This window comes from Allobosea sp. NPDC055332 (genome assembly GCF_053645455.1).
In genome coordinates, this window is record NZ_JBSHMO010000001.1 from 1,270,021 (window position 1) to 1,642,699 (window position 372,679).

Below are 372,679 nucleotides of genomic sequence, written 5' to 3' on the forward strand. Positions count from 1 at the left end.
TGTGGAAATAGCTCGCCGGGGTCGAGCAGTTCGCCACCTGCATGTTGTCCTCGGCGCACATCTGCAGGAAGCGCTCGAGGCGGGCGGAGGAGTGCTCCGGCCCCTGGCCCTCGTAGCCATGCGGCAGCAGGCAGACCAGGCCCGACATGCGCAGCCATTTGCGCTCGCCCGAGGAGATGAACTGGTCGAACACGACCTGAGCGCCATTGGCGAAGTCGCCGAACTGCGCCTCCCACATCGTCAGCGCGTTCGGCTCCGACAGGGTGTAGCCGTATTCGAAGCCGAGCACCGCCTCTTCCGAGAGCATCGAGTTGATGACCTCGTAGCGGGCCTGGCCTTCGCGGATGTTGTTCAGCGAGGTGTGGCGCGCCTCGGTTTCCTGGTCGATCAGCACCGAGTGGCGCTGCGAGAAGGTGCCGCGCTCGCAATCCTGGCCGGAGAGGCGCACCGGATTGCCGTCGAGCATCAGCGAGCCGAAAGCGAGCGCTTCCGCCGTCGCCCAGTCGATCCCCTGCCCGCTCTCGACCGCCTTGCGGCGGTTGTCGAGGAAGCGCTGGATCGTCTTGTGGACGTTGAAGCCCTCCGGGACCTCGGTGATCTTCTGCGTGATCTCCTTCAGCACCGCTTCGGGAACGCCGGTGGCGCCCCGGCGCGGATCGTCCTCGTCGGCGCGGATCGCCTTCATGCCGGCCCAGCGGCCGTCGAGCCAGTCGGCCTTGTTCGGCTTGAAGGCCTGGCCGGCGTCGAACTCGACCTCGAGCCGGTCCTTCCAGGCGGCGCGCATCTGGTCGAGCTCGCCCGGCTGGATCACGCCTTCGGCCTCGAGCTTGGCGCCGTAGAGCTCCAGCGTCGACTTGTGGCCGCGGATCTTGCGGTACATCAGCGGCTGGGTGAAGCCCGGCTCGTCGCCTTCGTTATGGCCGAAGCGACGGTAGCAGAACATGTCGATCACGACCGGCTTGTGGAACTTCTGCCGGAACTCGATCGCGATCTTGGAGGCGAAGACCACCGCCTCCGGATCGTCGCCGTTCACATGGAAGACCGGCGCCTCGACCATCTTCGCCACATCCGACGGATAGGGCGAAGAGCGCGAATAGCGCGGATAGGTGGTGAAGCCGATCTGGTTGTTGATGATGAAGTGCAGCGAGCCGCCGGTGCGGTGCCCCTTGAGGCCCGACAGGCCGAGGCACTCGGCCACGACCCCCTGGCCGGCAAAGGCGGCATCGCCATGGATCAGCAGCGGCAGCACCTTGGAGCGCTCGACGATGTCGCCGAACTGATCCTGCTTGGCGCGGACCTTGCCGAGCACGACGGGGTCGACGATCTCGAGATGCGAGGGGTTGGCGGTCAGCGAGACGTGGACATTGTTGCCGTCGAACTCACGGTCCGACGATGCGCCGAGATGGTACTTGACGTCGCCCGAGCCCTCGACGTCGTCGGGGGCGAAGGAGCCACCCTTGAACTCGTGGAACAGGGCGCGGTGCGGCTTGCCCAGCACCTGGGTCAGCACGTTGAGGCGACCGCGATGGGCCATTCCGAAGACGATGTCGCGCACGCCGAGCGCGCCGCCGCGCTTGATGATCTGCTCCAGCGCCGGAATCAGCGACTCGCCGCCATCGAGGCCAAAGCGCTTGGTACCGGTGAACTTGAGGTCGAGAAACTTCTCGAAGCCCTCGGCCTCGACCAGCTTGTTCAGGATCGCCTTCTTGCCCTCGCGGGTGAAGGCGATCTCCTTGTCCGGCCCCTCGATCCGCTCCTGCAGCCAGGCCTTCTGCTCGGGATCGGAGATGTGCATGAACTCGACGCCGAGCGTCTGGCAATAGGTCCGCTGCAGGATCGCCGTCATCTCGCGGATGGTGGCGAACTCCAGGCCGAGCACGTTGTCGATGAAGATCTTGCGATCGAGGTCAGCCTCTGTGAAGCCGAACGCAGCCGGCGACAGCTCCTCCGGGTCCTTCTGGCTCTCGATGCCGAGAGGATCGAGCTGGGCGTGGAGATGGCCGCGCATGCGGTAGGCACGGATCAGCATGATCGCCCGCACCGAGTCACGGGTCGCCTGCTGAACATCGGCGGCCGACAGCGTCGCGCCGGCAGCCTTGGCCTTGGCGCCGAGCTTCTCGCCGACCGCCTTCTCGACCGCGGCCCAGTTGCCGTCGAGCGCCGAGACCAGCTCGCCGCCAGCCGGGATCGGCCAGTTCGGCTTCTTCCAGGACGCGCCCTTGGCGTTGTCGACGATCGCCTGCTTGTCGTCGTTCAGCGCGGCGAAGAAGCCCTGCCACTCCGGATCGACCGACTTGGGGTCAGCCTGATAGCGGGCGTAGAGGTCCTCGATATAGGCCGCGTTGCCGCCATAGAGGAAACCCGTCTGCGCGAGAGCCTCGTTGATGTCCTGGCGAGCCATGGTCGTCCTGCCTTCTTCCTAACCTGCCGCTTCGTCTTGCCGTCATGCTCGGGCAAGGCCCGAGCATCTCTTTGTCGAGCCTGGCTGGTCATGAGATGGTCGGCTCAAGGCCGACCATGACGCAGCCTGTCTCTCAGCCCTTCAATACTTCGACCAAGGTCTTTCCAAGGCGCGCCGGCGACGGCGAGACCCGGATGCCGGCCGCTTCCATCGCCGCGATCTTGTCCTCGGCGCCGCCCTTGCCGCCGGAGATGATCGCGCCGGCATGGCCCATGCGACGGCCCGGAGGAGCCGTGCGGCCGGCGATGAAGCCGACCATCGGCTTCTTGCGGCCGCGCTTGGCCTCGTCCTTGATGAACTGCGCCGCCTCTTCCTCGGCCGAGCCGCCGATCTCACCGATCATCACGATCGAGGTGGTCTTCTCGTCGGCGAGGAACATCTCGAGCATGTCGATGAACTCGGTGCCCTTGACCGGGTCGCCGCCGATGCCGACGGCCGTGGTCTGGCCGAGGCCTTCGTTCGTGGTCTGGAACACCGCCTCATAGGTCAGCGTGCCGGAGCGTGAAACGATACCGACCGAGCCCGGCTTGAAGATGTTGGCCGGCATGATGCCGATCTTGGACTCGCCGGCGGTGACGACGCCCGGGCAGTTCGGCCCGATCAGGCGGGTCTTCGAGCCGGAGAGCGAGCGCTTGACGCGGACCATGTCGAGCACCGGGATGCCCTCGGTGATGCAGATCACCAGCGGGATCTCGGCGTCGATCGCCTCGCAGATCGCGTCGGCCGCGCCCGGCGGCGGAACGTAGACGACGGAGGCAGTCGCTCCGGTCTTCTCGCGCGCTTCGGCGACGGTGTCGAAGACGGGCAGGCCGAGATGGAGCGAGCCGCCCTTACCGGGCGAGGTGCCGCCGACCATCTGCGTGCCATAGGCGATCGCCTGCTCGGAGTGGAAGGTGCCGTTCTTGCCGGTGAAGCCCTGGCAGATGACCTTGGTGTTCTTGTCGATCAGGATGGACATCGGTTTACCTCAAGCCTTCTTGATCGCAGCCACGATCTTCTGGGCGGCGTCGTCGAGATCATCGGCCGGGATGACGTTGAGGCCGGAGGTCCGGATGATCTCCTTGCCTTCCTCGACATTGGTGCCTTCGAGGCGCACCACCAGCGGCACTTCGAGGCCGACCGCCTTCACCGCCGCGATCACGCCGCGGGCGATGACGTCGCACTTCATGATGCCGCCGAAGATGTTGACCAGGATGCCCTTCACCTTCGGGTCGGCGGTGATGATCTTGAAGGCCGCGGTGACCTTCTCCTCAGAGGCGCCGCCGCCGACATCGAGGAAGTTCGCAGGGCTCTCCCCGTAGAGCTGGATGATGTCGAGCGTCGCCATGGCGAGGCCGGCGCCGTTGACCATGCAGCCGATCGTGCCGTCGAGCGCGATATAGGCGAGATCGTACTTGGACGCCTCGATCTCCTTGGCGTCCTCCTCGGTCTCGTCGCGCAGCTCCATCAGCTCGGGATGGCGGTAGAGCGAGTTCGAGTCGAACGAGACCTTGGCGTCGAGGCACTTGACCTGGCCCTGCGTCGTCACGATCAGCGGGTTGATCTCGAGCATCGCCATGTCCTTGCCGACGAAGGCGGCGTAGATCTGGCCGAGAACGCTCGCAGCCTGCTTGGCCTGGTCGCCGGCAAGGCCGAGAGCCTTGGCGACGGTGCGGCCGTGATGCGGCATGATCCCGGTCGCCGGATCGACCGAGAAGGTGAGGATCTTCTCGGGGGTGTCATGGGCCACCTTCTCGATGTCCATGCCGCCCTCGGTCGAGACCACGAAGGCGACGCGCGAGGTCTCGCGATCGACCAGCGCCGAGAGGTAGAATTCCTTCGAGATGTCCGAGCCGTCCTCGATATAGAGGCGGTTGACCTGCTTGCCGGCCGGGCCGGTCTGCGCCGTCACCAGCGTATTGCCGAGCATCTCCTTGGCGTGGCTCTCGACCTCTTCGATCGACTTGGCGAGCCGCACGCCACCCTTGGCATCGGCTGGCAGTTCCTTGAACTTGCCCTTGCCGCGGCCGCCGGCATGGATCTGGCTCTTCACCACATAGAGCGGTCCGGGCAGCTTCTTTGCGGCCTCGACGGCCTCCGCCACCGATAGCGCCGGGAAGCCGGCGGAGACGGGCGCGCCGTACTCCTTGAGAACCGCCTTGCCCTGATATTCGTGGATGTTCATGCCTGATGTCCTGTGCCGGTAAAGGGAGAGGCGATGGCGTGATGGCCGCCGGCCATCACGCCATCCGTCTGTCTCACGCCAATGACGCGTCGATGCTCTTGCAGGCGTCAATCAGGCCCTGCACCGAGGCGACCGACTTGGCCAGCATCTCCTTCTCGGCGCCATTGAGGCGGATCTTGACGACCCGCTCGACACCCTTGGCGCCGATCACCACCGGCACGCCGACGAACATGTCCTTGACGCCGTACTGGCCCTTGAGCGCGGCCGCCGCCGGCAGAACGCGCTTCTGGTCCTTGAGATAGCTCTCGGCCATGGCGATCGCCGAGGCGGCCGGAGCGTAGAAGGCCGAGCCGGTCTTGAGCAGGTTGACGATCTCGCCGCCGCCCTTGCGGGTGCGCTCGACGATGGCATCGAGGCGCTCCTGCGTCGTCCACTTCATCTTGACGAGGTCGGGCAGCGGGATGCCGGCGACGCCGGAATAGCGGACCAGCGGCACCATGTCGTCGCCATGGCCGCCGAGCACGAAGGCCGAGACGTCCTTGACCGAGACCTTGAACTCGTCGGCGAGGAAGTGGCGGAAGCGGGCGGAGTCGAGCACGCCGGCCATGCCGCAGATCATGTTGGGCTTCAGGCCCGAGAACTTCTGCAGGGCCCAGACCATCGCGTCGAGCGGGTTGGTGATGCAGATCACGAAGGCCTTGGGGGCATACTGCTTGATGCCCTCGCCGACCGACTTCATCACCTTGAGGTTGATGCCGATCAGGTCGTCGCGGCTCATGCCAGGCTTACGCGGCACGCCGGCGGTGACGATGATCACGTCGGCGCCCTTGATGTCCTCATAGGACTGCGTGCCCTTATAGCCGGCGTCGAAGCCGTCGACCGGAGCGGACTCGGCGATATCCAGGCCTTTGCCCTGGGGAATGCCCTCGGCGATGTCGAACAGGACGACGTCGCCCAGTTCCTTGAGACCGGCGAGGTGAGCGAGCGTGCCGCCGATCTGTCCGGCGCCGATGAGGGCGATCTTCTTGCGGGCCATTGCCGAATCCTTGTTGTTGGATGCGAAAGCAGTTGAAGCCGAAAAGCCGACGGTTCTTTGGCGCAAGCCGCTTCCAGGCTCAACCCCGCGCGCGAAGGGACATTGGAATAGTCCGAAATGGTCGTTAAGACCTTTCTGGCGGGGAATACCGAGGAAAAACAAACCGTTAGAAGCTAACCGCCCCTGATGCGGCGTCAAGCTGCCTCACAATGGGGCAGTTACAATTTACAAAATCTGTCATTTTTTTAGATCACGCCAGCCGCAAGCGTGCGTAGCGCCACCCTGATCAAGGTGGCGAGCCTGGCGTCGACCGAGGCCTGCGGCACATCCGCCTCCAGTTCCAGCGAGGCAGGATGAATGAAACGGTGCGTGGCATCGATCACGAAGGCGATAGCACGGTCGCGGTCGCGCGGCTCGAAGGCCCCCGTGGCGATGCCATCGTCGATCACGCGCTCGAACAGGGCACGCACCCGGGTGCGATTGCGCCGGCTGATCGCATGGCGCTTCGCCACCGCCTGCGACAGCGCCGCGAACAGATGCGGTTCCTCATGCAACAGGTCGCGATTGGCTTTCGCCAGCGCCAGGATCAGGCGTTCGAGCTTGTCTTCGGCCGGATCGGGGCCGTCGGCGATGTCCGCAAGCTTGCGTTCGGCCGATTTCAGCCAGACATCGACCACCGCGTCGATCAGTGCGGTGCGCGAGGGAAAGTAGCGATAGACATTGGCATGGGTCATGCCGGCCTCTTCCGCCACCGCGACCACGGTGAAGCGACGCAGGCCGTGCTGGCGCAGGTGCTCGCCGGCGACCGAGAGAATGCGCATCTCGCTCGGCTCGCGCGGCGTGGTCACGGTCAGGTCTCCACCAGCCCGGTCGCATCGCCGCTGGCCGCCGAGTCGGCCCGGCCATGCGGTAGCGCCAGGTATTCCTCCGAGCGCATCTCGATCAGACGCGACACCGTCCGGTCGAACTCGAAGGCCTCCCGGCCGGTCTGCGCGACATAGAGCCCGGTCGGCTCGGCCGCCGCCGAGGCGACGAGCTTCACATGGCTCTCATAGAGCGTGTCGATCAGGATGATGAAACGCTTGGCCTCGTTGCGCCGCTCGATATCCATGATCGGGATGCCGTCGAGGATCAGCGTGTGAAAATGCTGGGCGAGCGCGAGATAGTCCGAGGCGCCATAGGCCTGGGCGCAGAGATCGGCAAAGCTCGCCCTCGCCACGCCGCCGGCCGCCTGCGGCAGCTTCAACTCGTGGCCCTTGATATCGATCGTCATCGCCGCGCCCTGGGCCATACCGGTGAGCTGGCTGAAGGCCTTGTCGAGCGCAGCCCTCGCCTTGTCGTCGGCGGGAACGTGATAGGTCGGCGCGCCGCCGAGCTTCTCCAGCCGGAAATCGGTGCGCGCCTCCAGCTTGATCACGTCGACCTTGCTGGCGAGCAGATCGATGAAGGGCAGGAAGAGCGCGCGATTGAGGCCGCCTTCATAGAGCCGCGAGGGCTCGACATTGGAGGTCGCGACCACCGTGACGCCGTCGGCGAAAAGCTTCGTGAACAATCGTCCGAGGATCATCGCATCGGCGATGTCGGTGACGGTGAACTCGTCGAAGCAGAGCAGGCTCGCTTCTTCCGCCAGTGCCGCTGCCACCGGGCCGATCGGATCGGGCTCCTTGACCCTCCCGGCCTTCAGCTCCTGGCGATAGGCATGGATACGCTCATGCACATCGGCCATGAAGGCGTGGAAGTGCACGCGCCGGCGCGCCGCGACCGGGACCGTCTCATAGAACAGGTCCATCAGCATGGTCTTGCCGCGGCCGACGGAACCCCAGATGTAGAGGCCCTTGACCGCATCCGCAGCCGGTTGCTTGCGGCCGAACAGCCAGCCGAGCGCGCTGCTCTTCTTCGCCAGCTTGCGGTTGGTGAGCGTCTGCGACAGCGCCTGCAGCCGCCTGACGACGGCGACCTGCGCCGGATCGCGCTCTATCGCACCCGAGGCGACCAGGGCGTCATAACGTTCGGGGAGCGTGGCGGACATGGCCTCGAGGCAGGAAAGGACGTCGCGTTCCGGGTTACGGCAGGGCCGCCCGCCCCGCAACCCTCGGGCGGGCTGGCGGGCTATGCGGCCTGCCGCGGGCGCAGCCAGCCGGAACGCAGATGACGGGCAAGCTCACGCGCCGCTTCCGAGGGCTGAGAGCGCGACAGATGCAGCGTGATCGCGAAAGGCGGCAGGTCGGGCAACCCTTCCGCAGAGCCGAGAATGTCGAGATCGGACGGAACCGTGCAGGCGAGCCAAGCGGTGACGGCGAGGTCGGTCCGGACCGTCGCTGTGGTCGCGTCGATATTGCCGTTCTCGAAAACGCTGCGCCATGCCCGCCCCTGCACATCCAGCGCTTCGGTCACAGCCGGCCGGAAGGCACAGCTATCGGCGACCAGCGACAATGGCAGCGGCTGCTTCAGATGCGCGGTGCCGGCCCTGGCGCCGACCCAGACCAGCCGCTCGATGCCGAGGCATTCGCCGCTCGCCACCGCGAGCGGTTCCTCGACCAGGGCAAGATCGACTTCGCCCTTGCTGAGCGCCGCGAGCAATTGCGGCGAGGAAGCACAGATCAATGAGATCTCGACCAGCGGGCTCGCCTCGGCGAAACCCTTCAGGATCGGCGCGAGCGAGGTGCCGACGAGGTCGTAGGGCACGCCGAGGCGGACCGTGCCGGCGAAGCCCGTCGTCATCTCCGCCCAGATCTCGTCATTGAGGCCGATCAGCCGGCGTGCCTTGGCGAGCAGGCGTTCGCCCGCTGCCGTCAGCTTCAGCCTGCGGCGCTCGCGGAGGAACAGGACCTGCCCGAGCCGGCGCTCCAGCCGCATGATCTGCTGGCTGACCGCGCTCTGCGTCAGGTGCAGCGCATTGCCGGCGACCGTCATGCTGCCATGGTCGGCCACGGCGACGAAGGCCCGGATCAGTTCGAGGTCGAGATTGCGCATAGGATCGCATTATGGATCGTAATGCGGAGTCGCTTCAACATTCGTTTTCATCATCCCCGAGGTGACCGTAATCCGATGGCTTCACTCGGAGCCATCCATGTCGCTGGAACAGGTCCTGCCGCTCATCGCCTTCGCCGCGGTCTCGACGGTGACGCCGGGCGCGACCACCACGCTCGCCACCGCGTCCGGCGCCCATTTCGGCTTTCGCCGCTCCCTGCCCTTCATGGTCGGCGTCGCGATCGGGCTGGCGGGGATGGCGGTCGCTGCCGCGGCAGGCCTCGCCGGCCTGCTGCTGGCAATGCCGTCACTCGAATTCGCGATGAAGCTCGCCGGCTCGGCCTATCTGCTCTGGCTCGCCGTCAGGATCGGCCGCAGCGGCCCGCCCCACCTCGACAAGAGCATCGCGAAGCCTACGAGCTTTCTCGGCGCGCTCTGGATCCAGCTGCAGAATCCCAAGGGCTGGGCGATGACCCTCGGCGCGGCCGCCTCTTTCGCCGGTCTCGCCCGCGGCGCGGCCGAACTCGCCGCCCTGCTCGGCACCGTTTTCGGCGTTCTGGCGCTCTTGTCACTGATGCTCTGGTGCGTCGCCGGGCTGTTGCTGGCGCGGCTGCTGCGCCATGGCTGGCAATGGCGCGCCCTCAACATCGCGCTCGCACTCGCGCTCGCAGCCTCGATCCTCACGATGTGGCGTTAGCGCGCAGGTTTAACCAATTCCGCCAATTTTACAGGCTTTTAGCCGTAAATTGCCGCAATCGCGCCACTTGCATTCCCAGATCGGGAGATCATCTTCGTTCCCGAGTTAGGGAAGATTCGCCTCCTGGGGGCAGCGCCCATCCGCGCTTTCACAGGAGCTGCAATTGAATCGTTCGATCAAGTCTGGCGCCAAGGCCAGGCACGGCGAGGTCAGGCGTCTCTGGCCTGCCGAGCGTGATCTCTTCACCGCCCATCTGCTTCGCCTCGACGCCGACACACGGCGTGAGCGTTTCGGGACGGCGGTCAACGATGATTTTCTCCGTGCTTACGCCGAGACCACCTTCGGCGTCGGCGGGCTTGTCTACGCCTATGTCGAGGCCGGCGAGGTCCGTGGCGCCGCCGAATTGCGCGGGCTGGAGGAGATCGTCATCCAGACCGGCGAAGCTGCCTTCAGCGTCGAGCGCGCCTGGCGCCGGCGCGGCATCGGCGGAGAACTGTTCGGCCGCCTGATCACGGCGGCACGCAACCGCAACATCCGCACGCTCTACATGACCTGCCTGCCCGAAAACGCCGCGATGCGGAACCTCGCGCGCAAGTTCGAGGCCGAGATGGTCGGCGGCTACGCGGATGTCGAGGGCCGGATCGCCACCGGCGCACCGACGCCATTCACTCTGCTGGACGAAGCGCTCGACAATGCCCGCAGCTTCGCGACCCTGTCGCTCTCGCTGCAACGTAAGTTCTGGCCGCAGGCCTTGTTCAGCCGGGCGGCCTCGCGTCACTGACACCGCTTCGCAACGACGACGGGCGCCGCGCTCAGCGATTCATCGAGAGCCCGGCGCCCGATTTGGTGATCGCCCCGTTCATGGTTCCGGCGCTGCCGACGCGCAGGCGCGCCACCACCGAACCGCCGCGCTGGTAGAGATAGACCTCGCCGTCGCGATAATCCCAGGCATTGACCTGCTGCAGGTCGCGATTGCTGCAGCCCGTGGCATTGGCGCGGTAGAGATCGAGCGAGGGCGAGCTCGAGAGCTGCACCCGGCAGGAGCCACCGGTCGCTTCCTGTGCGGTCCAGTTGCCGATGACGCCATCGCGCGTGGACACCGCGCCGCTGCGTGTCGAGCCGCCACCCGGCGTCGCGCCGGGATTGGCGTTGGCGACCTGATTGCTCGGCGGGGCCGGCTCGACCGGGCGCTGCTGCTGAACCGGCGGCTGTTGCCCCGGCTGCGCCGCCTGCGGGTCGAAGAAAGGATCGTTCTGGGGCGGCATGCCGCCCGGACCGGGCGCCCCCCCGGGCGGATAACCGCCCGCCTGCGGCGGCGGCGCGCTCGGATAACCGCCCGGCGGTGGCAAAGGCTCCGAGGTAATCGGGGCCGACTGGATCGGCGGCGCCGACTGGACGGGTTCGCCATAGACCGGAGCACGGGCAACGGCCTGGCCCGAACCCGGACCAAATCCGCCGAAGCGCTGCGATCCCGCGCAAGCGGTGAGCAGCACGAGAGGCAGCAGGCTCGCGGCCCGCAGCAGCGCAGAAGTCCTCAAGCTCATCCCCGTCATCTCGATAGCTCGGCCACCCGGAGCACTGTGAAACCTGTCGCCTGAACGTGGCATGAGCGCGTTCAAGGCTGCAAAGGGGCGCCGGTCAAGTCTCAACATGGTTTTGCAGCATGAAGCCGGCGTGGCAGAAGGGTGCCCCGCCATCCGGACCGACCGATGAAGCCGCTCAACCCCTCCTCGATCCGCGCGCCCTTCGCCCGCTACAGCCATGGTGCCGAGCTGCCCGCCGGCCACCGCCTCGTCTTCTGCTCCGGCCAGCTCGGCATTGCGGCGGACGGCACCATCCCCGAGAGCGTCCGGGACCAGGCCGATCTCTGCTTTGCCAACATCGCCGCGATCCTCGCCGAGGCCGGGATGACGCTGAAGAACATCGTTCGGGTCAACGCCTACGTCACCGACCGCGCTCATATGAAGGGCTATATGGAGTCGCGCGACGCCCATGTCGGCACGCCGCCGCCGGCCTCGACGCTGATGATCGTCTCCGGTTTCACCTTGCCGGAGTTCAAGGTCGAGATCGAGGTCGTCGCGGCAGCGCCTGAGAAGCGGCGCAAGCCGGCACGCAGCCCGACCGCGCCACAGTTCTAAAAGGCGCGTCTCAGCCGGCGTCAGGCGCCCGCCAGGGATAGCTCCAGGTCTCGGTCAAGGTCTTGCTGCCACTCTTCAGGAAGGCCCGCATCTCGGCGAGCTGGCCCGGTTCGACCACGATGTCGATGAAGGCGCGGAACCCCTCCGTCTTCGGGTTCGGCACCAGGAAGGCGCGGTTGATCCGGCCATAGGCGATCGAGGGCACGATCTCGACCTTTTCCGGCTGCTTCAGATAATAGCCGAGATCGCCGCCGGCGAAGTCGACGATGAAACGGCGCGCGTTCTCGGTCACCGGTTCGCCCGAGCCAAGCGCCTTTGGTTTGGCCTGATAGGTGTTGATGGCGCGACCGCCCGGGTGCAGGTCGCTGGAATCGACCATCGCCGTCAGCTTGTAGCCGAAGCGGAACTCACGCCCCGGCTCCAGCGCCAGCTTCGGCGCCCAGAGCGCGACGATATTGTCGTTGGTCTCGTCGGTGGTCGGCAGCTCGATCAGCTCGACGACGCCCTCGCCCCAGTCGCCCTGCGGCTCGATCCAGTAGGACGGCCTGAGCTCATAGTTGAGGTCGAGGTCCTGATAGTGCTCGAACACCCGGTCGCGCTGCATCAGGCCGAAGCCACGGACATTGCGCTCGACGAAGGAGGAGGCGGCCGGGACGCGGGCATTGCGCAGCGGCCGCCAGATCCACTCGCCGGTGCTGGAATGGATCAGGAGCCCGTCCGAATCGTGCAGTTCCGTCCGGAAGTCGTCATGGAAGCGCCGGTCGTTCTCGCCGGTGAAGAACATCGAGGTCAGCGGCGCCAGCCCCAGTTTCTCGATCGGCTTGCGCGGGAACAGCGCCGCGCCGACATCGACCACGCTGTCGCCGTCCGGATAGATATGGAAGCGATAAGCCCCTGCGACGGACGGTGAATCGAGCAGCGCATAGACCGTGACGCGGTCGGCGTCGGCCGCTGGCGTCTCGACCCAGAACTCTCGGAAGATCGGGAACTCCTCGCCGCCGGGGAGGCCCGCACCGATCGCGAGCCCGCGCGCCGAGAGGCCATAGCGCTGCCCGCGCCCGAGCACGCGGAAATAGCTCGCCCCGATGAAGGAGATCAGCTCGTCGAAAACGCGCGGGTCGTTGAGCGGATAGTGCAGGCGGAAACCGGCGAAGCCGAGATTGACCGGCAGCGGCTTGTCGAACTTGGTCCGCCCATAATCGAAGAGATTGGCCGAATAGGGCACCGGCGTGGGCACGCCGTCGCGGATCACGTTCACGGTGACCGGCCGGGTGAACAGGAAGCCGGGGTGGAACATCTGCATGCGGAAGCCGGAATTCGACTGGCCGAGCAGGGCCCGTTCCGGCCGGAAGCGGATCTCGCGCCAGGCGTCGAAATCGAGCCGCGTCAACGCCTCGGGCAGAGCCGGCCCCGCTTCATAAGGGACCGCGGCGATCTCGCGGGCTCGGCGCACGACATCGTCGAAGCCGAATCGTGGCTGCGGCGGCGCCTGTTCCGGCTGCTGCGCCAGCAAAGCCTGCGGCGCGGCGGTGGCGCACAAAGCGGCGCTCAGCCCGGCGAGAACCCCGCGGCGATCGATAACCGTCATGATCGAAGCTTGCCCCATCGAGAATAAGCGCGCGAAGGCGCGCTGCGGCAACGACTTAGGCGATGAAATGGGGCTGGTCTAGGGCGCAGTCGCGGGCCGCGCGGGCCCAGCGTTAAGAGGTCATGACGGCAGCACCCGGCCGCCCTCGCTCCGTCCTGTAAAAAATCCGGTCCCGGCCGTCAGAAAAAACTTGAAGCACCGGGACACCCTCCGTATATGGGGCTCACCCAATTCGCACGTGCCTGTGGCCGCGTGCTGGTCGGTGGGCATCCGGACAAGAGGCCGGACAGCCGCCAGGGATGGGAAACGGATGGAGGGGGATGGATATCCCCTCAAATCACGCTCCCGGCGCTCGCAAGAGGGCCGCTCCCGAACAGCGACCGGCAGCCGGAGGCAAAACCGGCGAACCCCGAATCTCCACGGGGGACGCAGCTTAAAGCAACGACGGAGCGGGCTTTTTTGGTCTCGCCGGCTTTCCACAGGCCGGCACCGAAGAGGCTTGTCCTTCATTGCCGGCCGTGCGGGGTCTCCCCAATCGACGGTGTTTCGGGTCCGGACGTTTCGTCCGCAGTCCTAAGGCGTCTCCACAGCGCCTCGGGTCGCGGTCGTTTCAACCGGCTACACGTCGTATCGGCGCCGCTTGCGCCGAAGGGAGCTGCGTCTCATGACCGAGCGCATCCGTGAATTTCTGCGTGACCGCCGCGAGGATGGTCCCTGCGTCGTGATCGACCTCGAGGTCGTGCGCGAGAACTATGTCGCCTTCTCCCGGGCGCTGCCGGACACCCGCGTCTTCTACGCGGTCAAGGCGAACCCGGCGCCGGAAGTGCTGCGCCTCCTCGCCAAGCTCGGCTCCTGCTTCGATTGCGCCTCGGTCGTCGAGATCGAGCTCGCTCTTGCGGCCGGCGCCACGGCGGATCGCATCTCCTTCGGCAACACCATCAAGAAGGAGCGCGACGTCGCCCGCGCCATGGAGCTCGGCGTGCGCTTGTTCGCCGTCGACTGCCAGGCCGAGGTCGAGAAGATCGCCCGTGCCGCCACGGTCACCAAGGCCGAAGGCGCGCGCATCTTCTGCCGCATCCTCTGCGATGGCGCCGGCGCCGACTGGCCGCTCTCGCGCAAGTTCGGCTGCGTGCCCGAAATGGCCGCAGACGTGCTCGAGCACGGCCATCGCCTCGGCCTGCAGGCCTATGGCATCTCGTTCCATGTCGGCTCGCAGCAGGCCAATGTGAACGCTTGGGATTCGGCCCTGGCCTCGGCCTCGGCCGTGTTCAAGGAGTGCGCCACCCGCGGCCTGTCGCTGTCGATGGTCAACCTCGGCGGCGGTTTCCCGGCGCGCTACCTGAAGCCGATCCCGGGCGTCCCGGCCTATGGCGATGCGATCTTCCAGGCGCTGTCGAAGCATTTCGGCAACCGTCTGCCCGAGACCATCATCGAGCCGGGCCGCGGCATGGTCGGCGAAGCCGGCCTGATCGAGGCTGAGGTCGTGCTGATCTCGAAGAAGAGCGAGGACGACCAGGTCCGCTGGGTCTATCTCGACATCGGCAAGTTCAACGGTCTCGCCGAGACGATGGACGAGGCGATCCGCTACCCGATCCGAACGATCCGGGACGGCGACGCCACGGTTCCCTGCGTGCTCGCCGGCCCGACCTGCGATTCGGTCGACGTCATGTACGAGAAGACTCCGTACATGCTGCCGTTCAGCCTGGAGATCGGCGACAAGGTCCTGATCGAGGGCACTGGCGCCTATACGACGACCTATGCGGCCGTCGCCTTCAATGGCTTCCCGCCGCTGAAGCAGTACGTCATCTGACGAAACGGGAGGGTTGAGAAACCCTCCCTCACTCATCGGGTCCGGCGAAGCGCCCTGCTATCTATCGGCAGGCTGCCCGGGAAACCGGGTGGAGCGTTCGTGCCTCCAAGAATGGAGCGCGGGCGTGGCTCCCGCCGGACCCTCTTCCACACAATCCCTAGTTTGTGGCCGCGTTCGCGCGGCGCCGAGAAGGCTCGCGACGAAGCGGGCGCTCCGGCAGGAGGTGCGTCATGATCACGATCCGCGACGAGATCGAGACCGATATCCCGGCCCGCGAGGCCCTGCTCGACCGCTGCCTCGGCGAGCGCCGCACGGTGAAATCGAGCGAGCGCCTGCGCGAAGGCCGCCTGCCGGCCGATGGCCTCGCCCTGACCGCCGAGCGCGATGGCGCGGTCGTCGCGACCGTGCGCCTCTGGCATGTCGAGGCCGCCGGCAAGCCGGCGCTGCTGCTCGGCCCACTCGCGGTCTCGCCGGACTTGCAAGGCGAAGGCCTCGGCAAGGCGATGATGCGCGAGGCGATCTGGCGCGCGGCCTGCCGTGGCCATGGCGCGATCCTGCTCGTCGGCGATGCGCCCTATTACGCGCGCTTCGGCTTCACGGCCGAGCCTATGGCCGAGCTCGCCATGCCCGGCCCGTTCGAGCGCGAACGCTTCCTCGGCCTCGAGCTGCGCGACGGCGCGCTCCAGGGCGCGAATGGCGTGCTCAAAGCTACGGGGGCGTTCGTCCCGGCCGATGGAGCGGAGGCGCTCCGACGTCGCGCAGCCTGACGTCCTCTCGGGGTCGTAGTCGATCCGTCATCAAATCGCGTCATTGAAGCCCCCGCAGCCTTGGCTGCGCGGGCTGCCGTCAGGTAAAGCGGCCTGCAACGCCTTCCCTGACGAAGAAGACAAAAATGCTGATCGCCCATCTCTCCGACCTGCATATCTGCCCGCCCGGCCGCCTCGCGCTCAAGGTCTCCGACACGATCGGCATGACGCAGCGCGCCTTCGACGCCGTCGCCGCCCTGCCCGTCCGCCCCGACGTCCTCGTCATCACCGGCGACCTGACCGAGAGCGGCCTGCCGGAGGAATATGCGCTCGTCCGTTCGATGCTGGACAAGCTCGGCCTGCCGGCGCTGCTGATCCCAGGCAACCATGATGTCCGCAAGGCGATGATCGCCGGGCTCGACCTCGGCCCTCATGCCGATCTCAGCGGCGGCTTCATCCAGTTCTCAGCCGATCTTGGTCCTGTCAGGCTGATCGGCCTCGACACGCTGCTGCCCGGCTCCAGCGCTGGCGCGATCTGCGATGCGCGCCTCGACTTCCTCGAACGATCACTGGCGGAAACCGAGGGCCGGCCCGTCGTGCTGTTCACGCACCACCCACCCTTCTCCTGCGGCCTAGGCTATATGGACGCGGTCATGCTCAAGGATGGCGCTGCCCGCCTCGCCGAGATCGTCGCGCGCCATCCCAACATCGAGCGCGTGCTCAGCGGCCATCATCACCGCCCGGTCCAGGTCGGCTATGCCGGCACCATCGGTCAGGTCGTGCCGGGCGTCGCCCATCAGGTCATCTTCGACCTGACGCCGGGCGCCGAGGCCCGTTTCCTGATGGAGCCGCCGGCCTTCATGCTGCACATGTGGCAGCCCGGCACCGGCCTCATCTCGCACATGGCCTATGCCGGCGCCTTCGAGGGGCCCTACCCGTTCAGCCTCGGCAAGGAGTGAGCCTGCCGGCATTGACGCCGGGAAGCCTGCCCCATACCAGCGTCCGCTTATCCTCAACCAGACTACCCAGGAGTGAAAAAGAATGACGGATTGGCCCGTATACGGCGAGATCAGCGGCCCGATCGTGATGATCGGCTTCGGTTCGATCGGCCGCGGGACATTGCCGCTGATCGAGCGGCATCTCAAATTCGACAAGAGCCGGTTCGTGGTGATCGCACCCGACGACGACAACCGCGCCCTTCTGGACGAGCGTGGCATCCGCTTCATCCAGGAAGCCGTGACGCTCGAGAACTACAAGACCATGCTGGAGCCGCTGCTGACCGCTGGCGGCGGCCAGGGCTTTTGCGTCAACCTCTCCTGCGACACCGGTTCGCGCGACATCATGGAGCTCTGCTCCAGCCTCGGCGCGCTCTATATCGACACGGTCAACGAGCCTTGGCTCGGCTTCTATTTCGACGAGACGAAAGGCCCGGGCGAGCGCTCGAACTACGCGCTGCGCGAGATGACGCTCGCCGCCAAGCGCGCCCGTGCGCCCGGCTCGACGACAGCCGTCTCCTGCTGCGGCGCCAATCCCGGCATGGCCTCCTGGCTGGCCAAGAAGGCCCTACTGAACATCGCCTCCGACATGCGCCTCAACGTGCCACAGCCGACCACCCGTGAGGAGTGGGCCGGCCTGATGAAGCAGGTCGGTGTCAAGGGCATCCACATCGCCGAGCGCGACACGCAGCGCTCGAAGAACCCCAAGCCACCCGGCGTCTTCGTCAACACCTGGTCGGTCGAGGGCTTCATCTCCGAGGGTGTGCAGCCGGCCGAGCTGGGCTGGGGCACCCATGAGAAGTGGATGCCGGACAATGCCCGCACCCATGAGACCGGCTCGCAGGCCGCGATCTACCTGATGCAGGCCGGCGCCGAGACCAAGGTGCGTAGCTGGTGCCCGACCCCGGGCCCGCAATACGGCTTCCTGGTGACCCATAACGAGTCGATCTCGATCGCCGACTACTTCACCGTGCGCGACGAGGCCGGCAAGGCGGTCTACCGGCCGACCTGCCACTACGCCTATCATCCGGCCAACGACGCCGTGCTCTCGCTGCACGAGATGTTCGGCAATGCCGGCCGCCCGCAGGAGGAGCATCACATCCTCGAGGAGAACGAGGTCATCGACGGTATCGACGAGCTCGGCGTGCTGCTCTACGGCCACGACAAGGGCGCCTACTGGTTCGGCTCGCAGCTTTCGACGGAGGAAGCGCGCAAGCTCGCTCCCTACCAGACCGCGACCGGTCTGCAGGTCACCTCGGCCGTGCTCGCCGGCATGGTCTGGGCGCTGGAGAACCCCAAGGCCGGCATCGTCGAGGTCGAGGAGATGGATCTCGACCGCTGCCTCGCGATCCAGATGCCCTATCTCGGGCCGGTGCAGGGCTACTACACCGACTGGACGCCGCTCGATGGCCGCCCGGGGCTGTTCCCGGAGGATATCGACGCCTCCGATCCCTGGCAGTTCCGCAACATCCTGGTGCGCTGACCACCAAAGCAAAAGGCCCGCCTCACGGCGGGCCTTTTCATTTCACGCTCGCTGGGTCTCAGAAGCGCGGCGTCGAGAAGCTGTTGGCGAAGGGATTGGCGCCCGAGCCGATGCGCGAGGGCAGCGTGCCTTCGCCATAGAGCTCGCCAGCCGCCGAGTAGACCGGGCTCGCCACGAAATGCTGCGATGCATAGCGGTTCATGCTGCCGACCGGCACGACATTGCCGGCGTCGAAATAGCTGCGCTTCTGCACGGTGACGCGCAGCGGCTTCCGCTGCTGCTGGGCTTCGGCCACCGAGGCCGCGAAGGTGACGGCTGCGACGGAGAGAGCCAGGCCGGCGGCGAGGCGGGAAAGCGAACGCATGACGATCTCCTGAGGCGGTTGCCTCCGCCGAAGCTGCCGGCGGATCGGCTGTCGCTGACGATACAATTCCAGAGTTAATGCTTTTGTTGCGGCCCGCTAGAGCATGCCGCGAAAAAGTGGCAACGGTTTTTCGCGCGAAGCATGCTCTAAACTATTAGAATCGATCACGTTATCCGCACTTGGACGTTTCCGCCCAAATGCGGCGTGATCTCTAGCGCTGCCGCAACACGAGGCCGTTACCGCGCCTGCGCCTGCTTGCCGCTGGTCGGCCGCAGGGCCGGCGCCTTGCCGTCGGCGTCGAGCCAGGAGCCCTTGCGCCCGGTCGCGGCGAGCCGCGGCACCGAGCAGCCCTGCCGGCGATTGAGTTCGGTACGGGCGAAGCTGGCGCGCAATTCCGGATCGTCGCCGGCGCTCAGAAGGTCGATCCGGTCGATCAGGCAAATCAGCTGCGCACGGTCGGCCGGCCGTGCCTCGCTGCCGCACCACCAGCCGGAGAAGGAGAGATGCGCCGCCGCGTCGAGATGGCGGAAGGCGATGCAGGCCCGCCCAGCCGCGCCGTCGCTCAGGCCGATATCGGCGGTCTCGACGGTGCCGAACTTGGTCTCGATCGTGGTGGCGGCACCGCTGCGCCCGACCGAGAGCCCGCGCGCCGCGCTCTCGCGCACCAGCGTGATCACGAAGGGCTGCGATACACCGGCGAGCGCCTTCTGCACCTGGGCGTCGCGATTGACCTGGAATTTCAGCGACAGGAACGATCTGCCGTCGTCGAACGCACCGAAGCTCAGCACGTCCTCACGCCGCTGGCCGTCCTGGCTGCGCCGCGCCTCATAGGCGCTCCGCTTGTCGAGCTCAGGCGATTCCACCCCGAAGAGCGCGATCGGGCGAGCAATCATCACCCAGCCATCCTGCCCGGCGGCGATCGGCAGCGCCTGCAGGCGAACATCGCGCACGATGGGAGCGGCTATGGCCTCCGTCGACGTCAGGCTGGCGAGAGCCGGCTCCGACGAGCCGGAAGAGAGGCCGGCGACCAGCATCGCGGTCAGGCTAATTCCGGTCAGTGCCGCGAGGCCGCGCCAGACGAGGCCACCGGTCAAGCCGATTGCGCCGGAGCGCAGGACCCGCCGCATCGGCCGCATGATCCGTGTGAAGCCGGCTTCGGTGGCATCTGCGAGATCGACCAGCCGCGCAGCGAGATCGAAACGACCGGGAGCTGCTTCGGCCAGGCCGTGCAGGCGCGGCTGAAGGCGCTGCCCGCTTTCCTGCAGGCGCAGCTTGAAACGCTGCCAGATGGCGTTGATCTCGTCCCCGGACACGACAGAACCTGACCCGTTGGGCGGCCCGCACCCCTGCCAGCCGCCTCGTCCCACTCGCGGGCGAGCTTTCGCCGGTCGCGATGAGCAGGTCGTTACCGGCCGCGTGCCATCGCGAAACAGGGTCAATGACGGGTAAGGAGGCAGGGTTAATGCCGGAGGCCGCCTCTACCGATTGACTTTTTACGGCGGCTTGTGTTTGGGATTGCGCGCCGGACACTTATCTTCCGGCTTCGCGATGATGCTCAGGTTGGCTCTGTGACGTTCCGTCTGACGACGAAAACCACGACCAAAACGACGGCCGGGAAAACCCGGACGTCGCACTGACACGTCGCCTCGATTCCGGGTTCTCCCCCCCGGCCGGGGTCAACCGGCCGAACCCGCAAGCGAGATCAGCGGCGACGGCTCCCCGGGGAGGCTGAACCGGTTTCGCCAGAAGGAATTCACGAAAATGAGCTTCAAGGTCGCGGTCGTCGGCGCCACGGGCAATGTGGGCCATGAAATGCTCGACATCCTCGCCGAGCGCGCTTTCCCCGTCAGCGAGGTGGTGGCCCTCGCCTCCTCCCGCTCCATCGGCACCGAGGTTTCCTTCGGCGACAAGACGCTGAAGGTGAAGGCGCTCGACCATTACGACTTCTCCGACACCGACATCTGCCTGATGTCGGCGGGCGGTGCGGTCTCGAAGGAATGGTCGCCCAAGATCGGCGCGCAGGGCGCCGTCGTGATCGACAACTCCTCGACCTGGCGCATGCATCCCGACGTGCCGCTGGTTGTGCCCGAGGTCAACGCCGCCGCGGCCGCCGGCTTCAGCAAGATGAACATCATCGCCAACCCGAACTGCTCGACGGCGCAGCTCGTCGTGGCGCTGAAGCCGCTGCATGAGCGCTTCGGCGTCAAGCGCGTCGTCGTCTCGACCTATCAGTCGGTTTCCGGCGCCGGCAAGGAGGGCATGGACGAGCTCTTCAACCAGACCCGCGCCGTCTTCGCCGCCGGCGAGGTCGAGGCCAAGAAGTTCAGCAAGCGCATCTCTTTCAACGTCATTCCGCATATCGATGTCTTCATGGAGGACGGCTACACCAAGGAAGAGTGGAAGATGATGGCGGAGACCAAGAAGATCCTCGATCCGAAGATCAAGCTGACCGCGACCTGCGTGCGCGTGCCGGTCTTCATCGGGCACTCCGAAGCCGTCAACATCGAGTGCGAGAAGCCCGTGACTGCCGACGAGGCGCGCGAGATCCTGCGCGCCGCGCCCGGCGTCCTCGTCATCGACAAGCGCGAGCCCGGTGGCTACATCACCCCGCATGAGGCGGCCGGCGAGGACGCGACCTATATCTCGCGCATCCGCGAGGACGCCACGGTCGAGAACGGTCTCTCCTTCTGGTGCGTCTCGGACAATCTGCGCAAGGGCGCGGCCCTCAACGCGGTGCAGATCGCCGAGGTGCTGGTCAACCGCAAGCTGATCCAGCCGCGCAAGCAGGCGGCCTGAGAACCGCGCGACTCTTTAAACAAAATTTCAAGGCGGGCCTCGTGCCCGCCTTTTTCTTGCGCGGACGCATGGCGGTCGTGCTGGATTTGCGCAAGGGATCGCCATGATCATCGGCTAGGGTCGGCTCCTCATCGAGAATCGCCGAAGACCTTGCCCGACACCTTGACCAGAGTGCCTCTGCCCGTCGAACCGGCACCGGCAGAGCCGCCACAACGCCCAGCGCCGCGGCGCGACAACGGCCTGCGTGGTATCGGCCTGATGCTGATCGGCAGCGTCTTCCTCTCCGCCGCCGACGTCGCCTCGAAATACCTGACCGCGACGACACCGGCTATCCAGGTCGTCTGGCTGCGCTATGCCGCCTTCGCGCTGATCATGCTGGCGGTCGCCGCTCCCGGCGGCTTCGCGCAGCTCAGGCCGAAGCGCATGCACATGCAGATCCTGCGCGGCGTCGCCGTCACGGTCTCGTCGATCCTGTTCGTCTCCTCGCTGCGATACCTGCCGATCGCCGACGCGACCGCGACGAGCTTCGTCGCGCCGCTCTTCGTCACCGCGCTCTCGATCCCGATCCTCGGCGAGAAGATCGGCTGGCGACGCTGGACCGCCACGGCCGTCGGCCTGATCGGTGTTCTGATCGTCGTCCGGCCGGGCGGCAGCGACTTTCAGCTTGCCTCGATGCTGCCGGTGCTCTCGGCGGCGACCTGGGCCTTCGCGCTGATCGTCACCCGCATGATGAGCGCGACCGAGAACCCGGTGACCACGCTCGCCTGGTCGGCGGTCGTTGGCTGCGTGCTGCTGACGCTGCTGCAGCCGCTGACCTGGCAGCCGCTGTCGACCGAGGCGCTGCTGGTCGGCCTGTTCATCGGCGTCTCGTCGACCGTCGGACACTGGTTCGTGATCCAGGCCTTCCGGCATGCCGATGCCTCGCTGCTGGCGCCCTTCTCCTATGTCCAGCTGCTCTGGGCCTCGGCTTTCGGCTTCATCCTGTTTTCGGTACTGCCCGACGCCTTCACCTGGTTCGGCTCGGCGATCATTATCGCCTCCGGCCTCTACACCGCCCATCGCGAGCGCATCCGGGCGCGCAAGGTCACGGGGAGATAGGCGAGGCCTGCATCCAGCCGGAGGTGAGCCCTCTATCCAGAGCGCCACCCTCATCCTAGCCTCGCCCGCAATGACCTCCCTCACCACTCTCAGTCGCCGTGCTCTCCTCGCTGCAGGCTCGACATTGCTGTCAGCCTGTTCGCCGCTGGGGCTGCTGAATGCCTTCACGCCCGCCGATGCCGGTGGCCGCCTTGCCGCCAGCGGCATCGCCTACGGCCCCGACGAGCGTCACAGGCTCGACGTCTACCTGCCGGAGCAAATCGCAGGACGCGCTCCGGTCATGGTTTTCCTCTATGGCGGCGGCTGGAACAACGGCGAGCGGGCCGACTACGCCTTCGTCGGCCGCGCCTTCGCGGCACAGGGTTTCGTCACCGTCATTCCCGATTACCGGCTGGTGCCGCAGGTGCGCTTCCCAACCTTCGTCGAGGACTGCGCACTGGCTTTGCGCTGGGTGCGCGACCACATCGCGGCCTATGGCGGCGATGGCGCCGGCATTGCGTTGAGCGGTCATTCGGCCGGCGCCTATAACGCGATGATGCTGGCGCTCGATCGGCGTTTCCTCGCGCGCGCCGGCCTGCCGCCCGGCTTTGTGCGCTGCGTCACTGGCCTCGCCGGTCCCTATGATTTCCTGCCGCTCGATGATCCCCGCAGCATCGCCGCCTTCGGCGACTATCCGCGCCTGCCTGAAACGCAGCCGATCAGCTTTGCCAGTGCTCGCGCGCCGCGCGCCTTCCTCGCGACCGGCGACGAGGACGAAACGGTCAGGCCGCGCAACAGCGCCTCGCTTGCCGAAAAGCTCCGGGCCCAGGGGGCAACGGTCGAGCTGAAGACCTATCCCGGCCTCGGCCATGCCGGCATCCTGCTCGCGCTGAACACCGGCTTTCGCGGCCGCGCTCCGGTCCTTGCGGACATTGTCCGCTTCGCCAAAGCTCAGGGCGCCGCGGGCAGCACCCGATAACGCACCATGAAGGTCCGGACCGCCTCGCCGACGACGTAAGCGATCTCGTCCTCGCTCGGCGGCATGCGCTCGGCATTGAACAAGCGTGGGCGCATCAGGGTCGACTGTGAGAGGTCGACGAACTGCGCCGCGGCCAAAGCGGTGTCCTCGATCGCCAATTCGCCCTTGGCGACACGCTGGCCGAGAAAGTCCGCCAGATGCCGCGCGCCCTGCATCGGGCCGCGCTCGTAGAATTCCCGGCCGAGGTCGGGCATGCGCTCGGCGACCCCCAGCACGATCCGATGAGCACTCATCGCGAAGGGGCCGGTCAACAGGCGCACCAGCCCCGAGCCGAAATTCGTCAACGCGAGGGCGAGGTCGGGCTCCTCGGCCAGCGCCTCATACATGCCCTGCTTCTGCTTCTCGCGCTCGCGCTCGATCAGAGCGACGAAGAGGTGCTCCTTGTCCTCGAAATAAACGTAGAGCGTGCCCTTCGAGACGTTCGCCGCAGCGGCGATGTCGTTCATGCTGGCCGCATCGAAACCACGCGCGGTGAAGACGGCATGCGCCCCTTCGAGGATCTGGTGACGCTTGTCGGGATCAGTCCCGGCGGCGCGCCGGTTGCGGGAGATCGCCTTGACGTGTCGCGGCTCCAGCGTCGCGGTCATTCTATTCCATCCATTTCGCGCATATTCGCGCTTGCAAAAATAATCGAACCGACCGGTTCGATTTCCTCTTGATATGCCCCGGCTTCGGCGCTATTTCAAGCGCAATCGAACCAAGCGGTTCGAATTGTGATCGTCAGGGCGTTGTTACCATGACTGTCGAATCTGCCGTTGAAAAGCTTATCGAGCCCCGCCGCGACCGGCTGAAGCTGGTCGACCCCGTGCTCGAGCAGACCCCTGTCGAAGCCCGCAAGGCCGAGGAGGAACGCGCTCCCGCCCCGCAGGCTGGCGAAAAGCCGGCGCCCAAGCGCAGCGGCACCAAGCGCGTCGCTCTGATCCTCGTCGCCGGCACGGCGCTCGCCGCCGGTCTCTGGTTCGGTGTCGACTGGTGGCGCAATGGCCGCTTCATCGTCTCGACCGACGACGCCTATGTCGGCGCCGAGATGGCGACGATCTCGGCCAAGCTGCCGGCCAACATCGCCACGATCTCGGTGACGCAGAACCAGGAGGTCAAGGCCGGCCAGGCTCTGGTGGCACTCGATCCTGGTGACCAGCGCATCGCGCTGGAGAGTGCCCAGGCCAAGAGCGCGACAGCCAAGGCGACGCTCTCGCGCATCGATGCACAGGTCGAGGCCGCCCGCGCCAGCCTGCAGCAGGCGCAGGCCCAGCAGACCTCGGCCGAGGCGGCCGTCACTCGTACCGCCGCCGATTTCGACCGCGCCAGCAACCTCGCCGCCAAATCCTATGGCTCGCAGGCGACACTCGACGCCGCCACCGCCGCGCGCGACCAGGCTGTCGCCTCGCTCGCCAGCGCCAAGGCCGGCGTCGTCCAGGCTACGGCCAATATCGAGGTGCTGAAGGCGCAGCGCGTCGAGGCTGCCCGCCAGATCGACGAGCTCAAGGTCGCCGAGGACAAGGCCGCTCGCGATCTCTCCTTTATGTCGATCTCGGCGCCGATCGACGGCCTCGTCGCCAACACCAACATGCAGCTCGGCGACCTCGTCAGCGCCGGCAAGCGGCTGATGTCGATCGTCCCGCTCGACAAGGTCTATGTCGACGCCAACTTCAAGGAGACGCAGGTCGGCCCGCTGAAGATCGGCGACAAGGCCAAGATCACCGTCGACGCCCTGCCCGGCCAGGTCTTCGACGGCACGGTCAGCGGCATCGCCGGCGGCACCGGCTCGGTCTTCACCTTGCTGCCGCCCGACAACGCCACCGGCAATTTCACCAAGATCGTTCAGCGCGTGCCGGTTCGGATTGCACTCTCGCCCGAGTCGGCGAGCAAGCATGTGCTGCGCCCGGGCATGTCGGTCGTGGTCTCGATCGACCCGCGCCCGAGCGCGCAGAAATAACCAGACGTCCGGGCCCTCGACCCGAGGAGCCGTTCCCGACCGGGGAATGGCGATGCGCCAAGGCTCAACCGCCCCTTCTGGGCCAAAGCGCACCGCGCCTCACGGCGCTCCTCGGGTCGGGGGCTCGGCTCCAACCCCAAGCTGAAGCCCGAAGCTGAAACCCGTCTTGGAGGCCGGCATGGCCACCGCCACGACTGCCATTCCGGTCCCTGCGCCGGCCGCTGATGCCATTCCGATGCGCCGGATCTTCGCCTTCATGGCGATGGTCTTCGGCATGTTCATGGCGATCCTCGACATCCAGATCGTCTCGGCCTCGCTCGCCGAGATCCAGGCGGGTCTGTCGGCCTCCAGCGACGAGATCGCCTGGGTCCAGACCGCCTATCTGATCGCCGAAGTGATCATGATCCCCTTGTCCGGCTATCTCAGCCGGGCGCTGTCGACCCGCGTCTTCTTCTCGATCGCCGCTGCCGGCTTCACCATCTCCAGCGTGCTCTGCGCCATGTCGAGCTCGATCAACGAGATGATCCTCTGGCGCGCGGTGCAGGGTTTCATCGGCGGCGGCATGATTCCCGGCGTCTTCGCCGCGGCCTTCACCATCTTCCCGGCCTCGAAGCGGCCGATCGTCTCGCCGCTGATCGGCCTGATCGCCACGCTCGCCCCGACCATCGGCCCGACCGTCGGCGGCTATCTCAGCCATGCCTTTTCCTGGCACTGGCTCTTCCTGGTCAATGTCGTGCCCGGCATCGCCGTCACCATCGCCGCCTGGAACCTGATCGACTTCGACAAGCCCGATCACAGCCTGCTCAAGCGCTTCGACTGGGTCGGACTCGGCGCCATGGCCGCCTTCCTCGGCAGCATGGAATACGTGCTCGAGGAAGGCACGCGGCTCGACTGGTTCGAGAGCCACGAGATCGTGCTCTTCACATTCGTGATGATCATCGGCGCGGTGCTGTTCTTCTGGCGGGCGCTGACCCGCGACGACCCGCTGGTCGACCTTTACGCCTTCCGCAACCGCAACTTCGCCTTCGGCTCGCTGTTCTCCTTCACCATGGGCATCGGCCTCTATGGCCTGACCTATCTCTACCCGGTCTATCTCGGGCGCATCCGCGGCTATGACGCGCTGATGATCGGCGAGACCATGTTCGTCACCGGCCTCGCCATGTTTCTGACGGCGCCGATCGCCGGGCGCCTCTCGGCCAAGCTCGACCCGCGCATCATGATGATGATCGGTTTCGGCGGCTTCGCGCTCGGCACCTACATCGCCTCCGCCATCACTGCCGACTGGGATTTCTACGAGCTGCTGGTGCCGCAGATCCTGCGCGGCTGCTCGCTGATGCTGTGCATGGTGCCGATCAACAATCTCGCGCTCGGCACCTTGCCGCCGCAGCAGCTGAAGAATGCGTCGGGCCTCTACAACCTCACCCGCAATCTCGGCGGCGCGGTCGGGCTCGCGGTGATCAACACCCTGCTCAACAACCGCACCGACCTGCACATCACCCGCCTGCACGAGGCTGTCGCAGCCGGCCGCCAGATCGCCGAGGAGAACCTTGCCTCGATGGTCCAGCGCTTCGCCGAATATGGCGACGCCGCCCAGTCCATGGCGCTGAAGCTGCTGACACAGCGGGCTCACAAGCAGGCCCTGGTCATGGCTTTCGGCGACGTCTTCCTCGGCCTGACCGTGATTTTCGGGGCCCTGGTCCTGCTCGCCATCTTCATGAGCAAGCCGCCGGCAGCCAAGCCGGCAGGTGGCGGCGGCGGGCACTAAGACCTGCCCGAAAGCGCTGCACCGCGTCGTGGACAACCCCCTGATGCGTCTTGCCGCAGGTGCGAAGAGATTGACAGTCGGCTTCGGAGACGGCAAAAATACCAATAATATCAGTAGTTTAGATAAATTCTAAACTACGAAGACACCGAACTTCGAGTTGGAAGGCGTTCATGAGCATTCTGTCCCTGAAGGATGGCAGCCCGGCGCGGACCCAGGCGGAGCAGATCCCCTGGCCGCAGAAGGCCCCGGCTGCCTGCCCGATCAGCGCGGTCAAGGCGCGCCTGCGCAGCGTCGGCCTCAGGCCCACGCGCCAGCGCATGGCGCTGGGCTGGCTGCTCTTCGCCAAGGGCGACCGCCATGTCAGCGCCGAGATGCTCTATGAGGAGGCGCTGCGCGCCCGTGAGCCGCTCTCGCTCGCAACCGTCTACAACACACTGCGTCAGTTCTCCGAGGTCGGCCTGCTGCGCCAGGTCTCGGTCTCCGGGCCGAAGACTTTCTTCGACACCAATGTCTCGGAGCACCACCATTTCTACAATGAGGACGACGAGACCGTCGTCGATATCCCCGGCTCCGAGATTCATGTCTCGGGCCTGCCCGTCGCGCCGGAAGGCATGATGATCTCCTCGGTCGAGGTGATCGTGCGCCTGCGTCGTGCCGATGGCGAGGAGACGGTGACGAAGGTCGCCGGGGGCCACCGGGCGTGATCGTCTGCTCCTGCAACGTTCTCTCCTGCCGGCAGATCAAGGGCACCATCGCCCCTGACGGCAGCGGTCCGCGCACCGCGGGCGAGGCCTATGACTGCCTCGGCTGCAGCCCGGATTGCGGACGTTGCGCCCGCGAGGTTCGTTCCCTGCTCGTCGAGGCGCGCGCCGCCTGCGCCAGCCAGTGCCACAGCTGCGCCAGCCACGATGTCGAATGCGCCGTGCATGTCTCGGTCGGCCTAATGCTGGCCGGCATCGAGGAGAATGACGACCGCGTCGCCGCCTGATCCGGCACGACACGTTTTCTCGCGCCAGGCGCGCGATCTGCCCTTCCCTTTCCGATCGAGCCGCTCTACATTAGGATCATTCTAATGTAGTCGATTGCGAGGAGAGCGGCATGAAGGGCGACAAGAAGGTCATCGAATACCTCAACAAGGGCCTGCGCTCCGAGCTCACGGCCATCAACCAGTATTGGCTGCACTACCGGATGCTCGATAATTGGGGGCTGAAGGACATGGCCAAGACCTGGAAGAAGGAATCGATCGAGGAGATGGTCCATGCCGACCGTTTCGTCGACCGCATCCTCTTCCTCGAAGGCTTCCCGAATCTGCAGACGCTCGACGCGCTGCGCATCGGTGAGAACGTCAAGGAAGTGATCGAGTGCGACCTCAAGGCCGAGGTCGAGGCGCGCGCCCTCTATCAGGAAGCCGCGAAATACTGCCGCGACGTTGGCGACTACCCATCCGAGGACCTGTTCAAGGCCCTGATGAAGGACGAGGAAGGCCATATCGACTTCCTCGAGACCCAGCTCGACCTGATCGGTCGCATCGGCCTCGAACTCTACACCCAGAAGCATGTCGGCGGGCTCGAGGGCGACGAGCACTGAGCACGGGCCATTTTAAAGGGGCGATCGACCGGGCCTGGTGACAGGCCCGGTTTTTTGTTGCGCGTCCATCTCCCAAAGCCGCGCCCGCCATGCCAAAGACCCACCACCAGCATGGAGGCGAGAGATGGGCACGATCGTCGCAGTCGCACGGGACCAAGGCCACCGCTTCAGCAAGCCGATCTTGCCGGCGATTCGGCTGCTCGCCGGCCTCGGCATCGAGGGCGATGCTCATTGCGGCGAGACGGTGAAACACCGCTCGCGCGTCGCCGTCGATCCGACGCAGCCCAATCTGCGCCAGATCCACCTGATCCATGGGGAGCTGTTCGACGAGCTCGCAACTGGCGGCTTTTCGATTCGACCCGGCGATACGGGTGAAAACGTCACCACCCGCGGAATCGACCTGCTCGCTTTGCCCACCGGCACGCGCCTGCGGCTCGGCGCTGACGCGCTCGTCGAGATCACCGGCCTGCGCAATCCCTGCGTCCAGATCGAGACGTTCCAGCCAGGCCTGCTCAAGGCCGTGCTCGGCCGCGATCCGGACGGAAAGCTGATCCGCAAGGCCGGGATCATGGGGATCGTACTGGCGGGCGGCGAGGTCCGTCCCGGCGATTCGATAGCGGTCAGCCTGCCGGCCCTGCCGCATCGGGCCCTCGAACGCGTTTGAGGCGGCTGGACCTTTCGGCCCACCGCCTCATCAATGCGTCAAGATCATAGCCCGGTCAGGCTGGTTCAGCCTGACCGGCGAGATGTGCTCACGATCAGCTTCTCAGAGGAAGCTGATGTTCGCGGCCTCGGGGCCCTTCTTGCCGGCACGGATCGAGAAGCGCACGCGCTGCCCGTCCATCGGCGGCTGCAGGCCGCTGCGGCTCAGCGACGAGACGTGCAGGAACACGTCCGGCCCGCCCTTGTCGGGGGCGATGAAGCCGAAGCCGCGGTCGGTGTTGAAGAACTTCACCGCGCCGTCGAAGGGGCCTTCCATCGGGGCGCTGGCGCCACGATCGAAGCCGCCGCGATCACCGCGGTCGAAGCCACCGCGGTCGCCGCGGTCGTAGCCGCCGCCGCCACCGCCATAGCCGCCGCCGAAATCGTCACGCGGCGGGCGCGGCGAGAACGGACGGCCACCGCCACCGGGGCCGCCGGCGCCACGCGGCGCTGCAGGGGTTGCGGTCGAGGCGTCGATCTCGTGGACGGAAACGACCTGCAGGCCGCGCCGGCCTTCGCCGAGATCGCAGATGATGGTCGCACCGGGCTGCAGGTCCTGCGGATCCTGCGGGCCGATGGCCGAGATATGGAGAAACACGTCGCCGGAGCCGTCCGCCGGAGAGGCAAAGCCGAAGCCTTTCTCCGGATCGAACCACTTGACCTTGGCTTCGATATTCTCGTGGGTGACGAAGGGCGCCGGGGCGGCGGGCTTACGACGATCGAACATGCAGCTTCAACGATAGTGACCGGGAGCGCGCAATCTAGCGCAAGCTTCCGGGTTCGTCATCGGGGCGGCGCAGCAAAAATGCTTGTCCGGCGAAATGCTGCCGGATCGCAAACTTTTTCCCCAGCCACCGCCGTTTCAAGCGGCGGATAATTCAAAATTCACCCGATCGGCGGCAGACGTCAACCATCCTGTCCCGGCTCGACCTCCGAGCAGCGGATCATCTGCACCTTTTTCGGCATCTCGCCGACCGCCGGGATGAACTGCCCGGTCTGCGGGTCGAGCAGCATCAGCATGCCGGTCGCGACCGCGAAATAGGCGCCATGCAGGTGCAGCCTGCCCTTGCCCTCGAGGATGTTGATGCAAGGGAAGGTGCGCAGGTTTGCGAGCGACTGCTGGACCGAGAGCAGAGCGAGGCGCTCGACATAATCGTCCAGAGTCTCGTTCCGGCCGCGTCCGCCCGAGCGCCGGGCCGCGGGCTCGACCAGCGTAATCCAGCGGCCGATGAAATCGCCGGACGACAGCGGCCCTTGCGTATCGTCGGCGAAGGCCTTGATGCCACCGCAGCGGCCATGCCCGAGCACGACGATGTGCTCGACCTTGAGCGCCTGGACGCCGTATTCGAGTGCGGCGGATGTACCGTGCAGCTGATCGTCCGGCGAGAAGGGCGGGATCAGATTGGCGATGTTGCGGATCACGAACATCTCGCCCGGGCTCGCATCGAAGATTACCTCGGGCGAGACGCGCGAATCGCAGCAGCCGATCAGCATGATCTTCGGCGTCTGCCCGCTCTCGGCGAGTTTTTCGTAGCGGCTCTGCTCGCGGACGAAGCGATCGTCGAGGAAAGCGCGATAGCCTTCAGTCAGGCGTTGCGGGAACGGCTGGGGGGCTGGTTGGTCCATGGCGCATGTTGGGCCAGAAAGCGATGGCCTCCGTCAAGAGCCCGCAGCCTGATTCTGCTGCAATGCAGCATCAAATCTCGCAAAGCTGCTTCTGCAATCGTGCCGCCAACGCCTCCGCATCGCCATGAACGACGATGCGCTTCAGACGCGCGCTCGCACCGGCCGTCAGCGACACCTGCGAACGGGAGACTGTCAATTCCTTGGCCAGCAGCGCGATCAGGGCGGCATTGGCCTCGCCGTCGCTGGGCGCGGCCCGTACCCTTGCCTTCAGCACCTGGCGGCCATCGGCCAGCGTCTCGATACCATCGATGCCGTCGCGTCCACCGCGCGGCGTGAGGCGGATCGAGATCGCAAGCCCGTCCGGCGTGACGGACCAGGCCCTCATTCCGGCTAGAAAACGTTCGGGTAGATGTAGCGGGTGATCACGCTCTGGATGAAGAAGATCAGCAGCAGCAGGATGATCGGCGAGATGTCGATGCCGCCGAGATTGGGCAGCATGTTGCGGATCGGCCGCAGCGCCGGCTCGGTGATGCGGTAGAGGAAATCCCAGACCGTGGAGACGAACTGGTTGCGGGTGTTGACGACGTTGAAGGCGATCAGCCAGCTCAGCACGGCCGAGGCGATCAGGATCCAGACATAGAGGTTCAGCGCCAGCATCACGACGTCGAGAACGGCACGCATCGAGCAGCATCTCCGAGAAGCCCAGGCGCTTCGCCGGAAGCACCCACAAAACTCCTGTCGCAAGCGATTGACAGAAGCGCGACGCACGGCCTAGAAGGCCAGCGCCCTGGGGCTGTAGCTCAGATGGGAGAGCGCTGCAATCGCACTGCAGAGGTCAGGGGTTCGAATCCCCTCAGCTCCACCAGGCCCAACGACTTGGTCGTTGATCTCCCGAAATCGATGGACCAAAGCGCCGTTGGCTGCTCGCCGGCGGGCGCTGCCTTGGCCGCGGCCACCTGCGCCGCCTAGTATCGCGTGACCGCCCCGAACCACCCGGCAGCGCGACGATGACTCGCTACCCCATGTTCAGCCCGCAGCTGCTGCAAAGCTTCGTCGCAGTCTGTGACAGCATGAGCTTCACCCGCGCCGCAGAGCGGGTCTCCCTGTCGCAGTCGACCGTCAGCCAGCAGGTCAGGCGGCTCGAGGAAATGCTGGGCAAGCCGCTGTTCGAGCGCAATCCACACCAGGTGCAGCTCACCGAGGAAGGCGGCCGGCTGCTGAGCTATGCAAGGCGAATCCTCGCTCTGCATGAAGAGGCGCATGACGCGCTGACCGGCTTCTGGCGGGACGGCGTGCTTAGACTCGGCATGCCCGAGGACTTCACCGTGCCGACCGCCGGCCTGCTGGCGCAGTTCAGTCTGGCGGAGCCGCATCTGCGCCTCGACGTGACCAGCGGCCTCAGCGCCGATCTCTACAGCGCCTATGAGCGCGAGGAGCTCGACCTTATCCTAGTCAAGCAGCGCCGCCGCCAGCCGCCGCGCGCCGCAAGGCCCGAGCCACTGCTCTGGCTCGACAGCCTCGCCCATCCTGCGATCGAGCGCGCGCCGGTGCCGCTGGCGGTGTTTCCGCTAAACGGGCTCTACCGCGAGGAGCTGTGCGAGACCCTCGACAGCCTCGGCATACGCTGGCGGGTCAGCTACGCCAGTACGAGCCTGGCCGCGCTCACCGCGGCCTCCGCCGCCGGGCTCGGCCTGACTCTACTTCCTGCAAGCTGCCGGCAGCAGGGCCATCGCGTCCTGGGAACGGCGGAAGGTCTGCCGGGAGTGACCGGCTTCGAGCTGGCGCTCTATTACCGCGACAACGCTCCGGATGCGACGACTGCCCTGGCCGGGCAGCTGGCCGCCTTTTGCGGCCTCCAGCCATAGCGCGCCTGCGGCCTATCATCGGCTATCGACTTGAACACGCTGATCATTGCCGAATCGAATGATCATCATGGGGAAACATCGCTGCCAATGCGGACGGCTCTCCCGTAGATCGGGGCTACCAAAATCCAGTCCGGGGAAACGACATGGGCAGCGTGCAGCACCAGAGCCGCAGGGGCTTTCTCATGCAAACGGGCCAGCTCACCACCACCGCAGCGATCATCAGCCTGTCCGGTGGCGCCGAGGCGGCTCCGAGCAAGGCCGGGAAGGATGCCGGCAAGACCGGCGTCACCACACTGACCGATCGCCACTACTATCTCGGCGGGGTTCGGCTCGAAGACGGCTTCGACTATGACGGCGAGACCGTGGTCGGCACCCGCACCGGCCTCTATACGCTCGAGATCAAGGACGGGAAGATCGCCGCTTTGCACCCCGCTGGCGCCGCCCTCTCCGCCACGCTGCCGCGCTACGACGCCGACGGGCAGCTCGCGCTGCCGGCGATGCGCGACATGCACATCCACCTCGACAAGACCTTCTATGGCGGCCCCTGGCAGGCACCGCGTCCGCGCCAGGGCAAGACGATCATGGACATGATCGCGCTGGAGGAGAAGCTGATCCCGACGCTGCTGCCGACCTCGCAGGAGCGCGCCGAAGGCCTGATCGCCCTGCTGCAATCGAAGGGCACGACGACCGCCCGCAGCCATTGCAACATCGACCCGGTCAGTGGCTTGAAGAGCCTGGAGCACCTGCTGCTCGCGCTCGAGAAGCATCGCGACGACTTCTCCTGCGAAATCGTCGCCTTTCCGCAGCACGGCCTGCTGCACTCCAAGGTCGACGGGCTGATGCGCGAAGCCATGAAGATGGGCGTGCAGTATGTCGGCGGGCTCGATCCGACCAATATCGACAAGGCGATGGAGAAATCGCTCGACGCGATGTTCCAGATCGCGCTCGACACCGGCAAGGGCGTCGACATCCACCTGCACGAGACCGGCCCGTCCGGCGCCGCCGCAATCACCTACATGGTCGACACGGTCGAGAAGAACCCGGCTTTGCGCGGCAAGGTGACGATCAGCCATGGCTTCGCGCTGGCGACCATGGCGCCCGGCCTTCAGGCCGAGACGATCCAGCGCCTTTCGGCCCAGAAGATGACGATCGCCTCGACCGTGCCGCTCGGCGCCCTGACGATGCCGCTGCCGCAATTGCAGGACAAGGGCGTCTTCGTGATGACCGGCACCGACAGCGTGATCGACCATTGGTCGCCCTTCGGCAGCGGCGACATGCTGGAGCGGTCCTATTTCTACGCGCAGGTCTATCGGAACTCCGACGAGTTCCGCCTGTCGCGCTCGCTCGCCATCGCCACCGGCGGCATCCTGCCGCTCGACGACGAGGGCAAGCGCGCCTGGCCGAAGGCGGGCGATGATGCCGGCTTCACTTTGGTCGGCGCCAGCTGCTCGGCCGAGGCCGTGGCGCGCGTGCCTGCGCGCAGCGCCACCTTCCATCAGGGGCGCATGGTCTATGGCAGCGTCGGCAAGGCCTGACGCTCATAAAGTCGAGACGTTTTGCTGGCGCGCCCGGATCCCGGGCGCGCCACGCCTAGTCCTGCTCAGCCCTTGAGCTTGGCGTTGCACTGGCTCCAGTAGCCGCCGCCCTTCTCGATCCATTTCAGCTCGCCATTGGCGTTGGCGGCCTTGTTGGCGTTGTACTGGTCGGCGCAGGTCTTCAGGCGCGCCCTGCCGGCGGTCTCATCCGAATATTTCGGCGCGACGGCACGCGGGAACACTGCTGCCTTGGCCTTGCCGGCGGGCTTGGCCGGGGTCGCCGCGGCCGGCTTGCCCGCCGTGGTCGCGGCGGGCGTCGCCGCCGGGGCCGGGGCATCCGTCACCGCCGCCGCCGCATCATTCTCCGACGCATCGTCGTCGGCGCAGTTGGCCTTGCGGAAATCGTTCCACTTCTGGCCCTTCAGCGTGTTCGCCTTCTTGGCGTCCTGATACTTGGTGCTGCACTCCTTCATGGTCAGGGCCGAGGCCGGCGCACCGGCGAGTCCCATGGTCATCAGAGCGAGGGCGGTGGAGAACAGAAGCGTCTTCATGAGCAGTCTCCCTGGGCGATGAGTCGAGCTCGCCGCGGCAAGCTTAACCAACGATGCGAATCTCTGCCATCGCCGTGCGGCAACTTCTGGGCTAGTCAGCAGATTCCATAGTCAGTCACCCCAAAGGACATTTTGATGAAGGTTGCCGCTTACCTTGCCTTGCCCGTTCTGGCTTTCAGCCTGGCTGCCTGCACGACCCTGGAGCAGCGCGTCAGCGGCGCCGCCGTCGGCGCCGGGACCGGAGCGGTCGTCGCCGGGCCGGTCGGAGCGGTTGTCGGCGGGGCCGCCGGTGCGGTCAGCGCTCCGTCGGTTGTGCGGGCCACACGTCGCGCCTCGCGCTAATCCCATCCGGCGGCGGAACTCCGCCGCCGTTCCTTCGTTTCGATCATGAAGCTTTCGAGCCCACGGAGTCGAACGATGGACAATGACAAGCGCCTGCCGCCGGACGTGCCTTCCAGCGAAGATGCGGAGATCGACCGCGCGACGGACAGCGTCACCGCCCGCGCTGCGGATCTTGCCAATCGTACAGCGGAAACCGTCAAGGACGGCTACGGCCGAGCCAAGGAAAAGCTCGCCGAGCTCGATCCGCGCGATACGCTGCGCGATGCCGGCCGCTATGCCCAGGAAACCGGCGAGGCGGCGGTCGAGACGGTCGAGCGCCATCCGCTCGCAGCCTTCGCGGTGGGTGCGCTCAGTGTCGGCCTGATCGCCTGGGCGATGACGCCCCGCCGTTCGAGCTGGCAGCCCGATACCTCGGGCTGGAGCCGGATGCTGCGCGACTATGGCGACCAGGCGCTGCGCGCCGGGCGCGATCTGGTGGGCAGCGGACGCGAGCAGCTCGATCGCAGCCGGGATTATGCAGCCCGCGGGCAGGACTATCTCGACATGGGCCGCGACTATGCCCGCGAGGGCGGTCAGATGCTGATGAAGCGCGGCGAACGCGAGCCGCTTGCCGCCGTGGTCGGCGTCGGCCTTGCGCTCTACGTCATCGGCTCGCTGTTGAGCAGCGGCAGCCAGCCGCAGCCAGCCGCGAAACGCCGAGCCAAGCGGTAATTGCTCAGCCTCGGCGCGACGCCTTCTCGGCTTGACGAGCGGCCTGCTTCTCGGCCTCGCCGGCGCGCACCAGGCTCTTGATCGTCAGGGGGCGCCTGCCTGATTTCTCGGCAATGATGCGATCCTGCTCCTGGATCGCATCCAGAGCCGGATCGTCACCGTCGATCCCGCCGAGCAGTTCGCTTGGCACGCGGCGGTTCGAACTGCGCGAGCCGTCCTCGTAGAACACGTCGAACAGCACGAAGGAAGCCTCGAGCGGCTTTGATTTCTTGCGGGCCATGGTTCGATCCTGTCGGTTGGGCGATCCGCTCGGCCACAGCGCTGATGGCGGGCCGAAAAGATCGCGGTGCCGCGCGAGCCGCAGCAGAAAGCGATGGGCGCGAGGTAGACCCGTCAGGCCAGCAAGGCAAGCCGGAACGATGCCCTGCCAGAAGCTCGGCCTATGCCAGACTCAAGGTCTCGACGATTTCGGAGTCGAGCACGAGGTCGTCATTGGCTCCCATCAGCCACAGCTCAGCGGCTGTGAAGCGCAGGATCGGCCTGTCCCACCAGCGCTCGACGAGGTTCGCGAGCGCTGCCGCCTCAGCAACGTCGAGATCATCGTTCAGGTTCCAGATGCCGACCACATAGAGATCGCTGGTCGGCCGCCCGAGCGCACGCTGAAGCAGGTGGAGGGTATTCTGCCCGTCGCGACGCTCCGGATAGAGCCGCAGGTAGAGCCGACCGCGATTGACGTTTCCCGAGAACAGGCCGCGTAGCTCCAGCGCGATCGGCCCGATGCGCGACAACGCCTCGCGCGCGGCCGGATCGATGGTTGGCAGCGTACCGACCGACAGCGAACCGCAAACCGTCGCGTGAAGCTTGGCCTGCCGCCGTGCGACGATGTCCCAGGCGATCTTGCCCGCGAACGGAGCGTCGCGCAGCTCCTGTTCCAGCTCCTGGTAAGCTGGCGCCTGAGCCAGATCCAGTGTCGGCGCCACCAGCGAATAAATCGGAGGGTGCCGGCCGTTCTCGTAGTGCGTGCCGTCCTTGCGCGCGATCGCCTTGGGATGACCCGGGTCGATCAGCGGCAGATGCGCCAGGCGATAGCCATCGTCGAGCGCCATGCCAGCGCCTGCGACGAAAGCGGTGCGACTCCTGAGATAGGCGAGATCCTCGTCGCCGATCAGTTCGATCCCGGCCGCCGCGCTCACGCCTTCAGCATCCACTCATGCGCGGGGTCGTTGTGGAACTTCCAGATCCGCTTCGGCCCGGCCATGACGTTGAGATAATAGAGCTCGTAGCCATGCGGGGCGCCGACGGGATGATACCCCTTGGGCACCAGAACGACGTCGCCATCCGAAAAGGCCATGGTCTCGTCGAGCGAGCGGTCATCGGTATAGACGCGCTGGAGGCCAAACCCCTGTGGCGGGTTGAGCCGGTGGTAATAGGTCTCCTCCAGCAGCGACTCCGCCGGCAGATTGTCCTCATCGTGCTTGTGCGGCGGATAGCTCGACCAGCAGCCGGACGGCGTGATCACCTCGACGACAAGCAGGCCATCGGCGGCTTCCGTCTCCGGCAGGATGTTGCGGACATGGCGGGTGTTGCTGCCCTCCCCGCGCGTCAGCGCGCCGACATCGCTCGGGTCGATAACGCGGGCCGGGCGCGCGCCGGCGGTGCCCGGTGCCGAGCAGATCGCAAGTTCGCACGGCCCCTGCGCGGCGACGCTCCAATTGGAGCCGGCCGGGACGTAAAGCGACCAGGGATCGGGCTCGAAGGGCGAAGAACGCCCGCCGATCACGCCGAACTCCTGCCCACCCGCGCGAGCCGAGACCTTGCCCGAAAGCAGGACGAGGCAATGCTCCCTGTTCCTCGTCTCGCGCGACAGGTTCTGCCCGTTGGCGAGCTTATGCACGGCGAAGCCGACATGCTCCCAGCCGGCGGTTTCGGGTGTGACCTCGTGGACGCGCCCCTCGACGTCGGGCGCCTGCGGCTTGACCAGCAGCTTCGACATGATCGTGTCCGGGCTCAGACGAGCCCAGCCTCCTTCAGGCTCTGCTTGAGATGGGCGACGCCCTTCTTGGCATAGGTCAGCGGATGCGCCTTTTCGGGATCTTGCTCGGCCTCGACCACGACCCAGCCGGAATAACCCGGCAGCGCCTTGAATACGGCGGGGTAGTCGACCATGCCGTCGCCCGGCACGGTGTAGACGCCGAGTTCCCGGCCCTTGCCGAGGATGGCATCGAGGAAGCTCCAATCCTCGCGGCGCGCCTGCTCCATCACGCCCTTACGCACGTCCTTGGCATGGACATGGCTGATGCGGGTGCGATAGCGCTGCGCGAGCCTGGCCGGATCGGCCCCGCCCCAGGTCGCGTGGCCGGTGTCGAGCAGGAGGTGAACCGCGTCGCCTGTCGCCGCCATGAAGGCGTCGATATCTGCCTCGCTCTCGACGATCGTGCCCATATGGTGGTGGTAGACCAGCCTGACACCCTCGGCGAGGGTGCGCTCGGCGACCTCGGTGATCCTGCGGCCGAACTGCGCCCAATCGCCCGCCGCCATCACCGGGCGCTGCGACAAGGCCTTGCTGCGGTCGCCATGGATCGCGTTCGAGGTCTCGGCGAAGACCAGCACGGTCGAGCCCATCGCTTTCAGCAGGTCGAGATGAGCACGCAGATGCTTCATCTCCTCATCGGCATCGCGCTTCAGCAATTCGGCCGAATACCAGCCGGAGATGCAGGCCATGCCGAACGGGTCGAGCGCCGCCTTCAACGCCTTCGGCTCGCGCGGGAACTTATGGCCGAGTTCCATGCCGACGAAGCCGGCTTCGCGCGCTTCTGCCAGGCAGGTTTCGAGCGGCGTCGCGCCGCCGATGTCCTGCAGATCGTCATTGGACCAGCCGATGGGGTTGGCGCCGATACGGATAGGCATGTCGTCCTCTTTGATCAGTTGTCGCGCGCGGCGAGCGCGCCGTCATAGCGCTTGCGCGCCGCCTTGACCTCGTCGCGCACCGAAACCTCGGGCACCGCGACCTCCCACCAGTGCCCGCCGGCATCGGTCGAGATCAGCGGGTCGGTGTCGATGACGATGACGCTGGTGCGATCATGCCCGCGCGCCTCGGCGAGGGCCGATTCCAGCTCAGCCAAGCTTGCGACCTTGCGTGCGATAGCGCCCATCGAACCGGCATGCGCGGCAAAATCGATCTCGGGCAGTGTCTCATGGCGGGTGTCGCGCAGGAGATTGTTGAAGGAGGCGCCGCCGGTCGCATTCTGCAAGCGGTTGATGCAACCGAAGCCGCGATTGTCGAGCACGACGATGGTGAGCTTGATGCCAAGCATCACCGAGGTCGCGATCTCCGAATTCATCATCAGATAGGAGCCATCGCCGACCATGACGAAGACCTCGCGGGCCGGGTCGGCGAGCTTGGCACCGAGGCCGCCGGCGATCTCGTAGCCCATGCAGGAATAGCCGTATTCCATATGGTAGCCGCCGGGCGCGCCGGGCTGCCAGAGCTTGTGCAATTCGCCCGGCAGGCCGCCGGCGGCGCAAAGCACGACATCGCTCGCCCGGCTCTGGCGCTGCACTGCGCCGACAACCTGCGCATCGCTCGGCAAGGCCTGATTGCTCGCCGCGGTATAGCGCGCGGCGGTGGTGAGCCAGGCTTCGCGCGATGCCTGCGCCTGAGCCGTCCAGCCGGCCGGAGCCTTCCAGCCCGAAAGCGCGGCTTCCAACTCGGCAAGCCCCGCCTTGGCATCGGCCACCAGCGGCTGCCCGCCATGCTTGCCGGCATCGAAGGCTTGGGTGTTCAACCCGATGATCCTGCACTCCGGATCGGCGAAGAGCGCGCGCGAGCCGGTGGTGAAGTCCTGCAGGCGCGTGCCGACCGCGAGCACGACATCGGCGTTCTTCGCGGCCTCGTTGGCGGCGCCGGTGCCGGTGACGCCGATCGCGCCGAGATTGAGCGGATGGTCATGCGGCAGGGCGCTCTTGCCGGCTTGCGTCTCGGCACTCGGGATCCCGTGCGCCAGGCAGAAGTGGGCGAGTTCGCCCTCGGCCTCGCTGTAGAGCGTGCCGCCGCCAGCGACGACCAATGGCCGCTTTGCACCCTTCAGCAGCGCAACCGCCTGCGCCAGCTCCTGCTCGTCCGGACGCGTCCGGCGCGGCTGCCAGATCCGCTCAGCGAAGAAGCTTTCGGGATAGTCGAAAGCCTCGGTCTGCACGTCCTGGCACAGCGCCAGCGTCACCGGCCCGCACTCCGACGGATCGGTCAGCACCTGCATCGCCCGCTCGAAGGCCGGGATGATCTGCTCCGGCCGGGTGATCCGGTCGAAATAGCGCGAGACCGGCCTGAAGCAGTCATTCGCCGAGACGGTGCCGTCGCCGAAATCCTCGATCTGCTGCAGCACCGGATCGGGCCGGCGCCCGGCGAAGACGTCGCCCGGCAGCAGGAGCAGCGGCAGGCGATTGACATGCGCGACCGCCGCCGCTGTCACCATATTGGTCGCGCCCGGCCCGATCGAGCTCGTCACCGCCATCATCCGGCGCCGGCGCGAGGCCTTGGCGAAGGCGATCGCGGCGTGCGCCATCGCCTGCTCGTTATGGGCGCGCAGCGTCGGCAGGATATCGCGGGCGCCGTGCAGCGCCTCGCCGAGGCCCGCGACATTGCCATGGCCGAAGATCGCCCAGACGCCGGCGAAAAGCGGCAGCGTCCGGCCGCCGACGATCGTCTTCTGCGCGGCCATCGCTGCCACAAGCGCCTGCGCCATGGTGAGCCGTACCGTGCTCATGATCGCAATCTCCTCAGCGCACTTGCCAGGCGTCGACCAGCCGGCCGAAGCGCTCGGCCATCATCGCGGTCGCGGCCTCGTCGTCGAGCTTGCCAGCGAGCCAACCGCGCGCCGCCTCGCCGAAGATGCTGCGCCCGACCGCAAAACCCTTCACCGTCCTGGCGGTCTGCGCCAGCCTGAACGCGGCCTCCAGCTCCGGCAGCGGCGCATCGAGCCCGAGCAGCACGACGCCGCGGCAATAGGGATCGTTCTCCACGATCGCGGCATCGACCGCCGCCCAGGCTGCCGCGCTCGGCTGCCCCTCCAGCTTCCACCAGTCCGGCTTGATGCCGATCGCGTAGAGCCGGCGCATGACGCTCGCCATGGTATAGTCGCCAACCGGTCCATTCTTCGAGCAGATGATCTCGACCAGCAGCTCGCGGCCGACCTGCCGGCAGGCGAGCGCGACGCGCTTCAGGGTCGCTTCCTGCTCGGCCTTCAGCGCCGCATCGTCGTCGGGATGATAGAAGGCCAGCACCTTGGCGACATGGTCGACCGGCCACTCATTCAGCGCCGCCCCGAGCGAGCCGTCGGCATCGGTTTCGAGCCGCAGCGGCCGCGAGCCCGGCACTTCCAGCGGCCGCGCCACCCAGAAGCCGTGATCGCCGGCACGGAACAGCGCCTCGCGGCCATGGCGCCCGTCGAGCAGCATGCCGAAGCCCTCGGCACCCTTGGCGATCCGCGCCGCGGCATCGACGGCGAGCCGCTTGAAGAGCTGGATGCGCTCGCGCGGCACGCCGGCCTCATCCGCCATCGCCTCGATCTGGGAGCGGTGATCGATGGCGAGCGCCATCAGCGTCGCAGCCTGCGGCCGGCGCGTCGTCGCCCAATGGACATGGTTGATCGCCACGTCATGGCGCAGCGCCCGGTGCGGCGAGCCGTGCTTCAGGAAGAACTGCAGCTCGGCGAAGGTCGGGCTCTCCGGCGAGCAGAGCAGGCGCGAGACGGCGAAGGCGCCGCAGGCATTGGCCCAGGTGCAGCAGGTCTCGATCGGCTCGTCGCTGAGATAACCACGCAGGAAGCCGGACATGAAGGCATCGCCCGCCCCCAGCACATTATAGACCTCAACCGGGAAGCCCGGTCCCTTGATGCCGTCCTCGATCGAGGCGGGAATGGCGCCCGGAAAGACCACGCAGCCCATCGGCCCGCGCTTGCAGACGATCGTCGCCTTGCTCAGCGCGCGGATGTTGCGGATCGCGGCGAGCGTGTCCTCCGAGCCGCCGGCGGCGTGCAATTCCTCTTCGGTGCCGACGATCAGGTCGCAGTCCGGCAGGATCGCCTGGAGATGCTGGGTGACGCTGTCGGAGCGGATATAGCGCTCCTCGCCGGCGGCGTGTCCCGCCAGCCCCCAGAGATTGGGCCGGTAGTCGACGTCGAACACGACCTTGCGCCCATGCTTGCGGGCGAGCGTGATTGCCTTGCGCTGCGCCCTGGCCGCGTTCGGAATGGCGAAATGCGTGCCGGTGACCACCACCGCCTTGGCCGAGGCGATGAAGGCCTCGTCGATCTCGCTCTCGTCGAGCGCCGCATCGGCGCAATCGCTGCGGTAGAAGATCAGCGGAAAAGTTTTCTCGTCGCGCACGCCAAGAATGACCAGCGAGGTCAGGCGCTTGGGATCGACGACGACGCCCTTGGTCTCGACGCCCTCGCGCTGCAACTGCTCCAGGATGAAGCGGCCCATCTGCTCGTCGCCGACGCGGGTGATCACCGCCGATTTCAGGCCGAGCCGGGCGGTGCCGATCGCGATATTGGTCGGGCAGCCGCCGAGCGCCTTGGAGAACGAGGCCATGTCCTCCAGCCGGCCGCCAATCTGTTGGCCGTAGAGGTCGACCGAGGAGCGGCCGATCGAGATCAGGTCGAGCACGGGTTCAGGCATCGGGACGGGCTTTCTCTGCGGTGCCGACGGCGAGCGTCATGGCGAGCGCGAAGGTGGCCGACATCGAGCGGAAGGCGCCGTAATCGGCTTCCTCGACCTCGAGCCACAGGGAGCAATGCTGGGCGAGCGGGCTGAGCGCGCTGTCGGTGATCGCGATCACCGGAATGCCCTTGCCGTGAGCCTGCGCCGCCATCGCCACCGTCGCCGGCGTATAGGGCGCGCAGCTCACCGCAACGACGACGTCCCCGTCGCGAGCGATCGCCGCCTGTTCGGGGCCGAGCGCGGCGATATTGTCGACCAGTACCGCCCGGATGCCGAGTTTGCCGAAGGCATAGGCGAGATAGGACACCACGGTGAACATCCGGCGCGCACCGACCAGGATGATCGTCTCCGCCCCGGCGAGCAGGTCGGTCGCCCTGTCGACGTCGCGGTATTTCACGGTCGATTGCAGCCGCGTCAGCGAGCTGCGGCTGGCCTCGACGAAACCGTCGAGCAGCACCTGCGCCATGTTCGGCCCGGCCGCGCCTTCGTCGCGCAGCGCCGCCAGCCGTTCGCGGTAATCCGGGAATTGCTGGCGCAGCCGCGAGCGGAAGAGCTGCTGCAATTCGCTGAAGCCGGAATAGTCGAGCGCCTGGGCGAAGCGCACCAATGTCGAGGCCTGCACACCGGCTTGCTGCGCCACCTGCGCCGCGGTGCTGAGCGCCATGTCGTCGGGATTGGCGAGCGCATAATCGGCGACCTGCCGCAATCGTTTCGGCAGGCTCGGCCCACGCTCGCGCAGCAAGGCGACGAAGCCGTCGAAATCGTCCTTGGGCGGTTCCTGCTGCACTGGCGACGTCATCGGGAACAGGGGCTCTCTTGGCCTTGACTTGCGCCGCCAGAGAATGGAATGTTTGTTCCATTAGTCAAGCGCAATAAAAATAATGTGCCATTATGACAGTGGCACTGCCGGGGAGAGCAGAGGGTGCCTCAGCCAACCGACTTCCGCCGCGAACTCGACGGCAAGGTCGCCATCGTCACCGGCGGCAGCCAGGGCCTCGGTGAAGCGATCGCCCGCGAATTCGCCGCGCGGGGCGCCGCCGGCCTCGTCCTCACCGGCCGCAACCGCGAGCGTGGCGAAGCCGTCGCCAACAGCCTGAAAGCTGCCGGCTGCAACGCCCTGTTCCACGCCGCCGACCTCGCCGATCTCGACGCCGTCCGCGGAATCGTCCCGGCCGCCGAGCAAGCTTTCGACCGGCTCGACATCCTCGTCAATGCCGCCGGCGACACCGACCGCGGCACGATCTTCGACACCAGCCCCGAGCTCTACGCGAGGATCATGGCGGTCAACCTGACCGCGCCCTTCTTCCTGATCCAGGACGCTGCGACGCTGATGCGCAAGCAAGGCATCCAGGGCGCCATCGTCAACATTCAGTCGATGTCGGCCCATGGCGGCCAGCCCTTCCTTGCTGCCTACAGTGTCTCGAAGGGCGCACTGGCGACACTGACCCGCAACGCTGCCTACGGACTGCTTTCCGACCGCATCCGCGTCAACGGCCTGAATATCGGCTGGATGGCGACGCCGGGCGAGGACGCGATCATGCGACTGCGCCATGATGCGCAGGATGGCTGGCTGGAGAAGGCGCAGGCCGGCCGACCGTTCGGCCGCCTGATCGATCCACGCGAGGTCGCCAAAGCCGTCGCCTATCTGGCGTCATCCGAATCGGGGCTGATGACCGGCGCCAATGTCGACTTCGACCAGACCATTCTCGGCGCGCACGACTGAGGCGCCGGAGCACTCTCGAACCGCAGGACCACGGACGTGATGAGATTTGGATTGCTGGGCGCCGGCCGGATCGGGCGCATTCACGGGCTCAATGTCGCGGCTCGCTCCGATGCGCAATTGGTCGCGCTCTCCGATGCCTCGCCAGAAGCCGCCGCCTCGCTCGCCCAGGCCTCCGGCGCCAAGGTCGCCACCACCGAGGCGATCCTCGCCGACAGCGGTATCGATGCCGTGGTGATCTGCACCCCGACCGACACCCATGCCGACCTGATCGAGGCCGCAGTCTCCGCCGGCAAGGCGGTGTTCTGCGAGAAGCCGGTCGATCTCGACGCCGGCCGCATCCGCCGCTGCCTCGAGGTGGTGAAGACGTCCGGCAAGCCGCTGATGATCGGCTTCAACCGCCGCTTCGACCCGAACTTCGCCGCGCTGGAAGGCCGCTTGCGTGCGGGCGAGGCCGGCGCCATCGAGATCGTCAGCGTCATCTCGCGCGATCCCGGCCCGCCGCCGGTCGAATACGTCAAGCGCTCGGGCGGGCTCTTCCGCGACATGATGATCCATGACTTCGACATGGCCCGCTTCCTCCTCGCCGAGGAACCGGTCGAGGTCTTCGCGCTCGGCTCGGCGCTGGTCGACCCGGCGATCGGCCAGGCCGGCGACGTCGATACCGCCGCCGTACTGATGCGCACTGCAAGCGGGCGCGTCGCCCAGATCTCGAATTCGCGCCGCGCTACCTATGGCTACGACCAGCGCATCGAGGTGCACGGCTCCAAGGGCATGCTGCGCGCCGGCAATATCCACGAGACCACGGTGGAGATCGCGACCGGCGCCGGCTTCCGGGCCGATCCCGTGCAGAACTTCTTCCTGGAGCGCTACGCCGCCGCCTATCGCGCCGAGCTCGACGCCTTCGTCGCGGCCTGCCGCGACAAGCGCGCGCCCTCGCCGTCGGGCCTCGATGGGCTGAAGGCACAGATCCTGGCGGACGCGGCGACGGAATCGCGCCGCACCGGCAAGCCGGTCGCCGTCTCGCTCGAGGCGCTGTGATGACGCCTGCCGAACTCGATCTGCGTCAATATGCGGTGCTCGGCCTCGTCGAAGAGGCGAGCCGGCTGGCGCTCGGCTATTTCGGCCGCAAGGACAGCCTCGGCGTCAGCATGAAGGGCGCGCAGGACTGGCTCACCGTCGCCGATGGCGCGGTCGAGACCTTCCTGCGCGAGCGCCTCGCCGTGCTGTTTCCGGATGATGCCGTGATCGGCGAGGAAGGCGGCGGCGAAGCCGCCGATGCGGTCTGGATCATCGACCCGATCGACGGCACCTCGAACTTCGCCCGCGGCGACCGCAACTGGTGCATCTCGATCGGCCTCCTGCTCAATGGCGTACCCGAGATCGGTATCATCTCTGCCCCGGCACTTGGCGAGATCTATCTCGGCCGCCGTGGCCGTGGCGCCACCATGAACGGCGAGCCCATCAAGGTCTCTGGCACGGCCGATATCCGCCGCGCCTATCTCGAATTCGGCTGGTCGACGCGCGTCCCCACTGACGAATATCTCGCCACGGTCGGGCGCGGCTTCGCTGCCGGCGCCTCGGTCAAGCGGTCGGGCTCGGGCGCGCTCGGCCTCTGCCATGTCGCGATCGGCCGCACTGAGGCCTATGCCGAATTGCACATCAACGCCTGGGATGTCGCCGCCGGGCTGGTGATCGCCGCCGAGGCAGGCGCAGACGTCAACGACTTCTTTGCGGGCGACGCAATCAAGGTCGGCAACCCGGTGCTGTGCTGTACGCCGGAGCTGACGGCCGAGCTGGAACGCATCACCGGGATAGTAAGCCGGCACAGGGATCGTTGATCTTTTCGAACGAACGGTCACTATCGACCCAACAAGAACAAGTCAGAACCAAAAATCGGGAGGAAGATATGCAGAAACACCATTGGCTTCGCGCCGGGCTGTTGGCCGCCGCTGCGAGCGCAACCTTCGCCGCTGCTCCGGCCCAAGCCCAGGGCTCGCTCGTCATGTATTGCGGCGTGCAGGAGGAGTGGTGCCGCGCCATGAGCGGCGCCTTCGAGAAGGAAACCGGCATCAAGGTCGCGATGACCCGCAAGTCGGCCGGCGAGATCTACGCCCAGCTCAAGGCGGAATCGTCCAATCCGCGCGGCGACATCTGGTGGGGCGGCACCGGCGACCCACATCTGCAGGCGGCCGAGGAAGGCCTGACCCAGGAATATGAATCGCCTGCCAACAAGGACATGCACGAGTGGGCGCTGGCGCAATGGGAAGCCGCGAAGAAGCGCTCGGTCGGCATCTATGCCGGCGCGCTCGGCTTCGGCTACAACACGCAGCAGATCAAGGCCAAGGGCCTGAATGAGCCCAAATGCTGGGCCGACCTGCTCGATCCCAAGCTGAAGGACGACGTCCAGGTCGCCGACCCGAACTCCTCTGGCACCGCCTACAACCTGCTCGCCACGGTCGTGCAGCTGATGGGCGAGGACAAGGGCTTCGACTATCTCAGGGCCCTGCACAAGAACGTCAGCCAGTACACCAAGTCGGGCGCCGCCCCGGCCAAGGCCGCGAGCCTCGGCGAGACCGCCGTCGGCATCGTCTTCATCCATGACGCCGTGGTGTTCGCCGTGCAGGGCGACCCGATCAAGGCCGTCGCTCCCTGCGAGGGCACCGGCTACGAGATCGGCTCGATGTCGATCGTCAAGGGCGCGCGTAATCTCGACAACGCCAAGAAGTTCTACGACTGGGCCCTGACCCCGGCGGCGCAGGCCCTCGCCGCGCCGGCGAAGTCCTATCAGGTGCCTTCCAACAAGAACGCGCCGGTCCCGGCCCAGGCTCCGAAAATGTCGGAGATGAAGCTGATCAAGTACGACTTCGTCAAATACGGCTCCTCGGCCGAGCGCGTCCGGCTACTGACCAAGTGGGACAAGGAGATCAAGGCGCTGCCCAAGTGATCGGGCGAGTGACCGCACGCTGATCGCTGACATCTGAGACGAGAGGCGAGAGACCATGCGTCCCGCAACGAGGCTTGCGCTGCTGGCCGGCTGGCTCGGCTATGCGCTCATCCCCTGGTACCTACCCGAGGGGATGAGCCTTACCGGCTATCCCTTCGGCAAGGCCGGTACGGCGCTGGCGCTCGTGCTCTCGGGGGCGGCGCCCTGGCTCGCCCCGATTGGCATCGCCCTCGTCCTCGCCAGCCTGCTTAGCCTCCGGCAGGAGAATGCCGGCACCGGCAAGCTCCTGGCCTGGATCGGCTTCATCGGCCTTGTCGCCTTCTTCGCCCAAGGCTTTGCCGTCACGCTCAAGGACCAGGGCATGCCGGCACTGGCCGCCCTGCTCGGCGGTGCCGGGGCGGCCCAGCCCGGCATGGGCTTCGGCGCGCTGATCACCCTGGTCTCGCTGCTGCTGTTGCTCTGCCACGGCCTCGCCTATCGCGGCCTGTGCCGTGGCGACCTGTTCACAACCTCCTCGATCGGCATCGTCATCATGCTGATCGCACTGTTCATCTTCCTGCCCGTCGCGGTAATCTTGCGCAGCGCGCTGGTCGATTCCAGCGGCGCCCTCGTGCTTGGCGAATTCGTCGAGCGCCTGTTCAGCCCGACGATCTGGGGACTGGGCTGCCTCAGCGCCAACACCAATTGCGGCGTCGCCTGGAACACTCTGATCCTCGCCGTCCTCACTGGCCTCATCACCACCCTGCTCGGCCTCGCATGCGCGCTGCTGATCCTGCGCACCGGCATGCCGGGCAAGCGCGCGATGCGCCTGCTCACCGTGCTGCCGATCATCACGCCGCCCTTCGTCATCGGCCTGGCGCTGATCCTGCTCTTTGGGCGCTCGGGCCTGTTCTCGACATTCCTGTTCGAATGGTTCGGCGTGCCGCGCTCGCGCTGGATCTACGGCCTGCCCGGCGTCCTGCTCGCCCAGGTCCTTGCCTTCGCGCCAATCGCCTTCCTCGTGCTGATCGGTGTCGTGCAAGGCATTGCGCCGAGCCTGGAAGAAGCCTCTCAGACGCTCGGTGCCAAGCGCTGGACCACCTTCCGCACCGTGACCTGGCCACTGCTCCGCCCCGGCCTCGCCAACGCCTTCCTGCTCGGCTTCGTCGAGAGCATGGCCGATTTCGGCAACCCGCTGGTGCTCGGCGGCAATTTCGAGGTGCTCTCGACCAAGATCTTCTTCGCCGTTGTCGGCGCCGCGCATAATCAGGGCCAGGCCGCGGTCCTCGCCGTCGTCCTGCTTGGCTTCACGCTCGCCGCCTTCTGGGCGCAGCAAAGCTGGCTCGGCAGCAAGTCCTACACGACGGTCACCGGCAAGGGCGATTCCGGCCTGCCGACGCCGTTGCCGCGCCGGATCACCTGGATCTCGGCGCTTGTGATCGGCCCCTGGGTAGCGCTGACCGCCGTCATCTACATCGTCATCCTGATGGGCGGCTTCGTGAAGACGATGGGGCGCGACCACACCCCGACGCTGCAGCACTACATCACCGGCTTCTCGATCGATTTCAGCCGCGGGCTCTATTTCGACGGCTCGGCCTGGCCGTCCTTCTTCACCACGCTGAAGCTCGCGGCGATCTCGGCGCCGCTGACGGCGCTCATCGGCCTGCTCACCGCTTACCTGCTGACGCGCCAGCGCTTCGCCGGTCGCGGCGCGCTCGAATTCGCGACGATGCTGAGCTTCGCCATTCCCGGCACCGTGCTCGGCGTCGCCTATATCCTCGCCTTCAACGTGCCACCGGTCGAGATCACCGGCACCGGCCTGATCCTCGTCATCGCCTTCGTCTTCCGCAACATGCCGGTCGGCGTGCGCTCCGGCATCGCCGGGCTGTCGCAGATCGACAAGAGCCTGGACGAGGCTTCGGCGACGCTCTCGGCCCGCAGCTTCACCACGCTCTGGCGGGTCGTGCTACCGCTATTGCGCCCGGCCCTCGTCGCCGCGCTGGTCTACAGCTTCGTACGCAGCATGACGACGGTCAGCGCCGTGATCTTCCTGGTCTCGGCCGAATACAACCTCGCCACCGCCTATATCGTCGGCCGGGTCGAGGCTGGCGAGTTCGGCCTCGCCATCGCCTATTCCTCGGTGCTGATCGTGGTCATGGCGCTTGGTATCAGCCTGATCCAGCTCGGCGTCGGCGAGCGCAAGCTCGGCCGGCGCGGCACGCCCGCCCTCGCCTCCTCCGCCGCCGAGCCGATCAAACAAGGATAAGCCATGCCCAAGGCCGGCCCAGCTTCAGTCGAGTTCCGCAATGTCAGCATGCGCTATGGCGCGGTGACGGCGGTCGACAATGTCAGTTTTTCGATCGAGGCCGGCAAGCTGGTGACGCTGCTCGGCCCTTCCGGCTGTGGCAAGACCACGACGCTGCGCATGATCGCCGGCCTGGAAATCGCCAGCGAAGGCGAGATCCTGATCGGCGGCAAGGACGTCACCCGGCTCTCCGCCGCCGATCGCGACGTCAGCATGGTCTTCCAGTCCTATGCGCTCTTCCCGCATATGAACGTGCTCGACAACACCGCTTATGGCCCGACAGTGAAGGGCCTGCCCAAGGCCAAGGCGCAGGAGATGGCGCTGGAGAAGCTGGCGCTGGTCGGCCTCAAGGGCTTCGAGAAGCGCTACCCCTCCGAGCTCTCCGGCGGCCAGCAGCAGCGCGTCGCCGTTGCGCGCGCCCTCGTGCTCGAGCCGCAGGTGCTGCTCTTCGACGAGCCGCTCTCCAATCTCGACGCCAAATTGCGCCGGCGCGTGCGCGAGGAGATTCGCGAGCTGCAGCAGACCCTCAATCTCACCGTCGCCTATGTAACCCACGATCAGGAGGAGGCGCTCGCCGTTTCCGACCGCATCATCGTGATGTCGAACGCCCGCATCGCCCAGCAGGGCACGCCGCGCCAGCTTTATGAGGAGCCGGCCGATGCCTTCGTCGCCGACTTCATCGGCGACGCCAACATGGTCGACGTCACCGTGAAGTCAGTCGCAGACGGGCGCGCAGAGGTCGCGATCGGGCCGGCCAGCGTCTCATTGCCCGCGCGCGGCCTGCAGCCGGGCCCGGCCAAGGCAGCGATCAGGCCGCAGAGCCTCCTGGCCTCGCGCCATGAGAGCCAGGGCTCGCTACCGGGAAGCGTCCGCAAATGCGCCTATCTCGGTAATCATCTCGACCTGATGATCGAGACCGCCGTCGGCGAGCTCTTCGTCATCAGCCATGATGTCGACGACATGCTGGCGCCGGGCACGCCGGTCTGGCTCTCTTTCGCGAGCTCGGGCGTGATCCTGGTGCCCTGAGCCTCGGCCTCAGCCGCCGACGTGGAAGGAATAGCTCGCGCCGATACCGACCGAGAACTGGTTGCGCTGGCCGATCGTATCGACCAGCGGCGACTTGGCGGCATCTCCGACCAGCCGGTCATAGCGCGCGAACAGTGTCGTCGAGAAGCTCGGCGACCAGGCATATTCCACCGACGAGGCGAGACCGACCGACTTGGCGCCGCCGCCAGGCCTGTAGGCCGCAACCGTTCCGTTGAGCGTAGCCTCATAAGGCAGCACGCCGAACTGACGGCGCATGAACGAGGCGCTGCCCAGCGACAGGCGCGGACCGACGGCGAAGGTGAAGCTGCCGAGCCTTTCCACCCAGTCGGCCGAGAGATCGGCGACGACCCCGTGATGGCCGTTGAAGCCCTGGCGAACCTCGATGCGTGTCCGCAGCCGCTCGGGAACGAGCCAATATTCCGCAAAGGCGCCGGCCTCGATCGACCACGGCACGTCACGCAAGCCAAAAAGCCTGGCGTTCGAGCCGGAATAGCGGCCGGCACGGTAGCTGCCGACGACGCCGACACTGAAGCGATCGGTTTCGTAGAGCGCGAAGTCGAGGCCGTCATCAGGGGCGCTGAAGCCCGCCGGCTCACCGGCCCTGCGCCACGAGATCGACGGCATGAAGGACGGGCCGGCCGAGTTCGACCCGTCGTATTTCGGCCCCACCTCGAACGAGCCGCCCAGCGTGATGATCCAGCCCTTCGCCGGGGTCGGATCCGTCACGGCTCGCTTGTCGTCATCATCGTTCGCCAGCGCCGCCCCGCTCGCGAGGACGGTCAAAGCGATGACACCCGCCACGACGGCTGGGCGACGGCGCAAGCCGAAGCGAAGGTGTTCGGGACGAGCAGGAGCAGGCATGGATAGTCGTCCCGTAGTCAGTCCGCGATCGCGCGGCCCAGCTTGATACCGAGTTTCTTGATCCGATGCCAAAGGCTTCTCTCGGCTATGCCTAGCAATTTTGCAGCCCTGACCTGCACGCCGTCGCTGCGCCTGAGCGCCTCGATGATGAAATCGCGCTCGATCCGTTCGAGCTCGGTATCGAGATCGCGCGGCAGGCCATCCCGTTCGGTGCGGCGGCTGCCGCTGAACAGATCCTGCGGCAGGTCCGCCGCGTCGATCGTCTGTGTCTTGGCGACGATCACCGCCCGCTCGACGCAATTGTGCAGCTCGCGGATGTTTCCCGGCCAGTCATAGGCGGCCATCGCGGTCATGGCGGCCGGTGAGAAACCGGTCGCACGCTTACCCATTCCCTCCGCCAGCTCGGTCAGGAAATGTGCGGATAGCAGCGGGATGTCGTCGGCACGGTCGCGCAGCGGTGGCAGCTGGATCGGGAAGACATTCAGCCGATAGAACAGGTCCTCGCGGAAGCTGCCGCCGTCGACGGCCTGGCGCATGTCCCGGTGCGTCGCGGCGATCAGGCGGACATCGACGGTCTGCGTCCGGGTCGCGCCGACCGGCTCGAAGCTGCGCTCCTGGATCACCCGCAGCAGCTTGGCCTGGACCGGCAGGGGCATGTCGCCGATCTCGTCGAGGAAAAGCGTGCCGCCATCGGCGGCAGCAAAACGGCCGATTCGATTGGCGAGGGCCCCGGTAAAGGCGCCCTTCACATGGCCGAAGAGCTCGCTCTCCAGCAGGGCTTCGGGAATCGCCGTGCAGTTGACCGCAATGAAGGGCTTGTCGCGCCGCGGGCTGTTGAAGTGGATCGCGCGGGCGACCAACTCCTTGCCGGTGCCGCTCTCGCCATTGAGCAGCACGGTCGCCTTGGTCTCGCAGACTTCCGTCACCTGCTCGATCACGCGGCGGAAGGCGGCGCTGTTGCCGACCAGCGTATCGAAGCTGTAGCGGCCTTCGAGCTCGCTGCGCAGCCGCTCATTGTCCCGTACCACATCGGCCAGGCGCAGCGCCCGCCTGATCGTGGCCGAGACGTCGTCGATCTCGAAGGGCTTGGCGATGTAGTCGAAGGCCCCTTCCTTGACGAGATCGACCGCGTCGCGCACCGCCGCGAAGGCGGTGATGATGATGACCGGGACCTCCGGCCAGCGGCTGCGGACCTCACGCAACAGGGCGCGCCCGTCCATCACCGGCAGCCTGAGGTCGGTCAGCACCAGATCGAAGCGCGCCTGTTCGAGCTCGACGAGGGCCGCGCGTGCGCTGTGCACCGCCGTGGCGCGATAGCCGAGATCCTCCAGCGCTGCGGCCAGCACGTCGGCGAGCCGTACCTCGTCGTCGACCACCAGGATGGAACGGCTCATGCTGCCACTCCCGGTTTCGCCCGCGGCAGCGTGATGGTGAAGGCGGCGCCTCGCCCCGGCACGCAGACGCAGGAGGTGCTGCCGCCATGGGCCTCCGCCACGGTCTGCACCTTGGCGAGCCCGAGCCCGGTGCCTTTGGCCTTGGTCGTAAAGAACGGGTTGAATATTTCCTGGCGGATCGCCTCCGGCACACCGGCCCCCTCGTCGCGGATGGTCAGTGAAACCGTCTCGTCGGTGGCGCTCACGCTCGCCGCGATCTTGCCTCCATCCGGCATGGCATCGATCGCGTTGAGGATCAGGTTGAGGCAAGCCTGGTACAGCTGGTCGGGGTCGCCGAGGACGGTCGCGGCGCCGCTATGGTCCTCGACCGAAAGCTCGATCTTCTGGCGGCTGAATTCCGGCGCCGCGATCGCCGCGACACGGTCGATCACCGCGCGCAACGGCAGCTCCACCTTCACCGGCGGCTTCGGCTGGGCGAAGTCGAGGAAATCGCGGACCAGGGTCTCGATGCGCCGGACCTCGTCGATGACATAGCCGAGCATCTTCTCCTCGGCGCCGCCAAGCTTGGCCCGGTTGCGCACCACCTCCGTCGAGGTCTTGATGATTCCCAGCGGGTTGCGCACCTCATGGGCGATCACCATCGCCGCCTGCCCGAGCGCCGAGAGCCGGTCACGGCGCCTCAACTCCGCTTCGAGTTCCTGCAGCTTGCCGAGCTGCTCGGCCATGCCGTTGAAACCGCTGGCCAGCTCGACGATCTCGCGCCCGCCGCCCGCCGAGACACGCTGGCCGAAATCCCCGCCCGCGATCGCCCGCACGCCATGGGTCAGCGCGCGCAGCGGCCGCACCAGCAGGTCCGAGGTCAGGATGCCGACGACGATCGAGATCGCACTGCCGAGCAGGAAGATGCCGAGGAACAGGCTCTCCCGGCCGAGCTGCTCGAAGAAGCCCGCCTCGCTGCGCATGCCGATGAAGCTGATCGCCGCGAGCTCACCGTCGATGCCGCGCAGGCCCGAATAGACAGCGCGGTAGGCGCCGCCGTCGGCCGCAGAATCGAAGACGCCTTCCTCTCCCGTCTCGAGCCTCGCCCGCACGTTTTGCGGCACCGCGGTCGTCCGGTCGGGATGGGTCTGCATCACCGTTTCGAGCTGGCCATTGAACAGGGCAAAGAGCCGTATCTCCAGCGAGGTCACCACCTTGATGCCGCCGAAAGAACCTTCGTCGAGCCAGGTCCCGACCAGGATATTGGCCGGCTGGCCGCCGATCTGCACGGCCTGAACGGCGCCCGCCATGATCCAGCGCTTGCCGTCGGTTTCGATCCGGAACAGGCCGAGGCTGGTCTCCGCCGGCAAAGGGCTCAGGCTGCTGAAGTCGCGGGTCTTGAACAGGACGTCGCCGCTGGGGCGATAGATCGCGATCAGATCGTAGCCGACCGAGCTCAGCACCGCGAACTCGCGCTCGACGGTTTTCTGCATCTTGTGCTCGTCGCTGGCCTGCTCCAGCCGATGCCCGATGACGCCCGCGACGCGCTGCGCCTCCTGCGTCGCCTCGGCGATCTCGAGGGCGAAGAAGCGCGAGGTCTCGCCGAGCCATTGCTCGACATTCTCCTCGAAGGCGTCCGAGATCAGCCTGGCCGCGATGTAGGCGGACGCCATCATCGCCGGCACGCTGACCAGCATGAAGCCGATCACCAGCCTGAACCTGAGCGATGTCATCCGCATCGACATACCGAGCTCGTTCCCTTCACCTCCAACCGCCGGCAGGCGGTATCGCTTCAACTGCCGTCACGGCTGCCGCGACCAGATGTCGTCGTCGCAGATCAGGCCACCGAGCACACAACCGCGCATGACCAGGCTCCGGGCCGATGTCAGCTCGAGCGTGGTGCGATAGGTCTTGCCGTCGGCGGGATTGTAGCCCTCGCCCTCCAGCGCCCCCTTCGCGGCCGGCTTGAAGCCGGAGAGCACCTGGATGCCCATCAGCGAGCGCTTCCGCAGCCCCTCATTGGGATTGTAGATGTCGAAGCGTTCCTCTTTCAGCCAGACGATCTTGCCGCATAATGCCGGGCCGCAGCGGCTGATGGCGATCTCGGACTCGCCGTCCGAATCGCGCCAGCGCCCGACGATGTCGGTCATCGGATCGGCCAAGGCCGGCAGCGCCGCGATCAGCGCGGTCGCAACCAGCAAGATCAGGCCAAGTCCAAGGCCAAATCCCCGTCTCATTCGTCACCCCCGAGCAGAAACACGCCTGCGATGATCAGCGCGATTCCGCCTGCACGAACCAGATCGATGTGTTCGTCGAAGGTGAACCAGGCGAACAGCGGAACTGTGACATAGACCAGTCCCGTCATCGGGAAGGCACGGCTGAGCGGCATGTCGCGCAGGATCGCCATCCAGACGACGAAGACGCCGATATAGCCGAGCGTCGCGACCCAAACGCCTGGCAACGACACAGCCTTCGCCATCATCGCGAGGCCGAATTCCATGTCGCCGATGCCGTCAGCACCCCATTTGAAGGCAAGCTGCGTGGCGGTGTCGAGCACGATGAAGGCGAGCCAGATCGCCAGCTGGCGACCCCATGCATTGCTTGCCGGTGGCGAGATGCTGCTCATGCGGCCTTCTTTCGGGCGATTGCGGCAAGATCGGGGTCGAAGCGCTCGAAGCCGAGCCAGGGGCTCAAGGAACGCAGCGCCCATTGCAGCGGCGCGAGCCGGTGCCGGACCTGCAAGGTCGAGGGCACCAGCCGGCTGCCGAAGCGCAGCTTCGAGGCATAGGCCGTCTGGCCACTCTGGAGCTTGTGGATGCCACGCTCCAGGCAGAAGCGGACATTCGCCATCCAGCTCACGGCATAGAGATTGTGCTCGCGGGCCAGCGGGTAGCGCATGCCCAGGAACTTGTCGATCACCCGGTCGGACTCGACCAGCAGCAGGTTGAAGGCCGCGAGTTCCTCGCCGATCCAGTAGAGCACGAACACCGCACGCTCGCCGAGCGCGCGCGAGACCGCACCGAAATATCCGGGCGGCAGCACTTCGAGCTCGCCATAATCGAGCCCGCTCTGGGCCCGCGTCGCCTCGTAGAGCGCGTCGATTTTTGGCTCCAGCCCGGTGATGTCGGTATGGAAGGCGATGCGTACTTCCCCCGCCTTGGCGAGCTTGCGCCTGATGTCCTTGCGCGTCGCCGTCGAGAGCGCGGCGAGATAGGCGCCCTCGTCGGCGAAGGGCAGGTCGAGCAGCGCGACTGGCAGGCTGCCAAGCCGGGCAAAGCCGGCCTGCTTCAGGACGCCGCCGAAGCCCTGTTCCTCGGCCGGCGCGAGGTCCTTCCAGACCACGAGATGCGCTTTCTCCTCGGCGGCCTGCCGCTCCAGTGCGGCTGCGAGCGCCTGGAAGGCAGCGGCACGCCCGGCGGCATCGAGCTTCGGCGAGAAGCCGAGATGGCAGCGCTCGGCATAGGGTGAGCCCACGCAGAGCACCTTCAGGGTGACGAGCCCCGGCAGATGGCGGAACAGGGCGTCGCCGAAGCTCCTGAGCTTGCCCTGCAGCGGCGTGTCGAGCCGGTAGTTCAACCGGAAGAACGGCGCCACCGCGACGACCTTGCCGTCAGATTCCACACAGGCGGCCGCCATGCGCAAGCCGACGCCGGTCTGCGCGGCGACTGCGTCGCAGGCGGTGTAATAGGCATGGCATTCGGCCTCGCCGGGTAGGCAGCCGTCCCAGGCGGCAGCGGAGATATCCGCGATGCCGGCCAGGATACGGCCTTCGGGCGTGCTCATTCGGCTGCCACGACACGCAGCGGGGCCACCGGGCGATGGGCCTTGGCCAGCCGCGAGGCCAGCGCCAGCGAGCGCTCGATCACGATGTCATGCTGCTGGTCGATGGTGACGAGGTGATAGCTGTCGTCAAGGATCACCGCATCGACCAGCCCGCCGAGCTTGCGCTGGATCTCGAAGGCGTTCCTGAGGTCGGCGATATCGTCTTCGCGCGGATGGACCAGCAAGGCCGGGCATTTGACCTGAGACAGCTCGCGGCGGGTGACCGCGATCAGGTCCCACATCTGCTTCAGCGCGCCGGAAGGGGTGCCGAGCAGGCCGGCGGTCGAGCTGTCGCCGCTCGTCAGCGAGGAGACCACAAGAGCGCGGGAGCGGGTGTCCTTCAACCCATAAGGTTCGCGTTCGACGAAGCTGTAGCGCCGCCCGAACGGCGTGTTGATGAACCATTTCAGCAGGAAGGCATAACGCGGGATCGACCAGCCATCGTACCAGAAGGTCGGCGCGTAGAGCGCGAGTCCATCGACCTCCTTCGGGCGCTGGGCGGCGACATGCATCGCCAGCACCGCGCCCATGGAGAGCCCGCCGACGATCACCGTGTCGCAGATCTCGCGCATGCGCTCGAGCTCATCGAAAACGCTCTGCGTCCAGTCCCGCCAGCCGGTGGCGAGGATCTCCGCCTCCCCGGCGCAATGCCCGGCGAGCTGCGGGCAATGCACAGTATGGCCGGCCCGGTGCAGCGCGCGGGCGACGAAGCGCAGCTCGACCGGCGTGCCGCCGAGACCGTGGATGAGCAGGAAGCCGGTGCGGTCCCCGGCGAGGCGGACACTGAAATCGCGCTTGGTCATCGGAACATGTCCGTCAGGCTGTTCTGGCGACGATGATGACGCCGCAAGTGATGAGGAAGGAGCCGAGCCATTGCCGCCGGCCGACGCGCTCGCCGAGGAAGACGGCGCTGGCCAGGGAAATGGCGAGGAAGTTGGCGCTGGCGATCGGAAAGGCGATCGAGAGCGGCACTTCCGCCAGGATGCGCAGCCAGATGAAGAACTCGGCGACATAGGTCGCGAGCCCGGCGGTGATCCAGCCGCAGCGTGCCACTGCCGCCGCCGTGGTCCGGAAATCAGCGCCTTGCGGCAGACGGTCGGCGCCGATCTTGAAGAAAATCTGGCCGGCGACGTCGCAGATGATCGACGCCACGAACCAGAGGATGATCGTCGTATTCATGACAGCACCCGCTGGAAGCAGTCGATCAGGCTCGCATTGATGCGGGCATTGACGGAGAGTTGCTCGGGCGTCGGCCTGAAGCGCGGCGGGTGGTCGAAATAGGCGAGCGTTGCGCGGAACGGATCGCTGAAGCGCGGCTCCGACCAGTCGCCGCAGACATCGGTCCCGACGATCCGGCGCTCGCTTGCCAGCCGCTCGACCGCCGCGAGGAGATGGCGCAGCGGCAATTCGCCCTGGTCCCAATTGGTGCAGGCTTCGCCCGGCCCGAGCACGTCCTTGTCGATCGTCAGCCAGACGGCAGAAGTCGGGATCGCCGCGATCAGCTCGGCGAGGAAATCCGACCAATCCTCGTCGGCGAGATTGCGCCAGTGCAGGTGGCCGCTCTCCTGGCGGAAGCTCGCGGTCTTGCCATAGCGTCCCCACACCCGCGAGGGCGCATGTCGCCAGGGATAGAGCGCGATCCGCCCCTCGGCCACGGCCCGGAGATTGGCGAACTGCCATTCCGGACGCACGAGATCGTCGCTGCACGGGCCGATCGTCACGACCTTATGGACCTGCGGCAGCTCCAGCGCCCGGTTGACCCAGGCGCCGCAGTTCACCGTGGCGGGGAAGCTGACCCAGTCGGGATGGTTGTCGAAATGCACGACCGTGACCGGTTCCTCGACGCGGCTCAGCAGCACCGAGGTGACGTGATGGAAATCGCCGGAGCCGTAGAAGAAGACAGGCACGCCCTGCCCTCCGCCGTCGCGTTGCTCAAGGCGTTGCAACAGCTCTGCCTTGGCCCGGCGGCCCGCGACGATGCGCATGGCGCCGGCGAGGTCGGCAGCCTCGATGCACGCGGCCGTGCCGGCGTCGATGCGCCGGCGCAGCGGCTCCTGCGCCGCCACGCTACCATCGAGGTCGATCACGCGCAGGCGCAAGGCCCGTCTCCACTGGCTCAGGCGTTGGCGACGCGGGCGAAGAGCTGGTCGAGCAGCTCGATCGCGAGGTCGATCTCGGCATAGCTCATGGTCAATGCCGGCGCGAGGGTGATGACGTTCTTGTAGTAGCCGCCGATGTCGAGCACGAGGCCGTAGCGCTTGCCGCCGGCTTCGAGATCAGCCTTCATGCCTTCGTCGCACATCAGGTCGACCAGCCGCTTCGACGGGGTGAAGCTGTCATGCGGTTCGCAGATCTCGATCCGCAGCGCCATGCCGAGCCCGTCGACTTCGCCGACGATCTTGTGCCGACGCTTCAGCCCCTGCAGGCCTTCGAGGAAATACGCACCCTTGGCCATGACCATGGTCTCGTAGTCCTCTTCCTCCATCATCTTCATCGCTTCCAGCGCGACGGCGGTGCCGAGCGGGTTGGCGTTGAAGGTCGAATGGGTCGAGCCCGGCGGGAACACGGTCGGGTTGATCAGTTCTTCCTTGGCCCAGATGCCGGAGAGCGGGTTCAGCCCGTTGGTGACCGCCTTGCCGAAGACGATCACGTCCGGCTGCACGCCGAAATGCTCGATCGACCAGAGCTTGCCGGTCCGGTAGAAACCCATCTGGATCTCGTCGACCACCAGCAGGATGCCGTGCTGGTCGAGCACCTTCTTCAGCTCGATGAAGAAGTTCGGCGGCGGAATGACGTAGCCGCCCGTGCCCTGCAGCGGCTCGACATAGAAGGCCGCATATTCGGCCTCGCGGACCTTGGGATCCCAGACGCCGTTGTATTCGCTCTCAAACAGGCGGGCGAACTGCTGCACGCAGTGATGCCCGTACTCCTCCTTGCTCATCCCCTTGGGACCGCGGAAATGGTAGGGGAACGGAATGAAATGCGCGCGCTCGCCGAAATGGCCGAAGCGGCGACGATAGCGATAGGACGAAGTGATCGCCGAGGCGCCGAGCGTGCGGCCGTGATAGCCGCCCTCGAAGGCGAACATCAGGCTCTTGCCCTGCTTGGCGTTGCGGACGAGCTTCAGTGAATCCTCGACCGCCTGGGCGCCGCCGACATTGAAATGGACGCGCCCCTTGGTGCCGAACTTGCGCTGCGCATCCTGCGCGATCATCGCCGCGAGCTCGATCTTCTCGCGGTGCAGATACTGGCTCGCCACCTGCGGCAGCGTGTCGATCTGGCGCTTCAGCGCATTGTTCAGGCGCGGATTGGCGTAGCCGAAATTGACGGCCGAGTACCACATCTGCAGGTCGAGGAAGCGGTTGCCCGCCGCATCGAGCATGAACGAGCCCTCGCAGCCCGAGAAGATCTTCGGGAACTGCGTGTAGTGGACGGTATCGCCATGCGAGCAGTATTCGGCTTCGAGCGCGAGCAGCCGGGCCTCTTCCTCGGCCAGCGTCGCCGCCGGCGCGGAGGAAACATCGACCGGTTCGGCGCGGTCGAGCAGGGTGAAGCCGTCATCCATTGATCATGTCCTTGCGTGCAGGGGCTGCCGGTTCCGTGGTGGTTTCCGACAGCAGGGTCTCGAGGAGGCCGACGGCCTCAGAGAAGGTGTTGAACGGGCGATGGCCGATGCCGTTGTCGCGGCAATGCGCGATCAGGCTGTTCTTGGCGAAAACGAGATCAGCCTGGCCGGCCACGCAGAAATCCGAGCGGCCATCGCCGACCAGCAGGGTCAGCGGTCGGCTGAGGCTGCTGGCGACGCGGCATTTGCAAGTGCCGCTGGCACAGCCGCCGGAGGGATCGGCATGCGGCGAGGTCAGCCGCCAACGGTCCCCCGGTAGCGGCTCGATATGATTGGCGACGACCGTCAAGCCGCTCAAACCGGCGCGGCCGAGCAGCGCATGGATGGTGCGGTCGAGCCCGTCGGAAACGACCGTGACCGGAATCCCGGCGCGCTGGCACAGCCGCACGAACGCGGCGAAGCCCCAATCGATCGCCAGCGAGGACACAAAGGTGTCGAATACGTCGGGTGAGGCGTGCAGCAGTGCGACCTGACGCTGCATGCATTCGCGCGAGCCGATCTTGCCGGCGACCCAATCGGCTTCGATCTCTTCCCAGCCCGACTCCGCAAAGCGCTGCAGCACGAGGTCGGTCGTATCCTCGCGTGAGATGGTCCCGTCGAAATCGACGATTGCCTGCCAGTTCATGCCTGCTGCGCTCCAGCCAGTCCGCGCGCCGCCTCAGCAACCCCTGTGCCACATACCAAGTCATTGAAAAATCTAACTGAAGGGAGTTGCAGTCCTGGGCTGCGGCTCCTGTTTTTTGGAGGCGACTCCATTTTTTGGAGCCTCGTATCCAGTTATGAGCCGCGAGCTTGCGGGAGGATTGCCTGGCGAAAGGCGCGGGTCGTCCGGGGACCGCAGGCAGACCCGGGATCCAAGCCCGAACCTTTCCAATCGAGGTTCCTGGCTGGATCGCAGATTTTCGCTTCACTGCATCCGAGGCGACATCGCGCTCTAGATCCAGCTCGGGCGCTTGGCGGCGCGCATGATCGCGACCGGCCACTCGGAACACTTCCCGCCACGAACGATTCGAACCGCCAGAGGCCCGCTGGCGACACAAACCGTCTTGACTCACCGTCAGCTCAGAGTATTGTTCCTTTAATTGCAACTTAAGTTCTATTTTTTGGAACTTCCTTGGAAGCGACCGGATGTCCATCCTGACGGCAGCCGCAGATGTGCTTCGTTGCTTCTCCAGCACGCGTCACGACGTGACCGTGACCGACCTCGTGACCCTGCTCGGCATGCCAAAGAGCAACGCCTCGCGCCTGCTGCGAGCGATGCGCGACGAAGGGCTTCTGGAGACGGTCGGCGACAGCAAGCGCTATCGCCCGGCGCTGCTGCTGGCGCAGGTCGGCCAGCTCTACCGTTTCGCCGCCTCGCTGATCGACCGCGCCGACGGCGTGGTCGGGCGTGCCTCCGACATGATCGGCCACACCGCCTATGTCAGCGTCCGCCGCGGCACCGAGATCGTTGCCGTCACCGCCCATCCCGGCCGGCATGCGCTGCGGGTCGTCACCGCGATCGGCGACCGCATTCCGGCCTTCGCCTCCAGCACTGGTCGTGCCCTGCTCGCAAGGCTGTCCGATGAGGAGGTGCGCGCGCTCTACAAGGACGGGTTCGCCGCCCCGTCGCAGACCGCCCCGCGCGACATGGGCGAGCTGCTGGCGCGGCTTGCCGAGGTCCGCAGCGCCGGCTTCGCCGAATCCCATGACGAGGCGGTGCGCGGCGTGCACGCCATCTCGGTCGGCGTCGGCGATCCTGCCACAGGCGACGAGGTCGCGCTCTGCATCTCCTTCCCGGCCGCGACGGTCGAGCCGGGTGAGCGTCTTTCCATCATCCAGTCTCTGTCCGAAGGCGCCGCCGAAATCGCGGCCCTGACCCAGGACAAGCGCTTCTTCCCCTTGAACCTCTCAAACGCGGAGACTGCTCCATGAGCAATCGCTGGCGCATCGGCTTCGACATCGGCGGCACCTTCACCGACTTCATCCTCTATGATGGGCAGGAGCGCTCGGTCCTCCTGCACAAGCGCCTGACCACCCCGCACGACCCGTCGGAAGCGGCGCTGATCGGCCTTGGCGAACTCGTCGAGATGGCCGGGATCACGCTCGCCGATGTCGGCGACATCGTCCATGGCACGACACTCGTCACCAACGCCGTGATCGAGCGGAAAGGCTCCAGGCTCGGCCTGATCACCACCAGGGGCTTCCGCGACATCCTCGAAATGGGGACCGAGCAGCGCTACGACATCTACGATCTCTTCCTGACCTTCCCCGATCCGCTGGTCTCGCGCGAGCATCGTCTCGAAGTGCCCGAGCGCATGGACCGCGACGGCAAGGTCGTGACCGCGCTCGATGCGGACGCCGTGCGCAAGGCCGCCCGCGAGCTCGCCGCCGCCGGCTGCGAGGCGATCGCGATCTGCTTCCTCAACAGCTACCGCAATCCCGCCCATGAGCAGGAAGCCGGCTGCATCGTCCGCGAGGCCTGCCCGGAGCTGACCGTCTCGCTGTCGAGCGAGGTCGTCGCCGAGATCTGGGAGTACCAGCGCTTCGTCACCACCGCCGCCAACGCCTATGTTCAGCCGCTGATGCGGCGCTATCTGGAGCGGCTGGAGCGCGAGCTTGCCGCCCGCTCCTTCACTGGCGCTCTCCGGCTGATGCATTCGGCCGGCGGCCTGGTCTCGCCCGAGACGGCCCGCACCTTCCCGATCCGCTTGCTCGAAAGCGGCCCGGCCGGCGGCGGTCTCGCCACGGCGCTGTTCGGCGAGCTCGCCGGCCACAAGGACGTGATTTCCTTCGACATGGGCGGCACCACCGCCAAGGCCTGCATGATCGAGGACGGCCGCGCCGAGATCGCGCCGATGCTGGAAGCCGGCCGCGTCAACCGCTTCGCCAAGGGCTCAGGCCTGCCGATCAAGGCGCCGGTGATCGACATGATCGAGATCGGAGCCGGCGGCGGCTCGATCGCGGCGATCGACGAGGTCGGCCTGCTCAAGGTCGGCCCGCATTCGGCCGGCTCCGATCCCGGCCCGGCATGCTACGGCATGGGCGGCGTGAAGCCGACCGTCACCGACGCCAATCTCGTGCTCGGCTACTATGATCCCGGCTTCTTCCTCGGCGGGCGCATGGCGCTCGATCTGGAAGCAGCCCGCAAGGCCGTCTCGACCGTCGCCGAGCCACTCGGCCTCTCCATCGAGGAAGCCGCCTGGGGCATCCACAAGGTCGTGGTCGAGAGCATGGGCGCCGCCGCCCGCGTCCATCTCGTCGAGAAGGGCAAGGACCCGCGCCATTACGCCATGGTCGGTTTCGGCGGCGCCGGCCCGGCGCATGCGGTCGACGTCGCCCGTGTCCTTGGCGTCAAGCAGGTCATCATCCCGCCGGCCTCCGGCGCAGCCTCGGCGCTCGGCTTCCTCGCCGCGCCGCTCTCCTTCGATCAGGTGCGCTCGCTGCCGGTCGAGTTCTCCGAAGGCTTCGACGCCGCCGCGGTCAACCGCGTGCTGACCGAGCTGGAAGAAGAGGGCCGCAAGCACCTGATCGAGGCCGGTGTGAAGCTCGCCGACGTCACGGTCGAGTGCTCGGCCGATATGCGCCTCGTTGGCCAGATGCACGACATTTCCGTGCCGCTGCCCGCCGGGACCATCGACGCATCGAGCCTGGAAGCGATCCGCGCCGCCTTCAGCAAGGCCTATTCGGCCCGCTACACCTCGGTCTACGAGGGCGCGCGGCTGGAGGCGATCAACTTCCGCGTCCGCTGCGCCGGCCCGGTGCCGACGCTCTCGCTCTCCGGCGCAGCCGGCGGCGGCGACGCCATGGCCAAGGTCAAGGGCAGCCGCCGGGCATGGTTCGAGGGCGGCTGGAGCGAGGCCGAGGTCTACGACCGTTACGCCCTGCGCGCCGGCGACACCATCAAGGGCCCGGCGATCATCGAGGAGCGCGAGGCGACCACGATCGTCCCACCCAGCGACAGCGTCACGATCGACGACGTCCTGAACCTGATCATCCATGTCGGCCAGGCCAATGCTGTCGAGACCACGATCACCGCCGACATGCCGCTGGCCGAAGCTGCGCGCCGCATCGAGGCCGATCCGATCTCGCTCGAGATCATGTGGAGCCGGATGATCAATGTCGTCGAGGAGATGTGGCTGACCGTCTGCCGCACCGCCTTCTCGCTGGTGATCTCGGAGGCGCAGGACTTCGCCTGCGAATTGCTCGATCCCGAAGGCGAAACGCTGGCGCACTCGCCCCGCGCCATGCCGGTCTTCAACCTGACGCTGCCGCGCGCGGTCAAGGCTCTGCTGGAGCGCTATCCGGCCGAGACGCTGAAGCCCGGCGACGTGCTGATCACCAATGATCCCTGGCTCTGCGCCGGCCATCTCTTCGACATCGCGATCGTCACCCCGGTCTTCCTGGGGAATCGCGTCGTCGGCCTGATGGGCACGGTCGGCCATGTCTCCGACATCGGAGGCACCAAGGATTCGCTGCGGGCTCGCGAAATCTACGAGGAAGGCTTCCAGATCCCGCCGATGAAGCTCTACGAGGCCGGCAGGATCAACGAGACGCTGGTCCGGCTGCTCGCCGAGAACGTGCGCAACTCCGAGCAGGTGCTCGGCGACCTCCACTCCTTCGTCGCGGCCAACGCCATCGGCGCCGAGCGGTTGCAGTCCTTCCTCACCGATTACGGCATGCAGGACCTCAGGGCGCTTGCCCATGTCGTGCAGAGCCGCTCCGAGAAGGCTATGCGCGAGGCTATCCGGGCGCTGCCGGATGGCACCTATCACGGCACCGTCTCGAACAACCCGCTCGGCACGCCGATGACCTATCCGCTGGCGCTGACGGTCAAGGACGACACCATCCATCTCGACTTCGCCGGTGCGCCGCCGCAGCTGCCGCAGGGCGGGCTGAACTGCACGCTCAACTACACGATGGCGCACGCCACCTACCCGCTGAAATGCATGCTGACGCCGTCCGTGCGCGGCAATGCCGGCTGCTATCGCGCCTTCTCGATCGACGCGCCCAAGGGCTCGATCCTGAACTGCGACAAGCCGCTGGCGGTCAATTTGCGCACCCGCACCGGCTGGTATCTGGCGCCGAACATCTTCCGCGCCTTGTCGCAGGCGGCGCCGAAGCAGGTCCAGGCTTTCACCGGGCTCCCCGTCGCGGCCAGCGTCTATGGCCGCGACCAGGCCGGCGACACCTATTCCGACATGCTCTTCGTCGGCGGCGGCCAGGGCGGCTCGGCCCATGGCGACGGCAAGTCGGGCCTGCTCTACCCGACCTCGGCGGCCAACACCTCGATCGAGACCTTCGAATCGCGCGTGCCGGTGCTGGTGGTCGAGAAGACCTATCTCACCGACTCCGGCGGTGCCGGCCGCCAGCGCGGCGGCCTCGGCCAGCGGGTGCGCCTGCGCAAGCTCTCCGATGATGGCCTGCCGACCTTGGTCTCGCTCTACCCGGAGGGGGTCAACAACCCGATCCCGGGTCTGTTCGAGGGCAAGGCCGGCGGCGCCGCCTCAGGCCGGGTCATCGACGAGCAGGGCCATGTGCTGAAGGACGTCGGCACCGGCGAGCTCGTTCAAGTCAAGCAGCCGCTTGAGATCGTCGAGCTCGTGCTCGCCGGCGGCGCCGGCTACGGCCCGGCTTCCGAGCGCCCGCGCGAAGCGATCGCCCGCGACATCGCCCTCGGCCTCGTCTCGCAGGAAGCGGCCAAGCGCGATTACGGCATGCATGCCGCCCATGCCTCCCAGGATGTCGGCGAAGCCAAGACCGGCATCCTTGTTGCCTGACTGATCAAGCAAAAGACGCCCGCTGAGGGCCAATAAGGGGATTTAAGGCATGACGACGCAAAATGACGGGGTGCCTCAGCGGCACCCCAGCCTGTTCGAGCCGGCAACGCTGGCGCTGATCGCGATCCTCTGCGTCTTCGGCGCGATCATCGGGATGCAGCTGCTGGTGTCGCTCGGCATTACCGCCAACACCTCGCTGATCGGCGCGCTCGCCGCCATGGCGCTGGCGCGCGTGCCGCTCGCGATCTTTGCGCGCTATCGCTCGATCCACGTCCAGAACCTGGCCCAGAGCGCGATCTCCTCGGCCACCTTCGGCGCGGCGAACAGCCTGCTGCTGCCGGTCGGCATCCCCTGGCTGCTCGGCCGGCCGGACCTAGTGCTACCGATGCTGGCCGGCGCCTTCTTCGCCATGCTGCTCGACGCCTACCTGCTCTACCGGATGTTCGATTCCCGCGTCTTCCCGGCGACCGGCGCCTGGCCGCCGGGCGTCGCCGCCGCCGAGGCGATCAAGGCAGGCGACGAGGGCGGCCGCAAGGCGGTGCTGATGGGCGTCGGCTTCGTCACCGCCATCCTGATTGGCTTCGTCAAGGTGCCGCTGGCCTGGATCGGCTTTGCCGGCTCGGCCGCGATGTCGAGCATCCCGATGTCCGCCTTCGGCGTCGCCTTCATCGGCAACATCTGGGCGCTGGCCATGTTCGGCATCGGCCTGTTGCTGCGCGGCTACTCCAGCCAGATCTTCGGTGGCCCGCTCTTCGAGACGATCATTCCGAAGGGCGACCTGATGGCCGCCTATATCCCGCACGGCTTCATGATCGGCGCCGGCCTCGTCGCACTGCTTCAGGTCGGCTTGCTGCTCTTCCGCCGTGATGAGGCGCAGAAGCAGGCCGAGGCCGCCTCAGGCACCTCGGATGCGCAGGTGAAGCGTGCGCTCGGGCTCGGCACGATCGGCTATCTCGTCATCGCCGTCTTCATCGCTCTCGTCGGCGGGCTGATGACCGACATGTCGATCGGCATGCTGATCCTGTTCGTGCTCTACGCCGCCTTCGCGGCCTATGTGCACGAGCTGATCGTCGGCCTCGCTGCGATGCATTCGGGCTGGTTCCCGGCCTTCGCGGTGGCGCTGATCACCCTGATCATCGGCATGCTCCTGGGCTTCCCGATGCCGGCGCTGGCACTGCTCGTCGGCTTCTCGGCCGCGACCGGTCCCGCCTTCGCCGACATGGGCTACGACCTCAAGGCCGGCTACCTGCTGCGCGGCAACGGCGCCGATCCCGCTTTCGAGCGCGAAGGCCGCCGCCAGCAGCTCTTCGCCGCGATGTTCGCCTTCGTCATCGCCGGCGCGGTCGTGCTGGTCTCTTACCAGTCCTTCTTCGACCGAAATCTCGTCGCCCCCGTCGACAAGGTCTATGCCGCAACGATCAAGGCTGGCGTTGCGCCCGGCGTCGCCTGGCAGCTCTTCCTCTGGGCGATCCCCGGCGCGATCCTGCAATTCGTCGGCGGGCCGAAGCGGCAAATCGGCGTGCTCTTCGCCACCGGCCTCCTGATCAACTTCCCGATGGCGGGCTGGGCGGTGCTCGCCGGCATCCTCTGCCGGCTCATCTGGGAGAAGCTGCGCGGCTCCAGCGGCGAAGGCGATATGGAGGTCTTCGCCGCAGGCGTCATCGCCGGCGACGCGATCTTCTCGTTCTTCGACTCCGTCCTGAAGAACTTCAACAAGCCCTGAGGGCACAAGGCCCGGGCCGGGACTGGCCCGGGCCGCTCTCATCTGGGAGGAAGCAGCCATGGCCAAGCTCGGCACCCTCACCATCGGCCAGGCGCCGCGCTCCGACATCACACCGATCCTCGATGCGGTGCTGGGCGCCGAGCTGTCGCGGCTGCACGCCGGCGTGCTCGACGGGCTGTCGCGCGAGGAGATCGCCCAGGACTTCGCGCCCGAACCGGGCGGCGCGCTCCTGATCACCAAGCTGCTCGATGGGACCTCGGTCGTCATCGACCGCCAGCACACCGAGCGGGCCGCGCAAGCCAAGCTTTCCATGCTCGAAGCCGCCGGCTGCAGCACGATCCTGATGCTCTGCACCGGCCATTTCGCTAGCCTGCGCACGGAGCGTGCCCGGTTGATCGAGCCGGACCGCATCCTGCCGCCGACGGTCGCGGCGCTGGTCCAGGATGGCAAGCTCGGCATCATCGTGCCGCTCGCCGAGCAGATCGCCTCTGAGGCCGGGAAATGGGCACCGCTCGCCCGTCCACCGATCTATGCCGCCGCCTCACCCTATGGTGGCGACGGGCCGTCGGTTGTCGAAGCTGCCGAAAGCCTCGCCGAGCACGGCGCGCAGATCCTGCTGATGGACTGCATGGGTTTCGTCGAACGCCATCGCCAGGAGGCGGCTGCAGCGGGCCCGCCGGTCATCCTGTCGAACGCACTGATCGCCAAGATCGTCTCTGAAGTGGTTTGAGGCGCACCATATGGCGCCGGCGGGGTGAAGAGGTCCGCCGGCTGTGAACGTAGTCACGCGCAACGCAACGTTCACTCAACTTCAGCTTCACATCAGACCAATTCGAGTATCCCGTATACGCGCCTGACGTGTGCCCATAATATCGGCAGCAGAGCAGAGTCGGCTCGTCAGCGAGCGGGGTGTCCGGCGTGAAGACAGGTCTGTCCCGCAGAGGTTTCCTCCAGGCCGGAGCCGCCGGCGTCGCGATCAAGATCTCGCTGCTGCCTTCGGCCACCCAGGCTGAATTGATCGAGACGCCGCCGCGCCCCGGAGCTGATTGGCTCTCTGCCGGCGGCAAGCCGAAATACCGGCTGGATGCCATCGCCAAGGTCACCGGCGGCAAGACCTTCACCCGGGATTACCGCGCCCGCGACCTCGACGGCTGGCCGAAGGAGCAGGCGCACGCCTTCATGCTCCACGCGACGCGGGTCGACCGCGTCTTCGACGGCGTCGACCTTGCCCTGCTCGGCGATGACCTCAAGCCCGATCGGCTGGTGCTGCAGGAGGACCTCATTGCCGACGGCGTCGCGATGCCGGCGCCATGGCCGGGCTTCTATGGCGACGTCTTCTTCGTGCCGAAGGGCCAGACGGCGCGCCTGCTCGGCCAACCTGTCGCCATGCTGATCTATCACGACTTCGCCCGCTACGACGCGGCCAAGCGCAAGCTGCGCTTCAACGACAAGGTCGTGCGCTATGGCGCCGAGGGGCCCCCGACCACGCCCGGCCCCTATGGCGCGGCGCGCTATGTCCGGATCGACGGCGGCAATCCCGATGCCGAGGATCGCTATTCGGCGCTGAAAGACACGACAATCCGCGCCGGCTTCAAGGGCACCGAGCCGCAATGGCCTGCACCCGGCGACGGCGACGCCATGGCGCGCGGAATGGCGGCGGCGGCCGAGATCGAGCGCGAGATCGCCAGTGCCGGCGACGACGTGCTGGTGCTGCGCCGCTCCTATTCGACCCAGTCCGCCGATGCCTCCGCCATGGAGGCCGACAACGGCAATGTCTGGTACGAGCGCAGCAGCGGCGTGCTGCATGCGCTGATCGCGACGCAGTCGCCGCATGAGGTCGCCGAGATGGCGGCCCAGATGCTGGCGAAGTCGAAGTTTCCGCTGGGAAGTATCGACCTCAGGATCGGCTACACCGTCGGCTACGGCACCAAGGACCACGCGCTCTTCCCGTTCTTCTGCGTGCTCGCCGGGCTCTATGGCGAGGGCCGCCCGGTCCGGCTCGCCAATGACCGCTACGAGCAGTTCCAGACCGCGCTGAAGCGCCATGCCTTCCAGATGGAGAAGGTCATGGTGATCGACCGCAAGACCGGCAAGTTCCGGGCGATGACCGGGCGCTACCAGAACGATGGCGGCGGGCGCGAGAACTTCTCGGTCTCGGTCGGCACGGTCGGCGCGACGGCGGCGCAGTCGATCTACTATCTGCCGAAGAGCGATTTCTCCGCGGCGATCCTGTCCTCGCGCGCAGTCGATGCCGGCTCGATGCGCGGGTACGGCACGCTGCAGACCATGGCGGCGACCGAGATGATGGTCGACGAGGCGGCCGAGGCGCTCGGTCTCGACCCGATGGAGTTCCGGAAGCGCAATGCGCTGAAATCCGGCATGAAGAACTCGCAGGGCGCGATCCCCTCGGGCGCGCTGCGCCATGACGAGATCCTGGCGAAGGCGGAAAAGCATCCGCTCTGGACAAACCGGCAGAAGCGCAAGGCCGAGTTCGAGGCCAACAATCCCGGCAAGAAATACGGCGTCGGCTACGGCCATGTGCACAAGGATTACGGCACGGGCGCCGAGGCTGCGCTCTGCGCGCTCGAATTCGATGCGAGCGGGCGATTGAAGCTCTCGCATGTCGCGCATGAGATCGGCACGGGCGCCACGACCTCGCAGGCGGTGATGGCCGCCGCCATCCTCGGCAAGCAGCCGGACGAGACCGTGTTCGGCAAGGTGCGCTGGCCGCAAATGCCGCTGGAGACCACCGACGAGCCCTATACGCTGTCGCAGGAGGAAGAAGACAGGCGGATGGCCAATCCGCGCTGGACGCCGAGCTTCACCTCGCCGATGAGCGCCTCCAACAGCGTCTACTATCTCGGCCATGCAACGCGTGAGGCGGCTCGCATCCTGGTCGATCTGACGATCTGGCCGGCGGCGCGCTCGCTCTGGTCGCGCGGCATCGGCGGCGGCCAGATCGCGCCGGAAGCGGTACGGCGCGAGGATCTGCGTGTCAGCAATGGCGGGATCACGGCGGCGGCGATGCAGCCGCTGTCCTTCGCCGCGATCGCGGTCGAGGCGCATCGGCTCGGCCTCGTCACCGGCATCACCGTGCACAGCTTCAATCGCTGGCAATGGGCCGAGGCCGAGTTCGACTTGCCCGGTACCGGGCGGCGGCGCTTCGCCATCGATGCGCTGTCGCTGAAATACGGTGACGGGGCGCCGGCCGAGCGCAAGGCGCTGATGACTGAAGGAGGCTGGCATTTCGTCGAGCGCGCCTCGGTCGCCTACCCGCCGGCGCAGCGCAACAATGCCGGTGTCACCTATTACGCGCCGATGGCGACGCTCGCCGAGATCGTCGTCGACACCGCCAGCGGCGAGGTCAGCCTGCTCTCGCACCACTCCATCCTCGAATGCGGCAACCAGATCGTGCCCGAGCTGGTCTCCGGCCAGATCCAGGGCGGGCTCGCCATGGGCATCGGCCACGCGCTGAAGGAGTACCTGCCGCTCTATGAGGATGGGCCGGGCGACGGCACCTGGAACTGGAACCGCTACGAGTTGCCGACCTCTGGGGACGTCGCGGTCTGGAAGCAGACGGCCGAGGTGCTGCCGCCGCTCTCGGACACCGATCCGCCCAAGGGCATGGCCGAGGTGGTGATGATCGCGGTGGTGCCGGCGATCGTGAACGGCGTCGCCCACGCGATCGGCAAGCGCTTCTACACCCTGCCGCTCACGCCGGAGAGGATCAAGGAGGCGCTGGCATGACGATCCCGACCAAGCAGCTCTCCCTGACCATCAACGACAAGGCCGTCGGTCCGATCGACGTGCCCGAGACGATGATGATGCAGGACTTCCTCTACGAGTACCTCAACCTGACCGGCTCGCGCATGGGCTGCGGCCAGGGCATCTGCCATGCCTGCACTGTGGTGCTGGAGAAGGCGGACGGCTCGATCGAGGAGATGCGGACCTGCATCACCGGAGCGCACTGGTTCGCCGGGCGCAAGGTCCGGACCATCGAGGGGCAAGCCAAGCGCGACGCCAATGGCGCGATCACGCAGCTCTCGCCGGTCCAGCAGGCCTTCATCGAGCATTTCTCCTTCCAGTGCGGCTATTGCACCCCGGGCTTCGTCACCGGCGCGACGGTGCTGCTCGACCAGCTCAGGCGCAACCCGGTCAAGCGCGAGGCGCTGGAGCAGGTGATCAGCGAGGCGCTTGACCGCCATATCTGCCGCTGCACCGGCTATGTTCGCTATTTCGAGGCGGTGCGCGATCTCGTCCTCAGGACTCCCGGCTTGGTGAAGGCGTAAGGCTGATGGCGAGGAAGTTGCTTCTGGCCGCTTTGGCGGTCGCTGTCGTCGGTGCGCTCGGGGCTGGGGCCGTCTTCCTCGGTCTGTTCGAGCGCAGCGTAGTCGCCAAGGAGATCGAGCAGCCGTTATCGGCCGAGCAGATGAAGACGCTCGCCAAGCGCGGCGCCTATGTCGCCGTCGCCGCCGATTGCTATGCCTGCCATGTCGTCAAGGGCGGCGCGCCCTGGGCCGGCGGCCTGCCGTTCGAGACGCCGCTCGGGACAATCTTCTCGACCAATATCTCGCCCGACAAGGACCATGGCATCGGCAACTGGACCCGGGCCGAGTTCCACCGCGCCGTGCGCGACGGCGTCGGCAAGCACGGCCATCTCTATCCGGCCATGCCCTATGCCTCCTATCGCAAGCTGACGGCTGATGATGTCGACGCGGTCTACGCCTTCCTGATGAGCCGCGAGCCGATGAAGGTGGCGAACAAGGCCAACCACATGCCCTTCCCGCTCAACATCCGGCAGGGGCTGACCTTCTGGAACCTGGTCAACCTGTCCTCCGACACGAAGACCGAGGTCGCCGGGCGCTCGCCGATGTGGAATCGCGGCCGCTATCTCACCGATGCGCTCGCCCATTGCGGCGAGTGCCATACGCCGCGCAACCTCGCCATGGGCATGAAGGAGAGCGCCTATCTCCAGGGCTCGGAGCTCGAAGGCGTGATCGCACCGGATATCACCAAGGCCGGGCTGGCGCGGATGGGTTTCGATCCGCTGGTGTTCACAGGCTTTATGAAATCGGGCATCTCGGCGCAGGGCGCCATGACAAACCAGATGTTCGAGGTCGTCCACTTCTCGACCCAGTACTTCACCGCCGAGGACCTCGCGGCGATGTCGGCCTATCTCTTCGACCTCGACAAGCTGCCCGAAAGGGCGACCCCGCCGGCGCCCCCCAAGCCGGTCGCCGTCTCCGCCGAGGTCGCGGCTTCCGCCCGCGCCAGCTATCTCGCCGTCTGCGCCAGCTGCCACGGTATGGACGGACAGGGCATCCCGCATGTCGTGGTGCCGCTGGCGACCAATGCCTCGCTGCGGCTGGCCGATGCGCGCAACCTCAACAAGGTCATCCTGACCGGCATCCCGGCCCAGCGCTTCCCGGGCTTGGAGCGGATGCAGCCGATGCCGGGCTTCGCCGGGCAGCTCTCCGACCAGCAGGTCGCCGACCTCTCCAACTGGCTGCGAGCGAACTGGGGCGGACAGCAGCCGAGCGTCACGGCCGACGAGGTGAAGCGGCTGCGCTGACCCGGCGCCCCCGGCTTACTTGCTGTCGCTGTCGGCAGGAACCGCGTCGCTATCGGCGACCGCCTTGCGCATACCTTGCCTGAGGTCCTGGACGGTTTGGTTGAGCGCGATCATCTGGGGAATCTCGAAGCCGGAGTTTCGCAGCAGGGCGTCGGTGAGGCAGCCGGTCTTTGGATGAAGCTCCCGGCCCTGTTGGGTCAGGTGGACCTCGACCAGGCGTTCGTCGATCGTGCTGCGCCGCCGCGAGAGGAAGCCGGCGGCCTCGAGGCGCTTGACCGCGGGCGTGATCGTGCTCGGCTCCAGCGCGAGGCGCTCGGCGATGGCGCTGATCGTCAGCCCGTCGCGCTCCCACAGCGTGCTCAGCACCAGATACTGCGTGTAGGTCACGCCGAGCGCATCGAGCATCGGCTTGTAGACACGCTGGATGGCGAGCGAAGCCGAATAGATCGAGAAACAGAGCTGGCTGTCGAGCGGCAGGGTCGGGGCGTCGGTCATGGCGGGCTCCGGGATCGGCTGAAGGGTCTCTGTCGAGAAAAATAATATCGCGATAAAGAAAACGCTTTACAAGCTCGAATCGGCTCCGTATGAGAATACATACTGCGATAATGATTATCGCGAATAGCTCAACGAAAGGAGCCCGCCATGACCAAGTCCCTGACCGCCGCTGCCGCCTCCCTCGCTGCTTCTCTCGCCGGCACCCCCGCTCTGGCTGCCCCCGCCGTGAAGAACGTCGTCCTCGTCCATGGCGGCTTCGTCGATGGCTCCGGCTGGCAGGGTGTCCACGCCGTCCTCAAAGCCAAGGGCTACAACGTCACCATCGTCCAGAACCCGACCACCTCGCTCGCCGACGATGTCGCCTTCACCAGGCGCGCCATCGCCCGGCAGGACGGCCCAGTCGTGCTCGTCGGCCACTCCTATGGCGGCGTCGTGGTCAGCGAGGCCGGAACCGATCCGAAGGTGAAGTCGGTGGTCTACATCGCCGCCTTCGCGCCCGATCAGGGCGAATCCGTTTCCTCGCTGATCGCCAACCCGCCTCCGGGCGCCGCAGTCCCGCCGATCCTGCCTCCGGTCGATGGCTTTCTCGCCCTCGACAAGGCCAGGTTCGCTGCCGCCTTCGCCGCCGATGTCGACTCCAGGACCGCCGCCTTCATGGCCGACTCGCAGGTGCCCTGGGGCGTCGCGGCCCTGACCGGCGCCGTCACCAACCCGGCCTGGAAGGTCAAGCCCAGCTTCTACCTCGTCGCCAGCGACGACCGCATGATCCCGCCTCCCGCCCAGCGCCAGATGGCCAAGCGCGCCGGCTCCACCGTCGTCGAGACCAAAGGCAGCCACGCCGTCTACGTCTCCAAGCCCAAGGCCGTCGCCGACATCATCGAACTCGCCGCAAAGTGAGACGGGCGCCGGATCGCGCCTCGACGCCGACCCAACAACCAAAGCGGGCCCAATCGGGCCCGCTTCGCTCTTGTCCTCACCGCTCGAAGCCAGCGGCATCGGGCCTTCTCCGGCTCTGGCGCGAATCCTGCTTCCCCAGGCAGGAGGTATCCGCGTTCACAGAGCATGACGTCAGACATCAAGATCCTGGTTGTCGATGCCAACCCGATCCGGGCGGCCATCATCGAAGAGGGGCTGCGGGAGGCCGGCTTCGGCGCCATCGTCCGGCTCAGCGAGACCAGGGGACTGGTCGCGGCGATTGCCCAGCACGATCCCGATGTCGTGGTGATCGACCTCGAAAACCCCAGTCGCGACGCGCTCGCCGACATGTTCCAGGTCAGCCGTCATGTCCGGCGGCCGATCACCATGTTCGTCGACCAGTCGGATGCCGGCCAGATCGAGGCCGCGGTCGAGGCGGGCGTCTCGGCCTATATCGTCGACGGCCTCAGGAAGGAGCGGATGAAGCCGATCCTGCAGACCTGCATCAGCCGCTTCAACGCCTTCAGCAAGCTGCGCGAGGAACTCGACGAGGCCCGCTCGCAGCTCGACGAGCGCAAGCTCATCGACCGTGCCAAGGGCATCGTCATGCGCCTGAAGGGGTTCGGCGAGGACGAGGCCTACGCCCTGATGCGCCGCACCGCGATGAACGAGAAGCGCAAGCTCGCCGATATCGCCCGCTCCATTATCACCGCCGCCGAGGTGCTGAAATGACCCTGCGCCTGCGGATCGGATTCCTGCCGCTGGTCGACGCGGCGCTACTGGTCGCTGCCGCCGATACCGGCATCGCGCAGGCGCACGGGCTCGTCCTCGACCTGGTGCGCGACGTCTCCTGGTCGAACCTGCGCGACCGCCTGCATGTGCGCCTGCTCGACGCCGCGCACATGCTGGCGCCGGCCGCGATCGCCTCGACGCTCGGCATTGGCGGCGTCACCGCGCCGATGGCGGCCCCGATCCTGTTGAACCTCAACGGCAATGCCCTCACGCTCTCGCTGCGGCGCTTCGAGGAGATGGCGCGCGTCGCGAAGGGCGACTTGGCTGATCCGTCGGTATCGGCGCAAGCGTTGGCGCTGCTCGTCTCCGACCGCAAGGCCTCCGGCCTGCCGCCGCTCGCCTTCGCTACGGTCTTCGGCTTCTCCTGCCATACCTATCTGCTCCACGACTGGATGGCGCTCGCCGGCCTGCGCCTCGGCGAGGACATCCGGCTCGCGATCGTGCCGCCGGTCCGCACGGTCGAGGCGCTCGCCAGCGGCGAGGTCGACGGCTTCTGCGCCGGCGCGCCGTGGAACACCCTGGCTGTGGAGGCCGGCGTCGGGGCGATCCTGCATTGCGGCATCGATCTCATGCGCAACTGCCCGGAAAAGGTGCTGGCCTGGCGCGCCGACGATGTCGAGCGCCGCCACGACGCGGTTTCGCGCCTGAACGCAGCATTGATCGAGGCCAGCGGCTGGGCATCCGATCAGGCGAACTGGCCCGGCCTCGCCCGGTTGCTCGCGGCCTCCGATCGCCTCTCGACATCTGCTGCCTTGATTGAAGCGATCCTGCGCGGCGAGATCATCCAGGGAGGCGGTCGGCCGCCCCGGCAAGTACCGTCCTATATCCGCTTCGATGCCGCTGCGATCCGCCCTGATCCCGCTCACGCCGACCTCCTGCTCGCCGCAATGGCGCGCGCCGGACAGGTTGCGGTCACGCCGGAATTGACCGCGCAAGCCCGGGCGATCTTCACCCCGCTCATCACGGAAGTGGCAGATAGATGAATTTCTAGGCACGCTTAAAAATTAAGCAGATGCGTTAGAATTGTGCGATGCACAAAAGTGAGCGGCGCGAACCAGCCTCCGTGAGATTCGACGATAAATTGAAATAATTCAAAAGCTTGCCGCTCGCTCGCGAGTTGGCACGGTCCTTGTAACGATCGATTCGACCGCGGCCAATGCTGCCCGCGCGCAAGTTCGAAATCGGAACGCACAGCAACGCCGCTGTCGAAGGGAGCCCGGCAGGGCGCTTTCGCGCGGCGTTTTCGTTTTCGCGGCCCCCAACCGTTCACGAGGAAAAGCGATCGATGACCGAGACCGTCAAGACCAGGGTAGCCGTTCTCCAGGCCGGGCCGAGCCGTCGCGACTTTCTCAACCTGACCGGGGCGGCCGCCGTCGCCGCTGCCGCCAAGCTGAGCTTTCCGAGCGGCGCCTTCGCGCAAACTGCGGGCCCCGAGATCAAGGGCACGCGCCTCGGCTACATCGCCCTGACCGACGCGGCGCCGCTGGTCATCGCCAAGGAGAAAGGCCTCTTCGCCAAATACGGCCTGCCCGACATGGACATCGCCAAGCAGGCCTCCTGGGGCGCGACGCGCGACAACATGGCGCTCGGCTTCAAGAACAACGGCATCGACGGCGGCCACATCCTGCGGCCGAAGACGCACCTCTATTCCACCGGCAAGGTCATGCAGAACGGCCAGCCGCTGCCGATGTACACGCTGCTCAATCTGAACCAGGACGGGCAGGCGATCTCGGTCTCCAACGAGTACAAGGACCTCAACGTCCAGAAGGACGCCTCGCCGCTGAAGCAGGCCTTCGAGCGCAAGAAGGCGGCCGGCAAGGAGCTCACCGCCGCCATGACCTTCCCGGGCGGCACCCACGATCTCTGGATCCGCTATTGGCTCGCCGCCGGCGGCATCGACCCCGACAGCGAGATCAAGGTGATCGTCGTGCCGCCACCGCAGATGGTGGCGAACATGAAGGTCGGCACCATGGACTGCTTCTGCGTCGGCGAGCCCTGGAACGAGCAGCTCGTCAACCAGAACATAGGCTACACCGCGCTGACCACCGGCGAGCTCTGGTTCCGCCATCCCGAGAAGATCCTGGGCATGCGTGCCGATTTCGTCGACGCCAATCCCAAGGCGACGCAGGCCATCCTGATGGCGGTGATGGAGGCCCAGATGTGGGCCGACAAGATGGAGAATCGCCAGGAACTCGCCGAGATCGTCGGCAAGCGGCAATGGTTCAACGTCCCGGTCGGCGACATCAACAAGCGCCTGCAGGGCGACATCAATTACGGCAATGGCCGCGAGGTGAAGGGCACCAACCTCTACATGAAGTTCTGGGGCGAAGGCGGCACCGTCTCCTACCCCTGGAAGAGCCACGACAGCTGGTTCGTCACCGAGAACATCCGCTGGGGCAAGTTCGACACCTCGACCGACATCAAGGCACTGGTCGACAAGACCAACCGCTCGGATCTCTGGTCGGAGGCTGCCAAGACCTTGGGCGTCGCCAACGCCGCCAGCGGCGCCTCGCGCGGTGTCGAGACCTTCTTCGACGGCGTGAAGTTCGATCCGGCGGCGCCGCTCGATTACCTCAAGGCGCTCAAGATCAAGCGGGTGGCCTGAGCTATGGCCGAGCCGCTCGTCATCATCGGCAAGGGCATGGCGGCGACCAGGCTGGTCGACGAGCTCAGCCAGCGCGCGCTCGGCCGCTATTCCATCGCGGTGATCGGGGCCGAGCCCAGGCTCGCCTACAACCGTGTGCTGCTCTCGCCGCTGCTCGCCGGCGAGATCGGCGAGCCTGAGATCGAGCTCAAGCCCGCCGCCTGGTGGCAGGCGCGCGGCGTCTCGATGCTCTACGGCAAGCCCGTCACCGGCATCGACCGCGCGGCGAAGAGCGTCACGCTGGCCGATGGGCTGACCCTGCCTTACGGCAAGCTCGTACTCGCCACTGGCTCGCGCCCTTTGATGCCGCCGGTGCCCGGGTTCGAATTGCCCGGCGTCGCGACATTCCGCGACGTCGCCGATGTCGCGCTGTTCCGGACCGTCGCCGCGACCGGCGCGCGCGTCGTGGTAATCGGCGGCGGCCTGCTCGGACTGGAGGCGGCCTACGGGCTGGCCAGGATCGGCGCCAAGGTCACGGTCCTGCATCTCGCCGACCGGCTGATGGAGCGCCAGCTCGACCGCGAAGGCGCCGGCCTGCTCGCTGCCGAGATCGCGGCCCGCGGCATCGACATCCGATTGAACTGCACGGCCGAACGCTTCGTCGGTAACGATCGGGTCGAGGCGGTGGAGCTGACCGATGGCAGCACGATCCCGGCCGACCTCGTCGTCGTTGCCATCGGCGTGCGCCCGCGTGTTGATCTCGCGGTAGCGGCAGGGCTCGACGTCAATCGCGGCGTCGATGTCGACGATGGCCTCGCCAGCAGCGATCCCGCGATCTTCGCCATCGGCGAGTGCGCCGAACATCGCGGCCTGGTCTATGGTCTGGTCGAGCCCGCCTATGAGCAGGCCCGCGTGCTGGCGACGCGCCTTGCCGGAGGGGTGGCGCGCTATACGGGCTCGCTGCTCGCGACCAATCTCAAGGTCTCCGGCGTCAGCGTCTTCTCGGCCGGCTCCGTCGAGCCGGAAGAGGACGACGAAGTCCTGCTGCTGCGCGACCCCGCCATGGGGGTCTACCGCAAATTCGTGCTGCGCCAGGGCCGGCTCGCCGGCTGCGTCCTCGTCGGCGATACCGCCGGCGCGCTGTTCTATCTCGGCCTGATCCGCTCGCAGCAGGACATCTCGCCGATCCGTGCCGACCTGCCCTTCGGCGAAGCCTATTGCGCGAGGGCGGCCTGATCATGCGCCACGACGCCCCGCTCGCCGGTCCCGTCCCGACACGCACCACCTGCCCCTATTGCGGGGTCGGCTGCGGCGTGCTCGCGACGCCGGACGGCAAGGGCGGCGCGGCGATCGCCGGCGATCCCGACCACCCGGCCAATCGCGGACGGCTCTGCTCGAAGGGCTCGGCGTTGGGCGAAACGCTCGGCCTCGATACGCGCGTGCTGCACCCGCTGAAGCGCAATGCCCGTGGCGCCTATGACCGGGTGTCCTGGGACGAGGCGCTCGACGCGATTGCAGCCGGGCTCAAGGCCATCGTCGAGCGCTATGGCCCCGAAGCGGTCGCCTTCTACCTCTCCGGCCAGCTCCTGACCGAGGACTACTACGTCGCCAACAAGCTGATGAAGGGCTTCATCGGCTCGCCGCATGTCGACACCAATTCGCGACTCTGCATGGCCTCGACCGTCGCCGGCCATCGCCGTGTGCTCGGCTCCGACACGGTGCCCGGCTGCTATGAGGATCTCGACAGCGCCGATCTGATCGTGCTCGTCGGCTCCAACACCGCCTGGTGCCACCCGATCCTGTTCCGCCGCATCCAGCACAACCGGGCCGAGCGCGGCGCCAAGGTTGTCGTAATCGATCCGCGCGTCACCGCGACCGCGGAGGATGCCGACCTCGTCCTGCCGCTGAAGCCGGGCTCGGACAGCGCGCTCTTTGCCGGTCTGCTGGTACATCTCGCTGACGCCGGCCTGCTCGAGCGCGGCTATATCGAGCGTCATGTCGCCGGCTTCGATGCAGCGCTCGCCAATACCCGCGAAATCGCTCCCGATCTGGCTGCCGTCGCGGCGCTAACCGGTCTGCCGCAAGCGGATATCGCCAGCTTCTACGCGCTCTGGGCCGGCATGCCTGCCGTCGTCACCGCCTGGAGCCAGGGCGTCAATCAGTCGGCGCAGGGCACCGACAAGGTCGCGGCGATCCTGCATTGCCATCTCGCCACGGGTCGCATCGGCAAGCCCGGAGCCGGCCCGTTCTCGCTGACCGGCCAGCCCAATGCGATGGGCGGGCGCGAGGTCGGCGGCCTCGCCAACATGCTCGCGGCCCATATGGGCTATTCGCCGACCGAGATCGACCGCGTCCGCCGCTTCTGGGACGCGTCGCGGATGACTCAGGCCGAGGGCCTCAAGGCCGTCGCCATGATGGACGCTGTCGCCGAAGGCCGGATCAAGGCGATGTGGGTGATGGCGACCAACCCGGCCGTGTCGCTGCCGCGGGCCGACGCGGTTCAGGCTGCGCTGCGCGGCCTCGATCTCTTCATTGTCTCCGAGAACGTCCTCTCCAACGACACGCTCGCCGCCGGCCCGCACTACATTCTGCCGGCCGCCGCCTGGGGCGAGAAGGACGGCACCGTCACCAATTCCGAGCGCCGCATCTCGCGCCAGCGCAGCTTCCTCCACCTGCCCGGCGAGGTCAGGCCGGATTGGTGGATCATCTGCGAGGTCGCTGAGCGCCTCGGTTTCGAAGCGGCGTTCGACTATGCCGGCCCGCACGAGATCTATGCCGAGCACGCGGCGCTGTCGGCCTACGAGAACGAGGGCAGCCGCGACTTCGATATCGGTTCCCATGCCGAGCTGACGCGCTTCGCCTACGACACGCTGCAGCCGGTGCAGTGGCCCGCCCCCATCGGCAAGCCGGAGGGCACGGCCCGGCTCTTTGCCGAAGGCAGCTTCTTTACCGCCGATCGCAAGGCGAAGCTGCAGCCGCTCGCTGTGCCTGCGCTCGCCGCCACGACCAGCGAAGCCTTCCCGCTGCTGCTCAACACCGGCCGTGTCCGCGATCACTGGCATACGATGACGCGCACGGGCCTCAGCGCCCGGCTCTCGGGCCATATCGCCGAGCCGACCGTGCTGGTGCATCCGGATGACGCATCGCACTTCGGCCTTGCCGAGAAGGGCTTCGCCCGGATCGCGACCGCTCACGGCGCCGCCGTGCTCAAGGTCGCGCTCGACCCGGGCGCTCAGCCTGGATCGCTCTTCGCGCCAATCCACTGGTCGGCCGAGAATGCCTCCGACGCCCGCATCGGCGCCGCCGTCCAGCCACTGACCGATCTCTTCTCCGGCCAGCCCGAGATGAAGGCGACGCCGGCCTCGATCGCGCCGGTCTCCTTCCGCTCGCGCGGCTTCCTGCTCGGCGCCGACGGCTTCGCGCTGCCGGAGGGAAGCTGGTGGACGCGCATCGCCGTTGAGGGCGGGCAGGGCCGACTCTTCGCGACACAGGCTGACGCCGGCGAACTCATGCAGCTCGCCCACGGGACCTTTGGAACCGAGGGCCTGCTCGAAATGGTCGATGCCGAGCGCGGGCTCTATCGCTGCGCCCTGATCCGCGATGGCCGGCTCGCAGCCGCCCTGTTTCTCGGGCCGGATCATGACGCGCCCGTCTGGGATGCGGTCAAGTTCGCCTTTGCCGGCGGTGAGGTCGATCCCCGCCAGCGCCTGGCGTTGCTCTCCGGCCGCAGCCTCGATGGCGCCGCCGACCAGGGGCCGACGGTCTGCGCCTGCTTCGGCGTCGGGCTGAATGCGATCCGCGCCGCCTTCGCCGAGGGCGCGGCCATCACGGTCGAGGATATCGGCCGCAAGCTGAAGGCCGGCACGAATTGCGGTTCGTGCCTCCCCGAAATCCGCCGCATCGGCGCGCAGCAGCGTGTCCAGGTGCCGGCATGAACGCACCGATCGATCATGGGAGAGACGGAATGGGTCAGGCTGCCTTGAAGGACGCTGCCATGGGAGCAAAGGTCGTCGCCTTGCCGGCCGCGAGCGCCGGCGTGGTCGCGTTGCCTCAGGCGACCGGAAAGCCGCTGCGCGAGAAGCTTGCGCCGGTGGCGAAGGCGGTGCTCGTCACCCTGGTGCCGCCGCTGATCACGGTCGCGCTGATCCTGCTGTTCTGGCAGATCGCCGCCTCCGGCCCGCAATCCTCACTGCCACCGCCGACCAAAATCTGGGCTGAAGCGAGGGACCTGATCACCGAGCCCTTCTTCTGGGCCGGTTCGCAGGATATCGGGCTCGGCTGGCGCATCCTGGTCTCGCTCCAGCGTGTCGCCATCGGCTTTGGCCTCGCCGCGATCGTCGGCATCCTGCTCGGCGCGCTCGTCGGCCAGTCGGTCTGGGCGATGCGCGGTCTCGACCCCGTCTTTCAGGTGCTGCGTACCGTGCCGCCGCTCGCCTGGTTGCCGCTCTCGCTCGCCGCGTTCCGCGACAGTCAGCCTTCGGCGATCTTCGTGATCTTCATCACCGCGATCTGGCCGGTGATCATCAACACCGCCGTCGGCATCCGCAACATCCCGCAGGACTATCGCAACGTCGCCAAGGTGCTGCGGCTGAACCAGATCGAGTTCTTCTTCAAGGTGATGGTGCCTTCGGCGGCGCCTTACATCTTCACCGGCTTGAGGATTGGCGTCGGCCTGTCCTGGCTCGCCATCGTCGCGGCCGAGATGCTGACTGGCGGCGTCGGCATCGGCTTCTTCATCTGGGACGCGTGGAACTCCTCGCGCCTCTCCGACATCATCGTGGCGCTCGTCTATATCGGCGTGGTCGGCTTCGTGCTCGACCGGCTGGTCGCCTTCATCGGCGCGATCGTCACCCGCGGCACCGCGGTTCAGTGAGGAGCGCGAGCATGACCAGCCCCTATCTCAAGATCGACCATGTCGAGAAGACCTTCCAGCGCGGCGCGGCGACGACCAATGTGCTGAAGGACGTCAGCCTCGTCATCGACAAGGGCGAATACGTCTCGATCATCGGCCATTCCGGCTGCGGCAAGTCGACCCTGCTCAACATCGTCGCCGGTTTGACGCCGGTGAGCGCCGGCGCCGTCCTGCTCGAAGGCAAGGAGGTCAATGCACCGGGGCCGGAGCGCGCCGTGGTCTTCCAGAACCACTCGCTGCTGCCCTGGCTTTCCGTCTACGACAATGTCGCGCTTGCCGTGAACAAGGTCTTTCGCGGCGTGAAGTCGAAGACCGAGCGGCATGATTGGATCATGCACAATCTCGACCTCGTCCAGATGGGGCACGCTAGGGACAAGCGGCCCGCCGAGATCTCCGGCGGCATGAAGCAGCGTGTCGGCATCGCCCGCGGCCTCTCGATGGAGCCGAAAATTCTGCTGCTCGACGAGCCCTTCGGCGCGCTCGACGCGCTGACCCGCGCCCATCTGCAGGACTCCATCATGCAGATCCACGCCGCGCTCGGAAACACGATGATCATGATCACCCATGACGTCGACGAGGCCGTGCTCCTCTCGGACCGGATCGTGATGATGACCAACGGCCCCTCCGCCCGCATCGGCGAGGCGCTCGACGTCCGGCTGGAGCGTCCGCGCAGACGTCTTGAGCTAGTTTCCGACCGCACCTACATCGCCGCGCGCGAGGCCGTGCTGAAATTCCTCTACGAGCGCCACCGCTTCGTCGAGGCGGCGTGACGGAAACGCCCATGAGCAACGATTTCTCCCCCGACCAGAAGCGCTATCTCGAAGGCTTCATGAGCGGCATGCAATCGGCTCGCGCGGCGCGTGGCCTCGGGCCGCTCGGTGGTGCGGGCGGGCAGGGCAGTGCTGCGCCGTCTGGCCCAGACAAGGAGCACGCAGAGGCCCAGGCGAAGACCGTTGCCGGGGGCGGCAAGCTGGTCGACCAGGAGAAGTGGAAGGCGGCCGAGCACCCCTTCGACGCCTATGCCCGCTTCAAGGACCAGGCGTCGTCGGGTACCTACCCCAAGCCCGAGGACAATTTCCGCTGGCGCTATCACGGCCTGTTCTATGTCGCCCCGGCGCAGGACAGCTACATGTGCCGGCTGCGCATCCCGAACGGCATCCTGAAGGCCTGGCAGTTCGAGGGCGTCGCCGATCTCGCCCAGCGGCTTTGCGGCCCCTACGCCCATGTCACCACCCGCGCCAACCTGCAGGTCCGCGAGATCAGCGCGCAGAACGCGCCGCTGCTGCTCGAAGGCCTCGCCGATCTCGGCCTCACCGCCAAAGGCTCCGGCGCTGACAACATCCGCAACGTCACGGGCTCGGCCACCGCCGGCATCGACCCGCTCGAACTGCTCGATACGCGGCCCCATGCCCGCGCCTGGCATCACCACATCCTCAACGACCGCTCGCTTTACGGCCTCCCGCGCAAGTTCAACGTCGCCTTCGACGGCGCCGGCTCGATCGCGACGCTGGAGGACACCAACGATATCGGCTTCCAGGCGATCGAGGTCGGCAAGGGCGCGTCCTTCGAGGGGCAGCCGGTCGAGCCCGGCATCTGGTATCGACTCGCGCTCGGTGGCATCACTGGCCATCACGACCTCGCCCGTGACACCGGCATCGTCGTCGCGCCCTCGGACGCCGTCGCCGTCGCCGATGCGATCGTGCGCGTCTTCATCGCCAATGGCGACCGCACCAACCGCGCCAAGGCCCGCCTGAAATACGTGCTCGACGCCTGGGGCTTCGACAAGTTCCTCGCTGCTGTCGAGGACAAGCTCGGGCGCCGGTTGATCCGGGTCGACGGCGCCTTCGTGAAGCCGCGCCCGATCTATGACCGCCTCGCTCATATTGGGGTGCACAAGCAGCTTCAGCCTGGCCTGAACTGGGTCGGTGTGGCGCTGCCGGTCGGCAAGCTCACCGCGGCCCAAATGCGGACGATCGCAGCCATTTCACGGCAGTGCGGCGATGGCGATATTCGCCTGACGGTCTGGCAGAACCTACTGATCTCCGGCGTACCGGACGCGAAGGTTGACGATGTCCTGGCTAACCTGAAGGCGATCGGCCTTTCCGCCGAAACCTCAGTGCTGCGCGCCGGCCTGATCGCCTGCACCGGCGCGACCGGTTGCAAGTTCGCCGCCGCCCACACCAAGGAGGACGCGCTCGCCATCGCCGCCCATTGCGAGCCACGGATCACGCTGGACCAGCCGGTCAACATCCACCTGACCGGCTGCCACCATTCCTGCGCCCAGCACTATATCGGCGATCTCGGCCTGATCGGCGCCAATGTGCCGGTCAACGAGGAGGGCGACACCGTGCCGGGCTACGATCTGCTGGTCGGCGGCGGCTATGGCGTCGACGGCGGCATGGCCCGACCCTTCCGCGAGAAGGTCAAGGCCGAGGAGGCTCCGGTGCTGGTCGAGGCGATCCTGCGGACCTGGCAGGTGCATCGCGCCGCGCCCGATGAAAGCTTCGTCGCCTTCGCCCGCCGCCATGAGATTGCGGCGCTGCAGGCGCTTGTCGCCGAAACCGGGGAGGCGGCATGACCGTCCAGGCGTCGAACCCGCTGGTCCAGGTCCTGCCCGAGACCGCGCCCTTCAGCGAGGAGCAGCGCTCCTGGCTCAACGGTTTCTTCGCCGGCCTGCTCTCGCTCGACAATGCCGGCGTCACCGCGCTGTCGCCGGCCGAGAATGCCGCCGTGATGGGCGAGGCCGATGACGGCGCGCCCTGGCACGATCCGGCCATGGCCATCGCCGACCGGATGCAGCTCGCCGACGGCAAGCCGTTGCCGCGCAAGCTTTTTGCCGCCATGGCGCAGCAGGATTGCGGCCAATGCGGCTATGTTTGCGAGACCTATTCGGCGGCGATCGCGGACGGCAAGGAAGGCCGGCTCAATCTCTGCGCGCCAGGCGGCAAGGAGACGCTGCGCCAGCTCAAGGCGCTGATGGAGGAAGGCGGCAGTGTGTCTGCCACTGCTCCAGCCGAACCCGCTTCAGCGACGCCTGCCAGCCCGCTCGGCCGCAGCCGCGAGAACCCAGCGCTCGCCACCTTCCTCTCGCGCCGCAAGCTCAATGGCGAGGGCTCGGAGAAGGAGACTTGGCACGTCGAGTTCGATCTCTCCGAGAGCGGCCTCGACTACATCGTCGGCGACGCCTTCGGCATTGTCGCGCAGAACGATACGCGTCTGGTCGACGCCGTCATCGCTCTGTTGGGCGCGCGGCCTGATGCCGATGTCGGCGGGAAGACCCTGCGCCAGCGGCTGCTGGCCGATTACGCGCTCGGGCCGGCACCTGATGCGCTGTTCCAGCTGATTTCCTATGTCACCGGTGGCGAGACCCGCCAGAAGGCCAAGCGGCTCGCGGCCGGCGAGGACCCGGACGGCGATCTCGACCGGCTCGACGTGCTCGGCACGCTGCACAAGTTCTCTTCGGCGCGGCTCTCTCCAGAGGCCTTCGTCGAGGCGCTCGATCCGCTACAGCCGCGGCTCTACTCGATCTCGTCGTCGTTCAATGCGACGCCGGGCCAAATCTCTCTGACGGTCGATACGGTCCGCTACAAGGTCGGCTCGCGGCCGCGCTGGGGTGTTGCCTCGACCTTTTTGGGCGAACGCGTCCAGCCCGGCGACAAGGTGCCGGTCTATGTCCAGCGCGCCCATGGCTTCGGCTTGCCGGAGAATCCGGAGACGCCGGTCATCATGTGCGGCCCCGGCACCGGCGTCGCGCCGTTCCGCGCCTTCCTGCACGACCGCAAGGCGACCGGCGCCAAGGGCAAGAACTGGCTGTTCTTCGGCCATCAGCGCCGCGCCTCGGACTTCTTCTACGAGGACGAGCTCAACGCGATGAAGGCGGAGGGTGTCCTCACCGGCCTCACCCTCGCCTGGTCGCGCGACGGCAAGGACAAGATCTATGTCCAGGACCGCATGCGCGAGCGCGGCGCCGAGCTCTTCGCCTGGCTGGAGCAGGGCGCACACTTCTATGTCTGCGGCGATGCCAAGCGCATGGCCAAGGATGTCGAGCGCGCCATGGTCGACGTCGTCGCCGAGCACGGCAAGCGCTCGGTCGACGAGGCCGTCGCCTATGTCGCGGCCTTGAAGAAGGCTGGCCGCTACCAGGCCGACGTCTACTGAACCTGCGCAGGCAGGCTGGACGCTAGTCCTCGCTGCGGGCGGTCCCGATTAGCACGAGGCTCTTCAAGCCGGGCTCCTGCGCGACCAGGCGCCGGGCGGCGGACAGCGCCGCGGCGCTCGACAGTTCCAGCTGGATGCCTTCGTCGCGAAGGCGGGCCCGGTCTCGCTCGGCCTCGGCATCGGAGACGACGATGGCGGCTCCGCCGGAGTCGCCTACCGCTTTCAGGCTCTGCAAGGTCACCGTCGGACCGTTGATCGCTGCCAGCGCCGATGTCCCGGCGAAGTGTCCGCGATAATCCGCGCCATCGATCACGCGTGAAAGGCGCGGGAACGGGTCGACCGCGACGAGACGCGGCAAATGCGCGACCTGGCCGGCGGCCTGCTGGTCGAGCAGTCCACGCCAGAGCCCCCAGAGCAGGTCGCCCCGCGCCGTCGGAACGATGATCGCGTCGGCTCGCGCAGCTGCCGGATCCTCCAGCAGTTCATAAGCGATCGTCTTGTAGGCATCGACACCGATCGGGTGGCTGCCGACCGGCGGGTTCAGGTAGTTGGTCGCCGGCAGCCAGCCATCGCTGCGGACCCTCTCGGAAACATAGCGCCAGCGAGCGAGGGAATCGGCCTCGACGTGCAGCTGGGCTCCGGCACGCAGCATCGCTTCCCGGTATCGCTCCGGCAGCGTCGGGGTCACCACCACCTGGCAAGGCAGTCCGCAGGCCTTGGCATAGGTCGCGATCGAGAGCCCGCCATTGCCGCTCGACGCCGCAATGATCCCCCGGGCCCCGATGTCGACGGCCCGCGCCACGGCCTGAGCGCTCATCCGGTCCTTGTGGGAGCCGGTCGGATTTGCCCCTTCGTCCTTGATCAGAAGCGAAGCCAGACCAAGCTCCCTGGCGATCCCTGGCATGGAACGCAGCGGCGTATCTCCCTCCCCGAAGCTCACAAAGCGCTCATAGCAAAGCCGATCGCTGAAGCCGGCCATCCCGGCATTCGCCGATCTGGAGAACGGGGCGTCCGGCCGTTTGAAGCGGGGGATCGCGCCAGCCGGGTAGCCCTGCGCGAGGCATGAAGGACAGCCCTCGACATAGTCGCCGACAGGCATGGCCTGGTCGCAGCGGATACAGACGAAGTCCACCAGACGGGGATTCAGGGCGACTTTGCTCACGCCCGCGCTCCCTTCCCGGCATAGGGAGCCAGGATCTGCAGGAGGCAATCCCCGCGCCGCGTCCAGGCGACGGCGCGCTTGCAGATGACCAGGCCGGTGGCTTCGACATGCACCGGAACCGGCAAGCGCCAGGGCGTCTCGGGGCAGTGGACATAGCCCGCGAGCGCTCCGGCGACGACCTCGCTTTCGAGGTTGACGAGACACTCGAAGACGCCATCCTCCGGGGCGAGCGTATAGGACGCGGCGCCTTCGACCTGCATCAGCCGCAACGACCGCGAATCCGGCTCCGGCTCCTCGTCCAGCATCCCGAGATGCTGCAGGACGCGGCGGATGCCATTCTCCGCGAGGCGTATCCCTTCCGGGTTGGCAGCGGCCGCGCCACCGAGCTCGGTGGTGATCGCGATGACGCCGCTGCGGGCGGCGGCGGCGGCGAATGTGCGCTCCGCTCCCTGGTTGCGGCCATCGGTGACATAGGCATAGCGCCCGCCGAACGCCCGCAACACCCCGAACTGGCGCGCGACGAGGTCGTCCGGCCCGTCGTCCCGCACGATGGCGCATGGCGCATAGTCGAGCGACGAGCCGCCCGAATGCAGGTCGATCGCCAGATCCGCCATGGGCAGCAGGACCTGCTCGACATAATGCGCGATCATCGCCGTCGGCGCACCGTCGGGGTCGCCTGGGAACAACCGGTTGAGATTGCCGCCATCCAGCGGCGAGACGCGCCGGGCGGCCGAGACGGCAGGCAGATTCAACGCCGGAAGCAAGATCAGGCGGCCGCGCAATGCTGCGGGATCGAGATCGCGGATCAGGCGACCGAGGGCGATCTGACCCTCGTATTCGTCGCCGTGAACGCCGGCGAGAAGCAGGGCTGTGGGTCCCTCCCCGTTGCGGATGCAGGTGACCGGAATCTGAATGCGGCCATAGGCGGAATCATGCTGCGAGAACGGCACGGAGAGAAAGCCGCTTTGCCTGCCTTGCCTGTCGAAATCGACGGATGTGGTCACACGCGAGCGTTGGCTCCGCTCATTGGCCGTTTGCAGCATGGCCGCCTTCCTCATCTGGGGCGGAGAGCCTCCGCCATTCGCAGCGGACGCTAGGCGGAGCGTGCCATCGTCGTCTAATACAATACGACCCACACTTCATGTTTCAGAGTTATGAGATGTCGCTGAACATCCGCCAGATCGAAGCCTTTCGCATGATCATGCAGACGGGAACGGTGACGGCCGCAGCCGAACGCCTGCGGATCTCGCAACCTGCCGTCAGCCGCCTGCTGTCCCTGCTCGAGGCCAAGGCCGGTCTGACGCTGTTCACCCGCTCCAGGCAAAGGCTGCAGCCGACGCCGGAGGCGTGGCTGTTCATGCGGGAGGTCGAGCGCTCCTTCGTCGGGCTCGACAAGCTCGAACGGGCCGCGCAGAACATCCGCAACGCCTCGACCGGCTCGTTGCGGATCGCCAGCATTCCCGTCGTCGGCTTTTCCTTCCTGCCCCGGGTTGTCGCGCGTTACCGGACCTTGCACCCCGATGTCGCCGTCACGCTGCAGACCCGCAGCTCGACCACCGTGTCGGAATGGATGTCCTCGGCCAATTTCGATCTCGGCTTTGCCGTTCCCGGCGTCGAGCAGTCCAATGTCCAGAATACGCCCTATGCCGCGATACCTGGTGTCTGCGTGCTGCCGGCAGGGCACCGCCTCGCCGCCAAGCGCGTGATCGAGCCGAAGGATCTCGAAGGCGAGGAATTCATCTCGCTCGATCCGGCCGATGCGAACCGCGTGATCGTCGACAAGGTCTTCCAGCAGGCCGATGTCCGCCGGCGCCTGAATGTCGAGGCTCCCTATGCGCTGGTCGTCGCCAATCTGGTCTGCCACGGCACCGGCGTCTCGCTGCTCAACCCACTGTCGATCCTGACCATCTCCGAGGATCTGCTGGTCGCCCGGCCGTTCCTGCCGACGGTCCGCTTCGGCTTCTCGCTGCTGACGCGCAAGGACATGCCGCTCTCCCTGACGGCGCGCGCCTTCCTGGACATCATGCGGGCCGAGATCGCCGCCCTCTATGGCGACGAGGTTCTGCTCTCGCGCTATTGACGCCAGTTCATAATCTCAATGCATGAACTGCCTGCCCATTTGTATTGGACGGTAGTGGAAGCGCGCGCCTTAATGGCCGGAAGGCGGCAGCCGAGACCTGAGGGGGCCGGCTACGCCCCCGCCTGCCCCAACCGCGGAGGAGCCCATGTCGTCGATCCGGTCCGGTGCTGTCAGAGGCATCGCATTCGCCCTCGTCACGCTGGTGGGAGCTTTGAGCGCGTCTGTCGCCCCTGCCGAGACGGTCAAGGAGCGCGTCCTGCGCGAGAAGAAGCTCTCGATCGGCATCCATAACCGCCCGCCCTGGGGTGTCCGCGGCGAGGACGGCCAGGCGACCGGCTTCCATCCCGATCTGGTCCGCGCCGCCTTCGCACCGTTCGGCGTCAGCAACATCGAGTTCACCGTCGCCGACTTCGGCGCGCTGATTCCGGCGCTGATGGCCAATCGCTTCGACCTCGTGGCCTCGGGGCTCGGCATCACGCCCGAACGCTGCAAGGTCGTCGCCTTCAGCGATCCCGACATGTCGATCGGCGACGCCGTGCTGGTGAAGGCAGGCAATCCGCTGCGCATCCACAGCTACAAGGACATCGTCGACAACCCGAAGATCCGCCTCGGCGGCTCCCGCGGCAGCGCCAATGCCCGAAACGCCACCCTGGCGGGCGTTCCGGAAGGCCAGCTGCTGCTCTTCCAGAACACGGAAGCGACCCTGGCCGCGCTCGGAGCCGGCCGCGTCGACGCCGTGACCTTCTCGGCTCCGACAGCCGTCGATTTCCTCAAGGATCCCAACGTCAAAGCGATCGAGCGGGCGAGCCCCTTCACCGGCCTCCTCAAATCGAGCGGCCGCGAGGCGGCGCTCTATTCGGCGATCGCCTTCAGGCCGGCCGACAAGGATCTGCGCGCGCTCTATGACAAGCGGCTGGCGGAGATGAAGACCGACGGCACGTTGAAGGCGTTGATGGAGAAGTACGGCTTCACCGACAAGGAGGCTCCCCCGTCGCTGAGCGGCGAGCAGATCTGCCGCGGCGAGGATTGAGAGCCACATCCATGGCAGCGGCGAGTTTCCCCGCGATCCTGGCAGGCATCTTCCAGGGCTTCCAGACGACGGCTCTCGTCACCGCCATCGGGCTCCTCTACGCGATCCCATTCGCCCTGGCCGGCGGGATCGCGCAATATCTCAGCCGCGGCCCGCTCCACTGGGCTGTCACGGCAGCGATCGAGTTCTGGCGCAGTTCCTCGGTCGTCGTCCTGCTCTTCATCTTCTACTACACCCTGCCGGTCATCGGGATCACGCTGTCGGCCATGGCCGTCGGACCGATGGTGCTCGGCCTCAATGCCGGCGGCTATGGCAGCCAGACCGTGCGCGCCGCGCTGCAATCGATCCCTGCAGGCCAGGTCGAGGCCGGACGTGCGCTCGGCCTGAAGCGCTGGCAGATTCTGATGCTGGTCGAGCTGCCCCAGTCATTCCGCTCGATGCTGCCGACCTTCGTCAACCAGGTCATCCAGCTCATCAAGGGCACCGCGCTGGTCTCGCTCATCATGCTCGCGGACATGACCTTCCGGGCAAAGGAGGTCGCCCAGGCCGCCTACAACCCGGTCGGCGTCTATTCGGCGCTCCTGCTGAGCTATTTCATCATCTGCTACCCCGTCACCATCGCCGGCCGCTGGCTCGAGGCGAGGGTTTCGCAGGGGCGAGGGCCGGCGCATGGGCTTTGACCTCGGCTTTGCCGCCTCGACCGTACCACTGATTCTGCGCTCGCTCTGGCTGACGGTCGTCGTCACGCTCGCGGCATCGGTGGGCGCCTGCGCGCTCGGCTTCTGCTGGGAGATGCTACGACGCTCGGGCGGGCGGGCGACGCGCTACGGTGTTCGCTTTCTGATCGACGCCATCCGCTCGACGCCGATCCTGGCGCAGCTCTATTTCCTCTACTTCGTGCTGCCCTTCTACGGCGTGACCCTGCCGGCTGTCGCGATCGGCGTGGTCGGCCTGAGCTTCTATTACAGCGGCTATCTCTCCGAGGTCTTCAAGGCCGGAATCGATGCGATTCCATCCGGCCAGTGGGAGGCGGCAAAGGCTCTCGGCCTGTCGCCGGCGAAAACGGTCGTCCTGGTCATCGCGCCACAGATGCTGACCAATGTCGCCGCCCCCGTCGGCAACTATGTCGTCTCGGTCCTGAAGGCGACGCCTTATCTGGCGGTCCTGGCCGTGCCCGAAATGCTCGGAGCGGCCTTCGACATCGCCTCCGACACCTTCCGCTATGCCGAACCGCTGATCGTCGCCGGCATCGTCTATCTCGCGCTGGCGCTTCTCGCCGTTCATCTCGTCCACCGCCTCGAAAGGCGGCTGCTGTCGCGCCTGCAGCGCTGAGAGACCGGCAGCCAGCAACGCCGTGGCGCATCGCCGGCCTCTCGTGTTCACGGTGAACAGACCCGGAAATCGGCCCGGCATTTTACCATCTGTTAACCATTCGTTTCCTACATCTGGGGAACCGAAAATTTACCAAGATGACCGCCGTGTTAACCCAACCCCGGCCGATCCGCCTCAAGGGGCGTTCCTACCTTGCGTTGACGCTGACGCCCGAGCTGCCTTTCGAGGACTGGCTGATGCGGCTCGACGATCTCGCCGGCCGCTCGGCCGGCTTCTTCCTGCGGCGGCCTGTCGTGCTGGACGTCGAAGGCCTCGATATCGACCGCACGCAGCTGCGCGACCTCGTCGGCAAGCTCGGCACGCGCAATGTCCGGATCATGGGGATCGAGGGCGCACGCCCCTCCATGCTCGGAACCGACCTGCCGCCGGCCATGTCGGGCGGCAAGGCGACCGGTGATATCGAGGAACCTGCGGCGGCGCCGGTTAAGGAGGCCCCTGCCCCCGTCGATAGCGTGGCTGAGATGCCGGCCGCGCCGCTGCCAACCCAGGGCACGCCAGCCTCGCTCGTCGTCACCCAGCCGGTGCGCTCCGGCCAGTCGATCTTCGCCGAGGGCGACATCACCATCATCGGCTCGGTCGCATCCGGCGCCGAGGTCATCGCCGGCGGCTCGATCCACATCTACGGCACGCTGCGCGGACGGGCGATGGCCGGCACACTCGGCAACGCCGCCGCACGCATCTTCTGCCGCAAGCTCGAGGCCGAGATGGTCGCCATCGACGGCTTCTACAAGACGGCCGAGGACCTCGAATCCAATCTGCGCGGCAAGCCCGTCCAGTTCTGGCTCGAAGGCGAGACCTTCACGGCCGGATCACTCGCCTGAAACAACGACAGCACGTCCACCGGAACTAGGAGAGGTCAATGGGCAAGGTCATCGTGGTCACATCGGGCAAGGGCGGCGTCGGCAAGACGACCTCCTCCGCCGCCCTGGGCGCGGCTCTGGCGCAGAATGGCGACAAGGTCGTGGTCGTCGACTTCGATGTCGGCCTGCGCAATCTCGACTTGGTCATGGGCGCCGAGCGGCGCGTGGTCTACGACCTCGTCAACGTCATCCAGGGCGAGGCCAAGCTGACGCAGGCACTGATCCGCGACAAACGGCTGGAGTCGCTCTATCTGCTGCCGGCCTCGCAGACGCGCGACAAGGACAACCTCACGGCAGAAGGCGTCGAGAAGGTCGTCGGCGCGCTGAAGACCCATTTCGACTGGGTGATCTGCGACAGCCCGGCCGGCATCGAGCGCGGCGCCACCCTCGCCATGCGCCATGCCGACGTTGCGATCGTCGTGACCAACCCGGAAGTCTCCTCGGTGCGCGATTCGGACCGCATCATCGGCCTGCTCGATTCGAAGACGGTGAAGGCCGAGAACGGCGAGCGCATGGAGAAGCACCTGCTCCTTACCCGCTACGACCCCGCCCGCGCCGAGCGCGGCGACATGCTGAAGGTCGACGACGTCCTCGAGATCCTGTCGATCCCGTTGCTCGGCATCATCCCCGAGAGCATGGACGTGCTGCGCGCCTCCAATATCGGCTCGCCGGTCACCCTGGCGGATGAGCGCAGTGCCCCGGCGCTCGCCTATTTCGACGCGGTGCGTCGACTCAAGGGCGAGAGCCTCCCCGTCACCATCCCCGGCGAGAAGCGCGGCTTCTTCGGCAAGATCTTCGGAAGGAAAGCGGCATGAACCTGCGTCGTCTCTTCTTCCGCACGCAGTCGGCCCCGGCCGCACGCGAGCGTCTGCAGGTCCTGCTCGCCCATGAGCGCCTGTCGGCCGACGGTTCTGACCTCGTTACCAAGCTGCGCGACGAGATCCTGCAGGTGATCGCCAGGCATGTGCAGGTCGACGACGAGAAGGTCAGCGTCCGGATGGAACGCGGTCCCCAGGTCTCGACGCTCGCCGTCGATATCGAGATCCCGTTCGACGCAGACAAGAAGAAGGCGGCCTGAGGGCCGCCTTTTTTACCGGGGCGCTAGCCCGAATCCTTTGCGGCCGGTCGCGGCCCGCGCCGCTGCGAGAACTGCCGGGGAATGGCTACGTCCAGCTGTGGGCGGCCACAGACCGGCGAAGTCGCGGCTTCGCTTAATCTCTCTGGAAAATCAATCCCTTGGCGGGATGATGGCGGACAGGGAGGGATTTGAACCCCCGATACCCTTGCGGGTATGCCGCATTTCGAGTGCGGTGCATTCAACCTCTCTGCCACCTGTCCGCGGTCGCTCTGGTCGAAGCGGGGTGCTTACTACACATTGCATCCGCCCGGCACAAGCCTTTCCGAAGCGATGTGGCGAGAAGTCTGTCACAGCTCTGAAATCCTTCGCAGCCATGCTGCTTTGCCTTGACGGATCGCCCCTGCGCGACTAGGAAGCCGCGTCCGGCGTGGGGAAACCCGCGCCTGATCTCTTTTGGCTGCCGCCGACGGCGCCGCTCCAATGCGGCCGGCTCAGCGGGCTTCAAGAGCAACCCGACCACGCAACCGACTGCCAAAAAGCCGTCCCGCGTGCGCCCCTCAGGGGCTCATGACAGGGCGGGGCTCAACATGGAGAACACTAAGATGTTCGCAGTCATCAAGACCGGCGGCAAGCAGTTCCGCGTCGCCGCCAACGACCGCATTACCGTCGCCAAGATCGAGGGCAACCCGGGCGACACCGTCGCTTTCGGCTCCGTCCTGATGCTGACCGATGGCGAGAAGTCGACGATCGGCGCTCCCTTCCTCGGTGACATCACCGTCGCCGGCGAGATCGTCGAGCAGGCCCGCGGCGAGAAGGTCATCGCCTTCAAGAAGCGCCGTCGCCAGAATTCCAAGCGCAAGCGCGGCTTCCGCGCCGAGCTGACCGTGGTGCGCATCACCGACATTCTCACCGGCGGCAAGAAGCCGGAGATGAAGAAGGGCGAAGCCGCCCCGGTCGCGCTCAAGGCCGGCAGCGAAACCGTCAAGGGCAAGGCTGCGGCCAAGCCTGCAAAGGCCAAGGCTGAAGCCAAGGCCGAGGGCCTCGACGCCTCCAACCTCTCGCTGATCTCGGGCGTCGGTCCGACCATCGAGAAGAAGCTGCGCGCCGCCGGCATCACTTCCTGGAACGACATCGCCGCCTGGACCGAGGCCGATGTCGCCAAGTGGGACGAGGAGCTCAAGCTGCGTGGCCGCGCCACCCGCGAGGAGTGGGTCGAGCAGGCCAAGGAGCTGCTCGCCGGCAAGCCGCCGCGGGCCAAGGCCGACCAGGCCGAGCTCGCTTCCGGCGAGGACTACTGACCGGGGCTGACAGGCTCCGCGCAGCTTCACGCCCGGTCGGGGTGGCTTTTGCCACCGATTCGGGTTACATCGACTGAAGAGTTTTTGAGGTAGGGCGTTATGGCTCACAAAAAGGCAGGCGGCTCGTCGCGCAACGGTCGCGACTCCGAAAGCAAGCGTCTCGGCGTGAAGCGCTTCGGCGACCAGGCGGTCGTGGCCGGCAACATCATTATTCGTCAACGCGGCACCAAATGGCATGCGGGCGTGAACGTCGGCATGGGCAAAGACCATACGCTCTTTGCCACGTCGAACGGTCGCGTCCGATTCACGACGAAGCTCGGCCGAGCTTTCGTGAACGTAGTCCCGGCCCAAGAGGCCGCAGAATAAACGGCGGATAGGGAATGTTCTCGATCCGCCGGTTCCATCGAACCGGACGGATCAAGGGAATAAAAGCCCGAAAGCGGGTTTCCCGAAGGTCAGCGAGGGGGAGATGGGACCAAAGCCCATCTCCCCCTTTCGTTTGCGCCGACGGAGAGACCTGATGTTCCCCGAATTGACGAGAGACGACGTCTTCCGGCTCGAGACCAGGCGGCTATGGCTGCGTTGGCCGCGGATTGCCGACTCGACCGCTATTCTGCGCCTCGCAGGCGAGAAGGCGGTTGCCGAGATGACGGCCTCGATCCCGCATCCCTATCCGACCCAGGCGGTCGATCCCTTCGTCTTCGCCACCCGCAAGGGCAATGCGCTCGGCGAGCATCTCGTGCTGGCGATCACCCCGCGCGATAAGCCGAACGAACTGATCGGCATGATCGGCGCGCACAAGCAGGCGAGCGGGCGGCCCTTCATCGGCTACTGGCTCGGCACGCCGCATTGGAACAAGGGCTACGCCACCGAGGCGGTGCAGGCACTGATCGACACCATGTTCTCGCTGGTCGAGATCGATGCGATCGAGGCCGACACTCGCGTCATCAACCCGGCCTCGCGCCGGGTCCTGGAGAAGAGCGGTTTCCGGCAGGAAGGCTCCTTCCTGAAGTCGCTGCCGGCGCGCGGTGGCCTCTTCCCCTGCGAGCAGTTCCGGCTCGACCGCTCGACCTGGGCGGCGCTGAAGAGCTGGAGCGCTTCGGGCTGGGCTCCGCTGCCGGCGGCAGAACAGCAGCAGCAGGCTGAACGCTTCAGCGAAGAGCCCTGCATGGCCTGAAAAATACGCGGGCCCGCCTCAAGGCGGGCCCGTTTCGCGCCTTGGCGCATTGCCCTGCCCGGCGCATACGACTACCTAGCGTTCATGAAATTCCTCGACCAAGCCAAGATCTATGTGAAAGCCGGTGACGGCGGCGCCGGCTGCGTCTCGTTCCGGCGCGAGAAGTTCATCGAGTTCGGCGGCCCCAATGGCGGCGATGGCGGGCGCGGCGGCGACGTCGTGGTCGAATGCGTCCAGGGCCTGAACACGCTGATCGACTTCCGCTTCCAGCAGCACTTCAAGGCCAGGATCGGCGAGCACGGCATGGGCAAGGACCGCCATGGCGCCAATGGCCCGGCGATCGTCCTGAAGGTCCCCCCGGGTACCGAGATCCTCGACGAGGACGGCGAGACGCTGATCGCCGACCTGACCGAGCCCGGCCAGCGCTTCGTGCTGTGCAAGGGCGGCAATGGCGGCTTCGGCAACGCCTATTTCAAGACCTCGACCAACCAGGCCCCGCGCCATGCCAATCCGGGCCTGCCCGGCGAGGAGCGCTGGGTCTGGCTGCGGCTCAAGCTGATCGCCGATGCCGGCCTCGTCGGCCTGCCCAATGCCGGCAAGTCGACTTTCCTCGCCACGGTGACGGCGGCGAAGCCCAAGATCGCCGACTATCCCTTCACCACGCTCCATCCCGGCCTCGGCGTCGTCCGTGTCGATGCCCGCGAGATGGTGCTCGCCGACATTCCCGGCCTGATCGAGGGCGCGCATGAGGGCCACGGCCTCGGCGACCGCTTCCTCGGCCATATCGAGCGCTGCCGCGTGCTCCTGCATCTGGTCGAGGGCACGACCGAGCATGCCGGCAAGGCCTACAAGACGGTGCGCAAAGAACTCGCCGCCTATGGCGCCGATCTCGACGAGAAGCCGGAGATCGTCGCGCTCTCCAAAGTCGACGCGCTGACGCCCGAAGTGCGCAAGGAGCAGCTCGCCCGTCTGAAGCGCGCTTGCGGGCGCACGCCGATCGCCCTGTCTGCCGCCTCGGGTGAAGGCGTCGAGGCAGCGCTGCGCGCGGTCTTCGCGGTGGTCGAGGAAGCCCGCGCCCAGGAGGTCAAGGACGAGGCTCCGGCGCAGGAGACCGGCTGGCATCCTTGACAGCCGTTCACAACTTCGACTTGCGCGGCGGTCACACCTGGTCTTGAAGTCGGCGATTGCCCGCTTTGGACCGTTACTGCCATGCTGAGACGACAGACTGCCCTCGCCCTCTCCGCTGCTCTCCTGGCAGGAACGGCTTTTGCCCAGGCCCCGGCGCAACGTCCCACCCAGCAGCGACCGGGCCAGGCGCAGGTGACACCGGTGCCCGGCGCTGTCTCCCAGCCCGATAATACCACCGCGAGCTATGGCGACTGGGTGCTGCGCTGCCAGCAGAGCGTCGCGGCCCGCGTCTGCGAGATCGTCCAGACCCTGGAGCAGCAGGGCCAGCGCGGTCCGATCGCGCTCGTCGCCATCGGGCGGCCGGTCAAGGACGAGCCGATCAAGCTGGTGATCCAGGTGCCGCCGAACCTTGCGCTCGGCGACAAGGTCAGTGTGCGCGTGGTCGTCGCCGAGAAGGACGAGGCCGTCGCGGTCTTCCAGCGCTGCCTGCCCGGCGGCTGCTTCGCCGAGGCCAGTCTGAGCGACGACGTCTTCAAGCGCTGGCGCGGCTTCGGCGAAGCCGGCCAGATGCGCTATCTCGACGCCGGCAAGCGTGAGGTCACGCTGCCCCTCTCCTTCCGCGGCTTCCCGGCTGCGGCCGAAGCGCTGCTGCGCGAGCCCTGATAGGCGTCAATGCGCCCCTGAGGGCCGGGCGTCGCGCAGGGCGGTCAGCGCCACGGCGATACAGAAGACCATGCCGGCGATCGCAATCAGCGCGACGGCGTGGAAGCCGGTCATGAAGGCTTCGCGCGCCGCCTGCAGCAGATGCGCCGACTGGTCAGGCGCCAGTTGCTCGGCCGCGGCGAGTGCCCCACCCAGCGTCGAGCGTGCCGGCGCCAGCGTCGCGCCGTCGACGCCCGCGACCGAAAGGTCCGCCATACTCTGGCGATAGAGCGCCGTGCCAAGGCTGCCGAAGACGGCGATCCCCAGCGCGCCGCCGAGCTCGATGCTGGTCTCGGACATGGCCGATGCCGCACCGGCCCGCTCCTGCGGCGCCGAGCCGACCACGATCCCCGTCGTCAGCGCGATCACCGGCGTGAAGCCGATCGAGAACACGATCGACGAAGCAACGATCTGGACGAGGTTCGGCGCGAAGGCGAGCCAGGCGAAGCCCAGCCCCGAGAGCACCATGCCGCCCGCCATCAGCGTCGCCGGCTTGAAGCGCACGGTCAGCGGCGTCACGGCGAAGGAAGCGAGCGTGAAGGCGATTGCCGACGGCAGCGACCAGATGCCCGCTTCCAGCGGCGTCAGCCCAGCGACGAGCTGGAGATACTGCGCCATGAAGATGAAGCTGCCGAACATCACCATGATGCCGGCGAGGTTGATCGCCAGCGCCGCGCGGAAAGCCGGGATCCCGAACAGAGTGAGGTCGACCATCGGATCGGCAAGATGCTTCTGCCGGCGCGCGAACACCACGCCGAACACGAGCCCGGCAACGATGAAGGCTACGGTATAGGCGGAAAGTCCGAATTCCGCCCAGTGCTTCACCCCGTAGATCACCGGCAGGATCGCCGCCAGCGAGAGCAGTGCGCTGGCCAGGTCGAGCCGGCCGGCCTGCGGCGCCTTGTATTCCGGCAGCAGGATCGGGCCGATCACGAGCAGGATCAGCATCGGCGGCACCGCGATCAGGAAGACCGAACCCCACCAGAAATACTCGATCAGAGCCCCGCCGACCAAGGGGCCGATCACGGCGCCGGCAGAGAAGCTCGCGATCCACATCGAGATCGCGAAGGTGCGCTCGGTCTCGTCCTCGAACATCACTGCGATCAGCGAGAGCGTCGAGGGCGCCAGCGTCGCCCCGGCGATGCCGAGCAGTGCTCGCGTGACGATCAGCATCTCGGTGCTGGTCGAGAAGGCGGCAACGGTCGAGGCGACACCGAAGGCGGCGGCTCCGATCAGCAGGAGCTTGCGCCGGCCGATGCGGTCGCCGAGCGTGCCCATGGTCATCAGGAAGCCGGCGACCATGAAGCCGTAGATGTCGATGATCCAGAGCAGTTCGCCCGCCGAAGGCTTCAGCTCGCGCGTCAGCGTCGGCACGGCAAGGTTCAGGACCGTCAGGTCCATCGAATAGATCATGCAGGGGAAGGCGATCGCGATCAGGCCCAGCCATTCGCGGCGAGTGGCTTTGCGCGCCGGCGCGGCGGTGGTCGAAGTCGTCACGGCAAAATCTCTTTCAACTTTTTAAGCCGGCACACTGCCAATAGAATGTGGCAGGTCCTGTCAGCAGATGCCTGCCGCATCTGCATACCCGCCATGCTTGCATCGGCGCAGTTGCGCCCGCTGGGCTCTACGCTGGCCGTCCGCGCCGCAGCAGCAGCGTATCATGCCCTGAGAAGCTGACGATGCGCTCATCGCGGAACCCGAAGCGGCGGGCGAGCCGGAGCGAGGGCTCATTCTCCGGCGCGATCAGGCAAACCGAGCCGTCATGCCCGCTCTGGCCGTCGAGCCAGGCGAGCGCGGCGGTGAGTGCTTCGCTCGCAAAGCCTTGGCCATGCGCCCAGCTCGCGAGCACCCAACCGGCCTCCGGTATGCCGCGGATCGACGGCTCGACCATCCGATGGAAATCCGCGAAGCCGAGATCGCCGACGAAGCGGCCGCTCGCCTTCTCGGTCACTGCCCAATAGCCATAGCCGAGCAGCGGCCATAGCCCGCGATAGCGCAAGAGCCGCATCCAGGCCTCCTGCGCACTCGAGGGCTGGCCGATATGATGCACCACCGCCGCATCGCCCCACATCCGGCAAAGCGGCTCGAAATGCTCGACGCTGTGCAGGTCGAGGATGAGGCGTTCGGTCTCCAGGCGAATGGCCCTAACCCTCCGCGAACTGCAGTCGGTAGAGCCGCGCATAGGCGCCATCGCGGGCGATCAGCGTATCGTGATCGCCGGTCTCGATCACCTTGCCCTCGTCGAGCACGACGATCTGGTCGGCCTCGCGCACGGTCGAGAGCCGGTGCGCGATGACGAGCGTGGTCCGGCCCTTCATCAGCTCCGCCAGCGCCTGCTGCACCAGCCGCTCCGACTGAGTGTCGAGGGCCGAAGTCGCCTCGTCGAGCAGAAGGATCGGCGCATCCTTGAGGATAGCGCGGGCAATGGCGAGGCGCTGGCGCTCGCCGCCGGAAAGTCGCGAGCCGCGCTCGCCGACCCGGCTGTCATAGCCCTCCGGCATCGCCATGATGAAGTCGTGCGCCGCTGCCGCCTTGGCTGCCGCGACGATGTCGGCCTCGCTCGCGCCGGGACGGCCGAAACCGATATTGGCGCGCACCGTGTCGTCGAACAGCACGACGTCCTGGCTGACCACGCCGATCTGGCCGCGCAGACTCACTAAGGCCACGTCGCGAATGTCCTGCCCATCGATCTCGACCTTGCCCTCGGTGGCATCGTAGAGCCGCGGCACCAACGCCAGCATGGTCGACTTGCCCGAGCCCGATCGGCCGACCAGCGCCGTGGTCTTGCCGGCCTCGGCCACGAGGTCGATGCCTTCGAGCCCACGCTGGTCGTCGCGATAGCGGAAGCGCAGTTCGCGGAAGGCAACTTCGCCACCGCTCACCGCCAGAGGCCTGGCGTCCGGGCGCTGCGTGATCAGCGGCTTCTCGTCGATCAGCGCGTAATAGCGCTTCAGCGAGGCGCCGGCTTCCTGGACGATGGCGTTGAGATTGCCGAGCGAGCGCATCGGCTGCGCCGCCAGCAGCAGCGCCGAGACATAACCGGTGAAGTCGCCAACGGTCGAGCTGCCCGAGGTGATGCGCACGCCGATCGCGGCAAGCACGCCGGCGACCGCGATGCCGCCACCGACTTCGAGGAGCGGATCGAGCCGGCCGCGGGCATTCGCGGCCTTCATCTTCAGCGCCCGGATCGTCTCGAAGGCGGAAGCCGCACGCCCCTTCAGATAGGGCTCGAGCGAATCGGTTTTGGCGACGCGGGCGCCCTGCAGGCTCTCGGTGACCAGGCTCGCCATAATGCCAGTCTGCTCCTGCTGCGAAGCGGCCATCCGGCGCAGCTTCTTGCCGATCCGGCCGATCGGCCTGGCGACAATCGGCGCGATCAGCAGCACCACGGCCGTCATCTTCCAGTCGATCCAAAGCATGGCGCCGACCAGCGCGATCGCCGTCATCACGTCGCGGATCGCGATATTGACCAGCCGCGTCAGTGCCTCCTTGACGAAGGTGAAGTCGGTGGTGAAGCGCTGCGTCAGCGAAGCCGGGTTCTCCCGCTGGAGCTGGGCAAGGTCAGCGTCGATCAGGTGGTCGTAGAGCGCGCTCTGCATGTCCGCCTCGATCCGGCTGACGACGCTGTTGGTCATCACGGTCTGGGTGAGCAGCGAAAAGCCCTTGATCGCGGTGACGATCACCACGACCACGGCGACGGCGTTGACGACGCCGATCTCGAAATCGATCGATTTCGACACCAGGCGCTCCATGCGGCGCACGAAGCCGGTCGCCTCGGCCCCGATCGGGTCGGCGAAGGCGTCGAAGGCCGCCTTGATCAAGAGCGGATAGAAACTCGTCGTCGCCGCGATGACCACGACGAGGGCGAGGATGGTGAGCATTTGCGGCAGGTATTGCCGCCCGCGCTCGCGCCAAACTCGGGCGAAGAGCGCAAGGGTGTCGTCGGTGACGCGGCCGATCTTCATGGGGCGCGGCCTAACATGGCCGCCATGCGAGCGCCACTACCGGTCTTGCTCCGGACACGAAGCTGACGTCCGATGGCCATGAGTTGATTCACCAGATTCGAGAGCACATGCCCCTTTCCCCGCCGGCCCGGCCCGGACAGCCTTTCGCCGAGATCGACACCCCCGCTTTGATCATCGATCTCGACGCCTTCGAGCGGAATCTCGTCACCATGGCGGCCTTTGCCGAGGCGACGGGCGTGCGTCTGCGCCCGCATGCCAAGACGCACAAGAGCCCCGAGGTCGCCCTGCGCCAGATCGCCCATGGCGCGGTTGGGCAATGCTGCCAGAAGGTCGGGGAAGCGGAGATCCTGGTCGCCGGCGGCGTCACCGACGTGCTCGTCACCAACGAGATCGCCGGCGCCAGCAAGCTCGACCGGCTGGCCAAGCTCGCCCGCGACGCCCGTATCGGCCTCTGCGTCGACCATATCGACGGTGTGCGCGAGGCGGCCGAGGCGGCGGCGCGCAACGATATGGTCCTCGATGTGCTGGTCGAGCTCGACATTGGCGGGCGCCGCTGCGGCGTCGCGCCCGGCGAAGCAGCGGTCCGGCTCGCCGAGGCGGTGGCGCGCAGCAACACGCTGCGCTTCCGCGGCGTGCAGGCCTATCATGGCTCGGCCCAGCACATGCGCTCGGTCGACGAGCGCAGCGAGGCGATCGAGCGCGCCGGACTGCTCACCCGCAATGTGATCGAGCGCCTCGCCCAGGCCGGACTCGCCTGTGAGACCGTCGGCGGCGCCGGCACCGGCACCTTCGAGCTGGAGAGCCGTTCCGGCATCTGGAACGAGCTGCAATGCGGCTCCTACATCTTCATGGATGCCGATTATGCGCGCAATCGCATGGCCGACGGCTCGGCCTTCCACACCTTCCAGCACGCGCTGTTCGTGCTCGCCGGGGTGATGAGCAAGCCGGTGCCGGACCGTGCCATCGTCGATGCCGGCCACAAGGCGGCGGCGGTTGATTCGGGCATGCCCGTGCCGTGGCAGCGTGATGGCGTGATCTACACCAAGCCCTCCGACGAACACGGCATCCTGACCGGCGACCCCGTCGCCGTGCCGCATCGCGGCGACCGTGTCCTGCTCGTGCCCGGTCATTGCGACCCGACCGTCAACCTGCACGACTGGTATGTCTGTGTGCGCGGGCTCAATGGTCCCGATGCCCATGTCGAGGCGGTCTGGCCGGTCGCAGCGCGCGGCGCCCTCAGCTAGGCGTGCTCGCCGAGCTCGCTTTGAGTGCGTTGACCCCGGCCGCGCCGCTGGCGCGCCGGTTCGGCCTGCTGCGGGAGGGCGTCGCGCTCTGGTCGCGCGGCCTGCGCCAGCGCAAGGCCTGGGAGCCGCATCAGGCCCGCTGCCGCGCCATCATCGCCGAGATCGCAGCCTCCCTGCCACGCCGCCGCAAGGTCGTGGTGCTCGGCTCCGGCCCTGCGCGCGACATTCCGCTGGACGCTCTCTGTGCCAGCTTCGAGCAGGTCGTGCTCGTCGACATCGTCCATCTGCCGCTGCTGCGTCTGAAGCTCTGGCGGCAGGGCAAGGTCAGCCTCCTCAGCCGCGACCTCACCGGCGCCATGGCCTGGCTCGCCGGCGAGGCGCAGGATCGGCAGGACCCGCTGGCGGACCTCGCTGCCGACGACAGCGTCGATCTCGTAATCTCAGCCAATTTGCTGTCGCAGCTCGCCTGGCCAGTGGCCGACTGGCTCGAGAACAATCCCGCCCGCGCCGCTGCCTTGCCCGACAATCTGCCGGCCCGCTGCATCGCCTGGCATCTCGATGATCTCTCTCGCTTCAAGGGCCATGTCTGCCTGATCAGCGATGTCGAGATGGTCGAGCGCGACCGCATCGGGGCAATCCACGAGCGACTCGACCTGATGTATGGCGTCGGCTTGCCGAAGGAGGACGAGAGCTGGCTCTGGCCAGTCGCGCCCTTCGGCGAAGCCGAGCGCGACCGGGAATTTGTGCACAAGGTCTGCGTTTGGCGACGATATGAGGGCCGTTCGTCAGCCCTCTGACATCATGTAGACCTTGTGCACCACCCCGTTCTCAGTCCTGTGGGTCCGGAAGCCTCGCGCCTCGTAATAGGCAAGACCCATCGGGTTATCGTCGCGGATAGCGGCATCGATCCGGCCGATACCCGCCTCCGAGGCAGCCTGTCGCGTGACCGCGAACAGTGTCGTGCCGACCCCCTTACGGCCGGCGCGCGGCGAGACATGCGTCCCGATGCTCCCCCAGCCATCCGGCGTTCCATAGGGATCGCCTGGCCGCGCCCGGCGCAGAGACTGGAAACCGAGGACCGTCCCGGCATCGTCGAGCGCGACCGTGCAGGCGACGCGGTCGGGATGGGCGATATAGGTCGCGAGAACGAAGTCGGGGTCACTGGGACGTTCTCGCCCATACGCGGCGATGATGGCGCGCAGGACGGCGCTCATCGCTTCAGCATCGCTGGTGACGGCAGGTCGTGTTCGCATACCGCCGGATCCTTCCGCTGCGAGCTTCGCCCTCACGCCACAGCCAGACGTCGCCTGACGATCTCGGTGTGAAAGCGTGCGCCGTGGATCAGCCCTTCGTCGTCAAAATCGTAGCGTGGGTTGTGCAGCGGCGCGCTGTTGCCATTACCCACGAATGAGAAGCAACCCGGCACATGCGCGAGGAAGCGTGCGAAATCCTCCGAGCCTGTGAACGGCTCCGACACCACCGAGACATTCTCGGCGCCGAGCACCTCCCGCGCCGTCTCCAGCGCCGCCTCGGTCTGGGCCGGCTGATTCAGCAGCGGCACGAATTCGCGCGTGTAGGTGACGGAGTGCTCGACATTGTAGGCGCGCGCGATGCCTTCGCTGATCACCCGCATCTGCGCCTCGATCTCGGCGCTGACTTCCGGATGGAAGCTGCGGGCGTCGCCGAGGATGCGCGCTTGCCCCGGCAGGGCGTTGCGGGTGCCGTCGGTGAGCAGCTCCGTCACCGAGACCACGGCGATCTGCGCCGGGCTGAGGCGCCGCGAGACGATTGTCTGCAGGCTGGTGACCAAAGCGCAGGCGGCGATCAGGGTCTCGTTGCCGACATGCGGGCGGGCGGCATGGCCGCCGACGCCGGTGAGGACGATCTCAAAATTATCCTCCGCCGACATGATCGGCCCGGTGCGGGTCTGGAACTTGCCAACCGGCAGCCCCGGCGCGTTGTGCAGCCCGTAGATCTCCTCGAACGGGAAGCGCTCCAGCAATCCGTCATCGAGCATGGCGAGCGCGCCGCGCCCCCATTCCTCGGCCGGCTGGAAGACGAAGCGCACCGTGCCGTCGAAGCCGCCCTCTTCCGCCAGCAGTTTCGCCGCGCCGAGCAGCATGGCGGTGTGCCCGTCATGGCCGCAGGCATGCATGACGCCGGGATTGCCCGAGCGATAGGGCAGCTCGCCCTGCTCGGGGATGCGCAGCGCGTCCATGTCGGCCCGCAGCGCGATCGCGCGGTTGCCGCTGCCGCGCTTCAGCGTGCCGACGACGCCGGTACCGCCGATGCCCTCGGCGACATCGTCCAGACCGAACTCGCGCAGCTTGCCGGCCACGAAGGCGCCGGTGCGCTTCTCCTCGAAGCCGAATTCCGGATGGGCATGCAGGTCGCGGCGCCAGCCGGTCATCTCCTGCACGAGTGTGTCGAGATCGATCGTCACGGGGCTGTCCCTGCCTGCTTCACTCGGCCGGAAGACTATGCCTGCGCCGGCGCAAGAGGCGCTGCAAATGTCGGCCCGATTTGCAAGCTTGTTTCGCGGATTCCTGCCGCCTCCCGCGAGCGCAAGCTAGGCCGGCGGCGCGCTCGCCTCGCCATAAGGCAGCAACTGCGCCAGCGTGACGATCGTGCCCTTCGCGACGATGACCGAGGTCGTCCAGTTCTCCGGATCGACCTGGCGGATCAGTTCGCGGCAACGGCCGCAGGGCGGCATGATCTCGCCATCGGCATTGACCGCGACGATCGCCCGGATCTTGGTCTGCCGGCTCTTCAGCATCTCGGCGATCGCAGCATGCTCGGCGCAGAAGCCGAGGCTGCAGGCGGTGTCGATGCAGATGCCGGTATGGACGCTGCCCGTGGCGTCGAGCAACGCCGACGCCACGCCGCCGGCCGAACAGTCTTCCGAACAGGCGAAATCGCCGGCGATCTGAAACGCCGCCGCGATGAGGGCCTCGCTATCGAAACGCATCACCGCGATCTCCATCATGTTTGCCGGGCCGCGTCACCGCGTCGGAACCCGCAAGACCCGTCCGATGCACCATAGTGGTGGAAGGCGACAAGTGCCCGCTCGGCCGGTAGGGTATCGCATGGGCCGCTGTCGCCAGGAACCCGCACGGGGGCTGGATGACGAAGCGACCAACAGCCCGCTGCTTTTCTTCGCGGATTCCGGGCGAACCGAGGGCATGACGTGATCCGCAAACTTGTTCTCGCCACCGTCGTCAGCTTGTGGCCCGCGCTTGCCTCGGCGCAGCAGGCCCAGAAGCCGGTGCTGCTCCATGCTGCGGGCAGCCTGAAGAATGCGCTGACCGAGGTCGCGAAGGCTTTCGAAACCTCGACCGGGGTCCCGGTCAAAACCAGCTTCCGACCCTCCGGCCTGCTGCGTGAGGCGCTCGGCAAGGGCGAGCCGGCCGAGGTGTTCGCCTCGGCGAACATGGACCACCCGCTGGCCCTGGCGAAAGACGGCAAGGCCGGCCCCGTCGCGCTCTTTGTCCGCAACGAGACCTGCGCCTTCGCCCGCCCCGGCTTGGAGGTGACCAGCAACACGCTGCTCACTTACATGCTCGACCCGAAGGTCAAGCTCGGCACCTCGACGCCGAAGGCCGATCCCTCGGGCGACTATGCCTGGCAGGTCTTCGCCAAGGCCGAGGCGCTGAAAGCCGGCGCCAGGGCAACGCTGGAGGCCAAGGCGCTGCAGCTCGTCGGCGGCCCCAACAGCGCCCCGACCCCGCCCGACCGCAACGGCACCGGCCACCTGCTGGCGACCGGCGCCGCCGACCTCTTCCTTGGCTATTGCACCAATGCCGACCCGATCGCCCGCGAGCAGCCCGGCATCCGCATGGTCAGGTTGCCGGCGAACCTGCTGGTCGGCGCCGATTACGGGCTCACGGTGATGAACGGCGCGTCACCCAACGCCTATCGGCTGGGCATGTTTATCCTCTCTCCGGACGGGCAGCGCGTCCTGGCGCGGCACGGCTTCGTCGCGCCAGGCCTGCCGCGCGAGTGATGGCGGGAAGGCTCGAATGACGGATTGGCAAACGACCCGGCCGGGCGAGACCGAAGCGCCCTTGCCCGAGCGAAGCGATGCCCGCCTCGTCTTCATCGGCCGCATCCGCACGCCCTTCGCGACGCGCGACGACTGCCCGCGTCAGGGCAGGCCGGACGGACCGATTTGCCGCGTCGAGGTCGACGCGCATTGGCAGGCGGCGCTCGAGGGTATCGAAGCCTTCGCCGAGCTCGATCTGCTCTACTGGATGCACGAGGCGCGGCGCGACCTGCTGACGCAGACGCCGCGCGGCGGCGGCACGCTCGGCACCTTCGCACTACGCTCGCCGGTACGGCCGAACCCGATCGCGCTGTCGCGGGTGAGGCTGGAAGGCGTCGAGGGTGGGACCTTGCTGGTGCGCGGGCTCGACTGCCTCGACGGCACGCCGCTGCTCGACATCAAGCCGCATCGCCCCAGCCACGACTGACAGCAGCCGGCAGGAAACTCTCTCACCCCCCTTACCTTCCCCTGCCCGGCTGTTGCATAGTCGCCCGGACGTGGCGTCATGACGCTACAGGATGGGGAACGGACATGAAGACCTTTGCTCTCGCCGCGGCGCTCCTCGCCGCCGGCACCCTCGCCGCTTCCGCGCAGCAGCTCGCGACCAGCCCGACGCTCGACGCCATCAAGGCGCGCGGCCATCTCGAATGCGGCGTGCATCTCGGCCTGCCCGGCTTCTCCTTCGCCAATGACAAGGGCGAATGGACCGGGCTCGACGTCGATTATTGCCGCGCCCTCGCCGCCGCCGTGCTCGGCGACGCCACCAAGGTCAAGTACACGCCGACTTCGGTGCAGCAGCGCTGGCCGATCCTGCAATCGGGCCAGGTCGACGTGCTCTCGCGCAATTCGACCATCACCTTCTCGCGCAATGCCACACTCGGCCTCAACTTCCAGGGCATCAACTTCTACGAGGGCCAGACCTTCATCGTCCGCAAGAAGGCGAACGTGAAGTCGGCCGAGGAGCTCGACGGCGCCTCGGTCTGCGTCGCCGCCGGCTCGACCGAGGAGAAGAATGCCGCCGACTGGTTCCGCGAGCGCAATCTCAAGGTCACCATAACCAACTTCCAGAAGAATGACGACGCCATCACCGCCTATGACAGCGGCCGCTGCGACGCCTATACCGCCGGCGTCGGCGCCCTCGCCGGCCAGCGCGCCAAGCTCAAGGTCCCGGACGACCACGTCATCCTGACCAAGCCGATCTCGAACGATCCGCAGGGCCCGGTGACCCGCTATGGCGACGAGCGCTGGCAGCTGATCGTGCGCTGGGTGCTGAACGGCACCATCGCCGCCGAGATGCTCGGCGTCACCTCCAAGAACGTCGACGAGATGAAGGCGAACTCGAAGAACACCGAGGTCCGCCGCCTGCTCGGCGCCGAGGGCGGCTTCGGCGCGATGATGGGCCTGCCCGACGACTGGATGTACAAGGCGATCAAGCAGGTCGGGAATTATGGCGAGAGCTATGAGCGCACCGTCGGCCTGGAGTCGCCGCTGAAGCTCGAGCGCGGCCAGAACCAGCTCTGGACCAAGGGCGGCCTGCTCTTCACGCCGCCATTCCAGTGAGAGCGGCCACCGCTCTCACCTGACACTGGTCGTCCCGGCCAAGCCGCATCAGCGGCGCCGATCCGGGATCCATGCCTGAATCGCTCCGGCATGGGTCCTGGGTCTCCCGGAGCCTGCCGTCGGGCCGACCGAAGGTCGGACCCGATGGGTCGCCCGGGACGACCGATCTCTCTTCATCGAGCCAGAAGGGCGCTGCGACCGTGGCCAAAGCCCTCGCCTTCATCAACGACAAGCGCGTCCGCGACGTCTTCTACCAGGCGGCGCTGCTGATCGGCCTTGCGGCGCTGCTGATCTATTTCATCCGCAACGCCTCGCAGAACATGGTCCAGGCCGGCATCGCCTCGGGCTTCGATTTCCTCTGGCGCACCTCCGGCATCGAGGTGCCCTTCGTCCTGACCAACTACACCCAGTCGGACAACATCCTGTCGCTGTTCTGGGCCGGCGTCGCCAATACGATGCTGGTGACCGTGATCGCGCTCGTACTCTCGACGGCGCTCGGCTTCCTGATCGGCATCGCCCGGCTCTCCTCGATCTGGCTGGTCCAGGCCATTGCTGGCGCCTATGTCGAGTTCGTCCGCAACATCCCGCTGCTGTTCTTCGTGCTGTTCTGGTATTTCGGCGTCATCGCCGCTCTGCCCGCTCCCCGCGAGAGCCTTTCTGTTTTCGGCGTCGCCTTCCTCAACAATCGCGGCCTGACCATCCCGCTGCCCGACGCCGGCGCGAACTTCAAATACGCCTTCATCGCGATCGCGATCTCCTGCTTGCTGCACTGGCTCTTCCTGCGCTGGGCCAGGCGTCGCAAGGAAGCGACAGGCAAGGACGCGCCGATCCTGCGCGTCGGGCTCGTCCTGCTCCTCCTCGTCCCCGCCCTCGCGCTCGCCTGGGCGACGCTGGCGACGCGCTGGGACATTCCGGTGCTGCGCGGCTTCAACTATCGCGGCGGCTTCGTCGTCATTCCCGAGTTCGTGGCGCTTTTGGCGGCGCTCGTCACCTACACCGCCGGCTTCATCGCCGAGATCGTGCGCGGCGGCATCCAGTCGGTGCCGCATGGCCAGATCGAGGCATCGAGCGCCCTCGGCCTCAGGCCCGGCCAGACGCTCCGGCTCGTTACCATCCCGCAGGCGCTCAGGGTGATGACGCCGCCGATGACCAACCAGTACCTCAACGTGCTGAAGAACTCGTCCTTCGGCGCCGCCATCGCCTATCCGGACGTGGTCAGCCTGTTCATGGGCTCGGCGCTCAACAACACCGGCCAGGCGATCGAGATCATCGCGATGACGCTCGCGGTCTATCTCGTCATCGGCCTCGCCGTCTCGGCCTTCATGAACTGGTACAATGCCCGTATCGCGCTGGTGACCCGATGAGTGCCGCCGCCTCCCTCCCGACCAGCTGGCGCGAGCGCCTGTTCGGCACGCCGACCATCACCGTGGTGACGCTGCTGCTCGCGGCGCTGATCGCCTGGATCGCGGTCCCGATCATCCGCTGGGCCCTGATCGACGCGACCTGGAGCGGCCAGACCCGCAATGACTGCACCGGCACCGGCGCCTGCTGGGTCTTCATCAAGGCCCGCTTCGGCCAGTTCATGTACGGCTTCTATCCCGTGGACGAGCGCTGGCGGCCGAACCTCGCCGGCATTCTCTTTGCGCTCTCCGGCGCGGCGATCATCCTCGCGCCGAAGCGGCTGAAGCTCCGTCTCGGCCTTGCCGCGCTCGTCATCCTGCCGCCGCTCGGCGTCTGGCTCCTCGCCGGCGGCTTCGGCCTGCGCGCGATCGAGACGCGCGAATGGGGCGGGCTGATGCTGACCGTCTTCATCTCGATCTATGCCAGCCTGATCGCGATCCCGCTCGGCACCCTGCTCGCGCTCGGCCGGCAATCCGAGCTCAAGGTGATCAAGCTGATCTCGGTGCTGTTCATCGAGTTCTGGCGCGGCGTGCCGATCATCGCGGTGATCTTCCTGGCCTCGCTGCTGCTGCCCCTGATCATGCCGGCCGGCATCGGCGTCGATCGGCTGGCGCGCGCCGTGATCGGCCTCGGCTTCTGCATTGCCGCCTATATGGCTGAAGCGGTGCGCGGCGGCCTGCAGGCGCTGCCAAAGGGCCAGCGCGAGGCGGCAACCGCGCTCGGCCTCAGCTACTGGAAGGCGACCTGGTTCATCATCCTGCCGCAGGCGCTGCGCATCTCGCTGCCGGCGATCACCAACGAGTTCATCGCGCTGGTCAAGAACACCACGCTCGTCCTCGTCGTCTCGATCCTCGATCTGCTCGGCATCGCCCAGGCCTCGCTCGCCGATCCCAACTGGGTCGGCATGAACATGGAGGCCTATGTCTTTTCCGGCGCCCTCTACTGGCTGATCTGCTTTGCGCTCTCACGCTGGAGCCGGAGCCTGGAGACGAAACGAGGGCGATAGCCCCTCGCCGTCATGCTCGGGCTTGACCCGAGCATCTCAGGCCGGAGAAGGCCTCGGCCAGCACCTTTTCGTCATGAGATTCTCGGGTCTGCGCTTCGCTTCGCCCGAGAATGACGGGGTTCATTCCGAGGCGATGAGCCTGTACAACCCCAGCTCATGCAAGAGATCGCCGGCCTCGCCCGCCTCTTCCTCCGGCTCTGGCGCCAGGCCTGGCCCCTGCTGCTGCTACTCGCGACGCTCGGCTCCATCGCCAACGAGCTGCTGCTGCCGCTGGCGGTCAAGCTCGGCTATCTCAACAGCCTCGCGGGCTTCGCCGTGCTCGCTCTGCTGGTGCTCGCCAAGCTCGTCGTCACCGTGCTGATGTTCGTCGCCCTGCGGCCCTATCTGCCGGCGGTGGCGGCCTTGCAGGTCGCCGGCGTGAATTCGCAATCCGATGTGCCACAGCCGGCCGGCGCGCGCGCCGTGATCGGTCTGGTCGCCCTCGCCCTCGTCCCGTTCTTCGCTTACTACGCCGCCTGGGGTTTCCTCGGCGACACCGTCCGCGACTACTCGGTGCGAGCGCTCTCGGCCGCCGGCCTCGGCGAGCGCGTCAATGTCTTGGACGTGCCACTCTCGCTCTGGCTCGTGCTCGCCATCGGCCTCGCCTGGCTTGTGCGCAAGCTCGCCAAGGCCGGCCAGACCCGCCGGCCCTCGCCCTTCTGGCAATTCCTCGTGATCGCCTGCGACGCCAACTGGATCTTCGTCGGCCTCTACGCCCTGTCGCGCTGGAAGGACACCGGCTGGACCTGGCTCAAGACCATCGCCCTGCCCTATCTCAGGCTCATCAGCGACTGGACGCTCTCGCTGATCGGCAAAGCACAGGCGGCGATGCCGGAGGCGATCGACCTCGCCGAGCCGCCGCTCGGCACCAGCCTGCAGAGCCTGTTCCTTTACACGCTGCTGCCACTGGTCTGGCTGCTGATGGCAGCGACGATCTATGGCTACGACGCCAAGGACCCTTCGGCCCTCGCCCGCGACCGGCGCGCCGCCGCGGCTCTGGCGCGCTGGCAGGCGGCGCCGAAATTCGCCCGTGACTTCGCCGAGCATTTCATCAGCGGCTATCGCTCGCGCTATCTGCCGGTCGTCAACAGCGTCCGTCTCGCCTTCGGCGCCAGCCTCTCGGTCTTGATTGCGCTCGTCGTCGGCTATCGCTTCATCGGCTTCGCCGCCGCCTGGCTCTGGATCGGCCTGACCCGCCTGATCGGCCCGCTCGACCTCGACAGCTGGCAGCTGATCGCCAACGCCATCGCCTTCCTGCTCGGCGGTCCCAGCGAGATCCGCGGCGGCATCCTGGTCGAGAGCCTGCGCATCTGCCTGCTGGCGGCGGTGATGGAGACCGCCGTCGCCGCGCAGAGCCGCGGCGGCGCTAGCCCGGAACCCCAAAGCGCAGATAATCAGGCCGCCCGGTCGGCAGGCTGAGCACCGGCCTGACCTGCCCATTCATCCCGGCCGGCAGCACGAAGCCCTCGCTGATCCGGAGCGTCGCGCCCGCCGCCGGCTTGCTCGCCAGCGCCTGGGTGCAGGTCGGGACGGTCTGGCCGCGCCGCTCGGGCAAGCGGTTGACCTCGCTCGGCGTCAGGAATTGCGGCGACCAGCGCCGCCCGTCCGACGCCTCCAGCACCAGCCGGCACGGCAGCACGGCGAAGGCGCCGGGATCACGCACCACCGCTTCCATGTCGAGCAGCATGACGGCCCGGCCGTCCGACCGTTCGCCGACGCGGCGTAGGCCCGTCAGCTTCCACTCGGCGCCACCCAGGTTCGCAGCTGCACCTGCCGGAACCTGTCGAACGAAGAGCTCGCGCGACCGCCACCATTCCCAGGCGTTCTCGCAGGATTGCAGAAAGAGGCCGAGCGCCAGCGCCGCCGGCAGCGCCCACAGGCTAAGACGCCGCATTCGCAGAACGTCTGGGGAGACGACAACGTCACTCATAGGCGAGCTCGCTCAGGTCGATCAGCGGCGCAGGCGCCTCGAGCTTCGCAGGCAAGGCAATCTCGGCCTGCGTATCGAGTCGCGGCCAGCGCGAGGCCGCCACCAGCAGCGTCGCGCCTTCAACAGCCTCGCGCGGCAGTTCGAAGATGAAAATGCCGCGCTGCGGCAGGCCAGGTTCGAGCCGGTCGGTCCCGAGCAGACGCGGCGCGCCCTGGAAGCGCGGGCTCGCGACGAAACGAGCCCCTAGCGCGCTGCGCCAGATCGCGCTGCCGATCGTGATCGAGGCGGGCTGTGCTTCGAGCCGCGCAATCACCAGCGCGAAGATGCCGCTGCTGTCGCGCTCGACCTCGCGGCCATAGGCCTTGAAGCGCAGCTTCTCGACGAGCAACACAGTGTCGGCCCGCACGGAAAAGCCGCGCCCGGAGAGCGTCTCGCCGAGCGTCCCCTTGAGCGGGATCGGCCCGGTGATCTCGGCATAGCCCGGCGTATAGCGCTGCATGCCAACCAGCAGCATGGCCGCCAGCACGAGCGCGCCAAGCTTGGCGAATGCGCCGCTCACGGCTTCACCTCGGAACGAGCGACCGGCAAGGTCGCAGCCGCGATCGGCTTGCGGTTGAACCAGCCCGGCGCAGCGAGCAGGTTGTCGCGCGGCTTGAAGGTCTCGCCGTTGACGACGAGGCGCAACCGCTCCGGCGCCTTCGCGCCGGGTGCCAGCCGCCAGATCACCTGCACCCGCTCGGGCAGGCCCGGCTGCAGCGCGCTCAGCATCCCCTTGTCGCGCATCAGCCAGAAGGTCGGATTGGGCTGCAGGCCTTCGACCGGAGGCTCGACGCTGAGGATGCGCGCGAACGTATTGTCGGTTTCCGAGCTGCGATTGGCGATGTCGAGATCGAGCGCCAGGAACTGCGTCCCGTCGGGCGCAGGCGGTCCGCCCGGCCGCGACTGCGTCGTCAGCCGCGCGTCATGCAGCATGATGCGCCAGCGGCCGGCATCGAGCGGCGCGCCGGCGGCGAGCGCCGGCAGAACCGGTGGCTCCAGCGCCTCGAGCAGGCTCTGGCCGGAGGTAATGGCGAGCGCCAGCAATCCGCCGATGCCGATGGTGAGCTTCGAGCCGACGGCTTGGCGTAAGCCCGCCAGCCAGGAGACAATCATGCGCGCCTGAAATCCCTCGCGCCCCCGGCGCGGCAAGATAGTCGGCGCAGCCGCGAGCGCAACCCGCGGTATCAGCCTTTCATGTAGTCGTGGATCTTGCGGCCGAAGGGCAGGGTCAGATCGGCGATGAAGTGATGCGCGCCCAGCACCTTGCGCACCGGCAGATCGGCGACCGGCGCATTGACATGCGGGATCAGGTGCAGCCGGCCCGGACCGATCCAGGAGCCCTTGACCGTGATGTCGGTGAGATTGAGCGCGACGAGCTGGCAGATCTCCGGCTCGCCGTCGACACCGGGGATGATCTTCAGGTTGACCTGCGTCTTGGTCAGCATGGCCGTCGTCCTGACGCCGTTGCCGGCGAGGCTCTCATGCTTGTAGCCCATCGTGCCCATGGCGACCTGCTGGCCGGCATATTCGAGCGTGCCGGTCAGCGTATCCTTGATTACCTCGAGCTTGGGATGGGCGTATTTCTTCGGGAAGCCCCAGATCTCGCGGCCGGCCGAGATCGGCGGCTCGAGGTCGAGATACATCTGCGAGACGAAGCTGACCTCCTCCTCGCCGAAGGTGCAGGGGATGATGATCCCGGTCTCGGTATAGGTGCCGAAGCCGGAGGAGTCCGGCATCTTGATCCACTCATAGTGCACCACCGGCTGGGCGATCGGCATCAGCGGCTCGGGCAAATGATGGCGGATCAGCTCCGGGTCGGTCTCGTAGCTGATGATCATGTATTCGCGGTTGACGAAGCGATACGGCCCGGCCGGATAGCTCGGCCCGGCGAGCGGCATCGAGGGCAGGTCGAGGATCTGCTGACGGTTCATGATGGTGCCCTCACTGCGCGGTCCAGCCGCCATCGACCGGCAGGATGACGCCGGTGATCGACTTTGCCGCATCGGAAGCCAGGAAGACAGCGAGCGCCGCCACCTCCTCGCTGGTGACGAACTGCTTGGTCGGCTGGGCGTGCAGCAGCACGTCGTTGATGACCTGCTCCTTGGTCAGCCCCCGCGCCGCCATGGTCTCGGGGATCTGCTTCTCGACCAGCGGCGTCCAGACATAGCCGGGGCAGATCGCATTGGCGGTGACGCCGAAAGTCGCCGCCTCCAGCGCGACCGTCTTGGTCAGGCCGGCGATGCCGTGCTTGGCCGCGACATAGGCGCTCTTGAACGGCGAGGCGACCAGCGCATGGGCCGAGGCCGTGTTGATGATCCGGCCCCATTTGCGCTGCTTCATCCCCGGCAGCGCGGCGCGAATGGCATGGAAGGCGGCCGAGAGGTTGATCGCGATGATCGCATCCCATTTCTCGACCGGGAACTCCTCCACCGGCGAGACGAACTGGATACCGGCATTGTTGACGAGGATGTCGACGCCGCCGAACTCGGCTTCTGCCTCGGCGATCATCGCAGCAATCGCGCCACCATGGGCCATGTCGGCCGGCGAATAGCGCACCTTCACCCCGAAATCGGCCTCGATGCCGACACGCTCCTGCTCGATCGCCTCCGGCGCGCCGAAGCCGTTGATGACGATGTTGGCGCCCTCAGCCGCATAGGCGCGGGCGATGGAAAGGCCGATGCCGGAGGTCGAGCCGGTGACGACGGCGGTCTTGCCCTTGAGCATGCTCTGATCTCCCGGCTGCGAGAACACGACGCGAAGCTGCGTCGCAAGGTCCATGCCGCTGAGGTGGAAGAGCAAGCTGACGGGGCGATGAAGCTTGTCTGACGGGCAGGTGACACCGATATCCGTATCTGCCCGCGTCACATGCCTGTCACGGCATGCCCATCACAGATGGGCCAAAATCCCGCCAGAGCGAACGGAATCCGCGCCATGAACGCCCCTTTTGCGCCCTCCCCGTCCTCCACCGAGCGCTATCTCGGCTGGCGTCCGGAGCGCTGCGATCGCGTCGCGCTCGTGCTCCAGGGCGGCGGCGCGCTCGGTGCCTATCAGGCCGGGGTGTACCAGGCGCTGCACGAGGCCGACATCGCGCCGGACTGGGTCTCAGGCGTCTCGATCGGCGCGATCAACTCGGCGATCATCGCCGGCAATCCGCGCGAGCGCCGGATCGAGCGACTGCAGGAATTCTGGGATCGCATCACCGACCGCAAGGTCTGGTGGTTCACGCCCGAGGGCGACATCTTCCGCCAGGCTCGCAACGCGACCTCGTCCTTCCTCACCACGATGCTCGGCCAGCCCGGCTTCTTCGAGCCGCGGCGCACCAATGCCTGGCTGGCGCCGGCCGGAGCGAGCGACGCGACCAGTTTCTACGACACCTCGCCCTTGCGCGAGACCCTGCTCGAACTGGTCGATTTCGACCTGATCAACAGCAAGCGCACCCATTTCTCGGTCGGCGCCGTCAACGCGCTCTCGGGCAATTTCGTCTATTTCGACAACACGCTAGAGGAGATCACACCCGAGCACGTCATGGCCTCGGGCGCCCTGCCGCCGGCCTTCCCGACCGTTCAGATCGGCACCGAGCACTACTGGGATGGCGGCATCGTCTCCAACACACCGCTGTCGCATCTGCTCGCCCAGGACGACACGCTGAACTCGCTGATCTTCCAGGTCGATCTCTTCTCGTCACGCGGGCCGATGCCGCGCACGATGCAGGACGTGATGGGCCGGCACAAGGACATCATGTATTCCTCGCGCACCCGCATGGTCACCGACCTCTTCCAGACCCTTCAGGGCTGGAAGAAAAAGACCCATGAGGCCCTCAGCCACATCCCCGAGGATGTCCTGAACGAGGAGGATCGCCAGCTCCGCGACGAGCTCGCTTTGATCCCCGAGCACACCATCCTGCAGTTGATCTACCAGCAGAAAACCTATGAGAGCCACGCCAAGGATCACGAGTTCTCGCGCACCTCGATGAAGGATCACTGGCATTCCGGCTACGAGGACACCAAGCAGACGCTGACCCGCAAGGACTGGCTGGTGATCCCGCCGGACGGTGCTGGCATCTGGACGCACGACGTCCATCGCGATTTCGAGCGGCGCTGAGCGCAAGCGCCTGATCAGCGCTCCTGCGGCGGCACGTTGCGCAGCAACTCGGTGCGCTCGCGCCGCTGCGCTTGCGTCCATTGCGAATGATGACGTTTCATACCGGCGGGGCGGTTGGCTAGGCCAAGGCCGAGCCCACCCCAATCGCCGACCGGGCGGACCGGCCGTTGCACGAAGCCACCACCGCAGCTCGGGCAGACATTCTCCAGCACTCGCTCGGCGCAATCCGCACAGTAGGTGCATTCATAGCTGCAGATCCGCGCCTCCAGCGAGGCCGGCGGCAGGTCGCAGTCGCAGAGTTCGCAATTTGGCCGCAGCTCCAGCATGACGTCTTTCCTCTCGTTGCGGGAACTGGATGCCATGCGCAGGCGATGTCATAAATGACAAGATGACCTCGTTTCCTGCCATGGCTGTCACGACGCCCATCCGCGTCGTCATCGTGCTGTTCGCGCGTACGAAGCTGCTCGACGTCACCGGCCCCTTGCAGGTTTTCAATGACGCCAAGCGCGCCGACGGCAGCGCCGTCTACGAGATCACCCTCGCCTCCGAGCATGGCGGCCTGGTCGAGACCGATGCCGGTGTGCCGCTGCCGAGCATTTCTCTAGCCGAGACTGCTGCCGAGCCGATCGACACATTGCTCGTCTCGGGCGGTCGCTCGGCGCTGGACGCGGCTGCCTCTGCAACGCTGCGCGACTTCCTGCGCGAGCAGAGCGGCAAGGTCCGCCGGCTCGGCTCGATCTGCCTCGGCGCCTTCATCCTCGCCGCCGCCGGCCTGCTCGATGGCTGCGAGGCGACGACGCATTGGGAATACGCCGAGCGCCTCGGCGCAGCCCATCCGACGACGACCGTCCGGCCGGACGCGATCTTCGTCAGCAATGGTCGGATCTGGACCTCGGCCGGTGTCTCCACCGGCATCGACATGGCGCTGGCCATGGTCGAGGAGGATTTGGGACGTAAGGCGGCGCTCGATCTGGCGCGCGACCTCGTGCTCTACCTCAAGCGCCCCGGCGGCCAGGCGCAGTTCAGCGGCGAATTGCAGCGCCAGTCACGCGATGCCGCCGGCCGCTTCGAGGCCTTGCATGCCCATATGCGCGAGCATGCCGCCGGCGACCTCTCGGTGCCCGAGCTCGCCCGCATCATGGCGATGAGCCCGCGCCATTTCGCCCGGGTCTATGCACAGGAGACCGGCTCTAGCCCGGCCAAGGCGGTCGAGGCCGTCAGGCTCGATCTCGCCCGCGACCTGCTCGAAGAAACGGATATCGGCATCCAGCAGATCGCGGTCCGCGCCGGCTTCGGCGATGATGAGCGCCTGCGCCGCGCTTTCCTGCGCCGCTATGGTGTTGCGCCGGGCGAGTACCGGACGCGGTTCGGAAACGCGCGGGTCAGCTAGCCTCTCCCGAGCTCCACCGGCACCGAATAGGAGCGCTTCACCCGCCCGAGCGCGAAGCTCGATTCGATCGACGCGACATTGTCGAGCCGCGTCAACTTGTCCTTGAGGAAGCGCTCATAGGCGGCGAGATCGCTGACGATGATGCGCAGCAGATAGTCGCGCTGCCCGGTCATCAGATAGCAGTCGGCGACCTCGGGCCAGCGCGAAACGGCCGCAGCGAAGCGGTCGAGTTCCTCCTCGCGCTGGCGCTCGAGCTTGATCGAAGCGAAGACCGAGACGGGAAGCCCGAGCTTCTCCTGGTTCACGATGGCGACATAGCCCTCGATGATCCCAGCCTCCTCCAGGAGGCGCACCCGCCTTGCACAGGGGCTGGGTGAGAGCCCGACCTTGCCGGCCAGCTCCTGAACGCTGATCCGCCCGTCCGCCTGCAGGGCCTGGACGATGCGGCGGTCGATCTCGTCGAGCTTGAAATCTGGCATTTTCCCTCACCTGACGCCCTGAACTTAGCGGAAACCGCCAAGAGCGAAAGAGCCACGCAATGATTGTGACATTCCCGTCACGGTTGCAGTTTTGCTGGGTTTTCAGCATTGGCGAGCGCTGGCGAACGGGTGCGACTCAGATCTAGTCGGGCTCCCTCCTCTCGGAATCCGACATGCTCAACCGCTTGTTTTCACTCTGCCTTCTCGCGGCAGCTCTGTCCGGCTGCGTCACCGCCCAGAACCCGCTTGCGCCGCAACAGGTCGAGGCGCTTCACCTGACGACCGTGACCGTCGAAGTCGACCCGGCTGCAACCCTCTGGTGGGGCGATGGCGACCGCGCCTATGCCCGCAGCAAGGGCTTGCCGGAGCAGAACTCGGAGGAGCTGTCGAAGACGCCGGAAGCGCGCGCCTTCATCGCCAAGGCGGCCTCGGACAAGATCGCCGCGACGCTGCAACAGCAGCTCAGGCCGGTGCTCGCCGGCCAGCGGCCGGTGAAGGTGGTCGTCACCCTGCGCCGGCTCTATCTTTCCTCCATCATCCAGCGGATCACCCTGGGGGGCGCTCACGACATGACGGCGGATGTCGCTGTCATCGACGCCAAGACCGGCGCGCCGATCCTTGCCCATCCGGAATTCCGGGCGACGGCGCTGGCTGGCCAGGGGATCGGCGGCACTCTGGTGGACGCCGCCCTGATGTCGGATCCGATCGATCGACTGACCGGGAATTTCGCCGAGCGCTTCAGGGACTGGCTCCTGCCGCAGCAGCCCCGATAGGGATTGCCGCCCCATCTTGGCGGTTTCCACCAAAACAGCCGGCACGGCAGCCGATCTTTAGCTGCCTTCGCCACGCGAACCATGCATGATGGCCTGCGCTGGAGGCCATCATGTCCGATCCCCGTCTGCCCATCCTCGCCGAGCTTGAGAAGAAGATTCTCTGGCTCGCCTCATGGACGATCCACAACGCCAACCATATCCGCCCGAACGAGGACGGGATGAAGGTCGGCGGCCACCAGGCCTCCTCGGCCTCGCTGGCGACGATCATGACGGCGCTCTACATGGCCGCGCTGAAGCCGCAGGACCGGGTGGCGGTGAAGCCGCACGCCTCGCCGGTCTTCCACGCCATCAACTATCTGATGGGCCTGCAGACGCAGGAGAAGCTCGAGAACTTCCGCGGCTACAAGGGCGCGCAGAGCTATCCCTCGCGCACCAAGGACATCGACGACGTCGATTTCTCGACCGGCTCGGTCGGCCTCGGCGTGGCGCAGACGCTCTTCTCGTCGCTGGTCCAGGACTATGTGAAGGCACATGGCTGGGGTGGCGATACGCCGGAAGGGCGCATGGTCGCGCTGATCGGCGATGCCGAGCTCGACGAGGGCAACATCTTCGAGGCCCTGATGGAGGGCTGGAAGCACGGCGTGCGCAACACCTGGTGGGTGATCGACTATAACCGCCAGTCGCTCGATGCCGTCGTCCGCGAAGGCCTCTATGACCGGATCGAGCAGATGTTCCGCGCCTTCGGCTGGGACGTCGTCACGCTGAAGTACGGATCGCTGCAGCAGGCCGCCTTCAAGGAGAAGGGCGGCGAGCGGCTGAAGGCCTGGATCGATTCCTGTCCGAACCAGCTGTATTCGGCCCTGACCTTCCAGGGCGGCGCTGCCTGGCGCAAGCGCCTGATGGATGATCTCGGCGATCAGGGCCCGGTCACCAAGCTGATCGAGAAGCGCTCGGACGCCGAGCTTTCGGCGCTGATGTGCAATCTCGGCGGCCACGACCTGCCCTCGCTGCTCGAAGCCTTCGAAGGCATCACGCATGACCGGCCGGTCTGCTTCCTGGCTTACACGGTCAAGGGCTTCGGCCTGCCACTCGCTGGCCACAAGGACAACCATGCCGGCCTGATGACCAAGGAGCAGATGGAAGGCTTCAAGGCCGCCAACAAGGTCAGGCCCGGCCGTGAATGGGATCTGTTCGAGGGGCTGACGCTACCTGAAAAGGAGATCCGCGCCTTCCTCGACAAGGTGCCGTTCTTCGCCAAGGGGCGTCGGCGCCATTCCTCGCCCGCCCTCCCGGTGCCGGCCAAGCTGGAGGCCGGCATCCAGGCGACGATGTCGACGCAGATGGGCTTCGGCAAGGTGCTCGACGAACTCGCCAAGCTCGGCGGCCCGCTCGCCGACCGCATCGTCACCACGGCGCCCGACGTCACCGTCTCGACCAATCTCGGCCCCTGGGTCAACCGGCGCGGCCTGTTCGCGCGGGCGTCGATGGCCGACACCTTCAAGGACGAACGCATCCCCTCGATGCAGAAATGGGAGTTCTCGCCGAAGGGCCAGCATATCGAGCTGGGCATTGCCGAGATGAACCTGTTCATCAACCTCTCGGCGCTCGGGCTGTCGCATTCGATCTTCGGCGAGCGGCTGATCCCGATCGGCACGCTCTACGACCCCTTCATCTCGCGTGGCCTCGATGCGCTGAATTATGCCTGCTACCAGGACGCCCGCTTCATGGTGGTGGCGACACCGGCCGGCGTCACGCTGGCGCCCGAGGGCGGCGCGCACCAGTCGATCGCGACGCCGCTGATCGGCATGAGCCAGGACGGGCTCTGCGCTTTCGAGCCGGCCTTCGTCGACGAGCTCGCCGTGATGATGCGCTGGTCGTTCGAATACCTGCAGAAGGATGGCGAGGGTGATCCGGACGAGCGCACCTGGCTGCGCGACGAGACCGGCGGCTCGGTTTATCTCCGCCTCTCGACCCGCCAGGTCGAGCAGCCCAAGCGCGCCATGACGCCGGAGCTGGAACGCGACATCATCGACGGCGCCTATTGGCTGCGAAAGCCCGGCCCGAACGCCTCGGTGGTGATCGCCTATACCGGCGCCGTCGCGCCCGAGACGATCGAAGCCGTCGGCCTGCTCGGTGAGGACCGCCGTGATGTCGGCCTGCTCGCCATCACCTCGGCGGACCGGCTCAATGCCGGCTGGCAGGCGGCCGAGCGGGCGCGCCAGCGCGGCAACCATGCAGCGACCAGCCATGTCGAGCGCCTGCTCGGCGAGCTCTCGCGCGATTGCGGCATCGTCTCGGTGCTGGACGGCCATCCGGCGACTTTGGCCTGGCTCGGCAGCGTCCACGGCCACAGGCAGAAGGCGCTCGGCGTCGAGCATTTCGGCCAGACCGGCACGGTCGCCGACCTCTACCGCCATTTCGGCATCGACGCGAACGCGATCGTCCACGCGGCAAACGCAGCGGCACCGGGCCGGCCGGTGCGGTATCTGAAGGCGCTGCCGTGAGGCGCGCCGGCGACGCTTACGCCTCGCCGGTATAGCGACTGCGCAGATAGGCTTCGAGATCGACGTCGCGGCGCGGCGACAGCAGGAATCGCCGCCAAGCCGCGGTCTCGTATGAGACCGCCGTCATCTCCCAGATGCAGAACGTCCCGCGATGGGCGTGCGGGGCGTCGAAGGGCGCGAACGCCGTCATGCCCCCGTCGATGAACTGCACGGTTTCCCAGAGCTCGTTGGTGCCGCGCCAGGTGCAGAGCAGCAGGAAATGGAAATGCTCGCCGCAGCGATGCAGGATGGCGAAGCCGACCTCGCCGTTCCGGCCGGCCGCAAACCCTTCCGCCGCCTGCCGCGCCATCGCGATCGTGGCAGCCTCGATGCCGGCTTCGGCGATCTCATACCATTTCAGCACGGCCTGCGGCGCGACGAGATTGTCGCCGGTCGCCACCAGCTTCCGCTGGGCGCCCTGCCCTGCAGGCGCATCCATCTCCACGATCCGCACCGCGATCCTCCCGTCAGGCGCTGATTTCGCCCGCCGGGCACGATAGTGCGCCTGCTGCCAGCCTGCGTCGGCAGCGGTGTCGGGAGGAGCCTACGGCCGTTTGATCTTCACTCCACCGATCAGCCATGCCCCGGCCAAAAAGAAGCCGATCAGCACAGCCAGGCCCGCCCGCTGACTGGCGAACAGGCTCGTTGCCAGCGCGACCAGCGTCGGCCCCAGGAACGAGGTCACCTTGCCGGCGAGCGCAAACAGGCCGAAGAACTCGCCGATCCTCGCCGGCGGCGCGATGCGGGCGAGCAGACTGCGCGAGGAGGCCTGCAAGGGGCCGGCGACGAGACCGATCAGGAGGCCAAGGCCGAGATAGACCTTCTCCGGCAGCGAGGCGAAGAGCCCGTCGCCCGGTGTCGCTGGCGCAGCTTCGATCACGAAGGCCACCTGTCCCGGCCCGAGCGAGAGGATGCCGAGGCAGGCGAAGAGCAGGCAGGCGATCGCGCCAAGAATGACCGGCTTGCCGCCAATCGCGTCGTCGAGCTTGCCGCCCGCCCAGGCCCCGAGCGTACCGGTGATGGTGAGCAGGATGCCGAAGACGCCGAGCTCGATCGTCTGCCAGCCGAACACGCCGGCGCCATAGATGCCGCCGAAGGCGAAGAGCGCGACCAACCCGTCCTGATAGATCATGTTGGCGAGCAGGAAGCGGCCGAGCCCGGGCAGTGAGGGCAGTTCGGCGATCGTCGCCTTGAGATGCGTGAAACCGCCGGCAGCCGCCTCTTTCAGCGAAATGCCGCTGCGCGCTGAATCCGGCGTCAGCAGGAACATCGGCGTAACGAAGATCACGAACCAGAGCGCCGTGAGTGGCCCCGAGAAGCGGTCCCCCTCGCGCGCCGCTGCGTCGAGCCCGAACAGCGGCGAGAGGCCCACCAGGGTCTTGCCCGTATGCGGATCGGCGGCGAGGAGGCCGAGCGTCAGCGCCAGCGAGACCAGCCCGCCGAGATAGCCGACCGCCCATCCCGTACCGGAGAGCCGCCCGAGCCGCTCCGGCGGCACCAGCCGCGTCATCATCGCATTGTTGAAGATCGTCGCGAACTCGGCGCCGATCGTGCCGATGACGAAGCCGGCAAGCGCGATCGGCACCGCCCAGGGCGAGCCTGGCTTGGCGTACCACAACATCGCCGAGCCGGCGACCAGCATCGCGCCGAACACCGCGATCCAGGGTTTGCGCGGCCCGGTGCGGTCGGCGATGCCGCCCAGCAGCGGAGAAAGCAGCGCAATGGCGAGCCCGGCAAGACCCGTCGCATAGCCCCACAGCGCCTGCCCTTCCGCCGGATCGCTCGCCAGCGCCGAAGCGAAGAAGGGCGCGAAGACGAAGGTGGTGACGAGGGTGAAAAAGGGCTGCGCCGCCCAGTCGAAAAAGATCCAGGCGACGACGGAACGCCGCGGCGGATAGGTCGTCGGCTGCTGGACGGAGGCAGGCGGGGAAACAGCGCTCACTGCAGCGTCGTGTCCGGGTCGGAGCCGCCGCGCGCCAGCTCGATCTCGGTAATCGCAACCAGCACCTCGGCCCGGCTCTTCAGGCTCGGGGCCTCCAGTAGCGCTTGCTTCTCGCGCGGCCCGAACGGGCACATCATCGAGAGCGCATTGACCAGCGCCTCGTTCGGCGCCTCGTTGACGCCCTTCCAATCGATCTTGAGCTCGTTCGCCTTGGCGAAGCTGCGCAGCGCCTTGAGGAGCCCGGCGCGGTCGACCTCGTCCTCGCCGGCGCGCGCCTCGAAATCGACGAGGAAATCGCCATAGGAGACACGGCCCTGGCGGTACGGCGTGGTGACCGAGAGCTCTTCCTCCAGCCGGAAGCGCGAGACCCCGGTCAGCGTGATGATGTAACGGTCGTCGCCCGTCTCGGCGAACTGGGTGACCCGGCCGATACAGCCGACCTGGAGCAGCCCCGGCACCTGCGCCTGGCGCCCGTTCTCCGGCTCGGGCTGGATCATGCCGATAACGCGGTGCGTGCGCAGCGCGTCATCGATCATGGCAAGATAGCGCGGCTCGAAGATGTTGAGCGGCATCTGCCCGCGCGGCAGCAGCAGCGCGCCGGCGAGCGGGAAGAGCGGGATCACTGCCGGGCAGTCGTCCGGCCCGGAATAGACCGCGTTCATGCCCATGCGCGCCCTCCCCGGCTCACGAGAACAGCAGGCCCGACAGCTTGCGCCGCCCGGCGACGCTGTGCTCGTCCATCGGGCCCCAGGCCTCGAAGAATTGCAGCAGCTGCTTGCGGGCGCCGTCATCGTTCCAGTTGCGATCCGCCTTGATGATCGCGATCAGCGCGTCGACCGCCTCCTCGCGCTTGTCGCCGGCGTTCAAGGCCAAAGCGAGGTCGAAGCGCGCCTGATGGTCTTTCGGGTTGGCCGCGAGCTTCGCCTCGAGCTCAGCGGTGTCGCCGAGCGAGGCGGCCTGCTCGGCGAGCTCGACCGCGGCCCTGACCGCAGCCACGGCCGGATCCTGCGCCTTCGCGTCCGGCACCATGGCAAGGAAGCCCTTGGCGCCCTCGATATCGCCGGCATCGAGATGCAGACGCGCCATGCCGGCAATCGCAGTGACGTTCTCAGGCTCGGCCGCCAGCACCTCGGCATAGAGCTCGCTTGCACCGGCGGCGTCGCCCGCCTCGAGCGCCTGCGCAGCCGCGGCCAGCACCTCCTCGACCGGCCCCGGCCCCATCGGGCCGACCAGGCGTTCGATGAAGGCCTTCACCTGGCTCTCCGGCTGGGCGCCCATGAAGCCGTCGACGGGCTGGCCGCGCTGGAAGGCGATTACCGCGGGAATCGACTGGATGCCGAGCTGACCGGGGATCGCCGGATGCTCGTCGATGTTCATCTTCACCAGCCTGACCTTGCCGCCGGCCTCGTTGACCACCTTCTCGATCACCGGGGTCAATTGCTTGCAGGGGCCGCACCATGGCGCCCAGAAATCGACCAGCACCGGCTGGTTCATCGATTCGGCAATGACGTCCTGGCGAAAGCCCTGCGTCGTCGTGTCCTTGATCAACCCCTTGTCCGGGGCCGCATCGCCATTGACCAGCATGGCTCGTCCTTCACCTAGCAATCTGTCGACGTGAAAATCGGGAAACCGGATGGCCGCCGCAGCGAGCCACCCCATAGATGGGTGGCTTCAGCCATTCTGTCCATCATCCGGCGGTGTCGGCAGCGTGACGATCATCGGCTCGTGGCCGCTGGCGCGCAGGAAGGCGAGCATGTCGTCGCGCGCGATGCCGAGCGTCGCCGTGTTGACCAGTGGATGGAAGTTCAGGCGCTCGCCATCCATCAGAGCGGCATCGAGCACCATGGTGACGTCGCCTGCCCGGTCATTGACCACGGCAAAGGCGGTGACCGAGCCCGGCGTCACGCCGAGCTTCTCCATCAGGAGCTCGGCCGAGCCGAAGGACAGCCGCCCGCTGGCGCCGAGCGTCTCGTGCAGCCGCTTCAGGTCGATCCGCGTGCTCTCCAGCGCGGAGACCAGGAAGAGCTTCCCCTTCTTGTCCTTCAGGAACAGGTTCTTGGTGTGATGGCCGGGAACCCTGCCGCGCAATTCCTTCGATTCAGCAACGGTGAAGACCGCGACATGCTCGATACGCGTCGTCGGAAGGCCGAGCGCCTCGAGCATGGCGATCAGGTCGGCGGGGCTGGCCGGTCTCGGCACGTCGATCGGCAGGGAAAAGTTCATCGGACAGCGGCTCGTTTTCTCTGGTCAGCGCGCAGACGCGTCGCCGGGGCCGAGCGACCACATGAGCGATTGCGCGAGCGGCGTCCAGAGCCCGATCGGCAGACCGGCCTTGCGCAGCCCTTCCCCGACCCAGACATTGCAGCTGCGCAGCAGCCAGAAGCGATCGCGACCGCGCAGGAAGGCATCCCCGGTGCCATGGCTGATCCCGGGCAGGATCACGGGGCCGCCGGCCTCGTCCAGCTGCATACTGGCCTCGATATGGCCGACGAGCGCGCGATAGCCCGCTTCGCTCACGATGAAACTGCGCAGATCCGCCCCGGTCCGGACCGCAGTCACCGGCTGAACATGGACGACCGAGCGATCGAAGGCGGCAGCCTTCAGGATCAGGCCCAATGACAGGTCAGCCAGGGTGCCGAGCTTGGTATAGGCCGTCTCGGCGCCCCAGCCGAAGGCAATCCAGGGCGCATCGCGATGGGGTTCGGTCAACGGCGAGGCCGCGAGCAGCGTCCGCCAATCCCGGCTTGCACTCACCGTCGGCAGCACGATGTCGCTATGGAAGCCATTGCTCGCGACATAGATCGTGACGGCCCGCTCGCCGGACAGGGCCGCCGCCGAGCCAAACCGCAGTGCTCCGATGGCGATCGCCAACGCGCAGGCGATGGCAAGCACCACCAGACTCAGCGCGACATGGCGCAACCCACATCCGAATCGCCCGACCCTGCCGCTCGCCGCCATGCTGATTCCGCTTAGCCACCGGAGGGAGAAGATCGGAAAGAGAGGGCAGGAAGTCCAGATTTCATCAGGCGGAGTTGGCGCTTTGGAAGGCCTTTGTAAAAATCCTGCAACAAGGCGCTTGCGCTTCCCGTCGCTTTGGGGCAATAACCCGGCCGCGCCGCCAACACGGCGCGACTGTCTCGGATGCGGGTGTAGCTCAGGGGTAGAGCACAACCTTGCCAAGGTTGGGGTCGAGGGTTCGAATCCCTTCGCCCGCTCCAGACAATCTCAGCAAAATCAAGAGCTTAGCAGGCGCCCTTCGGGGCGCTTTCTGCTTCCCCGATGCTCTTTGCGCGAGTGGGGAAGCAGCTGAACGCGTCCGCGCTTGTGTGCCCTGCAATAACGGCAGAGCCTATCGGCCGTCTCTCTGGGCGAGCGACATATCCAGAATCACCGTCAGCCTCCTGTGCGCCTGTCCGTCGCTATTTAAGCAGGCTTACCTTAGCACGTCAGCTTTCATGGCCCTACCGAGTTCAGGCAACCGATTCGGTTGACTAAGGAGAATCTTAAATGCCGATGTGGCTCCTTACGCACGGCATACTTGCAATTTTCCTAGAGATGCGGATACGCCAGTAAATTGGGGCGGGAATGGGGGACATCGTGGAGCTGGATCGCGAGCTTATCGATCAGGCAGCAGCGCAGCATGATGTAAGCGCCGACGTCCTTCTCGCACTGCTTGAGCTTTCATCAGAATTTCCCGACATGGCGGCATGGGGCGCGAAGGCGCGTTTGCTACGCCGCGTGACAGATATCATTGAATCCGCAGTCGAGGCTCAGAACTCGTGAGATTTCTGCGGCTCGAAATTCAGGACATATTCGCCTACTGCAACTGCAATCGCATTGAATTTGGCGATTGTACCCCTGAGAAGAATATTGTTGTTGTTTCCGGTCGCAACGGCGCCGGCAAGACAAGCCTGCTCAATGCGATCAAACTTCTGTTTCTTGGTACCCGATCAGAGGCCGTACGGCGCATCCGCGTCGGTGATACACCACTTAATCCTAAGCAATTTATGCTTGGGGTGCCTGGTCGATGGTACGGCGTGTTTCCACGCGACAGGCGCCGGGATGGAGCGCTTGCGCGGGTTGCGCTCTTTTGGGAAGAAGCGGGCGCAACCTACTCGGCGGAGCGTCAGTTCACTCTGACGCGTGGAGGAAACGAGTTTACCGAAAAGCTGCTGGTCACTCGAAATGACCGCCTCCTCAGTGACGAGGATGCAGAGGCGCGGCTCCAAACGCTGCTACCAGACGAGGTGGTCCCATTCTTCTTCTTTGATGGCGAACAAATTCAATCGCTAGCCGATGCGGATGTTGGCCGAGAGAGCGTCGAGATCGAGCGACTGTTGGGCTTGTCTTTTCTCAACGATATCGATCGCCAGTTGGAGGTCTATATTCGCGAACGGCGACGTGCAGGGCTGCCCGAAACGGCCCGGTTCCGCATCGTCGCACTGGAAGGCGAACAAAAAAGCGAAGAGGCGCGCGCAGAGAGCGCGCGCCGCTTGCGTGTCGCGCTCGAAGAGGAAATCGCTGATCTCGAGGCCGCGAAGGCGCGTGCCGAGGAAGCACGCAAGAATCTACGTAGCGGCCTCTCTGAGGACGAGCGCGCCAAGATGAGAGCGCGGATCAGCAACTTTGAGCGTCAGCGCGAAGCTCTGGCGACACAGATCGCGACCAAGCTTCCTCTGGAAGCGCCATTGCTGACCAATTTGCCGATGGTAGATCAAGCTTTCCGTACGCTCGATGACCAGCTAAAATCGGGTGCCGCGGCAGGATTGGCAAACCGGCTTCATCAGGATCTCCCACCGGGCGTGGTCAGCATCCTCCGCGACTTGAAACCAAGTGTTACCTTGGATGCTTCCCAGTCGACGGCGCTGGAGGAAGGCGTCGCAGGCCTGCTCACGGCGTTCGGAGTGCCGGCGGACTCCTTCGAGCATCCGCTGTTTGCATCGGTTGCTCCAACGCTCCGCCAGCAATTGCGGGATCGCTTTCTGACTTGGCAGCAAACCGGCCGAGACACAGTTGCCGCTCATGCGGATTTGCTGAGGCAGATGCGCGCTCTCAACGCGCAACAACGCCAAGCGCAGCGTGAGCTCGACGACGCTGATATCGTTTCAGAAGATTCCAGGAAGCGGTTTGAGCAGCTGACGCATGAGATTGAAGCTGCCGAAGGCGACATTCGTCGTCGCTTGCAGGAGATCGTCATCCATGAACAGGACGAAAGCAGGGCGTCCCGGGCTGCGGCTACACTAACCGACAAAATTAGGGCTGCTTATGAGGAACACGCCGATGTGCTTCGCGAGAACACGGCCTATGTCATGTCACGGTCGGTGCGATGGGCGCTTCAGACCTATCGCGAGCGCCGACGTGCTGCGATCCGAGCATCAGTCGAAAATCGGCTGCGTGAGAAGGTCGCCATCTTGCTGGCGCCGAGTCAGCTAATCAAATCCGCGTCGCTCAACGCCAACTTCATCATGACATATCAAGATGGGGATGGCGAAGACGTAGCGCGCCAATCGATCTCTGCGGGCATGCGCCAACTTGTGGCTATGGCGATGTTGTGGGCGCTCAAAGAAGAGGCCAAACGTCCATTGCCGGTGATCATAGATACGCCGCTGGGGCGCATTGATCGGGAAAACCGCAATCTGCTGATGACCGACTATTTCCCCGTGGCCGGCAACCCGTTGGTTCTGCTGCCGACTAATACCGAGTTCGGTGAGCATGGATTCGATCAACTCGCCGCACACATCTGCAAGCGCTATGAAATTCAGAATGATGGTGGACGCGCCGCAACGATCATTGAGCAACCCATGACGGGATTGTTCTAATGGACGACATTTTTTTCACTTCCGAGGAGAAGGGCTTTTTCGAAGCGGTCCTCGCCAAGGGGTTGTTGCAGCCGCAAGGCTATTATTGGTCTGTCCTGCGCTTCGCACTCGCTCTGTCCCTCCGCATGGATGGAATGCCCGATGAACGCTATGGCCGAGCCAAAGGGGCTGACCGTAGTGAGCTTCATCTTCAACAACTGACCGGCCGTGGCACGGACAAGGACTACGATGACGCGTTGCGCCTGATGTTGTCGATCAAGCATCAGGCCGACTTGTTCAAGAGCCAGACCGAATACGTCGATTTACTGCAGCGTCATTTTCGCCGCGGTGTCGAAGCGATGATGCGTGCGTGGCAGCCAGGCCGTGATTTCCATGACTATTTGCTCGACGAGCTCTACTTTAATGCGGGCAGCATGGGGCAGTCCGACGATGAAATCGTGGCTGCGCCCAGTGAGGACATGCTGAAGCAGGGCCTAACGGCGATCGGCGTGAAGGCGACGCCCGCCGCCGCGCCGGTGAGCGGACCGAGGCTCACCCGTTTCCCGTTGACGCTCAGCGGGGTTGAGGATTTCGATCGGCTGCGCCGTGGTCTCGAGGATCTCTCTTTCACGCTTGGCCTTGGTTCGATGAGCGTCAGCATGGTCCGCGAGAGCGGTGAACGGCGTGTGACGGTCGAAATCCCGCGGCCAAGTGCCACTTGGCACGACATTAGATGGGACGATGTCGCGCCCCATCTCAATGACCGGCCGGAAGCGCTTCCGGTCTGCCCCGGCGTCGACGTTATGGGGACGCCATTCGTATTCGATCTGGCGGAAGCACCGCATCTATTCGTTGCAGGCGCGACCGGGAGCGGCAAGAGCGTGTGCCTCAACGCACTTATTCTCTCGCTGCTTGCGGCGAAACGCCCGCCGACACTAGTCATGATCGATCCTAAGGGGCTCGATTTCGCCGATTATGACGGGTGCCAAAGTCTCCGTGACGGCCGTGTTATCACCGATATGGACGAGGGCGTGCAGCTTCTCCACGCTATGGTCGACGAAATGGAAAGCCGCTCGGCGGTCTTGCGGCAATATCAGGCCCGCAATATCGCCGAAGCACAGGCCGCAGGCGCGGCACTTGACCGGATCGTTATCATCATCGACGAACTCGCGGACTTCTTGATCGGCAAGAGCGGTGCGCAGGATCCACTCATCCGGCTTGCGCAAAAGGCGCGAGCGAGCGGGCTTCATTTGGTACTTGCTACTCAGCGTCCGGAAGCCGCTACCTTCCCCGGGCTCTTGCGATCAAATATCCCCAGCCGAATCGCTCTTACGGTGCAAAAAGCGGCCGACTCGCGCATCATTCTCGACGAGGCGGGTGCGGAAAATTTGCTTATGCGCGGCGACATGCTGGTGCGGATAGCAGGACGCGATACGCGCCGCGTTCACGGCGTTCGCGTCGAACGTGGTGACATTTTGCGCGCCGTACAACAATCGGGGCTAAAGCTTTGATACCACTGCGACCCACGCATTTTGCGCTTGCTGGACTGACCCTACTCGACGTCGGACCGCTTCGCGGTACTACGCCACTGAGCTTTCTTACCGCCGACCGAGAACCGGCGAATATCTACTTAGTGATGGGACCTAACGGCGGTGGAAAGACCACGCTGCTCGAAGCCATCGCGACCGCCATGTCTATGCTCGGGGCCACCACACATTCCCGCTATGGCATGATCGGACTCGATGAAGGCAGTGGCGGTGTCCAGCTAGATGCGTTGGTCCATTTGGACGACGGGCGAACCGGGGAGACGTTCATTATTTCGATTGTTCTTGGTGCCCCTGGATTACTGAAGAACTGGTCGGAGCCGGATCTGCAGATGGTGAATGCCTCCGCGCAACTCGTCTTGCGCTTCGGCATTCGGCCGGGCGCCAAAACGGTTGAACGGATGGCGGATTCCACTCCGGAGGCGATTGCCTTTGCCGACGCGATAATAGCCCAAATCGGTGAGCCAACACGGAGCCTGTTCGGTGGCAGCGCGACAGCCTTCCCAACCGTGCTCTATTTCCCTTCAGACCGAGGGATCGCTCGCAACAGTCATGACGGTCGCGTGATCACGAGGCCGGATCAGCTAAGCTACGCACCAGTTCACACCTTTGGGGTCGACGGCACAACCTGGGCAAGCTCGCTCGATAATCTCTTTGTCTGGTTCGCTTGGTTAGGCGATGGTCGCGAGGAGCTCTGTCGGGACATCGTGAATCGCTATGTATTCCGCGATGGCAGCAAGGCTCTGCTTGAGGTTGATCGCGAGCGCCTACGTGCCCCAATTTCGGTCGACGGAACGGTCGAACATGGGCTCGATCAGTTGAGTAGTGGCGAACGTCAGTTGGTACAGCTGTTAGTGCGCATCGCCAGCCATATGACCGCAGCGACGATCGTTCTGATTGATGAGACCGAGCAGCATCTTCACCTGGTCATGCGTCGGCGTCTGATTACGATCATCAAGGATTGGGCAAAGGAGCACGCCGGGCTGAACTTCTACCTGACCTCGCACCAGACGGATTCGTTACGCATCGTAGCGCCCAAGGTGCCTGAGGAGGGCCTGCGTAAATTCGGCTGTCTCGTTAAACCCCGGTTTAGGGCGCCGAGACAATGAGCAATGTCGCCTCGTTTGACGAATTCGAAACCGACCTTCAGATCGATGCTCATCATCGCGGCCTTCCGCGGATCATTTTAGAAGGACCGACCGATCTGTGGCTGTTCCGCGATGTCTGGTTCACCAACTATCTGGCCAAGTTCGAATTCATGACCGCTTCGCGGTTGGTGGAGGCGGAGGGCTGTACCGCAGTGCCCGTGGCGGTCGAAAAGAGCTGGGAAGAGCATATTCCGGCGTTCGGCATCCTAGATCGCGACGTCTATTTCCGCCGCAAGAAGTGGGACGCACTGTATGAGCGCGAGGAGAGCAGGTTCCGCGCATTCGAAGCCGATGACAAGCTCTTCGTATCCGAATTCTGGGAGATCGAGGCGCACCTCATCCTGCCGGAGATGCTCGAGCCCTGGGTAATCGGCTGCAGCCGCGACCCCATTCAGTTCGGCCATCTGGCTGCCGACGCTCTCAATCGAAGCCTTGAGCAATGCGAGGTACTATTCGAGGCGGCCCCGTATCTCGCTGCAACGCATTTTGATGGGGCGGCCTCAAACGTGACGTTTGGTGAGCTCCCGATAGATCAGGTGCAGACGATTTGTGCAAGGAAGATCGAAAACCTGAGCCAACCCGCGCAAGCACAGGCTAGGATGGTCTCCGAGTTTGTGAACGCGATTCGCAGCGAAGCGCCGGAGGATATGGCGTCGCGGCTGCGCTATTACCTCAAGTTCATCGACACCAAACGCCTGCTCAATCGGCTACGAGCGGCATTGCACCTTCATCCCGACCGGAACAATCAAAATGTGCTCGCGGCACTCATGCGGCAAAAGGCAGAGGAGCCTCGGGAATTCGCACATCACCTAGCACAATTGGTCGAGCGCGTAGCTACTGCCCAATGAATCGCGCGGTTGTGCAGCCGCAAAATGCGCAAACATTGCTCGCGCATTATCGCGATTGATGAGGAGGAACTCTCGCCCAAGGCACGCGCCCTTCGCCTCAAGGCGATCGAGCAAGGATTGCTCAAGGGCATGCGCCGCGGCCGCGCTAGCGCAGGTGACGAGGGCCAATAGCCGCCATTCTAAGCCGATGCCCGGCGGAAATCCTTGATTAAGTTCAGCGCGGCGCCGTTCCAGGTCGTTGGTGCGCCCAAGTTTGAGCACTGCTCGATCGGATGAAGCGATGACCGCGGCGATCGGTCTGTCTGCTACAAACTCCATGAGGTAGACGTGATTGGCGCCGTCGTCACGCGTTACGCTAAAGGAGCCAAACACCGGGACTGGACCGTGCGATCGGGTGATCGGCGCGGCGATTGCAGTCGAACCGAGGTTCGGCCCGATGTCCTCTCGATGGTTGATCATAGCAGCGGCTCGCGCGCACGCGACGGAATCACTCTGGAAACGCTGCCAGATCTCGCGTGCCTCTCGTGGCGCGTTGGCGAACTCGCCCCGGTCGAGCGCTCGCAGTACAGTCATTCGACGCAGCAGGCCATTTCGCGAACGCAACTGAGCACCGGCACGCGCTTGACCGACACGCGACGCGATCTTGGCGAGAGTGTCCACAGCGCGATCGATGTCGCTTGTCCGGGCGGCGGTCGTCCCGCTTCGGCTACGCAAATGGATATCGAGCAGAACCGTCCATTCATCGGCGCTGAGTCGTGGGCCACCGCCCCGGCGGTGATTGCCGAAATGTTCTGTTGACGCGCTGAGCGAAGCGACGCTTGCGTTCTGTATCGCCATCAGCCTCGAGCCAAACGCGACACTGCTACCGCTTTGCGGGACACCGCGCGGTCGGCCTGCCGAGCAACAAAGGTGTCAAAATCGCTCAGGCTCGCCTTCCAGTCGTCCCAGAGCAGGTAGATGCCTCGGCCCCAATGTGCTGCGACGAACTGCTGCAGCTGTGCCCGATCAAGCTGATCTGGTGCTGCGTGCTGGACGATCAGTGTGATCCAGCAGGCAAGGTCGGCGCCCGTCCCGAACAGATTCTCCCCCTTGATCGGCTTGCCAAATCCAGTGAAGCTGGTTTCCAGCTTGGGCGGATGGGCGATCCCAAGCGATCGGCCGATTGCTAGTCGAGCCGGGCCGTATCGATGGGGAAGCCCAAGCAAGTGCTGGAACCGGCTGTTGAGCTCGTCTGCAGGCTTCGTGGTGCGAAAGTCAGTCCGCACCAGCTCGATAAGGCTCAAGCTCATGCAGGCGCTCCGAGTGGATCGAGTTCACGATGATGTGTGGAACGCCCACCCTCGTGCGTGAGCCGAACGAAGGCACCGAGCTGTGGCCGCAGCAGCTCAAGATATGATCCTGACAGTTCGGCAGGTTGCGAGAGGAAAACGATTTGCCGGTCGAGACTCGCAAAGTAGCGCAAAACTCTGGCACGATGGTCGTGGTCGAGCCGCGCCAACGGAGTGTCCAGAATAATAGGAAAAGGCGCCGCCACGCTTGTGATTGCCGCCATGAGCGCGAACGCGAAAACCTGACTTTCGCCCGCGCTCGGATCCTGCTGGCGCAAATCCCGGCCATCCCCATCGAGCATGGCAACCGTTCCGTCCAGGTTGATTCGGATCTCGGCAACCGCGCGCTTATGCGCCATGGCGCGGTAAGCACGGGTGATTTCGCCGGACAGTGCTTCGAGATTTAGCGGGAACAGCCGCTCGATCAGTGTCGCGATCACCCGGCTGACGGCATCCGCCCGCTCGATCCGGGATAGCAAAGGAGCATCTGCATCCAAGTGCGATCGAACTCTTGCGAGCTCTCGTTCCTTCGAGGCGAGTTCGGCGCGAGCCACCTCAAGCGCGCGCACTAGCGAGCGAGATTTTTCCTCCAATGTACTGATCTCGGCTTGCGTATCGCGCAAGCGATCGGCAAGGAGCTGCGATACCTCATCGGTTCCGCGCTGATCGGCGATCTGTCGATCAATTGCCCCGACCCTGGCATCCGCTTGCTCTGCCTCATGCGCGAGCATGGCAATCGCGTCTGCACCAAGCGATTCAATCGTGCGCAGTCGCTCGTCGACCAAGTGGCGGTCCGCTTCTCCCAAATGAGTATGAAGACGTTCCTCGTCGCCTTTGTCGTCGATTGCCCAAACCTCGGACCAAATAGCGCGCAATCGTTCCTCAAACACTTTCCATTGGGCCGTGTTGAGCCCGACTTGATCAAGCTCATCCTGCTGACCTAGCTTGGCGGCGATCTGCTGATACCGACCTTCACTAACGGCGCGGACGGCTTCGCGCTGCTCAACCTTGGCATCTCTCGCGATCTGTCCGCGTGCGGATTGGCGCAACTCTGTCCCGGCAAGAGCAAGCGCTAGATCGAATGACAATGTCTGCCGCAGCCGATCCTGCAATGCGTCGCGGATACGCCCGCAGTGCTCGCGTTCTTCAAACAGGCGTTTGAAGCTGGCATAACTGTCGCCATGGAGCGATCCGATCCGCGCGACGGTTTCGTCTCGCTCAGCGCGAAGCGGCGCTAGCGCTTGTGCAACCTCATCAAGTTGGCTCGTCAGCTCGCTCTGCTGCTGCTTGAGGTCGGTAACCACACGAGTCAGCCCATCGAGTTGGGATCCAGCGCCCCCCCTTATCTGCCGGCGACGATCGCGTGCGTAGGATTTGAGATCGTCGCTAACTCTCCGAAGAAGTGGGACGCCGAGAGCGTATTCCAGAGCCAAGCGAACCTGCTCATCGAGATCAACATTGGCGAGGCGGTCAAGGTGCTCGCCGTCGAACAGGAAAAACGGCGCCAACCGCACCGGTAGCAACGTGCGCGCGACGAGGTCGCGCACCTCGGCGATTTGTTCATCACCTTGAGGCAACGGCACTAGGTCTTCGTTGGGCCCCGCCCAAATGCGCACTTCCTCATCTGCGCGGCGATGGCGCCCGGTGCTGGTAAAATACCAGATGCGCTGGATGGCAAAGCGCTCGTCGCCATCATCCTCGAAGGTTAGCTCGACGGAGGCATTGCTGTCGCTGCCGCGCACTCCTTGATGAAGGGCCCGTTCAAGAAATGCGTCGTATCCGACATCGAGGCGGCCCCCGCCCGCGGCGCGCCCGACCAAGCTAATGCCTTCGCTGCCATAAAGGCAGAGGATGATCGCCTCGAGCAGGCTGGTTTTCCCGAATCCGTTGCTACCCTCGATGATGACGACGTTTCGATGGGGGTCTGATTGCTCGAGGTTGAGTTCAAGGGAAGGAAAAGCCTTCCAATTACGCAGCCGGATGTATGTTAGCTTCACTGAGATAAGTCCGGCTTTTCGCTCAAAGCTTCTTCGATCGCGTCCAAAATTCCTCGACGCCGCAGCATTCCAGCAAAATCCTGCTCGATCTTCAACAATTGGTCCAAAAGCGCCGGATCAATACCTTCCGCAGCGCAGACCTCGCGTACGAGCGCGTCAGCTCCTGGTACCAGAAAGAGGCCGATATTGCAGGTCATTCAGCTGCCACCGGTGATGAGCTGCTAGGCACCGCACGGGCGACGTCCTCCGCCCAAATTCGCTTGATCTCAACGATCTCCTGATCGCTGATGAGCGGCTCTCCGACCTTCGCCTGAACGGTGAGCAGCTCGGCGAGAATGAGGCGTCGCGCCTCAAAAGTGAAGGGGCCAGGAATCAGTGATCCATCGGCGAGGTGAGAAACCGCGCCTGATCTTCGGCGTGCCATGCGCATCTCAGGATCCGCGCGTAGCGCCGCCAAACGATCGCGGAAGTCCAACAATGGCTCGAGATGGGCATTTCCCGACTCGACAAAGCCTTCCATGCTATGGTCCTTAACTACTACTGTGCAGGTCCAGCATCCGAACCGCGATGACGATGTGCCGCACGAGGGAGCATCGTCCTTGTCCAGCACGAGCGGGCATTCGCCCCCTTGCGCGTTGCGATAAAGGGTGACCAGCTGCCGATGAGAGCCGCCCCATGGCGGCCTCCGCTGCAGGAGAAGCTGCCAGACCTCCTCGGTAGTAAGCTCGACAATCGGACGAAACACCAGACAGCCGGCAAGCGTATTGTGCGCATTGAGGCGCTCACCGTTTGAATATCGCGCGACGCTCATCGCTCTAGTAGCGGATTCCTGTCGCCGCACACCCAGCAGCAATATTGCTTGGCCGTTTTCGCTGACAACGGAGCGGATGTATTGCGATGTCGGCTGAATTTTCATGCGGTCAGTGCACCAGCGAAACGATCGACTCGGTGACGGATAGCCGCGCCCAATTAAATTGACCCAGAAAGTCTGGTCTCGCTTGGGAGTAGTTTTGTTGACGGTCACGGGCAGACGCAGGCCCGGGACGACGCTTCGCATCCGCTCAAGCACCGCATCAAGATGGTGGGCGATCAGCGGTGCTTCGACCAGAGTGTCGTTAGCAACGATGTGGACTTGGCGGCGACGTTCGCTAGGCGGCAAATCGAGCAGCATCTCGAACACTAACTGCGCGACGAGCGTGCTATCTTTGCCGCCCGAAAATCCGACAATCCACGGATAATCATGGTCGGCGCGATATTCTTCGAGAAGGTCGTGGCGGGCGGCGTCGAGTTTGTCGCTGAGGCCATCTCCGGCGGCGATCATTGCCATGACTTTTGAGTTTCTCCCACCGCAATGTGGCTCACGGACTGGAGCCGCTGTATTGCATCGATCAATATTTCCGCTGCTTTATCGATTTCCTCGGGCGTAGTGGTGCGTCCAAAGCCGATGCGGACTGCGGCCTCAGCTCTGTCCGGGTCATTTGTAAGTGCCGAGATCACGTGAGATGGCTCGAGTGACCGGGTCGTGCAAGCCGAGCCCGACGATAACGCCAACGTTTCGCCAACGGTCATGAGCAGCGCTTCAGCGTCGACGCCGCTGAAGCTGAGATTGAGGTTACCCGGCCAACGGCGTTCGAGATCGCCGTTGACAATGAACTGGATCCGAGCATCGCCGAGCAGCGTGAGGAACCGGTCGCGAAGTCTGCCGAGTCGCTCGCGTTCGCTGCCCATCTCTCCCCTCGCTAATCGGGCGGCCACGCCGAATGCGACGCACAGCGCTGTCGGCAGCGTGCCCGAGCGTAGTCCCCCCTCCTGACCACCGCCCTCAACTAACGGGGAGAATTGGGAGCGCAACGATCGACGGATGAAGGCAGCGCCAATACCCTGAGGGCCATAGAGCTTGTGCGCCGTCAGGCTGAGCAAATCGATCTGCATCGACGCTACATCTAGCGGGATTTTGCCCGCGGCTTGTGCCGCGTCGGTATGGAACAGCGCCCCATGTTGACGGCATAGGCGGCCGATCTCCTCAAGCCGTTGCTCGACCCCAATCTCGTTGTTGACCGCCATGATCGAAACAAGACCGACGTCGGGGCCGAGCGATCGCTCGATGGTATCCAGCCCGAGAATACCTGAAGGCGGAACGCCGAGTATGGTAACCGGGCAGCCATCGCGCTCAAGGCGCCGGACAACCTCGATCACCGCCTTATGCTCTGTGGCGCATGTCACGATTCGCGGGCGGCCAGCAGCAGCCATAAGCGCTGAAGCACCTTTGAGTAATAAATTGTTGGCTTCGGTTGCGCCCGAGGTGAACGTAATCTCTCGGGGGTCCGCGCCGATCAGCGCTGCAACGTTCAGCCTTGCCGCGGCGATCGCGTCCGCAGCGGTCCTTCCGAAAACATGTTCGGTAGCGTGCGGATTTCCCCAGTGTTTGCTAAAATAAGGCAGCATTTCAGCCAAAACGCGCTGGTCGACCGGCGTAGTCGCTTGGAAATCGAGGTAGATTGGCAGCGCTTGTTCCATGCGACGATTCTAACACGTCCGCTGCAACGGCGCGCGCTTGCTCTGTTGGGCGGAGAATCTTTCTGTGGGCATCGCGGACCGAACTTTTATCGCGCCGGACGCGCTAAGGCCAAGTCCTCGTCGTTTGGCTGGCGGAAAGTATGCCTTGCTGACCCGCCGCGGCCCAAAATGGAAACTCGTTCACCAGAGCGGCCTCAACTTGGGGGAGCTCGCCCGCACAAGCTCCGGACACGTTCTGCCAGATAGAACATGAGCCTGTCGAACCCCGCTATAATCGGATGTCCGCTCGCCTTCAGATGGGCAGTTCGTGGACGGTAATAGCGGGGCACATCCCGCGAGCAATGTCGATGAGGTGACGGTGGTGAGTGGCCACGATAACCTGCCCGGTCTCGGCCATTTCGGCGAGAAGACGGCAAGCCTCCTCTGAGCGGAAATCGTCGAAGGTCTCGAGGATGTCATCGGCGATGAACGGCAGCGAGGGACGGGTCTTGGCGAACGTCGCGCTCACCTCGCCGAGCGTCTTGCCTTAGCACGGTCGATGGTTGGGGGTCTGGATCCTCTCGCCTTTTTGGCGGAGTGGTTGGCCCCGGAAGAGCGTTACAAGTCCAAATACGGCAAACCCGATTAGCAGGCGCGCCGCCTTTCAAAAGCGCGAGCCCGAAATCGTCAGTTCGGGGACACCGAGAGAGTTCGCTCGGCCCCGTCACACCGGTACAGACTCCCTATGCGGCGCAGGTGCTCAGGATCGGCGTCATCGTCCTGATGTGCTCGTCGATCCGCTCGAGCACATTCGCGGGAACGACAGCCCGTTCCGGAATGCCCCACCAATGCGCGTTGACGCGTTCGACGACGTCGACCACGGCCTTCAGTACGGCCGGCTCGGGAAGTCTTGCGCGATTGGCGAACGCCTTCCACCGTGGCGCGGCGAGCGCCTTGAAGGAGCGTTCACCGCCGAGCGACAGGGCTAGCGCGTCGGCGGGAAGATAGGGGACGGTCGACAGGACGTCATAGATCGGCGCGAGCTCGGGCTTGTCGCCAGCCCCCCGATAGATCAGCGACCAGTTCTTGAGGTGCATGTCACCGTTGCCGGTGATCGCCATGAGCGCTAGGCGGCGCACGAATTCGAGCGCAGCCGCAGGCGCGACGGCGGCGCTCAAGGCCGCAGCAATGTCGTGATAGGCGGCACCATCATATTTGCGTGATGGATAGACCCCGAAAACCTGCGCGAAATCCTCGATATGGATGCGTTCGCCACCAGCGCCGCGATCGAAACGTTTGACGAGGAGGACCTTGCCGTCCGACAGCGTGTCGAACTCCTTGGGAATGCCCTCGAAGTCCGATTTTTCGACAAGCTCGCGCTCGGGCACCTCCATGCCGATCGCCGCCGCCAAGGCAAGGTTGGCGAACTCGTTTTCGGAAACGCCGGGAAAGGCCGTCGAGGGGAACTTGGCGATGTACTGGCCTTGCTCATCGCCCATCGGCAGGGTCAGGCCACCTCCCTTGCCGGTGTTCTTCATGACGGAGAGCTTCATCTGCACGCCCGCCAGCGAAAACCGGGCTTTCGGCTTGTCCTTCGAGGCGTCCTCTGCCACCGCCGTCGTGCCGTCGCTCGGCAGGACACGTACGGCACCGGGAAGGTCGGCGCCCAGGGCGGCGAGCAGGTCGAAATCGTTTCCGGCGCGCACATGACCGGCGTGGTGCTGTTCCATCGCCTCGCGCAGCTTGTCTTCCGGCAGGAGGTTGGCGAAGAACGCCGGCAGGGCTCCGGCGAGCGGCTTGGGATCCCTGCGCAGCCCGCCGGCCGCGGCCTGGAAAGACAGGCTGAGGATGGGAAGGCCACCGGTCGCCCGATAGGCATCGTCAAAGTTGAAGGCGTTGAAGTCGCCCGGCGTCCTGACGATCGTTCCGACCTTCAGCTCGTGCAGCAGCACGTCAAGGGAGGGGATGGCCGCCGGCCCTTCAAACCTGAGAGCCACGATCGCCCTCCTCGGGTCGGGGAGCAAAGGCAGGCAGATCGTCGTCGGCATACGGCTGCAGCAAGGATCTGACCGCCGGAACCATGGCTTGCGGGATCAGCATCATCTCCAGGCCGAGGGCACGGGTAATGTTCATCAAGGTGGTCGCGCGCGCCGCGGCCGCGCCCGTTTCGATGTCGCGATAGCGCGGGCGCGAGATGCCAGCGAGGTCCGCGACCTGTTCCTGGGTCAGCGACGCGGCCAACCGCGCCTGCTTCAGCAGGCGGCCTATGTCCAGAAGGGCCGCCGATTCCGATGGCATGATGAAACCTATACGTTTCATATCGAGCGCGATTGATACGTATAGATATCTTTCTTGCATCCACGTCAAGGAGCTAGATCCGTTTAAGGATCATGTCAGCCATAAATGATCTGCAAACATATCACTGCGCGAAGCGAACCGGACGGATAAGGATGATGCAAGGCGATACACAACCTCGCTCGCATCCCATCGGCATGGAGCATCACGCGATTGTTGACCGTCGGCTGCTCGACTTCACAAAGGCCAAAGCCCCGCAATCACAGCGACCGAGAACGGCTCCGTCTCATCGCATCGTTTCCGAGATAGACGATCCCGTTCGGAGCCGAGCTATTGGCGAATTCAGCCGCGAAGGCGCGACCGATATCTTCCTGCTCGATCACGCCGAATGATCCCGGAACAAGGCGCCCCAGCCAGGCGACGTAGCCTGGGGTGTGAACATTGCCCGCGATAATTCCTGGACGAAAGATCGCGAGGCGCTGGAAGCCGACTCTTGCGACGGCCTCTTCCTTCAGACCCATGATCCGCGCATAGCGGATCCTGCTTTTGGGCGAGCTTCCCGCCGCCGAGAGCAGCGCAAATCGCGTGATGCCGCCGGCATGACAGCCGCGGGCAAAACCACCGACCACGCCGATTTCGAGGGCCTTCAGCGCGTCTTCGCTCCACTTCATGCTGCCTTGGCCTACGCCGACGCAGGATGCTCCGTAGACGGGATCTCTCTGCGCGACCATGCCTCGTGCAATCTCGGCCACCTCTGCCGGAAACCCCGCATCCGCCGTATCCAGGATCACCTGCCGCATACGGGGATCGGCGTTCAGGGATGACGCCCTGCGATTGACCATCACGACCTCAGCGCAGGACGGCTCGGCTGCCAGGGCGCGCATCACCGCGCCTCCGACCTGCCCCGTGCCGCCGATGATCAAGACGCGAAATGCCATGCTTGAGCCCTCACCGAGAATGCTGCGGCCCCGCGAACGACCTGGCCCAGTCCGTCGAGCGCAGGCGCTTGGCCTCTTTCATCGACAGGACCTCGCCGCCATCCAGCAATCGAGCAATTTCGGCCGCAACCTGATCGGCGGCGATAACCAGCGCGGCGTCAAGATGGACGTAGCGCTGTGTCACGCCGCGCGGGCCATGGCCGAGCAGGCCCGAGATCGTGAGTTCGCTGAACCCAAGCGAGGCCGCGATGCTGGCAAAGGTATGGCGCAGCACATGCGGCGTTACGCGCTCTAGGCCGGCCCGCACGCAGACACGATCGAGCACGCGCACGACGCCGATGAAATGACCCTCGCCCCAATCGGCGGGGAAGATGAAGGGCGAGGAGCTGCGTTGCCCCTGGCTCAGCAGCAGGGTGATCGCCGCGTCGCCCGCGGCCCGCATCTGCGCGCCCGACTTGGTGTCGGGGAAGGCGACGCAGTTGTCGTCGGGCTCGATCCAGGCCTTGCGCATCGCCAGCACTTCCATGCGCCGGAAGCCGGTCAGCAGCATCGTGCGGATCGCCGCCAGCCCGATGGGGTGCTCGCCCTCGCGTTCCATCTGGATCATGACCTTGCCGAGATGGCGGACCTCGCCGACGCTGAGGCGCCGCTTCAGCCGGTTCGAGGCGATGACCCGGACCCCGTTCGCCGGACTCTGCTCGATGATGCCGAGCCGGCGGGCATGGTTGAGCAGGCTGCGCAGCGTGCTCATGGCGCGGCCGGCGACGCCGGCACCACCCGCGGTTCGCCCGCCGCGGCCGGTGCGCTTTTCGCGCGCCGTCTTGCCTGTCGCGATATCAGCCTGCAGCCGCTCGATATCGGCGAGCTTCAGGTGGCTGACGATCCGGGTCCCGATCAGCGGCCTGATATGCTGGTCGATGCGGCTGCGGTCGCCGGCGACGGACGACGCCTTGATCGGGCGACGGTTGCGACCGAGGAGGCGCCCGGCCTCCGCCTCCTCGAGATACCAGTCACAGACCTCCGCGACGGTCATGCCTTCGCGGGCCGCGCGCCGCTCGGCCGCGGGGTCGCCGCCGTCGATCACGGAGGCCAGCTTCCTCTTGGCGAGGTCGCGCGCGAGCTCGACGGTCAAGATGCCGTACTGGCCGATGACGAAGCGCCGGGTCCGGCGCTCGGCGTTGCGGTACTGGATCAGGAAGGTCCGCGTGCCCGACGGCTTCAGGCGTACCCCGAAGCCGCGCACCTCCGCATCCCAGGCGAAGACGTCGCGATCAGGTTCATGTTGCAGTGCATCAACGATTTTCTTGGTCAGTTTCGGCATCTGAGGCCTCCCGTCGTGGCGATTTCCTATTCATGGTCAATTGCTTGTGGGAGGGGCGGCGCGCGCGGCCGGGCCGATTTGCTTCCCCACGCAGGTGCAACATGGCCGGGGAAGCAGGGGGGAAGCAGACGACCGGAAATCCTGGGTTTTTCCAGCGTAGCCCCGGCGGCAGGCCGGTCAAGATAAGCACTTGATGCGTAGGGGTTTTTCGTATTATATCGTGCAACGACCTGTGGTGGCGAAAACGACCCGGACCCGTTGCCAAGGTTGGGGTCGAGGGTTCGAATCCCTTCGCCCGCTCCAGACATTTCTCAGGCTTGAGAGGCACGTAAGCGTCGGGTTTCCCGGCGCTTTTTGCTTTTTGGGCCTGCGAGATTGGAGACCATTTCCGAAGGGCTCCGAAAGCCCGTGGTTACCTCGCGGTTACAAGTACGATCAGGAGCCGCACAGGACCTCTCGCGCCGCTCCCGCTAACCCTCACTGTTTGAAGCAATTTTCCCGATGCCACTGCAGGAAATGCGAGTGCGGACGATCGTGGGCTCGCAACGGCGGTAGTGCTCGACCAGTCCGGTTGATGAAGCTGCGTATCCCATCTGGGTCATTGGCTTGCCGCGAGACTAGGATGTCGAGATCGTCCGACAGGCTGATCAAGCCGCGATCGAACATCCAGTGAGCGGTCCCCGATAAGGCGAGGCCGTTGTTGACGATGTCCGGCCCCTTCGCTTCGACGGGACGAATATGAGCCGCAGCGACCTCGGCCCGGCCGCCGCCATTGATCAGCTTGAGACCAGTGATCGCGCAGCGCTCGTTATAAGCGCGCAGAACGACACGGCGGAACACCCGGTCGCGAACGATCCGGGAGCTAAGGAAGCTCGCCCGCTCGCGATCCTGCTCGAACAGAAACGGAGCCTGCTCCTCCGCGAAGCCGCCCAATGCTGCATTCTCAAGGCGGGGCAACAACGGAGCCTGATCTTCCAAGCCGAGGCTAGTAATTCGATCGAAGTCCGCTGGCGAGAGCGGGCGCACAGCCGCTTGGGCGCGGCCAGAAATGCGCCCCTCCTCGTTCAGGACGCCGCGCTCGATCACGCCCTGGGCATCGGCGAACGGAACGGGGTTGGCGAAATCGAGATAACTGCCTGGCTCGATGACGGCGATGTACATATCCGGCGCGGCCGGATCGGGAATCGCCTGCTGGACCTTCGCCACCGCGAAGTAGCCGCGCGTTCCGTTCACCTTCCGCGGCTCATAGTAGATGATCCAGTCGCCGATGCAGGCTTGCACGCGGCCGAGATATTGACGCGGGAACTGATACCGCTCTGCCGGGCTGTCGTCGTAGATCGAATCTTGACGATGGATAAAGACGCCGAAGGCCATGCCTGTTCAAATCCGCGCTAACCAACGGAAATGAGCAAGGTCGGCTGCTAAGGTCAATCCTTCGGCAGTGCGCCACTTCCGGACATTGGACAGCCGCCAAACAGCGGACACTCACCACCTGCGCCTGGGAGCCTGATTCCGCCGCTAGCTGAACATTCACAGTTGGGTTGGCAATGCTTCCCTAGCTGAGAACCCCAACTTCTACGCAATGTGCTCTTCAGGCGCTCAAACCGGACCTTTCTGGCTATAGTCTCTCTATGATCGGATTTGATCTATGGCAGCGTCGGCCAAGTTCACTCTGCTGCCTGAAAGTAGCCTGGGCTTAGCGCTTCGAGCGCTTGAGCGGTGCCAGTGTCGGCTAGCCAGACCGCCCACAGGCTGAGAAAGACGCGCAAGTCCTCAACGCCCACCCGCACAAGCCGCAGACGTTGGCGCTTTGTGCCGTTCACGAAGCTGGCGAATCCAAGCATGTTAGTGGATTGCTGCTCGTGCCCCCTCGCTCCACCGAACGAGCGCGCAGGTAGTGGCGTTTCCGCCTTTGCCTCAGCCACAGACCGAATGCGAATGGTAGCAAGGCGCTGACGGCGAGTGGCGTTGCGTGCGGAAACAGTTCGATACTGTAGAACTTCCCGACACCCCAAACGGCCACTCCGAAAAGGCAGACGCTGATCAGGCCATAAGTCAGCGCCGAACCGACGGGTTCGGAAGCATAGCCGGAGCCCGCGATTTCGGCCTCTATGCTTTGGTGATCAATCGGGTTCAATGCGATACGACGGCAAAAACCAGCGACATGGCTGCAATGAGCCCGCCATAGGCCAGCCAGACCGGATATCGGCTCAAAAGCCAAACCCAGTACAAGTTCCAATGTGACGTGACGTTGGTCATTGCTGGTTCCGAAATTCTGCTCTGGTGAATATGCCCGGCCCTTGTATTAGCGGCGCGATTTTGAACTGGGCTCGCAAATCATGCCTGCCGAGCTCGCACGACAGCGCATTGCCTGGCTCCATTCGCTGAGTGACTTCCGCAGTCCGATCGTCAGCAGGGCTGAGACACTGGCTATCGCCGAAACCTGACCTCAGACACGTTCGATCACACGTCCGGCAAAAGTCAGATGGTCCGCGCCGATCGACGTGATCCTGATATGGCACCGCCCACCGTCATCGGTCTCGAGCATCAGGTCGCCTTGAAGGTCGGCGAAAGCCAATATGCTCGGGTCGCAGATGAGCTTGCCCGATCTCTCAGTCGACATGTCGCAGACCATCTCGGCACGCTGTCCTGTCTTCGTGATCAAACGAGCCATGGGTCGAATCCTTCTGCGCGAGGGCGGGCACACCGCACACGCTCGGAATGACAGTCTGCCAGCTCCATCATGTCCGCGTCTGCGAGCGCAGCGTGTCATTGATATGGGAAATCACCTTCCAAACCGGTAGAGGTAAAAAATAATAAACAGCCAAAGATCATATATTTTAGATATTACTCCCCGAGATCAATGTTTTAAAGGAAATTTCGGCCAATAAAATATCCAATTAGAAATACGTTTTACGATCGATCTGAGAGAGAATTATTTTTAAGCCTTGTATCAGGCGAAATTTATCCCATTTTCGAGCGTGGCCGGTCGGTATTAAAATTACTGGCCGCGAGCGGCCTGGCTGCCGCCCGGCGCGCCTTACTTCGCTCGTCAGAAAACTCTGCCTGTTTTGGAAGGAACCGCAGCGACCAATCGCGCCGAGCAGGTCGCCGTCCACTTTTCGCGCCATTCTTGTTGCCTGACCTCGAGACTCGTTTCCGGCCAGGGAATGCCGGATCGACTACGACGAGGAAGCAATCGAGAGCATGTGCAGGCTGGCTTGGCGGCGTGTGTGGCTTCATCAATTTGCCGGCTATCTTAATGCCCGGTTCTACACATCCGATGGCTCCCATCGAGTCCACCGACATCGCTACGGCCCTTTGAAAACGACCAGCAGCTGCCTTGATCACCAGGAGCTGAGAGCTCCGCGCCGGAGTTCAGGCGCCCACATAAAGACAAGGCCCGCAAAGAGCGGTCCCCCCGCCGACATCCACGCCTTGCCGGCCCCGCCGCAGCATCGTTCGACAATCCCGTCGAACCGTCGAAGCCCGGCGATTTTGGAGTTCGCCATGGCCCTCGAATTGGCTCGCTTGCAGGCCGTACCAAAACCCTGGGGGTCACACGACCTCCTGCCGTGGAGCGGTATCAATCATCAAGACGTCGCCGTCGGCGAAATCTGGTTGCAGCGGCATGATTCGGCTCTTGAGCCCGCTTTGCTCCTCAAGCTGCTGTTCACGCGCGAAGCCCTCTCGATCCAAGTTCATCCGGATGATGACGCAGCCCACGCGATGGGGCTTGCCCGCGGCAAGACCGAAGCCTGGTATGTGCTCGCTGCCGAGCCCGGCGCCACGGTGGCGCTCGGCCTGCAGTCGTCGCTCTCGCAGGCGCAATTGCGAATTGCGATCGAGGACGGCTCGATCGCCGAGCGCATGTCCTGGCGAACCGCCGCGGCGGGAGATGTGATCTTCGTGCCGGCGGGGACGATACATGCGATCGGTCCAGGCCTCGTGCTTGCCGAGATCCAGCAGCGCAGCGATACGACGTTCCGCCTGTTCGATCACGGTCGCCAGCGCGAGCTCCATATCGAGCTCGGTGTTGCCGCCGCCTATGCAGCGCCGGCTGCAAAGCAGGCGCCGACGCGACGGCTGAGCGATGCCAGGACACTACTTCTGGCGACCTCGTTTTTCACTCTTGAGCGCTTCGAGCTTGCGCCGGAATCCCTATGGGAATTGCGCGCGCAGGCGGAGACTTGGCTGCTGGTGATCGCCGGAGAGGGCCGGATCGGGCCGTGGCGGGCGCAAATAGGCGAAGGCTGCTTCGTGCAGGCGCAGACCACGCATCTCGCCGCCGGGCGAACCGGCCTGACTTGCCTGGTCGCCTATGATGCCGCCTCGCCCGACCATGACCTTCTTCGGCCGATCGCAGTCCGAAATGCGACCGCCCCGGCCCACAGCACGATTCACCGGCCTCTGCTGCTCGCCGCGAGGGCGAATGCGCAGAGTCCAACCACAGAGGCACGAGCATGACCGCACTCCACCGGATCGCCTTTATCGGCAACTCGCTGCCACGCCGCTGCGGCATCGCGACCTTCACCACGGATCTGCAGCAGGCGGTCGCCGCGTCGGACCCCGGTCTGGCGACCTCGATCGTGGCGATGAACGATAGCGATGGTTACGACTATCCGGACTCTGTCGGGTTCCAGATCAACGATGACCGAATAGAGGATTATGCGCGCGCTGCCGACTTCCTGAACGAGGGTCGGTTCGACGTTGTCTCGCTGCAGCACGAATTCGGCATCTTCGGCGGCGAAGCGGGGGCGCATGTCGCCGGATTGCTGCCACGGCTGACGATGCCGGTCGTCACCACGCTTCATACCGTCCTGTCGAAACCGAGTCCGGCGCAGCGCGGCGTCATGGAGCGGATCGTCGACGCCTCGTCCCGTGTCGTCGTCATGGCGGAGAAGGGGCGCGACATGCTGCGCACCATCTATCGGCTTCCCGCCGACAAGATCGAGGTGATCGCGCACGGCATCCCCGATTTCGCTTTCGTCGAGCCTGACGAGGCCAAGGCCAGGCTCGGCTTCGCCGGCCGCTCGGTGATCCTGACCTTCGGCCTGCTCTCGCCCAACAAGGGCATCGAGGTGATGATCGACGCGATGCCGTCGATCCTGAGACGCCGGCCCGATGCCGTCTATGTCGTCCTGGGAGCCACTCACCCCCATCTCGTCCGCGAGCAGGGCGAAACCTATCGCATCGGCTTGCAGAATCGCGTCCATGAACTCGGGATCGAGGACCACGTCGTCTTCCTCGATCAGTTCGTCGACCGCGAGACCCTGCTCGGCTTCATCGCGATGTGCGACGTCTACGTGACGCCCTATCTCAACGAGGCGCAGATGACCTCGGGCACGCTGGCCTACAGCTTCGGGCTTGGAAAAGCGGTCGTCTCGACGCCCTATTGGCATGCCCAGGAACTGCTCGCCGATGGCCGTGGCGTGCTGGTGCCGTTCAGCGACGTGGTCGCGACCGGCAACGAGATCGCAGGATTGCTGACCGACTCGACCAGGCGACAGGCTATGCGCCGGCGCGCCTATGCCAGCAGCCGCTCCATGACCTGGGAGCAGACCGCAAAGCGCTATCTCACCACATTCGAGACGGCGCGGCGTAGCCGTTTGCTGAACGTGATTGCCGGGACGGCGCAGGCAAGACCATCCCTTCAGCCTTCCGCGCCGCCGGAGCTGCGGACGGATCACCTCCACTGCATGTGCGACGACACTGGCCTCTTCCAGCACGCCGTCCACTCCGTGCCGGACCGCGCGCATGGCTACTGCGTCGACGACAATGCCCGGGCGCTGCTGCTGTCCTGCCTTCTCGGCAGCGCCGGTGAGCAGCACCTGCCAGAGCCTCTGACGGCGCGGTTCGCTTCCTTCGTCCAGCATGCCTGGAATCCGCAGGCGCGGAGCTTCCGCAACTTCATGAGCTTCGATCGGCGCTGGCTCGAGGAGGTCGGCTCGGAGGACAGCCACGGCCGGACGCTCTGGGCTCTCGGAGAATGCGCGCGCAGCGACACCAGCCCGTCACGGCGGCGCTGGGCCGCCGCGCTGTTCGCCGAAGCGCTGCCCGCGGTCGAGAGCTTCAGTTCGCCTCGGGCCTGGGGATTCGCCCTGCTCGGCCTCGACGCCTACTGCGCCGTGGTCGCGGCGCCATCCTCCACCATCCAGCTGCGCTCCCTGCTGGCGGACCGTCTGCTCGCTTTGCTGTCGACGGTCGAGACGCCGGACTGGGTCTGGTTCGAGGAAGGTCTCTCCTATGACAATGCCCGATTGCCCCAGGCCCTGATCGCTACTGGGCTTTCGATGCAGGCCCCTGCCTATGTCGAGGCCGGCCTGCGCTCGCTGCGCTGGCTCGTTGGGGTGCAGAGCACACCTGCCGGCCTGTTCCGGCCGGTGGGTTCGGAGAGCTTCGGCGACAGGCTCAGCCCACCGAAGGCGTTCGACCAGCAGCCCCTTGAGGCCACGGCGACCATATCGGCCTGCCTTGCCGCCTGGCGTGCCGATGGTGACGCGCAATGGCGGGCGGAAGCAGTGCGCGCCTTCGCCTGGTTCATGGGCGAGAACGATCTGTCGACACCGCTGGTCGATCTCGAAACCGGCGCCTGCCGCGATGGTCTCCACCGCGATCGGCCGAATGAGAACCGCGGCGGCGAATCCGTGGTATCCTACCTTTTCAGCCTCGCCGAGATTCGCCAGCTCTCCCGCATGAGTGGGGACCGCCCGAAACTGGCGCCGCTTCGGGTCTTGCACGCCTGAGCCTCCGGCGATCCGCACAAACCGAACTGGGGCCGACGTGCCGCAAGCCACCTTCCTGAACCGGCAGGCCTTGCACCTGTACCCCGATCCCGCTCGGGTCGTGGTGCGTCGTTTCGGGCCCTCGCCCGATCCGCGCGACATGAACCCGACCGACAAGCTGCGGGCGAACCACATCGTCGCGCGCGTGATGAGCCTGAGCCAAGATGCGGCCGCAAGCCAGCTCGCCGAGGTGCTGGAGAACTTCAACGGCCGGCACCGGAATCTGCTGGAACGCTTCGAGGCGCGCGCCGACGAGATGGAGGAGATATTCACCACGCATTGCGAGTTCAGCAGGACGCAGCGCCAGCTGGTCGGATCCTATTTCCTGCACGAGTATTCGTTCGAGGCAGCGGCCCTCTTCAACCCGAGCATCGTCTCGCACCCCGACCAGTCCGGCGCTCCGCCGGGCGGGCGCCGCTTCGTCCTCAGCCTGCGCGCGGTCGGCGAGGGACACATCTCGTCCCTGACCTTCCGCTCCGGCACGATCGCCGCCGACGGCAGCCTGAGCGTCGATCCGACCTCGCGCCTCGCAACGATCGCCACTTTCCGCAATCGGATGGTGCGCCTCGATGGCGACGACGTCGAAGTGGCGTTCTCTCCGGACGGCGACATCAGCGAGCGGGTGATCTTTCCGATCACGGCTTCGCAGTCGAACGGGATCGAGGATGCGCGCTTCGTCGAGTTCGACGAGGACGGGCGAAGCGTGTTCCGCGCGACCTACACGGCCTATAACGGCAGGGGGATACGCTCCGAGCTGATCGAGACCACCGACTTCCTCTCGTTCCGGATGTCGCCGCTACGGGGCAGCGCTGCCGTGAACAAGGGCATGGCGCTGTTCCCGCGCAAGATTGCCGGCCGCTACGCCATGATCGCGCGGCAGGACAATGAGAATCTCTATCTCGTTTATTCGGACGACCTGATGAATTGGGACGGCGGCATCGCGATACTGAAGCCGCAATACCCCTGGGAGTTCATCCAGATCGGCACCTGCGGCTCGCCGATCGAGCTCGACGAAGGCTGGCTCTTGTTCACCCATGGCGTCGGGCCGGTGCGGCGCTATGCGATCGGCGCCGTCCTGCTCGACAAACGGGATCCGTCGAAGGTGCTGGCACGCTCCCGCGAGCCCCTGGTCCGGCCGGAGCCGTCCGAGCGCGAGGGCTACGTTCCCAACGTCGTCTACACCTGCGGTGCGATGCGCCACCGGGACCAGATCGTCCTGCCCTATGCGGTCTCCGATACCTACTGCAATTTCGCGACGATCAGGATCGAGGCGCTGCTGCAGGCCCTGAGCCCGGTCACCGCCGACGAAACGCTTGATCTGCGGCAGGGCGCCTTCCCTGAGAAAGAGCACGAACATGACCCAAGATAAGCCCACGACCCACCGCTCGATCGCGCCGGGAGACGTGGTCCGGCTGTCCTTCGGCTTCGCCGATCAGTCCGGTGCCGGTGACTACGAGATCGTGCGGATCATGCCGACGCGGGCGAGCGGCGAGCGCGAATACCGCGTTCGCGGCGCCGACGGCCATGAGCGGGCGATCGGCCATGACCAGATTGTTTCGGACGGCCCCCGATCGGCGCGCAGCCCCGTCGGGTGACGCTCGCTGCGAGGCCGGCCTCCCGCCCCAAACCCATCCACTTCGGAGAAGACACTTGGCTGAGAACTCGAAATCCCGCGTGACCGCAGATGCCGCGTTCCTGAGAACGCAAACCCAATCAATGTCGCGTAATCGCGTGCTGTCCGAAACGGAGACCATCAATCAGACGCGCGACGCCAACACCGCGCGCTTGAGAGAATTGCGGCTGCAGAAGGAGGCGGCCGACCGAGCCGCTGCAGCATCGGCGCTACCACTGCCCAAGCGTAAACAGCCGGCTTGACAGGCCCTGTCACCGTTTCCGGGTTACTCCGCGATAAGACCTCTGCCCCGACTGGTTGAAACCCGCCCCTTGAGCTCTCGGATCGGGGGCCGACGAACGGAGATCGCTTGGACATCGACGTGACGCGAAAGCCCGACGGAACGGCCTGGCTGCTGACCGACCTGCTCGGTCGAGCGATGGGATATGTCGAGGACAGGGCGGAGGGCGAATTCATGATCTACCCTGCGGGCCAGGCGATCGCGACTATGCAAGCGATGCGGCGAGGCCCATTCGGGTCGCTCGATGCCGCGCTGGCCGAGATCGAGCGCTTTACCCGGGGAACCTGCCGGCGCGTTACCGACGATGCGCGGCCCGATTCCGATGGCTGAGCAAGGCCGTCCAGCGGTGCGCAGACGCTGGCTAGGCCGAAACGGGCTTGGATCGCTTCGCAAGCCTTTTGATCGGGGTATCGGCCGGCAGCTCGATCAGCTTGGCCTTGCGCGACGCCTTGGCCTGGTCGGAGATCGGCAATTCCGACAGCGCCTCATCGATATGCCGGCCTGCCAACGAACGCGCAGCTCGCTGCTGGCGCTTCCTGACGACATTGCGCGGGGCATCCACCGGGAGCGACAGCTCCATGTCGTGGTCGCCGACCGGCGGGCTCCCTGTCTGGGGGGCCGGATCGGGACGGATCGATGGAACCTTGCGGAGATTGGTCATGAAGAGCGAACTGTCGCTGCAAGGCTTTTGTTCCGGTTTGCAGCGAGCCGGCCCGAAAACGAAGTCGTCATGTCCCGACCGCGCGCGGTGAGGCGATGACGCCCGCACCATGGTGGCAGAGCGGCGTGATCTACCAGATCTATCCGCGCTCGTTCCAGGGCAGCAACGGCGATGGGATCGGCGACCTCCCGGGTATCACGCGGCGGCTGGGCCATCTCGCCGAACTCGGCGTCGATGCGATCTGGATTTCACCGATCTATCCCTCGCCGATGGCCGATTTCGGCTACGACGTCTCCGATTACTGCAACGTCGATCCTCGCTTCGGCACTCTCGCCGATTTTGACGACCTGCTCGCGCAGGCCCATGCGCTCGGGCTCAAGGTCCTGCTCGATTTCGTGCCGAATCATACCTCCGACCGGCATCCCTGGTTTGCCGAGAGCCGATCCTCGCGCAGCAATCCGAAACGGGACTGGTATCTCTGGCGCGACTCTGCCCCAGGAGGCGGGCCACCCAACAACTGGATCAGCGATTTCGGCGGCCCTGCCTGGGAATGGGACGAGGCCAGCGGCCAGTACTACTACCACGCCTTCCTGAAGCAGCAGCCGGACCTCAACTGGCGCAATCCCGCGGTGAGGGCGGCAATGCACGACGTGCTGCGCTTCTGGTTCGACCGCGGCGTCGACGGCTTCCGCATCGATGTGCTCTGGCACCTGATCAAGGCGGCCGACTTCCCCGACAATCCGCCGAACCCGGCCTATAGCCCTGCGCTCGACGAGAGAGGCCGGTTGATCCAGCTGCATTCGACCGACCAGCCCGAGATCCATGGCATCGCAGCCGGCATGCGTGCCCTTGCGGACGAATACCAAACCGCGGGACGGGGCGAGCGCCTGCTGATCGGCGAGATCTATCTGCCGGCCGACCGGCTCATGCGCTATTACGGCGAGGATCGGCCCGGCGTGCACCTGCCCTTCAATTTCCAGCTGATCGAGGCGCCCTGGCAGGCACGCTCGCTTGCCGCGCTCATCGCCGCTTACGAGGCGGCGCTGCCGCCCGGCGCCTGGCCGAACTGGGTGCTCGGCAATCATGACCGCCCGCGCGTCGCGACCAGATTGGGGGAAAGCCAGGCCAGGATAGCAGCGATGCTGTTGCTGACCCTGCGCGGCACGCCCACCCTCTACTATGGCGACGAACTCGGCCTGAGCGATGTGCCGATCCCACCCGATCAGGTCCAGGATCCACGCGAGTTGCGCCAGCCGGGCAAGGGCCTTGGGCGCGATCCGGTCCGCACGCCGATGCCGTGGGACGACAGCGCGCATTCCGGCTTCAGCACCGCTGCGCCCTGGCTGCCGCTCAACGCCGACTGGCCAGCCCGGAACGTGGAGCGCCAATCGGCCGATCCGGCCTCGATGCTGGCGCTGCATCGCTGGCTGCTCGCGGCCCGGCGCGCCCATCCTGCCCTGGCCATCGGCGATTTCGCGCTGCTGGATGCCGAGGACGACATACTCGCCTATGAGCGCCGATACGGTACGGAGCGCCTGATCGTGGCGCTCAATCTCGGGGCGCGACCGCAACGCCTGGCCTTGCCGGAATGGGCGCACGATTACTGCCCCGTCCTCTCCACGCTCGCCGACATAACGCCGGTCCAGGACGGCGCATTGCTGCTGCGACCCGATGAGGGCGTGATCCTGACGCTCGCCGACTGACCACAGGGAGGGACGAGCGGATGCGCATCGCCATGCTGGCGCCGATCTCCTGGCGCACCCCGCCACACCATTACGGCCCCTGGGAGCTGGTGACGAGCCTGCTGACCGAGGCGCTGGTGGCGCACGGCGTCGACGTCACCCTGTTCGCCACCCGGGACAGCCATACGGCCGGCACCTTGGCCGGCATCTGCCCGGCGCCTTATTCCGAGGATCCGGCGATCGACGCCAAGGTCTGGGAGCTGCTGCACGTCGCCCATGTCTTCGAGCGCGCCGGCGAGTTCGACCTGATCCACAACCAGGCCGATTTCGTACCGCTCGCCTTCTCGCGCCTGGTCGGCACGCCGGTGGTGACGACGATCCACGGCTTCTCCTCGGAGCGCATCCTGCCGGCCTTCAAGGCTTATGAGGACCGGGTCCACTATGTCGCGATCAGCGCCGCCGACCGGCACGCCGATCTGCGCTATGCGGCGACGATCCACCACGGCATCCGGATCGAGGATTTTCCCTTCGATCCGGTTGGAAGCGACGACCTGCTCTTCTTCGGGCGCATTCACCCCGACAAGGGCGCGGCCGAGGCGATCGCCGCGACGCGCGCAGCCGGCCGGCGGCTGGTCATGGCCGGCATCGTCCAGGACCGCGGCTACTACGACGCGCAGGTCGCCCCTGCGCTCGCCAGCGAGAATGTGGCCTATCTCGGTCCCGTCGGCGGCAGCGCCCGCACGCATGCGCTCGGCTCGGCGAAGGCGTTGTTGCACCTGATCAACTTCGAGGAGCCGTTCGGATTGTCGGTCATCGAGGCGCTGGCCTGCGGCACGCCCGTCATCGCCTCCCGGCGCGGCTCGATGCCTGAGCTGATCGAGCACGGCGTGACCGGATTCTTGGTCGACAGCGTCGAGGAGGCCGTGGCTGCGATCGCGCGTCTCTCCGAGATCGACCGCACCGCCTGCCGTGCAGCGGTCGCAGCGCGCTTCACCGTCGACCAAATGGCCGATCGTTATCTCGAGCTGTATCGGTCCATCCTCGGATGAACCACATGCACTCCCGGCGGACGGAAGGCACGCGGGTCCCAAGGGATGGCCGCGAAGAAACAACGTGCGCTTTCCTCAGCCTTGGCCTAGGCTGCAACCCTGCTTCGACATGACTTGCCTGGGCTCGCTCCCAGGTAGCCGCGGCAGCTGCTAGCCGGCCGCGCTGCACCGAGCACTTGCTCGCCTCTCCCGAGTGACATCCGCGCCTGCAATCTCGCATGCGCATTTCAATGGGCGGCTGCCTGCGAGGCGCCCAGCTCCGGCCGGTACGACCCGAGAGATCGCGCCCCGTGATCTCCGAACGAGGACGAGAACGGCATGTCTAAAGGCGAACGACGCGGAAACCGAGAGGCCAAGAAGCCGAAGCAGGACAAGCCAAAGCTTGCAGCTCCCGCCCCCAACAGTCTTGCCGCTGTGGTCGGGAAGGCCGCAGCGCCAAAGAGGAAATAGCGTTCAGAGCTGTTGGGCGACGGTCCCCTGGGACCGAGTTCATGCGAGCGTCAGCCAACCACAGGATAGTAATGATCCGTTTCAGGGCGATCGAGCCGAAGCCGGCTGCGAACACCAACAAGCCGACAAAAACTCCGACAGCACCGCCGGCTGAACCCACGCCGGCTGCCGGAAAGGTCGCGCCGCGGCAGCCGGAAGCCCCCGGAAAGCGCGGGAGCCAGCCGTCCGGGGAGAAGCTCGAGCGCGATTAGAAGTCGGCGGCAGTCAAGCGATGGTAGCTCTGGCGCTTGCGGGAATAGGCTGCCCCGGCAGCCTTCCGGATGGCAGCAAGATGCGCATCATATGTTCGCAGCATCGATGCTTCGCCCGGGCCCGCCGAAGCGTCGATGCTGCGCAACGCTGCGAGCTCGACCTCGAATGCGATCTCCAAGGCGGAATCGGAGCCCCAGAAGCACACGCAGCCCCGTGCGGTGTCATATCGTCGGATTGGATTGGGGAAGTGGAGGCTCATCGGATCATCCTCCCGGGTTGACTAGGGTCAGGCATATGCCGGTGTGCTGCGGGCAATCCTCGCGCGACGCCGAGAAGGTGCTTCGCGCGGCAAGGCGCAGACTGGTCGCAGTGCCGCGCGACGAACGAACTCTCTCAGGTTTTCGGAACGCCGAGGGCTACCGCGCAGGCCTTGGCCACGTCAGAATCGGGCGAGGAGCTCCCCGGCATCGTCGCCCATCCACCTTTCGCGATGAAATCACCCTGTTGCCATGAGCTGATCTTCTTGAATTCGGCGAGTTGCTCGGTCGCATTGGTCTGCTGCTGGAACTTCGCCACGCAGATCGGCGAGAGAGCCGCCACAAGAGCGGTGCTCGAACGCGTCCTGGCTTCTCGCTCCGCCGTGCTCTGCGTCACCCACCCGCCCCAGGTGAAACCGATGATCGCAAGGGCAATAGCCCCGCCGACGGCGCCCCAGGCGGCCGGCTTCAGTTCTGCTGGAATCTTCATGATGTCGGACTTTCCGAACCGGAAGAAAATCTCCCGTGAAACATCTTATCACAGTTTAGGTTCGGCTGATTATCTTTTAATACAACCGTTTTAATTTCCTGCTGACATTCGCAATTAAGGACGGACGAGTCGTATTCCGGTTTTTGCTTTGTCGCCAGATACTCCAGAGAACTCACGAAGGGCTCGCCGGATATCGCTCGGCGGGCCCCTTCCGTGGCTATCGTCATATCCTTGGCAGGTGCGCTTGCTATCCACACCGTTCCGTGACGGCTACAAGCGACATGGCGCGACCGCGAAAGGGCATGAATTGAACCCACCGACACAAGGGCGCTTCCACTTCAATCGCGCCGAGCTTTGGGCCGATGGCCTGATCCATGTGCTGGGCATCGGCGCGGTCGCGTATCTGATCGCGCGCGTCGTCGCAGCGGCCCCGGTGCCCGCGGTGATCCCGGTTGCGATCTATGGTTCCGCGCTGATGGCAGTCCTGATCATCTCTGCTGTCTACAACATGTGGCCGGTGTCCCCGAGGAAGTGGCTGATCCGGCGCTTCGACCATTCGGCGATCTACGTTTTGATCGCGGGAACATATACGCCTTTCCTGGTAAGGATGGGCGAAAGCGTCGTGTCGCACGTCCTTCTCGCCGTCGTCTGGATCGCATCTGCCGTCGGGGTTCTACTCAAGGTCGCCCTGCCCGGCCGGTACGACCGGCTGTCGATCGCGCTCCATCTCCTGATCGGCTGGAGCGGCGTCTTCGCCTGGGAGAGCATCGCGCAGCTTCCGAGCATCGCCTTGTGGCTGATCGTGACGGGCGGTCTTCTGTACACGCTGGGCGTGGTCTTTCACGTCTGGCAGACCCTTCCGTTCCAGAACGCCATCTGGCACGCCTTCGTGCTTGTCGCTTCCGGCTGCTTCTATGGTGCCGTCTTTCAGGCCTATGCGATCGCACCATCGAGCTGACCGCGCTCACGGCGTTCTAGGCAGAGGCGTCTAGCGACATGGTGTTTACAGGCTTTGCATCGGGAGGCACGCTGCCAACAGAGCAGCCGTTTCCGGGGTACCATATTCCTCTACGGTATGCCTGTGAGACCAGGACCACAGAAGCTCCGATTTTTGATTTAATCTCAATGCGATGTGCTACTGTTAGGCTCAGCTCCTCAGGCTGACAGCAAGCAGGAGCTGAAATGGCGCATCACTATGATGTCGGCGACCAGGTCAGCCTGGCTTTCGGCTTTCACGACCAGAATGCCGTCGGGCTCTATAAGATCACGCGCCGCTTGCCCTCTCTGGTTGACGGCGAGCCCCAGTATCGCGTGAGGGGACTCGACGACCGGGAACGGGTCATCGATGAAGCGCAGATTAATGGTTCACCGAGACAACACAACGCAGATCGATCCGCTCGGCCACGTCGTCAAGACAACCCGATAACCGAGATGTTCAATTGCCTGGGCATAGAAAAGAAATAGACACGCAAATTTCTTCAAGGGCGCGCGCTCATTCAGGCCGATGCAGAAGCTCCTCTTTCCATCACGCTGTTACTGATCCCGTCTGAATCCCCGGAAATGCTGCCCATGGAAGGGCTCGCGATAATGCCGGCGCCATCTCCGCAGCGGATTGCACTTTTCGGCGATCAGCCAATCATGCTTGCTGGCCTTAACGCACTTGTCGGCGCAGTGCCCGGCGCGACCATCATCGGCGTGCCATTGACGATGTTCGACGCGGTCGAATTCACTCGTTCGCAGAGCCCCGAAGTAGCGATCATCTGCATCGGTACGTTGACACCGGCCAACCTCGCGTTCCTAGGGCGCATCTTGGGCATATCACCGCTCATTCTGATCTTGCTCGTGTGCGACGATCGCGATTCGAGATCGATCAAGGCGGCATTCAGCTTGGGCATCGCTGGCTATCTGCTGAATGGCGCTTCGAGCGACCGTCTGCTGCAAGCGCTGGCGGCTGTTCGATGCGGCGGGCTATACTTGGACGGGAGCCTGGAAGCCTCACTGCCCATGAGAACCTTGTTGCGCCGACCAAGCGGCGCTGGTGACGATCTGAGCGAACGCGAAATGCAGGTTCTCCGGCTCGTCGTCTCGAGCAATTCGAACAAGAGTATCGCACGTCAGACCGGCCTGAGCATTAGGTCGGTCGAAACCTATCGCTTCCGCGCCTGCAAAAAACTGGGCCTGTCTTCACGAGGAGACATCATGCGCTATGGCTCCGATCGTGGATGGACTCCATTTGATTGAAGTCCTGATTGCCCTGGTCGCTCCGGGCGAGATGGTTGTATTCAGGCAACTCATTTTATTGTGCATTGCAACATTATCGACGCGAGGCAGTTGGGCTCTCGTCAGCGCTATCTCGGCACGCCCCGCAAAGGACAGCCGCGATGCGCAGCCTCTCCGATACGATCGCCCGCCTGAAAGCAGCCAAGGGCAAGTTTCCGTTGGCTGGCGCGGCGGCTCAGCCGTCCCGACTATCACCGCTTGGTGACTTCGGCGCCAATCCGGGCGCGCTTCAAGGCTACTGCTATGTGCCGCAACGGCTGCCAGCGGATGCGCCGCCCGTCGTCGTGCTCCATAGTTGTACGCAGACAGCCGCCGGCTACGACAATATCGAACACCGCTGCCGCCCATCTCAAACATGCGGAGAAATGCCCCGCATGATCACCCGTTCCTACGGCGACTATGAAGCCCCTTCAGAATCCGGATCGTCAGGCAGCGGCGCGAACGGGTCGATCTCCGGAAACAGCTTCTTCTCTCGCAGCCAGTCGCCGAACCTCGCCGGGTTCACGGCACACTCAATGGAAGCAAGGCGCTTGCGAGCCCACTCTATCCAAGCGCTAAGGTCACGAGCTTTGGCCTGAAGTTAGACAATCTCCGCAATCAGGGCGTCTCGTTCATCCTCACGTTTGCGGCGCTGCTCGGCCATCGTCGATGTGAAGATCGCCTGCTTCGCCGGCCGACCGGCTGCCTTATCGCGCCAGAACGCGGCCTTCGGCAAGGGCACGCGATGACTCTCGCAGATCTGCCGAATCTCCCATTCTGAAATGCCAAGGTGCGCGGCAAACTGCGGCATCTCGTGCGACCAGATCAGGTTATAGAGCTGGCGACGGGTCAGATGGGACGGCATGTCGACACCGAATGACAGCAGGCGAATCGCTGTCAGGGGGCCGCTTCAATCGGGTTTTCGCGATACCACAGATCCGGAGAAGCTCACGAGTTCGCTGAGATGTCTGCCGAAGTCCTGCTCTTCTCGATAATTTCGCTAATCTCACGAAGTTTGACGTACTTTCGAGAGTTGAAGAGCGTGTAGGTCGGAATTTGTCCCGCCTTGGCTGCCCGGTAAAATTTGAAGAGGGGCAGTCCGAGCGCCTCGGATGCCTGCTTCAGGGTAATCAGCTTCTCGCTTTCTTGGAGTTACACGAAGCGTTTCCTTCAAGAGTATTGACCTCTCTAAGAACGGAAACATGCGGGCCGCCTCGCCACAATTAGATGGAAAATCAGGTCAGATCGGCAGGGTTACACGGCGGTTGCAGTTTAAGCGGTTCGCGGGCCTTCGAGATTGGCGAGCCCTACAAGTTTGGCATGCTCGTTCAATTTGAACCCAGGCGCAGTAGTGCCGTCAGAGGCGCCAACGTTGAATGCGCTCAAGATATTGGAACTCAAGGGTAAATCGTTTGCCAAGGTTGGGGTCGAGGGTTCGAATCCCTTCGCCCGCTCCAGACATTTCTCAGAACTTGAGAGGCACGTAAGCGTCGGGTTTCCCGGCGCTTTTTGCTGTTCTGGCCTGGGCGCTTCGGGGTGAAGTCCGAACGGCTCCGTAAGCCCGTGGTTACACTGCGGTTACAAGGATGATGACGACGCCGTCGGCGGCGGAAACGGCGTTCATGTCGCTTGCCCGCTCAGCGCAGGGTGGGGTCGAGCCTGTCGCGCAGCCAGTCGCCGACGAGGCTGACGGCAAGCGTCGTCAGCACGATCGTGCAGGCCGGCGCCAGCATGATCCACGGCGCCCGGGTCAGATATTCGCGGCCATAGCCGACCATGTTGCCGAGGCTCGTCATCGGCGGCTGCACGCCGAGGCCAAGGAAGGACAGACCGCTTTCGAGCAGGATCACTTCCGGGAAGGTCAGCGTCATCGAGACGATCAGCGTCGAGGCGATGTTGGGCAAGATGTGCTTGAGATAGACGCGCGCCGGCGCGGCGCCGATCTGGCGCACCGCCCCGGCATAGCCCTGCGCCCCGGCGGATATGGCAAGGCCGCGTGCGATGCGGGCATAGCGCTCCCAGCCATAGAGCCCCATCAGGCCGATGAAGAGCGGCAGTGCGTTGCCGAAGAAGGCGAGCACCGACAGCGCCAGGATGAGGAAGGGCATTGCCGCCTGGAAATCCGCCAGCATCAGCACGAACTGTTCGACGAGCCCGCGGAAATGCGCGGCGAGAAAGCCCATCAAGGTTCCCAGCACGGCCGAGATGATGGTCGCGCCGAAGGCCACCAGCAGCGAGATCCGTACCGAGATGATCAGGCGCGAGAGCACGTCGCGACCGAGTTCGTCGGTGCCGAGCCAATGCAGCGGGTGGAACGGTAGCGCCAGCCTGTTGCGCAGGTCGTAGGCGGTGAACCGGTAGGGCGTGAGCCAGTCGGCGAAGAGTGCGACGATGATGATGAAGGCGATCCAGACCAGCCCGCACCAGACGAGAAACGGAATCCGCTGCTTCGGTTTCGGCTTGGCCGTGTCGGTCGCGGGCAAGGCGGTCACGGTGACATCGGCCATCTTCAGTGCCCTCCGGCCTTGGCGCTGCTGCGCAGCCGTGGATCGAGTACGCCGTAGAGCAGATCGACGATGAGATTGGCGCTGACCATGGTCATCGCGACCAGCAGCAGGATGCATTGCACGACGGCGAGATCGCGATTGGCCACGGCGACGACGAGCAGCCGCCCGACGCCGGGCCAGGAGAACACGCTCTCGACCACGACCGCGCCGGCGATCAGGCTACCGACCATGAAGCCGACGACGGTGACCGTCGGCACGGCGGCGTTCGGCAGGGCATGGCCGCGCACGACGCGGGGCCAGGGCACGCCCTTGGCGCTGGCGGTGCGGATATAGGACTGGCCGAGCACTTCAAGCATGGCGCTGCGCGTGAAGCGCGCCAATACGGCGGCACCGCCGATGCCGAGCGTCAGCACCGGCAGGATGGCATGGCGCCAGCTCTCCTGCCCGCCCGAGGGCAGCCAGCCGAGCTGGACCGAGAAGACCAGCACCAGGACGAGGCCGAGCACGAAGCTGGGGACGGTGAAGCCCGCGACCGCCGTCACCATCACGATCCGGTCCATCAGGCTGTCGCGGTGAAGCGCGGCGTAGATGCCGGCGGGGATGCCGATGCCGAGCTTGAGCGCCAGTGCCGGCAGCGTCAGCGCCAGCGTGGCGGGGATGCGCTCGAGCACCAGCTGCATCGCCGGGCGCCCATCGCGCATTGACTGGCCAAGCTCGCCCTGACCGATCGCGGAGAAATAGCGCAGATATTGCAGCCAGATCGGATCATCGAGGCCCCAGGCCTTGCGGAAGGCGGCGATGGCTTCAGGCGGCGCATCGACGCTCATGATGATCAGCGCTGGATCACCCGACATCCTGAGCACGATGAAGGCGAAGGTGACGACGAGCGCGACCGTCAGCGCCGCACGGCACAGCCGGATGAAGAAGAAGCGCAGCATCAGCTTGCGGCTTTCAGGAAATTGGCCTGGTCATGGGCGACATGGCAGGCGGTCAGGCGCCCGTCCGGCAGCGGCAGCAGGCGGGGGCTCTCGACCTTGCAGCGCTCGCGAGCCGCATGGCAGCGCGGATGGAAGGCACAGCCTGAGGGCCGAGCCGCCGGGTTGGGCGGATCCCCCTGCAGCACGATGCGCGGGCGGGCGCGGCGGCCGGGCACCGGCGAGGCCGAGACCAGCGCTTCGGTATAGGGGTGCGCCGGGCTGGCGAGCAGGAGATCGGCATCGCCTTCCTCGACGATGCGCCCGAGATACATCACCGCGACGCGATGGCTGACCTGGCGGATCACTTTCAGGTCGTGGCTGATGAACAGCAGGCCGAGGCCGAGCTCCTGCTGCAGGTCGACCAGCAGGTTGACGACTTGCGCCTGGATCGAGACGTCGAGCGCCGAGACCGGCTCGTCGCAGACCAGCAGGTCCGGCTTGGTCGCGAGCGCCCGGGCGATCACCGCGCGCTGGCGCTGTCCGCCCGACAGCTCATGCGGATAACGGCGACCCTGATCGGCGCGCAGGCCGACTGCCTGGAGCAAGGCGAGCGCCATGGCGTCGCGCTCCCCGGCCTCGCCGATGCCATGCACGTCATAGGGCTCGCGTACCTGCTCCAGGATGGACAGGCGCCGGTCGAGCGCGCCCAGCGGATCCTGGTAGATCATCTGCATGCGGGCGCGCATCCGGCGCCAGGCCAGCGTGCCGGCTGGTGGGATCGGCGCGCCCTTGAACAGGACATCGCCGTCGTCGGGCGGCTCCAGCCCGAGCGCGAGCCGACCGGTCGTCGACTTGCCCGAGCCGGATTCGCCGACAAGGCCGAGCGTCCGACCACGCTCCACCGTCAGCGAAACACCGTCGACGGCACGGACATCGACCGAGCGGCCGAACAGGCCCTGTCGCATGGCATAACGACGGGCAACGCCGCGCGCCTGAAGCAAGGGAGCGCTGCTCATGCGTAGACGGGCTCCGGCTGACGCCGCGGCTGCACCAGAGGCGGCGTCATGGTGCAGGCGGCCCGCCGGTCCGCTGCTTTCGGGTCCAGCGACGGTACGCGCATGTCGCAGACGTCGATCCGGCGCGGACAGCGAGGCGCGAAGGAGCAGCCCGGCGGCAGGTTCCAGGGCTCAGGCACATTGCCCTCGACGGGGACGAGCCGCCGGCGCACACCTTCGAGCGGCGGCAGGGCCGCAAGCAGACCCTGCGTATAGGGGTGCAGTGGCTGCTCGAAGAGCGCCTCGGAAGCCGCCGTCTCGATGATGCGGCCGGCATACATCACGCAGACGCGGTCGCAGGTCTCGGAGATCACGCCGAGATCGTGGCTGATCAGGACCAGGGCCATGTTGGTCTCCCGCCTGATCCTGGTCAGCAATTCGAGGATCTGCGCCTGGATCGTCGCATCGAGCGCCGTCGTCGGCTCGTCGGCGACCAGGATGTCGGGCTTGCCGGCCAACGCCATGGCGATCATCACGCGCTGGTTCTGGCCACCGGACAATTCGTGCGGGAAGGCGTCGAGCCGGCGCGCTGCGTCAGGGATGCCGACGAGATCGAACAGGCGCTTCGCCTCGGCGCGGATCGCCTTGCCGGAGAGCCCACCATGCAGCGCCAGCGCCTCGCCGACCTGCCTGCCGAGCTTGATCACCGGGTTCAGCGCGCTGGCCGGATCCTGGAAGATCATGGCGATGCGCCCGCCACGCACGCTGTCGAGGGTGGCCGGCGCCGCGCCGATCAGCTCGTGCCGATCGAGCATGACGCTGCCGGTGATCGTCGCCTTCTTCGGCAGGAGGCCGAGGGCCGCGAGCCAGGTCACGGACTTACCGCAGCCGGACTCGCCGACGAGGCCGACGGCCTCGCCGCGATGAACGCTGAGGTCGATGCCGTGCAGCACCTTGACGCCGTCGAACGAGACCGTGAGGTCGCGGATGGCGACGAGCGGGCTTGTCTCACGGCTGGTCGGACCGATCATGACGACCTCCTCGAACATCCAAAAAGAAAACGGCGCGACCCGTGAGGTCGCGCCGTCGATGATGCCGGCTTCAGCTGCGTCCGCCCCAGTTCTCGGCGCGGAAGTCCATGGCGAAGGCGGGCGAGGCCTTCCAGGCGAGCGCTTTCGGCTTGGCCGTGAAGGTCGCGTTCTGGTGCAGCACCGTGTAGGCCGGGTCCTCGCGCTCGGCGATTTCCAGCATACGGCGGAAGGCGGCCTTGCGGCGGGCACGGTCCGTCGAGCTTTCCAGTTCGACGGCGAGCGTATTCAGCTCCGCATTGGTCCATTCGCCGACCTGCTGCTGCTGGCCGTTGGGGCCGTGCTGGCTGACCAGGGAGGAAACCGGATCGTTGAAGGGCGCCGAGTTCGACCAGTCACGCACCGCTCGCGTCGGGGTCCGCTCAAGGATCTGCTGCCAGTTTTCCTTGACCTGGATCTCGACGTTGAGCCCGGCTTCCTTCCACATCTCGACCAGGATCTGCGCGGTGGCGGTCTGGTTGGTGTAGTAGTTGTTGAGTAGCCGGTAGGGGATCGGGTCGCCCTTGTAGCCCGACTGCTTGACCAGATCCTTGGCGACCTTGAGGTCGAAGGCCGGTACTGACCAGTCGGCGATGAACATGTCACCGTAATAAGGCCACTGCAGCCCCTTCGGTATCGAGGTCCGGCCGGCCCAGAGCGAGTCGACAATCGCCTGCCGATCGATCGAATGCGTCATCGCGCGGCGCACCAGCGGATTGGCGAGCTGTGGGTGGTTCTTGTCGAACACCGTCAGGCGGTGGTTCAGGATCGTGCCGCCCTGGACCTCGAAGGCGGGGCTCTTTTCGATCTGGGCGATCTGGTCCGGCGGGATGTCGCAGGCGAACTGATACTGGCCCGACAACAACCCGTTGATGCGCGAGGCCGTCTCCGGCACCTCGACGAAGCGGATCGACTTCAGAGGCGGACGGCCACCCCAATACTCGTCATGGGCCTCGAGCAGCAGCGACACGTCGGGGCGGTATTCCGCGACGCGATAGGGACCGGTCGTGACGGGCTTCGAAGCCCAGTCGCTGTAGGTCTTGGCCTCCTCGAAGGCGCGACGGTTCATGATCTCGCTACCGAAACGCGAGATGCGGCCTTCCAGCGTGACGTCAGACGTGCCGTTGACGAAGCGCACGGTGTATTTATCGACGACTTCGACGCCGAGCAGGGCCGGCCAGGCGCGGCGCGCCACGGCCGGAACTTCCGCAGGCAGTTCCTTTGAGGCACGACCACCGCCGACCGTGAAATCAGCCGAGATCGTCTTACCGGCGCTCGGCTTGGTGTCGCCGAACATGCGCTCCTTGCCGAAGGAAAAGGCGACGTCCTCGGCGGTCAGCTCATCGCCGTTGTGGAACTTCACGCCCCGGCGCAGCTTGAGTTCGACGGTTTTGTCGTCGATGCGCTTCCATTCGGTCGCGAGGCCAGGCACCGGCTCGAGATTGCCGGTCCAGTTCTTGCCGATCAGGCCTTCCCAGATCGAAGAGAAGAAGATGCGCTCGCCGACATTGGACTGTTCGCGCAGCACGTCGAGCAGGTTGGAGTTGGCGATCTTCTGAACCGCGATGGTGATCGAGGGCCGGTTGTCGGCCTGCGCGATGGCGAAGCGCGAGGGCAGGATGAGGGCAGAGCCGCCGAGCGCTATTGCGCTGCGACGCGTGAGGGAGCCGACCATGACTGGTCTCCTGTTTCGGTTGCGTTGGGATTGCGCTCCTCGAGCCCGCGCGGGCTGGAGCGGAAATGGGTCAGCGTCCGGTCGGCATGGGTCAGCCGCCAGGACAGCGCCTTCTGGGCGTAGTCACGCACCAGCGGCGCATAGGCAGGGTCTTCCGCCAGATTGACGAACTGATTGGGATCGCTGCGCAGGTCGAAGAACAGCGGCGGCAGGGCAGCGAAATGGACGTATTTGTAATTCTCATCCTGCACGACGCAGAGGCTGGATTCATCCATGCCGAGCCCGAGCACCTTTTCCGGCTCGGAATAATGCACGTCGCGGAAGTCGTATTCGTAGTGCAGCTCGGTCCGCCAATCCGCCGGGCGGACGCCTTGCGTGAACGGCATCACCGAGTGCCCGTCGCAGGCGCGCGGCGCCTCGCCGCCGAGCCAGTCGAGGATCGTCGGCATCACGTCGACGCTCTCGGTGAAGGCCTCCTCGATCGCGCCGCGCCGGCCTGCGGCACCTTGCGGATCCTTGACGACGAGCGGAATGCGGAAGCTCTCGTCGTGGAAGCCGATCTTGCCGAGCAAATGATGGTCGCCGAGCTGCTCGCCATGGTCGCTGGTGAAGACGACCAGCGTATCGTCCCACTGCCCGGTCTCGTCGAGATAGGCGAAGACCTGGCCGAGGCAGTCGTCGATCTCGCTGATCAGCCCGCAATAGGTCGCGCGCATCTGGCGGATCTCCGCCTCGTCAAGCGTCGCGCCAGAGCCTTCCGCACCGTGGAAGAACGAGCCGCGCTTGATCGCGTCGACATAGTATTTGACCAGCGGATGCTGGGTGCCCTCGACCTCTGGCGATTCAGCCCGGATCGGCGCCGGCATGTCCTGCGGCCGATACATCTCGTGATAGGGCGCCGGCGCGACGAAGGGCGGATGCGGCCGGTAATAGCCGAGATGCAGGAAGAAGGGCTTGCCGGCGCGGCCCTTGAGATAGGTCAGCGCGCGCTCGGTGAAGAAGGACGAGTCGGACAGTTCCTTGGGGATGCGCGCCGGCCGCTCCGTGGCCCCAGGCACGGCATCCTCGCCCTCGGGCAGCCAGATGTCCTCGCGGTTGGGCGGCAGCTCGAAGCCGTTCTGGGCGACCCAGCCGAAATAGCCGTCCATGTTCGGCTCGAAGGCACCGACCGACCGAAACCCGTCCATCAGGTCGCCGAGCACGAGGAAGCGCGGATCCTGCTTCGCCGTCGAGCGCGGATCGGGCGTCGTCGTGGTGTAGCCGATCAGCGCCGGATCATAGCCGATGGCGCGTAGCGCCTTGCCGAGGTTGAAATGCCGCTGGTCGAGCGGGACGGTGTTCTGAACCGCGCGATGGTTCATCAGGTAGAGGCCGGTCAGCAGGCTGGCGCGGGCCGGGCCGCAGGGCACGCAGGCGGTGACGTGGTTGGCGAAGGTGACCCCTTCCGCGCAGAGCCTGTCGAGGTTCGGCGTCTTCAGGAAAGGTTCCTGGCCGCGAGCGCGCAACAGATGCGGGACGAAATCGGCGCGCCACTGGTCGACGACGATCAGAAGAACGTTTTTACGAGTCATGCTTGGCCTCTTGAAGTCGGGCCCAGCTATCCGCCGCGGATGACGTCTGCATGACCCGCGCGGCAGGAGAGCCGCTTCGGGAAATCTTGGCTGGTCAGATAAGCGGAGTTTCTACCTGAGCGTGATCCTCCGTTGCCGATGCCGCGAGTCCTCGTTCGAGCGCAGCGCCGACCTGCAGGACCGTCGCCTCGTCGAAGGGCGCCCCGACGATCTGGATACCCAGCGGCAAGCCGTTGCCGGCGTGGCCGCAAGGCAGCGTCAGGGCAGGCTGGCCGGTGAGGCTGAACGGCATGGTGAGGAAGGGCCGCCCGAAGAACGGGAAGGTCTCCGTCGCCTCGTCGAAACGCTCTGCCGGCCCATACTGATTGGCCGTCACCAGCACATCGCAGGTGCCCATCATCTCCGCCATCTCGGCGATGAGCCTGCGCCGCAGCCGCTGCGCCCGGACATAGTCCGCCGCCGAGATAAAGCCACCGAGCCGCATCCGGTCGCGGGTGAAGGCGCCGTAGTCCTGTGGGCGCCGCGCCAGCATTTCAGCGTGAACGGCATAGCCCTCGCTCAACAGGATGATCCTGCCGCAGGCATTCATCACCGCGAGATCGGGTAGAGCGAGCTCGACGATCCTGGCCCCCTGCTCCTGGAGAGCAGCAAGCGCGGCCTCGACCGCCGCAACCATCTCGCCGCAGGCTTCCGACTGGTACCAGCTTCGGTCGATGCCGATGCGCAGGCCGGCGATCGGGCGACCAAGGGCAGCGGAGAAATCCGGTACGGAACGGTCGGTTGAACCCGGGTCGTCGGGATCGTGGCCGGCGATCGCCTGCAGCAGCGCAGCGCAATCGGCGACGCTGCGCGCCATCGGCCCGACATGGTCGAGCGAGAAGCTGAGTGGGTAGACGCCACGCCGGCTGACCCGCCCATAGCTCGGCTTCAGTCCCACGACGCCGCAATGGCCCGCCGGCATGCGGATCGAGCCACTGGTATCGGTCCCGAGCGAACCGGCGCAGAGCCCCGCCGCGAGCGCCGCGCCCGAACCGCTCGACGAGCCGCCTGTGACATGGTCGAGCGCGAGCGGGTTTCGCGCCGGCGGGAACGGCAAGTCGTGCGAGGGCCCGCCAAAGGCGAATTCATGTGTCGCGAGCTTGCCGAGCAGGATGGCGCCGGCCTCGCGCAGCCGCCGATAGCTGGCCGCATCCTCGCCCGGCACATTGTCGAGCAGCAGGCGCGAATGGCAGGTGGTGCGGATGCCGGCGGTCGCGATAACGTCCTTGAGCGCGATCGGAATGCCATGCAACGGCCCGAGGAAACGGCCCGTTGCGGCGGCGCGATCGGCCGCCTCGGCCTGCGCCAGGGCAGCCTCAGCGGTGACGGTGATATAGGCGTTCAGCGTTGCGTTGGTTTTGCCGATGCGCGCGAAATAGGCCTGCGTCAGATCACGAGCAGTCAGTTCGCGACGCCGCAACATCGCCGCCGCCTCGGCAATGGACAGCTCGTGGAGAGCGCTCATCGCCGGGCGTCCTCGCCCGGTGAAAAGACGATGGCCGGCTCCTCGAAGGCGTCGAGATCGCGAGGCAGCAGGGCGAGTATCCGGCATAGACCGAGATAGCCCTCACGCGTCGTCGCTAGCTCATCGGGCACGATCGAGAGGCCCATGGCTTTAGCCAAGTCGGCGAAAGCGTCGAGCGAAAGTTCCTCGTCCACGGTCATCGCCCGGCCCTCAACAGCGCTGCGTCGATCGGCAGCTTGCGGATGCGTTTGCCCGTCGCCGCGAAGATGGCATTGGTCACGGCAGGTGCGACGATCGCGGTCGCGACCTCGCCTATCCCGCCCGGCGCCGCTGCGCTGTCGATCAGGTGCGTCTCGACGCGCGGAACCTCGTCGATCCGCAGGGCCGGATAGTCGTCGAAATTCCCCTGCTCGACGCGGCCATTGCGGAAGGTGATCGCACCGTGCAGGGCTGCCGTCAGGCCGTAGACAGCGCCGCCCTCGATCTGCGCCGCGATGGTGTCGGGGTTGATCGCGATCCCGCAATCGACGGCGCAGATGAGCCGCCTGACCTTGACTGCTCCCTCAGCGGCGACCTCGACCTCCGCCACCATGGCGACATAGCTGCCGAAGGCGAACTGCACGGCAATGCCGCGGCCTCGGTGCGCTGGCAGGGCTGCCCCCCAACCGGCCTTGGCGGCAGCAAGGTCGAGCACGGCGCGTGCCCGCGTGTGCGGGTCGGGAATGAGCTGCCTGCGATAGGCGAGAGAATCGGCGCCCGCAGCGGCTGCCAGTTCGTCGATGAAGCTCTCGACCACGAAGACGTTATGCGTCGCGCCGACGCCCCGCCACCACGAGGTGGGCACGCCGCGCGGCTCGACCCGGACATAGTCGACGAGGAGATTGGGCACGCCGTACATCATGTCGGCCGCGCCTTCGACCGCGTCAGGGTCGACACCGTTCTTCACCGCCGGCGGGAAATAGCGCGACAGGATCGAGGAGCCGGCGATGCGATGCGTCCAGGCGGTCGGCCGGCCGCCGGCATCAAGCCCGGCGGAGATGCGGTCGTAGTAATAGGGCCGGTACATATCGTGCCGGACATCCTCGGACCGGCTCCATATCACCTTGACCGGCCCTTCGACCTGTCGGGCGATCTTCACGGCCAGGGCGATGCCGTCGACCTCGAGGCGCCGGCCGAAGCTGCCGCCGAGGAGCTGGTTGTGGATATGGACCGCGCTCTTGGGCAGGCCGGTGATCGCGGCTGCCACCGCCTGCGCGATCGTCGGAACCTGCGTGCCGACCCAGATGTCGCAGCGCTCCTTGCGGACTTCGACGGTGCAGTTCATCGGCTCCATCGCCGTATGGGCGAGGAATGGTACCTCGTAGACAGCGTCGAGCCGGCGTGCCGCGCTGGCGAGCGCAACTCCCGCATCGCCCTCACTGCGCGCAACCGCGCCTGGCTGGCGCGAGGCCTGCTCGAGCTCCCTGACGAGCATCGCGCTGTCGACATCGCCATTCACGCCGTCGTCCCAGCGGACCACAGCGGCCTCCAGGCCCTTGTAGGCGGCGCCCGTATGCGCGGCGACAACGGCGACAGCCTCATCTGTCACCACGACCTGGCTCACGTCCTTGACCGCAAGCGCGGCGGCCCGGTCGAGCCCGCTCGGCTTGCCGCCGAGAACCGGCGAGATCGCAATCGCCGCGACACGCAATCCCGGAAGGCGGACATCGAGGCCGAAGACGGCGCTGCCATCGACCTTCGCCGCGCCTTCGATGCGGCGCAGCGGCTTGCCGATCAGGCGATAGCTGGAACGTTGCTTGGGCGCGCTGGCGGCAGCCACCGAAAGCGGGAGCTCTGCTGCCGCTTCGACGAGGTCGCCATAGTGAACTCGCCGGCCACCGCCCTGCTCGACGACCGCGCCGTTCTCCGCGCGCAGCGTCGCCGGCTCGACCTGCCAACGCCCTGCGGCCGCCGCGATCAGAAGGCCGCGCGCCGTCGCGCCCGCCTGCCGCAAGGGTTGCCAGAAGGCACGGATGGACGCGGAGTTTCCGGTCGATTGCACACCGCCGAGCACCGCATTGCCATAGAGCGCATCGTCCGCCGGAGCCTGCTCGAGGCGCACTGTCTCGAGACCGATCTCGAGTTCCTCGGCTAGCAGCATGGAGAGAGCGGTGTGGATGCCCTGGCCCATCTCGGCCATCGGCATCACCAACGTCACGAGCCCCCGCCGGTCGATGCGGATGAAGGCGTTCGGCGCGAAACCGACTGCACCTGCAACAGGCCGTGCGCCGGCATGCATCGGCATGGCGACGGCGACGACGAGGCCGCCGGCCAGTTTCAGCAGGTCGCGGCGGCCAAGGGCCGCCTCGGGAACGATCATGGTCATGCGGGGCACATCATCCGGCGGCACGGTGGATCGCGGCGCGAATGCGCTGATAGGTGCCGCAGCGACAGATATTGCCGGTCATCGCCGCATCGATTTCGGCATCGCTTGGTCGCGGCGTTGCCGCGAGCAGCGCGGTCGCCGACATGATCTGGCCGGGCTGGCAATAGCCGCATTGCACCACGTCGAGGTCGAGCCAGGCCTGGCGCAGCGCCTTGCCCTGAGGCGTCGAGAACACGCCCTCGATCGTAGTGACCTGCCGGCCTTCGGCCTCCTCGGCTGCCGTGATGCAGGCGCGCACCGGATTACCGTCGATATGAACGGTGCATGCGCCGCAAAGCCCCGCACCACAGCCGAACTTTGTGCCGGTCAGCCCGAGGACATCGCGCAGCAGCCAGAGCAGCGGCGTATCGCCATCGACATCGGCGGCATGGGCCGCCCCGTTCACGGTGAGCCTGATCACGAAGCAGCTCCGGCCGCAGCGGCATCGCCTTGCGGCAAGGCAGCGAGCATGGCGAGCGCCTCCGCGACCGGGACGACGTCCGCATATTTGGCGTTCATGTCGAAGAGGTTGACCGCATGCGAGGTTGGACTGCGATCGAAGACGCAATCCTGCGGCACGACGACCCGGAAATTATAGGAGAAGGCGTCGACCACTGAAGCGCGGACGCAGCCGCTGGTGCTGCAGCCGGTGACGAACAGCGTATCGACACCGAGGTCGATCAGGTGGCTGAGCAGCGGTGTGCCGAAGAAGGCGCTGGGATGCTTCTTCGGCAGCAGCAGGTCGCCGGCCTGCGGCGCCACCTCGGCGACGAAATCGTAGCCGCGCGCATCGACCCCGAACATCGCCGGCACCTTCGCGGCGAGGCGGCCGGCATCGGTCCGCGCATCCTTGGGCGCGACATAGGGATAAAGCACAGGCAGGCCGAGCCGGCGGAAGGCACCCAGCAGAGGACGAATCTGCCCGACTGCGTTCCAGGCGGCGTCGCCACAGGCGGTCGGATACTCCCGCACCGCCTGTTCATAAGGAGCGGGCGTGCTGCCGGTGGTGCGGTATTGCACGTCGATCACCAGCAGCGCTGGCTTGCGACCACAGCCGCCGCGCTGGCCGAAGCCGGCGGCGCCGTAACGCCGCTCCTCCTCGGGAGGGATGACGCCGTGCCAGGGCAAAGCGGGCTGCTGAGTCATAGCAGATATCTCCGATCGTGCGGGCCACTCAGCGCCGGAAGGCTTTGAGCAGCGCGTCGCAGAAGTTGAACAGGACGTCGCCGGCGATGGCGCCCGCAGCGAAGACCTGCATGTCGGCTTCGCTGCCCGGTCCGCGCAGCCGCCCCCAGATCAGGCGCAATGCGATCGCGACCGCCACGGCCCAGCCGGCGAGCGGCGAGTTGATGAGGAGGCCCGTGGCGAGCAGCACGCCGAGTTGGCGCTTGGGTCCACCGAGCAGCTGCAGGATCGCTCCAGGGATCGCCCAGATCAGCAGCGACCAGGCGACGCTCGTCGAGGCCCCGGCCTGGATCGTCGCGGCATAGACCTTGTCGACCGGTGGGACGAGATTCTGGGCAAAGAAGCTCGGATAGAGCAGCGCGACGCAGGCGCCTGCGACAAGGAAGCCGAGCATGCCGGCAAAAAGCTGCTGGCGTCGGCCTTCCAGCTCGAAGGCCGGATCCTGGCCTTCGCCGCGCAGGATGTAGCCCGCCTTCAGGTTGAAGCCCATATCGGCAAAGGCCGGGCCGGTGGCGACCGAGAAGCCGGCGAGCAGCGCCAGCGCCGGCACCGGAAAGCCGATCAGGATGCCGACGATCAGCGTGACCAGCGCCACTGCGAAGGCCGGGAAATAGCCGGAATGCATCGCGGCAAGTCCGACGATCAGCTCGTGCACATAAGCCGCGAACGCGGCGTAGACGAGGAAAAGCAGCAGCATGCCGAGCGACATCTCGCTGATCAGGCCGCCGGCGAGCGCGATGATCAGCGCGATGACGAGATAGCAGGCCGTGCCGAAGCCGAGCGAGCGCTTCAGCGCCGCCGGGGAGACTTCCGTGGCGTCTGCCGTCCTGGCCGGCTCACGCCGCAGCATCAGCCGGCTGATCTCGACGATGACGACGAGGCTCGCCCCGATCAGCACGCCATGCGGGACATAGGCCGCCATCAGATCGCCCTTCGGCACGATCGCCGACAGGCCCGGCAAGTCGAAGATCACACCGGCATAGCCACGCAGCAGCAGGCCGATGCCGAACATCGACAGCGCCCAGATATTGCCGAGAAAGGCGAAGCCGAAGGCCGACATCGGCACCTTGAACAGCGCCCCCGCGATCCCGATGGCCAGTCCGACACCCATCAGGACGAGCTTACGGCCACCCTGATCGCCCGCCTTGATCGTCTCGGCGATGGCGACGCCGAGCGGCCAGGCTCCGGAGGCGGGAAACAGGCGTGAATTGAACAGCCGGTAGAGCAGGTAAGCATCAAGCAGCATGGCAAGGAACGCCCCCGCCAGCATGGCGGGAACGAGGTCGGGCCGGCCCAGCACGAAGGGCACGCCGATCGGCACCAGCAGGCAATTGGCGGCGCCGAAGGTCGCGGCCGCCGTCGCGCTCTGCGCCAGGTTCTGCACGTGCACCGAGCGATAGCGTAGAAAGAGCCCGATCGGGATCCGCGCCAGCGCCATCGCGACCAGCACGCCAATCAGCGACGTGTTCGGGGTGACGCCGAGCGTGACGATCAGTTGCAACCCGATCAGCGCGCCGAACAGGCTCAGCAGCAGGATCAGGATCAAGGTCGACGGCGTCAAAACGCTGGGATGTCGCTCGGTCGCGACCTGGGTCCTGTCATGCATGCGCTTCCCCGAAATTGTTGGTTTGATTGTCACGCACGCCGGCCCGTCAGCGGCCGAGATTGGCCGGCGGGACGTCGGTCACGATGAGTTTGAGGTCGTCGTCGGCGATGCCGAATGGCGCCAGGCTCAGGGCGATGGCGGAACGCAGCCCGGCCTTCTGGGCCGGGTCGCGGCCGGCGAGCATGTAGATCTCGATGCGGCAGAAACTCTCCGAGCGGCCTTCGCCGACGAGACGGTCGCCGGGCCCGTGACAGGTCATCACGACGTCGTTCTGGCCGGCATGAACGCCGAGCGGCGCGAGACAGGCCTGGCTCACCGCCAGCATGACCGCCGGGCGCTGCGCTTGCAGCCCGGCCCCGGCTTCAATTCTGATACTCGGCATCGCGCACTCCCGGAGCATTTCACGGGAATGTCATTGATGAGGTCAGCAGCAACAATACCGCTGCCGGAAGCAGAACTAACTACTGAAGGTAGTGAATAACCAAGCCCTGCCGATCTAGTCGGCGAGCTCCGCCACCACGAAATCGAGAAAGGCGCGCACCTTTCCGGGCACGTGGCGGCGCGAGGGATAAACCGCGTAGACCGTGGACTGCACTGCGGTCCAATCGTCGAGCGTGGTCTGCAGAAAGCCCCGTTCGAGGTCGTCGCGGATATAAATGCTCGGCAAAAGGGTCAGGCCGAAGCCGGCCCGAACCGCGTCGCGCACTGCGAGGCTGGAGGTTGCTCGATAGCGGCCCGACACCGGCACGCGCGCATGGTCTGCCCCCTTACGAAACTCCCATTCGTCGACATGGCCGGATAGCGAGAATTTGAGGCAATTGTGCTTTTGCAGATCCGCCGGCCGTTCCGGCCGGCCATGGCGCGCGAAATAGGCCGGCGCACCGCAGACGACCTGCTGCATGGTCATCAACTTGCGGGCGATCAGGCTGGAGTCGAGGAGGTTGTCGCTCGCACGGATCGCGATGTCGAAGCCTTCCTCCACCAGATTGACCCGACGGCTGTCCATATGCAGATCGACGGAGAGCTCGGGATATTGCTCGAGAAAGCGCGGCATCGCCGCCGACAGCCGGATCAAGGTCAGCGTCGCCGGCGCGGCGACTCGCAGCAAGCCGCTCGGCCGATGTTGCAGCGGTCCCAGCGCGGCGTCGGCTTCGGAGAGTTCGTCGAGGATACGCACCACGGAATCGTAGTAGTGCGAGCCCGCCTCGGTGCGGCTGAGGCGCCGTGTGGTTCGGTTGAACAGGCGGGCCCCGAGATGAGCCTCGAGCTCGCCGATATTCTTGCTGATCGCCGCCGGCGACAGGCCGAGCTGGCGCGCCGCCGCGGCGAAGCTGCCGAGCTCGACGACCTGGCGGAAAACCTTGAGTGCGGTAAAACGATCCACTTTGGATACCCAGAGTAATGAGTGATGCTTCCGAGGCAGGCATTCCCTACGAAATCAAAATAGATGACGGTTTGGGCTCACGGGCAATGCCTGTCATTCACGAGAGCCGACCATGCCGCACTATTTCTGCAAGGCCTGCGGGATCCGCTACCCGGACAGTGCCGCTCCGCCGAGCCATTGCCTGATCTGCGAGGACGAGCGCCAGTTCGTCCCCAAGGCCGGCCAGGAATGGGTCACGCCGGCTGAACTTGCCGTCGGCCGCTTCAATGCCTTTCGGGAGGTCTCGCCCGGCCTGTTCGGCCTCTGGACCATGCCGCAGTTTTCCATCGGCCAGCGTGCCTTCCTGGTGATCACGCCGGCCGGAAACGTGTTGTGGGACTGCGTCAGCTACCTCGATGCCGCGACGATCGCGATCATCAATTCATTCGGCGGCCTGAAGGCGATCGCCATGTCGCATCCGCACTTCTACAGCGCCATGGCGCAATGGGGCGCGGCCTTCGATTGCCCGGTCTTCGTCCACGAGGCGGATCGGCAATGGGTCGTCGATCCCGATCCGCGCCTCACCTTCTGGCAAGGCGATACGCACGAGCTCCTGCCAGGCGCCAACCTACATCGCTTCGGCGGGCATTTCCCGGGCAACAGCGTGCTGCATCTGCCCGACCGCAAGACGTTGCTGGCGGGCGACACCGTCCTCGTAACCTGGGACCGCCGGCACGTCTCGTTCATGTGGTCCTACCCGAACTACGTACCGCTCCCCGCCGCCGAGGTCAGACGCCTGGGCGCTCGCTTCGATGAACTGGAGTTCGATTCGCTCCATTCGGCGTTCTGGGGCCGCGGCGACATCGAAACCGATGCCAAGGCCGCAGTCGCCCGCTCGGTCGAGCGCCACATCCAGGGGCCTCAGGTCGCCATGGACATCGGCATTATGCAGGAAGCCGCCCAATGACGATCGCCGCCGCACAGTTCCGCTCTCCCGCCATCGCGCCCGCTTTGCCTATCGCGAGCAATGGCCGCGTCGCGGACCATCCGATCGATCCGGTCTTTCTGGAGCGCTGGTCGCCACGCTCCTTCGCGCCGGACGACATCAGCGAAGCCGAATTGATGCGATGTTTCGAGGCGGCGCGCTGGGCTCCCTCCTCCTACAACTCGCAGCCCTGGCGCTTCGTCTATGCCCGCCGCGGCAGCGCGGACTGGGCGAACTTCCTCGCGCCACTCAGCGAATTCAACCAGAGCTGGGCCGGCGAAGCGGCTGCTCTCATCACCGTCCTGTCGAAGACCAAGATGCTCCGCCCCGGCTCGACGGAAGAAACGCCCGCCTACAACCACTCTTTCGATGCCGGCGCGGCCTGGGCGAGCTTTGCGCTGCAGGCGGCTATGCGTGGCTGGAACACGCACTGCATGGCGATAACCGATCGCGATCTCTGCATTCAAAGACTGGCGGTTCCCGAAGGTTATCGAGTCGAGGCGACGATCGCGATCGGAAGGATAGGAGACAAGGCGTCACTGCCACCGGCATTGCGGGAGCGAGAAACTCCGAGTTCTCGCGATCCCGTCTCCAGGTTCGTGTCGGCGGGGCGTTTCGGCGGCTGACAGCTTCACCGCTGGCCGCACGCCGCACTCCTTGGCAGCGATGCAGGAGCGGTTACCTCGCGGTCGCAGTCTCTGGGCTCTGCGAGGGTTCGAACCCCTTCGCCCGCTTCAGACATTCTCAGGGCTTGAGAAGCATGCAAGCGTCGGATCTTGCGGCGCTTTTTGCTTTTTGGGCTTTGTCCGGTTTCCAAGATGGCCGCCGGTATCGTTTTGCTCCCTCATGCCCGGACAGGCTTCGGCGAGCTGCCGCGAGCCTCGAAGGCTTCCTTCAAAGCCCAATTCCTGAAGCGCTGCACGCGCGGATCATCGAAACGGCTTTCGTGAATCAGCAGGTAGTATTCGCCCGCGCTGTCGAGCTCGCTGGTCAGCGGAACCGCCAAGCCTCGCATACCCTCCTCGTGCGCCAGGATGATGTCCGGCACGAGCGCAATGCCGCGGCCCTGCCGCGCTGCATCCAGCGACATGAAGAAGTGCCCGAACTGCAGCGTCTGCTCGATCTCGATCGCCGCACGGACGCCATGGGCCTTGAGCCAGTCGGGCCAGGCATGGCGGCGTGTCGAGGTATGGATCAGCGGCCAGCGCGCCAGGTCGGCCGGAGTGATGTCCGTCTCACCGATCAGGCCGGGTGAACAGACCGGCACAAGCCGATCCGGGAAGAGTTCGTCGGCATGGACCCCATCCCAGCGCGTCAACATCGACAGCTCGATGCGCGGCTGGTTGCGCTCATAGTGCCGGCCGGGCAGCCGGCCGACACGGATCGCGACATCCGCCTCATGCGCGAGCAGGTCAGCCGGCTCGATCGAGGAGACGACCCGCAGTTCGATCTCCGGGTGCTGGCCGGTGAAGACATGAAGTCGCGGCATCACCCAGACCGAGGCGATCGTCGGCAATACCGACACCGTCAGCGTTGCCCGGTCGTGGCGCCGGGTGAAACGGCCGGCGGCGCGCTCGAGCTCGTCGAGCATGCTCTCGACGCTTCGGAAGAACTGCTCCCCTTCCGAGGTGAGCTCGATCCTGCGGGTGAAGCGGTGGAAAAGCTCCTGCCCGAGATGGAGCTCAAGCTCCTTGACCTGACGGCTGACCGCACCCTGCGTCAGGTTCAGCTCCTCGGCCGCTTTGGTGAAGGACAGGTGGCGCGCCGCCGCGTCGAAGCCGCGCAGCGCATTCAATGGCGGCAGACGCCTCTTTCGCATGCATCACCCCTCTCATGCATGAGGATAGATCATGCATGAGCACCGAACAATTCGTTTGTGACGATCGGGCGACGGACGCATCGTCCCGTCAACACCGGTGCTGCCGCAAGGCCCGCTTCAGGTGAATGGGGAACTGCCGATGACGATCGAGCCAGCGATCGCGCTCGCCATGCGCGACATCGCCAAGCGCTATGGCGCGACCTGCGCACTACGCAGCGCCGCCCTGACCTTGCACACCGGCCGTGTCCACGCTTTGCTCGGTGAGAACGGTGCCGGCAAATCGACCCTGGTCAAGATCATCGTCGGCGCTGTGAAGCCCGACAGCGGCAGCGTCGCTCTCTCTGGGAAGCCCGTCGCCTTCCGCTCGGTGGCCGAAGCGATCGCCGCCGGCATCGTGCCGATCTACCAGCATCTCAGCCTCTTTCCCGAGCTCTCCGTCCTCGACAATCTCTCCGCCTTCCAGCTTGCCGCCGGCCGGGCCGGCCTCAGCCGCAACGTGCTGGTGCCGCGCGACGAAGCGCGGGCCTGGCTCGCCCGGGTCGGGCTCGACCTCGATCTCGATCGCCCGGTCTCCTCGCTCTCGCTGGGGGAGCGCCAATTGCTCGAGATCGCCCGCGGCGTCGGCCGCAATTGCCGCATCCTCGTTCTCGACGAGCCGACCGCGGCGCTGAACGGCGCCGAGGCCGACCGGCTCTTCGCCGTAGTCCGCGACCTCTGCACCCAAGGCGCCGCCGTGCTCTTCATCTCGCACAAGTTCGACGAGATCGAACGCCTTGCCGACGAGGTCACGGTGCTGCGCGACGGCGCCACTGTGATCGATGCCGCCCCGATCGGCCGGCATGACCGCGCCACGCTGGTCAAGGCGATGCTGGGCATGCAGGTTGAGCACGAGCACCGCTCCGGCACCGCCCGAGGCGAACCGGTCTTGACTGCAGCCAATGTCCGCATGGCGACCGGCCACAGCCTCGATCTCTCGGTGCGCGCCGGCGAGATCGTCGGCCTTGCCGGCCTGGTCGGCTCCGGAGCGCTTGCGATCGCAGCGACCATGGCTGGTGCCACTCCCGGCCAAGGGGAAATCGCCGTCGGCGAGCAGCGCTTCGCGCTCGGCGATCGACGCGAGGCCGTCGGCCTCGGCGTCGCCTATGTGCCGGCCGACCGCCACGCCGAGGGTCTGTTTCCCCCGGTCAGCGCCATCGGCAACGCTTCCGCCAGTGCCCTCTCGCGCTTCTCCACCCGCGGCCTTCTCGGCAAGGCGCGCGAGCGCGACGCGATCGAGCCGCTGCTGCGCCGCCTGCACCTGCATCCGGCCCGGCCGGGCGCCGAAGCCGCAAGCTTCAGCGGCGGCAACCAGCAGAAGCTCCTGATCGCGCGCTGCCTCGCCTTGCCGAACCTGCGGGCGCTGGTCCTGCTCGAGCCGACGCGCGGCGTCGACGTCGCCGCCCGCGCCATGATCCACCGCGCCGTGATCGAGATGGCGCGCTCGGGCGTCGCCGTCCTGATCGCATCGAGCGATCTCGATGAGCTCACCGCGCTCTGCGACCGCTATCTCGTGGTCCGCGACGGGATGATCGCCGACGAACTGCCCGGCGATGCCTCGACCGAGACGATCATGGCCGCGCTCGCCGGAAAGGCCGCGGCATGAGCAGCTTTCCACTCGGCGATCGAGGCCCCTCCAGCATGCCCGCCTTCCTGCGCCCGCCCGCCATCCTGATCGTGACGGCGCTGCTGTTCGGGCTGGCCGCCCTGGCGGTGCCGCGCTTCGGCACGCTCGGCAATGTCGAGAACGTGCTGCGCATCGCCGCCATCCTCGGCATCGTCGCCTGCGGCCAGGCCATCGTCGTCATCCTCGCCGGCATCGAGTTCTCCTTCGGCGCCTCGGCGGCGCTGGCGAGCGTCGTCATCGTCATGGCCCTGCCAACGGCCGGTGTCGTCGGCGCCTTCCTGCTCGGCGGTCTGCTGATCCTGGGGGTCGGCATGGTCAACGGCCTGCTCGTCGCCCGTTTCGCTGTGCCGCCGGTTATCGCGACGCTCGGCATGCTGATGATCGCCTCCGGCCTCGCCGCCTGGCTCGCCGGCGGCCTGCCGATCGACGCGCCGCCTTCGGACGCTTTCTCCTTCCCGGCCCGCGGCCGCGTCCTCGGCATCCCCGTGCCAATCCTCTGCGCCACCCTCGCCTTCGCCGCACTCTATGTGCTGCTCGCGAAAACCCGGCTCGGTCGCGGCTGGTATCTGGTCGGCGCCAATGCGACGGCCGCCAGGCTCGCCGGTCTCTCCGTGCCTCGGCTCGTCTTCTTCGGCTATGCCGTGGCCGGCCTGTTCTGCGCGCTCGGCGCCGTGATCCTGACCAGCCGCGTCGCCTCGGGCCAGCCGATGCTCGCGCCGAACCTGCCCTTCGAGACCATTGCCGCCTGTGCCGTCGGCGGGCTGCCACTCGGCGGCGGACGCGGCAACGTCCTGCAGGTCGCCTGCGGCGTGCTGATCGTCGCCATGCTCAACAACATCGTGGTGCTGCTGAACCTGCCGACCGCCTACCAGCTCATCCTGCTCGGTACGCTCGTTGTCACTGCCGTGCTGCTCCAGCGCGACTGGGCCTTCCTCGGCAATGCACTCCGCGTCCTGACGGCTGGGAGGCGCGGATGACCCCGGCAATCGCCCCTCGCCTGCTGGTCGCACCTGCCGGCATCCTCGCCGCCAGCCTGATCTTCGCCGCGATCGCACCAGGCTTCCTTGCGCTCGGCAATGCCGCCAGCATCGCCGGCCAGGCTTGGATCCTTGTCCTGCTCGCGACCGGCCAGATGTTCGCCCTCGCCGCCCGCGGTTTCGACATCTCGGTCGGCGCGATCGCCGCGCTGGCCGGAACCCTCGCCGCCATGGCCGCCAACAGCTTCGGATTGGCGGGCCTGCTGGTCGCCCCGCTCGTCGGCCTTGCCTGCGGCACGTTGAACGGCTGGTTGGTCGGCCGCCTTGCCCTGCAGCCGATCGTCGCGACGCTCGGCTCGCTCGTCGCGCTCAAGGGTGTCGCCCTCTTGGTCAGCGATGACGGCCAGGCCGTGCCGCTCACCGAAGCCGGCCAGGCCACCAGCCTCGCCTTCGATCCCGTGCTCGGCCTGCCGCCACTCGCCTGGCTCGCCCTTGCCTGCGTCCTCGGCGCCCAGTTCCTCCTGAGCCACGCCACGCTCGGCAAGCGCATCCTGATGCTCGGCGCCAATCCCGAAGCCGTCGGCCTGGTCGGCGCCGATGCAGGAGCGCTTCAGATCCGCGCCTACCAGCTCTGCGGCCTCTTCGCGGGGCTCGCCGGGGCGCTGATGACGGCGCGGGCCGGCGCCGGCCTGCCGACCGAAGGAGCCGGCATGGAGTTGCAGGCGATCGCCGCCGCAATCATCGGCGGGACTGCCCTGTCGGGCGGCGTCGCCAACGCCGTCGCTGTCGCTGCCGGCGCCTTCTTCGTCCAGGTGGTGCTGACCGGGCTCAACCTCACCGGTGTCTCGCCCTTCCTGGCGCAGGTCACCGTCGGCCTCGTCATCCTCGGTTCCGGCCTGATGGACACCGCTCTCCGCTCGCTTCTCACCCGCAACCGCCAGCCCAAGGACGTATCGCCATGACATTCCTGTCCCGCCGTAGCCTCCTGCTCGCCTCGATCGCTGCCGCCGCGCTGGCGCAACCAGCCTTCGCCCAGGACAAGACGATCGGCATCGCCGTGCCCAACCTCGCCTCCTCCTTCTGGATTTCGGCCGTCTACGGCATGGAGAGCGAGGCGAAGGCGGGCGGCGCCAAGGTGCTGAAGCTCAATGCCGGCGGCGACGCCAACGCCTCGCAGCAGATCGCCCAGGTGCAGGATCTGATCCAGCGCAAGGTCTCCGCCATCGTGATCGGCGCCACCAATGGCGATGCGGTGAAACCGATCGTCGAGCGCGCAATCGAGGCCGGCATCCCGGTCGTTGGCATCTCCTCGCCGCCGAACACGCCCAAGCTCGCCTCGCTGGTCAGCGCCGACCATGCCGACATGGGCAAGCTCCAGGCCGAATGTCTCGCCAAGGCGGTCGGCGGCAAGGGCACGGTCGCGATGATGGCGGGCCCCGCCGGCCAGGCCTGGTCGGACCTGCGCGCCAAGGGCTTCCGCGAAGCGCTGGCCAAGGCGGCGCCCGACGTCAAGATCGTCGCGGAATCGCGCCTCGCCGACAACCGCAACGCCGCGCTCGGCACCGCCGAGGACTGGACGCAGCGCTTCCCCGATCTCGCCGGCATCTATGCCGCGACCGACGACATGGCGGCCGGCGTCGTCTCGGCCTTCAAGTCGGCGAGCAAGCCGATCAAGGTCTCGGCCTCGAATTTCAGCCCGACCGCCCAACAGATGCTGAAGGACGGCGACATCGCCTGCACCTCGATCCAGCAGGTCGTCGCCCAGGGCAAGGCCGCGATGGCACAGGCGCTGAAGGCGGCCGCCAAGCAGCCGCTCGAAGCCCGCGTCGTGCTGCCGGCCCTGCTGGTTACGCGCGAGAACGTCGCGACCGTCGATCTCTCCTCGGTCGTCGCCCCGGCCGATTATCGCCCCTGACGGACGCACGCTCATGCTGCCTAGCCCTGGACGCTTCCCCTACTCGCCCATCGTCGATCGGCCGGACTTCACCTGGCCGGGCGGCAAGCGGCTCGCCGTCTATGTCGCGCTCTGCGTCGAGCATTTTTCCTATGGCTCGGGGCTCGGCCTGCCCTATTCGCCTGGGCTCCAGCACCCCAACACCTACAACTGGGCCTGGCGCGAATACGGCAATCGCGTCGGCGGCTGGCGGCTGATCGAGCTCTTCGACGACTATCGCCTGCCGCTCTCGGTGCTGCTCAACACCGAGTGCTACGAGCACTGCCCGGAACTGGTCGCGGCCCATCGCCGCCGCGGCGACGAGATCGTCGCCCATGGCCGCACCAATTCCGAGCATCAGAACGGCATGGAGATCGAGGCTGAGCGGCGGCTGATCGCCGAGGCGACGCAGGCGATCGCGAGCCATGAGGGCGCTGCGCCCGCCGGCTGGATGAGCCCCGGCGCCCATCCCAGCGCCAACACCGAGGACCTGCTGACTGAGGCCGGCTACGGCTACACCATGGACTGGCCGATGGACGACCAGCCGGTCTGGCTGAAGACCAAGGGCGGCCCACTGCTGGCGATGCCCTATCCGCACGAGGTCAACGACGTGCCGATGGTCGTGCTGCATGACGGCACCGCCCAGGCCTTCGCTGACATGGCGATCGACAATCTCGACGAGATGCTTCGCCAGTCCGAGCAGCAGGCGCTGGTCTACGGCATGACGATCCACACCTTCATCGTCGGCCAGCCCTTCCGCATCCGGCAGTTCCGCCGGGTGCTCGACCATCTCAACAAGCACCAGGACCGCATCTGGTTCACCACGGCCGGCGCCTGCGCGCGCCATTACGCCAGCCTGTTCCCGGCACCATCGGCCGGCTGACGACAAGACAAGGAAACGCCCATGACCTCCCCTTCCTCACCCGGCACGCGTCCGCGCCGGCGGGTCGCCATCGCCGGTCTTGGCGCTGTCGGCCTCAAGATCGCCAGCGTGCTCGACCAGGGCGTGCCCGGCTGCGAGCTTGTCGCCGTCTCCGCCAACGACCGCGACAAGGCGCGCGAGCGCCTCGCCCATCTCTCCCGCCCGGTCCCGGTCGTGGCGATCGAGGAGCTCGAAGGGCTCGCCGACATCGTCGTCGAATGCGCCCCGGCCGCCCTGCTGCCGGCCATCGCCGAGCCTTTCCTGCGCGCCGGCAAGACGGTGATCGTGTTGAGCTCCGGCGCCATCCTCTCGCATGAGGGGCTGATCGAGATCGCCCGCCAGCATGGCGGCCAGATCGTCGTGCCGACCGGCGCCCTGCTCGGCCTCGACGCCGTCACCGCTGCGGCCGAGGGCGTCATCCGCTCGGTCCGGATGATCACCCGCAAGCCGGTGCGCGGCCTGGTCGGCGCGCCCTATCTCATCGAGAACAACATCGCCCTCGACGATGTCAGGGAGCCGACGCGGGTGTTCAGCGGCACGCCGCGCGAGGCCGCGATCGGCTTCCCGGCCAATCTCAACGTCGCCGTCGCGCTCTCGCTCGCCGGCATCGGGCCGGACCGGACGACGCTGGAGATCTGGGCCGACCCGGCGCTGACCCGCAATACCCACACCATCGAGGTCGACGCCGACTCCGCCAGCTTCTCGATGACGATCGAGAACGTGCCGAGCGACAACCCCAAGACCGGCCGCATCACCGCGCTCTCGGTCATCTCCTATCTGCGCAAGCTCGACGCTCCCCTGCGCATCGGCTCGTAAGCCGGAACTCACAAGGAACCCATCATGGATCTGGGAATTGCTGGACGCACGGCGCTCGTACTGGGCGCCGGCGGCGGGCTCGGCTGTGCCATCGCCAGGACGCTCGCACGGGAAGGCGCCAAGGTCGCGCTCGCCGATATCGACGAGACGGCACTCGCCGCGACAGCGGCTGATCTCTCCGCCCTCGGCGCGCCGCATCTGGCGCGGCGCTGGGACATCGGTCGCCTCGACGAGGCTGACGGGCATCTTGCCGCGATCGGCGAGGCGCTCGGCCCCATCGACATCCTCGTCAACAACACCGGCGGCCCGCCGCCGAGCCTCGCCGCCGGCGTGCCATCGGAGACCTGGACGGTGCAGTTCCAGGCGATGGTGCTCTCCGTCATCGCGCTCACCGACAAGGTGCTGCCGGGAATGCGCCAGCGCGGCTTCGGGCGGATCGTCACCTCGACCTCCTCGGGCGTCGTTGCACCGATCCCGAACCTGGCGATCTCGAATGCCCTGCGCCTGTCGCTGGTCGGCTGGTCGAAGACACTGGCGCGCGAGGTCGCGGCGGCCGGCATCACCTGCAACATCATCCTGCCGGGCCGGATCGCCACCGACCGCATCCTCTTTCTCGACGAGCAGAAGGCCAGGCGCGAAGGCCGCCCGCTCGCCGACATCGTCGCCGAGAGCACGGGCTCGATCCCGCTCGGCCGCTACGGCACGCCCGAGGAATACGCCGACGCCGTCGCCTTCCTCGCCAGCGCCCGCTCCGCCTACATCACCGGCTCGGTCATCCGGGTCGATGGCGGCTATCTCCAGAGCATCTGAAAGGATTTGAGGTCATGACCGAACTGCCGCACCGCGACGCCACCTGGCGCGAGGACATCCGCCGCCGCTTCCTCGCGGTCGACACCTCCAACGTCGCCGACGTGCTCGACACGCTCGGCCTGCCCGACCAGGGGCTGGCGCCGCAGTTTGCGCCCTATCCCGCGACGACCGGGCAGCTCGCCGGCTTCGCCTATACGATCCGCGGCCAGATGACGCCGTTCCCGCTCGGCGGCGACGCCGAGAAGATGAAGGCCTGCCAGGGCGTCTCGCCGGGCGAGGTCACCATCTGGAGCGGCGACGGCGAAGGCATCTGCTATTTCGGCGAGCTGATCGCGATCGGCATGAAGGAGAAGGGCTGCGTCGGCGCCCTCGTCGACGGCGGCATCCGCGACATCCGCTGGATCGGCGAGCAAGCCTTCCCGGTCTATGCGCGCTATCGCACGCCGGTGCAGTCGATCGGCCGCTGGAAGGTCAATGCCAGCCAGGTTCCGGTGCTGATGCGCGGCGCGACCAGCCGCTATGTCGAGATCAAGCCGGGCGACTTCATCCTCGCCGACGAGGACGGCGCCATTGCCATCCCAGCGGAAAGGATCGAGGAGGTGCTGGTGGAGGCCGAGCGGCTGACCGCCGTCGAGGTCAAGATCCGGCAGGAGCTCTCGCGCGGACTCTCGCTCGCCGACGCTCTGGCGAAGTACGGCCACGTCTGACCGGCGCTCGACCATCGCTGACGGTCAGGCCGTCAAAGCCTCGCGCAGCGGGATCATGAACTCGCGCGCGAGCTGCGACAGCTCCTCGTGCAGCGGATGCAGGATGGCGATCTCGTAGGAGATCGCCGGCCGGAACGGCCGGCGCACCACGTCGGCCGTGAAAGGCGCACTAACGACGGGATCGACGATCCCGACGCCGATGCCGGCGGCGACGAGTTCGCAGGCCGAGGAGAAGAACTCCGTCTCCGCGACCACATTCCAGCGTGCGCCATATTCCGAGAAGGCGGCGGCGAGCTTCTGGTAGACCGGATCGCCCCGGAACAGCGTGACGAAGGGCACCCCGTCGAGATCGGCCGGGGTGATCTCCTCGCGCTCCGCCAGCGGATGGCCCAGCGGCAGCATGCACTGGCACTGATAACTGAAGACCTCCATCTGCGCGGTCGGATAGTCGAGCGGCAGTTCGGCGATGGCGAAGTCGAAGGTCCGTGTCGACATCAACTCCTTCACGCTCTGCGATGCCCGCGTGATGATCTTCATCTGCAGGCCGGGCCGCTCGGCGGCGAAGACCGAGAGTAGCCGGGGCAGCAAGGCGATCGAGATGCTGGGATAGGCGGTGATGGCGAGATGGCCGCGTTTGCCGGCCCGGATCTCGCCTGCGACCCGCACGGTGTTCTCGACCGCCTCCAGCGCCCGGCTCGCCTCGGCATAGATCAGATGCGCTTCCGGCGTCGGCTGCAGCCGCGTGCCGCGCCGCACGAAGAGCGGCACGCCAAAATCATGCTCCAGCGCCGCGATCATCGTGCTGACGCCGGGCTGCGAGACCCCCAGCAGTTCGGCGACGCGCGTCATCGTGCCGTGGATCATCAGGGCGCGGAAGCATTCAAGCTGGCGCAGGCGCATGCCACTCCATACGATTTTCTGATAATGAAGCCAAATCAAATTATTGGATTTGCATAACACTTGAGCGTTTCCTTGCCGGCATAGCGAATGAGCCAGCGAGGAGATCGCCATGAACAAGCAGGTCGGAGCGCTCCAGCCCGCACTCGAACTGATCCCGGCCCGCAGCGGCGTCGCCGCAAGGGTCAAGCGCGGCCAGAGCGTCCGAGTCGTCAATACCCATGGCAAGCAGGTGGTCGACACCTGGGCCTTCAGCGCCGCCGATGTCGATGAGCATCTGTCGATGGAGCACAGCCGAGCCGCGATCCTGAAGCTGATGCCGGCCGTCGGCGACACGCTCACCAGCAATCGCCGCAACCCGATGCTGACCGTCGTCGAGGACACCACCCCCGGCATCCACGACATGCTGATCGCCGCCTGCGACGAGCATCGCTATCGCCAGCTCGGCGCGCACGGCCATCACGACAGCTGCACCGACAACCTCAAGGCGGCGCTCGCCGCGCTCGGCATCGCCGTACCGCTGACGCCGAGCCCGCTCAACCTGTTCATGAACGTGCCGGTGCGGGCCGATGGCAGCCTCGCCTTCGAGGCACCGGTCAGCGAACCCGGCCAGCATATCGTCCTGCGCGCCGAGATGGACCTGATCATCGTCTTCTCGGCCTGCCCGCAGGACATGGTGCCGGTCAACGCCATGCACCCGACCGACGCGCACTACCAGATCGCCTGACGGGAGGCTCATCATGCGCAAGCTGCCCTCGCTCAACGCCGTGCGCGCCTTCGAGGCGACGGCGCGCCATCTCAGCTTCACCCAGGCCGCCAACGAGCTCTGCGTCACCGTGACGGCAGTGAGCCATCAGGTCCGCCATCTCGAAGCCGTGCTCGGCCTGAAGCTGTTCGAGCGCCAGGCCCGGGCGCTCGCGCTGACCGCCGCCGGGGAAACGCTGTTCCCGCTGCTGCGCGACGGTTTCGACCGGCTCGCCGACGCCTTCGCCCTGCTCGACGATTCACGCTCGGCCGACGCGGTCACCGTCTCGACCACGCGTGCCTTCGCCGAGCGCTGGCTGATGCCACGCCTGCACGCGTTCCATGCCGCCCACCCGGCGATCACGGTCCATATCGACGCCTCCGAGGAGGTGATGGATCTGAGGGCCGAGGGCATCGACCTCGCCATCCGCTATGGCGCGGTGCCAGCCGACCAGCGCCAGAACGTGCTGCTGGAAGACAGCTACATCGCCGTCGCCTCCGGCACTCTCTGCCCGGCCGGTCGCAGCTCGGGCATCGCCGATATGCTCGGCCGCCCGCTGATCGGCTATCGCTGGAAGAACCGCGCGCTCGAAACCCCGGACTGGCCGGCTTGGCTGGCGCAGGCGCTGCCGGGAAAGGTGCCGGACTTCCGCCAGTCCTGGTTCAGCGAGGAGACGCTGGCCTTGCACGCAGCCGATCGCGGGCTCGGCCCACTGCTGTGCAGCGATGTCCTCGTCGACGACGCCTTGCGCGACGGCAGCCTGGTGCGCCTCGACGGCGGCAGCCTGCCGGGCTTCGCCTTCCGACTGGTCGAGGGCGCGACGCCGCGCAAGCGCTCGACCGTGCTGTTCCGCGACTGGCTGCGCGCCGAGGCCGCTGCCTTCCGCAGGCGCGAAGCCCTGGAACTCACCCTGTCACGGGCTGCGTGAAATAGGGCAGCTCCTCGGTCCGGACCTGATATTCGCCGGCTGCGACCAGCCGCTCGACATGGCCGACGATCTCTTCCAGCGGCGCGAACCAGACCTGGCGCGTCGCTAACACCTGTTCGAGCCAGCGCTCGACCACGGCCCAACGCGCCAACCGCCCGGTCAGGAACGGGTGCCAGATCCCCATCCAGAAGCCACCGGCCTCGTATTGCGCCTCGAATTCGGCAAAGGAGGCGGCGAGGCCCTGCTCCGGCGGCTGCACCGGCATCATGTAGCCGATCTCGGCATAGTGCGCGAAGGGCGGCCAGTCATCCGAGCCCCAATGCGGCGGCACCTCATAGAGATATTTGCCGCCCGAACGCATCCGATAGGGGATGTCGTCGGCCATCAGCGAGGAATCATAGGAAAAGCCGTGTTCGATCAGGAGATCGATCGTCGCCTGCGTCGCATTGTAGACCGGCGCGCGATAGCCGCGCGGCGTGCGACCCGTCATCCGACGGTGGATGGCGAGCGCTTTCTCGAAGGCGCGGCGCTCGGCCTCCGGCGAGATCTCGGTCGGGTCCTCATGCAGATAGCCGTGATGGCCGATCTCGTGGCCACCGGTCAGGATCGCCTCGACGGCTTGCGGATAGCGCTCCATCGTCCAGCCCGGGATGAAGAAGGACTGCTTCAGGCCGAGCCGGCGATAGGTTTCAAGGATGCGCGGCACACCAACGGTCGGCCCGTAGCGCCCCATGGTGATCGGGTAGAGCCGGTTCCAGCTGTCTTTCGGTTTGGCGATATGGATCAGGCTGTCGGCATCGACGTCGAAGGTGATGGCGCAGGCGCAGCGCGCGCCATTCGGCCACGGGATCGGATTCTGGATCAAGGTGCTTTGCCTCCCCGCTCTACGCCGCTTCGGCGCGGCGGCCGGCGATGAGCTCGTCGACCAGCCCCGGCACCGCGGCATGCGCCTCGGCGATCGAGCGCTTGTGCCGGGCGTCGCCGAACTCCTGATAGTCGATCGCGATCGTATGGATCGACTCGACACCGAGATAGTGCGAGCAGGTCCGGATATGCGGGTCGAGCTGGTTCATGTCGGCGCGCACGCCGCCCGGCCCGAATCCGAACTCGCCGCGCGAGCTCAGCACCACCAGGGTCTTGCCGCTGAGGATCGGCTCCAGCGGAAAATCGCCACGCGCCAGGTCGAAGCTGAAGGTCTTGCCGATCCGGATGATCTTGTCGAACCAGGACTTGAGCTGCGCCGGCATGCCGTAATTATACATCGGCGTGCCCATCACGATGACGTCGGCGACAGCGAGCTCCGCGATCAGCTCGTCGGACAGAGCGAGTTCCGCCTTGTGCTGCGGGGTGCGGGCCTCCTCGGGCGTGAAGGCTGCGGCGACCCAGGCCTCGTTGAGGAAGGGCGGCGGATCACGCCCGACATCGCGGGCAATCACATTCGTATCGGGCTCGCGGGCGAGCCAGGCCTCGACGAAGGCCCTGGACAGGGCACGGCTGAGCGAGCGGTCGCCGCGGGCACTGGCGTCGAGATGAAGAAGCGTCGTCATGGCAGATCCTCATTGAGGCGGCAGGCCACCAGGCTCGCCGGTTGCAACGAAGATGGGTTGCCGCCCGTGGTCGCACCAACGAGTTTTTCTTCAGGGCTCTGAAGAGATTTTCATCACATTCCCCGGCGCCGCTAACTGCTTGCCGAAGCGCTGTTTTCCGACACTTCCGGCCATTCCAAGAATCTCTCAAGCCGGGTTGAGCAAATCTCACTTTCGCAGGCCGGGGCATGCTGCTGCCATCGTGCGGGATGGGCCGAAAACGATCCGAGGGGAGCCCAGTCCTCATTCCAGCACGGGAGATCAGCATGACCCTGACCAGGCGAGACATGACCGCAGCGCTCGCGGCGAGCGTCGGCCTCGCAGCCCTGCCGCGGTCGGCGCGCGCCGCCGGCGGGCAGCTCAAGGTGGCGATGGCATTGCCGGGCAGCATCGCCGACGGCGGCTGGAGCCAGTCGGCTTTCGAGGTGCTGGCTCAGGCTCGCACCGAGCTGCATGCCGAGACCGCCTATAGCGAGAAGGTGCACCAGCCGCAGCAGGTCGAGGTGCTCTCCGACTATGCCAGGCGCGGCTACAATCTGGTGATCGGGCATGGCGGCGAATTCCAGGATGCCGTCGACCGCGTCGCCGGCCGCTTCCCCCAGACGAGCTTCCTTGTCACCAACGGCCTTCGCCCATCGGCCAATGTCGCGACAGCCGATTTCCACTTCTCGCAGCCGGCCTATCTGCTCGGCTTCCTGGCGGCACGGATGAGCAAGACCGGCAAGGTCGGCATCATCGCGGCGCAGAAGTTCAAGTTCACCAATGACAGCGTCGCCGGCTTCGAGGCCGGCTTCCGCGCCGCCCGCAGCGACGGCCAGGTCGTCACCACCTGGACCGGCGACTGGGACGATGTCGCCAAGGGCAAGGAAGCCGCGGTCAACCAGCTCGCCCAGGGCGTCGACATCGTCTGGCCGACCATGGACAGCGCCACTGCCGGCAGCCTGCAGGCGGTGCGCGAGAAGGGCGCGATGGCCTTCGGCCTCTATTACGACGCCATCACTAAATGGCCGGATATCATGCTGCAATCGGCGATTCTCGACGTGCGCGGCCTGCTCTTCGCCATGCTGGCCAAGGCCAAGGCCGAGGGCATCGCCGGCCGCAACTACAAGTTCGACATCACCATGCCCCAGGCCGTCCGCCTCGGCAGCTTCGGCCCGAAGGTTCCGCCCGGGACCGTCGCCGAGATCGCAGTGCTGGTCGAGCGGATGAAGTCCGGCCAGCTCGCCGTCCAACCCGTCTGAACCGAAAGCAAGGCAAGGCCGGGCGCGCCGCAAGAGCGCGCCGGCCAGCCAGGGAGGATCGCATGGCAGTGTCCGAGCACGACTATCTCGTCATCGACGGCGTTTCGAAGGCGTTCGGACGTTTTCGGGCGCTGGACGGCGTCGACCTCACGGTCGCCAGGGCCAGCATCCATGCCGTTCTCGGCGAGAACGGTGCCGGCAAGACCAGCCTGATGAACGTGCTCTACGGGCTCTACCGGCCGGATGAGGGCGAGATCCGCATCGCCGGGCAGCCGATCGCGCTGCATTCCCCGGCCGATGCGATCCGCCACCGCATCGGCATGATCCACCAGCATTTCCATCTCGCCGAGGCGCTGAGCGTCACCGAGAACATCGTCCTCGGGCTCGGGAGACCGCTGGCGCGGCTGCGGCTGGCCGAGCACGCAGCGCGCATAGCCGAGATGAGCCGGCAGATCGGCTTCGAGGTCGATCCCACCGCCGAAATCTGGCGCCTGCCAATGGGGATGCGCCAGCGCGTCGAGATCCTGAAGGCGCTCTATCGCGGCGCCGACATCCTCGTCCTCGACGAGCCGACCTCGGTGCTGGCGCCGAGCGAGATCGATGGCTTCCTCGCCAGCCTTCAGCGCCTGCGCGCCGACGGCACCACCATCCTCTTCGTCACCCACAAGCTCGAGGAGGTCATGGCGGTCGCCGACGAGGCCTCGGTGATGCGCGCCGGCAAGGTCGTCGCGCGCCGGCGCATCATTGACACCTCGCCGCGGGAATTGTCGCATCTGATGATCGGGCGCGAGCTGACCGTAGAACCAGCGGCCCGCAGCACCAGCCCTGGCGCGGACCGCCTGGTGCTGCGTGACCTAGTCGCCGACAATGACCGCGGCACCCGGGCGCTCGACAAGCTCTCGCTCACCGTCCGCGCCGGCGAGGTGGTCGGCCTCGTCGGCATCGACGGGAACGGCCAGCGCGAACTCGCCGAAGCGATCACCGGGCTGCGGCCGCTGATCTCCGGAAGCATGGAGGCCGACGGCCGCGATCTCTGCCCGCTCGATGTCCGCTCCCGCCAGCGCGAGGCCAGGATCGGCTTCGTGCCCGAGGATCGCCACGGTACCGGCCTCGTGCTCGACCATTCGGTCGAGACCAATCTCGTCCTGCGCTCCTTCGATCTGCCGCCCGTCTCGCACCATGGTCTGCTCGACCGCACGACGATCGCGGCAACCGGCAAGCGGCTGGCGGCGGAATACGACATCCGCCTGCGCTCGCCCCGGCAAGTGGCGCGGGACCTCTCTGGCGGCAACCAGCAGAAGATCATCCTGGCGCGCGAGATCGAGGCCGCGCCGCGCATCCTCGTCATCGCCCAAGCGACCAAGGGGCTCGATCTCGGTGCCATCGCCTTCGTCCAGCGCCAGATCCTGGCGCAGCGTGAGAAGGGCGTCGCCATCCTCTACATCTCGACCGAACTGGAGCATGTCATGGAGGTCGCCGACCGTATCGACGTGATCTGCGCCGGCCGCATCACCGGCGAATTGACGCCGCAGGAGGTCAGCGCCGAGCGCATCGGGCTGCTGATGGCCGGCATCGCTACGGAGCGCGCGGCATGAGCACGCTTCTCGATATCGCCATCCACCTGCGCAGCCTCTGGGCGACGCTGCTCGCGCTGCTGCTCGGCGCCCTGCTGATCGGGCTTGCCGGACACGACCCGCTCACGGCCTATGCCGTGCTCTTCCGCGAAGGCTTCGCCGACTATTGGGGCTTCGCCAACACCCTGGTGAAGGCGAGCCCGATCGTACTCGCCGCCCTCGCCGTCTGCCTGCCTTATCGCGCCGGACTCTACAATATCGGCGGCGAAGGCCAGATCTATATCGGCGGCCTCTGCGCCACGCTGGCGGGCTTGAGCCTGCCGGATTGCCCGCCTTGGCTGGGAATTCCACTCGTGCTGGCGAGCGCCATGATCGGCGGAGCAGCCTGGGCCGCTATCGCCGGCGCCCTGAAGGCCTATCGCGGCGTCAATGAGGTCATCGTCACCCTGCTGCTCAACTTCGTCGCCATCCATGTCGTCAGCTACGCCGTCAGCGGCCCGCTTCTGGCGGAAGGGGCGCCCTATCCGTTCTCGGAGCAGTTACCTGCCAACCTGCACTTGCCGGTGCTGCTGCCGCAGACCGATGCCCATCTCGGCGCGCTCTTCGGCCTCGTGCTGGCGCTCGTCCTGCACGTTCATTTCAGCCGGACCAGCCATGGCCTCGCACTCGATGTGATCGGCCGCAACCCGCAGGCGGCGCGCTATGCCGGCATCGCTGTCGAGCGCCAGATCGTCGTCGCCATGGCGCTCGGCGGCGGCATCGCCGGTCTTGCCGGCGGGCTCGAAATCGTCGGCCTGAAATACCGGCTCTTCCATCTGTTCAGTGCCGGCTACGGCTTCGACGGCATCGTCGTCGCCTTCATGGCCGGCGCGCAGCCGCTACTGGTACCACTCGCCGGGCTGCTGATCGCGGCGCTCAAAGCGGGCTCCGGCAGCATGCAGCGCGCCATCGGCCTCGACGGCAGCATCGTCGAGGCGATCCTCGGCCTGGTGGTGATGACCGTCGCCGCCGGCCTCGCCTGGAAGCCGTCGCCGGCCTCGCTGCTCGCCTTCCTGCGCTCGAAACCGGCGCCGGCCGAGCCGATCAACCTCAGCCCGCGAAAGGCCGCGCCATGACCGATCTTGCCTTCGACGCCGCCTTCTTCGCAGCCTTGCTGGCCGCCTCCGTCCGCCTTGCCATGCCGATCGCCTTCGCCGCACTGGGCGGCGTCATCGCCGAGCGCAGCGGCGTCTACAACATCGCGCTGGAAGGGCTGATCCTAACCGGCGCGCTCGCCGCGGCCGCCGGAGCCCATGCGACGAGTATGCCCCTTATTGGCCTCGTCGCCGGCATCGCCGCCGGCGCGGTCGGCGGTCTCCTCGTCGCTCTGCTGACCGTGACCTTCCGGGTCAACCAGCTCGTTGCCGGCATCGCCGTCAACATCTTCTGCGCCGGGCTGACGGCGTTCCTCGCGCGGGCCGTCTTCGGTCTCACCACCAGCACCCAGGTGCCAGGCTTCCCGGCGCTCGATCTCGGACCGCTGTCGGGCTTGCCGATCGTCGGGCCGGCCTTGTTCGCGCATGACGCGCTGACTTATGTCTTCGTCGCGCTCTGCCTGCTCGTCACCGCCCTGCTCTTCCTGACGCCCTGGGGGCTTGCCCTGCGCGCGACCGGCGAGAACCCGCGCGCCGCCGACAGCGCCGGCCTGCCGATCCTCCGCATCCGCTATCTCGCCCTGATGCTCTCCGGCATGCTGGCGGCGCTCGGCGGCTGCCATCTCGTCCTGGCGCAGGTCCACATCTTCTCGGACGGGATGAGCGCCGGCAAAGGCTTCCTCGCGCTCGCCGCGATCATCCTCGGCCGCTGGCATCCGGCCGGCGTCGCGCTGGCCGCGCTGTTCTTCGGCCTCTGCGATGCGCTGCAGTTCCGCCTGCAGTTCGCCATTCCCGGCGTGCCTTACCAGATCTTCCAGATCCTGCCGTATCTGGTCTCGATCGCGGCGCTCGCCTGGACGATCGGGCGCTCGCGCCAGCCGGCGGCAGCGGGGCAAGCTTACATGCGCGAGCAGCGCTAGCTGCGCGCTTCCTGACGGCTACCTCGCGGGCGATGCCGCTGCCGACGGTGTCGGACTCTTTCGCGTCGATGATGCGGGTATGCGCGACAACGACCTCGGCCCGGCCCAATCAGAACGGATTGACGTAGTTGGTGATCGCGATCTGGCGCAGCAGCACCTTGCGGATCACATGCGCCACCTTGACGCGATCGGTGAAGATCGCCGCATCGCCGGCGCTGCCGGCCGGCAGCGAGCGAGCGAAGGCTTCGTCGTCGAGCTTCACCCGGACGACGAAGGGCGCAGCCTGCACGACTTTCGACACGACCGCGGTGCCGGAGGTTTGCACCTGACCGGTCGCGACGGCCTGGAGCACGCTCTCCACCTTGCCCGTCTGCACGGTTCCCGGCGCCCATTTGAAGGTGAGCTCGACCGGCTTGCCGGGCGCGAGATAGCGCGCGTCGACCTGGTTGATCTGGACGCCGACGATGGTGTCCGCGGTGTCGATGAAGGCCATCACCGGCGCCAGCGGCAGGTTGGTCACCCGCGCTCCCTTGCGCAGTGCGAGATTGGTGACGTAGCCGTCGGCCGGTGCACGCACCGTCGTCTTCTCCAGGTTCCATTTCGCGCCGACGAGCTGAGCCCTGAGCTGGTCCACCTCGGCCTCGCGCTGCTCGACGTCGAACGCCCTGCCCGTGCCGCGCGATTGGAGCTGTGTCATCTCGGCGAGCCGCGTCTCCTGGAATTTGAGTTGCGCCGCCAGCGCATCGACCTGCGACTGGAACGGCACCGGATCGATCCTGAACAGGACATCGCCCGCCTTGAGCGGCGTATTGGCGACAACGGGTACGTCGATCACCTCGCCCGCGACATCCGGCACGATCGCGACCGAGTTGCGCAAGACCAGCACCGGTCCCTGCGGCGCGCCCCAGCCCATCGGGATGAACAGCCCGATCAGCAACAGCAGGAAGACGAGGGCCGGCGAGATCTTCCAGAACAGGTTGAACGGCACGATCCTGAGCTTCACCAGAATGAAGAGCAGGGCCAGGTAGAGATTGAGCAGGACGACGATCATCGCGCCGCCTCCGCGTCATTCGAGCGGCGCGCCGGGCTGGTCGGCACGTCGACATAGGCCCAGATCAGGACGATCGGCCAGAGCACGAAGCCGAGGAAGAGCGTCACCCAGCCGCCGATGGCGACGGCGTCGGCCCAGGGATGGTTGCGGCGCCTGGCCACCATGCCCGGCCACATCGCCATGAAGACGATGACGAAGACCGTGCTGGCGACGAGCACGATGAGGACGATCCACGCGAAGATATCGAGGCCGGACATGCCGGAGACTCACTGCACCGGCTGCGGCTCGGGGAATTTCCAACGCCCGTTCAGGATCTCCGCCCGCGGACGATAGAGCCGCACCGTGTAGTTCCAGCCCTTCATCACCGGCAGGCAGTTCGGGACCTTGCCGTCGCAGCCGCCGAACTGGATGTCGACAGCGCCGTCCGCGCTCTTCTTCGCGGTGATGTTGTTCAGCGAATAGGCGTTGTAGGCGTTCTTCTCGTAATAGCCTTCGGCATTGTAGACGCTGACCGACCAGAAGGCGTCGACCGGCACAGCCCCGACCTTGAGCTTGTAGACGGTCGTGCCGTCGTTCTTCGGCGGAGTGAAGCTCAGATAGGTCGCGTCCTTGTCGGGGTTGCCACCCCAGCCCGCGGCGGTGACGATCAGATGGCGGATCGGATCGACCTGTCCTTTCTGGCCGAAGCCGTTCTTGAAGCCGCCGATTGTGGAGGCAAGCACCAGCAGGGCGTCGCGAACCTTCTTCTGGCTGGCTTCGTCCCAGTTCGGCGCTTCGAATTTGCCGGGGCTCTTCTGCCCGACCTTGAGCGCGTCCTGCAGCGCATGGACCTGCTGGAGGTCCTTGGGATCATTGGGGTCAACCAGCGTGCGCACGCCGACCATGACATAGCGCGTGCCGGCCTTGGCCCGCGTCAGCGTGACCGGGCCGGGCTTGTAGACGACGAGCGGCACGTAATGGTCTTCGTTGATGACCTGCAGCGACATGAAGCGCTTGCCGGCGTCCGGCAGGGTGATCGTCACCGAGCCGGCATCGAGATCGAACACCGCGCTGGAATAGAGCGTGTCGCGATTGAGGCGAATGACGCTCTGCTTGTCGACATCGGCCGGCGTGCGGTTGTGGACGAACTTGCCCAGCCCTCCGTCCCGGACGCTCCGGTTCATATAGAGATCGGATTCCGCCCGCGGAAAATTGTCGACCGTCACCGGAACGGCGGTTTGCGCCTGGGCGAGCGCGCTCGTCGCAAGCAGCGCAGTCAGACCAAAACAGTGCCTGCCGTAAGCGATCATCACCGGTCTCCGTTTGGTTCAGGGATTTGCGACCTTCTCGACGTCGGGCAGCACCCAGCTCTTGTCGAACAGCGCCTTGGTCGGCGCGTAGGCGCGGAACATCAGTTCGAACTTGCGCGCCGGATCGGTCGGCACCCAGTTCGCCTCTTTGCCCACCGGCGGCTTCGGCCCGAAATAGACCTCGATCGAGCCGTCGGCGTTCTTCTGCATCTCGGGGATCTGGGATGAACGGCTGGCGCGCGGCATGCCGCGGATCAGCGCATGCGTCTGCCGGTCATAGGCCGTCACCGACCAGTATTGCTCGACCGGCGCCTTGGGCGGCACGGTCAGCCGATAGGTCTTGCCACCGTCGAAGGCGTCGCCGTCCTTGTCCCGGATCGAGATCAGATAGAACTGGCCGGCGCCGAGCCGCTTGATGCCGATATAAGCGTAGCTGTAGGCGAGGCCGCGCAGGTCGATCAGATAGAAATTGGCATCACTGTAGCCCTCCTGCGCCGCCTTGATCAGTTCGGGGGGCGCCGGGAAGCTCCAGCGGCTCGCCGGCGAAAAGAACGGCGGCAGCCCGGCATCGTATTTTTTCTCCAGCCACTCGCCCCCCTCCTTCGCAGCGGAGGCCAGCAACGCCGTCGTCGCCTCATTCGGCCGGTGGGGTTTTCCCTTCTCGATGCCGATCGACTTGAGCTGGTCGATCATTGCCCGGTCGCGCGGCAGCCAGGGCTCAGCCTGCACGATCCGGTCGAGATGCGTGAAGAAGCTCGCGTCGTAACGGATCGTCGAGTCGAAGCTGACGTCCTTGACGTCGCTGAACACCGTCGCCGGGGGCTTCGCCGCCTGCGCCAGCGGATAGACCTTCATCCGCTTGCCATAGGCGATCGACTTGGCGACGTCGGCCTCGCCATGGCTCTTCAGGTTCGAGCGGAGCAGCATGTAGCCGCCGAACGTATCGGATTGCAGCGGGATATAGCCGCGCGGCGGCTTGCCCTTATAGCCCGGCGGCAGGACGAGGTATTTGCCGCCCTTGCCCTTGTCGGCGCCGAGCAGCCCGGCATCTTCGAGCGGCATTTGCCAGATCGTGACGATATTGCCGTTGAACGAGCCGTTCGCATCGCCGGGCGGCAGATCGAGCACGATCGGCCCATCCTTCGTATTGAAGAAGGCCATGAAATAGAGCGCGTCGGGATTGGGCGTCAGCGTCTGGTTCTGCGAGTCGAGCGGGCGACCCCAGTAGATGACCTGATGCACCTTGCCCGGCGTCTTGTTCAGCATCTCCTGGAGCATCAGGTCGTAATTGACCGCCGGTATGCCCCAGATCAGGGCCTCGACTGCGCGCCGCTCGACCAATCGACGTTCGAGATCGCCGGGCGCCGGGCTTTGCGCCTGCGCGGTCGCGGCGAGCAGCGCGAAGGCGACGGCAAAGACCGCTCTCATCATGAACTCCCGCCAGTGGTCCGAACGGAGTTGCATTTGCCGGAGGCCGGCTTTGCACTCTCGGTTCATGCCCTAACGGAAAAACTCGCATGCGCCGCCCCAGCGCTTAAGGCTGTAACGGTTACGGTACGGAACAGCGGCGTGGCATTCGCTCTCGCCCATTGCAATGAGCTGCATCAGGTCGACGGGTTGAGCGACAGCAGCGGGCGATTCTCTCCTACATGAGATCAGCCGGCGCGTGGCTATGGCGAAACGATGCGCACCAGCCCCGCCGTGCTCTGACGGGGCCAGTCTTGCCGCTGGCCGAGGTTTTTCTCCGGATCGGCAGGTTATCGGCGGGTGCTTGGTGCTCGCGGACCGCGGCGCGCCCCGAAGGCGCCAGATTGCCGGTGCGAGACGAGCTTGGGCGCTGCCTGAGCCGGCAGCGCCTGGATCGGGGCTGACGCCGTCGCCTCAGGCCGCCAGCACCACCACCTTCGTCTTGACCGGCGTGTTGTTGTACAGGTGGATCATGTCCTGCGTGAGCAGGCCGATGCAGCCGCTGGTGATGCCGTTTCCGATCGATTCCGCGTCGAGCGAGGCGTAGATCGTATAGAGCGTGTAGGCGCCGTTCTGATAGAGATGCAGCGTGCGTGCGCCCAGCGGATTGTCGAGGCCGCCGGGCATGCCGCGGGCGTATTTGGCCGCTTCCGGCTGGCGCTTGATCATCTCCTTGGGCGGCGTCCAGGTCGCCCATTCGGACTTGCGCCCGACATAGGCGTCGCCGTTCCAGCGGAAGCCGTCGCGGCCGACATTGGCGCCGTAGCGGGTGGCGGTTCCGCCGTCCTCGACGCGATAGACATAGTAATTGCCGGGATCGACGATGATCGTGCCGGGCGCTTCCTTGGTGTCGTAGGCGATCGTCCGGCGGAAATATTTCGGGTCTACATGGGTGACGTCGATCGCCGGGATCGGGAACTTCTCCTCAGGCACCGGCCCGTAGAGCTTCTGCGCCTCGGCGAGGCTCATGCCGTCGGTGGTGCAACCGCCGAGCCCGAGCGCGCCGAGACCGGCGGCCGCGCCGGCCAGGAAGGAGCGGCGGCTGAGGAGGCCCGCCCGGCGCCCGAGCAGGGCGATCTCGTGCATCTTGCGGGCATCGGCATTGCTATCGTCGATGATCATGTTCCTGGACTTCCCATGTCCTGCTGCCCGGCGAGAGACTACTCCGGCATACATCGGCTGAATGTCTTGGCGCGGCGGAGATTGCCGGCACATGGCCCGGCTGGCAAGCTCTGGCTTTCGCTGCGCGGCGCTTGCTGCACACCAGAGCCGGTAAAGTCGCGCAGTCTCGCTTCGCGCTGAGCCCGACAAAAAGGGAGATCACGGCATCAACCGGCCGGCGCGCCATGCCGCTCGTTCCTGCGCGCTGCAAAGCGCTTGTTCACGCCAATGGGTTGAGCGGAGGCAACGGACTGCGCGCGCCTTGGCGAGGACGGTCGGCGCGCGGCCACGTCGAAACAGCGCGCGCAAGCTCTCTTCCGTTCCGCCTGGTCCAGCCACCGCCGCCGAACACTGCGTGTTCGAGCTCAGCCAGATGCGGCGCCACGCGCCGGTTTTCACGCAATTCTTTCCGATCAACCGCTGCCAGCCGGCCACGCCAGATGGCGAGGGCGCGATAGCTCGCCGCAGGCTCGCCGCTCCGTGCAGCTCGCCACAACTGCAAGCGCGCAGGCCACTCCGCCTCGCCGAGCCGGACAGCTGCTTGCCGCCAGGCCGCGCGCAGGGCGAATGCGAGCAGCGCGATCACGGCCAGAGCGGCCGCTCCCGAGCCCAGATACCAGAGGACCGAGCTGGCGGACTGTTCCGGCCGCGCCGGCTGCGCTGCGGCTGCGACCGTCACCGTCAGCCCCGGCAGCGTTTCGGTCCGCGCCTGCCTGTCGGCCATGCTCCACCATGGCTGCGCTAGCGCCGGCAGCTCGAAAGTGCCCGGCTTCTCGAAGACATAGGTGACCTTGTCGGTGCGATGGCCTTCGACGCTGCCACGATTGCTGCGGTCCTCGATGACCGGCGGATCGACGTAAGTCCGCACCCCGTCCGGTGCCTGGAAGCGGAACTCGGCCATGCCGAGCGCCGGGACGCCAGCGGCCTGGCGCCGGATCGTCCGGACCACCGCGTCTCCGATCCGAAACCGATGCCCATCAGGCTGCGGCGACCAGCTCTCGTTCGCGCTCACGCTGTCGGCGACGAGCACCGGACCGGACGGGTCGACGCCGGCCGGCACGCTGACGCTGAAGCGCATCGCGGTGCCCGAGGCCGATCCCGCCGGATCGCCGTCGCGAGCGAGCAGCGTGACCACCGGTGCCGGCACGGCGATGTCGCCGCCGCGCCGCGGGAAGACGATGAACTCGAAGCTCTGGCCGACATAGTCCCGGCTGTTGATCCGATCACTCAGGGTGGTTGCCTGCGTCTCGAAGCGCAGGATCTGGGCGCCGGCCGCTTCCGGCACGTTGACGAGAGGCGGATGCGGCATCTCGCCGGGGAACAGCACGGCGACGTTGAGCCGGACGGGCTGTCCGATCACGATCCCTTCCGTCGGATCGAGCGTCGTACGGATGATCGGTGGCGCGGCTGGCGCCTGCGCGAACGCGATGATCGGGAAGGCCATGAGCAGAAGCAGGGCAAGGGCTCTCATGGCGCCGCTCCCGGCTGCGTGCCGAGCTGATAGGCGAACTTTGCCCGCAGGAAATCCGCGGGCTTCGTCTGCACGCGCTTCAGCCAGAGGGCGCGCACCGACTCGTCAGACATTAGCTTCTCGCCCTCGACCGTCGAATCCTCGCCGCCCCTTTTTGTCTTGTCGAAGACGATCTCGTCGGCCTTGGTGTCGGTGTTTCCGGTCTCGCCGCCTTGCGTCTTCTTCCGCTCGCCGCGGATACGGGCGATCTCGCGGTTGGTCAGCGCAGCTTGCCACGCGGGGCGCAACGCCAGCGCCCGATCATAGCGCTTCATCGCGTCATCATACTGGCCGAGCATCACCAGCGCGTTGCCCTGGTCGAAGGCGCCTTCGGCCGTGTCGCGGGCGGCAAAGGACTGGGCAGCCTCCTTGAACTCCCCCGCCCGGAACAGCGCGACACCACGCCAGAGTGGATCGCGAAAAGCCTTCGCAGCATCGGCCGAGCGTTTCTCGCTCATCAGCAGGCGGCCGCGCTGATCCGGCGTCAGCCAGAGATCGCGAAAGCCGAGTTGATACCACGCCACCAGCAATGCCAGAGCCGCCAGGCAGGTAATGGCCGCATAAGGCGAAAAATTGCGGGAGCGGATCATGCCAGCACCCAGCCGCGCCGGAACCAGAGCAGGACCAGGAGGGCCAGCATCGGCACCAGCCAATAGCCGGCCTCCCGCCAATGCTCGCCCTCGCCGGTGACGCCGGCTGCACTGTCGCCGCGGTCGAGGCGGCGGACCACCGCTGCAATGTCGGACTGGTCGGGCGTGGTCGCGACCACCGTACCGCCAAGCACCTTTGCCGCCTCGACGAGCCCGGCAGCCGCAGCCCCAGGACCCTGCAGCCCAAGGATCGTCACCATCGGTGCGCCCACCGGTTGCACGGCAATGTCCGCTGTGGCCGCATCGGCCAGGAGCAGGATCGATCCACCCTGGCCGGTTCCCGCCAATGCGCGCCTGGCCAAGGCGAGCGCGCCGGCAAGATCGTTGCCGGCCTTCGGCATGATCTCGGGCACGAGCGCCTTGGCGAGATCCAGCACCACGGCACTGTCCGGCGTCAGCGGCAGCACCAGATGGGCGGAGCCGGCATAGGCGATCAGCGCCGTCGAAGCGCCTTCGCGGGCCGCCAGGACATCGGCGAGCTTCTGTCTGGCGCGGTCGAGCCGCGTCGGCGCAAGGTCCTCCGTCAGCATGGAGGGCGTGACCTTGAGCACGACCGCGACCGGCGGCTTGGCGTCCGCGAAAGGCGATGGCTCGCGCTGCCAGGCAGGGCCTGCAATCGCGACGGCCGCGGCGACAGAGCCGGCGAACAGCCAATCGGCCGGGACGATCCGCGCACGCTGGTCGTTCCCGCTCAGGAGATGGGGGAGCAATTCCGGATCGATGACGCGGCGCCATTGCAGCACGGGATCGGAATTGCGCCGCGCCGCCAGCCAGAGAATGGCGGCGGGGATCAGCGCCAGCAGCCAGAAAGGCCGCTCGAAATGGAAGGCGGCGAGCGCGTCCATCATGACCGCGCCTCCGCCATCCCGGCCGATCCGGCAGGTGCCATGCGGCGATACCGGCGGGCGATGCCGAGCGCCTGCGCCAGCAAAGTCAGAACCAAAGCCGCGGCCAGCGGTATCCAGTAGACGTCGCGTCGCGGGCGAAAGCTGACGCTGTCGATGCGGCGCGTCTCGATCGCGTCGAGGCGCTGATAGATCTGGGCGAGCTGGGCTCGGTCCAAAGCCCGGAAGAAGCCGCCGCCGGTCGTCGCCGCGACTTCCTTCAGCGCGGCTTCGTCGAGCTTGTCCTCGCCGGCCGCCTGCGGGTCACCGACCACGACCGTATGAATGACGATGCCCTTGTCCTTCGCAACGCGGGCAGCCTCGGCTGGCGGCACCTTGCTCAGCGTATCGTTGCCGTCGGTCAGCGCGATGATCGTCTTCGCCTTGACCGTGCTGTGGGCGAACAGGCCGATGCCGAGGCCGATCGCATCGCCGAAGGCCGTGCGCGGCCCGGCCATGCCGACGGCGGTGTCCTGCAGCATGGCCCGGCAGAGATCGAGATCGGTGGTGAAGGGCACGAGCGCAAACGGCGCATCGCCGAAAACGACGACGCCGACCCGGTCGCCCTTGCGACGCGACAGGAAATCGTCGAGCACCTGTTTCACCGCGGTCAGCCGGTTGACCGTCTTGCCGGACGCGTCCACGAAGTCGCGCGTATCCATTGAGCCGGAGAGATCGACCAGCAAGAGCAGGTCGCGCGTCGGCAGGTCGCGATGCAGCGGCGGCTCGATCCATTGCGGCCGGGCGAGCGCCGCCAGGACGAGCAGCCAGACCAACGCCAGCACGACGAGGCCGCCGGGCTTCCGCCTTGCCACGACACCGCCCGAGAAGGGGGTCTGGCCGCTGAGCCGGGCCAGCCTGTCGAAGAAGGGCACGGTGAGGCCGGCGCGCTGCTCGGCATGCGCCGGCAGTCCGAACCAGACGAGCAGCGGCAGCGGGAGAAGCAGCGCGATCCAGGGATAGGCGAAGGCGAGCATCAGTCACGCCTCCTTCGCCAAGCGACCACGCTGCCCGCGGAGCCAGGCCTTGGCCTGTACGACGAGCGCGCTCGAGCCTATCGCGGACGAGGCAGCATGCGAGACGAATACGCCTGCCAGGCGCGTCGTCAGATTCGCCGTCTGAACACCTGCCGGCGTGGTCCGCGTGATGAAGCTGGCCCAGCCCGAACCAGTCAGCGACGCCACCTCCTCGCGGCCATAGGCGATGATCGCCGCACGCTTCAGGATGGCCGAGACCGCTTCATCGATCACACCGTCGCTTTGCGACAAGGCTTCGATCTCCGCGGTGGCGCTCCGCAGATAAGCATCGGTCCGATAGCGCCGCAGCGCGCGCCAGCCGGCCACTGCCAGCATAGCGGCGGCCATCCCACCGACGATCCAGATACCCGCAGCGGGTGGCCAGAACGAGATCGGATCCGGCAAGGTCAGATCGGCCAGGTTGGCGAGATCGCCGGGATCGCTGCTCATGGCGCGCTCCCGCCGAGGCGGCCCAGCCTCTGCGCCTGGCGCCGGCCGATCAGCTCGCGCAATTGCACGGCGATATCGCGCTCGGTCGAGATCGGCAGCACCGGAATGGCCCGATTGCGCGACAGCGCCGCGAGCCGCGCGCGCCATTGCGTACGCTCCTCGCCGAACCGCCTGCGAAGCATAGCCGACGAAACGTCGACCTCGATCTGTGCCGGGCCGGCGCTGAAGATCGCGAGGCCGAGATCCGGCAGCTCCTGCTCGAGCGGATCATGGATGAAGACTGCCAGCACGTCGCTATGGGCGCACAGACGCGTCACCAGGCGCTGGGTTTCGCCATCCTCGCCGGTGACGTCGGAGATCAGGCAGATCAGCCCGTCATGAGCGACCATCCGGGCCGCCGCGGCGAGCGCCTCGTTGAGCCGCGCTGCGCCTTGCCCAGCCGCCGCGGGAGGTTTCAAGGCAGCGTTCTGGCGGGCAACCTCCGAGAGGACACGAACCGCGCCATGGTCCCGGCCTTGCGGACTCACGGTGACGATGCCGTCATCGCCGAAGACCACGGCGCCGACGCGGTCACCCAGCGAGGTCACCCGCCAGGCCGCGAGCGCCGCGACCTCCGCGGCGGCGACGGACTTCATCATCCGCCGGCTGCCGAAGAACATCGTGCTGCGCTGGTCGACGAGGAGCAGCACCGGCCGGTCGCGCTCCTCCGAATAGACCCGGACATGCGGGCTGCCGAGCCGGGCCGTCGCCAGCCAGTCGATGGTGCGGGTGTCGTCGCCCTCGAAATAGTGCCGCAATTCCTCGAAATTCAGGCCACGCCCGCGCAGCCGCGAGGCGTGACGGCCGGCCAGCAGGCTGTGCACCGGTTGGCGCGGCAGGAAACTGAAGCCGCGGGCGCGATGCTTGAGGCGAAGGAGATCGTCAAGGCTCACAAAGGCGCGCGCCTCGCTCGCCTTCCTGCGCTCGCTCACTCTTGCCCGCTCTCGCATCAGCGCCATAGCGCCTCTCCGCTAGATCGCGACAGCGACCTGCCTAACCACCTCGTCGAGCACCGCATCCGCATTGACGCCGTCGGCGCCGGCCTCGTAGGCGAGCGCGACGCGATGCCTGAGGCAGTCGTGCACCACGGCCTGCACGTCCTCGGGCGTGACGTAATCGCGCCCCTGAAGCCAGGCATGGGTCCGCGAGCACTTGTCGAGCGCAAGCGAGCCGCGCGGGCTCGCACCGACCGCGATCCAGCTCTTGAGATGCTCGCCGAACTCGGCCGGCCGCCGCGTCGCGGCGATGAGCGCGACCATATAGGTCTCGACGACCTCCTTGGTCGTGACCCGATCGATCTCCGTCCTGGCCAGCATGATTGCAGCCTGCGGAATCTTCGCAGGCGCTGGAGCGGGGCCGGCAGACGCCGCCGCATTCTCGGAGCGGACGAGCCGCATCACCTTCACTTCGTCGGCGTCGGAGGGATAGTCGATCCGCACATGCATCAGGAACCGATCCATCTGCGCTTCGGGCAGCGGATAGGTGCCTTCCTGCTCGATCGGGTTCTGCGTCGCCAGCACCATGAACAGCGGCGGCAGATCGTAGCGCTTGCCGGCGACGGTGACGTGCCGCTCCTCCATCGCCTCGAGCAGGGCCGACTGCACCTTGGGCGGGGCACGGTTGATCTCGTCGGCGAGGATGAGGTTGCCGAAGACCGGCCCCTTGCGGAACTCGAACTGGCCGTCGGCGCGCAGGATCTCACCGCCGGTCACGTCCGAGGGCAGCAGGTCGGGTGTGAACTGGATCCGGCTGAACTCGGATTCGAGGTTCTTCGACAAGCTCTTGATCGCCCGGGTCTTGGCGAGGCCGGGAAGTCCTTCGAGCAGCACGTTGCCGTTGGCGAGCAGCGCGATGACGATGCGCTCGACGACCTTTTCCTGGCCGATGATGTCCTGGTTGATCCGGTCCTGAAGCTCCCGGACGGCGTCGCGTGCACTCGGTCCGGCTCCGTCCATTGTCCAATCCCCGGAGACACCGACAGATGCGCCGGTCCGATGATTTGGGCGACAGGCTCCCGCGAAGTCAGCCCTGTTACGGTTACGGGCCGCCGGGAAGATCGTCAGCCGCGCTCGCGCAGGACGCAGCGGAAGCCGACATGGCTGGTCGAGGTGTCGACCGGCTCGGCATGGCGCGCCGCCGGGCGATAGCGCCGGCAATAGCTCGGCGCGCATAGATGCGAGCCGCCCTTGAGCACCTTGCGCGGGATGCGGACCCTCGGCAGGCGGGGATCGTAGCTCTCGGCCTCCGGCCCTCCCCGCGGATTCTGCGGCACGCAGCACGCCTTCGGCGCATCGGCCTGGTGACGCACGGACCAGAAATCCGTGGTCCACTCCCAGACATTGCCGATCATGTCGTGGAGGCCGTAGCCGTTCGGCGGGAAGGTCCCGACAGGTGAGGTCCGGGCCCAGCCGTCCTCCTTGGTGTTCTCGTGCGGGAAATTGCCCTGCCAGACATTGGCCATGTGGCGGCCCTCAGGCATCAGTTCGTCGCCCCAGGCGAATTCGGCGTCCTCGCGCCCGCCCCAGGCCGCGAATTCCCATTCCGCTTCGGTCGGCAGCGCCTTGCCCACCCAGGCCGCATAAGCCTCGGCGTCGCGATAGGCGACATGCACGACCGGGTGGTCGTCGAGGCCCTTGATCGAGGAGCCCGAGCCATAGGGCTTGCGCCAGTTCGCGCCGAACTTGAAGGTCCACCATTGCGACCAGTCGCGCAGGTCCACCGGATGCATCGGCGGGTTGAACATCAGCGAGCCCGGCTGCAGCATATGCGGCAACGCGTCGGGATAATCTTTCGGATCGGGCGGAATCTCGGCGTAGGTGACGTAGCCCGTCGCCTCGATGAAGGCGCGGAACTGGCGGTTGGTCACCGGCGTCTCGTCGATCCAGAAGCCGTCGACGCTGACGCGATGGCTCGGCGCCTCCTCGGCATAGTGCGCGTCCGAGCCCATGCGGAAGCTGCCGCCCTCGATCCGCACCATGCGGTCCGTGATCGCCTTGGCCTCCCCGACTGCGGCGTTCATCATGGTTCGCGCGCCTCCGATCGCTGACCCGTCGCCATAGTCACGGCTTGCTTGGGAAGATGGTCTTCCAGTCGGTTTTCATGTCGACGATGGTCCAGCCCTTGGCTCGGCCTTCGTCCAGTGCCTTGTCGAGCTTGCCGATATGCGAGCTGCGATCATAGGCCCATTCGCGCTCGGCGTCGGTATGGTGGACGATCAGGGCGAGCCTCGCACCGTCTCCGGCGGTCGTATATTGCAGCATCTGCAGGTCGCCGTCGGAATTGCCAAAGGCGAGGATCGGGCGGCGACCGATGAAGCGGTTGATACCGACCGGCTTGCCCGGCCCGTCGTCGATGAACTCGACCTTTGCTTCCTTGAACAATGCGGGCTTGCCGTTCGCGCCCGGCCGGAACTTGACCACGCCGGACGAGCCCACGACCTGCTCGGGCGGGATGCCATAGACCTTCTCGGCGAAGACTCGCATGAACTCGACGCCGCCGCCGGAGACGATGAAGGTCTTGAAGCCGTTGGCACGCAGATGGCGCAGCAATTCGAGCTGCGGCTGGTAGACCATCTCGTCATAGGGCCGCTGTTTTGTCGGATGCCGCGCCGAGGAGAGCCAGCTGCGCACGAGCAGCGCGAAATCCTCGGTCGTCATCCCGGAATGGGTCGTCGCCATGACCTGCATCAGGCCCTTGTTGTGGTCGGCGGTGAGCCCCTTGAGATCGCGGGCGAGCACCGAGCGATAGGGCTCCTTGGTCTTCAGCGCCGGATTTCCATTGGCGAGCCGCTTGACCTCGTCGAAGGCGAAGAGAAGCTGGAAATAGGCCGGCTGCTCGGCCCAGAGCGTACCGTCATTGTCGAAGGTCGCGATGCGCTCCTCGGGCTTCACGTAACCGGGCCCGCCCTCCTGCGTCACCGTCCTGACGAAGTCGAGAATGGCCGATTTGGACTTGCCGTCGTTCCAGGAGGGCAGCGGGTCGGTCTGCGCGAGGACGCCGGCGGGTGCAAAGCCGAGCAATGCGAACACCGCCACTGCAAGAATCGTACGAAGCTTCGACATCGAATTCCCCGCGATCTTGGCAAGCGGGCGCAACGCGCCTACGAGCACGCGTCTCGCCGCAACTGGCTCCCATGACCGCGACGATCGGGTGTCGCGGCCATGGCCTGCGATTAGCTGCTAGCGTGGACGCAGCCGCTCCAGATCACCAAGCCGCTTCAGCGCGGACTGCTGCTGCAGCAGCCCGTAATTGATCCCGGCGGCATTGAGAGAGCTGCCCGTCTGATACGGATACTCTCCGAAATCAGAGAAGAACTGCTTCACCTGGGCCTGGATCGGCACGAGCAACCACATTTGCTGGCCGAGGAATTTGGTGGCTTCGCCACCTTCCTTCATGCCGCGCTCGTAGGGGTCCATCCGCAGATTGGTGATCGACGCCCAAGATGTGACCTCGCGCGTGGCGGTTGCGATATTGCCCTCGCTGTTGACGGCAAAGCTTACCTTCCAGTCATTCCAGCGTACGGCGTTCAAATTCCCGCCCTGGTCGAAGTAGAAGACCGTTTCGCGTGGTCCCTTCTTCGCCTCGCCCTTGAAATAGGGAAGGAAATTGTAGCCATCGAGGTGGACCTTGAAGGTCTTTCCGCCCGCTTGGAAGCCGCTCTTCATCTTCTCTTTGATGTCCGGCTCTCCAGCTGCGGCACAGAAGGTCGGGAACCAGTCCATCAGCGTGATCGGGTCGTTGAATTGCGTGCCGGGCTTAACCACTCCGGGCCAGCGCACCATCATCGGGATGCGGAAGCCGCCCTCCCAGGTCGTCCCCTTCTCGCCCCGGAAAGGGGTCATCGCGCCGTCCGGCCAAAGCGCGATCTCGGCGCCGTTGTCGGTCGTGTACAGGACAATCGTGTTGTCGGTGATTCCGAGATCATCGAGTTGCTTGAGCAGTTGCCCAACATGACCATCATGCTCGACCATGCCGTCCGCATGGATGCCCATGCCGGTCTTGCCCATCGATTCCGGCTTGAGGTGGGTGAAGACATGCATGCGGGTGGAGTTGAACCAGCAGAAGAACGGTTTGCTGGCCTTGGCTTGGCGATCGATGAAATCCTTCGCCGCAGCCAGGAATTCCTCGTCCACCGTGGGCATACGCTTCGTGTTCAGCGGCCCGGTATCCTCGATCTTGCCGTCCGCCGAGGTCTTGAGCACGCCACGAGGACCGAACTGCTTTCGGAAATTCGGGTCCTTCGGATAGAAATAGCCCTCGGGCTCCTCCTCGGCATTGAGGTGGTAGAGGTTGCCGAAGAACTCGTCGAAGCCGTGCCGGGTCGGCAGATGCTCGTCACGGTCGCCGAGATGGTTCTTGCCGAATTGCCCTGTCGCATACCCCCGAGTTTTGAGCGCGTCGGCTATCGTTGGCATCCAGTCCTGGATACCGTGCGGGTCGCCGGGCATGCCGATCGTCAGCAGTCCTGTCCGGAAAGGCTCTTCGCCGATGATGAATGACGCACGGCCCGCCGTGCAGCTTTGTTGCCCATAGGCATCGGTAAAGATGGCTCCCTCGCTCGCGATCCGATCGATGTTCGGCGTGCGATAGCCCATCATCCCCATGGTGTAGGCGCTGATCTGCGGAACGCCGATATCGTCGCCAAATATGACGAGGATGTTGGGCGGGCGGCCGGGCGCGGTGGCAGGCCGAGGGGCGGGCGCCGGCTGCTGCGCCTCGGTGCGCGAGCCAATGGCCGCTGCCGTTACCAAGGCCGTGCCCGACAGCAGGATCCTGCGCCGGTCGAGATTGGATGAGGATTGTGCGGTCGCGGTCGGCTCCTGCTCTTGCGAAGTCGGATGCTTGTCCATTGCCCTGTTCCTCTGCTGTGAAAACCCGTTTCTTGATCGCCATGCAGTAGGCTGTCAGAGCCGGAGCGGCTTGTTGGCCGCCCCGGCCGCTCACGCGAGGGCCGCTATTTCGATGCCCGGCTCGCGGCCGTATCGAGGTTCTTCATCAACGCATCGACCATCTGGTCGACGCTGAAGCTCGCCGGGCGCTGGCTCGGCGGGTAGTCCTTGAAGGTCTGGAGGAAGGGCGCGACTTTGTAGACGCCGTACTGGATCAGGTAGGCGTTCTTCGCGAGCCAGTCATAATACTGGTCGGAGACGACATCCGCCCGCTCCATCGGATCCATGCGCAGGTTGAACACCTTTGGTGCGCGCAGGCAGGTGAACGGGTTGGCCCAGACGGTGAACCCACCAGGCGCGCGCTGTTCGCAGAACACGATCTTCCAATCGTTGTAGCGATAGGAAACCAGTTCGCCGTCATCGTTGAAGTAGAAGAACTCGTTGCGGGCGGATTTCGGCTGCTGGCCGGTGAGATAGGGCAGCTGGTTGTAGCCGTCGAGATGGACCTTGGCCTGCTTGCTGCCGAGCGCCGTCCCCTTGGCCAGCTTGTCCTTGATCTCGCCATCACCCGCCGCCGCGACCAGCGTCGGGAACCAGTCGAGGCCCGAGATCATCTCGTTCGAGACCTCGCCCGCCTTGACCTTGCCGGGCCAGCGGATCATCGCCGGCACACGGAAGGCGCCTTCCCAGTTCGTGTCCTTCTCGGAACGGAACTGCGTCGTCGCCGCATCCGGCCAGGACCACTGGTTCGGGCCATTGTCGGTGGTGTAGACGACGATGGTGTTGTTGGCGATGCCGAGATCGTCGATCGCCTTGAGCAGTTTTCCGACATCCCCGTCGTGCTCGATCATGCCGTCGGCATAGTCGTTGCCGGGCATGCCGCTCTGGCCCTTCATCGACTCGCGCACATGGGTGAAGGCGTGCATGCGCGTCGTGTTCATCCAGGTGAAGAACGGCTTGTTGGCCCTCACCTGGCGCTGCATGAAGTCGATCGCGCCGGCAGTGGTTTCGTCGTCGACCGTTTCCATCCGCTTGCGGTTCAGCGGTCCCGTGTCCTCGATCTTGCCGTCGGCCGACGACTTGAGCACGCCGCGCGGTGAATTGGCCTTCACGAAAGCCGTGTCGTTCTTCGGGTAATAGGGCCTCTCGGGTTCTTCCTCGGCGTTGAGATGGTAGAGGTTACCGAAGAACTCGTCGAAGCCATGCCGGGTCGGCAGGTATTCGTCGCGATCGCCGAGATGGTTCTTGCCGAACTGGCCAGTGGCGTAGCCGAGCGGCTTCAAGGCCTCCGCGATCGTCACATCGCGATCCTGCAGTCCCACCGTCGCTCCAGGGATGCCGACCTTGCACAGGCCGGTGCGCAGGCAGACCTGCCCGGTGATGAAGGTCGAACGCCCGGCCGTGCAGCTGTTCTCCGCGTAATAGTCGGTGAACATCATGCCTTCCTTGGCGATGCGGTCGATGTTCGGCGTCCTGTAGCCGACCAGGCCGTGCGAATAGGCGCTGATGTTCGACTGGCCGACATCGTCGCCGAAGATGACGAGGATGTTCGGCCTGGCCGAGCTCGGCTGGCTGGGCGCTGGTTGCGCCTGCGCCGGCATCGCCGACAGGCCAAGCCCGACCACGAGGCCGACCGCGGCAAGGAATTTATGGCGTCCCATGAAACACTCCCGGTTGCGGATCCGTCGCCGGGCACTGCGCGTCTTCAAGAGCGCAGGCCCAGGCGCGCGACGCCGGGAAGGTCGCACGCGGGTACCGGGCGCTTAAGGCTGTAACTGTATCGCCGGACCGACCGCAGCCTCAGCGGGCTGCGACCACCGCTGAAATCGATTTCACTGCATTATCGGCGAGATCGTCGATCAGCTCGAAGCAGGGCGTCGCCTTCGCCAGGAAGTCACGGAAGTCCGAGGCCAGGACTTCGCCATTGCGCAGATCGCTGAAGCGCCAGGAGTAGCGGCGGCGCTCAACCAGCGGCCGCACCGCGATATCGAGCGAATAGGTCTCGCCGGGATGGGCGAAGAGTTCCTGGATGGCATCGGACGCTGCGCTGCGTTCCACCGAGGGCACCACCAGTGTCTTGAAGTGCGCCTTGCGCAGGAGCGGGAGCAGCGCGTCGGTGAAGAGTTCGCCACGCAGCTCAGTCGCGGGATCGGCCCGGTCGGAATGGTCGTGAATGACCACGGCAGCCGCTGCTCCGTCCGGCGCGACGGCGGCCAGGGTCTCGCTTTCGCCCGCAGTCCCAGGCGACCAGGCGAATGTCGGGACATAGCATCCGCGCGGTATCGTGATCCTGACGCGATCCTCCAGCCCCGCGCCTTCATAATAGGCGGTCAGGGCAGAGCGCAGGCGCGTCGCCTCGATGCGCACGATGGGATCGATCGTCGGATCGAAGCTGTCGTCCCGCCCGAAGACATCGACGCCGATCGAATAGGCCTTGATCCGATCGGATCGCCCTTCAATCGTCTGCGTCACGACAAAACTGAGAAAACGTCTGTTACGCTCGGATATCCGCAGCGATTCGGCTTCAACTAACGCTTGGAGAGCCAACAGTACTTCACCAGGCGGAGGCTCTTCGCCTTGCGCCGATATCTTTTCGTCCATTGCCTCGCCTCCAAAGCCTGGATCGAAAAACATCTCTCGCCGATCGACGTAACAATGGCGCAACCATAGATGGATTGACAAGGCGCGCGCTCGTGCTCGTTCGTCGCGAGAGCGATAAGGTTAGGAAATTCTTTCGAGGATGTCTTGCTCTGTCGCCGCAGCGAGCGCGTTGTATTCCTCGGTGCGTTCCCGGCCGATGGCTGCCGGGGATTTCGCCCAGTAGGCAGCAGCCTCGCAGGCGGCCTCATAGGCCTCGCACAGTTCTACCAGGCGGGGATCGTGGCCGCATTTCTCGCGCAGGGCAGCCCGCCGGTCCGGCCAGCGCAGCATCAGGCGGGCGAGTCCTCGTCTTTGCGCCTGTTCCATGGCCGGGTGTCCGTCGCACCGTGAGGCGTACAAAAGCATATACGCTCGGAATCTTGCTGCAGATGCAGTCGTTACAGTTGCAAGGCCAGCTGGGCCGCTCACCCCTGCATTTACCTCCGCAACTTGACGCTCCCGGCTGAATCATCGGACGCTCCGTCTTCGTGACGGGGGCGTAGATCATGAAGCGATTCCGAACCGCTCTCCTTGGCGCGACGGCTTTTCTCGGCGCCGGCTTGACCCACACCCAGCTCGCAGCGACCGAAGGCGGCGCCAGTCTCTATCTCCCGGGCTTGCATGGGCCCGGCGCCGGCATGCTGCCGCCACCCGGCTTCTACTTCGAGAATGATTTCTATTCCTATTCCGGCCGCCTCTCCGCGCGAACACAGACGCAGCTCGGCGGCGCCGTGCTCGCCAACGTCAACGTCGAGGCGCGCGCCAATTTCATGACCCCGACCTGGGTCACGCCGCTCGAGATCTTCGGGGGCAACCTCGCCTTCGCCGTTTCCGTTCCCTTCGGTACCCCGCGGATCAGCGCCGGCGCCGTGGTCGCCGCGCCGCGTCTCGGCCGCGCCATCGGGGTCAGCGCCCACGACGCCACCTTCAATCTCGGCGACCCGATCGTCTCCAGCTTCATCGGCTGGCATGCCGGCAATTTCCACTGGCAGGTCGGCGGCTCGCTCAGCATTCCCGCCGGCGCCTACCAGGACGGCGAGCTCTCCAACATGGCCTTCAACCGCTGGATCGGCGACGTTTTCGCCGCTGCCACCTGGCTCGACCCCAAGATCGGCCTCGACATCTCCGCCACCGTCGGCTTCGAGATCAACGGCAAGAACAAGGATACCGACTATCGCAGCGGCAACGCCTTCCACGCCGATCTCGCGATCACCCAGTATCTCAGCAAGGAATTCTCGATCGGCGTGATCGCCTCGCATTACCAGCAGGTCAGCGGTGATGGCGGCAGCGGCGCGACGCTCGGCCCCTACAAGGGCCGCACCACAGCCGTCGGCGGCACGATCGGCTATAATTTCAGCGTCGCGGGGACGCCGGTCGCGGCCCGGCTCAAGGTGCTGCGCGAGGTCAGCGTCGAGAACCGGCCGCAGGGTACGATCGCCCTGATCAGCCTCGCCTTCCCGCTGGGGCATGTCGCAGCTCCGGCCCCGTCGCCGGAGCCGAAGGTCGTCAAACACTGACGCGCCCGCGCATCACCATCGCCGATGGGAGTAGGCTTCGGCCGCAAGCTATCGCTTTGGCAAAGAGCCAAAGCGATAGCGGTTTATCCTGCGCGCCGGGGCACTAGTTCAGAGCGATGTAGAAGGCCTCTGCGAGGCTGAGGTCGACCATATCGCCCCGCCGCAGTCGCTGCAGCTCCCCCTTGATGGCTGGATCGGCCACTTTTAGCGAGCGTGGACCAAACGGGCCGACATAGCTGACCACACTATTGGCCGCATCGAAGCGCTCGAACCTCGCCGTCAGCGTGATGGAGCGCACGACGAACCGATCCGGCAGGTTCTGGAACTGCGGCTCGCTCGCCGCTTCCGTATAGGTGATCGCCGGGCGGGCGCCCCGCTTGCTGCGCCCGATATCGAGCAGCACGCCTTCGACCCGCCGGATCTCGACATTGTCGCCTTCGCGGACGCGCTCGAGATTGCCGAAGGCCGGCGGAACATCGACGCGCCAGGTGTTGCGGTTTTGCTCGACGACGACGGAGCGGTTGGCACGGTCGATCGAGATCACGCGGACATTGAGCCGCTCGATCTCCACCGGGCCGACGCCGGCGACGATGACGGTATCGCTAGTGATCTCCGGACCGGTGGCACAGCCCGCCATGCCAGCCGCGATCGAAAAGGCGAGAACCAGAGCAATATGCTTCGACATGAAAACCTCCGACTTGGATGACGCCGATCATGAGTTCGGCTCGGTTTCTCTTCTGACTGCGACCGTTCTCAGGGCGGGCAGACGTCCCAGAAGCCCTGCGTGCGCTGCGGATCTGTGTAGAACCAGCAATAGCCCGGTGCCGGCGGCCGCGAATTGGCATAGGCCGTGGCCGCCGCTGCCGTGGCAAAGCCGATCGCCGCTCCCGACGCGACAGCCAGGCCCGGATGCCACCAATAGCCGGGCGGGCGGACCCAGGGCTGCACCGGATAGCCGGGACGCACGACCGCACCTCGCCCCGCAACGACGTTCCCTCTCGGGCCGCGCGCGACATAGCCCCCACCGGCAATGGCTCCGCGCGGCCCGCGCGCAGCATAACCCCGCGCGGCGATCGCACCGCCTCTCGGGCCAACCGCGACGCCGCCCCGGCGGAATTGTACCGTCTCGACAAGCTCAGGCGCGGCGCTTGCAAGGCCCGGCGCGATCAGTGTGAGCGCCTGCGCATCATGCGGCACGAATGGAGAAAGCATCAGCACCACGACCAGGGCTTTCAAGCCAAGCTCATTTATCGGCTCCGCCTGAAGGTGACAGGCTGCTTTGACGCTCGGGAATGCCACCATGTCACCTCCTCCTGTGCTGGTCGATCTTGCGAACCGCGGCAAAAGCGAGTGTGACGCCATGCTGGTGCGGCAATCGGCATCTCATTTGTCGCAACGGCGATAGCTCGTCTCGACCTCCGGAAACTCCGGATCGAAGCGCACGAGATCGCCATCGGGCTTGAAGCGAATCGAGACGCTCATGGTCTCGAAAAGGATCTCGGTCTCGCAGCCGAGCAGGGCGGTCAGCACATCGCCCTTCTGCTTCGACGAGATCACATCGCAGCTGGCATGCGCGCCACGGACATGCTTTCCGCTCGCAATGAAGCCCGACCAGCCCTCGGCCGAGCGCTTGCTAAAGACCAGCCGGCCGTTGCGCTTGGTAAAGACCTGATCGCAGCTCGCGGCACTGGTTACCCAGGCGCCCTGCAGACGCTCGACCGCCGCGCCGGACTGCGCGACAGCCATCGCGGCGGTGGCGAGCAACGCCACTGCCAGGCGCTTCATGCCTCGTCTCATGTTTTCAACCCACTGGCTTGCCGGTCCGATCGTCCCCGCACCGTCACAGGCAGTATCTTCGGATGGATCGACGAAACCCGGAAGCAGTCAGGCGGCAGTAACTGTTACATACGCAAAGATACCCCATCGGCGAGGTATCTGGACGATCCGCCGGCAAGAAGCGTCGAAAGCCTCAGGCCGAATACATGCTCAACCTGCAATAGTGCTCCAGCACTGCTTTGGTTCCGTCGTTCCAGATTGCTTGCAGAGCCTTACAAAAAGCGATCCGGAATCGGTCCTCTCGCGCCAGCTCGCCATAGATGTCCGGCATCTCGAGCCAGGCGGCGGGTTCAGCCTTCGCCATGCGGGCCCGCTCGGCGAGCCGCAGCCAGACCGGATCATTATCCGCAATCGGCCGGCCGCTTTCGCTCTCGCCATAGCAATAGCGGCACCAGAGCGCGCAGACGAGGGCGAGCCCATCGATCCTGCGCCCGGTTCGAAGCGCATCGCGCAGCGTCGGCAGGATGAACTTGGGCTGGCGGTTCGAACCGTCGAAGCAGAGCCGGCGGATGGTGTCGCCGATCTTCGGATTGGCGAAGCGCCGCTCGATCGTCCGCTGGTATGCTCCAAGATCGGTGCCCGGCACGGGTGGCACGAGCGGTACCACCTCCTCTTCGAGCAGTATCGACAGGAAACGCGCGATCTGCGGATCCTGCATCGCCTCATGGACGAACGCGATATCGAGCAGGCCGGCGGGATAGGCGATCGCCGCATGGCCGCCATTGAGGATGCGCAGCTTCATCAGCTCGAACGGCGCGACATCGCCGACGAACTGGACGCCGACCTCCTCGAGCCGCGGCCTGCCGGCCGCAAACCGGTCCTCCAGTACCCATTGCCGGAAGTCCTCACAGAAGACCGGGCGGCGATCCTCGATGCCGAACTCCTCGCGCAACCTGTCGCACTCGCGTTGCGTGGTCGCCGGCGTGATCCGGTCGACCATGCCGTTCGGAAACGCGACGTTCTCCCTGATCCAGGCCGCGTCGGAGCGATCGACCAGCTCGACGAGGCCTGCGACGGTTGCCTCTGCGACATGTCCGTTGCCCGGCAGGTTGTCGCAGGACATCACCGTGAAGGGCGCGATGCCCGCGGCGCGACGCTGCAGCAGCGCCGTCGCAATGAGGCCGAAGGCCGTCTTCGGCCGCTGCAGCCGGTCAGCGGCATCGGCGAGGATGTCGAGGTGATCGGCAGCGAAGGCCTGCGTCGCCGGATCGATATAGTAGCCGCCCTCGGTGACGGTCAGCGAGACGATGCGGGTGCGTGGATCGATGAGCTTCGCCAGAACCGCTTCGGTGTTCCCCGGCGCAAGAAAATCGAGCATGGGCGCGATGATGCGTGCCTGCGAGGACGAGGCGTCCTGCGCCACCACGGTGGTCAGGAAATCCTGCGCCGCGAGATCAGCGCGCATCCCGGCATCGCTCTCGCGCACCCCGGCGCCGACCAGCCCCCAGTCGCGATCGAGGCCTCGCTCGAAGAGTTCGTCGAGATAAACAGCCTGATGCGCGCGGTGGAAATTGCCGACACCGATATGGACGATGCCGGGCGAAAGCTCGCCCGGCTGGTAGCTCGGGACTGCGACCGGACCGGTGATGGCGGCCAGCGTCGCACGCGAGAGCCTGACCGCCATCGGGGTCACTTCGCTCGGGCAGCGACCAGCTGCTGGACGAGGTCCGGCCGGTCGCTGGTGATCTGCGAGACGGGCTGGCCGAGCCAGAAGTCGATGTCGCCGACCGTGTTCGGTACCCAGACCCCGAGGCGCTCGCGCCCGACGATGCCAAGCGCCTGGTCGAGCGTGAGGCGCAGCAGCGATTGCTCGACAGCGATGATGCAACCGAGATCGGTGAAGCGCTTCAGCGTCCGCTCGATGCCGCCATAGGCCTCGCAGGAACGCCGGTCGACCGAGGCGAGACGGCGCAGCTTTGGCGCCTTCGCCTTGATCTCCTCGATCACCTCCGGCACGAAGCAGGTCAGCACCACGCGCGAAGCCAGTCCGCGTTCCTCGACCAGCGCGATCACCTTGTCGAGCAGGCCGGGATAGGGGCTGCCGAAGGCGTTCATTTTCATCTCGATCTCGAGCTCGATCCCGGTGGGACCGAAGACGTCGAGCACCGCGGCCAAGGTCGGGATCGTCTCGCCGAGCGTGTCGCGCAGCTTGACCTTGCGCAGCGCCTCGCGGTCGAGCCTGTCAATCGGCCCCTTATGGTCGGTGGTGCGGTCGAGCAGCGGATCGTGGATCACCATGATCTCGCCATCGCTGGACAGATGCACATCGAGCTCGACGGCGTCGACCTTGAGGTCGCGGGTATTCCTGAAGCCGGAGAGGCTGTTCTCGGTCCAGAGGTTGCGCGCGCCGCGATGCCCGATGATCCGCATGGTCGAAGTCCCGTCGTCAGAGAGGTGCGTTGGCTATTTGCCGCTGTCGACCAGCCCCTTCACGAACCAGCGCTGGAGCAGCAGGATCACGATGGTCGGCGGCAGCATTGTGAGGAAGGCCGCGTTCATCAGCACATGCCAGGTCGGCAGCGAGTCGCTCTGCGGCATCAGTTTCTTCAGCCCGATCACGGCCGTCGCCATGTCGGGATCAGTGGTGAGGAGGAGTGGCCAGAGATACTGGTTCCAGCCCATCAGGAAGAGGATGATCGCCAGCGCCACGATGTTGGAGCGCGACAGCGGCAGCAGGATCAAACGGAAGAATTGCCAGGGGCTGGCGCCGTCGATGCGCGCGGCCTCGCAGAGCTCGTCTGGCACGGTCAGGAAGAATTGCCGGAATAGGAAGGTCGCGGTCGCCGAGGCGATCAGCGGCAGGATCAGGCCGGAATAGGTGTTGACCAGGTTCCAGTCGAGATCGACCAGCACCTGCCAGCCCAGCCAACCGCCGAGGATGTTGAGCGGCAGCGCGACATTGGCCGCCGATTCATAGGTCGGCACGATCCGCACCTCGATCGGCAGCATCAGCGACATGAAGATCAGCCAGAACGCCGTCAGCCGGAACGGAAAGCGGAAATAGGTGACGGCGAAGGCGGCGATCAGCGAGACCGCGAGCTTGCCGAGCGTGATGCCGCAGGCGACGACGAAGGAGTTGAGCAAGAGTCGGCCGAATTTCGCGCTGCTCAGCACGGTCTGCATGTTCGCGAGGAACTGATCGCCCGGCAGCCAGGAGAGCGGCACCTGCATGATCTCCTGCTGCGACTGCGAGCCGGTGACGAAGACGAAGTAGATCGGCAGGCAGACGATCGCCGCGCCCAGCACCAGGATGGCATGGCAGACGAAGTCGAGGACGGGCGTGCGCTCGTTCATCGTCGCTTCCTAGACGCTGTAGTTCACGCGCCGCTCGATGAAGCGGAACTGCGCGAAGGTGAGCGCGAGCGCCAGCGCCATCAGGACGACAGACTGCGCCGCCGAGGAACCGAGATCGAGCGTGACGAAGCCGTCCTGGTAGACCTTGTAGACCAGGATCGAGGTGGAGCCCGCCGGCCCGCCGCGGGTCGTTGCATCAACGATAGCGAAGGTCTCGAACAGGCCGTAGACGAAGTTGATCGCCACCAGGAAGAACAGGGTCGGCGAGATCATCGGCAGGCAGATGCGCAGGAAGCGCTGGATCGGCCCAGCGCCGTCGAGATAGGCCGATTCCAGGATCGATTGCGGCACCGACAGCAGCGCCGCGGCGAGGAAGATGTAGTTGTAGCAGATGTGCTTCCATGAGGCGGCCATGACGATCAGCGCCAGCGCATGGCCGGAATTGCGGTTCGGGTCCCAGTCGAAGCCGAGCCCCTGCAGCATCTGCGCGACCGGGCCGACGCGCGGGTTGAACAGGAAGGCCAGCATGATGCCGGCGATCGCCGGCGCGATCGCATAGGGCAGCAGCAGGATGGTGCGATAGGCGCCGCGGCCGCGCGCGATATGGTTGGTCGCGAAGGCGAGCACGAGCGCGACCGACAGGGTCAGGATGTTCTGTGCGAGCGTGAAGAGCAGCGTCACCTGCGCGGACGACCAGTAGACGCCGCTGCGGAAGAGACGCTCGAAATTCTGGAAGCCGACCCATTGCGTCGTCGCGCCGAACGGGTCGGTGAGCTGAAAGGCCTGGAGCAGTGCCCGCACCGAGGGGATGAAGAAGAACAGCAGCAGGATGAAGAGCTGCGGCGCCAGCAGCCAGAACGGCAGCCAGCTGCCGGTGAAATGCGCGCGCTTCAGCCCGCTTTCCGCCTGGCCGTCCATGATCGGAGCGGCCGCCCGCCGCCGCAGCGGCCAGCGCAGACGCCGCGCGTCTCCGCTGGCCGGCAGCGCGAGGCCTTCGCTATTTCTTGCCAGCATTGAGCTGCTCGTAGCGGCGCAGCGCTTCGTTGCCGCGGTTCACTGCGTCGTCGAGCGCCTGCTGCACAGGCTTGCGACCGAGGAAGGCAGCCGAGACCTCCTCCATGATCGCGACATTGATCTGGTTGCTGTTGCCGATCCGGAAGCCGAGCGAGTTGTCGCTGGGGGTGCCACGCATCAGCTGGACGACGGCGATCGCCCGCGTCGGGCTCTTGTCGTAGTAGCCCTGCGCCTTGGCGGCCTCATAGGCGGCGACCGTTACCGGCACATAGCCCGTGACCTGGTGCCACCAGACCTGCGTGTCGGTCTGCGCCAGGAAATTGTAGAAGGCGGCGACAGCCTTGTACTTCTCCGGCGTGTGGCCTTTCAGGGCCCAGAGCGCGGCGCCGCCGATGACGCTGTTCCTCGGTGTCACGCCTTGCTCATAAGGCAGTTCGATCGCGCTCCAGTCGAACTTGGCGGCGGCGACCACCGCGGCGTGGGCAGCGGTCGAGGCGATGATGGTCGAGCACTCGCCGGAGGTGAAGAGCTGAACCGGGACGACGCCCTGCCCCGCGATCTGCATGACGCCGGAGGTGACCAGGCGCTTCATGCGCTCAACCTGGCCAACGAGCTTGCCCTTGTTGAAGACGAAGGAGGTGTCGAGCCCGTCCATGCCGTTGCGTTTGGTCGCATACGGGATGTCGTTCACCGCGCTGTAGTTCTCGAGGAAGCTCCACTCATAGTCGCCGGGCAGCACCATCGCGCATTTCGACACGCCCTTGGCCTTGATCGCGTCGAGCTGCGGCTCGAGCTCCTGCCAGGTCGCGCCGGGCTTGTCGAAGCCGGCGGCTTTGAAGTGGTCGCGGTTGTAGAACAGGATCGGCGTCGAGGAATTGAACGGCATCGCCTGCAGCTTGCCATTCACCGCGTAGTAGCCGACCACCGGCTTGATGAAGTTCGACCAGTCGATCTTGTAGCCCTGCTCGGTCATCAGCTCGGCGGTCGGGATGATCGCGCCCGAATTGACCATGGTCAGGAAGGAGCGCTCGTTCGACTGGACGATCTCCGGCTGGCGCTTGGCCCGGTAGGCGGCGATCGTGCCGTTCAGCACCTCGTCATAGGTGCCCTTGGCGATCGCCCTGACGACATAGTCCTTCTGCGAGTCGTTGAACTTCTTGACGATCTCGTCGACGCGCTCGCCAAGGGCGCCGCTCATCGCGTGCCAGAACTCGATCTCCGTCGCGGCCCGGGCGGGCGACAGCCCTGCCAGCATCAGGGCGGCCGCGCCCGCTATCGCACCATGGAAAGGTCGCATGAGAAGCCTCCCTCGTGAAATGTTATGCGAGCATATGCTCTTTGTTGAAGCATATGCTCGCATACAGGCATTCTATGTCAACCGCCCGTGACAGGGCGATGACGACACGCGGAGACATCGTGCATCGAGCGTTCCAGGAGATCGGGGAGGGTTTGCGGCGCTCAGTCGCCCAGCAGGGCGCGCGCCGTCTCTTCGTCGGTGATCAGGCCGTTGACGATGCGCCCGGCGAGGGCCGCCCGCAGCGGCGCCACCTTCGCGGCGCCATGGGCGATGCAGATGCGCAGCCGGTCGCTGCCCGGCTCAGGCGGCACGCTGGTGACGCGCCGGTTCAGGCCCTGGTCGAGCACCCTGCCCTCGCCATCGAAGGCCCAGCCGGTCACCTCGCCGACTGCTCCGGCGCGAACCAGCTCGAGCAATTCGCTGCGGGTCATGAAGCCGTCGCGATGGAGTACGGCATCATCGCCGATCTGGCTGATGCCCATCAGCCAGAGATCCGCCTCGCCGGCGATCGCTCGAATCCGCCGGACCGACTCGATCTCGATCAATTGCGCCCGCTCTTCCGGGCTGGAGACATAAAGCGGTAGCGGCATCGGGAAATGCTGCGCCTTGGTGATCTCGGCCAGCTTGACCAGCGTATCGAACCGGCTCGCCGAACCATCCGGCGAGATCGTGCCGACGAGCGAGACCAGCCGGTGCAGCGGGCAGGACATCGGCGAGACGCGCTCGATGCTGGCGCGCATCGAGCGACCAGTGCCGAGGGCCATCACCAGCGACTTGCGCGAGCGCAGCCAGCGTTCGATCAACAGCCCGCCGAGGGAAGCGACACCGGAGGCAGCCGTTTCGGCCGAGCCATCGGCGGGAGCGATATCGCAATGCTGCAGCTCGAAGCGATCGCGCAGACGGGCCGCGAGATCCATGCAATCGGCGATCGGATGGTTCATCCGGAAACTGATCAGCCCCTCGCTCCGGCAAAGCGAGACCAGGCGCTGCGCCGCCGGCCGCGAGATGTTCAGGATCTGGGCGATGTCCTCCTGGGTCCGGCCGGCGATATAATAGAGCCAGCCGGCGCGGGCGGCATCGTCGAGGCGGGCATTGTCTCCGTCGGCCATGCGCTCAATCCGCATCCTGCATCGCAAACTCCCGCCAGGAACCGAGCAGCCGGTCGGCCCCCGCCTCGATCAGCGGCTGACGCTGGTCGAGCACGGAGAAATGACTGCCGGCGGCAAGGCCGAATGCCGTCATGCCGGCAGCCTTGGCCGCTTTGACGCCGCTGACACTGTCCTCGACCACGAGGCAGCGCTCCGGCGCAACTCCACGCTCGGCCGCCGCCAGCAGGAAGAGATCCGGTGCGGGCTTGCCCCGCTTCACCCGCGTCGTGCTGAAGATCCGCCCCTCGAACAGGTCCCAGAGTCCAACCTGACGGAGGCAGAACTCGATACGCTCCTCGTCGCTGGACGAGGCGACGCAATAGTCGGCATCGAAGGCCTCGACCGCCTCGCGCACACCGGCGATCGGCTGCAAATCCTTCGCGAAGGCACTGAACAACCGCGCGCGCCAGTCCCGCCTGAAGCTGTCGGGAACGGGGCCACCCGTCATGCGCTCATAGTCCTCGATCACCGCACTCGCCGGCCGCCCGAGATAGCGGCGCATCACATAGGGCAGATCGTAATCGGGATCGAACGGCGAGAGAAGATCGACCAGGAGCCCGCAACTGATCGTTTCACTGTCGACGAGCACGCCGTCGCAATCGAGGATGACGAGGTCGAATGGCGAAGATTGGCGGGTCATGGGGCAACAAGAATTGATCAGATGCTCCGATAAAGAGCATCTGCTCCAATCTCTGTCAAACGACTTCCGGCCGGGCCCGATTACGGCGAGCGCGCTCAGCGCCCTCGCATCTCGGTCCCGCCAGGATAGATCAGGCTCTTCACCATGCCGGCCTCGTTCGCGGCGTGGCGGCGGAAAGCATCAGGTCCCTCAGCCAGAGCAAAGCGGTGGCTGACGACGGCCTCGACATCGACCTTGCCCAGCGCCACCAGCTCGATGGCGCGCGGATAGACATGGCCCATGCGTCGGGAGAACTTGATCGTCAGCCCGCGCCGGCGCGCTTCCGCCGCCGGCACCACATAGCTGTCGCCATCGGGAATCCCGACCAGCACAACACGCCCGCCAATGCGCGCGGCGCGTACGGCGTCGCGAAACCCTTCCGGCGCATTGGTCGCCTCGATTACGAGCGGGAGCCCCTCTCCTTCAGTCCACGCGGCGATGTCGGCTGCGCTCTCACCGACCTTGCTGGCGCCAAGCTTGAGCGCCAGCGCCCGTCGATGCGGCTGCGGATCGCAGGCCAGGATCTCGCCGACACCGGCCGTCCGCAGCACCTGCAGGATCAAAAGGCCGATCGGCCCGCAGCCAAGCAGCGCGACGCGCTCGAGCAGGCGCGGCTTTGCCAGATCGACGGCGTGGATGGCGACGCCGAGCGGCTCCAGCATGACTGCATCGCTCGGCGTGAAATGCTGCGGCACGGGAACGATCTGCGATTTCGGCACCCAGATCCGGTCCGTCATCGCGCCGTCATTGGGGGGCGCGCCGATGAAGATGACTTCGGGGCAGAGATTGGGATGCCCGGCGCGGCAATGCTCGCAATGACCACAGGCCTGGTTGGGATCGACCGCGACCAGTGCACCGCGCGCCAGGCCGAGCTCGGGCAGGTCCTCGGTCAGCCAGCCGCTGAACTCATGTCCCGGCACGAAGGGCGCCGCGATCACCGCCGAACCGATACCGCCATCCTTGTAATAGTGCAGGTCGCTGCCACAGAGACCGACCGCGGCCACGTCGATCAGCGTTTCGCCGGGCGCTCCCTCGCGCAGATTGAAGGGCGCGACACGCGCATCGCCGGCGGCATGCAGGAACACGGCATGGGACATCTCGGGGTGACACTCCGGCTCGACTGATCGCCTTTGCAACAGATGTATTTTCGTACTTACATTGGTTTTGGTCAAGACGAAACCGCCATGCAGACAGCCCCCGGTTGTAGGGACGGCCGGCGCGATATAACCCTCGGCAGCCCGACAGAAGGACCAGCGATGCCGGAAGACGCCCAGACCCAGGTGAGAGCCGCCTGGCTGTACTACATGGAAGGGCTGACCCAGGCGGAGATCGCCGACCGGCTTAAGATGACTCGGCTCCGGGTCAACCGGCTCCTGGTGGAAGCGCGCGGCAGCGGTCTCGTCAACATCACCATCAACTCGCGCCTGGAAAGCTGCGTCCGGCTGGAGCGCGCGCTGGTCGACGCATTCGGCCTGCAGGAGGCCGTGGTGGTGCCGACGCCGGATGACCCGGCGCAGGTGCCGGCCCAGATCGGCCGTGCCGCCGGCGAGTTCGTCTCGCAGATCGTCGAAGAGCGCCAATCGGGCGTCTTCGGCGTCGGCTGGGGCAGCACGCTGCGCGAGACGATCCGGCATGTCAGGCCAGGCCAGTTCCGCGATCTCGACGTCACCTCGATGATGGGCGGGCTGACCTATGGCATCGAGCTCAACACCTTCGAGATCGCCAGCCAGTTCGCCCGGCTCTGGCAGGCGCAGTGCCATTATCTCGCCGCGCCGATCTATGCCGGCACGCCGCAATCGCGCGACACCATCCTGGCGCAGGACGTGTTCGAGGCGGCCTTCGCCCGCATCCGGGCGACCGACGTCTCGATCCTCAGCGCCGGCGACATGAGCGAGCGCTCGCTGCTGGTGCGTTACGGCCTGCCGCGCGATCTCGATATTGCCGAGCTGACGGCACGCGGTGCGGTCGGCGACCTGCTCGGCCAGTTCATCGACAAGGACGGCAAGCCGCTCGACCATCCGATCAACCGCCGCGCCATCGCGCTGCCATTGGAGGCGCTGACGCGCATCCCGACGGCGATCCTGGCATCGGGCGGCAGCAACAAGGCCGCGGTCATCGCCGCCGCCCTGAAGGGCAGGCTCGCCTCGGTGCTGATCACCGACGAGCAGGCTGCGGCTGCCGTACTCGCTCTGCACTGACGGCTTCAGGCGGCGCGGATCGCCGCGAGCAACTCCTCATGGATCAGGCCGTTGCTGACAACCTTCTCCAGATCCTCGTCGCGCGAATCCACGCCGGCGACGGTGGTGACTTTGCCACCGGCGGCGCGGGCCAACGGCATCGCCGCCGCATGCGAGACGATATCGGCCTTGAGTCCGATGAAGGCGTCGAGGCGCCCAGCCGCGACCAGCGACATCTCCAGCCCGCCGGAGACGAGCACACGGACACCGCGGCAAAGGCCGGACAACCGGCGGATGACGGCATTGGTCCGCTCCAGATCTTCTGGCGCATAATGCGAGGTCAGGCAGATCGAGACCACCGCATCGGCAAGGCTTGCCGTCGCCGAGACAGCGGCAGGCCGATCGTTGACCGTCGCGACGCCGCCCTCGACATAATGCGCGACAAGCCCGGCAAGCGGCGCATGCGTCAGGCCAAGCAGCGTGCGCCCCTCCTCCTGATAGGCCATGGTGACCGAGAACCAGGGCAGGCCGCCGGCGTAGTTCACCGTGCCGTCGAGCGGGTCGATGATCCAGCACGGCGCCGCCGTCGAGCCGGAGAAACCCGCCTCTTCCGAGAGGATTGCCGCCTCGGGCGTCAGCTGCCGCAAACCGTCGATGACCAGCCGTTCCGAAGCGAGATCGGCGGCCGTCACCACATCGCGGAAGTCCTTGCGGGCGACCGCAAGGTCGCCGTCCTGCATGCGGACCAGCAGCTCGGCGGCCTGCCGCGCGATCGCAGCGGACTGGTCGAGCAGTGCGAGAAGACGCGGTTCAGGCATGGGCCACCTGCGGCTTGCCGGGATAGGCAGGGTCGAGCACGAAGGGCCTGCGCGGGCCGTAATCGCCGATCGGCTGGAGATGGCTGACGATGCCGGTCTCAGCGTGCCAGACATGCACGGCAAATGCCGGCGGCTCCATGATGAACTGGTTTTCCGTGCCGGGGCGCAGATCAAGCGCGACCTGATGGGCCGTGCCTGGCGCCACATAGCCGATCGTGCCGGCGAAACGCCGCTGGATCGGCCGATGGTAGTGCCCGCAGAGCACGCGCTCGATCTCGGGATGAGCGGCGATCAGCGCGGCAAAGCTCGCGGAGACGCGGCAGGGAATCACATCCATGCCGTCGACGCCGACGGCGAAAGGCGGATGGTGCATGAAGATCAAAGTTGGACGCGCCTGCCCTTCGCGCAGACGTTCGGCAAGCCAGGCCTCGCGCTCGGCGCAGATCTCACCGCCATCCTCGCCGGCGATCACTGTGTCCAACCCGATCAGCCGGACCGGAAAATCCTCGATCGTGTAGTGCAGGAAGCCGGTTTTCGGCAGGTAGGCATAGTCGGCACCGAGCGCCCCGGCGAAGCCCTCGCGCCGATCGTGATTGCCCGGCAGGACATAGACCGGCATCGGCAATCGCCGCAGCGCCGTGCTGACGATCGCGTATTCCTCGGCGAGGCCGCAATCGGCGAGATCGCCGGTGACCAGCACGCAATCCGGCGCCGGATCGAGCGCCAGCACGGCGTCGACGGCACTGGTAATCGCGGCATTGGTGTCGACGATGCCATAGGCCGGCCGGCCATGCGGCCTGGCGTGGAAATCGCTGAGCTGGGCGATGATCATCGGGTCTGAATCCAAGTCTGGAAATAACAAGGCCGCCCGGCGCGGAGGCCGGGCGGCATCAGTGCGTCAGAGGAGTGCGCTCACTTCATCAGCGCTTCGGTCTCGGAGACCATGCGCTCGAGGCCGGCCTTGGGCTGGATTTCGCCGCGCATCACGCCGGCGATCACCTCGCGCTGCTGGCGCCAGATGCGCACCGAATTGCCGCCCGGATAACCCTGCCAGGGCGAGGCGCGGTTCACCTGGCCGTTGATGGTGCGGAAATTGGCGTTGTCCTTGTAGAACGGGCCGAGGAAGGCGTCCTCGCCGGCGCGCAGATTGGTCGGCATGTAGCCCGAGGTCTCGACGACGATCTTCTGCGCCTCCGGCCCGGTGACGAACTTCACGAACTCCCAGGCCGCCTTCTGTTTGGCCGGGTCCTTGGCGGTGATGATCGCCGCATTGCCACCGGTCGGCAGCGTGCCCTTGGCCTTGTCGTCGACCGGGAAGAGGGCGGTCTTCAGCGTGAAGCGCTCGCCGACGAGGTCGGTGACCTGGCGCAGGCGGGCCGGCGTGTCGAAGAAGATACCGATCTTGCCGGCGATGAACTGCTGGCGCGACTGATCCCAGTCGATCAGCGGCATGCCGTCTTCGGTGACGAGGCTGCGCAACGTCTCTAGCGCCTTCAGGCCGACATCGCCGCCGAAGGCGACCTTCTTGCCGCTGGCGTCGAGCAGGGTGTGGCCGCCCTGCTGGACGATACCGCGCCAGAGCCAATCATCCGGCCAGTCATGGATGTTGTAGGCGAGACCGGCGACATCCGCGGTGCGGATCTTCTTGGCGAGCGCGATCGTGTCGGCCCAGTTGTCGGGCATCTTGTCGGGATCGCCGCCGGCCTTCTTCACCAGCTCGGCGTTGAAGTACATCAGCGGGGTCGAGGCGTTGAAAGCGAGGCCAGCCTGCTTGCCATTGGCCTGGCCGAGCGAGAGCAGCGCGTCCGAGTAGTTGGCCTTACGCCAGGCTTCCGGCTCGGCCTTGAGCAGCTCGCCGAGATCGACGACCTGCTTGCGCTTGTCGAGGGTCTCGACCAGCTCGGTCAGCAAGTGGAAGCCGGAATAGTAGACGTCCGGCAGCTGGTTGGTGACCGACGAACGCAGCATCGCCTGATGCCCCTCGTCATAGCTCGCCGCCGGGGCCCGGAAGTTGATCTTGATGCCGGGGTTCTTCTTCATGAACTCCGCGGCGATGGGCTCGTGGAACTTGGCAAAGGCCGGGAAGGCGTAGAGCACGTCGAGCGTGACCTCCTGCGCGCGTGCCGCCGTGGAGGCGGCCAGCGCGAGTGCCGCGGCGGCCAGGGTTCTGCCGAAAGCTTTCATCGGTGATCTCCTTGAGATAATTGGGTTTTGGTCGGGCTTGGGCGTTTCAGGCTTAGGCGTTTCGCGGGGTCGGCTTATTTGACGCCGGTCATTGTGATGCCGTCGATGAATCTGCGCCGCGCGATCAGGAAGGCGAGAACGAGCGGAGCGGTCAGGATCGTCGCCGCGGCGGTCAGTGCGCCGTAGTTCGAGCCGGTTTCGGCATCGGCGAAGAACATCATCCCGAGCGGCGGCGGCGCGAGCTTCGCGTCGGAGATGACGATCAGCGGCCAGTACAGGTCGTTCCAATGCGCCACGATCGAGAACACAGCGAAGGCGGCGATCGCCGGCCAGGCGCTCGGGGTGACGATGCGCCAGACGATCTCGAACTCGCTCATCCCGTCGAGCCGGGCGGCGTTGATGATGTCGTTGGGGAAGCTGCGGAAGAACTGGCGGAACAGGAAGATGGCGAAGACCGAGAGGAAGAACGGCACCATCATCGAGAAATAGGTGTTGAGCAGGCCAAGTTGGGCGAGGCCGATATAGAGCGGCATCGCCGGCACCTGGACCGGGATGCACAGGCCGAGCAGCACCAGCACGAAGAGCAGGTTGCGCCCGGGGAAATCGAGCTTCGCCAGCGCATAGGCGCAGGGGATCGCGACCAGGAGCTGCACCACGAGGATGCCGACGCAGAGGATGACGCCGTTCAGCGCGAAGCGCAGCAGCGGCGCCTTCTCCATGGCGAAGCGGTAGTTCTCGACGCCGTAGAACTGCTTCGGCCAGAGCGCGATCTCGGCGCTGAAGATCTCGGCCGGTGGCTTGATCGAGGTGACCAGCATCCAGATGAAGGGCGCCAGCATGAACAGCGCCCCGGCGATCAGCACGCCATGGATCAGCACGAGCGAGAGGAAGCGCCGCGCTACCGAATGCGCGGGAGAGACCGTAGCGACGGAAGGGGCTGGAGCCGGCATCAGTAGTGCACCTTCTTGTCGAGAGCGAAGGTCTGCACGGCCGAGAAGACGAGGATGAAGGCGAGGAAGATGAAGGTCAGCGCCGCGGCATAGCCGGTGTGGAAATACTGAAAGCCCTCCAGATAGATATTGTAGAGCAGCACCTCGGTCGAGCCGACCGGGCCGCCGCGCGTCATCACCGCCACCGTGTCGAAGATCTTGAAGGCGGTGATCATCGTCGTGATCACCACGAACATCGTCGTCGGGCCGAGCAGCGGCCAGGTGATGGTCAGGAAGCGATCGATGCCGCCCGAGCAGCCATCGATATCGGCGGCTTCGTAGAGATCGCGCGGGATCGCTGTCAGCCCGGCCAGGAACAGGATCATGTTGAAGCCGAGGATCTGCCAGATGCCGATCACGGCCAGCGTCGCCAGCGCGGTCGAAGGCTCGCTGAGAAAGGCGACGGGCGCAAAGCCGAGCCATTTCAAGAGGCCGTTGACCGGGCCGAGCGAGGGATGCAGCAGGAACTGCCAGACCGTCGCCATCGCGATCAGCGTCGAGGTCACCGGCAGGAAGTAGATGACCTCGTAGAGCGAGCGCGAGCGCGTCCGCCGATGGATCAGGATGGCGATCAGCAAGGCGCCGAAGACGCCGCCCGGCACCATGATCGCCACGTAGATCAGGGTGTTCAGCAGCGAGCGGCGGATGATCGGGTCGGCCAGTGCCTTCTGGAAATTGGCGAGCCCGACGAAGTCGAGGTCGACGCCGCCGAACTCGTAATTGGTCAGGCTGAGCACCACGAGCACGGCGAGCGGCGCCAGGATCGTCAGCAGCAACAGCACCAACGCGGGCGCGGCGAAGCCGAGGCCGGTGACGCGCTCGATCCAGAGCCGGCGGCGTCGGCTGGGCGCGAGTTGTGCGGGCATGTCGAGCGCGAGCGTCATGCTCAGGCCCTCAGCGGCACGACGGAGGCGGTCGCGACGCCCGGCCCACGCGGCTCGATGCGCTCGCCATCGGCGGCGAAGAGATGGCAGGCGGCCTCGTCGAAACCGAGCGTCACCTCGGCAGCCTCGGCGACACCGGCGGCCTGGGCCGGGCTGGTGCGCATCGTCACGCTCGGCAGATCCCGCCCGGCGAGATCGAAATGCAGGATGTATTCGGAGCCGAGATTCTCCTTGCGCCGCAGACGGGCCGAGAACCAGGCGCGACCTGTCCCGCCGGGCTCGCCATGGACGAGCGAGAGCGCTTCCGAGCGTACGCCGAGCGTCACGGCTTGCCCTGGCGCCTGCTGCACCGCGAGCGCCATCGGCCGGCCGAAGAGCTCGAGCCGGCCGCCCGCGCCAACGCTGGCCGGCAGCAGGTTGATCGCCGGGCTGCCGATGAACTGCGCGACCTTGAGCGAGGCCGGCTTCTCATAGAGCTGGGAGGGCGTGCCGAGCTGCAGGATCGTGCCGGAATCCATCATCGCGACGCGATCGGACATCGTCATCGCCTCGACCTGGTCATGCGTGACGTAGATGAAGGTCGCACCCAGCCGCTTGTGCAATTCGGCCAGCTCGGTGCGCATATGCACGCGCAATTTGGCGTCGAGATTCGACAGTGGCTCGTCCATCAGGAAGACGTCGGGATGGCGAACCATGGCACGGCCGAGCGCGACGCGCTGGCGCTGGCCGCCCGACAATTGAGCCGGCTTGCGATCGAGCAGATGGTCGAGCTGGAGCTGGGCCGCGGCCGCCGCGACATCGGCCTCGATCCCGCGCATCACCGCGCGTCGCTGGCCGGAGAGTGCGCGCAGCAGCGGCAAGCGCTGCCAGAGCTTCAAGCGCGACATCGTCAGCGGCAGTGCAATGTTCTGGCGCACGCTCATATGCGGGTAGAGCGCATAGGACTGGAACACCATCGCCACGCGCCGCTCATGCGGGCGCAAATGGTCGACCGGCTGGCCGCCGATCGCGACCGCGCCGCCATCCTGATGCTCCAGCCCGGCAATGATGCGGATCAGGGTCGACTTGCCGCAGCCGGACGGGCCGACCAGGGTCAGGAACTCGCCATCGGCGATGTCGAGGTCAACGCCGCCGAGCACGCGGGTCTGGCCGAAGGACTTGGCGATGGAGGACAGGGTGACCGTTGCCACGTCGCTCGCCTTTCTGTGCGGGGCCCTGAGGGCGTCTTGCGGTTGACGTCGTCGGATCGCGGCGGGGCGCCGTCTCAGGCGGCGCGCGGCGGGTAGACCTCGTGGATCACGTCATCGATCCAGAGTGTCTGGAGGGTGCTGATCTCGTGGATCGCTGCGGCATAGTCCCTGCCGTCGAAATCGTAGGTCACGGCGCCGAGCGTCGTCGTGCCGGCCATGCCGGGCTGCAGCTCGGGGCCGACGACGAAGCCGGAGGACGGCCCCCAGATGTAGCGCGTGCCGTCGACCTCAAAGTCATGGGCCCGGTGCAGATGGCCGCTGGCGACGAAGGCGACCCCGTGCTGGCGGACGAGATCGAGCAGCTGCGCCCGCGGCTTCGGCGGCACGCTCCAATAGCCCTTGTCGCCTTCGTCGGGGGCCTCGATGAAGAGTGGCCGGTGCAGGAACCAGCCGAGGCGGCGGCCATCGGCTTCGGCGATCTGCTCTTCCAGCCAGCCGAGCTGGCGCGCCTCGTCGGCCTCGTCGCTGCCGAACAGCATCGAGTTGAGGCCGATCAACCGCCAGCCCTCGACGTCATGGACCCAGAAATCCGCCCCGAGATGCTCGCGCCAGCGCGACAGGCGCGGCGCGTCGACCGGCTGGTGCGGATGATGGGCCTCGCCGACATCGTGGTTGCCGGGGACGCTCAGCACCGGCACGCCGAGAGCCGTCAGCAGGCCGCTGCAATAGCTGAAATCCTCGTCGACATCGGCGCCATCGACGGTCACATCGCCGGTATGGATGACGAGATCGGGCTTCCGCGCCGCCAGCCAGGCCGTGAGCGGCTGCCAGTTGCCGGCAAAATGCGGCTTGGTCGGACTGAGATGAGTGTCCGAGATTTGCACGATCCGGCGCATATGGTCCCTCCGAGCACGCCTCCCGCGAAGGGGATGCGGGCCGCCTCCGTCCAGTGCGGGGCAGCGGTTTTGCCGTGGACCATACAAATGAATGTTTTATGACACAAATGTATTTTCGAGGCATGCATGCCCATTAGCGGAGCCGGCCTGACCTTTCGGTGACAGGCTGGCTGTCCTGCCCGTCAGATCTGCTGCAGCCCCCGATAGCGCGCAAATACGTTCTGCCGGCCGGTGGAGAAAACGACGACGTCATAGCTATCGGGCGCCTGCCCCGGCACTTCCATGCCGGGCGAGCCGACAGGCATGCCGGCGACAGCGAGGCCCGTCACTTTCGGGCGTTCGGCGAGTAGCCGCTTGATCGCCTCGGCCGGGACATGGCCCTCCAGCACATAGCCGCCGATCTCGGCAGTATGGCAGGAGGCCAGTGCGTCGGGCACGCCGAGCCTGAGCTTGAGCGGCGTGACGTCCGGAACCTCGATCACCTCGACCGGGAAGCCGGCCGCTCGCACATGCTTGACCCAGTTGCCGCAGCAGCCGCAGTTCGGATCGCGCGTCACGACCATCTTCGGCAGCGTCTCGGCGGCGCCGGCAGGACGTGACAACCCGAATGCGGCGGCGCCGAACAGCAGCACGCGGCGGGAGAGGGTGAATTCATTCGTCATGATGATCTCCTTGTCGTGGGTTCCGTCGCGGTTGCCGTCAGTCGAGCGAGACCCTACGCAGGCGCAGCGCATTGCCGATCACGCTCACCGATGACAGCGCCATCGCCGCCGCCGCGATGATCGGCGACAGAAGGAGCCCGAACAGCGGATAGAGCACGCCCGCCGCCACCGGCACCCCCGCGGCGTTGTAGATGAAGGCGAAAAACAGATTCTGCCGGATGTTGCGCATCGTCGCCCGGCTGAGCTGGAGCGCCCGCATGATGCCCTGCAGGTCGCCCTTGAGCAGGGTCACGCCGGCGCTCTCGATCGCGACATCGGTGCCCGTTCCCATGGCGATGCCGACATCGGCCGCCGCGAGCGCCGGCGCGTCGTTGACGCCGTCGCCGGCCATCGCGACGACCCGGCCTTGCGCGCGCAGCCTGTTCACCACCGCGCTCTTGTCCTCGGGCGGGACCTCGGCCTCGACCTCGTCGATGCCGAGCTGGCGCGCCACCGCCTGCGCGGTGGTCCGGTTGTCACCTGTCAACATGACCACACGGATGCCGGCTGCCTTGAGCGCCTCGATCGCCGCCCGCGTGGTCGGCTTGACCGGGTCGGCGATCGCCAGCAGCCCGGCGACGCGGCCGTCGACGGCGACGAAGATCACGGTGCCGCCTTCGGCCCGCAGCATCTCCGCTTCGCTCACCAGGGCATCGAGATCGACACCGGCCTCGGCCATGATCCGATGACTGCCGATCACCAGCCGCCGGCCATCCACTATGCCGGTCACGCCCTTACCGACGGGGCTGTCGAAATCCAGCGCCTCGGCCAAGGTGAGGCCGCGCTCCTTCGCCTCGTCGACGATCGCAGCGGCAAGGGGATGCTCGCTGGCTCGCTCCAATGAGGCTGCGAGCCGCAGCAGTTCGTCCTCGTCGAAGCCGTCGACCGGCTTGAGGGCAGTCAGCTTGGGCTTGCCCTCGGTCAGAGTGCCGGTCTTGTCGACGACCAATGTGTCGACCTTCTCGAAACGCTCCAGCGCCTCGGCATTCTTGATCAGCACGCCGAGACGAGCGCCACGTCCGACGCCAACCATGATCGACATCGGCGTCGCCAGGCCGAGCGCGCAGGGGCAGGCGATGATCAGCACGGCGACCGCAGCGACGAGCCCGTGGGCAAAGCGCGGCTCCGGTCCGAACGCCATCCAGGCGGCGAAGGCAGCGATGGCGATGACGATCACCAGCGGAACGAACCAACCGGAGACCTGGTCGGCCAGGCGCTGGATGGGCGCCCGCGAGCGCTGCGCCTCGGCGACCATGCCGACGATGCGGGCGAGCATGGTGTCGCTACCGACCTTGCCGGCGCGCATGATGAAGCCGCCGGTGCGGTTGAGCGTGCCGCCGATCACCGCGGCGCCGACCTCTTTGGTGACCGGCATCGATTCGCCGGTGACCATCGACTCGTCGATCGAGCTGCGGCCTTCGAGCAACTCGCCGTCGACCGGCACGGTCTCGCCAGGCCGGACGCGCAGGCGATCGCCGACATGGACGGCGTCGAGGCCGATATCCTCGTCGGTGCCGTCGTCCCGTACCCGCAGGGCCGTCTTCGGTACCAGATCGAGCAAGGCACGGATCGCGCCACCGGTCTGCTCGCGCGCCCGCAATTCGAGCACCTGCCCGAGCAGGACCAGCACGGTGATCACCGCGGCCGCCTCGAAATAGACCGCGACCGAACCGTCGCCGGCGCGGAACACCGGCGGGAACAGGCCGGGCACGACTGCCGCGATCACGCTGTAGAGCCAGGCGACGCCGGTGCCCATCGCGATCAGCGTGAACATGTTCAGGCTGCGGTTGACGAGGGAGGCCCAGGCCCGCTGGAAGAACGGCCAGCCGGCCCAGAGCACGACCGGCGTCGCCAGCACGAGCTGGACCCAGTTCGAGGCCTGCTGGCCGATCCACATATGCAGGTCGACAAGATGACCGCCCATCTCGAGCAGGAAGACCGGCGCGGCGAGGACGAGTCCGACCCAGAACCGGCGCGTCATGTCGATCAGCTCGGCGCTCGGCCCCTGCTCGGCGCTCGCGATCTCGGGCTCCAGCGCCATGCCGCAGATCGGGCAATTGCCCGGCTCCGGCTGGCGGATTTCGGGATGCATCGGACAGGTGTAGATCGCGCCCTCGGAGACGGGCTTCGAAACGGATCGCGCAGGATCGTCCGCGACATAGACCGTCGGATTCGCCACGAACTTGTCGTGGCAGCCGGCGGAGCAGAAGGCGTAGGCCTGTCCAGCATGGGAGGCTCGATGCTTCGCCGTCACGGGATCGACCACCATGCCGCAAACCGGGTCCTTCACCACAGGCCTCGACGCATCCGGGTGGCCGTGATGCTGCGTATGGTCATGGTGGTGATGACCGGCATGACGATGGTTCTCTGTCATGGATGCGGCCTCGCTATCTCGCCCGCTCATTTGCCAACGCGATAGCGGCCGACGCGTTCACGCCGGCCGCCTGGAGCGTGCTGCGAGAAAGTGGCAACGGCTCCCGCGCGAGGCTTGCTCCGACTACTGGAACTGGCCGACGAGCTCTGCGCCGGGCGTATAGCCGGCAGCGGTCACGGCCGAGCTGATCGCCGCAAAATCGGCGCTGCCGCGCACACTGACCAGCTTCGAACCCGGATCCGCCGTCACTGCTGTGCCTGGAAACCGGCTTTCGATCGCCTGCTTGATCGTGCCGGCGCAGTGGCCGCAGGTCATGTCCTCGACGCGAAAGCTGATCGCCCCGCCAGGGGCCTGCGTCGTGGCCGAGGCCGTGGTCGAATGCTGCTGGCAGGAGCACATGGCTGCAATGTCCTTCAAGTGACGATTGCTGCAACCTGCACCTTCCCACCATGGCAAGGTCAAGCGCCTTTTCGATCGGCATCGATCTGCTGAATCCGCTCCTGCAATGGGCTCCCGCTCAGTGCAGGATCTGGGAGAGGAAGAGCTTTGTGCGCTCGTGCTGGGGGTTCTTGAAGAACTCGTTGGGCTCGTTCATCTCGACGATCTGGCCGGCGTCCATGAAGATGACGCGGTCGGCGACCTGGCGGGCAAACCCCATCTCGTGGGTGACGCAGAGCATAGTCATGCCCTCGTCGGCGAGCGAGACCATGGTGTCGAGCACCTCCTTGACCATTTCCGGGTCGAGCGCCGAGGTCGGCTCGTCGAACAGCATGATCTTCGGGCTCATGCACAGCGAGCGGGCGATGGCGACGCGCTGCTGCTGGCCGCCCGAGAGCTGGCCCGGGTACTTGGCCGCCTGTTCGGGGATCTTGACGCGCTTGAGATAGTGCATCGCGATCTCCTCGGCGTCCTTCTTGGGCATCTTGCGAACCCAGATCGGCGCCAGCGTCAGGTTCTCCAGGATCGTCAGATGCGGGAACAGGTTGAAGTGCTGGAAGACCATGCCGACATCGCGGCGGATCTCGTCGATCTTCTTGAGGTCGTTGGTGAGCTCGGTGCCGTCGACGATGATCTGGCCCTTCTGGTGCTCCTCCAGCCGGTTGATGCAGCGGATCATCGTCGACTTGCCCGAGCCGGACGGACCGCAGATCACGAGCTTCTCGCCGCGCGACACCTTCAGATTGATGTCGCGCAGCACGTGGAACTCGCCATACCACTTGTTGACCGCGATCATCTCGACCGCCGTCGCCGTGTTCAGCGCCGTCTGCTTCAGGGCCGCGGGAGCCAGAGCCGGTGTCATGATGTCGTCTCCTAGCGAGAGGCCGGACCGCGCCGCTCGAGAAAGTCGGCGAAACGGGCGAACGAAAAGGACAGGGAAAAGAAGATCGCGCCGATGAACAGGAAGGTTTCGGCCGCGGGCGACGGCCAGGCCGGATCGGCCAGCGCCGCCTTGCCCGAGCTGATCAGATCGAACAGCCCGACCACGAGCACCAGGCTGGTGTTCTTGATCATCACGATGATGGTGTTGGCCAGAGCCGGGATCACCACCCTGATCGCCTGCGGCAGGATGACGAGATACTGCGTCCGCCAGAACGGCAGGCCGAGCGCCGCGGCTGCTTCATATTGCCCCTTCGGGATCGCCTGCAGCCCGCCGCGGATGACTTCGGCGAGGTAGGCGGCCGCGAAAATCGTCAGGGCGACGAGGGCGCGCACGAACTTGTCGGGCAGTAGCGCCTCCGGCAGGAACAGCGGCAGCATGATCGAGGCGACGAAGAGGATCGAGAGCAGCGGCAGGCCGCGCACCGACTCGATCGTGACCACCGCCCCGATCCTGACCACAGGCATGGTGGAGCGACGCGCCAGCGCCAAGAGGATGCCGACCGGAAAGGCGATCCCGATCGCGACGACGGTGAGGATCAGCGTCACCGGCAGGCCGCCCCAGGCCGAGGTCGGCACCTCCTCGAGCCCGAGGCCACCACCCATCAGCCAGACGATCAGCGCGAGCGCCACAGCCCACAGCCAGACCAGCCGCGGCGTCCAGCTCGCCGGCCGGACCGACCAGCCGAGCAACGCCAGGATCGACAGGCAGACCAGAGCCGGCCGCCAGCGCTCGTCGACCGGATAGATGCCGAACAGGAGCTGCCCCGATTTGGCATAGATGAAGCTCCAGCAGGCGCCTGAGGCCGCGCGGCAGGCCGCGGGGTCCGGGTTGAACAGGACCGCATCGAGCACGAGCCAGCGCAGCATGGGCGGCACTGTGATCACGAGCAATGCGCCGAAGACCAGGGTCAGGGCTGCGTTCAGTGGCGAACCGAACAGCAGCTTGCCGCTCCCGCGCAGGGAAGCCAGCAGCGGCGCAGGCCAGGCGCGCGCCGGCACCGGAGTCTCGGGGAGAGGGAGCGATATCGTCTTCACGGCTTCAGCGCTCCACGATCGCGATGCGGCGGTTGTACCAGTTGGCAACACTCGACAGGGTCAGGTTAAGGGCAAGATAGACGCCCAGGATGATGAAGACGCCTTCGATCGAATGGCTGGATTTGCTGATGATCGTGTTCATTACCGCAAGGAAATCCGGATAACCGACGGCGATCGCCAGCGTCGAATTCTTGACGACGTTGATGTACTGGCTGTTGAGCGGCGGCACGATCACCCGCAGCATTTGCGGAACGACGATCAGGCGCAGGATCCTGGCCTGCGACAGGCCGAGCGAGCGGCCGGCATCCCATTGCCCGCTGCCGACCGACAGGACGCCGCCGCGGACGATCTCGGCGATGAAGCCGGTGGTGTAGATGGTCAGGCCGATCAGGATCGTGCTCAGTTCCGGCGTCAGTTCCAGACCGCCGCGGAAGTTCGAACCGGTGAAGACCGGCCAATCGACCGAGAGCGCGAGATCCGCCGACCAGAGACCGAGCAGCAGCAGGGCGGCCGCGCCCCATGCCATTCCGCTCCGGAAGCGCTGAAGCGCGCCTGCCCGCCAGGCGACGACGCCGACCAGCAATGCGGCAAGGATCAGCCCGACAGCCGCGCTGTCGATCTCGAACCTGATGGCGGGAACGACGAAGCCGCGCATCGAGGCAAAGACACCCGGGAGCGGGTTGAGCGCCTCCCCGACCGGCGGAAGCACCTTCCACCACAGCGAATAGAGGAAGATCAGCAGCACGATCGGCGGCGAATTGCGCGCGATCTCGACCCAGACGCGGCAGGTGCCGGCGGCGAGCGGATTGCTGCTCAGTCGGGTGACGCCGACGATCAGGCCGAGAACCGACGAGAAGGCGATGACGAGCGCCGAGATGAAGATCGTGTTCGCGAAACCGACGACGATCGCCCAGTAATAGGGATCGCGTGATTTATAGGAGAGGATCGCCTCGGAGATGACGATCCGCGACGGCATCGCCAGGAAGTCGAATCCGATCGGGATGCCGCGCGCCTGCAGGTTCGCGAAGGTGTTGCTGACCAGAAGCGTCGCCGCTCCCGCGACGGCCGCCACCAGCGTGCATTGGATGACGATCGATCTCGTCCTGGCATCGCTGAGCATGCCGTCCTCCCAGTTCCAACACGGTGATTGAAGGGGGAGCGCTCGCGCGCTCCCCGGCGGCGCCTAGTCGAAGGGGAACGGATAGTTCAGTCCGCCATCCTTCCAGAGCGCGTTCAGGCCGCGATCGACTTTGAGGGGGCTGTTCTTGCCGAGATTATTGTCCCAGATCTCGGCATAGTTCCCCATCTGCTTGATGACGTTGTAGGCCCACTTGTCATCGAGCCCGAGCGGCTTGCCGAAGCCCGGCTCCTGGCCGAGGACGCGCTTGATCTCGCTCGTCCCCGTCTTCAGCTTCTCGTCGATGTTCTTGGCGGTGATGCCGTGGAGCTCGGCCCAGAGCAGGGCGTTGACCGTCCAGCGCGTGAGATCGAAGAGCTGCTCGTCGCCGCGCGCCACCGCGACGCCGTTCGGTTCCGCCGCATGGCCGACCTTGATGATGTCGTAGTCGTCCGGATTCTTCGCGACCGAGGCTCGCTGCCCTGCCGCCGCCGTGCCGTCGGTGACATAGGAATCGCAACGACCGCCGAAGAAGGCGTCGCGGGCCTGGACCGTCGAGTCGAAATAGACCTTCTTCATCGTGATCCCGTGCTCTTCCTCGGTCTCCTCGATCGCCTTCTCGGTCAGGCTGCCGCCGCCCTGCAGGCAGACGGTCTTGCCGGCGAGCTGCTTGGGATCGGTGATCTTGTCGGCCTTGCGCACCAGCAGGCCGTCGGTGTCGTAGAGCGTGATCCAGACGAAACGGACCACGGTGTCGCGCGAGAAGGTGATGGTCGAGGTGCGCGAGAGCACGTCGATCTCGCCGGTCTGCAGCGCCGGGAAACGCTGGCCGGCATTGAGCGGCACGAAGCGGATCTTGTCCTTGTCGCCGAGGATGGCGGCCGCGAAGGTCCGGCAGATATCGGAATCGAAGCCGCGATAGTAGCCGTTCTCGTCGGGACGCGAGAGGCCGGGCACGCCCTGGCTCGCGCCGCAGCTGAGATAACCGCGCTGCTTGATCTTGCTCACCGTGCTCTGCGCAGCGGCAGCGCCGATGCCCATAGCGAGGCCTGCGACGGCGAAGGCCGCGCCTGCCATGATCCTCAATCCCGTCATCGTCATCTTCTCCCCTGTTTGAAGTTGGTCGTTGTCATTCCGCGGCCCGGCTGCTGGCCGGTTCCGCCTGAAGTCCTTCCGCTTCCGCAAAGACCGCGAAGGCCTGGGCAAGATCGGCGATGAGGTCGTCGAGCGCCTCGAGGCCGATCGAGAGGCGCCAGACCGGCCCTCTCGGCAGCCAGTCGAGACTTGTCCGGCCCTTGCGCGGATCGCTGACCGCAACCAGCGAATGCACACCGCCCCAGCTCGCGCCGAGCCGGAACAGCTGCATCCGGCGCAGAGCCTGTGCCTGCAGCGAGGCGAGCTCGGGCCGCAGCACGAACGCGAACACGGCAGCAGACCCGGCGAAGTCGCGCTGCCAGATGTCATGGCCGGGATGCTCCGGCAGACATGGGTGAAGGATGCGCGCGACTTCAGGGCGGCCGGAGAGCCATGACATCACGCCGAGCGCCGTATTGGCGGCATGGCGCATGCGGACCGGCATGGTCATCAGGCCGCGTTCGCACAAGGCGCAATCCTCCGGCGAGACGCCGTAGCCGAGGAAGCGCGCCACATCCTTGAGCCGCCGGAACAGGGCGTCGTCGCGCACGGCGAGTGAGCCCATCAGCAGATCGCCATGGCCACCGGCGTGCTTCGACAAGGCCTGCATGCTGATGTCGACGCCATGCGCCAGCGGCTTGAACAGCAGATGTGAAGCCCAGGTGTTGTCGGCCGCGACCAGCGCGCCAACCTTATGGGCCGCAGCGACGATCGCAGGCACGTCCTGGACCTCGAAGGTCGCCGAGCCTGGTGACTCCACCCAGACCAGCCGCGTCCTGTCGTCGAACAGGCTGGCAATCCCTGCATCGAGACGCGGATCATAGCAGATCGCCTCGACCCCCAGCGGGCCGAGGAAACTGAAGATCATGTCGCGGGCCGGGCCATACAGCGTCTCGGGCACCAGCACCTTGTCGCCGCTGCGGCACACCGCCATCGTCGCCAGCGCCAGCGCTGCCATGCCGGAAGGCACGACCAGCGCCCTCGCCCCGCCTTCCAGCTGCGCGATGTGATCCTCGAGCTGGCGGCTCGTCGGCGTTCCGTAGAGCCCGTAACTGAAGCCGTCATAGACGCGATCGATGCGCCGCTCGAACGCTCCGAGATCATCGAAGACGACCGTCGAAGCGCGCTCGACAGGCATCGCGACCGCTCGGAAAGGCTCGCGAGAGCGCTCGGGCGGGTGGATGTGGGAGGTGTCGTCGGATCGGGCCATGGCCGACAACTAGCCGGCTGATCCATTGCCATCTATGGCCACAACGATAGAGTTGATCCGATTTTGATATGAGTTGCCGATGAACCTGCGCGACATCGACGTCTTCAACGCGATCATGCTCAGCGGCGGGGCCGGCGCCGCAGCGGCGCTGCTCGACACCTCCCAGCCGGCCATCAGCCGCTCGCTCGCCAAGCTCGAAGCCGAGCTCGGCTTCAGCCTGTTCGACCGGATCCGGGGGCGACTGGTGCCGACCCGCGAAGGCCAGCTCTTCCACGCCGAGGTGAAGGCCAATCTGGTCGGCCTCGACCGCCTCAAGCTGCGTGCCGCCCAGATCAGGGAAGTCGGCGCCGGCACGATCCGCGTTGCCAGCCTGTCGGCGCTGGGGCATGGCCTGGTTCCGCGCGCCATCGCCTCGTTCTCGCGCAAGCATCCGCAGGCACGGATCAGCTATCAGGTCCGCACCTCGCATGTCGTGCGCGACCTCGTCGCCTCCGGCAGCTTCGACATCGGGCTCGCCGCCGACGAGGTCGACACCACCGGCGTGCTGCACAGCGTCTTCACCACGCCGCGTGCCGTCTGCGTCATGCCGAAGGGTCATCGGCTGGCGAGCCGCACGGTGATCACGCCGCCCGATATCGAAGGAGAAGGCTTCCTCGCGCTCGCGCCGGAGGACACGGTCCGCCTGGCGATGGACCGCATCTTTGCCGAGCATGGCGTCCAGCCGCGGATCCTCGTGGAGACCCCCTATGGCGTCACCATCGCGATCCTGGCCGCCCAGGGCCTCGGCCTTGGCCTCGTCAATCCGTTCATCATCGCCGATCGCATGATCGGCGACATCGCGGTCCGCCCGTTCGAGCCCGCCGTTCATTTCCGGGCCTTGCTGCTGCGCCCACCCGACGGCGTAAACTCGCGCCTGGTCTCCGATTTCGCCGCCGAACTCTATGCCGTCAGGAACGCGTTCGGGGTCGCCGACTGAGACCGTGTCAGGCCGGTCGGTTCACACGCCGTTCCGGACGGCGCGGAACTGCGCGATGAAGGCTTGCGGATCGGGGAGCGAGGCCATGCGCGCGACCTCGCGATTCTTCGGAGCCTTCGCTGCCAGCCCGGTTGCGCTGGGAGGAAAGAACTGGATCGCTGGCGTGCCCTCGATGCCGTAATGCTTCGCGAGTGCCTTCTCGGTCAGCTTGCTGCCATCGAAATCGGTGACTTCGCGCGCGCCGAGGATATTGAGATGCAGCACCGCGAAATTGCTGCGGATATAGCTTTCGATCGCTGGGTCGGCGAGATGGACCTCGTGCATGCGCCGGCAGGCCGGGCAGTTGCGCAGCCCCCAGAGGACCGCGAAGCGCTTGCCGTTTTGGCTCGCGCCGGTGAGGTCCTCGGCAAGGTCGAGAAAGCTTTCGAGATACCAGTCCTCCTGGTAGAGCCCGTCCTCGCCGAGCCGCGCCTTGGCCAGGGCCGGTGCTGTCGCCATGGCCACCAGCGAGCTCGCCAGCAGGCTGCGTCGTGAGATCATGGCGTCGCCTCCGCACCGGGCCATTACGGGCTCTGGTATAAACATATGAATACGACTATGTTCCGAGGATGATTGCAAGCGGCAGATATCGCGCGAGGCTCGCGGCAGCGTTCACGTTGTCGGTATTGTTGCCGCTGCCGGCCTTGGCCGCCGAGCTCGTCATGTACACGCGCAATGCCTGCCCCTTCTGCCTGCGCTTCGAGCGCGAGGTCGCGCCAGTCTACGCGAAGACGCCCGAAGGCAGGGCCGCGCCGCTGCGGCGGGTCGAACTGCCGGCCGGCGGCATGCATGACGAAGGGCTTCGTGAGCCGGTGATCGCCACGCCCACCTTCGTGCTGTTGGACGACGGCCGGGAGGCCGGCCGCATCACCGGCTATCTCAACGACGACATGTTCTGGGGTTTGCTCGGGCGGCTCGTTGCTGTCATTGAGTCACCTAACCAGGTTCAACGATCAGGCGCACAGACCCAATGACCGCCATCGTCTCGAAAGCGCTCGAAACCGAACTGCGCGACGGCGCCGAGTTCTCGCCCGAGCTCGACCAGCTGATGCGCAAGGCCCGCAAGGCCAGCGATTTCCTGAAAGCCCTCTCGCATGAGAACCGCTTGCTGCTGCTGTGCCTGCTGGCCGAGCGCGAGCGCACGGTGACCGAGCTCGAGAACCTGCTCTCGCTGCGCCAGCCCATGGTCTCGCAGCAGCTCGCGCGCCTGCGCCTCGACCAGCTCGTCACCACCCGCCGCGACGGCAAGGCGATCTATTACAGTCTCGCCAGCGACGATGTCCGGCGCGTCATCGCCGTGATCTACGACATCTTCTGCAATCCGCCCGGACCCGAAGCCGGAAGATCGTGAGCAACGATCGCTCGTATCGGCGCCTGCCATGATCGAGCTGCCGGCCTGGGGCGCGGCACTGGCGGGCGTCGCTGTGGGCACCGCCTGCGGTTTCACCGTCCGTCGCGCGAGGCTCTGTTCCTTCGGTGCAGTCGAGGATGCCTGGATGGGCGGCGACACCCGTCGCCTCAGGGTCTTCGGCCTTGCGCTGGCGATCGCGCTGATCGGCACGCAGGCGCTGATCGGGCTGCATCTGCTCGATCCCGCCAATTCCACCTATGTCCAGCCGGCCCTGCCCTGGCTGTCGATCATCGTTGGTAGCACGTTGTTCGGCCTCGGCATGGCGCTGGTCGGCACCTGCGGCTTCGGTTCGCTGATCCGGCTCGGCTCCGGCGATCTGCGCAGCCTGATCGTGATGATGGTGTTCGGCGCGGTCGCCTATGCGACGCTGCGCGGCATGTTCGCGCCGATCCGGATCGAGGTGCTGGAGAAGGTCTACTGGCCGCTGCCCGGCGGCCTCAAGGGCGATCTCGCCGGCATCCTGACCTATCTCGGCGCCCCGGCTGCACGTGTCCTGATCACCGCTGCCGGCGCACTCGCCCTGATCGCCATCGTCGTCATCGACCCGCGGCTGCGGCGTTCGCCACGATTGCTGCTCGCTGGGGCGACGCTCGGCCTCGCTGTGGTCGCCGGCTGGTGGGTGACCGGCGTCGCTGTCGATGCCTTCGACACCGTGCCGCGGGCGCAGAGCCTGACCTTCGTCTCGCCGGTCGGCCGGGCGCTCTATGCGGTGCTGAGCGTGCCCTTGGCGCTGCTCGAATTCGGCATCGGCACGCTTGCTGGCGTCACGCTCGGCTCATTCCTGTCGGCGCTCTATGACCGCGAATTCCGCTGGGAAGCCTTCGACGACGATCGCGAAATGCGCCGCCATTTGCTCGGCGCCGTGCTGATGGGCGGCGGCGGCGTGCTCGCCGGCGGCTGCACCATCGGGCAGGGCATCTCCGCCGGCTCGATGCTGGCGCTGTCCTGGCCGCTGGCGATCGCCGGCATGATGGTCGGCGCGCGCATCGGCATCGCCTTCCTGGTGGAAGGCTCGATCAGGGGGCTGTGGCAGCGCAGCTGAGGGTCTGCACCGGCGCGCAATAAAGCGCGTGCAGCGTCTCCAGCACGGCCTTCGCCTCTGCGCTCGCCAGCGAGAAGAAGACCGCGATGCCGCGCCGTTGCGCGGCGATCAGCCCGAGCCGGCGCAACTGCGCCAGATGCGAAGCGACGCCAGCCGGGCTCAACCCGGTGACCTCGGCGAGCTCGAGAGCTCCCGCCTCGCCCTCGACGAGCCGGCAGAGGATGGCGAGTCGGCGTGGGTTCGCCATGGCGGTGAGAAGGGCGGCCGCCTCGTCGATCGGGGGAGTAGCCTGCGCTTCAGCGGGCTGAAGGGTTGTGATTGACATATAATATTTTCTATATATATCAGATATGCAATGTAATAATCACAATGGAGAGCCCGGTCAATCGGGACCTGCTCGTTGCAATGGCACTGAGATGATCGAAACCGCCTTCACACCGGCCGCCTCGTTCGTCGGCGGCGGCATGATCGGCCTGGCGGCGGCACTGCTGATGCTGTTCCGGGGCCGGATCGCCGGCATCAGCGGCATCCTCTCGCGCCTCTTGCCGCCGGAGGCGGACGGCGAGACTGGCGGTCGCCTCGCCTTCGTCGCCGGTCTCGTGCTCGCACCGCTCATCGTCTATGCTGCGGGTTCGGCTTGGCCGGTTCCGCAGATCGCCGCGACGATCCCGGTTCTCGTGATCGCCGGCCTGCTTGTCGGCTTCGGCTCGGTCTGGGGCAATGGCTGCACCTCCGGCCACGGCATTTGCGGCCTGTCGCGCCTGTCGTTGCGCTCGCTGATCGCCGTCGCGACCTTCATGGCGAGTGCGATCGCGACCGTCTTCGTCGTTCGGCACCTGCTGTGAGGCCGGCCATGTCGATCCTCGTCCAGTTCGCCATCGGCCTGATCTTCGGCCTCGGGTTGATCCTCGCCGGCATGTCGAACCCGGCCAAGGTGCTGAATTTCCTCGACCTCGCCGCCATCCCGACCGGGCGCTGGGACGCCAGCCTGCTCTTCGTCATGGCAGGCGGCATCGCCGTCACCATGCTTGGCTATAGGCTGACCTTAGCACGTGAGCGCCCGCTGCTCGCGGAACGCTTCGTCCTGCCGAGTGTCAGCCGACCGGATGCGAGACTGGTCACTGGCGCCGTCCTGTTCGGCATCGGCTGGGGGCTCGCCGGTTTCTGCCCCGGCCCGGCCCTGGTCGCGGCGCTGACCGGCGGCGTGCCGGCGCTGACCTTCCTCGCAGCGATGCTCGCCGGCATGGCCCTCGCTCGCCGCCTCGCCGCAGTCACCGTCGCTTCCGCTCAACCGGCCGAGCAAGGCCGGAGCTGAGGAGAAAGTCATGACCGCAATCCCGCACCCGGTCGACCTGTCGACCAAGCCCGAGATCACCGCCTTCTTCGACGGGCAGACGAACACGGTCAGCTATGTCGTCAAGGACCCCGGCTCGAACGTCTGCGCCATCGTCGATTCGGTGATGGATATCGACTATGCCTCCGGCCGGATCACCTATGATTCAGCCGACAAGATCATCGCTTACGTCCGTGAACACGACCTCGCGGTCGAATGGCTGATCGAGACCCATGTCCATGCCGACCACCTCTCCGGCGCGCCCTATATCCAGGGCAAGCTCGGCGGCAAGATCGGCATCGGCGAGCGCATCACCGTCGTCCAGGAGACCTTCGGCAAGATCTTCAACGAGGGCACCGCGTTCCAGCGCGACGGCAGCCAGTTCGACCACCTCTTCGCCGACGGCGACAGCTACATGATCGGTGGCATGAAGGCCTTCGTCATGCATACACCCGGCCATACCCCGGCCTGCATGACCCATGTGATCGGCGATGCCGCCCTGGTCGGCGATACGCTGTTCATGCCGGACGGCGGCTCGGCCCGGGCGGACTTTCCGGGCGGCGATGCACGCACGCTCTACCGCTCGATCCAGCGGGTGCTGGCGCTGCCGCCGCAGACCCGCCTGTTCATGTGCCATGACTATGGCCCGAACGGCCGCGAGATCCGTTGGGAGACGACGGTCGCCGAGCAGCATGAGCACAACATCCATGTCCGCGACGGCATCGGCGAGGACGAGTTCGTCGCGATGCGCGAGGCGCGCGATGCGACGCTCGCCATGCCCAGGCTGATCATCCCCTCGCTGCAGGTGAACATGAAGGCCGGCGAGCTGCCGCAGCCGGACAAGAGCGGCAAGCGCTTCCTCAAGGTGCCGCTGAACAGCTTGTGACGAGCACCCGCCGCGAGCGTGCCGGCCAATCCGGCCGAGGATGGCGCTTGCCCGAAACCAGATGACTTATCTCGATCGATGAGGACAGCATGATGAACCGCAGGAATGCCCTTACGCTCGCAGCCGGGGCGGCCATCGCCGGCATCACTATTCGCGCCGAGGCGCAGCAGGCTGCACCGGCAGCCGGCCCGCAGGCCGGCATCGCCAAGGCCAAGCAGACCACGCTCGGCCTCTACATGACTCCGCGCGAAGCTGCCGACGTGATGGCGCGCGAGGGCGCCAAAACCCTGTTCGTCGATGTCCGCACCCGCGCCGAGATGATGTTCACCGGCTGGGCCCCGGTGATCGACGGCAATGTGCCCTTCGTCGATGTCACCGAGTTCTGGGACTGGGACGACAAGGAAGGCCGCTACAAGCTCGAAGCTAATGCGACCTTCTCGCAGGATGTCGGCCGGCTGCTGGCGGCGAAGGGCCTCGCCAAGACCGACCGCGTCATCGTGATGTGCCGCTCGGGCGATCGTTCGGCGCGGGCGGTCGACAAGCTCGCCGAGGCCGGCTTCGCCCGGGTCTACAACCAGTATGAGGGCTTCGAGGGCGATCTCTCCCCGGAAGGCCGGCGCAGCATGAACGGTTGGCGCAATGCCGGGCTGCCCTGGACCTTCAAGCCCGACAAGGCGAAGTTCTATCTGCGCGGCTGATCAGGAGGCCGCGGCGAAGCGGTAGGCCGCGCCCTGCCGCTCGACGCGTCCGACCGCGCCGGGCAGGTGGTAGCCGACGATCTGCGCCTTGTCCTGGCTGAGCCGGTCGAGCAGCTTGCGCCGTGTCGCGACGGCGAGATCGGCGTCATGGTCGGAGGCCGGGCGCCAGTCCGGGCGCGCGAACGAGATCAGCGGATGCGTCAGCGCATCGCCCAGCACCATGACCGGCTCGCCTGCCGCCTTGAACGCGAAGGAGACGTGGCCCGGCGTGTGGCCGGGCGTCGCCACTGCCTCGATCCCCGGCAGCCATTCGCGGCCGGGCTCGATCCGCTCGAGCTTGTCACCGAGCTCCTTGGCGATGCGCTGGGCCCCGGCGGCGAAGGCGTGGCGATCCTCGGGCATGCGCTCATAGACCTTGGGATCGCTCCAGAACCCGATCTCGGGCGCGCTCACCAGCCAGCGCGCATTGGGAAAGAGCGGGCTGTCGAACTCGTCAAGCGCGCCCCAGAAATGATCGGGATGGAGATGGGTGAACAGCACATGCGTCACCGCATCGGGCTCGATTCCCGCCGCCTTCAGGCTCTCGCCGAGCTTGCCCGAGCCGGCCAGGAAGTTCGCGCCCGAGCCGCAATCGAACAGGATGACGTCCTTGCCGCGCTTCAGGCAGGTGACGTTGAGCACCGATCGCATCGGTCCGCTCTGCTTCGCCTCGGTGGCAAGCTCCGCTTGCGGGACGTCGCGCGCCAGCATCGACAACGGCAGTTCGAAGCTGCCGTCGCTGAGGACGGTCAGCGTCTCCTCGCCGGAGCCGAGCGTCGCCACGACCTGTGCCAGGGCCGGCGAGGCCAGGGCGCAGGCACCGGCGGTTACAAACAGGCGACGCGTCAGCATCGAGCGCTCCGGCAAGACCTACTTGTTCACCGGCGATTCCGGGTCGAACAGATAGGCCATCACGTCCTTGATCTGCTGCTCGTCCAGCACCTTGTTGACGCCGAAGCGCGGCATGTTCGAGCAGGGCACCACCGCCATCGAATTGTAGATCTTGGTGTAGGCGTCCTTGATCGTCTCGGGATCGTATTTGCGATCCCGGCCATAGGCCGCGAGGCTCGGGCCTAGCGTGCCATAGCTGACCTCCTTCGGATCGAGCTGGTGGCAGGCGAAGCAGTTGCCGCCGGCAACCGTGCCCGGCGGATCGGAGAACTGGCCGCCGCGGCCATTGTTGGCGACCTGGTAGCCGTTCTTCCAGTTCCCGAGGAACTTGCCGTCGGCGGGATAGACGACGCGGGCGCGCTCGCGCTTCAGCATTGCCTCGGACTCGGCCGAGGACGGGTTGTTGCGGGTCGTGTTGCAGACCGCGAGCGAGTCGTCTGGCTTGATCCTGGCCTGCCATTCTGCCGAGGCCTTGCCGAAGGTCGACTTGATATAGGCGTCGATCACGGCCTGGGCCGGGCGTTCTTCGGCGGTGGCGGCCCCTGCGGCGACCAGCAAGGCCGCCAGGGGAATGAGTGTCCTGATCATGACGTTTCCCCTCAGCGCTTGATCGACGGAACTTTGATCTCGCCGCCTTCGGCCTGCTTCTGCAGGAAGACGGTGAGCGCGGTCAGGGCTTCCGAGCCGTATTCCGGCACCGGCCAGCGCTGCTGGCGATAGCAGTCCCAGAGCCGGTGCTGCATGGTCCGGAGCGCGCTCTGCGACACCCGGTAGGTCGGCCAGGAACCCATCGTCTCCTGCGCGGTCTTGCCCTTGACCGAGAGGTTGGGCAGGCCCTGCAGGCGGATGCGCTTGCCTTCCTCGGCATGGCAGGTGGCGCAGGAGAAATCGTTGACGCCGCCGCGCGTGTAGAACAGGGCTTCGCCGACCGCCGCCATCTCCTTCTCCTTGGGATGGGAGAGCTGCGGCTGGATCGTCATCTCGCTCGACTTGTTGGCGATGAAGGCGACGAGGTCCTCCATGTCCGAGGCCCGTGCCGGCCCCGAGAAGCGCCGCAGCACGACGTCCTTGGTGTCGAGCCCCTGCAGCTTGTCCATGCACCAGAGCAGGCGCTGCTCGGTATCCATCACCTTGTCGGCGTCGGCGAAATGGCGCGGCAGCTTGGCGAAGGCGCCTTCGAGCTTGCCCGGCCCCTCGCCGAGATCACAGCCCTCCAGCGAAACATTCTTGGTGCCGCGCTTTTCCGCCCACAGCGCCTCGCCGCGATCGACCGCGAGAAAGCCCGGATTCGAGAACGGGTCGGAGAGCATCTGGCGATAGCGCTCGATCTCCTTCTCGCTGTCGTCCTGCGGCGGCGATTGCGCTGTCAGCGGCCCCGCCGCGACTATCATGACGGCCGCCAATGCGGCCGCTCCGATGATCGGAAGCTTCATCCCTCGCCCTTTCGTTTCCTCCGGGACCGCTTATCCTGCGATCTCGTCGCCGGCCCTCTCGGGGGCTTTACATTCACAAAAAACAATATCACGATACGTGCAAATGATTGGCGACCCGCCGCGGCGCCGTCAAGAGTTAAAACAAGACGAATGTGAAGGAGGAGCCCTCGTATGCTGACCCACCTGCCGACGCTGTCGCGCCGCGATGCGGTGAAGGCCGCTGCCTGGGCCCTCGCCGCTGCCGCGATCGCGCCGAAGCTCGCCTTCGCCGACGAGAAGACCGTCGCCGCCGAGATCAAGAAGCTCTACGGCGACAAGCCGATGGCCTCCGGCAAGATCAAGCTCGACGTGCCCGAGATCGCCGAGAACGGCCTGGTCGTGCCGATCAATGTCGAGATCGAGAGCCCGATGACGGAGGCCGACTACGTCAAGGCCGTGCATGTCTTCGCCGAGGGCAACCCGCAGCCGGGCGTCGTCAGCTACCAGTTCACGCCGGCCTGCGGAAAGGCCTCGGCCGCGACGCGCATGCGCCTCGCCCAGACGCAGGACATCATCTGCGTCGCCGAGATGTCGAACGGTACGCTGCACACGGCCAAGGCCAACATCAAGGTCACGATCGGCGGCTGCGGCGGCTGACGCCCGGCATCGTCATCGAACAGAACAAGGCGAGGAAGCATCCATGACCACCAAGCCCACGCCCCGTGTGCGCGTTCCGGCCAAGGCCGCCGCCGGCGAGATGATCGAGATCAAGACCCTGATCTCGCACGAGATGGAATCCGGCCAGCGCAAGGACGCCGAGGGCAAGACCATCCCGCGCAAGATCATCAACAAGTTCTCGGCGAGCTTCAACGGCAAGCCCGTCTTTTCGGCCGATTGGTACTCGGCGATTTCGGCCAATCCCTATCAGTCATTCTTCTTCAAGGCGACGGAATCCGGCGAATTCACCTTCACCTGGAAGGATGATGACGGCTCCGAATACACGGCCAAGAACAAGCTGACGGTCGGCTGAGCTTTTAGGCATCGTATCGCCGCCGGTTTCGGCGGCGCCTCCGTTTTGGATTCCCTGGATCGCGATGTGCGCGCATCCAAAGGATAAGTCATGATCTCGAGACGAGACTTCCTGCAGGCGACGGCGGTCGCCGCGGCTTTGACTGCCGGCTCCGGCCTCGGCCCGCTCGGGCGCGCTGCCGCCCAGCAGAAGCTGTCGCAGGCCGATATCCTGCGCTTCGAGCCGCAGGGGCAGGTCACCATCCTGCATGTGGCCGATATCCACGCCCAGCTGATGCCGCTGCAGTTCCGCGAGCCGACGGTCAATCTTGGCGTCGGCGAGGTCAAGGGCCTGCCGCCGCATCTGACCGACGCCGCCTTCCGCGAGCACTTCAAGATCGCGGCGGGCTCGGCCGATGCCTTTGCGCTGACCTCGGACGATTTCGTCGCGCTCGCCCGCAATTACGGCCGGATGGGCGGGCTCGACCGAATCGCGACCTTGGTCAAGGCGGTCCGGGCCGAGCGCGGCAACGACAAGGTGCTGCTGCTCGACGGCGGCGACACCTGGCAGGGCAGCTGGAGCTCGCTGCAGACCAAGGGCCAGGACATGGTCGACGTGATGTCGGCTCTGAAGCTCGATGCGATGACCTCGCATTGGGAATTCACGCTCGGCGCCGAGCGGGTCAAGGAGATCGTCGAGGCCGCGCCCTTCGCCTTCCTCGCCCAGAACATCCGCGACAAGGAGTGGAACGAGCCGGTCTTCCCGCCGCGCAAGGTCTTCGAGAAGGGCGGCGTCAAGGTCGCGGTGATCGGCCAGGCGCTGCCGCGCACCGCCGTCGCCAATCCACGCTGGATGTTCCCGGAGTGGGAATTCGGCATCCGCGAGGATGAGTTGCAGAAGCAGGTCGAAGAAGCCCGCGCCGAGGGGGCCGCCATCGTCGTGCTGCTCTCGCATGACGGCTTCGATGTCGACCGCAAGCTGGCGAGCCGGGTCAAGGGCATCGACGTCATCCTGACCGCCCACACCCATGATGCCATGCCCGGGCTGATCCGGGTCGGCGACACCGCCCTCGTCGCCTCCGGCTCGCATGGCAAGTTCGTCTCGCGGCTCGACATCGCGGTGAAGGACGGCAAGGTCGCCGATATCCGCTTCAAGCTGATGCCGGTCTTCGCCGATGCGATCACGCCTGATCCGGAGATGGCGGCGCTGGTCACCAAGCTGCGCGCGCCCTATGCCGCCGAGCTCGCCAAGGAGATCGGCCGCACGGAATCGCTGCTCTACCGGCGCGGCAATTTCAACGGCAGCTTCGACGACCTGATCTGCGACGCCATGCTGTCGCAGCGCGATGCCGAGATCGCGCTTTCGCCCGGCTTCCGCTGGGGCGGCTCGCTCCTGCCGGGCGAGGCGATCACCTGGGAGGCGATCAGCAACGCGACGGCGATCACCTATCCGAACTGCTACCGGATGGAGATGACCGGCGCGCAGCTCAAGGAGATCCTCGAGGACGTCGCCGACAACATCTTCCACCCCGACCCCTATTTCCAGGGCGGCGGCGACATGGTCCGCATCGGCGGCATGGGCTACGCCATCGATGTCGGCAAGCCGATGGGGAGCCGCATCTCCGGCCTGACCCACCTCAAATCCGGCAAGCCGATCGACGCCTCCCGCAAATACGTCGTCGCCGGTTGGGCCAGCGTCAACGAAGGCACGCAGGGACCGCCGATCTGGGACGTGGTGCGCGACCACGTCGCAGCGGCCAAGACCATCACCATCAAGCCGAACGACGCCGTGAAGGTGAGCGGGGCATGAGCGCCTCCGCCGTCACGCTCGTCGAAAGCCAAGGAGACGAGGCATGACCTCTCCCGCAAAACCCGATGCGCTCAGCCGCCGCCGCTTCCTCGGCGGGGCGGCGCTCGCCGGAGCCGGCCTCGCCGGCGCAGGTTCCGCCCGCGCCGAAACGGCCAAGCCCGATCCGCTGATTACCGAGGTCCAGGACTGGAGCCGCTATCTCGGCGAGGGGGTCGACAAGCGGCCCTATGGCACGCCGTCGCGCTTCGAGAAGAACGTGATCCGCCGCGACGTCTCCTGGCTGACGGCCTCGCCTGAGTCCTCGGTCAACTTCACGCCGCTGCACGAGCTCGACGGGATCATCACCCCGTCCGGCCTGTGCTTCGAGCGCCATCATGGCGGCATCGCCGATATCGACCCGGCCAATCACCGTTTGATGATCCATGGCCTCGTCGACAAGCCGCTGGTCTTCACCATGGAAGACATCAAGCGGATGCCGCGGCAGAACCGCATCCACTTCCTCGAATGCGCCGCGAATTCCGGCATGGAGTGGCGTGGCGCGCAGCTCAATGGCTGCCAGTTCACCCACGGCATGGTCCACAACGTCATGTACACCGGCGTGCCGCTGAAGGTGCTGCTGGCCGAGGCGGGCGTGAAGGCCAACGCCAAATGGCTGCTGCTCGAAGGCGCCGATTCCTCCGGCATGAATCGCTCGCTGCCGATCGAGAAGGCGCTCGACGACGTGCTGATCGCCTTCGCCATGAACGGCGAGGCGCTGCGGCCCGAGCAGGGCTACCCCTTGCGCGCCGTCATCCCCGGCTGGGAAGGCAATCTCTGGGTCAAATGGCTCCGGCGCATCGAGGTTGGCGACCAGCCCTGGCAGGCGCGCGAGGAGACCTCGAAATACACCGACCTCCTGGCCGATGGCCGCTCGCGCCGCTTCACCTTCTTCATGGACGCCAAGTCGGTGGTGACCAATCCCTCGCCGCAGGCGCCGCTGAAGCAGAAGGGCCGCAACGTCCTCTCCGGCCTCGCCTGGTCGGGGCGCGGCACGATCAAACGCGTCGACGTCACGCTCGACGGCGGCAAGAACTGGCAGCACGCCAGGATCGACGGGCCGGTGCTCGATAAGTCGCTGACGCGCTTCTATGTCGATTTCGACTGGAACGGGCAGGATCTGCTGATCCAGTCGCGGGCCATGGATTCGACCGGCTATCTCCAGCCGACCAAGGAGGAGCTGCGCAAGATCCGCGGCACCAATTCGATCTACCACAACAACGGCATCCAGACCTGGCATGTGAAGGCGAACGGGGAGACCGAGAATGTCGAGATCGGTTAATCCCGTCCTGCTCGCGGGCCTTGCGGCAGTTGCCGTTCTGGCCGCCGCGCCGCTGATCGCCCAGACCAAGCCGGCGGCCAAGCAGGCCCAGACGCATCCGCCGGCCAAGGCCGCGCCTGCTCCTGCGCCGGCCGCCAAGCTCGGCCTCGGCCGCGAAGCGCTGTCCGAGGAGATCAAGGCCTGGGACATCGCGGTGCGTCCCGACGGCAAGGGCCTTCCGCCCGGCAAGGGCACGGTCAAGCAGGGCGACGAGATCTTCCAGGCGCAATGCGCCAGCTGCCATGGCGAGTTCGGCCAGGGCAACAATCGCTGGCCGGTGCTGGCCGGCGGCATGGGCTCGCTGAAATCCGACCGGCCTGAGAAGACGATCGGCTCGTTCTGGCCCGATCTCTCGACCGTGTTCGACTATGTCCGCCGCGCCATGCCCTATGGCAACGCCCAGTCGCTCTCGCCGGACGAGCTCTACGCCGTCACCGCCTATTTGCTCTACCTGAACGACATCGTGAAGGACGAGGACTTCGAACTGTCCGATAAGAACTTTACCAGTGTGAAGCTGCCGAACGCGGCCGCCTTCTATGATGACGACCGCGAGACCACGGAGAAGGCCTTCTGGGGCAAGGAGCCGTGCATGACCAATTGCAAGCCGGAGGTGAAGATCACCGGACGGGCGGTGATCCTCGACGTCACGCCGGATTCGAAGACCGCGCCGAAGGTCGATTGATGCGGCAGGCCAGCGCTGTCCGTCTTGCGGTGCTCGGGCTGATGCTGGCTTGCGTACCCGCCGAGGCGGCGGGCGATCGGGCGCTGGGGGAGTATCTCTCGTCCGAATGCACGAGCTGCCATCAGAGCAGCGGCAAGCAGGTCGGCGGCATCCCGGCGATCGTCGGCCATCCGGCCGAGCAGTTCGTTGCGCTGATGAACGCCTATCGCGAGCGTCAGCGCGAGAATCAGGTGATGCAGGCGGTCGCCGCCAAGCTCTCCAGCGAGGAGATCGCGGCGCTGGCCGCCTATTACGAGAGCCTGAAACCCAATCCATAGCCGGGCATATGGCCCGAGCCGAGGAGGTCACGATGTCGGAGGAAACCCAGCAGGCTTCGCGCCGGGCGCTGATGCTGGCGGCGGCCAGCGGAGTCGTCGCGGCCGCCACGCCCGCGCTCGCCGCGCCCCGCCAGACGGCACTCGCCGACCTCAAGAAGGACGCGGATGTCGCCTGTCTCTATCATTGCGATTTCGGCGAGCCGCAGCGCTTCATCCAGATGCTGCAGAACATCGCCAACCATTATTCCGCCTATGGCGCCGACCCGTTCGCGCTGCAGCTCGCCATCGTCGCGCATGGTCCTGGCGTGAAGTTCTTCCTGGAGAATCTCGACGGCACCAGCTGGAGCGAGGAAGCCGCCACGGTCCCGAAGATCTTCGAGCGGGTCGAGGATGTCGCCAAGAACGGGTTGAAGGTCCATCTCTGCGAGATCACCTTCAACCGCTTGAAGATCGACAAGAGCAAGGCGCGCAAGGCCGAATTCGTTGGCTTCGTGCCGTCGGGCGTCGCCGCCGTCGCGGCGATGCAGGCCAAGGGCTTCGCTTATTTGAAGGTCGGATAAGGCCCGCAAGAGGCCCGCTGCCAATCATTGGAAGGGGAGAGGGAACCATGTCGACCAGTCGCCGCACATTCCTGTCGGGCCTTGCCGCCGCTGGCAGCTTTGCCATTGCCTCGCCCGCCGTGCTCGGCCAGGCCAAGCCGCGCGTCGTGGTGATCGGCGGCGGAGCCGGCGGCGCGACCGCGGCACGGTACATCGCCAAGGATTCGAACGGCGCCATTGCGGTGACGCTGGTCGAGGAGAACGAGGTCTACCAGACCTGCTTCCACTCCAACCTCTTCATCGGCGGCTTCAAGAGCTACGAGGACATCAGCCATCGCTATGACGCGCTGGCGAAGAACCATGGCATCACGCTCGCCCGCGCCCGCGCCACACAGATCGATCGCGACAAGAAAGAGGTCGTGCTCTCGACCGGCGCCCGCCTGCCCTATGATCGCCTCGTCGTCTCGCCTGGCATCGATCTGAAATACGATTCCGTCCCCGGCTGGTCGAAGGAATCAGAGGAGGCCATGCCGCATGGCTGGAAGCCCGGCCGGCAGACGCAGCTGATCAGGCAAAAGCTCGACGCCGTGCCCAATGGTGGCACGATCGTGATGATCGCCCCGCCCAATCCCTATCGCTGCCCACCCGGCCCCTATGAGCGCGCCTCGATGTTCGCCCATGTGCTCAAGGCCAGCGGCAAGCGCGACTGCAAGATCTTCATCCTCGACCCCAAGGACAGCTTCTCGAAGCAGGGCGTCTTCCAGGAAGGCTGGGAGAAGCATTACGGCGCGATGATCGAATGGCTCGGGCCGAAGGTGCATGACGGCATCAAGTCGGTCGATCCCAAGACCAACACCGTCGTCACCGGCTTCGAGACCTACAAGGACTGCGCCTTCGTCAACGTCATCCCGGCACAGATGGCCGGCGAGATCGCCCGCTCGGCCGGGCTGGCACCGGCCGGCGGCTATTGCACGATCGATCCGGCCTCGATGAAATCGGCCGCCGATCCCAACATCTTCGTGCTCGGCGATGCCTGCATCGCCGGCGATATGCCGAAATCCGCCTTCTCCGCCAACAGCCAGGCCAAGGTCGCGGCGATGGTGATCCGCGGCGAGCTCACCAATGCCCGGACCTTCCCGGCGCGCTATATCAACACCTGCTGGTCGCTGATCGAGACCGACGACACCATCAAGGTCGGCGGCCGCTACGAGCCGAAGGACGGCAAGATCGCGGCAAGCGAAACCTTCGTCTCGCAGCCGCGCGAGAGCGCCGAGCTGCGCAAGGAGAACCAGGCCGAGAACATCGGCTGGTACGCCGCGATCACCGCCGACATGTTCGCCTGAAACCGCTCACCGCGCCGTCGCCTTCGCGCGACGCCGCCGCCCCCCTCTCGTCATCAGGGTCTGAAACGCATGAAATTGCCTGTCATTGCCGCTGCCTTCACTGCCGCCTTCATCACGACCAATGCTTCGGCTCAGGACATCTCCGCCGGTGAGCGTTCCTGGAACAAGTGCCGGGCCTGCCACCAGACCGGCGAAGGTGCCAAGAACCTGGTCGGACCCCATCTCAATGGGCTGTTCGGGCGGCACACCGGCGAGGTCGAGGGCTACAGCTATTCGACCGCCAACAAGGGTGCCAACATCACCTGGGACGAGGCGGTCTTCGCCGAATACATCAAGGACCCGAAGGCCAAGATCCCCGGCACCAAGATGGTCTTCGCCGGCATCAAGAACGAAAAAGAGATCGCCGACCTCACCGCCTTCCTCAAGCAGTTCGGCAAGGACGGCAAGAAGATGTGAGGCGGAGGCGTCCCGCCTCCGCCACTTGTCCTAAAGACTGATCACATCGCCACGCCGCGTCAGATGACGCGGCGTGGGTCGAGCGCGTCGCGCAGGCCGTCGCCGATGAAGTTGATCGACAGAACGGTCAGGAAGATCGCCGCGCCCGGGAACAACGCCCAGTGCGGTGCGGAGTCGAGGTGGTCCTTGGCGTCGAACAGCAGGCGCCCCCAGGTCGGGATATCCGGCGGGAAGCCGAGGCCAAGGAAGGACAGCGTCGATTCCGCGATGATCGCCGACGAGACCTCGATCGTCGAGGCGACGATGACCGGTCCGACCGCATTGGGCAGGATATGGCGCGTCATCTGGCGGAACTTGGTGGCGCCCTGGGCCTTGGCGGCTTCGACGAACTCTTTCTCGCGCAGCGACAGGAACTGCGCTCTAACCAGCCGCGCGACCGGCATCCAGCGCAAGCCGCCGATGACGACGACGATCAGGATAAAGACGCCGCCCTCGACGCCGAAGACTGCCTTCAGCTGCTCGCGGAACAGGTAGATGATCAGCAGCAGCAGCGGCAGCTGCGGCAACGACAGGAAAAGATCCGTCACCCACATCAGCACGGGGTCTGCGATCTTGCGCGACATGCCGGCGGTCGCGCCGATCACGACGCCGACGAGGGTCGCGACCACCATCGCGGCGAGGCCGACGGCGAGCGAGATGCGCCCGCCATACATCATCCGCGCCAGGATATCCTGACCGAGATCGTCGGTGCCCAGGGGGTGCGCCCAGGACGGGCCCTGGAGCTGCGCCGTGAAATCGATGTCATTGATCGGCACGGGCCAGAGCCAGGGGCCGACGACGACACCGAGGATCAGGGAGCCGAGGATGAACGCGCTCGCCATGGCAAGCCGGTGGCGGCGGAAGCGCCGCCAGGTTTCACGGCCGGGCGAGACCGATACGGTCGCCCCGGCGGCTGCCACGATGGGATCAGCCGAAGGAGATGCGAGGGTCGAGCCAGCCATAGAGCAGGTCCGCAATGAGGTTGAAGAGGACGACCAGGCAGGCGAAGACGAAGGTCACGGCCATGATCACGGGGGTGTCGTTGGCGAGGATCGCGTCGATCAGAAGCGAACCGATGCCGGGGATCCGGAAGATCTGCTCGGTGACGATGGCGCCGCCGAAGACCGCCGGCATCTGCAGGGCGACGAGCGTCACGACCGGGATCAGCGCGTTGCGCGTGATGTGGCGCAGCGTGACCCGCTTCTCGCTCAGCCCCTTGGCGCGCGCCGTGGTGACGTAGTCGAGCCGGATCACGTCGAGCACGGCCGAGCGGACATAGCGCGTATAGGACGCCGCCTGGAACAGGCCGAGCACTGTGATCGGCATGATCGCCTGGCGGAACATTTCCCAGTACCAGCGCCAGCCGCTCGCGGCGATATCGGAGCGATAGACGAAGGGGAACCAGTCGAGCTTGATCGAGAACAGCAGGATCAGGAGCAGGCCAGTGAAGAAGGTCGGCAGCGAGAAGCCGACGAAGGCGAGCGTGTTGGCGATCTGGTCGAAGATCGAATAGGGCCGCGTCGCCGCATAGATGCCGACCGGCAGCGCGATGCACAGCGCCAGGATCTGCGAGGTGCCGACGACGAAGAGGGTGGTCGGCACGCGCTGCAGGATCAGGTCGTCGACATTGATGCGGCTGGCGAAGGAGAAGCCCCAGTCGCCTTGCGCCATGGCCGAGAGCCAGCGCAGATAGCGCACCATGATCGGGTCGTTGAGGCCGAAGCTGGCGCGCAGGGCCTCGCGCACCTCGGGCGGGACGTTGGGATTGGTCGCCATCTCCGAGAACGGATCGCCCGGCGCCAACGCCAGGACCGTGAACAGGATCAGGCTGATGCCGAGCAGGCTCGGTATGGCGATCAGCAATCGCCGCAAAAGATAAGTCGCCATCAAGGGTTCCCGTGAAGCGGGGTGTCGCTAAAGCGAACCGCGCGGGCCGATGGCGAAGAGACACCACCGGACCAAGGCAGCTCGCGCGGAAGCGGCAGGGGCCGCTCGCGGACGGTATCGATCGTCCGCGAGCGGTTTAGCCGGCCTCAGCTGCGATACCAGGCAGCCACGTTCCAGGTGTCGACGTCCCAGCCGCTGTGATCGTGCATCAGGTTGGTCACCGAGGCGGCGACGCGGGTGCGCGAGAGCAGCGGCAGGATCACATTGGCTTCACAGAAGATCTCGTTGACCTTGATCAGCAGCGCGGCGCGCTTGGCCGGATCGAGCTCCTTCTGGGCAGCCTTGTAGGCCTTGTCGGCCTCCGGATCGGAATAGCGCGAGACGTTCCGGCCCAGCCATTTGTTCTCCTTGTTGGCGATCTCCCAGGAGACGAACTGGTTGAGGAAGCGTTCCGGATCGGGCTGCGGTTGCGTCGTCGTATACATCTCCATGTCGACATAGAGCTTGGTGTAGGTGTCGGGATTCGCCACGTCGGAGGAGAAGAACACCGACGCCGTCACCGACTTCAGCTCGAGGTCGATGCCGACCTTCTGGCAGGCCTGCTTGATGATCGCCTGCGTCTTCTGGCGCGGGGCGTTGATCGAGGTCTGGTAGACGTATTTGAGCTTCTTGCCGTCCTTCTCGCGGATGCCGTCCGAGCCCTTCTTGTAGCCGGCGTCGTCGAGGAGCTTGTTGGCCTTCTCGACGTTGAACTCGTATTTCAGCTTGCTCGACTTGAACTGCTTGGGCTCGTTGACGAAGCTCGCCGTCGCGGTGCCGCCGCGGCCATAGATGAACTTCTGGATCGAATCGCGATCGATCAGCAGGTTGATCGCCTCGCGCACCTTGGGATCCGACAGGGTCGGGTGCTTGGTCTTGATGCTGGAGCGCTCGCCATCGACCTCGGTCCACGGATCGGTGGTGTTGAGGATGATGAACTCGATGTCGCCCGAGGCGACCGCGCTGACCTTGCCACGGCCGCCGGTCTCCATCTTCTTCAGGACCTCGTCCTCGACCTGCAGGTTCCAGGCGTAGTCGAATTCGCCGGTCTGCAGCACGGCACGCGCCGCCGAGACCGCGTCGCCGCCGCCCTTGACCTCGATCGTGTCGAAATGCGGCTGGTTCTTGACGTGGTAGTCCTCGTTGCGCGTGCCGGTCAGGATGTCGCCCGGCTTGAAGTCGGCGAACTTGTAGGGGCCGGTGCCGACCGGCTTGAGGTTCGCCGGCGCCTCGCGCGACTTGGCGCCCTTATACTCGCCGAAATGGTGCTTCGGCAGGATCTGGCCGACGACGCCGACGAAGGGATCGGCCCAGAACGGCGTCGGCTCCTTGAAGATCACCTTGACGGTGTGGTCGTCGACCTTCTCGACCTTGATGTTGGTGTAGGAGCCGGTGGTGTAGGCGGCGGTCGCCGGATCGGCGGCGTATTCCCAGGTGAAAACGACGTCGTCGGCGGTGAACGGCTTGCCGTCATGCCATTTGACACCCTGCTTGAGCTTCCAGGTCACGACGGTGCCATCGGCGGAGAGCCCGCCATTGGCCCGGGTCGGGACCTCGGCCGCGAGCTGCGGGGTGAGGTTGCCTTCCTTGTCCCAGCCGGCGAGCGGCTCGAAGAAGATGCGCCCGGCGATCTGGTCCTTGGTGCCGCTGGCGAAATGCGGATTGAGCAGCGTCGGCGCCTGCCAGAGCAGGATCTTGAGCGGCCCGCCACCGCCGGCCTTGGTCGGCTTGTACTGCAGCGACGCCTGCGCCATGGCGACGTCGTTCCAGGCCAGGATCTGCGATGCGATCGGCGCCGTGATGCCGACCGCCGCCAGTCTGGTGATGAAGGCGCGCCGCGAGATCGTGCCCTCCTTCACGCCCTCGACCAGCCCGCGCAGCTTGTTCTCGTCCATCGTTGGTCCCCTCTGCTGATATCGATCAGTCTGATCCGAACGAGGCTTTCCGCCTCTTTTGTCTCGTCAGGGGGCGCAGCAAGACATGTGCCACAAAAAGCGTCAACCGGCGTGTACACAAAGGCGATCAACTGAGAGGCATTCCAATCTCGGATCGGGAGTGGCGGAGTGTCGCGCACGGGTGCTCGAGGCAACCCGAGACCTCGAGCCGTATGGCTCTGCCGCGCTGGTGACACGATCGCCGCGGAGGATTCGGGCATGCCGGAACCGGCTTCCCGAAAGGACATCAGCATGATCGCTACCCGCAATCTCTTCGCGGGCACTGCCCTGTTCAGCGTGCTCATCCTGGCCGGCCTTGCCCTGGCGCAGGGCCATCAGGGCCATGGCAGCCATGGCGCGACCGCCCCTGCCGCCGACACGGCCGCGACGCAGGCCTACAAGGAGGCCAATGACAGGATGCACAAGGAGATGGGCATCGCCTTCAGCGGTGACGCCGATGTCGACTTCGCCCGCGGCATGATCCCGCACCATCAGGGCGCGGTCGACATGGCCAAGGTCGTGCTCGCCCATGGCAAGGACCCCGAGCTGCGCAAGCTCGCCGAAGGCGTGATCACCGAGCAGGAGAAGGAGATCGCCTTCCTGCGCGACTGGCTCACAAAGCGCGGCAAGTAGTTTCGCCACACCCCCTCGGAATCGCTGCGGTTCGGGGCGGGTTCCGCGCCTGTCGCTTGCCCCGCGGGGCCGGCTTTGGCAGAGAGGCGGCGCGACTTGCGTCCACGCACATCCTGCATGCACAAGCCGTGGAACGTAGATGGGCTCTGGTCTCGCCTCCGGCTGCACGCGGGTTCGATGAAAAAATACCTCGACTATCTCTGGCCGCTGATCGGCCTCGTCGCCGTGATCTGGTCGGTCGACCTGCTCTGGGACAAGCTCAAGACCGAGGCCCTGACCAATGAGGCCGTCGCGGCCCAGCTCGAACAGGCCGGCCTCTGGGATGCGTTCAAGATCGTCGCCACCGGCATCGGCCAGAAGATCGCGGTCATTCCGCCGGCCGCCTTCTTCCACGCCGCGCTGGCGACACTCGTCGCCTATGCCGCCCTCGCCTGGTACGACCGCATCGCGCTGCTGCACCTGCACCGCGAGAAAGGCATCTCCTGGGCCTATATCTCGCTCTGCTCCTTCGTCACCTACGCCCTCTCGCACAATATCGGCGCCTCGGTCTTCTCCGGCGGCATGGTGCGCTATCGCGCCTATCACGCGAAGGGCCTGACGGCGGCGGAGATCGCGGTCCTGGTCGCGCTCTGCTCCTTCACCTTCGCCTTCGGCACGATCCTCCTGATGGGCCTCGTTCTCATCGGCGAGCCGCAGATCCTGCGCCCGCTGCATCGGCTCTCGACCTGGTTCGGCATCGGCGACAAGCAGGCACGGCTGATCGGCTTCGGACTGCTCGCTTTCTGCGTGCTCTACACGATCGGCTCCTGGCTGCGCTTCAAGCCGCTCAAGGTCGGCTCGTTCGAATTGGTCTATCCGCGCCTGCCGATCGTCGCGCGGCAATATCTCGCCGCGCCGCTGGAGCTGATGGGCGCTGCCGGCATCATTTATTTCGCCCTGCCGGAACAGGGAAATCCCGGCTTCTTCATCGTGCTCGGCGCCTTCCTAATCTCGTTCTCAGCCGGTCTGCTCAGCCAGGTGCCGGGCGGTGTCGGTGTGATGGAGGCAGTGTTCCTCGCGGTGATGCCTGGCGTGCCGGCGCCTGCCGTCTTTGCAGCATTGCTGGTCTGGCGGATGTTCTACCTGATCATTCCGCTGGTGATCTCGCTGCCGATCGTGCTCGCCTTCGAGCGCGCGCAACTGCGCAAGGCCTTGGCGCACGAGACGCAGGTGAAGGCGCAGGAGCAGGCGGCGGCCAAGGCCGCGGCCCTGCACATCGACCAGCCGAAGTGACGTTCAGCGCTTGAGCGCGATCGCCGCCGCGCCGAACATCAGGAGGCTGCCGATCGCCTCGGCCGGGCCGAACGGCTCAGCCAACGCAAAGACGCCGGCTCCGACCGCCACCGCCGGGCTGATGAAGGCATAGAGCCCGGCCCGGAAAGCGCCCCAGTCGCGCACCAGCCTGAGATAGATGGTGAAGCCGATCAGCGAGCCGCCGATGACGAGCACGGCCAGCGCCGGCAGCACCGGCCAGGACAGCAATGCGCCGAAATGGGCTGGCGTGACGTTTTCCAGCAGCGCCGACATCAGGCAGAGCCCCAGGCCGCCGATCAGGGTCTGCCAGCCGGCCAGTGTCAGCGTCGGAATCCGGCCCATCACCGGCCGCGACCAGACCGCGCCGAAGCAATAGAGCAGCGTGCCGGCCGCAACCGCCGCCAGCCCCCAGAGTTCGAGCGGAGCGCCCTTCGCCGCGGCGAGCCCGCCCAGCGCCCGCGTCGAGAACAGGAAGCCGAGACCGACCGCGCCGAGCCCGATCGCCGCGAGCTTGCGTCCGCCGATCGCGTGGCCCTCGATCAGGTAGCTGGCGATGATGGTGAAGATCGGGATCGTCGCGAAATTGACGATCGCCGCGAGCCCGGTCGGCGCCTGGGCCGTGCCCCAGAACAGCAAGGTGTAGTTGCCGGTGTTCAGGAGAAGCGCGGTCACGACGACGCGTGGCCAGGCCGCGGCCGGTACCCGCAGTACATCCCGGCCGGCCCAGGCCAGCATCAGCGCACCGGCAATGACGAAACGCGAGGCTGCGAGAAAGACCGGCGGCACATGCTGCGAGCCGACCTTGATCGGCAGCCAGGTCAGGCCCCAGACGAGGCACATCAAGGCGAAGAGGGCGGCATTGCGGGACATGGGCTGCGCTTAGCGATGAGGAGGAGCAAGGACCAATGCCGGCCCGGCATGCGGCCATGGCATCAATGTGAGAGCGCCTGCCACGCCGTCCGGCCATGCCCTTGCCGCGCTCTATTATATGAGAATCAAGGGTATGATAATGGACGACCTCGCGTCAAGATTGGCAGAGCGGCTGCGTCGTGAACGCGAAGCGCGTGGCTGGGGCCTGACGACCCCGCCGAGTGCTCCGGCGCCATGATCGGCCGGGTCGAGCGCGGCGAGGCGACCGTCGTTCCTATGCCGCAACATCTGGGCCCGATCGGACGACGGTGTCCTCCGGTGCCAGCACACGCCCGTCCTGCGAGCGTAGTTCCAATTTGCGCACCGGCTGCCCGCTCCTTCGATCCACCAGGCGGACATGCTCCTCGCCCGGCTCGAAAAAGAAATCCTCGCCCCATTGCCGGAGCGCGACGAGGAGCGGAAACAGGCCACGCCCCTTCGCGGTCAGGACATAGTCCTGATAGGGGCTGCCATCGGAAGCGGGGATCGTGTCCATGATGCCGTGCGCCACGAGATTGCGCAGGCGAGCCGACAGGATGTTCTTGGCGAGCCCCAGATTCTTCTGAAACTCCCCGAACCGGCTCAAGCCGTCGAAGGCGTCGCGGATGATCAACAGCGACCACCAGTCGCCGATTGCGTCCAATGGCCTGGCGACGCCGCAGCCGGCATCCCGGTGACTGATCCTCTTGGCCAATCCGACATCTCGCCAGGTTTGAGTGCACCCCCGCGCGCCGCCATGCCTCCGGGGACGGCCACGATCAGCCTCGAACATAGTGGTTGCAAATTAAAACCTCAAGCAATACGAGTATTGCGGTTTTAGTTTGCAACCACCGAGCGGGCAGATCTGCCGGAGAGGAGAATCACGTGATCCGGTTCGACGACACTTTCAGCGGCAGCTTTCCATATGAGCCGCACTTTGCGCCCGTCTCAGGCTTTCGCATGCACTATGGCGACGAGGGGCCAAGGGATGGGCAGGTGGTACTCTGTCTCCATGGCGAGCCGACCTGGGGATATCTCTATCGTCACCTGATCGCTGCGCTGCGCGGCACCTACCGGGTGGTCGTTCCCGATCACATGGGCTTCGGCAAGAGCGCGACGCCGCAAGATCGCAGCTACTGGCTGCAGGATCATGTCGACAATCTGGAACGCTTCGTGCTCGCCCTCGACCTTCGCGATATCACTCTGGTGATGCACGATTTCGGTGGCCCCGTCGGGATGGGCCTCGCCGCTCGGCTTCCCGGCCGCATTCGCCGGGTGATCGCAGCGAATGGGCCAACCCCATTCGGTCAGCCCGATCTCGTTGACCTGGTGACCGCAAATGCCGCCACCTCTCCCTGGTTCCAATGGATTGCGAAAGCGCAAGCCGATGGCAGCCTCGAAACGGTCTTGGGGCAGCTCGGGTTCAATATCCTGAGCACCCTCAAGCTCAACGGCTTCGAGAACAACACGGTCATCACCGATACCTGGCTTTCCGCCTATGGGTCGCGCTTTGCGACTCCCGCCGACTGCCTGGGCGCCATTGGCTGGGCAAAGGGCTTCGCGACGGGTGCGCACAGGTTCGAGACGCCCGATGTCGCGACAGATCGCGCAATCCGGTCGAAGCCGGCGATGGCCATCTGGGGCGAGGCCGATCGGACGCTCGGCGCCAGACACTTCCTGCCGCTGTTCAGCGAGATTTTCCCCGATGCACCAATCCATCGTCTCGCTGGCGTCGGTCACTACTGCTTCGAGGACGCTCCCGACGATGTCGCGACTCTCATCGCAGAGTTCATCGGGCGAACCTGAAGCTGGAAGCCCTCTCTGGCCAGATGTTGGGAGCAGCCTGCCGACGGTATTGGCAAGTTCGCGCCTCTACGATACGAGAATCCATACCATGATGATGGACGATCTCGCGTCAAGATTGGCAGAGCGGCTGCGCGGCGAGCGCGAGGCCCGCGGCTGGAGCCTCAACGATCTCGCCGAACGCTCCGGCGTCTCGCGCGCCATGATCAGCCGGATCGAGCGCGGCGAGGCGAGCCCGACCGCGGTGCTGCTCGGCCGGCTCTCGGGCGCCTTCGGCCTGACCCTGTCGAACCTGCTCGCACGGATCGAGAATGCCGGCGAGCGCGTCCGCCGCGCCAAGGACCAGCCGCTCTGGCGCGATCCCGAAACCGGCTTCGTCCGCCGGGCGATCTCGCCGGCCGGCAATGGCGATCTCGAACTGGTCGCCGGCGAATTGCCGCCCGGCGCGGCGATCGCCTATCCCGCCAGCTCCTACGCCTTCATCCGCCAGCAGATCTGGATGCAGTCGGGCCTGCTCGACTTCGACGAGCGCGGCATCGTCACGCGGCTCGAAGCTGGCGACTGCCTGGAGCTTGGCCCACCCGCCGATTGCCGCTTCAGCAACCCCGGCACCGAGCCGGCGCGCTATCTCGTGGTGGTGAGCAGGCGCTGACTCCCATCACACGCTCCCCACCGTCCTGAGCTTCGCCCGCGGGTGGATCTCGCTCTGCGAGAGCACCGGCGTCTCGCGGCGGAAGCGCTCGATGATCTGGCGCACGAAGGGCCGCGCCATGCCGGAGGTGACCAGCGCCGGCATCTCGCCGAGGCGCGCTGCCTCTTCGAACTTGTCGCGCACCTGATGGACGAAGTCCTGCAGCCGCGAGGGCTGCATGGCCAGATGCCGGTCCTCGCCCTGACCGACGATCGATTCGGCGAAGACGCTCTCCCAGGCCGGCGACAGCGTGATGATCGGCAATTGCCCGTGCTGGTTGGAGAACTGGGCGCAGATCTGGCGGGCGAGCCGGACGCGGACGTGCTCGGCGATGTCGCGCGGATTCCGGACGCTGCCGGCAACCTCGGCGATGCCCTCGACGATGGTGCCGAGATCGCGGATCGAGATGCGCTCGGAGAGCAGGAGCTGCAGCACGCGCTGGATGCCGGTGGTCGAGATCTGCTGCGGCACGATCTCCTTGACCAGGTCGGCATGGTCCTTCGGCAGTTCGCGCAGCAGCTTCTGCACCTCGCCATGCGAGAGCAGCTCCGGCATGTGCGACTTCAGCACCTCGGTGAGATGGGTCGAGATCACTGTGGCCGCATCGACCACGGTATAGCCGCGCAATTGCGCCTCGTCCTGCAGCGCCCCGTCGATCCAGGTCGCCGGCAGGCCGAAGGTCGGCTCCAGCACGTTGTGGCCGGGCAGCGTCACGCTGCCGCCCATCGGGTCCATTGCCATGTACTGGCCGGGATAGACCATGCCGTGGCCGGCATCGATCTCCTTGATCTTGATGAAGTAGTGGTTGGCCTCGAGCTGGACGTTGTCGACGATGCGCACCGCCGGCATGACGAAGCCGAGCTCGGCAGCGAGCTGGCGCCGAAGTGCCCTGACCTGGTCGGTCAGCCGGTCGGCGCCACCCGGCGCATTGACCAGCGGCAGCAGGCCGTAGCCGATCTCGATCTTGAGCTCGTCGAGCTTGAGCAGGTCGTTGAGCGTCTCCTCCTTCGGCGTGCCGTCGGCCGCGACCGGCGACGCTCCCTGCGGCCCCTGCGTCGCCGCTTCCGCCTCGCGAGCCTTGGCGAGCCGGCCGAAATGCCGCGCCAGCCAGCCCGAGCCGGCGGCAAGGGCGAGAAAGGGCAGCATCGGGATGCCCGGCAGGAGCGCGATCAGCAGCATCACCGCCGCCGACATGCCGAGCGCCTTGGGATAGCCCGAGAGCTGCTTGCCGAGCGCCTTGTCGGCAGCGCCGCGCACGCCCGATTTCGAGACGAGCAAGCCCGCCGCGGTCGAGACGATCAACGCCGGGATCTGGCTGACGAGACCGTCGCCGACGGTCAGCAGCGTGTAGCTGTGCGCCGCGGCGCCGAAGCTCATGCCCTGCTGCGCGACGCCGATGATGATGCCGCCGATCACGTTGATGAAGGTGATCAGCAGGCCGGCGATCGCATCGCCGCGCACGAATTTGGAGGCGCCATCCATCGAGCCGAAGAAGTTGGCCTCGTCCTCCAGCGCCTTGCGCCTGACCTTGGCGACCTCCTGGTCGATCAGTCCGGCCGAGAGATCGGCGTCGATCGCCATCTGCTTGCCCGGCAAGGCGTCGAGGGCAAAACGCGCCGCGACTTCCGCGATACGGCCCGAACCCTTGGTGATGACGACGAAGTTCACGATGATCAGGATGGTGAAGACGATCACCCCGATCACGAAATTGCCGCTCATCACGAAATTGCCGAAGGCCTCGATGACGTGGCCGGCAGCGGCGGTGCCCTCATGGCCATGGGCGAGGATGAGGCGCGTCGAGGCGAGGTTCAGCGCGAGCCGCAGCATCGTCACGATCAGGAGCACGGTCGGGAAGGCCGAGAACTCCAGCGGCTCCTCGATGAACAGCGCCGTCATCAGGACGAGCACCGACAGGATGATCGAGAGCGCCAGCAGCATATCGAGCAGCATCGCCGGCAGCGGGAAGATCAGCACCACGAGGATGCCCATCACGCCGATGGCGAGGAACAGGTCCGGCCGGTTGAGCAGCGCGCCCATCTGGCCGCGCGACGGCATCGCCATGCCCCCGCCGCTGCCCGCCGTCACATCGCTCATCGAACAGCCGCTCCCACGCGCCGACCCTCCACGGGCGGCAGTCGCACCCGGCAATTCTTGCCGAGCGCATGGTTAACGAGTGGTTAGGAAGGCGGAAAAAATCCCGTCTGGAACCTTTCTCTGAACAGGCTGTTATCGAATGGCCGCCTTCTGGCCGCATTCGGCCGCCCAACTTCCAGCGGGTCGACGACAGCGGCCGCTTGGCCGGAGCCTTTGGAGGAAATCTTGGATAGACGTTCGTTCGTGCTGAGCCTTTTCGGTGGCCTTGCCGCCGCCAGCCTCGGCGGCATGGGCATTGCGCAAGCTGCAGCCTCAGCTCCCGCTGCCCCCCTGCCGGGCCCGGAGGATCTGGCCCCGGCATTGAAGGCCGGCCTCGACCAGGCCGATGCCGACTTCAGCCAGACCGTAGTCCGCCGGACCACCGTCGTCCGCCCGGCCTACCGCCGGCCTGTCGTCGTGCGCCGCACCACCGTTGTCCGTCCGGCCTATCGCCGCCCGGTCGTCGTCCGGCGCACCACTGTCGTACGTCGCCCGCGGCGTGTCGTGGTCCGTCAGCGCGTAATCTATCGCTGAGAGCGGAACCTATCGACGGGCGGCACCCAGCCGCCCGTCGCCTTTGAAGCGGCGCCAAGACCGTCTGTCGAAGGGAAAGCCTCTTGAACGAGGGACACGAGAACTCCGGCGAGATCGTCACCGATATCCCGGCCAGGCTCGACCGCCTGCCCTGGTCGCGCTTCCATACGCTCGTCGTCGTCGCGCTCGGCGTCACCTGGATTCTCGACGGGCTCGAAGTCACACTCGCCGGGGCCGTCTCCGGCGCCCTCAAGGAAAGCCCGACCCTGCGGTTCACCAATACCGAGGTCGGCATGGCAGGCGCCGCCTACCTCTCAGGCGCAGTCATCGGTGCCGTCTTCTTCGGCTGGCTCACCGACCGGCTCGGCCGCAAGAAGCTCTTCACCATCACCGTGCTGGTCTATCTCACCGCAACGGCTGCTACCGCGTTTTCCTGGAACCTGTGGAGCTTCCTGCTCTTCCGGTTCCTGACCGGGATGGGCATCGGCGGCGAATACACCGCGATCAACTCGACCATCCAGGAACTCGTGCCGGCGCGCGTGCGCGGCTGGACCGACCTCGTCATCAACGGCTCCTTCTGGGTCGGTGCCGCGATCGGCGGCGTCGCCGCCATCGTCCTGCTCGATACCACCATTGTGGCCCCGAATCTGGGCTGGCGCCTCGCCTTTTTCATCGGCGCCGTGCTCGGCCTGATCATCATGATCCTGCGGCAATGGATCCCGGAAAGCCCGCGCTGGCTGATGAGCCATGGCCGTATCGCCGAGGCCGAGCGCATCGTCGCCCATATCGAATCGTTCTCGCCGCCGCAGCCCGCCGCGGCGCTGCCGACGCTCACTTTGCGCCCGCGCCCGACCACACCGATGAGCGAGGTCGCCCATACGCTCTTCGTCACGCATCGGCCGCGCACGCTGGTGGCGCTGGCGCTGATGACATCGCAGGCCTTCTTCTACAACGCGATCTTCTTCACCTACGCCCTGATCCTGACCGACTTCTACGCCGTTCCGTCCAATCTGATCGGCTGGTTCATCCTGCCCTTCGCTGCCGGCAATTTCCTCGGTCCGGTCCTGATCGGGCGGCTCTTCGACACGCTCGGCCGGCGCCCGATGATCGCCGCGACCTATATCCTCTCCGGTGTCCTGCTCGTCGGAACCGGCTACCTCTTCGCCCGCGAGCTGGTCTCCGCCAACCAGCTCACCATCTGCTGGAGCATCGTCTTCTTCTTCGCATCCGCCGCGGCGAGCTCGGCGTATCTGACCGTGAGCGAGACCTACCCGCTCGAGATCAGGGCGCTGGCGATCGCCGTGTTCTATTCGCTCGGTACAGGGCTCGGCGGCGTCGCCGGCCCCTGGCTGTTCGGCGCGCTGATCGATACCGGCTCGCGCATGAGCGTGTTCGGCGGCTATCTGTTCGGCGCGGTGCTGATGATCGCCGCCGGCCTGATCGCCTGGCGCTTTGCGGTGAAAGCGGAGCGACGCTCGCTCGAAGACGTCAGCAAGCCGCTGAGAGCGATATGAGGATTCGGCGGATACCTGAGCGGCGATTGCGTCTCAAACCGTCACAACCAGCTAACGGCCGGACTCCCGCGCCGTCGGCCCTTTTTGTGAACCATCGTCACATCGCCAACGTGACGAATGGGCAAGAAGGGGAATAGAGTGGCCTCGTGGGAACGCGGCGCCCGGATCGAACCAACTGGAGGCATGACATGGATCGACGTTCATTCGTAATGGCGCTGTTCGGCGGTCTCGCCGTTGCCAGCGTCGGCGGCATCGCCGCCTCTGAGGCGGCGCAGCCCAAGCTCGCCCCGCTCCCGACCAAGAAGCCGGAAGAGCTGCCGGAGGAGCTGAAGGAAGGCATCGACAAGACGGACGCCGACTTCAGCCAGTACTATTATTACCGCAGGCCGCGCTACTACCGGCGCCACTACTATCGCCCGCGCTACTATTACCGCCCGCGGCGCTACTACTACCGCCGCCGTTACTACTACTGAGCGGCCGCTGACGGGCCGGAGCACATGCTCCGGCCCTCTTCTTTTCAACGCTCACCAAGAGTCAGAGAGACGTCGTTCGCGCCTGGCCCGGCTCCGCGACCGGCACGCCGGCGGCGACGTATTCGCTGAGCTTGTTGCGCAGCGTCCGGATCGAGATGCCCAGGATCTTGGCGGCATGAGTCCGGTTGCCGAGACAATGGTCGAGCGTGTCGAGGATGAGGTCGCGCTCGACATCGGCGACGGTCCGGCCGACCAGACCGCGCGTCACCGCCTCCGCCGTCTGTGCCGCCCGCGAGGCCACGTCGCGACCGCTTGCCGGACCGAGCGTTTCGCCTTCCGGCGTCAGCATCGCCTCGGTGCCGATCTCGACGCCCTGCGCCAGCAGCACCGCACGATGCACGGTGTTCTCGAGCTCGCGGACGTTGCCGCGCCAGCCGTTGCCGAGCAGGAGCTTGCGCGCCTCGGCTGCGATCGGCCGCAGCGGCATCCCGTTCAGCTCGGCGTATTTCTTGGCAAAATGATCGGCCAGCGCCAGGATGTCGCCCGGCCGCTCGCGCAGCGCCGGCAGGCGCAGATGCACGACGTTCAGCCGGTAGAACAGGTCCTCGCGGAAAGAGCCCTCGCGCACCGCGTCCGCCAGATTGCGGTTCGAGGTCGCGATCACGCGAATGTCGACCTTGACGGCCTGGGTGCCGCCGACCCGGTCGATCATCCGCTCCTGCAGTGCCCGCAGCAGCTTGGCCTGCAGGCGCACATCCATCTCGGAGATTTCGTCGAGCAGCAGCGTGCCGCCATTCGCCTCCTCGAACTTGCCGATGCGCCGGGCGACCGCTCCGGTGAAGGCGCCCTTCTCATGGCCGAACAGTTCGGATTCGAGCAGGTTGTCGGGGATGGCGGCGCAGTTCACCGCGACGAACGGCTTGTCCTTGCGCAGCGACTTCTGGTGCAGATGTTGCGCGATCATCTCCTTGCCGGTGCCACTCTCGCCGGTAACCAGCACCGGCGCATCCGAGCGTGCGATCTGGTTGGCGAGCTGAACGACGCGCTCCATCGCCGGATCGCGCCAGATCAGGCTCGCCTTGTCGCCCGCGACGGCGGCGAGCACGGCGGCGATCAGCTCGGGATCGGGCGGCAGCGGCACATATTCGCGCGCGCCGGCCTGGATCGCAGCGACAGCGGCACGGGCGTCGGTCGAGGTGCCGCAGGCGACGAGCGGGGTACGAATACGCTCGATATCAAGCGCCGCGACCAGCTTGGCGATCGGCTGCTCGACATCGACCATCAGCAGGTCGCCGCCCTTGGCGCGGAGCACCGCCAGCGCCTGCTCGACGCTTTCGGCATGGGTGACGGCGGCGCCTTGCGATACCGCGATCTTGGCGGCGGTGATGAGCTGGCCCTTGAGGCTGCCGACAATGATGAGGCGCATGGCTCAGGCCTTTCTTGAAAGATGCAGTCGCTCCGGCCGGTTCGTCACCGGTCGGTCTTGATGATTTCCGTCATGGTCACGCCGAGGCGCTCCTCGACCACCACGACCTCGCCGCGCGCCACCAGGCGCTCATTGACGAAGATGTCGATGGCTTCGCCGACGCGCCGGTCGAGCTCCAGCACCGTGCCCGGCGTGACCCGCAGCAGATCCCCGACCGCGATCCGCGACGAGCCCAGCACGGCCGAGACCGTGACCGGCACGTCGAAGACCTGTTCGAGGTCCTCCGCCGTCTTGACCGGGACCGGCCCCGAGCGCGCCACCGAGTCCGCGGCATTATGGTCGAAGGAGAGATCGGCCGGGCTGAGCGGCGGCAGGTTGAGATCGTTTTCGTTTGGCATCTGTCTTACCCCGCTGCCGGGCCGAAGACGGCCCTGACTGCCTTGTCGACCGCTTCGTCGAGCACTGCACTTTCGATCGCGATGCCGCCATCGGCCCATTCCAGCCGACCGTCGCCGATGGCGATGTCGGGCTCGCCGAGCACGACGATCCGGCCGGCGAAGCCGGTCTCGCGGGCGAGCCCGGAGAGCTTGCCTTCGACGGTCTCGACCAGGCTTTCATGCACCCGGATCGCCAGATGCGGCGCATGGCGGGCGTGGGCCAGGCATTCGCGCGCCGCGGCGAGCAGTTGCGCCAGCGGCTTGTCGGCCAGGGCCGCGCCAGCAAGGCTGCGCGCGGTCGCGACAGCGAGCTGCGCGGCCTGAGCCTCGATCCGCGCCAGCCGCTCGTCCTGCTGCGCCAGGAGCTGCTCGCCATGGCGCACCAATTGCGCAAGCAAGGCGCCCAATTGCTGGTCGGCCTCGCGCCGAGCCTGATCGTAGCCGCTGCGGAAGGCATCTGCCTTGGCGGCCTCGAGCGCCGCCTCGTCGACCGCCTTGCTGCCATTGCCGCTGAAGTCGGTGGCGAACATGAATTTCTTGGCGGCTGCCATGTCAGTACACCAGCTCGTCTTCGGAATTGCCCTTGGAAATGATGATCTCGCCCTTCTCGGCGAGATCCTTGGCCAAGGTCACCATCTTCATCTGCGCCTCGTCGACCTCCTTGAGGCGCAGCGGGCCGATGCCCTGCATGTCGTCCTGCAGGTTCTTGGCGGCGCGCTGCGACATCGCCCCGAGGAAGAAGGCGCGCATCTCTTCGTTCGCGCCCTTGAGGGCGCGCGCCAACGTGTCCTTGTCGACCTGGCGCATCATGGTCTGCAACGCGCCCGAGTCGAGCTTGCCGAGATCCTCGAAGGTAAACATCAGGGCGCGGATGCGCTCGGCCGATTCCTGGTTGGTGGCGTCGAGAGCCGCGAGGAAGCGCACCTCGGTCTGGCGGTCGAAACCGTTGAAGATCTCCGCCATCATCTCGTGCGGGTCGCGCCGGCGCGTCTGCGTCAGAGTCGAGACGAATTCGGTGCGCAGCGTGTTCTCGATATGGTCGAGTGCCTCCTTCTGCACCGATTCCATGCGCAGCATCCGGCCGACGACCTCGATCGAAAGCTCGTTCGGCAGGTTGCGCAGCACGCTGGCCGAGTGATCGGGGCGGATGCGCGACAGGATGACGGCGATCGTCTGCGGGTATTCGTTCTTCAGGAAGTTGGCGAGCACGACCGCGTCGATATTGCCGAGCTTCTGCCACATGTTGCGGCCGGCCGGGCCGCGGATCTCTTCCATGATCAGCGCGACCTGATCGGTCGGCAGGATCTTCTCCAGCAACGAGATCGTCCGGTCGAACGAGCCGGTGATCGCACCGGCGCTCGACAGCCTGCCCACGAAATCGAGCATCAGCTTCTCGACCTGGTCGGAATCGACCGTGCCGAGCTCCGCCATGGCACGGGTGATGATGCGGATCTCTTCGTCGTCGAATTCCTGCCAGATCACCCGGCCGTGCTCTTCGCCGAGGATGAGCAGGATGACCGCGGCGCGCTGAGGCCCGGTCATGCTGTCGAGCGTCGTCGGGCCGTCGTTATAGCTCGCGGAGTCGCTGTCGGAGTCGGCGCTTCCGCTGCGGGTTGCGATGGAGCGTGTCGCGGCCATGGTTCAGGCTCCCGTCACGCTGGTGCTTTCTCGTGGATCCAGCCGCGCAGCACCGCGACGGAATCCGCCGGGTTTTGCGCGACCATGGCGCCGATCTTCTCGACCGACTGCGCCTTGAGCTGGCCCTTGATCTGCGCGATCGCGAGCATCCGCTCGGACGGCGCCTCGACATCGATCTGGCCTGGCTCTCCCCCGGCGCCGGAGCCCGCGCCGCCGGAGGCCGAAGAGAAGGTCGACGGATCGCCCGTGCCCTGATCGACGACCATGACGCCGTTGCGCATGAAGCTCGGAATGGCGCGGAGCTCACGATCCGGCGCGAGCACCTGCTTGAGCAGCGGGCGCACCACGACCATCAGCACGATCAGGACGAGCAGCGCGATCACGCCCATCTCGGCGAAACGGACCATGTCCTCCCTGGTGAAGGAGAGGAGCTGCTGCATCAGGGTCTGCTCGCTCAAGTCCGTCGGCGCCTGCGGCGCCTCGGCAAAGCGCAGATTGACGACCTCGACCTGGTCGCCGCGCTGGCGGTCGAAGCCGATCGCCGTCCGCACCAGCTGACCAATGCGCTCCAGCTCTTCCTGCGAGCGCGGCTGATAGTTCGTTTCGTTGCCTTGCCGGCTGTAGACGCCGTCGACCAGCACAGCGACGGACAGCTTGCGGACGCGCCCACCCTCCTGCACCTCGGTCCGCGTGGTGCGCGAGATCTCGTAGTTGACGACCTCTTCGTTCTTCGAGTTGGTGTCGCGCTGCGCGGCCTGCTGTTGCTGGTTCTGCTGCGCGCCCGGCAACTCATTGCCGACAGTGACACCCTCGCGCTGTTCGCTGGTGGCCGAGGCTTCCGTCCGGTTCTGGCTCGAACGGATGACCTTGCTCTCGGGATCGAAGGTCTCAGAGCGGCTCTCGACCCGGTTCGAGTCGAGCAGGGCCGAAACCTGCACGCGGGCGCGGCCCGGGCCGACGATGCTGGCGACGATGTCATCGACCTGCGCCTTGATCCGCCGCTCGATCACGCCCTGGCGCTCGTCGAGAGCGACGCCGATCATACCCTGCTCGCCCTGCGCGCCATCGGCGAGGAGCCGGCCGCGCTCATCGACGATCGAAACGCGCTCGGGCTTCAAACCGTCGACGGCGGAGGAAACGAGATGGCGGATCGCTCGGACCTGGGCGTTGTCGAGATCGCCGGCGAGCTTGAGCGCTATCGAGGCGCGCGGCGGCTCGCGGTCGCGCTCGAACAGGCGCCGCTCGGGAATGACGAGATGGACGCGGGCCGCCTGGACGCGGCTGATCGAACGGATGGTGCGCGAGAGCTCGCCTTCGAGCGCACGCAGATGGTTGATGTTCTGGACGAAGCTGGTCGAGGAGAAGGCGTCGCCCTTGTCGAAGATCTCGTAGCCGACGCCGCCGCCGGACGGGATGCCCTTGCCGGCGAGTTCGAGCCTGAGCTTCGGCACATCGGCGCGCGGCGCCAGGATGGTCTGGCCGTCGCCGCGCAGTTCGTATTTGATCCCACGGGTATCGAGATCCTTGGTGATGGCGCTGACGTCCTGGCTCGACAGGTCGGCGAAGAGCACGCCCAGCGCCGGCTGCGACATGCGCAGCATGACGAAGGCGAAGAAGCCGATCAGCGCCAGCGTCACCGCCAGCATCGCCGCCAGCCGCGCCGCGCCGAATCTCCGGAACTGTTCGACTAGCCCGTTCACGCCGTTTTTCCGTCGCCAGGTGCCCGCGAGACCAACGCGCAGACACACCACTAGGCAAGTTTTTCCCGGTGCATGGTTAGCGCCCGGTTAACGGCTGTTGAGAAACGGGACAGTTCGGCTGGACGACACACAGCCAAATGCGAAAGGCGCCGGCCATTCGACCGACGCCCCCTTTAAATTTTTGCAGCTGCCGGAAAGGCTTACTGACGATAGTGCTGGATACGGGTGGTGCGCAGCCCGGCAAGGCCGTGCTGGTCGATCGAAGATTGCCAGCTCAGGAATTCGTCGACCGTCAGCGTGTAGCGCTGGCAGGCCTCCTCGAGGCTGAGCAGGCCGCCGCGCACGGCGGCGACAACCTCGGCCTTGCGCCGGATCACCCAGCGGCGCGTGTTCATCGGCGGCAGATCGGCGATCGTCAGCGGGCTCCCGTCGGGCCCGATGACATATTTGACGCGCGGTCGCAGCGGCTCGGTCATGGTACTCTCACACAACTCAACAGACCTACTGCCCAGAAGCCTAATCCTGACGGGCTTAAATTTTGCCTAAAGCAATCGCACAGGCTTTCGGCATGGGGCATGGCGCATCCTGTCAGGAGGTGCTCTTCACCGACTTGACCCGATCGAGCGGAACCTTGATCGCGCCGATCAGCAGCGTCGGCACGGTCGTGGAGAAGTCGATGCCGTCGACCTTGCCGGTGATCTCGGTCTTGACCGTGATCGCCGCGCCGGACACGTCCTTGCCGTCGATCGTGATGGTGTATTCCCCCTCGGGCGCCGTCGCTCCCGTCGAGGTCTTGCCGTCCCAGCTATAGGTCTGGTCGCCGGCCGTCAGCGCCTTCGTGCCGCTGTAGACCACCTTGCCACTCGAATCCTTGATCGTGATCGTGCCGGTGCCGCCCTTGGAGGCGTTGAGCTTCCACTCGGCCTTGCCGTCCTTGAGCTGCGTTGCCGCGCCATCGGCCGTAACGGTCTGCCCGACGAAGCCGATCGCGCTCGCACCCGTCGTCGCCTTGCTGACGCCTAGCAACGCGGTCAGCGTCTCGTTCTGCTTGAGCTGCTGCTCCACCCCCGCGAACTGCACCAGCTGCTGGGTGAACTGGTTGGTGTCGAGCGGGTCGAGCGGGTTCTGGTTCCTGAGCTGCGTCGTCAGCAACGTGAGGAACTGATCGAAATTATTGGCGATCGAGGTGCCGCTGCCGGTCCCAGCGTTCTTCTGCGCAGCCGCGATCTGCTGGGGGCTCCAGGTGCCAGTGTTGGAAACGGCCATTGCCTGTCCCTCCTTCAGATACTGAGATCGACGCCGCCGAGGCGGCTGGCATTGCGTGGCAGGCTCGCGACTTCGGTGACGAGCGCGCTGTCGTCGGAGGCCTGGACCCAGGCGCGGCGACCGCGCGGCGTCTCGTCATCTTGGCGCTGTTGGCGAGCGCCCGCCTGCTGGTCGCTGGAATCGCGCAGACTCATGTCGATGCCGCCCTCGGAGGGCTTCAGCCCCGCCTGCTCGAAGGCGCGCTCGAGCGTGCGTGCATCGCGCTGGAGCATATGCAGTGTCTCGACCCGGTCGACCGTCAGCTTGGCGCTGACCTCGCCCTTGTCGGAGATCTCCAGGCGGACATCGATCCGCCCGAGCTCGGCCGGATCGAGCCTGATGTCGAAGCGCTTGTTGCCGGCGAGCGCCTGAGCGCCGATCTCGACCGGCACGACATGCAGCGGCGTCGCCCGCCCGGTCTCGCCCGAAAGCGTCCTGTGGGCGGCTTCGGCCTGGGCGTGGGCCGTGGCCTGCGCGGCGGCGTCGAGCTCGGTCAGGGGCGCCTGTGGTGCGATCAGGTTTTGCGGCCCGGCAGCGAGGATCGCCTGCGGGCTCAAGGGGGTGTTCGCCTGCTGGGTGCCGACAGCCGGGGTGGCATCGTCCTTGGCGCCCGCCTGTGCAGGCTGAGCTGCATGGCTCGTCTCGGCGAGCTTGGTCTCGCCGCCTGCGGTGGCCGCCGTCGTCTTGCCGGCCTCTGATCCATCCTTCGGCGCCGCCTGACCTTCGGCTGCCTTGGCGTCGCCCTGCCGGCCCTCGCCGAGCTTGGTTTCCGCCTTGGTCACGACACCGGCTGCCGGAAGTTGCGCGGTCACGCCGGCTTTGGCACCGGCCATGGCGGCTTCGCCACTCGCATTGGCCTGGGCCTCGACCTTCACCAACGCTGCCGGAACCGGGACGACGACACCGGTCGCCGCCGCCTGCGCGGCAGCGCTCGCAACAGTGCTCGCCGCAATCGCCTGGCCTTCCGGCTTGCCCTCTGGCGTAGCAGCACCGTCCGGCTTGGCCGGCTCACCGCCCTGGAGCGTCAGAGCCGCGAGCGCGAGGAACTCGGCCGCGACAGGAGGAGCCGGCACGGGTTGCGGCGTGGCGACCGGAACGGCCGGTATCTCCGGCTTGCCTTCGCCGATCACCGGCATTCCGTCGAGCGCGGCGGCCAGCGCCGCCTTGTTCTCCTCGCTCGCCTTGCCCTTCACCGGCTTCTCGCCGGCGGCCGGCTCGGCCTTCTTGCCCTCGACAGCCGCAGCATCCTTCGTCGATGCCTCGTCTGTCGCAGGCTCTGTCGTCGCCTGGTCGGACGACTCGGCGGCACCCGCCTTCCGGCCCTTGGCGGTATCATCAGTGCGGCTTGGCGACTTATTGTCGGCCGCAGTCGTCCTGCGAGCACCGTCATCCGATTTGGGCTCATCGCGCGGCGGCGCGCTGTCGCGGGCGCTACGATCATCGTCCAGACGCGGGCGCGGCCGCTCCACAGGCTCCGGCGGCAGGGCGAAGGCCTGCTCGGGCTCGCTCCGCTCGGGGCTGCGGCGGCTCGGGAGCGGGATCTCGGGCAGCGCGGACGAACGCGAGACCGGCGCGGCGGACATGGGATACTCTCCGGAACAAAACCGTGACGATGTGGCCGCGGCTTACCGAGCAAGAGCCAAGCCAACCGGAAAATCGTTCTGATTCAGCACCTTGTGGGAATCGAGATCCCCCTTCACCCGGCAGGAATCGCTTGTGCGGGCTCCTGGACCCGGCAGGATTTGCCGGCCTTGTGCTGGCCGGCATCTGTCAAAACCGCTATAGAGCGCCCAAATCCTCGGACGCCCCGCGCCCGAACCCGCCCGGAACCCATATGACCGTTTCCCTCAACTCCCTCGACATCGCCAAGCCGCCTGCGGCGACGCGCGTCGTCGCGGCCATGTCGGGCGGTGTCGATTCCTCGGTGGTGGCGGCGCTGCTGAAGCGCCAGGGCTACGACGTCGTCGGCGTCACGCTGCAGCTCTACGACCATGGCGAAGCCGTGCACCGCGCCGGCGCCTGCTGCGCCGGCCAGGACATTCACGATGCCCGCCGCGTCGCCGAGGCGATCGGCATCCCGCATTACGTGCTCGACTATGAGAGCCGCTTCCGCGACGCCGTGATCGAGCGCTTCGCCGAGAGCTACCTCGCCGGCGAGACGCCGATCCCCTGCGTCGAGTGCAATCGCACCGTGAAGTTCCGCGACCTGCTCGGCCTCGCCCGCGAGCTCGGGGCCGATGCGCTCGCCACCGGCCATTATGTCGCCAGCCGCGATCTCGGCGCCGGCCATCGCGGCCTGTTCCGCGCCGCCGACGAGAGCCGCGACCAGAGCTATTTCCTCTATGCGACGACGCAGGAACAGCTCGATCTGCTGCGCTTCCCGCTCGGCGGTCTCGACAAGGCCCAGACCCGGGCGCTCGCCGCCGAATTCGGCCTCGCCATCGCCGACAAGCCCGACAGCCAGGACATCTGCTTCGTGCCGAACGGCCGCTATGCCGAGGTGATCGAGCGCCTGAAGCCGGGTGCCGCCCGCCCGGGCGCCATCGTCCATCTCGACGGCCGCGTGCTCGGCGAGCACGAGGGCGTGCTGCGCTACACGGTCGGCCAGCGCAAGGGCCTCGGCATCAGCGGCGCCGAGCCGCTCTATGTCATCGCGCTCGACGCCGAGAACGCCCGCGTCATCGTCGGCCCGCGCGAGGCACTGAGCGTCAGCCGCGTCGATCTGCGCGATCTCAACTGGATCGGCGACATCGCTTTGGCCGAACTGCCGCCCGAAGGCGTCGAGGTCGCGGTCCGCGTCCGCTCCACCCGCGCCCCACGTCCCGCGCGCCTGCTCGCCGACGACAAGGGCGTCCATGTCCTGTTGGCGCAGGGCGAGGAAGGCGTCTCGCCCGGCCAGGCCTGCGTGATCTACGACCATGCCGGCAGCGGAGCCCGCGTGCTCGGCGGCGGCGTCATCATGGCCAACCGGGCGCCCCGCCCGGCGCCGCAGCCCGAGCCCGCCTACGCCACCACATGACGACGACGAACGGTCTCGACGCGCAAAAGCGCGTCTACGCGGTCTGGGCGAAATTCTACGACCGGATCTATCAGGGTCTGCTCGCCCGCGCCCAGCGCGAGGCGGTGGCGGCGGCCTGCGCCAGCGGCCACGACATCCTCGAGATCGGCGTCGGCACTGGCCTGACCCTGCCCTATTTCGAGCGCGACAAGCAGGTTGTCGGCGCCGACCTCTCGCTCGACATGCTGCGCGTCGCCCGGACCAAGGTGCTGAGCCAGGGCCTGACCCATGTCCGCGGCCTGATGGTGATGGACGCCTGCCGGCTCGGCTTCGCAGATCGCTCCTTCGACGCGGTCACCGCCCAGTTCGTCATCACCCTGGTACCCGATCCCGAGCAGGCGCTCGCCGAGATGGACCGGGTGCTGCGTCCCGGCGGCGAGATCGTGATCTCCAGCCGCCTCGTCGATGATGGCGGCTTTGCCGCGCCGTTCTGGAAGGCGGTCGCGCCGCTGGCCAGGGCGATCGGCTGGAGCAGCGATTTCAAGGTCTCGCGCCTGACCGACTGGGCCGCCGCGACCGGGCGCTACGAGACCGTCCATGTCGGCCAGGGCTATTTCAAGGTGGTCAGGCTGCGGAAGCTGAGCTGATCGGCGCCATCAAGGCTTGACGCCGATACCCGGCGCCCCCTATATCCGCGCCGTCGCGATTGACCGCCGTTCACGGCGCGTCGCCATCGGGGCGGGGTAGCTCAGCTGGTTAGAGCAGCGGAATCATAATCCGCGTGTCGGGGGTTCGAGTCCCTCTCCCGCTACCATCCAATTTTCCTGATGTCTTCCGGGCAATGAAGTCGCTCTCAGGGCGGCTTGCGTCAACGTTCCACAGGCTGTGATCGCAAGGTCGGCGCCGACCCTCGCAGGGCTGGCAGACAGGCCAGATAGAGCGCCGCGCCGACGAGCCAGACAGAGCCGCTCCAGAGTCCCGATGTCGCTGCGTAGAGCATCGTGAAGCCGAGCGGGCCGATGACCGAGGTCAGGTTGGTCAGGCTGGCGAGCAGGCCCTGCAGCGCGCCCTGCTGATCATCGCCGGCCGCCCGCGACAGCATCGCCTGCAAGGCCGGCATGCCGACCCCGCCGCTGGCGAGCAGGGCGAGGATCGGCCAGACCATCCACCCTTGCGTCGCTAACCCCAGCAGGACGAAGCCCGCCCCGTCGGCCGCGATGCCGAGGAGCAGGGTGAGCCGCTCGCCCAGCCGGTTCGACAAGCGCCCGGTGACGAAGGCCTGGACCAGGGCGTGCACTGCGCCGAACGCGGCAAGCGACAGACCGACCGTCGCCGTATCCCACTGGAAACGATCTTCGCCATAGATCACCCAGAGGGCCCCGGGCACCTGGCCGATCAGCTGGATGACGAAGAAGACGTAGAAGAGCGGAGCGAAGCTGCGCAGCGCACCGCTCTGACGAAGCCCAGCCAGCAGCCCGAGACCTCCCACCTCTGCCGCCTCCCCCCTGACGCGCCGGGTCTCGGCCAGGAAAAAACAGGCGAGCAGGAACGCAGCGCCGTTGAGAAATGCCGCCATGATGAAAGGGGCATGGGCGACGACCCCGCCCAACAGGCCACCAATCGCTGGCCCGGCAATGATGCCAACACCGAAGCAGGCGCTCATGAAACCGAACCAGCGGGCGCGCTCGTCTCCCTTCACCATGTCGGCGATGACTGCACCGGCGACAGCCCCCGTCGCGCCCGTGATCCCGGAGACGAGCCGGCCGAGATAGAGCACCCAGAGAAACGGAGCTGCGGCCATGATCGCATAATCCACGGCAGAGCCGAACAACGACGCAAGCAGCACGGGCCGGCGCCCGAGACGATCCGACAGCCGCCCCAGCACCGGCGCGAAACAGACCTGCATCAGCGCATAAAGCGACAGCAGGACGCCATAGTGCCCGGCGACCTCTCCGGGCTGCACATGTTCGCGCAGCAATGCCGGCAGCACCGGCATCACAAGGCCGACGCCCATGGCATCCAGGGTCACGACGACGAGGGCAGCGATGAGTGGCTTGTTCATGACGAGACTTCGGAATGCGGGTGCCAGGAAATTTATCAACGATAAGTTCATGGACAAAAAAATTTATCACCGATAAATTGTCAAGAGGCGGCGAGGGGTAGCGATGGCAAAACTGGACCGGGCAATCGTCATTCGCGCAGCGCTCGACCTGCTGAACGAAGTCGGGGCCGATGGCCTCACCACGCGCAGGCTCGCCGAACGCCTCAACGTCCAGCAGCCCGCTCTCTACTGGCACTTCCCCAACAAGCGCGCGTTGCTCGATGCATTGGCTGAGGCCATGCTGGCCGAGAACCATATGCGCTCCATGCCGAAGGCCGGCGAGGATTGGCGCGTGTTCCTGGGGGAAAATGCCCGGAGCTTCCGCAAGGCCCTGCTCGCCTATCGCGATGGCGCGCGCATCCATGCCGGGACCCGGCCGAGCGCTCCGCAATCAGGCGCGGTCGAGGCGCAGATCCGCCTTCTATGCGCGGCCGGCTTCACCCCGAAGGATGCCACCCGCGCCCTGTCCGCGGTCAGCCACTACGTGGTCGGCGCCGTCATCGAAGAGCAGGCCGCGGCGGCAGATTGCGCAGAGCGGGACGATGCAGAACCGGACTCCTCCGGTCTGTCACCATTCCTGCAGAACCTCTTCCTGGAGGTCGAGCACGACGGGGCGGACGCCGCCTTCGACTATGGCCTGGAGAGCTTCATCGCCGGCCTCGAACTCAGGCGTTCGGCCTAGGGTCCTTCGCTGCCTCGCCCCCTCTCCGCGTCATCATCCTGCAGCACCCTCCAGGCCGCGCCGTCGAGATCGGCATATTGGCCGCTGCGCATGCACCAGAAGAAGGCTCCAAGCCCCAACAAGCCTAGGCCGAGCGCCAAAGGGAACAGGATCACGATGATGTTCATGCCCGCGCCTCCTCATTGCTCCGCGCACGCAGCGCGTTGAGCGTCACCACCAGCGAGGAGCCCGACATGGCGACGGCGGCGACCAAAGGCGTCGCCAGCCCGGCGATGGCGATCGGCACCGCGACTGCATTGTAGAGCACGGCAAAATACAGGTTCTGCAGCATCAGCCGGCGCGCCTTGCGGGCAATCGTGAGCGCAGCCGCAGCCGGCGCCAGGCTCTCGCCGAGGAAGACGATGTCGGCCGCCGCCTGCGCCAGATGCGTGGCGCTGACCGGCGAGAGCGAGACATGCGCGCCCGCCAGCGCCAGCGCGTCGTTGAGCCCGTCGCCGACCATCAGCACCTTGCGGCCGTCGGCCGCCATCTGATCGAGCAGAGCGAGCTTGTCGCCCGGCATCAGGCCCGCATGCAGTTCGGCGACGCCGAGCTCCGCGGCGATCGGCTCAACCGCCTCGAAGCGGTCGCCGGAGAGGATCGCGACCTCTAGCCCGGCCTTGCGCAGCGCGGCGATCGTCTCGCGCGCCTGCGGGCGCAGCGCCTGCCCCAGCGCCAGCACAGTGCGGAAGGAGCCATGGCGATAGGCGATCAGCGAGGCGCCGGGATGCAGCGCCGCGACCATGGTCGCTTCCGCCTCTGCCCGGCAGAAGGCGACGCTGCCGAGACGGCGCTCGTCATCTCCCTCCCCCACGGAGAGGCCCTGTCCGCGCTCCTCGTGCACGTCCTCCGCCGCACGCGAAATACCAAGCGCCCTTGCCAGCGCCTGCGCCAGAGGATGCCCGCTCGCCGCCGCCAAAGCGCCGATCTCGACCCGTCGCTCGGCCGGGAGCGCCTGCGGGTTGAGGATTTCCGGCTCGGGCAGCGTCAGCGTGCCGGTCTTGTCGAAGACGGCGATGTCGGCCTCGGCAAGGCGCTCCAGCGCATCGCCCTCCTTCAGCATGATCTTGCGCCTGAACAGGGCGGAGGCCGCGACGACCTGCACGGCCGGGATGGCGAGGCCAAGCGCGCAGGGGCAGGTGATAATCAGCACGGTGACCGCGATCATCAGCGCTTCGGGCCAGGACAGGCCGAAGGCCAGCCAGCCGAGGAAGGTCGAGGCCGCCAGCGTATGCACCACCGGGGCGTAGAGCCGCGCGGCCCGGTCGGAGAGGCGGACATAGCGCGAGCGGTTGCCGACGGCCTGGTCCATCAGCCGGTCGATCTCGTCGAGCAGCGTGCCCTGCCCGGCCGCCTCGACCCGCACGGTCAGCGCGCCGGTCAGGTTTAGCGTGCCGGCATGGACGCGCTCGCCCTGCCCAATGGCGACCGGGGCAGTCTCGCCGGTGACGAGGCTCTGGTCGAGCTCGGAGCGGCCGGTCTCGACGATGCCGTCGACCGAGACGCGCTCGCCGGGCCGCACCAGCACGAGGTCGCCGGGCGCGATCGCGGCGATCGGCATCACCGTCGCGCTGCCATCGGCGGCGAGCTTCGTCGCGGTCTCGGCCTTGAGCGCCGCGAGATTGCCGGCGAGATCGCGGGTGCGCCGCCGCATCAGATGGTCGAGATAGCGCCCGATCAGCAGGAAGAAGAGCAGCATGACCACGCCGTCGAAATAGGCGTGGCGACCATGGTTCCAGGTCTCGGCGACCGACATGACCAGCGCCAGCACGACGCCGATGGTGATCGGCACGTCCATGTTGACGGCGCCCGCCTTCAGCGCCCTGAGCGCGCTCTCGAAGAAGGGCCTTCCGGCATAGGCCGCCGTCGGCAGCGCGATCAGGGCGGAGAGCCAGTGGAAGAAGTCGCGTGTCGTCGGGTCGATGTCGCCGCTGTTGCCGGACCAGACCGCGACCGAGAGCAGCATGATGTTCATCGAGGCGAAGCCGGCGACGCCGAGCGCGCGCAGCAGATAGCGCTCCTCGGCCGCCGCCCCGTCCTCCTGCCGCTCGGGCGCAAAGGGATAGGCCTTGAAGCCGAGCGCGGCGAGCCTCTCGACCACCGCTTCGGGCCGCAGCAGCGCCTCGCGCCATTCGACCGAGACGCGCTTCAGCGCGAGGTTGACGCGGGCGCCCAAAATCGCCGGCTCGCGGGCGAGACCGCCCTCGATCGCCTGCATGCAGCCGGCGCAGCGTATCCCGTCGACCGCCAGCTCCATGCTAGCAATGCCATCGTCGCGATGGCGCACGAAGACGGAGAGGTCCTGCGCCGCCATCTCAGCGCTCCCCGAGGGTAACGCGGCTGCGCGAGACGAAGACGACCTCCTCGCCGCGCTTCGCCTGCAATTCGAGAATCCAGGAGCCGACCTCGATCGTCCCGAAGCTGGCCTCGTAGCGCCCCGGCGGGCCCTCGTTCAGCACGAGGTCATGGTCGCGGGCGGAGGTCGCGGGGTGGCGCAGGCGGGCACTGGCGGCGAGGCCGGCGAGCGGCCCGCCATTGCGATCGGCCAGGGTGACGGCGAGCGTCGCGCCCTCGCCTTGCCGGGCCAGCGTCGTGGTCGCGGCCCAGCCGCGCGCATCGCGCTCGTGCTGGCGGGCGATCTCCTCGTTGAAGCGCTGGCTGTCCTCATAGGCGCTGCGGGTCTCGACGCCCGGCATGGTCCGCAGCGCCATCGTCAGGATCGTCGCGTTGACCGAGACGACCACCCCGAAGAACAGGATCAGCATGGCCGCGACCATGCCGCCGGTCAGCTCGAAGGAACGGCGCGGGGCGATCGGCCTCGGGGTCTCATAGGGCATGAGGATGACTCCGCAGCAGCTCATCGATGGGTCTCCGGCGCCATGAAATGGTCGTCGGCGCGCACGGTCTCGCCGGCGAAGAGATCGGAGGCGGTGATGGTGATCGCCTGCGAGGGCGCAAGCGGCACGCCGGCCGGGACGGTAACGAGTACGCGCACCTCCCGCGTCGAATCGGGATCGACGCTGACGACGGGGCGCAGGTCGGCGCTCGGCGCGACACCCACCGCCTCGATCCCGATGCCCGGCAGGCCGGCGACCGTCAGGGCGAAGGGCCGATGTTCCGGGCGCTTATTGAGCAGGCGTACCGCATAGGCGTTGCGGATCGAGCCGTTGCTCAGGATGACGAACAGCGGCGTGCGCTCGTGCAGCACGGAGATGCCGGCGGTGCTGCGGGTCGCGAGCTGCCAGAGCATGGCGCCGCCGACGATGGCGATCAGCGCCGCATAGGCGAGCGTGCGCAGGCGCACCGGCCGGTAGATCGCGGCGAGCCCGGCGAGGCGGCGCTGGACATTGCCGTCGGTGTCATAGGCGATCAGCCGGGTCGGTCGGCCGATTTTGCTCATCACGGTGTCGCAGGCGTCGATGCACAGGCCACACTGGATGCAGTCCACCTGCGCGCCGTCGCGGATGTCGATCCCGGTCGGGCAGACGGCGACACACTGGAAGCAGTCGATGCAGTCGCCCGCCGGCGCGCCCTGTACCTTGAGCTTCGCCGCCTGCTTCACCGAGACGCGCGGCTCGCCGCGATCATAGCGATAGGTGACGTTGAACGCCTCGTCGTCGGTCAGGGCCGCCTGGATGCGCGGCCAGGGGCACATATACTTGCAGACCTGCTCGCGCATGATGCCGGCGAGCGCATAGGTGGTGAAAGTCAGGATCGCGATCCAGACATAGGCCGAAAGCGGCGCAGCGAGGGTCGCAAGCTCGCGCACCAGGGTCGGCGCATCCGCGAAGTAGAGAACCCAGGCGCCGCCGGTCCACCAGGCGATGATCAGCCAGACCGCATGCTTGGCGGTCTTGCGCCAGAGCGTGTCGAAGCCCCAGGGCTCGGCGTCGCGGCGCATGCGCTCGCGCCGGTCGCCCTCGAAGAAGCGCTCGACCACCAGGAAGAGGTCGGTCCAGACCGTCTGCGGGCAGAGATAGCCGCACCAGACCCGGCCGGCGACTGCGTTCATCAGGAAGAGGACGAAAGAGGCCAGGATCAGCAGGCCGGTGAAGTAGTAGACCTCCTGCGGCCAGATCTCGATGAAGAAGAAGTAGAAGCGGTTGTTGGCGATGTCCGCCAGCACCGCCTGGTTCGGCAGGTGCGGGCCGCGATCCCAGCGCAGGAAGGGCAGCAGGTAGTAAATGCCCAGGCACAGGAAGAGGATGAGCCATTTGGCGCGTCGGAATGGACCCGACACGCTCTGCGGATAGACCTTCCGCGACGCCGCGAAGAGCGGGCCGTCGTCCTGGTCGGCCTCGCCGCTGCTCACGCTACTGCCCTCCCCCCAGCGAGTGGACGTACACGGTCAGCGCCTTGATCGTGGTCTCGTCGAGCCGCCCGGCCCAGGCCGGCATCACGCCGTTGCGGCTGTTGCTGATGGTCTCGGTGAGCGAGGCCATGTCCATGCCGTAGAGACTGATCGCATCGGTGAGGTTCGGCGCGCCCAGCTCCTGATTGCCCTTAGCCTGAGGGCCATGGCAGGCGGCGCAGTTGTCGGCGAAGACCTTGCGCCCGAGCGGCAGATCCGCCTTCGGCTCGGTCGGCAGGCCGGCGAGCTCGCGGACATGGCTGGCGACGGCTGCGATCTCTTCGCGCTTCAGCACGCCGTCGCGCCCGAAGGCCGGCATCTGGCTGACGCGGGTGTCGTTGTCGCCGGCGACGCGGATGCCATGGCGGATGGTCTGCTGGATCGCCGGGAGCGAGCCGCCCCAGAGCCAGTCGTCGTCGTTGAGGTTGGGATAGCCCTTGGCGCCGGCGCCGCCGACGCCATGGCAGGCCGCGCAATTGTCACCGAAGGCGGCCTTGCCTTGCGCCATGGCGATCTGGAACAGGGTCGGGTCGGCCTTGATCTGCTCAGGCGTGGCGTCGGCCATGCCGGCAGCCTGCACGGCGCGCTGGGCCTTGAGCCTGGCCATGTCCGCGCTGATCTCGGAACGGCTGGCATAGCCGATCACACCCTTGGTCGCGTCGGTCAGGAGCGGCCAGGCCGGATAGACGATCCAGTAGCCGATCGACCAGACGATGGTGGCGTAAAAGACGCCGAGCCACCAGCGCGGCAGCGGCGTGTTGAGCTCGCGGATGCCGTCCCATTCATGGCCGGTCGTGCTGTAGCCGGTGGCGGCATCGACATGCGGATTGTCGTGCTTCTGGTCCATCGGTCAGTCCTCGCGCAGCGGATTGAGCGCGGCTTCCTCGAAGCGGGCGCGGTTCTTCGGCCAGAAGGCGTAGACGCAGACCCCGAGGAAGACGGCGACGAAGTAGAGAAGTCCGGCGGACTGGGCGAAGCCGGCGAGCCAGTGATAGGTCGTTTGCATGGGTTGGCTCAGCGGATGTTGGCTTTGTCGTCGTAGAGCTTGAAGTCGACCATGGTGCCGAGCGCCTGCAGATAGGCGATCAGGGCGTCGGCTTCGGTGATGCGCTGCGGATTGCCGTCGAAATCGCGCGACTGCGCCTTGGGATAGCGCTTCTCCAGATCGGCCTGGCCGGGGTGATCCGGCGTCGCCTGCGCCCTGAGATCGGCCTGCGCCTGCGCGATCATCTCGTCGCTATAGGGCACGCCGCCGGCGCGGTTGGCGCGCAGCTCGTCGGCGATGTCGCCGAACGAAAGCTCGGTCTTCTCCAGGAAGGGATAGCCCGGCATGATCGACTGCGGCACGATTGCGCGCGGCTCAGCCAGATGCGCCCGCTGCCACTCGTCGGAATACTTGCCGCCGACGCGGGCGAGATCCGGCCCGGTCCGCTTCGAGCCCCACTGGAACGGCTTGTCGTACATGCTCTCGGCCGCGAGCGAGTAATGCCCGTAGCGCTCGACCTCATCGCGCAGCGGCCGGATCATCTGGCTGTGGCAGTTGTAGCAGCCCTCGCGGACATAGATGCCGCGTCCGGCGAGCTCGAGCGGCGTATAGGGCCGCATGCCCTGCACCGTCTCGATCGTGTTCCTGAGGTAGAAGAGCGGCGCGATCTCGACCAGGCCGCCGATCGAGATCACCAGCAGCGTGCCGATGACCAGGACGATCGAGTTGGTCTCGAAGATCTTGTGCTTGGCCCAGAGCGAGCGGCGCGGCGGCTTCTGTTCGATGCTCGTCATGATGTCCTCAGGCGGTGGCGAGCTGGCGCGGCGGCAGCGCATGGGCCTGCGGCGTGTCGGCGGCCTCCTTGCAGCGCACGGTCATCCAGAGGTTGAAGGCCATGATCAGCGCGCCGATCAGGAAGAGCGCGCCGCCCAGCGCCCGGATCACATAGAACGGGTGCATCGCCGCGACGGTCTCGATGAAGGCGTATTCGAGGAAGCCGAGCGAGGTGTAGGCCCGCCACATCAGGCCCTGCAGGATGCCTGAGACCCACATCGCCGTGATGTAGAAGACGATGCCGAGGGTCGAGACCCAGAAGTGCCAGCTCACCAGCCTGAGCGAGTAGAGCCCCTTGCGGTTCCACAGCCAGGGCACGAGGCAGTAGATCGCTCCGAAGGAGATGTAGGCGACCCAGCCGAGCGCGCCGGCATGGACATGGCCGATGGTCCAGTCGGTGTAGTGCGAGAGCCCGTTCACCGCCTTGATCGACATCAGCGGTCCCTCGAAGGTCGCCATGCCGTAGAAGGCGAGCGAGACCACCATCATCCGCAGCACCGGGTCGGTGCGCAGCCGGTCCCAGGCGCCCGACAGGGTCATGATGCCGTTGATCATGCCGCCCCAGGAGGGCATCCACAGCATGATCGAGAAGGTCATGCCGAGCGTCTGCGCCCAGTCGGGCAGCGCGGTGTAATGGAGATGGTGCGGGCCGGCCCAGATATAGATGAAGATCAGGGCCCAGAAGTGGATGATCGAGAGCCGGTAGCTATAGATCGGCCGCTCAGCGCGCTTCGGCACGAAATAGTACATGATCGCGAGGAAGCCGGCGGTCAGGAAGAAGCCGACCGCGTTGTGGCCGTACCACCACTGGAACATCGCATCCTGCACGCCCGACCACAGGCCGTAGGACTTCGGCGACAGGATCGAGACCGGCACAGCGACATTGTTGCCGATGTGCAGGACCGCGATGGTCAGGATGAAGCCGAGATAGAACCAGTTTGCCACATAGATGTGCGGCTCGTTGCGCTTCCTCAGCGTACCGAGGAAGACCAGAAGATAAACGACCCAGACGATGGTCAGCCAGAGATCGGCATACCATTCCGGCTCGGCGTATTCCTTGCTCTGGGTGATCCCGAGCAGATAGCCAGTGCCGGCGATGACGATGAACAGGTTGTAGCCGAGCACGACGAACCAGGGCGAGAGATCGCCGGCGAGGCGGGCTCGGCAGGTGCGCTGAACGACATAGAACGATGTGCCGATCAGGACGTTGCCGCCGAAGGCGAAGATCACCGCCGAGGTATGGAGCGGCCGCAGCCGGCCGAAATTGGTCCAGGGCAGATCGAAATTCAGTCCGGGAAAGGCGAGCTGCAGCGCGATGATCAACCCGACGGCAAAGCCGGCGACGCCCCAGACCATCGAGGCCACAGTCGCGAACTTGACCGGCCCCATATTGTAGTTGGGCTTGCCGTGGATCTCCTGCGGCTGAACCGCAAGCGAGCCGTCGAAGCAGCGATTGCCGATCAGGATCATGCTGGCCGCGGCTGCGGCTGCGCCGAGCATGGCGTGGAAGGCGTAGCCGGAGTTCTCGGTCAGTGCGCCGATCAGGATCAGCGGCAGCACGCTGGCGCCCGCGATCAGCATCCCGATCATCTCGCCGACCGTCATTGCCCTGACAGGGCTCGTCGTCGCCGTCACCGCTGACTCCCGCTTCGTCGCAGGCGCTGGGATGCGCCCTCAGCGGGAGGCTTAGCGGCCGATTGGGCGGCGAGCTTTGATCCAGGTCAAGGGCAGGACAGGGCGGGCTGCGGCGGGACGGCGCAGCTTACGCCGCGACGGCGTTCATCCGCTCGGGGTTCATGACGCGCACGCCGCCGGGCACGATCAGGATCGTCTTGTCCTTGGCGAGGCGGGTGAAGGTGCGGCTCACCGTCTCGATCGTCAGGCCGAGGAAATCGGCGATGTCCTGCCGCGTCATCGGCAGCGGCACCGTCACCGACGGCTTGCCGAGCCGGGCCCAGCGCTGCTGCATGCCGAGCAGGAAGCAGATCAGCTTCTCCTCGGCGGTGCGGCGGCCGAGCAGCATCATTTGCTCATGGGCGAGCGTCAGCTCATGCGTCGCGAACTCGTGCAGGCGCTTCAGCAGATGCGGCTTGGCGTCGACCAGCGCCGTATAGGCCGCCCGCGAGAAGGCACAGACTGCGACATCGCCGATCGCATCGGCCGAAAAGCCATAGGCGTCGCGCATCGCGAGCCCGAGGAAATCACCGGGCAGCGCGAAGCCGACGACCTGCCGGCGCCCGTCCGAGAGCAGCTTGTACAGACGCACGACACCGCCGGTGACGTTGTAGACGCAATGCGCCTCGGCCCCTTGCGTGAACAGCGTCTCGCCGGAGGAGAAATGCGTCGGCGTCGCCAGCGATTCCAGCAGCGCGAGCTCATCATCGTTCAGCGAGGCGCAAACGCTGACCAGGCGGACCATGCAGGTGCGGCACCCGCTTTCGCCGCGGGCAGCGCCGCCGCATGCCGAGGGCTGACAGTTCACGATAGCACCTTCCTGCTCATGCGCAGACCGTAGCGCATGCACCTAGGCAGACAAAGCCTGCCTCCTGCCGCAGGACCACGGATTTGATCCAGATCAATGCGGCAATAGGCCCGGCGAAACGAGGTTGCTGCCTTGAAACCAGGGAGAGCCGCACGTGATGGGCGATGACATCTTCGAAGTCGCGCGCATCGTGCCGGGCTGCGCCGATACGGTCTATGGACTCGTCTCGCTGCTGCACTCCGATGTGACGCCGGATGACTGGGCCGCCTTCGTGCGCGACCACTCGCAGGATGGCGCGCAGCCGCGCGGCGTCTTCGCGCTGCGCGATGCGCGCCGGATGCCGCACGCTCTGTTCGGCTTCCGCGTCGCCCGGACGATCGCCGGAAGCACGACGCTGGAGATCTCCGAAATCGCCATGCTGCGCCTGCCCGGAACCTGCCTCGTCGACGCGCTGCTGCGCTTCGCCAACCAGCTTGCGGCGCAGCTCGACCTGCCACGTATCGCGATCTCGCTGGAACGCTCCGCTGCCTGGCCGCAGGATCACGACGCGCTCCGGCGCTGCGGCTTCCAGGTCGACCGCGTAATGGTCCTCGGCCGCGCCCGGCTCGAGCCGGCGGCCTGATCTGCGGGCGGCCGCTTCAGAGCCGCCATCGATTGGTCGCCCACCATGCAGCCGCCGCGAGGGCGACCATGACGAGCGCGACAAGAAGCGCCTCGCCTATCGGGTCGGCTCCTTCCGTGCGTCCATGAAACTCGCGAACCACGCGCTGTCGACGACCTCCTGGGGGCCGTCGCGCCACTGCGCCGTCACCCGGCACAGCAGTTCGATCTCGTCGAAGGACAGATCGAAGAACGGCAGCAGCATCGGGTTGCCGACGATCGAGCGCTCGCTCTCGGCCGCAGCTTCGCCGCCCATGAACCTCTCCCCCCTTGTGGCCACGCCCGAATCCGCTCTCTGAGCTCGGTCCGAGGCGACATCATTCATATCCCCTCCGCCACACCCAAATGAGGGTCCGGCAGATATTATTGTTCCTCATGGTACCGATTTCGGCGAATTCGCATAGACCCCTCGGCACCAGCGCATCTTGAACCATGGGGATTCCGCCGCCAGATCGCTCGGGCGCCGACCACCGGCACTGTTCGCAACGCCTCGGATCCTCTGATGCCCGCCAATCTAGAACTCGGCCTCGACACGTTCGGCGACGTCACTGCCGGCCCGGACGACGTCCTGCTCCCGCATGCGCAGGTGATCCGGGACCTCGTCGAGCAGGCCGTGCTCGCCGACGAGATCGGCATCGACTTCTTCGGCATCGGCGAGCATCACCGCGCCGATTTCGCGGTGTCCTCACCCGAAACCGTGCTCGCCGGCATCGCGACCCGCACAAGCCGCATCCGCTTGGGCTCGGCCGTCACGGTGCTGAGCTCGGACGATCCGATCCGCGTCTTCCAGCGCTTCTCGACGGTCGATGCGCTCTCGAACGGCCGCGCCGAGGTCATCCTCGGCCGCGGCTCCTTCACCGAATCCTTCCCGCTCTTCGGTTTCGACCTGCGCCAATATGAGGTGCTGTTCGAGGAGAAGCTCGACCTCTTCGTCGAGCTGATCCGCAAGAAGAGCGTGACCTGGGAAGGCAGCCTTCGCCCGCCGCTTCGGGATCAGCAGGTCTTCCCGACACTGGAGAAAGGCGAGCTGACGACCTGGATCGGCGTCGGCGGCAGCCCTGAATCGGTGGTGCGGGCGGCGCGTTACGACCTGCCGCTGATGCTCGCCATCATCGGCGGCCCGGCCCAGCGCTTCGCGCCTTACGCCCAGCTCTATCGCGACGCGATGGGGCGCCTTGGCCATGCCGAGCGCCCGATCGGCGTGCATTCGCCCGGCTATGTCGCGGCGAGCGATGAGCAGGCGGCCGAGGAGTTCTTCCCCGCCTTCAAGACCATGCGCGACCGTATCGGCGCCGAGCGCGGCTGGGGTCCGCTGTCGCGCGACGAGTTCGAGCGCGAGGTTTCGGGCGGGGCGCTCTATCTCGGCTCAGCCCAAACCGTCGCCCGCAAGATCGCGGCGACGGTCAAGGCGCTCGGCCTCCAGCGCTTCCAGCTCAAGATCAGCGCAGGCCCCCTGTCGCAGGACAGGCTCCTGCGCTGCATCGAGCTCTATGGCCGGCAGGTCATCCCGATGGTGCGCGAGCTGCTGGCGACCTGAAGCGCGTCGGGGAGTCACACGGCGCCGTGCGCCTCGACATAGAGCGCGTAAAGCGAGTGCGAGCTCGCCATGTAGAGCCGGTTGCCCTTCGGGCCGCCGAAGCAGAGATTGGCGCAGCGCTCCGGCAACCGGATGAAGGCGAGCGGCTTGCCGGCCGGGCTGAACACCATCACCCCGTCGAGATCCTCCGACTTGCCGCGCAGGCCGTAGACCTTGCGGCCGCCGACATCGGCGGGCTCGGCATTGAGCGCGCCATTGCTGCCATAGCCGCACCAGAGATTGCCGTCGCGGTCGACGCGGAAGCCGTCAAGCGCGCCGAAATCGGCGGCGTCGACCAGCTTGACCTTGTTCGAGACCTTGCCGTCGGCATCGACGTCATAGCTCCAGATGCTGCGGTTCGGCGTTCCCCGCCATTCGACGACATAGAGCTTCTTCTCGTCAGGCGAGAAGGCGAGCCCATTCGGGTTGACGAGGTCGGTGATCACCGCCGTCAGCTTGCCGTCGGGAGCGAGCCGGTAGACGTTCGTCGTCGCCTGTTCCGGCTTGGCGCGTGAGCCCTCCCATTCGCCATTGATGCCGAAGAGCGGATCGGTGAACCAGATCGTGTCGTCCGAGCGGACGACGACGTCGTTGGGCGCGTTCAGTCGCTTACCCTCGAACTTGTCGGCAAGGACGGTGATCCGGCCGTTCTTCTCGGTGCGGGTGATGCGCCGCGTCACCGAATGCTCGCAGGTGATCAGCCGCCCCTGCCGGTCGCGGGCATTGCCATTGGCGTAGTTGGCGTTCTCGCGGAAGACGGTGAAGCTGTTCTTCACCTCGTCATATTTCATGATCCGGTTGTTCGGGATGTCGCTGACCAGAAGGTAGCGCCCGTCCGGGAAATAGACCGGCCCCTCGGCCCAGCGCATGCCGGTGCCGACCTGCTCGATGGTGCTCGAATAGATCCGGTATTTGCCGAAGCTCGGGTCGAGGATGTCGACGGCCGGGTCGGGATAGCGCTGGTTCGGCTTGAACGGGAAGGCTTGCGCCAGCGCCGGCCCGGCCAGCGCCGAACCGGCCGCAGCAGCCAGACTGCCCCTCAGAAACTGACGACGTGATGCATCGATCATGGCATTTCCCCCTGTGTTCTTGTTGTCATGGCTATGCCTTCGGGCGTCGCGTTGACGGCGCCCGGTCTTCACCGCCCTTCGGCGGGTCTTTTGCCGTCGCTTTGGCGACGGGAGTGGTCTCAGGTCACTTCCAGTCCGGCCGCCATCTGGCGAATTCGGCCTTGGTCTCGGCATTGGCCGGGTAGAGTCCGAAGATGCCGCGCCCTTCCCGCACCTTCATCTCGACGAAGTCCTCATACGCCGTCTGCTCATAGGCCTCGGCCGCGACCTCGTTGGCGAGATGGGCCGGGATCACGCAGACGCCCTCGCCGTCGCCGACGATGATGTCACCGGGATAGACCGGCACGTCGCCGCAGCCGATCGGTGCGTTAATGTCGAGCGCATGATGATGGATCAGGTTGGTCGGCGCGCTCGGGCGGTTGTGATAGGCCGGGAAACCGAGCGCCGCGATGTCCGGGCTGTCGCGGAAGCCACCATCGCTGACGATGCCGGCAGCGCCGCGCTGCATCAGGCGCGTCACCAGGATGCAGCCGGCCGAGGCCGCGCGCGCATCCTTGCGGCTGTCGATCACCATGACATGACCGGGCGGGCAGGTTTCGACCGCGACGCGCTGCGGGTGCTGCGTGCCTTCGAACACGCTGAGATGATCGAGGTCCTCGCGGGCCGGGATGTAGCGCAGCGTGAAGGCCTCGCCGACCATGCGCGGCGCGTTCGGGGAGAGCGGCCGCACATCCTGAATGAACTGGTTGCGCAGGCCGCGCTTGAACAACGCCGTGGTCAGGGTCGCGGTCGAGACGCGCTTCAGCTTCTCGCGATTTTCGGGCGTCAGGGCAGTCGCTGTCATGGGCCAATACTCGTTGAGAGAGCGGGGGGCGTCATTGCGAGCGCAGCGAAGCAATCCAGGAAAGCAGAGCGCTCCGTCTCTTTCTGGATTGCTTCGTCGCTCCGCTCCTCGCAATGACGGAGGAGGAAGCGACAGCCTCACTCACTCGATCTTCACATTGGCCTTCTGGGCCACCTCGGCCCAGCGCTTGGTCTCGCTGGCGATATGGGCGGTGAACTCGGCCTGGCTCGAGCCGACCGGGTCGACGCCGAGCTTCTTGAGCTGCTCGATCACCGCCGGCTCGCGCATGATCGCCTGCGTCTCGGTGGAAAGCTTGGCAACGATCTCGGGCGGCACCTTCGACGGTGCGAAGAAGCCGTGCCAGGAGCTGGCATCATAGCCCGGGATGAACTCCGACAGCGCCGGCAGGTCCGGAGCGACCGCGAGACGTTTCGGCGTCGCGGTGGCGAGTGCCCGGATCTTGCCGGCTTCGACATGCGGCCAGGCGATGGTGATGTTGTCGAAGGTCAGCTGGATCTGGCCGGAGAGCAGGTCCTGCGTTACCTGCCCGCTCGACCGGTAGGGCACATGGACCATGTCGGTGCCGGTCGAGACCTTGAACAATTCGGCCGCCATGTGGGTCGAGGTACCGGCGCCCGAGGAGCCGAACGAGTATTTGCCAGGGTTCTTCTTCAGGAGATCGACCAGCTCCGGCACGGTCTTGGCCGGCACGTCGAGATTGACCATCAGGATGTTCGGCACGCTCGCCACCTGCGAGATCGGCGCGAAATCCTTGATGTGGTCATAGGGCATCTTGGCATAGACGGCTGGGTTGATCGCATGGCTGGAGACCGTGCCCATGGTCAGCATGTAGCCGTCCGGATCGGCCTTCGCGACCGCCGCCGCGCCGGTATTGCCACCAGCCCCGACCCGGTTCTCGACGATGAACTTGCCACCGAGTCGCGCGCCCAGCCGGTCGGCCAGGATGCGACCGAGCAGGTCGGTCGTGCCGCCGGCTGCGAAGGGCACGACGATCGTCACCACCCTGCTTCCGGGATAGCCGCTCTGTGCCAGCGCAGGCGCGGCCAGCATGGCACCAGCTCCGGCGAGCAATCCGCGGCGTGTGATCGATGTCATCCAATCCTCCCTCATCATTGTCCATCCGGCCCATGCCGTTCCGGCGTCTTGCGGCCGTCTTGGCTCACTCCATAGCACGCAATTCCAGATTTGAAATCTGAAATTTCAGACTTGATGTCACTTGCGCTTTGTGGTGTCTGGTGAGGCAATGGCGAGGGCCCGGTGCGAGAGACGAATCGTGCTGCGGCCTCGCCAGAGGAACCGGGATGTCAAACGCGCTCGCCATCGAACCCGTCTCGCCGCATCTGCTGCGCTCCCTGCGCGAGCATGTGCACGAGCGCCTGCGCCGGGCGATCGTCGCCGGCCGCTTCCGCGAGGGCGAGCGGCTGAACGAGCGCCAGCTCGCCGACATGCTGGGCGTCTCGACCACGCCGGTGAAGGACGCGATCCGCATGCTGGAGAGCGAGGGCCTGGTCCGGACCGAGGCCCGCCGCGGCGTCTTCGTGGAATTCTCGGCCCGCCAGGCGCTGGAGATGGCGCTAGGCCGCGCCGCGCTCGAAAGCGTCATGACCCATATCGCCGCCAACCGGATCAGCGAGGCAGAGATCGCCGAGATGGCCCGCCTGATCGACGAGATGGCGCATGCGACCGCCCATGGCGACCTCGAGGACCTCGTCAATCTGAACGAAGCCTATCACGGCATGATCCACCGCATCTCCGGCTGCGGCTATCTCGAGCGCCGGCTCGATGGCCAGCGCATGTACGACCATGCCCAGCGCATCGCCCTGCTTGAGGAACCCAACGAGCGCGCCAGGGGCTTCGAGGAGCATCGCGGCATCTTCGAGGCGCTGCGCTCGCATGAGCCGGCCAGGGCCGAGCAGCGCATGCGCAGCCATATCGTGCGCTCGGCCAAGAGCCATGTGCGCCAGGTCTTCGGCGCCGATGCGGAAGGATTGGATTACGATGAGTGACAGGGTTCGCAGCGCGCTGCGCGGCATTTCCGGCGTGCACGTCACGGCCTGGAAAGGCGATGGCGAGGCCGACTGGGCGCTGACCGGCACTATCGTTCGGCGTATCGCCGAGGCCGGCATCCACAACATCGTCTCGGCCGGCAACACCGGCGAGTTCTACCCGATGACCACCGACGAGGTGGTGCGCAGCCACGCCGTTGCGGCCGAGGCCGCCGCCGGCAAGGCACTGGTCACCGCCGGCATCGGAAGGTCTTTGCGCGAGGCGGTCGCGACCGGCAAGCTCGCCGCCAGGGCCGGCTGCGACGCGGTGATGGTGCATCACCCGCTCGACCCCTTCGCGGCCCCACAGAGCCAGGCCGACTACATCCTCGCCATCGCCGAGGCGCTGACGATCCCGCTCGTCGCCTATATCCGCTCGGATGCGGTCGGCGTGAAGGACCTCGCCCGCGTCGCGACCCATCCCAATGTCGCCGGCGTCAAATTCGCCTCGCCCAATGTGATGCTGCTGGCCGAATGCGTCCGTGCCACGCAAGGCTCGAGCGCCAACTGGATCTGCGGTCTCGCCGAAGGCTGGGCCGCGCCCTTCCATGCGCTCGGCGCTCGCGGCTTCACCTCCGGCCTCGTCAATGTCGCACCCGAACGCTCGCTAGCGATCTGGCAGGCGCTTGAGAACAACGATTATGACCGCGCCCGCCGCCTCGTCGACGAGATCGCTGGCTTCGAGACGCTGCGAACCAAATACGGCAACGGCGCCAACGTCACCGTGGTCAAGGAAGCGCTCGGCCTGCTCGGCACCAATGTCGGGCCGGTGCGCCTGCCCGGCCTGCCCGAGCTGAACGAGAGCGAGCGCGCCGAATTGCGCAAGATCGTCGGAGGTTGGGGCAGCCAGCGCGCTGCGGCGGAGTAGAGCGCCTCCCCGCCATGGTCGGGCTTGTCCCGACCATCCACGTCTTCCTTCGCCAAGTGCGGTGTTCAAGACGTGGGTGCTCGCCACAAGGGCGAGCATGACGGCGAGGCCTGTAACCAGCTCAAGCTAGAACACCAAGAATTCGAGGAAACACCGATGTCCCATCCCCGCAAGACGCCCGACACGCTGCGCTCGAAGCGCTGGTTCGGCGCCAGCGACCTGCGCTCCTTCGGGCATCGCTCGCGGGCGCTGCAGATGGGCCTCAACCATGACGAGTTCATGGGCAAGCCGGTGATCGGCATCCTCAACACCTGGTCCGAGATCAACCCCTGCCACACCCATCTGCGCGACCGTGCCGAGGCGGTGAAGCGAGCGGTCTGGGCGGCTGGCGGTTTCCCGGTCGAGATACCCGTGATGTCGGCTTCCGAGCAGTACCAGAAGCCGACGACCATGCTCTATCGCAACTTCCTGGCGATGGAGGCGGAGGAATCGATCCGGTCTCATCCTCTCGATGGCGCGGTCCTGCTTGGCGGCTGCGACAAGTCCACGCCGGCGCTGATCATGGGCGCCTGCAGCGCCGGCCTGCCCTTCATCTTTGTGCCGGCCGGGCCGATGTTGCGCGGCAACTGGGCCGGCAAGACGCTCGGTTCCGGCGCCGATGTCTGGAAGTACTGGGCCGAGAAGGAGGCCGGCAACATCTCCGATGCCGACTGGCGCGACATGGAGAGCGGCATCGCCCGCTCGCACGGCACCTGCATGGTGATGGGCACGGCCGCGACCATGATGAGCCATGCCGAGGTACTCGGCCTGACGCTGCCCGGCGCCTCGGCCATTCCCGCTGCCGACGCCGCCCATCCGCGTATGGCCGCCGCCGCCGGCAAGCGCATCGTCGAGATGGTTTGGGAGGACCTGACACCCGACCGCATTCTGACCCGCGAGAGCTTCGAGAATGCGCTGACCGTCCATATGGCGGTCGCCGGCTCGACCAACGCCATCATTCATCTCGTCGCCATGGCCGGCCGCGCCGGCGTGCCGCTGACCCCCGATGATTTCGACGCCTTCTCGCGCCAGGTGCCGGTGATCGCCAACCTGCGGCCCTCTGGCGACTTCCTGATGGAGGACTTCTTCTATGCCGGCGGGCTCCCGGCTCTGCTGAAGCAGCTTGAGAGCAAGCTCCACACCGGCGCGATGACCGTGACCGGCAAGCCAATCTCCGAGACGATCGCGCTCGCCAAGGTCTATGACGACAACGTCATCCGCCCGCTCGACCGTCCGGTCTCGACCGCCAACGGCCTTGCCGTGCTCAAGGGTAACCTCGCCCCCGGCGGCTGCGTCATCAAGCCCTCGGCCGCCGAAGAGCGCCTGCTCAAGCACTCCGGCCCCGCCCTCGTCTTCGAGGACTATGATGCGATGATGAAGGCGGTGAACGACGAGAACCTCGACGTTACTGCCGACCACGTCATGGTGCTGAAGAATTGCGGCCCGGTCGGCGGCCCCGGCATGCCGGAATGGGGCATGCTGCCGATCCCAAAGAAGCTGCTGAAGCAGGGCGTGCGCGACATGCTCAGGCTCTCCGACGCCCGTATGTCCGGCACCAGCTATGGCGCCTGCGTCCTCCACATCGCACCCGAGGCCTATATCAAGGGCCCGCTCGCCGCCGTGAAGACCGGCGACATCATCACAGTCGATGTCGAGGCCCGCACGATTTCGGTCGCACTCAGCGATGCCGAGATCGCGGCCAGGCTCGCAGTCTGGTCGCCTCCCGACCGCGATTACCCGCGCGGCTGGGGCAAGATGTCGGCCGCCCATATCCAGCAGGCCGACAAGGGCTGCGATTTCGACTACCTCACCGGCACGGCGAAGGTGGCGGAACCGGAAATCCACTGACCGTCGTCACATCGCTGTAACCGCGGACGACCAGCGTCGCGGCTCCCAAAGGAGCCGCCATGGTCACCCGCCGCAACCTGCTCGCAGCCGGCCTCGCCGCGCCTGCATTTCTCCCCGGGTTGGTACGGGCGCAGGCCGATACGCGCCCCGTGCTGCGCATCGCCGTTCAGGCGCTGCCGCCGACGCTGGAGCCGTTCGAAGCGATCTCGAATGTCGGGTTGCGGCCCACCTACAATGTCTTCGATACGCTCTGGCGGCGCGACTTCAATCGCGAGGCCGCCGAAGGCGGCCAGCACCTGCTCCCCCATCTTGCGACCTCGCTGCGGCAGCGCGACCCGCTGACCTGGGAAGCCAGGCTGCGCGACGGCGTGCGCATGCATGACGGCAGCGTGCTCTCGGCCGAGGACGTCCTCTCGACCTTCTCGCCCGAGCGCATGTACGGCAAGGAAGTCCAGCACCATGAGGGCCGCGTCAATTTCGGCCACCTTACCGCGGTCGAAGCCGAAGGGCGCGACACGGTCGTGTTCAGGACCGCGACTCCCGACGTGGTGATGCCGCAACGGCTGGCCGCCTATGGCGGCTGGATCCATTCGGCGCAGTTCTACAACGATCAGGGGCTCGCCGGCATGCGCCAGAAGCCCGTCGGCAGCGGACCCTACCGCGTCGCCTCCTTCCAGCGCGACCAGCGCCTCGTGCTCGACAGTCATGACGAATACTGGATGGGCCGTCCCGCCGCACGCCAGATCGTCTTGATCGTCGTACCGGAGGCGTCGAGCCGGCTAGCCGGTCTGCAAGCCGGCGATTTCGACCTCGTTACCAACCTGCTGCCGGAGCAGGTCGAGACGCTCAGGGGCAGCGCGACGCTCGAGGGCGGCGACGTCGTGCTCGACCTTGCCCATATCCTTTATTACGACACCCGCAACCCGGTAGTGAGGGATGCACGCGTCCGCCAGGCGTTGAACCACGCCGTCGACATCGATGCGATCGGCACGTCGCTATGGGGCTCGGGTTTCCAGCGGATGGCGGCGCTGCAGACAGCGGCCTTCGGCGACTATTACGACGCCGCTCGCCCCGGCCACGCCTATGATCCCGACCGCGCCCGCAAGCTCCTGAAGGATGGCGGTTACAGGGGCGAGGAGATCGTGATCCGGATCACACCCGGCTATTATCTCCAGATGCACCTCGCCGTGCAGGTGATTCAGCAGATGTGGGAGGCGGTCGGCGTCAGGAGCCGGCTCGAAACCATGGAGAACATCGCCCAGCTCGTCCGGCCGGGCGCCGATGTCCGGCCGATCTCCGTCTCGTTTCGCTTCCCCGATCCGCTCGGCGGCGGGCTGATGGTCAATCTGTCGAAGGATTATTCGACCCAGAAGAGCGGTTTCTGGCAGCCGGTGAAATTCAACGCGATCAGCGACGACCTGCGCATCGCGACCGATCCGGGCGAGCGCAAGCAGCTCTGGCTCGCCTTGATGGACGAATTCGAGGCCGAGGCACCGGCGCTGATCCTCTATCAGGCGCGGGAATACTTCGCGAAGCGCCGCAACGTGAAATGGGCGCATTACCCGCTCTACTACATGGATTTCCGCCCCTTCAATCTGAGCTTTGCATGACCCGCGTCATCATCCTCTCCGACCCGCATCTCTCCCCCACGCATGGCTTCTTCTGGCCTAACTGGCAGCTTGCCTGCGACGCCGCGAGTCGGATCGAGGCCGCCTGCACCATCGTCAATGGCGACCTCTGCATCGACGGACCCGACAGCGACGCCGAAATGGAATTCGCCGCCAAGGCACTGGCCGCATTGCCGGGCATCGTGCTGCCGCTGCCCGGCAATCACGACATCGGCGACGAGCCACCGGGCCAGGATCCGAATCAGATCGTCGACGAGCCCCGCCTCGCCCGTTGGAACAACGTCATCGGTGAGGATCGCTGGCGCTTCCAGTTCGACGGCTGGACTCTGCTCGGCGTCAACGCGCAACTCTTCGGCTCCGGGCTTGCCCGCGAAGCCGAGCAGAACGACTGGCTCGACGCGATGCTCACAGGGAGCAGGGGCGACCGCGTCGCGCTCGTCCTGCACAAGCCGCTCTTCGTCGAGAGCCCGGACGAGGCGCTGCCGAGCCCCGCATCCCTCTGCCCGACCCCGCGCGGCGAGCTGATGCAGCGTCTCTGCCAGGCCGATATCCGGCTGATCGTCAGCGGCCACCTGCACGCACATCGCGACCGCAGTATCGACGGCCTGCGCCATCTCTGGGTGCCGTCACTCGCCTTCTCCGGCAATCATGGGCTCGACAGCGACACGCGCTGCGGCTTTGCCGTGCTCGACTTCGATGGCGACCATGTCGGCGTCGAGATCGTCCGGCCGGCGGGCCTCGTCTCGCACGACCTTGCCGCCATCAAGCAGCATGGCCGCTACCGCTTCCTGCGTGAGATGCCGCCTTCACCGCCACAGATCGCCGCCTGATCCCGCCGGGGCAGGCACATCTGGCGCCCGTGCCGGGCACCGACTACCCTGCTGCCGGCAACCTGGCGGCTGGAAGGCGATGGTGACGAGCGAACTGAACGAGCAGGTGCGTTTCGATCCCGCGCTCGCCTATGAGATGCCGACCAACTCGCAGATCGAGCAGGAGCGCTGGGTCTTCGCCATGTGCAATGGCCGACGCGGCGGCCGCTTCGCCGAGATCGGCGCCTTCGACGGCGTGCTGCACAGCAACAGCTATTTTCTCGAGACCGAGCATGGCTGGCAGGGTGTCTGCGTCGAGCCGAATCCTGCCCTCTTCGCCCGCTTGAACGAAAGCCGCAGCGCCCTGTGCCTGGAACGGGCGGTCTATCGCGAGTCCGGTCATACCCTGTCCTTTATCCCTTCCCAGGAAATCGGGACCCTGGCCGAATTCGCTGGGAATGACCGCTATGCCGACGATCGCGCCTTGGCCGCCGCGACGCACGGGCTGATCGAGGTAGAGACGATCAGCTTCGCCGAGATCGCGGCGATGGCAGACTTCGCCGAGACAGGCTTCGACTATATCTCGCTCGACACGGAAGGGTCGGAGCTGGAGATTCTGCGCACCATCGACCTTGCACGTCATCGCATTGCTCTGCTTACCATCGAGCACAATTTCGTCGAGCCGCGGCGCGAGGAGATGCGAATCTTGCTGGCGCAGGCCGGCTATGAGCGACTCAATGTCGGCTTCGACGACTGGTACTGGCATGCCGGCATCCTGACCGAACGGAACCGCGGCATCGTTGTCGATCACAGCGCGATCAATCGGTATTTTAAGAGCATTTTCAAAGATTAAAGTGGGCTGTCGCACGCCCCCGCAAAACACGGGGATGCAGAGCAGGGCTGCAGCGCCCATGCCCAAGCGGATGTTGACGTAGTTTGGCAACTCTGGAAGAAGCACGCGCAAAGATTGGCGGCAGTCGATCTTTCCGCAATTTTGGGGTGCTCTGTGACTTCACCAACCGCGCAGCGATTTATTGAACGCGTCAACGACCGCTCGATCGTCATCGGCATCGTCGGCCTTGGCTATGTCGGCATCCCGCTCGCACTCGCGGCCCTGCGCAAGGGCATCAAGGTCATCGGCTTCGACATCGACCAGAAGCGCGTCGACGATCTCAATGCCGGCCGCAGCGCGATCAAGCACATCCCGATGGACCTGATCATCGAGAGCGCGAAGACCGGCAACTTCGTCGCGACCACCGATTTCGACAAGATGGCGGAGCCCGACGCACTGCTGATCGCCGTGCCAACGCCCCTGACCAAATACCGCGAGCCCGACCTGTCCTATGTGGTGAAGACCACCGAGGCGATCGCCAAGCGCCTGCGCAAGGACCAGCTCGTCGTCCTCGAATCGACCACCTATCCCGGCACGACTGACGAGGTCATGCGCCCGATCCTGGAGAAGGCGACGGGGCTGAAGAGCGCCGAGGAGTTCTTCCTCGCCTTCTCGCCGGAGCGCGAGGACCCGGGCAATCCCGATTTCGGCACCTCGACCATTCCCAAGGTCGTCGGCGGCGATGGCGCCGACGCGCTCGCCATGTCGCTCGCCCTCTACGGCGCGCTCGTCGTCAAGGCGGTCCCGGTCTCCTCGACTGCGACGGCCGAGGCGGTCAAGCTGACCGAGAACATCTTCCGGGCCGTCAACATCGCCCTCGTCAACGAGCTCAAGACCGTCTACGCGGCGATGGGCATCGATGTCTGGGAGGTTATCGAAGCGGCCAAGACCAAGCCCTTCGGCTTCATGCCGTTCTATCCGGGCCCGGGCCTCGGTGGCCACTGCATCCCGATCGATCCCTTCTACCTGACCTGGAAGGCGCGCGAATACGACATCGCCACGCGCTTCATCGAGCTCGCCGGCGAGATCAACACCCGTATGCCCTATCAGGTCGTCGACCAGCTCGCCGCCCTGCTCGATTCCAAGGGGCACAAGAATCTCAGCGACGCGAAGATCCTGATCCTCGGCATCGCCTACAAGAAGAACATCGACGACATGCGCGAGAGCCCCTCGCTCAAGCTGATCGAGCTGATCGAGAAGCGCGGCGCCCATGTCGAGTTCCACGACCCCTTCATCCCGGTGATCCCGCCGACCCGCGAGCACGCCGAATTGACAGGCCGCAAGAGCGCCCCGGTCGACAAGGCCTCGCTCGCCGGCTTCGACGCCGTGCTGATCGCGACCGACCACGACGACGTCGATTATCATGCGATCGTCGCCGGCTCGAGGCTGGTGGTCGATACCCGCAACGCCTGCGCGCGCGCCGGCATCAAGGCGGACAACGTCTTCAAGGCCTGATAGAACGGCGCCGGCGGGGCTTAGCTTGCTGGCACGACGCACGAGATCGAGACGGACAATCATGACGAGTTTCGCGCTGATCGGCGCCGCCGGTTACATCGCTCCCCGCCATATGACGGCGATCAAGGCCAATGGTGGCGACCTCAAGGTCGCCTACGATCCGAATGATTCGGTCGGCGTCATCGACAGCCACTTCCCACAGGCGCATTTCTTCACCGAATTCGAGCGCTTCGACCGGCATGTCGACAAGCTGCACCGGCGCGGCGAAGACATCGATTATGTCAGTGTCTGCTCACCCAACTACCTGCACGACGCCCATATCCGTTTCGGCCTGCGTGCCGGCTGCGACGTGATCTGCGAGAAGCCGCTCGTCCTCAATCCCTGGAACATCGACGGCCTCGCCGAGATCGAGCAGCACACGGGCCGCAAGATCAACACGATCCTGCAGCTGCGCCTGCACCCGGCGATCCAGGCGCTTAAGGAGCGCATCGCCCAGTCGAACGAGCGCCACGCCGTCGACCTGACCTACATCACCTCGCGTGGTCGCTGGTACTTCGCCTCGTGGAAGGGCGACGACAGCAAGTCCGGCGGCGTCGCCACCAATATCGGCGTCCATTTCTTCGACATGCTCGCCTATGTCTTCGGCCCGCTGAAGTCGCAGACCGCGAGCCTGCGCGAGCCCGGGCGCGCCGGCGGCCTGCTCTCCTATGAGAAGGCCGATGTGCGCTGGTTCCTGTCGGTCGACGCCAACGATCTGCCCGACAGCGTCAAGGGCAAGAAGACCACCTATCGCTCGATCACGCTCGACGGCGAGGAGGTCGAATTCTCCGAAGGCTTCACCGACCTGCATACCCGCAGCTATCAGGAGATCCTGGCCGGCAAAGGCTACGGCCTCGAGGATGTGCGCTTCTGCGTCGAGGTGGTCTCTGAGTTCCGCAATCTGCCGATCGTCACCAATGGCGAGCGCCACCCCTTCGTCGATAAATATCTCAAGGCCTGAAACCGATGGCCGGGTCGCAGATGCGTGACGATCCGCGCTTTCCAGGCGTAGCGATCCATGAGAGCGCCTATGTCGACGATGGCGTGACCATCGGCGCCGGCAGCAAGATCTGGCACTTCGTCCATGTCCTCGGCCAGACAGAGATCGGCAAGGACTGCGTCCTCGGCCAGAACGTCATGGTCGGCCCACGGGTCAGCATGGGCGATGGTTGCAAGGTCCAGAACAACGTCGCGCTCTATGACGGCGTCGTGCTCGAGGATGGCGTCTTCTGCGGCCCGTCCTGTGTTTTCACCAACGTCAATAACCCGCGCGCCTTCCTGAACCGCAAGGCGGAGTTCCGGAAGACCCTGGTCAAGACGGGCGCCAGCATCGGCGCCAATGCGACTATCGTCTGCGGCCACACGCTCGGCGCCTACTGCTTCATCGCCGCCGGAGCAGTGGTGGCCAAGGATGTGCCTGATTTCGCCCTGATGGCCGGCGTGCCGGCCCGTCGCATCGGCTGGATGAGCCATAACGGCGCCAAGCTCGGCCCCGATCTCATTTGCCCCGAAACCGGCCGGCGTTATCGCGAGACCGGACCCGACACTCTCGAGGAGATCGTCTGATGAGCGAGCGTCCCGCGATCGAGTTCATCGACCTCAAGGCCCAGCGCCAGCGCATCGGCAAGGCGATGGACGAGGCCATCCTCAAGGTCGTCCACGACGGCAACTACATCCTCGGCGAGCAGGTCGGCGAGTTCGAGACCGGGCTCGCCGCCTTCTGCGGCGCCAAGCACGCGATCGGCGTCGCCAACGGCACGGACGCACTGATCCTGGTGCTCGAGGCGCTCGGCATCGGCCCGGGCGACGCGGTGCTCTGCCCGAGCTTCACCTTCGCCGCCACCGCCGAAGTCGTCGCCTGGATGGGCGCGACCCCGGTTTTCGCCGAGATCGACGAAGCCACCTACAACATCGACCCTAAGGGCCTCGCCGCGGCGCTGGAAACCGCCAGGAAGCACGAGCTCAAGCCCCGCGCCCTGATAACGGTCGACCTCTTCGGCCAGGCCTGCGACTACGAGCCGATCGAGGCCTTCTGCAAAGAGAACGACCTCGTCCTGATCTCGGATTCGGCGCAGGGCTACGGCGCCCGCTACAAGGGCCGCGTCGCCGGCGCGATCGGCGATTTCGCCACGACCAGCTTCTTCCCGGCCAAGCCGCTCGGCTGCTATGGCGATGGCGGCGCGATCCTGACCGACAGCGACGAGCACGCCGAGCTGCTGCGTTCGCTGCGCTTCCACGGCAAGGGCTCGTATAAATACGACAACGTTCGCGTCGGCGTGAACTCGCGGCTGGACACCATCCAGGCCGCCGTTCTGATCGAGAAGCTCAAGATCTATGCCGAGGAGATCGAGCAGCGCCAGCTCGTCGCCGCGCGCTATACCGCAGCGCTGAAGGACCTGGTCACGACGCCCTATGTCATGCCCGACAGCGTCTCGACCTGGGCCCAGTACACGATCCGGGTCGATGCCGGCCGCCGCGACGCCTTCCAGGCGGCGCTGAAGGCCAAGGGCGTGCCGACCACGGTCTACTACCCCAAGCCGCTGCACCAGCAGACCGCCTACAAGCACTTCCCGGTCGCCGGCAACGGCCTGCCGATCTCCGAGCGCGTCGCGCAGGAGGTCGTGGCCCTGCCGATGCATCCCTATCTCGACGAGGCGACGCAGGACTACATCATCGAGCAGGTCCGCGAGGCTTTGGCGGCGCCGACGGCCGCGGTGGCATGAGCCGGCCGCTGCGGCTGGCTTATCTCTCGCTAGAGACGCCGAGGCCGGGGCAAGCGTCGCAGACCCATATCGACGAGATCATCGCCAGCCTGAGGGATTGCGGCTGGCAGGTCGAGCTCTTCGCCACGACGCGGGGCGGGGCGAGCGCGCGGACCTCCTTCCTGCAGCGGCTGCTCGACTATGGCCGGGTTCAGCTCGCGCTGGGGCGCCGGCTGAGCGAGTTTGACGCCGTCTTCGTCCGCTCGCACTTCATGGCGCTGCCGCTCGCGCTCTGGGCGCGCCGGCGCAAGATTCCGGTCGTGCAGGAGATCAACGGCAAGCCGGCCGACATCGGCGTGACCTACCCGGCTCTGAAACCGCTCTCGCCGATCTTCTCCTGGCTCTACCGGACGCAATACCGCATGGCGGCTCACCTGGTCGCCGTCACCGAGGGACTGGCGCAATGGGCTCGCGGCTTCGCCGGCCATGACCGGGTCAGCGTCGTCTCCAACGGCGCCAATACCGAGCTGTTCACGCCTGCTGGGCCCCGTGCCGATATTGCCGGCCGCTATGTGATCTTCGTTGGCGGCCTCGTCGCCTGGCACGGCGTGGGCACCATGCTCGCAGCGCTGCAAGACCCGTCCTGGCCAGACGAAGTGAAGCTCGTCATCGTTGGCGACGGCATCGAACGCCACAAGCTCGAAGCCGCGAAGGCCGACCCTCGCCTGCTCTGGCTCGGCCGGCAGCCCTATGAGGCGATTCCTGCCCTGCTGCGCGGCGCACTCGCCGCGCTCTGCGTGATCGAAGATCAGGACGGCCGCTCCGCCTCGGGCGTTGCGCCGCTGAAGCTGTTCGAGGCCATGGCCTGCGGCGTTCCGGTGATCGCCAGCGAATTGCCCTTCCAGGCCGAAATCGTCAGGCAGGCCGGCGCCGGCCTGATCGTGCCTCCCGCCTCTGCCTCGGCCGTCGCGAAGGCGGTCAAAACGCTTGCTGCCGAGCCGGACAAGGCAGCCATGTTGGGGGAGAACGCCTTAGCCTATGTTCTGCGCGAGGCCAGCTGGCAGCAGCGTGGTGGCGAGGTCGACCGCATCCTGCGGGCGGTGGTGCCGGCCAGTTGATCCGTTGGCAGAGCCGCCGCGCCCGGAGTTCCTCCTGTGCGAAGCGCCGTTTGAGATAGTTTAAATCCTGGCTGTTAAAGTATTCTCGGATTCGGCAGATTGGAAATGACAGCGATTCAGAAACTTTGGGGCCGTTCTCCCAGTGAATAGCCGGGCCGAGCGCACGCTGCGGATCGCAGTGCTGTCCTACACCGCGATCTCGCGCGACTATCGGGTCCTGCGCACGCTCGAGACGCTGGTGGCGCTCGGCCATGAGGTGGTCGCGATCGGTTTCGGCGAGCCGCCCGACCTGCCGGTACAGATGATTCGGCTGCCCAACCCGCCAGGGCACACCGGCCAGCGGCTCGCGCTCGCCGCCACGCAGTTCCCCGCCAATTTCGCCCCGGCCTCCGCCCCATTCCTGCACATGCTGTTGCCGCAGCACCGGGCCGCCAGGGCCGCCCTGCTCGCGCTGCGTCCCGACATCATCCACGCCAATGACTGGCAGACGCTGGTCGCCGCCGACGCCGCGAAACGCGCGGCCGGTTCGCTCATCGTCTACGACAGCCACGAACTGGCGAGCGAAGAGCATGCCGACAACTGGGTCTGGCGCCTGGTTGCCCAGAAGCATACGCGCGCCATCGAAGCCCGCTTCATCAAGGCGGCCGATGCGGTGGTGACCGTGAGCCACGGTATCGCCGAAACGCTTGAGCGGATCTATGAACTGCCCGTCCGCCCGGTCGTGATCGGCAACGCGCCAGCCTACCAAGCCGTGGTTCCGGCTCCGCCCGGCGAGCCTATACGCCTGCTGTTCCACGGAATCATGAAAGGCGGACGCGGCATCGAGCCCCTGATCGGGGCCATGCCGCTCTTGCCGCAATACCAGTTGACGCTGCGGGGCGACGGCCTTCCGAGCTATCTGGAACAGCTCCGGCGCCTCGCCGCCGCATCCGGCGCCACCGACCGCATCAGCTTCGAGCCGAGCGTACCGTACGATACCGTCATCCAGGCCGCCGCCAGCTCTCATGTCGGCGTCTTCTGCGCTCCGCGCGACACGGGCCAGACCCGTTTCGCGATGCCGAACAAGACCTATGAGTATCTCATGGCCGGCCTGGCTCTGCTGGTCGCGGATCAGACCGATCTGGCCGATCTGGTCCGGGAACATGATTGCGGGCTTGCCGCGATGGAGGCGACGCCCGAGGCGATTGCCGCAGCTCTCTCATCGCTTGATCCGCAGCTGCTCGCCACGATGCGAGCCAACGCGCTCGTCGCGGCTCGCGAGCTCAGCTGGAGCAGGGAGCAGGCCAAGCTGACCGCACTCTACGAACGCCTCGCCGCGCAGGCAGTGTCGCGCAGGGGAAGTTAGGCGTCGGCGCCACCTGCTCGAGCGGGCCAGGGTCCAGAAGCGCGGCTGCGATCCACCTCGAGGCGATCGCTTCGCAGGCTTCGATCGGGCCAGCGCGCCAGCCATGTAGATGACGCATCCTGACCTGTAGCTGGATGCAAATCCTCTTCGCTCGATTGGCGGGCCACGCTCGCACAGCGCGCTGAAGCACGCGGTAACCTTGAAACACCCCTGTTTCTGTGCAATCAAGGCGCGCCTTCGCCCGCTCAGCCGGCCTCTCGAGAAAAGCAATCTTCTGATGTATAAGAATAAGACTGTTTGCGTCGTTGTGCCCTGCCACAACGAGGAGACGCAGATTGGCAAAGTCGTCGCGACAATGCCGGAATTCGTAGACAAGATTGTAATCATCGACGACAAGAGCAAAGATCGAACCGTTGCTGTCGTCCAGGAGCTCTCGGCCTCCAATCCGAAGATCGTCCTGCTCGAACACCAGGAGAACCAGGGTGTCGGCGGCGCCATCGCCACCGGCTACAAGTGGGCTCGCGACAACGATATGGATGCAGCGGTCGTCATGGCTGGTGATGCGCAGATGGACCCGGCTGACTTGCCGAACCTGCTCGATCCTGTTTTCGATGAAGGCATCGACTACTCGAAGGGAAACCGGCTGATCTGGCGCGGCTCCTACCGCCTGATCCCGAAGCGTCGCTTCTTCGGAAACTCGGTTCTGTCGCTGCTGACCAAGATCGCCTCCGGCTACTGGCATGTCGCCGACTCCCAGACCGGCTACACGGTCGCGAACAAGGCCGTGCTGCAGACGCTCGACTGGGACAATATGTACAAGCGCTACGGCCAGCCGAACGACGTCCTGATCAAGCTCAACATCGAGAATTTCCGGGTCCGGGACGTGCCGATTCGCCCGGTCTACGGCGTCGGCGAGGTCAGCGGCATCAAGATCCGCCGCGTGATCTTCACCATCTCGAACGTCCTTGTTCGGGGGTTCCTCAGCCGGTTGTGGGAAAAGTATATCGTCCGCGACTTCCACCCGCTGATCTTCTTCTACGTGCTCGGCGTCTTGATGCTGCTGCTCAGCGTCTTCATGTTCCTGCGCGTGATCGGGCTGTGGGTGATCGAAGGGGTCGCTCCGCCGATGTCGTCCATGGCGATGCTGTTCGCGTTCTCGACCGCGATGCAGTCGATCTTCTTCGCGATGTGGTTCGACATGGATTCCAACAAGCACCTGCGCTGACGAAATCGTCAGCGCTCCCCGACGCGGCAGACGCTCGCGCTGTGCAACTCGACCCTGCCGCTGGCCGGCGCCAGCGGCTTGACGCGCAGCGCGCGTAGCGTCTGGCCCGGACCGGTGAACCATTGTCCGGAGACCGTGCGCGGGCTCGGATCGGCAAGTGCATCGATGAGCCGGATCTCCGTCGATGCGCCGGTCTCGCTCGCAATGACGGCATCGACGGCGAAGACACCCGTTCCCGACAATTGCAGCGTGGCGGCAAAGCGCCCCTCGAACGGCTGCCGGACGGCAATTTCCAGCTCTTCCATGCCAGCGCTCGACCAGTCGAAGACCGTGTCCGGCTCGATACGAGGCGCGCCGCCGGGCAAAATCCGCCGCAGATGCGGAATGCCCGACAGCCGCGCCAGCACATCGCCGAGGCCGACGCCGGTAGACCTCTCGATCGCCGCGGCCAGAGGTTGCGGTGAACAATCGATCGCCGCCGGTGTTTCGCGCAACCGGAACAGGCGTGCGCCGCGGTGCGCCGCGAGCGGCTCAGCCCAGGCGGGATCGCCGAGCAGGAAGCCGAGGCTCGAGCGGCCATGTGTGACCGGGCTGTAGTCCGGCAGCAGCGCGAAGCGGACGTCATGCCGCGCCAGCCACGCTGCCGCAGTCGCCACATCGGCGCTGTGCAGTTCCTTCAGCCGTGGATCGGTATGGTCGATCCACGGGTGCCCACCATAGATCGCGACTTCCGGGGGGCGGAAGCTGAGCACGCGCCCCGGCTCCAGGCCTTCCAGCCCTTCGAGCAAAGGGCCGCCGGTGACGCGCGGCTTCTGCAGGAAGCCACGCTCCTGGCCCGAGAGGACCAGGCCAAGATCAGCCAGCCCATAAGACCTGATGCCGAGATTGATCGCTCCCCAGATCAGTGCCAGTGCCAGGACGCCCTGCGCGACCCGGCCTAGCACCGGCGCCGCGCGCAACAGCCGGGCGCAGCCGATGCCGGCTGCGATCGCCGCGAACGGCGCCACCGTCAGCACATAGCGCGGGTTCTTCACGACGAGGAGTGAACCGGCTGCGACGCTTAGCAAGGCCAGCGCTGTGAAACCGAAGACCACGACGAGTGCTATCGTCAGTGCACCGCGCGGCCGTCGTACCCCGAGCGGGAGCGCCAGCAAGGCGAGCCAGAAGGCCGGGCCAAAGAGTCCGATATCTATCCAGGGGCGCAAGGCGCCGTGGATGACCTGCTCAGGCAACGTGACGAGGCCGCGCCGGGCAGCAAGATCCGCCGCAAAAGCCAGGTTTGGCCAGTTTGCCGCGGGCCAGTCGTCGCCGATCGCGGTGCCGAGCAGCCAAAGATTGCGCAGCAGCCAGCCGCCGCCACCAAGCAGAGCAACCAGGCCGAACGCGAGCAGGGGGCGCCACTGTCGTGCCGGAAGCAGGAACAGAGCGAGCGAGATCCCTGCGAAGGCTGGCGCGAGAATGCCGATGCCATGCGTCCACATCGCAAGCCCACTCACCAGGCCCACGCTCGTAGCACGACGCAGGTTTGCGACTTCGACGACGACGAGAACGCTCGCCACGGCTGCTGTGAACAACGCGATCCGCATCGCGTCGATGCCGTAGCCGGCCACGCTGCTGAGCCAGAAGGGCGTCGTCGCCAGCAGCAGCATCGCGCAGGCAGCGGCAAGACGGCTCTCACGCCCGGCCATCACGCCGACGACGCAGGTCGCCCCGACTGCTGACCACAAGGTGATCAGCCGTTGCGCCATGAAGATGTTCTCGCCAAACCAGGCCTGCCCCCAGACCAGCGCCAGATGGAACAGCGGCGGGTGGATGGAAGGCGCATAAAGCCCGCTCGCCGGATCGGCCATGACGAGCGGATAGCGCTGCAAGTTCCCTTCCAGCGCCAGGAAGCGGGCGACGGCCGCGTATTCGAGCGCATCGTTCTCGATCAGCGGCAATGCGAGCAGCGCCAGCAGGAGGCCAGCCACGATCACCATGATGGCGAGGGTCGCCAGCCTCGGTCTGCGCCAGACGCCCGGAAGGCGCAGCGGCAAAGGCCACCCCGCCAGGATCAGCATCAGCCCTGCGAGCACGAAAGGTAGTGCGCGCGCGTTGATCGGATGCCAGCCTGCCAGAAAGAATGGCAGCAGCGCCACCCCGGCAAGGGCCGGAGCACAGGTGACGCCGACTGCGAGCGCCAGTGGCCGGTCGGCGGAACTCCACCCACCCCGGTTGCATAGCAGTGCCGCCGTCGCAATCGCGAGCATTGCGAACGCGCCGAGTACGGCGAGGCTTGGGAGAAGAAGCATGAGGGCCGGTATCGTGCCAGCGACGGCATGCCGCAAGAGCGCCGGCATTCTCGCAGGTTCGAATGACGCGGATCAAGCCGGCATGCCGCGGCATGCGCTTTACCTCCGGCGGCTAAGCCGGCAATAACGGCGATGGCCGTTCGCGATGGCGACGCCACTTTCGTGGATCGCAAGAAGCGGCATGACCGGACCCCGTAGCCTGATCGCCCTCGCCTTCGGCGCACGCATCGCCTCAGCGTTGCTGGCGCTGGTGGTGGCAATCGTCGTGGCACCTGCGGTTTTCGGCTTCTACGGACGGCTGCAGGCCATCGGACTGGTCTTTGCGGTGTTCGCCGTTTTCCGGCTCGAGCGGGCCATTGTTACCGCCCCCTCGGTCGCGGAGGCGGTACGTGTCACGCGCAACGCCCTGCTGATCCTGCCGGCGAGCTCCCTGGTGGCGGTCGCAGCGGCCTTCGCCCTCAACCCCGATCTCCCGGCCCAGCACCCGCATCATGGCTTCGCGCTGCTGCTCTTGGTCGCCTTCCTGGCGCGCGGCGTGCTGTTGCTGGTCAATGCCTGGTTCTTGCGATCCGGCGACCAAATGCGGCTCAGTGGCCTGATCCTGGCGCAAGCCATTGGCCAGTTCACGGCGCAAATAGTGCTCTTGGCGACCGGCTGGCCGCCGCTCGCCATGCTGATAGCTGGAGAGATCATCGGCGCCGCTCTGGCGGCAGCCATGGTTTCGGCGGGTCACGGCGCCTTGCTGCGGTTGCTGATGCGCCCGCGCTGGACACCCCGCGTGATGGCACGCTGGCACCGTTTGGTCGTCTTCAATCTGCCCGCGGCGCTCGCCTCGCAGACTCTCGTCGCCCTGCCATTGATCACGGTCGGCCGCCTCGCCGACCATGCCACGACTGGCCACATCGCCCTGGCGCTGCGGATCGCCGATGCGCCGATGCAGCTGCTCGCTTCCGCTGCGACATCCTTCATCGTCGCGTCGGGTGCCTGGCGCGGTCGAGGCTCGTCGACGTCTCCCGCGGTGTTCGCGCTGATCTATCTCGCCGGCGTCCTGCTGTTCGTCGCCCTGCTGGCGGGCGGAGCTCAGGCCCTCAACCTCGTCGTCATTGAAGGCCGTATCGCGGCGACCGGCGCCTATATTCCGATCGCCTGCCTGCTTACCGGCGCCATCGCGCTCGGCGGGCCGCATGCCGAGCTCGTCGCTTTCGCCGGCGCTGAGCGTCGGGCCTTCGCGATCCATCTGATGGCGCTTGCTGCGGGGCTTCTGGTCTTCCAGCTGGCGACTGAGCCGGTCACTGCCCTGCTTTGCTTTGCCGTCATTGCCGGGCTGCGAAGCCTGGCCCTGTGGCTCGTCCTGCCGCACCTGTTCAAGGCCGGCACCGATAAACAGGATCACGACGAAGCAGCTTGACGCGAACCTCACCGGCAGGCATTCGGCCCCGGGGGTCAAGTCGACCTCCGGGAGGAGCGCTCAATGATCGGCTACGAGGTGCAGATTGTTGCGGCGGCTCAGCTATACATCCTGTTTCTATTGTATGCCGCGGCGTGTTGGGCGCTTGCTAGACCGTCGCTTTCACGCCCCCACTGGCTCGCAGCATACATCGCCAGCGCTACTATTCTGGGGCCGATCACCCTGGGCCTGCTTCTGACACTGCTCTTCTGGGTCGTTCCAGGACGCAGCCCCACCTTCTATGTCGGTATCCTCGCCGCCGCTCCCTTGCTGGTCTGTCTGCTCAGGCTCCGCTCGCTGGCGGCGGATCTGCATCGCCTGCACCAGGCCTGGGGGCAGCACCCCTTTGGCTCCAGCATCGCGTTCTGGGGCATGCTGCTATTCGCCATCCCCGCGCTGTGCCTGGCGTTCGAGCTGCTCATCCTGCCGCTGCACGGCAATGACCCGCTCGAATATATGCAGCTTGGCCGGTTGCTGTACGAGCAGCGCGACGCGCATGTCTACCCGCTCAAGACCGCGCTGTCCTCGAGCGGCTTCATCGCGCCCTGGACCCACCCGCCGACTTACGGCTCGCTGATCGCGCTGGCCTTCATGCTGCAAGGCACGTCCGCGATCGCCGGCGCGGCCAAGCTGATCTCGCTCTGGTTCGCCGTCGCCAGCGCTGCGCTGGCCGCGGGGCTGGTCTTCGCTTCGGACCGCCGCCTGAGCTGGCGCCTCTGGCTGACCCCGTTTCTTGCGATCTCGGTGCCGGTGTATTTCGAGATCGCGCTGACCGCTCACATCGATGCGACGCGCATCGCCATCTTCGTCACCGCGATCGCCTTGACGATCCATGCCGTGACGAGCGGCGGCCGCGGCGCTTTCCTGCTCGCGGGCTACGCGATCGGCAGCGCGGCGATGACGCACTCGATCGGCATTCTCGCCATGGCGATCGCGCTGCCCATGCTCGTGGTCTGCTGGCGCGGCTCGCTCCGCCGGCTGGTCGAAGGCCTTGCGATCATCACGATCACCATCGCGATCATGGCGCTCCCCCACTATCTGCGCAATGTCGCGATCTTCGGCAGCCCGATCCAGGACACGGTTCCGGTTTGGGATCTTCCCAATCTCGGCGTATCGGAATTCCTCCGCGGCGAACGCGGTCTGGAGACCTTCGCCGACCGCTTCGTGCTCGGCGTCCTGATGCCATTCACCAGGACCGACCTGTTCGGCTTTCTGCCGAGCTTCGGCACGCTCATCGCCGTGCTGATCCTGCTTCGCAATCTCGCCCGATCCGATCGGCGCGCCACTGCCATCGCAACCTTCGCAGCACGCGGCAGCGACGCGGCCATCCCCCTGCTCGTCGCGCTGCTGGGCTATATCGGTGTGATCTTCCTGTCGGTGCTGGCCGGCACCGACCTCGCCGTCAAGAACGCCCGCTATATGCTCACGGTCGTTCCGATGATCATTGCGCTGGCGATGATCGGGCTCGGGCGGCTCATTCCCGACGAAGCCGTCGGCAAAGGATATTACGCGCTCACCTCATGGCTCGGACGCTTCGCCCCTGGTTCGCGGGGACGCGGCGCTGCCGCCCCGAGGGAGTCCGTCTTGACGCCGCTTGCATTCGCCAGCTGCCTGCTCGTCGCGATGCTGATCTCATTCCAGCTCTACGACGTGTTCCGGCTGGGCTATGCCAACATGCGCGTCTATTTCAGCAACGAGGACATGATCTCTCGGCGCCTGCTCGAAACCGAGCAGGCCAAGCGCGACGGCAGTGTGCTCGACGAAGCGGCGATCGAGGGCATCGCCCGCAACCTGATGGCGCCCGACGACATGGCACTGTCCTTCAGACAGGCCAGCTTCGGCTTCTACAGCTCGCCCCGCTTCCGCTTCCACGTCGATACGACGCTCACCGATCTCTTCGTGATGGACGATCCGCGCGCGCTGCGGGACGCGCTGCTGAAGCGCGGGCTGAAGTGGATCTACGCGCCCGGCTATTCCTTGCCCGAGATCAACAACAGCGCCTTCGCGGCGCTCCTGCGTGATCCGCAGCTGATCAGGCCGATCGCCCGCAGCAATGGCTGGGGCCTCTACCGCGTGCGGGAGACCAATGCGCCGATCGAGCGGACCGAGATCGCCAAGGCGGTCCCGATGGTCGGCAAGGGAACCCAGCTCTACGCAACCACGGATCAGGGTCCCGGCTTCGTCGATGGCGAGCGCACCAGGCTGACGCTCGACCCGCAGAGCGGCATCGCCGAGCTGACGCGTCGTCGCGGAGCGGTCAAGCAGCTGCTGCGCTGGGACGCGATCCTGTCCAAGCCGGTCAGAACGCAGAACGACCCTAACGCCATCAATGCCGCCGATTTCGAGCTGAGCGACGAGAGCCGCATCCTGATGGAGGCGACCCTGTCCGGCTCGGGCCTGGCCGACATGATCGTCGAATATGTCAGCTATCCTCCGGTCGCCAAGCGACTGGGTGACCTGGAAGCTAGTACGGACCTGGTCGGCGCACCGATTCTCATCCGAGAGACGATCTGGTCTGGCCTCCTGACCGAAGCGCCCAAGAGCGTCGGAGGCTGGCTGGTGCCGGCGCTCTCGCGCATCGGCACCAGCGACCAGCGCACCAAGCGCGGGGCCCGCGTGGTCTTCCGCCTGCGCGATGGCAACACGCTGAGAGTCCATGGCTGGACCGCGAATTCGGTTGTCTTTTCCGCAGACCCACAAGCGGAATCCGATCGCGCCACGGTCAACGCCGTCAACAAGGGGTGGGTTTTCAGCGCGGCATCGCTGAATCCCCGTCTTGGCCTGCAATTGCGGACCCAGCCGCCCTCGGCCGCGCTCGATGAACGTTGGCCGTTCCCGACACTCGGATTGCAACGCCTCAGCGGCTCGGCATCCTTGATATCGCCTCCGCCGTTCCGCCCGATCTCGGACAAGGAGACAGCCTCCCGCGAGGCTCAGCTCGAGGAGCTCTTCAAGGCCGGCGATCTACAGATCAACCTCAAGGCCTCGATCTTTGGCTATGGGCGAATCACCCCCACCTTGCTGATCAAGTGCGAACTCGAACCGGTCCGCAACTTCAGCCTGATGTCGGTGATCCCGATCAAGCAGAAGGACGAGGTCCAGGCGTTCGAGCTGCCACCGATCCAGCTCTGGGCAGACAAGACCGAGACCATGTCCTGGGTCCTGACTCCACCCTGCATTCCGCGCAGCGTGCGTGTGGTATTCCAGAACGAGCGGCAGCTGCTGCTCGCCATCGAGCAGTCGGTCGCGGATATCGCCAAGCAGCAATACGGCTATCTCGACATCCACCGGATCGAGGTATCGCTGGCTTCGGATGCAGCACGCTCGGGGTTGGCGCTGCCGCTCATCCCCTTCGCCGAGACGGGGGCGCCAACGCGATGAGGCGAGCATTGCTCGTTCTCGGCGCCCTCGCGCTCCTCGGCTATGGTGGCGGATTGGCGTGGATCGAGCTCAGTTCGCGAGCGTTTGCCGCTCAGGCTACGGCGCCGGCGCGCACTGATGCGGGGCCGGTGGTGGCCGTGGCGTTCTACGATGACCGTCCCGTCTTCCGGCATCTGCGGACCATGACTGCGGTCAGGCTCCTGGAAACGGGCCAGGCCGATTTCCTGGTGACCGTCGGCGGCTGGCGTCCGGGCCGCGGCTATCTCGGCGCCCGCGACATGCGCGACGACGCGCTCGCCAGCGGCGTTCGGCCGGAGCAGGTCGCTCATGACACCGGCTCGAACGACTCCGTTTCGAATCTTGCGGGCGCGAATGCTGCGATACGCCAGGCGGTCGGCCAGCCCTCGGCCGTCATCCTCGTCAGCGATCGCTACCATCTGCGGCGGCTGTCCCTCCTGGCCGGCGATGCCGGGCTGACCGGGCCGCTCCGCTTCCAGGCGACGCCAGACGATCTCGGCGCGCTGGCGCGGCTGGAGCGCTTGAACTACGAAGCTCTGGCCTACCTCTCGATGCTGCTGCCGAAAGAGGTCGTCAGCGCAGCGATCGCCCGCCTGCGGCTCGCCGGCCCCGTCGCCTTGCGCAAGCTGGAAGCCGCCTGATGCAACCGGAAGCCTCCGTCGTGTCGAAAAGCGTTGCCGGCCGGACCGGCCTTGCGACCGGTCTCGCCTGGAATCTGGTCTCGCTCGCCTTCCTGGCTCTCGCCGGCATCGCCCTCAACATCGCGATCGGCCGCTGGTACAGCCCGGCGGCGCTCGGCACGTTCAACGTCGTCTTCGCCATCTACATCTTCCTGTCCCAGCTCGCCGCGTTCGGCCTGCAGTTCTCTGCCTTGCAGGCGGTCTCGACAGCAGGAGCCGACGACCCCGTGAAGCTGCGCCGGATCGTTCAGGGCGGCCTGCTCGCCTGCTTCGCCATCGCATCGCTGGTCACCCTGTGCGCATTCCTCGGCACGCCGCTTCTGGCGCGCCTGTTCCCTGCCGTGCCCGACTTCGCCGGAGCCTGGGTCCTCGCAGCGCCTGGCCTGATCCCGTTCGCGCTCAACAAGTTCCTTCTCGGCGTCGTGAACGGGCTGCAGCATATGCGCGCCTTCGCCGTGCTTCAGGCCGGGCGCTACGTCTTCATTCTGGTCAGCCTCGGCGTCCTCACCGCACTCGGCGCGCCGGGTTATTCACTCGCGGTCGTGCTGTCGCTGGGCGAGTTCATCCTGCTGTGCGCCTCGGCCAGCTATGTCGCCAGCGTGGTGCCGCTGCGCAGCGGATGGCGCGAGGCGCTCGGCGAAAGCATGCGCCATCTTCGCTTCGGCATCAGGATCCTGCCTGCCGGCATGGTCGGCGAGCTCAACACGCGGGTCGACGTGCTGATGCTCGGCGCCCTGCTCAACGATCGCATCGCCGGCATCTACTCGATCGCAGCCCTGATCTTCGAAGCCGCGCTGCAAGCGGTCGTCGTGGTCCGCAACAACATCTCGCCGCAGCTCGCCCGTAGCATGGCCAATGGCGACAAGCCCGGAATCCTGCGGTTCAGCCGGCTGCTCGGGCTCGGCGTCACGCTGGTGATGGGGCTCGGCGCGCTGACCGCCTACATGCTCTATCCGCATGTGGCCGGTCTGCTGTTCGGCGATCAGGACTTCGCGGCCGCCCGCCAGCCTCTGTTCTGGCTGATGCTGGCCTTGCCCTTCGCTGCGGCCCCGCTGTGCTACAGCCTGATCCTGTCGCAGGCGAACCACCCGACCCTCCAGAGCGCCGCGATGACCCTTAGCCTCGCAGTGAATTTCATCGGCAATGCCCTGCTGATCCCGCGTTTCGGCATGGAAGGCGCCGCGATCGCCATGGGGCTTTCCGTCATCACCATGGGCCTTGCCGTCGTGCTCATCTCCCGACTTGTCCTACGGGTGCGTCTGTTCATCTGAAGGATAGGTCTGGCTCTGCCGCCGGGGCGCCAGCTCCAGGCGAGTGAAACGGCACGCCAGAGCGATGCTCTGTCTTGATATCCCCAACACAATCGGATAGCTGCTACGCCGAAATCGAGGTCGCGGCCGGACATTCGCGCCGATCTACCTAACGACAAAGATCTGCGAGCATGTGCGGAATTTTCGGTATCTCAATTAAGCGCGATCATGCGCTGAGTTTTCCCCAGTGGGAGGTCGCGCTGCGCGATCTTTTCCTGCTGTCGGAGAGCCGAGGCAAAGAGGCCGCCGGCATCGCCGTGGCGACCCCCGACATGCTGGTCGTCCACAAGGACTCGGTCTCGGCCGGCCAGATGCTCAAGACGGACGATTATCGTCAGGTCATGGAGCGGACCCGGCGCAGCTTCTTCGACACCACCGGCAGCTCGACGATCTCGGCGATCGCCCATGCTCGCCTGGTCACGAACGGGCTGCAGGGCATCGACGCCAACAACCAGCCGGTCCGGCGTGACGACATCGTCATCATCCACAACGGCATCGTCGTCAACGTCGACAAGCTCTGGGCCGAACTGAAGCCGGAAGGCGTCGAGCCGCGCGCCGACGTCGACACCGAGGTCATCGCTGCGATGCTGCAGCGCTCGATCTCTGCAGGCGCCTCGCTCCCGCAGGCGCTGCGCGACGCCTATGCGAAGATCGTCGGCGAGACCTCGATCGCGGTCCTGCTCAAGCAGCACAATGTCATGCTGCTCGGCACCAACACCGGCTCGCTGCATTACGCGATCAGCAAGACCGGCTCGGGCTTCTTCTTCACCTCGGAACACCTCATCACCAAGCGCCTCTGCACCGGCGACAAGGCGATTCCCGGCTTCGCGGACGCGACCATCGTCCAGCTCCATGCCGGCATGGGCGCCGTGCTGCGGCTCGATACGCACGAGATCGAGACCTTCCCCCTGGCCGGCGAGGCGCTCGCGGCGCCGTCGGTCAGCCCGATGCTGCAGACGCAGCGCAGGATCGAGGACAAAGCGGAACGCTATCGCGACGCGATGAAGGCGATGCGCCGCTGCTCGAAGTGCCTGCTGCCGGAGACGATGCCGTTCATCGCCTATGATGGCGACGGCGTCTGCAATTATTGCCACGCCTACAAGCCATGGGCGAAGCGCCCCGAGCACGAACTCGAGGACATGCTCGACCGGCTGCGCTCCAAGGACGGTTCGCCGGACTGCATCATGGCGTTCTCAGGCGGACGCGATTCGAGCTACGGCCTGCACCTGCTCAAGCAGAAATACGGCATGACGCCGCTCTGCTTCAGCTATGACTGGGGCATGGTCACCGACCTTGCCCGCCGCAACCAGGCGCGCATCTGCGGCCAGCTCGGCATCGAGCATCTCTGGGTCTCGGCCGATATCAAGGCAAAGCGCGCGAACATCCGCGCCAACGTCCTGGCCTGGCTGAAGAAGCCCGACATCGGCCTGATCCCGCTGTTCATGGCCGGCGACAAGCAGGTGATGTGGCACGCCAACCGGATCATGCGCGAGACCGGCATCTCGGCCATGGCTTTCTGCACCAACCAGTACGAGAAGACCGACTTCAAGACGGGCTTCCTCGGCGTCAGCTCGGCCGCGGCGACCATCCACAAGCCGTCGACGCTGCCCTCGGTCGAGAAGCTCAAGATGCTCGGCAAGTACGGCATGCGCTTCGCCGCCAACCCGGCCTATTTCAACCGTTCGCTGCCGAACACGCTGACGGCGTTCTTCTCCTATTACGCCATCGAGCAGAACTATCTGTCGATGTTCGACTTCCTCCCCTGGATCGAGGAGGAGATCGACGATGTGCTGATCAACCAGTACGACTGGGAAACTTCGCCGGACTCGCCCTCGACCTGGCGCATCGGCGACGGCACGGCGCCCTTCTACAATTACATCTACTACACCGTCGCCGGCTTCACCGAGTACGACACCTTCCGCTCCAACCAGATCCGTCAGGGCGCGCTCAGCCGCGAGAAGGCGCTGGCGATGGTCGAGCAGGAAAACCAGCCGCGCTGGCAGTCGATCCGCGAATACACGCAGCTGATCAACATCGATTTCGATGAGGCGATCCGCGTGATCGACCGGATCAAGAAGCTCTACATCTGAGATGGGTTGACGGGCCGCCCGCCCCGCGCACGACGAAAGGTATTGCCCCCGCCATGCTGCCCAAGACTCTGGTGAAGACCGTATTGCGGGCGACCGGCTTCGCGATCTATCGGATCCCGCGCGCCGCGAGCGAGCAGCAGGCCGGTTATTCCTACAGCCAGGCCCATCCCAACGCGACGCTGGCGCCCTGGCTCTCCGACGCCGAGTTCATGGCCGCCTTCGAGGTCGCCAAGCACAACACGCTGGTCGACATCTACCGCATGTACGAGCTCTGGTCGCTCGTCCGCGAGACCGCCAAGGTCGGTGGCGACATCGTCGAGATCGGCGTCTGGCGCGGCGGTTCCGGCGTGATGATGGCGAAGCAGGAGACGCTGCTCGGCGGCTCCGGCACAGTCTATCTCTGCGACACCTTCGCGGGCGTCGTGAAGGCGGGGACCGAGGATTCCGACTATCGCGGCGGTGAGCACCGCGACACCGACACCTCGATCGTCGAGGAGCTCGCCCGTTCGCTCGGCGTCAAGAACACCAAGACCCTCGTCGGCATCTTCCCGGATCAGACCGGCGCGCAGCTCCAGTCCGAGCGCGTCCGGCTGCTTCACATCGATGTCGACGTCTACCAGTCGGCCCGCGACTGCGTCGAATACGTATTGCCGCGCATGCCGTCCGGCGGCGTCATCGTCTTCGACGACTACGGCTTCGTCGGCTGCGACGGCGTGACCCGCTGCGTCGACGAGCTGCGCGCGCGCGACGACCTGACCTATGTCCACAACATCAATGGGCACGCTCTGCTGATCAAGCGCTAGAGCCGTGCGGAGCAGCCCCCATGTATCCCAGCATCCATAAGATCCTCGTCAATATCCCGCGAGCCCTGAAGGATCCGCGCCGCGCGGCCTCGCTCGCCTGGCGCCGCATGTTCCCGTTCGGCATCAAGCCGCGCGATCCGGAGGCCTACCGCATCGGCAGCTGGTCGTTCGGCGCCGCGCCGCGCGTCGACCTGCGCGACATCTTCCCGGGCATCGAGAGCGCCGACATCAAGGTCTTCCGCAGCTATGACCGCAAGCGCGACCTCTCGCTCGACGCGCAGGAAGTGCTGGCGATCTGTGCCATCACCTCGCACGTCAAGGCACAGTCGATGATCGAGGTCGGCACCTCGGACGGCAACACGACGCTCAACCTCGTCGCCAACGGCGCGGATGGTGCGCGCATGACGACGCTCGACCTGCCCGAGGACTGGTCGGGCGGCTTCGAGATCCACGTGCCGGAGATGATGAACAACATCACCGACCGCGCCCGCGTCGGCATCCAGTACCGCACCTCGCCCTATGCCGGGCAGGTCACGCAGGTCTTCGGCGATTCCGCCAAGCTCGACTACGCCAAGCTCGCCGGCCCCTTCGACCTCGCCTTCATCGACGGCTGCCATTTCTACGACTACGTCAAGGTCGACACCACCAACTGCCTCGCCCACATGAAGCCGGGCGGCGTGCTGATCTGGCACGATTACGGCATGATCGAGGATGTCAGCCGCGCCGTCGACGAATGGTCGCAGGCGACCGGCATTCCGGTCTCGATCGTCGCCGGCACCAGGCTGGCGATCGCCCGTGCTCCCGAGGCCGGCACGAAGCTGTCCTAGAACCCATGCGGGTTCTGATCACCGACGTCTCGAGCTACAAGGCGGCGGTCGTCGCGCGCTTCCTGCGGACAGCCTACCCGTCGGTCGAGGTGATCGCGACCGACCATCGTCCCTTCGTACGCAACGTCCATACGCGCTGGGTCCGGGACGTCCACATCCTGCCCGCCGGACCATCCGATCCGGACGCCTATGTCGAGGCCTTGGCCGCCCTTGTCGCCGATCGCGACGTCGACCTGCTGATCCCGATCAACAGCAAGGAGATCAGGCTGTTGATGGCGGCGCGCCAGCGCTTCGGCCGGGCGCTCGCTTATATCGGTTCGCCCGAGCTCTATGCCTCGCTCGACGACAAGCTCGCCTTCGGCGCGCTGCTGCAGCGCATCGGGGCGCCTGCCCCGCGCGCTCACGATACGCTCGACGCCCCGCTTCCGCTCGTCGTCAAACCGACGCGCGGCTCCTCCGCCGCCGGCGTCTTCTACCTTCGCAGCGAGGCCGATCGCGCGGCCATGCGCGAGCGGGTGGGGACCACGCCGCGCGACTGCGTGATCCAGGATTATTTCGAGGGCGAGGGAGTCGGCTTCTCCGGCTATTTCGAGGACGGGCGCATTCTCGTCGGCTATGCCCACCGGCGCGTCTGCGAATACCCTGTCACCGGCGGCTCCAGCGTCGTGCGGGAGCGCTATCCCTACGACGACCTGCCGGCTTTGCGCGCCTTGGTCGAGCAGGTCCTGGCGCAGGCGCCCTGGTCGGGCTTTGCCATGTTCGAATTGAAGCGGCGCGGCCCCGGCGATTTCGGCTTCATCGAGTGCAACCCCCGCATCTGGGGTTCGGTCCATCAGGGGCTCGTCGACGGCGCCAATTATTTCGAGCCTCTGCTCGGCCCGCCGGAGCGGGCGCCCGCCCCTGCGACCGGCCTGCGCACGGCCCTGTTGCCGCTCAACCTGCTCGCACTCGCAGGCTACCTCGCCAAGGGTCGGATGCGCGAAGCCTGGGCGGTCCTGCGCACTGCGGTCGGCGCCAGGCTGGACATCAATCCGCTGACCGACCCGCTCGGTTTCCTCGCTTTGCTGCGGAGGGGCGCGTGAAGGACCTCTGCGTCTTCGATCTCGACGGCACGCTGATCGCGCATGACAGCTTCGCCGAGCTCGTGCGGCAGAACCTGACGCGTGATCCCTTGCTGCTCGCCGCCGCACTGCTGCGCCGGTTGCGCCTGCTCGACCGCGCCGGCTTTGCTACGCAGGCGCATCGACGCCTCGGACGCCAGTTCGCCTCGCGGGAGACGGTCACGGCGTTGTGCGCACGCCTTCAGGCCGCCGTCATCGCCGACAGGCTGGCGCTGCTGGACGAGTGGAAAGCGAGGGGCGCGACGACGGTGCTGCTCTCCGCCTCGCCCAACGACTATGTCGAGCCGCTGGGTCGCCTGCTCGGCTTCGACCACGCCTTCGGCTCCTCATTCGTCGGCGGCGCCTATCAGCACCTCCACGGCGAGGGCAAGCTGCGCTTCATCGACGAACGCTTCCCGGCCGCCACCTGGCGCCGCGCCTTCGCAATCGCCGACCACCCCTCCGACGACCCGCTGCTCGCCCGCTTCGAGCAGGTGCTGCGGGTTTGAGACTCGCGGGCTCTGGCTTTAAACCTACTGGCAGCCCAGGCGCTTGGCAGCGGCGTCGATCGCCCAGATCTGGTTGTGATTGTCGAAGGGAGTAGCGGCCCGCCCATAAGCCGCGATCAACGCTGGTGACAGCACCGGCGACAGGCCGAACTGGCGCAGCGGTGCAGCCCCCATCGGGTAGATCCAGCCCTGCTCGACGAGTTCCGAGACGTAAGCCGGGAACCAGGCCGGCGCAGCGTCGCCGAAGGTTTTCATGGCGTCGAGCACGGCCCTAACATCCATGGTTCGATAGCTGACATGCGCAGTACTGGTTCTGGTCTTGTTACCTTCCCAGTTCGGCGTATTCACCGAGGTCCCTGAAGCTGCGCTCCAGCCTTCCTGGCAAGGGCCCGCGCAATATTGCCACAGGCGCGGACGTTTCTCCGAGACCTCGGCGGCAAGGAAAGAGGCCGTCATTCTGCGAACCGTGGCCTGAAGGTCGGGTAGGATTGGCTTCAGACTGTGCAGTTCGGCCAAGCCCTCGATCCAGCCGCTATGATAGTTCCAAGGCGTATTGGCACCATCGAGCCAAAACGGCGCGCCGCGCTTGATGAAAAGTTGCGCGCCATCGAGCCGCTCAACCGAGCGGTCGAAGTTGGTCATTTCCTGCCGCAGCGTTGAGACTAGGCGGTCGTCGCCGAACACACCTGCTCGGATGGCTCGACCGACTACCCTGGCCATGCGGCCAAGATGGACAATCGACAGGATATCGACCCGCTCCTGCGAATATCTACGCGACCAGAACCACGGCTTGTCGGCCTCAGCGAGCCGCGACCACCACCCAAGCTCCAGTGCGACGCGGCGACGCATATCCTCACGCAAAGCGTCGAAGCGCTGCTGCGGCAGCGCCAGGCGTTCGATCACGTCGAGCATGCCGTCGAGGACGTAGACCTGGCCCCAAGGCAGCCGGCCTTCATGGTTGTTCATGCCGAGATAAGTCAGTCCGTGGCCAGGCATGCGCGCGATGTCACGGCGAAGCAGCGGCTCGACCTCGGCACAGGTTTGCAGTGCCACCGGCGCGCCAGCTGACGTATAGCCCTTCGGCAGCCAGTCGGCCGGCAGATCCCGGCAATCGCCGAGCGGCCAGATCGCGCAGTCCCGGTAGATCACCTCGCCAGCCGCCGGCGGCGAGCGAAAACGGTCATCGTAGTCGAGACGGAACAGGCCGCGCACTCCGCCCTCGACAGCGATCGCCTCGATCAGGATACGTCCAGTCCAGCCTTCTCGCTTGATCTCCGTTAGCGCGATCTGGCCACTCGCGTCTTCGGTGATTCGCACGCAAGCGGTTTGTGCGCAGAGCAGGTGCCCGTCCGACAGCGCAAGATCCTGATAGCGAGCATCGATTCCCGACAATGTCAGCTTATCGGCGACCTTCTCCAATCGGAGAGAATCGCCTGTCGGCGTCGCTCGATAGATATCGACCCCGTCACGCACGACACGGCCGGATCGGCCTGAAGGCATCGTCTCGTCCACATCGTAGACAACGAGATAGGCGTTCCGACCCATGTTGAACGCGTGCAGGAAATAGAGCCTGGCAGCGAGGCCCTCCTCGACCCCGAGGGTTTGGTAGCTGCCGCCTTGCTCGACGACAGCAGCGATGCCGTCCCGGAGGGCCCCACGGCCAATCACCAAGTTGCCGCCGGACGAACGCTGCAGCTGCGCCTGCGGTATGAAGTCGCGCGGCAACGGCTTGGGTTGCTCGCCTTGGGCCTGATACGCGAATTCCCGTCCATCAGCCGAAACCAGCAGGGCCGACCGGTCGGGAGCTTGAGCCAGCGGAACTTCGACCCAGGACTCGGCCGCAGCCATCGTCGCCAGCAGACAGGCCGCTATAAGAACTACTAGTCGCATTGCCGTTTCCGTCTGCCGATCACATCGTCGATCCTTGCGACATACAGGGCTAGTACTTGGCGAGCAATCGCAGTGAAACGCGTTTCAATCTCCGCAATTACTCTAAGCCTTGCACCCTCCCCTTGCGTGGCGGGCCCGGAGCCGTCACAACGGCGCCGTTTGGAAGGGGTCCATGGCGCGCGATTTCACCTTGAAGGCCTATGTCGGCATTGTCGATGCCGCTCTGGCCGCCGGATACCGACCAATGCGGGTCGGAGACTGGCTGGACGGGGCCAGGCCGGGCGAGCCGGTCATCATCCTGCGTCATGACGTCGACCGGCGGCCCGAGAACGCGCTGGCGATGGCGCATGAGGAGGCGGCACGCGGCGCGCCGGCAACCTATTATTTCCGGACGGTCGGCAGCGCGTTCAACCCTGCGATCATTCGCGAGATCGCCGCGATGGGTCACGAGATCGGCTATCACTACGAGGATTTCCACGTCGCCAAGTACGATCCCGACAAGGCCCATGCGCTGTATCTGAGGAATCTCGCCGCGCTGCGCGAGATCACCCCGGTACGCAGCATTGCCATGCACGGCAGCCCACTGGCGAAGCACAACAACATGGAATTGTGGAAGCACCGCTCCTTCGTCGAGAGCGGTGTCAAGGATTGCATCCTCTCTGCGGATTGGTCGCAGTTCCTGTTCTTCACCGACACCGGCCGAAGCTTCGATGCGCGGCTGACCAATCTGCGCGACACGATCGGCGGCAAACGTGCCCCGGGCGTCGCCAGTTCCGCTGCCGTCGGAGAGCACCTGCAGACACACCGCCCCCCGTTCGTTCAGCTCAGCGTCCATCCGGAGCGCTGGTCGGACAAGTTCTGGGCTTGGTCGCGTCAGCTTGCCACCGACACCGCGGCGAATGGCGTCAAGCTCGGCTTGCGGATACTGCGCTGACGGAACGGCTCAGGCTTTCAGAGCGGTCCGTTCAGACGCTCACCCCGAACCGTTCACCCCAGATGCCGAGATTGACGATCCGCCAGAGCAGGAAGTCGACCGGCTTCCTGCCTTCGAGCATGTCGGCCGCGAGCGCGCGTACGCCATCGGCGTTGAGCAGGCCCGGATAGCGCGCGAGCGTCGCCTCGATCCCCTCGGTCATCATTCCCTTCAGCGGCCCGCGGAACCAGGCCTGCTCCGGGGTGGCGAAGCCAAGCTTGTCACGCCGCTGCAGCACCGCCGGCGGCAGGATCGCCTCCATCGCCCGCCGCAGGACCCGCTTGGTGTCGCCGCCAACGATCTTGTGGTCGTTGCCGAGCGCCAGGCTGAACTCGACCAGCGGATGGTCGAGGAACGGCACGCGCGCCTCGATCGCATGCGCCATCGAGTTGCGGTCCTCCCAATGCAGCAGCATCGACAGGTTCGAGCCATAGGTCAGGTTCATGCACAGCGTGCGCAGATCGCTGACCGGCGGCAGGCCAAGCTCGGCGCCAGCACGCTCGAGGGCGGTTCCGTTCGCCCCTTGCGCGCGCAGCAACTCGCCGCCGAGCCAGTCATGCTGGGTCAGCGCGCGGTGCCGATTGCGCAGCTTGCCGGCAAGCCCCGCCGGAAGCAGCGGGATCAGTGCATGCTTGAGCTGTTGTGAGATCGCCACGCCATGCCAGCTCTGCCGTTCCTGCATCGTGCGCAGCGCCTCGGCCAGCCGCAGCTGCCGGATCAGGCCGGCCAGATGGAAGGAGAAGCCGAAATGATAGCCCCCGAGCTGCTCGTCGGCGCCCTGCCCGTCCAGCATCACCTTGACGCCGACGCGGTGCGCCTCCTCGAACACACACCATTGCGCGAAGATCGAGGTCGAGCCGAAGGGCTCGTCCTGGTGCCAGGTGATGTCGGAGGCACGCGCGAACACCTCGTCCGGCTTCGGGAAGATGAAATGCGGTCGCGTGTGCGCCTGCGCTACCACCGCATCCATGAACGGCTTCTCGTCGACGCTCTTGTCGGCATAGCAGGCCGAGACGGTATTGACTTGGGAGCCGCCGGCGCCCGAGCCCATCATCTGCGACATCAGGCAGACGATGCTGGAGGAATCGAGCCCACCCGACAGGCAGGAGCCGACCGGCACGTCCGAGCGCAGATGCAGCTTCACCGCGTCCGTCAACATCGCCCGGAAGCGTTCGGCCGCCTCGGCCTCGCTGATCACGATCTCGCCCGCCATCGCCGGGTACCAGCGCCGGATCGGCACGGCGAGTGCGCCGTCGCGGCTGGCGTCGATCGTGACGCATTCGCCGCCGCGGAGCTGGACGACGCCTTCGAACATCGTCTCGGAGGTGTGGTCGGAGACTCCCGAAGCAAGGAAATCATGCACTCGGGCGATGTTCATCCGGCCGGAGATACCGGGCAGGCCGAGCAATTGCTTGATCTCGGAGCCGAAGGCGACGCCGCGTGGCGTCGCGGCGTAATACAGCGGCTTGATGCCGTAGCGGTCGCGAGCGGCGAAGAGCCTTTTGTCGCGATCGTCCCAGATCAGGAAGGCGAACATGCCGCGTAGCCGCGGCAGCGCCTCCTCGCCCCAGAGCATGTAGGCGCGCAGCAGCACCTCGGAATCGGATTCGCTGACGAAGACCTCGCCCTTCGCCCGCATCTCCTCGCGCAACTCGATGTAGTTGTAGATCTCGCCATTAAAGACGAGTTGGTAGCGGCCCGACGCATCCGCCATCGGCTGCAGGCCGGCATCGGACACGTCGATGATCGCCAGCCGACGATGGCCGAGCGCGATAGGACCGGCGGCACTCTGGAAGACTTGCCATCCGCTACCATCCGGCCCGCGATGCGCAACGATGTCGATGCGGGCACGCTCGGGCTCGAAACCGACAGAACCAAAAAGACCGCACATCGGCCGGGCAATCTCCGCCGCAAGGGAGCGCTTCTCTTATCCGACGGAACACCCCGGCAAAAGCCCGGCATGGATTGGCCGCCCTGCGGCGCGCGCAAACAGGCCGGTCAGAGTTCAGCGCTGAAGGCAATGTCGCTGAAATTGACATGGGCGCGGCCGGCGGCAGAGGCGCGAATCGAGGCCAAGGCACAAGCATTGGAGTTCGGCGTTATAACCCGCTCGCCGCCATAGATGTTGTTTTCCGTCGTCACTGAATAGCTCGCCGTCGGCGTAACCCGCATCGCCGTCGGGAACGGCAGCAATTGCTGCAGGTAACCCCCCGATGCGTGGTAGCAGTCAAGGAAAAGTGGCGAACCAGGTCGCCAGTAATAGCGCTCGCAGAGCTGGCGTTCCTGCGTCGCGCTCCGGGCGAGCCATGATGTGGCGGTGCTGCCGAATTCGAGCTTGATCCTGCGAAAGCTGACGCTTCCCGCGGACGGCGTCAGCCGAACGCTCAGATTACCGCTGTCGCTCACCGCCGGTGTCAGTGTCACCGAACGACGACCGGTCCCGGCTGTGATCGTGCCGGAGACGCTGCCGATCGTGACCGCCAGCGATCCACCGCTGAGAGCTTCGACCGACAGGCAGAGCGGCACCTGCGCAAACGAAGGCAGCCCCCACAGCTCCGGTTCGACGACCTGCACTATCGCCCCCGAAGTCAGTGTCAGATCGAAGTTGCTGCGGTTGAGATTCGCACCGCCACCATGCGCCTTCCAGCGGTCGAAGCAATAGGCTCCGGCGGCCAGCGCCCCACCGGCGAAAGCGCGTTGGTTGATCTGGAAGTCGCCGTTGATCAGCAGGTTCGGCTGCGGCGTCTCGCGAGCCCAGCTGCTCGCCGGCAAGGTGACGAATCCGTTCGTCCGGTCGACGACCAGTGCCTCGGTCCAGCTCGCGCCATCGGGGCTGACCTTGATCCGGAGCTGGTCGTCGCCGGCAAGCCCGATCTCGGCCCGGCCGGAGAAGCCGTCCTGAAGCAGGAGGCTTGCCGTGCCCGCAGCACTCGCCTTGTTCAGCTTGAGCCGATGGTCGGTGCCCGCATGGTTGAACAGGCTGGCGTCGGCGGAAACGGCGAGGCGGTTGGTCGTGTCGGCCGTCGTGTTCACGCCCCATAGTTCGGCGCCAAGGCTGCTTTCCGGCTGCGAACGGCGCCATTGCGTGCCGGTCCAGACATGCTGCTCTACCTCGTCCGTAACCCAGGCTTGCCAGCCGGCACGCGGCGGAAGGAAGCTCCAGGCGCCGTCCTCGAAAATCGCGAGATGGCCCGTGTGGCCGACGAAGACACCGGTGCCACCCGCCGGCACGATATAGGCCGCAGTCTCAGCCGGCGAAGCCGGCGGCACGGTCTGCGTCCGGCTGGCGACGACAAGATGCACCAGCATGTCGAGCCGCATCAGCGCATCGTTGTGGGTGACGTGTTTCTGCGCCTGCCCGGCGGCGAGCAGGGGCAGGCCAAGACGCGGCGTATCGCTCATGGGACCTCGCAGGATCGGAGCGGCGCGTAGGGCACGCGCCATGCCGGCCAATTATGCGGGTGCCGGAAGCAGCGGGGATCGATTCGGATTCTATCCCCGTCTGACCTCAGTCGAGCTCGAACGCATCCTTGTAGTTCAGCTTCAGGGCGGGGTCCTGCTCCTCCTTGCGCAGCAGGCAGTTGCCGACCACGAGCAATTCGATCTCCGAGCCCATGAAACAGCGGAAGGCGTCGCTGGCGGTGCAGACGATCGGCTCGCCACGGACGTTGAAGGAGGTGTTGACCACGACCGGGCAGCCGGTCAGCGCCTTGAAGCGCGAGATCAGCTGGTGATAACGCGGATTGGTCTCTTCGTGGACCGTCTGGATGCGGGCGGAATAGTCGACATGGGTGACCGCGGGGATGGTCGAGCGCGGCACGTTCAGCTTGTCGATGCCGAACAGCGCCTTCTCCTCCTGCGTCATCTCGCGCCGCAATTCCTCGCGGACATCGGCGACGAGCAGCATGTAAGGCGAGTCGCCGTCGAGTTCGAACCAGTCGGCGACATCCTCGCGCAGCACCGACGGCGCGAAGGGCCGGAAGCTCTCGCGGTACTTGACCTTGAGATTGAGCGTCTTCTGCATCGCTGGGGAGCGCGGATCGCCGAGGATCGAGCGGCCGCCAAGTGCGCGCGGGCCGAACTCCATCCGCCCCTGCATCCAGCCCACCGCCTTGCCGTCGGCGAGGCCCTGGGCCGTCATGTCGATCAGCGCGGCATCGTCCAGGACCTCGAACTTGGCGCCAGCAGCCGTCAGCTCGGCCTTGATCTCAGCCTGGCTGAACTCCGGACCGAGATAGCTGCCGCGCATCGCATCGCCCTTGGCGGGCACCTCGCGCGGCTTGCCGTGGAAGAGGTGGTAGCCGGCCAGCGCTGCCCCGAGTGCGCCGCCGGCATCGCCCGCCGCCGGCTGAATCCACAGACCGTCGAAAAGGCCTTCGCGCAGCAGCTTGCCGTTGGCGACGCAGTTGAGCGCGACGCCGCCGGCGAGGCAGAGATTCGTCATGCCGGTCTCGGCCCGGACCGAGCGGGCGAGACGCAGCACGATCTCCTCGGTCACCGCCTGCACCGAGGCCGCCATGTCCATGTGGAACTGGGTCAGCAACTGCTCGGGCTTGCGGACCGGCTCGCCGAACAGGGCGGCGAACTTGTCGTTGGTCATCGTCAGGCCGACGCCGTAGTTGAAATAGCTCTGGTCGAGCTGGAAGGAGCCGTCCTCCTTCAGGTCGATCAGCTTCTCCAGCATCAGCTTGGCGAAACGCGGCTCGCCATAGGGCGCAAGGCCCATCACCTTGTACTCGCCGGAATTGACCTTGAAGCCGATGTAATAGGTCACGGCCGAGTAGAGCAGTCCCAGTGAATGCGGGAAATGCAGCTCCTTGTGGACCTTGAGGTCGTTCCCCTTGCCGATGGCGAGCGTCATCGTCGCCCATTCGCCGACGCCGTCCATGGTCAGCACCGCCGCCTCCTCGAAGGGCGAGGGGTAGAAGGCGGAGGCCGCATGCGAGAGGTGATGCTCGGTGAAGAGCAGCTTCTCGATATCGAAGTTGGCTGAGAGCTTCTTCAGTTCCTTGGCAATGATCTGCTTCTGGAACAGCTTGTCGCGCAGCCAGAGCGGCATCGCCATCTTGAACGACTGGAAGCCGCGCGGCGCGAAGGAGAGATAGGTCTCGAGCAGGCGCTCGAACTTGATGAAGGGCTTGTCATAGAAGACGACCGCATCGAGCTGATCCAGCCCGCAGTCGGCGACCGACAGGCAATACTCGACCGCCCGCCTCGGAAAATCGGCGTCGTGTTTTTTGCGCGTGAAGCGCTCTTCCTGCGCTGCCGCCTCGATCCGCCCGTCGACGACCAGAGCGGCCGCGCTGTCATGATAGAGCCCCGATATCCCGAGAATGCGCATCGCGGCCGGGACGCTCAGAACAGCGTGTAGATGAAGGGCGCGATCGCGCTGCCCTTGGTCAGGAACAGCAGGCCGCCGAGCAGCACGCACATCAAGAGGATCGGCACCAGCCAGAACTTCTTTCGCACCGCCATGAAGCGGAAGAACTCGCGCAGGAACGACATCGCAGCAATCCCGTCAGAACTGGTCTTTCATCGAGACCGGCTCCGGCCCCGGCGGATCGCGGACGATCCAGTAGCTCTTCGCTTCCGGCTGCTTCTTCAGCCTGAGGAAGTCCTTGCCGACCAGCCGGGCGATGAAAGCCATCGGCGTGAAGACGAGGAAGAACAGGATGCCGAGCACGATCGGATTGATGATCGCCGCCAGCAGCAAGCCAAACTTCATCCAGAGCCGGTTCAGCGGCGCCAGCGCCGCCGGCCGGATCAGCGCGACCGCGAGGAAGCCGGCTGCGACCAGCGCAAGCCAGGGCCAGGCCCGGCCGTGATGCCAGGCATTGTAGAGACCGACCAGCGCGAAGAAGCCGGCGAAGACGAAGCCGAAGGAACGATCGCTCGATCCTTCATGCGCGTCATGGCCGGCCCCGGCCCCGAATTCGTGATGGACGCCCTTCGACAAGCCGCCGCTCCTGTTCAGGCGGCATCCTCTAGGCGATTAAAGGGGGAAGGTCGAGGGTGCGCAGGTCGCAGGCCCTCTGCCGTCATGGTCGGGCTTGTCCCGACCATCCACGTCTTGGCTTCAGCAATCGCGTGCGGCGTTCAAGACGTGGATGCTCGCCGCAAGGGTGAGCATGACGGGTTGCTCCCTCAGCTCAGCATCCGCGTATCGCCGCAGACCGAAATCTCCTGGCCGGAGATCGTCTTGGCGAAGGGCGAGGCCAGGAAGACGATCTGCTTGGCGATGTCATTGGGATCGACGAACTGCTTGATCGAGACGCCGGCGAAGAGCCGATGCGTCATCTCGTCGTGCGAGACGTTGAGCGAGCGCGCCTTGTTGGCGATGACGCTCTGGATGCGCGGCCCATCGACAAGGCCGGGGCAGATCGCGTTGGCGCGGATGCTGAACTCGCCGAGCTCAGCCGAGAGCGCCTTTGTGAAGCCGATCACGCCCCATTTCGCCGCGGCATAGGGCGAGCGCAGCGGGAAGCCATGCTTGCCGGCTTGGCTGGAGAGATTGACGATCGAAGCGTTCTTCGACTGCTTCAGGTGCTCGACAGCGAGCCGCGTGCAGTTGAACTGGCCGGTCAGGTCGATCGCCACGCAGCTGTCCCAGTCCTCCGGCGCGATCTCGTCGACGCGTCCGGTCGGCCCGGCGATGCCGGCATTGTTGACGAGGCAGTCGAGCCCGCCGAGCGCGGCAAGCGCCTCGGCGAACAGCCTTGCCACCGCCTTGCGATCGGAGACGTCGCAGACCGAGCGCGTAATCGCAGGATCACTCTCAGCCATCTCGGCGAGAGCCTTCTCGTCGACATCGCAAATATGGACCTTGGCGCCCTCGACCGCAAAAGCGCGCGCCGTCGCCCGGCCGATGCCATTGGCGCCCGCCGTCACCAGCACGCGCAAACCCTTGATCGTCAGATCCATCGTTTCCGTCCCTTTTCCTTCGTTTTCCGGCCGACCTGCTACTCCGCCAGCCGTGCTGTCCGTTCGATATGTTCAGCGGCGGCGCTGATGTCCTCGACCAGCGCCTGCCGCGCCGCAACCGGATCGCGCCTTCGCAAGGCATCGAGCAATTGCGCATGCGCGACGACGGCGCTGCCGCCATCGAGCCGCTTCGGCTCGTGCCGCATGTCGAGATTGAGGATCGGCCCGGCCTTGAGCCAGAGGCGAGAAATCATCTCGATCAGCGAGGGCATGCCGGCGGCTTCGTAGAGCGCGAAATGCAGGTCGCGATTGGCACCGACCGCAGCGGCAGGATCCGGTGGGTCCGCCCTGGCAGCAGCCAGGAATGCCGCCTCATGCTGGGCGACCATGGCGATCTGCGCGTCGGTGATTGCCTTCGTCGCCTCCTCGGCGGCAAAGCCTTCGACCACCAGCCTGATCCGGGTGAGTTCGCGGAACTGCGCCAATGTCAGCACCGGCACGCGCACCGCACGTCCCGGCAGGACTTCCAGCGCCTTGTCGGCAGCGAGCCGGCTCACCGCCTCGCGCACCGGCATCATCGAGACGCCGAGCGCTTCGGCGACACGGCGCAGCGACAGCTTCTCGCCCGGCGCCAGGCGCCCCGCGATCAGCAGCGCCCGGAGCTCGCCGGTGACCCGTTCGCCCAGCGTCTCATGCTGGAGCGAGCCGACCTCGTCGAGCGCCGACACCTCTCCCGGCTTCCCCGCTCCTGGGGAGGCAGGCCGCGATTGCGGCGCAACAGAGGGCTGGACTCGGGCAACCATGTCTGCCAACCTAACTGTGATCACAGATCACGACAAGCGGTCGAAGACCGTAGAGTGAAGAACGACGATCGACACAATCCGACGCCGAAGAGCGCGGTGCAGTTCTGGGAGGAACGGAATGTCAGAGCAGTCAAGGATCAAGGGTCTCTCGCGCCGTCAGACGCTCGTCGGGCTCGGTGGCGTGGCCACCGGCCTGATCGCCAGCCCGGCGGTCATTCTCGCGCAGACATCGGATGCGATCCGCTTCGGGCACCTGACGCCGCGCACTGGCTTCCTCGGCCCGCTCGGCGAATACGGCGTCATGGCTGCCGATCTCGCCGCCGAAGAGATCAACGCGGCCGGCGGCATCAACGGCCGCAAGCTCGAATTGCTCAAGGAGGATTCGGTCAACCCGCAGACCGCCTCGACCAAGGCCGAGCGCATGATCGAGCGCGACAAGGTCGCCTGTATCATCGGCGAGATCTCCTCGGCCTCCTGCCTGACGATCTCGCAGGTCGCCGCCCGCAACAAGACGCTCTTCCTCAACACCGGCGGCAATTCCGACGCGCTGCGCGGCGAGAGCTGCAACCGCTACATGTTCCATGTCGAGCATCAGAACTCGATGTATGTGAAGAGCGCCGGCCGCTCGCTGCTGGCCCAGGGGCTGGTCAAGGGCAAGAAATGGTTCTCGCTCACCGCCGACTACGCCTTCGGCCATGACCTCAGCAAGGTCGCCAAGCGCTTCATGGAAGCCAATGGCGGCCAGTTCGCCGCCGACAAGCTCGTGCCGACCGACGCGACCGACTTCTCGGCGCTGCTGCTGGAGATCCGCGCCGCCAAGCCGGACCTCGTCATCTCCAACCTCGCCGGCAACCAAATCACCAATTTCCTCAAGCAGTACTCCGAATTCGGCCTGACCTTCCCGGTCGCCGGCTTCGGCTTCGACACTGCCCTCGCCTGGGCCGCCGGCAAGGACAATTTCGGCGGCATCTGGCCCTGCGTCTGGCATCACCTGATCGACACGCCCTCGACCAAGGCCTTCGTCGCCGCCTTCACCAAGAAATACGGCAAGCCGCCGGAGAACCAGGCCTGGGGCGACTATGTCGGCGTCAAGGTCATGGCCCAGTCGATGAACGAGCTGAAGTCGACCGACACCGCCAAGATCCTCGAGCATCTCGAGAAGGGCGCGAAGTTCGACGTGATGAAGCCGCGCCAGGGCTATTTCCGCGCCTCCGACCATCAACTGATCAGCGAGATGTACACGATCACCGCCCTGCCGGCGGCGCAGGTCAAGAACCAGTGGGACCTCTTCACCTCCTCGCCGCCGGTCCCCGGCCCGAACGAGGACATGGAGGTGATCGCCACCCAGGGCGACGAAGCCGTCTGCAAGATGAGCTGAACGCTCAGCGTCATTCTCGGGCGAAGCGAAGCGCAGACCCGGGAATCTCACGATGGGAAGGCGCCGGCTGGCGCCTTCTTCTACCAGAGATGCTCGGGTCAAGCCCGAGCATAACGGCACAGCACGCCATCATCGCGCAATCCGCAAAGGCCATCCCTTGCTCACCCTCTTCATCCAGCAGGTGCTGAACGGGCTGCTCGACGGGGTCTATTACCTCCTGATCGCGCTCGGCCTGTCGCTGATCTTTTCGCTCGGCGGCATCGTCAACCTGGCGCATGGCGCCTTCTATGCGATCGGCGCCTATCTCACGATCGTGCTCGCGCCCCATATCGGCTTCGGCGGCGCCATCATCGCCTCGCCCGTGCTCGTCGCGCTGATCGGCATCGTCATCGAGCGCGGGCTCTTTCAGCGCTTCTACCGCTCCGATCCGATCCTCTCGCTGCTGCTGACCTTCGGCCTCGCCATGGTCGCCGAGCAGTCGTTGCGCATGATCTTCGGCGCGCCGCCGCTCTCCTTCTCGATCCCGCCGGCGCTGCGCGGCCAGCTTTTCATCGGCGACTTCATCTATTCGCGCTATCGTGCCTTGCTGATCCTGATCGCCGCCGCTTGCGTGCTCGGCCTCTGGTTCCTGCTGCAGCGCACCGCCTTTGGCCGCGTCGTGCGAGCCGGCGTGCAGAATCCCGACATGGTCGGCGCGCTCGGCATCTCCCTCCAGCCCTACATGATGACGGTCGCCGGCATCGGCATCGGCCTTGCCGGCCTCGCCGGCGTGCTGCTCGCACCGATCTACTCGATCCATCCGGCCATGGGCCAGGAGATCATCACCCCGGCCTTCGTCGTTGTCGTCATCGGTGGCCTCGGCTCGTTCTGGGGCGTCGTCGTCGCCGCGTTGATGGTCGGCCTGGTCAAGGGCATCACCATCGGCCTCGGCCTGACGCAATGGTCGACGGCGGTGATCTACCTGATGATGCTGCTCGTCCTGCTCTTCCGTCCGCGCGGCCTGTTCGGCGAGCGCATCCAGCGCTTCGAGTGAGGCCGACATGACCAGCTCCCAGCGCGACTATCTCCCGCTCGTCCTCGCCGCCATCGGCCTTAGCCTGCTGCCCTCGCTGATGCACGCGGTCGGGCTCGGCACCACCTCGGCCACCGAGGTCGTCGTCTTCGCCATCGCCTGCATGGCGCTCAACGTGCTGGTCGGCACGACGGGCCTCGTCTCCTTCGGCCATGGCGCCTGGTTCGGCATCGCCGCCTATGCCGCCGGCCTGATCCAGCGCAACTGGCTGCCCGGCCAGTTCGCCTTGCCGATCCTGCTCGCGGTCGCGCTCGTCGTTGTCATCGCGTTTGCCTTCGGCGCCCTGATCCTGCGCCGCCGCGGCGTCTATTTCTCGCTGCTGACGCTGGCGCTCGCCGCCATGATCTATTCGGTCGCCTTCCGCTGGACCTCGGTCACCGGCGGCGAGGATGGCCTGGGCGGCATCAAGCGCCCGCTCTTCGCCGGCATCGATTTCGAGACCGCCCTGCCCTTCTACATGCTGGTGGCGACCATCGGCTTCGCCGTGGTCTACGGCCTCTGGCGCTTCCATCGCTCGCCGGTCGGCACCGTCCTCGTCGCCATCCGCGAGAACGAGCAGCGCGCCCGCTTCCTCGGCTATGCCACCACACGCTACAAGCTCGTCGCCTTCACCGTTTCGGCGGCGCTGACCGGCCTTGCCGGCACGCTCCTGCTCTTCAACAACCGCATGACCTCGGCCGAGCCGATCTCGGTCGCCTTCTCCGGCGAGTTGCTGGCGATGGTCGTGATCGGCGGCATGCGCTCCTTCCTCGGACCGGCGCTGGGCGCGCTCTTCTTCGTCGTCTTCCGTGACTATCTCTCCAGCGTCACCGAGAACTGGCTGTTCTGGTTCGGTCTGCTCTTCGTCGCCTTCATCGTCTTCTCGCCGGACGGGCTCGTCGGCGTCGGTCAGCGCCTGCTCAAGCCCTTCCGCAAGCGGGCCGCGGAGGATGCGGCGATGTCGGCCCGCAAGGCCGGCGCGGTCGAACTCCCCGCCTTCATGAAGCCGAAGGACGCCGGCGACGGCACGATCCTGACCGCGACCGGCCTCGCCAAGAGCTTCGGCGGCATCAAGGCGGTCGAGAACGTCGATATCGCCATGCGCGACCGCAAGCTGCATGCGCTGATCGGCCCGAACGGCGCCGGCAAGACCACCGCCTTCAACCTGATCTCCGGCATGTTCTCACCCGACCGCGGCGAAGTTCGCCTGCGCGAGCGCGACATCGCCGGCCTCTCGCCCGAGGCGATCACGAGGGCCGGCATCGGCCGCGCCTTCCAGATCACCAACCTCTTCCCGGCGCTTTCCGTCGCCGAGAATGTCCGTCTCGCCGTGCAGGCGCGGGCGCCTGAGCGCTTCGGCCTCTGGCAGGCGGCGGGCGGCCTCGATCAGGTCAATGACGAGACCCGCCAGGTCATCTCGACCATGGGTCTCTCCGGCATCGAGCAAGCCGAGGCCGGCTCGCTCAGCTATGGCGGCCAGCGCCTGCTCGACATGAGCCTCGCCCTCGCCACCAGCCCGCGCGTGCTCCTGCTCGACGAGCCGCTCGCCGGCCTCGCCGCGGCCGAGCGTGAGCGCGTCGGCAACCTGATCAAGTCGATCTCGACTGACCTGCCGGTGCTGCTGGTCGAGCACGACATCGACCGCGTCTTCGCCATCGCCGACCATGTCACGGTGATGAACGAGGGCTCGGTGCTGGTCGACGGCACGGTCGAGGACGCCCGATCCTCGCCCAAGGTCCAGGAGGTCTATATCGGCTCCGGCGCCCATGCGCTGGCCGAGAAGCCGCGTGAGAGCGCCGCCGGCGACAAGGTGCTGCTCGGTCTCGACAACGTCGACACCTTCTACGGCAAGAGCCACATCCTGCGGCAGGTCAGCTTCGGCGTGCACGAGAACGAGATCGTCGCCCTGCTCGGCCGCAACGGTGCCGGCAAGTCGACCCTGCTCAAGACCATCACCGGCATCGCCCCACCCGCCTCAGGCGCGATCAGCCTCGCCGGCAGCGACATCGCCCGCCTGCCCCCGGCCCAGATCGCCCGCGCCGGCATCGCCTATGTCCCGCAGGGGCGCGGCCTCTTCGCCGGCATGAGCGTCAAGGACAATATGGAGCTCGGCCGCCTGCGCCGCCGCACCGGCAACGGCACCCATTGGGAAGACGAGAAGATCTTCGCCTTCTTCCCGCGCATTCGGGAGCGCTGGCAGTCGCCGGCCGACTATCTCTCCGGCGGCGAGCAGCAGATGGTCGCGGTCGCGCGCGCCCTCTCCGGCGACACCAAAGTGCTGCTGCTCGACGAGCCGTTCGAGGGCCTGGCGCCGGCCGTGGTCGAGGAATTGTTCGAAGCCTTCGACAAGCTGCGCAAGGAGATCGCCATCGTCATCGTCGACCACCATCTCGACCTGGCGCTGGCCCTCTCCGACCGCACCGTGGTGCTCGAGCGTGGCCAGGTCACTTATATCGGCCCCTCGCGGGCGCTGAGCCAGGACCTTGCGCTGCGGCGGCAGGTGCTGTGGCTGTGATGGGCAATACGCGAGACAATAGAAGCACGGGGAACCCTCTCCTGGAAGGAGAGGGCAGGGTGAGGTGTTGGCGGCTCAACCAGTTCCGCGAGCGCTCACCGCGCGGCCGCGTTCAAGCTAGAGATCACTCTCCCGAACACCTCACCCCTGCCCCTCTCCTTCCAGGAGAGGGGTTCCCCGCGCCCTACCACACCAGCCGAGACCTTCCCTGATGACCAAGATCGCCATCGTCGGCTCGGGCCTGATCGGCCGCGCCTGGGCCACCGTCTTCGCCAGCCATGGCTTCGAGGTCGCGCTGCACGATGTGAAGCCGGAGGCCGCCAAGGCCGCCCGCACCCATATCGGCAAGAACCTCAAGGAACTCGCTGGCCACGGTCTCGTCGATGATCCCCAGGGCTCGCTCGCCCGCATCCGCGTCGCAAAAGACCTTGCCGACGCGCTGAAGGGCGTCGCGCTGGTACAGGAGAACGGGCCGGAGACGGTCGAGGCCAAGCGCGAACTCTTCGCGCAGATGGATGCGCTCGCGCCGGCCTCCACGATCCTGGCCTCCTCGACCTCCTTCATCATGGCCTCGACCTTCTCGGAGACCCTGAAGGGCCGGGCCCGCTGCCTCGTCGCCCACCCGGTCAACCCGCCGCATCTGGTGCCGATCGTCGAGCTCGCGCCGGCGCCCTGGACCGATCCCAAGGTCGTCGCCAAGGCCAAGCGCATCTATGAGCAGGCCGGCCAGGTCGCCATCACCTTGCGCAAGGAAAAGCCCGGCTTCGTGCTCAACCGCCTGCAGGCGGTGCTGCTGGCCGAGGCCTTCCGCCTCGTCGGCGAGGGCGTCGCCAGCGCCGAGGATGTCGACAAGACCATCCGCGACGGGCTCGGCCTGCGCTGGTCGTTCATGGGCCCGTTCGAGACGATCGAGCTCAATGCGCCCGGCGGGATCCCGGATTACTGCGCACGCTATTCGGAATCGCTCGACCGCATGGTCAAATCCTCCGAGGGGCTCGGCAATCCGTTCAAGCCCGAGACGGTCGCCGAGGTCATGCGCGAATGGCGCGGCGCGCAGGACGCCAGCCGCATCAAGCGCCTGAGCGACTGGCGCGACAGCCGCCTCGCCGCTTTGCAGGCGCATAAGCGCGCCGCGAAGCGCAAGCCGGCGTGAGTTTCGAAGATTAGGGATCAGCGAAGGACTATCGCATGGCCAAGAACCGCAAAGTCATCATCACCTGCGCCGTCACTGGGGCGATCCACACCCCCTCGATGTCGCCCTATCTGCCGGTGACGCCCGACGAGATCATCGACGCCGCCGTCGGCGCAGCCGAGGCCGGCGCGGCGCTGGTCCATGTCCATGCCCGCAACCCCAAGACCGGCCAGCCCGACCAGTCGCCGGAGGCGTTCGAGCCCTTCCTCAAGGTGATCAAGCAGCGCTCGAACTGTGTCATCAACATCACCACCGGCGGCGCCCCGACCATGCTGGTCGAGGAGCGCCTCAAGCCCTGCGCCCATTTCAAGCCCGAGGTCGCCTCGCTCAACATGGGCTCGATGAATTTCGGGCTCTACCCGATGCTGAACCGCTTCAAGGAGTTCAAGCACGACTGGGAGCGGCCCTATCTCGAAGGGTCCAACGACCGTGTCTTCAAGAACACCTTCAAGGACATCGAGAACATCCTGACGACCTGCGCCGAAAACGGCACGCGCTTCGAGATCGAGTGCTACGACATCGGCCATCTCTACACGCTGGCGCATTTCGTCGATCGCGGGCTGGTGAAGCCGCCCTTCTTCGTCCAGTCGGTCTTCGGCCTGCTCGGCGGCATTGGCCCGCATCCCGAGGACGTCGCCCATATGAAGCGGACCGCCGACCGGCTCTTTGGCGACGATTATCACTGGTCGGTGCTCGGCGCCGGCCGCCACCAGTTGCCGATCGCAGCCATGGCGGTGGCGATGGGCGGCAACCTGCGCGTCGGCCTCGAGGATTCGCTCTGGCTCGGCCCCGGCCAGCTCGCCAAGTCGAACGCCGATCAGGTCAAGGCCGCCCGCAAGATCATCGAGGGCCTCGGCCTGGAGATCGCAACGCCGGACGACGCCCGCGAGCAGCTCCAGCTCAAGGGCGCCGACAAGGTCGCGTTCTAAAATTGCTTGCACCGGCCTCCGGTGAGCTTGGCTCACCGGAGGCCGGACGATAAACCTCGCGGCCGATCCCAGAGCGAACCGGGCCGGCCGCGCAGTCCATGCAGACTTTCACCTTCATCCTGATCCTGGTCATGGCCGTGGTGGCCTCGCAGCCGCTGACCCGGCTGTTCAGGATCGTCCCGCTTCCCGTCGTCCAGATCGCGCTCGGCGCGGCGCTCGCCTGGCCGACCGCCGGCTTCCATCCCAGGATCGAGCCAGAGCTCATCCTCCTGCTCTTCATCGCCCCGCTGCTCTTCGCCGATGCCTGGGAAGCGCCGAAGCGCGAATACCGCAAGCTGCTGCGGCCGATCCTGTCGCTGGCCTTTGGCCTGGTCTTCTTCACCACTCTCTTCTGCGGGCTCGCTCTGCACTGGCTGGTGCCTTCGCTGCCTCTGCCGGTCGCCTTCGCGCTCGCCGCCGTGCTCTCGCCGACCGATGCGGTTGCCGTCTCATCCATCGTCGACAAGGAGAGCGTGCCGAAGAATCTGATGCACATCCTCGAAGGCGAGTCGCTGCTCAACGACGCCTCCGGTCTGGTGATCTTCCGCTTCGCCACCGCAGCAGCCCTGACCGGCAGCTTCTCGTTCTGGCAGGCCTCGCTTGCCTTCCTCTTCGCCGTCGCCGGCGGCATCGCTGCTGGCCTGCTCGCGGTCATGGTGGTCTCCTGGGCGCTGAAGCTGCTGGCGAAGTTCGACCGGATCGCGCCGGAGGCGCAGGTTCTGGTCGTGATGTTCCTGCCCTTCGCCGCCTTCCTGGCCGCAGAGGCCGTACACGCCTCCGGCGTGCTCGCTGCCGTCGTCGCCGGCCTCACTGTGGGGCGCACGCGAACCGCGAACCAGCTCGGCGTTTCCGCCTACATGCTCGCCCATTCGTTCTGGACGATGCTCGCCTTCCTCCTCAACGGCGCGATCTTCCTGATGCTCGGCCTGCAATTGCCCGCGATCATCCGCACCGTTCCACCCGCCCTCATCGACACGCATTGGCTCTGGCAGCCACTCGGCATCATCATCGCGCTGACGCTCTGCCTGATCGTGCTGCGCTTTGTCTGGATCACGGTGGCCATCGCACTCAGCCGCGTCGTCAGCCGCCGCCTTCGCCTGGAGCAGTTCCACACCACGCTACGGACGAGGCTGGCCGGCTCGATCGCCGGCGTGCGCGGCGCGGTCACGCTCGCCGGCGTGCTGTCATTCCCGGTGCTGGCGCTCGACGGCTCGCCCTTTCCCGGCCGCGACGTCGCGATCTTCCTGGCCGCAGGCGTGATCCTGTGCTGGCTCGCCATCGCCAGCTTCGGCCTGCCCCCGATCGTGCGCGGCCTGGCCGCCGGCCATGGCGCCGCTCATGCCACCGAGATGCGGCGCGCGCGGATTGCCGCGACCGAAGCGGCGATCGCGCGATTGGAAGGTGTCGCTCATCGCGGCGGGACCGACGGCGCCGCGACCGTCGACCAGGCGGTGGCGGAAGGCCTGATCGCAACCTATCGGCGGCGCCTCGCTCTGCTCGACGACGGCCAGACACCGCGCGAGGAGGCCGTGGCGTTGCAACGGGCCGAGAGCACCTTGCGCCATACCGCGCTGGCAGCGGAACGCGAGGCTTTGCGCGGGCTGTTGAAGAGCGGCGAAATCGACGATGTCACCTTCAATGCGCTGGCACATGAGCTCGTCCTGCACGACGTGCTCGCCGAGTCGAAGGCCGGATCGCACTGACCGCCGGCGCTATGCCCGGGTCGCGAGGATGAACAGGCGCGGGAAGCGCAGCAGCACCTTGCCGTCCGGCTCGATCGGATAAGCCTTGGCGATCTTCTCGCGATAGCTGGCGAGGAAAGCCTCGCGCTCATCGGCCGGCAGCGGGTCGATATAGGGCTTCAGACCCGTGCTCTTGAACCACTCGACGATCGCGTCATGCCCGGCGAGCGCATGGACATAGGTCGTCTGCCAGATGTCGACCTCGCAGCCAGCCTCCATCAGCCAGCGCCGGTAATCCGAGAACGAGCCGATCACCGCCTTCGACGCCCGCGCATTGGCGAGACGGGCCGCCCACGGCCCTTCGGCCGCGGCCTCGTCCATCGAGACATGCGAGGGCTCGCTGAGGTTGTTCGGCATCTGCACAGCGAGCACGCCGCCCGGCGCCAGCGATCGCGCCAGCCGCGCGAACAGAGCCGGATGATCGGGAATCCATTGCAGCGCCGCATTGGCGAAAATCAGGTCGTAGCGGCCATCCGCCGACCAGCTCTCCAGATCGGCCAAGGTGAAGGAGAGCTGCGGCAGGCGCTTGCGCGCCTTCTCCAGCATGTCCGGCGAGGAATCGAGGCCCTCCACCGCCGCCCCCGGGAAGCGGGCCGCGACCAGCTCGGTGCTGTTGCCCGGCCCACAGCCGAGATCGATGCAGCGCTGCGGATCCGCAAGGCGAACGCGCTGGATCAGGTCGAGCGGCGGGCGCGTCCGCTCGTCCTCGAAGCGCAGATACTGGTTCGCATCCCAGTCGACCTTGCCCGCCATCGCGCCTGCTCCGTTCGTCAAACCGTACGGCGCGATGGCTACGCCTCTAGAGCGAGCGCATCAAGCCGCCGTCGACGCGCACGTTCTGGCCGGTGATGTAGCCGGCGCCATCCGAGGCGAGGAAGGCGATCGTCGCGGCGATCTCCTCGCTGGTGCCGTAGCGCTGCATCGGCACGCCGGCGCGGCGCTCCTCGGTCGCCGGCAGCGAGTCGATCCAGCCGGGCAGGACATTGTTCATGCGCACGTTCTGCGCCGCGTACTGGTCGGCGAAGAGCTTGGTATAGGCGGCGAGCCCGGCGCGGAACACGGCCGAGGTCGGGAAGTTGGCGGCAGGCTCGAAGGCCCAGGCGGTCGAGATGTTGATGATCGCGCCCGACTTCTGCGCCGCCATCACCGGCGCGACCAGCCGGGTCGGCCGGATCACGTTCATCAGGTAGACGTCGAGCCCGGTATGCCATTGCTCGTCGGTGATCTCGGTGATCGGCGCGCGCGGACCGTGGCCGGCGCTGTTGACCAGCACGTCGATGCGGCCGAAGCGCGCCATCGTCTCATCGACCAGGCGCTTCAGATCATCGTTCGACTGGTTCGAACCGGTGACGCCGAAGCCGCCGAGCTCCTTGGCCAGGGCTTCGCCCTTGCCGGAAGAGGACAGGATCGCGAGCTTGAACCCATCCTGCGCCAGCCGCTTCGCCGCAGCGGCGCCCATGCCGCTGCCACCGGCAGTGACAATAGCGATTTTTTCTCCTGCCATGGGACGCTCCATCTTTTTTGCCAAGGGCGTGCAGGTGCTACGAGTAGCACCGCTCATTCTCGCCTTTCTCGCACTCCCCGCATAAACTCGCCAGCGAGTTGGCCGACGTCATATCGATAGAAAAACTACTGCATGACCGAACCGCAGCAGCGCCTGCCCTCGCTCAATGCGCTGCGCGCCTTCGAGGCGGCGGCGCGGCATCTCAATTTCCGCGCCGCGGCCGATGAGCTCGGCGTCACCCAAGGCGCTGTCGCGCAGCATGTCCGCGGGCTGGAGAGCGAGCTCGGCCTGAAACTGTTCGAGCGCCAGCCGCGCCTGCTCGCCTTGACCGGCGCTGGGCGCAGCTATGCGACCCATGTCGCCCGCGCCTTCGCTTTGCTGGCCGAGGCGACCGATAATCTGCGCCCGCAGCCCCTGCGGCTGACGATCAGCGCGACGCCCAGCATCGCAGCGAAATGGCTGGTGCCGCGCCTGCCCGAGTTCACCGCCGTCCATCCGCAGCTCGAGCTCAACATCCTCGCCAGCGACGCGCTGGCGAACTTCCAATCCGATGGCGTCGATATCGCCATCCGCCAGGGCCGCCCCCCTTTCGGCCCCGGCCTGACCGCCGACCTGCTGTTCGAGCATGAGATCGTCGCGGTCTGCCGGCCCGGCACGAGCCCCTCCGAGGAGGAACTGGCGCGTTTGCCCTTGCTGCGCGACGGGCACGATCTCTGGCCGGAGTTCTTCGAGCGTGCGCTCGGCCGGTCTATGCCGCTGGCAATCAGGAGCACGCGCTTCAACCAGACGGCGCTCGCAATCGACGCCGCGATCGCCGGCCAGGGGGTGGCGCTTGCCAGCCGCTTCCTGGTCGAGCCAGACCTCGCCGCCGGGCGCCTTGCCCTGGCGACAATGGCGAGCATGCGCGGCGGCCTCGATTTCTACGTCGTCAGTGCCCGCAAGCCACGGCACGCCGAACAGACGGCGCTGGTTCGGGCGTGGCTGCTAAGCCAGCGGGGCTGAGGCGAACGTTCAGCCGGCCGCAAAAGTTTCCTTGAGCCAACCCTGCCATTTCGGCTCGCTCTCGGCGGCACGCCTGTCGGCATCGTCGCCATAGAAGAACAAGCAGGCGCTGACATTGACCTTGCCGCCCATCCCATAGCTGCCGATCAGCGCGACGCCGTCATCGGAGCGCAGCAGCACATGCCGCTGCTTCCGGTTCTGCTCGGTCTGCTCGACCGTGCCGGCGAAGGCCTGCGCTGCTTTCAGCTCGCGCGGCTCGCCGACATTGGCGCCAGCAAGGCCGAGCGTCTCGGTCAATCGCTTCCAGACGGAAAGATGCTCGCCCTCGGTCGCCTGCATCGCCTGGAAGGATGCGCCCTGCTTCCCGGCAAAATGCGTGAGATAGAGCCGCAGCACCGCGAAGAAGCCTGGCCAGCCGCCCTCGAAGCCTTCCATCTGGTCGTCCCAGTCGTCGCTGGAGGCGAAGAGCGAGTGCACCATCCTGACCAGGCATTGGTCGCCGGAGCGGCTGGTGATGGTGATCTCGGTCGCGACCGGCGGAGCCTTCTCGCCCCATTCATATTCGGTGTAGCCGAAGCGATGCGGCGGTTCCCAGAGATTGATCTCGCCGGCCGAGTTCATCTCCGGCCCGAAATTGAAGCTGAGCTTGCCGCCGACCCGCTCCTCGATCGTGGTGCGGGTGAACCAGGCGGTGTTGCCCGGCCCGGTCGCCAGCGCCTGCCAGACCTGCTCTGGCGTGCCGGGAACGAGAACCTCCATCTCGACCCAGCGCTTGCCGGTTCCGTCCTTCTTGATCGGCATAACTCTGATCCTTTCAGGAATGGGTCGCCTCGGGCGCCGGATAGGCGCAGACCACGAGACGATGCGAGCGCCCGCCGGGAGCGCTCTCGTCGTGATAGCGGGCAGCGAGGCCGGCTACGGCCTCGCTCAGCTCGCGGGTGAAAGCAGCGCGCTCGGCCGCTGAGCGGAAGCGGATGACGCTGTCGAGCGAGAGCGTCGCCAGCCGCTTGTCCTGCCGGCGGGCCTCGCGCCAGAGCACCCCGACCTCGCGCACGATCCTGGCCGCCAGCGCGATCAGGTAGCTCGCCGAGAGCCGGTCGCGATTGCGCTCCGGATCGGCCCCGATCGAACCCAGCGCCGCCGGTGAGACGACGAAGGAGGCAGCGCTCGCCACCAGCAATCGCTCGGTCAGCCCGCCCCAGTGCCGCTCGCCCGCCGGCGCGACCAGCTGGTGCTCTTCGAGCGCGCGCAGGTGGTAGTTGATCTTCTGCCGGGTGAGCCCGACGCGGCCCGCGAGCGAAGCCGCCGAAGCCGGCTCGGAGAGTTCGGCCAGGATCCGCCGCTTCACCGGGTCGAGCGCCACGGCGGCGCGGGCGGGATCGTCGATGACGTCAAGGTCGAGCATCCCCGGAGGCTCGCATTGACAAAAAAATTTGTCAATGCGTCGAGGCTACCGCTTGGCAATCGGCGAGAAATCAGTTGCAACATACCAACTGAATGGTATGTATAACCCATGCCACGACCGACCAAACAGTCACCCGAACGCGGCAATGCCCGCACCCGCCTGCTCGAAGGGGCGCGGGACGTCATCCGCGCCAAGGGCTTCGCCGCCACCAGCGTCGACGATCTCTGCCGCGCCGCGGATGTCACCAAGGGCGCCTTCTTCCATCATTTCGAGAGCAAGGAGGCGCTCGGCGTCGCCGCGGCCGAGTTCTGGACGCAGGAAGTCACGCCGTTCTTCGCCGCGGCGCCCTATCACCAGCCGGCGGACGCCCTCGACCGCGTCCTCGCCTACGTCGCCTTCCGCAAGGCGATCATCGCTGGCGACCTCTACGAGTTCACCTGCCTGGTCGGGACGCTGGCGCAGGAGGTCCATGCCAGCGCGCCGGAGATCCGCGACGCCTGCGGCCGCAGCATCTTCGGCCATGCCGCGACACTGGAAGCCGATATCGAGCAGGCCCGCCGCGATCACCGCATCACCACGGCCGGCTGGAGCGCCGAAAGCCTGGCCCGGCACACCCAGGCCGTGCTGCAGGGCGGTTTTGTCCTCGCCAAGGCCGGCAACGATCCGGATCTCGCACGCGAAAGCCTCGACCATCTCGACCGCTACATCCGCCATCTCTTCCACATCGCCGAGGAGCGCGCCGCATGAGCCAGTCCATGACGATAGGCTGCGCCTGCGGCCATACGCGGCTGAAGGTTCGGGGAGCGCCGATCCTCGTCTCGGAATGCCTGTGCGACAGTTGCCGGGCCGCCGCCGCTCGGCTCGCCAAGCTGCCTGGTGGCAGCGACATCCTCACGGCCTATGGCGCGACGCCATCAGCCGAGTACCGCAAGGACCGGGTCGAGATCGTCGCGGGCTCAGAGACCCTGCGCGAGTTCCGGCTGAAGTCCGATGCCGGCTCGCGCCGCATCGTCGCGAGCTGCTGTAACACGCCGGTCTTCCTGGAGATGAAGGGCGCGCACTGGCTCAGCCTCTACACGCATCTCTGGCCCGAAGACGCGCGGCCGAAGCCGGAGCTGCGGACCATGACCGGCGACCTGCCCGACGCCTCCGCTTTGCCGGCCGACATCCCGAATCTCAGGACCCACACGGTCTCCTTCTACGCCAAGCTGCTCGGCGCCTGGATCGCCATGGGCTTCCGCAACCCGAAGATCACCACAGCGGGGACGATCGATGCCTGAGGACAAGATCGAGATCGAGAACATCAACAAGCCCGGCAAGTCCGAGCGGGTCGACCGCGCCAAGTACCTCGCGATGCGCAAGGCATTGCTCGCCGCGCTGCCGGACGAGGCGCCAGGGCTGACCGTGCCCGATGCGAAGGAGGCGCTGTTGCCGCTCCTGCCGGATGACCTCTTCCCGCAGGGCGCCACGGCCGGCTGGTGGCTGAAGGCCGTCCAGCTCGACCTCGAGGCCAAGGGCGTGATCAAGCGCGCCCCGCGCAAGCCGGTGCATCTCTACCGGCTCGCTGCAAGCTGAGCTCAACCCGTCTCGGCGAAGGCCGTCGCCAGAGCCGCCGCCGCCTCGTCGAGTTCGGCCGTCCCATGCGCAGCGCTGACCTGCAGACGCAGCCGCGCCTCGCCCTGCGCCACGATCGGGAAGGACACGGCCGGGGCGAAGACCCCCGCTCGGGTCAGGCGCATGGTCATCGCCCGCGCCCGTCCCTCGCTACCGACCTTCACGGCGGTGATGGCGCTGTCGCTGTCATGGCAGGCGAGCGCATAGAAGCGCAGCGCCTCGCGCAAATGCGCGACATTGCGCCAGAGCCGCTCGCGCGGACCGGGATCGTCGCGGCAGATCTTCAGCGCCGTCAGCGCCGTCGCTGCATTCGCCGTCGTCATCCCCATGGTGAAGATCCAACTGCGCGACTTTCCCTTCAGCGTCTCGATCAGCGCGCGCGGCCCGGCGACGAAGCCGCCGCTGGCGCCGCCCAGCGCCTTCGACAATGAACCGGTCAGCAGCAGGTCGGGCGCGCCATTGGCGAGCCCGCACAGCGGCGCGGTGCCGGTACCGCCAGGCCCGACCACACCGGTCGCATGCGCCTCGTCGATCATCAGCAGCGCATCGAACTCACGCGCCAGCGCCTGGATTTCCGGCAATGGCGCCGCCCCGCCTTCCATACTGAAGATGCCGTCGGTGACGATCAGCCGGCGCTTCGCCCGCCTCGTCCCCTCCAGCGCCCGGCGCAGGCCGGCGATGTTGCGGTTCTCATAGGTCTCGATGTCAGCGCGGCTGAGCCGGCAGCCATCGATGATGCTGGCATGGTTCAGCCGGTCGGAGATGATGACGTCGCCGGCGCCGACCAATGTCGTCAGCACCCCGCCATTGGCGCTGCCGCCGGAGGAGAACAACGCCACCGCCTCGACACCAAGGAAAGAGGCGAGGTTCTCCGCCAGCGCCTCGTGCAATGGCGTCGTCGCAAAGACCGGGTAGATCCCGGTCCCGCTGCCATAGAGCCGCAGCGCCTCATTGGTCGCCGCCAGTACGCGCTCATCGGTCGAGAGGCCGAGATAGTCGTTGGCGCCGAGCATGATCGTATCGACGCCGTCGAGCAGGATGCGCCCGCCACAGCGGCGTTCGATCATCCGGCGAGCGGGGACATGCGCGTTCATGGCGCGGCCTTCGGCAAGGCGCTGGCAACGAGGTTCTGCCAGTAGCGCAGGACATGCGGGACGATTGCATCGTTGAAAACGTAGCGGTCGCCATGCAGGCCTTCGCCGGGGCCGACCTCGCCGGCGCCGACCCAGGCATAGCAGCCGCTCGCGGCGCGGATCATGAAGGCGAAATCCTCGCAGCCCAGGCTCGGCTTGAACTCGGTCGAAACATTCTGCAACCCGACCGCCGCGGCGGCGGCCCGCGCCGCCAGCGCGGCCGCCTCGGTACTGTTGATCACCGGCGGATAGCCCCGCTTGTAGTCGAGTGTCGCGGTGACGCCATGCGAGGCGGCAACGCCCTGCGCGATCTCGCCGAGCAGCCGCTCGCAGAGATCCGACAATGCCGGATCGAAGAAGCGGCAGGTGCCTTGAAGCCAGACCTCCTTGGGCACGATGTTGCCGACATTGCCGCCATGGACCTGCGTCAGGCTGACGACGATCGGCGTCTGCGGGTCGACGGCGCGCGAGACGATACGCTGCACGCTCTGGATGAAGGCCCCGGCGGCGAGGATCGGATCGTCGCCGAGATGCGGCATGGCGACATGGGCGCCGAGGCCGGAGAAGCGCAACTCGAAATTGTCGACCGCCGCCATCTGTGCCCCGGTGCGGGCCGCGATCGTGCCGAAGGGCACGCCCGGCCAATTGTGCACGGCATAGACGGCCTCGACCGGGAAGCGCTCGAACAGCCCGGCCTCGATCATCTTCATGCTGCCGCCCTCGTTCTCCTCGGCTGGCTGGAAGATGAAATGGACGGTGCCGTCGAAATCCGGGGTCTCGCTCAGGAGCTTGGCCGCCCCGAGCAGCATGGCGCTATGGCCGTCATGGCCGCAGGCATGCATCACGCCCTCCGTCTTCGAGGCGTAGGGCAGTCCCGTGCGCTCGATCACCGGCAGCGCGTCGAGCTCGGCGCGCAGGCCGATGGCGCGCTTGCCGGAGCCCGAACGCAGCGTCCCGACGACGCCGGTTCCGCCGATGCCCTCCTGCACCTCGAGGCCGAAGGAGCGCAGCTTCTCGGCGACGAAGCGCGCGGTTTCGACCTCCTGGAAACCGAGCTCGGGATTGGCGTGGATGTGATGGCGCCAGGAGACGACCTCTGGCGTCAGCTTGGCGATCGGGTCATTGTGCAGCATGGTTCTCTCCTGTCCGTGCCCCAGGATTAGGAGAGCGGGCCGGGCAGCGTCTTGAACCAGATTGACCCGATTGGATCGATGAGCGAGCCGCGACAGGAGAGTCAGGCGTTCTGGCGCCACGCCGCCTTCCGGGAGCTCGGCCTGCTCGCGGCGCGCTTTCGCGAGCACCGCTATGACCGCCACACCCATGAAGGCTATGTCATCGCGCTGATCACCGAGGGCTGCGAGCGCGTCCGCGTCGGCAAAGAAGAGGTGCTGGCCCCGGCCGGCTCGGTGCTCGTCGTCAATCCCGAGGAATGGCACGATGGCGAGGCCGGCGCCGAGCAGGGCTGGGCCTACCGCACCTTCTACCCCTCTGTGGCGCTGCTTTCGGAGGTCGCGAACGAGCTCGGGCAGCCTAACGTGCCGCTCTTTCCACGAGCCCTGCTAGACGATCCCGAACTGTCCCGGCTGCTCGCAGCGGCCCATGCGGAATCGACCTCATCGGACGCGACCCGCGCCGAAGCCTCCCTGCTGACGGCGCTACGCCGATTGATCCTGCAGCATGGCGACAGCGACCGACCGACCGAGCCGCTTGATCGCTCAGGTTCGCAACGCCGCTTCGCCCGCTATGAGGAGGTAATCGAGACAGGGCTCGCCGACGAACTCGACCTGCAGGCCCTCGCCACGGCTGCCGGCGTCACCCGCTTCCAGGTCATCCGTGACTTCAAGAAGCTGACCGGCTCGACACCTGCCATTTTCATCCGTGACCGCCGCCTGCGCCGCGCCAATCGCTTGATCCAGGAGGGCGCCAGCCTGGCGGACGCCGCTTTCGCCGCCGGCTTTTCCGACCAGAGCCATCTCTCGCGCAGCTTCCGCGCCGTGCATGGCATCACGCCCGGCATGTTCCGCAAGGCGGGCTGAAGCGCAGGGTCTCTCAGAACTTGTAGGCGAGGCTGGCGCGCACCGCGTGCGCCGACGGCTCGTGCTCGACGGTCCGGCCGAGATAGGCGCCCATCCCGACATGATCGAAGCGGCCATAGTCGGTGTAGCGATAGTCGAGGCCGAGGATCAGATTGTCGGTCAGTGCGTAGTCGACACCGCCGCCGACCGTCCAGCCGGTCCTGGAGGAATTGATCGTATCGGTCAGGCCCGCGAGCGGGCTGACATAGGCGTATTCGAGCTTGGTGAAGGCCACGCCACCGGTGGCGTAGACCAGGATGCGGTCGAGGCTGTAGCCGAGGCGGGCGCGCACCGAACCCTGCCAGTCCTGCCGCACGCGGGTAACGCCGCCGAGATCGCCCTGGCCGGCATGGGCGCTCATGCCTTCGATATCGCCCTCGACCCCGACCACGATCGCACCGAGCTGATAGTTGAAACCGAGGCGGGCGCCGCCGATGAAGGAGGACGGGCTGTAGTCGAAAGAGCGGCCGAGCGACACGCGGCCGGCCGTCGCGAATTCGCTGGCCCGATCCGAGCCCCAGGAATAGCCGACCTGACCGCCGAGATAGATGCCGCTCCAGTTGTAGAAGGTCGGCAGCTCCGGCGCCGGCGGCAGGACGCCCCTCCCGCGCAGATCAGCCGCCAGGGAAGCACCACCAGCCAACAGGGCGACAGCTGCGATGGAGGCTTTCAGCAGGGCTTTCATTAAAATCTCGACTCGAATGACGGCGGCTTCCAGGACGGGTGATCCGGCCGGTGCCGCGACGGCGTCAGGAGCGCGATTATGAAAATGTTAAGGTTAACGAACCTCTAAGCAGCAGCACCCACGCCCGCCTGCCGGAACGAAAACGCCTGCCGCAACGTTGCCAGCGCGATGGAGCTGTCTAGGATCGACTGCCCCTGGACGGAGCGCGCATGGCCTATTTCAAGCGACTGACGGGCGCTGCCGGGCTCGCGGCTGTGGTCGCGGGCTATGTGCATGGCCTGGTCTCGCGACGGGTCGGCGAACCCCTGCGCCAGGCGAGACGTGGCCGCGGTGCCAGGAGCCCGATCACCCTGCCCTGGCGCGGCTGGAAGGATGTGCTGCTGCGCTTCAGCGCCCGCATCCAGGAAGCGCGGGTGCTGTCGCTCGCCGGCGCCGTCGCCTTCTTCACCTTGCTCTCGCTAGTCCCGGCCTTGTCACTGCTGGTGACGCTGTACGGCATGCTGACCGACCCGGTGACGATCGTCGGCCAGCTCGACGACGTCACCATCGTCTTCCCGCTGGCGGCGCGCGAACTGATCCGCGAGCAGGCGATCAGGCTGTCGAGCCAGGGCACCGCCAATCTCTCGCTGACCTTCCTGATCAGCTTCCTCATCGCGGTCTGGAGCGCCAATGCCGCGATGAAGGCGGCCTTCGATGCGCTCAACATCATCTACGGCGTGCGCGAGCGCCGCGGCTTCATCCGACTCAACCTGGTCTCCCTGGCGACGACGCTGAGCGCACTGGTCGTGCTCATCCTGGCGCTGTCCCTGATCGCGAGCCTGCCGGTGGTGACGGCGCTCTTCCCCTTCGGCCACCAACTGGAGGTGCTGATCCGCTGGCTGCGCTGGCCCGCCTTCTTCCTCGTCGGCATCACCGCGATCGGCTGCCTCTACTGGATCGGGCCGAGCCGCAAGCCGCCGCGCTTCGCCTGGGTGCTGCCTGGCGCCATCGCCGCTGCCCTGCTCTGGGTCGCAGCCTCAATCGGCTTCTCCTTCTATGTCAGCACGCTCGGCCGCTACACTGCAACCTATGGCTCGCTCGCGACCATCGTCGTGTTCATGACCTGGCTCTGGCTTTCGGCGACGATCGTGCTGGCTGGCGCCGAGCTCAATGCCGAGCTCGAGCATCAGAGCCGCCATGGCTCGGCACCGGCGCCGGTGACGCAACTCAGCCGCAACGCGCCGGGCTGAGGCTGCGCTCCCAACTGGAGCATGATGCCACAGCCGCACCGGCTTGACCTTGTCCGCGACCGCAGCGTCTGCTCATCAGCACGAAGGCCCCTGCGTGGCCAACCACACGGATATGCCCATGATCACCGCGACCCGCATCCACCTCACCATCGCCATGCTGATGGGACTGTCAGGCGTGACGCTGCTCGCGGCCGGCACGCATTCCGGAGCGTCCGACAACGTCCAGATCGCTGGCCAGATGCTGCTCTTCCATGCCCCTGCGGTGATCGCCGCTTGCGCAGCCCGGCGGGCCGAACTGCTGGCCGACTGGCCGGCGCGGCTTGCGATCTCGCTGCTGATCCTCGGAGTCGCGCTGTTTTCCGCCGATCTTGCGATGCGCGGTTTCCATGGCGAACGGCTCTTCCTCGGTGCCGCGCCCGCCGGCGGCTTCATGATGCTCGGCGGCTGGCTCGGGCTCGCCCTCGCGGCTCTGTTCTCCAAGCGCGCCTGACCGGCATCGCGGCGCTTTCGCAGCCTTTCGTCTTCAGTTAGAACGCGGCGCGGCGCGGCTGCCTCCCTGCGCCTTCGCGGAGCCTGCCGATGAACGCCCCTCACAATCTCACGCCCTCGCAAGCCGCCGAACTGCTGGTCCAGGCGCTGCCACACATGCAGCGCTATGACCAGGAGGTCATCGTGATCAAGTATGGCGGCAACGCCATGGGCAACGCCGCCACTGCCGAGGATTTCGCCGAGGACGTAGTGCTGCTCGAACAGTCCGGCCTGAAGCCGGTGGTCTGCCATGGCGGCGGGCCGCAGATCGCCCGCATGCTGGAGAAGCTCGGCATCAAGTCCGAGTTCAAGCAGGGCCTGCGCGTCACCGACGCCGCCACCGTCGACGTCGTCGAGATGGTCCTCGCCGGTTCGGTCAACAAGGAGATTGTCGGCTATATCTCACGCGAAGGCGGCAAGGCGATCGGGCTCTGCGGCAAGGACGGCAACATGGTGACCGCCAGGAAGGCGACCCGCACCATCGTCGACCCCGATTCGAAGATCGAGCAGGTGCTCGACCTCGGCTTCGTCGGCGAGCCCGAGACGGTAGACACCACCGTGCTCAAGGCGATCCTGAAGGAAGAGCTGATCCCGGTGCTGGCGCCGGTCTGCGCCGCCGCCGACGGTCAGACCTACAACGTCAACGCCGACACCTTCGCCGGCGCGATCGCGGGTGCGCTGGGTGCCAAGCGCCTGCTGCTGCTCACCGACGTGCCGGGCGTGCTCGACAAGGACAAGCAGCTGATCCCCGAGCTCACCATCGAGCAGTGCCGGCGCCTGATCGCCGACGGCACCATCTCCGGCGGCATGATCCCGAAGATCGAGACCTGCATCTACGCGCTGGAGAAGGGCGTCGAGGCCGTCGTCATCCTCGACGGCAAGGTTCCGCATGCGGCGCTGATCGAGCTCTTCACCGATACCGGCTCGGGCACGATCATCCGGAAGTAAGCGGCTGCAGATCGGACGTGGGCCCCTTCTCCCACCCGGGAGAAGGGGCCCACGCGGCTCCCTCATCTGGACGACCTCATCGTCGCAAGGACTTTGCAAGCATCTTGCATGTCATGATGGCTGCCCCCACATGACATGCCCCCATGAACCAGAACGCATCAATCACCACCGCCATCCCGCTCCTGCCGGAGCAGGCGGCGTTCGGCCATGTCGACCACTGGATCTTCGACCTCGACAACACGCTCTATTCGCACGAGGCGCAGGTCTGGCCGCAGGTCAATGAGCGGATCAGTCTCTACCTGCTCCAGCTCTTCGGGCTCGACGGCCTCTCCGCGCATGAACTGCGCCGCTACTACTATGAGCGCTACGGCACGACGCTGAACGGGCTGATGTCGGAGCACGGCGTCGATCCCGACGACTTCCTTGCCTTCGCCCACGACATCGACCTGTCGATGCTCGATCCCAATCCCGATCTCGGCGCGGCGATCGCCGCCCTGCCCGGCCGCAAGCTGATCCTGACCAATGGCTCGCGCGGCCATGCCGAGAACGTCGCCGGCAAGCTCGGCATCCTCCACCATTTCGAGGACATTTTCGACATCGTCGAGGCCGGCTTCCTGCCCAAGCCGGAGCGGGCGACCTACGAGAACTTCCTCGCCAAGCATGCGGTCGATCCCGCACGTGCGGCGATGTTCGAGGACATCGACAAGAACCTGATCGTGCCGAACGACCTCGGCATGAAGACGGTGCTGATCGTGCCGCGCACGACCGATCCCTTCCGCGACGCCTCGGAGCAGGCCGTGGTCGAAGCCGCCCACGTCCACTTCGTCACCGATGACCTGACCGGGTTCCTCAAGCCGCTGATGCGGGCAGAACTCCCTCCGTTTCCGGTTTCCAAATAGATCGAGGTCATCCCGGGCGACCGAAGGGAGACCCGGGGTCCATTCCTGAACGTCTTTCGGAAAGGCTCCGGAATGAGTTCCGGATCGGCGCCACTTCATGGCTTGTCCGGGACGACTTCCGGAAGGCTCAGGCGTAACGCTCCGCCGCAAGCCCATGCGCCCGGCGCAGACTTGTGAGATCGAGCCCCGGGATCTCGCCATCGATCACCCGCCAGCGCCCGCCGACCATGACGCGATCGGCGCGGTTCGCACCGCACAGCACCAGCGCCGCGATCGGGTCATGCGCGCCCGAGAAACGCAGCTCGTCGAGCCGATAGAAGGCAAGATCGGCCTGCATGCCCGGCGCGATCCGGCCGATATCGGAACGTCCCAGGCAGCGCGCCGAGCCTTCCGTCGCCCAGCGGATCGTATCGCGCGCCGTCACCGCACTGGCGCTCCTGTAGTGCAGCCGGTTGATCAGGAGCGCGTGACGCAATTCCTCCATCAGGTTCGAGCCGTCATTGCTGGCCGAGCCGTCGACACCGAGGCCGACAGGCGCACCAGCCGCCTCCAGCTCGCGTGTCTTGCAGAAGCCCGAGGCGAGCACGCCGTTCGAGGTCGGGCAATGGCAGACACCGACCCCGGCCTTGCCCAGTCGCTCGCATTCCTCGCAGGAGAAATGGATGCCGTGCGCCAGCCAGGTTTTTGGCCGCATCCAGCCAGCCTCTTCCAGAAGGTCGAGCGGGCGCTTGCCATAGACCTCCCGGCAATAGGCGTCCTCATCCTCGGTCTCCGCCAGATGGGTGTGCAGCGGCGCATCGAAGCGCGTCGCCAATTCTGCCGAGGCCGCCATCAGCGAGGTCGTCACCGAGAACGGCGAACAGGGCGCGAGCGCGATCTGCACCATGCTGCCGGGCTTGGGATCATGGAACAGGGAAAGCACCCGCTCGCAATCGGCAAGGATGGTGTCCTCGTCCTGCACGACCTCGTCCGGCGGCAGGCCGCCATCCTTCTGCGACAGGTTCATCGAGCCGCGTGAGATGGTGACGCGGATGCCGAGCGCCCGCGCCTCCTCGACGGCGATGTCGACGGCGTTCTCCAGCCCGGCCGGATAAAGGTAGTGATGATCGGCCGCCGTGGTACAGCCGGAGAGCAGGAGCTCGACCAATGCGGCACGCACCGCGAGCCGCAGGTCCTCTGGCCGCAGGCGCGCCCAGAGCGGGTAGAGCACCTTCAGCCAGGGAAAGAGCTCGCGGTCGATCGCGGCCGGATGGGCGCGGGTCAGCGTCTGGTAGAAATGATGGTGGGTGTTGATCAAGCCGGGCAACACGACATGGGTCGAAGCATCGAAGCTCTCGGTCACCGGTAGGGCCGGATAGGCCCCGCTCGCGACCAGCTCGACGATCACCCCGTCCTCGACCACCACCCCGCCCCCGGCATTCTCGGCAAGGATGGCGAGCGGGTTCCTGATCCAGATGCGCATGGTGGGTCCGGCGCTCAGTGATTCTCTTGGAATGTCATAGGCTTGCCCGGTGGCCAAGGCCAGCCCGGCAGGTTGGGTCTTCCGGATGAGGCTTTTGCGTGCTCCGGCGCAAAAACACACGCCCAGGATGAGCCTTGGACGACTGTTCGCGCCCGCCAACTTTCAATAAGCTGTTGGCAAGGCGGCCCACGGTATTCCGTTCGCGAGGCTTCCGGTCCAACGGGGAAAACGTTCGCCTTGCGAGGCGAAGCGTGGCTCAAGGAGAGATTCCATGAAGAAATTATTGCTGGCGGCGCTGTCGGCCTCGGCGCTGATGGCGGCGCAGCCGCTGGCCGCCAAGACGCTGGTCTATTGCTCGGAAGGCAGCCCGGAGAATTTCGCGCCGAGCGTCAACACCACCGGCACGTCCTTCGACGCCAACACCCAGATCTACGACACCATCGTCCAGTTCGAGCGCGGCGGCGTAAAGGTCCAGCCGGCCCTGGCGGAGAAGTGGGACGTCTCGCCGGATGGCCTGACCTACACCCTCCACCTGCGCAAGAACGTGAAGTGGCATTCGAACAAGAACTTCAAGCCGACGCGCGACTTCAATGCCGACGACGTGATGTTCATGTTCGAGCGGCAGTGGAAGGAAGCGCACCCCTATTACAAGGTGACCAGCTCGAACCACTCCTACTTCAACGACATGGGCCTGCCCAAGCTGCTGAAGGCGATCGAGAAGGTCGATGACTACACCGTCAAGATCACGCTGAACCAGCCCGAGGCGCCCTTCCTCGCCGACCTCGCCATGCAATATGCCGGCGTGCAGTCGAAGGAATACGCCGATGCGATGCTGAAGGCCGGCACGCCCGAGAAGCTCGACCAGGAGCCGGTCGGCACCGGCGCGTTCTATCTGGTGCAGTACCAGAAGGACGCGATCATCCGCTACAAGGCCTTCCCCGAGTACTGGGCCGGCAAGGCCAAGATCGACGACCTCATCTTCGCGATCACGCCTGACGCCTCGGTGCGCTGGGCCAAGCTGCAGAAGGGCGAATGCCATGTCATGCCCTATCCGAACCCGGCCGATCTCGACGCCATCAAGAAGGACGCCAACGTCCAGATCCTGGAGCAGCCGGGCCTGAACATCGGCTATCTCGCCTACAACACCACCAAGAAGCCCTTCGACGACGTCAAGGTCCGCCGCGCCGTCAACAAGGCGATCAACAAGAAGGCGATCATCGACGCGGTCTACCTCTCGAGCGGCGTCGCCGCGACCAACCCGATCCCGCCGACGATGTGGTCCTATAACGAGACCATCAAGGACGACCCCTTCGATCCGGAAGCCGCCAAGAAGGAGTTGGCCGATGCCGGCTATCCGAACGGGCTTGAGATCGACCTCTGGGCGATGCCGGTGCAGCGTCCGTACAACCCCAACGCCAAGCGCATCGCCGAATTGATGCAGGCAGACCTCGCCAAGGTCGGAGTCAAGGCCGAGATCAAGACCTTCGAATGGGGCGAGTACCGCAAGCGCCTGCAGGCGGGCGAGCACCAGACCGGCATGTTCGGCTGGACCGGCGACAATGGCGATCCGGACAACTTCCTGCATACCCTGCTCGGCTGCGACGCCTCCAAGAACAATGGCGGCAACGTCGCCAAGTTCTGCTACCAGCCCTTCGACGAGCTTGTGACGAAGGCCAAGACGATCACCGACCAGGCCGAGCGCGAGAAGCTCTATCGGCAGGCGCAGGTGATCTTCAAGGAGCAGGCGCCCTGGTTCACCATCGCCCATGCGGTCCAGCTCAAGCCGGTCCGCAAGGAAGTCATCGACTTCAAGCTCTCGCCGTTCAGCCGCCACGTCTTCTACGGCGTCGACATCAAGTAAGCTCGGCTTGTGAGCTACCCGTCATCCCGTGCCGGCTATTGGCACGGGATGACGCTCGACAGACGGCGCGGCCCGCATGGGCCGCGCCCTCCCAGGCCGGAAGACGACGGGGCATGAGGCTTCGCGCCCGATCCGGTCGCTGCCTGCCCCCGAGAGATCGCCATGACCCGATCCGCCCGTCCTCTCGCTCTGGCCCTCGGCCTCGGCGCCCTGCTGCTGCCCGCCATCGCCAGCGCCCAGGCGCTCGTCGTCTGCTCGGAAGCCAGTCCCGACTTCCTCAATCCGCAGTTCAGCAGCCAGAACACTGCCTATGATGTGGCGGCGCAGATCTATGAGCGATTGACAGCAACGCAGCGCGGCGGCTCGCAGATCATCCCGAGCCTGGCCGAGTCATGGACGATCTCGGATGACGCGCTGAGCTACACCTTCAAGCTGCGCAAGGGCGTGAAATGGCACGCCAGCAAGAGCTTCACCCCAACGCGCGAGTTCAACGCCGACGACGTGCTGTTCTCGTTCAACCGCATGCTCGATGCCAACCACCCCTACAACAAGGTCGGCAGCGGCAATTACCAGTTCTTCGGCGAGATCGTGAAGCCGAGCCTGAAGGCGGTCGAGAAGGTCGACGACCACACCGTCCGGATCGTCCTGACCAAGCCGAACGCGCCGCTGCTGTCGGCACTCTCGGTCGAGCCGATGTCGATCCTCTCGGCCGAATACGCGGCAGCGATGAGCAAGGCCGGCACGCCCGAGCAGATCGACTTCGCCTCGATCGGCACCGGCCCGTTCTCGCTGCTCTCATACCAGAAGGACGCGGTGATCCGCTTCAAGGCGGTGCCGGACCATTGGACCAAGGCCGCCGGCGACCGCGACCGCATGGCGCTGGTCAACGACCTGATCTTCGTGATCACCCCCGATGCTGCCGTCCGCTTCGCCAAGGTCCGCTCCGGCGAATGCCAGATCGCGCGCTATCCCAATCCCGGCGACCTGGCCGCGATGAAGACCGAACCGACCATCAACGTGCTGCAGGGCAGCATCGCCGACCAGAGCTTCCTCGCCTTCAACCAGCAGAAGAAGCCCTTCGGCGACAAGCGCGTGCGTGAGGCTTTGGCCTATGCCACCAACATCCCGGCGATCATCGACGCCGTCTACCAGGGCACCGGCAAGCAGACCGCCTCGGCGGTGCCGCCCTCGCTCTGGTCGCATGATCCCGACCTCAAGCCGCGTCCCTATGACCCCGAGAAGGCCAAGGCGCTGCTCAAGGAGGCCGGCTATCCCGACGGCTTCGAGACGACGCTCTGGGCCATCCCGGTCGTGCGCGCCTATATGCCGAACGGCCGGCGCGCCGCAGAATTGATCCAGGCCGACTGGGCCAAGATCGGCGTCAAGGCGACGATCCAGACCTTCGAATGGGGCGAATACCTCAAGCGCGGCCGCGCCGGCGAGCACGAGGTCGGCATGTTCGGCTACACCTGGGACTATCCCGACCCGAGCCAGATCCTGCTCACCGGCTGGACCTGCGAAGGCGTGGCGACCGGCGCCAACCGGGCGCGCTGGTGCAACAAGGAGGCTTCGGACGCTCTCGCCAAGGCCAGCTCTATCACCGACCAGGCCGAGCGCGGCAAGCTCTACAAGCGCTTCCAGGAAATCTTCCACGAAGATGTCGCCGGTCTGCTCTTCGCCAACGCGCAGGCTTTCACGCCGGTGCGCAAGGAGGTGAAGGATTACAAGATTCACTTTTTCGGCGGGCAGCCCTTCTACGGCGTCTCGGTCGGCAAATAAATCTCTGCACCGAATAACTCCAGCGCCGGCATGGCAATCATTGCTTTGCCGGCGTGAAGTCTATTCCTAACATTGCGCTGCCTGACGCGAGTGTTTTTCGAGTCTTGCGTCGAGAGCAGACGCCAATCTGCTCCCCGACCCCAGCGATCCACCGATTTTGTAGCCGCGTTCTTGATCTTTCCAGCGTTCTGGTGTTTGCGCTCCGCCAGAATTCGAACTTGAATAAGCTCAGAAGGCAGGCCGCCGCGCGACGAAACGCCCGGCCCATAAGACTGGCACAACCATGCTTCGCTTCATCCTGACCAGGGTCAGCCTCGTCATCCCGACCTTCATCGGCATCACGCTGCTGGCCTTCTTCCTGGTCCGGCTCGTGCCGGGCGACCCGATCGAGACCATGGCCGGCGAGCGCGGCATCGACGCCGCCCGCCACGCGCAATTGCTGAAGGAATACGGCCTCGACCAGCCGCTTCTCGTCCAGTACGGCCGCTATATCGAGCGCGTGGTGCAGGGCGATCTCGGCAAGTCGATCGTGACGCGCGACAGCGTCCTCTCCGAATTCGGCCAGCTCTTCCCGGCCACCATCGAGCTCGCGCTCTGTGCCATCCTGCTCGCGCTGATCATCGGCCTGCCGGCCGGCATCATCGCCGCAGTGAAGCGAAACTCGATCTTCGATCATGGCGTGATGGGCATCTCGCTCACCGGCTACTCCATGCCGATCTTCTGGTGGGGCCTGCTGCTGATCCTGTTGTTCTCGGTCCAGCTCGGCATCACCCCGGTCTCCGGGCGCATCGCGGTGCAGTACTTCATCGAACCGGTCACCGGCTTCCTCACCATCGACAGCCTGCTCGCCGGCGATATCGACGCCTTCTGGTCGGCTTTGTCGCATCTGGTGCTGCCGGCGATCGTGCTCGGCACCGTGCCGCTCGCCGTCATCGCGCGGATGACCCGCTCGGCCATGCTGGAAGTGCTCGGCGAGGACTACATCCGCACCGCCCGTGCCAAGGGCATGGCCCCCCTCCGGGTCGTCGCCCTGCACGGGCTGCGCAATGCACTGATCCCGGTCGTCACGGTGATCGGCCTGCAGGTCGGCACGCTCTTCACCGGCGCGATCCTGACCGAGACGATCTTCTCCTGGCCAGGCGTCGGCAAATGGCTGATCGAGGCGATCAGCCGGCGCGACTATCCCGTCCTCCAGGGCGGCACGCTGCTGCTCGGCATGGTCGTGATGAGCGTCAACCTCCTGGTTGACCTGCTCTACGGCGTGATCAACCCCCGCATCAGGCACGCCCGATGACCCACCTTTCGTCCCTTCGCTCCCATTGGAGCCTTCGCCCATGAGCGCCGAGACCTTGCAAGCCCCTGCCGTGCCCGCAGGCACGCCGCCGCACCCCGCCCGCGAGTTCTGGAGCTATTTCAGTGCCAATCGCGGCGCCGTCGCTGGCCTCGTCGTCATCGGGATCGTCTTGTTCTGCGCGCTGTTTGCGCCGCTGATCGCCCCGCACGATCCCAACCTGACCAACAATGCCGTCTTCCTGAAGCCGCCCTTCTGGCAGGAAGGCGGTTCGCTCTCCTATCCGCTCGGCACCGATGCGATTGGCCGCGACATCCTCTCGCGGCTCATCTACGGCGCGCGGCTCTCGCTCGTCATCGGCATTGCCGTCGTCGCCATCGCCATCGTCGTCGGCGTCGTGCTCGGCCTCGTCGCCGGCTTCTTCAAGGGCATCGCCGACATCGCGATCATGCGCGTGATGGACATCCTGATGACGATGCCGAGCCTGCTGCTCGCCATCGTCATCGTCGCCATCCTCGGCCCCGGGCTGATGAACGCGATGCTCGCCGTCGCCATCGTCGTGCTGCCGCATTATGTCCGCATCACCCGCGCCGCCGTCATCGCCGAATCCTCGAAGGACTATGTCGTCGCCGCCCAGGTCAGCGGCGCGCAGACGCCCCGGCTGATGTTCTCGGAAATCCTGCCGAACTGCGCCGCGCCACTGATCGTGCAGGCGACGCTCGGCGTCTCCACCGCGATCCTCGACGCCGCCGCGCTCGGCTTCCTCGGCCTCGGCGCCCAGCCGCCGACCCCGGAATGGGGCACGATGCTCGCCGACGCCCGCGAATTCGTGCTGCGCGCCTGGTGGGTCGTCACCTTCCCGGGCCTCGCCATCCTGATCACCGTGCTCGCCTTCAACCTGCTCGGTGACGGGTTGCGCGACGCCCTCGATCCCAAATTGAAGCGCTGATCCCATGCCCCTGCTCGAGATCGAAAACCTCAGCGTCGAGTTCCCGACTTCGCAAGGGACCCTGCGCGCGGTCGACCGCATCGACCTCACCCTGGACGAAGGCGAAGTGCTCGGCGTCGTCGGCGAATCCGGCTCCGGCAAGTCAGTCACCATGCTCGCGCTGATGGGCCTCGTCGGCTATCCCGGCCGCGTCCGCGCCGACAAGCTCCGCTTCGACGGCCGCGACCTCCTGACCATGTCCGCCCGCGAGCGCCGCCAGCTCACCGGCAAGGACGTGGCGATGATCTTCCAAGAGCCGAGCACCAGCCTGAACCCCTGCTTCACCATCGGCTTCCAGCTCGCCGAGACGCTGCGCAAGCACGAAGGCATGGATCGTAAGGCAGCCAAGCGCCGCTCGATCGAGTTGCTTGAGCAGGTCGGCATTCCGGCCCCGGAGAGCCGCCTCAAGGCCTTCCCGCATCAGATGTCAGGCGGCATGAACCAGCGCGTCATGATCGCCATGGCGATCGCCTGCAATCCGCGCCTGCTGATTGCCGATGAGCCGACGACCGCGCTCGACGTCACCATCCAGGCGCAGATCCTCGACCTGCTGATGACGCTGCAGAAGGAGCGCGACATGGCGCTCGTCCTGATCACCCACAATATGGGCGTCGTCGCCGAGACCGCGCAGCGCATCATGGTGATGTATGCCGGGCAGATCATGGAGGAGCGCAAGGTCGACGCGCTGTTCTCCGCCCCGCAGCATCCCTATTCCGCCGCTTTGCTCGCCGCCTTGCCGGAACGCAGCGAGGGGGCGAACCGCCTCGCCACCATCCCCGGCATGGTGCCCGGGCTCAATGATCGCCCGAAGGGCTGCCTGTTCAGCCCGCGCTGCGCCTATGCCACCCAGCATTCGCGCAGCGTCCAGCCCGAGCTCCGGCCTTGGGCTGACGGGCATGTGCGCTGCCACTACCCGCTCGGCGATCTCCAGCGCGAGGCGGAGCGCGCCCGCGACGAAGCCGGCCTGACGACGGAGGCGGTGCGATGAGCACTCCCGTCATCGAAGCCCGCGACCTCGTCCAGACCTATCAGGTCAGACAGGGGTTGTTCCGCCCGCCGGCGCAATTGCAGGCGGTGAACAAGGTTTCCTTCGCCGTCGAGGCCGGTCGCACGCTGGCCGTTGTCGGCGAATCCGGTTGCGGGAAGTCGACGCTGGCACGCATGGCGACGTTGATCGAGAAGCCGACCTCCGGGTCGCTGACGCTCGACGGGCTCGACGCCGTCTCGCCGCCGGCGAGCGAGCAGCGCCGTCTGCGCCGCACCGTCCAGTTCGTCTTCCAGAACCCCTATGGCTCGCTCAACCCACGCAAGAAGATCGGCACGATCCTGGAGGAGCCGCTGCTGATCAACACTGACCTCTCCAAGGCCGAGCGCACCGAGAAGGCTCGCGCCATGATGGCCAAGGTCGGGCTGCGGCCGGAGCACTATGCCCGCTACCCGCACATGTTCTCGGGCGGCCAGCGCCAGCGCATCGCGATTGCCCGCGCGCTGATCCTCTCGCCCAAGGTAGTGGTCGCCGACGAGCCGGTCTCGGCGCTCGACATCTCGATCCAGGCGCAGGTCCTCAACCTGCTGGCCGACCTGCAGGACGAGCTCAAGCTCGCCTACCTCTTCATCTCGCATGATCTCAGCGTCGTCCGGCACATCGCCCATGACGTGATGGTGATGTATCTCGGCAATGCCATCGAGCACGGGCCGAAGGAGCGGATCTACGCCCGCCCCTTGCATCCCTACACGCAGGCGCTGCTCGCCTCGACGCCGCGTGTCGGCGGCGACAAGCGCGAGAAGATCGTGCTGCGCGGCGAGTTGCCCTCGCCGCTCAACCCGCCGACGGGCTGCGTCTTCTCGACCCGCTGTCCCTTCGTCACCGATCGCTGCCGGACCGAGCGCCCGCAGAAGCGCGAGATCGACGGACGGCAGGTCGCCTGCCACTACGCCGAGACCTTCCTGGCCAAGGCTGCGGCCTGACCGATCAGCCTGCGGCGCAGGCTGATCGGATCTGTCGGCATCCCATGAAGGTCGCCTTTTTCTCAGGCGACCTTTGCGATTTGGGGCTTTGTTTCCCACTCTTCGCCCCAGATCATGACGGCGTGTCCTGGCGAGACCTCGCGGTACTGGCGCACCGGCGGGACATAGTCGGCCGGGCGGATCGGGCTCTTGATCTCGTCGTTCGAGACCGGCCGCTTCTGCAGGCGCCGCGCCGGATCGGCGATCGGCACCGCCGCCAGCAATCGCTTGGTGTAGGGGTGCTGCGGGTTGCCGAAGATCGCCTCGCGCGGCCCGATCTCGACGATCTCGCCGAGATACATCACCGCGACACGGTGGCTGACCCGCTCGACCACCGCCATGTCATGCGAGATGAAGAGATAACCCAGCCCCATACGCGCCTGCAGGTCGAGCATCAGGTTGACCACCTGCGCCTTCACCGAGACGTCGAGCGCCGAGACCGCCTCGTCCGCCACGATCAGGCGCGGCTCGACCGCGAGCGCGCGCGCAATGCAGATGCGCTGGCGCTGGCCGCCCGAGAACTCGTGCGGGAAGCGGCTCGCCATCTCCGGCAGCAGGCCGACGCGCTTCAGGAGGTCGGCGAC

360 protein-coding genes, 4 tRNA genes and 2 pseudogenes (1 of these 366 cut by a window edge) are annotated in these 372,679 nt (G+C 66.1%); 177 read left to right on the forward strand and 189 right to left on the reverse strand.

Annotation, left to right across the window (positions count from 1 at the left end; genetic code table 11):
• From ACWIGM_RS06535 to ACWIGM_RS06565, 7 genes are all read right to left on the reverse strand, one after another.
• Positions 1-2,401: the 5' portion of a 2-oxoglutarate dehydrogenase E1 component gene (locus ACWIGM_RS06535; protein WP_454025085.1), read on the reverse strand. The gene continues 557 nt to the left of window position 1, outside the view; the window shows 2,401 of its 2,958 coding nt (coding positions 1-2,401); it begins with the start codon at positions 2,399-2,401; the stop codon falls past the left edge of the window.
• Positions 2,402-2,534: 133 nt separating this feature from the next.
• Complete coding sequence (gene sucD, locus ACWIGM_RS06540) at positions 2,535-3,419, reverse strand: succinate--CoA ligase subunit alpha (protein WP_454025086.1); 885 nt, start codon at positions 3,417-3,419, stop codon at positions 2,535-2,537.
• A 9-nt stretch (positions 3,420-3,428) separates the two neighbouring features.
• On the reverse strand, positions 3,429-4,625 hold the full coding sequence (sucC, locus tag ACWIGM_RS06545) for an ADP-forming succinate--CoA ligase subunit beta (protein ID WP_454025087.1): 1,197 nt from the start codon (positions 4,623-4,625) through the stop codon (positions 3,429-3,431).
• A gap of 73 nt (positions 4,626-4,698) precedes the next feature.
• A complete protein-coding gene (gene mdh, locus ACWIGM_RS06550) occupies positions 4,699-5,661 on the reverse strand; it encodes a malate dehydrogenase (protein WP_091836521.1) in 963 nt (320 codons plus the stop codon).
• Positions 5,662-5,906: 245 nt separating this feature from the next.
• On the reverse strand, positions 5,907-6,509 hold the full coding sequence (locus tag ACWIGM_RS06555; protein WP_454025088.1) for a TetR/AcrR family transcriptional regulator: 603 nt from the start codon (positions 6,507-6,509) through the stop codon (positions 5,907-5,909).
• A gap of 2 nt (positions 6,510-6,511) precedes the next feature.
• Positions 6,512-7,690: a cell division protein ZapE gene (zapE, locus tag ACWIGM_RS06560; protein WP_454025089.1), complete on the reverse strand. Its 1,179-nt coding sequence runs from the start codon at positions 7,688-7,690 to the stop codon at positions 6,512-6,514.
• Positions 7,691-7,770: 80 nt separating this feature from the next.
• Complete coding sequence (locus ACWIGM_RS06565) at positions 7,771-8,634, reverse strand: LysR family transcriptional regulator (RefSeq protein ID WP_454025090.1); 864 nt, start codon at positions 8,632-8,634, stop codon at positions 7,771-7,773.
• Positions 8,635-8,731: 97 nt separating this feature from the next.
• On the opposite strand from ACWIGM_RS06565, the gene ACWIGM_RS06570 reads away from it, so the two are divergent.
• Together ACWIGM_RS06570 and ACWIGM_RS06575 are read left to right on the forward strand one after the other, a co-directional pair.
• Positions 8,732-9,328, forward strand: coding sequence for a LysE family translocator (locus ACWIGM_RS06570; RefSeq protein WP_454025091.1), 597 nt, complete (start codon positions 8,732-8,734; stop codon positions 9,326-9,328).
• Between the two features lie 163 nt (positions 9,329-9,491).
• Positions 9,492-10,109: a GNAT family N-acetyltransferase gene (locus tag ACWIGM_RS06575; protein WP_454025092.1), complete on the forward strand. Its 618-nt coding sequence runs from the start codon at positions 9,492-9,494 to the stop codon at positions 10,107-10,109.
• Between the two features lie 31 nt (positions 10,110-10,140).
• Here the strand turns inward: ACWIGM_RS06575 and ACWIGM_RS06580 are convergent, their stop codons facing one another.
• The gene (locus ACWIGM_RS06580) at positions 10,141-10,872 is read right to left on the reverse strand and encodes an AprI/Inh family metalloprotease inhibitor (RefSeq protein WP_454025093.1); all 732 of its coding nucleotides are present in this window, start codon (positions 10,870-10,872) and stop codon (positions 10,141-10,143) included.
• Positions 10,873-11,037: 165 nt separating this feature from the next.
• Between ACWIGM_RS06580 and ACWIGM_RS06585 the strand changes: the two genes are divergently transcribed.
• Entirely contained in the window at positions 11,038-11,466 is a 429-nt protein-coding gene (locus ACWIGM_RS06585) for a RidA family protein (protein WP_454025094.1), read from the forward strand.
• Positions 11,467-11,476: 10 nt separating this feature from the next.
• Here the strand turns inward: ACWIGM_RS06585 and ACWIGM_RS06590 are convergent, their stop codons facing one another.
• Positions 11,477-13,054: an OpgD/OpgG family glucan biosynthesis protein gene (locus ACWIGM_RS06590; RefSeq protein WP_454025095.1), complete on the reverse strand. Its 1,578-nt coding sequence runs from the start codon at positions 13,052-13,054 to the stop codon at positions 11,477-11,479.
• A 664-nt stretch (positions 13,055-13,718) separates the two neighbouring features.
• Between ACWIGM_RS06590 and ACWIGM_RS06595 the strand changes: the two genes are divergently transcribed.
• The 4 genes from ACWIGM_RS06595 (at position 13,719) to ACWIGM_RS06610 (ending at position 18,088) form a co-directional block, all read left to right on the forward strand.
• Positions 13,719-14,864: a type III PLP-dependent enzyme gene (locus tag ACWIGM_RS06595; RefSeq protein WP_454025096.1), complete on the forward strand. Its 1,146-nt coding sequence runs from the start codon at positions 13,719-13,721 to the stop codon at positions 14,862-14,864.
• Between the two features lie 230 nt (positions 14,865-15,094).
• Entirely contained in the window at positions 15,095-15,631 is a 537-nt protein-coding gene (locus ACWIGM_RS06600; RefSeq protein ID WP_454025097.1) for a GNAT family N-acetyltransferase, read from the forward strand.
• A 125-nt stretch (positions 15,632-15,756) separates the two neighbouring features.
• A complete protein-coding gene (locus ACWIGM_RS06605; RefSeq protein ID WP_454025098.1) occupies positions 15,757-16,569 on the forward strand; it encodes a phosphodiesterase in 813 nt (270 codons plus the stop codon).
• An 82-nt stretch (positions 16,570-16,651) separates the two neighbouring features.
• Entirely contained in the window at positions 16,652-18,088 is a 1,437-nt protein-coding gene (locus tag ACWIGM_RS06610; RefSeq protein WP_454025099.1) for a homospermidine synthase, read from the forward strand.
• A 58-nt stretch (positions 18,089-18,146) separates the two neighbouring features.
• On the opposite strand, the gene ACWIGM_RS06615 is transcribed toward ACWIGM_RS06610, so the two are convergent.
• Positions 18,147-18,452: a hypothetical protein gene (locus tag ACWIGM_RS06615; RefSeq protein WP_091836552.1), complete on the reverse strand. Its 306-nt coding sequence runs from the start codon at positions 18,450-18,452 to the stop codon at positions 18,147-18,149.
• Positions 18,453-18,688: 236 nt separating this feature from the next.
• The gene (locus ACWIGM_RS06620; RefSeq protein WP_454025100.1) at positions 18,689-19,765 is read right to left on the reverse strand and encodes a hypothetical protein; all 1,077 of its coding nucleotides are present in this window, start codon (positions 19,763-19,765) and stop codon (positions 18,689-18,691) included.
• A gap of 448 nt (positions 19,766-20,213) precedes the next feature.
• On the opposite strand from ACWIGM_RS06620, the gene ACWIGM_RS06625 reads away from it, so the two are divergent.
• The 3 genes from ACWIGM_RS06625 to ACWIGM_RS06635 all read left to right on the forward strand — a co-directional run bounded on the left by ACWIGM_RS06625 (position 20,214) and on the right by ACWIGM_RS06635 (position 23,304).
• Positions 20,214-21,248, forward strand: a complete 1,035-nt coding sequence (locus ACWIGM_RS06625; protein WP_454025101.1) for an aspartate-semialdehyde dehydrogenase — start codon at positions 20,214-20,216, stop codon at positions 21,246-21,248.
• A 171-nt stretch (positions 21,249-21,419) separates the two neighbouring features.
• Positions 21,420-22,346 carry a DMT family transporter gene (locus ACWIGM_RS06630; RefSeq protein ID WP_454025463.1) on the forward strand — a complete coding sequence of 309 codons (927 nt, stop codon included), beginning with the start codon at positions 21,420-21,422 and terminating at the stop codon, positions 22,344-22,346.
• A gap of 70 nt (positions 22,347-22,416) precedes the next feature.
• Entirely contained in the window at positions 22,417-23,304 is an 888-nt protein-coding gene (locus tag ACWIGM_RS06635) for an alpha/beta hydrolase (RefSeq protein WP_454025102.1), read from the forward strand.
• Here the strand turns inward: ACWIGM_RS06635 and ACWIGM_RS06640 are convergent.
• Positions 23,277-23,951, reverse strand: coding sequence for a TetR/AcrR family transcriptional regulator (locus ACWIGM_RS06640; RefSeq protein ID WP_454025103.1), 675 nt, complete (start codon positions 23,949-23,951; stop codon positions 23,277-23,279). The two genes, ACWIGM_RS06635 and ACWIGM_RS06640, sit on opposite strands and share 28 nt — an antisense overlap.
• 149 nt (positions 23,952-24,100) lie before the next feature.
• Here ACWIGM_RS06640 and ACWIGM_RS06645 point away from each other — a divergent pair, with 149 nt between their 5' ends.
• The 6 genes from ACWIGM_RS06645 (at position 24,101) to ACWIGM_RS06670 (ending at position 29,316) form a co-directional block, all read left to right on the forward strand.
• Complete coding sequence (locus ACWIGM_RS06645) at positions 24,101-25,300, forward strand: HlyD family secretion protein (protein ID WP_454025104.1); 1,200 nt, start codon at positions 24,101-24,103, stop codon at positions 25,298-25,300.
• Positions 25,301-25,478: 178 nt separating this feature from the next.
• Positions 25,479-27,065: a DHA2 family efflux MFS transporter permease subunit gene (locus ACWIGM_RS06650; protein WP_454025105.1), complete on the forward strand. Its 1,587-nt coding sequence runs from the start codon at positions 25,479-25,481 to the stop codon at positions 27,063-27,065.
• Positions 27,066-27,235: 170 nt separating this feature from the next.
• The gene (gene irrA / locus ACWIGM_RS06655) at positions 27,236-27,769 is read left to right on the forward strand and encodes an iron response transcriptional regulator IrrA (RefSeq protein ID WP_454025106.1); all 534 of its coding nucleotides are present in this window, start codon (positions 27,236-27,238) and stop codon (positions 27,767-27,769) included.
• Positions 27,766-28,053, forward strand: a complete 288-nt coding sequence (locus ACWIGM_RS06660; RefSeq protein WP_164985958.1) for a (2Fe-2S)-binding protein — start codon at positions 27,766-27,768, stop codon at positions 28,051-28,053. Before irrA ends, ACWIGM_RS06660 begins: the two co-directional genes overlap by 4 nt.
• Positions 28,054-28,163: 110 nt before the next feature.
• Positions 28,164-28,652: a bacterioferritin gene (gene bfr / locus ACWIGM_RS06665; protein ID WP_092156792.1), complete on the forward strand. Its 489-nt coding sequence runs from the start codon at positions 28,164-28,166 to the stop codon at positions 28,650-28,652.
• A gap of 124 nt (positions 28,653-28,776) precedes the next feature.
• A complete protein-coding gene (locus ACWIGM_RS06670) occupies positions 28,777-29,316 on the forward strand; it encodes an MOSC domain-containing protein (protein WP_454025107.1) in 540 nt (179 codons plus the stop codon).
• Between the two features lie 102 nt (positions 29,317-29,418).
• Here the strand turns inward: ACWIGM_RS06670 and ACWIGM_RS06675 are convergent, their stop codons facing one another.
• The 4 genes from ACWIGM_RS06675 to ACWIGM_RS06690 form a co-directional block, all read right to left on the reverse strand.
• Positions 29,419-30,081 (reverse strand): cold-shock protein, encoded by a 663-nt coding sequence (locus tag ACWIGM_RS06675; RefSeq protein ID WP_454025108.1) that lies wholly within the window; start codon positions 30,079-30,081, stop codon positions 29,419-29,421.
• A 179-nt stretch (positions 30,082-30,260) separates the two neighbouring features.
• Positions 30,261-30,980, reverse strand: coding sequence for a carbonic anhydrase (locus ACWIGM_RS06680; protein ID WP_454025109.1), 720 nt, complete (start codon positions 30,978-30,980; stop codon positions 30,261-30,263).
• A 70-nt stretch (positions 30,981-31,050) separates the two neighbouring features.
• Positions 31,051-31,365, reverse strand: a complete 315-nt coding sequence (locus ACWIGM_RS06685; RefSeq protein ID WP_454025110.1) for a DUF167 family protein — start codon at positions 31,363-31,365, stop codon at positions 31,051-31,053.
• Positions 31,366-31,370: 5 nt separating this feature from the next.
• Positions 31,371-31,661 (reverse strand): YggT family protein, encoded by a 291-nt coding sequence (locus ACWIGM_RS06690; RefSeq protein ID WP_091836582.1) that lies wholly within the window; start codon positions 31,659-31,661, stop codon positions 31,371-31,373.
• A 108-nt stretch (positions 31,662-31,769) separates the two neighbouring features.
• On the opposite strand from ACWIGM_RS06690, the gene ACWIGM_RS06695 reads away from it, so the two are divergent.
• The 3 genes from ACWIGM_RS06695 to ACWIGM_RS06705 all read left to right on the forward strand — a co-directional run bounded on the left by ACWIGM_RS06695 (position 31,770) and on the right by ACWIGM_RS06705 (position 34,380).
• A tRNA-Ala gene (locus ACWIGM_RS06695) sits at positions 31,770-31,845 on the forward strand.
• A gap of 142 nt (positions 31,846-31,987) precedes the next feature.
• Entirely contained in the window at positions 31,988-32,845 is an 858-nt protein-coding gene (locus ACWIGM_RS06700; protein ID WP_454025111.1) for a LysR family transcriptional regulator, read from the forward strand.
• Positions 32,846-33,027: 182 nt separating this feature from the next.
• Entirely contained in the window at positions 33,028-34,380 is a 1,353-nt protein-coding gene (locus ACWIGM_RS06705; protein WP_454025112.1) for an amidohydrolase family protein, read from the forward strand.
• A gap of 65 nt (positions 34,381-34,445) precedes the next feature.
• On the opposite strand, the gene ACWIGM_RS06710 is transcribed toward ACWIGM_RS06705, so the two are convergent.
• Positions 34,446-34,931, reverse strand: a complete 486-nt coding sequence (locus tag ACWIGM_RS06710) for a hypothetical protein (RefSeq protein ID WP_454025113.1) — start codon at positions 34,929-34,931, stop codon at positions 34,446-34,448.
• Between the two features lie 417 nt (positions 34,932-35,348).
• On the opposite strand from ACWIGM_RS06710, the gene ACWIGM_RS06715 reads away from it, so the two are divergent.
• On the forward strand, positions 35,349-35,984 hold the full coding sequence (locus ACWIGM_RS06715) for a hypothetical protein (RefSeq protein WP_454025114.1): 636 nt from the start codon (positions 35,349-35,351) through the stop codon (positions 35,982-35,984).
• Positions 35,985-35,988: 4 nt separating this feature from the next.
• Here ACWIGM_RS06715 and ACWIGM_RS06720 read toward each other — a convergent pair whose 3' ends face one another.
• The 7 genes from ACWIGM_RS06720 to ACWIGM_RS06750 all read right to left on the reverse strand — a co-directional run bounded on the left by ACWIGM_RS06720 (position 35,989) and on the right by ACWIGM_RS06750 (position 43,503).
• Positions 35,989-36,264: a hypothetical protein gene (locus ACWIGM_RS06720; protein WP_454025115.1), complete on the reverse strand. Its 276-nt coding sequence runs from the start codon at positions 36,262-36,264 to the stop codon at positions 35,989-35,991.
• A gap of 160 nt (positions 36,265-36,424) precedes the next feature.
• Positions 36,425-37,177, reverse strand: a complete 753-nt coding sequence (locus ACWIGM_RS06725) for a hypothetical protein (protein WP_454025116.1) — start codon at positions 37,175-37,177, stop codon at positions 36,425-36,427.
• Positions 37,174-37,977: a 5-deoxy-glucuronate isomerase gene (iolB, locus tag ACWIGM_RS06730; RefSeq protein ID WP_454025117.1), complete on the reverse strand. Its 804-nt coding sequence runs from the start codon at positions 37,975-37,977 to the stop codon at positions 37,174-37,176. Before iolB ends, ACWIGM_RS06725 begins: the two co-directional genes overlap by 4 nt.
• 14 nt (positions 37,978-37,991) lie before the next feature.
• On the reverse strand, positions 37,992-38,891 hold the full coding sequence (gene iolE, locus ACWIGM_RS06735; RefSeq protein ID WP_454025118.1) for a myo-inosose-2 dehydratase: 900 nt from the start codon (positions 38,889-38,891) through the stop codon (positions 37,992-37,994).
• A gap of 14 nt (positions 38,892-38,905) precedes the next feature.
• Entirely contained in the window at positions 38,906-40,747 is a 1,842-nt protein-coding gene (gene iolD / locus ACWIGM_RS06740; protein ID WP_454025119.1) for a 3D-(3,5/4)-trihydroxycyclohexane-1,2-dione acylhydrolase (decyclizing), read from the reverse strand.
• 13 nt (positions 40,748-40,760) lie between these two features.
• Positions 40,761-42,662, reverse strand: coding sequence for a bifunctional 5-dehydro-2-deoxygluconokinase/5-dehydro-2-deoxyphosphogluconate aldolase (locus tag ACWIGM_RS06745; protein WP_454025120.1), 1,902 nt, complete (start codon positions 42,660-42,662; stop codon positions 40,761-40,763).
• On the reverse strand, positions 42,655-43,503 hold the full coding sequence (locus ACWIGM_RS06750; protein ID WP_454025121.1) for a MurR/RpiR family transcriptional regulator: 849 nt from the start codon (positions 43,501-43,503) through the stop codon (positions 42,655-42,657). The genes ACWIGM_RS06745 and ACWIGM_RS06750 overlap by 8 nt, the downstream gene beginning before the upstream one ends.
• Before the next feature lie 123 nt (positions 43,504-43,626).
• Between ACWIGM_RS06750 and ACWIGM_RS06755 the strand changes: the two genes are divergently transcribed.
• The 6 genes from ACWIGM_RS06755 to ACWIGM_RS06780 all read left to right on the forward strand — a co-directional run bounded on the left by ACWIGM_RS06755 (position 43,627) and on the right by ACWIGM_RS06780 (position 50,681).
• Entirely contained in the window at positions 43,627-44,427 is an 801-nt protein-coding gene (locus tag ACWIGM_RS06755) for an SDR family oxidoreductase (RefSeq protein ID WP_454025122.1), read from the forward strand.
• Positions 44,428-44,463: 36 nt separating this feature from the next.
• Positions 44,464-45,465, forward strand: coding sequence for an inositol 2-dehydrogenase (gene iolG / locus ACWIGM_RS06760; protein ID WP_454025123.1), 1,002 nt, complete (start codon positions 44,464-44,466; stop codon positions 45,463-45,465).
• The gene (locus tag ACWIGM_RS06765; protein WP_454025124.1) at positions 45,465-46,265 is read left to right on the forward strand and encodes an inositol monophosphatase family protein; all 801 of its coding nucleotides are present in this window, start codon (positions 45,465-45,467) and stop codon (positions 46,263-46,265) included. Before iolG ends, ACWIGM_RS06765 begins: the two co-directional genes overlap by 1 nt.
• Positions 46,266-46,333: 68 nt before the next feature.
• Positions 46,334-47,371, forward strand: coding sequence for an ABC transporter substrate-binding protein (locus ACWIGM_RS06770; protein WP_454025125.1), 1,038 nt, complete (start codon positions 46,334-46,336; stop codon positions 47,369-47,371).
• Positions 47,372-47,426: 55 nt separating this feature from the next.
• Positions 47,427-49,616: an ABC transporter permease gene (locus ACWIGM_RS06775; protein ID WP_454025126.1), complete on the forward strand. Its 2,190-nt coding sequence runs from the start codon at positions 47,427-47,429 to the stop codon at positions 49,614-49,616.
• Positions 49,617-49,619: 3 nt separating this feature from the next.
• Positions 49,620-50,681 (forward strand): ABC transporter ATP-binding protein, encoded by a 1,062-nt coding sequence (locus ACWIGM_RS06780; protein ID WP_454025127.1) that lies wholly within the window; start codon positions 49,620-49,622, stop codon positions 50,679-50,681.
• Positions 50,682-50,690: 9 nt separating this feature from the next.
• Here the strand turns inward: ACWIGM_RS06780 and ACWIGM_RS06785 are convergent, their stop codons facing one another.
• From ACWIGM_RS06785 to ACWIGM_RS06835, 11 genes are all read right to left on the reverse strand, one after another.
• Entirely contained in the window at positions 50,691-51,563 is an 873-nt protein-coding gene (locus ACWIGM_RS06785; RefSeq protein ID WP_454025128.1) for a MipA/OmpV family protein, read from the reverse strand.
• Positions 51,564-51,580: 17 nt separating this feature from the next.
• Positions 51,581-52,957, reverse strand: a complete 1,377-nt coding sequence (locus ACWIGM_RS06790; RefSeq protein WP_454025129.1) for a sigma-54-dependent transcriptional regulator — start codon at positions 52,955-52,957, stop codon at positions 51,581-51,583.
• On the reverse strand, positions 52,954-54,675 hold the full coding sequence (locus ACWIGM_RS06795; protein ID WP_454025130.1) for a sensor histidine kinase: 1,722 nt from the start codon (positions 54,673-54,675) through the stop codon (positions 52,954-52,956). The genes ACWIGM_RS06790 and ACWIGM_RS06795 overlap by 4 nt, the downstream gene beginning before the upstream one ends.
• A gap of 63 nt (positions 54,676-54,738) precedes the next feature.
• The gene (locus ACWIGM_RS06800) at positions 54,739-55,173 is read right to left on the reverse strand and encodes a DUF2147 domain-containing protein (RefSeq protein ID WP_454025131.1); all 435 of its coding nucleotides are present in this window, start codon (positions 55,171-55,173) and stop codon (positions 54,739-54,741) included.
• Positions 55,170-55,562, reverse strand: a complete 393-nt coding sequence (locus ACWIGM_RS06805; protein ID WP_454025132.1) for a DMT family transporter — start codon at positions 55,560-55,562, stop codon at positions 55,170-55,172. The genes ACWIGM_RS06800 and ACWIGM_RS06805 overlap by 4 nt, the downstream gene beginning before the upstream one ends.
• Positions 55,559-56,719: a GNAT family N-acetyltransferase gene (locus tag ACWIGM_RS06810; RefSeq protein WP_454025133.1), complete on the reverse strand. Its 1,161-nt coding sequence runs from the start codon at positions 56,717-56,719 to the stop codon at positions 55,559-55,561. Before ACWIGM_RS06810 ends, ACWIGM_RS06805 begins: the two co-directional genes overlap by 4 nt.
• A complete protein-coding gene (locus tag ACWIGM_RS06815) occupies positions 56,716-57,561 on the reverse strand; it encodes an alpha/beta hydrolase (RefSeq protein WP_454025134.1) in 846 nt (281 codons plus the stop codon). Before ACWIGM_RS06815 ends, ACWIGM_RS06810 begins: the two co-directional genes overlap by 4 nt.
• Positions 57,562-57,574: 13 nt before the next feature.
• Positions 57,575-57,937 carry an EamA family transporter gene (locus ACWIGM_RS06820; protein ID WP_454025135.1) on the reverse strand — a complete coding sequence of 121 codons (363 nt, stop codon included), beginning with the start codon at positions 57,935-57,937 and terminating at the stop codon, positions 57,575-57,577.
• Entirely contained in the window at positions 57,934-58,857 is a 924-nt protein-coding gene (locus ACWIGM_RS06825; RefSeq protein WP_454025136.1) for an arginase family protein, read from the reverse strand. Before ACWIGM_RS06825 ends, ACWIGM_RS06820 begins: the two co-directional genes overlap by 4 nt.
• Positions 58,858-58,874: 17 nt before the next feature.
• Positions 58,875-60,323 (reverse strand): aspartate aminotransferase family protein, encoded by a 1,449-nt coding sequence (locus ACWIGM_RS06830; RefSeq protein WP_454025137.1) that lies wholly within the window; start codon positions 60,321-60,323, stop codon positions 58,875-58,877.
• Entirely contained in the window at positions 60,316-61,008 is a 693-nt protein-coding gene (locus tag ACWIGM_RS06835) for an MtnX-like HAD-IB family phosphatase (protein ID WP_454025138.1), read from the reverse strand. The genes ACWIGM_RS06830 and ACWIGM_RS06835 overlap by 8 nt, the downstream gene beginning before the upstream one ends.
• 503 nt (positions 61,009-61,511) lie before the next feature.
• Between ACWIGM_RS06835 and ACWIGM_RS06840 the strand changes: the two genes are divergently transcribed.
• The 7 genes from ACWIGM_RS06840 to ACWIGM_RS06870 all read left to right on the forward strand — a co-directional run bounded on the left by ACWIGM_RS06840 (position 61,512) and on the right by ACWIGM_RS06870 (position 73,437).
• Positions 61,512-62,297, forward strand: a complete 786-nt coding sequence (locus tag ACWIGM_RS06840; protein ID WP_454025139.1) for an IclR family transcriptional regulator — start codon at positions 61,512-61,514, stop codon at positions 62,295-62,297.
• A complete protein-coding gene (locus ACWIGM_RS06845) occupies positions 62,294-66,142 on the forward strand; it encodes a hydantoinase B/oxoprolinase family protein (protein WP_454025140.1) in 3,849 nt (1,282 codons plus the stop codon). The genes ACWIGM_RS06840 and ACWIGM_RS06845 overlap by 4 nt, the downstream gene beginning before the upstream one ends.
• A 49-nt stretch (positions 66,143-66,191) precedes the next feature.
• On the forward strand, positions 66,192-67,865 hold the full coding sequence (locus tag ACWIGM_RS06850; protein WP_454025141.1) for an OPT/YSL family transporter: 1,674 nt from the start codon (positions 66,192-66,194) through the stop codon (positions 67,863-67,865).
• Positions 67,866-67,923: 58 nt separating this feature from the next.
• Positions 67,924-68,595 carry an AroM family protein gene (locus ACWIGM_RS06855; RefSeq protein ID WP_454025142.1) on the forward strand — a complete coding sequence of 224 codons (672 nt, stop codon included), beginning with the start codon at positions 67,924-67,926 and terminating at the stop codon, positions 68,593-68,595.
• A gap of 188 nt (positions 68,596-68,783) precedes the next feature.
• A complete protein-coding gene (locus tag ACWIGM_RS06860; protein ID WP_454025143.1) occupies positions 68,784-71,612 on the forward strand; it encodes a xanthine dehydrogenase family protein molybdopterin-binding subunit in 2,829 nt (942 codons plus the stop codon).
• Complete coding sequence (locus tag ACWIGM_RS06865; protein WP_454025144.1) at positions 71,609-72,154, forward strand: (2Fe-2S)-binding protein; 546 nt, start codon at positions 71,609-71,611, stop codon at positions 72,152-72,154. The genes ACWIGM_RS06860 and ACWIGM_RS06865 overlap by 4 nt, the downstream gene beginning before the upstream one ends.
• Before the next feature lie 5 nt (positions 72,155-72,159).
• Positions 72,160-73,437, forward strand: a complete 1,278-nt coding sequence (locus ACWIGM_RS06870) for a cytochrome c (RefSeq protein ID WP_454025145.1) — start codon at positions 72,160-72,162, stop codon at positions 73,435-73,437.
• A 15-nt stretch (positions 73,438-73,452) separates the two neighbouring features.
• On the opposite strand, the gene ACWIGM_RS06875 is transcribed toward ACWIGM_RS06870, so the two are convergent.
• Positions 73,453-73,932 carry a MarR family winged helix-turn-helix transcriptional regulator gene (locus ACWIGM_RS06875; RefSeq protein ID WP_454025146.1) on the reverse strand — a complete coding sequence of 160 codons (480 nt, stop codon included), beginning with the start codon at positions 73,930-73,932 and terminating at the stop codon, positions 73,453-73,455.
• A 147-nt stretch (positions 73,933-74,079) separates the two neighbouring features.
• On the opposite strand from ACWIGM_RS06875, the gene ACWIGM_RS06880 reads away from it, so the two are divergent.
• The 10 genes from ACWIGM_RS06880 to ACWIGM_RS06925 all read left to right on the forward strand — a co-directional run bounded on the left by ACWIGM_RS06880 (position 74,080) and on the right by ACWIGM_RS06925 (position 87,293).
• Positions 74,080-74,829, forward strand: coding sequence for an alpha/beta hydrolase (locus tag ACWIGM_RS06880; protein ID WP_454025147.1), 750 nt, complete (start codon positions 74,080-74,082; stop codon positions 74,827-74,829).
• Between the two features lie 165 nt (positions 74,830-74,994).
• A complete protein-coding gene (locus ACWIGM_RS06885; protein ID WP_454025148.1) occupies positions 74,995-75,579 on the forward strand; it encodes an ANTAR domain-containing response regulator in 585 nt (194 codons plus the stop codon).
• Positions 75,576-76,622: a CmpA/NrtA family ABC transporter substrate-binding protein gene (locus ACWIGM_RS06890; RefSeq protein ID WP_454025149.1), complete on the forward strand. Its 1,047-nt coding sequence runs from the start codon at positions 75,576-75,578 to the stop codon at positions 76,620-76,622. The genes ACWIGM_RS06885 and ACWIGM_RS06890 overlap by 4 nt, the downstream gene beginning before the upstream one ends.
• A gap of 302 nt (positions 76,623-76,924) precedes the next feature.
• Entirely contained in the window at positions 76,925-78,244 is a 1,320-nt protein-coding gene (locus ACWIGM_RS06895) for a CmpA/NrtA family ABC transporter substrate-binding protein (protein ID WP_454025150.1), read from the forward strand.
• 3 nt (positions 78,245-78,247) lie between these two features.
• Positions 78,248-79,459, forward strand: a complete 1,212-nt coding sequence (locus ACWIGM_RS06900) for an NAD(P)/FAD-dependent oxidoreductase (RefSeq protein WP_454025151.1) — start codon at positions 78,248-78,250, stop codon at positions 79,457-79,459.
• A gap of 2 nt (positions 79,460-79,461) precedes the next feature.
• A complete protein-coding gene (locus tag ACWIGM_RS06905; protein ID WP_454025152.1) occupies positions 79,462-82,158 on the forward strand; it encodes a molybdopterin-dependent oxidoreductase in 2,697 nt (898 codons plus the stop codon).
• Between the two features lie 29 nt (positions 82,159-82,187).
• Positions 82,188-83,096, forward strand: a complete 909-nt coding sequence (gene ntrB / locus ACWIGM_RS06910; protein WP_454025153.1) for a nitrate ABC transporter permease — start codon at positions 82,188-82,190, stop codon at positions 83,094-83,096.
• A gap of 11 nt (positions 83,097-83,107) precedes the next feature.
• Positions 83,108-83,905: an ABC transporter ATP-binding protein gene (locus ACWIGM_RS06915; RefSeq protein WP_454025154.1), complete on the forward strand. Its 798-nt coding sequence runs from the start codon at positions 83,108-83,110 to the stop codon at positions 83,903-83,905.
• A gap of 11 nt (positions 83,906-83,916) precedes the next feature.
• On the forward strand, positions 83,917-85,713 hold the full coding sequence (locus ACWIGM_RS06920; protein WP_454025155.1) for a NirA family protein: 1,797 nt from the start codon (positions 83,917-83,919) through the stop codon (positions 85,711-85,713).
• Positions 85,710-87,293, forward strand: coding sequence for a sulfite reductase subunit alpha (locus tag ACWIGM_RS06925; RefSeq protein WP_454025156.1), 1,584 nt, complete (start codon positions 85,710-85,712; stop codon positions 87,291-87,293). The genes ACWIGM_RS06920 and ACWIGM_RS06925 overlap by 4 nt, the downstream gene beginning before the upstream one ends.
• 22 nt (positions 87,294-87,315) lie before the next feature.
• Here ACWIGM_RS06925 and ACWIGM_RS06930 read toward each other — a convergent pair whose 3' ends face one another.
• Together ACWIGM_RS06930 and ACWIGM_RS06935 are read right to left on the reverse strand one after the other, a co-directional pair.
• Positions 87,316-88,455, reverse strand: coding sequence for a threonine synthase (locus ACWIGM_RS06930; RefSeq protein WP_454025157.1), 1,140 nt, complete (start codon positions 88,453-88,455; stop codon positions 87,316-87,318).
• Complete coding sequence (locus ACWIGM_RS06935) at positions 88,452-89,459, reverse strand: succinylglutamate desuccinylase/aspartoacylase family protein (RefSeq protein ID WP_454025158.1); 1,008 nt, start codon at positions 89,457-89,459, stop codon at positions 88,452-88,454. Before ACWIGM_RS06935 ends, ACWIGM_RS06930 begins: the two co-directional genes overlap by 4 nt.
• A 155-nt stretch (positions 89,460-89,614) precedes the next feature.
• Here ACWIGM_RS06935 and ACWIGM_RS06940 point away from each other — a divergent pair, with 155 nt between their 5' ends.
• The 7 genes from ACWIGM_RS06940 (at position 89,615) to minE (ending at position 94,895) form a co-directional block, all read left to right on the forward strand.
• A complete protein-coding gene (locus tag ACWIGM_RS06940; protein ID WP_454025159.1) occupies positions 89,615-90,535 on the forward strand; it encodes a LysR substrate-binding domain-containing protein in 921 nt (306 codons plus the stop codon).
• Positions 90,536-90,680: 145 nt separating this feature from the next.
• The gene (ehuB, locus tag ACWIGM_RS06945) at positions 90,681-91,565 is read left to right on the forward strand and encodes an ectoine/hydroxyectoine ABC transporter substrate-binding protein EhuB (protein WP_454025160.1); all 885 of its coding nucleotides are present in this window, start codon (positions 90,681-90,683) and stop codon (positions 91,563-91,565) included.
• An 11-nt stretch (positions 91,566-91,576) separates the two neighbouring features.
• A complete protein-coding gene (locus tag ACWIGM_RS06950) occupies positions 91,577-92,245 on the forward strand; it encodes an amino acid ABC transporter permease (RefSeq protein ID WP_454025161.1) in 669 nt (222 codons plus the stop codon).
• Positions 92,235-92,897 (forward strand): amino acid ABC transporter permease, encoded by a 663-nt coding sequence (locus tag ACWIGM_RS06955; protein WP_454025162.1) that lies wholly within the window; start codon positions 92,235-92,237, stop codon positions 92,895-92,897. Before ACWIGM_RS06950 ends, ACWIGM_RS06955 begins: the two co-directional genes overlap by 11 nt.
• 137 nt (positions 92,898-93,034) lie before the next feature.
• Positions 93,035-93,778, forward strand: a complete 744-nt coding sequence (minC, locus tag ACWIGM_RS06960) for a septum site-determining protein MinC (protein ID WP_454025163.1) — start codon at positions 93,035-93,037, stop codon at positions 93,776-93,778.
• A 38-nt stretch (positions 93,779-93,816) separates the two neighbouring features.
• Positions 93,817-94,632, forward strand: a complete 816-nt coding sequence (minD, locus tag ACWIGM_RS06965) for a septum site-determining protein MinD (RefSeq protein ID WP_454025164.1) — start codon at positions 93,817-93,819, stop codon at positions 94,630-94,632.
• Positions 94,629-94,895: a cell division topological specificity factor MinE gene (gene minE, locus ACWIGM_RS06970; RefSeq protein ID WP_454025165.1), complete on the forward strand. Its 267-nt coding sequence runs from the start codon at positions 94,629-94,631 to the stop codon at positions 94,893-94,895. Before minD ends, minE begins: the two co-directional genes overlap by 4 nt.
• Before the next feature lie 170 nt (positions 94,896-95,065).
• On the opposite strand, the gene ACWIGM_RS06975 is transcribed toward minE, so the two are convergent.
• A tRNA-Ser gene (locus ACWIGM_RS06975) sits at positions 95,066-95,155 on the reverse strand.
• Positions 95,156-95,497: 342 nt separating this feature from the next.
• Between ACWIGM_RS06975 and ACWIGM_RS06980 the strand changes: the two genes are divergently transcribed.
• The 5 genes from ACWIGM_RS06980 (at position 95,498) to ACWIGM_RS07000 (ending at position 99,161) form a co-directional block, all read left to right on the forward strand.
• On the forward strand, positions 95,498-96,193 hold the full coding sequence (locus ACWIGM_RS06980) for a 50S ribosomal protein L21 (protein WP_454025166.1): 696 nt from the start codon (positions 95,498-95,500) through the stop codon (positions 96,191-96,193).
• Between the two features lie 99 nt (positions 96,194-96,292).
• Positions 96,293-96,559: a 50S ribosomal protein L27 gene (rpmA, locus tag ACWIGM_RS06985; protein ID WP_091842353.1), complete on the forward strand. Its 267-nt coding sequence runs from the start codon at positions 96,293-96,295 to the stop codon at positions 96,557-96,559.
• 154 nt (positions 96,560-96,713) lie between these two features.
• The gene (locus tag ACWIGM_RS06990; protein WP_454025167.1) at positions 96,714-97,370 is read left to right on the forward strand and encodes a GNAT family N-acetyltransferase; all 657 of its coding nucleotides are present in this window, start codon (positions 96,714-96,716) and stop codon (positions 97,368-97,370) included.
• An 84-nt stretch (positions 97,371-97,454) separates the two neighbouring features.
• Entirely contained in the window at positions 97,455-98,498 is a 1,044-nt protein-coding gene (obgE, locus tag ACWIGM_RS06995) for a GTPase ObgE (protein ID WP_454025168.1), read from the forward strand.
• 81 nt (positions 98,499-98,579) lie between these two features.
• Complete coding sequence (locus ACWIGM_RS07000) at positions 98,580-99,161, forward strand: invasion associated locus B family protein (protein ID WP_454025169.1); 582 nt, start codon at positions 98,580-98,582, stop codon at positions 99,159-99,161.
• 6 nt (positions 99,162-99,167) lie between these two features.
• Here ACWIGM_RS07000 and ACWIGM_RS07005 read toward each other — a convergent pair whose 3' ends face one another.
• From ACWIGM_RS07005 to ACWIGM_RS07015, 3 genes are all read right to left on the reverse strand, one after another.
• Positions 99,168-100,697, reverse strand: a complete 1,530-nt coding sequence (locus tag ACWIGM_RS07005) for an MFS transporter (protein WP_454025170.1) — start codon at positions 100,695-100,697, stop codon at positions 99,168-99,170.
• A gap of 127 nt (positions 100,698-100,824) precedes the next feature.
• Positions 100,825-101,382 carry a GNAT family N-acetyltransferase gene (locus ACWIGM_RS07010; RefSeq protein ID WP_454025171.1) on the reverse strand — a complete coding sequence of 186 codons (558 nt, stop codon included), beginning with the start codon at positions 101,380-101,382 and terminating at the stop codon, positions 100,825-100,827.
• Entirely contained in the window at positions 101,345-103,165 is a 1,821-nt protein-coding gene (locus tag ACWIGM_RS07015) for an ABC transporter ATP-binding protein (protein ID WP_454025172.1), read from the reverse strand. Before ACWIGM_RS07015 ends, ACWIGM_RS07010 begins: the two co-directional genes overlap by 38 nt.
• A 107-nt stretch (positions 103,166-103,272) precedes the next feature.
• Between ACWIGM_RS07015 and ACWIGM_RS07020 the strand changes: the two genes are divergently transcribed.
• Positions 103,273-104,409, forward strand: a complete 1,137-nt coding sequence (locus ACWIGM_RS07020) for a DSD1 family PLP-dependent enzyme (protein ID WP_454025173.1) — start codon at positions 103,273-103,275, stop codon at positions 104,407-104,409.
• Positions 104,410-104,429: 20 nt separating this feature from the next.
• Positions 104,430-105,206 (forward strand): hypothetical protein, encoded by a 777-nt coding sequence (locus ACWIGM_RS07025; RefSeq protein ID WP_454025174.1) that lies wholly within the window; start codon positions 104,430-104,432, stop codon positions 105,204-105,206.
• Here ACWIGM_RS07025 and ACWIGM_RS07030 read toward each other — a convergent pair.
• The 3 genes from ACWIGM_RS07030 to ACWIGM_RS07040 all read right to left on the reverse strand — a co-directional run bounded on the left by ACWIGM_RS07030 (position 105,195) and on the right by ACWIGM_RS07040 (position 107,377).
• A complete protein-coding gene (locus ACWIGM_RS07030; protein ID WP_454025175.1) occupies positions 105,195-105,662 on the reverse strand; it encodes a GNAT family N-acetyltransferase in 468 nt (155 codons plus the stop codon). The genes ACWIGM_RS07025 and ACWIGM_RS07030 overlap by 12 nt on opposite strands.
• 32 nt (positions 105,663-105,694) lie before the next feature.
• The gene (locus tag ACWIGM_RS07035) at positions 105,695-106,852 is read right to left on the reverse strand and encodes a M20 aminoacylase family protein (protein WP_454025176.1); all 1,158 of its coding nucleotides are present in this window, start codon (positions 106,850-106,852) and stop codon (positions 105,695-105,697) included.
• A gap of 126 nt (positions 106,853-106,978) precedes the next feature.
• Positions 106,979-107,377, reverse strand: coding sequence for a cytidine deaminase family protein (locus tag ACWIGM_RS07040; protein ID WP_454025177.1), 399 nt, complete (start codon positions 107,375-107,377; stop codon positions 106,979-106,981).
• Positions 107,378-107,596: 219 nt separating this feature from the next.
• Between ACWIGM_RS07040 and ACWIGM_RS07045 the strand changes: the two genes are divergently transcribed.
• The 6 genes from ACWIGM_RS07045 (at position 107,597) to ACWIGM_RS07070 (ending at position 113,876) form a co-directional block, all read left to right on the forward strand.
• The gene (locus ACWIGM_RS07045) at positions 107,597-108,412 is read left to right on the forward strand and encodes a molybdate ABC transporter substrate-binding protein (RefSeq protein WP_454025178.1); all 816 of its coding nucleotides are present in this window, start codon (positions 107,597-107,599) and stop codon (positions 108,410-108,412) included.
• 16 nt (positions 108,413-108,428) lie between these two features.
• Positions 108,429-108,878, forward strand: a complete 450-nt coding sequence (gene tsaA, locus ACWIGM_RS07050) for a tRNA (N6-threonylcarbamoyladenosine(37)-N6)-methyltransferase TrmO (RefSeq protein WP_454025179.1) — start codon at positions 108,429-108,431, stop codon at positions 108,876-108,878.
• A 104-nt stretch (positions 108,879-108,982) separates the two neighbouring features.
• The gene (locus ACWIGM_RS07055) at positions 108,983-110,011 is read left to right on the forward strand and encodes an amino acid ABC transporter substrate-binding protein (RefSeq protein WP_454025180.1); all 1,029 of its coding nucleotides are present in this window, start codon (positions 108,983-108,985) and stop codon (positions 110,009-110,011) included.
• 200 nt (positions 110,012-110,211) lie between these two features.
• A complete protein-coding gene (locus ACWIGM_RS07060; RefSeq protein WP_454025181.1) occupies positions 110,212-111,375 on the forward strand; it encodes an amino acid ABC transporter permease in 1,164 nt (387 codons plus the stop codon).
• A complete protein-coding gene (locus ACWIGM_RS07065; protein ID WP_454025182.1) occupies positions 111,372-112,418 on the forward strand; it encodes an amino acid ABC transporter permease in 1,047 nt (348 codons plus the stop codon). Before ACWIGM_RS07060 ends, ACWIGM_RS07065 begins: the two co-directional genes overlap by 4 nt.
• Positions 112,419-112,574: 156 nt before the next feature.
• Positions 112,575-113,876: a hypothetical protein gene (locus ACWIGM_RS07070; protein ID WP_454025183.1), complete on the forward strand. Its 1,302-nt coding sequence runs from the start codon at positions 112,575-112,577 to the stop codon at positions 113,874-113,876.
• Here ACWIGM_RS07070 and ACWIGM_RS07075 read toward each other — a convergent pair.
• The 5 genes from ACWIGM_RS07075 to ACWIGM_RS07095 form a co-directional block, all read right to left on the reverse strand.
• Positions 113,824-114,351, reverse strand: coding sequence for a hypothetical protein (locus tag ACWIGM_RS07075; RefSeq protein ID WP_454025184.1), 528 nt, complete (start codon positions 114,349-114,351; stop codon positions 113,824-113,826). The two genes, ACWIGM_RS07070 and ACWIGM_RS07075, sit on opposite strands and share 53 nt — an antisense overlap.
• Positions 114,352-114,379: 28 nt before the next feature.
• Positions 114,380-114,946: a hypothetical protein gene (locus ACWIGM_RS07080; RefSeq protein WP_454025185.1), complete on the reverse strand. Its 567-nt coding sequence runs from the start codon at positions 114,944-114,946 to the stop codon at positions 114,380-114,382.
• Complete coding sequence (locus tag ACWIGM_RS07085) at positions 114,943-115,539, reverse strand: hypothetical protein (RefSeq protein WP_454025186.1); 597 nt, start codon at positions 115,537-115,539, stop codon at positions 114,943-114,945. The genes ACWIGM_RS07080 and ACWIGM_RS07085 overlap by 4 nt, the downstream gene beginning before the upstream one ends.
• A gap of 71 nt (positions 115,540-115,610) precedes the next feature.
• Entirely contained in the window at positions 115,611-116,357 is a 747-nt protein-coding gene (locus tag ACWIGM_RS07090; RefSeq protein WP_454025187.1) for an acetoacetate decarboxylase, read from the reverse strand.
• Positions 116,358-116,367: 10 nt separating this feature from the next.
• On the reverse strand, positions 116,368-117,150 hold the full coding sequence (locus ACWIGM_RS07095; RefSeq protein ID WP_454025188.1) for a 3-hydroxybutyrate dehydrogenase: 783 nt from the start codon (positions 117,148-117,150) through the stop codon (positions 116,368-116,370).
• A gap of 207 nt (positions 117,151-117,357) precedes the next feature.
• On the opposite strand from ACWIGM_RS07095, the gene ACWIGM_RS07100 reads away from it, so the two are divergent.
• Complete coding sequence (locus tag ACWIGM_RS07100) at positions 117,358-118,527, forward strand: patatin-like phospholipase family protein (protein ID WP_454025189.1); 1,170 nt, start codon at positions 117,358-117,360, stop codon at positions 118,525-118,527.
• Between the two features lie 14 nt (positions 118,528-118,541).
• On the opposite strand, the gene ACWIGM_RS07105 is transcribed toward ACWIGM_RS07100, so the two are convergent.
• Positions 118,542-118,853 (reverse strand): DUF1272 domain-containing protein, encoded by a 312-nt coding sequence (locus tag ACWIGM_RS07105; protein ID WP_454025190.1) that lies wholly within the window; start codon positions 118,851-118,853, stop codon positions 118,542-118,544.
• 62 nt (positions 118,854-118,915) lie between these two features.
• On the opposite strand from ACWIGM_RS07105, the gene ACWIGM_RS07110 reads away from it, so the two are divergent.
• Positions 118,916-119,917, forward strand: a complete 1,002-nt coding sequence (locus tag ACWIGM_RS07110) for a GlxA family transcriptional regulator (RefSeq protein WP_454025191.1) — start codon at positions 118,916-118,918, stop codon at positions 119,915-119,917.
• Here the strand turns inward: ACWIGM_RS07110 and ACWIGM_RS07115 are convergent.
• Complete coding sequence (locus ACWIGM_RS07115; protein ID WP_454025192.1) at positions 119,914-120,396, reverse strand: Lrp/AsnC family transcriptional regulator; 483 nt, start codon at positions 120,394-120,396, stop codon at positions 119,914-119,916. The two genes, ACWIGM_RS07110 and ACWIGM_RS07115, sit on opposite strands and share 4 nt — an antisense overlap.
• Before the next feature lie 173 nt (positions 120,397-120,569).
• Here ACWIGM_RS07115 and ACWIGM_RS07120 point away from each other — a divergent pair, with 173 nt between their 5' ends.
• Both ACWIGM_RS07120 and ACWIGM_RS07125 read left to right on the forward strand, forming a co-directional pair.
• Positions 120,570-121,169, forward strand: coding sequence for a DUF6778 family protein (locus tag ACWIGM_RS07120; RefSeq protein ID WP_454025193.1), 600 nt, complete (start codon positions 120,570-120,572; stop codon positions 121,167-121,169).
• A gap of 110 nt (positions 121,170-121,279) precedes the next feature.
• Complete coding sequence (locus ACWIGM_RS07125; protein ID WP_454025194.1) at positions 121,280-123,673, forward strand: transketolase-like TK C-terminal-containing protein; 2,394 nt, start codon at positions 121,280-121,282, stop codon at positions 123,671-123,673.
• Positions 123,674-123,689: 16 nt separating this feature from the next.
• On the opposite strand, the gene ACWIGM_RS07130 is transcribed toward ACWIGM_RS07125, so the two are convergent.
• From ACWIGM_RS07130 to ACWIGM_RS07155, 6 genes are all read right to left on the reverse strand, one after another.
• Complete coding sequence (locus ACWIGM_RS07130; RefSeq protein WP_454025195.1) at positions 123,690-124,151, reverse strand: hypothetical protein; 462 nt, start codon at positions 124,149-124,151, stop codon at positions 123,690-123,692.
• A 105-nt stretch (positions 124,152-124,256) separates the two neighbouring features.
• The gene (locus ACWIGM_RS07135) at positions 124,257-125,654 is read right to left on the reverse strand and encodes an MFS transporter (RefSeq protein WP_454025196.1); all 1,398 of its coding nucleotides are present in this window, start codon (positions 125,652-125,654) and stop codon (positions 124,257-124,259) included.
• On the reverse strand, positions 125,651-126,322 hold the full coding sequence (locus tag ACWIGM_RS07140; RefSeq protein WP_454025197.1) for an LON peptidase substrate-binding domain-containing protein: 672 nt from the start codon (positions 126,320-126,322) through the stop codon (positions 125,651-125,653). The genes ACWIGM_RS07135 and ACWIGM_RS07140 overlap by 4 nt, the downstream gene beginning before the upstream one ends.
• Before the next feature lie 16 nt (positions 126,323-126,338).
• A complete protein-coding gene (gene trxA / locus ACWIGM_RS07145) occupies positions 126,339-127,238 on the reverse strand; it encodes a thioredoxin (protein WP_454025198.1) in 900 nt (299 codons plus the stop codon).
• An 87-nt stretch (positions 127,239-127,325) separates the two neighbouring features.
• Positions 127,326-127,877 carry a prolyl-tRNA synthetase associated domain-containing protein gene (locus ACWIGM_RS07150; RefSeq protein ID WP_454025199.1) on the reverse strand — a complete coding sequence of 184 codons (552 nt, stop codon included), beginning with the start codon at positions 127,875-127,877 and terminating at the stop codon, positions 127,326-127,328.
• A gap of 24 nt (positions 127,878-127,901) precedes the next feature.
• Complete coding sequence (locus ACWIGM_RS07155) at positions 127,902-128,756, reverse strand: TIGR02117 family protein (RefSeq protein ID WP_454025200.1); 855 nt, start codon at positions 128,754-128,756, stop codon at positions 127,902-127,904.
• Between the two features lie 41 nt (positions 128,757-128,797).
• Between ACWIGM_RS07155 and ACWIGM_RS07160 the strand changes: the two genes are divergently transcribed.
• The 6 genes from ACWIGM_RS07160 to ACWIGM_RS07185 all read left to right on the forward strand — a co-directional run bounded on the left by ACWIGM_RS07160 (position 128,798) and on the right by ACWIGM_RS07185 (position 134,992).
• Positions 128,798-128,872: transfer RNA gene (locus ACWIGM_RS07160), tRNA-Gly, on the forward strand.
• A gap of 367 nt (positions 128,873-129,239) precedes the next feature.
• Positions 129,240-129,437: a DNA modification system-associated small protein gene (locus ACWIGM_RS07165; RefSeq protein ID WP_454025201.1), complete on the forward strand. Its 198-nt coding sequence runs from the start codon at positions 129,240-129,242 to the stop codon at positions 129,435-129,437.
• Positions 129,434-131,473: a DNA sulfur modification protein DndD gene (gene dndD, locus ACWIGM_RS07170; protein ID WP_454025202.1), complete on the forward strand. Its 2,040-nt coding sequence runs from the start codon at positions 129,434-129,436 to the stop codon at positions 131,471-131,473. The genes ACWIGM_RS07165 and dndD overlap by 4 nt, the downstream gene beginning before the upstream one ends.
• Complete coding sequence (locus ACWIGM_RS07175) at positions 131,473-132,963, forward strand: FtsK/SpoIIIE domain-containing protein (protein ID WP_454025203.1); 1,491 nt, start codon at positions 131,473-131,475, stop codon at positions 132,961-132,963. The genes dndD and ACWIGM_RS07175 overlap by 1 nt, the downstream gene beginning before the upstream one ends.
• Before the next feature lie 125 nt (positions 132,964-133,088).
• Complete coding sequence (locus tag ACWIGM_RS07180; RefSeq protein WP_454025464.1) at positions 133,089-134,105, forward strand: AAA family ATPase; 1,017 nt, start codon at positions 133,089-133,091, stop codon at positions 134,103-134,105.
• Positions 134,102-134,992 carry a hypothetical protein gene (locus tag ACWIGM_RS07185; protein ID WP_454025204.1) on the forward strand — a complete coding sequence of 297 codons (891 nt, stop codon included), beginning with the start codon at positions 134,102-134,104 and terminating at the stop codon, positions 134,990-134,992. The genes ACWIGM_RS07180 and ACWIGM_RS07185 overlap by 4 nt, the downstream gene beginning before the upstream one ends.
• On the opposite strand, the gene ACWIGM_RS07190 is transcribed toward ACWIGM_RS07185, so the two are convergent.
• From ACWIGM_RS07190 to ACWIGM_RS07250, 13 genes and pseudogenes are all read right to left on the reverse strand, one after another.
• Positions 134,954-135,829, reverse strand: a complete 876-nt coding sequence (locus ACWIGM_RS07190; protein WP_454025205.1) for a GIY-YIG nuclease family protein — start codon at positions 135,827-135,829, stop codon at positions 134,954-134,956. The genes ACWIGM_RS07185 and ACWIGM_RS07190 overlap by 39 nt on opposite strands.
• Positions 135,829-136,281, reverse strand: coding sequence for a DndE family protein (locus ACWIGM_RS07195; RefSeq protein WP_454025206.1), 453 nt, complete (start codon positions 136,279-136,281; stop codon positions 135,829-135,831). The genes ACWIGM_RS07190 and ACWIGM_RS07195 overlap by 1 nt, the downstream gene beginning before the upstream one ends.
• Positions 136,278-138,317 carry an AAA family ATPase gene (locus tag ACWIGM_RS07200; RefSeq protein ID WP_454025207.1) on the reverse strand — a complete coding sequence of 680 codons (2,040 nt, stop codon included), beginning with the start codon at positions 138,315-138,317 and terminating at the stop codon, positions 136,278-136,280. Before ACWIGM_RS07200 ends, ACWIGM_RS07195 begins: the two co-directional genes overlap by 4 nt.
• A complete protein-coding gene (locus tag ACWIGM_RS07205) occupies positions 138,314-138,514 on the reverse strand; it encodes a DNA modification system-associated small protein (RefSeq protein WP_454025208.1) in 201 nt (66 codons plus the stop codon). The genes ACWIGM_RS07200 and ACWIGM_RS07205 overlap by 4 nt, the downstream gene beginning before the upstream one ends.
• Positions 138,511-139,644 carry a DNA phosphorothioation system sulfurtransferase DndC gene (gene dndC, locus ACWIGM_RS07210; protein ID WP_454025209.1) on the reverse strand — a complete coding sequence of 378 codons (1,134 nt, stop codon included), beginning with the start codon at positions 139,642-139,644 and terminating at the stop codon, positions 138,511-138,513. Before dndC ends, ACWIGM_RS07205 begins: the two co-directional genes overlap by 4 nt.
• Positions 139,635-140,834, reverse strand: coding sequence for a cysteine desulfurase family protein (locus ACWIGM_RS07215; RefSeq protein ID WP_454025210.1), 1,200 nt, complete (start codon positions 140,832-140,834; stop codon positions 139,635-139,637). The genes dndC and ACWIGM_RS07215 overlap by 10 nt, the downstream gene beginning before the upstream one ends.
• 292 nt (positions 140,835-141,126) lie before the next feature.
• Positions 141,127-141,327 (reverse strand): annotated as a pseudogene (locus tag ACWIGM_RS07220) (ATP-binding protein); the annotation flags it as partial.
• A 229-nt stretch (positions 141,328-141,556) separates the two neighbouring features.
• Positions 141,557-142,810, reverse strand: coding sequence for a type II toxin-antitoxin system HipA family toxin (locus tag ACWIGM_RS07225; protein ID WP_454025211.1), 1,254 nt, complete (start codon positions 142,808-142,810; stop codon positions 141,557-141,559).
• Positions 142,794-143,111, reverse strand: a complete 318-nt coding sequence (locus ACWIGM_RS07230; protein WP_454025465.1) for a helix-turn-helix domain-containing protein — start codon at positions 143,109-143,111, stop codon at positions 142,794-142,796. Before ACWIGM_RS07230 ends, ACWIGM_RS07225 begins: the two co-directional genes overlap by 17 nt.
• 257 nt (positions 143,112-143,368) lie before the next feature.
• A complete protein-coding gene (locus tag ACWIGM_RS07235) occupies positions 143,369-144,046 on the reverse strand; it encodes a Rossmann-fold NAD(P)-binding domain-containing protein (protein ID WP_454025212.1) in 678 nt (225 codons plus the stop codon).
• A 10-nt stretch (positions 144,047-144,056) separates the two neighbouring features.
• Positions 144,057-145,367, reverse strand: a complete 1,311-nt coding sequence (locus ACWIGM_RS07240; protein ID WP_454025213.1) for a tyrosine-type recombinase/integrase — start codon at positions 145,365-145,367, stop codon at positions 144,057-144,059.
• A 477-nt stretch (positions 145,368-145,844) separates the two neighbouring features.
• Positions 145,845-146,741, reverse strand: coding sequence for an HNH endonuclease (locus tag ACWIGM_RS07245; protein ID WP_454025214.1), 897 nt, complete (start codon positions 146,739-146,741; stop codon positions 145,845-145,847).
• 1,075 nt (positions 146,742-147,816) lie between these two features.
• A complete protein-coding gene (locus ACWIGM_RS07250) occupies positions 147,817-148,041 on the reverse strand; it encodes a hypothetical protein (protein ID WP_454025215.1) in 225 nt (74 codons plus the stop codon).
• 764 nt (positions 148,042-148,805) lie between these two features.
• Here ACWIGM_RS07250 and ACWIGM_RS07255 point away from each other — a divergent pair.
• From ACWIGM_RS07255 to ACWIGM_RS07280, 6 genes are all read left to right on the forward strand, one after another.
• Positions 148,806-149,834 (forward strand): class I mannose-6-phosphate isomerase, encoded by a 1,029-nt coding sequence (locus ACWIGM_RS07255; RefSeq protein WP_454025216.1) that lies wholly within the window; start codon positions 148,806-148,808, stop codon positions 149,832-149,834.
• Positions 149,831-152,113 carry a glycosyltransferase family 4 protein gene (locus ACWIGM_RS07260; RefSeq protein ID WP_454025217.1) on the forward strand — a complete coding sequence of 761 codons (2,283 nt, stop codon included), beginning with the start codon at positions 149,831-149,833 and terminating at the stop codon, positions 152,111-152,113. Before ACWIGM_RS07255 ends, ACWIGM_RS07260 begins: the two co-directional genes overlap by 4 nt.
• A gap of 37 nt (positions 152,114-152,150) precedes the next feature.
• On the forward strand, positions 152,151-153,521 hold the full coding sequence (locus tag ACWIGM_RS07265) for a glycoside hydrolase family 130 protein (protein ID WP_454025218.1): 1,371 nt from the start codon (positions 152,151-152,153) through the stop codon (positions 153,519-153,521).
• Positions 153,508-153,747: a hypothetical protein gene (locus ACWIGM_RS07270; protein ID WP_454025219.1), complete on the forward strand. Its 240-nt coding sequence runs from the start codon at positions 153,508-153,510 to the stop codon at positions 153,745-153,747. The genes ACWIGM_RS07265 and ACWIGM_RS07270 overlap by 14 nt, the downstream gene beginning before the upstream one ends.
• Before the next feature lie 55 nt (positions 153,748-153,802).
• Positions 153,803-154,027: a hypothetical protein gene (locus tag ACWIGM_RS07275; protein ID WP_454025220.1), complete on the forward strand. Its 225-nt coding sequence runs from the start codon at positions 153,803-153,805 to the stop codon at positions 154,025-154,027.
• Between the two features lie 107 nt (positions 154,028-154,134).
• Positions 154,135-154,395, forward strand: a complete 261-nt coding sequence (locus tag ACWIGM_RS07280) for a hypothetical protein (RefSeq protein ID WP_137879085.1) — start codon at positions 154,135-154,137, stop codon at positions 154,393-154,395.
• A 31-nt stretch (positions 154,396-154,426) separates the two neighbouring features.
• Here ACWIGM_RS07280 and ACWIGM_RS07285 read toward each other — a convergent pair whose 3' ends face one another.
• The gene (locus ACWIGM_RS07285) at positions 154,427-154,645 is read right to left on the reverse strand and encodes a hypothetical protein (protein WP_454025221.1); all 219 of its coding nucleotides are present in this window, start codon (positions 154,643-154,645) and stop codon (positions 154,427-154,429) included.
• Between the two features lie 176 nt (positions 154,646-154,821).
• Between ACWIGM_RS07285 and ACWIGM_RS07290 the strand changes: the two genes are divergently transcribed.
• Positions 154,822-156,429 (forward strand): alpha-amylase family glycosyl hydrolase, encoded by a 1,608-nt coding sequence (locus ACWIGM_RS07290; RefSeq protein WP_454025222.1) that lies wholly within the window; start codon positions 154,822-154,824, stop codon positions 156,427-156,429.
• Positions 156,430-156,449: 20 nt separating this feature from the next.
• Positions 156,450-157,457, forward strand: coding sequence for a glycosyltransferase family 4 protein (locus ACWIGM_RS07295; protein WP_454025223.1), 1,008 nt, complete (start codon positions 156,450-156,452; stop codon positions 157,455-157,457).
• Between the two features lie 697 nt (positions 157,458-158,154).
• Here ACWIGM_RS07295 and ACWIGM_RS07300 read toward each other — a convergent pair.
• On the reverse strand, positions 158,155-158,418 hold the full coding sequence (locus ACWIGM_RS07300) for a DUF1488 family protein (RefSeq protein ID WP_454025224.1): 264 nt from the start codon (positions 158,416-158,418) through the stop codon (positions 158,155-158,157).
• A 134-nt stretch (positions 158,419-158,552) separates the two neighbouring features.
• Complete coding sequence (locus tag ACWIGM_RS07305) at positions 158,553-158,906, reverse strand: hypothetical protein (protein ID WP_454025225.1); 354 nt, start codon at positions 158,904-158,906, stop codon at positions 158,553-158,555.
• 307 nt (positions 158,907-159,213) lie between these two features.
• Between ACWIGM_RS07305 and trhA the strand changes: the two genes are divergently transcribed.
• From trhA to ACWIGM_RS07325, 4 genes are all read left to right on the forward strand, one after another.
• Positions 159,214-159,864, forward strand: a complete 651-nt coding sequence (gene trhA / locus ACWIGM_RS07310; protein WP_454025466.1) for a PAQR family membrane homeostasis protein TrhA — start codon at positions 159,214-159,216, stop codon at positions 159,862-159,864.
• A 224-nt stretch (positions 159,865-160,088) separates the two neighbouring features.
• The gene (locus tag ACWIGM_RS07315; RefSeq protein WP_454025226.1) at positions 160,089-160,370 is read left to right on the forward strand and encodes a hypothetical protein; all 282 of its coding nucleotides are present in this window, start codon (positions 160,089-160,091) and stop codon (positions 160,368-160,370) included.
• Between the two features lie 105 nt (positions 160,371-160,475).
• Complete coding sequence (locus tag ACWIGM_RS07320) at positions 160,476-161,147, forward strand: LuxR C-terminal-related transcriptional regulator (RefSeq protein ID WP_454025227.1); 672 nt, start codon at positions 160,476-160,478, stop codon at positions 161,145-161,147.
• A 140-nt stretch (positions 161,148-161,287) separates the two neighbouring features.
• On the forward strand, positions 161,288-161,764 hold the full coding sequence (locus ACWIGM_RS07325) for an alpha/beta hydrolase family protein (protein ID WP_454025228.1): 477 nt from the start codon (positions 161,288-161,290) through the stop codon (positions 161,762-161,764).
• Positions 161,765-161,766: 2 nt separating this feature from the next.
• Here ACWIGM_RS07325 and ACWIGM_RS07330 read toward each other — a convergent pair whose 3' ends face one another.
• From ACWIGM_RS07330 to ACWIGM_RS07405, 16 genes and pseudogenes are all read right to left on the reverse strand, one after another.
• Positions 161,767-162,030, reverse strand: coding sequence for a hypothetical protein (locus tag ACWIGM_RS07330; RefSeq protein ID WP_454025229.1), 264 nt, complete (start codon positions 162,028-162,030; stop codon positions 161,767-161,769).
• Positions 162,031-162,802: 772 nt separating this feature from the next.
• Complete coding sequence (locus ACWIGM_RS07335; RefSeq protein WP_454025230.1) at positions 162,803-163,672, reverse strand: ABC transporter permease; 870 nt, start codon at positions 163,670-163,672, stop codon at positions 162,803-162,805.
• Positions 163,673-163,674: 2 nt separating this feature from the next.
• Entirely contained in the window at positions 163,675-164,610 is a 936-nt protein-coding gene (locus ACWIGM_RS07340; protein ID WP_454025231.1) for an ABC transporter permease, read from the reverse strand.
• Positions 164,610-165,605, reverse strand: coding sequence for an ABC transporter ATP-binding protein (locus ACWIGM_RS07345; RefSeq protein WP_454025232.1), 996 nt, complete (start codon positions 165,603-165,605; stop codon positions 164,610-164,612). The genes ACWIGM_RS07340 and ACWIGM_RS07345 overlap by 1 nt, the downstream gene beginning before the upstream one ends.
• On the reverse strand, positions 165,602-166,615 hold the full coding sequence (locus ACWIGM_RS07350; RefSeq protein WP_454025233.1) for an ABC transporter ATP-binding protein: 1,014 nt from the start codon (positions 166,613-166,615) through the stop codon (positions 165,602-165,604). The genes ACWIGM_RS07345 and ACWIGM_RS07350 overlap by 4 nt, the downstream gene beginning before the upstream one ends.
• A gap of 70 nt (positions 166,616-166,685) precedes the next feature.
• Positions 166,686-168,326, reverse strand: a complete 1,641-nt coding sequence (locus ACWIGM_RS07355) for an ABC transporter substrate-binding protein (protein WP_454025234.1) — start codon at positions 168,324-168,326, stop codon at positions 166,686-166,688.
• A complete protein-coding gene (gene pehA / locus ACWIGM_RS07360; protein ID WP_454025235.1) occupies positions 168,293-169,897 on the reverse strand; it encodes a phosphoric/sulfuric ester hydrolase PehA in 1,605 nt (534 codons plus the stop codon). The genes ACWIGM_RS07355 and pehA overlap by 34 nt, the downstream gene beginning before the upstream one ends.
• Before the next feature lie 94 nt (positions 169,898-169,991).
• Positions 169,992-171,401: an amidase gene (locus ACWIGM_RS07365; RefSeq protein ID WP_454025236.1), complete on the reverse strand. Its 1,410-nt coding sequence runs from the start codon at positions 171,399-171,401 to the stop codon at positions 169,992-169,994.
• On the reverse strand, positions 171,398-171,601 hold the full coding sequence (locus ACWIGM_RS07370; protein WP_454025237.1) for a hypothetical protein: 204 nt from the start codon (positions 171,599-171,601) through the stop codon (positions 171,398-171,400). Before ACWIGM_RS07370 ends, ACWIGM_RS07365 begins: the two co-directional genes overlap by 4 nt.
• A complete protein-coding gene (locus tag ACWIGM_RS07375) occupies positions 171,598-173,766 on the reverse strand; it encodes a xanthine dehydrogenase family protein molybdopterin-binding subunit (RefSeq protein WP_454025238.1) in 2,169 nt (722 codons plus the stop codon). Before ACWIGM_RS07375 ends, ACWIGM_RS07370 begins: the two co-directional genes overlap by 4 nt.
• Before the next feature lie 10 nt (positions 173,767-173,776).
• The gene (locus ACWIGM_RS07380; RefSeq protein ID WP_454025467.1) at positions 173,777-174,223 is read right to left on the reverse strand and encodes a (2Fe-2S)-binding protein; all 447 of its coding nucleotides are present in this window, start codon (positions 174,221-174,223) and stop codon (positions 173,777-173,779) included.
• Positions 174,223-174,951, reverse strand: coding sequence for an isochorismatase family protein (locus tag ACWIGM_RS07385; RefSeq protein ID WP_454025239.1), 729 nt, complete (start codon positions 174,949-174,951; stop codon positions 174,223-174,225). Before ACWIGM_RS07385 ends, ACWIGM_RS07380 begins: the two co-directional genes overlap by 1 nt.
• 28 nt (positions 174,952-174,979) lie before the next feature.
• Positions 174,980-176,596, reverse strand: coding sequence for an OPT/YSL family transporter (locus ACWIGM_RS07390; protein WP_454025240.1), 1,617 nt, complete (start codon positions 176,594-176,596; stop codon positions 174,980-174,982).
• Between the two features lie 46 nt (positions 176,597-176,642).
• Positions 176,643-176,978: a tautomerase family protein gene (locus ACWIGM_RS07395; RefSeq protein WP_454025241.1), complete on the reverse strand. Its 336-nt coding sequence runs from the start codon at positions 176,976-176,978 to the stop codon at positions 176,643-176,645.
• A gap of 114 nt (positions 176,979-177,092) precedes the next feature.
• Positions 177,093-177,773, reverse strand: coding sequence for a substrate binding domain-containing protein (locus tag ACWIGM_RS07400; protein WP_454025468.1), 681 nt, complete (start codon positions 177,771-177,773; stop codon positions 177,093-177,095).
• Between the two features lie 81 nt (positions 177,774-177,854).
• Positions 177,855-177,980 (reverse strand): annotated as a pseudogene (locus tag ACWIGM_RS07405) (helix-turn-helix domain-containing protein); the annotation flags it as partial.
• Positions 177,981-178,092: 112 nt separating this feature from the next.
• Between ACWIGM_RS07405 and ACWIGM_RS07410 the strand changes: the two are divergent.
• The gene (locus tag ACWIGM_RS07410; protein WP_454025242.1) at positions 178,093-178,926 is read left to right on the forward strand and encodes an MBL fold metallo-hydrolase; all 834 of its coding nucleotides are present in this window, start codon (positions 178,093-178,095) and stop codon (positions 178,924-178,926) included.
• On the forward strand, positions 178,923-179,570 hold the full coding sequence (locus ACWIGM_RS07415) for a nitroreductase family protein (RefSeq protein WP_454025243.1): 648 nt from the start codon (positions 178,923-178,925) through the stop codon (positions 179,568-179,570). Before ACWIGM_RS07410 ends, ACWIGM_RS07415 begins: the two co-directional genes overlap by 4 nt.
• Before the next feature lie 218 nt (positions 179,571-179,788).
• On the opposite strand, the gene ACWIGM_RS07420 is transcribed toward ACWIGM_RS07415, so the two are convergent.
• Entirely contained in the window at positions 179,789-180,763 is a 975-nt protein-coding gene (locus ACWIGM_RS07420) for a LysR substrate-binding domain-containing protein (protein ID WP_454025244.1), read from the reverse strand.
• 139 nt (positions 180,764-180,902) lie between these two features.
• Between ACWIGM_RS07420 and ACWIGM_RS07425 the strand changes: the two genes are divergently transcribed.
• From ACWIGM_RS07425 to ACWIGM_RS07460, 8 genes are read left to right on the forward strand one after another with little or no spacing between them, the layout of a single operon-like run.
• Positions 180,903-182,405: a sugar ABC transporter ATP-binding protein gene (locus ACWIGM_RS07425; RefSeq protein ID WP_454025245.1), complete on the forward strand. Its 1,503-nt coding sequence runs from the start codon at positions 180,903-180,905 to the stop codon at positions 182,403-182,405.
• Positions 182,402-183,403, forward strand: coding sequence for an ABC transporter permease (locus ACWIGM_RS07430; protein ID WP_454025246.1), 1,002 nt, complete (start codon positions 182,402-182,404; stop codon positions 183,401-183,403). The genes ACWIGM_RS07425 and ACWIGM_RS07430 overlap by 4 nt, the downstream gene beginning before the upstream one ends.
• Positions 183,400-184,365 carry an ABC transporter permease gene (locus ACWIGM_RS07435; protein ID WP_454025247.1) on the forward strand — a complete coding sequence of 322 codons (966 nt, stop codon included), beginning with the start codon at positions 183,400-183,402 and terminating at the stop codon, positions 184,363-184,365. The genes ACWIGM_RS07430 and ACWIGM_RS07435 overlap by 4 nt, the downstream gene beginning before the upstream one ends.
• A complete protein-coding gene (locus ACWIGM_RS07440) occupies positions 184,362-185,318 on the forward strand; it encodes a TMAO reductase system protein TorT (protein ID WP_454025248.1) in 957 nt (318 codons plus the stop codon). Before ACWIGM_RS07435 ends, ACWIGM_RS07440 begins: the two co-directional genes overlap by 4 nt.
• Before the next feature lie 13 nt (positions 185,319-185,331).
• Positions 185,332-186,219 (forward strand): polysaccharide deacetylase family protein, encoded by an 888-nt coding sequence (locus ACWIGM_RS07445; RefSeq protein WP_454025249.1) that lies wholly within the window; start codon positions 185,332-185,334, stop codon positions 186,217-186,219.
• A 21-nt stretch (positions 186,220-186,240) separates the two neighbouring features.
• On the forward strand, positions 186,241-187,074 hold the full coding sequence (locus ACWIGM_RS07450; RefSeq protein WP_454025250.1) for an aspartate dehydrogenase: 834 nt from the start codon (positions 186,241-186,243) through the stop codon (positions 187,072-187,074).
• Positions 187,075-187,098: 24 nt separating this feature from the next.
• Entirely contained in the window at positions 187,099-187,884 is a 786-nt protein-coding gene (locus ACWIGM_RS07455; protein ID WP_454025251.1) for an SDR family oxidoreductase, read from the forward strand.
• A 14-nt stretch (positions 187,885-187,898) separates the two neighbouring features.
• Positions 187,899-188,591, forward strand: a complete 693-nt coding sequence (locus tag ACWIGM_RS07460; RefSeq protein ID WP_454025252.1) for an RraA family protein — start codon at positions 187,899-187,901, stop codon at positions 188,589-188,591.
• Positions 188,592-188,615: 24 nt separating this feature from the next.
• Here the strand turns inward: ACWIGM_RS07460 and ACWIGM_RS07465 are convergent, their stop codons facing one another.
• Positions 188,616-189,491: a LysR substrate-binding domain-containing protein gene (locus tag ACWIGM_RS07465; RefSeq protein ID WP_454025253.1), complete on the reverse strand. Its 876-nt coding sequence runs from the start codon at positions 189,489-189,491 to the stop codon at positions 188,616-188,618.
• A 109-nt stretch (positions 189,492-189,600) separates the two neighbouring features.
• On the opposite strand from ACWIGM_RS07465, the gene ACWIGM_RS07470 reads away from it, so the two are divergent.
• Entirely contained in the window at positions 189,601-190,215 is a 615-nt protein-coding gene (locus ACWIGM_RS07470) for a DUF1989 domain-containing protein (protein ID WP_454025254.1), read from the forward strand.
• Between the two features lie 13 nt (positions 190,216-190,228).
• Positions 190,229-191,161 (forward strand): LysR family transcriptional regulator, encoded by a 933-nt coding sequence (locus ACWIGM_RS07475; protein WP_454025255.1) that lies wholly within the window; start codon positions 190,229-190,231, stop codon positions 191,159-191,161.
• On the opposite strand, the gene ACWIGM_RS07480 is transcribed toward ACWIGM_RS07475, so the two are convergent.
• Both ACWIGM_RS07480 and ACWIGM_RS07485 read right to left on the reverse strand, forming a co-directional pair.
• Positions 191,139-192,026: a polysaccharide deacetylase family protein gene (locus ACWIGM_RS07480; RefSeq protein WP_454025256.1), complete on the reverse strand. Its 888-nt coding sequence runs from the start codon at positions 192,024-192,026 to the stop codon at positions 191,139-191,141. The genes ACWIGM_RS07475 and ACWIGM_RS07480 overlap by 23 nt on opposite strands.
• A gap of 19 nt (positions 192,027-192,045) precedes the next feature.
• A complete protein-coding gene (locus tag ACWIGM_RS07485) occupies positions 192,046-192,708 on the reverse strand; it encodes an FMN-dependent NADH-azoreductase (RefSeq protein ID WP_454025257.1) in 663 nt (220 codons plus the stop codon).
• A 305-nt stretch (positions 192,709-193,013) separates the two neighbouring features.
• Here ACWIGM_RS07485 and ACWIGM_RS07490 point away from each other — a divergent pair, with 305 nt between their 5' ends.
• The 4 genes from ACWIGM_RS07490 (at position 193,014) to ACWIGM_RS07505 (ending at position 197,615) form a co-directional block, all read left to right on the forward strand.
• Positions 193,014-193,988 (forward strand): BMP family protein, encoded by a 975-nt coding sequence (locus ACWIGM_RS07490; RefSeq protein ID WP_454025258.1) that lies wholly within the window; start codon positions 193,014-193,016, stop codon positions 193,986-193,988.
• Positions 193,989-194,050: 62 nt separating this feature from the next.
• Positions 194,051-195,583, forward strand: coding sequence for an ABC transporter ATP-binding protein (locus ACWIGM_RS07495; protein WP_454025259.1), 1,533 nt, complete (start codon positions 194,051-194,053; stop codon positions 195,581-195,583).
• Positions 195,580-196,677 carry an ABC transporter permease gene (locus ACWIGM_RS07500; protein WP_454025260.1) on the forward strand — a complete coding sequence of 366 codons (1,098 nt, stop codon included), beginning with the start codon at positions 195,580-195,582 and terminating at the stop codon, positions 196,675-196,677. The genes ACWIGM_RS07495 and ACWIGM_RS07500 overlap by 4 nt, the downstream gene beginning before the upstream one ends.
• Entirely contained in the window at positions 196,674-197,615 is a 942-nt protein-coding gene (locus ACWIGM_RS07505) for an ABC transporter permease (RefSeq protein ID WP_454025261.1), read from the forward strand. The genes ACWIGM_RS07500 and ACWIGM_RS07505 overlap by 4 nt, the downstream gene beginning before the upstream one ends.
• A 109-nt stretch (positions 197,616-197,724) precedes the next feature.
• On the opposite strand, the gene ACWIGM_RS07510 is transcribed toward ACWIGM_RS07505, so the two are convergent.
• From ACWIGM_RS07510 to ACWIGM_RS07595, 18 genes are all read right to left on the reverse strand, one after another.
• On the reverse strand, positions 197,725-198,666 hold the full coding sequence (locus ACWIGM_RS07510; protein ID WP_454025262.1) for an HlyD family secretion protein: 942 nt from the start codon (positions 198,664-198,666) through the stop codon (positions 197,725-197,727).
• The gene (locus ACWIGM_RS07515; protein WP_454025263.1) at positions 198,663-198,923 is read right to left on the reverse strand and encodes a DUF3302 domain-containing protein; all 261 of its coding nucleotides are present in this window, start codon (positions 198,921-198,923) and stop codon (positions 198,663-198,665) included. Before ACWIGM_RS07515 ends, ACWIGM_RS07510 begins: the two co-directional genes overlap by 4 nt.
• A gap of 9 nt (positions 198,924-198,932) precedes the next feature.
• Positions 198,933-199,955, reverse strand: coding sequence for a DUF1254 domain-containing protein (locus ACWIGM_RS07520; RefSeq protein ID WP_454025264.1), 1,023 nt, complete (start codon positions 199,953-199,955; stop codon positions 198,933-198,935).
• An 18-nt stretch (positions 199,956-199,973) separates the two neighbouring features.
• Positions 199,974-201,383, reverse strand: a complete 1,410-nt coding sequence (locus ACWIGM_RS07525) for a DUF1254 domain-containing protein (protein WP_454025265.1) — start codon at positions 201,381-201,383, stop codon at positions 199,974-199,976.
• Between the two features lie 453 nt (positions 201,384-201,836).
• Positions 201,837-202,544, reverse strand: coding sequence for a L,D-transpeptidase (locus ACWIGM_RS07530; protein ID WP_454025266.1), 708 nt, complete (start codon positions 202,542-202,544; stop codon positions 201,837-201,839).
• 259 nt (positions 202,545-202,803) lie between these two features.
• Positions 202,804-204,054, reverse strand: a complete 1,251-nt coding sequence (locus ACWIGM_RS07535) for a hypothetical protein (RefSeq protein WP_454025267.1) — start codon at positions 204,052-204,054, stop codon at positions 202,804-202,806.
• On the reverse strand, positions 204,051-204,683 hold the full coding sequence (locus ACWIGM_RS07540) for a tetratricopeptide repeat protein (protein ID WP_454025268.1): 633 nt from the start codon (positions 204,681-204,683) through the stop codon (positions 204,051-204,053). The genes ACWIGM_RS07535 and ACWIGM_RS07540 overlap by 4 nt, the downstream gene beginning before the upstream one ends.
• Entirely contained in the window at positions 204,680-205,591 is a 912-nt protein-coding gene (locus ACWIGM_RS07545) for a VWA domain-containing protein (protein WP_454025269.1), read from the reverse strand. The genes ACWIGM_RS07540 and ACWIGM_RS07545 overlap by 4 nt, the downstream gene beginning before the upstream one ends.
• Positions 205,588-206,604 (reverse strand): VWA domain-containing protein, encoded by a 1,017-nt coding sequence (locus tag ACWIGM_RS07550; protein ID WP_454025270.1) that lies wholly within the window; start codon positions 206,602-206,604, stop codon positions 205,588-205,590. Before ACWIGM_RS07550 ends, ACWIGM_RS07545 begins: the two co-directional genes overlap by 4 nt.
• Positions 206,605-206,607: 3 nt before the next feature.
• Positions 206,608-207,093 carry a DUF4381 domain-containing protein gene (locus tag ACWIGM_RS07555; RefSeq protein WP_454025271.1) on the reverse strand — a complete coding sequence of 162 codons (486 nt, stop codon included), beginning with the start codon at positions 207,091-207,093 and terminating at the stop codon, positions 206,608-206,610.
• The gene (locus ACWIGM_RS07560; RefSeq protein WP_454025272.1) at positions 207,090-208,091 is read right to left on the reverse strand and encodes a DUF58 domain-containing protein; all 1,002 of its coding nucleotides are present in this window, start codon (positions 208,089-208,091) and stop codon (positions 207,090-207,092) included. The genes ACWIGM_RS07555 and ACWIGM_RS07560 overlap by 4 nt, the downstream gene beginning before the upstream one ends.
• Before the next feature lie 12 nt (positions 208,092-208,103).
• Complete coding sequence (locus tag ACWIGM_RS07565; protein WP_454025273.1) at positions 208,104-209,087, reverse strand: AAA family ATPase; 984 nt, start codon at positions 209,085-209,087, stop codon at positions 208,104-208,106.
• A 104-nt stretch (positions 209,088-209,191) separates the two neighbouring features.
• A complete protein-coding gene (locus tag ACWIGM_RS07570; RefSeq protein WP_454025469.1) occupies positions 209,192-210,151 on the reverse strand; it encodes a formylglycine-generating enzyme family protein in 960 nt (319 codons plus the stop codon).
• A 40-nt stretch (positions 210,152-210,191) separates the two neighbouring features.
• Positions 210,192-211,193, reverse strand: a complete 1,002-nt coding sequence (locus tag ACWIGM_RS07575; protein WP_454025274.1) for an HAD family hydrolase — start codon at positions 211,191-211,193, stop codon at positions 210,192-210,194.
• 117 nt (positions 211,194-211,310) lie between these two features.
• Complete coding sequence (locus ACWIGM_RS07580) at positions 211,311-212,981, reverse strand: arylsulfatase (protein WP_454025275.1); 1,671 nt, start codon at positions 212,979-212,981, stop codon at positions 211,311-211,313.
• A gap of 104 nt (positions 212,982-213,085) precedes the next feature.
• On the reverse strand, positions 213,086-214,681 hold the full coding sequence (locus ACWIGM_RS07585) for an arylsulfatase (protein WP_454025276.1): 1,596 nt from the start codon (positions 214,679-214,681) through the stop codon (positions 213,086-213,088).
• A 139-nt stretch (positions 214,682-214,820) separates the two neighbouring features.
• Entirely contained in the window at positions 214,821-215,654 is an 834-nt protein-coding gene (locus ACWIGM_RS07590; protein WP_454025277.1) for a hypothetical protein, read from the reverse strand.
• Positions 215,655-215,741: 87 nt separating this feature from the next.
• The gene (locus tag ACWIGM_RS07595; protein WP_454025278.1) at positions 215,742-215,987 is read right to left on the reverse strand and encodes a hypothetical protein; all 246 of its coding nucleotides are present in this window, start codon (positions 215,985-215,987) and stop codon (positions 215,742-215,744) included.
• A 179-nt stretch (positions 215,988-216,166) separates the two neighbouring features.
• On the opposite strand from ACWIGM_RS07595, the gene ACWIGM_RS07600 reads away from it, so the two are divergent.
• Positions 216,167-217,177 carry a SphA family protein gene (locus ACWIGM_RS07600; RefSeq protein ID WP_454025279.1) on the forward strand — a complete coding sequence of 337 codons (1,011 nt, stop codon included), beginning with the start codon at positions 216,167-216,169 and terminating at the stop codon, positions 217,175-217,177.
• Positions 217,178-217,280: 103 nt separating this feature from the next.
• On the opposite strand, the gene ACWIGM_RS07605 is transcribed toward ACWIGM_RS07600, so the two are convergent.
• The 11 genes from ACWIGM_RS07605 to ACWIGM_RS07655 form a co-directional block, all read right to left on the reverse strand.
• Positions 217,281-217,862, reverse strand: coding sequence for a hypothetical protein (locus ACWIGM_RS07605; RefSeq protein WP_454025280.1), 582 nt, complete (start codon positions 217,860-217,862; stop codon positions 217,281-217,283).
• 68 nt (positions 217,863-217,930) lie between these two features.
• Positions 217,931-218,413 (reverse strand): hypothetical protein, encoded by a 483-nt coding sequence (locus tag ACWIGM_RS07610; RefSeq protein ID WP_454025281.1) that lies wholly within the window; start codon positions 218,411-218,413, stop codon positions 217,931-217,933.
• A gap of 147 nt (positions 218,414-218,560) precedes the next feature.
• Complete coding sequence (locus ACWIGM_RS07615) at positions 218,561-218,962, reverse strand: hypothetical protein (protein WP_454025282.1); 402 nt, start codon at positions 218,960-218,962, stop codon at positions 218,561-218,563.
• A gap of 184 nt (positions 218,963-219,146) precedes the next feature.
• The gene (locus ACWIGM_RS07620; protein ID WP_454025283.1) at positions 219,147-220,637 is read right to left on the reverse strand and encodes a mannitol dehydrogenase family protein; all 1,491 of its coding nucleotides are present in this window, start codon (positions 220,635-220,637) and stop codon (positions 219,147-219,149) included.
• A gap of 5 nt (positions 220,638-220,642) precedes the next feature.
• A complete protein-coding gene (locus ACWIGM_RS07625) occupies positions 220,643-221,383 on the reverse strand; it encodes a glycerophosphodiester phosphodiesterase family protein (RefSeq protein ID WP_454025284.1) in 741 nt (246 codons plus the stop codon).
• Between the two features lie 33 nt (positions 221,384-221,416).
• Positions 221,417-222,307, reverse strand: coding sequence for a sn-glycerol-3-phosphate ABC transporter permease UgpE (gene ugpE / locus ACWIGM_RS07630; RefSeq protein WP_454025285.1), 891 nt, complete (start codon positions 222,305-222,307; stop codon positions 221,417-221,419).
• Positions 222,308-222,316: 9 nt separating this feature from the next.
• The gene (locus ACWIGM_RS07635; protein ID WP_454025286.1) at positions 222,317-223,321 is read right to left on the reverse strand and encodes an ABC transporter permease subunit; all 1,005 of its coding nucleotides are present in this window, start codon (positions 223,319-223,321) and stop codon (positions 222,317-222,319) included.
• Complete coding sequence (locus ACWIGM_RS07640) at positions 223,305-224,618, reverse strand: extracellular solute-binding protein (protein ID WP_454025287.1); 1,314 nt, start codon at positions 224,616-224,618, stop codon at positions 223,305-223,307. Before ACWIGM_RS07640 ends, ACWIGM_RS07635 begins: the two co-directional genes overlap by 17 nt.
• 161 nt (positions 224,619-224,779) lie before the next feature.
• Positions 224,780-225,727, reverse strand: a complete 948-nt coding sequence (locus ACWIGM_RS07645) for a sugar-binding transcriptional regulator (protein WP_454025288.1) — start codon at positions 225,725-225,727, stop codon at positions 224,780-224,782.
• Positions 225,728-225,731: 4 nt separating this feature from the next.
• Complete coding sequence (locus ACWIGM_RS07650) at positions 225,732-226,406, reverse strand: HAD family hydrolase (RefSeq protein WP_454025289.1); 675 nt, start codon at positions 226,404-226,406, stop codon at positions 225,732-225,734.
• 95 nt (positions 226,407-226,501) lie between these two features.
• A complete protein-coding gene (locus ACWIGM_RS07655) occupies positions 226,502-227,542 on the reverse strand; it encodes a zinc-dependent alcohol dehydrogenase (RefSeq protein ID WP_454025290.1) in 1,041 nt (346 codons plus the stop codon).
• 159 nt (positions 227,543-227,701) lie between these two features.
• Between ACWIGM_RS07655 and ACWIGM_RS07660 the strand changes: the two genes are divergently transcribed.
• Entirely contained in the window at positions 227,702-228,643 is a 942-nt protein-coding gene (locus tag ACWIGM_RS07660; RefSeq protein WP_454025291.1) for a sugar-binding transcriptional regulator, read from the forward strand.
• Positions 228,644-228,648: 5 nt separating this feature from the next.
• Here the strand turns inward: ACWIGM_RS07660 and ACWIGM_RS07665 are convergent, their stop codons facing one another.
• From ACWIGM_RS07665 to ACWIGM_RS07735, 15 genes are all read right to left on the reverse strand, one after another.
• A complete protein-coding gene (locus tag ACWIGM_RS07665) occupies positions 228,649-229,440 on the reverse strand; it encodes an inositol monophosphatase family protein (protein WP_454025292.1) in 792 nt (263 codons plus the stop codon).
• A complete protein-coding gene (locus tag ACWIGM_RS07670; protein WP_454025293.1) occupies positions 229,433-230,272 on the reverse strand; it encodes a phosphodiesterase in 840 nt (279 codons plus the stop codon). The genes ACWIGM_RS07665 and ACWIGM_RS07670 overlap by 8 nt, the downstream gene beginning before the upstream one ends.
• 80 nt (positions 230,273-230,352) lie before the next feature.
• The gene (locus tag ACWIGM_RS07675) at positions 230,353-231,624 is read right to left on the reverse strand and encodes an ABC transporter substrate-binding protein (RefSeq protein WP_454025294.1); all 1,272 of its coding nucleotides are present in this window, start codon (positions 231,622-231,624) and stop codon (positions 230,353-230,355) included.
• 74 nt (positions 231,625-231,698) lie between these two features.
• On the reverse strand, positions 231,699-232,463 hold the full coding sequence (locus tag ACWIGM_RS07680; protein ID WP_454025470.1) for a carbohydrate ABC transporter permease: 765 nt from the start codon (positions 232,461-232,463) through the stop codon (positions 231,699-231,701).
• 110 nt (positions 232,464-232,573) lie between these two features.
• Entirely contained in the window at positions 232,574-233,497 is a 924-nt protein-coding gene (locus tag ACWIGM_RS07685) for a carbohydrate ABC transporter permease (RefSeq protein ID WP_454025295.1), read from the reverse strand.
• A 2-nt stretch (positions 233,498-233,499) separates the two neighbouring features.
• A complete protein-coding gene (locus ACWIGM_RS07690; RefSeq protein WP_454025296.1) occupies positions 233,500-234,687 on the reverse strand; it encodes an ABC transporter ATP-binding protein in 1,188 nt (395 codons plus the stop codon).
• A gap of 74 nt (positions 234,688-234,761) precedes the next feature.
• Entirely contained in the window at positions 234,762-235,583 is an 822-nt protein-coding gene (locus ACWIGM_RS07695; RefSeq protein ID WP_454025297.1) for a metallophosphoesterase family protein, read from the reverse strand.
• Between the two features lie 182 nt (positions 235,584-235,765).
• Positions 235,766-236,245: a DUF411 domain-containing protein gene (locus tag ACWIGM_RS07700; protein WP_454025298.1), complete on the reverse strand. Its 480-nt coding sequence runs from the start codon at positions 236,243-236,245 to the stop codon at positions 235,766-235,768.
• 37 nt (positions 236,246-236,282) lie between these two features.
• Positions 236,283-238,658, reverse strand: a complete 2,376-nt coding sequence (locus tag ACWIGM_RS07705; protein ID WP_454025299.1) for a heavy metal translocating P-type ATPase — start codon at positions 238,656-238,658, stop codon at positions 236,283-236,285.
• A 123-nt stretch (positions 238,659-238,781) separates the two neighbouring features.
• Positions 238,782-239,057, reverse strand: coding sequence for a heavy-metal-associated domain-containing protein (locus ACWIGM_RS07710; RefSeq protein ID WP_454025300.1), 276 nt, complete (start codon positions 239,055-239,057; stop codon positions 238,782-238,784).
• 118 nt (positions 239,058-239,175) lie between these two features.
• Complete coding sequence (locus ACWIGM_RS07715) at positions 239,176-239,958, reverse strand: amino acid ABC transporter ATP-binding protein (protein ID WP_454025301.1); 783 nt, start codon at positions 239,956-239,958, stop codon at positions 239,176-239,178.
• Between the two features lie 11 nt (positions 239,959-239,969).
• On the reverse strand, positions 239,970-241,073 hold the full coding sequence (locus ACWIGM_RS07720) for an amino acid ABC transporter permease (protein ID WP_454025302.1): 1,104 nt from the start codon (positions 241,071-241,073) through the stop codon (positions 239,970-239,972).
• A 4-nt stretch (positions 241,074-241,077) separates the two neighbouring features.
• The gene (locus ACWIGM_RS07725) at positions 241,078-242,193 is read right to left on the reverse strand and encodes an amino acid ABC transporter permease (RefSeq protein ID WP_454025303.1); all 1,116 of its coding nucleotides are present in this window, start codon (positions 242,191-242,193) and stop codon (positions 241,078-241,080) included.
• Between the two features lie 63 nt (positions 242,194-242,256).
• Entirely contained in the window at positions 242,257-243,285 is a 1,029-nt protein-coding gene (locus ACWIGM_RS07730; protein ID WP_454025304.1) for a transporter substrate-binding domain-containing protein, read from the reverse strand.
• A gap of 34 nt (positions 243,286-243,319) precedes the next feature.
• The gene (locus ACWIGM_RS07735; protein ID WP_454025305.1) at positions 243,320-244,534 is read right to left on the reverse strand and encodes a trans-sulfuration enzyme family protein; all 1,215 of its coding nucleotides are present in this window, start codon (positions 244,532-244,534) and stop codon (positions 243,320-243,322) included.
• A 79-nt stretch (positions 244,535-244,613) separates the two neighbouring features.
• Here ACWIGM_RS07735 and ACWIGM_RS07740 point away from each other — a divergent pair, with 79 nt between their 5' ends.
• On the forward strand, positions 244,614-245,510 hold the full coding sequence (locus tag ACWIGM_RS07740; RefSeq protein ID WP_454025306.1) for a LysR substrate-binding domain-containing protein: 897 nt from the start codon (positions 244,614-244,616) through the stop codon (positions 245,508-245,510).
• Positions 245,511-245,531: 21 nt separating this feature from the next.
• Here the strand turns inward: ACWIGM_RS07740 and ACWIGM_RS07745 are convergent, their stop codons facing one another.
• Complete coding sequence (locus ACWIGM_RS07745; protein WP_454025307.1) at positions 245,532-246,050, reverse strand: thioredoxin family protein; 519 nt, start codon at positions 246,048-246,050, stop codon at positions 245,532-245,534.
• 68 nt (positions 246,051-246,118) lie between these two features.
• On the opposite strand from ACWIGM_RS07745, the gene ACWIGM_RS07750 reads away from it, so the two are divergent.
• From ACWIGM_RS07750 to ACWIGM_RS07760, 3 genes are read left to right on the forward strand one after another with little or no spacing between them, the layout of a single operon-like run.
• Complete coding sequence (locus ACWIGM_RS07750; protein WP_454025308.1) at positions 246,119-246,523, forward strand: thioredoxin fold domain-containing protein; 405 nt, start codon at positions 246,119-246,121, stop codon at positions 246,521-246,523.
• Positions 246,520-246,900 carry a metalloregulator ArsR/SmtB family transcription factor gene (locus tag ACWIGM_RS07755; RefSeq protein WP_454025309.1) on the forward strand — a complete coding sequence of 127 codons (381 nt, stop codon included), beginning with the start codon at positions 246,520-246,522 and terminating at the stop codon, positions 246,898-246,900. The genes ACWIGM_RS07750 and ACWIGM_RS07755 overlap by 4 nt, the downstream gene beginning before the upstream one ends.
• A 28-nt stretch (positions 246,901-246,928) precedes the next feature.
• Positions 246,929-248,002, forward strand: a complete 1,074-nt coding sequence (locus ACWIGM_RS07760; protein WP_454025310.1) for a YeeE/YedE family protein — start codon at positions 246,929-246,931, stop codon at positions 248,000-248,002.
• Here ACWIGM_RS07760 and ACWIGM_RS07765 read toward each other — a convergent pair.
• A complete protein-coding gene (locus tag ACWIGM_RS07765) occupies positions 247,977-248,327 on the reverse strand; it encodes an ArsR/SmtB family transcription factor (RefSeq protein ID WP_454025311.1) in 351 nt (116 codons plus the stop codon). The genes ACWIGM_RS07760 and ACWIGM_RS07765 overlap by 26 nt on opposite strands.
• Before the next feature lie 91 nt (positions 248,328-248,418).
• Between ACWIGM_RS07765 and ACWIGM_RS07770 the strand changes: the two genes are divergently transcribed.
• From ACWIGM_RS07770 to ACWIGM_RS07785, 4 genes are all read left to right on the forward strand, one after another.
• On the forward strand, positions 248,419-248,847 hold the full coding sequence (locus tag ACWIGM_RS07770; RefSeq protein WP_454025312.1) for a YeeE/YedE family protein: 429 nt from the start codon (positions 248,419-248,421) through the stop codon (positions 248,845-248,847).
• Positions 248,848-248,855: 8 nt separating this feature from the next.
• Entirely contained in the window at positions 248,856-249,317 is a 462-nt protein-coding gene (locus ACWIGM_RS07775; RefSeq protein WP_454025313.1) for a DUF6691 family protein, read from the forward strand.
• Positions 249,318-249,327: 10 nt separating this feature from the next.
• A complete protein-coding gene (locus ACWIGM_RS07780) occupies positions 249,328-250,221 on the forward strand; it encodes an MBL fold metallo-hydrolase (protein WP_454025314.1) in 894 nt (297 codons plus the stop codon).
• 89 nt (positions 250,222-250,310) lie between these two features.
• Positions 250,311-250,919, forward strand: coding sequence for a rhodanese-like domain-containing protein (locus ACWIGM_RS07785; RefSeq protein WP_454025315.1), 609 nt, complete (start codon positions 250,311-250,313; stop codon positions 250,917-250,919).
• Here ACWIGM_RS07785 and ACWIGM_RS07790 read toward each other — a convergent pair whose 3' ends face one another.
• From ACWIGM_RS07790 to soxA, 3 genes are read right to left on the reverse strand one after another with little or no spacing between them, the layout of a single operon-like run.
• The gene (locus ACWIGM_RS07790) at positions 250,920-251,810 is read right to left on the reverse strand and encodes an MBL fold metallo-hydrolase (protein WP_454025316.1); all 891 of its coding nucleotides are present in this window, start codon (positions 251,808-251,810) and stop codon (positions 250,920-250,922) included.
• 18 nt (positions 251,811-251,828) lie between these two features.
• Positions 251,829-252,437 (reverse strand): sulfur oxidation c-type cytochrome SoxX, encoded by a 609-nt coding sequence (gene soxX, locus ACWIGM_RS07795; RefSeq protein WP_454025317.1) that lies wholly within the window; start codon positions 252,435-252,437, stop codon positions 251,829-251,831.
• Positions 252,438-252,448: 11 nt separating this feature from the next.
• Complete coding sequence (gene soxA, locus ACWIGM_RS07800; protein WP_454025318.1) at positions 252,449-253,282, reverse strand: sulfur oxidation c-type cytochrome SoxA; 834 nt, start codon at positions 253,280-253,282, stop codon at positions 252,449-252,451.
• Positions 253,283-253,453: 171 nt separating this feature from the next.
• Between soxA and soxY the strand changes: the two genes are divergently transcribed.
• The 9 genes from soxY to ACWIGM_RS07845 all read left to right on the forward strand — a co-directional run bounded on the left by soxY (position 253,454) and on the right by ACWIGM_RS07845 (position 260,773).
• Positions 253,454-253,918 (forward strand): thiosulfate oxidation carrier protein SoxY, encoded by a 465-nt coding sequence (soxY, locus tag ACWIGM_RS07805; RefSeq protein WP_454025319.1) that lies wholly within the window; start codon positions 253,454-253,456, stop codon positions 253,916-253,918.
• A gap of 43 nt (positions 253,919-253,961) precedes the next feature.
• Positions 253,962-254,291: a thiosulfate oxidation carrier complex protein SoxZ gene (gene soxZ, locus ACWIGM_RS07810; protein WP_454025320.1), complete on the forward strand. Its 330-nt coding sequence runs from the start codon at positions 253,962-253,964 to the stop codon at positions 254,289-254,291.
• Positions 254,292-254,381: 90 nt separating this feature from the next.
• Positions 254,382-256,079: a thiosulfohydrolase SoxB gene (soxB, locus tag ACWIGM_RS07815; protein WP_454025321.1), complete on the forward strand. Its 1,698-nt coding sequence runs from the start codon at positions 254,382-254,384 to the stop codon at positions 256,077-256,079.
• 43 nt (positions 256,080-256,122) lie between these two features.
• On the forward strand, positions 256,123-257,397 hold the full coding sequence (gene soxC, locus ACWIGM_RS07820; protein WP_454025322.1) for a sulfite dehydrogenase: 1,275 nt from the start codon (positions 256,123-256,125) through the stop codon (positions 257,395-257,397).
• Positions 257,381-258,118 (forward strand): c-type cytochrome, encoded by a 738-nt coding sequence (locus ACWIGM_RS07825; protein ID WP_454025323.1) that lies wholly within the window; start codon positions 257,381-257,383, stop codon positions 258,116-258,118. The genes soxC and ACWIGM_RS07825 overlap by 17 nt, the downstream gene beginning before the upstream one ends.
• Positions 258,118-258,435 (forward strand): c-type cytochrome, encoded by a 318-nt coding sequence (locus ACWIGM_RS07830; RefSeq protein ID WP_454025324.1) that lies wholly within the window; start codon positions 258,118-258,120, stop codon positions 258,433-258,435. The genes ACWIGM_RS07825 and ACWIGM_RS07830 overlap by 1 nt, the downstream gene beginning before the upstream one ends.
• A gap of 32 nt (positions 258,436-258,467) precedes the next feature.
• A complete protein-coding gene (locus tag ACWIGM_RS07835) occupies positions 258,468-258,995 on the forward strand; it encodes a DsrE family protein (RefSeq protein ID WP_454025325.1) in 528 nt (175 codons plus the stop codon).
• Positions 258,996-259,042: 47 nt separating this feature from the next.
• Complete coding sequence (locus ACWIGM_RS07840; RefSeq protein ID WP_454025326.1) at positions 259,043-260,317, forward strand: FCSD flavin-binding domain-containing protein; 1,275 nt, start codon at positions 259,043-259,045, stop codon at positions 260,315-260,317.
• A gap of 69 nt (positions 260,318-260,386) precedes the next feature.
• Complete coding sequence (locus tag ACWIGM_RS07845) at positions 260,387-260,773, forward strand: c-type cytochrome (RefSeq protein ID WP_454025327.1); 387 nt, start codon at positions 260,387-260,389, stop codon at positions 260,771-260,773.
• Between the two features lie 59 nt (positions 260,774-260,832).
• Here the strand turns inward: ACWIGM_RS07845 and ACWIGM_RS07850 are convergent, their stop codons facing one another.
• From ACWIGM_RS07850 to ACWIGM_RS07860, 3 genes are all read right to left on the reverse strand, one after another.
• Positions 260,833-261,774, reverse strand: coding sequence for an ABC transporter permease (locus tag ACWIGM_RS07850; protein WP_454025328.1), 942 nt, complete (start codon positions 261,772-261,774; stop codon positions 260,833-260,835).
• Positions 261,740-262,699 carry an ABC transporter permease gene (locus ACWIGM_RS07855; RefSeq protein ID WP_454025329.1) on the reverse strand — a complete coding sequence of 320 codons (960 nt, stop codon included), beginning with the start codon at positions 262,697-262,699 and terminating at the stop codon, positions 261,740-261,742. The genes ACWIGM_RS07850 and ACWIGM_RS07855 overlap by 35 nt, the downstream gene beginning before the upstream one ends.
• Before the next feature lie 146 nt (positions 262,700-262,845).
• Positions 262,846-264,633 (reverse strand): peptide ABC transporter substrate-binding protein, encoded by a 1,788-nt coding sequence (locus tag ACWIGM_RS07860; RefSeq protein ID WP_454025330.1) that lies wholly within the window; start codon positions 264,631-264,633, stop codon positions 262,846-262,848.
• A gap of 291 nt (positions 264,634-264,924) precedes the next feature.
• On the opposite strand from ACWIGM_RS07860, the gene copM reads away from it, so the two are divergent.
• Positions 264,925-265,305: a CopM family metallochaperone gene (gene copM, locus ACWIGM_RS07865; RefSeq protein ID WP_454025331.1), complete on the forward strand. Its 381-nt coding sequence runs from the start codon at positions 264,925-264,927 to the stop codon at positions 265,303-265,305.
• A gap of 177 nt (positions 265,306-265,482) precedes the next feature.
• On the forward strand, positions 265,483-266,577 hold the full coding sequence (locus ACWIGM_RS07870; RefSeq protein ID WP_454025332.1) for a lysylphosphatidylglycerol synthase transmembrane domain-containing protein: 1,095 nt from the start codon (positions 265,483-265,485) through the stop codon (positions 266,575-266,577).
• 3 nt (positions 266,578-266,580) lie between these two features.
• Here ACWIGM_RS07870 and ACWIGM_RS07875 read toward each other — a convergent pair whose 3' ends face one another.
• On the reverse strand, positions 266,581-267,468 hold the full coding sequence (locus ACWIGM_RS07875) for a DMT family transporter (protein ID WP_454025333.1): 888 nt from the start codon (positions 267,466-267,468) through the stop codon (positions 266,581-266,583).
• Positions 267,469-267,742: 274 nt separating this feature from the next.
• Complete coding sequence (locus tag ACWIGM_RS07880) at positions 267,743-268,201, reverse strand: winged helix-turn-helix transcriptional regulator (protein ID WP_454025334.1); 459 nt, start codon at positions 268,199-268,201, stop codon at positions 267,743-267,745.
• Positions 268,202-268,371: 170 nt separating this feature from the next.
• Here ACWIGM_RS07880 and ACWIGM_RS07885 point away from each other — a divergent pair, with 170 nt between their 5' ends.
• Entirely contained in the window at positions 268,372-269,292 is a 921-nt protein-coding gene (locus ACWIGM_RS07885; RefSeq protein ID WP_454025335.1) for an alpha/beta fold hydrolase, read from the forward strand.
• Between the two features lie 94 nt (positions 269,293-269,386).
• A complete protein-coding gene (locus ACWIGM_RS07890; protein ID WP_454025471.1) occupies positions 269,387-269,941 on the forward strand; it encodes a helix-turn-helix domain-containing protein in 555 nt (184 codons plus the stop codon).
• 6 nt (positions 269,942-269,947) lie between these two features.
• Here ACWIGM_RS07890 and flhA read toward each other — a convergent pair whose 3' ends face one another.
• Positions 269,948-272,074: a flagellar biosynthesis protein FlhA gene (gene flhA / locus ACWIGM_RS07895; RefSeq protein WP_454025336.1), complete on the reverse strand. Its 2,127-nt coding sequence runs from the start codon at positions 272,072-272,074 to the stop codon at positions 269,948-269,950.
• A gap of 225 nt (positions 272,075-272,299) precedes the next feature.
• Between flhA and ACWIGM_RS07900 the strand changes: the two genes are divergently transcribed.
• From ACWIGM_RS07900 to ACWIGM_RS07910, 3 genes are all read left to right on the forward strand, one after another.
• On the forward strand, positions 272,300-272,647 hold the full coding sequence (locus ACWIGM_RS07900; protein ID WP_454025337.1) for a hypothetical protein: 348 nt from the start codon (positions 272,300-272,302) through the stop codon (positions 272,645-272,647).
• A gap of 83 nt (positions 272,648-272,730) precedes the next feature.
• Positions 272,731-274,161: an MFS transporter gene (locus tag ACWIGM_RS07905; protein ID WP_454025338.1), complete on the forward strand. Its 1,431-nt coding sequence runs from the start codon at positions 272,731-272,733 to the stop codon at positions 274,159-274,161.
• A 188-nt stretch (positions 274,162-274,349) separates the two neighbouring features.
• Positions 274,350-274,634 (forward strand): hypothetical protein, encoded by a 285-nt coding sequence (locus ACWIGM_RS07910; protein WP_454025339.1) that lies wholly within the window; start codon positions 274,350-274,352, stop codon positions 274,632-274,634.
• Positions 274,635-274,695: 61 nt separating this feature from the next.
• Here the strand turns inward: ACWIGM_RS07910 and flbD are convergent, their stop codons facing one another.
• The 8 genes from flbD to ACWIGM_RS07950 all read right to left on the reverse strand — a co-directional run bounded on the left by flbD (position 274,696) and on the right by ACWIGM_RS07950 (position 282,723).
• Positions 274,696-276,060: a sigma-54-dependent transcriptional regulator FlbD gene (gene flbD / locus ACWIGM_RS07915; RefSeq protein ID WP_454025340.1), complete on the reverse strand. Its 1,365-nt coding sequence runs from the start codon at positions 276,058-276,060 to the stop codon at positions 274,696-274,698.
• A gap of 44 nt (positions 276,061-276,104) precedes the next feature.
• Positions 276,105-276,458 (reverse strand): flagellar motor switch protein FliN, encoded by a 354-nt coding sequence (gene fliN, locus ACWIGM_RS07920; protein WP_454025341.1) that lies wholly within the window; start codon positions 276,456-276,458, stop codon positions 276,105-276,107.
• Between the two features lie 5 nt (positions 276,459-276,463).
• Positions 276,464-277,048, reverse strand: a complete 585-nt coding sequence (locus tag ACWIGM_RS07925; protein ID WP_454025342.1) for a FliH/SctL family protein — start codon at positions 277,046-277,048, stop codon at positions 276,464-276,466.
• A gap of 1 nt (position 277,049) precedes the next feature.
• A complete protein-coding gene (gene fliG / locus ACWIGM_RS07930; protein ID WP_454025472.1) occupies positions 277,050-278,039 on the reverse strand; it encodes a flagellar motor switch protein FliG in 990 nt (329 codons plus the stop codon).
• Positions 278,040-278,149: 110 nt separating this feature from the next.
• Positions 278,150-279,835 (reverse strand): flagellar basal-body MS-ring/collar protein FliF, encoded by a 1,686-nt coding sequence (gene fliF / locus ACWIGM_RS07935; RefSeq protein ID WP_454025343.1) that lies wholly within the window; start codon positions 279,833-279,835, stop codon positions 278,150-278,152.
• Positions 279,836-280,035: 200 nt separating this feature from the next.
• On the reverse strand, positions 280,036-280,311 hold the full coding sequence (sciP, locus tag ACWIGM_RS07940) for a CtrA inhibitor SciP (RefSeq protein WP_057191455.1): 276 nt from the start codon (positions 280,309-280,311) through the stop codon (positions 280,036-280,038).
• Between the two features lie 112 nt (positions 280,312-280,423).
• A complete protein-coding gene (locus ACWIGM_RS07945; protein ID WP_454025344.1) occupies positions 280,424-281,101 on the reverse strand; it encodes a flagellar hook assembly protein FlgD in 678 nt (225 codons plus the stop codon).
• Positions 281,102-281,115: 14 nt separating this feature from the next.
• Positions 281,116-282,723 (reverse strand): flagellar hook-length control protein FliK, encoded by a 1,608-nt coding sequence (locus ACWIGM_RS07950; RefSeq protein ID WP_454025345.1) that lies wholly within the window; start codon positions 282,721-282,723, stop codon positions 281,116-281,118.
• 251 nt (positions 282,724-282,974) lie between these two features.
• On the opposite strand from ACWIGM_RS07950, the gene mnmA reads away from it, so the two are divergent.
• From mnmA to ACWIGM_RS07965, 3 genes are all read left to right on the forward strand, one after another.
• Positions 282,975-284,159: a tRNA 2-thiouridine(34) synthase MnmA gene (mnmA, locus tag ACWIGM_RS07955; protein ID WP_454025346.1), complete on the forward strand. Its 1,185-nt coding sequence runs from the start codon at positions 282,975-282,977 to the stop codon at positions 284,157-284,159.
• A complete protein-coding gene (locus tag ACWIGM_RS07960) occupies positions 284,156-284,785 on the forward strand; it encodes a class I SAM-dependent methyltransferase (protein ID WP_454025347.1) in 630 nt (209 codons plus the stop codon). The genes mnmA and ACWIGM_RS07960 overlap by 4 nt, the downstream gene beginning before the upstream one ends.
• Before the next feature lie 90 nt (positions 284,786-284,875).
• Positions 284,876-284,952: transfer RNA gene (locus tag ACWIGM_RS07965), tRNA-Met, on the forward strand.
• 54 nt (positions 284,953-285,006) lie between these two features.
• Here the strand turns inward: ACWIGM_RS07965 and tet are convergent.
• A complete protein-coding gene (tet, locus tag ACWIGM_RS07970; protein WP_454025348.1) occupies positions 285,007-286,200 on the reverse strand; it encodes a Tet(A)/Tet(B)/Tet(C) family tetracycline efflux MFS transporter in 1,194 nt (397 codons plus the stop codon).
• A 103-nt stretch (positions 286,201-286,303) separates the two neighbouring features.
• Between tet and tetR the strand changes: the two genes are divergently transcribed.
• Positions 286,304-286,921 carry a tetracycline resistance transcriptional repressor TetR gene (gene tetR / locus ACWIGM_RS07975; RefSeq protein WP_454025349.1) on the forward strand — a complete coding sequence of 206 codons (618 nt, stop codon included), beginning with the start codon at positions 286,304-286,306 and terminating at the stop codon, positions 286,919-286,921.
• Here tetR and ccoS read toward each other — a convergent pair.
• The 9 genes from ccoS to ACWIGM_RS08020 form a co-directional block, all read right to left on the reverse strand.
• On the reverse strand, positions 286,918-287,088 hold the full coding sequence (ccoS, locus tag ACWIGM_RS07980) for a cbb3-type cytochrome oxidase assembly protein CcoS (protein ID WP_454025350.1): 171 nt from the start codon (positions 287,086-287,088) through the stop codon (positions 286,918-286,920). The two genes, tetR and ccoS, sit on opposite strands and share 4 nt — an antisense overlap.
• On the reverse strand, positions 287,085-289,274 hold the full coding sequence (locus ACWIGM_RS07985) for a heavy metal translocating P-type ATPase (RefSeq protein WP_454025351.1): 2,190 nt from the start codon (positions 289,272-289,274) through the stop codon (positions 287,085-287,087). The genes ccoS and ACWIGM_RS07985 overlap by 4 nt, the downstream gene beginning before the upstream one ends.
• A gap of 1 nt (position 289,275) precedes the next feature.
• Positions 289,276-289,797: a FixH family protein gene (locus ACWIGM_RS07990; RefSeq protein ID WP_454025352.1), complete on the reverse strand. Its 522-nt coding sequence runs from the start codon at positions 289,795-289,797 to the stop codon at positions 289,276-289,278.
• Positions 289,798-289,817: 20 nt separating this feature from the next.
• Entirely contained in the window at positions 289,818-291,272 is a 1,455-nt protein-coding gene (gene ccoG, locus ACWIGM_RS07995; RefSeq protein ID WP_454025353.1) for a cytochrome c oxidase accessory protein CcoG, read from the reverse strand.
• Between the two features lies 1 nt (position 291,273).
• Positions 291,274-292,158: a cytochrome-c oxidase, cbb3-type subunit III gene (gene ccoP / locus ACWIGM_RS08000; protein ID WP_454025354.1), complete on the reverse strand. Its 885-nt coding sequence runs from the start codon at positions 292,156-292,158 to the stop codon at positions 291,274-291,276.
• Positions 292,159-292,161: 3 nt separating this feature from the next.
• Positions 292,162-292,317, reverse strand: a complete 156-nt coding sequence (locus ACWIGM_RS08005; protein ID WP_091837401.1) for a cbb3-type cytochrome c oxidase subunit 3 — start codon at positions 292,315-292,317, stop codon at positions 292,162-292,164.
• A gap of 8 nt (positions 292,318-292,325) precedes the next feature.
• A complete protein-coding gene (ccoO, locus tag ACWIGM_RS08010; RefSeq protein ID WP_454025355.1) occupies positions 292,326-293,090 on the reverse strand; it encodes a cytochrome-c oxidase, cbb3-type subunit II in 765 nt (254 codons plus the stop codon).
• A 7-nt stretch (positions 293,091-293,097) separates the two neighbouring features.
• Complete coding sequence (ccoN, locus tag ACWIGM_RS08015) at positions 293,098-294,711, reverse strand: cytochrome-c oxidase, cbb3-type subunit I (RefSeq protein WP_454025473.1); 1,614 nt, start codon at positions 294,709-294,711, stop codon at positions 293,098-293,100.
• Positions 294,712-294,892: 181 nt separating this feature from the next.
• Entirely contained in the window at positions 294,893-295,549 is a 657-nt protein-coding gene (locus tag ACWIGM_RS08020; protein ID WP_454025356.1) for a helix-turn-helix domain-containing protein, read from the reverse strand.
• Positions 295,550-295,769: 220 nt separating this feature from the next.
• On the opposite strand from ACWIGM_RS08020, the gene ACWIGM_RS08025 reads away from it, so the two are divergent.
• Positions 295,770-296,234 (forward strand): hypothetical protein, encoded by a 465-nt coding sequence (locus tag ACWIGM_RS08025; RefSeq protein WP_454025357.1) that lies wholly within the window; start codon positions 295,770-295,772, stop codon positions 296,232-296,234.
• A gap of 96 nt (positions 296,235-296,330) precedes the next feature.
• Here ACWIGM_RS08025 and ACWIGM_RS08030 read toward each other — a convergent pair whose 3' ends face one another.
• Positions 296,331-296,528, reverse strand: coding sequence for a hypothetical protein (locus tag ACWIGM_RS08030; RefSeq protein WP_454025358.1), 198 nt, complete (start codon positions 296,526-296,528; stop codon positions 296,331-296,333).
• 246 nt (positions 296,529-296,774) lie between these two features.
• On the opposite strand from ACWIGM_RS08030, the gene ACWIGM_RS08035 reads away from it, so the two are divergent.
• Positions 296,775-297,809, forward strand: a complete 1,035-nt coding sequence (locus tag ACWIGM_RS08035) for an LLM class flavin-dependent oxidoreductase (RefSeq protein WP_454025359.1) — start codon at positions 296,775-296,777, stop codon at positions 297,807-297,809.
• A 14-nt stretch (positions 297,810-297,823) separates the two neighbouring features.
• Here ACWIGM_RS08035 and ACWIGM_RS08040 read toward each other — a convergent pair whose 3' ends face one another.
• The 3 genes from ACWIGM_RS08040 to ACWIGM_RS08050 all read right to left on the reverse strand — a co-directional run bounded on the left by ACWIGM_RS08040 (position 297,824) and on the right by ACWIGM_RS08050 (position 300,878).
• Positions 297,824-298,918 carry an SMP-30/gluconolactonase/LRE family protein gene (locus ACWIGM_RS08040; RefSeq protein ID WP_454025360.1) on the reverse strand — a complete coding sequence of 365 codons (1,095 nt, stop codon included), beginning with the start codon at positions 298,916-298,918 and terminating at the stop codon, positions 297,824-297,826.
• Between the two features lie 124 nt (positions 298,919-299,042).
• Entirely contained in the window at positions 299,043-299,762 is a 720-nt protein-coding gene (locus tag ACWIGM_RS08045) for a ribonuclease activity regulator RraA (protein WP_454025361.1), read from the reverse strand.
• Positions 299,763-299,903: 141 nt separating this feature from the next.
• The gene (locus ACWIGM_RS08050; RefSeq protein ID WP_454025362.1) at positions 299,904-300,878 is read right to left on the reverse strand and encodes a Bug family tripartite tricarboxylate transporter substrate binding protein; all 975 of its coding nucleotides are present in this window, start codon (positions 300,876-300,878) and stop codon (positions 299,904-299,906) included.
• Positions 300,879-301,084: 206 nt separating this feature from the next.
• Between ACWIGM_RS08050 and ACWIGM_RS08055 the strand changes: the two genes are divergently transcribed.
• The 13 genes from ACWIGM_RS08055 to ACWIGM_RS08115 all read left to right on the forward strand — a co-directional run bounded on the left by ACWIGM_RS08055 (position 301,085) and on the right by ACWIGM_RS08115 (position 315,796).
• Positions 301,085-301,789 (forward strand): GntR family transcriptional regulator, encoded by a 705-nt coding sequence (locus ACWIGM_RS08055; RefSeq protein ID WP_454025363.1) that lies wholly within the window; start codon positions 301,085-301,087, stop codon positions 301,787-301,789.
• Positions 301,782-302,696 (forward strand): dihydrodipicolinate synthase family protein, encoded by a 915-nt coding sequence (locus tag ACWIGM_RS08060; RefSeq protein WP_454025364.1) that lies wholly within the window; start codon positions 301,782-301,784, stop codon positions 302,694-302,696. Before ACWIGM_RS08055 ends, ACWIGM_RS08060 begins: the two co-directional genes overlap by 8 nt.
• Positions 302,697-302,852: 156 nt before the next feature.
• Complete coding sequence (araD, locus tag ACWIGM_RS08065; protein ID WP_454025365.1) at positions 302,853-304,583, forward strand: L-arabinonate dehydratase; 1,731 nt, start codon at positions 302,853-302,855, stop codon at positions 304,581-304,583.
• Positions 304,584-304,642: 59 nt separating this feature from the next.
• A complete protein-coding gene (locus ACWIGM_RS08070) occupies positions 304,643-306,193 on the forward strand; it encodes an ABC transporter substrate-binding protein (protein WP_454025366.1) in 1,551 nt (516 codons plus the stop codon).
• Positions 306,190-307,041, forward strand: coding sequence for a metallophosphoesterase family protein (locus ACWIGM_RS08075; RefSeq protein WP_454025367.1), 852 nt, complete (start codon positions 306,190-306,192; stop codon positions 307,039-307,041). The genes ACWIGM_RS08070 and ACWIGM_RS08075 overlap by 4 nt, the downstream gene beginning before the upstream one ends.
• Positions 307,042-307,222: 181 nt before the next feature.
• Positions 307,223-307,873 (forward strand): FkbM family methyltransferase, encoded by a 651-nt coding sequence (locus ACWIGM_RS08080; protein WP_454025474.1) that lies wholly within the window; start codon positions 307,223-307,225, stop codon positions 307,871-307,873.
• A 153-nt stretch (positions 307,874-308,026) separates the two neighbouring features.
• On the forward strand, positions 308,027-309,367 hold the full coding sequence (locus ACWIGM_RS08085) for a nucleotide sugar dehydrogenase (RefSeq protein ID WP_454025368.1): 1,341 nt from the start codon (positions 308,027-308,029) through the stop codon (positions 309,365-309,367).
• Between the two features lie 61 nt (positions 309,368-309,428).
• The gene (locus ACWIGM_RS08090; protein WP_454025369.1) at positions 309,429-310,367 is read left to right on the forward strand and encodes a Gfo/Idh/MocA family oxidoreductase; all 939 of its coding nucleotides are present in this window, start codon (positions 309,429-309,431) and stop codon (positions 310,365-310,367) included.
• 20 nt (positions 310,368-310,387) lie between these two features.
• Complete coding sequence (locus ACWIGM_RS08095; RefSeq protein ID WP_454025370.1) at positions 310,388-310,972, forward strand: acyltransferase; 585 nt, start codon at positions 310,388-310,390, stop codon at positions 310,970-310,972.
• Positions 310,972-312,129 carry a DegT/DnrJ/EryC1/StrS family aminotransferase gene (locus ACWIGM_RS08100; protein WP_454025371.1) on the forward strand — a complete coding sequence of 386 codons (1,158 nt, stop codon included), beginning with the start codon at positions 310,972-310,974 and terminating at the stop codon, positions 312,127-312,129. The genes ACWIGM_RS08095 and ACWIGM_RS08100 overlap by 1 nt, the downstream gene beginning before the upstream one ends.
• Complete coding sequence (locus tag ACWIGM_RS08105) at positions 312,126-313,226, forward strand: glycosyltransferase (RefSeq protein WP_454025372.1); 1,101 nt, start codon at positions 312,126-312,128, stop codon at positions 313,224-313,226. Before ACWIGM_RS08100 ends, ACWIGM_RS08105 begins: the two co-directional genes overlap by 4 nt.
• Positions 313,227-313,368: 142 nt before the next feature.
• Positions 313,369-314,571 carry a glycosyltransferase family 4 protein gene (locus tag ACWIGM_RS08110; RefSeq protein WP_454025373.1) on the forward strand — a complete coding sequence of 401 codons (1,203 nt, stop codon included), beginning with the start codon at positions 313,369-313,371 and terminating at the stop codon, positions 314,569-314,571.
• Between the two features lie 277 nt (positions 314,572-314,848).
• Positions 314,849-315,796: a glycosyltransferase family 2 protein gene (locus tag ACWIGM_RS08115; protein WP_454025374.1), complete on the forward strand. Its 948-nt coding sequence runs from the start codon at positions 314,849-314,851 to the stop codon at positions 315,794-315,796.
• Positions 315,797-315,804: 8 nt separating this feature from the next.
• On the opposite strand, the gene ACWIGM_RS08120 is transcribed toward ACWIGM_RS08115, so the two are convergent.
• A complete protein-coding gene (locus tag ACWIGM_RS08120) occupies positions 315,805-318,087 on the reverse strand; it encodes a hypothetical protein (RefSeq protein ID WP_454025375.1) in 2,283 nt (760 codons plus the stop codon).
• Between the two features lie 181 nt (positions 318,088-318,268).
• Between ACWIGM_RS08120 and ACWIGM_RS08125 the strand changes: the two genes are divergently transcribed.
• The 9 genes from ACWIGM_RS08125 (at position 318,269) to ACWIGM_RS08165 (ending at position 330,252) form a co-directional block, all read left to right on the forward strand.
• Positions 318,269-319,495 (forward strand): hypothetical protein, encoded by a 1,227-nt coding sequence (locus tag ACWIGM_RS08125; protein ID WP_454025376.1) that lies wholly within the window; start codon positions 318,269-318,271, stop codon positions 319,493-319,495.
• A gap of 306 nt (positions 319,496-319,801) precedes the next feature.
• Positions 319,802-322,915, forward strand: coding sequence for a hypothetical protein (locus tag ACWIGM_RS08130; RefSeq protein WP_454025377.1), 3,114 nt, complete (start codon positions 319,802-319,804; stop codon positions 322,913-322,915).
• An 8-nt stretch (positions 322,916-322,923) separates the two neighbouring features.
• Complete coding sequence (locus ACWIGM_RS08135) at positions 322,924-323,574, forward strand: YdcF family protein (RefSeq protein ID WP_454025378.1); 651 nt, start codon at positions 322,924-322,926, stop codon at positions 323,572-323,574.
• 20 nt (positions 323,575-323,594) lie between these two features.
• A complete protein-coding gene (locus tag ACWIGM_RS08140; protein WP_454025379.1) occupies positions 323,595-324,884 on the forward strand; it encodes an oligosaccharide flippase family protein in 1,290 nt (429 codons plus the stop codon).
• 170 nt (positions 324,885-325,054) lie between these two features.
• Complete coding sequence (locus ACWIGM_RS08145; RefSeq protein WP_454025380.1) at positions 325,055-327,013, forward strand: hypothetical protein; 1,959 nt, start codon at positions 325,055-325,057, stop codon at positions 327,011-327,013.
• Between the two features lie 53 nt (positions 327,014-327,066).
• Positions 327,067-327,816 carry a TylF/MycF/NovP-related O-methyltransferase gene (locus ACWIGM_RS08150; protein WP_454025381.1) on the forward strand — a complete coding sequence of 250 codons (750 nt, stop codon included), beginning with the start codon at positions 327,067-327,069 and terminating at the stop codon, positions 327,814-327,816.
• Between the two features lie 20 nt (positions 327,817-327,836).
• Positions 327,837-328,643, forward strand: coding sequence for a class I SAM-dependent methyltransferase (locus ACWIGM_RS08155; protein ID WP_454025382.1), 807 nt, complete (start codon positions 327,837-327,839; stop codon positions 328,641-328,643).
• Between the two features lie 5 nt (positions 328,644-328,648).
• A complete protein-coding gene (locus tag ACWIGM_RS08160; protein WP_454025383.1) occupies positions 328,649-329,725 on the forward strand; it encodes a hypothetical protein in 1,077 nt (358 codons plus the stop codon).
• Complete coding sequence (locus ACWIGM_RS08165; RefSeq protein ID WP_454025384.1) at positions 329,722-330,252, forward strand: HAD-IB family phosphatase; 531 nt, start codon at positions 329,722-329,724, stop codon at positions 330,250-330,252. The genes ACWIGM_RS08160 and ACWIGM_RS08165 overlap by 4 nt, the downstream gene beginning before the upstream one ends.
• A 24-nt stretch (positions 330,253-330,276) precedes the next feature.
• On the opposite strand, the gene ACWIGM_RS08170 is transcribed toward ACWIGM_RS08165, so the two are convergent.
• Positions 330,277-332,100 carry a hypothetical protein gene (locus ACWIGM_RS08170; protein ID WP_454025385.1) on the reverse strand — a complete coding sequence of 608 codons (1,824 nt, stop codon included), beginning with the start codon at positions 332,098-332,100 and terminating at the stop codon, positions 330,277-330,279.
• A 214-nt stretch (positions 332,101-332,314) separates the two neighbouring features.
• On the opposite strand from ACWIGM_RS08170, the gene ACWIGM_RS08175 reads away from it, so the two are divergent.
• Positions 332,315-333,076, forward strand: coding sequence for a hypothetical protein (locus ACWIGM_RS08175; protein WP_454025386.1), 762 nt, complete (start codon positions 332,315-332,317; stop codon positions 333,074-333,076).
• 31 nt (positions 333,077-333,107) lie between these two features.
• Here ACWIGM_RS08175 and asnB read toward each other — a convergent pair whose 3' ends face one another.
• From asnB to ACWIGM_RS08210, 7 genes are all read right to left on the reverse strand, one after another.
• Positions 333,108-335,006 carry an asparagine synthase (glutamine-hydrolyzing) gene (gene asnB, locus ACWIGM_RS08180; protein WP_454025387.1) on the reverse strand — a complete coding sequence of 633 codons (1,899 nt, stop codon included), beginning with the start codon at positions 335,004-335,006 and terminating at the stop codon, positions 333,108-333,110.
• A gap of 107 nt (positions 335,007-335,113) precedes the next feature.
• Positions 335,114-336,517, reverse strand: a complete 1,404-nt coding sequence (locus ACWIGM_RS08185; protein WP_454025388.1) for a DUF2793 domain-containing protein — start codon at positions 336,515-336,517, stop codon at positions 335,114-335,116.
• Positions 336,518-336,623: 106 nt separating this feature from the next.
• On the reverse strand, positions 336,624-338,456 hold the full coding sequence (locus ACWIGM_RS08190; RefSeq protein WP_454025389.1) for a carbamoyltransferase family protein: 1,833 nt from the start codon (positions 338,454-338,456) through the stop codon (positions 336,624-336,626).
• A gap of 14 nt (positions 338,457-338,470) precedes the next feature.
• Positions 338,471-338,620, reverse strand: coding sequence for a DUF5989 family protein (locus tag ACWIGM_RS08195; RefSeq protein ID WP_454025390.1), 150 nt, complete (start codon positions 338,618-338,620; stop codon positions 338,471-338,473).
• A gap of 13 nt (positions 338,621-338,633) precedes the next feature.
• Positions 338,634-339,071 carry an SxtJ family membrane protein gene (locus ACWIGM_RS08200; RefSeq protein ID WP_454025391.1) on the reverse strand — a complete coding sequence of 146 codons (438 nt, stop codon included), beginning with the start codon at positions 339,069-339,071 and terminating at the stop codon, positions 338,634-338,636.
• A gap of 188 nt (positions 339,072-339,259) precedes the next feature.
• On the reverse strand, positions 339,260-340,036 hold the full coding sequence (locus ACWIGM_RS08205; protein WP_454025392.1) for an SDR family oxidoreductase: 777 nt from the start codon (positions 340,034-340,036) through the stop codon (positions 339,260-339,262).
• 38 nt (positions 340,037-340,074) lie between these two features.
• Positions 340,075-340,764, reverse strand: coding sequence for a GntR family transcriptional regulator (locus ACWIGM_RS08210; protein WP_454025393.1), 690 nt, complete (start codon positions 340,762-340,764; stop codon positions 340,075-340,077).
• Positions 340,765-340,957: 193 nt separating this feature from the next.
• On the opposite strand from ACWIGM_RS08210, the gene ACWIGM_RS08215 reads away from it, so the two are divergent.
• The 6 genes from ACWIGM_RS08215 (at position 340,958) to ACWIGM_RS08240 (ending at position 349,646) form a co-directional block, all read left to right on the forward strand.
• On the forward strand, positions 340,958-342,217 hold the full coding sequence (locus ACWIGM_RS08215; RefSeq protein ID WP_454025394.1) for an ABC transporter substrate-binding protein: 1,260 nt from the start codon (positions 340,958-340,960) through the stop codon (positions 342,215-342,217).
• Positions 342,218-342,374: 157 nt separating this feature from the next.
• Positions 342,375-343,250, forward strand: coding sequence for a branched-chain amino acid ABC transporter permease (locus ACWIGM_RS08220; protein WP_092156502.1), 876 nt, complete (start codon positions 342,375-342,377; stop codon positions 343,248-343,250).
• Between the two features lie 7 nt (positions 343,251-343,257).
• Entirely contained in the window at positions 343,258-345,783 is a 2,526-nt protein-coding gene (locus ACWIGM_RS08225; protein ID WP_454025395.1) for a branched-chain amino acid ABC transporter ATP-binding protein/permease, read from the forward strand.
• Between the two features lie 211 nt (positions 345,784-345,994).
• Positions 345,995-346,936 (forward strand): 3-hydroxyacyl-CoA dehydrogenase, encoded by a 942-nt coding sequence (locus ACWIGM_RS08230; RefSeq protein ID WP_454025396.1) that lies wholly within the window; start codon positions 345,995-345,997, stop codon positions 346,934-346,936.
• Positions 346,937-346,971: 35 nt separating this feature from the next.
• On the forward strand, positions 346,972-347,904 hold the full coding sequence (kce, locus tag ACWIGM_RS08235; protein WP_454025397.1) for a 3,5-dioxohexanoate:acetyl-CoA acetone transferase: 933 nt from the start codon (positions 346,972-346,974) through the stop codon (positions 347,902-347,904).
• A gap of 98 nt (positions 347,905-348,002) precedes the next feature.
• A complete protein-coding gene (locus tag ACWIGM_RS08240; protein WP_454025398.1) occupies positions 348,003-349,646 on the forward strand; it encodes a Na+/H+ antiporter in 1,644 nt (547 codons plus the stop codon).
• A 9-nt stretch (positions 349,647-349,655) separates the two neighbouring features.
• Here the strand turns inward: ACWIGM_RS08240 and tam are convergent, their stop codons facing one another.
• Together tam and ACWIGM_RS08250 are read right to left on the reverse strand one after the other, a co-directional pair.
• Complete coding sequence (gene tam / locus ACWIGM_RS08245) at positions 349,656-350,438, reverse strand: trans-aconitate 2-methyltransferase (RefSeq protein WP_454025399.1); 783 nt, start codon at positions 350,436-350,438, stop codon at positions 349,656-349,658.
• A gap of 46 nt (positions 350,439-350,484) precedes the next feature.
• Complete coding sequence (locus tag ACWIGM_RS08250; protein ID WP_454025400.1) at positions 350,485-351,189, reverse strand: SDR family oxidoreductase; 705 nt, start codon at positions 351,187-351,189, stop codon at positions 350,485-350,487.
• A 132-nt stretch (positions 351,190-351,321) separates the two neighbouring features.
• Here ACWIGM_RS08250 and ACWIGM_RS08255 point away from each other — a divergent pair, with 132 nt between their 5' ends.
• Positions 351,322-352,191 (forward strand): LysR substrate-binding domain-containing protein, encoded by an 870-nt coding sequence (locus ACWIGM_RS08255; protein WP_454025401.1) that lies wholly within the window; start codon positions 351,322-351,324, stop codon positions 352,189-352,191.
• A 9-nt stretch (positions 352,192-352,200) separates the two neighbouring features.
• Here ACWIGM_RS08255 and ACWIGM_RS08260 read toward each other — a convergent pair whose 3' ends face one another.
• Together ACWIGM_RS08260 and ACWIGM_RS08265 are read right to left on the reverse strand one after the other, a co-directional pair.
• Complete coding sequence (locus ACWIGM_RS08260) at positions 352,201-352,992, reverse strand: SRPBCC family protein (RefSeq protein ID WP_454025402.1); 792 nt, start codon at positions 352,990-352,992, stop codon at positions 352,201-352,203.
• Between the two features lie 13 nt (positions 352,993-353,005).
• Positions 353,006-353,596: an ArsR/SmtB family transcription factor gene (locus tag ACWIGM_RS08265; RefSeq protein WP_454025403.1), complete on the reverse strand. Its 591-nt coding sequence runs from the start codon at positions 353,594-353,596 to the stop codon at positions 353,006-353,008.
• A 108-nt stretch (positions 353,597-353,704) separates the two neighbouring features.
• Between ACWIGM_RS08265 and ACWIGM_RS08270 the strand changes: the two genes are divergently transcribed.
• The 3 genes from ACWIGM_RS08270 to ACWIGM_RS08280 are packed head-to-tail and all read left to right on the forward strand — an operon-like array spanning position 353,705 to position 355,171.
• Positions 353,705-354,343, forward strand: coding sequence for a TetR/AcrR family transcriptional regulator (locus ACWIGM_RS08270; protein WP_454025404.1), 639 nt, complete (start codon positions 353,705-353,707; stop codon positions 354,341-354,343).
• Positions 354,340-354,876 carry a GFA family protein gene (locus ACWIGM_RS08275; RefSeq protein WP_454025405.1) on the forward strand — a complete coding sequence of 179 codons (537 nt, stop codon included), beginning with the start codon at positions 354,340-354,342 and terminating at the stop codon, positions 354,874-354,876. The genes ACWIGM_RS08270 and ACWIGM_RS08275 overlap by 4 nt, the downstream gene beginning before the upstream one ends.
• Positions 354,869-355,171, forward strand: a complete 303-nt coding sequence (locus tag ACWIGM_RS08280; RefSeq protein WP_454025406.1) for a DUF6958 family protein — start codon at positions 354,869-354,871, stop codon at positions 355,169-355,171. The genes ACWIGM_RS08275 and ACWIGM_RS08280 overlap by 8 nt, the downstream gene beginning before the upstream one ends.
• Positions 355,172-355,173: 2 nt before the next feature.
• Here ACWIGM_RS08280 and ACWIGM_RS08285 read toward each other — a convergent pair whose 3' ends face one another.
• Positions 355,174-356,304 (reverse strand): aminotransferase class I/II-fold pyridoxal phosphate-dependent enzyme, encoded by a 1,131-nt coding sequence (locus ACWIGM_RS08285; protein WP_454025407.1) that lies wholly within the window; start codon positions 356,302-356,304, stop codon positions 355,174-355,176.
• Positions 356,301-357,476 carry a M20 aminoacylase family protein gene (locus ACWIGM_RS08290; RefSeq protein ID WP_454025408.1) on the reverse strand — a complete coding sequence of 392 codons (1,176 nt, stop codon included), beginning with the start codon at positions 357,474-357,476 and terminating at the stop codon, positions 356,301-356,303. Before ACWIGM_RS08290 ends, ACWIGM_RS08285 begins: the two co-directional genes overlap by 4 nt.
• Positions 357,477-357,554: 78 nt before the next feature.
• Here ACWIGM_RS08290 and ACWIGM_RS08295 point away from each other — a divergent pair, with 78 nt between their 5' ends.
• Complete coding sequence (locus ACWIGM_RS08295) at positions 357,555-358,379, forward strand: AraC family transcriptional regulator (RefSeq protein WP_454025409.1); 825 nt, start codon at positions 357,555-357,557, stop codon at positions 358,377-358,379.
• 13 nt (positions 358,380-358,392) lie between these two features.
• Here ACWIGM_RS08295 and ACWIGM_RS08300 read toward each other — a convergent pair whose 3' ends face one another.
• Positions 358,393-359,103, reverse strand: coding sequence for an outer membrane protein (locus ACWIGM_RS08300; RefSeq protein WP_454025410.1), 711 nt, complete (start codon positions 359,101-359,103; stop codon positions 358,393-358,395).
• Between the two features lie 209 nt (positions 359,104-359,312).
• Between ACWIGM_RS08300 and ACWIGM_RS08305 the strand changes: the two genes are divergently transcribed.
• The 4 genes from ACWIGM_RS08305 (at position 359,313) to ACWIGM_RS08320 (ending at position 362,707) form a co-directional block, all read left to right on the forward strand.
• Complete coding sequence (locus ACWIGM_RS08305) at positions 359,313-360,332, forward strand: YihY/virulence factor BrkB family protein (RefSeq protein WP_454025411.1); 1,020 nt, start codon at positions 359,313-359,315, stop codon at positions 360,330-360,332.
• A gap of 118 nt (positions 360,333-360,450) precedes the next feature.
• On the forward strand, positions 360,451-360,822 hold the full coding sequence (locus ACWIGM_RS08310; protein ID WP_454025412.1) for a DUF423 domain-containing protein: 372 nt from the start codon (positions 360,451-360,453) through the stop codon (positions 360,820-360,822).
• 89 nt (positions 360,823-360,911) lie between these two features.
• Complete coding sequence (gene argB / locus ACWIGM_RS08315; RefSeq protein WP_454025413.1) at positions 360,912-361,808, forward strand: acetylglutamate kinase; 897 nt, start codon at positions 360,912-360,914, stop codon at positions 361,806-361,808.
• 143 nt (positions 361,809-361,951) lie between these two features.
• Positions 361,952-362,707 (forward strand): pyrimidine 5'-nucleotidase, encoded by a 756-nt coding sequence (locus ACWIGM_RS08320; RefSeq protein ID WP_454025414.1) that lies wholly within the window; start codon positions 361,952-361,954, stop codon positions 362,705-362,707.
• 127 nt (positions 362,708-362,834) lie between these two features.
• Here ACWIGM_RS08320 and ACWIGM_RS08325 read toward each other — a convergent pair whose 3' ends face one another.
• Positions 362,835-364,169 carry an 8-oxoguanine deaminase gene (locus tag ACWIGM_RS08325; RefSeq protein ID WP_454025415.1) on the reverse strand — a complete coding sequence of 445 codons (1,335 nt, stop codon included), beginning with the start codon at positions 364,167-364,169 and terminating at the stop codon, positions 362,835-362,837.
• 271 nt (positions 364,170-364,440) lie between these two features.
• Here ACWIGM_RS08325 and ACWIGM_RS08330 point away from each other — a divergent pair, with 271 nt between their 5' ends.
• The 6 genes from ACWIGM_RS08330 to ACWIGM_RS08355 all read left to right on the forward strand — a co-directional run bounded on the left by ACWIGM_RS08330 (position 364,441) and on the right by ACWIGM_RS08355 (position 372,056).
• Positions 364,441-366,030 (forward strand): ABC transporter substrate-binding protein, encoded by a 1,590-nt coding sequence (locus ACWIGM_RS08330; RefSeq protein ID WP_454025416.1) that lies wholly within the window; start codon positions 364,441-364,443, stop codon positions 366,028-366,030.
• 162 nt (positions 366,031-366,192) lie between these two features.
• On the forward strand, positions 366,193-367,809 hold the full coding sequence (locus tag ACWIGM_RS08335; RefSeq protein ID WP_454025417.1) for an ABC transporter substrate-binding protein: 1,617 nt from the start codon (positions 366,193-366,195) through the stop codon (positions 367,807-367,809).
• A gap of 283 nt (positions 367,810-368,092) precedes the next feature.
• Complete coding sequence (locus tag ACWIGM_RS08340; RefSeq protein WP_454025418.1) at positions 368,093-369,103, forward strand: ABC transporter permease subunit; 1,011 nt, start codon at positions 368,093-368,095, stop codon at positions 369,101-369,103.
• Between the two features lie 40 nt (positions 369,104-369,143).
• A complete protein-coding gene (locus ACWIGM_RS08345; protein WP_454025419.1) occupies positions 369,144-370,049 on the forward strand; it encodes an ABC transporter permease subunit in 906 nt (301 codons plus the stop codon).
• Between the two features lie 4 nt (positions 370,050-370,053).
• Positions 370,054-371,076, forward strand: coding sequence for an ABC transporter ATP-binding protein (locus ACWIGM_RS08350; RefSeq protein ID WP_454025420.1), 1,023 nt, complete (start codon positions 370,054-370,056; stop codon positions 371,074-371,076).
• Complete coding sequence (locus ACWIGM_RS08355) at positions 371,073-372,056, forward strand: peptide ABC transporter ATP-binding protein (RefSeq protein ID WP_454025421.1); 984 nt, start codon at positions 371,073-371,075, stop codon at positions 372,054-372,056. The genes ACWIGM_RS08350 and ACWIGM_RS08355 overlap by 4 nt, the downstream gene beginning before the upstream one ends.
• Before the next feature lie 62 nt (positions 372,057-372,118).
• On the opposite strand, the gene ACWIGM_RS08360 is transcribed toward ACWIGM_RS08355, so the two are convergent.
• On the reverse strand, positions 372,119-372,679 hold a 561-nt coding region (locus tag ACWIGM_RS08360; RefSeq protein ID WP_454025422.1), incomplete at its 5' end, for an ATP-binding cassette domain-containing protein.

Excerpts from the sequence above, each read along its gene's own strand:
- sucD (WP_454025086.1), bottom strand. The coding sequence starts at position 3,419 with ATGTCCATCCTGATCGACAAGAACACCAAGGTCATCTGCCAGGGCTTC.
- sucC (WP_454025087.1), bottom strand. The coding sequence starts at position 4,625 with ATGAACATCCACGAATATCAGGGCAAGGCGGTTCTCAAGGAGTACGGC.
- mdh (WP_091836521.1), bottom strand. The coding sequence starts at position 5,661 with ATGGCCCGCAAGAAGATCGCCCTCATCGGCGCCGGACAGATCGGCGGC.
- zapE (WP_454025089.1), bottom strand. The coding sequence starts at position 7,690 with ATGTCCGCCACGCTCCCCGAACGTTATGACGCCCTGGTCGCCTCGGGT.
- ACWIGM_RS06565 (WP_454025090.1), bottom strand. The coding sequence starts at position 8,634 with ATGCGCAATCTCGACCTCGAACTGATCCGGGCCTTCGTCGCCGTGGCC.
- ACWIGM_RS06570 (WP_454025091.1), top strand. The coding sequence starts at position 8,732 with ATGTCGCTGGAACAGGTCCTGCCGCTCATCGCCTTCGCCGCGGTCTCG.
- ACWIGM_RS06580 (WP_454025093.1), bottom strand. The coding sequence starts at position 10,872 with ATGAGCTTGAGGACTTCTGCGCTGCTGCGGGCCGCGAGCCTGCTGCCT.
- ACWIGM_RS06585 (WP_454025094.1), top strand. The coding sequence starts at position 11,038 with ATGAAGCCGCTCAACCCCTCCTCGATCCGCGCGCCCTTCGCCCGCTAC.
- ACWIGM_RS06590 (WP_454025095.1), bottom strand. The coding sequence starts at position 13,054 with ATGACGGTTATCGATCGCCGCGGGGTTCTCGCCGGGCTGAGCGCCGCT.
- ACWIGM_RS06595 (WP_454025096.1), top strand. The coding sequence starts at position 13,719 with ATGACCGAGCGCATCCGTGAATTTCTGCGTGACCGCCGCGAGGATGGT.
- ACWIGM_RS06600 (WP_454025097.1), top strand. The coding sequence starts at position 15,095 with ATGATCACGATCCGCGACGAGATCGAGACCGATATCCCGGCCCGCGAG.
- ACWIGM_RS06605 (WP_454025098.1), top strand. The coding sequence starts at position 15,757 with ATGCTGATCGCCCATCTCTCCGACCTGCATATCTGCCCGCCCGGCCGC.
- ACWIGM_RS06610 (WP_454025099.1), top strand. The coding sequence starts at position 16,652 with ATGACGGATTGGCCCGTATACGGCGAGATCAGCGGCCCGATCGTGATG.
- ACWIGM_RS06615 (WP_091836552.1), bottom strand. The coding sequence starts at position 18,452 with ATGCGTTCGCTTTCCCGCCTCGCCGCCGGCCTGGCTCTCTCCGTCGCA.
- ACWIGM_RS06625 (WP_454025101.1), top strand. The coding sequence starts at position 20,214 with ATGAGCTTCAAGGTCGCGGTCGTCGGCGCCACGGGCAATGTGGGCCAT.
- ACWIGM_RS06635 (WP_454025102.1), top strand. The coding sequence starts at position 22,417 with ATGACCTCCCTCACCACTCTCAGTCGCCGTGCTCTCCTCGCTGCAGGC.
- ACWIGM_RS06640 (WP_454025103.1), bottom strand. The coding sequence starts at position 23,951 with ATGACCGCGACGCTGGAGCCGCGACACGTCAAGGCGATCTCCCGCAAC.
- ACWIGM_RS06645 (WP_454025104.1), top strand. The coding sequence starts at position 24,101 with ATGACTGTCGAATCTGCCGTTGAAAAGCTTATCGAGCCCCGCCGCGAC.
- ACWIGM_RS06650 (WP_454025105.1), top strand. The coding sequence starts at position 25,479 with ATGGCCACCGCCACGACTGCCATTCCGGTCCCTGCGCCGGCCGCTGAT.
- irrA (WP_454025106.1), top strand. The coding sequence starts at position 27,236 with ATGAGCATTCTGTCCCTGAAGGATGGCAGCCCGGCGCGGACCCAGGCG.
- bfr (WP_092156792.1), top strand. The coding sequence starts at position 28,164 with ATGAAGGGCGACAAGAAGGTCATCGAATACCTCAACAAGGGCCTGCGC.
- ACWIGM_RS06670 (WP_454025107.1), top strand. The coding sequence starts at position 28,777 with ATGGGCACGATCGTCGCAGTCGCACGGGACCAAGGCCACCGCTTCAGC.
- ACWIGM_RS06675 (WP_454025108.1), bottom strand. The coding sequence starts at position 30,081 with ATGTTCGATCGTCGTAAGCCCGCCGCCCCGGCGCCCTTCGTCACCCAC.
- ACWIGM_RS06680 (WP_454025109.1), bottom strand. The coding sequence starts at position 30,980 with ATGGACCAACCAGCCCCCCAGCCGTTCCCGCAACGCCTGACTGAAGGC.
- ACWIGM_RS06685 (WP_454025110.1), bottom strand. The coding sequence starts at position 31,365 with ATGAGGGCCTGGTCCGTCACGCCGGACGGGCTTGCGATCTCGATCCGC.
- ACWIGM_RS06690 (WP_091836582.1), bottom strand. The coding sequence starts at position 31,661 with ATGCGTGCCGTTCTCGACGTCGTGATGCTGGCGCTGAACCTCTATGTC.
- ACWIGM_RS06700 (WP_454025111.1), top strand. The coding sequence starts at position 31,988 with ATGACTCGCTACCCCATGTTCAGCCCGCAGCTGCTGCAAAGCTTCGTC.
- ACWIGM_RS06705 (WP_454025112.1), top strand. The coding sequence starts at position 33,028 with ATGCAAACGGGCCAGCTCACCACCACCGCAGCGATCATCAGCCTGTCC.
- ACWIGM_RS06710 (WP_454025113.1), bottom strand. The coding sequence starts at position 34,931 with ATGAAGACGCTTCTGTTCTCCACCGCCCTCGCTCTGATGACCATGGGA.
- ACWIGM_RS06715 (WP_454025114.1), top strand. The coding sequence starts at position 35,349 with ATGGACAATGACAAGCGCCTGCCGCCGGACGTGCCTTCCAGCGAAGAT.
- ACWIGM_RS06720 (WP_454025115.1), bottom strand. The coding sequence starts at position 36,264 with ATGGCCCGCAAGAAATCAAAGCCGCTCGAGGCTTCCTTCGTGCTGTTC.
- iolB (WP_454025117.1), bottom strand. The coding sequence starts at position 37,977 with ATGTCGAAGCTGCTGGTCAAGCCGCAGGCGCCCGACGTCGAGGGGCGC.
- iolE (WP_454025118.1), bottom strand. The coding sequence starts at position 38,891 with ATGCCTATCCGTATCGGCGCCAACCCCATCGGCTGGTCCAATGACGAT.
- iolD (WP_454025119.1), bottom strand. The coding sequence starts at position 40,747 with ATGAGCACGGTACGGCTCACCATGGCGCAGGCGCTTGTGGCAGCGATG.
- ACWIGM_RS06745 (WP_454025120.1), bottom strand. The coding sequence starts at position 42,662 with ATGCCTGAACCCGTGCTCGACCTGATCTCGATCGGCCGCTCCTCGGTC.
- ACWIGM_RS06750 (WP_454025121.1), bottom strand. The coding sequence starts at position 43,503 with ATGACGTCGCCAGTGCAGCAGGAACCGCCCAAGGACGATTTCGACGGC.
- ACWIGM_RS06765 (WP_454025124.1), top strand. The coding sequence starts at position 45,465 with ATGACGCCTGCCGAACTCGATCTGCGTCAATATGCGGTGCTCGGCCTC.
- ACWIGM_RS06770 (WP_454025125.1), top strand. The coding sequence starts at position 46,334 with ATGCAGAAACACCATTGGCTTCGCGCCGGGCTGTTGGCCGCCGCTGCG.
- ACWIGM_RS06775 (WP_454025126.1), top strand. The coding sequence starts at position 47,427 with ATGCGTCCCGCAACGAGGCTTGCGCTGCTGGCCGGCTGGCTCGGCTAT.
- ACWIGM_RS06780 (WP_454025127.1), top strand. The coding sequence starts at position 49,620 with ATGCCCAAGGCCGGCCCAGCTTCAGTCGAGTTCCGCAATGTCAGCATG.
- ACWIGM_RS06785 (WP_454025128.1), bottom strand. The coding sequence starts at position 51,563 with ATGCCTGCTCCTGCTCGTCCCGAACACCTTCGCTTCGGCTTGCGCCGT.
- ACWIGM_RS06790 (WP_454025129.1), bottom strand. The coding sequence starts at position 52,957 with ATGAGCCGTTCCATCCTGGTGGTCGACGACGAGGTACGGCTCGCCGAC.
- ACWIGM_RS06795 (WP_454025130.1), bottom strand. The coding sequence starts at position 54,675 with ATGCGGATGACATCGCTCAGGTTCAGGCTGGTGATCGGCTTCATGCTG.
- ACWIGM_RS06800 (WP_454025131.1), bottom strand. The coding sequence starts at position 55,173 with ATGAGACGGGGATTTGGCCTTGGACTTGGCCTGATCTTGCTGGTTGCG.
- ACWIGM_RS06805 (WP_454025132.1), bottom strand. The coding sequence starts at position 55,562 with ATGAGCAGCATCTCGCCACCGGCAAGCAATGCATGGGGTCGCCAGCTG.
- ACWIGM_RS06810 (WP_454025133.1), bottom strand. The coding sequence starts at position 56,719 with ATGAGCACGCCCGAAGGCCGTATCCTGGCCGGCATCGCGGATATCTCC.
- ACWIGM_RS06815 (WP_454025134.1), bottom strand. The coding sequence starts at position 57,561 with ATGACCAAGCGCGATTTCAGTGTCCGCCTCGCCGGGGACCGCACCGGC.
- ACWIGM_RS06820 (WP_454025135.1), bottom strand. The coding sequence starts at position 57,937 with ATGAATACGACGATCATCCTCTGGTTCGTGGCGTCGATCATCTGCGAC.
- ACWIGM_RS06830 (WP_454025137.1), bottom strand. The coding sequence starts at position 60,323 with ATGGATGACGGCTTCACCCTGCTCGACCGCGCCGAACCGGTCGATGTT.
- ACWIGM_RS06835 (WP_454025138.1), bottom strand. The coding sequence starts at position 61,008 with ATGAACTGGCAGGCAATCGTCGATTTCGACGGGACCATCTCACGCGAG.
- ACWIGM_RS06840 (WP_454025139.1), top strand. The coding sequence starts at position 61,512 with ATGTCCATCCTGACGGCAGCCGCAGATGTGCTTCGTTGCTTCTCCAGC.
- ACWIGM_RS06845 (WP_454025140.1), top strand. The coding sequence starts at position 62,294 with ATGAGCAATCGCTGGCGCATCGGCTTCGACATCGGCGGCACCTTCACC.
- ACWIGM_RS06850 (WP_454025141.1), top strand. The coding sequence starts at position 66,192 with ATGACGACGCAAAATGACGGGGTGCCTCAGCGGCACCCCAGCCTGTTC.
- ACWIGM_RS06855 (WP_454025142.1), top strand. The coding sequence starts at position 67,924 with ATGGCCAAGCTCGGCACCCTCACCATCGGCCAGGCGCCGCGCTCCGAC.
- ACWIGM_RS06865 (WP_454025144.1), top strand. The coding sequence starts at position 71,609 with ATGACGATCCCGACCAAGCAGCTCTCCCTGACCATCAACGACAAGGCC.
- ACWIGM_RS06870 (WP_454025145.1), top strand. The coding sequence starts at position 72,160 with ATGGCGAGGAAGTTGCTTCTGGCCGCTTTGGCGGTCGCTGTCGTCGGT.
- ACWIGM_RS06875 (WP_454025146.1), bottom strand. The coding sequence starts at position 73,932 with ATGACCGACGCCCCGACCCTGCCGCTCGACAGCCAGCTCTGTTTCTCG.
- ACWIGM_RS06880 (WP_454025147.1), top strand. The coding sequence starts at position 74,080 with ATGACCAAGTCCCTGACCGCCGCTGCCGCCTCCCTCGCTGCTTCTCTC.
- ACWIGM_RS06885 (WP_454025148.1), top strand. The coding sequence starts at position 74,995 with ATGACGTCAGACATCAAGATCCTGGTTGTCGATGCCAACCCGATCCGG.
- ACWIGM_RS06890 (WP_454025149.1), top strand. The coding sequence starts at position 75,576 with ATGACCCTGCGCCTGCGGATCGGATTCCTGCCGCTGGTCGACGCGGCG.
- ACWIGM_RS06895 (WP_454025150.1), top strand. The coding sequence starts at position 76,925 with ATGACCGAGACCGTCAAGACCAGGGTAGCCGTTCTCCAGGCCGGGCCG.
- ACWIGM_RS06900 (WP_454025151.1), top strand. The coding sequence starts at position 78,248 with ATGGCCGAGCCGCTCGTCATCATCGGCAAGGGCATGGCGGCGACCAGG.
- ACWIGM_RS06905 (WP_454025152.1), top strand. The coding sequence starts at position 79,462 with ATGCGCCACGACGCCCCGCTCGCCGGTCCCGTCCCGACACGCACCACC.
- ntrB (WP_454025153.1), top strand. The coding sequence starts at position 82,188 with ATGGGTCAGGCTGCCTTGAAGGACGCTGCCATGGGAGCAAAGGTCGTC.
- ACWIGM_RS06915 (WP_454025154.1), top strand. The coding sequence starts at position 83,108 with ATGACCAGCCCCTATCTCAAGATCGACCATGTCGAGAAGACCTTCCAG.
- ACWIGM_RS06920 (WP_454025155.1), top strand. The coding sequence starts at position 83,917 with ATGAGCAACGATTTCTCCCCCGACCAGAAGCGCTATCTCGAAGGCTTC.
- ACWIGM_RS06925 (WP_454025156.1), top strand. The coding sequence starts at position 85,710 with ATGACCGTCCAGGCGTCGAACCCGCTGGTCCAGGTCCTGCCCGAGACC.
- ACWIGM_RS06940 (WP_454025159.1), top strand. The coding sequence starts at position 89,615 with ATGTCGCTGAACATCCGCCAGATCGAAGCCTTTCGCATGATCATGCAG.
- ehuB (WP_454025160.1), top strand. The coding sequence starts at position 90,681 with ATGTCGTCGATCCGGTCCGGTGCTGTCAGAGGCATCGCATTCGCCCTC.
- ACWIGM_RS06950 (WP_454025161.1), top strand. The coding sequence starts at position 91,577 with ATGGCAGCGGCGAGTTTCCCCGCGATCCTGGCAGGCATCTTCCAGGGC.
- ACWIGM_RS06955 (WP_454025162.1), top strand. The coding sequence starts at position 92,235 with ATGGGCTTTGACCTCGGCTTTGCCGCCTCGACCGTACCACTGATTCTG.
- minC (WP_454025163.1), top strand. The coding sequence starts at position 93,035 with ATGACCGCCGTGTTAACCCAACCCCGGCCGATCCGCCTCAAGGGGCGT.
- minD (WP_454025164.1), top strand. The coding sequence starts at position 93,817 with ATGGGCAAGGTCATCGTGGTCACATCGGGCAAGGGCGGCGTCGGCAAG.
- minE (WP_454025165.1), top strand. The coding sequence starts at position 94,629 with ATGAACCTGCGTCGTCTCTTCTTCCGCACGCAGTCGGCCCCGGCCGCA.
- ACWIGM_RS06980 (WP_454025166.1), top strand. The coding sequence starts at position 95,498 with ATGTTCGCAGTCATCAAGACCGGCGGCAAGCAGTTCCGCGTCGCCGCC.
- rpmA (WP_091842353.1), top strand. The coding sequence starts at position 96,293 with ATGGCTCACAAAAAGGCAGGCGGCTCGTCGCGCAACGGTCGCGACTCC.
- ACWIGM_RS06990 (WP_454025167.1), top strand. The coding sequence starts at position 96,714 with ATGTTCCCCGAATTGACGAGAGACGACGTCTTCCGGCTCGAGACCAGG.
- obgE (WP_454025168.1), top strand. The coding sequence starts at position 97,455 with ATGAAATTCCTCGACCAAGCCAAGATCTATGTGAAAGCCGGTGACGGC.
- ACWIGM_RS07000 (WP_454025169.1), top strand. The coding sequence starts at position 98,580 with ATGCTGAGACGACAGACTGCCCTCGCCCTCTCCGCTGCTCTCCTGGCA.
- ACWIGM_RS07010 (WP_454025171.1), bottom strand. The coding sequence starts at position 101,382 with ATGCGCGGCTCTACCGACTGCAGTTCGCGGAGGGTTAGGGCCATTCGC.
- ACWIGM_RS07015 (WP_454025172.1), bottom strand. The coding sequence starts at position 103,165 with ATGAAGATCGGCCGCGTCACCGACGACACCCTTGCGCTCTTCGCCCGA.
- ACWIGM_RS07020 (WP_454025173.1), top strand. The coding sequence starts at position 103,273 with ATGCCCCTTTCCCCGCCGGCCCGGCCCGGACAGCCTTTCGCCGAGATC.
- ACWIGM_RS07030 (WP_454025175.1), bottom strand. The coding sequence starts at position 105,662 with ATGCGAACACGACCTGCCGTCACCAGCGATGCTGAAGCGATGAGCGCC.
- ACWIGM_RS07040 (WP_454025177.1), bottom strand. The coding sequence starts at position 107,377 with ATGCGTTTCGATAGCGAGGCCCTCATCGCGGCGGCGTTTCAGATCGCC.
- tsaA (WP_454025179.1), top strand. The coding sequence starts at position 108,429 with ATGACGGATTGGCAAACGACCCGGCCGGGCGAGACCGAAGCGCCCTTG.
- ACWIGM_RS07055 (WP_454025180.1), top strand. The coding sequence starts at position 108,983 with ATGAAGACCTTTGCTCTCGCCGCGGCGCTCCTCGCCGCCGGCACCCTC.
- ACWIGM_RS07065 (WP_454025182.1), top strand. The coding sequence starts at position 111,372 with ATGAGTGCCGCCGCCTCCCTCCCGACCAGCTGGCGCGAGCGCCTGTTC.
- ACWIGM_RS07070 (WP_454025183.1), top strand. The coding sequence starts at position 112,575 with ATGCAAGAGATCGCCGGCCTCGCCCGCCTCTTCCTCCGGCTCTGGCGC.
- ACWIGM_RS07075 (WP_454025184.1), bottom strand. The coding sequence starts at position 114,351 with ATGCGGCGTCTTAGCCTGTGGGCGCTGCCGGCGGCGCTGGCGCTCGGC.
- ACWIGM_RS07085 (WP_454025186.1), bottom strand. The coding sequence starts at position 115,539 with ATGATTGTCTCCTGGCTGGCGGGCTTACGCCAAGCCGTCGGCTCGAAG.
- ACWIGM_RS07090 (WP_454025187.1), bottom strand. The coding sequence starts at position 116,357 with ATGAACCGTCAGCAGATCCTCGACCTGCCCTCGATGCCGCTCGCCGGG.
- ACWIGM_RS07095 (WP_454025188.1), bottom strand. The coding sequence starts at position 117,150 with ATGCTCAAGGGCAAGACCGCCGTCGTCACCGGCTCGACCTCCGGCATC.
- ACWIGM_RS07100 (WP_454025189.1), top strand. The coding sequence starts at position 117,358 with ATGAACGCCCCTTTTGCGCCCTCCCCGTCCTCCACCGAGCGCTATCTC.
- ACWIGM_RS07105 (WP_454025190.1), bottom strand. The coding sequence starts at position 118,853 with ATGCTGGAGCTGCGGCCAAATTGCGAACTCTGCGACTGCGACCTGCCG.
- ACWIGM_RS07110 (WP_454025191.1), top strand. The coding sequence starts at position 118,916 with ATGACCTCGTTTCCTGCCATGGCTGTCACGACGCCCATCCGCGTCGTC.
- ACWIGM_RS07115 (WP_454025192.1), bottom strand. The coding sequence starts at position 120,396 with ATGCCAGATTTCAAGCTCGACGAGATCGACCGCCGCATCGTCCAGGCC.
- ACWIGM_RS07120 (WP_454025193.1), top strand. The coding sequence starts at position 120,570 with ATGCTCAACCGCTTGTTTTCACTCTGCCTTCTCGCGGCAGCTCTGTCC.
- ACWIGM_RS07125 (WP_454025194.1), top strand. The coding sequence starts at position 121,280 with ATGTCCGATCCCCGTCTGCCCATCCTCGCCGAGCTTGAGAAGAAGATT.
- ACWIGM_RS07130 (WP_454025195.1), bottom strand. The coding sequence starts at position 124,151 with ATGGATGCGCCTGCAGGGCAGGGCGCCCAGCGGAAGCTGGTGGCGACC.
- ACWIGM_RS07140 (WP_454025197.1), bottom strand. The coding sequence starts at position 126,322 with ATGGGCATGAACGCGGTCTATTCCGGGCCGGACGACTGCCCGGCAGTG.
- trxA (WP_454025198.1), bottom strand. The coding sequence starts at position 127,238 with ATGCTGGTCAATGGCGATGCGGCCCCGGACAAGGGGTTGATCAAGGAC.
- ACWIGM_RS07150 (WP_454025199.1), bottom strand. The coding sequence starts at position 127,877 with ATGAACTTTTCCCTGCCGATCGACGTGCCGAGACCGGCCAGCCCCGCC.
- ACWIGM_RS07165 (WP_454025201.1), top strand. The coding sequence starts at position 129,240 with ATGGGGGACATCGTGGAGCTGGATCGCGAGCTTATCGATCAGGCAGCA.
- ACWIGM_RS07175 (WP_454025203.1), top strand. The coding sequence starts at position 131,473 with ATGGACGACATTTTTTTCACTTCCGAGGAGAAGGGCTTTTTCGAAGCG.
- ACWIGM_RS07180 (WP_454025464.1), top strand. The coding sequence starts at position 133,089 with ATGGGACCTAACGGCGGTGGAAAGACCACGCTGCTCGAAGCCATCGCG.
- ACWIGM_RS07185 (WP_454025204.1), top strand. The coding sequence starts at position 134,102 with ATGAGCAATGTCGCCTCGTTTGACGAATTCGAAACCGACCTTCAGATC.
- ACWIGM_RS07190 (WP_454025205.1), bottom strand. The coding sequence starts at position 135,829 with ATGGCGATACAGAACGCAAGCGTCGCTTCGCTCAGCGCGTCAACAGAA.
- ACWIGM_RS07195 (WP_454025206.1), bottom strand. The coding sequence starts at position 136,281 with ATGAGCTTGAGCCTTATCGAGCTGGTGCGGACTGACTTTCGCACCACG.
- ACWIGM_RS07205 (WP_454025208.1), bottom strand. The coding sequence starts at position 138,514 with ATGACCTGCAATATCGGCCTCTTTCTGGTACCAGGAGCTGACGCGCTC.
- dndC (WP_454025209.1), bottom strand. The coding sequence starts at position 139,644 with ATGGCAATGATCGCCGCCGGAGATGGCCTCAGCGACAAACTCGACGCC.
- ACWIGM_RS07215 (WP_454025210.1), bottom strand. The coding sequence starts at position 140,834 with ATGGAACAAGCGCTGCCAATCTACCTCGATTTCCAAGCGACTACGCCG.
- ACWIGM_RS07230 (WP_454025465.1), bottom strand. The coding sequence starts at position 143,111 with ATGCCATCGGAATCGGCGGCCCTTCTGGACATAGGCCGCCTGCTGAAG.
- ACWIGM_RS07235 (WP_454025212.1), bottom strand. The coding sequence starts at position 144,046 with ATGGCATTTCGCGTCTTGATCATCGGCGGCACGGGGCAGGTCGGAGGC.
- ACWIGM_RS07240 (WP_454025213.1), bottom strand. The coding sequence starts at position 145,367 with ATGCCGAAACTGACCAAGAAAATCGTTGATGCACTGCAACATGAACCT.
- ACWIGM_RS07245 (WP_454025214.1), bottom strand. The coding sequence starts at position 146,741 with ATGGCCTTCGGCGTCTTTATCCATCGTCAAGATTCGATCTACGACGAC.
- ACWIGM_RS07250 (WP_454025215.1), bottom strand. The coding sequence starts at position 148,041 with ATGGCTCGTTTGATCACGAAGACAGGACAGCGTGCCGAGATGGTCTGC.
- ACWIGM_RS07260 (WP_454025217.1), top strand. The coding sequence starts at position 149,831 with ATGACCGCACTCCACCGGATCGCCTTTATCGGCAACTCGCTGCCACGC.
- ACWIGM_RS07270 (WP_454025219.1), top strand. The coding sequence starts at position 153,508 with ATGACCCAAGATAAGCCCACGACCCACCGCTCGATCGCGCCGGGAGAC.
- ACWIGM_RS07285 (WP_454025221.1), bottom strand. The coding sequence starts at position 154,645 with ATGGAGCTGTCGCTCCCGGTGGATGCCCCGCGCAATGTCGTCAGGAAG.
- ACWIGM_RS07290 (WP_454025222.1), top strand. The coding sequence starts at position 154,822 with ATGACGCCCGCACCATGGTGGCAGAGCGGCGTGATCTACCAGATCTAT.
- ACWIGM_RS07295 (WP_454025223.1), top strand. The coding sequence starts at position 156,450 with ATGCGCATCGCCATGCTGGCGCCGATCTCCTGGCGCACCCCGCCACAC.
- ACWIGM_RS07300 (WP_454025224.1), bottom strand. The coding sequence starts at position 158,418 with ATGAGCCTCCACTTCCCCAATCCAATCCGACGATATGACACCGCACGG.
- ACWIGM_RS07305 (WP_454025225.1), bottom strand. The coding sequence starts at position 158,906 with ATGAAGATTCCAGCAGAACTGAAGCCGGCCGCCTGGGGCGCCGTCGGC.
- ACWIGM_RS07315 (WP_454025226.1), top strand. The coding sequence starts at position 160,089 with ATGGCGCATCACTATGATGTCGGCGACCAGGTCAGCCTGGCTTTCGGC.
- ACWIGM_RS07320 (WP_454025227.1), top strand. The coding sequence starts at position 160,476 with ATGGAAGGGCTCGCGATAATGCCGGCGCCATCTCCGCAGCGGATTGCA.
- ACWIGM_RS07325 (WP_454025228.1), top strand. The coding sequence starts at position 161,288 with ATGCGCAGCCTCTCCGATACGATCGCCCGCCTGAAAGCAGCCAAGGGC.
- ACWIGM_RS07330 (WP_454025229.1), bottom strand. The coding sequence starts at position 162,030 with ATGCCGTCCCATCTGACCCGTCGCCAGCTCTATAACCTGATCTGGTCG.
- ACWIGM_RS07335 (WP_454025230.1), bottom strand. The coding sequence starts at position 163,672 with ATGGCCGATGTCACCGTGACCGCCTTGCCCGCGACCGACACGGCCAAG.
- ACWIGM_RS07340 (WP_454025231.1), bottom strand. The coding sequence starts at position 164,610 with ATGCTGCGCTTCTTCTTCATCCGGCTGTGCCGTGCGGCGCTGACGGTC.
- ACWIGM_RS07345 (WP_454025232.1), bottom strand. The coding sequence starts at position 165,605 with ATGAGCAGCGCTCCCTTGCTTCAGGCGCGCGGCGTTGCCCGTCGTTAT.
- ACWIGM_RS07350 (WP_454025233.1), bottom strand. The coding sequence starts at position 166,615 with ATGATCGGTCCGACCAGCCGTGAGACAAGCCCGCTCGTCGCCATCCGC.
- ACWIGM_RS07355 (WP_454025234.1), bottom strand. The coding sequence starts at position 168,326 with ATGGTCGGCTCCCTCACGCGTCGCAGCGCAATAGCGCTCGGCGGCTCT.
- pehA (WP_454025235.1), bottom strand. The coding sequence starts at position 169,897 with ATGACTCGTAAAAACGTTCTTCTGATCGTCGTCGACCAGTGGCGCGCC.
- ACWIGM_RS07365 (WP_454025236.1), bottom strand. The coding sequence starts at position 171,401 with ATGAGCGCTCTCCACGAGCTGTCCATTGCCGAGGCGGCGGCGATGTTG.
- ACWIGM_RS07370 (WP_454025237.1), bottom strand. The coding sequence starts at position 171,601 with ATGACCGTGGACGAGGAACTTTCGCTCGACGCTTTCGCCGACTTGGCT.
- ACWIGM_RS07375 (WP_454025238.1), bottom strand. The coding sequence starts at position 173,766 with ATGACCATGATCGTTCCCGAGGCGGCCCTTGGCCGCCGCGACCTGCTG.
- ACWIGM_RS07385 (WP_454025239.1), bottom strand. The coding sequence starts at position 174,951 with ATGACTCAGCAGCCCGCTTTGCCCTGGCACGGCGTCATCCCTCCCGAG.
- ACWIGM_RS07390 (WP_454025240.1), bottom strand. The coding sequence starts at position 176,596 with ATGCATGACAGGACCCAGGTCGCGACCGAGCGACATCCCAGCGTTTTG.
- ACWIGM_RS07395 (WP_454025241.1), bottom strand. The coding sequence starts at position 176,978 with ATGCCGAGTATCAGAATTGAAGCCGGGGCCGGGCTGCAAGCGCAGCGC.
- ACWIGM_RS07410 (WP_454025242.1), top strand. The coding sequence starts at position 178,093 with ATGCCGCACTATTTCTGCAAGGCCTGCGGGATCCGCTACCCGGACAGT.
- ACWIGM_RS07415 (WP_454025243.1), top strand. The coding sequence starts at position 178,923 with ATGACGATCGCCGCCGCACAGTTCCGCTCTCCCGCCATCGCGCCCGCT.
- ACWIGM_RS07420 (WP_454025244.1), bottom strand. The coding sequence starts at position 180,763 with ATGCGAAAGAGGCGTCTGCCGCCATTGAATGCGCTGCGCGGCTTCGAC.
- ACWIGM_RS07425 (WP_454025245.1), top strand. The coding sequence starts at position 180,903 with ATGACGATCGAGCCAGCGATCGCGCTCGCCATGCGCGACATCGCCAAG.
- ACWIGM_RS07430 (WP_454025246.1), top strand. The coding sequence starts at position 182,402 with ATGAGCAGCTTTCCACTCGGCGATCGAGGCCCCTCCAGCATGCCCGCC.
- ACWIGM_RS07435 (WP_454025247.1), top strand. The coding sequence starts at position 183,400 with ATGACCCCGGCAATCGCCCCTCGCCTGCTGGTCGCACCTGCCGGCATC.
- ACWIGM_RS07440 (WP_454025248.1), top strand. The coding sequence starts at position 184,362 with ATGACATTCCTGTCCCGCCGTAGCCTCCTGCTCGCCTCGATCGCTGCC.
- ACWIGM_RS07445 (WP_454025249.1), top strand. The coding sequence starts at position 185,332 with ATGCTGCCTAGCCCTGGACGCTTCCCCTACTCGCCCATCGTCGATCGG.
- ACWIGM_RS07450 (WP_454025250.1), top strand. The coding sequence starts at position 186,241 with ATGACCTCCCCTTCCTCACCCGGCACGCGTCCGCGCCGGCGGGTCGCC.
- ACWIGM_RS07455 (WP_454025251.1), top strand. The coding sequence starts at position 187,099 with ATGGATCTGGGAATTGCTGGACGCACGGCGCTCGTACTGGGCGCCGGC.
- ACWIGM_RS07460 (WP_454025252.1), top strand. The coding sequence starts at position 187,899 with ATGACCGAACTGCCGCACCGCGACGCCACCTGGCGCGAGGACATCCGC.
- ACWIGM_RS07465 (WP_454025253.1), bottom strand. The coding sequence starts at position 189,491 with ATGCGCCTGCGCCAGCTTGAATGCTTCCGCGCCCTGATGATCCACGGC.
- ACWIGM_RS07470 (WP_454025254.1), top strand. The coding sequence starts at position 189,601 with ATGAACAAGCAGGTCGGAGCGCTCCAGCCCGCACTCGAACTGATCCCG.
- ACWIGM_RS07475 (WP_454025255.1), top strand. The coding sequence starts at position 190,229 with ATGCGCAAGCTGCCCTCGCTCAACGCCGTGCGCGCCTTCGAGGCGACG.
- ACWIGM_RS07485 (WP_454025257.1), bottom strand. The coding sequence starts at position 192,708 with ATGACGACGCTTCTTCATCTCGACGCCAGTGCCCGCGGCGACCGCTCG.
- ACWIGM_RS07490 (WP_454025258.1), top strand. The coding sequence starts at position 193,014 with ATGACCCTGACCAGGCGAGACATGACCGCAGCGCTCGCGGCGAGCGTC.
- ACWIGM_RS07495 (WP_454025259.1), top strand. The coding sequence starts at position 194,051 with ATGGCAGTGTCCGAGCACGACTATCTCGTCATCGACGGCGTTTCGAAG.
- ACWIGM_RS07500 (WP_454025260.1), top strand. The coding sequence starts at position 195,580 with ATGAGCACGCTTCTCGATATCGCCATCCACCTGCGCAGCCTCTGGGCG.
- ACWIGM_RS07505 (WP_454025261.1), top strand. The coding sequence starts at position 196,674 with ATGACCGATCTTGCCTTCGACGCCGCCTTCTTCGCAGCCTTGCTGGCC.
- ACWIGM_RS07510 (WP_454025262.1), bottom strand. The coding sequence starts at position 198,666 with ATGATCGTCGTCCTGCTCAATCTCTACCTGGCCCTGCTCTTCATTCTG.
- ACWIGM_RS07515 (WP_454025263.1), bottom strand. The coding sequence starts at position 198,923 with ATGTCCGGCCTCGATATCTTCGCGTGGATCGTCCTCATCGTGCTCGTC.
- ACWIGM_RS07520 (WP_454025264.1), bottom strand. The coding sequence starts at position 199,955 with ATGATCGCTTACGGCAGGCACTGTTTTGGTCTGACTGCGCTGCTTGCG.
- ACWIGM_RS07525 (WP_454025265.1), bottom strand. The coding sequence starts at position 201,383 with ATGAGAGCGGTCTTTGCCGTCGCCTTCGCGCTGCTCGCCGCGACCGCG.
- ACWIGM_RS07530 (WP_454025266.1), bottom strand. The coding sequence starts at position 202,544 with ATGATCATCGACGATAGCAATGCCGATGCCCGCAAGATGCACGAGATC.
- ACWIGM_RS07535 (WP_454025267.1), bottom strand. The coding sequence starts at position 204,054 with ATGAGAGCCCTTGCCCTGCTTCTGCTCATGGCCTTCCCGATCATCGCG.
- ACWIGM_RS07540 (WP_454025268.1), bottom strand. The coding sequence starts at position 204,683 with ATGATCCGCTCCCGCAATTTTTCGCCTTATGCGGCCATTACCTGCCTG.
- ACWIGM_RS07545 (WP_454025269.1), bottom strand. The coding sequence starts at position 205,591 with ATGATGGACGCGCTCGCCGCCTTCCATTTCGAGCGGCCTTTCTGGCTG.
- ACWIGM_RS07550 (WP_454025270.1), bottom strand. The coding sequence starts at position 206,604 with ATGCTCGCCTTCGCCTATCCCTGGATCGCGCTGCTTCTCCCGCTGCCG.
- ACWIGM_RS07555 (WP_454025271.1), bottom strand. The coding sequence starts at position 207,093 with ATGAGCAGCGATCCCGGCGATCTCGCCAACCTGGCCGATCTGACCTTG.
- ACWIGM_RS07560 (WP_454025272.1), bottom strand. The coding sequence starts at position 208,091 with ATGGCGCTGATGCGAGAGCGGGCAAGAGTGAGCGAGCGCAGGAAGGCG.
- ACWIGM_RS07565 (WP_454025273.1), bottom strand. The coding sequence starts at position 209,087 with ATGGACGGAGCCGGACCGAGTGCACGCGACGCCGTCCGGGAGCTTCAG.
- ACWIGM_RS07570 (WP_454025469.1), bottom strand. The coding sequence starts at position 210,151 with ATGAACGCCGCAGTCGGGGAGGCCAAGGCGATCACGGACCGCATGGTG.
- ACWIGM_RS07575 (WP_454025274.1), bottom strand. The coding sequence starts at position 211,193 with ATGTCGAAGCTTCGTACGATTCTTGCAGTGGCGGTGTTCGCATTGCTC.
- ACWIGM_RS07580 (WP_454025275.1), bottom strand. The coding sequence starts at position 212,981 with ATGGACAAGCATCCGACTTCGCAAGAGCAGGAGCCGACCGCGACCGCA.
- ACWIGM_RS07585 (WP_454025276.1), bottom strand. The coding sequence starts at position 214,681 with ATGGGACGCCATAAATTCCTTGCCGCGGTCGGCCTCGTGGTCGGGCTT.
- ACWIGM_RS07590 (WP_454025277.1), bottom strand. The coding sequence starts at position 215,654 with ATGTTTTTCGATCCAGGCTTTGGAGGCGAGGCAATGGACGAAAAGATA.
- ACWIGM_RS07595 (WP_454025278.1), bottom strand. The coding sequence starts at position 215,987 with ATGGAACAGGCGCAAAGACGAGGACTCGCCCGCCTGATGCTGCGCTGG.
- ACWIGM_RS07600 (WP_454025279.1), top strand. The coding sequence starts at position 216,167 with ATGAAGCGATTCCGAACCGCTCTCCTTGGCGCGACGGCTTTTCTCGGC.
- ACWIGM_RS07605 (WP_454025280.1), bottom strand. The coding sequence starts at position 217,862 with ATGTCGAAGCATATTGCTCTGGTTCTCGCCTTTTCGATCGCGGCTGGC.
- ACWIGM_RS07615 (WP_454025282.1), bottom strand. The coding sequence starts at position 218,962 with ATGAAGCGCCTGGCAGTGGCGTTGCTCGCCACCGCCGCGATGGCTGTC.
- ACWIGM_RS07620 (WP_454025283.1), bottom strand. The coding sequence starts at position 220,637 with ATGGCGGTCAGGCTCTCGCGTGCGACGCTGGCCGCCATCACCGGTCCG.
- ACWIGM_RS07625 (WP_454025284.1), bottom strand. The coding sequence starts at position 221,383 with ATGCGGATCATCGGGCATCGCGGCGCGCGCAACCTCTGGACCGAGAAC.
- ugpE (WP_454025285.1), bottom strand. The coding sequence starts at position 222,307 with ATGAACGAGCGCACGCCCGTCCTCGACTTCGTCTGCCATGCCATCCTG.
- ACWIGM_RS07635 (WP_454025286.1), bottom strand. The coding sequence starts at position 223,321 with ATGCTGGCAAGAAATAGCGAAGGCCTCGCGCTGCCGGCCAGCGGAGAC.
- ACWIGM_RS07640 (WP_454025287.1), bottom strand. The coding sequence starts at position 224,618 with ATGCGACCTTTCCATGGTGCGATAGCGGGCGCGGCCGCCCTGATGCTG.
- ACWIGM_RS07645 (WP_454025288.1), bottom strand. The coding sequence starts at position 225,727 with ATGGCCGACGGAGACAATGCCCGCCTCGACGATGCCGCCCGCGCCGGC.
- ACWIGM_RS07650 (WP_454025289.1), bottom strand. The coding sequence starts at position 226,406 with ATGACCCGCCAATCTTCGCCATTCGACCTCGTCATCCTCGATTGCGAC.
- ACWIGM_RS07655 (WP_454025290.1), bottom strand. The coding sequence starts at position 227,542 with ATGTCCCATGCCGTGTTCCTGCATGCCGCCGGCGATGCGCGTGTCGCG.
- ACWIGM_RS07660 (WP_454025291.1), top strand. The coding sequence starts at position 227,702 with ATGCCGGAAGACGCCCAGACCCAGGTGAGAGCCGCCTGGCTGTACTAC.
- ACWIGM_RS07665 (WP_454025292.1), bottom strand. The coding sequence starts at position 229,440 with ATGCCTGAACCGCGTCTTCTCGCACTGCTCGACCAGTCCGCTGCGATC.
- ACWIGM_RS07670 (WP_454025293.1), bottom strand. The coding sequence starts at position 230,272 with ATGATCATCGCCCAGCTCAGCGATTTCCACGCCAGGCCGCATGGCCGG.
- ACWIGM_RS07675 (WP_454025294.1), bottom strand. The coding sequence starts at position 231,624 with ATGAAAGCTTTCGGCAGAACCCTGGCCGCCGCGGCACTCGCGCTGGCC.
- ACWIGM_RS07680 (WP_454025470.1), bottom strand. The coding sequence starts at position 232,463 with ATGCTGGCGCCCTTCATCTGGATGCTGGTCACCTCGATCAAGCCACCG.
- ACWIGM_RS07685 (WP_454025295.1), bottom strand. The coding sequence starts at position 233,497 with ATGACGCTCGCGCTCGACATGCCCGCACAACTCGCGCCCAGCCGACGC.
- ACWIGM_RS07695 (WP_454025297.1), bottom strand. The coding sequence starts at position 235,583 with ATGCGCCGGATCGTGCAAATCTCGGACACTCATCTCAGTCCGACCAAG.
- ACWIGM_RS07700 (WP_454025298.1), bottom strand. The coding sequence starts at position 236,245 with ATGACGAATGAATTCACCCTCTCCCGCCGCGTGCTGCTGTTCGGCGCC.
- ACWIGM_RS07705 (WP_454025299.1), bottom strand. The coding sequence starts at position 238,658 with ATGACAGAGAACCATCGTCATGCCGGTCATCACCACCATGACCATACG.
- ACWIGM_RS07710 (WP_454025300.1), bottom strand. The coding sequence starts at position 239,057 with ATGTGCTCCTGCCAGCAGCATTCGACCACGGCCTCGGCCACGACGCAG.
- ACWIGM_RS07715 (WP_454025301.1), bottom strand. The coding sequence starts at position 239,958 with ATGACACCGGCTCTGGCTCCCGCGGCCCTGAAGCAGACGGCGCTGAAC.
- ACWIGM_RS07725 (WP_454025303.1), bottom strand. The coding sequence starts at position 242,193 with ATGCTCAGCGATGCCAGGACGAGATCGATCGTCATCCAATGCACGCTG.
- ACWIGM_RS07730 (WP_454025304.1), bottom strand. The coding sequence starts at position 243,285 with ATGACGGGATTGAGGATCATGGCAGGCGCGGCCTTCGCCGTCGCAGGC.
- ACWIGM_RS07735 (WP_454025305.1), bottom strand. The coding sequence starts at position 244,534 with ATGGCCCGATCCGACGACACCTCCCACATCCACCCGCCCGAGCGCTCT.
- ACWIGM_RS07740 (WP_454025306.1), top strand. The coding sequence starts at position 244,614 with ATGAACCTGCGCGACATCGACGTCTTCAACGCGATCATGCTCAGCGGC.
- ACWIGM_RS07745 (WP_454025307.1), bottom strand. The coding sequence starts at position 246,050 with ATGATCTCACGACGCAGCCTGCTGGCGAGCTCGCTGGTGGCCATGGCG.
- ACWIGM_RS07750 (WP_454025308.1), top strand. The coding sequence starts at position 246,119 with ATGATTGCAAGCGGCAGATATCGCGCGAGGCTCGCGGCAGCGTTCACG.
- ACWIGM_RS07755 (WP_454025309.1), top strand. The coding sequence starts at position 246,520 with ATGACCGCCATCGTCTCGAAAGCGCTCGAAACCGAACTGCGCGACGGC.
- ACWIGM_RS07760 (WP_454025310.1), top strand. The coding sequence starts at position 246,929 with ATGATCGAGCTGCCGGCCTGGGGCGCGGCACTGGCGGGCGTCGCTGTG.
- ACWIGM_RS07765 (WP_454025311.1), bottom strand. The coding sequence starts at position 248,327 with ATGTCAATCACAACCCTTCAGCCCGCTGAAGCGCAGGCTACTCCCCCG.
- ACWIGM_RS07770 (WP_454025312.1), top strand. The coding sequence starts at position 248,419 with ATGATCGAAACCGCCTTCACACCGGCCGCCTCGTTCGTCGGCGGCGGC.
- ACWIGM_RS07775 (WP_454025313.1), top strand. The coding sequence starts at position 248,856 with ATGTCGATCCTCGTCCAGTTCGCCATCGGCCTGATCTTCGGCCTCGGG.
- ACWIGM_RS07780 (WP_454025314.1), top strand. The coding sequence starts at position 249,328 with ATGACCGCAATCCCGCACCCGGTCGACCTGTCGACCAAGCCCGAGATC.
- ACWIGM_RS07785 (WP_454025315.1), top strand. The coding sequence starts at position 250,311 with ATGATGAACCGCAGGAATGCCCTTACGCTCGCAGCCGGGGCGGCCATC.
- ACWIGM_RS07790 (WP_454025316.1), bottom strand. The coding sequence starts at position 251,810 with ATGCTGACGCGTCGCCTGTTTGTAACCGCCGGTGCCTGCGCCCTGGCC.
- soxX (WP_454025317.1), bottom strand. The coding sequence starts at position 252,437 with ATGATCAGGACACTCATTCCCCTGGCGGCCTTGCTGGTCGCCGCAGGG.
- soxA (WP_454025318.1), bottom strand. The coding sequence starts at position 253,282 with ATGAAGCTTCCGATCATCGGAGCGGCCGCATTGGCGGCCGTCATGATA.
- soxY (WP_454025319.1), top strand. The coding sequence starts at position 253,454 with ATGCTGACCCACCTGCCGACGCTGTCGCGCCGCGATGCGGTGAAGGCC.
- soxZ (WP_454025320.1), top strand. The coding sequence starts at position 253,962 with ATGACCACCAAGCCCACGCCCCGTGTGCGCGTTCCGGCCAAGGCCGCC.
- soxB (WP_454025321.1), top strand. The coding sequence starts at position 254,382 with ATGATCTCGAGACGAGACTTCCTGCAGGCGACGGCGGTCGCCGCGGCT.
- soxC (WP_454025322.1), top strand. The coding sequence starts at position 256,123 with ATGACCTCTCCCGCAAAACCCGATGCGCTCAGCCGCCGCCGCTTCCTC.
- ACWIGM_RS07825 (WP_454025323.1), top strand. The coding sequence starts at position 257,381 with ATGTCGAGATCGGTTAATCCCGTCCTGCTCGCGGGCCTTGCGGCAGTT.
- ACWIGM_RS07830 (WP_454025324.1), top strand. The coding sequence starts at position 258,118 with ATGCGGCAGGCCAGCGCTGTCCGTCTTGCGGTGCTCGGGCTGATGCTG.
- ACWIGM_RS07835 (WP_454025325.1), top strand. The coding sequence starts at position 258,468 with ATGTCGGAGGAAACCCAGCAGGCTTCGCGCCGGGCGCTGATGCTGGCG.
- ACWIGM_RS07840 (WP_454025326.1), top strand. The coding sequence starts at position 259,043 with ATGTCGACCAGTCGCCGCACATTCCTGTCGGGCCTTGCCGCCGCTGGC.
- ACWIGM_RS07845 (WP_454025327.1), top strand. The coding sequence starts at position 260,387 with ATGAAATTGCCTGTCATTGCCGCTGCCTTCACTGCCGCCTTCATCACG.
- ACWIGM_RS07850 (WP_454025328.1), bottom strand. The coding sequence starts at position 261,774 with ATGGCTGGCTCGACCCTCGCATCTCCTTCGGCTGATCCCATCGTGGCA.
- ACWIGM_RS07855 (WP_454025329.1), bottom strand. The coding sequence starts at position 262,699 with ATGGCGACTTATCTTTTGCGGCGATTGCTGATCGCCATACCGAGCCTG.
- ACWIGM_RS07860 (WP_454025330.1), bottom strand. The coding sequence starts at position 264,633 with ATGGACGAGAACAAGCTGCGCGGGCTGGTCGAGGGCGTGAAGGAGGGC.
- copM (WP_454025331.1), top strand. The coding sequence starts at position 264,925 with ATGATCGCTACCCGCAATCTCTTCGCGGGCACTGCCCTGTTCAGCGTG.
- ACWIGM_RS07870 (WP_454025332.1), top strand. The coding sequence starts at position 265,483 with ATGAAAAAATACCTCGACTATCTCTGGCCGCTGATCGGCCTCGTCGCC.
- ACWIGM_RS07875 (WP_454025333.1), bottom strand. The coding sequence starts at position 267,468 with ATGTCCCGCAATGCCGCCCTCTTCGCCTTGATGTGCCTCGTCTGGGGC.
- ACWIGM_RS07890 (WP_454025471.1), top strand. The coding sequence starts at position 269,387 with ATGGACGATCTCGCGTCAAGATTGGCAGAGCGGCTGCGCGGCGAGCGC.
- flhA (WP_454025336.1), bottom strand. The coding sequence starts at position 272,074 with ATGAGCGATGTGACGGCGGGCAGCGGCGGGGGCATGGCGATGCCGTCG.
- ACWIGM_RS07910 (WP_454025339.1), top strand. The coding sequence starts at position 274,350 with ATGGATCGACGTTCATTCGTAATGGCGCTGTTCGGCGGTCTCGCCGTT.
- flbD (WP_454025340.1), bottom strand. The coding sequence starts at position 276,060 with ATGCGCCTCATCATTGTCGGCAGCCTCAAGGGCCAGCTCATCACCGCC.
- fliN (WP_454025341.1), bottom strand. The coding sequence starts at position 276,458 with ATGCCAAACGAAAACGATCTCAACCTGCCGCCGCTCAGCCCGGCCGAT.
- ACWIGM_RS07925 (WP_454025342.1), bottom strand. The coding sequence starts at position 277,048 with ATGGCAGCCGCCAAGAAATTCATGTTCGCCACCGACTTCAGCGGCAAT.
- fliG (WP_454025472.1), bottom strand. The coding sequence starts at position 278,039 with ATGACCGGGCCTCAGCGCGCCGCGGTCATCCTGCTCATCCTCGGCGAA.
- sciP (WP_057191455.1), bottom strand. The coding sequence starts at position 280,311 with ATGACCGAGCCGCTGCGACCGCGCGTCAAATATGTCATCGGGCCCGAC.
- ACWIGM_RS07945 (WP_454025344.1), bottom strand. The coding sequence starts at position 281,101 with ATGGCCGTTTCCAACACTGGCACCTGGAGCCCCCAGCAGATCGCGGCT.
- ACWIGM_RS07950 (WP_454025345.1), bottom strand. The coding sequence starts at position 282,723 with ATGTCCGCCGCGCCGGTCTCGCGTTCGTCCGCGCTGCCCGAGATCCCG.
- mnmA (WP_454025346.1), top strand. The coding sequence starts at position 282,975 with ATGACCGTTTCCCTCAACTCCCTCGACATCGCCAAGCCGCCTGCGGCG.
- ACWIGM_RS07960 (WP_454025347.1), top strand. The coding sequence starts at position 284,156 with ATGACGACGACGAACGGTCTCGACGCGCAAAAGCGCGTCTACGCGGTC.
- tet (WP_454025348.1), bottom strand. The coding sequence starts at position 286,200 with ATGAACAAGCCACTCATCGCTGCCCTCGTCGTCGTGACCCTGGATGCC.
- tetR (WP_454025349.1), top strand. The coding sequence starts at position 286,304 with ATGGCAAAACTGGACCGGGCAATCGTCATTCGCGCAGCGCTCGACCTG.
- ccoS (WP_454025350.1), bottom strand. The coding sequence starts at position 287,088 with ATGAACATCATCGTGATCCTGTTCCCTTTGGCGCTCGGCCTAGGCTTG.
- ACWIGM_RS07985 (WP_454025351.1), bottom strand. The coding sequence starts at position 289,274 with ATGGCGGCGCAGGACCTCTCCGTCTTCGTGCGCCATCGCGACGATGGC.
- ACWIGM_RS07990 (WP_454025352.1), bottom strand. The coding sequence starts at position 289,797 with ATGCCCTATGAGACCCCGAGGCCGATCGCCCCGCGCCGTTCCTTCGAG.
- ccoP (WP_454025354.1), bottom strand. The coding sequence starts at position 292,158 with ATGGACCAGAAGCACGACAATCCGCATGTCGATGCCGCCACCGGCTAC.
- ACWIGM_RS08005 (WP_091837401.1), bottom strand. The coding sequence starts at position 292,317 with ATGCAAACGACCTATCACTGGCTCGCCGGCTTCGCCCAGTCCGCCGGA.
- ccoO (WP_454025355.1), bottom strand. The coding sequence starts at position 293,090 with ATGACGAGCATCGAACAGAAGCCGCCGCGCCGCTCGCTCTGGGCCAAG.
- ccoN (WP_454025473.1), bottom strand. The coding sequence starts at position 294,711 with ATGCTGATCGCGGGCGCCAGCGTGCTGCCGCTGATCCTGATCGGCGCA.
- ACWIGM_RS08020 (WP_454025356.1), bottom strand. The coding sequence starts at position 295,549 with ATGGTCCGCCTGGTCAGCGTTTGCGCCTCGCTGAACGATGATGAGCTC.
- ACWIGM_RS08025 (WP_454025357.1), top strand. The coding sequence starts at position 295,770 with ATGGGCGATGACATCTTCGAAGTCGCGCGCATCGTGCCGGGCTGCGCC.
- ACWIGM_RS08030 (WP_454025358.1), bottom strand. The coding sequence starts at position 296,528 with ATGGGCGGCGAAGCTGCGGCCGAGAGCGAGCGCTCGATCGTCGGCAAC.
- ACWIGM_RS08035 (WP_454025359.1), top strand. The coding sequence starts at position 296,775 with ATGCCCGCCAATCTAGAACTCGGCCTCGACACGTTCGGCGACGTCACT.
- ACWIGM_RS08040 (WP_454025360.1), bottom strand. The coding sequence starts at position 298,918 with ATGATCGATGCATCACGTCGTCAGTTTCTGAGGGGCAGTCTGGCTGCT.
- ACWIGM_RS08045 (WP_454025361.1), bottom strand. The coding sequence starts at position 299,762 with ATGACAGCGACTGCCCTGACGCCCGAAAATCGCGAGAAGCTGAAGCGC.
- ACWIGM_RS08050 (WP_454025362.1), bottom strand. The coding sequence starts at position 300,878 with ATGACATCGATCACACGCCGCGGATTGCTCGCCGGAGCTGGTGCCATG.
- ACWIGM_RS08055 (WP_454025363.1), top strand. The coding sequence starts at position 301,085 with ATGTCAAACGCGCTCGCCATCGAACCCGTCTCGCCGCATCTGCTGCGC.
- ACWIGM_RS08060 (WP_454025364.1), top strand. The coding sequence starts at position 301,782 with ATGAGTGACAGGGTTCGCAGCGCGCTGCGCGGCATTTCCGGCGTGCAC.
- araD (WP_454025365.1), top strand. The coding sequence starts at position 302,853 with ATGTCCCATCCCCGCAAGACGCCCGACACGCTGCGCTCGAAGCGCTGG.
- ACWIGM_RS08070 (WP_454025366.1), top strand. The coding sequence starts at position 304,643 with ATGGTCACCCGCCGCAACCTGCTCGCAGCCGGCCTCGCCGCGCCTGCA.
- ACWIGM_RS08075 (WP_454025367.1), top strand. The coding sequence starts at position 306,190 with ATGACCCGCGTCATCATCCTCTCCGACCCGCATCTCTCCCCCACGCAT.
- ACWIGM_RS08080 (WP_454025474.1), top strand. The coding sequence starts at position 307,223 with ATGTGCAATGGCCGACGCGGCGGCCGCTTCGCCGAGATCGGCGCCTTC.
- ACWIGM_RS08090 (WP_454025369.1), top strand. The coding sequence starts at position 309,429 with ATGACGAGTTTCGCGCTGATCGGCGCCGCCGGTTACATCGCTCCCCGC.
- ACWIGM_RS08095 (WP_454025370.1), top strand. The coding sequence starts at position 310,388 with ATGCGTGACGATCCGCGCTTTCCAGGCGTAGCGATCCATGAGAGCGCC.
- ACWIGM_RS08100 (WP_454025371.1), top strand. The coding sequence starts at position 310,972 with ATGAGCGAGCGTCCCGCGATCGAGTTCATCGACCTCAAGGCCCAGCGC.
- ACWIGM_RS08105 (WP_454025372.1), top strand. The coding sequence starts at position 312,126 with ATGAGCCGGCCGCTGCGGCTGGCTTATCTCTCGCTAGAGACGCCGAGG.
- ACWIGM_RS08115 (WP_454025374.1), top strand. The coding sequence starts at position 314,849 with ATGTATAAGAATAAGACTGTTTGCGTCGTTGTGCCCTGCCACAACGAG.
- ACWIGM_RS08120 (WP_454025375.1), bottom strand. The coding sequence starts at position 318,087 with ATGCTTCTTCTCCCAAGCCTCGCCGTACTCGGCGCGTTCGCAATGCTC.
- ACWIGM_RS08125 (WP_454025376.1), top strand. The coding sequence starts at position 318,269 with ATGACCGGACCCCGTAGCCTGATCGCCCTCGCCTTCGGCGCACGCATC.
- ACWIGM_RS08145 (WP_454025380.1), top strand. The coding sequence starts at position 325,055 with ATGTGCGGAATTTTCGGTATCTCAATTAAGCGCGATCATGCGCTGAGT.
- ACWIGM_RS08150 (WP_454025381.1), top strand. The coding sequence starts at position 327,067 with ATGCTGCCCAAGACTCTGGTGAAGACCGTATTGCGGGCGACCGGCTTC.
- ACWIGM_RS08155 (WP_454025382.1), top strand. The coding sequence starts at position 327,837 with ATGTATCCCAGCATCCATAAGATCCTCGTCAATATCCCGCGAGCCCTG.
- ACWIGM_RS08160 (WP_454025383.1), top strand. The coding sequence starts at position 328,649 with ATGCGGGTTCTGATCACCGACGTCTCGAGCTACAAGGCGGCGGTCGTC.
- ACWIGM_RS08170 (WP_454025385.1), bottom strand. The coding sequence starts at position 332,100 with ATGGCTGCGGCCGAGTCCTGGGTCGAAGTTCCGCTGGCTCAAGCTCCC.
- ACWIGM_RS08175 (WP_454025386.1), top strand. The coding sequence starts at position 332,315 with ATGGCGCGCGATTTCACCTTGAAGGCCTATGTCGGCATTGTCGATGCC.
- asnB (WP_454025387.1), bottom strand. The coding sequence starts at position 335,006 with ATGTGCGGTCTTTTTGGTTCTGTCGGTTTCGAGCCCGAGCGTGCCCGC.
- ACWIGM_RS08185 (WP_454025388.1), bottom strand. The coding sequence starts at position 336,517 with ATGAGCGATACGCCGCGTCTTGGCCTGCCCCTGCTCGCCGCCGGGCAG.
- ACWIGM_RS08190 (WP_454025389.1), bottom strand. The coding sequence starts at position 338,456 with ATGCGCATTCTCGGGATATCGGGGCTCTATCATGACAGCGCGGCCGCT.
- ACWIGM_RS08195 (WP_454025390.1), bottom strand. The coding sequence starts at position 338,620 with ATGTCGTTCCTGCGCGAGTTCTTCCGCTTCATGGCGGTGCGAAAGAAG.
- ACWIGM_RS08205 (WP_454025392.1), bottom strand. The coding sequence starts at position 340,036 with ATGGATCTGACGATCAAGGGTTTGCGCGTGCTGGTGACGGCGGGCGCC.
- ACWIGM_RS08215 (WP_454025394.1), top strand. The coding sequence starts at position 340,958 with ATGTCAGAGCAGTCAAGGATCAAGGGTCTCTCGCGCCGTCAGACGCTC.
- ACWIGM_RS08225 (WP_454025395.1), top strand. The coding sequence starts at position 343,258 with ATGACCAGCTCCCAGCGCGACTATCTCCCGCTCGTCCTCGCCGCCATC.
- ACWIGM_RS08230 (WP_454025396.1), top strand. The coding sequence starts at position 345,995 with ATGACCAAGATCGCCATCGTCGGCTCGGGCCTGATCGGCCGCGCCTGG.
- kce (WP_454025397.1), top strand. The coding sequence starts at position 346,972 with ATGGCCAAGAACCGCAAAGTCATCATCACCTGCGCCGTCACTGGGGCG.
- ACWIGM_RS08240 (WP_454025398.1), top strand. The coding sequence starts at position 348,003 with ATGCAGACTTTCACCTTCATCCTGATCCTGGTCATGGCCGTGGTGGCC.
- tam (WP_454025399.1), bottom strand. The coding sequence starts at position 350,438 with ATGGCGGGCAAGGTCGACTGGGATGCGAACCAGTATCTGCGCTTCGAG.
- ACWIGM_RS08250 (WP_454025400.1), bottom strand. The coding sequence starts at position 351,189 with ATGGCAGGAGAAAAAATCGCTATTGTCACTGCCGGTGGCAGCGGCATG.
- ACWIGM_RS08255 (WP_454025401.1), top strand. The coding sequence starts at position 351,322 with ATGACCGAACCGCAGCAGCGCCTGCCCTCGCTCAATGCGCTGCGCGCC.
- ACWIGM_RS08260 (WP_454025402.1), bottom strand. The coding sequence starts at position 352,992 with ATGCCGATCAAGAAGGACGGAACCGGCAAGCGCTGGGTCGAGATGGAG.
- ACWIGM_RS08265 (WP_454025403.1), bottom strand. The coding sequence starts at position 353,596 with ATGCTCGACCTTGACGTCATCGACGATCCCGCCCGCGCCGCCGTGGCG.
- ACWIGM_RS08270 (WP_454025404.1), top strand. The coding sequence starts at position 353,705 with ATGCCACGACCGACCAAACAGTCACCCGAACGCGGCAATGCCCGCACC.
- ACWIGM_RS08275 (WP_454025405.1), top strand. The coding sequence starts at position 354,340 with ATGAGCCAGTCCATGACGATAGGCTGCGCCTGCGGCCATACGCGGCTG.
- ACWIGM_RS08280 (WP_454025406.1), top strand. The coding sequence starts at position 354,869 with ATGCCTGAGGACAAGATCGAGATCGAGAACATCAACAAGCCCGGCAAG.
- ACWIGM_RS08285 (WP_454025407.1), bottom strand. The coding sequence starts at position 356,304 with ATGAACGCGCATGTCCCCGCTCGCCGGATGATCGAACGCCGCTGTGGC.
- ACWIGM_RS08290 (WP_454025408.1), bottom strand. The coding sequence starts at position 357,476 with ATGCTGCACAATGACCCGATCGCCAAGCTGACGCCAGAGGTCGTCTCC.
- ACWIGM_RS08295 (WP_454025409.1), top strand. The coding sequence starts at position 357,555 with ATGAGCGAGCCGCGACAGGAGAGTCAGGCGTTCTGGCGCCACGCCGCC.
- ACWIGM_RS08300 (WP_454025410.1), bottom strand. The coding sequence starts at position 359,103 with ATGAAAGCCCTGCTGAAAGCCTCCATCGCAGCTGTCGCCCTGTTGGCT.
- ACWIGM_RS08305 (WP_454025411.1), top strand. The coding sequence starts at position 359,313 with ATGGCCTATTTCAAGCGACTGACGGGCGCTGCCGGGCTCGCGGCTGTG.
- ACWIGM_RS08310 (WP_454025412.1), top strand. The coding sequence starts at position 360,451 with ATGATCACCGCGACCCGCATCCACCTCACCATCGCCATGCTGATGGGA.
- argB (WP_454025413.1), top strand. The coding sequence starts at position 360,912 with ATGAACGCCCCTCACAATCTCACGCCCTCGCAAGCCGCCGAACTGCTG.
- ACWIGM_RS08320 (WP_454025414.1), top strand. The coding sequence starts at position 361,952 with ATGAACCAGAACGCATCAATCACCACCGCCATCCCGCTCCTGCCGGAG.
- ACWIGM_RS08325 (WP_454025415.1), bottom strand. The coding sequence starts at position 364,169 with ATGCGCATCTGGATCAGGAACCCGCTCGCCATCCTTGCCGAGAATGCC.
- ACWIGM_RS08330 (WP_454025416.1), top strand. The coding sequence starts at position 364,441 with ATGAAGAAATTATTGCTGGCGGCGCTGTCGGCCTCGGCGCTGATGGCG.
- ACWIGM_RS08335 (WP_454025417.1), top strand. The coding sequence starts at position 366,193 with ATGACCCGATCCGCCCGTCCTCTCGCTCTGGCCCTCGGCCTCGGCGCC.
- ACWIGM_RS08340 (WP_454025418.1), top strand. The coding sequence starts at position 368,093 with ATGCTTCGCTTCATCCTGACCAGGGTCAGCCTCGTCATCCCGACCTTC.
- ACWIGM_RS08345 (WP_454025419.1), top strand. The coding sequence starts at position 369,144 with ATGAGCGCCGAGACCTTGCAAGCCCCTGCCGTGCCCGCAGGCACGCCG.
- ACWIGM_RS08350 (WP_454025420.1), top strand. The coding sequence starts at position 370,054 with ATGCCCCTGCTCGAGATCGAAAACCTCAGCGTCGAGTTCCCGACTTCG.
- ACWIGM_RS08355 (WP_454025421.1), top strand. The coding sequence starts at position 371,073 with ATGAGCACTCCCGTCATCGAAGCCCGCGACCTCGTCCAGACCTATCAG.